412 protein-coding genes, 21 tRNA genes, 11 pseudogenes, 5 riboswitches and 6 other annotated features (2 of these 455 running past the window's edge) are annotated in these 461,373 nt (G+C 32.1%); of the genes and pseudogenes, 357 read left to right on the top strand and 87 right to left on the bottom strand.

The window, feature by feature from the left end; genetic code table 11:
• From cdaA to ACSVC9_RS13360, 8 genes are all read left to right on the top strand, one after another.
• A protein-coding gene (gene cdaA / locus ACSVC9_RS13395) for a diadenylate cyclase CdaA (RefSeq protein ID WP_446897955.1) crosses the window boundary here: on the top strand, positions 1-441 show its 3' portion. The gene continues 414 nt to the left of window position 1, outside the view; 441 of the gene's 855 nt are visible here — the last part of the coding sequence; its start codon lies off the left edge, out of view; it ends in the stop codon at positions 439-441.
• Positions 405-1,655, top strand: coding sequence for a CdaR family protein (locus ACSVC9_RS13390; RefSeq protein WP_446897954.1), 1,251 nt, complete (start codon positions 405-407; stop codon positions 1,653-1,655). The genes cdaA and ACSVC9_RS13390 overlap by 37 nt, the downstream gene beginning before the upstream one ends.
• Positions 1,645-3,237, top strand: a complete 1,593-nt coding sequence (locus tag ACSVC9_RS13385; RefSeq protein WP_446897953.1) for an NAD(P)/FAD-dependent oxidoreductase — start codon at positions 1,645-1,647, stop codon at positions 3,235-3,237. The genes ACSVC9_RS13390 and ACSVC9_RS13385 overlap by 11 nt, the downstream gene beginning before the upstream one ends.
• A 92-nt stretch (positions 3,238-3,329) precedes the next feature.
• Positions 3,330-4,682 (top strand): phosphoglucosamine mutase, encoded by a 1,353-nt coding sequence (glmM, locus tag ACSVC9_RS13380; protein ID WP_446897952.1) that lies wholly within the window; start codon positions 3,330-3,332, stop codon positions 4,680-4,682.
• Positions 4,683-5,252: 570 nt separating this feature from the next.
• Positions 5,253-7,079: a glutamine--fructose-6-phosphate transaminase (isomerizing) gene (glmS, locus tag ACSVC9_RS13375; protein WP_446897951.1), complete on the top strand. Its 1,827-nt coding sequence runs from the start codon at positions 5,253-5,255 to the stop codon at positions 7,077-7,079.
• A gap of 97 nt (positions 7,080-7,176) precedes the next feature.
• On the top strand, positions 7,177-8,016 hold the full coding sequence (locus ACSVC9_RS13370) for a MerR family transcriptional regulator (RefSeq protein ID WP_446897950.1): 840 nt from the start codon (positions 7,177-7,179) through the stop codon (positions 8,014-8,016).
• A gap of 119 nt (positions 8,017-8,135) precedes the next feature.
• Positions 8,136-8,987 (top strand): dimethylarginine dimethylaminohydrolase family protein, encoded by an 852-nt coding sequence (locus ACSVC9_RS13365; protein WP_446897949.1) that lies wholly within the window; start codon positions 8,136-8,138, stop codon positions 8,985-8,987.
• A gap of 81 nt (positions 8,988-9,068) precedes the next feature.
• Positions 9,069-9,977 carry a DMT family transporter gene (locus ACSVC9_RS13360; RefSeq protein WP_446897948.1) on the top strand — a complete coding sequence of 303 codons (909 nt, stop codon included), beginning with the start codon at positions 9,069-9,071 and terminating at the stop codon, positions 9,975-9,977.
• Between the two features lie 23 nt (positions 9,978-10,000).
• On the opposite strand, the gene ACSVC9_RS13355 is transcribed toward ACSVC9_RS13360, so the two are convergent.
• Entirely contained in the window at positions 10,001-10,312 is a 312-nt protein-coding gene (locus ACSVC9_RS13355; RefSeq protein ID WP_446897947.1) for a DUF1284 domain-containing protein, read from the bottom strand.
• A gap of 74 nt (positions 10,313-10,386) precedes the next feature.
• Entirely contained in the window at positions 10,387-10,938 is a 552-nt protein-coding gene (locus ACSVC9_RS13350) for a biotin transporter BioY (protein ID WP_446897946.1), read from the bottom strand.
• Between the two features lie 789 nt (positions 10,939-11,727).
• On the opposite strand from ACSVC9_RS13350, the gene ACSVC9_RS13345 reads away from it, so the two are divergent.
• From ACSVC9_RS13345 to ACSVC9_RS13315, 7 genes are all read left to right on the top strand, one after another.
• A complete protein-coding gene (locus tag ACSVC9_RS13345; RefSeq protein WP_446897945.1) occupies positions 11,728-12,822 on the top strand; it encodes an ABC transporter ATP-binding protein in 1,095 nt (364 codons plus the stop codon).
• A 39-nt stretch (positions 12,823-12,861) separates the two neighbouring features.
• Positions 12,862-13,917, top strand: coding sequence for an ABC transporter substrate-binding protein (locus ACSVC9_RS13340; protein WP_446897944.1), 1,056 nt, complete (start codon positions 12,862-12,864; stop codon positions 13,915-13,917).
• Between the two features lie 79 nt (positions 13,918-13,996).
• Positions 13,997-14,896 (top strand): ABC transporter permease, encoded by a 900-nt coding sequence (locus ACSVC9_RS13335; RefSeq protein WP_446897943.1) that lies wholly within the window; start codon positions 13,997-13,999, stop codon positions 14,894-14,896.
• A 2-nt stretch (positions 14,897-14,898) separates the two neighbouring features.
• Entirely contained in the window at positions 14,899-15,675 is a 777-nt protein-coding gene (locus tag ACSVC9_RS13330; protein WP_446897942.1) for an ABC transporter permease, read from the top strand.
• Between the two features lie 131 nt (positions 15,676-15,806).
• Complete coding sequence (locus ACSVC9_RS13325; RefSeq protein WP_446897941.1) at positions 15,807-17,024, top strand: PucR family transcriptional regulator; 1,218 nt, start codon at positions 15,807-15,809, stop codon at positions 17,022-17,024.
• 174 nt (positions 17,025-17,198) lie between these two features.
• Positions 17,199-18,572, top strand: coding sequence for a 4-aminobutyrate--2-oxoglutarate transaminase (gene gabT, locus ACSVC9_RS13320; RefSeq protein ID WP_446897940.1), 1,374 nt, complete (start codon positions 17,199-17,201; stop codon positions 18,570-18,572).
• Between the two features lie 110 nt (positions 18,573-18,682).
• Positions 18,683-19,201 (top strand): phosphatase PAP2 family protein, encoded by a 519-nt coding sequence (locus ACSVC9_RS13315; RefSeq protein ID WP_446897939.1) that lies wholly within the window; start codon positions 18,683-18,685, stop codon positions 19,199-19,201.
• Between the two features lie 9 nt (positions 19,202-19,210).
• On the opposite strand, the gene ACSVC9_RS13310 is transcribed toward ACSVC9_RS13315, so the two are convergent.
• Complete coding sequence (locus tag ACSVC9_RS13310; RefSeq protein ID WP_446897938.1) at positions 19,211-19,825, bottom strand: histidine phosphatase family protein; 615 nt, start codon at positions 19,823-19,825, stop codon at positions 19,211-19,213.
• A gap of 166 nt (positions 19,826-19,991) precedes the next feature.
• Positions 19,992-20,096, top strand: a riboswitch (SAM riboswitch).
• Between the two features lie 286 nt (positions 20,097-20,382).
• Between ACSVC9_RS13310 and thiS the strand changes: the two genes are divergently transcribed.
• The 5 genes from thiS to ACSVC9_RS13285 are packed head-to-tail and all read left to right on the top strand — an operon-like array spanning position 20,383 to position 25,425.
• Positions 20,383-20,598 carry a sulfur carrier protein ThiS gene (gene thiS / locus ACSVC9_RS13305; protein ID WP_446897937.1) on the top strand — a complete coding sequence of 72 codons (216 nt, stop codon included), beginning with the start codon at positions 20,383-20,385 and terminating at the stop codon, positions 20,596-20,598.
• A complete protein-coding gene (locus tag ACSVC9_RS13300) occupies positions 20,588-21,418 on the top strand; it encodes a HesA/MoeB/ThiF family protein (protein WP_446897936.1) in 831 nt (276 codons plus the stop codon). Before thiS ends, ACSVC9_RS13300 begins: the two co-directional genes overlap by 11 nt.
• Positions 21,419-21,424: 6 nt before the next feature.
• The gene (locus tag ACSVC9_RS13295) at positions 21,425-21,835 is read left to right on the top strand and encodes a M67 family metallopeptidase (RefSeq protein ID WP_446897935.1); all 411 of its coding nucleotides are present in this window, start codon (positions 21,425-21,427) and stop codon (positions 21,833-21,835) included.
• Between the two features lie 35 nt (positions 21,836-21,870).
• Positions 21,871-24,183: a sulfurtransferase TusA family protein gene (locus ACSVC9_RS13290; RefSeq protein WP_446897934.1), complete on the top strand. Its 2,313-nt coding sequence runs from the start codon at positions 21,871-21,873 to the stop codon at positions 24,181-24,183.
• A gap of 12 nt (positions 24,184-24,195) precedes the next feature.
• Entirely contained in the window at positions 24,196-25,425 is a 1,230-nt protein-coding gene (locus tag ACSVC9_RS13285) for an O-acetylhomoserine aminocarboxypropyltransferase/cysteine synthase family protein (protein WP_446897933.1), read from the top strand.
• A 70-nt stretch (positions 25,426-25,495) separates the two neighbouring features.
• Here ACSVC9_RS13285 and ACSVC9_RS13280 read toward each other — a convergent pair whose 3' ends face one another.
• The 8 genes from ACSVC9_RS13280 to nifH all read right to left on the bottom strand — a co-directional run bounded on the left by ACSVC9_RS13280 (position 25,496) and on the right by nifH (position 32,584).
• Positions 25,496-26,461: a substrate-binding domain-containing protein gene (locus ACSVC9_RS13280; RefSeq protein ID WP_446897932.1), complete on the bottom strand. Its 966-nt coding sequence runs from the start codon at positions 26,459-26,461 to the stop codon at positions 25,496-25,498.
• Positions 26,462-26,593: 132 nt separating this feature from the next.
• On the bottom strand, positions 26,594-27,115 hold the full coding sequence (locus ACSVC9_RS13275) for a pyridoxamine 5'-phosphate oxidase family protein (RefSeq protein ID WP_446897931.1): 522 nt from the start codon (positions 27,113-27,115) through the stop codon (positions 26,594-26,596).
• Positions 27,103-27,831: a type 1 glutamine amidotransferase gene (locus ACSVC9_RS13270; protein WP_446897930.1), complete on the bottom strand. Its 729-nt coding sequence runs from the start codon at positions 27,829-27,831 to the stop codon at positions 27,103-27,105. The genes ACSVC9_RS13275 and ACSVC9_RS13270 overlap by 13 nt, the downstream gene beginning before the upstream one ends.
• The gene (locus ACSVC9_RS13265) at positions 27,828-28,283 is read right to left on the bottom strand and encodes a hypothetical protein (protein ID WP_446897929.1); all 456 of its coding nucleotides are present in this window, start codon (positions 28,281-28,283) and stop codon (positions 27,828-27,830) included. Before ACSVC9_RS13265 ends, ACSVC9_RS13270 begins: the two co-directional genes overlap by 4 nt.
• 78 nt (positions 28,284-28,361) lie before the next feature.
• A complete protein-coding gene (gene anfK, locus ACSVC9_RS13260) occupies positions 28,362-29,747 on the bottom strand; it encodes a Fe-only nitrogenase subunit beta (RefSeq protein WP_446897928.1) in 1,386 nt (461 codons plus the stop codon).
• 17 nt (positions 29,748-29,764) lie between these two features.
• A complete protein-coding gene (anfG, locus tag ACSVC9_RS13255; RefSeq protein ID WP_446897927.1) occupies positions 29,765-30,115 on the bottom strand; it encodes a Fe-only nitrogenase subunit delta in 351 nt (116 codons plus the stop codon).
• A gap of 15 nt (positions 30,116-30,130) precedes the next feature.
• A complete protein-coding gene (gene anfD, locus ACSVC9_RS13250) occupies positions 30,131-31,723 on the bottom strand; it encodes a nitrogenase iron-iron protein, alpha chain (protein ID WP_446897926.1) in 1,593 nt (530 codons plus the stop codon).
• A gap of 33 nt (positions 31,724-31,756) precedes the next feature.
• Positions 31,757-32,584: a nitrogenase iron protein gene (gene nifH / locus ACSVC9_RS13245; protein WP_446897925.1), complete on the bottom strand. Its 828-nt coding sequence runs from the start codon at positions 32,582-32,584 to the stop codon at positions 31,757-31,759.
• A gap of 419 nt (positions 32,585-33,003) precedes the next feature.
• Here nifH and ACSVC9_RS13240 point away from each other — a divergent pair.
• Together ACSVC9_RS13240 and ACSVC9_RS13235 are read left to right on the top strand one after the other, a co-directional pair.
• A pseudogene (locus ACSVC9_RS13240) lies at positions 33,004-33,360 on the top strand (PTS glucitol/sorbitol transporter subunit IIA).
• A 226-nt stretch (positions 33,361-33,586) separates the two neighbouring features.
• A riboswitch (SAM riboswitch) is annotated at positions 33,587-33,692 on the top strand.
• A 228-nt stretch (positions 33,693-33,920) separates the two neighbouring features.
• Positions 33,921-35,204, top strand: coding sequence for an O-acetylhomoserine aminocarboxypropyltransferase/cysteine synthase family protein (locus tag ACSVC9_RS13235; protein ID WP_446897924.1), 1,284 nt, complete (start codon positions 33,921-33,923; stop codon positions 35,202-35,204).
• Between the two features lie 258 nt (positions 35,205-35,462).
• On the opposite strand, the pseudogene ACSVC9_RS13230 reads toward ACSVC9_RS13235, so the two are convergent.
• Together ACSVC9_RS13230 and ACSVC9_RS13225 are read right to left on the bottom strand one after the other, a co-directional pair.
• Positions 35,463-36,858 (bottom strand): annotated as a pseudogene (locus ACSVC9_RS13230) (GntP family permease).
• 39 nt (positions 36,859-36,897) lie between these two features.
• Entirely contained in the window at positions 36,898-37,788 is an 891-nt protein-coding gene (locus tag ACSVC9_RS13225) for a MaoC/PaaZ C-terminal domain-containing protein (protein ID WP_446897923.1), read from the bottom strand.
• A gap of 657 nt (positions 37,789-38,445) precedes the next feature.
• On the opposite strand from ACSVC9_RS13225, the gene ACSVC9_RS13220 reads away from it, so the two are divergent.
• From ACSVC9_RS13220 to ACSVC9_RS13210, 3 genes are all read left to right on the top strand, one after another.
• Positions 38,446-38,961, top strand: coding sequence for a PAS domain-containing protein (locus tag ACSVC9_RS13220; protein WP_446897922.1), 516 nt, complete (start codon positions 38,446-38,448; stop codon positions 38,959-38,961).
• Positions 38,937-39,887: a sigma-54 interaction domain-containing protein gene (locus ACSVC9_RS13215; protein WP_446899863.1), complete on the top strand. Its 951-nt coding sequence runs from the start codon at positions 38,937-38,939 to the stop codon at positions 39,885-39,887. Before ACSVC9_RS13220 ends, ACSVC9_RS13215 begins: the two co-directional genes overlap by 25 nt.
• Positions 39,888-40,161: 274 nt before the next feature.
• Positions 40,162-41,301 carry an acyl-CoA dehydrogenase family protein gene (locus tag ACSVC9_RS13210; RefSeq protein WP_446899862.1) on the top strand — a complete coding sequence of 380 codons (1,140 nt, stop codon included), beginning with the start codon at positions 40,162-40,164 and terminating at the stop codon, positions 41,299-41,301.
• A 296-nt stretch (positions 41,302-41,597) separates the two neighbouring features.
• Here the strand turns inward: ACSVC9_RS13210 and ACSVC9_RS13205 are convergent, their stop codons facing one another.
• Positions 41,598-42,992: a GntP family permease gene (locus ACSVC9_RS13205; protein ID WP_446897921.1), complete on the bottom strand. Its 1,395-nt coding sequence runs from the start codon at positions 42,990-42,992 to the stop codon at positions 41,598-41,600.
• Between the two features lie 557 nt (positions 42,993-43,549).
• Between ACSVC9_RS13205 and ACSVC9_RS13200 the strand changes: the two genes are divergently transcribed.
• The 6 genes from ACSVC9_RS13200 to ACSVC9_RS13175 all read left to right on the top strand — a co-directional run bounded on the left by ACSVC9_RS13200 (position 43,550) and on the right by ACSVC9_RS13175 (position 49,737).
• The gene (locus tag ACSVC9_RS13200; RefSeq protein WP_446897920.1) at positions 43,550-43,963 is read left to right on the top strand and encodes a MarR family winged helix-turn-helix transcriptional regulator; all 414 of its coding nucleotides are present in this window, start codon (positions 43,550-43,552) and stop codon (positions 43,961-43,963) included.
• Between the two features lie 453 nt (positions 43,964-44,416).
• Complete coding sequence (locus ACSVC9_RS13195; RefSeq protein WP_446897919.1) at positions 44,417-45,193, top strand: enoyl-CoA hydratase-related protein; 777 nt, start codon at positions 44,417-44,419, stop codon at positions 45,191-45,193.
• Positions 45,194-45,508: 315 nt separating this feature from the next.
• Positions 45,509-46,648, top strand: a complete 1,140-nt coding sequence (locus ACSVC9_RS13190) for an acyl-CoA dehydrogenase family protein (protein ID WP_446897918.1) — start codon at positions 45,509-45,511, stop codon at positions 46,646-46,648.
• Between the two features lie 161 nt (positions 46,649-46,809).
• On the top strand, positions 46,810-47,208 hold the full coding sequence (locus tag ACSVC9_RS13185) for a cytidine deaminase (RefSeq protein WP_446897917.1): 399 nt from the start codon (positions 46,810-46,812) through the stop codon (positions 47,206-47,208).
• Between the two features lie 32 nt (positions 47,209-47,240).
• Entirely contained in the window at positions 47,241-48,422 is a 1,182-nt protein-coding gene (deoB, locus tag ACSVC9_RS13180; protein ID WP_446897916.1) for a phosphopentomutase, read from the top strand.
• A 13-nt stretch (positions 48,423-48,435) separates the two neighbouring features.
• Positions 48,436-49,737, top strand: a complete 1,302-nt coding sequence (locus ACSVC9_RS13175) for a pyrimidine-nucleoside phosphorylase (protein ID WP_446897915.1) — start codon at positions 48,436-48,438, stop codon at positions 49,735-49,737.
• Between the two features lie 14 nt (positions 49,738-49,751).
• Here the strand turns inward: ACSVC9_RS13175 and ACSVC9_RS13170 are convergent, their stop codons facing one another.
• From ACSVC9_RS13170 to ACSVC9_RS13155, 4 genes are all read right to left on the bottom strand, one after another.
• On the bottom strand, positions 49,752-51,464 hold the full coding sequence (locus ACSVC9_RS13170) for a methyl-accepting chemotaxis protein (RefSeq protein WP_446897914.1): 1,713 nt from the start codon (positions 51,462-51,464) through the stop codon (positions 49,752-49,754).
• A gap of 177 nt (positions 51,465-51,641) precedes the next feature.
• Positions 51,642-53,795 (bottom strand): glycosyltransferase family 39 protein, encoded by a 2,154-nt coding sequence (locus ACSVC9_RS13165; protein WP_446897913.1) that lies wholly within the window; start codon positions 53,793-53,795, stop codon positions 51,642-51,644.
• Positions 53,796-53,807: 12 nt separating this feature from the next.
• Positions 53,808-54,227 (bottom strand): GtrA family protein, encoded by a 420-nt coding sequence (locus ACSVC9_RS13160; protein ID WP_446897912.1) that lies wholly within the window; start codon positions 54,225-54,227, stop codon positions 53,808-53,810.
• The gene (locus ACSVC9_RS13155) at positions 54,211-55,179 is read right to left on the bottom strand and encodes a glycosyltransferase family 2 protein (RefSeq protein ID WP_446897911.1); all 969 of its coding nucleotides are present in this window, start codon (positions 55,177-55,179) and stop codon (positions 54,211-54,213) included. Before ACSVC9_RS13155 ends, ACSVC9_RS13160 begins: the two co-directional genes overlap by 17 nt.
• A 146-nt stretch (positions 55,180-55,325) precedes the next feature.
• Between ACSVC9_RS13155 and ACSVC9_RS13150 the strand changes: the two genes are divergently transcribed.
• From ACSVC9_RS13150 to ACSVC9_RS13110, 9 genes are all read left to right on the top strand, one after another.
• Positions 55,326-56,003, top strand: a complete 678-nt coding sequence (locus tag ACSVC9_RS13150) for a response regulator transcription factor (protein WP_446897910.1) — start codon at positions 55,326-55,328, stop codon at positions 56,001-56,003.
• Positions 56,004-56,005: 2 nt separating this feature from the next.
• Complete coding sequence (locus tag ACSVC9_RS13145) at positions 56,006-57,220, top strand: sensor histidine kinase (protein WP_446897909.1); 1,215 nt, start codon at positions 56,006-56,008, stop codon at positions 57,218-57,220.
• Between the two features lie 284 nt (positions 57,221-57,504).
• Complete coding sequence (rhaB, locus tag ACSVC9_RS13140; RefSeq protein WP_446897908.1) at positions 57,505-58,902, top strand: rhamnulokinase; 1,398 nt, start codon at positions 57,505-57,507, stop codon at positions 58,900-58,902.
• A gap of 20 nt (positions 58,903-58,922) precedes the next feature.
• Positions 58,923-60,179, top strand: coding sequence for an L-rhamnose isomerase (gene rhaA / locus ACSVC9_RS13135; protein WP_446897907.1), 1,257 nt, complete (start codon positions 58,923-58,925; stop codon positions 60,177-60,179).
• An 8-nt stretch (positions 60,180-60,187) separates the two neighbouring features.
• A complete protein-coding gene (gene rhaD, locus ACSVC9_RS13130; RefSeq protein ID WP_291725008.1) occupies positions 60,188-61,009 on the top strand; it encodes a rhamnulose-1-phosphate aldolase in 822 nt (273 codons plus the stop codon).
• Positions 61,010-61,034: 25 nt separating this feature from the next.
• On the top strand, positions 61,035-62,195 hold the full coding sequence (fucO, locus tag ACSVC9_RS13125) for a lactaldehyde reductase (protein ID WP_446897906.1): 1,161 nt from the start codon (positions 61,035-61,037) through the stop codon (positions 62,193-62,195).
• Between the two features lie 154 nt (positions 62,196-62,349).
• Positions 62,350-62,664, top strand: coding sequence for an L-rhamnose mutarotase (gene rhaM / locus ACSVC9_RS13120; RefSeq protein ID WP_446897905.1), 315 nt, complete (start codon positions 62,350-62,352; stop codon positions 62,662-62,664).
• Positions 62,665-62,695: 31 nt separating this feature from the next.
• Positions 62,696-63,958, top strand: a complete 1,263-nt coding sequence (locus tag ACSVC9_RS13115) for an MFS transporter (protein WP_446897904.1) — start codon at positions 62,696-62,698, stop codon at positions 63,956-63,958.
• A 244-nt stretch (positions 63,959-64,202) separates the two neighbouring features.
• Positions 64,203-65,204, top strand: coding sequence for an AraC family transcriptional regulator (locus tag ACSVC9_RS13110; RefSeq protein ID WP_446897903.1), 1,002 nt, complete (start codon positions 64,203-64,205; stop codon positions 65,202-65,204).
• A 44-nt stretch (positions 65,205-65,248) separates the two neighbouring features.
• On the opposite strand, the gene galE is transcribed toward ACSVC9_RS13110, so the two are convergent.
• Both galE and ACSVC9_RS13100 read right to left on the bottom strand, forming a co-directional pair.
• On the bottom strand, positions 65,249-66,235 hold the full coding sequence (galE, locus tag ACSVC9_RS13105; protein ID WP_446897902.1) for a UDP-glucose 4-epimerase GalE: 987 nt from the start codon (positions 66,233-66,235) through the stop codon (positions 65,249-65,251).
• Positions 66,236-66,312: 77 nt separating this feature from the next.
• Positions 66,313-68,031 carry a methyl-accepting chemotaxis protein gene (locus ACSVC9_RS13100; protein ID WP_446897901.1) on the bottom strand — a complete coding sequence of 573 codons (1,719 nt, stop codon included), beginning with the start codon at positions 68,029-68,031 and terminating at the stop codon, positions 66,313-66,315.
• A gap of 382 nt (positions 68,032-68,413) precedes the next feature.
• On the opposite strand from ACSVC9_RS13100, the gene ACSVC9_RS13095 reads away from it, so the two are divergent.
• Positions 68,414-69,394, top strand: coding sequence for a type I phosphomannose isomerase catalytic subunit (locus ACSVC9_RS13095; RefSeq protein WP_446897900.1), 981 nt, complete (start codon positions 68,414-68,416; stop codon positions 69,392-69,394).
• 198 nt (positions 69,395-69,592) lie between these two features.
• Positions 69,593-70,138 carry an NADH peroxidase gene (locus tag ACSVC9_RS13090; protein WP_446897899.1) on the top strand — a complete coding sequence of 182 codons (546 nt, stop codon included), beginning with the start codon at positions 69,593-69,595 and terminating at the stop codon, positions 70,136-70,138.
• 59 nt (positions 70,139-70,197) lie between these two features.
• Here the strand turns inward: ACSVC9_RS13090 and ACSVC9_RS13085 are convergent, their stop codons facing one another.
• Positions 70,198-71,439, bottom strand: coding sequence for an Ig-like domain-containing protein (locus tag ACSVC9_RS13085; protein ID WP_446897898.1), 1,242 nt, complete (start codon positions 71,437-71,439; stop codon positions 70,198-70,200).
• Between the two features lie 152 nt (positions 71,440-71,591).
• Here ACSVC9_RS13085 and ACSVC9_RS13080 point away from each other — a divergent pair, with 152 nt between their 5' ends.
• A complete protein-coding gene (locus ACSVC9_RS13080; protein ID WP_446897897.1) occupies positions 71,592-72,407 on the top strand; it encodes a YihY/virulence factor BrkB family protein in 816 nt (271 codons plus the stop codon).
• 54 nt (positions 72,408-72,461) lie between these two features.
• On the opposite strand, the gene ACSVC9_RS13075 is transcribed toward ACSVC9_RS13080, so the two are convergent.
• Positions 72,462-75,017 (bottom strand): FAD-dependent oxidoreductase, encoded by a 2,556-nt coding sequence (locus ACSVC9_RS13075; RefSeq protein ID WP_446897896.1) that lies wholly within the window; start codon positions 75,015-75,017, stop codon positions 72,462-72,464.
• Between the two features lie 222 nt (positions 75,018-75,239).
• On the opposite strand from ACSVC9_RS13075, the gene ACSVC9_RS13070 reads away from it, so the two are divergent.
• The 51 genes and pseudogenes from ACSVC9_RS13070 to ACSVC9_RS12820 all read left to right on the top strand — a co-directional run bounded on the left by ACSVC9_RS13070 (position 75,240) and on the right by ACSVC9_RS12820 (position 125,597).
• The gene (locus tag ACSVC9_RS13070; protein WP_446897895.1) at positions 75,240-75,722 is read left to right on the top strand and encodes a PTS sugar transporter subunit IIA; all 483 of its coding nucleotides are present in this window, start codon (positions 75,240-75,242) and stop codon (positions 75,720-75,722) included.
• A 264-nt stretch (positions 75,723-75,986) separates the two neighbouring features.
• Positions 75,987-76,343 carry a DUF6514 family protein gene (locus tag ACSVC9_RS13065; protein ID WP_446897894.1) on the top strand — a complete coding sequence of 119 codons (357 nt, stop codon included), beginning with the start codon at positions 75,987-75,989 and terminating at the stop codon, positions 76,341-76,343.
• A 434-nt stretch (positions 76,344-76,777) separates the two neighbouring features.
• On the top strand, positions 76,778-77,281 hold the full coding sequence (locus tag ACSVC9_RS13060) for a hypothetical protein (RefSeq protein ID WP_446897893.1): 504 nt from the start codon (positions 76,778-76,780) through the stop codon (positions 77,279-77,281).
• A gap of 203 nt (positions 77,282-77,484) precedes the next feature.
• Positions 77,485-77,898, top strand: coding sequence for a holo-ACP synthase (acpS, locus tag ACSVC9_RS13055; protein ID WP_446897892.1), 414 nt, complete (start codon positions 77,485-77,487; stop codon positions 77,896-77,898).
• Positions 77,861-79,369 (top strand): NAD(P)H-hydrate dehydratase, encoded by a 1,509-nt coding sequence (locus ACSVC9_RS13050; protein ID WP_446897891.1) that lies wholly within the window; start codon positions 77,861-77,863, stop codon positions 79,367-79,369. The genes acpS and ACSVC9_RS13050 overlap by 38 nt, the downstream gene beginning before the upstream one ends.
• A 49-nt stretch (positions 79,370-79,418) precedes the next feature.
• Complete coding sequence (locus tag ACSVC9_RS13045; protein WP_446897890.1) at positions 79,419-80,039, top strand: germination lipoprotein GerS-related protein; 621 nt, start codon at positions 79,419-79,421, stop codon at positions 80,037-80,039.
• Positions 80,040-80,052: 13 nt separating this feature from the next.
• Entirely contained in the window at positions 80,053-81,216 is a 1,164-nt protein-coding gene (gene alr, locus ACSVC9_RS13040) for an alanine racemase (RefSeq protein ID WP_446897889.1), read from the top strand.
• 253 nt (positions 81,217-81,469) lie between these two features.
• A complete protein-coding gene (locus ACSVC9_RS13035; RefSeq protein ID WP_446897888.1) occupies positions 81,470-81,790 on the top strand; it encodes a CopG family ribbon-helix-helix protein in 321 nt (106 codons plus the stop codon).
• A complete protein-coding gene (locus tag ACSVC9_RS13030; protein ID WP_291725116.1) occupies positions 81,750-82,100 on the top strand; it encodes a type II toxin-antitoxin system PemK/MazF family toxin in 351 nt (116 codons plus the stop codon). Before ACSVC9_RS13035 ends, ACSVC9_RS13030 begins: the two co-directional genes overlap by 41 nt.
• A gap of 146 nt (positions 82,101-82,246) precedes the next feature.
• Complete coding sequence (gene ftsE / locus ACSVC9_RS13025) at positions 82,247-82,933, top strand: cell division ATP-binding protein FtsE (RefSeq protein ID WP_446897887.1); 687 nt, start codon at positions 82,247-82,249, stop codon at positions 82,931-82,933.
• A complete protein-coding gene (ftsX, locus tag ACSVC9_RS13020; protein WP_446897886.1) occupies positions 82,923-83,813 on the top strand; it encodes a permease-like cell division protein FtsX in 891 nt (296 codons plus the stop codon). The genes ftsE and ftsX overlap by 11 nt, the downstream gene beginning before the upstream one ends.
• A gap of 180 nt (positions 83,814-83,993) precedes the next feature.
• The gene (locus tag ACSVC9_RS13015) at positions 83,994-85,169 is read left to right on the top strand and encodes a S41 family peptidase (protein ID WP_446897885.1); all 1,176 of its coding nucleotides are present in this window, start codon (positions 83,994-83,996) and stop codon (positions 85,167-85,169) included.
• 131 nt (positions 85,170-85,300) lie between these two features.
• On the top strand, positions 85,301-86,596 hold the full coding sequence (locus ACSVC9_RS13010; protein WP_446897884.1) for a PDZ domain-containing protein: 1,296 nt from the start codon (positions 85,301-85,303) through the stop codon (positions 86,594-86,596).
• Positions 86,597-86,599: 3 nt separating this feature from the next.
• Entirely contained in the window at positions 86,600-88,582 is a 1,983-nt protein-coding gene (gene uvrB / locus ACSVC9_RS13005; protein ID WP_446897883.1) for an excinuclease ABC subunit UvrB, read from the top strand.
• Positions 88,583-88,601: 19 nt separating this feature from the next.
• The gene (uvrA, locus tag ACSVC9_RS13000) at positions 88,602-91,421 is read left to right on the top strand and encodes an excinuclease ABC subunit UvrA (protein WP_446897882.1); all 2,820 of its coding nucleotides are present in this window, start codon (positions 88,602-88,604) and stop codon (positions 91,419-91,421) included.
• 69 nt (positions 91,422-91,490) lie between these two features.
• Complete coding sequence (locus ACSVC9_RS12995) at positions 91,491-91,928, top strand: FHA domain-containing protein (protein ID WP_446897881.1); 438 nt, start codon at positions 91,491-91,493, stop codon at positions 91,926-91,928.
• 45 nt (positions 91,929-91,973) lie between these two features.
• Positions 91,974-93,176 carry an FtsW/RodA/SpoVE family cell cycle protein gene (locus tag ACSVC9_RS12990; RefSeq protein WP_446897880.1) on the top strand — a complete coding sequence of 401 codons (1,203 nt, stop codon included), beginning with the start codon at positions 91,974-91,976 and terminating at the stop codon, positions 93,174-93,176.
• Position 93,177: 1 nt separating this feature from the next.
• Complete coding sequence (locus ACSVC9_RS12985) at positions 93,178-94,605, top strand: peptidoglycan D,D-transpeptidase FtsI family protein (RefSeq protein ID WP_446897879.1); 1,428 nt, start codon at positions 93,178-93,180, stop codon at positions 94,603-94,605.
• A gap of 131 nt (positions 94,606-94,736) precedes the next feature.
• Positions 94,737-95,345 (top strand): metal-dependent hydrolase, encoded by a 609-nt coding sequence (locus ACSVC9_RS12980; protein WP_446897878.1) that lies wholly within the window; start codon positions 94,737-94,739, stop codon positions 95,343-95,345.
• A 24-nt stretch (positions 95,346-95,369) separates the two neighbouring features.
• Positions 95,370-97,238: an excinuclease ABC subunit UvrC gene (gene uvrC, locus ACSVC9_RS12975; protein WP_446897877.1), complete on the top strand. Its 1,869-nt coding sequence runs from the start codon at positions 95,370-95,372 to the stop codon at positions 97,236-97,238.
• 14 nt (positions 97,239-97,252) lie between these two features.
• Positions 97,253-98,167, top strand: coding sequence for a UDP-N-acetylmuramate dehydrogenase (gene murB / locus ACSVC9_RS12970; RefSeq protein WP_446897876.1), 915 nt, complete (start codon positions 97,253-97,255; stop codon positions 98,165-98,167).
• Positions 98,168-98,288: 121 nt separating this feature from the next.
• A complete protein-coding gene (gene rapZ, locus ACSVC9_RS12965; RefSeq protein ID WP_446897875.1) occupies positions 98,289-99,173 on the top strand; it encodes an RNase adapter RapZ in 885 nt (294 codons plus the stop codon).
• Positions 99,170-100,501, top strand: coding sequence for a gluconeogenesis factor YvcK family protein (locus ACSVC9_RS12960; RefSeq protein WP_446897874.1), 1,332 nt, complete (start codon positions 99,170-99,172; stop codon positions 100,499-100,501). Before rapZ ends, ACSVC9_RS12960 begins: the two co-directional genes overlap by 4 nt.
• A 13-nt stretch (positions 100,502-100,514) precedes the next feature.
• Positions 100,515-101,468 (top strand): DNA-binding protein WhiA, encoded by a 954-nt coding sequence (gene whiA / locus ACSVC9_RS12955; RefSeq protein ID WP_446897873.1) that lies wholly within the window; start codon positions 100,515-100,517, stop codon positions 101,466-101,468.
• Between the two features lie 9 nt (positions 101,469-101,477).
• On the top strand, positions 101,478-102,782 hold the full coding sequence (locus ACSVC9_RS12950) for a DRTGG domain-containing protein (protein WP_446897872.1): 1,305 nt from the start codon (positions 101,478-101,480) through the stop codon (positions 102,780-102,782).
• Positions 102,783-102,868: 86 nt separating this feature from the next.
• Entirely contained in the window at positions 102,869-106,354 is a 3,486-nt protein-coding gene (locus ACSVC9_RS12945) for a DNA polymerase III subunit alpha (RefSeq protein WP_446899861.1), read from the top strand.
• 208 nt (positions 106,355-106,562) lie between these two features.
• Entirely contained in the window at positions 106,563-107,519 is a 957-nt protein-coding gene (pfkA, locus tag ACSVC9_RS12940; protein WP_446897871.1) for a 6-phosphofructokinase, read from the top strand.
• A 45-nt stretch (positions 107,520-107,564) separates the two neighbouring features.
• Complete coding sequence (gene pyk, locus ACSVC9_RS12935) at positions 107,565-109,322, top strand: pyruvate kinase (protein ID WP_446897870.1); 1,758 nt, start codon at positions 107,565-107,567, stop codon at positions 109,320-109,322.
• Positions 109,323-109,556: 234 nt separating this feature from the next.
• The gene (gene rlmD, locus ACSVC9_RS12930) at positions 109,557-110,927 is read left to right on the top strand and encodes a 23S rRNA (uracil(1939)-C(5))-methyltransferase RlmD (protein ID WP_446899860.1); all 1,371 of its coding nucleotides are present in this window, start codon (positions 109,557-109,559) and stop codon (positions 110,925-110,927) included.
• A 124-nt stretch (positions 110,928-111,051) separates the two neighbouring features.
• Entirely contained in the window at positions 111,052-111,495 is a 444-nt protein-coding gene (locus ACSVC9_RS12925) for a DUF262 domain-containing protein (RefSeq protein ID WP_446897869.1), read from the top strand.
• Between the two features lie 71 nt (positions 111,496-111,566).
• Positions 111,567-111,782, top strand: coding sequence for a recombinase family protein (locus ACSVC9_RS12920; protein WP_446897868.1), 216 nt, complete (start codon positions 111,567-111,569; stop codon positions 111,780-111,782).
• A 22-nt stretch (positions 111,783-111,804) separates the two neighbouring features.
• Positions 111,805-112,452, top strand: a complete 648-nt coding sequence (locus ACSVC9_RS12915) for a hypothetical protein (RefSeq protein WP_446897867.1) — start codon at positions 111,805-111,807, stop codon at positions 112,450-112,452.
• Positions 112,453-112,639: 187 nt separating this feature from the next.
• Entirely contained in the window at positions 112,640-112,834 is a 195-nt protein-coding gene (locus ACSVC9_RS12910) for a transposase family protein (protein ID WP_446897866.1), read from the top strand.
• A 35-nt stretch (positions 112,835-112,869) separates the two neighbouring features.
• Positions 112,870-113,235 carry a hypothetical protein gene (locus ACSVC9_RS12905; RefSeq protein ID WP_446897865.1) on the top strand — a complete coding sequence of 122 codons (366 nt, stop codon included), beginning with the start codon at positions 112,870-112,872 and terminating at the stop codon, positions 113,233-113,235.
• Positions 113,236-113,324: 89 nt separating this feature from the next.
• The gene (locus ACSVC9_RS12900) at positions 113,325-113,633 is read left to right on the top strand and encodes a UPF0175 family protein (RefSeq protein ID WP_446897864.1); all 309 of its coding nucleotides are present in this window, start codon (positions 113,325-113,327) and stop codon (positions 113,631-113,633) included.
• Positions 113,605-114,144 (top strand): DUF3368 domain-containing protein, encoded by a 540-nt coding sequence (locus ACSVC9_RS12895; RefSeq protein ID WP_446897863.1) that lies wholly within the window; start codon positions 113,605-113,607, stop codon positions 114,142-114,144. The genes ACSVC9_RS12900 and ACSVC9_RS12895 overlap by 29 nt, the downstream gene beginning before the upstream one ends.
• Positions 114,113-114,313: pseudogene (locus tag ACSVC9_RS12890) on the top strand (hypothetical protein); the annotation flags it as partial. The gene ACSVC9_RS12895 and the pseudogene ACSVC9_RS12890, both read left to right, overlap by 32 nt.
• Before the next feature lie 229 nt (positions 114,314-114,542).
• Positions 114,543-116,027, top strand: coding sequence for an Lsa family ABC-F type ribosomal protection protein (locus ACSVC9_RS12885; protein WP_446897862.1), 1,485 nt, complete (start codon positions 114,543-114,545; stop codon positions 116,025-116,027).
• A gap of 151 nt (positions 116,028-116,178) precedes the next feature.
• Positions 116,179-117,213, top strand: coding sequence for a Cfr family 23S rRNA (adenine(2503)-C(8))-methyltransferase (locus ACSVC9_RS12880; RefSeq protein ID WP_446897861.1), 1,035 nt, complete (start codon positions 116,179-116,181; stop codon positions 117,211-117,213).
• 143 nt (positions 117,214-117,356) lie between these two features.
• Positions 117,357-117,737 (top strand): IS66 family insertion sequence element accessory protein TnpA, encoded by a 381-nt coding sequence (gene tnpA, locus ACSVC9_RS12875; RefSeq protein WP_446897860.1) that lies wholly within the window; start codon positions 117,357-117,359, stop codon positions 117,735-117,737.
• A complete protein-coding gene (gene tnpB / locus ACSVC9_RS12870; protein WP_229980557.1) occupies positions 117,727-118,083 on the top strand; it encodes an IS66 family insertion sequence element accessory protein TnpB in 357 nt (118 codons plus the stop codon). Before tnpA (ACSVC9_RS12875) ends, tnpB (ACSVC9_RS12870) begins: the two co-directional genes overlap by 11 nt.
• 88 nt (positions 118,084-118,171) lie before the next feature.
• Positions 118,172-119,713 carry an IS66 family transposase gene (gene tnpC, locus ACSVC9_RS12865; protein ID WP_446897859.1) on the top strand — a complete coding sequence of 514 codons (1,542 nt, stop codon included), beginning with the start codon at positions 118,172-118,174 and terminating at the stop codon, positions 119,711-119,713.
• 423 nt (positions 119,714-120,136) lie between these two features.
• Positions 120,137-120,517 (top strand): hypothetical protein, encoded by a 381-nt coding sequence (locus tag ACSVC9_RS12860; RefSeq protein WP_446897858.1) that lies wholly within the window; start codon positions 120,137-120,139, stop codon positions 120,515-120,517.
• Between the two features lie 445 nt (positions 120,518-120,962).
• Positions 120,963-121,307, top strand: a complete 345-nt coding sequence (locus tag ACSVC9_RS12855) for a hypothetical protein (RefSeq protein WP_446897857.1) — start codon at positions 120,963-120,965, stop codon at positions 121,305-121,307.
• The gene (locus tag ACSVC9_RS12850) at positions 121,282-121,683 is read left to right on the top strand and encodes a hypothetical protein (RefSeq protein WP_446897856.1); all 402 of its coding nucleotides are present in this window, start codon (positions 121,282-121,284) and stop codon (positions 121,681-121,683) included. The genes ACSVC9_RS12855 and ACSVC9_RS12850 overlap by 26 nt, the downstream gene beginning before the upstream one ends.
• 202 nt (positions 121,684-121,885) lie before the next feature.
• Complete coding sequence (locus tag ACSVC9_RS12845; RefSeq protein WP_170065736.1) at positions 121,886-122,059, top strand: hypothetical protein; 174 nt, start codon at positions 121,886-121,888, stop codon at positions 122,057-122,059.
• A 399-nt stretch (positions 122,060-122,458) separates the two neighbouring features.
• Positions 122,459-123,562, top strand: a complete 1,104-nt coding sequence (locus ACSVC9_RS12840) for an IS1096 element passenger TnpR family protein (RefSeq protein WP_446897855.1) — start codon at positions 122,459-122,461, stop codon at positions 123,560-123,562.
• A 54-nt stretch (positions 123,563-123,616) separates the two neighbouring features.
• The gene (locus ACSVC9_RS12835; RefSeq protein WP_446897854.1) at positions 123,617-123,880 is read left to right on the top strand and encodes a DUF6429 family protein; all 264 of its coding nucleotides are present in this window, start codon (positions 123,617-123,619) and stop codon (positions 123,878-123,880) included.
• Between the two features lie 106 nt (positions 123,881-123,986).
• Entirely contained in the window at positions 123,987-124,658 is a 672-nt protein-coding gene (locus ACSVC9_RS12830; protein WP_446897853.1) for a plasmid pRiA4b ORF-3 family protein, read from the top strand.
• A gap of 72 nt (positions 124,659-124,730) precedes the next feature.
• A complete protein-coding gene (locus ACSVC9_RS12825; RefSeq protein WP_446897852.1) occupies positions 124,731-125,045 on the top strand; it encodes a hypothetical protein in 315 nt (104 codons plus the stop codon).
• Between the two features lie 81 nt (positions 125,046-125,126).
• Positions 125,127-125,597 (top strand): GNAT family N-acetyltransferase, encoded by a 471-nt coding sequence (locus ACSVC9_RS12820; RefSeq protein ID WP_446897851.1) that lies wholly within the window; start codon positions 125,127-125,129, stop codon positions 125,595-125,597.
• 65 nt (positions 125,598-125,662) lie between these two features.
• Here ACSVC9_RS12820 and ACSVC9_RS12815 read toward each other — a convergent pair whose 3' ends face one another.
• Positions 125,663-126,100 carry a MarR family winged helix-turn-helix transcriptional regulator gene (locus tag ACSVC9_RS12815; RefSeq protein WP_446897850.1) on the bottom strand — a complete coding sequence of 146 codons (438 nt, stop codon included), beginning with the start codon at positions 126,098-126,100 and terminating at the stop codon, positions 125,663-125,665.
• A 63-nt stretch (positions 126,101-126,163) separates the two neighbouring features.
• The gene (locus tag ACSVC9_RS12810) at positions 126,164-126,568 is read right to left on the bottom strand and encodes a flavodoxin family protein (protein ID WP_446897849.1); all 405 of its coding nucleotides are present in this window, start codon (positions 126,566-126,568) and stop codon (positions 126,164-126,166) included.
• A 209-nt stretch (positions 126,569-126,777) separates the two neighbouring features.
• Here ACSVC9_RS12810 and ACSVC9_RS12805 point away from each other — a divergent pair, with 209 nt between their 5' ends.
• The 9 genes from ACSVC9_RS12805 (at position 126,778) to ACSVC9_RS12765 (ending at position 135,507) form a co-directional block, all read left to right on the top strand.
• Positions 126,778-127,353: a restriction endonuclease subunit S gene (locus tag ACSVC9_RS12805; RefSeq protein ID WP_446897848.1), complete on the top strand. Its 576-nt coding sequence runs from the start codon at positions 126,778-126,780 to the stop codon at positions 127,351-127,353.
• Positions 127,350-130,559 carry a type I restriction endonuclease subunit R gene (locus ACSVC9_RS12800; RefSeq protein WP_446897847.1) on the top strand — a complete coding sequence of 1,070 codons (3,210 nt, stop codon included), beginning with the start codon at positions 127,350-127,352 and terminating at the stop codon, positions 130,557-130,559. Before ACSVC9_RS12805 ends, ACSVC9_RS12800 begins: the two co-directional genes overlap by 4 nt.
• A 74-nt stretch (positions 130,560-130,633) precedes the next feature.
• Positions 130,634-131,809: a restriction endonuclease subunit S gene (locus ACSVC9_RS12795; RefSeq protein ID WP_446897846.1), complete on the top strand. Its 1,176-nt coding sequence runs from the start codon at positions 130,634-130,636 to the stop codon at positions 131,807-131,809.
• Between the two features lie 170 nt (positions 131,810-131,979).
• A complete protein-coding gene (locus ACSVC9_RS12790) occupies positions 131,980-133,569 on the top strand; it encodes a type I restriction-modification system subunit M (protein WP_446897845.1) in 1,590 nt (529 codons plus the stop codon).
• 211 nt (positions 133,570-133,780) lie between these two features.
• Complete coding sequence (locus ACSVC9_RS12785; RefSeq protein ID WP_446897844.1) at positions 133,781-134,026, top strand: DUF2281 domain-containing protein; 246 nt, start codon at positions 133,781-133,783, stop codon at positions 134,024-134,026.
• A gap of 29 nt (positions 134,027-134,055) precedes the next feature.
• Positions 134,056-134,277 carry a type II toxin-antitoxin system PemK/MazF family toxin gene (locus ACSVC9_RS12780; RefSeq protein WP_446899859.1) on the top strand — a complete coding sequence of 74 codons (222 nt, stop codon included), beginning with the start codon at positions 134,056-134,058 and terminating at the stop codon, positions 134,275-134,277.
• A gap of 93 nt (positions 134,278-134,370) precedes the next feature.
• Positions 134,371-134,616: a type II toxin-antitoxin system prevent-host-death family antitoxin gene (locus ACSVC9_RS12775; protein WP_323419679.1), complete on the top strand. Its 246-nt coding sequence runs from the start codon at positions 134,371-134,373 to the stop codon at positions 134,614-134,616.
• Complete coding sequence (locus ACSVC9_RS12770; protein ID WP_446897843.1) at positions 134,613-134,987, top strand: type II toxin-antitoxin system death-on-curing family toxin; 375 nt, start codon at positions 134,613-134,615, stop codon at positions 134,985-134,987. Before ACSVC9_RS12775 ends, ACSVC9_RS12770 begins: the two co-directional genes overlap by 4 nt.
• Positions 134,988-135,048: 61 nt before the next feature.
• The gene (locus ACSVC9_RS12765; protein ID WP_446897842.1) at positions 135,049-135,507 is read left to right on the top strand and encodes a restriction endonuclease subunit S; all 459 of its coding nucleotides are present in this window, start codon (positions 135,049-135,051) and stop codon (positions 135,505-135,507) included.
• 14 nt (positions 135,508-135,521) lie between these two features.
• On the opposite strand, the gene ACSVC9_RS12760 is transcribed toward ACSVC9_RS12765, so the two are convergent.
• Positions 135,522-136,448, bottom strand: coding sequence for a site-specific integrase (locus tag ACSVC9_RS12760; RefSeq protein ID WP_446897841.1), 927 nt, complete (start codon positions 136,446-136,448; stop codon positions 135,522-135,524).
• Between the two features lie 401 nt (positions 136,449-136,849).
• Here ACSVC9_RS12760 and ACSVC9_RS12755 point away from each other — a divergent pair, with 401 nt between their 5' ends.
• Positions 136,850-137,002 (top strand): hypothetical protein, encoded by a 153-nt coding sequence (locus ACSVC9_RS12755; RefSeq protein WP_446897840.1) that lies wholly within the window; start codon positions 136,850-136,852, stop codon positions 137,000-137,002.
• Here the strand turns inward: ACSVC9_RS12755 and ACSVC9_RS12750 are convergent.
• The 4 genes from ACSVC9_RS12750 to ACSVC9_RS12735 all read right to left on the bottom strand — a co-directional run bounded on the left by ACSVC9_RS12750 (position 136,974) and on the right by ACSVC9_RS12735 (position 139,352).
• Positions 136,974-137,576, bottom strand: a complete 603-nt coding sequence (locus ACSVC9_RS12750; protein ID WP_446897839.1) for a hypothetical protein — start codon at positions 137,574-137,576, stop codon at positions 136,974-136,976. The two genes, ACSVC9_RS12755 and ACSVC9_RS12750, sit on opposite strands and share 29 nt — an antisense overlap.
• Positions 137,576-138,448 carry an ATP-binding cassette domain-containing protein gene (locus ACSVC9_RS12745; protein ID WP_446897838.1) on the bottom strand — a complete coding sequence of 291 codons (873 nt, stop codon included), beginning with the start codon at positions 138,446-138,448 and terminating at the stop codon, positions 137,576-137,578. The genes ACSVC9_RS12750 and ACSVC9_RS12745 overlap by 1 nt, the downstream gene beginning before the upstream one ends.
• Entirely contained in the window at positions 138,435-138,821 is a 387-nt protein-coding gene (locus tag ACSVC9_RS12740; RefSeq protein WP_446897837.1) for a GntR family transcriptional regulator, read from the bottom strand. The genes ACSVC9_RS12745 and ACSVC9_RS12740 overlap by 14 nt, the downstream gene beginning before the upstream one ends.
• Positions 138,822-139,070: 249 nt before the next feature.
• A complete protein-coding gene (locus ACSVC9_RS12735; RefSeq protein WP_446897836.1) occupies positions 139,071-139,352 on the bottom strand; it encodes a hypothetical protein in 282 nt (93 codons plus the stop codon).
• 141 nt (positions 139,353-139,493) lie between these two features.
• Here ACSVC9_RS12735 and ACSVC9_RS12730 point away from each other — a divergent pair, with 141 nt between their 5' ends.
• The 4 genes from ACSVC9_RS12730 (at position 139,494) to ACSVC9_RS12715 (ending at position 142,720) form a co-directional block, all read left to right on the top strand.
• Positions 139,494-140,240, top strand: coding sequence for a DUF2087 domain-containing protein (locus ACSVC9_RS12730; RefSeq protein WP_446897835.1), 747 nt, complete (start codon positions 139,494-139,496; stop codon positions 140,238-140,240).
• 35 nt (positions 140,241-140,275) lie between these two features.
• Positions 140,276-140,629, top strand: coding sequence for a GIY-YIG nuclease family protein (locus tag ACSVC9_RS12725; protein ID WP_446897834.1), 354 nt, complete (start codon positions 140,276-140,278; stop codon positions 140,627-140,629).
• 109 nt (positions 140,630-140,738) lie between these two features.
• Positions 140,739-141,638 carry an AraC family transcriptional regulator gene (locus tag ACSVC9_RS12720; protein WP_446897833.1) on the top strand — a complete coding sequence of 300 codons (900 nt, stop codon included), beginning with the start codon at positions 140,739-140,741 and terminating at the stop codon, positions 141,636-141,638.
• A 321-nt stretch (positions 141,639-141,959) separates the two neighbouring features.
• Positions 141,960-142,159: a binding site (T-box leader), on the top strand.
• A 126-nt stretch (positions 142,160-142,285) separates the two neighbouring features.
• On the top strand, positions 142,286-142,720 hold the full coding sequence (locus tag ACSVC9_RS12715) for an MFS transporter (RefSeq protein ID WP_446897832.1): 435 nt from the start codon (positions 142,286-142,288) through the stop codon (positions 142,718-142,720).
• Positions 142,721-143,018: 298 nt separating this feature from the next.
• On the opposite strand, the gene ACSVC9_RS12710 is transcribed toward ACSVC9_RS12715, so the two are convergent.
• Positions 143,019-143,900, bottom strand: coding sequence for a hypothetical protein (locus ACSVC9_RS12710; protein WP_446897831.1), 882 nt, complete (start codon positions 143,898-143,900; stop codon positions 143,019-143,021).
• A 124-nt stretch (positions 143,901-144,024) separates the two neighbouring features.
• Here ACSVC9_RS12710 and ACSVC9_RS12705 point away from each other — a divergent pair, with 124 nt between their 5' ends.
• Positions 144,025-144,492, top strand: coding sequence for a MarR family winged helix-turn-helix transcriptional regulator (locus ACSVC9_RS12705; RefSeq protein ID WP_446897830.1), 468 nt, complete (start codon positions 144,025-144,027; stop codon positions 144,490-144,492).
• 191 nt (positions 144,493-144,683) lie between these two features.
• Here the strand turns inward: ACSVC9_RS12705 and ACSVC9_RS12700 are convergent.
• A pseudogene (locus tag ACSVC9_RS12700) lies at positions 144,684-144,905 on the bottom strand (IS110 family transposase); the annotation flags it as partial.
• 86 nt (positions 144,906-144,991) lie between these two features.
• Here ACSVC9_RS12700 and ACSVC9_RS12695 point away from each other — a divergent pair.
• The 17 genes and pseudogenes from ACSVC9_RS12695 (at position 144,992) to ACSVC9_RS12615 (ending at position 158,366) form a co-directional block, all read left to right on the top strand.
• A complete protein-coding gene (locus tag ACSVC9_RS12695) occupies positions 144,992-145,495 on the top strand; it encodes a hypothetical protein (RefSeq protein WP_446897829.1) in 504 nt (167 codons plus the stop codon).
• A 112-nt stretch (positions 145,496-145,607) separates the two neighbouring features.
• Entirely contained in the window at positions 145,608-146,447 is an 840-nt protein-coding gene (locus tag ACSVC9_RS12690) for a nucleotidyltransferase domain-containing protein (protein WP_446897828.1), read from the top strand.
• Positions 146,444-146,611 (top strand): annotated as a pseudogene (locus ACSVC9_RS12685) (acetyltransferase); the annotation flags it as partial. The gene ACSVC9_RS12690 and the pseudogene ACSVC9_RS12685, both read left to right, overlap by 4 nt.
• Positions 146,605-147,135 (top strand): GNAT family N-acetyltransferase, encoded by a 531-nt coding sequence (locus ACSVC9_RS12680; RefSeq protein WP_446897827.1) that lies wholly within the window; start codon positions 146,605-146,607, stop codon positions 147,133-147,135. The pseudogene ACSVC9_RS12685 and the gene ACSVC9_RS12680, both read left to right, overlap by 7 nt.
• A 169-nt stretch (positions 147,136-147,304) precedes the next feature.
• A complete protein-coding gene (locus ACSVC9_RS12675; protein WP_446897826.1) occupies positions 147,305-147,439 on the top strand; it encodes a hypothetical protein in 135 nt (44 codons plus the stop codon).
• Complete coding sequence (locus tag ACSVC9_RS12670; protein WP_446897825.1) at positions 147,402-148,526, top strand: radical SAM protein; 1,125 nt, start codon at positions 147,402-147,404, stop codon at positions 148,524-148,526. The genes ACSVC9_RS12675 and ACSVC9_RS12670 overlap by 38 nt, the downstream gene beginning before the upstream one ends.
• Before the next feature lie 158 nt (positions 148,527-148,684).
• Positions 148,685-149,065 (top strand): IS66 family insertion sequence element accessory protein TnpA, encoded by a 381-nt coding sequence (gene tnpA, locus ACSVC9_RS12665; RefSeq protein WP_446897824.1) that lies wholly within the window; start codon positions 148,685-148,687, stop codon positions 149,063-149,065.
• Positions 149,055-149,411, top strand: coding sequence for an IS66 family insertion sequence element accessory protein TnpB (gene tnpB, locus ACSVC9_RS12660; RefSeq protein ID WP_446897823.1), 357 nt, complete (start codon positions 149,055-149,057; stop codon positions 149,409-149,411). The genes tnpA (ACSVC9_RS12665) and tnpB (ACSVC9_RS12660) overlap by 11 nt, the downstream gene beginning before the upstream one ends.
• A gap of 88 nt (positions 149,412-149,499) precedes the next feature.
• Positions 149,500-150,156: pseudogene (locus tag ACSVC9_RS12655) on the top strand (IS66 family transposase); the annotation flags it as partial.
• 201 nt (positions 150,157-150,357) lie between these two features.
• Entirely contained in the window at positions 150,358-150,846 is a 489-nt protein-coding gene (locus tag ACSVC9_RS12650) for a group II intron maturase-specific domain-containing protein (protein ID WP_446897822.1), read from the top strand.
• 356 nt (positions 150,847-151,202) lie between these two features.
• Positions 151,203-151,586, top strand: a complete 384-nt coding sequence (locus ACSVC9_RS12645; RefSeq protein ID WP_446897821.1) for a YbaK/EbsC family protein — start codon at positions 151,203-151,205, stop codon at positions 151,584-151,586.
• Between the two features lie 840 nt (positions 151,587-152,426).
• Positions 152,427-153,848: an IS1182 family transposase gene (locus ACSVC9_RS12640; protein ID WP_446897293.1), complete on the top strand. Its 1,422-nt coding sequence runs from the start codon at positions 152,427-152,429 to the stop codon at positions 153,846-153,848.
• A 955-nt stretch (positions 153,849-154,803) separates the two neighbouring features.
• On the top strand, positions 154,804-155,283 hold the full coding sequence (locus tag ACSVC9_RS12635) for a C1 family peptidase (RefSeq protein ID WP_446897820.1): 480 nt from the start codon (positions 154,804-154,806) through the stop codon (positions 155,281-155,283).
• A gap of 156 nt (positions 155,284-155,439) precedes the next feature.
• Positions 155,440-155,664 carry a hypothetical protein gene (locus ACSVC9_RS12630; RefSeq protein WP_446897819.1) on the top strand — a complete coding sequence of 75 codons (225 nt, stop codon included), beginning with the start codon at positions 155,440-155,442 and terminating at the stop codon, positions 155,662-155,664.
• A 12-nt stretch (positions 155,665-155,676) separates the two neighbouring features.
• The gene (locus ACSVC9_RS12625; RefSeq protein ID WP_446897818.1) at positions 155,677-155,868 is read left to right on the top strand and encodes a DUF4829 domain-containing protein; all 192 of its coding nucleotides are present in this window, start codon (positions 155,677-155,679) and stop codon (positions 155,866-155,868) included.
• A 269-nt stretch (positions 155,869-156,137) separates the two neighbouring features.
• Positions 156,138-156,725 carry a hypothetical protein gene (locus tag ACSVC9_RS12620; RefSeq protein WP_446897817.1) on the top strand — a complete coding sequence of 196 codons (588 nt, stop codon included), beginning with the start codon at positions 156,138-156,140 and terminating at the stop codon, positions 156,723-156,725.
• A 441-nt stretch (positions 156,726-157,166) separates the two neighbouring features.
• Complete coding sequence (locus tag ACSVC9_RS12615) at positions 157,167-158,366, top strand: FprA family A-type flavoprotein (RefSeq protein WP_446897816.1); 1,200 nt, start codon at positions 157,167-157,169, stop codon at positions 158,364-158,366.
• 82 nt (positions 158,367-158,448) lie between these two features.
• Here ACSVC9_RS12615 and ACSVC9_RS12610 read toward each other — a convergent pair whose 3' ends face one another.
• A complete protein-coding gene (locus ACSVC9_RS12610; RefSeq protein ID WP_446897815.1) occupies positions 158,449-159,039 on the bottom strand; it encodes a cupin domain-containing protein in 591 nt (196 codons plus the stop codon).
• A 163-nt stretch (positions 159,040-159,202) separates the two neighbouring features.
• Here ACSVC9_RS12610 and ACSVC9_RS12605 point away from each other — a divergent pair, with 163 nt between their 5' ends.
• The 5 genes from ACSVC9_RS12605 (at position 159,203) to ACSVC9_RS12585 (ending at position 163,738) form a co-directional block, all read left to right on the top strand.
• Positions 159,203-159,814, top strand: a complete 612-nt coding sequence (locus ACSVC9_RS12605; RefSeq protein WP_446897814.1) for a ribonuclease H1 domain-containing protein — start codon at positions 159,203-159,205, stop codon at positions 159,812-159,814.
• A gap of 351 nt (positions 159,815-160,165) precedes the next feature.
• Positions 160,166-161,380 carry an MFS transporter gene (locus tag ACSVC9_RS12600; protein ID WP_446899858.1) on the top strand — a complete coding sequence of 405 codons (1,215 nt, stop codon included), beginning with the start codon at positions 160,166-160,168 and terminating at the stop codon, positions 161,378-161,380.
• Positions 161,381-161,421: 41 nt separating this feature from the next.
• Positions 161,422-162,690, top strand: coding sequence for a GTPase HflX (gene hflX, locus ACSVC9_RS12595; RefSeq protein ID WP_446897813.1), 1,269 nt, complete (start codon positions 161,422-161,424; stop codon positions 162,688-162,690).
• Between the two features lie 50 nt (positions 162,691-162,740).
• Complete coding sequence (locus tag ACSVC9_RS12590; protein ID WP_446897812.1) at positions 162,741-163,022, top strand: hypothetical protein; 282 nt, start codon at positions 162,741-162,743, stop codon at positions 163,020-163,022.
• Positions 163,004-163,738, top strand: a complete 735-nt coding sequence (locus tag ACSVC9_RS12585) for a DUF434 domain-containing protein (RefSeq protein ID WP_446897811.1) — start codon at positions 163,004-163,006, stop codon at positions 163,736-163,738. Before ACSVC9_RS12590 ends, ACSVC9_RS12585 begins: the two co-directional genes overlap by 19 nt.
• Before the next feature lie 85 nt (positions 163,739-163,823).
• On the opposite strand, the gene cls is transcribed toward ACSVC9_RS12585, so the two are convergent.
• Both cls and ACSVC9_RS12575 read right to left on the bottom strand, forming a co-directional pair.
• Positions 163,824-165,347 carry a cardiolipin synthase gene (cls, locus tag ACSVC9_RS12580; protein ID WP_446897810.1) on the bottom strand — a complete coding sequence of 508 codons (1,524 nt, stop codon included), beginning with the start codon at positions 165,345-165,347 and terminating at the stop codon, positions 163,824-163,826.
• 32 nt (positions 165,348-165,379) lie between these two features.
• Complete coding sequence (locus ACSVC9_RS12575) at positions 165,380-165,772, bottom strand: hypothetical protein (protein ID WP_446897809.1); 393 nt, start codon at positions 165,770-165,772, stop codon at positions 165,380-165,382.
• 302 nt (positions 165,773-166,074) lie between these two features.
• On the opposite strand from ACSVC9_RS12575, the gene ACSVC9_RS12570 reads away from it, so the two are divergent.
• A complete protein-coding gene (locus tag ACSVC9_RS12570) occupies positions 166,075-167,718 on the top strand; it encodes a peptide ABC transporter substrate-binding protein (RefSeq protein WP_446897808.1) in 1,644 nt (547 codons plus the stop codon).
• A gap of 114 nt (positions 167,719-167,832) precedes the next feature.
• Positions 167,833-168,267, top strand: a complete 435-nt coding sequence (gene mscL, locus ACSVC9_RS12565; protein ID WP_446897807.1) for a large conductance mechanosensitive channel protein MscL — start codon at positions 167,833-167,835, stop codon at positions 168,265-168,267.
• Positions 168,268-168,325: 58 nt separating this feature from the next.
• Here the strand turns inward: mscL and ACSVC9_RS12560 are convergent, their stop codons facing one another.
• Positions 168,326-168,466, bottom strand: coding sequence for a zinc ribbon-containing protein (locus ACSVC9_RS12560; RefSeq protein ID WP_446897806.1), 141 nt, complete (start codon positions 168,464-168,466; stop codon positions 168,326-168,328).
• A gap of 725 nt (positions 168,467-169,191) precedes the next feature.
• Between ACSVC9_RS12560 and ACSVC9_RS12555 the strand changes: the two genes are divergently transcribed.
• The 8 genes and pseudogenes from ACSVC9_RS12555 (at position 169,192) to ACSVC9_RS12520 (ending at position 177,538) form a co-directional block, all read left to right on the top strand.
• Positions 169,192-170,559 (top strand): aminotransferase class III-fold pyridoxal phosphate-dependent enzyme, encoded by a 1,368-nt coding sequence (locus ACSVC9_RS12555; RefSeq protein WP_446899857.1) that lies wholly within the window; start codon positions 169,192-169,194, stop codon positions 170,557-170,559.
• Positions 170,560-170,579: 20 nt separating this feature from the next.
• Positions 170,580-171,971 carry a putrescine aminotransferase gene (locus ACSVC9_RS12550; RefSeq protein ID WP_446897805.1) on the top strand — a complete coding sequence of 464 codons (1,392 nt, stop codon included), beginning with the start codon at positions 170,580-170,582 and terminating at the stop codon, positions 171,969-171,971.
• Positions 171,972-172,083: 112 nt separating this feature from the next.
• Positions 172,084-173,160: a polyamine ABC transporter substrate-binding protein gene (locus ACSVC9_RS12545; protein ID WP_446897804.1), complete on the top strand. Its 1,077-nt coding sequence runs from the start codon at positions 172,084-172,086 to the stop codon at positions 173,158-173,160.
• A gap of 37 nt (positions 173,161-173,197) precedes the next feature.
• On the top strand, positions 173,198-173,536 hold the full coding sequence (locus ACSVC9_RS12540) for a P-II family nitrogen regulator (RefSeq protein WP_446897803.1): 339 nt from the start codon (positions 173,198-173,200) through the stop codon (positions 173,534-173,536).
• Between the two features lie 30 nt (positions 173,537-173,566).
• Positions 173,567-174,700, top strand: coding sequence for an ABC transporter ATP-binding protein (locus tag ACSVC9_RS12535; protein WP_446897802.1), 1,134 nt, complete (start codon positions 173,567-173,569; stop codon positions 174,698-174,700).
• Positions 174,697-175,522: pseudogene (locus ACSVC9_RS12530) on the top strand (ABC transporter permease). Before ACSVC9_RS12535 ends, ACSVC9_RS12530 begins: the two are co-directional and overlap by 4 nt.
• Positions 175,523-175,536: 14 nt before the next feature.
• Positions 175,537-176,346, top strand: coding sequence for an ABC transporter permease (locus ACSVC9_RS12525; RefSeq protein ID WP_446897801.1), 810 nt, complete (start codon positions 175,537-175,539; stop codon positions 176,344-176,346).
• A 1-nt stretch (position 176,347) separates the two neighbouring features.
• A complete protein-coding gene (locus ACSVC9_RS12520; RefSeq protein WP_446897800.1) occupies positions 176,348-177,538 on the top strand; it encodes an iron-containing alcohol dehydrogenase in 1,191 nt (396 codons plus the stop codon).
• A gap of 164 nt (positions 177,539-177,702) precedes the next feature.
• Here the strand turns inward: ACSVC9_RS12520 and ACSVC9_RS12515 are convergent, their stop codons facing one another.
• Complete coding sequence (locus ACSVC9_RS12515; RefSeq protein WP_446899784.1) at positions 177,703-179,076, bottom strand: ISNCY family transposase; 1,374 nt, start codon at positions 179,074-179,076, stop codon at positions 177,703-177,705.
• A 236-nt stretch (positions 179,077-179,312) separates the two neighbouring features.
• Between ACSVC9_RS12515 and ACSVC9_RS12510 the strand changes: the two genes are divergently transcribed.
• The 28 genes from ACSVC9_RS12510 to trpS all read left to right on the top strand — a co-directional run bounded on the left by ACSVC9_RS12510 (position 179,313) and on the right by trpS (position 219,903).
• A complete protein-coding gene (locus ACSVC9_RS12510; RefSeq protein WP_446897799.1) occupies positions 179,313-179,459 on the top strand; it encodes a hypothetical protein in 147 nt (48 codons plus the stop codon).
• A gap of 169 nt (positions 179,460-179,628) precedes the next feature.
• A complete protein-coding gene (gene aroF / locus ACSVC9_RS12505) occupies positions 179,629-180,660 on the top strand; it encodes a 3-deoxy-7-phosphoheptulonate synthase (RefSeq protein WP_446897798.1) in 1,032 nt (343 codons plus the stop codon).
• A gap of 31 nt (positions 180,661-180,691) precedes the next feature.
• The gene (locus tag ACSVC9_RS12500; protein WP_446897797.1) at positions 180,692-181,555 is read left to right on the top strand and encodes a prephenate dehydrogenase; all 864 of its coding nucleotides are present in this window, start codon (positions 180,692-180,694) and stop codon (positions 181,553-181,555) included.
• 23 nt (positions 181,556-181,578) lie between these two features.
• Positions 181,579-182,847, top strand: a complete 1,269-nt coding sequence (gene aroA / locus ACSVC9_RS12495; RefSeq protein ID WP_446897796.1) for a 3-phosphoshikimate 1-carboxyvinyltransferase — start codon at positions 181,579-181,581, stop codon at positions 182,845-182,847.
• Positions 182,848-182,874: 27 nt separating this feature from the next.
• Positions 182,875-183,969 carry a chorismate synthase gene (aroC, locus tag ACSVC9_RS12490; protein WP_446897795.1) on the top strand — a complete coding sequence of 365 codons (1,095 nt, stop codon included), beginning with the start codon at positions 182,875-182,877 and terminating at the stop codon, positions 183,967-183,969.
• A 20-nt stretch (positions 183,970-183,989) separates the two neighbouring features.
• A complete protein-coding gene (locus ACSVC9_RS12485; RefSeq protein ID WP_446897794.1) occupies positions 183,990-184,835 on the top strand; it encodes a prephenate dehydratase in 846 nt (281 codons plus the stop codon).
• 264 nt (positions 184,836-185,099) lie between these two features.
• Positions 185,100-186,506, top strand: coding sequence for an amino acid permease (locus ACSVC9_RS12480; protein WP_446897793.1), 1,407 nt, complete (start codon positions 185,100-185,102; stop codon positions 186,504-186,506).
• 46 nt (positions 186,507-186,552) lie between these two features.
• Entirely contained in the window at positions 186,553-187,332 is a 780-nt protein-coding gene (locus ACSVC9_RS12475; protein WP_446897792.1) for a transporter substrate-binding domain-containing protein, read from the top strand.
• A gap of 32 nt (positions 187,333-187,364) precedes the next feature.
• On the top strand, positions 187,365-188,009 hold the full coding sequence (locus ACSVC9_RS12470; protein ID WP_446899856.1) for an amino acid ABC transporter permease: 645 nt from the start codon (positions 187,365-187,367) through the stop codon (positions 188,007-188,009).
• A 5-nt stretch (positions 188,010-188,014) separates the two neighbouring features.
• Positions 188,015-188,746 (top strand): amino acid ABC transporter ATP-binding protein, encoded by a 732-nt coding sequence (locus tag ACSVC9_RS12465; protein ID WP_446899855.1) that lies wholly within the window; start codon positions 188,015-188,017, stop codon positions 188,744-188,746.
• A gap of 127 nt (positions 188,747-188,873) precedes the next feature.
• Positions 188,874-189,069: a binding site (T-box leader), on the top strand.
• Between the two features lie 61 nt (positions 189,070-189,130).
• Positions 189,131-189,326, top strand: a binding site (T-box leader).
• A 111-nt stretch (positions 189,327-189,437) separates the two neighbouring features.
• Positions 189,438-190,988: a 2-isopropylmalate synthase gene (locus ACSVC9_RS12460; protein ID WP_446897791.1), complete on the top strand. Its 1,551-nt coding sequence runs from the start codon at positions 189,438-189,440 to the stop codon at positions 190,986-190,988.
• Positions 190,989-191,032: 44 nt separating this feature from the next.
• The gene (gene leuC / locus ACSVC9_RS12455) at positions 191,033-192,298 is read left to right on the top strand and encodes a 3-isopropylmalate dehydratase large subunit (protein WP_446897790.1); all 1,266 of its coding nucleotides are present in this window, start codon (positions 191,033-191,035) and stop codon (positions 192,296-192,298) included.
• Positions 192,295-192,792: a 3-isopropylmalate dehydratase small subunit gene (gene leuD / locus ACSVC9_RS12450; RefSeq protein ID WP_446897789.1), complete on the top strand. Its 498-nt coding sequence runs from the start codon at positions 192,295-192,297 to the stop codon at positions 192,790-192,792. The genes leuC and leuD overlap by 4 nt, the downstream gene beginning before the upstream one ends.
• The gene (leuB, locus tag ACSVC9_RS12445; protein WP_446897788.1) at positions 192,789-193,853 is read left to right on the top strand and encodes a 3-isopropylmalate dehydrogenase; all 1,065 of its coding nucleotides are present in this window, start codon (positions 192,789-192,791) and stop codon (positions 193,851-193,853) included. Before leuD ends, leuB begins: the two co-directional genes overlap by 4 nt.
• Positions 193,854-193,948: 95 nt before the next feature.
• Positions 193,949-195,058 carry an Ldh family oxidoreductase gene (locus ACSVC9_RS12440; protein WP_446897787.1) on the top strand — a complete coding sequence of 370 codons (1,110 nt, stop codon included), beginning with the start codon at positions 193,949-193,951 and terminating at the stop codon, positions 195,056-195,058.
• Positions 195,059-195,103: 45 nt separating this feature from the next.
• Positions 195,104-195,317, top strand: a binding site (T-box leader).
• Between the two features lie 47 nt (positions 195,318-195,364).
• Positions 195,365-196,801 (top strand): proline--tRNA ligase, encoded by a 1,437-nt coding sequence (gene proS / locus ACSVC9_RS12435; protein ID WP_446897786.1) that lies wholly within the window; start codon positions 195,365-195,367, stop codon positions 196,799-196,801.
• 14 nt (positions 196,802-196,815) lie between these two features.
• Positions 196,816-198,207, top strand: a complete 1,392-nt coding sequence (gene pepV / locus ACSVC9_RS12430; RefSeq protein WP_446897785.1) for a dipeptidase PepV — start codon at positions 196,816-196,818, stop codon at positions 198,205-198,207.
• Between the two features lie 180 nt (positions 198,208-198,387).
• Positions 198,388-200,226: an ATP-dependent zinc metalloprotease FtsH gene (gene ftsH, locus ACSVC9_RS12425; protein WP_446897784.1), complete on the top strand. Its 1,839-nt coding sequence runs from the start codon at positions 198,388-198,390 to the stop codon at positions 200,224-200,226.
• Between the two features lie 20 nt (positions 200,227-200,246).
• A complete protein-coding gene (locus ACSVC9_RS12420; protein ID WP_446897783.1) occupies positions 200,247-202,382 on the top strand; it encodes a HelD family protein in 2,136 nt (711 codons plus the stop codon).
• A 34-nt stretch (positions 202,383-202,416) separates the two neighbouring features.
• The gene (gene hydE / locus ACSVC9_RS12415) at positions 202,417-203,454 is read left to right on the top strand and encodes a [FeFe] hydrogenase H-cluster radical SAM maturase HydE (RefSeq protein WP_446897782.1); all 1,038 of its coding nucleotides are present in this window, start codon (positions 202,417-202,419) and stop codon (positions 203,452-203,454) included.
• Positions 203,455-203,485: 31 nt separating this feature from the next.
• Complete coding sequence (locus ACSVC9_RS12410; RefSeq protein WP_446897781.1) at positions 203,486-204,796, top strand: M18 family aminopeptidase; 1,311 nt, start codon at positions 203,486-203,488, stop codon at positions 204,794-204,796.
• Positions 204,797-204,868: 72 nt separating this feature from the next.
• Positions 204,869-205,047, top strand: a riboswitch (Lysine riboswitch).
• Positions 205,048-205,124: 77 nt separating this feature from the next.
• On the top strand, positions 205,125-206,327 hold the full coding sequence (locus ACSVC9_RS12405) for an aspartate kinase (protein ID WP_446897780.1): 1,203 nt from the start codon (positions 205,125-205,127) through the stop codon (positions 206,325-206,327).
• 28 nt (positions 206,328-206,355) lie between these two features.
• Positions 206,356-207,654, top strand: a complete 1,299-nt coding sequence (gene lysA / locus ACSVC9_RS12400) for a diaminopimelate decarboxylase (protein ID WP_446897779.1) — start codon at positions 206,356-206,358, stop codon at positions 207,652-207,654.
• 98 nt (positions 207,655-207,752) lie between these two features.
• Positions 207,753-216,395, top strand: a complete 8,643-nt coding sequence (locus tag ACSVC9_RS12395) for a GH36-type glycosyl hydrolase domain-containing protein (protein ID WP_446897778.1) — start codon at positions 207,753-207,755, stop codon at positions 216,393-216,395.
• Between the two features lie 83 nt (positions 216,396-216,478).
• Positions 216,479-216,859 (top strand): desulfoferrodoxin, encoded by a 381-nt coding sequence (locus ACSVC9_RS12390; RefSeq protein ID WP_446897777.1) that lies wholly within the window; start codon positions 216,479-216,481, stop codon positions 216,857-216,859.
• A 535-nt stretch (positions 216,860-217,394) separates the two neighbouring features.
• Positions 217,395-218,402 carry a tyrosine-type recombinase/integrase gene (locus ACSVC9_RS12385; RefSeq protein ID WP_446897776.1) on the top strand — a complete coding sequence of 336 codons (1,008 nt, stop codon included), beginning with the start codon at positions 217,395-217,397 and terminating at the stop codon, positions 218,400-218,402.
• Positions 218,386-218,760 (top strand): DUF6262 family protein, encoded by a 375-nt coding sequence (locus tag ACSVC9_RS12380; protein WP_446897775.1) that lies wholly within the window; start codon positions 218,386-218,388, stop codon positions 218,758-218,760. The genes ACSVC9_RS12385 and ACSVC9_RS12380 overlap by 17 nt, the downstream gene beginning before the upstream one ends.
• 135 nt (positions 218,761-218,895) lie before the next feature.
• Positions 218,896-219,903 (top strand): tryptophan--tRNA ligase, encoded by a 1,008-nt coding sequence (trpS, locus tag ACSVC9_RS12375; protein WP_446897774.1) that lies wholly within the window; start codon positions 218,896-218,898, stop codon positions 219,901-219,903.
• A 208-nt stretch (positions 219,904-220,111) separates the two neighbouring features.
• Here the strand turns inward: trpS and ACSVC9_RS12370 are convergent, their stop codons facing one another.
• Positions 220,112-220,915, bottom strand: a complete 804-nt coding sequence (locus ACSVC9_RS12370; RefSeq protein ID WP_446897773.1) for a Cof-type HAD-IIB family hydrolase — start codon at positions 220,913-220,915, stop codon at positions 220,112-220,114.
• Between the two features lie 141 nt (positions 220,916-221,056).
• Between ACSVC9_RS12370 and ACSVC9_RS12365 the strand changes: the two genes are divergently transcribed.
• Positions 221,057-222,649, top strand: coding sequence for a peptide chain release factor 3 (locus tag ACSVC9_RS12365; RefSeq protein WP_446899854.1), 1,593 nt, complete (start codon positions 221,057-221,059; stop codon positions 222,647-222,649).
• Between the two features lie 80 nt (positions 222,650-222,729).
• Here the strand turns inward: ACSVC9_RS12365 and ACSVC9_RS12360 are convergent, their stop codons facing one another.
• Entirely contained in the window at positions 222,730-223,683 is a 954-nt protein-coding gene (locus tag ACSVC9_RS12360) for a phosphatase PAP2 family protein (protein ID WP_446897772.1), read from the bottom strand.
• A gap of 507 nt (positions 223,684-224,190) precedes the next feature.
• Between ACSVC9_RS12360 and ACSVC9_RS12355 the strand changes: the two genes are divergently transcribed.
• Entirely contained in the window at positions 224,191-224,757 is a 567-nt protein-coding gene (locus ACSVC9_RS12355; RefSeq protein ID WP_446897771.1) for an ECF transporter S component, read from the top strand.
• Positions 224,758-224,791: 34 nt separating this feature from the next.
• Here ACSVC9_RS12355 and ACSVC9_RS12350 read toward each other — a convergent pair whose 3' ends face one another.
• On the bottom strand, positions 224,792-224,953 hold the full coding sequence (locus ACSVC9_RS12350; RefSeq protein WP_446897770.1) for a zinc-ribbon domain-containing protein: 162 nt from the start codon (positions 224,951-224,953) through the stop codon (positions 224,792-224,794).
• A gap of 275 nt (positions 224,954-225,228) precedes the next feature.
• On the opposite strand from ACSVC9_RS12350, the gene tyrS reads away from it, so the two are divergent.
• The gene (tyrS, locus tag ACSVC9_RS12345) at positions 225,229-226,449 is read left to right on the top strand and encodes a tyrosine--tRNA ligase (RefSeq protein WP_446897769.1); all 1,221 of its coding nucleotides are present in this window, start codon (positions 225,229-225,231) and stop codon (positions 226,447-226,449) included.
• Positions 226,450-226,520: 71 nt separating this feature from the next.
• Here tyrS and ACSVC9_RS12340 read toward each other — a convergent pair whose 3' ends face one another.
• Positions 226,521-227,396: an SDR family oxidoreductase gene (locus tag ACSVC9_RS12340; protein WP_446897768.1), complete on the bottom strand. Its 876-nt coding sequence runs from the start codon at positions 227,394-227,396 to the stop codon at positions 226,521-226,523.
• A gap of 177 nt (positions 227,397-227,573) precedes the next feature.
• Between ACSVC9_RS12340 and ACSVC9_RS12335 the strand changes: the two genes are divergently transcribed.
• The gene (locus ACSVC9_RS12335) at positions 227,574-227,948 is read left to right on the top strand and encodes an IDEAL domain-containing protein (protein ID WP_446897767.1); all 375 of its coding nucleotides are present in this window, start codon (positions 227,574-227,576) and stop codon (positions 227,946-227,948) included.
• 319 nt (positions 227,949-228,267) lie between these two features.
• Positions 228,268-228,660, top strand: a complete 393-nt coding sequence (locus ACSVC9_RS12330) for a secondary thiamine-phosphate synthase enzyme YjbQ (protein WP_446897766.1) — start codon at positions 228,268-228,270, stop codon at positions 228,658-228,660.
• A 32-nt stretch (positions 228,661-228,692) separates the two neighbouring features.
• Here ACSVC9_RS12330 and ACSVC9_RS12325 read toward each other — a convergent pair whose 3' ends face one another.
• The 3 genes from ACSVC9_RS12325 to ACSVC9_RS12315 all read right to left on the bottom strand — a co-directional run bounded on the left by ACSVC9_RS12325 (position 228,693) and on the right by ACSVC9_RS12315 (position 230,181).
• A complete protein-coding gene (locus ACSVC9_RS12325) occupies positions 228,693-228,872 on the bottom strand; it encodes a hypothetical protein (RefSeq protein WP_446897765.1) in 180 nt (59 codons plus the stop codon).
• Between the two features lie 213 nt (positions 228,873-229,085).
• Positions 229,086-229,161: transfer RNA gene (locus ACSVC9_RS12320), tRNA-Trp, on the bottom strand.
• 84 nt (positions 229,162-229,245) lie between these two features.
• Entirely contained in the window at positions 229,246-230,181 is a 936-nt protein-coding gene (locus tag ACSVC9_RS12315) for a metal ABC transporter substrate-binding protein (protein ID WP_446897764.1), read from the bottom strand.
• Positions 230,182-230,372: 191 nt separating this feature from the next.
• Here ACSVC9_RS12315 and ACSVC9_RS12310 point away from each other — a divergent pair, with 191 nt between their 5' ends.
• The 12 genes from ACSVC9_RS12310 to ACSVC9_RS12255 all read left to right on the top strand — a co-directional run bounded on the left by ACSVC9_RS12310 (position 230,373) and on the right by ACSVC9_RS12255 (position 241,181).
• A complete protein-coding gene (locus ACSVC9_RS12310; protein WP_446897763.1) occupies positions 230,373-231,644 on the top strand; it encodes an HD-GYP domain-containing protein in 1,272 nt (423 codons plus the stop codon).
• 6 nt (positions 231,645-231,650) lie between these two features.
• Entirely contained in the window at positions 231,651-232,112 is a 462-nt protein-coding gene (gene tsaE, locus ACSVC9_RS12305) for a tRNA (adenosine(37)-N6)-threonylcarbamoyltransferase complex ATPase subunit type 1 TsaE (protein WP_446897762.1), read from the top strand.
• Positions 232,109-232,825, top strand: coding sequence for a tRNA (adenosine(37)-N6)-threonylcarbamoyltransferase complex dimerization subunit type 1 TsaB (gene tsaB / locus ACSVC9_RS12300; RefSeq protein WP_446897761.1), 717 nt, complete (start codon positions 232,109-232,111; stop codon positions 232,823-232,825). The genes tsaE and tsaB overlap by 4 nt, the downstream gene beginning before the upstream one ends.
• Entirely contained in the window at positions 232,818-233,270 is a 453-nt protein-coding gene (rimI, locus tag ACSVC9_RS12295) for a ribosomal protein S18-alanine N-acetyltransferase (protein WP_446897760.1), read from the top strand. The genes tsaB and rimI overlap by 8 nt, the downstream gene beginning before the upstream one ends.
• An 80-nt stretch (positions 233,271-233,350) precedes the next feature.
• Positions 233,351-233,764, top strand: a complete 414-nt coding sequence (locus tag ACSVC9_RS12290) for a universal stress protein (protein WP_446897759.1) — start codon at positions 233,351-233,353, stop codon at positions 233,762-233,764.
• Positions 233,765-233,905: 141 nt separating this feature from the next.
• Positions 233,906-235,582, top strand: a complete 1,677-nt coding sequence (locus ACSVC9_RS12285) for a formate--tetrahydrofolate ligase (RefSeq protein ID WP_446897758.1) — start codon at positions 233,906-233,908, stop codon at positions 235,580-235,582.
• Positions 235,583-235,608: 26 nt separating this feature from the next.
• Positions 235,609-236,241 carry a cyclodeaminase/cyclohydrolase family protein gene (locus ACSVC9_RS12280; protein ID WP_446897757.1) on the top strand — a complete coding sequence of 211 codons (633 nt, stop codon included), beginning with the start codon at positions 235,609-235,611 and terminating at the stop codon, positions 236,239-236,241.
• Between the two features lie 29 nt (positions 236,242-236,270).
• Positions 236,271-237,125, top strand: a complete 855-nt coding sequence (locus ACSVC9_RS12275; protein WP_446897756.1) for a bifunctional 5,10-methylenetetrahydrofolate dehydrogenase/5,10-methenyltetrahydrofolate cyclohydrolase — start codon at positions 236,271-236,273, stop codon at positions 237,123-237,125.
• Positions 237,126-237,304: 179 nt separating this feature from the next.
• A complete protein-coding gene (locus ACSVC9_RS12270; protein ID WP_446897755.1) occupies positions 237,305-238,741 on the top strand; it encodes an FAD-dependent oxidoreductase in 1,437 nt (478 codons plus the stop codon).
• 42 nt (positions 238,742-238,783) lie between these two features.
• A complete protein-coding gene (locus ACSVC9_RS12265) occupies positions 238,784-240,043 on the top strand; it encodes an NAD(P)/FAD-dependent oxidoreductase (RefSeq protein WP_446897754.1) in 1,260 nt (419 codons plus the stop codon).
• A 4-nt stretch (positions 240,044-240,047) separates the two neighbouring features.
• A complete protein-coding gene (locus ACSVC9_RS12260; protein WP_446897753.1) occupies positions 240,048-240,440 on the top strand; it encodes a DUF1667 domain-containing protein in 393 nt (130 codons plus the stop codon).
• 135 nt (positions 240,441-240,575) lie between these two features.
• A complete protein-coding gene (locus ACSVC9_RS12255) occupies positions 240,576-241,181 on the top strand; it encodes a DUF1836 domain-containing protein (RefSeq protein WP_446897752.1) in 606 nt (201 codons plus the stop codon).
• A 15-nt stretch (positions 241,182-241,196) separates the two neighbouring features.
• Here the strand turns inward: ACSVC9_RS12255 and ACSVC9_RS12250 are convergent, their stop codons facing one another.
• Complete coding sequence (locus tag ACSVC9_RS12250; RefSeq protein ID WP_446897751.1) at positions 241,197-241,844, bottom strand: RusA family crossover junction endodeoxyribonuclease; 648 nt, start codon at positions 241,842-241,844, stop codon at positions 241,197-241,199.
• Between the two features lie 135 nt (positions 241,845-241,979).
• Between ACSVC9_RS12250 and tsaD the strand changes: the two genes are divergently transcribed.
• From tsaD to ACSVC9_RS12230, 4 genes are all read left to right on the top strand, one after another.
• Positions 241,980-243,005: a tRNA (adenosine(37)-N6)-threonylcarbamoyltransferase complex transferase subunit TsaD gene (gene tsaD / locus ACSVC9_RS12245; RefSeq protein WP_446897750.1), complete on the top strand. Its 1,026-nt coding sequence runs from the start codon at positions 241,980-241,982 to the stop codon at positions 243,003-243,005.
• Positions 243,006-243,270: 265 nt separating this feature from the next.
• A complete protein-coding gene (locus ACSVC9_RS12240) occupies positions 243,271-246,705 on the top strand; it encodes a pyruvate carboxylase (protein ID WP_446899853.1) in 3,435 nt (1,144 codons plus the stop codon).
• Positions 246,706-246,817: 112 nt separating this feature from the next.
• Complete coding sequence (locus ACSVC9_RS12235; RefSeq protein ID WP_446897749.1) at positions 246,818-247,672, top strand: patatin-like phospholipase family protein; 855 nt, start codon at positions 246,818-246,820, stop codon at positions 247,670-247,672.
• 23 nt (positions 247,673-247,695) lie between these two features.
• Positions 247,696-250,617: an insulinase family protein gene (locus tag ACSVC9_RS12230; protein WP_446897748.1), complete on the top strand. Its 2,922-nt coding sequence runs from the start codon at positions 247,696-247,698 to the stop codon at positions 250,615-250,617.
• Positions 250,618-250,669: 52 nt separating this feature from the next.
• Here the strand turns inward: ACSVC9_RS12230 and ACSVC9_RS12225 are convergent, their stop codons facing one another.
• Positions 250,670-252,460: a carbon starvation CstA family protein gene (locus tag ACSVC9_RS12225; RefSeq protein WP_446897747.1), complete on the bottom strand. Its 1,791-nt coding sequence runs from the start codon at positions 252,458-252,460 to the stop codon at positions 250,670-250,672.
• Between the two features lie 234 nt (positions 252,461-252,694).
• Here ACSVC9_RS12225 and ACSVC9_RS12220 point away from each other — a divergent pair, with 234 nt between their 5' ends.
• The 3 genes from ACSVC9_RS12220 to ACSVC9_RS12210 are packed head-to-tail and all read left to right on the top strand — an operon-like array spanning position 252,695 to position 255,464.
• A complete protein-coding gene (locus ACSVC9_RS12220; RefSeq protein ID WP_446897746.1) occupies positions 252,695-254,395 on the top strand; it encodes a LytS/YhcK type 5TM receptor domain-containing protein in 1,701 nt (566 codons plus the stop codon).
• Positions 254,388-255,161, top strand: coding sequence for a LytR/AlgR family response regulator transcription factor (locus ACSVC9_RS12215; protein ID WP_446897745.1), 774 nt, complete (start codon positions 254,388-254,390; stop codon positions 255,159-255,161). Before ACSVC9_RS12220 ends, ACSVC9_RS12215 begins: the two co-directional genes overlap by 8 nt.
• Positions 255,162-255,173: 12 nt before the next feature.
• A complete protein-coding gene (locus ACSVC9_RS12210) occupies positions 255,174-255,464 on the top strand; it encodes a thiamine-binding protein (RefSeq protein WP_446897744.1) in 291 nt (96 codons plus the stop codon).
• Between the two features lie 18 nt (positions 255,465-255,482).
• Here the strand turns inward: ACSVC9_RS12210 and ACSVC9_RS12205 are convergent, their stop codons facing one another.
• Positions 255,483-257,396 carry an ABC-F family ATP-binding cassette domain-containing protein gene (locus ACSVC9_RS12205; protein WP_446897743.1) on the bottom strand — a complete coding sequence of 638 codons (1,914 nt, stop codon included), beginning with the start codon at positions 257,394-257,396 and terminating at the stop codon, positions 255,483-255,485.
• Between the two features lie 281 nt (positions 257,397-257,677).
• On the opposite strand from ACSVC9_RS12205, the gene ACSVC9_RS12200 reads away from it, so the two are divergent.
• From ACSVC9_RS12200 to ACSVC9_RS12160, 9 genes and pseudogenes are all read left to right on the top strand, one after another.
• Positions 257,678-258,310: a redox-sensing transcriptional repressor Rex gene (locus ACSVC9_RS12200; RefSeq protein WP_446897742.1), complete on the top strand. Its 633-nt coding sequence runs from the start codon at positions 257,678-257,680 to the stop codon at positions 258,308-258,310.
• A gap of 208 nt (positions 258,311-258,518) precedes the next feature.
• A complete protein-coding gene (locus tag ACSVC9_RS12195) occupies positions 258,519-259,298 on the top strand; it encodes a short-chain-enoyl-CoA hydratase (protein WP_446897741.1) in 780 nt (259 codons plus the stop codon).
• A 104-nt stretch (positions 259,299-259,402) separates the two neighbouring features.
• Positions 259,403-260,182: a short-chain-enoyl-CoA hydratase gene (locus ACSVC9_RS12190; RefSeq protein WP_446897740.1), complete on the top strand. Its 780-nt coding sequence runs from the start codon at positions 259,403-259,405 to the stop codon at positions 260,180-260,182.
• A 1-nt stretch (position 260,183) separates the two neighbouring features.
• Positions 260,184-260,338 (top strand): annotated as a pseudogene (locus tag ACSVC9_RS12185) (electron transfer flavoprotein subunit alpha); the annotation flags it as partial.
• A 302-nt stretch (positions 260,339-260,640) separates the two neighbouring features.
• Positions 260,641-261,531 carry a sulfide/dihydroorotate dehydrogenase-like FAD/NAD-binding protein gene (locus tag ACSVC9_RS12180; protein ID WP_446897739.1) on the top strand — a complete coding sequence of 297 codons (891 nt, stop codon included), beginning with the start codon at positions 260,641-260,643 and terminating at the stop codon, positions 261,529-261,531.
• A complete protein-coding gene (gltA, locus tag ACSVC9_RS12175) occupies positions 261,531-262,919 on the top strand; it encodes an NADPH-dependent glutamate synthase (protein ID WP_446897738.1) in 1,389 nt (462 codons plus the stop codon). The genes ACSVC9_RS12180 and gltA overlap by 1 nt, the downstream gene beginning before the upstream one ends.
• A 128-nt stretch (positions 262,920-263,047) precedes the next feature.
• Positions 263,048-263,956, top strand: a complete 909-nt coding sequence (locus tag ACSVC9_RS12170) for a DNA-3-methyladenine glycosylase family protein (RefSeq protein ID WP_446897737.1) — start codon at positions 263,048-263,050, stop codon at positions 263,954-263,956.
• Between the two features lie 650 nt (positions 263,957-264,606).
• Positions 264,607-265,266 (top strand): hypothetical protein, encoded by a 660-nt coding sequence (locus tag ACSVC9_RS12165; RefSeq protein ID WP_446897736.1) that lies wholly within the window; start codon positions 264,607-264,609, stop codon positions 265,264-265,266.
• Positions 265,267-265,353: 87 nt separating this feature from the next.
• Complete coding sequence (locus ACSVC9_RS12160) at positions 265,354-265,509, top strand: hypothetical protein (protein ID WP_446897735.1); 156 nt, start codon at positions 265,354-265,356, stop codon at positions 265,507-265,509.
• 54 nt (positions 265,510-265,563) lie between these two features.
• Here the strand turns inward: ACSVC9_RS12160 and ACSVC9_RS12155 are convergent, their stop codons facing one another.
• The gene (locus ACSVC9_RS12155; RefSeq protein ID WP_446897734.1) at positions 265,564-266,055 is read right to left on the bottom strand and encodes a hypothetical protein; all 492 of its coding nucleotides are present in this window, start codon (positions 266,053-266,055) and stop codon (positions 265,564-265,566) included.
• Between the two features lie 379 nt (positions 266,056-266,434).
• On the opposite strand from ACSVC9_RS12155, the gene ACSVC9_RS12150 reads away from it, so the two are divergent.
• Complete coding sequence (locus ACSVC9_RS12150; RefSeq protein WP_446897733.1) at positions 266,435-266,806, top strand: hypothetical protein; 372 nt, start codon at positions 266,435-266,437, stop codon at positions 266,804-266,806.
• Between the two features lie 262 nt (positions 266,807-267,068).
• Here ACSVC9_RS12150 and ACSVC9_RS12145 read toward each other — a convergent pair whose 3' ends face one another.
• Entirely contained in the window at positions 267,069-267,311 is a 243-nt protein-coding gene (locus tag ACSVC9_RS12145; RefSeq protein ID WP_446897732.1) for a hypothetical protein, read from the bottom strand.
• Between the two features lie 564 nt (positions 267,312-267,875).
• Here ACSVC9_RS12145 and ACSVC9_RS12140 point away from each other — a divergent pair.
• The 23 genes from ACSVC9_RS12140 (at position 267,876) to ACSVC9_RS12030 (ending at position 288,409) form a co-directional block, all read left to right on the top strand.
• Positions 267,876-269,363 carry a 4Fe-4S dicluster domain-containing protein gene (locus ACSVC9_RS12140; RefSeq protein WP_446897731.1) on the top strand — a complete coding sequence of 496 codons (1,488 nt, stop codon included), beginning with the start codon at positions 267,876-267,878 and terminating at the stop codon, positions 269,361-269,363.
• Between the two features lie 167 nt (positions 269,364-269,530).
• On the top strand, positions 269,531-270,229 hold the full coding sequence (locus ACSVC9_RS12135; RefSeq protein WP_446897730.1) for a TVP38/TMEM64 family protein: 699 nt from the start codon (positions 269,531-269,533) through the stop codon (positions 270,227-270,229).
• Between the two features lie 281 nt (positions 270,230-270,510).
• Entirely contained in the window at positions 270,511-270,798 is a 288-nt protein-coding gene (gene groES, locus ACSVC9_RS12130; protein ID WP_446897729.1) for a co-chaperone GroES, read from the top strand.
• A 43-nt stretch (positions 270,799-270,841) separates the two neighbouring features.
• The gene (groL, locus tag ACSVC9_RS12125; RefSeq protein ID WP_446897728.1) at positions 270,842-272,479 is read left to right on the top strand and encodes a chaperonin GroEL; all 1,638 of its coding nucleotides are present in this window, start codon (positions 270,842-270,844) and stop codon (positions 272,477-272,479) included.
• 123 nt (positions 272,480-272,602) lie between these two features.
• On the top strand, positions 272,603-273,352 hold the full coding sequence (locus tag ACSVC9_RS12120; protein WP_446897727.1) for a prepilin peptidase: 750 nt from the start codon (positions 272,603-272,605) through the stop codon (positions 273,350-273,352).
• A gap of 102 nt (positions 273,353-273,454) precedes the next feature.
• Positions 273,455-273,552: riboswitch (purine riboswitch) on the top strand.
• Between the two features lie 120 nt (positions 273,553-273,672).
• The gene (gene guaB, locus ACSVC9_RS12115; protein ID WP_446897726.1) at positions 273,673-275,127 is read left to right on the top strand and encodes an IMP dehydrogenase; all 1,455 of its coding nucleotides are present in this window, start codon (positions 273,673-273,675) and stop codon (positions 275,125-275,127) included.
• A 26-nt stretch (positions 275,128-275,153) separates the two neighbouring features.
• Positions 275,154-276,686 carry a glutamine-hydrolyzing GMP synthase gene (guaA, locus tag ACSVC9_RS12110; protein ID WP_446897725.1) on the top strand — a complete coding sequence of 511 codons (1,533 nt, stop codon included), beginning with the start codon at positions 275,154-275,156 and terminating at the stop codon, positions 276,684-276,686.
• A gap of 108 nt (positions 276,687-276,794) precedes the next feature.
• A complete protein-coding gene (locus tag ACSVC9_RS12105; protein ID WP_446897724.1) occupies positions 276,795-277,781 on the top strand; it encodes a tyrosine-type recombinase/integrase in 987 nt (328 codons plus the stop codon).
• Positions 277,781-278,026: a hypothetical protein gene (locus tag ACSVC9_RS12100; protein WP_446897723.1), complete on the top strand. Its 246-nt coding sequence runs from the start codon at positions 277,781-277,783 to the stop codon at positions 278,024-278,026. The genes ACSVC9_RS12105 and ACSVC9_RS12100 overlap by 1 nt, the downstream gene beginning before the upstream one ends.
• Positions 278,026-278,205, top strand: a complete 180-nt coding sequence (locus ACSVC9_RS12095; RefSeq protein WP_446897722.1) for a hypothetical protein — start codon at positions 278,026-278,028, stop codon at positions 278,203-278,205. Before ACSVC9_RS12100 ends, ACSVC9_RS12095 begins: the two co-directional genes overlap by 1 nt.
• Positions 278,198-278,665 (top strand): helix-turn-helix domain-containing protein, encoded by a 468-nt coding sequence (locus tag ACSVC9_RS12090; protein WP_446897721.1) that lies wholly within the window; start codon positions 278,198-278,200, stop codon positions 278,663-278,665. The genes ACSVC9_RS12095 and ACSVC9_RS12090 overlap by 8 nt, the downstream gene beginning before the upstream one ends.
• 434 nt (positions 278,666-279,099) lie before the next feature.
• Entirely contained in the window at positions 279,100-279,546 is a 447-nt protein-coding gene (locus ACSVC9_RS12085) for a hypothetical protein (RefSeq protein WP_446897720.1), read from the top strand.
• Between the two features lie 1,018 nt (positions 279,547-280,564).
• On the top strand, positions 280,565-280,840 hold the full coding sequence (locus ACSVC9_RS12080) for a hypothetical protein (protein WP_446897719.1): 276 nt from the start codon (positions 280,565-280,567) through the stop codon (positions 280,838-280,840).
• A 484-nt stretch (positions 280,841-281,324) separates the two neighbouring features.
• On the top strand, positions 281,325-281,579 hold the full coding sequence (locus ACSVC9_RS12075; protein WP_446897718.1) for a hypothetical protein: 255 nt from the start codon (positions 281,325-281,327) through the stop codon (positions 281,577-281,579).
• Positions 281,580-281,615: 36 nt separating this feature from the next.
• Positions 281,616-281,786, top strand: coding sequence for a hypothetical protein (locus ACSVC9_RS12070; RefSeq protein ID WP_446897717.1), 171 nt, complete (start codon positions 281,616-281,618; stop codon positions 281,784-281,786).
• Between the two features lie 189 nt (positions 281,787-281,975).
• Positions 281,976-282,482, top strand: a complete 507-nt coding sequence (locus tag ACSVC9_RS12065; protein WP_446897716.1) for a hypothetical protein — start codon at positions 281,976-281,978, stop codon at positions 282,480-282,482.
• Between the two features lie 73 nt (positions 282,483-282,555).
• Entirely contained in the window at positions 282,556-285,306 is a 2,751-nt protein-coding gene (locus ACSVC9_RS12060) for a hypothetical protein (protein WP_446897715.1), read from the top strand.
• A 346-nt stretch (positions 285,307-285,652) separates the two neighbouring features.
• On the top strand, positions 285,653-285,853 hold the full coding sequence (locus ACSVC9_RS12055; protein WP_446897714.1) for a hypothetical protein: 201 nt from the start codon (positions 285,653-285,655) through the stop codon (positions 285,851-285,853).
• A gap of 21 nt (positions 285,854-285,874) precedes the next feature.
• Positions 285,875-286,156 carry a hypothetical protein gene (locus tag ACSVC9_RS12050; RefSeq protein WP_446897713.1) on the top strand — a complete coding sequence of 94 codons (282 nt, stop codon included), beginning with the start codon at positions 285,875-285,877 and terminating at the stop codon, positions 286,154-286,156.
• A 12-nt stretch (positions 286,157-286,168) separates the two neighbouring features.
• On the top strand, positions 286,169-286,729 hold the full coding sequence (locus ACSVC9_RS12045; protein ID WP_446897712.1) for a hypothetical protein: 561 nt from the start codon (positions 286,169-286,171) through the stop codon (positions 286,727-286,729).
• A 401-nt stretch (positions 286,730-287,130) separates the two neighbouring features.
• Positions 287,131-287,856, top strand: a complete 726-nt coding sequence (locus tag ACSVC9_RS12040; protein ID WP_446897711.1) for a hypothetical protein — start codon at positions 287,131-287,133, stop codon at positions 287,854-287,856.
• 20 nt (positions 287,857-287,876) lie between these two features.
• Entirely contained in the window at positions 287,877-288,059 is a 183-nt protein-coding gene (locus ACSVC9_RS12035; protein WP_446897710.1) for a hypothetical protein, read from the top strand.
• Between the two features lie 125 nt (positions 288,060-288,184).
• On the top strand, positions 288,185-288,409 hold the full coding sequence (locus ACSVC9_RS12030; protein ID WP_446897709.1) for a hypothetical protein: 225 nt from the start codon (positions 288,185-288,187) through the stop codon (positions 288,407-288,409).
• A gap of 168 nt (positions 288,410-288,577) precedes the next feature.
• Here ACSVC9_RS12030 and ACSVC9_RS12025 read toward each other — a convergent pair whose 3' ends face one another.
• Complete coding sequence (locus tag ACSVC9_RS12025; protein WP_446897050.1) at positions 288,578-289,885, bottom strand: transposase; 1,308 nt, start codon at positions 289,883-289,885, stop codon at positions 288,578-288,580.
• A 179-nt stretch (positions 289,886-290,064) separates the two neighbouring features.
• Here ACSVC9_RS12025 and ACSVC9_RS12020 point away from each other — a divergent pair, with 179 nt between their 5' ends.
• The 12 genes and pseudogenes from ACSVC9_RS12020 (at position 290,065) to ACSVC9_RS11965 (ending at position 307,250) form a co-directional block, all read left to right on the top strand.
• On the top strand, positions 290,065-291,204 hold the full coding sequence (locus tag ACSVC9_RS12020; RefSeq protein WP_446897708.1) for a hypothetical protein: 1,140 nt from the start codon (positions 290,065-290,067) through the stop codon (positions 291,202-291,204).
• A 398-nt stretch (positions 291,205-291,602) separates the two neighbouring features.
• Positions 291,603-291,800, top strand: a complete 198-nt coding sequence (locus ACSVC9_RS12015) for a hypothetical protein (RefSeq protein ID WP_446897707.1) — start codon at positions 291,603-291,605, stop codon at positions 291,798-291,800.
• Positions 291,787-292,002, top strand: a complete 216-nt coding sequence (locus ACSVC9_RS12010) for a hypothetical protein (protein WP_446897706.1) — start codon at positions 291,787-291,789, stop codon at positions 292,000-292,002. The genes ACSVC9_RS12015 and ACSVC9_RS12010 overlap by 14 nt, the downstream gene beginning before the upstream one ends.
• A 152-nt stretch (positions 292,003-292,154) precedes the next feature.
• Positions 292,155-293,567 carry a hypothetical protein gene (locus tag ACSVC9_RS12005; protein ID WP_446897705.1) on the top strand — a complete coding sequence of 471 codons (1,413 nt, stop codon included), beginning with the start codon at positions 292,155-292,157 and terminating at the stop codon, positions 293,565-293,567.
• 81 nt (positions 293,568-293,648) lie between these two features.
• On the top strand, positions 293,649-293,981 hold the full coding sequence (locus ACSVC9_RS12000; RefSeq protein WP_446897704.1) for a hypothetical protein: 333 nt from the start codon (positions 293,649-293,651) through the stop codon (positions 293,979-293,981).
• A gap of 58 nt (positions 293,982-294,039) precedes the next feature.
• Positions 294,040-301,875, top strand: coding sequence for a phage tail tape measure protein (locus tag ACSVC9_RS11995; protein WP_446897703.1), 7,836 nt, complete (start codon positions 294,040-294,042; stop codon positions 301,873-301,875).
• A gap of 490 nt (positions 301,876-302,365) precedes the next feature.
• Positions 302,366-303,001 carry a recombinase family protein gene (locus ACSVC9_RS11990; RefSeq protein WP_446897702.1) on the top strand — a complete coding sequence of 212 codons (636 nt, stop codon included), beginning with the start codon at positions 302,366-302,368 and terminating at the stop codon, positions 302,999-303,001.
• Positions 303,002-303,269: 268 nt separating this feature from the next.
• Entirely contained in the window at positions 303,270-303,785 is a 516-nt protein-coding gene (locus ACSVC9_RS11985) for a hypothetical protein (protein ID WP_446897701.1), read from the top strand.
• Positions 303,786-303,871: 86 nt separating this feature from the next.
• Positions 303,872-304,738: a tetratricopeptide repeat protein gene (locus tag ACSVC9_RS11980; RefSeq protein ID WP_446897700.1), complete on the top strand. Its 867-nt coding sequence runs from the start codon at positions 303,872-303,874 to the stop codon at positions 304,736-304,738.
• A 126-nt stretch (positions 304,739-304,864) separates the two neighbouring features.
• Positions 304,865-306,553: a cell wall-binding repeat-containing protein gene (locus ACSVC9_RS11975; protein WP_446897699.1), complete on the top strand. Its 1,689-nt coding sequence runs from the start codon at positions 304,865-304,867 to the stop codon at positions 306,551-306,553.
• A 112-nt stretch (positions 306,554-306,665) separates the two neighbouring features.
• Positions 306,666-306,818: pseudogene (locus ACSVC9_RS11970) on the top strand (GMP synthase (glutamine-hydrolyzing)); the annotation flags it as partial.
• Between the two features lie 225 nt (positions 306,819-307,043).
• On the top strand, positions 307,044-307,250 hold the full coding sequence (locus tag ACSVC9_RS11965; protein WP_446897698.1) for a hypothetical protein: 207 nt from the start codon (positions 307,044-307,046) through the stop codon (positions 307,248-307,250).
• Positions 307,251-307,761: 511 nt separating this feature from the next.
• Here the strand turns inward: ACSVC9_RS11965 and ACSVC9_RS11960 are convergent.
• Positions 307,762-307,953 carry a hypothetical protein gene (locus tag ACSVC9_RS11960; RefSeq protein ID WP_446897697.1) on the bottom strand — a complete coding sequence of 64 codons (192 nt, stop codon included), beginning with the start codon at positions 307,951-307,953 and terminating at the stop codon, positions 307,762-307,764.
• Positions 307,954-308,307: 354 nt separating this feature from the next.
• Between ACSVC9_RS11960 and ACSVC9_RS11955 the strand changes: the two genes are divergently transcribed.
• The 15 genes from ACSVC9_RS11955 (at position 308,308) to gatB (ending at position 326,177) form a co-directional block, all read left to right on the top strand.
• The gene (locus ACSVC9_RS11955; RefSeq protein WP_446897696.1) at positions 308,308-308,505 is read left to right on the top strand and encodes a cold-shock protein; all 198 of its coding nucleotides are present in this window, start codon (positions 308,308-308,310) and stop codon (positions 308,503-308,505) included.
• A 472-nt stretch (positions 308,506-308,977) separates the two neighbouring features.
• The gene (locus ACSVC9_RS11950) at positions 308,978-309,346 is read left to right on the top strand and encodes a thermonuclease family protein (protein ID WP_446897695.1); all 369 of its coding nucleotides are present in this window, start codon (positions 308,978-308,980) and stop codon (positions 309,344-309,346) included.
• A gap of 411 nt (positions 309,347-309,757) precedes the next feature.
• Positions 309,758-311,539 carry a DUF2207 family protein gene (locus ACSVC9_RS11945; protein ID WP_446897694.1) on the top strand — a complete coding sequence of 594 codons (1,782 nt, stop codon included), beginning with the start codon at positions 309,758-309,760 and terminating at the stop codon, positions 311,537-311,539.
• A 191-nt stretch (positions 311,540-311,730) separates the two neighbouring features.
• Positions 311,731-313,083, top strand: a complete 1,353-nt coding sequence (locus ACSVC9_RS11940; RefSeq protein ID WP_446899852.1) for a glucose-6-phosphate isomerase — start codon at positions 311,731-311,733, stop codon at positions 313,081-313,083.
• A 313-nt stretch (positions 313,084-313,396) separates the two neighbouring features.
• Positions 313,397-313,840: a YaiI/YqxD family protein gene (locus ACSVC9_RS11935; RefSeq protein WP_446897693.1), complete on the top strand. Its 444-nt coding sequence runs from the start codon at positions 313,397-313,399 to the stop codon at positions 313,838-313,840.
• Between the two features lie 82 nt (positions 313,841-313,922).
• Positions 313,923-315,926, top strand: a complete 2,004-nt coding sequence (locus ACSVC9_RS11930) for a triple tyrosine motif-containing protein (protein WP_446897692.1) — start codon at positions 313,923-313,925, stop codon at positions 315,924-315,926.
• A gap of 67 nt (positions 315,927-315,993) precedes the next feature.
• The gene (locus ACSVC9_RS11925; RefSeq protein WP_446897691.1) at positions 315,994-316,677 is read left to right on the top strand and encodes a lytic transglycosylase domain-containing protein; all 684 of its coding nucleotides are present in this window, start codon (positions 315,994-315,996) and stop codon (positions 316,675-316,677) included.
• Between the two features lie 53 nt (positions 316,678-316,730).
• On the top strand, positions 316,731-317,459 hold the full coding sequence (locus ACSVC9_RS11920) for a pseudouridine synthase (protein WP_446897690.1): 729 nt from the start codon (positions 316,731-316,733) through the stop codon (positions 317,457-317,459).
• A gap of 338 nt (positions 317,460-317,797) precedes the next feature.
• Positions 317,798-318,097: a YerC/YecD family TrpR-related protein gene (locus ACSVC9_RS11915; RefSeq protein ID WP_446897689.1), complete on the top strand. Its 300-nt coding sequence runs from the start codon at positions 317,798-317,800 to the stop codon at positions 318,095-318,097.
• 141 nt (positions 318,098-318,238) lie between these two features.
• The gene (gene pcrA, locus ACSVC9_RS11910; protein WP_446897688.1) at positions 318,239-320,470 is read left to right on the top strand and encodes a DNA helicase PcrA; all 2,232 of its coding nucleotides are present in this window, start codon (positions 318,239-318,241) and stop codon (positions 320,468-320,470) included.
• A 33-nt stretch (positions 320,471-320,503) separates the two neighbouring features.
• The gene (ligA, locus tag ACSVC9_RS11905) at positions 320,504-322,504 is read left to right on the top strand and encodes an NAD-dependent DNA ligase LigA (protein WP_446897687.1); all 2,001 of its coding nucleotides are present in this window, start codon (positions 320,504-320,506) and stop codon (positions 322,502-322,504) included.
• Between the two features lie 24 nt (positions 322,505-322,528).
• Positions 322,529-322,798 carry a hypothetical protein gene (locus tag ACSVC9_RS11900; protein WP_446897686.1) on the top strand — a complete coding sequence of 90 codons (270 nt, stop codon included), beginning with the start codon at positions 322,529-322,531 and terminating at the stop codon, positions 322,796-322,798.
• Between the two features lie 124 nt (positions 322,799-322,922).
• Complete coding sequence (gatC, locus tag ACSVC9_RS11895; RefSeq protein WP_446897685.1) at positions 322,923-323,210, top strand: Asp-tRNA(Asn)/Glu-tRNA(Gln) amidotransferase subunit GatC; 288 nt, start codon at positions 322,923-322,925, stop codon at positions 323,208-323,210.
• Positions 323,211-323,258: 48 nt separating this feature from the next.
• Complete coding sequence (gatA, locus tag ACSVC9_RS11890) at positions 323,259-324,731, top strand: Asp-tRNA(Asn)/Glu-tRNA(Gln) amidotransferase subunit GatA (RefSeq protein ID WP_446899851.1); 1,473 nt, start codon at positions 323,259-323,261, stop codon at positions 324,729-324,731.
• Positions 324,732-324,746: 15 nt separating this feature from the next.
• On the top strand, positions 324,747-326,177 hold the full coding sequence (gene gatB / locus ACSVC9_RS11885; RefSeq protein WP_446897684.1) for an Asp-tRNA(Asn)/Glu-tRNA(Gln) amidotransferase subunit GatB: 1,431 nt from the start codon (positions 324,747-324,749) through the stop codon (positions 326,175-326,177).
• A 173-nt stretch (positions 326,178-326,350) separates the two neighbouring features.
• On the opposite strand, the gene ACSVC9_RS11880 is transcribed toward gatB, so the two are convergent.
• Complete coding sequence (locus ACSVC9_RS11880) at positions 326,351-326,560, bottom strand: hypothetical protein (protein ID WP_446897683.1); 210 nt, start codon at positions 326,558-326,560, stop codon at positions 326,351-326,353.
• A 144-nt stretch (positions 326,561-326,704) separates the two neighbouring features.
• Between ACSVC9_RS11880 and ACSVC9_RS11875 the strand changes: the two genes are divergently transcribed.
• Positions 326,705-328,282 (top strand): peptide ABC transporter substrate-binding protein, encoded by a 1,578-nt coding sequence (locus ACSVC9_RS11875; RefSeq protein ID WP_446897682.1) that lies wholly within the window; start codon positions 326,705-326,707, stop codon positions 328,280-328,282.
• 14 nt (positions 328,283-328,296) lie between these two features.
• Here ACSVC9_RS11875 and ACSVC9_RS11870 read toward each other — a convergent pair whose 3' ends face one another.
• On the bottom strand, positions 328,297-329,694 hold the full coding sequence (locus ACSVC9_RS11870; RefSeq protein WP_446897681.1) for a hypothetical protein: 1,398 nt from the start codon (positions 329,692-329,694) through the stop codon (positions 328,297-328,299).
• A 94-nt stretch (positions 329,695-329,788) separates the two neighbouring features.
• On the opposite strand from ACSVC9_RS11870, the gene ACSVC9_RS11865 reads away from it, so the two are divergent.
• The 19 genes from ACSVC9_RS11865 (at position 329,789) to ACSVC9_RS11775 (ending at position 334,171) form a co-directional block, all read left to right on the top strand.
• Positions 329,789-330,790 (top strand): AIR synthase family protein, encoded by a 1,002-nt coding sequence (locus ACSVC9_RS11865; protein ID WP_446897680.1) that lies wholly within the window; start codon positions 329,789-329,791, stop codon positions 330,788-330,790.
• A 15-nt stretch (positions 330,791-330,805) separates the two neighbouring features.
• On the top strand, positions 330,806-331,552 hold the full coding sequence (gene rph / locus ACSVC9_RS11860) for a ribonuclease PH (RefSeq protein ID WP_446897679.1): 747 nt from the start codon (positions 330,806-330,808) through the stop codon (positions 331,550-331,552).
• Entirely contained in the window at positions 331,552-332,154 is a 603-nt protein-coding gene (locus ACSVC9_RS11855; protein WP_446897678.1) for an XTP/dITP diphosphatase, read from the top strand. The genes rph and ACSVC9_RS11855 overlap by 1 nt, the downstream gene beginning before the upstream one ends.
• A 2-nt stretch (positions 332,155-332,156) precedes the next feature.
• Positions 332,157-332,627 carry a metallophosphoesterase gene (locus tag ACSVC9_RS11850; protein ID WP_446897677.1) on the top strand — a complete coding sequence of 157 codons (471 nt, stop codon included), beginning with the start codon at positions 332,157-332,159 and terminating at the stop codon, positions 332,625-332,627.
• 122 nt (positions 332,628-332,749) lie between these two features.
• Positions 332,750-332,825: transfer RNA gene (locus ACSVC9_RS11845), tRNA-Pro, on the top strand.
• Between the two features lie 24 nt (positions 332,826-332,849).
• Positions 332,850-332,923: transfer RNA gene (locus ACSVC9_RS11840), tRNA-Gly, on the top strand.
• A gap of 6 nt (positions 332,924-332,929) precedes the next feature.
• Positions 332,930-333,006: transfer RNA gene (locus tag ACSVC9_RS11835), tRNA-Arg, on the top strand.
• A 5-nt stretch (positions 333,007-333,011) separates the two neighbouring features.
• A tRNA-Lys gene (locus ACSVC9_RS11830) sits at positions 333,012-333,087 on the top strand.
• Between the two features lie 7 nt (positions 333,088-333,094).
• A tRNA-His gene (locus ACSVC9_RS11825) sits at positions 333,095-333,170 on the top strand.
• 4 nt (positions 333,171-333,174) lie between these two features.
• Positions 333,175-333,249, top strand: a tRNA-Gln gene (locus ACSVC9_RS11820).
• Positions 333,250-333,253: 4 nt separating this feature from the next.
• Positions 333,254-333,329: transfer RNA gene (locus ACSVC9_RS11815), tRNA-Lys, on the top strand.
• 118 nt (positions 333,330-333,447) lie between these two features.
• A tRNA-Leu gene (locus ACSVC9_RS11810) sits at positions 333,448-333,531 on the top strand.
• 25 nt (positions 333,532-333,556) lie between these two features.
• Positions 333,557-333,631: transfer RNA gene (locus ACSVC9_RS11805), tRNA-Gly, on the top strand.
• Between the two features lie 4 nt (positions 333,632-333,635).
• Positions 333,636-333,709, top strand: a tRNA-Gly gene (locus tag ACSVC9_RS11800).
• A gap of 6 nt (positions 333,710-333,715) precedes the next feature.
• A tRNA-Arg gene (locus ACSVC9_RS11795) sits at positions 333,716-333,792 on the top strand.
• 5 nt (positions 333,793-333,797) lie between these two features.
• Positions 333,798-333,873 (top strand) — tRNA-Lys (locus ACSVC9_RS11790).
• 7 nt (positions 333,874-333,880) lie between these two features.
• Positions 333,881-333,956: transfer RNA gene (locus ACSVC9_RS11785), tRNA-Pro, on the top strand.
• Positions 333,957-333,983: 27 nt separating this feature from the next.
• Positions 333,984-334,057: transfer RNA gene (locus ACSVC9_RS11780), tRNA-Gly, on the top strand.
• A 37-nt stretch (positions 334,058-334,094) separates the two neighbouring features.
• A tRNA-Arg gene (locus ACSVC9_RS11775) sits at positions 334,095-334,171 on the top strand.
• Between the two features lie 101 nt (positions 334,172-334,272).
• Here the strand turns inward: ACSVC9_RS11775 and ACSVC9_RS11770 are convergent.
• A pseudogene (locus tag ACSVC9_RS11770) lies at positions 334,273-334,578 on the bottom strand (tyrosine-type recombinase/integrase); the annotation flags it as partial.
• A 151-nt stretch (positions 334,579-334,729) separates the two neighbouring features.
• On the opposite strand from ACSVC9_RS11770, the gene ACSVC9_RS11765 reads away from it, so the two are divergent.
• The 5 genes from ACSVC9_RS11765 to ACSVC9_RS11745 all read left to right on the top strand — a co-directional run bounded on the left by ACSVC9_RS11765 (position 334,730) and on the right by ACSVC9_RS11745 (position 337,996).
• Complete coding sequence (locus ACSVC9_RS11765) at positions 334,730-335,026, top strand: hypothetical protein (protein WP_446897676.1); 297 nt, start codon at positions 334,730-334,732, stop codon at positions 335,024-335,026.
• Positions 335,027-335,163: 137 nt separating this feature from the next.
• Positions 335,164-336,111: a DUF1848 domain-containing protein gene (locus ACSVC9_RS11760; RefSeq protein WP_446897675.1), complete on the top strand. Its 948-nt coding sequence runs from the start codon at positions 335,164-335,166 to the stop codon at positions 336,109-336,111.
• A 582-nt stretch (positions 336,112-336,693) separates the two neighbouring features.
• A complete protein-coding gene (locus tag ACSVC9_RS11755) occupies positions 336,694-337,566 on the top strand; it encodes a hypothetical protein (protein WP_446897674.1) in 873 nt (290 codons plus the stop codon).
• 180 nt (positions 337,567-337,746) lie between these two features.
• On the top strand, positions 337,747-337,878 hold the full coding sequence (locus ACSVC9_RS11750) for a hypothetical protein (protein ID WP_446897673.1): 132 nt from the start codon (positions 337,747-337,749) through the stop codon (positions 337,876-337,878).
• A gap of 10 nt (positions 337,879-337,888) precedes the next feature.
• Positions 337,889-337,996 (top strand): phage terminase small subunit-related protein, encoded by a 108-nt coding sequence (locus ACSVC9_RS11745; protein ID WP_446897672.1) that lies wholly within the window; start codon positions 337,889-337,891, stop codon positions 337,994-337,996.
• 204 nt (positions 337,997-338,200) lie between these two features.
• Here ACSVC9_RS11745 and ACSVC9_RS11740 read toward each other — a convergent pair whose 3' ends face one another.
• Positions 338,201-338,542, bottom strand: a complete 342-nt coding sequence (locus ACSVC9_RS11740) for a hypothetical protein (protein WP_446897671.1) — start codon at positions 338,540-338,542, stop codon at positions 338,201-338,203.
• Position 338,543: 1 nt separating this feature from the next.
• A complete protein-coding gene (locus ACSVC9_RS11735; protein WP_446897670.1) occupies positions 338,544-338,759 on the bottom strand; it encodes a helix-turn-helix transcriptional regulator in 216 nt (71 codons plus the stop codon).
• A gap of 223 nt (positions 338,760-338,982) precedes the next feature.
• Between ACSVC9_RS11735 and ACSVC9_RS11730 the strand changes: the two genes are divergently transcribed.
• The 3 genes from ACSVC9_RS11730 to ACSVC9_RS11720 all read left to right on the top strand — a co-directional run bounded on the left by ACSVC9_RS11730 (position 338,983) and on the right by ACSVC9_RS11720 (position 341,577).
• Positions 338,983-340,278: an IS30 family transposase gene (locus ACSVC9_RS11730; RefSeq protein WP_446897669.1), complete on the top strand. Its 1,296-nt coding sequence runs from the start codon at positions 338,983-338,985 to the stop codon at positions 340,276-340,278.
• A 665-nt stretch (positions 340,279-340,943) separates the two neighbouring features.
• Positions 340,944-341,168, top strand: a complete 225-nt coding sequence (locus ACSVC9_RS11725; RefSeq protein ID WP_446897668.1) for a hypothetical protein — start codon at positions 340,944-340,946, stop codon at positions 341,166-341,168.
• Positions 341,169-341,241: 73 nt separating this feature from the next.
• A complete protein-coding gene (locus ACSVC9_RS11720) occupies positions 341,242-341,577 on the top strand; it encodes a YnfA family protein (protein WP_446897667.1) in 336 nt (111 codons plus the stop codon).
• Between the two features lie 2 nt (positions 341,578-341,579).
• Here ACSVC9_RS11720 and ACSVC9_RS11715 read toward each other — a convergent pair whose 3' ends face one another.
• Positions 341,580-341,921 carry a winged helix-turn-helix transcriptional regulator gene (locus tag ACSVC9_RS11715; RefSeq protein ID WP_446897666.1) on the bottom strand — a complete coding sequence of 114 codons (342 nt, stop codon included), beginning with the start codon at positions 341,919-341,921 and terminating at the stop codon, positions 341,580-341,582.
• 122 nt (positions 341,922-342,043) lie between these two features.
• Here ACSVC9_RS11715 and ACSVC9_RS11710 point away from each other — a divergent pair, with 122 nt between their 5' ends.
• From ACSVC9_RS11710 to ACSVC9_RS11700, 3 genes are read left to right on the top strand one after another with little or no spacing between them, the layout of a single operon-like run.
• Positions 342,044-342,589 (top strand): flavodoxin family protein, encoded by a 546-nt coding sequence (locus ACSVC9_RS11710; RefSeq protein WP_446897665.1) that lies wholly within the window; start codon positions 342,044-342,046, stop codon positions 342,587-342,589.
• Positions 342,590-342,638: 49 nt separating this feature from the next.
• Positions 342,639-343,190 (top strand): sugar O-acetyltransferase, encoded by a 552-nt coding sequence (locus tag ACSVC9_RS11705; protein ID WP_446897664.1) that lies wholly within the window; start codon positions 342,639-342,641, stop codon positions 343,188-343,190.
• Positions 343,191-343,249: 59 nt separating this feature from the next.
• Positions 343,250-343,450, top strand: coding sequence for a hypothetical protein (locus tag ACSVC9_RS11700; RefSeq protein ID WP_446897663.1), 201 nt, complete (start codon positions 343,250-343,252; stop codon positions 343,448-343,450).
• Positions 343,451-343,517: 67 nt separating this feature from the next.
• Here ACSVC9_RS11700 and ACSVC9_RS11695 read toward each other — a convergent pair whose 3' ends face one another.
• The gene (locus ACSVC9_RS11695; RefSeq protein WP_446897662.1) at positions 343,518-344,813 is read right to left on the bottom strand and encodes a hemolysin family protein; all 1,296 of its coding nucleotides are present in this window, start codon (positions 344,811-344,813) and stop codon (positions 343,518-343,520) included.
• A 600-nt stretch (positions 344,814-345,413) separates the two neighbouring features.
• Between ACSVC9_RS11695 and ACSVC9_RS11690 the strand changes: the two genes are divergently transcribed.
• From ACSVC9_RS11690 to ACSVC9_RS11670, 5 genes are all read left to right on the top strand, one after another.
• Positions 345,414-345,749: a cupin domain-containing protein gene (locus ACSVC9_RS11690; RefSeq protein ID WP_446897661.1), complete on the top strand. Its 336-nt coding sequence runs from the start codon at positions 345,414-345,416 to the stop codon at positions 345,747-345,749.
• Positions 345,750-345,783: 34 nt separating this feature from the next.
• Entirely contained in the window at positions 345,784-346,188 is a 405-nt protein-coding gene (locus tag ACSVC9_RS11685; RefSeq protein ID WP_446897660.1) for a hemerythrin domain-containing protein, read from the top strand.
• A gap of 491 nt (positions 346,189-346,679) precedes the next feature.
• On the top strand, positions 346,680-347,741 hold the full coding sequence (locus tag ACSVC9_RS11680; protein ID WP_446897659.1) for a GGDEF domain-containing protein: 1,062 nt from the start codon (positions 346,680-346,682) through the stop codon (positions 347,739-347,741).
• A 125-nt stretch (positions 347,742-347,866) separates the two neighbouring features.
• Entirely contained in the window at positions 347,867-348,733 is an 867-nt protein-coding gene (locus tag ACSVC9_RS11675) for a DMT family transporter (protein WP_446897658.1), read from the top strand.
• 151 nt (positions 348,734-348,884) lie between these two features.
• Positions 348,885-349,583: a DUF554 domain-containing protein gene (locus ACSVC9_RS11670; protein ID WP_446897657.1), complete on the top strand. Its 699-nt coding sequence runs from the start codon at positions 348,885-348,887 to the stop codon at positions 349,581-349,583.
• A 140-nt stretch (positions 349,584-349,723) separates the two neighbouring features.
• Here ACSVC9_RS11670 and ACSVC9_RS11665 read toward each other — a convergent pair.
• Positions 349,724-350,715: pseudogene (locus ACSVC9_RS11665) on the bottom strand (acetyl-CoA C-acetyltransferase).
• A 235-nt stretch (positions 350,716-350,950) separates the two neighbouring features.
• On the opposite strand from ACSVC9_RS11665, the gene ACSVC9_RS11660 reads away from it, so the two are divergent.
• From ACSVC9_RS11660 to ACSVC9_RS11625, 8 genes are all read left to right on the top strand, one after another.
• Positions 350,951-351,781: an N-acyl homoserine lactonase family protein gene (locus tag ACSVC9_RS11660; protein ID WP_446897656.1), complete on the top strand. Its 831-nt coding sequence runs from the start codon at positions 350,951-350,953 to the stop codon at positions 351,779-351,781.
• A 22-nt stretch (positions 351,782-351,803) separates the two neighbouring features.
• Positions 351,804-352,643, top strand: a complete 840-nt coding sequence (locus tag ACSVC9_RS11655) for a transketolase (protein ID WP_446897655.1) — start codon at positions 351,804-351,806, stop codon at positions 352,641-352,643.
• A gap of 352 nt (positions 352,644-352,995) precedes the next feature.
• A complete protein-coding gene (locus ACSVC9_RS11650; RefSeq protein ID WP_446897654.1) occupies positions 352,996-353,967 on the top strand; it encodes a transketolase family protein in 972 nt (323 codons plus the stop codon).
• 47 nt (positions 353,968-354,014) lie between these two features.
• Complete coding sequence (locus ACSVC9_RS11645; RefSeq protein WP_446897653.1) at positions 354,015-355,031, top strand: zinc-binding alcohol dehydrogenase family protein; 1,017 nt, start codon at positions 354,015-354,017, stop codon at positions 355,029-355,031.
• Between the two features lie 174 nt (positions 355,032-355,205).
• On the top strand, positions 355,206-356,156 hold the full coding sequence (pfkA, locus tag ACSVC9_RS11640; protein ID WP_446897652.1) for a 6-phosphofructokinase: 951 nt from the start codon (positions 355,206-355,208) through the stop codon (positions 356,154-356,156).
• Between the two features lie 230 nt (positions 356,157-356,386).
• Positions 356,387-357,511: a 4-hydroxybutyrate dehydrogenase gene (locus ACSVC9_RS11635; RefSeq protein WP_446897651.1), complete on the top strand. Its 1,125-nt coding sequence runs from the start codon at positions 356,387-356,389 to the stop codon at positions 357,509-357,511.
• Positions 357,512-357,598: 87 nt separating this feature from the next.
• Positions 357,599-358,633, top strand: a complete 1,035-nt coding sequence (locus ACSVC9_RS11630; protein WP_446897650.1) for a zinc-dependent alcohol dehydrogenase — start codon at positions 357,599-357,601, stop codon at positions 358,631-358,633.
• Positions 358,634-358,793: 160 nt separating this feature from the next.
• Complete coding sequence (locus ACSVC9_RS11625) at positions 358,794-360,170, top strand: MFS transporter (RefSeq protein ID WP_446897649.1); 1,377 nt, start codon at positions 358,794-358,796, stop codon at positions 360,168-360,170.
• Positions 360,171-360,312: 142 nt separating this feature from the next.
• Here the strand turns inward: ACSVC9_RS11625 and ACSVC9_RS11620 are convergent, their stop codons facing one another.
• Complete coding sequence (locus ACSVC9_RS11620) at positions 360,313-360,984, bottom strand: GntR family transcriptional regulator (protein WP_446897648.1); 672 nt, start codon at positions 360,982-360,984, stop codon at positions 360,313-360,315.
• A gap of 1,057 nt (positions 360,985-362,041) precedes the next feature.
• Between ACSVC9_RS11620 and ACSVC9_RS11615 the strand changes: the two genes are divergently transcribed.
• Positions 362,042-362,662, top strand: a complete 621-nt coding sequence (locus ACSVC9_RS11615; protein ID WP_446897647.1) for a TetR/AcrR family transcriptional regulator — start codon at positions 362,042-362,044, stop codon at positions 362,660-362,662.
• 71 nt (positions 362,663-362,733) lie between these two features.
• Here the strand turns inward: ACSVC9_RS11615 and ACSVC9_RS11610 are convergent, their stop codons facing one another.
• Positions 362,734-362,928: an alpha/beta-type small acid-soluble spore protein gene (locus ACSVC9_RS11610; RefSeq protein ID WP_446897646.1), complete on the bottom strand. Its 195-nt coding sequence runs from the start codon at positions 362,926-362,928 to the stop codon at positions 362,734-362,736.
• 320 nt (positions 362,929-363,248) lie between these two features.
• Here ACSVC9_RS11610 and pyrB point away from each other — a divergent pair, with 320 nt between their 5' ends.
• The 14 genes from pyrB (at position 363,249) to ACSVC9_RS11540 (ending at position 377,020) form a co-directional block, all read left to right on the top strand.
• Complete coding sequence (gene pyrB / locus ACSVC9_RS11605; RefSeq protein ID WP_446897645.1) at positions 363,249-364,172, top strand: aspartate carbamoyltransferase; 924 nt, start codon at positions 363,249-363,251, stop codon at positions 364,170-364,172.
• 11 nt (positions 364,173-364,183) lie between these two features.
• Complete coding sequence (locus ACSVC9_RS11600; RefSeq protein ID WP_446897644.1) at positions 364,184-364,615, top strand: aspartate carbamoyltransferase regulatory subunit; 432 nt, start codon at positions 364,184-364,186, stop codon at positions 364,613-364,615.
• Between the two features lie 29 nt (positions 364,616-364,644).
• Positions 364,645-365,523 carry an orotidine-5'-phosphate decarboxylase gene (gene pyrF / locus ACSVC9_RS11595; protein ID WP_446897643.1) on the top strand — a complete coding sequence of 293 codons (879 nt, stop codon included), beginning with the start codon at positions 364,645-364,647 and terminating at the stop codon, positions 365,521-365,523.
• Positions 365,524-366,279, top strand: a complete 756-nt coding sequence (locus ACSVC9_RS11590) for a dihydroorotate dehydrogenase electron transfer subunit (protein WP_446897642.1) — start codon at positions 365,524-365,526, stop codon at positions 366,277-366,279.
• A 23-nt stretch (positions 366,280-366,302) separates the two neighbouring features.
• Complete coding sequence (locus ACSVC9_RS11585) at positions 366,303-367,190, top strand: dihydroorotate dehydrogenase (protein WP_446897641.1); 888 nt, start codon at positions 366,303-366,305, stop codon at positions 367,188-367,190.
• Positions 367,191-367,232: 42 nt separating this feature from the next.
• The gene (gene pyrE, locus ACSVC9_RS11580) at positions 367,233-367,814 is read left to right on the top strand and encodes an orotate phosphoribosyltransferase (RefSeq protein WP_446897640.1); all 582 of its coding nucleotides are present in this window, start codon (positions 367,233-367,235) and stop codon (positions 367,812-367,814) included.
• A gap of 238 nt (positions 367,815-368,052) precedes the next feature.
• Positions 368,053-368,823: a hypothetical protein gene (locus ACSVC9_RS11575; protein ID WP_446897639.1), complete on the top strand. Its 771-nt coding sequence runs from the start codon at positions 368,053-368,055 to the stop codon at positions 368,821-368,823.
• Between the two features lie 73 nt (positions 368,824-368,896).
• On the top strand, positions 368,897-369,682 hold the full coding sequence (locus tag ACSVC9_RS11570; RefSeq protein WP_446897638.1) for a sugar phosphate isomerase/epimerase family protein: 786 nt from the start codon (positions 368,897-368,899) through the stop codon (positions 369,680-369,682).
• 282 nt (positions 369,683-369,964) lie between these two features.
• On the top strand, positions 369,965-371,257 hold the full coding sequence (gene tig / locus ACSVC9_RS11565; protein WP_446897637.1) for a trigger factor: 1,293 nt from the start codon (positions 369,965-369,967) through the stop codon (positions 371,255-371,257).
• A gap of 49 nt (positions 371,258-371,306) precedes the next feature.
• Complete coding sequence (gene clpP / locus ACSVC9_RS11560) at positions 371,307-371,891, top strand: ATP-dependent Clp endopeptidase proteolytic subunit ClpP (protein WP_446897636.1); 585 nt, start codon at positions 371,307-371,309, stop codon at positions 371,889-371,891.
• A 19-nt stretch (positions 371,892-371,910) separates the two neighbouring features.
• The gene (clpX, locus tag ACSVC9_RS11555; RefSeq protein ID WP_446897635.1) at positions 371,911-373,200 is read left to right on the top strand and encodes an ATP-dependent Clp protease ATP-binding subunit ClpX; all 1,290 of its coding nucleotides are present in this window, start codon (positions 371,911-371,913) and stop codon (positions 373,198-373,200) included.
• Between the two features lie 168 nt (positions 373,201-373,368).
• Entirely contained in the window at positions 373,369-375,684 is a 2,316-nt protein-coding gene (lon, locus tag ACSVC9_RS11550; protein WP_446897634.1) for an endopeptidase La, read from the top strand.
• Between the two features lie 24 nt (positions 375,685-375,708).
• Positions 375,709-376,314, top strand: coding sequence for a ribosome biogenesis GTP-binding protein YihA/YsxC (gene yihA, locus ACSVC9_RS11545; protein ID WP_446899850.1), 606 nt, complete (start codon positions 375,709-375,711; stop codon positions 376,312-376,314).
• A complete protein-coding gene (locus tag ACSVC9_RS11540) occupies positions 376,298-377,020 on the top strand; it encodes a CPBP family intramembrane glutamic endopeptidase (protein ID WP_446897633.1) in 723 nt (240 codons plus the stop codon). The genes yihA and ACSVC9_RS11540 overlap by 17 nt, the downstream gene beginning before the upstream one ends.
• Positions 377,021-377,063: 43 nt before the next feature.
• Here ACSVC9_RS11540 and ACSVC9_RS11535 read toward each other — a convergent pair whose 3' ends face one another.
• Both ACSVC9_RS11535 and ACSVC9_RS11530 read right to left on the bottom strand, forming a co-directional pair.
• Positions 377,064-377,447, bottom strand: a complete 384-nt coding sequence (locus tag ACSVC9_RS11535) for a hypothetical protein (protein WP_446897632.1) — start codon at positions 377,445-377,447, stop codon at positions 377,064-377,066.
• Between the two features lie 318 nt (positions 377,448-377,765).
• Complete coding sequence (locus ACSVC9_RS11530) at positions 377,766-378,707, bottom strand: VCBS repeat-containing protein (protein WP_446897631.1); 942 nt, start codon at positions 378,705-378,707, stop codon at positions 377,766-377,768.
• A 120-nt stretch (positions 378,708-378,827) separates the two neighbouring features.
• Between ACSVC9_RS11530 and ACSVC9_RS11525 the strand changes: the two genes are divergently transcribed.
• Positions 378,828-380,036 (top strand): ABC transporter substrate-binding protein, encoded by a 1,209-nt coding sequence (locus ACSVC9_RS11525; RefSeq protein WP_446897630.1) that lies wholly within the window; start codon positions 378,828-378,830, stop codon positions 380,034-380,036.
• A 20-nt stretch (positions 380,037-380,056) separates the two neighbouring features.
• Here the strand turns inward: ACSVC9_RS11525 and ACSVC9_RS11520 are convergent, their stop codons facing one another.
• Entirely contained in the window at positions 380,057-380,476 is a 420-nt protein-coding gene (locus ACSVC9_RS11520; RefSeq protein WP_446897629.1) for a Fur family transcriptional regulator, read from the bottom strand.
• A 176-nt stretch (positions 380,477-380,652) separates the two neighbouring features.
• Between ACSVC9_RS11520 and cobC the strand changes: the two genes are divergently transcribed.
• From cobC to ACSVC9_RS11490, 6 genes are all read left to right on the top strand, one after another.
• Complete coding sequence (gene cobC, locus ACSVC9_RS11515) at positions 380,653-381,261, top strand: alpha-ribazole phosphatase (protein ID WP_446897628.1); 609 nt, start codon at positions 380,653-380,655, stop codon at positions 381,259-381,261.
• A gap of 36 nt (positions 381,262-381,297) precedes the next feature.
• The gene (gene cobS, locus ACSVC9_RS11510; RefSeq protein WP_446897627.1) at positions 381,298-382,056 is read left to right on the top strand and encodes an adenosylcobinamide-GDP ribazoletransferase; all 759 of its coding nucleotides are present in this window, start codon (positions 381,298-381,300) and stop codon (positions 382,054-382,056) included.
• A gap of 35 nt (positions 382,057-382,091) precedes the next feature.
• On the top strand, positions 382,092-382,631 hold the full coding sequence (gene cobU / locus ACSVC9_RS11505; RefSeq protein WP_446899849.1) for a bifunctional adenosylcobinamide kinase/adenosylcobinamide-phosphate guanylyltransferase: 540 nt from the start codon (positions 382,092-382,094) through the stop codon (positions 382,629-382,631).
• Between the two features lie 48 nt (positions 382,632-382,679).
• Positions 382,680-383,711 carry an FAD:protein FMN transferase gene (locus tag ACSVC9_RS11500; RefSeq protein ID WP_446897626.1) on the top strand — a complete coding sequence of 344 codons (1,032 nt, stop codon included), beginning with the start codon at positions 382,680-382,682 and terminating at the stop codon, positions 383,709-383,711.
• A 144-nt stretch (positions 383,712-383,855) separates the two neighbouring features.
• Positions 383,856-384,062, top strand: a complete 207-nt coding sequence (locus tag ACSVC9_RS11495; protein ID WP_446897625.1) for a DUF1858 domain-containing protein — start codon at positions 383,856-383,858, stop codon at positions 384,060-384,062.
• A 102-nt stretch (positions 384,063-384,164) separates the two neighbouring features.
• Entirely contained in the window at positions 384,165-385,793 is a 1,629-nt protein-coding gene (locus tag ACSVC9_RS11490) for an IS1182 family transposase (RefSeq protein WP_446897624.1), read from the top strand.
• Between the two features lie 159 nt (positions 385,794-385,952).
• Here ACSVC9_RS11490 and ACSVC9_RS11485 read toward each other — a convergent pair whose 3' ends face one another.
• On the bottom strand, positions 385,953-386,885 hold the full coding sequence (locus ACSVC9_RS11485; protein ID WP_446897623.1) for a cation diffusion facilitator family transporter: 933 nt from the start codon (positions 386,883-386,885) through the stop codon (positions 385,953-385,955).
• Positions 386,886-387,210: 325 nt separating this feature from the next.
• On the opposite strand from ACSVC9_RS11485, the gene nifJ reads away from it, so the two are divergent.
• The gene (nifJ, locus tag ACSVC9_RS11480) at positions 387,211-390,777 is read left to right on the top strand and encodes a pyruvate:ferredoxin (flavodoxin) oxidoreductase (protein ID WP_446897622.1); all 3,567 of its coding nucleotides are present in this window, start codon (positions 387,211-387,213) and stop codon (positions 390,775-390,777) included.
• Between the two features lie 55 nt (positions 390,778-390,832).
• Here nifJ and ACSVC9_RS11475 read toward each other — a convergent pair whose 3' ends face one another.
• The 5 genes from ACSVC9_RS11475 to ACSVC9_RS11455 form a co-directional block, all read right to left on the bottom strand.
• Positions 390,833-390,994 carry a CDIF630_02480 family spore surface protein gene (locus tag ACSVC9_RS11475; RefSeq protein ID WP_446897621.1) on the bottom strand — a complete coding sequence of 54 codons (162 nt, stop codon included), beginning with the start codon at positions 390,992-390,994 and terminating at the stop codon, positions 390,833-390,835.
• A 58-nt stretch (positions 390,995-391,052) separates the two neighbouring features.
• Positions 391,053-393,401, bottom strand: coding sequence for a 5-methyltetrahydropteroyltriglutamate--homocysteine S-methyltransferase (metE, locus tag ACSVC9_RS11470; protein ID WP_446897620.1), 2,349 nt, complete (start codon positions 393,399-393,401; stop codon positions 391,053-391,055).
• A gap of 31 nt (positions 393,402-393,432) precedes the next feature.
• Positions 393,433-393,619: riboswitch (cobalamin riboswitch) on the bottom strand.
• Between the two features lie 65 nt (positions 393,620-393,684).
• Complete coding sequence (gene uppS / locus ACSVC9_RS11465) at positions 393,685-394,338, bottom strand: polyprenyl diphosphate synthase (protein ID WP_446897619.1); 654 nt, start codon at positions 394,336-394,338, stop codon at positions 393,685-393,687.
• Positions 394,339-394,493: 155 nt separating this feature from the next.
• Positions 394,494-395,297, bottom strand: a complete 804-nt coding sequence (locus ACSVC9_RS11460) for an ABC transporter permease (protein ID WP_446897618.1) — start codon at positions 395,295-395,297, stop codon at positions 394,494-394,496.
• Complete coding sequence (locus ACSVC9_RS11455; protein WP_446897617.1) at positions 395,297-396,055, bottom strand: ABC transporter ATP-binding protein; 759 nt, start codon at positions 396,053-396,055, stop codon at positions 395,297-395,299. The genes ACSVC9_RS11460 and ACSVC9_RS11455 overlap by 1 nt, the downstream gene beginning before the upstream one ends.
• A gap of 238 nt (positions 396,056-396,293) precedes the next feature.
• Here ACSVC9_RS11455 and ACSVC9_RS11450 point away from each other — a divergent pair, with 238 nt between their 5' ends.
• From ACSVC9_RS11450 to ACSVC9_RS11420, 7 genes are all read left to right on the top strand, one after another.
• The gene (locus ACSVC9_RS11450; protein ID WP_446897616.1) at positions 396,294-400,589 is read left to right on the top strand and encodes an acyl-CoA dehydratase activase-related protein; all 4,296 of its coding nucleotides are present in this window, start codon (positions 396,294-396,296) and stop codon (positions 400,587-400,589) included.
• A 91-nt stretch (positions 400,590-400,680) separates the two neighbouring features.
• Positions 400,681-401,700, top strand: a complete 1,020-nt coding sequence (locus ACSVC9_RS11445; protein WP_446897615.1) for an ABC transporter substrate-binding protein — start codon at positions 400,681-400,683, stop codon at positions 401,698-401,700.
• A 61-nt stretch (positions 401,701-401,761) separates the two neighbouring features.
• Positions 401,762-401,983 (top strand) — a binding site (T-box leader).
• Positions 401,984-402,042: 59 nt separating this feature from the next.
• Complete coding sequence (locus tag ACSVC9_RS11440) at positions 402,043-404,694, top strand: valine--tRNA ligase (protein ID WP_446897614.1); 2,652 nt, start codon at positions 402,043-402,045, stop codon at positions 404,692-404,694.
• Between the two features lie 17 nt (positions 404,695-404,711).
• Positions 404,712-406,064 carry a bifunctional folylpolyglutamate synthase/dihydrofolate synthase gene (locus ACSVC9_RS11435; protein WP_446897613.1) on the top strand — a complete coding sequence of 451 codons (1,353 nt, stop codon included), beginning with the start codon at positions 404,712-404,714 and terminating at the stop codon, positions 406,062-406,064.
• Between the two features lie 22 nt (positions 406,065-406,086).
• Positions 406,087-407,469: an amino acid permease gene (locus tag ACSVC9_RS11430; protein WP_446897612.1), complete on the top strand. Its 1,383-nt coding sequence runs from the start codon at positions 406,087-406,089 to the stop codon at positions 407,467-407,469.
• Between the two features lie 168 nt (positions 407,470-407,637).
• Entirely contained in the window at positions 407,638-409,242 is a 1,605-nt protein-coding gene (locus tag ACSVC9_RS11425) for an NAD(P)H-dependent oxidoreductase (RefSeq protein ID WP_446897611.1), read from the top strand.
• A 71-nt stretch (positions 409,243-409,313) separates the two neighbouring features.
• Positions 409,314-411,422 carry a methyl-accepting chemotaxis protein gene (locus ACSVC9_RS11420; RefSeq protein WP_446897610.1) on the top strand — a complete coding sequence of 703 codons (2,109 nt, stop codon included), beginning with the start codon at positions 409,314-409,316 and terminating at the stop codon, positions 411,420-411,422.
• A gap of 59 nt (positions 411,423-411,481) precedes the next feature.
• Here the strand turns inward: ACSVC9_RS11420 and ACSVC9_RS11415 are convergent.
• The 8 genes from ACSVC9_RS11415 to ACSVC9_RS11380 form a co-directional block, all read right to left on the bottom strand.
• Positions 411,482-411,555 (bottom strand) — tRNA-Cys (locus ACSVC9_RS11415).
• A gap of 14 nt (positions 411,556-411,569) precedes the next feature.
• A tRNA-Gly gene (locus tag ACSVC9_RS11410) sits at positions 411,570-411,644 on the bottom strand.
• Between the two features lie 19 nt (positions 411,645-411,663).
• Positions 411,664-411,739 (bottom strand) — tRNA-Phe (locus ACSVC9_RS11405).
• Between the two features lie 4 nt (positions 411,740-411,743).
• A tRNA-Asp gene (locus tag ACSVC9_RS11400) sits at positions 411,744-411,820 on the bottom strand.
• A 9-nt stretch (positions 411,821-411,829) separates the two neighbouring features.
• Positions 411,830-411,905: transfer RNA gene (locus ACSVC9_RS11395), tRNA-Val, on the bottom strand.
• A 91-nt stretch (positions 411,906-411,996) separates the two neighbouring features.
• Positions 411,997-412,884 (bottom strand): Hsp33 family molecular chaperone HslO, encoded by an 888-nt coding sequence (gene hslO / locus ACSVC9_RS11390; protein WP_446897609.1) that lies wholly within the window; start codon positions 412,882-412,884, stop codon positions 411,997-411,999.
• Positions 412,874-413,632, bottom strand: coding sequence for a class I SAM-dependent DNA methyltransferase (locus ACSVC9_RS11385; RefSeq protein ID WP_446899848.1), 759 nt, complete (start codon positions 413,630-413,632; stop codon positions 412,874-412,876). Before ACSVC9_RS11385 ends, hslO begins: the two co-directional genes overlap by 11 nt.
• A gap of 23 nt (positions 413,633-413,655) precedes the next feature.
• Positions 413,656-413,922, bottom strand: coding sequence for a small, acid-soluble spore protein, alpha/beta type (locus tag ACSVC9_RS11380; protein ID WP_446897608.1), 267 nt, complete (start codon positions 413,920-413,922; stop codon positions 413,656-413,658).
• A 323-nt stretch (positions 413,923-414,245) separates the two neighbouring features.
• Here ACSVC9_RS11380 and ACSVC9_RS11375 point away from each other — a divergent pair, with 323 nt between their 5' ends.
• The 3 genes from ACSVC9_RS11375 to dapB are packed head-to-tail and all read left to right on the top strand — an operon-like array spanning position 414,246 to position 416,964.
• Complete coding sequence (locus tag ACSVC9_RS11375) at positions 414,246-415,238, top strand: aspartate-semialdehyde dehydrogenase (RefSeq protein WP_446897607.1); 993 nt, start codon at positions 414,246-414,248, stop codon at positions 415,236-415,238.
• 55 nt (positions 415,239-415,293) lie between these two features.
• On the top strand, positions 415,294-416,175 hold the full coding sequence (gene dapA / locus ACSVC9_RS11370) for a 4-hydroxy-tetrahydrodipicolinate synthase (protein ID WP_446897606.1): 882 nt from the start codon (positions 415,294-415,296) through the stop codon (positions 416,173-416,175).
• Between the two features lie 33 nt (positions 416,176-416,208).
• On the top strand, positions 416,209-416,964 hold the full coding sequence (gene dapB, locus ACSVC9_RS11365) for a 4-hydroxy-tetrahydrodipicolinate reductase (protein ID WP_446897605.1): 756 nt from the start codon (positions 416,209-416,211) through the stop codon (positions 416,962-416,964).
• A 53-nt stretch (positions 416,965-417,017) separates the two neighbouring features.
• Here dapB and ACSVC9_RS11360 read toward each other — a convergent pair whose 3' ends face one another.
• Together ACSVC9_RS11360 and ACSVC9_RS11355 are read right to left on the bottom strand one after the other, a co-directional pair.
• A complete protein-coding gene (locus ACSVC9_RS11360; protein WP_446897604.1) occupies positions 417,018-418,160 on the bottom strand; it encodes a pyridoxal phosphate-dependent aminotransferase in 1,143 nt (380 codons plus the stop codon).
• Positions 418,161-418,188: 28 nt separating this feature from the next.
• Positions 418,189-418,458, bottom strand: coding sequence for a TIGR03905 family TSCPD domain-containing protein (locus ACSVC9_RS11355; RefSeq protein ID WP_446897603.1), 270 nt, complete (start codon positions 418,456-418,458; stop codon positions 418,189-418,191).
• Between the two features lie 150 nt (positions 418,459-418,608).
• Here ACSVC9_RS11355 and ACSVC9_RS11350 point away from each other — a divergent pair, with 150 nt between their 5' ends.
• Positions 418,609-419,496 carry a YncE family protein gene (locus tag ACSVC9_RS11350; protein ID WP_446897602.1) on the top strand — a complete coding sequence of 296 codons (888 nt, stop codon included), beginning with the start codon at positions 418,609-418,611 and terminating at the stop codon, positions 419,494-419,496.
• A 4-nt stretch (positions 419,497-419,500) separates the two neighbouring features.
• On the opposite strand, the gene ACSVC9_RS11345 is transcribed toward ACSVC9_RS11350, so the two are convergent.
• Positions 419,501-420,028, bottom strand: a complete 528-nt coding sequence (locus ACSVC9_RS11345) for a DUF4364 family protein (RefSeq protein WP_446897601.1) — start codon at positions 420,026-420,028, stop codon at positions 419,501-419,503.
• A gap of 191 nt (positions 420,029-420,219) precedes the next feature.
• Between ACSVC9_RS11345 and pdaB the strand changes: the two genes are divergently transcribed.
• The 4 genes from pdaB to ACSVC9_RS11325 all read left to right on the top strand — a co-directional run bounded on the left by pdaB (position 420,220) and on the right by ACSVC9_RS11325 (position 425,564).
• Complete coding sequence (pdaB, locus tag ACSVC9_RS11340) at positions 420,220-420,975, top strand: polysaccharide deacetylase family sporulation protein PdaB (RefSeq protein WP_446897600.1); 756 nt, start codon at positions 420,220-420,222, stop codon at positions 420,973-420,975.
• Positions 420,976-421,084: 109 nt separating this feature from the next.
• Positions 421,085-421,798 carry a single-stranded DNA-binding protein gene (locus ACSVC9_RS11335; RefSeq protein WP_446897599.1) on the top strand — a complete coding sequence of 238 codons (714 nt, stop codon included), beginning with the start codon at positions 421,085-421,087 and terminating at the stop codon, positions 421,796-421,798.
• Between the two features lie 153 nt (positions 421,799-421,951).
• Positions 421,952-424,024 carry a helix-turn-helix domain-containing protein gene (locus ACSVC9_RS11330; protein ID WP_446897598.1) on the top strand — a complete coding sequence of 691 codons (2,073 nt, stop codon included), beginning with the start codon at positions 421,952-421,954 and terminating at the stop codon, positions 424,022-424,024.
• A gap of 160 nt (positions 424,025-424,184) precedes the next feature.
• A complete protein-coding gene (locus ACSVC9_RS11325) occupies positions 424,185-425,564 on the top strand; it encodes an MATE family efflux transporter (RefSeq protein ID WP_446897597.1) in 1,380 nt (459 codons plus the stop codon).
• 10 nt (positions 425,565-425,574) lie between these two features.
• Here the strand turns inward: ACSVC9_RS11325 and ACSVC9_RS11320 are convergent, their stop codons facing one another.
• Positions 425,575-426,144 (bottom strand): flavin reductase family protein, encoded by a 570-nt coding sequence (locus ACSVC9_RS11320; RefSeq protein WP_446897596.1) that lies wholly within the window; start codon positions 426,142-426,144, stop codon positions 425,575-425,577.
• A gap of 602 nt (positions 426,145-426,746) precedes the next feature.
• Here ACSVC9_RS11320 and ACSVC9_RS11315 point away from each other — a divergent pair.
• Positions 426,747-427,262, top strand: coding sequence for a hypothetical protein (locus ACSVC9_RS11315; RefSeq protein WP_446897595.1), 516 nt, complete (start codon positions 426,747-426,749; stop codon positions 427,260-427,262).
• 74 nt (positions 427,263-427,336) lie between these two features.
• Positions 427,337-428,071, top strand: coding sequence for a hypothetical protein (locus ACSVC9_RS11310; protein WP_446897594.1), 735 nt, complete (start codon positions 427,337-427,339; stop codon positions 428,069-428,071).
• 254 nt (positions 428,072-428,325) lie between these two features.
• Here ACSVC9_RS11310 and ACSVC9_RS11305 read toward each other — a convergent pair whose 3' ends face one another.
• A complete protein-coding gene (locus tag ACSVC9_RS11305; protein WP_446897593.1) occupies positions 428,326-429,102 on the bottom strand; it encodes a hypothetical protein in 777 nt (258 codons plus the stop codon).
• 170 nt (positions 429,103-429,272) lie between these two features.
• On the opposite strand from ACSVC9_RS11305, the gene ACSVC9_RS11300 reads away from it, so the two are divergent.
• From ACSVC9_RS11300 to hydF, 3 genes are all read left to right on the top strand, one after another.
• Positions 429,273-430,757 (top strand): hypothetical protein, encoded by a 1,485-nt coding sequence (locus ACSVC9_RS11300; RefSeq protein WP_446897592.1) that lies wholly within the window; start codon positions 429,273-429,275, stop codon positions 430,755-430,757.
• A 134-nt stretch (positions 430,758-430,891) separates the two neighbouring features.
• The gene (locus ACSVC9_RS11295) at positions 430,892-432,289 is read left to right on the top strand and encodes an aspartate ammonia-lyase (protein WP_446897591.1); all 1,398 of its coding nucleotides are present in this window, start codon (positions 430,892-430,894) and stop codon (positions 432,287-432,289) included.
• A 17-nt stretch (positions 432,290-432,306) separates the two neighbouring features.
• Positions 432,307-433,542 (top strand): [FeFe] hydrogenase H-cluster maturation GTPase HydF, encoded by a 1,236-nt coding sequence (gene hydF, locus ACSVC9_RS11290; protein WP_446897590.1) that lies wholly within the window; start codon positions 432,307-432,309, stop codon positions 433,540-433,542.
• A gap of 21 nt (positions 433,543-433,563) precedes the next feature.
• Here hydF and ACSVC9_RS11285 read toward each other — a convergent pair whose 3' ends face one another.
• Positions 433,564-434,259, bottom strand: coding sequence for a DUF6873 family GME fold protein (locus tag ACSVC9_RS11285; RefSeq protein ID WP_446897589.1), 696 nt, complete (start codon positions 434,257-434,259; stop codon positions 433,564-433,566).
• A gap of 126 nt (positions 434,260-434,385) precedes the next feature.
• Here ACSVC9_RS11285 and ytxC point away from each other — a divergent pair, with 126 nt between their 5' ends.
• The 11 genes from ytxC to ACSVC9_RS11230 all read left to right on the top strand — a co-directional run bounded on the left by ytxC (position 434,386) and on the right by ACSVC9_RS11230 (position 446,443).
• Positions 434,386-435,255, top strand: coding sequence for a putative sporulation protein YtxC (gene ytxC, locus ACSVC9_RS11280; RefSeq protein WP_446897588.1), 870 nt, complete (start codon positions 434,386-434,388; stop codon positions 435,253-435,255).
• Between the two features lie 402 nt (positions 435,256-435,657).
• Positions 435,658-437,571 (top strand): threonine--tRNA ligase, encoded by a 1,914-nt coding sequence (thrS, locus tag ACSVC9_RS11275; RefSeq protein ID WP_446897587.1) that lies wholly within the window; start codon positions 435,658-435,660, stop codon positions 437,569-437,571.
• Between the two features lie 227 nt (positions 437,572-437,798).
• Positions 437,799-438,320, top strand: coding sequence for a translation initiation factor IF-3 (gene infC / locus ACSVC9_RS11270; protein ID WP_446897586.1), 522 nt, complete (start codon positions 437,799-437,801; stop codon positions 438,318-438,320).
• Positions 438,321-438,343: 23 nt separating this feature from the next.
• The gene (rpmI, locus tag ACSVC9_RS11265; protein WP_446897585.1) at positions 438,344-438,541 is read left to right on the top strand and encodes a 50S ribosomal protein L35; all 198 of its coding nucleotides are present in this window, start codon (positions 438,344-438,346) and stop codon (positions 438,539-438,541) included.
• 27 nt (positions 438,542-438,568) lie between these two features.
• The gene (gene rplT, locus ACSVC9_RS11260; protein ID WP_446897584.1) at positions 438,569-438,928 is read left to right on the top strand and encodes a 50S ribosomal protein L20; all 360 of its coding nucleotides are present in this window, start codon (positions 438,569-438,571) and stop codon (positions 438,926-438,928) included.
• A gap of 80 nt (positions 438,929-439,008) precedes the next feature.
• Complete coding sequence (locus tag ACSVC9_RS11255; protein ID WP_446899847.1) at positions 439,009-439,797, top strand: TrmH family RNA methyltransferase; 789 nt, start codon at positions 439,009-439,011, stop codon at positions 439,795-439,797.
• Between the two features lie 61 nt (positions 439,798-439,858).
• Positions 439,859-440,077, top strand: a binding site (T-box leader).
• A 60-nt stretch (positions 440,078-440,137) separates the two neighbouring features.
• On the top strand, positions 440,138-441,160 hold the full coding sequence (pheS, locus tag ACSVC9_RS11250) for a phenylalanine--tRNA ligase subunit alpha (protein ID WP_446897583.1): 1,023 nt from the start codon (positions 440,138-440,140) through the stop codon (positions 441,158-441,160).
• Between the two features lie 12 nt (positions 441,161-441,172).
• Complete coding sequence (pheT, locus tag ACSVC9_RS11245) at positions 441,173-443,551, top strand: phenylalanine--tRNA ligase subunit beta (protein ID WP_446897582.1); 2,379 nt, start codon at positions 441,173-441,175, stop codon at positions 443,549-443,551.
• A gap of 180 nt (positions 443,552-443,731) precedes the next feature.
• On the top strand, positions 443,732-444,343 hold the full coding sequence (gene zapA, locus ACSVC9_RS11240) for a cell division protein ZapA (RefSeq protein ID WP_446897581.1): 612 nt from the start codon (positions 443,732-443,734) through the stop codon (positions 444,341-444,343).
• Positions 444,344-444,449: 106 nt separating this feature from the next.
• Positions 444,450-445,439 (top strand): glycosyltransferase family 4 protein, encoded by a 990-nt coding sequence (locus ACSVC9_RS11235; RefSeq protein ID WP_446897580.1) that lies wholly within the window; start codon positions 444,450-444,452, stop codon positions 445,437-445,439.
• Positions 445,440-445,519: 80 nt separating this feature from the next.
• Complete coding sequence (locus tag ACSVC9_RS11230; protein ID WP_446897579.1) at positions 445,520-446,443, top strand: glycosyltransferase; 924 nt, start codon at positions 445,520-445,522, stop codon at positions 446,441-446,443.
• Between the two features lie 55 nt (positions 446,444-446,498).
• On the opposite strand, the gene ACSVC9_RS11225 is transcribed toward ACSVC9_RS11230, so the two are convergent.
• From ACSVC9_RS11225 to ACSVC9_RS11215, 3 genes are all read right to left on the bottom strand, one after another.
• A complete protein-coding gene (locus tag ACSVC9_RS11225; protein ID WP_446899846.1) occupies positions 446,499-447,551 on the bottom strand; it encodes a glycosyltransferase in 1,053 nt (350 codons plus the stop codon).
• Between the two features lie 144 nt (positions 447,552-447,695).
• Positions 447,696-450,335: an exosporium glycoprotein BclB-related protein gene (locus ACSVC9_RS11220; RefSeq protein WP_446897578.1), complete on the bottom strand. Its 2,640-nt coding sequence runs from the start codon at positions 450,333-450,335 to the stop codon at positions 447,696-447,698.
• Positions 450,336-450,672: 337 nt separating this feature from the next.
• Complete coding sequence (locus tag ACSVC9_RS11215) at positions 450,673-451,191, bottom strand: DUF4489 domain-containing protein (RefSeq protein ID WP_446897577.1); 519 nt, start codon at positions 451,189-451,191, stop codon at positions 450,673-450,675.
• Positions 451,192-451,391: 200 nt separating this feature from the next.
• On the opposite strand from ACSVC9_RS11215, the gene ACSVC9_RS11210 reads away from it, so the two are divergent.
• From ACSVC9_RS11210 to ACSVC9_RS11200, 3 genes are read left to right on the top strand one after another with little or no spacing between them, the layout of a single operon-like run.
• Positions 451,392-453,749, top strand: a complete 2,358-nt coding sequence (locus ACSVC9_RS11210) for a DUF3656 domain-containing U32 family peptidase (RefSeq protein ID WP_446897576.1) — start codon at positions 451,392-451,394, stop codon at positions 453,747-453,749.
• A gap of 22 nt (positions 453,750-453,771) precedes the next feature.
• Positions 453,772-456,132: an endonuclease MutS2 gene (locus ACSVC9_RS11205; RefSeq protein WP_446897575.1), complete on the top strand. Its 2,361-nt coding sequence runs from the start codon at positions 453,772-453,774 to the stop codon at positions 456,130-456,132.
• A 27-nt stretch (positions 456,133-456,159) separates the two neighbouring features.
• Positions 456,160-456,630 carry a DUF523 domain-containing protein gene (locus ACSVC9_RS11200; RefSeq protein WP_446897574.1) on the top strand — a complete coding sequence of 157 codons (471 nt, stop codon included), beginning with the start codon at positions 456,160-456,162 and terminating at the stop codon, positions 456,628-456,630.
• On the opposite strand, the gene ACSVC9_RS11195 is transcribed toward ACSVC9_RS11200, so the two are convergent.
• Positions 456,616-458,091 carry an aminotransferase class I/II-fold pyridoxal phosphate-dependent enzyme gene (locus ACSVC9_RS11195; RefSeq protein WP_446897573.1) on the bottom strand — a complete coding sequence of 492 codons (1,476 nt, stop codon included), beginning with the start codon at positions 458,089-458,091 and terminating at the stop codon, positions 456,616-456,618. The genes ACSVC9_RS11200 and ACSVC9_RS11195 overlap by 15 nt on opposite strands.
• A 235-nt stretch (positions 458,092-458,326) precedes the next feature.
• On the opposite strand from ACSVC9_RS11195, the gene ACSVC9_RS11190 reads away from it, so the two are divergent.
• The 3 genes in view from ACSVC9_RS11190 to galU are tightly spaced (at most 31 nt apart) and all read left to right on the top strand, a layout consistent with a single transcriptional unit that may run on beyond the window.
• Positions 458,327-460,063, top strand: coding sequence for a phospho-sugar mutase (locus tag ACSVC9_RS11190; protein WP_446897572.1), 1,737 nt, complete (start codon positions 458,327-458,329; stop codon positions 460,061-460,063).
• 31 nt (positions 460,064-460,094) lie between these two features.
• Complete coding sequence (locus ACSVC9_RS11185; RefSeq protein WP_446897571.1) at positions 460,095-461,171, top strand: tetratricopeptide repeat protein; 1,077 nt, start codon at positions 460,095-460,097, stop codon at positions 461,169-461,171.
• Positions 461,172-461,202: 31 nt separating this feature from the next.
• On the top strand, positions 461,203-461,373 hold the start of the coding sequence (galU, locus tag ACSVC9_RS11180; protein ID WP_446897570.1) for a UTP--glucose-1-phosphate uridylyltransferase GalU. 711 nt of this gene lie beyond the right edge of the window; only the first 171 of its 882 coding nucleotides appear in the window; its start codon is at positions 461,203-461,205; the stop codon falls past the right edge of the window.

The raw sequence follows: 461,373 nt of genomic DNA, 5'->3' as shown, positions 1-461,373 counted from the left end.
GAGCAGATTACAGGACTTGAAGATATAATAAAGACAGGAACGAGGCTTGATGCTATATTATCTTCTGCACTGCTGGAGAATATATTTGTAGTTAATACTCCACTTCATGATGGAGCTACTGTTGTGAAAAATGATAGAATAGCTGCTGCTGGATGTTTTCTGCCACTTACTGATAACGAAAATTTAAATAAGAAATTAGGTACCAGACATAGAGCAGGAATTGGAATATCCGAGAAATCAGATGCTTTAGTAATTATCGTATCTGAAGAAACTGGAATTATTTCACTTGCAGTGCATGGGAGAATTACAAGGGATTATACAAAAGATAGATTGCGAAATTTATTGATCCGCATAATGAAAAACAGATCTGAAAAGCAATCGGGATTTAGGGGGAAGGTGAATAAATGGAAACAAAAATTTCACAGAACCAAATCTTTATAAAGATCTGTTGTGTTATTACATCGTTTGTTCTATGGCTTTACATATTTAATGTTGAAAATCCTATAAGACAAAGAAAAATTGTTGTTCCTGTAAAAATAGTCAATAAAACTGCACTTTCTCAATCAAATCTTGTACAAATAGAGGATAAAAACTATGAAGTATCTCTTGATATAAAAGGAAATGCTTCTGATGTATTTTCAATAAAACCTCAAGATTTTAAACTAGAATGTGATTTAAGTTCTTATGTGATGAAAAAAGGAGAAAATAATATACCTGTAAAGATTAAAAAGAGTCCTGACAACATAAGCATAGTAAATAATGGCAATTTATGGGTGGCAATGGAATTGGATAGTATTGTAAAGAAGACTTTTCCCATAAAGCTTATTATAGATGGTGAAACTAAAAATGGACTTCATGCGGTGAAACCCGTATTAAATGTAAAAAAAGCTGTGGTATCAGGACCATCAAGTGTAGTCTATAATTTAAGTAATGTAGTTGCAAGATATAACATAGGAAGTATTACCAAAAGTGTAAATGTCAAAGTTACTCTTGAGGCTGAGGATCTATCTGGAGCTATTGTGAAAAATGTTAATATAAATCCTAAATATGTAAATATAAATATACCTGTTGGAAATGTTAAAAGTGTACCTGTAGAAATTAAGACTGTTGGTAAAGTTCAGGATAATTTGATACTTAGCTCCATAGTGTCTTATCCTGACAAAGTAGATATATCTGGTAATTATGATATTATTTCCAGTATAGGTACTTTGGATACGGAACCGTTGAATCTGGACAAAATTTCCAATAGTGGTAGTGTGGATATGAAATTAATTGTACCTAATGGAGTTAATCTTATAAACAGCAATGGTTATGTAATTCTGAAAGTGGAAGTATCAAAAAGCAAGGATTCAAATAAGATTTCGGAAAAAAGCTTTAGTCTAAAAATAAACGTAGAGAATTTAAGTAATAATTATACAGCAAAACTTGATAATAGCAATTCTTCAATTGTAGTTTCGGGCAGTGATAATATTTTAAATAATCTAGATGAAAATGCTATACACTGCTTTGTAGATTTGTCTTCTATGTCTTATGGAGAAAGGGATGTTCCTTTAAATGTCACTCTTCCAGAGGGAGTATCCTTGATATCCAAAAACCCACAAAATGTGAAGGTTGTTATAAGCAAAAAAACAGCGGAGGTTGAAAATGCCAATTAAAATAAATAACTTGACCATAAATCTTGATGAAGATCTAAAAATTTTAAAAAATGAAGCTGCTAAAAAATTGAATATAGATGAAACAAGTATAGAAAAATTTAGAATACTAAGAGAGTCTGTAGATGCTAGAAGGAAAAACAAGATAAAATTTAATTATATTGTAGAGGTTCAAACCCAAAATGAGAAAAAACTGATGAATAAAATTCATGACAAGAATGTAGTATTCAATGAAAACAAGCAATATAATGTAAAATTTGGAACAAAAAAATTAACTAATAGACCTGTTATAGTTGGAATGGGACCTGGAGGAATGTTTGCAGGTCTTATACTGTCTAAATTTGGGTATAAACCTTTCATAGTGGAAAGGGGAGAAAAAGTAGAAGATAGAAAAAAGACTATAGAAAAATTTTGGAATACAGGACAGTTAAATCCAGAATCGAATGTACAATTTGGCGAAGGCGGAGCAGGCACTTTTTCAGATGGAAAGCTTACTACAAGAACAAAAGACAGCAGATGCAGAATTGTATTTGAAACTTTTGCAAGGTATGGAGCGCCTGAAGAAATATTGTACAGCGGCAAGCCGCATATTGGAACTGATATATTAAAGAGTGTAGTAAGAAATATAAGAAATGAAATAGAAAAAAATGGTGGGGAAATATTATTTAATACAAAATTTAATGACCTTAAAGTTAAAAATGGTAAACTTGAGTCAATTACCATAGATAAAGAAGAAATACCTTGTGATGATTTGGTGCTTGCTATAGGACATAGCTCAAGAGATACGTATAAAATGTTGTTTAATAAGAATATATTTATGGAGCAAAAGCCCTTCGCCGTTGGTGTAAGAGTTGAACATCTTCAGCACATGATAGATGTAAATCAGTATGGTAAATATGCAGGTCATCCAAGACTTGGTGCATCAGATTATAGACTTACTTCAAGAGGTAAAAACGGAAGAGGAGTATATAGCTTTTGTATGTGTCCTGGAGGAGAAGTTGTGGCAGCATCTTCTGAGGATAACATGCTGGTTACAAATGGAATGAGTAATTATAAAAGAGATGGCAAAAACGCAAATTCAGCTGTAGTTGTAACTGTAGGTAAAAATGATTTTGAAGATAAGCTTCCGCTCCGCGGCATGGAATTTCAAAGACATTATGAGAGAATGGCATATAGAATTGGAGGAGGAAATTACGAAGCGCCAGTACAATTAATAAGAGACTTTTTAGAAGATAATGTATCTGTTGAATTTGGAAATGTAAAACCGAGCTACAGGCGGGGGTATAATTTTGCAGATTTAAGAAGATGTCTTCCACAAGCTGTTATTGAAGCGCTAAAAGATGGATTTGTAGATTTTGAAAGGAAAATAAAGGGATTTTCAAGTGGAGATGGTGTTATAATCGGGATAGAAACGAGAACTTCGGCACCTGTCAGGATATCGAGAAATGAAAATCTTGAAAGCATATCTGCTAAGGGAATTTATCCTTGTGGCGAAGGTGCAGGATTTGCAGGTGGCATAATATCTTCAGCAATTGATGGAATAAAGGTGGCTGAAAAAATAATGTGCAAGTATAAGCCCTTTTAAATAACATTTGAATAAATATTCTCAGTATAATATAATGTGACATGTGTGTATTTAAATTTTAAGATTAACAATTGATAAGAGAGGTATTTGTAATGCATAGAATGTTTGGAACTGATGGAGTCAGAGGGATTGCAAATAAGGAATTGACATGTGAACTGGCGTATAAGCTTGGAAAAGCTGGAGCTTGTGTGCTGACGGAAGGAGCTAGAAGTCCTAAAATACTTGTTGGAATGGATACAAGAATATCTGGATATATGCTTGAAGGAGCTTTGGTTTCAGGAATACTCTCAGTTGGGGCAAAAGCTGTATGCGTAGGGATTATACCAACACCTGCAATAGCATATCTGACAAAAAAATATGGTGCAGATGCAGGAGTTGTAATATCAGCATCTCATAATCCTGTAGAATATAATGGGATTAAATTTTTTAATGGACAGGGATATAAACTTTCAGATGAATTGGAGGATAAAATACAACAACTTATTGAAAGTGATTTTAGAGGAATAAGTATACTTACAGGTGAAAAAATAGGGGTTAAGACAAATAAGATATATAAGGCACTTACTGATTATATAGAATTTGCCAAATCAACTATAGATATAAATTTAACCGGACTTAAGGTTGCTCTTGATTGTGCAAATGGGGCATCATCAAAAACTTCGGTTAAAGCCTTCAAGGAAATGGGTGCAGACGTTTATGTAATAAACAATGATCCTGATGGAATAAATATAAATAAAAACTGTGGATCTACACATCCTGAGGAACTTATGGATTATGTAGTAAAAAAGAATTGCGATTTAGGACTTGCTTTTGATGGTGATGCAGATAGATGCCTTGCTGTAGACGAAAAAGGAAATTTGGTAAGTGGCGATTTTATAATAGGAATAATAGGAAAATATTTAAAACTTAAAAATAAATTGAATAAAAATTCTGTAGTAGTTACAGTTATGAGCAATCTTGGTCTTGATATAGCGTTGAGTGGAGAAAATATAAAGACTATAAAGACAAAGGTTGGAGACAGATATGTGCTAGAGGAAATGAGAAGGAATGGATATGTACTAGGAGGCGAACAGTCGGGGCATATAATAATGCTAGACTACAATACAACGGGTGATGGTCTTGTTACAGCACTTAAGATAGCTTCTATAGTAAAAGAAAGTGGACAGACGCTTTCAGAACTTGCTTCATTTATAAAGGAACTTCCTCAGGTTCTTGTAAATGCCAAAGTACCGAATGATAGGAAAAAAATATATATTGAAGATGATGAGATAGTGTCAGAAATCAAAAAAGTAGAGGAAAAGTTGAATGGATGTGGGAGAGTACTTATAAGGCCATCTGGAACAGAACCACTTGTAAGAGTAATGTTGGAAGGAAAAATTCAGTCTGAAATAGATGATATGGCGAATAATCTTGCTAAATTGATTGAAAAGAAGGTTAATTGTTAATTAATATTTTTATGTACAAGGTGTAAGTGCTAATTGGGCATTTATGCCTTATTTACTTACAAAATATGGACGTGTTAATATAAAGTTAATAGTTGTAATAGTTGACAAAGAAGAATTTTAAATCATATAATGTATTGATGGAATATTTGAAGCCGTTAGTTTTGAGAAAGTAGGTGATAGCAGAGAAATTATTTTATAAAAGCGCCAGGACTTATGTGGTCAAAGAAGAAATTTTGAAGTACCACTTAAGTTGACGAGGATGGGGAGTATCGAATCTTCGGCGGGTGCCCCACGGTATATGTCGCACTACCGTTAACGGCTGATAAACTCAGAAAGTGATTTCTGAAACAACATCAGTCTGGTGTTGAAACCTCAATATTCATTGAGTGTGGGATAATTCTTATTATCCTTGGTATCAATCATAATTATGTCCTGTTAAAAAGCAATAAGGGTAACTTTGTTTCTTATACACTTTTTTAAAATATTAAGGTATGGATTTTATTTGTATACCTAAAATGTGATTTGTAGCGGGATAAGTCTAAATTATCAAATTTTGAGAGGAAGATTAATATGTGCGGAATAGTTGGATTTGTTGGTGATGAGAATGCAACATCTATATTGGTGGATGGTTTAAGTAAACTCGAATACAGAGGATATGATTCAGCAGGTGTTGCAGTAATTGATGGTGATCATATAAATGTGATGAAATGTAAAGGCAGGCTTTCAAATTTGGAGAATAAACTGAAAAACAGGCCTTTGAAGGGATATATAGGCATAGGACATACGAGGTGGGCAACTCATGGTGAGCCGTCAGATGTAAATGCACATCCACACAGCAATGGAGATGGAACTATAAGTGTAGTCCACAATGGAATAATAGAAAATTATGTTGAATTAAGAGAAATGCTTAAATCTAAAGGTTATGAATTTGTTTCTGACACAGACACGGAAGTTATTCCACAGCTTATAGATTATTTTTACAACGGTGACCTGACTGCTGCTGTAATGATGGCAGCTTCTAAATTAAAAGGAAGTTATGCTATAGGTGTAATTTCATCTAAAGAGCCGGATAAAATTGTTGCAGCAAGGAAGGACAGCCCTCTTGTGGTTGGTGTTGGAAACAAGGAATATTTCATAGCATCTGATATACCTGCCATATTAAATTATACAAGGGATGTATATTTGTTAAATGATAATGAATTTGTAGTACTTGATGAAAATGGGGTAAAAATTCTTGATGGCAAAGGAAAACAGATTAATAGAGATATATTTCATGTAACATGGAATGCAGATGCTGCTGAAAAGGGTGGATATGAGCATTTTATGATAAAGGAAATATATGAACAGCCGAAGGCAATAAGAGATACCATGACTTCAAGAATTATGCCGGGTAAACCTGTTACTTTAGACAATATAAAGTTAACTAAAAAGCAAATAGCGGATATAGACAAAATATATATTGTAGCTTGTGGAACCGCATATCATGCTGGAATTATAGGTAAATATGCTATAGAAAGACTTGCAAAAATGTCCGTAGAAGTAGATGTGGCATCGGAATTTAGATATAGAGATCCTATAATAAATGATAAAACTCTGATGATAATAATAAGCCAATCAGGTGAAACAGCTGATACACTGGCGGCACTTAGGGAAGGAAAGGAAAAAGGTGCAAGAATAATAGCGGTAACTAATGTTGTAGGTAGTACAATATCAAGGGAAGCTGAAGATGTCCTCTATACATGGGCTGGACCGGAAATTGCAGTTGCATCTACTAAAGCTTATGTGACACAACTTATTGTAATGTATACAATAGCTTTATTCTTTGCACAAAATAAAGGAACATTGACTGATGAAGAAATTGAAAAACTGAAATCGGAGATGCTTACTCTTCCGGAAAAGGCTGAAAAAGTTCTTGAAAGCAAGGATATTGTTGAGGATTTTGCAGCGAAAAACTATACTCATAAAGATATGTTTTATATAGGTAGGGGACTTGATTATGCTGTTGCTATGGAGGGCTCATTAAAGGTAAAAGAGGTATCATATATTCATTCAGAGGCTTATGCCGGTGGCGAATTGAAACATGGGCCTATAGCATTGATTGAGAATGGAACTATAGTTATAGCAGGAGCAACTCAGCAGAAATTGGTTGAAAAAATGATAAGTAACATTAAAGAGCTTACTACAAGGGGTGCAAAGGTGCTTGGACTTGCAATAAAGGGTAGCAAGGATGTAGAAGATGCAGTAAATTCGATAATTTATCTTCCTATGGTAATGGATATATTTGCACCTATACTTGAGGTAATACCTCTTCAGCTTTTAGGTTATTATATGGCTATTAAGAAAGGCTGTGACGTAGACAAACCAAGAAATTTGGCCAAGTCAGTTACTGTAGAATAAAGTTTAAGTTATGAAGGAAAGCAATTGTAGAAGTGTGCTTTCTTTCATTTTTCATATATTTAGGAAAAAGTCGTATCGTTTATATAAAGGTGGTTTTATGAAAGACAGGATATCCATAACGGATTTAGCAAAACTTAGAAAGGTGACTACTGAAACTTTAAGGTATTATGATAGAATAGGGCTTTTCAAACCGACATATGTGGATCCAAAAACTAATTATAGATATTATTCCATTTTGCAATATGAGAAGCTTGGTACAATAAAAGAATTACGACAACTTGGAATGCCACTTAGAGAAATAAAAGAATATTTTGATAATAGAAGTGCAAATAAATCACTTTCAATATTGAAGAAAAAGTACATTGAATTGAAAAATAAAATAGAAAGTCTCAGTGTACTGGAAAAGAATATATCGGAGAAAATTGAATTTTTGGAATCTGTAATTGAAGAAGCAAACACAAAGCAAATTGTACTAAAAAATTTTCCCGATAGGGAGATAATTACTTTTGGAAGGGTGGTAAAGAATAAGATTGATTTGAGTTATGGATTTGTTGAACTCGAAAATAGTCTTGAAGAGATTTCTCCTATTCTAGCAAGTAATAGGCTTGGATTCATAATACCTAGAGAGAATATAAAATCTTTGAGTGATATAGATACAAATAGGATATTTGTATTTTCCAAAGGGAAATCAAAAGTTGATGAAAGCTGTATTAAAGTTATAGAACGAGGAACTTATGCCTGCATATATAACAATGGGAAGCCATGGAATAGAGAAAAGAGTATAAAGAAACTGATCAAATATATTAATGATGAGGGTTTTATAATAATTGGAGATGCACTTCAAGTTGCACAAATTGATATAACTGTAACCGATATTCTAGAGGAAGAGTGTTTTGAAATACAAATTCCAGTCAAAGATAATAAATATAAAAAATAACCTATTGATAGAAAAATATTAATAGGTTATTTTTGTTGATTGTTAATGTTGACATTTGTGTAACACAAAAGTTTATAATTGTAACAAATAAAAAAAGGTTATTAAGGAGGAAATTTGTTATGAAAAAAACTTATGTTAAGAACTCAACTGGAATTTTAAAAAAGGTACTATTATGTCCGCCTACGTATTTTGAATTTGAAGCAATCAATGTTATAACTGAGAATTGGCTGGATAAAGGACAAAAATCTGATAAAAAAGCGTGTTTAAGAGAACATGCTGAATTAGTACAAGCTTATGAAGAAAATGGAGTAGAAGTAATAATGATGGAACCTGATCCGAACTTACCCTATGAGGTTTTTTCGAGAGATTTTGGAGGTTGTGTATCTGAAGGATTTATAATGGGAAGGTTTAGAGAACCTGTACGGCATGGTGAAACTGCTAAGTATGAAGCAAAAATGAAGGAGCTTGGGATACCATGTGTTGCAAGGTGTACATCAGGTGCATATGAAGGTGGAGATTTTTGGTTTCTTGATGATTACACGTTGGCACATGGGGTTATAGCCAGAACTGATTTTGATGGTGCTGAAAACATAAGAAGGCAGGTTAATGAATTGGGATATGAAATGATTACTGTACCTGCTTTAAGACAAAATCTTCATCTCGATATGTGTTTTAATATAGTGGTTGAAAAGGTAGCTGTAGTATGTAAACAGGCTTTACCCTATAACTTTTTAAAAATGCTGGAAAAGAGGAAATTTACATTAATAGATGTACCACAGGAAGGAGTATTTAAGCATTATTGCAATCTTCAAGCTCTTGGAAATGATAAAGTAATAACATTTGAAAATAATAAGAAGGTAAATGAACAGCTTGAGGCTCTTGGAATAAAAACTATAAAGCTTGATCTTGTTGAAATACTTAAAGGAGGAGGCGGCCCTCATTGTATGACATTTCCATTGAAGAGGGAATAAATATTTTATAATATATTCAAATATTATATTATTATAAAATGCGATAAAAATCTATACAATTTTAGTGAGAGGAAATTCATCATGGGATCAAAATTGATTGGTTTTGTGTGTTTGTTTTTTGCATCAAGTATCTGGGGTGGAATGTATGTGGTCAGTAAATATATTCTGAAATTTATACCACCTATTACCTTAGTGTGGATTAGATATCTTATTGCATGTGTAATATTATTTCTAGCTTTAATAGTGGTCAAGCATTATAAAGGGAATTACAGTAAAATGAGGAGAAAAGATTGGCTGCTTGTAATATGGATAGGATTTATAGGATATTTTGTTTCAATAGTCTTTCAATTTATAGGAACAAGTTTATCTGATGCACATACTGGATCTTTAATTACGACATCTTCCCCTGTATTTGTGGTATTATTTGCGAAATTTATACTTGGAGAATCATTTACAGGAAGAAAAATTATCTCGCTCTTCCTTTCAGTAATAGGTGTTGTTGTAATTATTGGATTTGATCATACTGGTGAAGATCACTTATTTGGAAGTATAATACTTGTAGGTGCAGCTGTAACATGGGCACTTCTGTCAGTATATGTAAAAATTGCTTCTAGATATATGGATTCAATTACAATAACTGCATATGCGATGTTATTTGCTTTAGTATTTACTACACCGTTTATGATTTCAGAAAACAATAATTTCATGCTCATCTTAAACAATAGAAAGATTTTACTTGGAATAATTTATCTTGGGATTGTATCTACTGCTGGAGCGTTTTTTTTATGGAATAAAGGTATTGGAATGGTTGAAGCTGGTACAGGGTCATTGTTTTTATTTTTTCAGCCTATTACAGGTTCATTTCTGGGATGGCTTTGTCTTAGTGAGCAATTAGCGAGCAGCTTTTTTATTGGAGGAATATTGATAATATTTGCAGTTATAATAGCTTCTCAAAATAAGAATTATACTGAAATGAATAATATAAAATAAGGTATTAGTTGTAACTATATACCTTATTTATGTAGTTGAAATAATCCACTTTTACAATAATCATATGGAAACCATTGGCATTTAGAACATGTTTTTTCAAATATTTCTAAACTCAGATTTTGTTTTATTGCTTTAACTATATTTCCATAATAGTATATGTCATTGTATTTAATGTTTAAAACTTTTGATGCACAGGTATCGAGGTATAATACTTTATCTTGAAATACACAATTTCCATCTTCTAATTTGTTAGGGCATGCCATGCATATATCATCACAACTATTTATTATTTTTATTGGTATTTTATTTTTCAGCATTTGTACTATTTTGTCCATATTTTTAGTGAAATTTTTATCATATCCATGGCCCATGTAACCATGAATACACAGTAAATGATGAGATCTTAATACTAGCATTTAATTAATTTTGCCTTTGATAGTGCCTGCCTAACATTATGTCCAACTAAGTAAGCAACTACGATTTTTACTATATCCAATGGGATATAAGGTAGTACACATAGAGCCATGGATTTTTGTATCGACATATTTGTTATGAGAATAAACTGTAAGGTCCCTATAAAATAGCAAACTATCAAGGAAAATAATAAACCCAAAATTTTAAATGTAATATTTAAACTGTTTTCTGAAAGTTTTCCAATAATGAATGCAATTATAGGAAAGCTAATCAAGAATCCGCCTGTAGGACCGACTAATATACTTAATCCTCCAGAAAAATTGGCAAACACAGGAATGCCGACAGCTCCCAAAAGTATGTATATGATTTGAGATAAGGTACCGAGTTTACTTCCTAATATTATGGAAGATAAATATATGGCCAATAACTGCATAGTAATGGGAACGGGACTGAAAGGTAAAGGTATAGAGATCTGCGCTAATACAGCAGTTATGGCTGTAAATATGGCAACAGTGCACATTTCTTTAACTGAAAAATGAATATTCATATTTTAGGTCTCCTTAAGTGATTTTATTGTCAACTAATATAAATAAATAAGTTAACAATAAAATTATATTTGTATAAGAAGATTTTGTCAAGACAAAAGTTTGAATATTGATAGAATGCAAATTTCCATATTGACAATTTAAAAAAAATATAATATTATTTTACTCAAACAATATATTTAGCAAAATATACAGCTTAATATTTAGAAATCATTTAACCAGTATATCTAGAAATTTATAAAATATCCCTAGTTTGTAAATCAAATTAGGGATATTTTATCTTAATTGTCTTTTGATTAATCTCCTAAAGGGAGGAGCATATTAAAAAAATTTGACTTAAAACTTGTTTCTTAATGTGATACGGGAAGATTTAATTTTCTTGAGTTTTATTCTCTTCTATAATATATCCATCTGGATACAGATGGAGGCTCGTCAAAAAGTAAAGCTTTTGGTTTTATTGCCAGTGCACAAGCCAATCTAACGGAGGAGTTATTCCAGCTACTTGGAATTATGAATGGAATTAGAAAGCTTTGTGATGATAAAAATCGGAGTAATCTTGTATGCTGTGCTGCCCGTTTGCTCAAATCCTCATGTAAAAGATGTGTTTAGAATTCATTAATGTTTAAACATTTAATATGTACTTAAGGTACAAATAAGATTGTGTATAATTGGTTGTTTTGTATATATGAATACTATTAATAATATGTTAAATTATATATAATTAATTTATTAAATTATCAATATGTGAATTTAATTATTATAAATATTATAATAGATAAGGAGGAATAGGAATGGCTGTAATTGGTGCAGATTTATTAGTAGATAATGTGGAAAAGTACTATAAAAGTTTCAAGGCCGTTGACAAAGTTAGCTTTAAAGTCAATAAGGGAGAATTCCTAACTATATTAGGGCCAAGTGGTTCAGGAAAGACATCATTATTAAAATTAATTGCAGGATTTGAGAAAATAAATTCAGGTCAGATTTTATTGAATAATGATAATATTGAAAAGAAGAAGCCTTATGAAAGAAATATTGGGATGTTGTTTCAAAATTATGCACTGTTCCCTCATATGACTGTTTTTGATAATATTGCTTATCCTCTTAGAATTAGAAAAGTTAATAAGGATGATATAAAAGAAAGAGTTATTGATATGTTAAAAATGATTGATTTAGAGGAGGTATCAAAAAGGTATCCCAAACAGTTAAGTGGAGGACAACAACAAAGAGTTGCATTGGCCAGAGCCATAATATTTAACCCGCCTTTACTTTTATTGGATGAACCATTGGGAGCGTTAGATAAACATTTGAGGCAAAAGATGCAGTTAGAAATCAAGCACATACAGCAAAAAATTGGTATTACAACTATAAGTGTTACGCATGACCAGGAAGAAGCTCTTACGATGTCAGATAAAGTATGTATTATGAATAAAGGAAAGTTAGAACAAATAGATACTCCAGAAAATATATATCAAAAACCTAAGAGTAGGTTTGCTGCAGAATTTATTGGTGAGATAAATCTTATAAGGGGAAAGATACTTGAGACAGAAGGTAAAATAGCAACTATAGAAATATTTAATAAGCAAATTGTAAAGGCAGAAATGGATGAGCCAGATCAGTATTTACAGGGGAAAGCGGTTTCTATAGCATTAAGACCGGAAAATATAGTTATTACTAAAATAAAATCAAAATATGATAATAATATTGAGGCTGTTGTCAAAGAAGTTATTTTTCTTGGTGATGCATTAAAAGTAAAAGTAATTAATAAAAAGCAAGAGGAAATGATAGTAAAAGTAGACGTAGGGTCACCCAGTAAGCACTTATTGATTGTTGATGAACAAATCATATTGAATTGGGAAGTAGGCAAATGTTCTTTAATAGGTAACTAATTATATAAAATTTGTAAAGTGAATGGAGAGGAAAAAATTATGAAAAAAAGAGTATTATCTTTACTAGGAATAATTTTGATATTATTTGGTTTTTCAGGATGTGGAAGTTCTTCAAAAAGTTCAGGAAGCAATGATAAACAGTTGGTTATAGTTGATTGGGGAGGTGCTTACTCTGATGCGAGAAAAAAAGCAAATTATGAATCTTTTGAGAAGAAATATGGAGTAAAAATAGTAGTTGTAAATCCAACTGACTATGGTAAATTGAAAGCTATGGTCCAATCAGGAAATGTTGAATGGGATGTAGTAAATGTGGATTCTGATTTTTCAGTAAGAGGTGGTAAACAGGGATTACTTGAGAAATTGGACTATAATGTGATTAAAAAAGATGGTATTGATAGTAAATTTGTTAATGATTATGGAATAGGTTCAGATACTTTTGATGTTTCAATAGGGTATAACACAAATAAATTTTCGAAAGATAACCATCCTAAAACTTGGGCAGAATTTTGGGATATGAATAAATTTCCTGGCGCTCGTTCTATGTGGAAATATCCTTTGGCCACTTTGGAATCTGCACTTTTAGCAGACGGAGTTAAACCAGAAAATTTATATCCATTGGATTTGGATAGAGCTTTTAAGAGCCTTGATAAAATTAAAAAGGATGTAAAAATTTGGTGGACAACCGGTGCTCAACCACCACAGGCACTTGCAAGTGGAGATGTTACAGCAGCAGCAGCCTGGAATGGTCGTATAGTTACAGCCAAAAGACAAGGATCACCAGAAGATGTGGAGTATAATCAAGCTTTAGTATGTGGAGATTCATGGGTAGTGCCAAAGGGAGCAAAGCATAAAGAGCTGGCTATGAAGTTTATTGCTTATGTGAGTACACCAGAGCAACAAGCGGAATTCTCAAAAGTTATTGATTATGCTCCAACTAATTCTAAGGCATTGGATTTGTTGTCAGAAGATAGAAAAAAGAGTATTGGGAGATCTAAAGCTGATGATGAAAAGCAACAGATAGTTATTGATATTAATTGGTGGGCTGATAATTATGATTCTGTAGATCAACGTTTTCAAAAATGGTTGATTCAGTAAAGTTATATCAATATCTTGAGATTGTAATCTCAAGGTATTGATATAAAATAATTAGCTGATGAATGGGGGGATGAGATTAATGGATGAAAATTTAAAAACACAAAAGCTTGAACAAGAAAATAATTTTACGCAATATAAATTTAATAATTTACTGAATCCAAAATGGACATTGATTTTGATTCCAGGATTATTTGTAATATTATTTACATTTATTCCTATGATAAAATTATTTAAATTGAGTTTCATAGATCAAAATGGCTTCACATTAAAGTATTTATCTATGGTTTTTACACAGAAAATATATATTCAGGTTATATTACTCACTTTGAAAACAGGATTTTTGATAACTATCATATCAATTCTATTGGCATATCCTGTAGCTTATTTTATTGTTAAAACAAAATCTTCCAGGGCTAAAAAATTAGTCCTTCTTATAATTATGATACCATTTTGGATTAGCTTGCTGGTTCGTACTTTTTCATGGATAATAATCCTGCAAGATCAAGGAATATTAAATTCTTTTCTTATTCATATTGGATTGATAAATAAACCTCTGCATCTACTATATAATACTATATCTGTAACAATTGGTATGGTCCATGTGTTGTTTCTGTTTATGGTATTGAATATTTATTCGTCTATGGAAAATATAGATATGCAGTTGGTTCAGGTAGCAGAAGTTATGGGAGCAAAACCAATTAAAGCTTTTTGGCAGATATTTTTTCCGCTGTCAGTTCCGGGAATATTAGCTGGATCAATACTTGTATTTGTTTTGTCGTTAGGATATTTTATTACTCCGTCATTATTGGGAGGATCACAAAATATGTTGATTTCGACACTTATACAAAATAATATAAGTGCTACGTTAAACTGGCCATTGGCATCAGCACTTGCATTAGTATTATTTATCATTACGATGGCTCTTTTGGCAGTTTTGGGATTATTGATGAAAAAATATCACATGATTGGAGATGAATGATAATGTGGTTACCTATAATTGTAATTGTCGTATTGTTTTTTCTTATAGCACCTGTATTTGTACTTGTACCGTTGTCATTTACATCTCTGAGTTACTTTAAATTTCCCCCTCCAGGTTTTTCAACACAATGGTACCATGCATTTTTTAGCAATAGTCAATGGATGGAGTGTTTTGTAAGAAGCTTGGGAATAGCCGCTTTAACAGTAATATTGTCACTTATTATAGGAACCATGGCGGCAGCTGCCGTTACGAGGGTAGAATTTAAGTACAAAGAGATATTTATGGCATTCATGGTTATGCCGATGGTTATTCCAGTAATAATAATAAGTATAGCCATATATAATACATTTTCGCCATTACGATTGACTGATACTATACCAGGAATAGTATTAGCACATACTTTATTAGCTATACCTATGGTATTTGTTACTGTAATGACGGGTTTAAAAGGAGTGGATAAAAATATAGAATTGGCAGCAATGGGATTAGGTTCTAGATATATTAAGGTATTCTTTAATATAACACTACCTCAAATAAAGGCGAGTATGCTATCTGCTGCAATATTTGCGTTTAGTACGTCAATAGATGAAGTAACCGTTACTATGTTTATAGCTGGTGCAAATACAAAAACACTTCCAGTGGCTATGTGGGAAAGTATGCGAAACAATATAACTCCGGATATTGCTGCAGTATCTACAATATTGATATGTATAACATTACTCATGCTTTGTGGGCAGGGAATTATGAAGAGTAAAGTTACTAAAATAAAGCAAAATTAAGTTTAATTTATTAAAACTGATACATGAGTATCAGTTTTTTTGCATATGGCAATAATTTTTTTACTATATTGTGTTAAAATTTTAATATAAAATATAATATAGGGATTATATATGGAGATGTATAATAAATTATGATAGTTAATTGTGGAAATGTAAGTACTCTGCCTTATGCAGATAAATTGAAACTTGTAGCAGGTAAAAATGGAATTGACAGGGTTATAAAATGGGTACACTATATGGAAAATCCAGAATATATTGACTGGCTTAAAGGTGGCGAACTGATCCTAACAACAGGTTTAATAATAAAGGACGATTTAGATATACTTGTAAGGCTTGTAAATGATTTAAATCATAAGAATGTATCGGGTCTTGTTATAAATATAGGACCATATATTGATAAAACTCCTAAAAAAGTAATTGACATTGCAAACTCATTTGGGTTTCCTATATTTGAACTCCCTTTTAAGGTAAGACTTATTGATATAAGCCAGAGTATATGCAAGGCTATTTTTATGAGCAGAATTGAACAAGAATCTATGAATAGTTTTATGAAGAAAATAATCTATGGTGATGTAGACTTTGACAGCCAGGAAATTATAAATAGGGCAGTTCTTTATGGATATAATCCTCAATCAATTTATTGTACGTTTGTTATAATGATAAATAATTTTACTGATTTTATTATAAATAATGGAACTTGGGACGAAGAAATTGCATTTAGATTTATTCAACAGATTAATCAAATCATAGTTGATGTTATGAGCGTATATGATAAAAATACAATTCGTATAGTTGAAAATAATTCTATCATAGTAATGCTTTCTGTTGATAATATTGAAAGGGATAAAATTGATTTGATTGCAAATGAAATGATTAATAGAATACGCTATAAAGTAAAGGGTATCAATGTAGACATTGGTATAAGTAATTTATGGAGTAGGTTAAAAAATTTTAGATATAGTGTAAACAATGCACAAAAAGCTTTAAAAATTCTAAATGTAATTAAAGATGGAGAAAGTGTGCTTGATTATAATAATATTGGAATATATAAATTGCTATTTCAAATAGAAAAGAAAAGTGAGTTGAAAATATTTTATAATGAGATACTTGGAAAGTTAATTGATTACGATACAAAAAACTCCACAAAACTGGTAGAAACTTTAAAGGTATATATAGATGAAAATTGTAATTTAATAAAAACATCTAATTCTCTTTTTATTCATAAAAATACTTTGAAATATAGAATCAAAAGAATAGAAGAGATATCGGGTTCTAATCTCAGAAATATGGATGATCTTTTTAATTTTAGTATGGCCTTTAAAATAAAAAATTTCATAACATGTATCTAAAAGAACAAATATTATACTTTATAATTGTCCATTAAGCATATATCAATTTTGATAGTAATGTGCTAAATTGTATGTAATATAATTATTAAATTAATAAATTGATTGGCTATTTGATGATAATGTTTTAATTATCATAATGAGGATTATAAAATTTAATATTTGGAGGAATTAGAAATGATTGAGGAAAATAATGCGAAAATTGTAACGGAGGTACCAGGGCCTAAGTCAAGAAAATTTATAAAAAAAAGAGAAGAATATGTGGCGGAAGGAGTAAGTTGTTCTGCACCTATATTTGTAGATGAGGCAAAAGGAGCACTTATAAAAGATATAGATGGAAATGTGTTTGTTGATTTTGCAGGAGCTATAGGAGTTCAGAATGTTGGTCATAGAGATGATGGGGTAGTTGAAGCTGTAAAATCACAGCTTGACAAATATATTCATCCAAGTTTTCACGTTAATATGTATGAACCTTATATTGCACTTGCAGAGAAACTTGTAGAAGTTACTCCTGGTAATTATGGAAAAAAGGCCATGTTTGCAAATAGTGGTGCTGAAGCTGTAGAAAATGCTATTAAAATATCAAGAGCCTATACAAAAAAATCTGGAATCATTTCGCTTGAAGGATCTTTTCATGGAAGAACAAATATGACTATGTCAATAACAAGTAAATATAAACCGTATAAAAATGAATTTGGACCTTTTTCAACCGAAACTTATAAAACAGATGCAGCATACTGTTATAGGTGTCCGGTTGGATGCAAATATCCCGAATGTGGTATAGCTTGTGCAGAAAAGTTGAGGACTATGTTAAATACTGTTATATCAAAGGATATGATAGCTTGCTTAATAGCGGAGCCTGTGCAGGGTGAAGGGGGATTTGTGGTACCCCCAAAAGAATATTTTAGTATTCTTCAAGAAATATGTAATGAGAATGATATAGTATTTATAGTTGATGAAGTACAAGCTGGATTTGCACGAACTGGAAAGTTGTTTGCACATGAACATTTTGATGTTGAAGCTGATATCATAACGATGTCAAAGTCTATAGCAAATGGAATCCCATTGAGTGCAGTTGTAGGAAAAGCTGAAATTATGGATGCTGCATGTGTAGGAGGAATTGGAGGAACATATGGAGGAAGCCCATTGGGATGTGTTGCAGCACTTAAAGTAATAGAAAAAATAGAAAAAGACAAACTTTGCAATAAGGCTAATAAAATTGGAAAATATATATTAGATAAACTTAATGAAATGAAGAGCAAATATAATGTAATAGGTGATGTAAGAGGGCTTGGAGCGATGATAGGTCTTGAATTTGTAAAAGATAGAGTTACAAAGGAGCCTTATGGAGAAATTGTAAAGAATATTATAGATTACTGTTTTAAACATGGAGTTATATTTTTGAATGCTGGTTTGTTCGGCAATGTAATTAGATTTCTTCCACCCCTTGTAATAACCAATGATCAACTTGAATATGGACTCAAGGTGCTTGAAGATGCAATTAGCAAATTCAGTATACAAGGTAAAGTGAAATATAAGAGTATAGTTTAATAGTTTTTCCTCGTAAAATTTAGACAAAAAAAGGAGTACATAGTATAGGGGATATGTACTCCTTTTTTATGCTATAATATTTAATAAAAAATAAGCGGGGCAAAAGTATTATGTTCTCTTTAGTTTATCAGTTTGATTTTTATTTACTTCAATTTATAGAAAAAAATATGCACAGCATCATTATAGATAAAATAATGATTGCTATTACCTACCTTGGAAATATGGGTATCATATGGATTATAATAGCATTATTTTTGATTATCAATAAAAGATATAGAAAAGCAGGTATAGTTACTTTGATTTCAGTGATTTTGGGGGCCATATTAAGTGAAGGTATAATTAAACATGTAGTTGAAAGGCCTAGACCATTTGTGAAATTCAGCACAATAAATCTTTTGATTTCAAAGCCATTGTCTTACTCGTTTCCTTCAGGGCATACTACGGCGGCTTTTGCAGCAGCAGGGATATTATCTAAGTACTTTAGAAGATATTCCATTGAAATTTTTACAGCAGCATTTTTAATAGCATTTTCTAGACTCTATCTATATGTCCACTATCCTACAGATATTTTGTCTGGTATGATTTTAGGTTTATTATGCAGTAAGGCTACACTTTATATATTTAAATGATGAAGTACTTTATTTTGGTAAATGAGAAGTATCATTTATGCTATATATCATTGGGGTTAAATTATCGTCAAAAATTATTTTGGATACAGATGTATTTAAAAGTATAATTTTATGATACATTATGAGTTCCCAGTCAAATAATGATACTAATCCAGCTTTTAATATCCCTCCATGAGCTACTACTACAATTTTTTTATTCCTGTTTTTATTTACGATATTTATTAAAGTATTTCCGGCCCTTTCACAGGCATTTTTCAAGCTTAAATCACCACCGCACAGGGGACCCTCCTTGATAGCATTTTTCCATCTGATATATTCTTCTTTATAGTTATGTAAAATTTCCTCGGAAGTTAGTCCTTCCCATTTTCCATAATTAATTTCACGTAGAGTATCTATTATTACAGGTTGTTTTCCAGTATTTTTTGCAATTAGTTCTGCAGTTTTTTTAGCTCGCTTTAGTGGACTTGAATAAATGCAATCGAAATTTCCATTTAGATGTTTGGCAAGATATTCAGCTTGGAGGATTCCTTCTCGTGCCAATTCTATATCTGAGCATCCCTGGAATTTACCTAGGGTATTCCATTCTGTCTGTCCGTGTCTTACTAATAATAATTCAGTTTGCATTGTACATCTCCTATATATTTTTTCATGAATAGATTTAAGAATATAATTTATGCTTAAATACTAAAATATTTTATCTAATAAGTCAATGATAATAAATATCGGATTGTAAATTATATTGACAAAATTAATTTGAATATGTTAATATTTAAATTAATTAAATAATTGATTCTTATCAAGAGAGGCAGAGGGAATGGCCCTATGATGCCCGGCAACCTGAATATGTTATTTCAACGGTGCTAATTCCAGCAGGTATATACCTGAAAGATGAGAAAGTGTAGAAAAAGCTTTCTTGTAATCTTAAACAGGAAGGTTTTTATTTTATATTGGATTTTAGGAATGAAATTATAATTACTGCTAAATGTAGTTTCATAAACTTTTAACCATATCGGTCAGAAGTTTATGATTAAAAGATATCATATAAAATAGCAATGGATAAGATCCTTTTGAAGATATAAATTTTTAAAAACAGGAAATATTTTAGTGAATATAATTTTACCGTTGGTGTGGATTTCGCAATGATGGAAAATATTTAGACAATTATAATTAGGAGGAAAGTTATGAATATAAAAGTAAATGGAGAAGATAAGGATATAAAAGATGGAGTAACAATAACTGAAATTTTGAAAATTGAAAATGTTGAAATGCCGGATATGGTATCAGTACAGTTAAATGATGAATTTGTAGATAGAGATAAATTTTCCGATACTGTATTAAAGGAGAATGATAAGATAGATTTCTTGTATTTCATGGGAGGTGGAGCTCTTGGATTTTAATGAAGAGCAAATTGAAAGATATTCAAGACATATAATATTGTCCGAAGTTGGAGTAGAAGGGCAGGAAAAACTTCTTAATTCAAAAGTACTTATTATAGGTACAGGCGGACTTGGGGCACCTGCCGCAATGTATCTTGCTGCTGCAGGTATAGGAACTATTGGACTTGTAGATGGGGATGTAGTTGATTTATCTAATCTTCAAAGGCAGATAATACATCAGACGAAAGATGTAGGTAAATCTAAAGTGCAATCCGGGAAGGAAACCATAAACGAGTTAAATCATGATGTAAATGTAATAACTTATGATGAACTTGTAGATTCACATAATATTTTGGATATTATAAAAGATCAGGACTATGACTTTATAATAGACGGTACGGATAATTTCCCAGCCAAGTTTTTGATAAATGATGCCTGTGTACTTTCCAAGAAGCCATTTTCACATGGCGGTATAATAAGATTTCAGGGTCAGCTGACTACCTATATACCTGACAATGGTACTCCTTGCTATAGATGTATTTTTCAATCACCACCTCCAGCTGGTGTAGTACCAACATGCAAGGAAGCAGGAGTACTCGGTGTTATGGGTGGAGTAATAGGATCGCTTCAGGCAACCGAAGCGCTTAAATATATACTTGGACTTGGAGGTAATCTTGCAGGATATCTTCTGACATATAACGCACTGACAATGCAGTTCAGAAAAATAAAAGTCGGTAAAAATAAGAAATGTGGAATATGTGGTGAACATCCTACTATAAAAAATCTTATAGACTATGAACAGGCAGCTTGTGACTTAAAAACAGGAAGTTTAAAAGGGTGATAAATTATGATTTATATGGATAAGTTGGAGTATGAAAAAATTATAGAGCAGGCAAGGAGAGAATTGCCGGATGAATGCTGTGGCTATCTTGCTGGGAAGAAGTCTGGAGTAGATATATTTATAAAGGAGGTATATGCTCTGACTAATATAGATCACAGTAATGAACATTTTTCGATGGATCCAAAAGAACAGTTCAATGTTATAAAGACGATTAGAAAAAAGGAATTTGAAATGATAGGAAACTATCATTCTCATCCTCAATCTCCATCAAGACCTTCTGAAGAAGATAAAAGACTTGCATTTGATCCTAATATACTCTATGGGATTTTATCACTGGAAAAAAAAGATACTGTATTCAATTTGTTTAAAATAGATCAAAATAAAATTGTAGAAAAACTTGAATATAAGGTTATTTAAATTGTTAATGTAAATTATTAAGGGGTGTGTTTTATATGATAGATATAAATCAGGATAATTATAACGCAATAGAGAGTATAAAAGATAAATCTGAACAGTACGAAAGAAAAGATATAGATCCTGTAAGATTCAAGGCATTTAGGGTTTCCATGGGAGTGTATGAACAGAGAAAAAAGGAAACTTATATGGTAAGGACTAGAATACCTGGTGGAGTTATAAGCTTAAAACAATTTCAATGCCTAAGTGAACTTGCCAAAAAATATGCAAAGGGGAAGTTGAAATTTACATCAAGGCAGGATATTCAATTTCATAGTATTGATCTGCAGGATGCATATCCAATAATGAAATCTCTCATAGATGTAGGTATAATAACAAAAGGGACAGGTGGAAACACTGTCAGAAATATCGAGTGCTCGCCGTTGTCAGGAGTTTCGCTTGATAATGTGTTTGATGTAACTCCATATATGAAAGCGGCTACCAACTATTTAATAAAAGATCCTACTACAATGAATATGCCAAGAAAATATAAAATAGCTTTTTCAAATAGCCAAGCTGATACAGGAAATGCAACAATATCGGATCTTGGATTTATTGCCAGGATTGTAGATGGAAAAAGAGGATTTGAATTGTATGGAGCTGGTGGATTCGGTGGAAGTCCGAGGGTGGCGCTCAAGCTTAGAGATTTTGTGAATGCAGAAGATATTCTTTACTATATTCAGGCAATGAAGAATCTATTTGAGGCAGAAGGGGACAGAACCAACAAGAATAAAGCAAGAATAAGATTTATATTAATGAGGCTTGGCGAGAAAAAATTTATAGAAAGATTCGACGAAGAAGTAGATAAATTGAAATCAAAAGGTGGATTGGATATTCATATAGATGAAGATGAATTTATAGTGAATCGTACATCTCAGATTGTTGAGGATGTCAAAATATCCGGAGAACTTGGCAATATACTATTTCCTCAGAAACAGGCTGGATATTACGCGGTTTATGTACATCCTCAAAGTGGAAACCTAAATGCTGACAATTTGGATGAGGTTCTGGATTTTGTCAAAAACTTGGGCTATGAAATATCAATCAGGGTAACAAATACACAGGGATTTTTTATAAGAGATTTAAAAGAACAGGATGCACAAAAACTTATTTCTGTGATAGATAAATTTACTTCAAGATATAACATGGATAATTCACTAACCTGTGTTGGGGCATCTACATGCCAACTTGGACTTTGCCTTTCCCAGAATTTATTGAAAGGAATCAAGGAAAAATTTAAAGAGGCACCATCAAACATAAAAGCTGCGCTTCCAAGAATGTATATATCAGGATGTCCTAATTCATGTGCACAGCATGAAAAAGGTACAATAGGACTTCATGGAAGAGCCAAGAGAACCAAAGAAGGACTTATACCTATGTATTCAGTATTACTGGGAGGAAAGGTTGGATCAAATTCAGCTAGAATGGGTGAAGACTATGGAGATATTCCAGCAAAAAAAATTCCTGATTTTCTCTATGAGCTTGCGAGCTTAAAAGTGAATTTGGGATATGAGGATTTTTATGAGTTTTTAAACAGCAAATCCTTAAATATAAAAGAACTTGTAAGCAGATATACCAATATAGACAAATTTGCCGGTGAAACTGATATCTATTTTGACTTTGGGTCTTGTGAGAGATTTTCCTTGAAGGGACGTGGTCCAGGAGAATGCAGTAGTGGTGTCATGGATGTTATAAGACTTGATCTTTCCAATGCAGAGGATTATCTTGAAAAATACAGAAAGACAAACAAGAACTCTGATTTATATTCTTCAGCGGTATCTTCAGCACGAACTCTTTTGGTTTTAAGAGGCGTAGACACTAATAAAGACAGAGAAATATTTGAGCAGTTCATCAAGAATTTTGTAGATGAAGGATACTTGAAAGTCTCCATAAAGGAATTGTTCCAGAGCCTTATAGATTATAAAATGGGTGACCTGGACAATCTATACGATAAACTGCCGGAGGTGGAATATCTGTACAATAAGGTCAAGGCAATGCATGAATCCCTAAATGGCAAATTGGATATAACTCTTCCCAAAGAAGAGAGTGTTCAGTTAAAGGATGAGGATAAAAATGATGGCGAAAATGGCTATAAGATAATTGATTTCAGAGGAGTAAAGTGTCCTATAAATTTTGTAAAGGTAAAAATTGAACTTTCCAAAATCAAGTCAGGAGAAACAAGAGGATTTTACCTTGATGACGGGGAACCGATAAGTAATGTGCCTCAAAGTGTAAAGAAAGAAGGGCATAAGATAATTTCGATAGATACAAATTATGATGGATACAATTTACTTGTTGTAGAAAAGAAATAGTAGGGGGTAATTATGAAGTTTAATACCAAACTCATACATGGAAATTTAAATATAGATGGAACAGGAGCCACCAACGTTCCAGTCTATCTTTCAAATGCCTATGCCCATAATAGTGCAGAGGAGCTTGAAAATATATTTAATGGCAGAAATATGGGGTATGCTTATACTAGAATATCAAATCCTACTACTACTTCTTTTGAAAGAAGGATGGCCAGTGTAGAAGAAGGTGTCGTTGCCACTTCGGCAGCATCTGGCATGAGTGCTATTTATCTTGCAATAATGAACATATTACAGTCTGGAGATGAAATAATTGCTTCAACTGGCCTTTACGGTGGCACATATACTCTGATAAGAAATCTCAAATCTTTCGGAATAAAGGTAAAATTTCTTGAGAATATGGATGAAATTTCTTTGAATAGTGCAATAACTGAAAATACAAAGCTGGTATTTACAGAAACCATAGGTAATCCGAAATTTGATGTTCTTGATATAGAACCTGTTTCAAAGATTTGCAGGGATAACGATATTATTTTGATTGCAGACTCTACAATGACTACGCCATACCTTATAAAACCTCTAAAATATGGAGTTGATATAGTCATACATTCTACATCCAAATATATAAATGGTACATCAAATTCCATAGGGGGAATTATAATAGATGGAGGGAGCAGCAAGTATTCTAATCCCAAATATGACAATTTCAAGTCATATATAAAAAAATACGGCAAGATGGCATTTACGGCCAAGCTTAAGGATACAATAGGCAGAGATATAGGGGCAGCTTTATCGCCAATGAGTGCATTTTTAAATCTCACGGGATTGGAGACTTTGTCTCTAAGAATGAGAGAACACTGCAGGAATGCTTTGACTATTGCCCGATATCTAGCCGACAATAAAAAAATAGTTGAAGTAAATTATTCGGGACTTGAAACTTCAAAATACAATAATTTAGTTAAAAAGTATTATAAAAATGGAGCCGGAGGAATTTTGACTTTCAGATTGGGAAGTAAAGAAAAAGCATTTAATTTCTTAAACAGCTTAAAACTTGTGTTGAATCTTACGAATATAGGAGATACAAAGTCTATAATAATTCATCCATCTTCAACAATATGTTCAAATAATACCGAGGAAGAAAAAATACAGATGGGAGTGTATGATGACTTGCTTAGATTATCTGTGGGAATAGAAGATGTTGATGACATAATAGAAGATATTCAGCAGGCGCTTGATATCCTGTAATTTATTATAGTAATTAACCTGTACGCAGAATATTTTGTGTACAGGTTAATTCATTAATACAGTCTTCATTTTAAGTTTCTGCTATAATTTTGCCAAGCTCGCTAATGTCATATCCGCCTATTCCGGAAATTTCCATTTTGAATTCCTTAGACTGAATTATCTCGAGTATGGCTTTGATTGAAGCTTCGTTCATATCCTTTTTCTTTATGATCATATCATATTTTTCTTGCTGAATTGGTATAAAATCCACGTTTTCAACCTGCGAACATGCTTTTTCGTTTCCTATTCCAAGGTCTGCACCACCTCTGGCGACTACACTTGCTACGGCTAGATGTGTAATGCTTTCCCTGTAATACCCTTTTATGTTTTGCCCATCTATTCCCATCTGCCTCAGATGTTCATCCAATAAAATTCTAGTACCACTGCCTTTCTCTCTATTAATTATAGTAATATCTGACCTTTTAAGATCATTCCAGTCTTTTATTTCTTTCGGATTTCCTTTTGCGACATAAAATCCTTCCATTCTTCCAACAAGTCTTATTATTACCGCTGGAATTCCAGGAAGCATTTTTTCAACATAAGGAACATTGTATTCTTTAGTCTTGCTGTCCCACATATGGGCAGTAGCCACTTGAGCTTTTCCACAGTAAAGTGCATATATTCCGTTATAGCTTCCCTCATAAGATCTAAGTGCACGTATTCCGTCCTTGTAGCATGCAAGGTATCTACACAGGATATCTAAAATTACATCCTGTCCACATATAATAAGATTATGATTTTCAAGAAGTTCCTCTCTTTGAGATGTAGTATTATATAAACTAGAATCTGATTTAGTAGAGGGGGAATCAACAACTGTGGATTTTATGTTTTTGGTCTTATTCTTATAAGCTTCTACGTCTTTTAGATCAACACGTACTTTTTTCCCTACCCTGTAAGAATTTATTTCTTTTCTTTTGATTAATTCATATACTGTACTTTTTGATATTTTTAATATATCTGCTACTTCTTGAGGAGTAAGGGCTGTATCTATATACATATAAAATTCCTTCCTAAGTGTTTATAATTATCATATAAAAAATTATCCTAAATAGATTGATATTTACATAACAATTATATCACATAATAGTATGCTTTAAAAATACTAAACAGGAAAGGAATATGGGGCTGATCAGCGTATAGCCTGGATATTATCTGCAGGGTTTTCCTTGGCGGTGAGATTCTCAGGACGAATGCAGTATACGGTAACAGTCATATTGTCCAGTGATGAACGATATTTATTCACGAATTTTGTGGGAAGGGGACTATTAAAAAATCCTGGAACAAATTTATCCAGAAATTTTGTAAGAGCTTCCGCCTTTTCATCAAGGTCTTTTACAATAATGGCTTTTCCGAAAATAACAACACTAAAGTATGAAGTGTCACATTTGCATGGTATCGGATCCTTCACAGTTCCTAAGTCCTCAAAAACTGTAAAGCAGACTTTGGAATTTTCTCCAAGTATATTATTTTTTTTACCGCTTCCCATACCGTGTATATAAATTTTTTTATTCCAGTATATATAATTGACAGGTACAGCATAGGGTATGTTTTTCTCACTCATACCAAGTATTCCAACTCTTTGTTCATCTAAAAATCTGTTGATTTTTTCCTTATCATGACAAATCCTTTGAGTATATCTTATCTTTCCCATGTGTAATTGTCCCCTTTCAGAATAATATATTCAAGCTTATCTAAAAAATCATTCATGATTTGATTTGCTGCCTTCAAATTATTCATTTTTGCACGTATTTCTCGGGGAGTCTGTATATAGAGACCTTCTGTCATTTCATCCCTGCAATGCTCCATAAGTGAAAAAATACTGCCTTCTGTACTTTCCATATGGAATTGAAAACCTATAACCCTGTCTTTATATATAAAAGCCTGATTTTTGCAGGCTTTGCTGTATGCAATGCATTTTGCACCAGCTCCAAGTATATTGAAGGTATCATTGTGCCACTGAAAAACCTTCAGCGTTTCAGGAAAATTTTCAAAAAGAGATGAATTAATTCCTTTTGTGTTGAAATTCACAGGCAGCCATCCAATTTCTCCTTCCGGATTTCTGGTTACTTTACCCCCAATAACATCAGTAATAAGTTGTGCACCGAGGCAGATGCCCAATACGATTTTATTAGAATCAATAGCTTCTTTGATAAATTTTTTTTCATATTTCAGCCAGGGATAGTTGTCTTCTTCATAAATATTCATAGGTCCGCCCATAATCACAAGGAAATCAAATTGATCCATAGGGGGGACGGTTTCATAATTATACAGATGTGTACCTGTAAGTTCATGACCTCTTTTATATGCCCAGTTTACAATATTTGCAGGCCCTTCAAAAGGAACATGCTGTAAATAATGAATTCTCATAGTATCCCTCCGCTTATTTTTTTTATTGCTCTAATTGATGAAATCCTGGATTGATCAAATGTTCTGCTTATTTTGTCACATATTGCAAGAATTTTACTCGCATCAGATGATTCAGGAAAATTTCCAGTATAAGGTTCCAGGGAACAAAGATATTCATGAGACTGTTTCCCAATTGATCTTATCTCGTTATTTAATTCTTTTGGAAAATCAACGACTATTTCTACAACATCCATGAGAAAATCATAGGTATGGTTCCAGGGAGGTGCACCATATAAGTGGCATATTGAAATCAAATATTGTTCAAGGGCAATGGAGGCCACATTGAATATTATACTTGGACTCTGGTCTTCCTCTGAAAACTGTTTGGCTCTATGGTGGAAAGCCTTTGCATCCTTGTAATTTCTTTCAAATGAATTTAAATCTATGTTTTTTAATAAAATATTGTCTAACATAAATATACTCCTTTCCAAATAATTTTGCCAGAATCAATATGTCATTGATTCTGGCAGAATGGAACTGTGGTAAAAATATTACCACATGGCAAGTAGCCAATCTTTTTTGTGTTTGTATTCCATATCAGTGAACATTATATTTGCCATCTCTTCAGCAAGCCATATTGCACCGTTATAGCCAACTTTAGGATGTCTGTAATAGCCGGCCCTGTCAAATACAGGGAATCCCACCCTTAACATGGGAATTTTATTGTCCATTGCTACAAATCTGCCCTTTGAATGACCCATTATTAAATCGAGCTTGAGTCCTTTCTTTATTCTGTCTTCAAGTTCAAACAAATCTGCATTTAAAATTATTTCCATATCGAAGTCGGTGTTTTCCTGAAGTTCCTTTATGCGAGGATCTTTGGTGTAACCCTGGTTGTCATCTCCGAGAAGAAGAAGAACAGGTTTCATCTCGAGATCCATGCAGAATTCTGCAAGTCCGATTACAAGGTCAGGATTTCCAAAGATGGCTACCCTTTTGCCTGCAAAGAACATGTGAGTAAGATCTGTCAGCGCATCAATGGCAACGCCGCGCTCATAAGCCAGCGATTTTGGGATTGGTTTTCCGGTCATTTTGTTCAATCTCTTCAAAAATATATCTGTGTTGCGGATTCCAATGGGCGTTGGTCCTATAACGGCCGGCACATCAAATTCATTTTCAAGGTATTCAGCTGCTTTTCCGCCTTCATATTTGTTGAGTGCAATTGTACCAATTGCATTTGCAGTATCTTTTAAATCTTCAATTGTAGTTTCTCCACGAGGTTCTGCATGATCTTCGGGAAGGAGTGGTGCATCAAATTTTTCGATTTCAAACAGAACTGTGGCATCTATATCCATTTCTTTCAGAATGTGCTTCAGTTCCTTTACATCTCCGGGATTTGCCCATCCGGTAATTAAATTTATTTTTTCGTTTGGTTTATCTTTTTTTGCAAAAGCCTTTAAAAAGGCTTCTACGGCTACATCATATCCGCTTATCATGCTTCCTTTGAAACTTGGAGTATGGATTGGAACAAGATGAACTTCCCTTCCTGCATATTTTTCCTTCAGGAGGCCTTTATTCAATTTTGTTATAACGCCATCTATATCATCACCTATAACTTCTGTGGAACAGGTTGTTATTATTGGTATTACCTTTAAATTTGGATACCTCATCAGAAGAACGTCAACACCCTGCTCAACACGGCCAAGGCCACCAAATATTGCGGCATCCTCGTGCAGTGATGAGGAAGCAAGTTCGAAACTCTCCTTGAAATGCTGGGAAAATATAAGTCTTACAAACATACAGCATCCCTGACCGCCGTGAACCAGTCCGATACAATCCTTTATTCCTATACTGACATATTGCGCTCCAGCGGGCTGACATGTAAATATGGGATTTATAATACCCTGGCGTTCCTTTTCTTTTACTTCACAAGACATGTTTTATGCCTCCTCTCTTAATATAGCGGATCTTTAAGTTCTTCATTCAATGACCCTGTAATAGTCAGATAATCTATATTGTCCCTCAGCTTCTTCATAAGTACCTTGATTTCTTCTTTGCTCATATCATTTATCCATTCATATCTGCTTTTATAAACTTCTGCCAGATATACAGCTTCAGACCAGTAATACCTTCCAGCCGGTGTTTCTTTTTCAACTGGTTCACCGCATAAGAGCTGCATGGTTCTTGTAAGTATGCCTTCATTTTGATTTTCTCTGTCCCAGGCACGTGAGTTAAACTGCCAGAGACAATTCTTCATTATATAATTTGTAAGCTGATCTACCTTGTCTTTCATATCATTTTCCACAGACATACACCTCCACTATAATGCCCTGCTGACTTCTTTGCGCTTTTCTTTTTGTTCCTTTAAATAAGGATAATCATCATCTGTTTTATTTCGCAGTGAAGAAACACTATCATATTCTCCGGTATACTCTCTAAGCGTTGATGAAGCTGTTATTTCCTGGCTCAGATTTTCATCGGATTTCATCTTTGCAGTTATAAACCTTCTCTCTTCAGGTATTTCATCTCTTGTTATATCTACAAATGCAAGCTGATGAACCGGTGAATAAATTGCATCGTATATATCACGCGCAAATCTGACCCATCCTTCAAATCCCTTATATGGACCATTATGGTATGCATGTGCGTTTATATACGGAACACCAATTTTCTTTGCATATTCACCCGGCCTTTTGCCTGTAAAGATTACATCAGGTTTAAGTGTTTTCATAGCTTCAAGAGATTCAAGCTCATTAGGGTCATCTATGGCAAGCGCTCCCTGACAGTCGCATCTTGATATACCCTTTTCCATATCACCCTGATGACCGAATTTTGTATATACGGAAACAACTTCAACTCCCATTTCTTCATGTATTACATGTGCCCAGTGCCATAGCTTTGATCCACCCGGCCACAGGCACACCTTTTTGCCTTTTAGACGTTCCTTGTACCAGTCAAGTTCAGGTTTCCATCTGGCAGTTTCTTCATCTATTATGGCTTGGGCTCTGTCTTCAATTCCAAAAAACAGTCCGATTTTCTTTAGTGATGCAGACAATGGTCCAAATCCAAATCCGTCTATATCCATACGCGGAATTCCATACTGCTTTCTCAATTCGTTGCAGATATATTCGGCAGAACGTGCACATTCAAGTACATTCAGTTTTGCTAGATGCATGCCCCTTAAGTCGTCATAGGAACCATTACCTGTAAAGGTTGAAAGCACCTGTATTCCCATTCTCTTGAAATAGTCCTGCATAACCTCCTGATCACCCTGGATATTGTATTCACCTACATAGTTTATTGTATAGTCACTGGTTATTTTAGGTTCATGAGTACCTACTTTGTTGTTAACCCATGCTATATTTATTTTGTGATGGCCTCCAGACTGGCTTGGACCGGCGAAACCGGGAGCATTGCACACGAATATATCCACGTCCGGCATTTCATTCATTACCTCTTTTGCAACAGCCTCTATATCGTCTCCTATAAGAGCGGTACCGCAGGTTTGGTAAATAGTCATTCTCTTTATTTTTGGAAATGCCTTGAAAGCTTCAATAATATTTTCCTTCAGCAATTTTGTAGCTCCAAATACTATATTTTTTTCTTTTACATCTGTAGCAAAAGTATATTTGATCTGGAAATTGTCATTGTCACTTATATAACGTTTGGTCTGCCAGGTATCGTAAGTGCAGCCTATAGGTCCGTGACTCATGTGAATTACATCCTTCATCGGAGTGCCTATAACATGTTTTGCACCGCAATATACGCAGCCTCTTTCTGAAAGAGTGCCTGGAATTGTGTTCAAATATCCGAGTGGAAGTGCATCTGTCAATTTTTCATCTTTTCCTTTTTCAACTACATGCTGTTTCCTGTCTGGAATACATTCACTGCATTTAAACAAATGATATGGCATAATTAATTCCTCCCCTTATTTTGATATATTTTCTTAATCGCCGATACCGTATTTCACGACCATGGCTTCAAGCTGTGGCATTTCAAGAGGCGTAGGAATGGTGAACATTTTATTTTCTATAATTTTGCGTGCAAGTTCTCCATACTCTTTTGACTGATTGCATTTGTCATCAAATTCGATAACTGTTTTTTTATTGAATTCTGCTTTTTGTACGATATTATCACGCGGCATGAAATGAATAAGCTGTGTATTGATTGCCGAGGTAAATTCTTCCAAGAATTCTCTTTCCCTGTCTACATTACGGCTGTTGCATATGATTCCGCCGAGACGTACACCGCTCCTGTTTGCATATTTAACAAGGCCTTTACAGATGTTGTTTGCAGCATATATTGCCATCATTTCACCAGAAGCAACAATATACACTTCCTGTGCCTTACCATCACGAAGCGGCATTGCAAATCCACCGCATACAACGTCACCAAGTACATCGAAAAATACGAAATCCAGATCTTCAGTATATGCACCATTTTTTTCCATAAGATCAATTGCTGTTATTACACCACGACCTGCACAGCCTACGCCTGGTTCAGGACCGCCTGATTCTACGCATTTGATATCACCGTATCCTGTCTTTACAATTGTTTCGGCTGTAATTTTTTCTTCACCTTCGTCACGAAGCATGTCCATTAATGTTTTCTGGCTCATTCCACCTAGAATCATACGTGTTGAATCGGCTTTTGGATCACATCCATGTATGAATATTTTTTTATTGTAGAAATGTGCCATTGCTGCTGCGGTGTTCTGCTGGGTAGTTGATTTACCTATACCGCCCTTTCCATAAAATGCAATTTTTCTTGTCATTTTAAATACCTCCTTAATTTCCAAAATATTTTCCAGAATGTTATGTTTTATATTGTTTCATTTGATTATATTGTAGAGTTTAATAATTGTCAATATATTATGGCTATTTTTTATTAATTTATAAAAAATAAGTTTAATTTATTGATGATTATTCAAGGAAAGATTATATTTTATACATGAATATCTTTGACTACGTATAAGATTTTATAAATATTTTGTACAAAACATAATAAAATGGAATTGATTTATACAAAGAGTTTAATTTCAGCACATATTACTCAAATTGATATTTATCCTAATATTATTTATGAGGACATATAAGGTACGTGTTATGATTATGTTGAAGAACAAAGCTTTTATAAGTTGTGAAAAGGTTTTTATTGCTATATAAATTTTTATGCTGGGGAGGAATATTTATTATGAAATATAAATCTAAAGTTATTGGAATAGGTGATTCTGCATTTGAACTGCTGGAGGCATGTAATAGTCTTGTTATATTTAATAATAATGCTCCGGCAGGACCGGCTGAAATTTCCATATTTCATACTATCGAGAATTTTAAAGAAGATATAGTTGTAGGTGATAAACTTATATTTGGGAACGAAGTTTATACTATAACTTGCATAGGAGATGAAGCTATGCATACTCTGAAATAAATGGGACATTGTACGCTTGAATTTTCAGGAAACGACGTGGATTTACCAGGACAGATTGCATTAAAAGGCTCTACTTCACCTAAAATAAATATTGGTGGCATTATAGTATTTTCAAAGTAACTATTTATGTATTATCTATTAAAAAATTTATCTGTAAAACTAAGGAAAGCGAGATGCTTGTTCTTGATGAAAGAGCCATAGGCAGTATTTTTATCAAGGCTGAAGTAATTATAAAAATAGAATAATTTAAGCTTTCAATATATTTAGGGATAGAAATTTTTAATTTTGCTATTGACAAACCAATAAAAAGATTATATAGTATATATAAATTAATTGAATATTTAACTTCTTATCAAGAGAGGCAGAGGGACTGGCCCTATGATGCCCGGCAACCTGAATGAATTTTTGTTCAACGGTGCTAATTCCAGCAGGTAATACCTGAGAGATGAGAAACGTCAAGGATTATAACTTCCCACAGTTTCTTGTAGGAAGTTTTTTATTTAGCTAATTAATAGAAAGGCATAATATAATATTAAATTTGGATTGGAAGTGATTGTAGTGAAGTTAATGTGTAAATGCTGCTGTTGTGAATAATCATAATAGTCACAATAATTATAATAATGAATCAAAAAAGAATAAAAAAGAATAATTTTACTATATAAATGTGAGGAGAGATAAGAATGAGTGAAGAGAGAAAATTAGGGTTTGAAACATTACAGGTACATGCAGGACAGGTTCCAGATCCAACAACAGGAGCAAGGGCAGTTCCAATTTATCAGACTACATCTTTTGTTTTTAAAAATGCAGATGAGGCAGCAGATTTTTTTCAGTTGAAAAAACCAGGCAATGTTTATGCTAGAATAATGAATCCAACAGAAGATGTATTTGAACAGAGAATAGCAGCACTTGAAGGAGGAAGTGCAGGACTTGCAACCTCATCAGGGTTGGCGGCAATACTGTATTCAATATTAAATGTGGCAAATTCAGGAGATAATATAGTTTCTGCTAGTACACTTTATGGTGGCACATATGAATTATTTTCAGTAACATTAAAGAAATTAGGAATCGATGTAACATTTGTTGATCCTGATGATCCTGAAAATATTAGAAGGGCTATTACAGATAGGACAAAGGCAGTTTATGCTGAGACATTAGGAAATCCAAAGATTAATGTATTGGATATAGAAGCTGTAGCAAATATAGCTCATGAGAATAAGATACCACTTATAATAGATAATACTTTTGGTACTCCATATCTTGTAAGACCAATAGAATATGGTGCAGATGTAGTTGTGCATTCAGCAACAAAATTCATTGGTGGACATGGGACAACTATTGGTGGAGTTATAGTAGATGGGGGAAAATTTGACTGGGCAGCAAGTGGAAAATTTCCTGATTTTACTACACCAGATGAAAGTTATAATGGACTTGTTTATGCAGATCAGGGACCAATTGCCTTTGCTTTAAAAGCTAGGGTTCAGCTTCTTAGAAATACGGGAGCAACATTAAGCCCGCAGAGTGCATTTTATTTTCTCTTAGGATTGGAATCACTTTCACTTAGGGTGGAAAGGCATGTAGAAAATACAAGAAAGGTAGTTGAATTTTTAAGTAAGCATCCAAAAGTTTCATGGGTAAACTATCCTGAACTTGAAAGTAGTCCATATCACGATTTGGCAAAGAAATATCTTCCAAAAGGTGCAGGTTCCATATTTACATTTGGAATAAAGGGAGGACTTGAAGCAGGAAAGAAATTTATAAATAGTGTTAAATTATTTTCATTGCTTGCAAATGTAGCAGATGCAAAATCTCTTGTAATACATCCTTCTAGTACTACACATGCTGAGTTAAATGAGGAACAACAAAGAGCTGCTGGAATAACTCCAGATCTTATAAGACTTTCAATAGGTGTAGAGAGTATTGACGATATTATATATGATTTGGATCAGGCACTTGCTAAAATTTGATAGGATATAACTAATAGAGAATGTGAAAGTTAAGTTTCTTCAATATTATATAGTTAATGTCGAAGAAACTTGACTTTTTATATTTTTAGAAGTGATTTCTTTTCTATAATAATTTCACATAGAAATAAAAGGATTCAAAAGTGTTTCTCAAATTTATAAAAGAAATTATGCAGGAATATCCTTCCGAAAAGATTGTAATTATTCTGAATTCAGGATATTCCCGTATTAACTATATTTTGCTCGTTATTATATAGGGAATTATATAAAGTGGAATATACTCTGTAAAAATACAAGAAAGAAACAGGTTGCTGTTTTAAACATGGTCAGGACGAATATATCCTTATATGATTGCTTGTGTGTTAGACCTGTAATAGCCAAAAGGGTGATTACTGCACCGTTGTGGGGTAATGTATCCATTCCTCCTTGCAGCCATAGCGGCAACACGGTGGAGTAATTCAGGAGATATACCGGTATTTGCAGCCCAATCTAGATATTTTGTATGGAACATATCAAGTGCAATACTCATTCCACCGGAGGCTGATCCGGTAACTCCGGCCATAACGTTTACAGTAACTGCTTCAGATAATAATGGAGTACCATTAGGGTTTATGTTTATTAAAGCATTGGCTATACCGCTGAAACCCGGAAGTGTTTTTATAACATTGCCATAACCAACTTCAGAAGCTGTATTCATAACTGCCAATAGAGAACCAATTGCACCGGCACTGAGACCCTGACTCACATTACCTTTTAAAGCTTTTGGGTTAATAAGTAAGGCCATAATGACGCCTACTACGAGTGAGATAATAAGTGCCCAGTTGTTCATTGAACCAATGACACTATTTTTATCAATATTGTAAGGTGCTTGGGTTACCCATGAAGCAATATCCCAGTGGGGAAAAATTAATTTCTGTAAAACCAGGGATAATACAAGTACTGTAACTAATGGGAGTATTGCCAGAGCAGGGCTTGGCAAGTTTTCATCTGATACATTAACGGGTTCATTAATGTGATTTGTACCGTAACCTTCTCCCACTGCTTTAAGTGAACGCCTTCTCCATTCTATATAAGTCAGTCCGCCGACAAGTAAAATTATACTTCCCAGTATACCAAATACAGGTGCAGAGTAAAGATCTGTGTTAAAAAATTTCATTGGAATGGAATTTTGAATTTGCGGAGTTCCTGGAAGAGCATCCATAGTAAAAGTTAAACACCCTAAACCGATTGTTACGGGAATGAGACGTTTTGGAATATTAGCCTGTTTAAAAATGGAAGCTGCAAATGGATATACCGCAAAAGCTACGACAAATGTGCTTACGCCGCCATAAGTAAGTATGGCTGTAGACATGGCAACAGAAAACATTGCATTTTTTTCCCCTAGTTTTTCTATAATAAATTCAGCAATAGACTTTGCCGCACCGGATTGCTCCATAACTTTTCCAAATACAGCACCCAGCAGGAAGAATGGGAAAAAGTTTTTCACATAGTTTGCCAGGTTCGGAAGAAATATTTCCGTGTATGTCGGCATTATAGAAAATCCAGAGAAAATAGCTGCCAACAGTGCAAAGATAGGGGCAAATAAAATAACCGAGTAACCCTTGTAGGCCATGAAAATCAACAGACCTAAACTCAATAAAATTCCTAAAACTGCCATTTTAAAAACCTCCATAATATAAATAACTTTTTGATAATTTTATTTCCACTCAAATACACCACGGTCAAGAATCGGTTTGCCGCTCTTTACGTCTATAAAACGAAAATATGCAATACCTGCTCCAATTTTCCAAATAAGCAGCTTAACCGGTGTATCTGGATAAAGTACATTTCTCATCTGTGCTGTCATACGTGTCATGCGATCAGGTTCATCGGGACAAAGTACAGAAATAGCCATTCGGCATGAGAATCCAAAAGAGCATAATCCCTGTACAAAGGATGTTGGGAAACCCATTTTCTGTGCATATTTGGGATCGACGTGAACTAAATTTGTATCACCAGTCAGACGGTATAGTAAATTCTGAACAGGACTTATATAATCATCAACTTCATAATCGGGATTTCTATATGGCATTTTTACTGAACTGCTTAACATAGGTTTTCCACCAAATCCTCCAGCTTCGTGAAAAAATGTTGTAGAATAATTAGTACACACTAGATTACCAGCTTCGTCACGAATATCTAGCTTTGTTTTTACTACTGCACCTTTATCCTTACCACGGTCATATACGTCTGTGATTACATCTTGATATTGGAAAGTTCCTTTAATAGGATCGATAGGGCGATGCATGATAATTTCATGATCCATGTTTAAAAATGAAATGCTTGGTTTTATGATTTCTTCAGCAAGCATAGAAGCAGGAAGCGGCATCCACTGATATGGTCTAACATTCTGCGTTCCCCAGTAAGGAACAGTACCATAAGTTGGAATAGCCTTAAGACACTTCTCATATGTGTAAATTAGATCATCTCTATGGGCACCTACAGCTAATGCATATAGAGCAATATCACGCCAACTATATTCCATATAACGAGGCTCCATTTTTTTACCAACTAACATTTCTTCCAGATTAAAATTAATTTTTCCCATAATTTTCTTCCTTTCTTAAAATATAATATTTTTACTTAAATATAGAGCAAAGATCATGCCAATTATAAAAACTATTTATAATATATAAAATTTGTATTAGGGTTCTTGTTTTACATTTATTTTTTGCTTACAAATGTATTTAGATAGAGGTATTCTTGTGTCATAAATTAAAATGTGTGTGTTTTTTTCCAATAATATTTTTATTGCTTTTTTATCATACATTTTTCATATTATGGATTAAAATAGTATAAATTATATTTATTGACAACTGTAATTTATATAAGTAAAATTAGATTATAGTTATTACTAAAATAAATAGATAGCATTTAAAATATTATTTTAATAAATATAACTAGCTTATCTTTTGTTAACGATTATGATAAGGTACTGTGTGAATTTTTAACCAGTATATTTCATCTTCTTTCAAATTACTGAAGAATCAAATCTAATTGTTACAGATTTATAGAAAATATTTTTATTGCCAATATTTAATGATGTAATCATAATCTAGTCATCCTTTACTGATATTTTTGGATTTTAGCAAAAATATCATATCATAAAGTGATGACTTTATAATTATTGTTATCTAGCAAACTAAAAGAATCTAATCATTTATATATTGTGAATTATTATTTGTGAGGAAGGGGAGTAAATATAATGACTGATCATAAATATAAATTATTTTTTAAACAATTATTAAAAAAGTCTGAAGATGGTTTTATAGTAGTTGATGATAAAGGTATTATTACTGATATTAATGAGCAATACTGCAATTTTCTTGCAAGAAAACAAGAAGATGTGATAGGTAAGCCAATCGGAGAAGTAATTTCTACTACTTCTATGTATGATGTTTTAAACCAATGCTATCAGGGTGATGGAAGCGAGAGAGTATATATGCAACCATATTCTAAAGGTGAAACGCGAGATGAAAATGAAACATATTGTGTAGGTAATCGTTTTTGTATATTTGATGAAAGAGATAATGTTATAGGTGCTATGGCCCAAATGAAATTTAGAGATAGATCTCTGGACATAGCCCATGAGGTAATGCTAGCTGAGATGGACTATTATGAATCTAAATATCATGAATATATGGATAAATCCAGTGGATTTGATAATATTGTTGGAAACGATACTAAGATTATTGAATTGAAAAAAAAGGCATTAAGGTAGCTAAAACTGATTTCTCGATTCTTATTACAGGAGAAACTGGTACTGGAAAAGAACTGATTGCAAAGGCTATACATTTAGAAAGCCCACGTCGGGATAAACCTTTAATATGCATTAATTGTGGTGCCATACCATCTGGGCTGATGGAATCTGAACTTTTTGGCTATGAGGAAGGGGCATTTACTGGAGCTAAAAAGGGTGGAAAAGTAGGGAAATTTCAATTAGCCAATTCAGGAACTATATTTTTAGATGAAATTGGAGATATGCCATTGCCTTTACAGGTGAAATTACTGAGGGTATTACAGGAAAAAGAAGTTGAACCTATCGGAAGTATGCACCCTATACCTATAGATGTGCGTATTATTTCTGCAACAAGGCAAAACCTTTATCAAATGATTAAAGATGGTAAATTCCGTGAAGACCTATATTATAGACTAGCAGTTATAAATATAGAAACTGTCCCTTTACGCGATCACAGGAATGATATTCTTCTTTATACCAATTATTATCTTGCAGAATTAAATAAAAAGTTCAAAACATCGATTGTATTAACGGGCTCTGTTAAAAAATGTCTTACCAAATACAATTGGCCTGGCAATGTTCGTGAATTACAGAATGTAATTTCAAGTGCTTATGCTTCCTGTAATAGTATAATTATCGGTTTATCAGATCTACCTTCAAAAATTGCTACTTCTGATATTAGTAGAATATCAAGTGAAGCTAAAAAGAATAAAACCTTAAATGATTTATTAAACAATTATGAAGCATCCCTTATTGTAGAAGCATTGCAACAAAATCACCAAAATGTGACAGAAGCTGCTAAGGAGCTGGGAGTAGAACGTAGTCTATTATATAAAAAAATGAAACGCCTCAACATAGTTATACAAAAGAATATTGACAATTCTAAATACGGATATTTATGTCATTGATATTTTAACATTGTATTTTTAGTAGGTTATCGTTTTATATTTAGAAGCGGTAACCTATTTAGTTTCAATGTTGATAAAATTGAAAAAACGACACAAATATGAATATTTGATACAAATAATTTTTAAAAATATATTCTATTATAATTACTTTAGGTTCTTTACGCGAGTTTTATAGCTGGCATGGAAATTGCTGTTTATAATATGAGAAAATAAAAATACTTAGAGTTTATCAAATAATCGTAGAAAGCAAATGGGAGGGAAAATAATTATCATGATTAATTTTACTTTAACAGAAAAGCAGCTTTTAATTCAGCAGGCAGCGAGAGAGTTTGCAAAGAATGAACTTCTGCCAGGAGTACAGGAAAGGGACATAACTGAAGAATTTCCTATGGATATTCTTAAGAAACTTGGAAATGCAGGACTAATTGGACTTCAATTTCCTAAGCAGTATGGTGGACAAGATCTAGACTATCTTTCGTATATTCTTACAGTAGAGGAATTATGCAAAGTGGATTCAGCTTTTGGTATTACTTATTCTATTTCTACAACTTTTACGGCTGGGATAATGCTTTTTGCCAATGAAGAACAAAAAATGCATTGCCTTCCCAGAGTATTTAACGGAGATGCTTTGGGGTGTTTTGCATTAACTGAACCTGATGCAGGATCTGATGCCGGTTCCGCAAAAACAACTGCAGTAAGAGAAGGAGATCAATTTGTAATTAATGGTGTTAAACATTTCATTACTAATGGATCTATCGCAGATTATTGTTTTCTTATTGCTAATACAAATTTATCTAAGGGTTCAAAAGGGCTAACAGCTTTTCTTGTCGATCTGAAGACTACACCAGGTATCCGTATTGGTCATATAGAAAACAAATGTGGCATTAAAAGTGCAAAAGTAACAGAATTAATTTTTGAAAATTGCATAGTTCCAGCTGATAGTATGATAGGAGAAGAAGGTAAAGGATTTAAGTATGCATTGACAACTCTAAATGCAGGACGTCTTGGTGTAGCTGCTCAAGGCTTAGGTCTTGCCCAGAGTGCTTTTGATATTGCGAGAGAATATATGAAAACTAGAAAACAATTTGGAAGACCTATCTGCAAAAATCAATATTTAGCATTTAAAATGGCAGACTTAGAAACACAGATAGATATGGCAAGGCTGCTTCTCTATAAAGCAACATGGGAACAGCAGCAAGGCATGAATTATGCAATTTCAGCTGCTAAGGCAAAACTTGTTTGTACAAATTTAGCCATGAAAGTAACTGTTGAATGTATTCAGAATATGGGTGGTGCTGGCTATATGAGAGAACAAGATGTGGAAAGAATGTTTAGAGATGCCAAGATAACTCAGATTTATGAAGGTACAAATGAAATTCAAAGATTAATTATCAGTGGAGAAATTTTTAAGTGAAAATATCTAAGATAGTATATTCATAGTTCACACATAAAGGGACTATTGCTCCAGAATTGGATAATGGTGGAGAATATGTCCCTCTTTCAATTATTTATTACATAAAATAGAATTATTACAAAATGTAGATTAGGTATAATATTTAACTTATTGATATGATAATTATAAAAGAAATTGTACAGGAATATCCTTCCGAAGAGATTGTAATTATTCTGAATTTAGGATAATTCCCGTATTAACTATAGATTGATTAATCATAATATTTAGAAAATTATTGCTCGTTATTATATAGAGAATTATATAAAGTGGAATATACTCTGCAAAAATACAAGAAAGAAACAGGTTGCTGTTTTAAACATGGTCAGGACAAATATATCCTTATATGATTGCTTGTGTGTTAGACCTGTAATAGCCAAAAGGGTGATTACTGCACCGTTGTGGGGTAATGTATCCATTCCTCCTGCAGCCATAGCGGCAACACGGTGGAGTAATTCAGGAGATATACCGGTATTTGCAGCCCAATCTAGATATTTTGTATGGAACATATCAAGTGCAATACTCATTCCACCGGAGGCTGATCCGGTAACTCCGGCCATAACGTTTACAGTAACTGCTTCAGATAATAATGGAGTACCATTAGGGTTTATGTTTATTAAAGCATTGGCTATACCGCTGAAACCCGGAAGTGTTTTTATAACATTGCCATAACCAACTTCAGAAGCTGTATTCATAACTGCCAATAGAGAACCAATTGCACCGGCACTGAGACCCTGACTCACATTACCTTTTAAAGCTTTTGGGTTAATAAGTAAGGCCATAATGACGCCTACTACGAGTGAGATAATAAGTGCCCAGTTGTTCATTGAACCAATGACACTATTTTTATCAATATTGTAAGGTGCTTGGGTTACCCATGAAGCAATATCCCAGTGGGGAAAAATTAATTTCTGTAAAACCAGGGATAATACAAGTACTGTAACTAATGGGAGTATTGCCAGAGCAGGGCTTGGCAAGTTTTCATCTGATACATTAACGGGTTCATTAATGTGATTTGTACCGTAACCTTCTCCCACTGCTTTAAGTGAACGCCTTCTCCATTCTATATAAGTCAGTCCGCCGACAAGTAAAATTATACTTCCCAGTATACCAAATACAGGTGCAGAGTAAAGATCTGTGTTAAAAAATTTCATTGGAATGGAATTTTGAATTTGCGGAGTTCCTGGAAGAGCATCCATAGTAAAAGTTAAACACCCTACACCAATTGTCACGGGAATAAGACGTTTTGGAATATCAGCCTGTTTAAAAATGGAAGCTGCAAATGGATATACCGCAAAAGCTACGACAAACATGCTTACGCCGCCATAAGTAAGTATGGCTGTAGACATGGCAACAGAAAACATTGCATTTTTTTCCCCTAGTTTTTCTATAATAAATTTAGCAATAGACTTTGCTGCACCGGATTGCTCCATAACTTTTCCAAATACAGCACCCAGCAGGAAGAATGGGAAAAAGTTTTTCACATAGTTTGCCAGGTTCGGAAGAAATATTTCCGTGTATGTCGGCATTATAGAAAATCCAGAGAAAATAGCTGCCAACAGTGCAAAGATAGGGGCAAATAAAATAACCGAGTAACCCTTGTAGGCCATGAAAATCAACAGACCTAAACTTAAGAAAATTCCTAAAACTGCCATCTTTAAAAACCTCCATGTTATTATATTTATTTTTATAGTTAAAAAACTATTATGACTTTTAACAATAGCATCTGAATTTAGGTTTTAGAGTTAGGTTATAGAATACTAATAATAGATATTCTAAATTTGTAATAATTAGACTTGGTTGTTTAATATTTTTTTAAATATTGTATTTTTTATATCTGGACTATTTTGTGGAATCTTTAACAAATGTAAGACTATTAGTATCTTTTGAAATAACTTTTAAGTATTAAATTTCAAGTTTGATTGATAGTTATAACCTAATTCTACTTGTATATAAAATATTTGTCAACAAATATTTTGTATACAAGTAGAATTATCATATTATAGAGTAGTCTGGAAATATAGTTTAAATCATATTTAAAATAATTATTAAATATTGATAATAAAAAATATAATTACTAGTATAATTAGAATAATAGCGATATTTATCTATTTATGTGTCAGTTATATTTAAAACTATGTTATTCGTTTATTGACAAATAATTTTAGTTTAAATATAATAATAAATATTAACTAAATGAGAGGTAGCTACTATGGAATTAAACGAATGCATAAATTTTTTATTAACAAAAGCACAGCATAATGTATTCCAATGTTTGAAGTCAGATCTTGCAAAATTTGATGTTACTCCAGTTCAATATGGAATATTAAAGTGCCTTTGGACTAAGAATGGTCAAACGCCTAAACAAATAGCCGATGTTTTGGGATTAGATGGATCTACTATTACAGGAATACTTGACAGAATGGAGAATAAAAAGCTTTTAAAAAGAGCTGAAAATCCTGAAGATAGAAGGACACTTAAAGTTATTATTACAGAGAAAGGGCTTAAATTGCAAAAACCAGTAGAAGAAATAGCAAATAGAGTTAACGAGAATATGATTGGTGTATTTTCAGAAAAAGATCAAAAGCAATTTAAAAAATTCTTGAGGTTAATTGCTAAACGTTAAATTTTGAAAATGGAGTTATAAATATTAATATCCAAGTTCTTTTAAGTTTTTAGGTTTTTAAGTAAGTAAAACTGAATTGCTTATTCCCATTTATTGCTTAATAAGTTAAAATTTATATATTATTTTCTTACCTATAGAAATAAACTTGTTATTTATCTAACTAGTCAAAATGAACCACATCTGATTGTATAAAATCCATTTTTTATTAAGATATAGTTTGGAAAAGTATGATAGTTAATTACTATCATATATGTATTATTACGGTAATATAAATATACAGGACTAAAATTTATAGTCACTATATTCTGTTAATTTATTATTTTTTAAATTTCAAAATACTTGTTGACAAATAATTTGTATACAAGTAAAATTAAATTAAACGTTAACACAACCAAAATTTGTTAGATCAATAAAATAATTGCCATATTAATGGCATAAAATGGGGGTAATGTAATGGAAAATATCATTTCAAAGGAAGAAAATGGTATAGCGTATGTTACTATCAATCGACCAAAGGCACTTAATGCTTTGAATAGTGCAACTTTAACAGAGCTAGGTTCAGTTGTTGATGAAATATCTAAAAAACAGGATATTAAAGTAGTAATAATAACTGGAGCTGGAGAAAAGTCCTTTGTAGCAGGAGCAGATATAGCACAAATGAGCAAACTTAATTCAATAGAAGCAACAAACTTTTCAAGACTTGCGCAAAATGTATTCTCGGAAATAGAAAATTTACCACAAGTTGTTATAGCAGCAGTTAATGGCTATGCGCTTGGTGGAGGATGCGAACTTGCAATGGCTTGCGATGTAAGATTTGCTTCTAAAAAAGCTAAATTTGGACAACCAGAAGTTAATTTAGGTATACTACCAAGTTTTGGTGGTACCCAGAGGCTTCCTAGATTAGTAGGAAAAGGTATAGCTAAAGAATTAATATTTTCTACTGATATGATAGATGCTCAGGAAGCATATCGCATAGGACTTGCAAATAAGGTATATGAACCTGATGAGCTGATACAAAAATCAGAAGAATTTGCTAAAAAAGTAATGAGTAAGTCACCATGGGGAGTTAGATTGGCCAAAGCTTCTATAAACAATGGATTGGATGTAGATCTAGAGTCTGGACTTAAATATGAAGCAAATTCATTTGGATTATGTTTTTCTACTGAAGATCAAAAAGAGGGTATGGGTGCTTTCCTGGAAAAGAGAAAAGCCAATTTTAAGGATTGTTAAATAATGTATCTGTAGTATCTGAAGCAATTTCCTTGGTTAATAATGGAGACTTGATCATTGATAATGCATATAATGAGCTTACACTTTAAGGTACTTGTAATAGCGTTGAAAAGCGATTTTAAGGAGGACAGGTCATCCAAAAAATTTAATTTCACGGATTATATCTTACTTAAATAACTCCGGAGTGAATATTAAAAATGTACTTAGTCTAATGGAATTTAAACTTAAGATGAACAAGGTTAAGGTAGTGTATAAAAAATTTTTATAATAATTGATAGGATAAGAGTAAATTATAAATTTTAGGAGGAAACACATATGAATTTTGAATTATCAGAGGAGCAGAAGCTTATACAGAAAAGGGTTAAGGATTTTGCTGAAAAGGAATTGAAACCAATAGCAATTCAAAATGATAAAACCGGTGAATTCCCTGTAGATGTCTATAAGAAAATGGGCGAATTAGGATTTATAGGGCTTCCTTATCCAAAAGAATATGGTGGTTATGGAGCAGATTATCTGTCTTATGCAATTGCAGTGGAAGAGGTATCGAAGGTACATGCTTCTATGGGAATAGCATATTCAGTTACGACATCACTTTGTGCAGGTGGAATAATCAATAATGCATCGGAGGAACAGAAGAAAAAATATCTTCCAGATTTATTGACAGGCAAGAAATTTGGATCTTTTGGAATGACAGAACCTGGAGCGGGTTCAGATGCATCTGCAGCAGTAACAACAGCTGATAGAAAAGGTGATTATTATATATTGAACGGCACTAAATGCTTTATAACAAATGGACCTCTTTCAGAGACATTTTTAGTATTTGCAATAACTGACAAGAGTAAAGGACCTAAAGGGTCGTCAGCATTTATAGTTGAAAAAGGATATCCTGGATTTTCAATAGGAAAGATTGAGGACAAATGCGGAATAAAGTCAGCTCAAGTATCAGAGTTATTGTTTGAAAACTGCAAGGTACCTGCAGAAAATCTAGTATCTGAAGAGGGAAAGGGACTTAAAATAGCTCTCGCTACACTTGATGGAGGAAGAATAGGAGTAGCAGCACAGGGACTTGGAATAGCAGAAGGAGCCTTTGAGCTTGCAAAACAATATATGAAAGAAAGAGTGCAATTTGGAAAACCGCTGTTCAAACAGCAGTATCTTGCATTCAAGATGGCAGAGTTAGATCTTGAAATAGAGCAGGCTAAATATATGCTCTATAAGGCAGCTATAGACAAGCAAGAGGGAAGACCATATGGTGTACCTGCAGCTAAGGCAAAGATTGCATGTACAAATGCAGCTATGCATGTAACAACTGAAGCAGTTCAGTTATTTGGTGGAAATGGATACATGAGAGAATATGAAGTTGAGAGAATGATGAGAGATGCCAAGATAACTCAGATATATGAGGGAACAAATGAAATACAGAAACTCATAATAAGCGGACAATTATTTAGATAATTTTATATGTCGGAATTATCTAAATAAATATGTAAGGTTTTACCCCAAAATGATATTAGATCATCTTGGGGTATTTTTTCTTATCAGGTAATTTTACTGGAAGATTTATTGAAAGAAATATATAATATTTGTAAAGAGAATAGAAAGGAATGTACACTAGTATGGATTATAACATATTAATTTCTAAAGCCTTACAAGTGAGAGAAAATGCTTATGCACCTTATTCTAATTTTAGAGTTGGAGCAGCAGTGCTTACTGGAGATGGAAAGATATATACAGGTTGTAATATAGAAAATGCAGCCTACGGTGCAACGAATTGTGCAGAGAGAACTGCTATATTTAAAGCTGTATCTGAAGGATATAGAACTATAGATGCCATTGCAATAGTCGGGTCAGACAGTGATTATACTTATCCCTGTGGTATTTGCAGACAGGTAATATCCGAATTTGCTTCACAAGATACAAAAATAATTCTTGGTAAAGGTGAGAATGAATACATTATTAAAACAATGGGTGAAATTCTGCCAGGGGCTTTTACTAAGGAAGATCTTTTAAAATAGTTGCTATGAAGGTATGAAAGAAGGAATTATTGATGAAACCATTTGAGAGAGTACATGTTATAGTTATGGATTCTGTTGGCATTGGAGAAGCACCAGATTCACATGATTTTGGTGATTTTGGAGTCAATACGCTAGTGCATACAGCTGAGAAAAAAAATGGATTGAATATGCCGAATATGGGGTGGCTTGGATTATCTAATATCTGTGGAATTAAAGGTGTGCAAAAGGTCGATAATCCTAAATCATATTTTGGAAAGATGCAGGAGGCATCAAGGGGTAAGGATACGATGACAGGACATTGGGAAATGATGGGATTATATGTTGATAGGCCTTTTCACGTATTTCCAAATGGATTTCCACATGAATTGATTGATAAAATAGAAAGATTTTCTGGAAGAAATATTATAGGAAACAAACCCGCAAGTGGAACTGAAATAATAAAAGAACTTGGAGAACGACAGATTAAGACAGGTGATCTTATTGTTTATACCTCTGCAGACTCTGTGCTTCAAATTGCTGCAAATGAAGAGATTATATCACTGAATGAATTGTATGAAATATGTAAATACTGTCGCAGTATTACACTTGATGAGCCGTATAAATTGGGAAGAATTATTGCAAGACCGTTTATAGGAAGAACTTCAGATACATTTAGAAGAACTTCAAACCGTCATGACTATGCCTTAAAACCTTTTGGAAAAACTATAATGAATTATTTGAAACAGAATAATTTTGATTGTATTTCAATTGGAAAGATTGTAGATATTTTTGATGGAGAAGGTATTACAAGGTCTATTAGGACAAAGTCAAATATGGATGGAATGGATAAGTTTATAGGATTATTGAATGAAAAATTCCATGGTATTAGTTTTACCAATCTAGTTGATTTTGATTCAGCTTATGGACATCGACGTGACCCAATTGGTTATGGAAATGCACTTGAGGCATTTGATAAAAGGCTTCCAGAAGTATTTGAAAATATGAGTAGAGATGATCTATTGCTGATTACGGCAGACCATGGGAATGATCCGACATACATGGGGACAGATCATACTAGGGAATTTGTGCCATTACTTGCTTATTCAATGAGATTTAGAAAGGGAGGGGATCTAGGCGTTCGAAAAACATTTTCAGATATTGGTGCAACGATTGCAGATAATTTTGCTGTGGAGATGCCCGAACATGGTAAAAGTTTTTTAAAGAAATTGATATGAGGAGAAAATACAGATGAGAATGGTGGATATAATTTCAAAAAAACGTGATGGAAATGAGTTGAGTACAGAAGAGATAAACTTTTTTATAGAAGGCTATACTGGAGGAAAGGTTCCTGACTATCAGGCAAGTGCTCTTGCAATGGCAATATATTTTCAGAACATGAATGATCGTGAAATGTCAGATCTCACTATTGCAATGGCAAATTCTGGAGAAAAAGTCGATCTGTCGTCAATTGACGGAATAAAAGTAGATAAACATTCCACCGGTGGTGTTGGAGATACTACAACTCTTGTGCTTGCACCCCTTGTTGCTTCTTTGGGAATACCTGTTGCCAAAATGTCCGGGAGGGGTCTTGGGCATACCGGAGGAACCATTGATAAACTTGAATCCATCTACGGATTCAATGTTGGGATTACAAAAGACAAGTTCGTTAAATTGGTTAATAAGAATAAAATTTCTGTTATGGCACAGACAGGAAATATTACCCCTGCAGATAGAAAATTGTATGCACTTAGGGATGTAACCGGAACAGTAAATTCCATACCCTTGATAGCTAGTTCTATTATGAGTAAAAAGATTGCAGCAGGAGCTGATGCCATAGTATTAGATGTTAAAATGGGTACGGGAGCATTCATGAAAACGGATAGAGATGCTGAAGACCTGGCACATGCAATGGTTAAAATAGGAAATAGTGTAGGTAGGAATACTAGAGCCATAATTTCGGATATGTCACAACCTCTTGGATTTGCAATAGGAAATGCTCTTGAAGTAAGAGAGGCCATTGATACATTGAAAGGTAAAGGCCCGGAGGATTTAACAGAACTTGTTTTAACTCTTGGGAGCCAGATGGTTGTATTAGCTAAAAAAGCATGTACACTAAAAGAGGCCAGAGAAAAACTTATTGAATCGATAGAAAAAGGAGCAGCTCTGAGAAAATTCAAAATATTTATTAAAGATCAGGGAGGAGATCCATCTATTGTAGATAATACTGCAAAATTACCTCAGGCAAAATATAAAACTGATGTATTAGCACAAAAAAGTGGAATTATATCCAATATTACAGCTGATGAAATTGGTGTTGCAGCAATGCTTTTAGGTGCGGGTAGAGCATTAAAGGAAGATAAGATTGACCCTGCAGTAGGACTTGTGATGCACAAGAAAATAGGTGACAGGGTCCAAAAGGGTGATGCCATTGTTACCATTTATGCAAACCGTGAGAATGTAAATGATGTAAAAGGTATAATTTGCAGAAATATTTTTATTGGAAGTTATGCTAAAAAATTAAACTTGATACACAAGATGATTACAGAATAAAAGGAGTTTATTAATCATATTTTTATTTTAGAAAGCATAGTGATGAATGCTGAAACCCTTTTTTCTTGGTCTTTTGAAGCTATTTCCACGTGGCTTATAGATTTAATCATTTGTTCAATGTTGTCAGCTATAGTTATAGCATTTTTAGAAAACTGCTGTGTATTCCCAGACATATTCTGGATTGAGGTATTTATTTCGTTTATGGTAGAGGCAAGCTCCTCCGACATTGAAGCTATTTCATTGGACATTTTACTTATAAAACTTGAATCATTGAAATATTCATTTCCAATATGAGTTATTTCATTAAGCTGAATATTTACGTCTTCATTTATAAATTTAAGAATTTCGTTGCTGTTACTTGAAAGTTGTTTAAAGGCATCATGAACTTTTAAGGTTGTGCTTTGTATTTTATTTACAGCTTCAGAAGATTGCTGCGCAAGGTTTTTAACTTCTTCTGCAACTACTGAAAATCCACGACCTGCTTTACCGGCTCTTGCTGCTTCTATTGCAGCATTTAAGGAAAGAAGATTTATTTGTTCAGATATATTTGAAATAGTATCTGCCATAATTTTTATATCACTTACTACTTTTCCAGTTTCAATAGCTTCCAATATGTTGTTTTTCTTTTCTTCGTACAGATTTTTAGTTTTTTCTATAGAGGACTTACCTTTTTCTTGTATACTAAATGCTTTTTGTTTGAAATTTTCAGCATTAATACTTCCCTCCATAGCTTTATTGGATAATTCATTTATATTTGAATCTATTTCTTCTATTGCAGCACTTATCTGCTGAGATGAAGCGCTTGATTCTTGCGCATTTGAAGATATTGTTTCAACTGCATTTTTTATGTCATCAGTTTTAAGATATAACTTTTTGGAAGTAGATGATAATTCATTACAAGAACTATTAATATCTTTTGAAGATTTTATTATTGTCGTACAAATTGTCTTTAAGTTGTCTTTAGCTTTTCCAAGTTCTAGAGCAGTTTTACCGAATTCATCTTTTCTCAAAACCACAAACTTACTTGTTAAGTTGAGGTCAGATAAATCTTTCGCCAAATTCATCATTTTAGTAAGAAGCATGTTGATGTCATTTGATATCAAGAAACCGAAAAATAAAGCAATTATAAATCCAATAATAGTTATAATAAACATTATTGTTTTTGAACCTAAATATATGACATGATTGTTATTATTGGCGGATTTTGCAGAATCTAAATTACTTTTTATAAGCTTATCTAGAGAGGATAACATATATTCTCTTGTTACAGAGACGGCTCTATATTGTTGTATTGCATCTTGATAATTCCCATTTTGTGTAGATTGTACTATACTATCTCTTGCTGTTCTGTATTCGGAAAAGTTATTTTTAAATATGTACCATAATTTTTCCCCATCTTTATTTATGGATGATTTTTCTAAATTTGAGATATATGTATCATTCTGAATTTCATTTTGTTGAATTTTATCTTCCAGTAGTTGTTTTTTTGTATTGTCCTTTATATATATCAATTGAAGAAGATCTCTCTCTATTTCAGATGTCTTCTTACCTAGATCAGTGAGCATATGTATATCCTGCAAATTATTTTTATATAGATTTCTTGAATTATCATCAGATATTTTCAAGGATTTTGATCCTATAAATCCTACAATTGCAATTAATAAGGCTACTATAATAAAGGAAACCAATAATTTTGTCCGTACTTTTATATTTGTTAAAAATTTCAATAATACCACATCCATTCTACAATTTTGTCATATAATTGTATATATAAACAAATTTATGCATATTTATTGATAATAATTACCAATAGTATAAATGTAATTATATCAAATATTAACGATGTCGTAAATAATAATAAAAAACTACAATGTCTACTTGCAAGTAGACATTGTAGTTTTTTATTATTTTATAATACCCTTTAAATCATATAGTGTTTGGGATTCCATTCCTATACCTCCGTCAAATTCGTTCATTTCTGACTTACTATTGTTGGTATTAGTTGAATTGTTTGATGTCTCACTCCATTCACTTTGAGAAACCTTTTTGCCATTTTTCTGAATCCAGGACATAATATCATTTGATTCTCTTCCTCCCATTCCTCCTGAGAGAACGTATCTGACTTCACCTTTTTTAACAAGCCCTTTAAACTGGCTTAAGGTTAATATTTTGTCAGAACCCGAGAATCCACCAAGTGCCATTACACTCTGACCACTTTCAAGTATTATGCTTTGAGCTGTATTTGAACTGGATACAACAAGGGCATATTTTACATTGGAAGCATTAGTCTCGAGAAATTTTATAAGTTTGCCGTTCCTACTATTGTTTATTCCTCTGTCATTTCGGCCCATCATAGGATTTTGAGAATTGCCGCTTGACAGAAGTTCAAGCCCGGCTGCAGGTATTGTTCCGCTGACTGCATGATTTATAGCAGCTGAAGACCCTATGGCAGGTGTTATCAGAATTCCTGCAAGGGCAAATGCAGTAAGTATTTTAGTAAAGATTTCTTTCTTTATCAGTTTCAATATTATAAGCAGTGCAGAAGAAATAAAGCACAGTACTACGGCAGCTGTAATTATTGTTCTTATTGTAGAAGATATACTGCTTGTGAAGTATGAAAGCATAACAAGGTGTACAATACCTTCTATAATAAAACTTAGAGGAAGCAGCCACGCTTTTATGCCTCCGTTTTTGTACAGTTTCCACATTGATGTTATTCCAATTCCTGACAGTGCTGCAATTGGAGGAGCCATCATAGTTAGATAATAAGGATGGAATAATCCAGTTGTATAGCTGAAATATATGAATTCAGGCAGCAGCCATAAAATCCATAATGCCAGATCAAGTTTTTTCCTGCTGTTTAGTGGCAAACGAAATTTTTCTAACATTAATGAAGCTATAAATCCTAAAAAGGCCAATGGAATAAACCAAACTATCTGATCAGATAAAACATTTTTGGAGAACAATCTTGTAATACCCGCTGGTGTTTGCCCTCCGAAAGTTCCAGAAAGACCTGCAGACCCACCAGGTCCACCCTGACCCTTAAAAGATCTATTCTGGGCACCGCTTTTGGAGCCAGAATCAGAATTTTGTCCTGGAAATCCCTGCACACTATTAGGAGGCTGCATATTTTGTGAGAATTGGGATGGACCGTTACCTGAATTATTGCTATTACCGTTAGATGCTGGCTTTTCGAAGTTTCTAAATTTTCCATTGTCAGAACTTCCATGGCCTCTCCCTGGTGCTCCACCAGGCCCCATTCCTCCATTTGAACTGCTCAGTCGTTGAAGGCCATTATGGCCGAATATTAGCTCCATCACAGTATTGTTTGAACTGCTGCCCACGAAAGGCCTATTTTGTGATGGTACCAGATCAACTACAAAAGCCCAGGACAGTGATACAACAGCAAGTATAACTGTTCCTGCTATCAAATGAAGTATCCTTTTCTTTACAGGTGCAGCTGATGATATTAAATAAGTTATATATATAGCAGGACCTACCATATAGGCTTCCAGCATTTTTATATTGAATCCTATGCCTACAAGCACAAGACTTATTATCAAATACTTGAATTTGCCTTTTTCTGCTGCTTTGGATAAAAACATGCATGCAAACAGTAAAGTCATAACCAAAAGATTATCTACAGTATTATTCCTGCTTGCAGCAACAAAAACGGGTGTTACAGCAAGGCATAGGGCGGATATTATTCCGGCAGCAGTTCCAAAGGATCTTTTAACCATATAGTATAATATCCCAACTGATATAACTCCAGCAAGTGCCTGGGGAAGAATTATGCTGATTCCGCTGAATCCAAATATTTTTGCAAATATGGTCTGTATCCAAAATCCAAGAGGCGGTTTATCTATAGATACAAAACCCGCAGGGTCAAAAGATACGAAGAAAAAGTTCTTAAAGTTCATGAGCATGCTCTTTACCCCGGAAGCATAATATTCATTTCCATAATTCTCTATGGATAAATTTGCAAAATTAAGTACTGCAGATAACAATAGTATTGGTAATATTATAATATTTTCCCTTATAAATTTTATCCTCTTCATAAATTTTCCTCCTTAGTTAAAAACCCAGATTTTATACAATACAAAGTTTACTGCCTGGGCCATAAGCGTTACAATTATTTTTGCTAAGTATACATTTGAATTAAAATTGTTTATTAGTATTCTTATGAATATTACTGTAATAGAGAGAGAGACTATATTGACTATTATAAATTGGATTAATTCATATTTCAGCATTTTCTTAGAGCCCTCTGCTTCAAAGGTCCATTTTTTATTGAATATAAAACTGTTTATTATTCCGGAACTATAGCCTATTATCTGGCTTATAGTATAGTATATTCCCAATACACTGCTGCATATTGTAAAAATAATAAAATCTATTAACGTATTTAATATTCCAGTTGTGGAGAAACGACTCAACAATTTGAATTTACCATTAAAAATGTAGTCTATTGTCTTAATTAAGGGAGTCATATTTATCACTTTCCTTATTTTTATTTATTATACTTTCTACAATGTAATTTGGTCGATTTTTGCTTTCATCAAAAATTCTTCCTATATATTGACCCATTATACCCATACATATGAGCACAATTCCAAACATTATCAGATTAATTCCTATAATTAATCCAAAACCTATTATATTGGTAGTTGAAATAATATGTTTTATAAAACCCATGATTGTTAGAATTATTCCTATAAATAAAGAGATGCAGCCTAAATATCCTGGAAGAAGTAGAGGCTTGTATGAGAAAGATGTTATTCCATCCAAAGCAAGTTTGAGCATTTTTTTAAGAGGATATTTGCTATCACCTGCAAATCTTTCATGCCTTGTAAATTGTACTGATGTCTGACTGTATCCAACCCAACTTACAAGACCCCTTACGTATCTATTTCTTTCAGGTAATGATTTTAGAGTATTGCATACTTTCCTGTCTATAAGCCTGAAATCACCGGTATCTACAGGAATTTTTATATTTGTAATACTATCCAATAATCTGTAAAATGTTTTTGCCGTAAATTTCTTAAAAAGGGTCTCACCTTTTCTTTGTACCCTCTTGCCATAAACTACATCGTATCCTTCTTTCCATTTTTCAATCATTTGTAAAATAACCCCAGGAGGATCCTGAAGATCTGCATCTATTACGATGATTGCCCTTCCGGTGGAATATTCCATTCCGGCAGTTATTGCACATTGGTGTCCAAAATTTCTTGAAAAATTGATAAGTTTTATATTTTTATCTTTGCTGCATATTTTCTCTGCTTTTATTCTTGTTTTATCCGAGCTTCCGTCATTCACAAATATGATTTCATAGGTTTCATAAGATGAATCCATTATTTTTTTTAGTTGTAAGTAGGTTTCCTCGATTACAAGCTCTTCATTATATAAAGGAACTACTATGGAATAAATTATATCGTCATTCATTTCTATTCACCCCAATCCGATTATTAGTATATAGACTATTTTGAAAGTTAAACCTTAAAAAATACTTAAAAAAAAGAACAATAAATGTAAATTAAATTTAAACACTATGATTTATAATATATAATTTATGGGAGGAGGTAAAAATTATGAGATTACTTTTAGTTGAGGATGAAATTATGCTTTCTGATGCACTTGTATATATTCTTAGAAAAAATAATTATAATGTAGATACTGCTTATGATGGAATTAAAGGTCAGGAGATGGCTGAAACAGAAATATATGACATAATAATACTTGACAGGATGCTTCCAGGGAAAGACGGGTTGGATGTTTTAAAGGAATTGAGAAATAAGCATATTGAAATCCCTGTAATCATACTTACGGCTATGGACTCTATTGAAAATAGAATAGAGGGTTTAGACAATGGAGCCGATGATTATCTTATAAAGCCATTTTCTAAAGATGAATTACTTGCAAGAATAAGAGCACTTGGAAGGAGAAATGTAAATTATATTCAAGATGGAAATATTAAGTTGAGGTCTTTGGTATTTGACCCATTGAGATCAGAAATTGATTGTAATGGAATTAAAGTAAAACTTACTTCTAAAGAATCTCAACTTTTAGAATTATTAGCGAGAAATAAAAATCAGGTTATAACCAGGGATCAGATATTGGATAGAGTTTGGGGAATTGATTGTGATATAGAAATGAACAACAATATTGAGGTATATTTTTCACATCTGAGAAAAAAGCTCAAGTCCATAAAAAGCGGTGTTGTTATAGAAACAGTTAGAGGTGTAGGATATTGTTTAAAAGAGATTTGACTATGTTCCGTAAATTAAAATTAGAACTCATTTTAATTAATTTGATACTAACTGGGCTTGTGCTTTTTACTATATTTTCAGGTATATATATTCTGATGCAGAGAAGTTTTGATAATTCAGCCTATATGAGAATGGCTAAAACAGCTAGAATGGAGAATATACCTCCATTAATGGGACCTCCGGAGAAAAGACTTACTCAATCAGAAGATTTTTTTATAAAAGTGGATGAAAATGAAAATATCATAGATGTATCCTTGAATTCGATATTGTCGAAGACAGAATCACAAAATGTAGTAAAGAAAATATTTGATATGGAGGAAGACAAAGGTACTGTAAATTATAAAGATCTTGTCTTGAGATATATAAGGGTTCCTAAAAGTTATGGATTTATTATAGTACTCTTGGATAAATCCGTTGATAATGAAGTGTTGAAGCGCTTGATAATTATATCTGCAGTAATATGTATTATAAGTCTTGTACTCGTATTCATAATAAGTTTGTTTTTGGCCAATATATCACTTAAACCTGTGATAGGTGCGTGGGAGAAGCAGAAGGCTTTTGTTGCCGATGCATCTCATGAGCTCAGAACGCCGCTTGCAGTTATTACTACAAATCTTGATATAGTTCTTGATAATGACGATGAGCTGGTATCAAACCAAAAAAAATGGCTGGGAAATATTAAATTGGAGACGGACAGGATGACTAAACTTATAGAGAGTCTTTTATTTCTTGCAAGATCCGATTCTAATAAAACTCATGTTTCATTTATGAAATTCGATTTAAGCAATGCTGTTATAAAATCAGTAGTTCCATTTGAAGCGGTTTGCATGAAAAATGGAATAGATCTTAAATCAAATATTGAATCTGATATAATTTTTACAGGAAACGAGGGGCGAATTAAACAACTTATAGCTATTCTAGTTGATAATGCAGTAAAGCATACACCAGAAGGTGGTTCTATAAATATTAAAATGAATAGGATTAAAAATGGCATTGAAATATTGGTATCTGATACCGGGGAGGGAATAGCTGAAAATCATCTAAACAAGATTTTTGATAGATTTTATAAGGTTGATAAATCAAGAGCTAAAAGGGAAGGTAATTTTGGACTCGGGTTAGCTATTGCAAAAACTATAGTTGAAGAACATAGAGGCAGCATAAGTGTTTCCAGTGTTGTTGGGAAAGGTTCTACATTTAGAATTGTATTTGGAAATTAAATTTAATGAATAACTGATTGAAAAGTTAAGAAAGCCTATAAAGAAGTCGGCGCCAGATGTGGAGGAAAATCAACTGGCAAATGCCGGCTTTTGTTTTGTAATATTTATAAATTCATTTTATTATTAAATCCGATTTTGATAGTGAGTAAAACTTTTTTAGACAATGTGATAACGATTAAGTTACTATATAGTCTTATTATACCTGACTGGATACTGTATTTAGTACATGTATCATTGTTTAGATATTTAAGCGACTGGTAAATTTTAACAAGGAGATATGAGCCATGGAATACTATTTAGGCATAGATATTGGTGCTTCTAGTGGAAGACATATTTTAGGACATGTAGAGAATGGAAAGTTAAAGATTGAAGAAATTTATAGGTTTGAAAATGGTATAAGTGAAATAAATAATGAATATTGCTGGGATATTAAAAGGCTGTTTGTTGAAGTTAAAAATGGAATAAAAAAATGTAAGAAAATAGGTAAAATTCCAAAAACCATTGGCATAGATACCTGGGGTGTGGACTTTGTCCTCCTTGATGAAAAGGATAACTTAATAGGAAATACAGTATCTTATAGAGATGATAGGACTGAAGGCTTTATGGAGAAAGCCTTTGAAAAGATACCAAAGGATATGCTGTACTTGTATACCGGAATTCAATTTCAAAGATTTAATACCTTATACCAGTTACTTTCTATAAAAGAGAAACACAAGGATTATCTAGAAAAAGCAAAGACATTTTTGATGATACCTGATTATTTGGATTTTTTGTTAACCGGAAAAAAGACAGCAGAATATACAAATGCTTCCACTACCCAGCTCTTGAATTCGTTTGATAGAACGTGGGATGACAAGATTTTGGATACTTTTGAGATAAATAAAAGTATTTTTCAAGAAATAAGACTGCCTAAAACAAAATTAGGTAATTTAAGAAATGAATTGGTTGATGAATTTGGTTTTGACACGGAGGTTATTTTAGTGGCATCTCATGATACAGGATCAGCTTTTATAGCTTCAGTTTGCAATGATGATGAAAGCATATTTTTAAGTTCCGGAACATGGTCCTTGATTGGTGTTGAAAATCGTTTCCCGATATGTGTTCCTCAAGCTATGAATTACAATTTTACCAATGAGGGAGGAATAGATTATAGATACAGATTCTTAAAAAATATAATGGGGCTTTGGATTATTCAAGAAGTTAGAAGAAATCTTGACAATAAATATTCTTTTGCAGAAATTGCGGATTTGGCAAGAGATTATATGGACTTTCCTTCAATAATTGATGTAGATGATGACAGATTTTTGAAACCTGAAAATATGATCCGGGAAATTAAAAACCATTGTATTGAAACAAATCAAAAGATCCCGGAAGAAGTTGGGGAGATTGCAATTTGTGTCTTTAACAGTTTGGCTTATAGTTATAAAAGTTCAGTTGAATCTCTTGAAGAGATATTTGAAAAACCATTCAAAAAAATAAATATCTTTGGTGGAGGATGCAAAAATGATTTATTAAATGAAATAGTTGCAAAGGTTACCGGCAAAACGGTATTTGCCGGTCCATCAGAAGCAACAGCTATAGGTAATATTTCAGCTCAGCTGCTAAGCTCAGGAGCATGCAAAGATCTGGGCGAGGTAAGAAAATTGATAGGTAATTCTTTCAATATCAAAGAATTTAAATAAATTAAAGTGAGGTAAAGCAAATGAGTGTTAAAGAAAAATATGAATTGGCAAAAAAGGAATATGAAAGATGGGGAATAGATGTCGACAAGGCTTTGGAAGAACTTAAAAAAGTTAGAATATCCATACACTGCTGGCAGGGTGATGATATTGCAGGATTTGAGGTGGATCAGAAGGAACTGTCTGGAGGAATTGCTGCTACGGGAAATTATCCGGGAAAGGCAAGAAATCCAGAGGAGCTTAGAAAAGATCTGGATAAAGCATTAAGTCTTATTCCAGGGAAACACAAGGTAAATCTTCATGCCATATATGCTGAAACTGCTGGAAAATTTGTAGAAAGAGATGAAATAAAACCTGAGCATTTTGAAAATTGGGTATCCTGGGCAAAGAAAAATGACCTGGGCTTGGATTTCAATCCTACAATATTTTCTCATGACAAAGCAAAAGATGGACTTACACTTTCACATCCCGATAAAGAGATTCGTGATTTTTGGATAAGACATTGTATTGCTTCAAGAAAGATTGGAGAGTATTTTGGAAAGGAACTTGGAAAGACTTGTCTGACAAACCTTTGGATACCAGATGGTTATAAGGATATTCCAAGTGACAGGCTCGGACCAAGACAGCGTCTGAAAGACTCTTTGGATGAAATATTTAAAGAAAAGATAGATAAAAAATATAATTTGGATTCTGTGGAATCAAAAGTTTTTGGAATAGGTGCTGAATCATACACAGTTGGTTCCAGTGAGTTCTATCTCAATTATGCAGCAAAAAATGATGTGTTGTGCCTGATGGATACAGGACATTATCATCCAACAGAGGTAGTATCGGACAAAATTTCATCAATGCTTCTGTTTTCAGACAAAGTTGCCCTTCATGTAAGCAGACCGGTTCGTTGGGACAGTGACCACGTTATAATTCTGGATGATGAACTTAAAGAGCTTGCAAAGGAAATAGTAAGGAATAATGCACTTGATAGAGTAATAATAGGTCTTGATTTCTTTGATGCGAGCATCAACAGGGTAGCGGCATGGGTTATCGGTACGAGGAACATGATAAAGGCGCTTTTGAATGCAATGCTTCTGCCGAATGAAAAATTGAAGGAACTCCAGAATGAAGAGAACTATACTGACAGACTTGCCCTGCTGGAGGAATTCAAAACGTATCCGTTTGGTGCCGTATGGGATTACTATTGCGAGATAAACGATGTTCCTGTAAAAGAAAAATGGCTTGATGAAGTAAAAAAATATGAAAAAGAGGAATTATCAAAAAGGGAGTAGTGATTAAAGTGAAAGTAGAAGAAGCGGAATTTGTAAAGGACTATATAAAGATAACCTATGATGCCTGGCTCAAGGGATGGCACGAGCGAAACGGCGGCAACCTGAGCTACAGGATAGCAGAAGACGATGTAGACGGCATAAGAGGGGAACTTGACGAAAGTTCAGAGTTCAAGCCAATAGGAGTGTCAGTTCCGAATCTTGCAAATGAATATTTTCTTGTAACCGGCAGCGGAAAATACATGAGAAATATAAAACTTGATCCTGAAGCCAATATAGGTGTGGTGAAGATAGATGAAAAAGGTGAGAACTACAAGATAGTATGGGGACTTTTAAATGGAGCAAATCCTACCAGTGAGTTTCCATCACATCTCATGAGCCATTCGGTTAAAAAGGAAGTTACAGCAGGCAGAAACAGGGTCATATACCACTCGCATACTACCAACCTGATTGCGCTTACCTTTGTTCTGCCCCTTGACAGCAAGGTATTTACGAGGCAGCTCTGGGAGATGGCAACGGAATGTCCTGTAGTATTTCCATCAGGAGTTGGAGTTGTACCGTGGATGGTACCGGGAGGAGCAGCCATTGCAAAGGAAACCAGCAAGCTTATGAGAGAATTTGATGTAGTAATATGGGCACATCATGGAACTTTTGTCTCGGGAGAGACGCTGGATCTTGCCTTCGGACTTATGGACACGGCAGAAAAATCAGCTGAAATTCTTGTAAAAGTACTGTCCATGGGTGGAAAGAAACAGACTATAACAGCAGATAACTTCAGAGATCTTGCAAAAGAATTTAAAGTTACCCTGCCTGAAAAATTCTTATATGAATAATTGATTTGACAAGGAGAGATTGCAGATGATAAATCGTATAGTTCTTAATGAAACTTCCTATTTTGGCAAGGGAGCCATAAGCATAATTCCGGAGGAAGTAAAAAAAAGACAGTTCAAGAAGGCATTTGTCGTTACAGACAAGGATCTGATCAAATTCAATGTAGCACAAAATGTAACAAAGAAGCTCGATGAAGCAGGAATACCTTATGAGATCTATGACAATGTAAAACCGAACCCTACAATAGAAAATGTACTTACAGGAGTTAAAAATTATGCAGGGTCGGGTGCAGACTTTATTATAGCAATAGGTGGAGGATCTTCCATAGATACCTCGAAAGCAGTAGGAATAATAACAAACAATCCGGAATTTTCAGATGTAAAATCCCTTGAGGGGGTAGCAGAAACAAAGAACAAATCCGTTCCTATAATTGCAGTGCCGACTACGGCGGGAACAGCTGCAGAAGTTACAATCAACTATGTAATAACTGATGAAGAAGCTACCAAGAAGATGGTATGCGTTGATCCGAAAGACATTCCAATAATGGCAGTAATTGATCCTGAAATGATGGCTTCAATGCCAAAGGGACTTACGGCATCAACGGGTATGGATGCCCTTACCCATGCAATAGAAGGATATACGACAAAAGGAGCATGGGAACTTACCAACATGTTTGAACTAAAAGCAATAGAACTTATATCAAAGAATCTTGAAACTGCAGTTTTCGAACCAAATAACATGGAGGCGAGAGAGGCAATGGGAGTTGCCCAGTATATTGCAGGTATGGGATTTTCAAATGTAGGACTTGGAATAGTTCATTCCATGGCACATTCACTTGGTGCATTCTACGACACACCACATGGAGTTGCAAATGCCCTTCTTCTTCCGTATGTAATGGAATATAATGCACCTTCAACTGGAGAGAAATACAGAGAGATAGCCCGCCAGATGGGAGTTGAAGATGTAGATGAAATGAATGTTGAAGAGTATAGAAAGGCAGCAGTTGATGCAGTCAGGAATTTATCAAAGAAGATAGGAATTCCGCAGACTCTGTCTGAGATTGGAGCAAAAGAGGAGGATCTTCCAAGACTTTCGGAAATTGCCTTCAAGGATGTATGTACACCTGGAAACCCGAGGGATACCTCTGAAGCTGAAATTCTTGACATATACAAGAAAGCCTTCAAATAAATGCTTTGATTTGTTAATTCATGGTTTTGTTATTCTGCATCATTTAGTGATGCAGAATACTGAATCATTTACAGTATAATTTACATAATTGTATTTTGTATATGTTGAAATCGTATATATGTATTTTTATAAAATGAAATTTAGGAGGGATAAAATGATTAGAAAAGGAATTGTAATGAAGGTTTATGAAGGTTTCCATGATGAATATCAAAAAAGGCACAGTGAAATTTGGCCTGAGATGGTTGATATGATACATGAATATGGAGGGAAAAATTATTCTATATTTTTAGACAAGAAAACTAATACTTTATTTGGATATCTTGAAATAGAGGATGAAGAAAAGTGGAATAAGAGTGCAGAAACAGAAATTTGTCAAAAGTGGTGGGCCTATATGAAGGACATAATGGAAACGAATCCAGACAATAGTCCTGTATCAGTGGATTTAAAAGAAGTATTTCATATGGATTGATGAACATATATAAAAGATTGGAGGAATTCAAATGTCTGATAAGCAAGGCAATTTTAAAGAAACTTTGACGGTTTCAATGTCGAATTTCCTGGATGCAGGTGCAATTGTAGCAGGTGCAAGTGGATTGACATTGTGGATGAGCTTTCTGAATTTGGACGATATGGCTTTGGGACTTCTTGGAGCAGTTAGTGCCAATGGTTTTGGTGCAGCACTTGGAGCATTGATAGGCGGTCCTTTAGCTGATAAGTATGGAAGAAAATTTATTTATAGGTATGATTTATTGTTTTATATGCTTGGTGTTGCACTTATAGCGGTATCATTTAATTTTCCTATGCTTTTAGCAGGTTATATCATCACAGGTATAGCAGTAGGTGCGGTAGTTCCTGCATCATGGAGCTACCTGGGAGAACAAGCTCCAGCGGGAAAACGTTGCGCAAACATTGGATGGGGTCAATTTTCCTGGGGATTTGCTCCTATGACTATATTTGTTCTATCCATTTTTTTAAATAGATTGGGACTCTTAGGAAATAGAATCATGTTTGGAATGTTATTTGTCATAGCATTGATTACGTGGATTCTGCAGCAGCAGATTCAGGAATCAAAAATATGGGAGGAGCAGAAAGAGAAGGAAAAGGCAGAGGATTTTGTAAAGGCTCCAACTAGTGAGATATTTACAATTAAGGCAAACAGGCATGCATTTATTCTATCCGCAGGGATTTATACTTTATGGAACCTGGTTGCTGGATTACAGGGATATTTCTTACCATTCATCTTTACTAAAATAGGTAACTTGAACAATCTACAATCCAATGGTTTAAATGCAATTATATGGTTTATGACGATTTTGTTTACTTACCTGGTATTCATAAGAAAGGGAGACGTATGGGATCGTAAGGCAGTATTTGCAGTAGGATGTGTTATGGAAATTGCGGCATGGCTTGTTCTTGTTTTCGCACCTGTAGGATGGGTTTCACTTATAATCTTTGATCTATTGTGGGGAATTTCAGCAGGCTTTAGTGCACAGTGCTTTTTCGCTCTTTGGAGTGTGGAACTCTTTAAAACGCAGTATAGAGGCAAGGCACAGGGAATTATATTTTTCCTGGTACGTGCTGGAGTTGGAATAATTTCTTTGGTTTTCCCTACTATGTTGACGGCGCTTGGTTTCCAAAAGACAGGATTATTCCTTGTAGCAGTTTTGGCCATTCAGTTAGTTATCGGACTTATATATACGCCTGAAACTAGAGGAATGAGCGTTTACGAAATAGAAAAACAAAGATATGGAAATGACTATTAATAATCTGTTTAGTTGTAAATATAGAAGTATTATTTCTATAAAATAAAAATTAAGTATGGCGTACTGTGCCCGACCATGTTATAGAGAATTTATTAAGAAAAATATACATGGAGGTGATCATGGTATGCCAATTAAATATTAAAGATCAAATAAGAAATACTTGTTCATGGTATAATATATAATGATATAAGTTACTTGCTTAGTAAAAACTTAGTAGAAAGTAATAAATTTCAAGGTGATACATATGAATATTAGGGATCTGGATAAAAAGCTCAGAGAAATGAGTCACAGTGAGGAAGAGTTGAAGAAATTATCAAAGTATAAAAAGGATGAAAGTTACAATGTAGAGTTTGAAAAGTATTTTTCAAATAAGATTATAAAAGATAATTGGATTATAAATAGTGACAAACTTATGAAAAAATCAGAAGATATATCTATTCATAAGCATGACAGATTTGTTAGATTCAATAATCACAAACACGATTATCTTGAATTGGTTTTTGTTTATTCTGGAAGTATAAGACAGATTATTGATGACAAGTCCATTGAAATAAAAAAAGGTGAAATTTTAATCATGGATATGAATGTTGAACATAGTATTGAAGAGTCTGGAGAAGATGATATAGCCATAAATGTATTAATAAAAAAAGAATTTTTTGACTGGGTATTTATGCATCAAATTGCAGATAATGATTTAATGTCAAATTTTATTGTCAAATCATTGTATGAAAAAAATAAATTCAAACAGTTTTTATATTTTAAAACATCGAAAAACAAAAAAGTATGGGGCTTTATGATTAGCATACTAATGGAATATTATGAGAATAAGAATGGCATGGAAACTGCAATAAGGGCATATATGATACTTTTGTTCAATGAATTGCTTAGAGATTATAATAAATATCTGCCTAATAATGTGGTATATAAAATAGATTCAAATGTAGCCATTGAAATTATGAAATATGTTGGAAATGATTATAGAAATGTAAATCTTAAAGATTTAGCTGAACATTTTAATTATAATATTGATTATATGGGAAAGCTTGTTAAAAAAGTTACGGGAAAAACATTTAAGGAACTTCAAAGAAATATAAAGATAGAACGTGCTAAGTATTTGCTTAGAAATTCAAACATATCCATATCTGATATTATTTTAAAGGTTGGATACTCAAATTTAAGCTATTTTTATAAACAGTTTAAGGAAAATACAGGAATTACTCCTGATGAGTATAGGAAGAACCTATAAATACATAAAGTTAATCCCTCACAATTTATAGTGGGGGATCTTTCCTATTTTATATAACCATCTGGATGATTTCGGTGCCATTTCCATGCGGTATCAATAATTGTTTCAAGTGAATTGAATTTAGGATTCCATCCCAATTCCTCAATAGCTTTATCTGAAGAGGCTATTAGAATTGCCGGATCTCCAGCACGCCTTTCCGAAATTTCAGATTTAATGTTTATTCCAGTAACTTTTCTGGCAACTGCGACTACCTCCTTTACTGAAAAACCATTGCCATTTCCGAGGTTATAAATCTTGCTTTCTGTTCCAGATTGGAGTTTCTTTAGTGATAATAAGTGGGCTGATGCAAGGTCTGATACATGTACATAATCTCTTATGCAGGATCCATCTGGAGTATCGTAATCATCGCCAAAAATCATTATTTTATCCCTTCTACCTGAAGCAGCCTGCAGTATTATAGGTATCAGGTGTGTTTCGGGATTATGATCCTCACCTATTTCACCATTTATATGTGCTCCACAGGCGTTGAAATATCTAAGTGCGACATATTTTATGCCATAGGCCCTGTCACACCATTTCAGTATTTTTTCGACTGCAAGTTTTGATTCGCCATATGGATTTGTAGGAAATGTTCTGTCCTTTTCCTGTATTGGTATATTCTCTGGTTCACCATAGGTTGCGGCAGTTGAAGAAAACACTATATATTTTACATCGTATTTTTCCATTGCCTTTAGAAGTTTTATGGTTGAGTATATATTATTTTCAAAATATTTCAATGGATTCTGAACGCTTTCTCCAACAAGTGAATTTGCTGCAAAATCTATTACTGCATCAATATTATTTTCAGTAAAAACCTTGTTTAATATTGAATCGTCTCTAAGATCCCCAATATAAAACTTACCTCCTAAGAGAGAGTCCTTGTGACCGGTTTGGAGATTATCAAGTACTATAACATTTTGATTATTTTCCAATAAATATGCTACCATGTGACTTCCTATGTAACCTGCTCCACCGCAAACTAATATATTCATTTTAGATTCCTCCTGTATGTAATTTAACAACTATATAAATTATAACAGGACAGAATGAATAAGTTATAGTATAATTGTTAATTGATTTTGAATTTATTTACCATATCTGCAAGCTTTTCTGCAAGTTCTGCTTGATTCTGGGATGACATAGATATATCCTCAATTGCTTTAGTTACCTCATTTATGCTGCTTAATATTTCTTCTGATCCAGAAGAAGATTCCTCAGCAGTAGAAGCTGAATTTTGGATGGCAGTATTTATTTGAGATATTGCAAGTTTCATTTGCTTTGAAGAAATATCAATCTCTTGTGACATGGAATTCATAAATTCTGCATCTTTCTCATATTGTACTCCCGTATCCATGAAAATCTGGTAGCTTGGTTTTACACTTTTTGCTATATAATCAAGAATTTCCTCGCTGCTTTGGGATAGATTTTTAAAAGCGTTTTCCACTTCAAGGACCATTTTATTTATATTTTCTACAGCACTAGAAGATTGCTCCGCAAGTTTTCTAACTTCATCGGCTACAATGGCAAATCCTTTTCCCTGTTCACCAGCTCTTGCAGCTTCGATAGCTGCATTTAATGCAAGAAGATTCGTTTGTTCGGCTATATTCCCTATAGAAGCCGACATTATTTTAACTTCTGAAACTACCTTTCCATCTTCAATCGCTTTTACTATATTATTTTTCTTTTCATTATATATATGTTCACCAGCTTCTATGTTTTTGGAGGCTGATTGTTTTATGCTTATAGCACGTTTTTTTATTTCCAGTGATGACTTTGTAGCTTCATCTGCCTTGCTTGATAAATCGTATATACTGTTCTTCATTTGTTCCGAAGAGTTGCTTATCTCTTCAGTAATACTGCTCAGATTTTGTGCACCCTTTGCTATTTGATTTGTAGCTTCATTTACAGATGACATCATTGATGATATTTCTTCGCTGGTGGCAGAAAGTTCTTCACTGGATGCACTCATGTCTTCAGTAGAATGCATTATTTCCCTAATTAAGCTTCTTATATTGCCATTTGCAGTATTTAATTCATCGCCTATCAAACTCAGTTCATTATTTCCAGACATTTGTAGATTGTTACTTAAGTCCCCTTTGCTCAATAGATCTGTAAAAGACAAAATTTTATAAACCTTTGATGATATTGAAGCACTTATTCTAAATCCTAATACTAGGCTTAAAATCAATCCCAATATGGATATTGTAACTATTAGGTAAAAGGAATTTTTATAGATTAACATATTTTTTAAATTGGTATTGTTGGCTTTTTGATTTACAATTTTTATTAATTCTTCCGTAGTATTTGTAAGTTTATCTCTATACCGGGCAGCTTCTTTATTTAAAACAATGGCTTCATCATATTTACCGGCTGCCATCAAATTTGTGATTTCAGTACAGATATTCCTCCAATCCGATAATTGAATCTCTAATTTAGGTACTATAGTTTTTTCTTGGGAGTTTAGATTCCCACTTTTGTATGAATTCAATATAACATTATTGGATTTTTTAAGAGAGTTGATAACCTTTAATGTGTCGTTAGTTTTGTTTTTATCTTTGCTTTCTACTAAGTTTATTATTTCCAGGCGCAAGTGTAATGTATTTGAGTCAAATTTGTTGAGATCTTGTATTGTTTTTAGATTACTGCTGTAAAGTTGATTTGAACCTGTGTTTATTCTGTTCATGCCAATTATACCTATTATTCCGGATATTATTATGAACATAGATATCACAAGAAAACTCAGCTTCAATGTAGCTTTTAATTTCAAGTTTCCAATAGATTTGAACATATGTATTACCCCCGTGTATTAATTTTAATATTATAACAGCTGTTATTAAATAATATAAATTATTGTAAAATATTCACTTCAAGAAGTATAACATTATAATTTATTATTTACAATAAGAAAAACCAAAAACATATAGTGGATTTGCTGTTGAGATATTTTTTGACTTGTATCTATTTGCTTTAACGTATATAATTAAAATGGTTAATTATAGAAATATTGGAATAGAGGGACAAATTATGGACTACATTTCAGTAAGGGATGCAGCATGTAAATGGAAAATCTCCGTACGGTGGGTGTAAAAACTCTGTTGTGAAGGTCGCATTGTGAGTACTTCATCCATTGGGACAATATACAAATAAATTTATAAAAGGAGATGCTTTTTGTGTATCCAATAAGATTTGAAAATTTGTATTATGAAAAAATATGGGGAGGAAGAGATTTTGAACTTTTTAGAGATAATCTCCCAGAGGGTAAAATAGGGGAAAGTTGGGACGTGGCATGTCATCCAAATGGAATGAGTATAATTTCTAATGGAAAATTTAGAGGAATGAGGTTTGATGAGCTCATCAGAAATCAGGGAGATAAACTTCTAGGGACAAAAATTAATAAAAATAGATTCCCACTGCTTGTAAAATTAATTAATGCTACTGATAAGCTATCCATACAAGTTCATCCCGATGATGAATATGCAGGTAGATTTGAAAACCAAATGGGTAAAACTGAAGCATGGTACGTGATAGAGGCATTTTCAGGTGCAAGCTTGATAGTAGGTTCCAAAGAGGGATGTACTTATGAACAGTTTAAAAATGGAATTTATCAAGGAAATCTGGAAGCTTATATGAATAGAATACATGTAAAAAAAGGTGATGTATTCTTTATTAAAAGTGGTATGGTACATGCCATATGTGAGGGCGTAATTCTAGCTGAAATACAGCAGAATAGTGATATAACCTATAGGGTATATGATTATAATAGGGGAAGAGAACTGCATATAAAAAAGGCATTAGATGTAGCAAATCTAAAATTAAAGGCAAAAAATAATACTGGTATTAAAATTTTGAGAAATGGATATTCTAAAACTTATTTATGCCTTTCAAAAAAATTCGCCATGGAATTATATGATGTGTTTAATGAAGCTGTAGGATTTAGTGATAAAGAAAGGTTCTATATATTTACTTGTGTAGATGGAAAGGGAGATATAATTTATGATAATGGGACTGAACCTGTAAAGATTGGGGACAGTATACTTATTCCTGCAAGTATGGGGAAATATAAGTTGAAAGGTAAAATGAAACTGATAAAAAGTTATGTACCAGATATTTATAAAGTTGAAAGAAAAATATTAGATGAAATTGAAGAATAACTTATAATATTATGTTATTTAGGATACAGTAGACAGGTGTTGTTTTATCTACTGTTTTTATTTCCTTTAAAAATAATAAAAAAGTTTCCATAAGTACTTGATTTATAATAATAACTATTATATAATAGTAAATGTTGAAACAAACATAATTATAAACGGATTAAATGATAAAAAATATTATGGGAGGATGGTTTTGTTATGAAAAAATTTGTATGTTCTGTCTGTGGATATGTATATGAAGGGGAAAAGGCACCAGAAAAGTGTCCTGTATGTGGTGCATCTTCAGATAAGTTTGTGGAAAAAACTGATGATACTGAATCTTGGGCAGATGAACATAAAGTAGGAATTGCGCAGGGTGTTGATCCTGAAGTATTACAGGGATTAAGGGATAATTTTACTGGTGAATGTTCAGAAGTTGGAATGTATCTTGCAATGGCACGTCAGGCTGATAGAGAAGGATATCCTGAAGTTGCTGCAACCTATAGGAAGGCAGCTGAAGATGAAGCAGATCATGCATCAAGATTTGCAGAACTTTTAGGAGAGGTACTTACAAATGATACAAAGAAAAATTTACAAATGAGAGTAGATGCTGAAAGAGGTGCCTGTGCCGGAAAGAAAAAATTAGCAACACTTGCAAAAAAATTGAACTATGATGCAATTCATGATACTGTACATGAAATGTGTAAAGATGAAGCTAGACATGGAGCAGCTTTCCAGGGTGTATTGAATAGATATTTCAAATAAAATATAAAAACTGCATAAAAAATAATCTGTACTTTAAGGTAAAAAGTACAGATTATTTTTTATGCAGTTGGATATAGAAAATAGGCTATTTTATCTTTTGTATCTGTCTGAAAATTAATATTTCTCTTGTGATATGCATCATTTCCATATTCATTGCCTTGATTATCACATATGTAGGCATAATCAAAATGTTTAGGATCAACCCATTTCATAAAAGTATAAGTGTGAGTTGGACCATTTCCGTATTCAATTGTAAAACATATATCTCCAGGAAGTAGAAGAGATAAATCAGAAGATTTTTTCCAGCCCATATCCAAAAGCGTATTTGTAAGACTAACGGTATTTGCAGTACTATTTAGTATATTTATGCCAATACTTCTCAATGCTTCACTTTGATAAAATACACAATTGTTGCTAGATGGATTATCACCATAACCTTGAGCAGCATGTACTTTTATTGCTCTTTCTAAAACGTCATTTCTATTTTTATAATCCATAAGATAATTGTATAATTTAATTCCTGTACTTGATTGAGTTGCTTTTCCATTTGATATGCTGCTTACTGGTTCAAATGGTTTTATAGTAAGATTCAATGTTATAGTTCCATATTCTGGTACGGTGCCTTTGAATGTATAGCTACCCGGGATATTTGTATTAACAGATGACTTGTCCCAAGAAACATCCACTTGAGATATTGTACCATCAGACATAATTGCATTTACCGTACTGCCTAAACTGAAATCATCACCTTGATCAACAGTTTTATTTATATCATCTATTGAAGATATAATTGTAGATGTTTTGAAATCCACTATAGTTGGATTTGAGAGTGGTTTTCCGAATTTCGAAATTATATCTTTAGATACAGATAAAACATATTCTGTTTGGGGCTCTAAATTATTTGATGATGTTACAGTAATAGTCTGACATATATTATCAGATGTTATGCTAATAGGAACTTCTGTATTATCTTGTTTGTTGATCAGTTTTATTTTGTCACTTAATATATTGATATCAACAGGTTCATTGAATTTAATTTTCCATGCTTTGGTTACAGGAATACTATCTTTTGTAACTACGGTGCTTTCTGCCTGTGAATTGATATCTAAATTTGAAGCAACCTTTTTTGGCTCATTTATATCAGTATCTATGTATCCGGCCTGCTGAGTTTGTGTAGTTGCAGTTTTTTCAGAAAGCTTGTCTATAGTACTGGATGCAGCAAATACACTAGCATGTCCAACTAATTGAATAGATATATATATTCCACAAAACATTAAAAAATTTTTTGTGAAGTTTTTCATTTTAAACCTCCTTTGTTTTTTATTTATAGTTTAACCTTTTTTTTTATGTATTTCAATAAGATACCCAAATATATAAGGGTTGGAATGTGAAGTATTAATTATGTGTAATTGAATAAAATAATATATAGACAATTGTAAAGGTGGATATATTTATGCAAAAAAATTTTTTATGTTATTTAAAATGTATTGTAATAAGGTTTATAAAAGATGATATTATGGCATTGTCTTCACAACTTGCATATAGTTTGATATTCTCTTTTTTCCCATTTCTGATATTTATTATAAGCCTAATGGGATATATTCCATTAGAAAGTGGTGATGTACTTACAATGTTGAATGGAATCCTGCCGTCAGATATATTAAAACTTATAGACGATACCGTTATAAGTATAGTAAACACCAAAAACAGCCGTATATTATTTTTAAGCATGATCTTTACAATATGGACGGCTTCAAGTGGATTTCAAGCTGTTATAAGAGGACTAAATATGGCATATGGATTGGAGGAAAATAGAAGTATATTTAAATTATATATTGTGTCAATACTATGTACTTTAGGATTTATAGTTATAATATTAATTTCTATTATACTTTTGGTTTTTGGAAGAATATTAGGTGAATTTTTAGCATATAGGCTTCAACTTTCTAGGGAGTTTAATTTTTTATGGAATATTGTGAGATACATAGTCATGCTTTTATCCATAAGTTTAATTTTTGCAGCAGTTTACAAATATACTCCCAATATTAAACTTAGGTGGAATGAGATAATATCAGGTACATGTGTATCTACAATTAGTTTAGCTTTAATATCAATTTGTTTTGCATTTTATGTAAATAATTTTTCGAGTTATTCTGTACTTTACGGAAGTATAGGTGCAGTAATAGCTCTTCTTACATGGTTGTTTATTCTCTCGAATATAATAATAATAGGTGGAGAAATTAATGCAATTGTGTATAGAAAAAGATAAACATATAAAAGTTCTACTATTACTTAGTAATAGTAGAACTTTTATGTTAATTTATTATAGAAAATTTTCTTTTAATATATCTGTGAGTGTTTTGCATTTTTGTATCGCAAGCATTATTTTACCAGATTTTCTTGTATCACCTAAAAGTATACCGCCTACTAATTTGTCTTCCTCAAAGAATAATTTTAGATATTCTCCTATAGATGGGTTGGAATATGAAATGTCTTTTAGATCTGGTGAAAATTTTCCACAGGAAAACAGGTTTGAATTCATTGAAGAAAAAATAACTGACGATACAAATGAAGTAAAATGGGATTCATCTCCTGTAGAATTTGCTCCAGCAATTTTACCCATTTCAACTGAAGCGGGCCAGTTTCCATAAACTCTGTTGTTGTACTCGCATATATCGCCACAGGCATAAATATCCTTAATTGATGTTTCCATTTTATCATTTACTATGATACCCTTGTTTGTTTTTATACCGGACTTTTCAGCCAGATGTTTGTTAGGCCTTATACCTACGGAGAATAGTAGAATGTCTGTATCTATGGTTTTGCCACTTTTTAGCCTTACACCGGACACTTTTTCATTACCGATTATTTCTTCTACACTGTCTCCAAGTATTATTTCAACTCCAGATTTATCAACGGATTCTTTAAACATTGTAGCGCCTTCATTATCTAGTTGTCTAGACAATAACCTATTGGAGAATTCTACAACTGTTACAGAAAGCCCTGATTTTTTCATTTCCCAGGCAGCTTCAAGTCCTAGAAGTCCTCCACCTACTATTACAGCACTTTTGCTTTTATTGATATATGCTTTTATGTTGTCGGCGTCCTTTAAAAACTTTAAAGTGAATACACCTTTCTTATCGGTCCCATTTATAGGTGGTATAAAATTTACGCTTCCATTTGCAATAATTAGTTTATCATAGTTCAGTTCTTCATTATTTTGAAGCAATATTTTTTTTGAATCTGGAAGTATAGCTTTTACTGAAGTGTTTAAAATGAGATCAATATTATTATCATCATACCATTTTCTATTTTTTACGTAGAATTTATCTTCCTCTATATCTGTCGAAAGATATTCTGACAGTTCAGGTCTGTAATAAGTAATATAATTTTCCTCTGATACTATTTTTATAGAAGCTTTTTCATTTCTACTTCTTATAGATTGAGCAGCATTTAATCCAGCAGCACCATTTCCTATTATTATAAATTTATTTGAATTTGAATTTGTAAAATCAGAGGTATGTTCTTTCACTTCTACAAATTGACTGGAATCTGCTCCACATACCGGACAAATTTTTGGGGGTTCAGGTCCCTCAAATACCATTCCACAAATTAGACATTTCCATTTTTTCGTTGTAGTTGGTTTTAATGTTTTGGAAACATTATTTGCATTTTGTTGAATCTTTTCTGCAAAGGTTTCTCCAAATTTATAGGCGGATTCTAATTCTTTTTCTGAAGGCTTGAAATTTATTTTTAAACCAGGTGAAAGTACGTCCATTTTAAGCTGTTTTAATCTGCTTTCTATTATGCTTACAGCTTCGCCGCTCCAGCCATAGGAACCGAAGGCTGCGGCTAATTTTCCACCGTGTATTTTAGGATTGAGTGAAATCAGTATATCCAGTATCGGTTTTAAAGCATCCCCATTTATTGTTGGAGAACCAAATAATATACCATCTGACCGATTTATATCATTTAATATTTCATTGATGTCGCTGTAGATAACATTATATGATTTAACATCAAAATCATGAGAAGCTTTGATTCCTTCTATTATCTTATTTGCTATAGTTTCTGTGTAACCGTAGGCTGAGACATATGGAATTACTATATGTTTTTTGCTATTTGGATTTGAAGTATCAAGGCTCCACTGTTTATATAATTCAACTATTTTTTGTGGATTATCCCTGAGTACAGGTCCATGACCTGGGCAAATAATGTCTATATCAAGATCCTTTATTTTATCGATTGCTTCTAGTACGTATTTTTTAAATGGACCCATTATTCCATCAAAATAGTATTTAAGAGCTTCTGTATATTTTTCATTGTCTTCATTTAAATCATTGAATAATTTTGGATTGCAATAATGGCATCCGAAAGAATCACATGTGATAAGAAGTTTATCTTCGGGAATATAGGTGTATATAGAATCTGGCCAGTGAAGAAATGGTGCTGATATAAATTTTAATGTCTTATCCCCGAGACTGAGGGTGTCACCTTGTTTTACTATTATAGAATTGAATTCTCTATTTGCAATGGACTTTATAAATTTTATGGCTGCATTTGAACCGACTACTTTGGCTTTAGGAGCAAGTTCAAGTAATTTTGAAATGGAGCCTGCATGATCCGGTTCTGTGTGATCTACAATTATGTAGTCAATATCTTTTGGATCTATTTTGGAAGATTTTAATCTTTCTAGAAATTCGTTAAAAAATGGTTCTTTGACGGTTTCAAATACTGCAGTTTTTTTACTCCCTTTTATTGCAAAGGAATTATAGGTTGTGCCATATGGTGTGTACATGACAATATCGAATATCCGCAATTCAGGGTCAAGTGCACCTATCCAGTAAATGTTTTTTTTGATTTCTATAGATTTACTCATATTAAACCTCCAATTATTAAATAATAATTATTATTTAACACAATTATAGTATAGGATTAACTGAAAATCAATGTTATTGTCATAAGATATTAGATAATACTGTTTCTATTGACAAAAATTTATGCAGTATATATACTTTGAATTAAGTAATACGGCTGTTTAAAATGGCAGATACACTTAACGTATGTCATTTTATTTAAATATAATTAGGAGTGATTGCCTATGTTTAATTTTTTGAAAGGCAGCTTTGTATTAGCTGCACCAGTTGATGGGAAAGTTGTAGATTTATCAGAGATCCAGGACGAAGTATTTGCACAGAAAACAGTTGGTGATGGAGTGGCTATTCAGCCGTCAGGTGATGTAATTGTTTCTCCCGCTTGCGGGAAAGTTACTATCATATTTAACACAAATCATGCTTTTGGAATGGAGCTTGAGAATGGAGCAGAAGTTTTAGTACATATAGGTATTGATACAGTAGAATTAAAAGGAAATGGGTTTAAAAGACTGGTGAAAGAGGGAGCAATTGTTAAAGAAGGGGATGAAATTATAAAAATAGATAAAGAATATATAGAAGATAAGGGATATTCTCTTATGACATCTGTACTTATTACTAATGTGGATAACGTGGGATGTATAAATTATATCAATTTGAATTCAGATGTAAAAGCAGGAAAGGATGCAGTTGTAAATTATAAAATGAAATAATAGTGTTAAAATCAGAAAATCAAAAAAGCAATTTACAGTATAAAATAATTTTTGACAATACTAGATAATAAAAAGTTGAATATTAATCTTTTATTATCTAGTATATTATTTTTTATGGAGTTAACTAATTTATGTTGTCATATAAAAGGGATAATTTATGATTTTAATTATCAGAAAGTGACAGAATTTTTTTATAATGTGTGCTAACATAATCTGTATAATATATATAATATTTTATTAATTGTTTTATAGGGGGAGAGCAGCATGATAGTAGAAAATTTAATGAGAACAGGGGTAGACGATTTAAACGATTCTATGAGAAGAATTTACTTTTATAGGTTAATTAAAAATGAGATGAATATTACCTGTAATTGGGACATTATTCCATTACAATCCTATGGTATAGAAATAGAAAGACAGGATCTATTAAATGATAAATTAATAGATGTATGTAGGGATTGTGTGATAAATATAAGTCCGGATAGGTATAAAGTACATAGTTTGCTTAAATTATTGTATAATAGTCAGGTGTCACCTGTCCATTTAGTAGATATAATAGGTGATTATGTAGATGAATATATTTTAGATTTTGATAAACAACTTAAATCAATGGCATATTAGAGGTTTGGTGGGCTGTTGCACTAAAAAAATTAGTGTGACAGTTTTTTTGTGTAAAAAATAAATCTCCTATTAAATTATTTTGTTTTATATACGATAATATACTTGTCTTCAAATATTTTAGGGAGATTTTAATTAATGAATGGTTTTATAAAAAAGTTTCTCGATTCTTTTTTGAGTGCCTTTTTGTTTTGCAGTTTTACTTTGAGTAATACAGTTCATGCTGATGGACCAGCCCCACCTGTTACTGAATTTTACATAAGGGGTTATGATTCTTTATCTTGTAATTATTATAAAAATATGAGTACTTACTAATACTTCAAGTTCATCAAAGGCTTTAATTAAGTCCAATTCTGTGTAATCAGAAAATCTTTTAGCAAATACTTTGAAATTTTCTTCTTTGAAAAATTTGAAAAAATGATTTTTGGAGGTAATTTATGATATCAGGAGATTTGAAATTTAACTCTAATTTTAATGTAAGTTATAATCTTGATAAAAATACATCTACTAAATTGTCTAGTGATTTTAAGTCTGAATCTGAACAGGAAATAACTTCTGAGGAAGATAAAATTTTGTATGAGAATCTTAAAAAAGCTGGTGTCGATTTTAAAGATCATTCTTTTGAGTGGGAAAAAGAACATCTGGTAGGTTTTCCACCATTAACTGCACCTGGTAATGTAAGAAGAGCTTATAGATTAGCACTTGAAAATGCTACACCTGAGGAAAAAAGAGCAGCTCAAGGAATGATGTTTTATATGCAACTTTATAAGAAAAATGAAAATATAGGTGATAATCAAAATAGTGTTAGTGATTATTTGAATTTGATGAATGGGTTTAAAGGTTATTTTGATAGTAGATATAGCAATGTTCTTAGTCAATCACAGTATGATTCATATAATAGTTTGATAAGTAAATTTACCAGTGAACTGAGTAAATATTGAAATTTGATAATTTAATCTTGAATATTCTTATAAATTTAGTATATACTATAATTACAAAAACAATACATGAGATGTATTGCCATCAAAGGGATGTGGCTTGTCTCTGGTAAAAATAAGCATTGGACGCGTATCCAGTGCTTATTTTTATTAAAAATACATTTTTATTTTATAATTAAAATTAAGACTTATCTGGAGGTGCTCTGTTGATTATAGGTGTTGGAACGGATATAGTTAAAATAAGTAGAATAAAAAATGCTGTATGTACGCATCCAAATTTTATTGATAGACTTTTTGATCAAAAAGAGGTTGAGTATTTTAATAGTAAAAAGCTGGCTCCTGAATTTATAGCGGGGCGATTTGCAGCAAAAGAGGCTGTTTCAAAGGCACTTGGAACTGGCTTTATTGGATTTGGCTTTAAAGATATATTGATAAATAGAACCACTTCAGGGAAGCCAATAGTAGTTTTAAGAGGAAGAGCTAAGTTACTGGCTGAAAAGTATGGCAATTTTAAGATACATTTAAGTATATCACATGAATTTGACAATGCTGTGGCATTTGCAGTAATGGAGGTTGATAAAATTGAAAATTGCAAATGTGGAGATAATGAGAAATATTGATAGTTATTGTATAAATAAATTAAAAATACCTGGTATAGTACTTATGGAAAATGCAGCCCTAAAAATAATAAAAAATATTAATATGAAAATATATAATTCTTTCTGTTTATTTTGTACAAAAGGAAATAATGGAGGCGATGGATTTGCTGTTGCAAGACACTTGTATAATTTGGGTAAGACTATAAACGTATTTCTAATTGGAAAAGAAAACAACATGAGCCATGATTGTAAGGTGAATTATGATATACTGAAAAACCTGGGTATAAAGATAAATAAAATAAATGATAGTAAACAGATTGAATCCTTGAATGCATACATAAAATCTAGCGATATGGTTATTGATGCTATTTTTGGCACAGGACTTTCAAGAGATGTTGAAGGTATATATGCGGAGGTTATAAGATCTATAAATTTTAATAGCAGATATACCCTTTCTATAGATATACCATCAGGGATGAGTGGAGATACAGGTAATATTTTGAAAAATTCTATTAAGGCCAACAAAACAGTATCTTTTCAGATGTATAAAAATGGATTCTTCAAATATGGGGCAAATGAGTTTATTGGAGATCTAGTAATTGAAAACATAGGTATTCCCGATTCTGTTATTAAAAAATTTGATACTGGAAGATTTGTAATAGATAAATACAGCATAAAGAATGTACTTAAAGAAAGAAATAAGTATTCTCATAAAGGAGATTTTGGAAGAGTACTTATTATTGCTGGATCGACTGGGTTTTCAGGGGCGGCTTATATAAGCACTCAATCTGCAGTTAAGAGTGGAGCTGGACTTGTAACTCTAGCTTGCGAAAAAAATGTACAGAATATTATGAGTGCAAAACTTACTGAAGCCATGACTTTAAATTTGGATGAAAATGAAAAATTGGAAGGTTTTATTAAAAAATCTGATTCCATAGGGATAGGTCCAGGTATGGGGAATAATGAAATTACTTTAGATATTTTAAGTAAGGTTATAAATGAATCAAAGAATACTGTAGTTATTGATGCAGATGGGATAAATGTATTAAAGGGAAATCTAGCCTTGTTAAAAAACAAAAGCTGTAATGTCGTAATGACACCACATTTAGGTGAAATGTCGAGACTTACCGGGCTGAGTATAGATTATATAGAGGACAACAGAGTTGAGGTTGCACAAAAATTTGCCAGAGATTATGATGTAATTTTGGTTTTGAAAGGATATAATACGGTTGTTACAGATGGATATACCACAGCATTAAATTCTACTGGAAATAGTTCTATGGCTTCAGGTGGTATGGGAGATTGTTTGACAGGGATCATTACATCATTTTTGGCACAAGGATATAAAACCTTTGAAGCCGCCTGTATTTCTGTATATCTGCATGGGTTCTGTGGAGATAGGCTGTCAAAAAAAATGTTTTGTGTAAGTGCTTCTGATATTATAAATGAAATTCCATATGCTATAAAAGATATATTATGTAATACAAATTAATTTAATAGAATAGTATTAGTAGTGAAATACATGAATTTGGAGGAATAGAATGTGTAAGAAACTGCTGATTATTTTTATTATGTGTTTTGCCATAGTATGTGTTTTTGTATCATGTGATAAAAAAATGAAAAATACAGAGGATGTAATAAATTATCTTAAAGATCTGGACAGCTACAGCTGCAATGTAAAAATTCAAATAAAAAATGATAAACAGAATGTAGAATATAGTGGAAGACAATTTTATAGTAAGAAATATGGCAATAGATTTGAACTTGGAAGAGATAGAATAATGATATACAAGAAAAATAAAATATTTGTACAGGATTTAAAAAATGGAAGTATATATAATACTGATGAAGATTTTGATAGCCTATTCAAATTATGTTTTATAGATGAATATGTATATTTAATCTATACAAATGAAAAAGTTGATAATTTATTCAAAAATATATATAATGAGGAATATCAAGTTATAGGTTTAGACATTCCTGGCAATAATAAAAACATATGTAAAGCTCAGCTATATATGAATTCTGAAACGTGTGTACCAAGATATTTAATAATTTATGATTCAAATGGTGAGAAAAGAGTAAAAGTTGAGTATAGTGATTTTAAACAAAACCTAAAACTGCAGAAAAATCTATTTAATATAGACGATGTGAATAAATAGGAAGTGACATTTTATGGAAGAATTTTTTAGACCTGCCTGGATCGAGGTAAATTTAAACAATTTGATATACAATGCTAGACAAATAAAGAACAAGGTTGGAGACAGGCAAATAATAGGTGTTGTAAAAGCTGATGCGTATGGACATGGCGCAGTAGAAGTTGCACATATACTTCTAGAAAACGGATTTACAAAGTTAGCAGTTGCTATTTTTGATGAGGCTATAGAACTTAGAGAGAAAGGTGTAAAGTGTCCAATAATGATACTTGGAATTACACCTAACAATGCTTTGGATTATATAGTAAAATATAACATAGAACCTGCAGTATCTTCGTATGGATGTGCTAAAAAATTATCTGAAATAGCAAGAAAGCATGATAAAAAAATAAAAATTCACGTTGCAGTTGATACGGGAATGGGAAGAATAGGATTTCTCCCTGACAGTTCAGGTTTAGAAGCTATTTGCAAGATAAATGAGCTTCCAAATATAGAAATAGACAGTATGTTTTCTCATTTTTCCACAGCAGATGAATTAGACAAAAATTATACTGATTTACAGTTGCAGAAATATAAGAAGTTTTATGATATGCTTATAGAAAGAAAAGTTAAGATAAACATGAGAAATTTAGCTAATAGTGCAGCAATAATGGAATTCCCATTTACTTATTTTGATGAAGTGAGGCCAGGCATAATAATTTATGGGTGCTACCCATCAAATGAGGTGGACAAGAGCAATTTAGATGTAAAGCCCGTAATGACTTTAAAAGCTAATATATCGTATCTAAAGACTTTAGATAGTGGTGAATACATTGGTTATGGAAGAAAATTCAGAACTAATAGAAAGACTGTGGTTGCAACTTTGCCTATTGGATATGCAGATGGGTATTCAAGAAGATTATCAGGTAAAGCAAAGATTATTGTAAATAATAGGTTTGCACCGATAATTGGCAACATATGTATGGACCAATGTATGGCAGACGTAACCGATGTTGGTAATGTTAATGTTGGTGATGAAGTTATACTTATGGGAGAAAAAGATAATTTGAAATTTGACGCAAATAATATAGCTTCAATACTTGGAACTATAAATTATGAAGTGTTGTGCATGATGTCTAAAAGACTTCCGAGAGTATATATAAAAGATAGTAAAATAATTAAAGTGAAAAATTATATTTTTTAAGTGTTTAAAAGTTAATATTTCCTAATTAGTACATAAGATTTTAATAATTATAGAACTACATATTTTTTATTTAAAGATTCCCATAAATTGAATTTATGTATAAACAATGTATGTTTGTAAAAGATATCATATCAAAAAATAGGTAGAATAATGAATTAATATGAATTTTTTTTGACATACGTGCCTAATATGACTATAATTATTTTATGTTATATATCTTTTGCTTACGTCAATAGGAGGTATTAATTTTTAAATGTCAAATTCAAAAAGATTAGTAGTGAGCCTTTCAGGAACGCTATATGATGAGTTTAATAGGGCACTTAAAGAAGATTGCAAAAAAAGAAGTGAATTTATTAAGGAAGCTATCATATTATATATTAAGGAGAAAAAAAGGTTAAATAATATATCAGTAATGGAAAGAGGATATAGGGAAATGGCACAACTTAATCTTGAGTTTGCGGAAATGGGCTTTGCATATGACATAAAGGAATTTAAAGAATATGAAGCGAAGCTTTCGGAGAGTGATTTGCCAAATGACAACGGTAGTGAAAAGAGGAGATATATTTTATGCTGATCTAAGCCCTGTAGTGGGCTCTGAACAGGGAGGAATTAGACCTGTTATCATTATTCAAAATGATGTTGGTAACAAATATAGTCCTACTGTCATAGTTTCAGCCATTACTTCTCAGATAAATAAAGCGAAACTTCCGACTCATGTAGAAATTTCATCAGAGGCCTATGGACTTAATAAAGATTCGGTAGTATTGCTGGAACAGATAAGAACTCTAGATAAAAGAAGATTGAAAGAAAAAATTGGCCATATGACGGATATAGACATGAAAAAAGTAGATAATGCTCTTTTGGTAAGTATAGGTATTCAATAGGCTGTTTAATATTAATGATAAGGGTAAATTGAGCCCTTATTTTTTTTATTCATAATAATTTAATAGTTTAATTTTAAATTATTTGTTATGGTATGTTATAATGAACAATGTAATGCAAGAAAACATTAATTTGAGGAGAGGTACATATGATAGAGTTTAAGAACGTGAGTAAAGTTTATAACAACAACATATTTGCGTTATCCAATATAAACCTTAATATTGAAAAAGGAGAATTTGTGTTTTTGGTAGGCCCGAGTGGAGCTGGCAAAAGTACATTTGTAAAGTTGATGCTCAAAGAAGCTGAACCAACTAATGGGAATATATTGGTAAATGGGAAAGATATAACAACTCTGTCTAGAAAGGGCATTCCTAAATATAGGAGAAAAATAGGAGTTGTTTTTCAAGATTTTAGGTTAATACCTACATTGAATGTATATGAAAATGTGGCGTTTGCTATGAGGGTTATTGAGGCTCCGCCAAGAGAAATAAGAAAAAAAGTTCCTGTAGTATTGTCACTGGTAGGGTTGGCTAAAAAATACAAAGCTTTTCCACATGAATTGTCAGGAGGGGAACAGCAGAGGATATCACTCGCGAGGGCTATTGTAAATAACCCATCTATTTTAATAGCAGACGAGCCTACGGGAAACTTGGATCCAGATACGGCTTTAGATATAATGGATACAATAAATGATATAAATCATGCTGGAACTACGGTGCTTATGGCAACTCATGCAAAAGATATAGTGGATAGTATGAGAAAAAGAGTTATAGCATTGGAAAAGGGAATAGTAGTAAGAGATGAACAAAGGGGTGCATATGGCTATGAGGATTAGTACAATAAGATTCTTTATAGAAAACTCTTTTAAAAGCTTAAGAAGGAATAAGACAATAAGTATCGCAGCAGCAGCAACAGTTGCAGCTACTCTTTTTATACTTGGTATATCACTTCTTGCTATGTTGAACGTAAAGCAGGGAATATTGGAAGTTCAATCAAAGGTTGAAGTGAAAGTTTATTTAAAGGATGATGTAACTTCTAAGCAGAAATCAGACATAGAGGATAAAATTAAGTCTGTAGATGGAATCGTATCTGTAAACTATGAAACTAAAAAACAGGCGGTAGATAAGTTTAGAGCTCAATTAGGTGCTCAGAATAAGTCTTTGGTAGATGGATTGGAGAAGGATAATCCGCTTCCTAATTCCTATATAGTTAAAGTTAAAACACCAGAGATTGTTTCAGAAGTAGTAAACAATATAAAAGGCATGGATGGAATTGACAGCATTCAAGATGGAAGAGGTATAGTAGACAAAATTATAAGGATAACCAGAACTATAAAGTGGATAGGAACAATTATATTAGTTATACTTATAGGAGTTTCACTATTTTTAATTGGAAATACAATAAAGCTCACAGTCTATTCAAGAAGAAGAGAAATTGGCATAATGAAATATATAGGAGCTACAGACTGGTTTATAAGATGGCCATTTATAATTGAAGGTATGATAATAGGTTTATTAGGAGCAATTTTTGCAGATATAATCTTATATTATTTATACAGAATTATATATGTAAAGATTTCTTCATCAATTTTACTGATGCAACTTATAAGCCCACAATATATTTACACTAATATACTTGGCATATTTGTTCTTGCTGGTATCTTAATAGGGGCATTGGGAAGTATAATTTCTATAAGAAAATTCTTAGCAGTTTGATTTCTGCTTTTGATGAAGGCATGCAGTATATTCTGCATGCTCCTTTTATAATTTGATTTTATAGTTTTAGATGTTTTTTGTATAATTAGATTTTTTAGTGTTATAATTTTTAGTGTTATAATTATTGAATATATACATAAAAGTAATAGTAGAGTGTTATTTATAAAGAGGTGGAATAACTTGAACAAAAAGAAAAAATGGATAGTTTGTACTATACTTATTGTTGTAGTGACAAATATTGCAACTATGTTTGGTACATATAATTTTTGGAATATGAAACGTGGTAATATCATAAACAAATTTGAAAAAATATTTGAAGTAAGAGATACATTGTATAAATACTATGATGGCAAAATAAGTGATGATGTTCTTTTAGAGGGTGCATTGAAGGGTATGACATCATCATTAAATGATCCATATACTGTATTTATGAATAAGAAGGAATTCGAGGAATTTAATACTGAAACTGAAGGAAATTATAGCGGTATAGGAGTTCAGGTTACTTCAAATAATAACAAGATTGAAATAACCAAGGTATTTGAAGGAACACCTTCTGAGAAAGCTGGACTCAGACAAAATGATATAATAGAGAAAGTAAATGGAACTGCAGTAAGTGGGAATGAACTCGATAAAGCAGTTTCTATAATGCGTGGTCAGGTTGGAACAGAGATTAAACTTACTATTTCTAGAAAGGATAAGGGGACTTTTGAAACAAAAGTAAAGCGAGCTAAGGTAAATATGGTAACTGTAACTGGAGAAATGCTAGATAAAAATATTGGATATATTCAAGTATCAATGTTTGATGAAAATACATCTAAAAACTTTCAACAACAGTTGTCTAAATTAAAAAATAGTGGTATGAAATCCTTAATTGTGGATTTGAGGGATAATCCAGGTGGATTGCTTGATCAGTGTGTAAACATGGTTTCAAATTTTGTTCCAGATGGAAAAGTAATTGTTTCTACAATTGACAAATATGGAAATAAAAAAGAATATAAGTCAAAAGGTGGCAATTTTTACAATTTACCCATAACTGTATTGACAAATGGAAATACTGCAAGTGCATCAGAAATATTTTCAGGTGCTATAAGAGACTATAAAGTAGGAACCCTTGTAGGAGAGAAAACTTTTGGTAAAGGTGTAGTTCAAACCATGTTCGATACTGGAAACGGAACTGCCTTAAAGGTTACTATATCTAAGTACTATACTCCAAATGGTGAAAATATACACAAGAAGGGTATAAATCCAGATGTAAAAGTAGTATATCCTAGTAACCTTAAAGGTAAGCCTTACGATAGAGATAAAGATCCACAATTTAAAAAGGCAATTGATGTTGCTGAAAGTAAAGTTAAATAAAAGATAAAATAATTCATTTTTGACCCAAAACGGATATATTATTATAATATATTTGAGATTTAAATTAGACAGACATAATTCTGTCTAATTTAGTTTATGTATAGATGAGGAGAGAGGGGTATTGACTTTTAATGAATATAGTAATATATACTTTGAAGTCTATAGCATATGCACTTACGGAACCATATTTATTAGTGCTGTTGGCTATTATGGCTTTTGTATTGTATAAAAAAAATATTCAAACTGCTGTTATGCAGAAAATGATAATTGGAGAAAGAATTAATTCACCATTTGAGTTAACTATATCCCAAATTGTAATAGGAATTTTTGCAGGTACTGTGGCAAGTGTTATGATGTCCTGCTTAGGAATAGCTTTTGAACAAAGCTCTGCTGTAGAATTGGTATTTTTAACATCCATAGTGTTTATGTTTTTTAATCCCAGATTTATATGCTTTTCTTATTCTGGAGCTGTGATCGGACTTTTAAGTATTTTGCTTGGTATAGCATCTTCATATTTTAAAATTCCTGGATTAAATTTTTTGAATATAGATGTAGTGTCACTTATGGGTATGGTTGCAATACTTCATTTTATAGAAGGTCTTCTTGTTATGATTGATGGAAAAACTGGAAGCATACCTGTGTTTACGAGTAAAGACGGAGAAATAATTGGAGGTTTTGCACTTCAAAGATATTGGATAATACCTGTAGCTATATTTTTTATACTTCAAAGTAAATCTCTTGTATCTTCTTCCTGGCAATTGTCAACACCGCCATCCTGGTGGCCAATTTTAAGAAATCCTGCAACAAGGGACATTTTAAAAAATGCAGTATTGATGCTTATGCCATTCTATGCAGTGGTTGGATACAGTACTGTGACTTTTACTAAAGATACAAGAGAAAAATCTTTTATGTCAGGTATAATTATTATGATTTATAGTATTGTTATATTTGGACTGGCACAGCTTGCAGCTTTAAATCTATTTTTTAAAATATTTGTCTTAATAGCAGCACCTATTGCCCATGAGGGTATTATATTTTTGCAGAGATATATTGAAACTGTAGGAAAACCAAAATACATAAGCAGTAATGAAGGTATCATGGTACTGGCTGTTGCACCGAATTCACCAGCCAATGAAATGGGTATAAAAAGTGGAGACCTTTTAGTTGAGATAAATGATAACAAAATTGAAAATGAAGAGACGATAGGTGAAATAATAAAGGAATGTTCAAATTTTATATGGCTTAAAGTTAAAAGAGTCACGGGAAATTTTGAGCAGTTAAGTTATAATAAGATGAATGAGAACAAGAGATTAGGAATAGTTTTTGTGCCAAGAAATGTTCCGAAGGACAGCATAGTAGTAAAACTAAACAAAAATAAATTTTCAGATGTATTGAATAAAATAAAAAATAATGACAAGGATGATTAGAAAATGGGAATTTTCAAAATACATTCTAAATTTAAACCTAAGGGAGATCAACCTCAGGCCATAGATAGTATATCAAAGGGAATTTTAGAGGGTGATAAATTTCAAACCCTTTTAGGTGTTACTGGTTCCGGTAAAACTTTTACAATGGCAAATATAATAGAAAAAATTCAAAAACCCACACTTGTGCTTGCACATAATAAAACACTGGCAGCACAACTTTGCTCTGAATTCAAGGAATTTTTCCCCGAAAATAGTGTAGAATATTTTGTTTCTTATTATGATTATTATCAACCAGAGGCTTATGTCCCACAAACAGATACTTATATTGAAAAAGATGCATCCATAAATGATGAAATAGATAAACTTAGACATTCTGCTACTTCAGCTCTTTTGGAGAGAAAGGATGTAATTGTAGTTGCTTCAGTATCCTGTATATATGGACTTGGAAATCCAGAAGAGTATAAAAAATTGACTGTATCTCTTAGACCAGGTATGATAAGGGACAGAGATAAAATTATTAGAAAATTGGTAGAAATACAGTATGAGAGAAATGACATTAATTTTGTAAGGGGAACTTTTAGGGTACAGGGAGATACTTTAGATATATTTCCAGCAGCGTCTACAAACCATGCTATAAGAGTTGAATTCTTTGGGGATGAGATCGATAGAATAAAAGAATTTGATGCTTTGACAGGAGATACTGTAGGTATTAGAAATCATGTTTCAATATTTCCTGCATCACATTTTGCTACTTCAAAAGAAAAACTTGAAGCAGCCATAGAGAAGATAGAGCAAGAATTAGAAGAGAGATTGAATGAACTAACTGCCCATGATAAACTTCTTGAAGCTCAGAGAATCAAGCAGAGAACCAATTTTGACATAGAGATGATGAGGGAAGTAGGATATTGCAGTGGCATTGAAAATTATTCGAGAATATTGGATGGAAGAGTAAAGGGAAGTCCACCACAAACACTTATCGACTATTTTCCAAAAGATTTTTTAATGTTCATAGATGAAAGTCATGTTACACTTCCACAGGTAAAAGCTATGTATGCAGGTGATAGATCTAGAAAGCAGTCTCTTGTAGATTATGGATTTAGATTAGAATCGGCTTTTGATAACAGACCTTTAAAATTCGAGGAATTTGAGGAAAAAATAAATCAAGTTGTATTTGTAAGTGCTACTCCCGGGAATTATGAAAAAGAACATTCACAGAATATTGCAGAACAGATATTGAGGCCAACAGGTCTGTTAGATCCAGAAATTATAGTAAAACCAATAAAGGGTCAGATAGATGATCTGTTTGCTTCAATAAATGAAACTGTCAAGAAGGGATATAGGGTTCTTGTAACTACACTTACAAAAAAGATGGCGGAAGATCTAACGGATTATTTCAAGGATATAAATATAAGGGCCAGATATATGCATTCCAGTGTGGTTACAATAGAGAGAATGAAAATAATCAGGGATCTTAGAAAAGGTGAATTTGATGTACTTATTGGAATCAATCTTTTACGTGAAGGACTTGATATACCGGAAGTTGCCTTAGTTGCAATATTGGATGCTGATAAGGAAGGATTTTTAAGATCTGAGAGATCTCTTATACAGACAATTGGAAGAGCGGCTAGGAATTCAGAAAGTAAAGTTATAATGTATGCTGATACAATTACTGATTCTATGAATAGAGCTATTACAGAAACAAATAGAAGAAGAAAAATACAGATGGAGTACAACAAAAAGCATGGAATAATTCCAAAGACCATAAATAAAGGAATAAGAGAAGTTATAGAAGCAACTACCGTATTAGAGGAAAAAGAAGAATACAACAGCTTGAACGAGGCAATAACGGGCAATAACAAAAATATAGATAAACTGATAGAAGAAAATTCAAAACAAATGAAACAAGCTGCCAGGGAACTTAGATTTGAAGAGGCTGCTAGGCTTAGAGATATTATATTAAAGCTAAAGAAGGAAAAGAAGCGATAATTACTAAGGAGTTATAAATATGAAAAACAGCATAATTATAAAAGGTGCTAAGGTTCACAATTTAAAAAATATAGATTTAGAAATACCCAGGGAAAAACTTATAGTATTTACAGGACTTTCAGGATCGGGAAAATCTTCTCTTGCATTTGATACATTATATGCAGAGGGACAAAGAAGATATGTTGAATCATTATCTGCTTATGCAAGACAATTTCTAGGTCAAATGAACAAGCCAGATGTAGATTATATTGAAGGTTTATCTCCTGCAATATCAATAGATCAGAAGACAACCAGCAAAAATCCACGTTCTACAGTAGGTACTATTACTGAAATATATGATTATCTAAGACTTCTGTATGCTAGAATAGGTGTACCTCACTGTCCAAAGTGTGGAAGAAAAATAAGCCAACAGACAGTAGATCAGATGGTTGATAGGGTACTTTCCATGCCAGACGGGGCCAGGATACAGATACTTGCACCGATTGTAAATGGGCGTAAAGGTCAGCATGTAAAGATAATTGAAAGCATAAAGAAGAATGGTTATGTTAGGGCTAGAATTGATGGTGAAATTCTAGCCCTGGAGGAAGAAATAACTTTGGATAAGAACAAAAAGCATACTATAGAAGTGGTAGTTGACAGGTTAATTGTAAAAAAGGATATTGAAGGAAGACTAGCAGATTCTATAGAAACTTCTCTTAAATTATCAGATGGAATAGTAATTGTGAATGTTGTGGATGGCAAAGATATGCTCTTTAGTGAAAAGTTCGCATGTGTCCATTGTGGTATAAGCATAGGAGAGATTACTCCGAGAACATTCTCCTTTAATTCCCCATTTGGCAAATGTGATACTTGTGATGGACTTGGTACACTTTTAGAAATAGATGACAAGCTAGTGATACCAGATAGAAGTAAAAGTATAATGCAGGGAGCTGTATTACCCTGGGGAAGTGGAAGCCTGAAAGAGGATTCATGGACATTTAGTATATTAAGAGCTTTGTCAAATAAATATAAGTTTGATTTGAATACGCCTGTAGGAAAACTGAGTGATAAAGTTTTGAACATCCTTCTATATGGAATGCAGGGTGACAAGATAAAAGTTAAGTATGAAAAAGAAGGAAGATTGATGGAATTCAACCATTCCTTCGAGGGAATAGTGAACAATCTTAAAAGAAGATATCTTGAAACTAACTCAGATTATATAAAGAGTGAAATAGAAAATTACATGAGCAATAATCCATGTCCTAAATGTAAAGGCGCAAGACTCAAGCCGGAGGTCCTTGCTGTTACAATAGGGGAAAAAAACATAGATGAATTATGTAGAATGCCTATAAAAGATGAACTTGAGTTCTTTGAAAATCTGGAGCTTTCCAAAAGGGATAGTATAATAAGTAATCAGGTACTTAAAGAAATAAAGGGAAGACTTAAATTTTTAGTAGATGTAGGGCTTGACTATTTAACCTTATCCAGAAGCTCGGGCACTCTCTCAGGCGGTGAGTCACAGAGGATAAGACTTGCCACACAGATAGGTTCGAGTTTGGTGGGAGTACTTTATATATTAGATGAGCCAAGTATAGGATTGCACCAGAGAGATAATGACAGGCTCATAAAAACCTTGAAACATCTTAGAGATATAGGTAATACTGTGATTGTAGTAGAACATGATGAAGACACCATGAAGGCCGCAGATTATATAGTTGATATAGGACCGGGAGCAGGTGAACACGGTGGAAAAGTGGTTGGATTGGGGACAATGGCCGATATAATGAAAAGTGAAGAATCAATAACAGGACAGTATTTGAGCGGAAAGAAAAGAATAGAAGTACCTGCATCCAGAAGAACTGGAAGTGGCAATTATATATATATAAAAGGTGCAGGAGAAAATAATCTAAAGAATATAAATGTAGATATACCACTTGGAGTTTTTAATTGTGTTACGGGAGTGTCTGGTTCAGGGAAAAGTACTCTTGTAAATGAAGTACTGTATAAAGGGTTAAATAAAAAGATAAATGGTTCTAAAGATATGCCTGGCAAGCATAAAAATATATTTGGAGTGGAAAATATAGATAAAATCATAGATATAAATCAAAGTCCAATAGGAAGGACTCCCAGGTCGAATCCTGCTACATATACAGGTGTATTTGACATAATAAGAGAGGTATTTTCAAATACTCCTGAAGCTAAAATGAGAGGGTATAAACCTGGAAGATTCAGTTTTAATGTAAAAGGTGGAAGATGTGAAGCTTGCAGAGGTGATGGAATAATAAAAATTGAAATGCAGTTTTTATCTGATGTATATGTTCCATGCGAGGTATGTAAGGGAAAAAGATATAATAGAGAAACCCTTCAAGTAAAGTATAAGGGAAAAAATATAGATGATATTTTGAATATGACAGTAGAAAAGGCACTGGATTTTTTTAAAAATATACCTAGAATACACAGCAAGCTTCAGACATTGTCAGATGTTGGGCTCGGGTATATTAAATTGGGGCAGCCGTCAACACAATTGTCTGGAGGAGAGGCCCAGAGAATCAAATTGGCCTATGAGCTTTCCAAAAGAAGTACTGGTAAAACGCTTTATATACTTGATGAACCAACTACAGGGCTCCATACAGATGATGTAAAAAGACTTATAGATATACTCCAGAGAATTGTGGATACAGGTAATACAGTTGTTGTTATAGAGCATAATCTAGATGTTATAAAATGTGCAGATTATATAATAGATCTTGGACCGGAAGGCGGCGAAAGAGGTGGAAGAGTACTGTGTACAGGTACACCGGAGGAAGTAGCTCAAAATAGAGATTCCTATACGGGACAATATCTAAAAAAAATGTTATAATCTACATAAAGACTGGCATAAGTAGGCTCATAGTGCTAGTCTTTTCATCTTTAGGGGAGGATATTTAAAATGGATCTGAGTAAATTGAGTTTGGTTTTTAAGATTGTAATTATAGGGATAGTGTATATTATAATATTTTGGTCATTAGGAATAATGTATAAAGATATAAAAAATGGCGGAAGAAGATCAAAAATATCCAATAAAAGATCTTTTGGACTTGAGGTAGTAATGCCTGGAGATAATTCAAATCTTCGAAAGGGTGCAGTTATTCCTATAAGAAGGGAAATAACCATAGGCAGAAAAAATGACAATATATTAAAGCTTGAAGATCCATATGCTTCGTCTCACCATGCAAGATTATATATAAAAAATGGCAAGGACTGTGTCATAGAAGATCTGGGAAGTACTAATGGAACACTCCTGAATGGCAAAAAATTAAATGGACGCCAATATTTGAACTCGGGGGACGAGATAAAAATTGGCAATACTTCTTTTAAGGTTATATAATATATAAATCCTTGATAATTAAATAATTAATAGGTGGTGGATGCATTGGATACTACTAGAGGCGAGAAAAAATTACTTAAGTATACATATTTATTGTGTTTAGTTTGCTTTTTTAATCTAGCTGTAATAAAACAGCCCTTTGATAAGGGTGCAATGATAATGGCGGTAGTTACATGCCTGCTTATAGGTTATTCCTACTTTGTAATAAGAAAATTTTTTTCAGATGGCGATAAATATATATTCATATTTGCCAGTATTTTGGCTGTTATAGGAATGATGATGCTGTACAGGATGAATATGGCGGTTTCAATTAAGCAAATCATATGGTTTGCAGTAGGAGTTACAGGATTTATATTAATTGTAGTTTTAATGCCAGATACTGCAAGCTTTAGTAGGTATAAATATATATATCTTGTACTTACATTGATATTTATGGGGATGGGAACATTTCATGGTATTGAAATAAATGGTTCCAAGAACTGGGTAAGTATAGCAGGATTTCAATTTCAGCCTTCTGAGTTTGGTAAATTAACTTTAGTAGCCTATCTGGCATCGGATTTGAAAGACTACAAGAATTTTAAAAATCTTATAATACCTGGAATGGTTGTAATGATATGTCTTGGATTTATGGTAGTTCAGAAGGATCTTGGTTCCGCACTCATATTTTTTGGAATATCAATAACTATGCTTTATATAGCTACGTCTAAGTTTAAGTATGTAATAGTTTGCTTTGTGCTGGCGGCAGCTGGTGCTGTTGTTAGTTATCATATGTTTGGTCATGTAAGAACAAGGGTTATGATATGGAAAAATCCCTGGCCCTATGCCAATGATCAAAGTTATCAGATAGTTCAATCTATGTTTTCAATAGCATCAGGTGGACTTACAGGTTCGGGACTTGGCTTGGGACATCCTGAATATGTTCCTATAAATACTACTGATTTTATATTTGCCACATTGTGTGAGGAACTTGGTATATTGATGGGATTTGCAATTATAATACTGTATTTTTTGCTTTTTTACAGGTGTATGAGGGCGGCAGTTTACTGTAATGATGAATTTTCCAGGCTTTTAGCGGTAGGATATAGTGCAATGATTGCGTCACAGGTACTGGTTATAGTTGGAGGAGTTATGAATGCCATTCCACTTACAGGTGTAACTTTGCCCCTTGTAAGTTATGGGGGAAGTTCTATGCTAATAACATTTTTTTCTTTGGGTATAATCCAGAAGATATCAGAAGAGGGTAGGTAGCATGAATAACATACTAAATAATATAAAAAAGGTAATGCTTGTATTTTTGCTGTGTTTTATAGGGCTGATTTCATATATGACATATTTTGAAATGCTTGTAGGTCCAAATATAGTAAACAGCAGTTATAATAGGAGAATGTGGATTAAGAGAAATGAGGTACTTAGAGGTACTATATATGATAGAAATGGTAATCCGCTTACTAAAAGTGAACCAATAAATTCGGAAACTCAAAAAAGAGAATATACTGGAGGAGAGATATTTTCCCATGTACTAGGATATGTGGATGAAAAATATGGAATAACCGGACTGGAAAGAAAATATGATGATGAGCTTATGGCAACGGATGTTAAGGACAATTTGGAAAGTCTTATCAAGAATAAAGGAAAATCAGTGAAAAAAGTTGGTAATGGAGTAAAAACAACACTTGATACGACTACACAGAAAAAGGCTTATGATCTTTTAGGAGAAAACAGAGGGTCTGTAGTTGCATTGAACCCAAAAACAGGAGCTGTAATAGCTATGGTATCAAAGCCATCCTTTGATCCAAACAATTTAAAAGACAATTGGGCTGATATAAATAAAAACTCAAGTAGACCATTGTTGAATAGAGCGACTGCAGGATTATATCCTCCAGGTTCTACTTTTAAAACCGTAACAGCTATAAGTGCTCTTGAAAATATAAGCGGAGTGAGAAGCAAGACTATTAATGATACGGGATCTGTACAGATAGGCTCTGATTATGTATTGCATAATTATAATGGCGAAGTCCTGGGAAGCATAGATTTTGAAGAGGCTTATGCTCACTCAAGTAATGTGTATTTTGGAACACTTGGGATGGAACTTGGAAATGACAAGTTGAAAAAAACTGCGGAGGAATTTTACTTCAATAAAAGTATTCCAACAGATGGTATACCAGTGGAGCCGAGCCATTTTCCATCATTGAAACCTTATGAAAGGGGCAGTATAGCTCAAAGTGCCATAGGGCAAAGCAGTGATCTTGCAAGTCCACTTCAAATGGCAGTCTTAGTAAGTACTATTGCCAATGGAGGAGTTATGATGAAACCGCATCTTGTGAGTTCAGTGATTACAAGCAAAGGCAATTTAGTAAAGACGATATTACCTGAATCTGCGGGACAAATTATTTCCCCTGATATTGCAAATACAATGAAGAGTATGATGAAATCTGTTGTAGATTATGGTACGGGAACAGGGGCTTCCATAAATGGCATAGAGGTATCAGGGAAAACAGGTACTGCAGACAATCAGGTTATGGGTGCTAATTCTCCTCCACATTCATGGTTTATAGGTTTTGCACCCTATGAAGATCCTCAGATAGCAATTGCAGTAATTGTAGAAAATGGGGGGCAAGGTGGATTGATAGCTGCTTCCATAGCATCCCAGGTAATAGCTTCTTCTCTTGGAAAGTGATAGAAAAAATATAATTAATTGTGTAATTTCCCGGGGAATTTTATTGCAAAAAGTAATATTGTGATTAATTTAATGTTATAATATAGTAACTGTTATAGATATTATTACTTTTATTATGAGAAGGAGATAAAATGAAGGGTAAAACTCATGCAGGAATGGGTATACTTACTTTTTTATCCATCTATCAATTAATACCAGGAGGATTTAGTTATTTTGGAATGATAGTAGTTGCGTTTTCATCTGTACTTCCAGATATAGATCATCCGAAGAGTATAATTAATAAATATGTTCTTCCGTTTAAAAATAAAATGACGAAAGTTACACTGTATATATGTTTGGGTATAATATTACTATGGTATGACTATCTGTATTCCGATGAACCAATAGTAAGAGCGGCAGGTGTGGTTTCTATTATAATAGCCGTATCTTCACATAGAAGCGGACTTACGCATAGCCTTATGGGAATGTCTATGTTTTCGTTTATAGCAGGGTATATTGGGAATATGTATGATATAAGATATCTGATTTATTATTTCATGATAGGTTACGGTATGCATCTTATTTGTGATATGTTTACAAATAGAGGGGTACCTTTATTTTATCCTTTCAGTAAAAAGAAAGTCAAGTTTCCGCTTACATATAGTACTAATTCTAAGATTGGTTCTGCTATAGAGCAGCTTCTTATGATAGGTGGACTTCTTTTTACTATCTATAAAATACCTGTTATATTTTATAGATAGCAGGTATATTTAGAGGTGATGGAAATGTTTGATTTCGATTATCAATTAAGTGTACTGCCGGATAAACCCGGGGTATATATTATGAAAGACTCCCTGGGAGGAGTTATATATGTTGGAAAAGCCAAGGTTATTAAAAATAGAGTTAGACAGTATTTTCAGAATTCAAGAAATCATTCTAACAAAGTGAGAGTGATGGTTAAAAATATAGCTGAATTTGAATATATAGTTACCGACTCTGAGATAGAAGCTCTTATTCTGGAATGCAATTTAATAAAAAAATATAGACCCAAATACAATATATTGCTGAAAGATGATAAACATTACCCATTTATAAAGATAACTGTAAACGAAGACTTCCCTAGAGTTGTAATTACCAGAAGAATAAAAAAAGATGGATGCAAGTATTTTGGACCATTCCCGAATGCGTCTTTTGTATATGAAACTATAGAACTTATAAAAAAAATATTTCCAGTAAGAACCTGCAGAATGAAAATAATAGATGGAAAAACAACTTTAAGGCCATGCTTAAATTATTTTATAGATCTCTGCAAGGCACCATGTGCTGCACATATAACCAAGTATGAATATAAAAAAATAGTTAATGAGATTATAGATTTGCTGTCTGGAAAGGATAAAGATATAATAAAAAAATTGAAGCTTGATATGGAGACTGCTTCGGGAAATATGGAGTTTGAGAAGGCCGCAAATTTGAGAGATAAAATATTTGCAATTCAAAAGGTAACTGAAAAACAGAAAATAATAACTGGAAATTTTGAAGATGAAGATTTTATAAATATATCTTTTGATGATAGGGACAGTTGTGTCCAGATATTCTTTTTAAGAGATGGAAAAATAGTTGGCAGAGAACACTATATTATAGAAAATACTACAGGTATGATCAAAGATGAAATAATCGCAAATTTTATAAAGGAATTCTATGGGGGAACTGCCCACATAGCTAAAAATATATATGTCCCCTGTACAGAAGATATTAAGCTTTTGACGGAGTGGCTCAGTATGAAAAAAAATTCAAAAGTTAATATTAAAATTCCACAAAAAGGAGATAAGAAATCTACATTGGATCTGGTTGAAAAAAATTCCAGAACAATGCTTAAAAATTTCAAGATGAAATTTATTCATGATAGTCAGGGGAACAAGGAAGTATTGGCTGAACTTACTGATTTACTTGGACTTGAGGATATTCCACATAGAATAGAGGCCTATGATATATCCAATATTCAGGGGGTTGATTCTGTTGGTAGTATGGTGGTATTTGAAGATGGACTGGCAAAACACAGTGATTATAGAAGGTTCAAAATAGATACAGTCAAAGGAGCAAATGACTATGATAGTCTAGCAGAAATATTGACAAGAAGATTCAGACATGGATTGGATGAAATAGAGAGAATACAGAAAAAAAATTTAAAGTTGAGTGCAGGAAAATTTTGTGTGTTTCCAGATTTAATTCTTATGGATGGGGGAAAGGGACAGATAAATACAGCGCTTAAAGTACTTGAAAATTTTGGAATAGATATACCTGTTTGCGGTATGGTAAAAGATAATAGTCACAGAACAAGGGGAATCATATATAATAATATAGAACTTATGGTAGATACCCATTCGAATTTGATGAGATTTATCACCAGAATACAGGATGAAGTACATAGGTTTGCTATAACATATCATAGGAGTCTAAGGAATAAGAAAGTACTGCATTCGATATTAGATGACATACCGAATGTCGGTAATAAGAGGAGAAAGGCACTCCTAAAAGAGTTTGGAAGTATAGAAAATATAAGGATGGCAACTTTTGACAGACTTGTAGAGACACCTTTTATTGATAAAAGGACGGCAGAAAGTATTATAGATTATTTTAAAAATGAAGCAGATTAAAGGAGAATGCAACCATGAATAAGTTTATAGATTTTGCTGTTAATTTGAAAAGTATACTGGATGAGAAAGATATAAAACTAGATGAACCCATGAAAGATCATACTTCTTTTAGAGTTGGAGGACCCGCAGATATTCTAATAACTCCAAAAAATTCTGAGCAGGTGTTAACTGTTTTAAAAATATGTAATGATAAAAGTGTTCCATATTACATAATGGGAAAGGGTTCTAATTTACTAGTTAAAGATGGAGGAATTCGTGGGGTTGTAATCAAGCTAACAGAATTAAACAGCATAGAAGTACAGAATCAAAAGCTTATAGTTGGCAGTGGCACATCTCTTAAAGATGTCTCTCAGGCAGCTCTGGACAATAATTTGACTGGTTTTGAATTTGCCTGCGGTATCCCTGGAAGTGTGGGAGGGGCTGTTGCCATGAATGCGGGAGCTTATAATGGAGAAGTATCCAATATAATAGATAGTGTGATTGTGATAGACAATTATGTAAAAATAAGAAGTCTTAATCTAAAACAACTTGAGCTAGGTTATAGGATGAGTTCCATATTAAAATATGGATATACGGTTCTAAAAGTTGTTTTTAAACTTGAAAAAGGAGATCACGATAAAATTTATGATAGAATTGAAAATTTAAACAGGAGAAGAAAAGAAAAACAGCCACTTGAATATCCTTCGGCAGGAAGTACATTTAAAAGACCTGAAGGATATTTTGCAGCGAAGTTAATAGAAGACAGTGGACTAAAAGGAAAAAGTGTTGGAGGAGCACAGGTTTCTGAAAAACATTCAGGTTTTATAATAAACAAAGGAAATGCCACTTCAAAGGATATATTGGATTTGATAAAGATCGTGCAAATGACTGTAAAGGAAAAATTCAATGTAGATCTTTATACCGAGGTTAGAATTATAGGCGAGGATTAGCGGTAAGAAGGGAATCTAATCAATATATAGTTTAGATTCTCTATTTTTTATAAAAATTTTTATGAATAAATATAATATGATATAATTAATAAGACAGTATTTATAAATGGGAGGGCTGACTGTGAGATTTGTTATAGTAACAGGTTTGTCAGGAGCAGGTAAGACTCAAGCTGTAAGAAATCTAGAGGATTTAGGATATTTTTGTGTAGATAATCTTCCCCCTACTTTAATACCTAAATTTGCAGAAGCTTGTTATCAAACTGATGGTAAAATAGATAAAATAGCGCTAGTTATAGATATAAGAGGCGGACAATTTTTTGATGATATATTTGAAAGCTTGAGCTATTTAAAAAAGCGTGGCTATAAATATGAAATACTTTTTCTAGATGCTTCGGATGAAGTATTAGTGAAAAGATTTAAAGAATCCAGGAGAAAGCATCCGCTTGCACCGGAAGGAAGAATACTCAAAGGAATAACAATGGAAAGAAATAGGCTCGAGGAATTAAAGGATAGAGCTGATAACATAATAGATACCTCTAAATTGGCGACAAGAGAACTTCGACAGAAAATAACAAATATATATTCGGAAGAAGGACAGCTTGAAATGGAACTTATGATAACTGTGCTTTCTTTTGGTTTTAAATATGGTCTACCTGTAGATTCGGATTTGATATTTGATGTTAGATTTCTTCCTAATCCATTTTATATTTCTGAGCTCAAAAAATATTCAGGCAATGATAAATTGGTAGTAGATTATATAATGGGATTTAAACAAACTATTGAGTTTATAGATAAACTTTCTGACATGCTGGAATTTTTAATACCATACTATGTTAAAGAGGGAAAGAGACAATTAATTATATCAATAGGATGTACTGGAGGAAGGCATAGATCTGTTACGATTGCAAATGCTATTTGCAAAAGACTAAGAGAAAATGGACATAAAGTTAGTATAGACCACAGGGATATTGAAGAGGATATTAACAGAGGTGGTAAAAAACTATGAGAATTACGGGTTGGTTGAGACCTGGAATAAAAGTTAAAAGATGGGTTATGCTTGGGGCCATGGGTGGGCTCTTTATAATATTCGGAGTAATTGAATTTGTGAATAGAAGATTTTACAGCATTTATTATATTTCTTTTTATGTGTTTTTAATTATATCTGGAATTTTTGTAGTATATATTTCTGTTACACAGGGAATGAAATCTATAATAGCTCTTATAAATAAAGGATATCTAAACGTGTCTTTAAATTCCAGAAAACTTGAAAATTTAATATATGAAAAAAGACTTCTTGTAAAAGGTCCCAAAATAGTTGCTATTGGTGGTGGAACGGGACTATCAACTATGCTAAGGGGGCTTAAATATTATACTTCCAATATAACTGCTATAGTAACTGTTGGAGACGATGGGGGAGGCTCTGGTGATTTGCGAGAGGATCTCGGAATACTTCCACCGGGAGATATAAGGAACTGTATTTTGGCACTTGCAGATACAGAGCCCCTAATGGAAGATTTACTCCAATATAGATTCAAGGATGGTAAATTAAAAAATCAAAGCTTTGGGAATCTATTTTTAGCAGCTATGGATGGGATATCTTCAAATTTTGAGGAGGCTGTTCATAAGATGAGTTCTGTACTTGCAGTAACTGGGAAGGTTATGCCCGTTACGCTTGATGATTTGGCATTAAAAGCTAAGTATGAGGATGGAACTATGGCAGAAGGGGAATCAAATATTCCTAAACAGGCTATAAAGCGTAATACCAGGATAGATAGAATTTTCATTGAACCAAAAGGTGCAAGGGCTTTAAAAGAGGCAATTGAAGCCATAATGGAGGCAGATGCAATTATCCTTGGACCTGGAAGTTTATATACGAGTGTTATTCCCAATCTTTTAGTTAGAGGAATAGCTTCAGCTCTCCAGAAAACCAGAGGAATAAAGATATATATTTCAAATATAATGACCCAACCGGGAGAAACAGACGGGTTTTCTGTAGAGGATCATATAAAAGCTATTTACAAACATGGAGGAAATGGAATAATAGATTATGTAATTGCAAATGTAGGAAAGATAGATAAGAGCTTGGAGGGAAAATATAAAAATGAAGCTTCCCATCTTGTAAAGATGAATGAAGCAGTTGTGAATAAATTAGGTGTAAAGGCTATAGAAGGAGATTTAATAAGTATAAAAGATGGACTGATAAGGCATAATTCAGAAAAACTTGCGTCTCTTTTAATAGAAACTATAATGGATAAAAAACTTTTGTTCGATAGAAGAAAGATAATTGAGTACTTCTATTTATCTGAAAGAATTAAGCAAAATAAAAAGCAATAGGCAGGAGATATATATGTCATTTTCATTAAAAGTAAAAAATGAGATTTGCAGATATTCAAATATAAACAGGGAAGAGGCCGTAGCTGAATTGTCGGCTATAATGAAAGTAAGCGGTACACTATTGCTAGGTGCAAAAAAGAAATTCAGTTTTAAAGTTACTACGGAAAATCCTGCTATAGCAAGATTTATTTTTATATTATTAAAGGACAAATTTAATATACATACTAAAATATTGATGAAAAAAAACAATTCTCTAAAAAAGAATAATATATATATTGTATTGATTACAGAAGATATGGATGTTAAAAATTTACTTAAAGAAGTAGGCCTTCTCAAGGCAGATGAAAATATTTTTTCACTGGATTATACTATACCGAAAATCGTCTTTGAAAAGGATGAATATAAGAGAGCCTATATAAGGGGTGCTTTTTTAGGAGGTGGAAGCATAAGTAATCCAGAGAAAACATATCATCTTGAATTTGTAACTCATAATAATGATTATGCAAATGATTTAAGTAAATTGATTAATGGTTATGAATTGAGTTCTAAGGTTATTCAGAGAAAAAGCAGCTTTATAGTGTATCTGAAGGAAGGCGAGCAGATAGTAGATTTGCTTGGAATAATAGGTGCTCATGCATCTCTTTTGGAACTGGAAAATGTTAGAATAATGAAAGAAATGAGAAATAATATAAATAGACTAGTAAACTGTGAAACTGCAAATTTGAGTAAAACCGTAAATGCATCAGTAAGACAAACTGAAAGTATAAAATTAATTGAAAGGGAAATTGGGCTTCTACGCCTTCCAAATAATTTAAGAGAAATTGCAGAATTGAGATTAAAATATCCAGATGAATCATTAAAAGAACTGGGGGAAATGTTAAGTCCTCCAGTTGGAAAGTCAGGAGTAAATCATAGACTTAGAAGAATTGAAAAAATAGCAGGAGAACTCAGAAAAGAAGAAAGGTAGGAGCAGGTTATGTCGAAGCATGAAGATGTGATAAAGTATATACTCTCATTAGACGTAGGCACGAAAATATCTGTCAGAAGTATAGCTAGTGATTTAGGAGTAAGTGATGGAACTGCATATAGAGCAATAAAGGATTCTGATACATTGGGAATTGTAACTACCATTCCGAGGGTAGGTACTGTTAGAATAGAAAAAGTAGAGAAAAAAAATATTGAAACACTTACCTATGGAAAGGTAATTAATGTAGTGGATGGTACATTGCTTGGAGGAAAAGATGGAATATACAAGGTACTTCATTATTTTGTAATAGGAGCTATGACTGTAGATGCAATGAAGAAATATATAAAAAAGGATTGCCTTCTAATAGTCGGAAATAGGGAGGAAGCTCAAAAGCTTGCTCTTTTAAATAACTGTGGAGTTCTAATTACAGGAGGATTTCCATGTACTGAGGAAATAAGAGAACTTGCAAATAGAAATTGTCTTCCGCTTATATCGACTACCTATGATACATTTACTGTTGCTAGTATGATAAATAAGGCTGTTTCTGAAAATATGATTAAAAAGGATATACTGCTTATAGAAGATATTATGGAAAATAATCCTCAGTATTTGAATGTTTTAGATGAGGTATCTAAGTGGAGGGAAAATGTTGAAAAAACTCGGCATGAAAGATATCCGGTAGTAGATGATAAAAAACGAGTTGTTGGTATCGTTACTTTAAAAGATATACCCAGCAAGACACCGGATGATGAACTGATAAGTAAAAAAATGCATAAAAATCCAATAACATTAACTCCAAAGACTACGGTAGCCTATGCTGCACATATAATGGGGTGGGAGGGAATAGACCTCTTTCCTGTAGTAGATGGTAAGACGTTAATAGGGGTAGTCACAAAAGGTGATGTAATAAAGGCCCTTCAGTATATGGCGAGACAGCCACAGTCAGGAGAAACGCTGGAAGATCTAGTACTTAAGGGATTTGAATTTGAGACGAAGAGTGAGAATATTCATTTACACGGCAGAATAACTCCAGAAATGTTGGATCCTATAGGTATTGCGTCATGTAGTTCCCTGAATATGCTGCTTTCAACTATGGGGATTATAACATTGAGACAAAAAAATAATATAAATGTACTTGTAGACAGTATAAATACGTATTTTATGAGGCCGGTGCAAATAGATAGCAATATAGATATATATTCAAATATAATAAATATAGGAAGGAATTCCTGTAAGGTTGAAATAGATATGTATAATGATAAGAAGGATATAGTAGGCAAATGTATTTTATCTGCAAAGATAATAAGAAGATAAATAACTTTATACTGATAAGATTGGAGTCATCTATCTTTGTTGATTTTGAAGAGTAATGTATAAAAAAAGGAGTAAGATATTTGATGATGGATAAGAAAAATATCCAATGGATTAGTTTACATCAGCATACTGGATATTCACTTTTAGACTCTTCTGCTAAAATCCCAGAGCTTATAAAGAGGGCAAAGGAACTTGGCATGAAGAGTATAGCCATAACAGATCATGGTGTAATGTATGGTTGTGTAGATTTTTATAAAGAAGCCAGAGCACAGGGAATAAAACCCATAATAGGCTGTGAAATATATGTGTCTCAGAAGTCAATGCATGTAAAACAAAACAATGGAGAAAATGAAAACTATCATCTGGTGCTTTTGGTGAAAAGCGAAAAAGGATACAATAACTTAATGAATATAGTGTCAACAGCTTCAATAGAAGGCTTTTATTATAAACCAAGGGTTGATCATGAGTATCTTAAGTCTCATAGTGAAGGACTTATCGCTCTAAGTGCCTGTTTAAGTGGGGAAATTCAGTCAAATATACTAAAGGGAAATTTAAAGAGAGCTGAGGAAGCTGCAAAATTTTATAGAGATATCTTTAAAGATGGATTTTATCTCGAGCTACAGTATCATGGTATAGAAGATCAGCTTAAGATAAACAAGTATCTGAAGGAAATGTCACTGAAATTGAATATACCACTGGTCGCAACCAATGATGTCCATTATATAAATAAGGAAGATTACAGAGCACATGATATACTGCTTTGTATACAGACAGGAAAAACTGTAGATGATGAAAATAGGATGAGGTATCCTTCGGACCAATTCTATTTAAAATCACCTGAAGAAATGTACAGTATGTTTTCTGATGTTCCGGAAGCATTGGAAAATACAGTTAAGATAGCTGAAGAGTGCAATTTTGACTATGAATTTCATAAATCAAAATTACCAAGGTTTGAATTGCCTGAAGGTGTAGTTCCCTATGAATATATGAGAAACTTGTGCTATGATGGATTGAAGAAGCGATATTCCGTTATAAATGATGATTTAATAAATAGGCTTGAATATGAGCTTGGAGTTATAAAGGAAATGGGATATGTAGACTATTTTCTTATAGTTTGGGACTTTATAAGGTTTGCAAGACAAAATGGAATAATGACAGGACCTGGAAGAGGAAGTGGTGCCGGGTCAATAGTCGCATATACACTTGGAATAACCAAGATAGATCCAATAAAGTATAATCTTATATTTGAGCGTTTTTTAAATCCTGAAAGAGTATCCATGCCTGATATTGACAGTGATTTTTGTTATGAAAGACGTGGTGAGGTAATAGATTATGTAGTTGAAAAATATGGAGAAAATAATGTTTCACAGATTATAACCTTTGGAACCATGGCGGCAAGGGCATGCATAAGAGATGTTGGAAGAGCCATGAATTATTCCTATGGGGAAGTGGATAGAATAGCAAAAATGATTCCTCCCTCAACTTCTGGACACAATATAACAATAAACAAAGCTCTTGAGCTGAACCCGGAACTTAAGGAGGCATACGATGGTGAATCAAAAACAAGGGAACTAGTAGATGTGGCAAAGTCCCTTGAAGGTCTTCCAAGACACACTTCTACACATGCTGCAGGAGTTGTAATAGCATCACAGCCTCTTGTAAATTATGTACCACTTCAGAAAAATGATGATAATGTGGTAACTCAATTTACGATGGGTACGTTGGAAGAACTAGGACTTTTAAAAATGGATTTTCTTGGGCTCCGTACCTTGACTGTACTTAGAGATGCAGTTGCGATAATAAGGCAGAATAGAAATGTAGATATAGATTTGGATAATATAGATTATGATGACAAAGCTGTTTATAATATGATAGGCGAGGGAAAGACAGTTGGAGTATTCCAGCTTGAGTCTCCAGGAATGACCTCGTTCATGAAGGAATTAAAGCCCGATTCCCTGGAGGATATAATAGCAGGAATAAGTTTGTACAGACCAGGCCCAATGGCAGAAATACCAAAGTATATTAGAAATAAAAATAACCCTGGTGATATAGAATATATAACTCCGGAACTTGAACATATTCTTTCAGTAACTTATGGGTGTATGGTGTATCAGGAACAGGTAATGCAGATAGTAAGGGATCTGGCAGGATACTCCATGGGAAGAAGTGATCTCGTAAGACGTGCTATGTCCAAAAAGAAGCACCATGTAATGGAAGAAGAAAGACATAATTTTGTATATGGAATAGCAGATGAAAATGGTAAGATACTGGTACCTGGTTGTATAAGAAATGGTATATCAGAGGAAATTGCAAACAGCATATTTGATTCCATGATAGATTTTGCATCTTATGCTTTTAATAAGTCACATGCTGCTGCCTATGCGGTAGTTGCATTTCAAACGGCATATTTAATGCATTACTATCCTGTGGAATTTATAGCAGCTATGTTAAACAGTGTAAAAGGTGATAATGAGAAAGTTGCCTACTATATAAGATTTGCGAAAGACATAAATATAGATACATTGCCACCTGACATAAATGAGAGCTATGCCAAATTTACAGTAGAGGATAACAGTATAAGGTTTGGACTCTCTGCCCTTAAAAATGTGGGGGAAAATGTAATAGACAGTATAGTAAAATCAAGAGAAAAACATGGAAAATTTAAAGATCTTGTTGATTTTTATAACAATATAGAAATAACGGCTATAAACAAAAGGGTTGTAGAAAGCTTGATTAAATCAGGAGCTTTTGACTGTTTTGGAGTGTACAGAGCTCAGCTTGTAAATGTATATGAAAAATTGTTGGACAGTGTAAGTAATTCCAAGAAGAGGAATATAGATGGTCAGGTAAGTCTTTTTTCAATGGTGGATGATAGTAGTATCAGGGTACATTATCCAGATATAAAGGAATTTAAAAAGAAAGATAAACTTGCTATGGAAAAGGAAATGACAGGACTTTATCTGTCTGGACATCCACTTGATGAATATGAAAAGACTTTAAAACTTCAAACCAGTGTAAAAATTTCTGATATACTTATGGATAAGACATTGGAGGAAGGAATTCTGTCAGAAGCAAAAGTTAAGGATGGAGATAAGGTTATAATTGGAGGAATAATAACTGAAGTTTCTAGAAAAATAACAAAAAATAATGATATGATGGCATTTGCAAAATTAGAGGATCTATATGCAGCAATAGAGATAATAATATTTCCACAAACTTTTCAAAAATTCAAAAATCTTGTTTATGAGGATTCTATGCTTATTGTAAAGGGTAAGGTTAGTGTCAGAGAGGAAGAAGAACCTAAAATACTATGTGAAATTTTAGAACCACTTGTTAGAATTGATACCGAAAAATTGTATGTACTCATTGATAGTGAAGTGGAGTTGAAGAATGCAACTTACAAATTTAAATCCATTGTAGAGGGGCATAAAGGAAATATTCCTGTCTACCTATGTGTAAAAAATGGAAGAAAAAAATTCAGACTGAGCAGTGAACTATGGATTAGGGATGAGGAAAACATTATTGGTAGTATAAAAGATATTTTTGGAGTAAAAAATGTGAAGCTGATTTGAATAATTTATGTATCGAATGGCTAAAATGTTAATAGAGAAAGTATGCTTTTACTACTCTGTTTGTGTTGGAAAAAATGACATTTTAAAATGGTGAAATATGATTTAATTTATGCTATAATAAATCTTAAAAGTTAATATAAATGAAGAAAGGTTATTATAATATTAGTGGGACAAAAATAGACCCTGCGGTCATGGGAGGTATGAATATATGAGAACAATAGCCGTATTAACGAGCGGTGGTGATGCTCCTGGTATGAATGCTGCTATAAGGGCAGTTGTAAGAGCAGGATTGGATAAAAATTTTAATGTAATGGGTATACTTAGGGGATATAGTGGCCTGATAAATGGTGAAATAGTGCCTATGTACAGGAAGAGTGTAGCGGATATAATTCAAAGGGGAGGAACAATTTTAAGGACTGCACGCTGTGAGGAATTCAAAACAGAAGAGGGAAGAAAAAGAGGAGCTAATATACTTAAAACTTTTGGTATAGATGGGTTAGTTGTGATTGGTGGAGATGGTTCTTTTAGAGGGGCCCAGCTATTGTCAAAACTTGGTATATCCACTATAGGAATACCTGGTACCATAGATAATGATCTAGCTTATACTGATTATACTATTGGATTTGATACTGCAGCAAATACAGTACTTGATGCCATAAATAAATTAAGAGATACCTCAACGTCTCACGAGAGAGTAAGCATAGTCGAAGTCATGGGAAGAAACTGTGGAGATATTGCCCTTTACTCCGGTCTTGCGGGAGGAGCTGAGAATATAATTATTCCTGAAAAAGGATATGAAAGGGATAGGCTTTGTAGAAATATATTGGAAGGAAAAATGAATGGAAAAATGCATAATTTAATAGTGCTTGCCGAAGGAATTGGAGGAGCGGAAGAGCTTGCAAAGAAGGTTGAAGAGATAACTGGGATAGAAACGAGGGCTACAAAACTTGGACATATTCAAAGAGGTGGGAGTCCTACATGTCAGGATAGAATTTTAGCTTCCAGATTTGCTTTTAGAGCAGTAGAATTGTTGGATGAAGGCAAATCGTCAAGAGTTGTGGGAATTAGAGGGGGAAAAATAATAGATCTTGATATTGATGAAGCTTTGGAACAAACAAAACAATTTGATGATAAATTATATGAAATAGCACAGGCATTGTCGTAATAGGTTTCTAATTTTTAATACAAATTATTGTTAAGGAGAGTAAGCATGCAAAAAACTAAGATGATTTTTACAATAGGGCCTGCTAGTGATACAGAAGAAGTATTGTCAAAACTTATTGAAGCTGGTATGAGTGCTTCAAGACATAACTTTTCCCATGGAAATCATGAGGAACACAGAGAAAGAATAAATGTGATAAAGAAGCTTAGAAAAAAATATAATAAGCCTATAGCAATTATATTGGATACTAAAGGACCTGAAATAAGAACTGGCAATTTTAATAAGGACAAGATTGAATTAGAGGAAGGACAGAAGTTTACGGTATATTGCGGTGAAGAAATTGTAGGTGACAATACAAAATGCTATATAACTTATGATGGACTTTGCAAAGATGTTAAAAAAGGTGACAGTATACTTATAGATGATGGATTGGTAGGTATGGAAGTAGAAAGTGTAGATGGAAACAAAATTAATTGTATAGTCAAGAACAGCGGTACAATCAGTAATCATAAAGGAGTTAATGTACCTGGTGTTTCTATTAATCTTCCAGCTACTACTAAAAAAGATGAAGAGGATCTGAAGTTTGGATGCGAAATGGAAGTAGATATCATATCCGCATCTTTTATAAGAAAAGCATCAGATGTCTTGACTATAAGAAAAATTCTTGAGTCAAATGGAGGCAAGAATATACAAATATTTTCTAAGGTGGAAAGCCAGGAAGGTGTAGATAACATAGATGAAATAATAAAGTTCTCTGATGGAATAATGGTGGCAAGAGGTGATATGGGTGTTGAAATCCCGATAGAAAAAGTTCCATTGATCCAGAAAACTATAATTGCAAAATGCAACAAGGTGGGTAAACCTGTAATAACTGCCACCCAGATGCTTGATTCAATGATAAGAAACCCAAGACCGACAAGAGCGGAAGCATCCGATATAGCAAATGCTATATTTGATGGAACAGATGCCATAATGCTAAGTGGGGAGTCTGCAAATGGAAAGTACCCTGTGGAGGCAGCTCAGACTATGGCAAGGATAGCTCAGTCTGCAGAGCAAAAAATTAATTATGAGGAATTACTTGAAAAAAAGAAGGAAGCTCATATACAGAATGTTGCAAATGCAATTAGCTATGCAGCGTGTGCAACTGCCTCGGAGCTGAAGGCAAGTGCTATAATTACAGCTACACAAAGTGGGCATACAGCCAGAATGGTTTCCAAATACAGATCATCATGTCCAGTTATTGCAGTGACTCCAAATGAAAGGGTTGCAAGGGGACTGGCCTTAAACTGGGGAGTATTTCCTATACTTGCAAAGAAATTTGATTCTACAGATGAGTTGATAGAAAATTCTGTACGGATGTCATTGAATACAGGCTATGTAAAAAAAGGTGATCTGGTAATAATAGCTGCTGGTATACCTGTAAGTTATTCAGGTACTACAAATATGCTGAAAGTCCATGTAGTTGGTGATATACTAGTCAGAGGTACTGGTACTGGAAACAGACCTGGTTATGGAACCGTAAGAATAGTTAATAGTCCGAAAGAAGCAGAAGAAGTTGTTGAAAAAGATGATATACTGGTGGTTAAAAATTTAGATAAAGATTATATAGCTATACTTGATAGAGTTTCTGGAGTTATAGCTGAAGATGGAGGACTTACTTCACATATGGCAATTGAATGTATAACCCAGGAAATTCCTATTATATGTAGTGCAGGTGGTGCTACTGAAATATTGAAAACTGGTTCATTTATAACTATGGATGCAACAAGGGGAATTGTTTATAATGGAAGGACAAACATAATGTAAATTTAGAGCCGTAACAAAGATAATTTTAATGAATATTAGAGTTAAATCCTATTTGTTAATTAAAATTTAACAAAAATTTATTGAACTATTATGCAAAATTAATGTATAATTAAACAATATATGGTTAGAATTATTTGATAAGAAAAAAGACAACTGATTCTATATTTTTGCACCTTGACAATGGGTGCTATTTTTTTGGATAAACGTATATGTAGATTAAGTAGGTGTAAATTAATGAAAAATTCTATAGAAAAAAATAAAGAATATATTGTGAATATAGATGGTATGGGATACCGAGGTGAGGGGGTAGGAAAAGTAAACGAGTTTACGTTTTTTGTACCTGGAGCACTAAAGGGAGAAAAAGTAAGTATAAAAGCTGTAAAGGTAAATAAAAATTTTGCTTTTGGAAAATTACTTCATGTTATCAAGCCATCTCCAGAGAGAATTAATCCAGCCTGCCATATATATAAAAGATGTGGTGGCTGCCAGTTGCAACATATGTCTTATGAAGGACAACTGAAATTTAAGAAAGAGAGAGTTAAAGATTCACTTGAGAGGATAGGAAAACTCCAACTGGAGAATATAGAGATTCATGATACCATAGGTATGGAAAATCCGTATAGGTATAGAAATAAAGTGCAACTTCCAGTTGGAAGATTTAATTCCAAGCTTAAAATTGGATTTTATGCAAACAGAAGTCATGACATAATAGATATGGATAGTTGTCTTATACAAGATAAATCTGCAGATGAAATAGTGAAATTCATTAGAGAATGGATTGAAAAATATGATATACCTATATATGATGAAAAAACCAATAGGGGAATTATAAGGCATATAATGATTAGAAAAGCTTTTACAACAAATGAAATAATGGTGGTAATTGTAACTTCTGAGCATAAGTTTCCAGCTAGTGATGAATTCATAGAAATTTTAGCCCGAAATATACCTCATATAGTGAGTATAATTCAAAATATAAATAGCACAAAAACCAATGTAATATTGGGCAGAAGAAATATAACTCTCTGGGGTAAGGATACTATAAATGACTATATTGGAAATTTTAAATTCAGCATATCTCCTCTGTCATTTTTTCAGGTGAATCCAGTTCAGACAGAAGTTCTCTACAATAAAGTATTGGAATATGCGCAATTAGAGGGGAATGAAATTGTATTTGATGCATATTGTGGAACGGGAACTATATCATTATTTTTATCCTGCAGGGCAAAAAAAGTATATGGAGTAGAAATAATTGGACAGGCAATAGAAGACGCAAAAAAAAATGCATTGGAGAATAAGGTTGATAATATGGAATTTACAGTTGGAAAGTCCGAAGTAGTTATTCCATATTTGATAAATAAAGGTATAAAAGCTGATGTAATTGTAGTTGACCCTCCAAGAAAAGGATGTGATATACTGTTACTTCGTTCTATTGTAAGTATGCTTCCAAAAACTATAGTCTATGTTTCCTGTGATCCTGCAACACTTGCAAGAGACCTTGGCATTCTGGATCAACTTGGATACAGGACAGTAGAAGTGCAGCCTGTTGATATGTTTTGTCAGACGGCGCATGTGGAGTGTGTTGTGAAGCTAGTACGAGAATAGCCTGATATCAAAGGCTTGGGGCATTATGCCCTTTTTTTGTCGTGTGTTTTATGTTCTTACAGACTGGAGTGATAAGCAGAACAACTGACCACGCAAGGACTGCCCAAGAAGACGAGCTGAGGCGATGGCTGATTGGGAGCAGTCTACTGCTGAGACGGCAGCACTCTCACATATTAGAAATAGTTTAAGAGATTTAGAAGGGAAAAGGAGTAAGATAATGGCACAGTTTCATGTTTATAATACTCAGATTCAAAACATAATAAGTTGGATCAATTCAGATGAAATAGCTATCCCTGAAATTCAAAGACCATTTTTATGGGATTCTACAAAGGTTCGTGATTTGATGGATTCGCTTTATAAGGGATATCCTGTTGGCTATTTAATCGTCTGGAAAAATCCAGATGTTCGATTGAAAGATGGGACAATTTCGAATGGCAAGAAGATACTTATTGATGGGCAGCAGAGAGTAGCTGCTATAGAAGCAGCTATTTCAGGAGAATCTGTAGCCGATAAGAATTACAAAATAAAAAGAATTAGAATCGCATTTAATCTTATCATTTATAGATAGAAATAAAAAGGAACTAGAAATCAAAACACCTACGGGAAAAGAAAAATGGGGCAAAAGAATAATTGATGTGATTGTTAAGTAATGAGAAATATATAGGCGTAGTTAGATTGTTAAAACCAGGAGATCAGGAAATTCATTATGTATCTGAAAACAATCATCATGCTAGTATTTCTGAAGAAAAATTTAAGGCAGTACAGATTAAAAAATCACGCCGTAGTAATATTATAAAAAGTGAAGATGGAGTCCGGAGGAAGAGTAGAAAGTATAGCTCGAAACATACTGATTAGAGAAACAAATGGAGGCAATTTAATGTCAGAAACAGTTATTTTAGCGGTTATTGGTATAGTAGGAACTTTGGCAGGAACAGTATTAACACAAAGTGTAAATATTTATATAGAGAGAACTAAAAGGAAAGAAAATGCGAGTCGAGATAGATATGAAACAAAAAGAGAAAAATTAAATGGTGTTTATAAAGAATTAATCTCTGTAGTTAACCTTTATCCAAATTCATCCCCGAATGATATTCTTAAATATGTTAATTACGCTCCAAATTATTCAATGGAACATTTTGAGACTGTTTTAAAGTCTTTAGATTATCAAATTGATGATTATAAAAACCAATTAAATATAAATAATATAGATTTTGAGCGAAAATTTAATATTGAGACGCAAATATCAAATAGGGAATATTCGAAAAAAAAGATCTCAGAGATTCGTCATGAGTATTATATTGCTAGAGAAAAATATAAATCATTTTGTGAATCTGATAAAATTGTATTTGATTTCTATGCGGGACAAGATGTGCGAAATCGTCTTGTAGAATTCGAGGTGGTTATTCATAATGTATTTATATCTGGCTACAGAGCAGGAGAAGACGCTGATCCAATAAACAATATTATTCTGTTATCACGACGTAATCTAATTAATAATATAAGAAGTGATGTTGGAATATATTGAAATATGTTTATTTTGTAATGCACTTTTATTTAAAGAGGATAGCCTAAACGAAATTAAATGCGTCCTGACCAGTGCAAACGCATGAGTAAATAAACTGTAAACATGACTGAAATTATAGTTTTAAGGTTTCATTTAAGTTAGTCATTATAGTATGATAGTTCATATAAATTATATGGAGTATGGTGCTATGATAGAAAATAAAATGATAGATTATTTTGAAATAATAACAGATCGAAGACAGAAAGCAAAAATTAAGCATAAGCTGATGGATATATTATTTATATCTGTAGTTGCTACTCTGGCAGACTGTGATAGCCGGGTTGCCATAGAAGATTTTGCAAATGACAGGAAGCAGTTTTTTTCAAAAAATATCTCACTTTAACCCATGGGTGGCTTTTTACAGCAGGCGAGAGCGATTTGATATTCAGCTTCCAGTCTCATAAGAAATATATTGCCCAGGTGGTAAATGCCGTTGACTTTAAGCAGGTGTATAAATACTTTAGTGAGTTTCCTGTAATAGTTAACTTCAGACCATTTAAATATGCAGTGGAGAATGACATGATGAATATAATAAATTCAGGCACGGCTGTAATGAACTCGGGAACTGTGGAAAGCGAACCCATAATGAATTCAGTTATACAGGACTGCTATGATGATGGGGGAAATAATCTGAATGAAAAGATGGCAGGGGAGTTTCCAAGACTGAAACCCTGGGAAAATATAATAGAATGGAGTGGAGATATTGTTAAAGCTGAACTTCTGCCAAACTGGCGGTGGCTGTGATGATATAAATAAAAAATACAGAAGATAATTTAATTTATCTATATTATAGGGTATAATTATAATAAATGATGATTAAGGGTGTGAAATAAATGAGTGCTGAAAAAGTAAAGGTCGATTTAAATATATCTAACGACTTAATACCTCTTATAGAAGATTTAGGTCTTTCAAAATCTTTAGATGGCAATATAAAAATATCTATAGCGATTGCATTATTTACCAGCAGATCAGTATCTTTAGCAAGGGCAGCGGAAATAGCAGAAATAGAACTTGCTGATTTTATGACTTTGCTTAAAAATAAAAATATATCCTGGAATGAATATACGAAAGATGAATTCCGCCTCGACAAAATTGCAGTAAAAGACTTTAAAGATGAATTGGGAGAAAGCAAGAATGATTAAAGTTGTATGTAATTCAAGTCCTATTATAGGATTAAGTATCATTAAAAAATTAGATCTGCTGTGGGAAATTTTTGGTGAGGTTTATATTACAGATGAGGTTTATAGAGAAATAACAATAGGTGAAAAGATTAAAAATATAGGAGCAGAAGAATTAATTGAAGCTGTGAAGAATGGCTGTATAAAAATATATAGTGTAAAAAACAAACTTTTGGTAGAACAATTATATGGAAGACTTCATAGGGGCGAACTTGAAGTAATGGTTGCAGCAAAAGAATTAAAAATAAAAAGAGTAATAATAGATGATAGATCAGCCAGGCATTTTGCAGAAACAGTATTACTAAGATCAATTGGACTTATGGGTATCTTATTGTTGGCAAAAGAGTGTGAAAAGATTAATAGTGTAAAGGAATATTTAGATGTATTAATAGAGAATGGTTTTAGAATGTCAATAAAGTTGTATAATGAGGTTTTAAAATCAGCAGGAGAAATTGAAAATGACCGAACTCGGTAGAAGCTTAATAGATGAAGGAATTGAAAAAGGAAAAGATGAAGGGAAAAAAGAAAAAACTATAGAGATAGTCAAAAGAGCAATTAAAAAAGGTATGGACAACGAAACAATAAAAGAACTGATAAATTTAGATATTGATGAAATTGAACTGATAAGGAAAGTATTAAAATAGGGGATTTTACATTAAATTAGCTTATTATGGTTATAGTAAGCTGATTTTTTATATAGATAATTAGAATAGGGAGGATAAATTAATATTATGAAAAACACTTTGCTGACGCATGATAATCTCCATATAAAGCCGGATACTGAAGGTGACATTTATATGGAGTAATAACACAGTCGCCTATTGTTCCGACTTTGCTGTTTGTATTATTAAAATTACAGAGGAGGACAAAAATATGTCTTTAATAAATGTTACAAACCTAACCTTTGCCTATGAGGGCAGTTATGATAATATTTTTGAAAATGTAAGTTTTCAAATTGATACAGATTGGAAATTGGGGTTTACCGGAAGAAATGGAAGGGGAAAAACCACTTTTTTAAATCTCCTACTTGGGAAATACGAATATAATGGAAATATTTCAGCTGATGTGACTTTTGAATATTTTCCTTATAAAGTGCAGGAACAGGGGAATTTCACCATAGACATCATAAGGGAAATCAGTCCAAATTCAATGGATTGGGAAATAATTAAAGAATTATCATTGTTAGATATGGATTATGATGCTTTATATAGACAATTTTATACACTATCTAAAGGAGAGCAGACCAAGGCATTATTAGCTGCTATGTTTTTAAAGGAGAACTCCTTCTTGCTTATTGATGAGCCTACAAATCATTTGGATGTTGAAGCTAGAAAAAAACTAAGCAATTATTTAAAAAAGAAGAAAGGATTTATTCTGATTTCACATGACAGGTATTTTTTAGATAATTGCGTTGACCATATTTTGGCCATTAATAGAACTAATATTGAGATACAAAAGGGAAATTTTTCTTCATGGTGGAGAAATAAAGAATTACAAGATGGCTTTGAACTAGCAGAAAACGAAAAATTGAAAAAGAATATTAGCCGGCTTTCCAGTTCAGCAAAACGTACATCTGCATGGTCAGATAGTGTTGAAAGCAGTAAATATAGAGCTACTAATTCCGGGAGCAAATTGGATAAAGGGTATGTTGGACACAAAGCTGCAAAAATGATGAAGCGTACTAAAAATATAGAAGCTAGGCAACAGAATATGATTGAGGAAAAATCAAGGCTTCTTAAAAATATTGAATCCAATGAAAGCTTAAAAATAACACCGCTTGCGTTTCATGGTAAAAAGCTTGTGGAACTTGCGGATGTTTCAATTCAATACGATAATAGAATTATCTGTGAAGCAGTAAGCTTCACCATAGAACAGGGTGAAAGAATTGCTGTTCAAGGGAAAAACGGCAGTGGGAAATCAAGTATATTGAAATTAATTTATGGAGAAAAAATCCCGCATAATGGGATTGTGAGGAAAAGTAGTCAGTTGATTATTTCTTATGTTTCACAGGATACATCAGATTTATATGGTAACTTGTCTGAATACGCAGATAAATATTGTATTGAAGAAAGCTTATTTAAATCAATTCTTAGAAAGCTTGATTTTTCAAGAGAGCAGTTTGAAAAGAATATCCAGGATTTTAGCGGAGGACAGAAAAAAAAGGTATTGATTGCAAGAAGTTTGTGTGAACAGGCACATTTGTATATTTGGGATGAACCATTGAATTTTATCGATGTAATTTCTTGTATGCAGATTGAGAAATTGTTAATTGAATATCAGCCTACAATTTTGTTTGTCGAGCATGATATTGCATTTTGTGAAAATGTTGCAACAAAAACTATAAAATTGAAGGGATAGAATGGAATTAATATGTTTAATATGAATATACAAGTAACACATAATAGGCTCCATGCAAAGTCAGATGTTTTAGGCGACATTTGCATGGAGTAGTATAAGTCGCCAATGCTGGCTTTGCTTCCTAACTATTAATAGCGAGGAGGAAGCCTACATGAAGCAGACAAAAACAAAATATGAAAAAATAAAACAAATAGTATCAGATTTAAATTTACCAAATTATAGATATATACAGCTTGCAAAAGCTATTTTTCGTCAAAGGATAGATAATTTTGATGATATGGCTATGTTGCCAAAAGTATTAAGGATAGCTTTAACAAATGAGTTTGGGAATAATGTATCTAGCTTAATACCTGTTTTTTCACAACATTCTAAGCAAGCTGAAAAATTGTTATTTGAATTGACAGACGGAAAGAGAATAGAGGCTGTTCGATTACAGTATAAACAGGGGTGGGAATCGTTTTGTATTTCTTCTCAATGTGGTTGCGGTTTTGGATGCCGTTTTTGTGCAACTGGAAGTACTGGATTTAAACGAAATCTCACTGCTGATGAGATAACTGATCAATTACTTTATTTTTATTTCTATAGACATAGTTTGAATAGTGTTTCATTTATGGGAATGGGTGAGGCTTTTGCAAATCCAGAGTTATTTGGTGCACTAAAAATTTTGACTGATCAAAATTTATTTGGTTTAAGTCAACGAAGAATTACGATTTCAACAATTGGTGTTATACCAGGAATTCAAAAATTGACCAAAGAATTTCCACAAGTAAATCTCATTTTCTCACTTCATTCACCATTTGAAAGTCAACGAAGCGATTTAATGCCTATAAATGAAAGATTTCCATTGCATGAGGTAATGAAGACATTAGATGAACATATTATTCATACGGGACGAAGAGTATTTCTTGCGTATATTATGCTTGAAGGGATTAATGATTCTAAAGAACATGCAAAGGCAGTTATAGGTTTGTTGAAAAATCGTGGTTCATGGGAGTATTTATATCATATTGATTTGATACCTTATAATTCTACGAATAAAACAACTTTTAAATTTCAACCATCGAGTGCTATCAACCAGTTTTGCAGTACATTAAAGGAAGCAGGCGTTAGTGCAACTGTTAGGACACAATTTGGTTCTGAAATTGGCGCTGCCTGCGGACAATTGTATTGTGAAAATGAATTGTGATGTTGGTTCGAAAATATTATTCTAAGGTAAGCGTCAAGTAAGAAAGTGGATGGAAAATGTTCAAAGAATGTGAGATAATCTTCTAAAATAAGTTTTAAAGTTTTTCAAGTTAGCTTTAAAAACTTTAAAAAGGAAGGTTTTATATGGATGTACAAGAAGCAACTCAAAAATATAGAATGAATGAGTGGATTAAAATTATACGTGAATGCCGCAGCAGTGGCCAGACTGTGAAATCATGGTGTACGGAAAATGGCATCAGGACCAACAGGTATTATTATTGGTTGAGAAAAATACGTGCTGCTGCCTGTGAAGCTCTCCCTTCCAAAAATCCAAAGGAACAGATAGTTCCCATAAATACTTCCAAATTATCAGGTGTCATTTCCACAGATGCAGCCTATGTTTCTCCAGAAACATATCAGGCTGATATTATTATCCGTTTTGGTCGTGCAGTTCTTGAAATTCACAACGGTGCCTCGGCCAGTTTAATTGAAAATGTTATGAAGGTGCTGCAAAATGCTGGGTGATATTTCAAAGGCAGAGAAAATATATATTGCAACCGGACATACAGATATGAGGAAATCAATTGACGGGCTGGCTGCCATCGTACAGAAGAATTTTGAACTGAATCCATTTCAGAACAGTCTGTTTCTCTTCTGCGGACGGAAGAGAGACAGATTGAAAGCACTATATTGGGAAGGTGATGGATTTGTGCTTCTATACAAGAGGTTGGAAAATGGATGTTTTAAGTGGCCTAAAGATGCAGAAGCAGTAAAATGTATAACACCCCGGGAATTCAGGTGGCTTATGGAAGGCCTGTCCCTGAATCAGCCAAAGGCTGTAAAGAAAGTAGATATACAAACTGCCCTCTAGTGTCAGAGAAATCTGAAATCATGCGGTTTTATAGAAATTTATGGTATAATAACAGATATAAAAAACGAGTGAAGGAACTGTCTCAATTATGTATACCAAAAATGAAGTTATAGAACTTAAAAATCGCATAGCACAGCTGGAGAAGGAGAATAAAACTCTCCATGAGACAGTTGAATTTCTGACACATAAATTATTTGGCAGGAGCAGTGAGAAGACTTCTGTAATTGCAGGACAGATAAATCTTTTCAATGAGGCAGAAGTTTATAGAAACCCTTCGGCACCGGAACCGAATTTACAGGAGGTATCAAACTACAGGCGTAAAAAATTTGATGGTCAAAGAGCAGAACTGCTTAAAGATATTCCACATCATACAGTAATCTGTGGCCTTGAAGAGGATGAACGTTTCTGTGAAAAATGCGGGACACCTTTGAAAAGCATAGGGAAAGAATTTATCCGTACAGAAATAGAATTCATTCCGGCAAAGGTACGTGTTATAGACTACTACCGTGAAACTTATGAATGCAGGAAATGCCGCAAAGAAGGACTTTCTTACATAGAAAAATCCCCGATGCCATATCCGGTAATTCAGCATTCCATGGCTTCGCCATCTACAATTGCCCATATCATGTATGAGAAGTATGTCAATGCATTTCCATTATACCGTCAGGAAAGGGAATGGAAGTCACTGGGGGTAAAGCTCAGCCGTGCGACTATGAGCAACTGGATTATAGCTGCGTCCAGAAATTGGCTGATGCCACTTACAAATCTGATGCACAAGAAACTCACGGCCGAGAAATATTTACATGCAGATGAGACGCCTGTACAGGTACTTAAAGAACCCGGCAGGAAAAATACATCAGAATCCTATATGTGGCTGTACAGTACATATGCAGGCAGTAAGACACCAATAAGGTTGTTTGATTACAAACCTTCAAGAAGTGGGAACTGCCCGCAGAAATTTCTAAAAGGCTTTAGAGGATATCTCCATACGGACTGTTATAAAGGTTATAACAAAGTTCCGGGAATAACAAGATGTCTGTGCTGGACACATCTCAGGAGATATTTTGTTGAAGCACTTCCAAAGGACATAAAAAGCCCTGAAGCTACACTTCCGGCAGCAGGAATTGATTTCTGCAACAAACTCTTTGCAGAGGAAAGATCAATGAAAGATCTTATGCCGGATGAACGAAAGAAAAAGCGTCTTGAAACGGAAAAACCGATTCTTGAGGCCTTTTGGGGGTGGCTTGATTCCGTAAAAAACAGCTGCCTTCCCAAATCAAAGCTTGGAAAAGCTTTAGCTTATGCTGTAAATAATAAAGAAGGATTTATGAATTATCTTCTAGATGGCAACTGTGCTATTTCAAACAATCTGTCTGAAAACAGTATAAGGCCTTTCACTTTAGGGAGAAAAAACTGGCTCTTTAGTGGAAGCCCCAGAGGAGCTGAAGCCAGTGCAGCAGTCTACAGTATAATTGAAACAGCCAAAGCCAATGGATTGGAACCTTATAATTATCTTGAATTTCTATTTAAAAATCTACCTGGTGTACAATTCGAATCACACCCTGAATTTTTGGAAGAATACCTGCCCTGGGATCCATGGGTTCAGTCTTCCTGTAAAAAGAACAAATAGCAAAAATAAGACCACTCTAAATGAATGGTCTTTGTTTTTGTAAACACACACCGGATAATTTACCGCTTACATTCTAAGAATAAGCCCTCTCAATTAAAAAAGAGGGCTAATTTTTAAGTGTTGACTTTCTATCAAAATACGTGTGGATATGATAATTTCATTAAAAAGCACAGCAGGAAGACTTTAGTAACTGTGCTCTTATTAGTGTAGGTTTATTATATACTCTAAAAATTGCTATATCTTTCAAGTTAATTTTAGAAGCTTTTAAGAGGTCGTAATTGAATAATGAAATTCAAGAGTCGGTTAAGGCGAACAATCATCTTAATTGGCTTTTTTGTTTTTTACATATAGGTAATTTTATTGTTGCTGACAGTCTATGTCAGTATGAATATATATAATAGAAAGTGTAATATATAAATATAAATGTTGAGGACAGGGGTGTGTGGTGTGAATTATGAGGATATGGACAAAAAAACGGAAGTGAACAAAATGAGAAAAGTTATTATTGGGATTATCACATTATTGGTTATTGTTGCAGGTGGTTGTGGTTATTACTTTGGTGTATATTTACCACGTGAAAAAGCTGTTACTCAGTTTGATAATGCAAAGAAAAAAGTTGAAACAGAAAATAAGAAACTGCAAATATTAATTGATGGTTCTGAGAAGTTGATAAATTCTAAGAAAGAAGCCTATGATACATCGGCATTAGATAAGCTAAAATCAGCTGATGACAGTGCCAAGAAAGCATTAGTATCTGTTCCAAAAGTTCCTAAAAAGACTGATGCAATCGAAAAGGCTGGATAGTATTCCCATAAGTATTCATGTCCTTTCCTAAAAATTGGCATAAGAAAAGCACCTATCTTTCGATAGATGCTTTTGAGAATTAATATTCTATTCTTTATATCGTCCATACATTTGTTAATTTCAGTATCAAATTGTTTTTTGGTAAGTGAACCAAAGACAGTCGGAGTATTTGCAGGCAGTTTTATTTCAAATGGAATATCGCGTTGTAGTACAACTTGTCTTAAAAACATTCCTAAAATCAGCTTGTTGTAGTTATATAAGCTGATTTTTTATTACCTAGAATTAAAATGATTTGAGTTGATAAAATGATGCGCTTTTATGCGCGGGCAGGAATAATGTAATATAGAGAATCAATAATTATATGATTTATATTCAAAAATTTTAAATATTTAACTCTATTAAATTTCATGATATACTGAAATTAGTTATAGCAGATTCAAAACTATTGGCTAGTTTTAAGGCAATAGTAGTTTTGGGAGCGGTAATGATTATGTGTGTAAAAATCAGCAAATATTTAAAAGGGTATCGAAACAAGTACTCAGTGGATTATTGCTCTGACAATGGGAACAAAATACATCTGTTTGATTTTGATGAGAAAGAAATATTCCATGCTGAGGAGACTGGGGATTCATCGTTTTATAGGTATGACATAATGAGTCTTTTAGAAGAATTTAAGGTATTTGATAAGGTACAAGATAAGTTGAATGTACAGAAAAAGTCTTTTGAGCGAATGGTAATAGAGTCAGTTGAGGATTTTTATGAGTATGAGTTCAAAGAAAAACCAGTATAGGTTGCATTTGCGTAAGGAAAAAGAAAATGAGATTATAAAGGATATGATATATTATGAAGAAGAATATGATGAAAATTTCAATGATGAAGAGCATTTCAAAAAATGGTATGTAAATATAATCAACTATAACTACAATACAAATTTCAATACATATAATGAGGCTAAAAGATTTTACAAATCTCAAGGATGGAAAGAAATTAACAAGCAGAGGAATTCTAATCCTTATCATCTGACAGCGGAGGAAAGTGAACTTTTTAAGGAACTGCTTAAAGCAGGATTTACTAAACTTGCAAAAAAATATCATCCAGATGTAAAAGGTGACAGTGAGAAAATGAAAATGTTGAATTCTTTAAAAGAGAAACTTAAAAACGATTAAGTTTATTTACTATTTAATTAAAGTCTGTATCTAAAAATAAAAAAGTTAAGCATGTGCCAAAATGGTTGAAGAAATTATTGCTCTTTAATAAAGAAAAGTGAGATTCCTGAAAATTTAAATTCAGTTAAGTACAACTATTTATGGGAGCACTATATTAGGGTACAATATAGTATAAAGATATATTTATCGAAGGGGAATCGTTATGGAAAAAATAAATCAGCAAAGTAGTTTGTATAAGCAGTTTCTTAGGTATTCATATGAGGATTTAAAAGAATTGTTTAAAAAATCAAAGACAAAAGAAGAACAAGATTTTTATGCTGCTTTATCGGATTTAGTGCTTCAAAGAGAGCAAAAAAAGGTGATAGGTAAAGAGTAATGGCTATTTATACTATATTCGCAGGAGTAAATGATGCCGGAAAAACATCCATATATAGATCTATTTATTATGAGAGAGATATATAGAAAGAAGATACTATGAATCATTGAATAATTTAAAAAAGATACTAGGTATATGTAATGAAATAAATATATATTATAATACAAATGAATTTAAATACGTAGCCTATATATGCAACGGAACAGTTAAATGGAAAAGAAATACAATTCCCAATTGGAGTAGAAAGATTCTGCAATAAAGGGGTATATTTACGCAAGAGCTAATATTTCTGCATAATTATATCTATAGCTTGTCTACTGGTACGTGGAGTGTGTTGTATTGATAACAAGGGTAGAATATTTGATAAAAGCAGTGAATGGATACATTATGTAATGCAGAATGGCATATGGTGGTTCAAAGTTAAAAATAAGGATAGTTGGGAAGGAGGACAAAATGAAAAACAAAATAAGAGGTGATAAAGAAGAAATCACATCGGTTCATCTTCATTTGGAATTGAAAGATGAATACCTGACGGAATACCAGAAAATAATGCTTAAAAGATATGGAGAATCTTCTACGGGAAAGTCCATATGCAGAGATATTCTTATACCATCTGATATGCCACTTCATAATCTACACTATACAATACAAAAACTTTATGGCTGGAGAAATTCACATTTACGCAGTTTTCATCTACCAGAAGAAATATATCAAAAACTGACCAGTGGCACTGTTAAAGGCTGGTCGGATTTAGTGGGAATTTTATTTCAGCCTCCTTCCGAATCAGAGGGAGATATTTTCTGGGATGATGATTATAAAAAAGGCAGTATAAGTGCATGGATTAAGAAGAAATATATTGGACCGTATTTTTATGGCGGAAAACTGGAGCATCCGGAAATTGCTAAAAGAGATGTGCAGCGGCTCATGGATGATTTTAAGATGATTGATGTTAGGGAGTCATTTAAAGATTACATAGAACGGACTAAAAAGGCTGAGGGCAAGGAGATTAAAATTTTGCGTAAAGCTCCTTTGATTGAGTTGACTCTTGAAGAAATGAATTCTTCTATTATCATTGAGGGCGGAACAGAAAACTTGTTGGAGAGATTGGAAGTTAGCAAGATTTTAGCAGGTAAACATGAACTGCTTGGTGAAAAAAGGTTGTTTCCGGTAGCAAAGGAACTCATTTATAAATATGATTTTGGGGATAATTGGACTATTATCATAACTAAGAAAGACAATTACAGAGACCTGCTTAAAAGCGGGCTTGTTTCGCATGAAGAGATTGTCTGTGCAAATGATATTGTGCTGAATGAGCATAGGCCGGTTTGTATTTATAAAGATGGAGTTTTTTTGCTTGATGATGTAGGTGGACTAAGTGGATTTGCTAATTTTTTAGGGACTGTTTATGAAAGTGAAGACAAGGTAGAAAGTAATGAGCTTCGTGCTTGGGCAAAGAGACTTGGCTGGAGTGAAAAAAAGATTGCCAATAAAAGGATATTATAGCATGATGATGGGCATAAAAATTGTAATTTCACCACGGAGAGGAGAGGTTTTATTATGGATAAGACTAACCCGGAGAAGGCAGTTAAAGAATTGACCATGCTGTTGATGTATCTAACAAGATTTAAGGAACGTGATTATTTTGAATCAGATTTGGATATGGCTTGGAAGGGATATGATTTTGATATTATTAATGAACTGGATAAGGAAGATTATATCCGGCAGGGGAGCCATCGTTCTAAGTCTGTAGCAATTACAGATGAAGGCATGAAATTATCACGGGAATTATTGGCTAAATATAATATATCAGATTGGAAGTAGATATGATCCACCGACTAATCATGAGGCTGTAAACCCACTATTTTTATGGACAGTAAATTGGACTAAAGTTTGGAATAATCGTAGAGCAGAGGATATGCTTGTTCTGGTGAATGATGCTATTCGCTTTACTGTTGCGATTTATCAAGTTAAGCGAAATTCACTGAAAAATGTAGCGGAAATGATTAATGCAATTTCTGAGGTTACTGGAATACAAGCCTATAAATACCATGCCTTTGAGCTGCTTGTCACACTTGATTTAGATATATACAAGGCAGTAAGAAAAATTGTTGTACCTGCTTATATACAATTCAGACAATTACATAAGGTGCTCCAGTCAGTGTTTGACTGGAGAAACTATCATTTATATGATTTTACTGTTTTTGATAAGGACAAGTGCAGACCGGTTGGCAGAATCGCCCCTTTTGGGGAGGACCTGGAATATGATGAAGAAGCAATTTTGATGGAAAATCACACCCTGTCGGAATTTTTGACTGAGCAGAAATACATAATATATACCTATGATATGGGAGATAACTGGAAGCACGAAATTCAGCTTATAAATGTAATAGATGAATACGATAAGGAGTCGCCATATTTGTTGGAGGCAAGCGGCCAAACACCACCGGAGGATGTGGGAGGGGTATCAGGGTTTATTGACTTTCGTGAAATTATGATGAATCCCAACTCACCAGAATATAAAGGAATGAAGGAATGGGTGGGATATTGGACCGTAGAGTTGAGTGATTGGGAAAAGCGCCCTAGGGTTATAAGTATATGAATTTGAGTTGGAATCAATATTATCAGTCTAACTTTATTGTAAAAGTTTAAGCTGTGAATGGAGGAGATTATTGTGGATACTCTGGATTACGATTATTTCTTCAAGCAATTGAAAATCGGAATATCAATAGATGAAATTTGCTTCAGTTTTACGGACGATTTGCATGAAGGTGAGCATTATCTTGGCTTTCTTCCCCAATTTGATAAGCCATATTGGGTTGGTGAGTGCGACATTTCAGGTGGTTGTGAATATGATACTGCTGAAGAATTGGTTGAGGAAAGAATATTTGACGGAAAATCACTCAAGGAAAGATGGCGCAGCGTTCATATCGTTAGTATAATGGGCATTGGCTTGGAAGATTGGCTTAAGTGTTGTAGGCACGTTTAGAAAAAATATTTGTGATTAGCTTATACAATTTAAGTACCTTAAAATCACATTTAGTAATGCAAAAATTCACTGGGGGCTATTATGATAATCAGAGATTACAAACCGGATGATTGTGTTTTACTGGCACAGTTATTTTATGATACTATTCACACGATTAATGCAATGGATTATACAAAAGAACAGCTTGACGTATGGGCGACAGGTGACGTGAATTTGGAAGAATGGAACCGCTCCTTCTTAGAGCATACCACTTTGGTAGCTGTGCAGGCCGGTGCGATTGTAGGTTTTGCCGATATGGATCGGAATGGCTGCTTGGACAGACTTTTTGTTCATAAAGATTATCAAAGCATGGGAATTGCAACGGGGCTGGTGAAGGAATTGGAGCGGTGCGTGGAAAAGAATAATGTGGTTTGCTTTGAGACATATGCATCCATTACAGCCAGATCCTTTTTTGAGCAACTCGGATATGTGATGCAGACTGAAAATACGGTTGTCAGAGAGGGCGTGTCCCTAACAAACTTCAGGATGACAAAGGTGGTCTCTGATTATTAATGTATTTTATCTTTGGAAATACAGCTGCTTTTGTACAACCTATTCAGGTTTTATTTGGGATTTGATTATTCTGCCATATTGTTCAGCATTTTATAAAGAAGTTTATAAAGTTCTCGTACTTCTTCTACCTTGAGTTTCACACACTTTCCAATTTGTGAAGGAATTTCAACTACTCGATTTTTAAGCTTATCTCCTTGCTCAGTTAATGCAACCAGCAGGTTTCTTTCATCATCTTTTGAACGGGTACGTGTAATGTATCCTTTAGATTCCAGTTTTTTTAAAACTGGTGTCAGGGTACCGGAATCGAGATAAAGATATTCTCCAAGTTCCTTGACATTCAACTTTTTTCTTTCCCACATTACTATCATAGTGATATATTGTGTATATGTCAGGTTTATTTTATCAAGAAATGGTTTATACTTTTTAACTATTTCCCTTGCACATGCGTAAATTGGAAAACATAATTGATTTTCTAATTTTAAAATGTCATATCTATCTTTCACAATATATGTACTCCATCCTTTTATAGTATTATTGTATTATATACAATTAAATTTGTCGTTTTTCTACAAAAACGATTTTGCAAATTGACTTACTTTCTTTAAATCAGCAGCATCTGGTTTCCCATTATGAAGAGGGCCGAATGAACCTTTACAATGGTATTCTCTGTCACTTATATTTATTCCTTTTTTATCTGCAAGTTTTTTTATTTGTGAATAAGTGGACTTAATGATTGCTGCGGTACTGAAATTTACAATCTTACCAACACGGACATCTATATCCTCAATAAATTTTTTAACCTGAGCATCCACGCCTGCAGCATATACAGAGCTTCCAAGAAATAGTATATCTATATCATCCGCTAGTTTTTCGTTTACTGTCTTTGCTTCTACACCTACCGCTTCTGCTATGGCATCTGCCAGCTTCTTCGTATTTCCTGTCTTTGTGTAATATCTTACTGCTATTTTCATCATATTTTCCCCCTTCATTGCAAACAATTAAATTGTATACAATTTAATTGCACTTGTCAATAACCTTTTCAAAATTGTTTGTGTCAAGAATAAATTTAACTAAAAGTGTAATTTTTTAAAATTACACTTTTATAGTTGTAATAAAAATTCTTTTATGATATGATTACATCATAGTAAATAAAGTTAATTTTAGAAAGGCACAATATTTTATGAAAAAGTTGAGCGAATTGGTTGAATTAGTAAGTGGATCCCCTCAGTTTAGAATTACTGAAGTGTTTGATGAGAAAGCACCGCTTTTCACCTATTATAGTCAAACAGATTTAACGGATGATCTGGTGGGTATTATTTCAAAGGGTGCGGACAATAAACAAGTTAGAACCAATGACAAAGTAAATACCTTGTGTCATGGTGATGTGGTGTTTAGTTTGATCACGGGAACTGCAGCCATGGTAAGAAAAGAGCACGAGGGATATCTTTATACGCAAAACTACGTTAAGTTGTTACCTGGCAATAACATTGATCCGAAGTTTTTGGTCTATCTCATTAATGAAAACAAAACAATTAAGAAACAGTTTGTGTTGGGACTGCAGGGTTCACAAGTTTTAAAATATACCCTCAAGCAGCTTAAAGAGCTTAAAATACCGAAAATACCTTCTATAGATAAGCAAGAAATTATAGGACAAGTTTATTTTAATCAGTTAAGGCTGCAAGCCCTTAAAAATAGGGCAGCAGAACTTGAAACAAAAATCATATTATCCAGGTTAGAGGAGGCAGGTGAGAAATGAATGAAGAGCAATTTGAAACTGAATTAATACAATATATTACCAGTGGAACCATAACTAAACCTGAACATCTGGAAAGAATCAGCGGCTTTACGGTTAGTGAAAAATCTGCCGATTACTGTGTGAAAACAAAGCTGTGGAAGTATGAACCAAAAATTAAAACTACAGACCAGCTTTGGGATAACTTCAAAGAAATTCTTGAGAGGCACAATCAAAGTACACTTGATCATCCACTAAGTACTGTTGAATTTAATCAAGTTAAAAAGATTATATCTGATATTGAAACACCATATGAAGCTGGACAATTTTTATATGGACTCAATGGTGTATCGCAGATTGAAATTGATTTGGATGACGGCCGTCACGTGTTTTTAACGGTTTTCGATCAAAAGCAAATTGGTGCTGGAGATACAGTATACCAGGTAGTCAATCAAATTGAACGTCCTGCAGTTATCGCCGGGAAACAAAATCGTCGTTTTGATACTACACTTCTTATCAATGGTTTGCCTATTATACAAATTGAAGAAAAACGTGATACACATGATGTCAATGAAGCGCTGAATCAAATGCATCAATATTCCGAAGAAAACCAGTATCGTGATATTTTTTCAACCTTGCAGATATTGGTGGCAATTACGCCGAATAACGTGAAGTATATGGCAAATACCACGCCGGATAAGTTCAATAAGGATTTTGCTTTTAATTGGCAGCGTAAAAGTGATAATACTATTGTGCGTAATTGGAAGGAGTTTGCTGATTCAATGCTGAGTATTCCAATGGCACATCAGATGGCTACCAATTATATGATTTTGGATGGCACAAAAAACAAACAAATGTTAAAGGTAATGCGTCCATATCAGGTATATGCCACCCAGAATGTACTTGAAAAATTAAAGAAAGTTGATTTTGAACTGGGTACAAATAAAGTAGGTTATGTTTGGCATACCACTGGTTCTGGCAAAACCATAACTAGTTTTAAAACAGCGTGGCTTGCAAGTCGCATGCCGAAAGTTGACAAAGTTGTCTTCGTAGTGGATAGAATTGCTTTAACGAAACAAACAAGTGAAAATTATAGGGCCTATGATCCGGATGCTGGTGAAGATATGATTGGAAGTGTTGAAGATACCGATAATACTAATGATTTAAGCCGTAAATTAAAGAGCAAAGATAATAGTATCATTGTTACTTCTGTTCAAAAACTTGATACTTTAGTGAAACGTAAATCTTTTAAAGCACCTGATAAAAATATTGTATTTATCGTGGATGAGGCACACCGTTCAACTGGCGGTGAAAGTTTTGCAAAGATACAAAAGGCTTTTAAGAAATCTGCCTGGGTTGGTTATACAGGGACACCCATGTTTGATGAAACTACCAGCGGTTTGCGAACAGAAGATATTTTTGGACAACTGTTACATGCCTATACTATTCGTGAAGCAATTGCAGACAGAAATGTTTTAGGTTTTAAAGTGGATTTTGAAACAACCATTGATGAAGAGCAGATGAAATCTAAATATCTGCCAAATTTTTACCGAGAACGCCATCCAAAGTGGACTGAACAGCAAATTAAAGAGAAGATCAGTAATCTAAGTCAGGAAGATATGGATGATGCAGTTGAACCAAGCTTTTATGATGAAAATCAGGATCATATCAAGTTAGTAGTTGAAGATATTTTCAAGAACTGGAGAAATCGTTCAAATGAAGGTAAATATAATGCCCTCTTTACCACTCATGTTGGCGGCGGGAAAGCCAGTACTCCAATGGCAATGATGTATTTTAGTGAATTTCAGCGAGTAAATGATGAGAATAGGAAAAATGGTGGTCAGACATTAAAAGTAGCAGTTACATTCAGCCAGAACTCATCCAATAATGATAGCATGCTTGCTGCCAATCAGGGTTTATATGATGCTATGAAGGCTTATAACAAGGAATTTGGTACAAGCTTTGGTATGGATGATGCAGCTGGATATACACAGGATGTTACTGAACGCTTGAAAAAAACTGCTGCCGACAAGAATTTCCTGGATATTGTGATTGTGGTAGATCAGCTTTTGACTGGATTTGATGCACCGGAACTTAATACACTTTATGTAGACAGAACACTTAAAGGAGCCGGACTTATTCAAGCTTATTCAAGAACAAACCGTATTGCTGACATGCAGGAAAAACCCTGGGGGCGTATTGTAAATTATCGCTGGTCTGCTCAAAATGAGAAGCTGATGAATGAAGCTCTCGCAATTTATGCCAATAAAGATTCTGCAATTTTATCAGAAGATGAGCAGCGTAAATCCAATCAAAAAGATGGTATTATAGCTAAACCTTTTGAAGATGAGTTTAATGAAGTTAAAGAGGTTGCTCAGAAATTAGGCAGCTTAACCAATGAGTTCCAGCAATTACCACCTTCTGAAAAGCAAAAAGAATATATGTTTGATTTGCTGCGTGATTATAATGCTGGAATGGCTAAATTAAAACAATATACCCCTGAAGAAGTTGATGGAAATACAGTAGGTTTCAATTACGACAATCCTGATGAATTAGTTGAAAAATTAGGCATGACAGGTGCTCAAGAAACCATGCTTACTACAATTTTAACCAATGAGCTTAAACAGTATATGGCAAAGAAAAAGAAAATTCCTTTTTATCAAATTGAGTTGAAAATGACCCATGTCAAGGATGTAAAAATAGATTATGATTATTTAACTGAATTGGTGGAACAATTATTAAACCAGGTGCATGAGGGCAAAAGTCAGGAAGCGCAAGCTACGAAAGAGAAAATTGATCAGTTTGCCACTGGTTTGGAAGACAGAAATTATGCTGTAAAGGTCATGAATGCAGCAATCGCTATTATCAAAGGGCATTTTCCACCGAAAGGCTTTAATCTTAAATATCCAGTAAAATTGAGAGATAGTGAACAAATTATTCAAGCGGCTAACAATGTCAGCCTTGATAGAATGTTCCTGGACTTTCGGGTGAAGTGGGGAATTACAGATATTATCACAAGTGCCCAGATGCGTGAATTATTTAGTCATCATCGTTATGGCATGCAGGATTTAGATGATACTGGCCAAATCCGGAATATAATTGCCAAAGCAAGCAGGGATTATAAGACGCTGGCACATGACGAAAAGGTACAATCCTTGTCTAAAATCAAGTATCGTAATGGTTTGCGTGAAGCCATTTATGAATTGGCTGACGAGCATGCTGAAAGCTAATTCATATCTAATAAAACTTTAAAATTAATTATTGAACTGCTAATTATCAATTGACAGTTAAGATAGGAGATAAAATGGATAAAAATAAAGCTAATGTACCTAAAATGAGATTTCCAGGATTTACCGACCCTTGGGAACAGCGTAAATTAGGAGATGTAGTAGATTTTCTTGATGAGCAAAGAAAACCATTGGAGGCTGGGACGCGTGAATCTGGTTCGTATCCTTACTATGGAGCATCAGGAATTATTGATTATGTGGAAGATTATATATTTGATGAAGAACTGATTTTATTAAGTGAAGATGGTGCGAATATTATAGATAGAAATTATCGTGTATGTTTCTTAGCGTGTGGTAGATACTGGGTAAATAATCATGCACATGTTTTAAAAGCAAAAAAAAATTATAGCAATGGATTTATTTGTGAGGCATTAGAAAGACTTAACTATGAAAAATACAATACAGGAACAGCGCAACCTAAATTGAATCAAGAAGTATGTCGGAATATCAATATTATGATTCCTGAGTTAGATGAACAAGAGAAAATATTTACTGTTTTAAATAACCTCGATAAACTTATCACCCTTCATCAGCGTAAGTTAAATCACTTGCAGGATAAGAAAAAAAGTTTGTTACAAAAAATGTTCCCGAAAAATGGACAAAATTTTCCAGAAATTCGTTTCCCAGGATTTACTTACCCTTGGGAAGAGCATAAATTGGGAGAAATCTTAAAAAAAAATACTGTCAAAAATAGTGATTTAGAATTCCATAGTGATTCAATTATATCTGTGGCACAAATGAAACAAGCAACTAATGTAAGAGATTCATCGGATCAATATATGACAACATATAATAAAATTCGAATTGGGGAGATAGCCTTTGAAGGTCATGCTAATAAAGAATTTCCAAACGGTCGATTTGTTTTAAATGACTTTAGAGATGGAATTGTTTCCCATATTTATGATGTATATAGTGCTGTAGAAAAGTACGATTGTGAGTTTATGAAGAAGTATATAAATAATCAAAATGTTATGAGAAGAATTCTAATAAATGCAACTTCAAATGCCAGAATGATGAATTCACTTAATTTAAAAGAATTGCTCAAACAGCAATTATTGTTACCTTGCATTGAAGAGCAACAAAAAATTGGCCAATTTTTCAAGAACCTAGACAATCTTATCACCCTTCATCAACGTAAGTTAAATCATTTGCAAGAACAAAAGAAAGCATTACTACAACAGATGTTTATATAAACTTAGAAATCGTTATCCAGGGGCTTAGCAGCCGTTATCCCACTTTATAAGAAAAGTAGAGAACCAAAATTTTTAATTTTGTGTGAATCACTTTCACAGAATGCGATAGGGGTATTACAGCTTGCAGCCGTCGGATAAAACAATTTGAAAAGAGAAAGGAAATAAAAATAATGAGTAATAATCTACAAACAATTACCAGCAAACTTTGGGCTATGGCAAATGAACTGCGTGGCACAATGGATGCGTCGGAGTACAAAAACTATATCCTGGCATTTATGTTTTATAGATATCTTTCGGAACATCAAGAACAGTATTTAGTGAAAAATAATGTTATTGACGTTGCAGAGGGAGAATCTACCAATGATGCTTACCTAAAACAAGCGGCAGGTGCAGATTTGGATGATTATTTAGAAGATATTTCATCAAGTTTGGGGTATGCAATTGCGCCAAATGATACATGGGAGTCTTTGATTAATAAAATTAATGATGCACAAGTTATTCCCAGTGACTACCAAACTATTTTTGATAGTTTTAATAAAAATGCGGAATTAAATAGGGAAGCGGTTAAAGATTTTCGTGGTATATTCAACGATGTTAACTTGGGAGATTCACGTCTTGGAAGTTCTACAAATGAACGTGCAAAATCACTTAACAATATAGTTAAATTAGTAGATGAAATTGAATACAAAGGGGATGACGGAAAAGACATTCTAGGTGAAATCTATGAATATTTAATTGGTAAATTTGCTGCAAGTGCTGGTAAAAAAGGTGGAGAATTTTATACACCTCATCAAGTAAGTAAGATTTTAGCTAAATTGGTTACTAACGGTGTAGAAAAATCAGATGAATTTTTCAATTTATATGATCCTACAATGGGCTCAGGTTCTTTACTGCTTACTGTTGGACAAGAGTTGCCTGAGGGTACTCCTATTAAGTACTTTGGTCAGGAGTTGAACACAACAACGTATAACTTGGCCCGTATGAATTTGATGATGCACGATGTATCTTATAACAATATGACATTAAATAATGCTGATACTTTGGAAAATGATTGGCCGGATGGATCGGACGAAAGAGGAATTGATCACCCACGTAGTTTTGATGCAGTGGTTGCAAATCCACCATATTCTGCGAAATGGGATAATGATAAAAGCAAATTAAAGGATCCACGTTTTAGCGATTATGGGAAATTAGCACCAGCATCAAAAGCAGATTATGCTTTTATATTGCACAGTATATATCATTTAAACAACACTGGCACAATGGCTATTGTTCTTCCTCACGGTGTGCTATTTCGTGGTGCGGCAGAAAGCAAAATCCGTCAAACTATAATTGAAAAAAATTATCTTGATGCGGTTATTGGTTTGCCAGCTAACTTATTTTATGGAACAAGTATACCAACAGTCATTTTAGTATTTAAGAAGAATCGTAAAACCAAAGACATATTATTCATTGATGCAAGCAGTGATTTTGAAAAGGGGAAGAATCAAAATAACTTAAATGATGAAAATATAGATAAAATCATCAATACATTTAAGGAACGTAAAGATGTTGATAAATATGCTCACGTGGCATCAATTGAGGAAATCAGGGAGAATGAGTTTAACTTGAATATTCCACGTTATGTTGATACTTTTGAAGAAGAAGCTCCAATTGATTTGGAAGAAGTGAATAATCAGTTAGAACAAGATAATAAGGAAATTGCAGAACTTGAAGCAAAGATTAATGAACAATTGAAGATTTTAGGTGTAAAAATTTAGATTTGCTGGTGCTGGGAACAGTGTGAGCTGGGTGCAATTTCAGATAAAGTAACTGAAAAGAATACGGATTTCAAACTTTGTCCCGTTGGAGCAATAAAAACGGGAAAATGGACAAGATGTAGAATATGAAACCAACGAATTTAGGCAATGATATTTTAGTTAATATGGTATAATAATAGTAAAATAAAGAATATACAGGAAGGTGATTTATATGATTAATAAGGATGTCTTAGTAAAAAAAATTGAAACATTACCACCTTACTTATTGCAGGAAGTAGCTGATTATATAGATTATATAGAATTTAAAAAAAATAGAAAAAGTAATTTAAAGATAGATGATATAACATTAGCAAGTGAAGAGAATCTAGCAAAAGATTGGCTTAAACCTGAGGAGGATAAAGCGTTGTACCCTTCCCCTTTTCAGATTTATCGCAATCGAAGAAGAGACCGGCCTTAGTATTAGCTGATCTAGAAGGATATGATTTAATTTTTTCCCAAATAACAAGTCAAAATTTATCTGATTCATATTCAATAAAATTGAAGAATAGTGACTTTGAAGAGGGATCATTGATAAAAAATAGTAATATCAGACCTAATAAGATATTTACAGCTGACAGAGATATAGTTTTGTATAAGATTGGGCATTTGAATGAAGAAAAAATAAAAGAGGTAACAGATAGAATTATTAGAATCTTCGTAGAAGGCTAAAAATGAAGTTATAAGTAAAACTTATATAAGTAGGATATTTTTATCCTACTTATGGTATAATATAAACATATTATAGTGTTAGGAGGGGTTTCAATGCTGGTGAATACTAAAAAGATAGTTTCAATGTCAGAGGCTAACCAGAATTTTTCCAAAGTGGCCAAGATGGTTGATGAGGACAAATCGGTAGTTATCATGAAAAATAACAAGCCTAAATATGTGGTTTTGGACTTCGAAGAATTTACTAAAGAAGCTGTATCTGAAGAACAAACTCTTGATAGGATTGCAGATAAAATTCTTGAAGAAAATATAGAAGCTTTTAAGGAACTGGCTGATAGATGAAATATATATCTTTGGAATATATAATAAAATTGCATGATAAGATGATAGATATTACAGGTGGATCAAAAGGAATTAGGGATATAGAACTTTTGAAATCATCAATAGAAAATTCCAGGGCTACATTTGGTGGGGAAGATTTATATCCAACTGCTGAATCTAAATGCGCAAATACCTGTTTTAATATAATAAAAAATCATGCATTTGTGGATTGCAATAAAAGAACTGGTATATATGTTATGCTTATGCTTCTTGAGTATAATAATATTAATTTAGAATTTACTCAAAAAGAATTAGTTGATTTGGGTGTGAATATAGCATCTGGAAAGTTAAATCAGAAAGATATAATATCTTGGATAGAAAATCATAAATAAGTACTTACTTTTATAGTAGGTGCTTATTATGACTGAAAAAATCTTAAAAAGGTAATTTCTATTGTTTCCCGGGAAAGATGATTATATCAGTTTAATTCATATTTCAAAATATAAAAATCCAGAAGCTTCTGCTGACATAATTAAAAATTGGTTAAGAAATAGAAGTACTATTGAGTTTTTAGGATTATGGGAAAGAATGAATAATCCAAATTTTAAACTGGTCGAATTTCACCAGTTTATAGATGTGGGCGTATTATCAACGCTTTATATCGTTTTCAAGCCAGCTGATGTGAATAGTGATTTCTTGACAAAATACTATGATACGACATATTGGTATCGTGAGGTTTCAAAACACGCAGCTGAGGGAGCAAGGAATCATGGCCTGTTAAATATTGCTGCTTCAGATTTCTTTAAAACAGAATTAACAATACCAAAAGATAAGGCTGAACAAGAGAAAATCGGACGATTTTTCAAACAATTTGATAAGCTTATTACCCTTCATCAGCGTGAGTCATTATAAGAAATGACTCACAGTTAACTTAATCCTGACGATGAACGCATAACCAAATCTACATCTTTATTTTCAAGTTCCTGAATAATGTGTAAATAGGTTTTTGGGGTTGTTGTCATACTGGCATGCCCTAATCTTCTTGCCACACTTGCAATTGATACATCTGCAAATAATAAAAGAGAGGCATGGGTGTGGCGTAATCCGTGAATTGAAATTACCGGGATCTTTGCATCCCTGCAGTGTCTTGTTAATATATCATTGACAGTTGAATTATATACTTTGTTTTCTGTAAATATAGGTTTATCTTCTGGCAATCCCTTTAATAATTGAGCAAACTGAATTACTGTTTGCCAGTCTATTTGTACTTTCCTTATAGAGGATTGATTTTTTGTTGGAAGAAAGCCGCCACTTCCTTTATAATCCCATGTTTTACTGATTGAAAGCATCTGATGTGAAAAATCAAAATCTTTAGATGTAAGTGCCAATGCTTCCGAAAATCGCATCCCGGTTTTTGCAACTAGTAGTATAAACCAATCCCAGCTTACTTCAGATTTTAAATCAAGACTGCTTAATAGAGTATGCAGCTCAAATTGATTAAGATATTTTGCTTTTTTATCTTTTGGAGTTTTCCCTTTGATTATTGCTTTTCGTGTAGGATCTCTATCAATTAGACCTTCATCCACCGCATCCAAAATTGCAACTTTTAATTGATGATGAAAATCCATTGTTGTTTGACGTTCATGCCATGCAGCATAGTCATTAAGTAATTGCTGGTAAGTTATACGATTCAAATCGCAAATTATAAGATTTGGAATAAGTTTTTTGAGCCACTTTTTCGTCATAAGATACTTATCCATAGTCACTTTTCTTATTGTACCATCTTTGTATACTGTAATCCATTGTGCATAATATTGGTAAAATAAATCAGTTCTTTTTACTTTTTCTAACATTGTTACTTCTCCTTTTGATTTATCGGAAGTTGCCTCACACTGATGAAGTTATTTCCAAAATAATTAAGTGTGTGCGCAAATCAATAATTGGAAAAACGCACCTATTTTCTTATTATAACCATATGTCATAATTTAGTAGTTGGCATTTTTACCTCAGCATTACTTTTAACAGGTATCTTATGCTAAGTTTGGGGTTCTGCATCTAATGCTGGCTACACTAAGGAAATCAAGTTATTCTTAGGCTCAGCTGGAGTTTGCTAATATTGAATGTTATCACGCTATACTTTAAAGAGCCAGATGCAAAGACACAGAGCCGATAATCCGCTGCCAATGAACGGGGATTATTGGCTCTTTGCTTTTAATAACTACATTCTGCCTATGCGTAATTACAAAACTGTAGCTTGAAAAATGATATGGCGAGTGATTATCTTGGCTGGATACATGAGAATATAGATATCGTAGAAATAATTCCAAAGAAAAACACAGGTGCCCATCACAACATAGTAGACACCTATACATCACTGTTCAGCTTTTCAGTGGAATTTGAGAAATAATGCGAGGTAGAATTAGCAATAATGCAGCTAATAACAGTACCATAGATCCTAATACTGCCAGGTCCGATAGAGCAAGAACTCCAGGAATAGTAGTCATGGCATGAAATATCACTAGGGCACTTAAAATTCCAAGTACTGGCGTGTACCGTTTTCGGAGTTGAAAACCTACCACGGAAGTCCATCCTATGAGAAAAAACAGCGGCATATGAAGATAATGTGTAATTGCCGGCAGCAGTGAAATACTATCAAAGTAAATTATTGAAGCTAAGATTGGTATGAGCAGCAGCAGTGATATAATGCTTATGGCTCCAGTAAAGGCTCCAAAGAACTGTTTTCTGGTAAGGCCCTGTGATACATATAGTTTTGTTGTAGTCAGTGGGTATACAATTCCTATTACCAGAAGGTATATTTTAGGAGCATATATGATGGAATCCGGTATCCATGAGGTATCATCGATTTTCAAATAAGAAAATACCGTAAGAATTAAAGCCATTACCAGGGCATAGATGCCTATAAACCAGCATAAGGACTTAAACTGTTTTGACAGCAGAAGCTTCAAAGCTTTTTTCGTCATTACTTTTTTCCTCCCTTCTCCGTCATATAGATGAACAAATCCTGCAGCGAGGGTTGAGAGAATTCAAGACCTGCTTTTACAGCATCAAGACGGTCCTGTTCTGACAGCTGCCCAAACAACACAGCCTCTTTCTGCCTGCCCAAGCTTCGCTGGGACAGAATTTTACGATCTTTAACAAAGCAGTCTACGTCTTTGCTAAATCCTGTTACGGCTAATCCTTTTGCTCGCAGGGTATCACAGTCATCATGGGCTATTATTTGTCCATTGTGAATAATTATAGCTTCATTGAAAAGGCCTTCCATCTCATTGATAAAATGAGTTGAAAACAAAATAAGCTTTGGTCGCTGCATATAGTCCGATAAAAGCTCGTTGATAAACAGCTTGCGCACGGCGGCATCCATACCGAGATAAGCTTCGTCATATATGGTAATGGGTGTCTGTCCGGCTAGTCCTATAATCACATGTACTGCTGAACGCAAACCATGACTTAAGTCTCCCATTGTTTTCTTCATCGGTATTTCAAACAGCTTTATAAGTTTTTCTGCATAGGTGGTATACCAGTTGGGACGGAGCACAGCTGCCATTTTAAACAGGTCTTTTACATGAAAGGCATTTTCTGTTTCGCTCTGATTGTCATAGATAAAAGAAATTCGCGGCAGTATATTTCTGTTTTCATAAGGATTTTCACCTAATATGGTTATTGTTCCTGAGGTTGGTCTGCGGTAGGCACTGATCAGCGACAGAAGAGATGTCTTTCCTGCACCATTCCTGCCAATTAGTCCGCAGATTGACTGTTCAGGAAGGTTTAAATTTATATTGTTCAGTGCAGGTGTATTTCCGTATTTAAGTGATACATTTTCAAGATTGATCATTTTTTTCTCCTTTCCATGCATTATCGATCATTTCGTGAATCTGATTTAGGGTAAAACCCAGAGGTTTAGCCAGGGCCGCAAGAGGCTCTACATGTTCCTGGAAAAATGTCTGTGAAAAGCGTTTTTTAAGCTTTTCAGGTGAATCGGGACTCACATACATGCCGAGCCCGCGTTTTTTGTAAATTATTCCTTCATCTACAAGCATGTTAATTCCTTTCATTACGGTAACGGGATTTATATTGTAATGGCTGACAAGCTGACTGTTTGATGGTATCTGTTCCCCAGGTGACAGTCTACCATTAAGAATATCCTCCTCAATGGACTCTTTAATTTGCAGATAAATGGGACGGTTACTGTCAAGAGATGATTTCATGGCGTCCTCCTCTCACTTATAGTATTATTGTAAACTAGTATTATATATGAGTATAATACTACTTTGAAAATATGTCAAGGAATTGATTAAAATCTAAAAGATCAATGCAAACCATCTATATGCATACTTATGATTATTTGAATTCTAATAGTTTCACTACAAAGAAAATATATGTAGAAATCTTTGATTTCAGGCATTTTTAAAGCATATGGTTTTTATAGAAGACAGTGGTAAAGACCCATCATAAATTTATGCCGATCCTGTTGCTGCTTTTAGGCTGTCTTTCCCGGAATTAACTCCAAATGAACTCATAACATCAAAGGCAATCTGTCTCTGGGGAAAATAGCTTGTTAGACGGTTAAGCAACTTTTTCACCTCATCTTCACTTAGGTATTCCAAAATACCATCAGCAATGATCATTGTGGGTTGATTTCTCTGAATTTGCTCCAGCCAAGTATCCAATTGCTTTGCTCTTATGACCATAATTTCGTTTCCAAAATGACTGACCTTCTCAAAATCGTAGTCAATCATGCGAAGAATCTCTGCTGCTCTTTTGTCATTGAGAAAGAGAATTATTATATAGTTATGCCATTAGGTCATATATGGTTGACAAAATAAATAAACAATTTTATAATGTGTTTATAAAAATAACAAACCAAAGGGGCAGTATATTTGGATATCGATAAATTTACTATAGAAGAACTTAAGAACGGATATATATTTGATATACATACTAATTCTTACATTTGCAATAATTGCGGAAAGAGATTTGAAGTTGGTGAAATTTATTCTTTTGCCGGTAGATTTTTTGAAGCATCTCGTGCCATCAAAGTACATTTAAGTACGGAACATGGGAACTACTTAAAGCAATTACTTTATTCAGGATCTAAGTATAATACACTCACAGATAATCAGAAAGAACTATTATTTTTGATATATTCGGGTATGTCGGATAAAGAAATTGCAAAAATACTTGATATTTCTCCTTCTACAGTAAGACATCAAAGGTTTATGCTTCGTGAAAAGGCAAAACAGGCAAAGATGTATTTGGCAATCTATGAGCAGGCAATTGAAAAGAAGTCCTCAATGGATGAGGCTATAGTACCTATTCATAATAATGCAACTATGGTTGATGATCGATATGTTATTACTGAAAAAGAAAAAGAGCAAATATTGAAAACTGTATTTGAAAATCTATCTCCCTTAAGACTAAAAACATTCCCCAGGAAAGAGAAGAATAAAATTGTTGTTCTGACAAAAATAACGGAGCAGCTGGAACATGGAAAACACTATATGGAAAAAGAGTTAAATCAAATATTGAAGGAGATTTATGACGATTATGCGGTGATTAAACGTTACCTGGTTGATTATGGATTTATGGAAAGAACTGATGATTGTAAAGAATATTGGCTGAAATAAGATAAAAACCAATTACTGGAAAGGAATGATGGCTTATGGATAGAAGAAAAGAACTTAAAGAACTGTATAAAGCTATGAAATCAGATATGGGGATATTTATTATTAAATCCAGTTTTAATGATAAGTGCTACATAGAAGGAACCCAGGATCTGAAAGGTACGATAAACAGCACAAAATTTAAATTAGAATTAGGAAATCATCCTAACAAAGAACTTCAAAAAGATTGGAAGGAACATGGAGAGTCAAACTTCACAATTGAGATACTGGAGAAGCTTAAATATGATAAGGATGAAACAAAAGTTGATTACAGCGAAGAACTAAACATATTAAAACTGATCTGGGAGGATAGATTATCTAAAAAAGACATGGAATTTTATAAAAAATGTTAGAAATACATGTTTATTATCTGGAAGTGTTGAAATTGATCGACTAAACTGTACACAGATTGTCGGATGGATAAATGCATCCCTTGATAATATTGATGTAGGAGGTTGTTTGATGGATTCTTTAAGTAGTATGAATAATGCATTGGCATATATTGAAGAGCACTTGACGGAGAATATTGATTATAGTGAAATTTCTAAAATGGCTTACTGCTCAGAGTATCATTTTAAGAGGATGTTTTCTTTTTTATCAGGCATAGGTCTGTCAGAATATATTCGAAGAAGAAAATTAACGCTGGCTGCTCTTGATTTGAAAGATACAAATTTGAGAATAATCGATGTTGCTGTCAAATATGGTTATGATTCAGCTGATTCATTCTCCCGTGCTTTTCATTCTATGCATGGTGTCCTTCCTTCTGAAGCAAGAAGTGAGAATACACAGTTAAAAGCCTATCCTAGAATGACCTTTCAATTATCAATTAAAGGAGGATGCGAAATGAATTATCGTATTGTTGAGAAAGGACCTTTTAAGTTAGCAGGATTTAAGAAGAGAGTTCCAATTATTTTTGAAGGTATAAATCCGGAGATTGCAAAAATGACTGAACTTTTAACCCCTGAGGTTATTAAGCAATTAAAAGCACTTTCGAATATAGAACCAATAGGGATTATTAGTGCATCTACCAACTTCTCGGAAGGAAGAATGGGAGAAAAGGGTAAGCTGGATCATTACATCGGTGTAGCAACTTCAAATGATGAAACAGCAGAACTCTATGTATTGAAAATAGAAGCAAGTACCTGGGCAGTTTTTGAATCAATTGGACCATTTCCGCAAACACTTCAAAATATATGGGGAAGGATATACTCAGAGTGGTTTCTATCTTCAGGATATGAGGCAGTTGAAGGCCCTGAAATTTTGTGGAATGAGAGTCCAGATACTGGAAATCCAAAGTATCGAAGCGAAATCTGGATTCCAGTAAGGAAAAAAACTATTAAGTGCATCAATGTTTATGATTGATGCGCTCCTACGGTTACACTAATTCATCAAATCTAAATCTTGACAATGTATAAAATTAGTACTATAATTTAAAAAAAATTAAATTTAAGAACTATGATAGGAATCAAGTAAATATATGATATTTAAAGAGAGTGATGTTTGCTGCAAATTCACAATACTCATATATTGAAAACTCGTCCTTGAGTTATCGGTTGAAATATAAGTAGACTGTATCGGTTGAATCCGTTATTTTATAAAGAAAAAAATTTGGATGGTATTGCGGTATTGTTTCTCGCTCCAAGAGAAGCAATACCGCTTTTTTATTTTGATGAAAACCTTATTGTAAAAGTAATGCCAGGGATAAGTAAATACAGATATACTTTTAAAGAGAGTGTTCATGATGAAAAAGCACATTTATACTGTATTGAAACGCACCCTTAAACTGCAGTCTGAAAATTAGTAGGATTCTGCCGGCAGTGACGCCGTTAAAATATTCAAGTTATAAATTTGGGTGGTACCGCGATAGACCTTTCGCCCCATGGAAAGGTCTATTTTTTATGCTTGTTTTTAGAAAATAATTTTTACTGGCCAGTGAAATTATATATTAAAAATATTAAATTCTTGTTTACTAAATGGAGGTATTTTAATGGAAAAAGTCAATTATATTAATGATGATAGGTGCACCTCTTGGAGCATTAATTGGGAGCTTTATTGTGGATAAATTGGGGCGTAAATGGTGCCTTATTGTATTTATGCTTGCAGCAGGAGCACTTGGATATGCATATGCTTCACAAAATACTATGGGTGTAATATTGACTATGGTTTTTTTCCTCACTGTAATTATATATATACTTCTTACACTGGGCCTTGCTATTTATGTCCCGGAATTGTTTCCTACAGACATAAGACTTAGAGGCTCAGGATTTTGTAATGCAGTAGGAAGGCTGGCAACTATATTCAGCCCTTATGGAGTAGCATGGATACTTAAAAACTATGATAACAGAACCGTTTTTATAGTACTTGGAGGTATACTTGTAGTAGTGGCATTTATTATTGCTGTGTTAGGAGTTGAAACAAAACAAAAATCCCTGGATGAAATTTAAGTGCCTGAGTTTTGAAAGTATTGATTTTAATAATTCATTTTGTCCGGTTAGTATGTGTTAGAATAATAATATAGAAATATATGTTAACTCTCAGAAAAGTCCTGGAGTTCTTTATAACCAAGGGAGTTTTAATCTGTCAGATAAATAATGATATAATTTATTTACCTGACAGATTAAAAAAGGGGGACATTGTATGCTTATAAAATTGCTGGATTTAGAACTGCAGAGACGGAGCGTAATTTTGAATGCGGCATTGAGAGAGTTTGTGCTAAAGGGCTATGAAAATGCTTCGATTTAACTAGATTGTCTCTTTAATATTATCTATTGATTTAAAATTTTTGAATAGTATCCACAAAATCGCAGCAAATATTACGGTAGATAATGGAAATAGAATTAATTCAATCGGCGAAACTGAAACACCGCTAATTGCCATGGAAATAGCCATCACATCAATAGCTAACAGTAATGTTATGCCCTTAATGATAATGATTGGGGTAAGCAAGTAACCTAAACTTTTCTTTCGCAATAGCAAAACACCACTTACTACAGTCACTGGAAGGACAATTCCTAAGTCCATTGCTTGAATAACGAAAGTAGTATAATGCTCCAAACCATTCACGGTATCATTACCAATGGTGGGAACGATTCTGCCTAACCACATCAAACTTATAATAATACCGATAACAATGATGAAAATTCCAACAGGCTTACTGGGCATGGCGGCTGAAAAGCATTTCTCCAAATTTTGCAGTTCCTGTGAAGTAATATTGATTATAAAGGCAAAAAGCGACAGTGACATCAGTAACACATAAATCAGAAAGAAATTGTTGTATATTGCTAAAAAAGAATAGCTCATATAGGTGTATAGAAAATAACCTAATGTTCCTACCAACAACAATTTTCCTTTGAGGGACCTCTTGTTCAGAATCAACGAAACCAGCAGTAGGGGAATGGCAAAGACTAGTGTAACAACGTCCTGAGCTCTTACTTGTGCTGCCATAGATACTGATTCATTATGATATAATCCTTTTCCATAAAGCCTGACGGTTTTATTATGAATAGTCTGAATTGTTTGATTTTCATTGATAGCATTATTTGAAAAGAAACCATATGCAGAAGCAATTACTGCTAGGATAATAATGAAAATCACCAGTAAGTTGCTTGTTTTATTCAGCTTCATTGTAGTCCTCCTTGATGCATGACATCAAATATAGTAACTAGTTACCATTTACATTATAGCAACTAGTTACTATAATGTAAATGGATATAATGGATAAGTTTTTGTTAATGAAAGGAAAAACGTTATGCAGATTGATGATATGATTAAAAATTATAGCGGTGAGCGGGAAAAAGAAACACGTGGTATCTTTGCGAGTATATTTATTCTGCAAAATCGTCTGCAGACAATTTTTGATAAAGCCGATCCATTTCTTACATTGAAACAATTTATGCTGCTTGTAATGATAAAATATACAACTGGTAAAACTACCTTTACTCACTTGGGGAAATTGTCAGGTTCCTCCAGGCAAAATATAAAGAAATTGGCTGCATCACTGGAGAAAAAAGGTTTTATAACCATTCGGAAAAATCCTGTTAATAAGCGAAATACCTCAATTCAGCTAACGGAAAAAGGTGATAGCTATTTTGAGGAAGTTTTTTATTTTCACAATGAAAAACTTAATAGTTTATTTCATGATTATTCTGATAAAGAAATCCATTTGTTTTACACTATGATTACCAAGTTGTATGCAGGTGTTGATAATCAAGAGTAAAAGTATAAATAAAGCATTCCCATTGGATAAAAATATTCTGCAATAAGGGGTACATCTTGAGGCAGCCATTGATTATAGAAATGATATGTTAATGGTTGAGATGTTAGAATATATAATGAAAAAAACTCCAGTATATCCTATATGAACAATTTCTAAAATATTCATATTGGGATTTAAAAGAATTATTTAATTGGATTAAAAGGTTTTTCTTCTGAGACCATATGATAGATGCATACGAGCATCATACGGGCAATCGCAATAATGGCTTTCTTGTGACCACGACGTTTCTTAATATGTTGATACTTGATTGCAAAGTAAGGTTCTTTTCTGCTTTTGGTGGCAGCTAGAGCACATTGAACCAGCAGAGGTTTTATATACTGACCGGCTTTTGCAATACGTACGGATTTCTCTTGTACTATTTTTATTCTAACACCAAGTAATTACTGCAAAAGATGAGGTGAGGGAGAGAAATCTACCCGTAAAGATTGGCTTTGATTCTGTGCCTAAAAGTCCTGTAGCGGTCCCACACTTTTGGAAAAATCTCGCAGAGGCCTTAAATAAAACATTTATTGATTCAGTTGATTTTGTAGGACATAATTTTTATGTGGATGTATTTGAAGATCATCCGCTGGATTTAAGAGAAATAACTTCAACTGTAGAACGTACACTGCGCAATTTAAGAGGGAAAAGCCTTGCTGCAGCAGGTATATCAGCTTCAGTACCTATACGGGTTACAGAAAATGGATGGCCTACGGGAAAGAATACTGCTGCCAATGTGGAAAGGACCCATGATCGTCAAGCTGAAGTCCTTGAAACAGCTATTAGAACAATCTATAATTTGCGGCAGGAGCTTAATATTTCCCATTATGAACTTTTTGGACTCCGGGATGCAGATAGTTCAAAAGAGGATCTATTTCATCAATATGGAATTATGAGGGATGATTATTCGCCTAAACCGGCTTATGATGCATTTAAAAAATTAATTTATGAGCTGGGTGTTTGAGTTAATATAAATAAAAACCTGAATTAATTTTTGGCATTTCCTCTAATTATTTTATACTTTGTGTTGATAGAGCAAATGTAGTTTTTGATATTGATAAAAGGAGTGTGTTCGTATGATAGATAATATTATTCAATTAGTAACAGAGAAATTGTCTTCTTTGCCTTATATAGAAGGCATCGTATTAGGGGGTTCCCGTGCAAGAGGTACCCATACAGAGGATTCTGATATAGATATCGGAATCTATTACAATTCAGAATCATTTGACCTGACTGCGATTAATCAACTTGCTGCAGGGTTGGATGATGAGCATAGAAGCAATCTTGTTGTACCTCCCGGAGCGTGGGGTGATTGGATTAATGGCGGTGGATGGTTAGTTATAAACGGGTATCATGTTGACTTGATTTTACGTGATATAAAACGGGTGGAACAAATAATCAAAGATACGGAGCAAGGAATTGTTACTGCCAATTATCAGACCGGGCATCCTCATGGTTATATAAGTGCTATGTATCGTGGAGAATTGGCAATCAGCAAGATACAATATGCTAATGATGAAAACTTTTATGAGTTTAAAAAGCAAGCAGAACGTTATCCAACCGCTTTGCAGAAGGGATTAACTGGATTTTTTATGTTTGAGGCAGGTTTCTCTTTAATGTTTGCTGAGAACAATATTGATAAAGACGATGTATCCTATGTTTGCGGACATTGCTTTCGAAGTATATCTTCCCTTAATCAAGTCTTGTTTGCAATAAATAAAGAATACTGTATAAATGAAAAAAAGGCTGTTAAGATGATTGAAGATTTTAAGATCAAGCCAAGCGATTACAAGGAAAGGGTCGATAAGGTTATTTCCTTAATATCAACTGATGTAGATTGTACAAGAAAAGGAATAGAGATTCTTCAAAGACTAGTAAATGAGGTTGAATACCTGAAAGGAGCCCATATTCAATGACGGGGCCAGATAAGAGAAAACTTTATCCCAATGAAAATATAAAGACGGTTTGCTATATAAGCAGTCTGCCTAAAAGGCCCAATGTTGAGATTGGGGAATACACTTATTATAGCGATAATAAAAAGTCTCCAGAGAAATTAAAGGAGGATATTTACGAATGGATATAATTATAAGACAGGAAACTGAAAAAGACTGCAGACTTTCCGAAAAAGTGGTGGAAAAAGCATTTGAAAATGAAGAGCACAGTGATCATAGAGAGCAGTTTTTGGTAGCTAAATTGAGAAAAAGCGATGTATTTATACCGGAGCTTTCTCTTATTGCCGAAATTAACAAAAAAATTGTAGGTCATAGCCTGATGACAAAGCTAATTATTAAAGGTGGTGAAAAGGAATACGAATCGTTGGCACTGGCTCCTGTTTCGGTTTTGCCTGAATATCAGAACAAAGGTATTGGAACAGGGTTGATTGAGGAAAGTCTGAAGCTTGCAGAAGAAATGGGCTTCAAATCTGTAATTGTTCTTGGACATGACAGGTATTATCCTCGATTTGGATTTAAACCTGCAAGCACATGGGGAATTAAGGTACCATTTGATGTGCCGGATGAATCGTTTATGGCATTGGAACTTGAAAAGGGAAGTCTTGATAACATTAAGGGAACTGTGGTTTATTGTAAAGAATTTTTTGAGTAAGGTAACCTGTGTAACCGTAATAAAAAATTCTGCGATGTACTTTTCGCTCTGCAAAATTCTGATGAAATAATTATACACATGAATCTTATATATAAGTCAACATTAGAGATAAAAATCGAAATTTATGAGGAGGAAAATCCCGTTATGAATATAAAAAAAATTACTGACAATGGCAGTTATGAGTTATATTGGAGTTGATAATTGCCATACAGCAAAAGAAAGAGTTAGAATTAGAACTGTAAAAGGCGAACTTATAGGAGGATGTTATGAAAATCTCAAAGAAGGATGCATTGATATGGTTTGAATTTTTTTCAAAATTGCCTGAGGAAGAGGAAATTATGACAAAACAGCAGGAAATAGTTTACTCTGCCTTTGCACAAATTGAGGCAGCCATTGATCATAGAAATGATAGGTTAATGTCGAAAATTAAAGGCTTGAAAACTTTGCAGAACAGAACTTTTTTTGTGGGAAATGAGAGTAAATTTCCCCAGGGGTGCCGTTCCTGTCTGTTGGGTGCTGGTCTGAATGCAATCAGGAAAACCAACAAGTGCAACATGGAGTGCAAGTTCTGTTATGATTATGGAGAACTGGAAGATATTCCTCCAATTGGCGAAGGTATGTGGGAAATCGGGGGCACAAGATTTTATGACAAGGATATTGATCTGCTTCTATCAATTCAGAAGAAGCCCACTGGCATTTGCTATGTTTATTTAGAGCCATTCATGGAAATTGAAAAATACTATCCGGTAATAAAGAAATTTAGTGATGCTCAAATTCATCAGCATCTGTATACAAATGGAATTTTAGCTGCAGAGGATACATTGAAAGCATTAGGTGAAGCCGGCCTTGACGAGATACGGTTCAACCTGGGGGCTTCTAATTGTTCGGACAAGGTGATTGAAAATATCGGAACAGCGAAAAAGTATATTAAAAGTGTAGGTATTGAAACTCCAATGACTCCCGAGTTTTTCGAAACTTTTCTCAAGAAAAAACAAGCCATCTTGGAGACAAAACTTGATTTTATCAATTGTGCAGAATTACATTTGAATGAGAATAACATAGACAACTATTATGGGGATAACATGTATATTTCAAGACAAGGCTATATATCTCCAGTATGGAGCAGGGAATTGACTCTGAAATTCATGAAAATAGCTGATGAGGAAAAGTGGGATTTAGTAGTTCATGACTGTTCAAATTATACAAAATTTGCTAGAGATTTAAATTTGAGCGGCAAAGAGGGTAAATGGTTTGGAGCCAGTAGTTATGCCTGTGAGTTTTCCAGGATTCCATATGAAGTATTTTTGCCAATACTGCGTGATGACAATTTCAAATTTTTAAGTGAAGAAGAATTGCCTGACGGCTATAAACCAGGAAAGATGATTTCTTAGAGGGCTTTAAGCGTCATCATTGGTGATTAATTAAAGCTGTACGGTATGCGTCAAATAAGAAAGTGGATAGAAACCACCCAAAAAGTATGAAATAATCTTCTAAAATAAATTTTAAAGTTTTTCAAGTTAACTTTAAAAACTTTAAAAGGAGATTTTATATGGATGTACAAAAAGCAACTCAAGAATATAGAATGAGTGAGTGGATTAAAATTATACGTGAATGCCGCAGCAGTGGTAAGACTGTGAAATCATGGTGTACGGAAAATGGCATCAGGACCAACAGGTATTATTATTGGTTGAGAAAAGTACGTGCTGCTGCCTGTGAAGCTCTCCCTTCCAAAAATCCAGGGGAACAAATAGTTCCTGTAGATACTTCCAAATTATCAGGTGTCATTTCCACAGATGCAGCCTATGTTTCTCCAGAAACATATCAGGCTGATATTATTATCCGTTTTGGTCGTGCAGTTCTTGAAATTCACAACGGTGCCTCGGCCAGTTTAATTGAAAATGTTATGAAGGTGCTGCAAAATGCTGGGTGATATTTCAAAGGCAGAGAAAATATATATTGCAACCGGACATACAGATATGAGGAAATCAATTGACGGGCTGGCTGCCATCGTACAGAAGAATTTTGAACTGAATCCATTTCAGAACAGTCTGTTTCTCTTCTGCAGACGGAAGAGAGACAGATTGAAAGCACTATATTGGGAAGGTGATGGATTTGTGCTTCTATACAAGAGGTTGGAAAATGGATGTTTTAAGTGGCCTAAAGATGCAGAAGCAGTAAAATGTATAACACCCCGGGAATTCAGGTGGCTTATGGAAGGCCTGTCCCTGAATCAGCCAAAGGCTGTAAAGAAAGTAGATATACAAACTGCCCTCTAGTGTCAGAGAAATCTGAAATCATGCGGTTTTATAGAAATTTATGGTATAATAACAGATATAAAAAACGAGTGAAGGAACTGTCTCAATTATGTATACCAAAAATGAAGTTATAGAACTTAAAAATCGCATAGCACAGCTGGAGAAGGAGAATAAAACTCTCCATGAGACAGTTGAATTTCTGACACATAAATTATTTGGCAGGAGCAGTGAGAAGACTTCTGTAATTGCAGGACAGATAAATCTTTTCAATGAGGCAGAAGTTTATAGAAACCCTTCGGTACCGGAACCAGATTTACAAGAAGTATCAAACTACAGGCGTAAAAAATTTGATGGACAAAGAGCAGAACTGTTGAAGGATATTCCACATCATGCAGTAATCTGCGGCCTTGAAGAAGATGAACGCTTCTGTGAAAAATGCGGGACACCTTCAAGAAGTGGGGACTGCCCGCAGAAATTTTTAAAGGGCTTTAGAGGATATCTCCATACGGACTGTTATAAAGGTTATAACAAAGTTCCGGGAATAACAAGATGTCTGTGCTGGACACATCTTAGAATATATTTTGTTGAAGCACTTCCAAAGGACATAAAAAGTCCGGAAGCCACACTCCCGGCAAAAGGAATTGATTTCTGCAACAAACTCTTTGCAGAGGAAAAATCAATGAAAGATCTTACTCCGGATGTGCGAAAGGAAAAGCGTCTTGAAACGGAAAAACCGATTCTTGAGGCCTTTTGGGGGTGGCTTGATAATGAAGGTTACCTACAAAAGGATAGAGTGAAACTCGAAGAATATGTAATGTAGGAGCGCCGAGCATTTCATTGACGTTAGAAAAGCAACAGAACGCCAAAAGTAGATACAATAATGAATTGCTTGAGAGAATTGTTGACAGAAATAACTTAAATCAAGCATTTAAGAGAGTTAGAGCCAATAAAGGCAGCATATCGAGTAATGGCAAGTATAACAAGGTTTATAGAAGAGAAATTAAAACTCAAAGTCAACAAAGATAAAAGTAAGGTCGATAGACCGTGGAAGTTGAAATATTTAGGATTTATATTTTATCCAAAGAAAGGTGAAATGGGAATAAGAGTACATCAAAATTCTGTTAGGAAACTTAAAGTTAAACTTAAGGAAGTAACAGGAAGAAGTAATGCTATGAGTATGGAACTCCGTGCGATTAAGCTAAAACAGATTATAATCGGATGGATTAACTACTTCAAACTGGCAGATATGAAAAGTACACTTAAGACGTTAGATGAGTGGCTTAGAAGAAGGATTAGGATGTGTTATTGGAAACAATGGAAGAAACTTAAAACAAAACACGATAATCTTAAAAGGCTTGGTATTGATGAATATAAAGCTTGGGAATATGCAAATACAAGAAAAGGCTACTGGAGGATATTCTGCAGCCCTATTCTATCAAAGACACTATCTAAATAAATATCTTAAAAAGCAAGGCTTTATAACATTAACCGAAAGGTATCTATAATTAGGTAATTCTTATTGAACCGCTGTGTACCGAACGGTACGCACAGTGGTGTGAGAGGTCGCTGAATAAAATAATTATTCAGCTCCTACTCGATTTTGAATTAAATTTCCAGGAGGTTTAAAAGTTGCACAGCCCACTTTTCCTAATCTAAATGAGTATATAACACATAAATTTTTTGAAGTTTAATATATCGATTCATAATTTGATAAATCATCTTTTATAATATTTAAATAAGATATATTTGTTTTACTTATTCTAAAAAGCATTATATACTGAAAATAATCAAAACACAAGAGGAAGTGAAAAAATGTCTTTTAAAAAAGTAAAAGAATATTTTGACGGAATTGGTTTAGACCAGCGTATTGTGGAACGAGAACAGATAGGTGCTACAGTGGAACAGGCATCAGAGTCGATTGGTTGTAAACCGGAACATATTGCAAAAACAATGGCATTTTTTCTCGACGAAAAAGCTGTTCTAATTGTAATAGCAGGTGATGCTAAAATAGACAACAAAAAATACAAATCCTATTTTCATCAAAAAGTAAAAATGATACCTGGAGAACAGGTAGAAACTTATATTGGTCATGTACCAGGCGCAGTTTGTCCTTTTGTTGTTAATGAAGGATTCATATATTTATGGATATATCCCTCAAACGATTTGATATCATATATACGGCTGGAGGTAGCTTAAACAGTACAGTGAAATTATATCTGAAAGAGCTTGAAAATTATTCATTATCTTCGGGTTGGGTTGACGTGTGCAAGGAATGGTTATAAATGAAATTGAATAGTAAAAAGGCAGAGCTTCTTATGGCAACTGTATCTCTAGCATGGGGTTTTTCCTACTTGCTTATAAAAGTGAGCAGTATGGGCCCATTTAATTTGATTGCCCTTCGGTTTGAGATTGCTTTTATATGCATTACGCTTGTTTTTTGCCCCGCTTTCATACTCTTACTATTCCAATCTTGGCCAAACGTGTCTTAATGGGAGTACTACGTTTTCTGCTTTTCTCTGGGTTAGTTTGTGGTGTCAATTATACGACAGCTTCCACTGCAGTTTTTTTGGTTAGTACCACTGTGATAATAGTTCCAATTCTGGAAAGTGTCTTAAGACGCAGACTCCCTAATAAGTCGATTATGTTAAGTATGTTCCTTGTTATGAGTTTTATTCATGATATGTATTAAAGCTCCTGTACTTCCAGAAACGCCAGTAAAATGGATGGCATATTATATGTTCGTGATTGTTATAGAGGATTAGAGATTGGCAGAAAGCTTAACTTTTATATCTGAAGAAGAGAAGGACCAAAGTATCAAATCCGTAGCACAGTAATATTTGGTATGAATTTATTAAATAAATTAAACACTGGGGATTCATCATCCCCAGTCAGGCTGTTGATAAACATATTTTGTCAACAGCCTAATAAATTTTTTAGTCCGAAAGGGCTTTTTTTAGTTCAAAAAAGGATTTTGTTATATGTATTTAGAATATATATAATAAACTTGCCCGAAAGGGCTCTCTTAGGAGGTAAATAATGCTTACAAATAATTCAAATAAACAAAATGAGTTAGAAATAGTTTATATAGAAAACTTAGTACCAAAAGACCATATACTTAGAAAGATAGATAAATATATTGATTTCTCTTTTATAAAAGATTTAACGAAAGACTTTTATTGTCCTGATAATGGGAGACCATCTGTTGATCCTGTTGTACTATTTAAAATACTTTTTATTGGATACCTATTCGGTATTCGGTCCGAACGTCAGCTTGTTAAAGATATTGAAGTTAATGTAGCTTATAGATGGTTCCTTGGATACAGTCTTACAGATAAGATTCCGAGTCATTCAACTATTAGTCAAAATAGGATAAAAAGATTTAAAGATACAAATATATATCAAGAAATATTTGATAATATAGTACTTCAGGCTATAGATAAGAAATTAGTAAATGGAAAAATATTATATACAGATTCAACTCATCTTAAGGCTAACGCCAATAAAAATAAATTTACTAAAGAATTAGTTACAAGATCTACTAAAGACTATTTCGACCAGCTGGAACTAGATGTTAATGAAGATAGAATAGAGCATGGGAAGAATCCTCTTAAAAAAAAAGAAAAAATATCTGAATCTAAACAAATAAAAGTAAGTTCTACAGATCCCGAAAGTGGCTATATGGTTAGAGATGGTAAACCTAAAGGTTTTTTCTATTTGGATCATAGAACAGTTGATGGTAAATATAATATAATAACTGATGTTTATGTAACTCCTGGAAATATTAATGATGTAGATCCTTATATCGATAGATTGGAAACTCAGATAAAAAAGTTTAATTTTCATACAAAGTATGTAGTTGCTGATGCTGGTTATTCTACTAATCCAATTTGTAAAGCACTTTCTCAAAAAAGTTATAAAGCCGTTTTAGGCTTCCGTTTAGGACCTCACGTTAAAGGTAAATTTACCAAGAATAGATTTCAATATGTTAAAGAACTTGATGGTTATGTTTGTCAAAATAAATATCTTTTGAAATATAAGACAACCAATCGTCAAGGTTATAAAGAGTATGTTAGCAATCCTGATAATTGTAGATACTGTAAATACAAAAATAAGTGTTTAACTTCTGAAAAAGCAGTTTTTAGAACTATAAGACGACATGTTTGGGAAGATTATAAAGACGAAGTCTTCAAATTTACTAAAACAGAAAAAGGAAAAAGTATATATAATAGAAGAAAACAAAAAATTGAGCGCAGCTTTGCAGATTCCAAAAATCTCCATGGACTGCGTTATGCTCGTTTCCGTGGAATTAAAAAAGTTTCTGAGCAATGCTTGCTTACAGCAGCAGTTCAGAATATGAAGAAGATAGCCAGAGTGCTATCGCACTTATTTTTTGATTTAATAAGTAATTATCTTAAATTATTTATTCATACTAATACTTTTCAAAATGCTAACGCATAATTTAAGGACAATAATTTACCCGGAACTTTAAAAAGTCCCGGGTTTTTGAACAATCTGACTGGGGATTCATCATCCCCAGTATAAAAGTAAATACCAATGTACCAAGAAACAAAACATCCTGATTCACATAAATTACCTATAGACTTCATATAAACTTTAAACATTCTAACAACTCAAGTACATTGATATACTTATATGAGTAGTATGTGTGAAATTTAATTTGTTATGCACTAAAATTAAAAAAATAGATAGTGAAATACCTGATAAAATTCAAATTAAAATAATTTCAATAATGTGCTTTTTTAGGGAGCTTTATTAATTTAATCCTATTATTATTGTTCATTTCAAGTAAAATTATCGTTTGTCTAGAAACCTTATATAATATAAAAAGTATGATAAATAGAAAGTTTTGTTACAAACAATTAATAAATATGACATTAGATTGTAACAAATAGGTTATAAAATAATAAATAAGTAATTCCCTTGTTATTTGTGGCTGTGGTTGTAGGACACATTAAACTTAAGTGCAACTGCCACTAGGTAATATTTTAATAGATCTCCTTTAATAAGCATCCGTTATTTAGGGTGCTTATTTTGTCTACTTATTTAAGGCTGTTTCATATTATGTAAATTGATGAACCTTATTAGTTCATTAATATAAAAACAGAGGGGTATAAAATGATAAAAAGAAGTTATAAGTTAAAGCCTGATAAACAAGATATGAGGGATAAAATTTATTATGCTTCTACTATAAAACAAATTCAAGCCTTCCTAAAGTAGTAGATCTTAGAGAATATATGTCACCAATAGTGGATCAAGGAGAGCTTGGAAGTTGTACAGCTAATGCCATTGTTTCAGGATTGTGTGAATATCTTGAAAATATATCAAATAAGCCATATATAAACAATTAAGTCGTTTATATTTATATTGGTGGGAAAGATTTATAGAAAATACTGTGGATGAGGATAGTGGGGCTTATATTAGGGATGGTATGAAAGTTCTTAAACAACTTGAAGCTTCTTTTGAAACTGATTATCCTTATAATGTCAGTAAATTTACAGATGAACCAACTCCAAGGTCTATATTAGATGGAGGATCATATACAATTGAGGAGTATAGGCGTGTAAGGGATTTAGATACTTTAAAAATAGCTTTAGCTGAGAAATTACCAGTAGTTACAGGAATAAAAGTATATTCGAGTTTTGAATCAGATGATGTTGCAAATACTGGGATAGTTCTAATGCCAGATATAACTAAAGAGCAGTTGTTAGGTGGACATGCAGTATTATCAGTTGGATATGATGATAATAAAAATCAAGTTATTATGCGTAATTCTTGGGGAGAAAATTGGGGAGACAAAGGATATTTTTATCTTGATTATCAGTATTTTACTGACTCCAATAATTATGTTACAGATATGTGGATTGGAAAATAATTTTAATTTAAAAATAGAAGAGTTTTGAACAAATTCACAACTCTTCTATTTTGTCCTGGCTAGTGAAAATATGGTAATATTAATTTAAGTGGTTTCTGTATTCTAGATTTCATGGGGGTGTGAGATGAAAAAACAGTATTAGTAATTTTATGTTTTGTGATTGTAATTATGGGCTGTTTTGCAGCAAAAAAGCAAGTTTTAAACTCGAGTAAGCAGCTATCAGATTCTTCTCAACAAGTAGTAGAAAATTATTTTAAGTATCTTAATAAAAGAGATTTAGAAGGAATTAATTCAACACAAGTACAGTCGTGGAAGGACATAGATGAGAATCTTAAACATGTTAAACTTAACAGTATATCTGAAGATAAAAGAGCATCATAAAAAGAAGCTTATATGAAATATGGCCGTGGTACAATAACTCATGCAAAAGCTGAGAACATAAAGATTTATAAAGTTGAGTATACAGTTAAATATAAAAAGGATGGGATTGGTCCTGAAGATAGTGGGGAAGATGTTAAATGGTGTACACTTATTAGAAAAGACAAAAATTCACCTTGGTTAATTGATGAAATTGGAGAGGGTTAATTAACGTAAAAGAGTTTTGGAGAAATTCAGAGCCCTTTTCAGATTAAATAATATAATAAGATAGTAAAAAACCTCCAGACTAATTTTAGCTGGAGGTAGTTTTGTTGTCAAAAATTCTATTCCATTGAGACTATAAATATTTTAATTTTTAAAATTTGAATAAAAATATAATAAAATACACCCCAAAATCATTTTTGATATTCGTAAATAATTATAAAAGAGTTTATTATTCAATATGAAAATTGCATGAAATCAATGAGGTGATGGTGTTGAATGATTATATTTTGGGTATAATATTCTCAATTGGGTATATATCACGGGGAAGATTAATTTTTAAAAATAAGAATAAATATTTCCTTGAGCAAATACAAAAAATTTGTGGAAATAATATATATGAACAAAAAGATAAAAACAATGTACAATACGTATTGAGTACTAAATATTTTAATATAGAAAAATTAAAGTGTATAGGTTGGAGCAGTAGAAATTCTGATGTTCGACAATTGCCTAGATTAAAACAGTATGGGGATTTTCTAAGGGCTTATATAGAATTGCATAGTAGATTTGATTATTGCACTAGATATAAAAATAAACAGAAAAAAATAAAATACAGATCCTTGCGTTTAAGGATATACGGCAATAAAATATTAATTAGAGATATAAATAGAATATTGAATATAGATGCAAGTACTACCCTTAAATCTCCTCAAAATGAAAAAAATAATAAAACTTCCTGTATTTCATATACTTCTATAGATGAAATAAAAGCTATATTTCAGTATATAGAAGAAAATCCTTGTTTTAATAGCTTTTGGGAGGAAATTGAAAATAAATTGAGAATGCCTGTCATAGTATGAAGACTTAAATTTAAAAATTTATGGAAGGTAGAACAGTAAGTGAAATTATGGAAGAGCTAGATTTAAGCAGATCTGAAGTCAAAGGATATTAATGGAAAGTTAGTTGAATGCTAAAGTGACTTCAAAAGATAAGAGAATATAATTTCGGAAGAATAGATTTCAATAAATCTATTCTTGATTTTTATATTGATAAATTCTATATAAAAATATGACTTTGACAAAATATTTAAAAAAGCGAACATGAATTTATGTGTAATTTATCGTAAAATTATGTATAATATAAGTATACAAGAAAAGTGTAGGTATACTTATAGTAAAATTTGGAATTTTAAAATTCCAATAATACACAATAAAAGTAGACTTGCCTTGATTATAACGAATAAAAATATATTTTATAAAATATTGATTTATACAAGAAACATAATGAGGAGGATTGAATATATGTATTGTATTAGAAAAGTTGATGAAGATCTTTATTGGGTTGGTGGTAATGACCATCGTCTTGCCTTATTTGAAAATATTCACCCAATTCCAAGAGGTGTTTCCTACAACTCTTATATACTTTTAGATGAGAAAACTGTACTTTTTGATACAGTGGATTGGGCAGTTTGCCGTCAGTTCCTTGAAAATATTCAGGAAGTTCTTAATGGTAGAACTCTAGATTATATGGTAATTAATCATGTAGAGCCAGATCATGCAGCTTGTATTGAAGAGATTGTTCTTCGTTATCCAGACGTAAATATTATATGTACTCAGAAAGCTTTTACGTTTATGAAACAATTTGGCTTTCATATAGATGAAAAGGCTATAGTGGTCAAAGAAGGCGATACTCAATCTTTTGGAAAACATAATGTTGTATTTGTAACTGCGCCAATGGTTCACTGGCCTGAGGTTATGGTTACATATGATACTACCAATGGTGTATTATTCTCTGCCGATGCATTTGGTACCTTTGGTGCATTGGATGGCAAGCTGTTTAATGATGAGATGGATTTTGAACGAGATTGGCTTGAGGATGCCAGAAGATATTATACAAATATTGTAGGCAAATATGGGCCTCAAGTCCAGACACTTCTGAAAAAAGCTAGCAAATTGGATATTAAGACTATTTGCCCGCTGCATGGGCCGGTATGGCGTAATAATCTAGGATATTTTATTGAGAAGTATGATAAGTGGAGTCGTTATGAACCTGAAGAAAAGGGTGTAATGATAGTTTATGCATCCATGTATGGAAATACAGAGTGTGCAGCTAGCATTTTAGCGTCAAAGCTAGTTGAAAAAGGAATGAATAATGTAGTTATGTATGATGTTTCGAAAACACATGTATCATATTTAATTTCTGAGACATTTAAATATAGTAATATTGTACTTGCATGTGTAACCTACAATATGAAGATTTATCCACCAATGCTTGATTATCTAATGGATATGAATGCATTAAATCTTCAGAAACGTACTTTTGCTTTAATAGAAAATGGATCATGGGCTCCTCAGTCAGGTAAATTGATTCGTGAGCTTCTTGGTGGAATGAAAGATATGACTATTTTGGATAAAAATATATCATTGAGATCTAGTGTGAAAGAAAATGATATAAGTTCAATGGAAGATCTTTCCGATAGTATTATCCAATCAACAAAATAATTTTAAAATTAGAATAGTATATTAATTAGATATTGGTCCATGTATAAAAATACATGGACTGTATACTATAAGACTTATCTTATCAATGTAAAGTTTCTGCATCTGCCTTAGTTTTATGAACTGTACCATGGGGGTGTTGTGGGGGTGCATAGATAGAATAGAGTTTAATTGGCTTATTGCCTGTGTTGATTAAATCATGCCATTTCCCAGCAGGAATAACAAAGGCGAAGTTGTCGTATACTTTTTTCTGAAAATCCAGATTGTCTTTTCTATTACCCATTTTGACTAGTCCCTGGCCTTCCTCTATACGTATGAATTGATCTACATGTGGGTGGATTTCCAGACCTATATCATCTCCGACATCGATGCTCATCAAGGTAAGTTGTAAATGCTGTCCTGTCCACAAGGCAGTACGATAAGTATTGTTTTGTTTAGTAGCTTCTTTAATGTTGACTACAAATGGTTTTGGACCATAATCTTCTATTTCGATTGAATCATTATTTTCTGTAGATTCACTGGAATCAGATCTTGAATAATATTTCATTCTATCAATAGATTGTCTATTAACATGGCAGGTATATGGATACGCTCTACATATATTATACATAATATGGTTGTATGATGGTATACTTAACCAACAGACATATGGATATATTTTACAGGGATTATACAATATTGGTCATTCCTCTCATAAATTTATAGCATTTAATACTATCATATGTTTTATGTTAAAAAATGTTCAAGTAGTTTCAAAATTCTATGTTATAATTGTTGTATATTTTAGGAGTGCATTATTGAATTTCAATCTGCAATCTAATTGGGGAGAAGAAAATATTATGAAAAACAAATTTTATGCTGTAAGAAAGGGAAGAAAGACAGGAATTTATACAACATGGAATGAATGCAAACAATATGTTGCCGGGTATTCTGGTGCCGAATATAAAAGCTTTACTGACAAAAAAGAAGCGGAAGCCTATTTAAACAGGCAGATATATCATAATTGTCAAAATAAACTTGAAAGTTCATGTACTGAAACTGAAGCTGTTGCTTATGTTGATGGAAGTTTCAACAGGGAAACAAAGGAATTTTCCTATGGTGCCGTTATATTTTGGAAAGGCAGGGAGTATCATTTTTCGGATAGATTTAATGACAGTGAATTGGCGGAAATGCATAATGTTGCAGGTGAATTGAAGGGCTCCGAAAGGGCAATGGAGTTTGCATTGAAAAATAAGATAGATAAGTTGACTATTTACCATGACTATGAAGGAATAGCCAAATGGTGCACAGGTGAATGGAAAACAAAAAAAGAAGGAACCAAAGCTTATAAGAGCTTTTATGAAAATATCAGGCAAAATATAGACATAGAGTTTGTAAAAGTAAAGGGACATTCTGGAGACAAATATAATGAATTGGCAGATAAGCTTGCTAAAGGAGAAATATTTAGATAAGTTTCTGACTGTTGCAGAGATTGATTATCTATGGTATCATATAATTGTTTTCAAATGAACGGAGGGTTGCTTAAAAATGCGTATTAGATTCCGAGTTACTTTATTTAACTAATTTAATAGTTGTTAAAGGCTCTGCTCATGTGTAGAGTAAGCGGAATTGATCTGCCTATTTTTAAGAAAATCTTATTAATAATGATAGAGGGCATGTTATAAAAAGTTGTAAAAATATGCTTATAGAATTTTAGTACATTAATTTTATGTGTATTTTTAAAACTAAACATATTTTTCGATTATTGATGCACAGGCAGTGGTCCTGTGTTTTTTTATCTCAGTAAAATGGAGGAATATATGATGAATGAAAATTGGAAGAAGAAAATAACACTTTTTCTGACCAGTCAGGGTATATCGCTTTTTGGATCGTCACTAGTTCAATATGCCATAAGCTGGTATATTACATTAAAAACCCAATCTGGTGTTATGATGACTATAATAATTATCTGTAGTTTTTTACCTACTTTTTTCATTTCACCATTTGGCGGTGTATGGGCGGATCGTTATAATCGTAAAACACTTATTATTCTGTCAGATTCCATGATAGCAGTATCAACACTTATTTTGGCTATTTTGTTTTTTATGGGATATGATGCACTGTGGCTAATTTTTGTAACTACTGCAATTCGTGCATTATGGACAGGAATTCAAACACCGGCAATAAGTGCTCTTATTCCCCAGATTGTGCCAGAGGATAAACTCAATAAGGTAAATGGAACAAACAGTAGTATACAGTCGTTGGTCATGTTGATATCACCCATGCTAAGTGGTTTTCTTCTATCTATAGCTACCATTGAGAAGATATTGTTTATTGATGTTGCTACAGCAGCGATATCAGTCTTAATATTACTTTTATTTTTAAATGTTCCTGCTCATGGGAAAGCTATAAACAAAGAGTCAAACAATTACTTTAATGATATGTTTGAAGGCTATATCTATATTAAAAATCATGAATTTATTAAAAGAATTTTTTTATTCTGCGCCGTTTTTTTTATATTGTCTGCTCCCGTTGCATTTCTAACACCTCTGCAGGTAACCCGGAGCTTTGGAAATGATGTTTGGCGTTTAACGGCGATTGAAATTACTTTTTCTGGAGGTATGATGATAGGTGGTATAATAATGGCTTATTGGGGAGGGTTTAAAAACAAAATCCATACAATGGTATTATCAGCCCTTGTTATCGGACTTTGTACCTTTGCACTTGGAGTTATTCCCGTTTTTTCAATTTATTTATTTGTTATGGGATTGACGGGAATTGCTATTCCAGTCTTTAACACACCTTTTACTGTTTTATTGCAGCAGAAAATAGATGGTGATTTTCTCGGTAGGGTGTTTGGCATTTTAGGAATGATATCAAGTATTATGATGCCTCTTGGAATGCTTATTTTTGGACCAATATCTGATTTTATAGAAATAGAATGGCTTCTAATAGGGACTGGTTTATTGTTGTTTATTCAGGCTTTTTTTATGCTAAACAACAAAATTTTAATTGAGTCCGGAAAGCCAATTCAATGACATGATCGAAAAATTATCTTAAATAATATGGAGGGATATATATGGAAGAAAGAAAAACGGCTATAATAGCAGGTGTTAATTTTGATGAACAGGATAATTTCGAAAATTCCATGGAAGAGCTGTCCAATTTGGCAGATGCATGTGGTATAGAAGTTACAGGTATAATTACCCAGAACTTAAATCAAATAAATTCATCACATTATCTGGGCAAGGGCAAAATTGAAGAGCTATTAAAGTTGCTTGATGAAAAGAATGCAGATACTGTTATTTTTAATGACGAGCTTACACCTTCACAAATACGCAGTCTTGAAGATTTTTTGAAATGTAGGATAGTAGATAGAACTTCTGTAATTCTAGATATCTTTGCCTTAAGAGCAAGAACACGAGAAGCGCAGCTTCAGGTGGAAATAGCTAAATTACAGTATATGCTTCCGCGATTGGCTGGTTTTGGTGAATCAATGGATCGTCAGGGGGGAGGAGCTGGACTTAAAAATAGGGGTGCAGGTGAGACAAAACTTGAACTTGACCGAAGAAAAATAGAAAATAGGATAAGTAGCTTGAATAAGGAACTGGGAGCTCTTGTAAGTCAGCGTCAGAATCAACGAAAAAGGCGTAAAAAGCAGGATATACCGGTTATTGCACTGGTAGGATATACAAATGCAGGAAAGTCAACTGTTATGAATGCCATGCTGGAATTGTTTAATTTTTCATCTGATAAACAGGTATTTGAAAAAGATATGTTGTTTGCAACACTGCAAACTTCTGTTAGAAGAATTGATCTGCCAGGCAATAAATCATTCCTTCTTACGGATACAGTGGGATTTATCAGTAAATTGCCCCATTATCTTATAAAAGCATTCCGTTCTACATTGGAAGAAGTTTTGGAGGCTGACATGTTGATTCATGTGATTGATTATTCAGATCCTAATTATAAGGATCATATGGATGTTACAAAAAGCACTTTGAAAGAATTGGGTGCAGATAATATTCCTGTTGTATATTGCTATAATAAAATAGATATGCTGAATGATAATGTGCCTGAAAATGGAGAAGATAGTATATATATTTCGGCTAAGAAGAAAGTAGGCATAGAGGATATGGTAGATGTCATTCGCAGGAAGATTTTTGGTAAATATGTTGACTGTAATATGATGATTCCGTATGATAAGGGAAATATAGCATCATATTTGAATGACAATGCAAATATAAAGTCCACCAGCTATGAAAATAATGGGATACTTATATCTGTAGAATGCAAAGAGTCTGACTATGAAAAATATAAAAAATATGTATGTAATATTGATTCTTGATAAAATTATAATATATAATTATCAATAAAAGTGTTGGAGGAATATTTATTATGGTGTGCAGAGAAGTAAAAGTCAGATTAAAGAAGGATGTAACCACGGAAGAGTTTTGGCAGGCTACCTATAATAGCAATTCTAATCTGGGAATAAGGCTTGTTCAAAATTTTGATGAGATGAAAAGGAAGTATTTAGACGGTAAAATATACGAACATGGCTCTCTTGGAGTAATGATACCTGTATCATATTATAACAAAAAAAATGAAACAATAGATGAGGATATTATTGAATATGGGTATGTAAAGGATATGAAAAACATATGGGAAATAGTGGAATAAAATCAGTTAAAAGAGGATCTGATTCACAAGATAGTAAATGGTTTTCAAAAGAGGCTATACTAAAAATGCAAAAAGCACAGAAAGAGATGGAGTGGCTTCTTGACAGAGAATATAATAGCCATTCTGTTATAGAAATAGTTGGTAATCATTATCAATTTTCTGCCAGACAAAGAAATGCACTAGTGCGTTCTACGGCTTCAAAGAAAAAGGTTAAAGCGAGAAAGGCAAAATGTATTTGCAGGGATTTAACGAATATCGACCTTGTATATATAGATGGATTTAATCTAATTATTACATTGGAAACAGCATTTTCAGGATCTCCTATTATATTGTGCAGTGATGGTGCTGTCAGAGATCTGGCAGGACTTAGAGGAACTTACAGAATCATTGACAAGACTTATTATGCCATGAATGTTTTGGATCAAGAGTTTTATGATATAAATGTCTCCAATGCGGTATTTTTATTGGATAAAGGTGTTTCAAATTCTGGCCGCTTAAAAAAATTTATACTTGAGTGTTCAAAAACCTGGAATACTGATGTTGAAGTGGAACTTATGGATTCAGTCGATTGCTTTTTGTATGATAAATATGGAGTAGTTACAAGTGACTCGGTAATAATTGACGAATGTCGCAGCTGGTATAATCTTGGAAGGAAAATTATAGATGACTATATCCCTGATGCCAATATTATAAATCTGGTTGGAAGTTCTGAGTGATTTTCTATCATATCTATTGTGATAAAATTTAATTCTACGCTTCTTAAATTTTTAGAAAGTCGAGAGAAGCGTAGTCTATAGTAGTTTATGCCAGTGGTGCAAACAGTCGGAGAATAGATTCCACAATTTTTTTAAGGAAGTTTCGTTTTTCCCAGACTTCCTTTTCTACTTTTTTTGATACCGCTTTGGTCCTAAGAAAATCTTTATAGATTTCATTTACTGCGGGTATATTGTACATATAAGTTGCACATTCGAAATGTAAAAATAAGCTTCTATAGTCCATGTTTATTGTTCCAACCACAGCACATTCATCATCAGATACAAAGTTTTTACTATGGATAAACCCAGGTGTATACTCATATATTTCTACCCCAGAGTCCAGTAATTTGTCATAGTGAGATCTTGTAAGGATATGAATGATTTTTTTATCAGGAATATAGGGAGTTATTATTTTGACATCAACTCCTCTTTTGGCCGCCAAAGAAAGAGATAATATCATCTCGTAGCCTACTATTAAATATGGAGTTGTAATATAAACATAATTTTTAGCACTATTTATTATGTTTAAATATACATCTTCAGCTGTGCTATCCGGTTTTTCCGGACCACTTGCATAGGGAATTACAATACCATCAGTTTTCTTGGTTTCCTGGTAAAACTTATATTTTTTTATATCTTCTTTTTCCTTTGTTATTGACTGCCACATTTTTAAAAACATTACAGTAAAGCTATAAACGGCCTCACCTTCTACGCATACAGCAGAATCTTTCCAGTATCCGTATTTTTTATACACATTTATATATTCATCGCCAATATTAATTCCTCCAGTGAAGGCAACTTTTCCATCTACTATGACTAGTTTTCTATGATCTCTGTAATTTAACATAAAATTTAGAATAAGCTTCATGGGATTGAAAATCTTAAATTTTATGTTATTTTCCTTAAGTATTTTTCTAAAATTACTTGGCAAGACGAATAATGAACCTATATAGTCGACTAGAATTCTAACTTCTACACCGTTTCTGGATTTTTCCTTGAGTATTTCAAAAATTTTTTCCCACATTATGCCTTTTGAAATTATGAAGTATTCAATTAGAATAAATTTTTTAGCACTTTTTAGTTCCTTGATAAGTCTTTCATACATGAGTTCACCTGACGGAAAATATTCTACTTTTGTATTTGTATAGGCAGGATATCCGCTGATATTTTTAATAAGTCTTGTTTCGTTGTATCTTGATTTATTTGTAATTTTAATAGAATGTAATAGTGAAGAGTCTTCTTTAGAGAATATCTCTTCGCCTAAATCAATTCTGTTGATCTTACTAAAATTATGTTTTATTCCAATTCTCGATATAATATAAATAATTACGCCAATTACCGGTATCAACAATATTAATACTATCCAGCTGACTTTATAAGATGTACTTTCATCCTTATAGTTAAGGTGGATTACTGCGATAGCACTTATAATCTCAAATAATATGAAATAATATATAAAAAATATATTAAATACATTATAAATAAGTGTTATAGCTATAAATTGGAAGATTATCCAAAATGTAAAGACTGCCAATTTAAGAATTGAAATAAATGACTTTCTTTCTCCCATAAATATCACCTGTCCTTACATTTTACTTTAGTTTATGATTTCCCTTTGAAAGATGTACCGCAGTTTCTACAAGTTATAGTTATTTTCCCTTTATGCCTTGGAACTCTCATTTTTTGTGAACAATTAGGACATTTAAATATTTTGTAATACTTGTTTTGACTTGACGAGTATTTAAATTTATCAAATATTCGGCCTATGGGTGCTATTAAATTCTCATAGGATTGTAGTTCATGGTATCTTTTATATTTGTTTTTTGAGAAACATCTCCATGTGCTGTATACAATACAAACAAAACCAAAAATAGAACTTTGTCTTGATCTAAATATTGAAAGTATAAATCCTATAATGTAAAGGTGTTTTGAAAGTTTATCAATACCATAGCTGTCTCTAAAATAGTAAGTTAGTTTATTTAAAAATTTATTCAAATTTACCACTCCTGAAAATGAGTTTCTGGTTTATAGAATAGTATATTCGTTTCTATATAATTATACAATAAAAGTTTTCCCTTTGCATTTAATTTAACTGGAAAGATAATAAACTTTATAAATATACATTTTTACAATTTATAGATATCTGATACCGTTGACATTCATATAATTCTATGGTAATATCATAAAAATTGCAAGTTTGATTTCTTAAATACATTTTGTGTGATAGTTTTCTTAGATAGTTTTGCATAACTGATCTAAGTTTCTATATTTATAATAATTTAATTGGGAGGGCTATTATGTTAAAGGGAAAATTAAAAATTTTTTCAGTTGTAATGTCGATTGCACTTATAGGCTCAATATTTGCAGGTTGTGGTAATTCCACAAGTAATGTAAGTAATAAAAGTACCATAAAAGTAAATATCAGTGCCGACCCTAAATCAATTGACCCAGGGCTGTGTAATACTATTGAAGGGGCACATGTTATTGAAAATGCTTTTGAAGGACTTACAGATATGGACGGTGAGGGAAAAATTAAACCTGGTGTTGCCGAAAAATGGGAGATATCAAGTGATGGACTTACTTATACTTTTCATCTAAGGAAAAATGCAAAGTGGTCAGATGGAAAAGCAGTTACTGCTAAAGATTTTGAATATGCATGGAAGAGAGCCTTAAATCCTAAAACTGCTTCTGAGTATGCATATCAACTCTACTATTTAAAAAATGGACAGGCTTATAATGAAGGAAAGGTTGCAGTAGATCAAGTAGGAATTAAAGCTAAAGATGATTATACTCTAGTTGCGACTCTTCAGGATCCTACCCCATATTTTCTATCACTTACATCTTTTACAACTTATAAACCTGTAAGAAAAGATGCAGTGGATAAAAGTCCAGATGCATGGGCTACAAAAGCAGATACATACATATCAAATGGACCCTATAAGATGGTTGAATACAAACAGAAGGACAGCTTGAATTTTGAAAAAAATTCTAATTATTGGGATGCTAAAAATGTTAAGATTGAAAGAGTAGAATTTAAAACCTTGGAAAATGCAAGTAGCTATTATGCTGCGTTTAAAACAGGAGATTTGGATTTGATTGATAAACCGCCAGCTACAGAAACTCCTAATTTATTGAAAAATGGAACTGCAAAAGCATATCCTTATTTTGGAGTATACTATTATACAATAAATGTTTCTTCCCAGGCTGCAAATGTAAACCCTACAACGGCAAAAGTATTAAGTGACGTGAAGGTTAGGAAGGCATTGAGCCTTGCTATTGACAGGAATGCTATAGTAGAGAATGTTACAAAATCCGGTGAAAAACCAGCAACCGCTTTTGTACCTGGTGTTGTAAGTGATTCCAATGGTGGAGAATTTAAAAATAAAGAATACCTTCCTAAGAAAGCTGATGTAGCACAAGCTAAAAAACTTTTAGCTGAAGCTGGATATCCAGATGGAAAGGGCTTCCCTAATGTTGAAATATTGTATAATACTGATCAAACAAATCAAAATATAGCACAGGCAGTTCAGGATATGTGGAAGAAAAATTTGGGAGTAAATGCTACTCTTAGAAATGTTGAAAGAAAAATTCAGATATCCGAACTTTTAAAACATGATTATGTTGTAGGTGGAACTAGATGGATTGCTGATTACAATGATCCAATGACTTTTCTCGATATGTTTACTACAACTGGAGGAAACAATATGCCAGGATATTCAAATCCTACCTATGATAAATTAATTGCTCAGGCTAAATCAGAATCAGATACAGCAAAAAGAGCAAAATTAATACACCAGGCTGAAGATGTACTTATGAATGATGTTCCTGTAATCCCTGTTTATGAATATTCAGAAGTTGTTTGTATAAATAAAAAACTTAAGGGTGTTCAAATAACTCCTATAGGATCTTTTATATTAAAGGGAGCTAGCTTGGAAAAATAGATGTCAGGTATGTTATAATTTGACTGTTATATAAAAAAGGTATATGGTTGATCATATACCTTTTTTATATAACAATTTTATCATTAAAAATCTAAAGATAAGGGGGAGATCAATATGTTAAAAGAATTTAAAAAATTTGCCATGAAAGGTAATATTGTAGATCTAGCAATAGGTGTTGTAATAGGTGGTGCTTTTGGAAAAATAGTTTCTTCACTTGTGAATGATATTATAATGCCGTTAGTGGGCCTATTACTTGGGAAGATTGATTTTTCTAATTTATTCTTGACATTGGGGAGTGGACATTTCAATACTGTGGACGAGGCTAAGAAAGCAGGAATTCCAACTCTAAATTATGGAATATTTATAAATAATATAATAGATTTTCTAATAGTATCATTTTCTATATTTTTAGTTATGACGCGTATAAACAAATTTTTAAATAAAAAAGAAGAAGAAAAAGCTGTTACTACAAAAAAGTGCCAATATTGTTTAAGTGAAATACCAATTGAGGCAACCAGATGTCCATATTGTACCTCTGTTCTGGATTAGGATATTAAAATTAATCACTATCAAAATTGCATGGTTTTGATAGTGATTTTTAAAATAATTATTGTTTTTCAAATTCCGTATGACGACATACAGGACAAACTGGAAGATATTCATCATCACTTTTAAGTTCCAGTTTATATCCACAGGTTTTGCATATATATGTTCCTTTTCCTGGCTTATCCCCTGAATTGTATATCATATAATCACCTCCCACGGATATAATATTCTACATAAAATTCAAAAATCCTCTAAAAAATTACTCATTATTTAGAACTCTGAAATTAATAAACAGACTAAATAATTGATAAATTAATAAAATATTAGACAAATAAAATTAAATAGATAATTTTTATTGACATTTAATAATAGATTGATTATAATAACATTAACATTATGAAATAAGTTTTTAATCTATTTAATAATGTTATTCAAATCTGTATATTAAAATTTTACCACAAAGAAGTGGAAGGGGTGAAATCCGATTCATAAACTGTATGAAAATATTTAATATAGTCTTGTATTGTAGTAAAAAAATTAAACATTATATAGTTCTGATATTTTCATATTCGGAGGATCGATTGAATCTAAGGAGATATTTTATTTAACATAGAACTCCTTATTTGTTTATGAACCAAATCAATATCATATATTTAATAATCTAATTAGCTTTTCGTTAAATACAAATTTCTAATTTTAAACTCAAAGTTTAATATTTATTTTAAGTCAATTTAATATGTTGATTTTTTTTGCAGCGCATTGCAAAATTGTTAAGGTGCCTTGATATTAAAAAATTCATGGTTTATTTGTTATAGAAAATTTATTTTTAAATCGAAGACGTTCAATTTAAAATATAAATTTTCAAGATGTACAAGTTTGAATTTTAATTATCATAAAATTTTGAATACTTTTAAATTTATAGGAGGAATGATATTCTTGATAAATAATGCAGTAGTAAAGAATCTTGAAAGAGTTCTTGAATATATAGAAAAGGGAAAAGATCTAACTGAGGAAGATAAAGAAAAAATAACACAGGAAACTGTCGAATATACAAGAGATAATTTAAATCCTGGATGGCTTGATTACAGGAAGTCCGTATCAGATGACTATACAATTGTAGAATGGTCGGATGGAGGTGAATTTTTTTATGATTTAGATGGGAATTCATATGTTGATTTTCTAGGTGGATATGGTATATTTACTCCGGGGCATAGAAATCCTGAAATACTTGATGTAGTGCTTTCACAAATTGATAGACAACCTATGAACAGTCAGGAGCTTTTAGAACCGTTGAGAGGATATCTTGCCAAGATCATGTCTGAAATTACGCCTGGGGATCTTGATCATTGCTTTTTTACAAGTGGAGGTGCTGAAGCAGTTGAGATGGCACTTAAACTAGCTAGAATTGCATCAGGTAAAAAATGGTTTATATCGGCGGTTAATGCATTTCACGGAAAATCTTACGGTGCACTTTCAGTTACAGGCAAGAATATATATAGAAAGCCATACTTGCCATTGCTTCAAAGCGTACAGCATGTTGAGTATGGCGTATCGGATGATATAAGAAAGGCAATTAGAAATTTACAGGCAGTTGGAGAAGGTGTGGCAGCAGTTATACTTGAGCCGATTCAGGGAGAAGCTGGAGTAATTGTTCCACCGAAAGGATATCTCAAGGAAGTCAGGGATATATGTGATGAATATGGGGTATTTTTAATAATTGATGAAATTCAGACTGGATTGGGACGAACTGGTACAATGTGGAGATGTGATGCAGAAGGCATTGTTCCGGACATCATGACATTTGGAAAATCCTTTGGAGGTGGACTTGTTCCTGCGACAGGTATTATTGCAAGGCCAAAATTATGGATTGATGAGCTGGTAAAAGACCCTAATTTATTGGGATCACCTACTTTTGGAGGGAATCCGTTGTCTAGTGCTGCTGCACTTGCAACAATAAGATATATTATAAAAGAGGACATTCCTGGAATGTGCAGTAAAAAAGGAGAAAAGATAATGAGTATTCTTGAAAAACTCAAGTTAAGATATCCTGGACTCCTAATAGATATCAGAGGTGCAGGACTGCTAATAGCTATGGAATTCCCAAAAACTGAAATAGGATATTTTATAGCAAAGAATTTGTTCGACCGCCATTTTCTGACAGCAGGTACTCTTAACAATTCAAAAGTTATACGTATTGAGCCACCTGCGATAGTAAGTGAAGGATCAATAGATAAATTGGGAAAGACACTTGATGAAGTGTTTAAGATGGCCGTTGGAGAATTTAATTTAAACTAATTATATGAAGGGATGAAATTATGTACAATAAAACAGAGGTAATTGAAGATCTGGATAGGATCATAGGATATATAAAAAGTGATGGGATACTTTCTGAAAAAGATAGAAAAAAAATTAAGGATGAAACAATCCATAATATAAGTAAGTATTTAAATAAAGGGTGGATTGAAATTAGAAAATCTGCAGATTCTAACAAAGGGGGAGAAGTGGTAAATGGAGTAATAGAATGGAGTGATGGAGGAGAATATTTTTATGATATAAATGGTGAAAGATATATTGATTGTCTTGGAGGATATGGAGTATTTACACCGGGACATAGAAACCCTGAAATAATCAAATATGTTAAGATGCAGCTTGCACGTCTGGGACTTCATTCCCAGGAATTGCTTGAACCGTTAAGGGCGTATCTTGCAAAAACATTTCAGATGATTACTCCGGGTGATTTGCAATATTCATTTTTTACAAATGGAGGCGCAGAGGCAGTTGAAATGGCTCTTAAGTTGGCAAGACTTTATACAGGTAAAAAATGGTATATATCAACATTGAATGCCTTTCATGGAAAATCAAATGGAGCACTTTCCGCTACAGGAAAAGCTTTTACAAGGAAAGCATTCTTGCCTATGATACAGCAGACATATCATGTAGAGTATGGAGATGCAGAGCAAGTTCGTACTGCGATTAGAAATCTTACTCATGTTGGTGAAGAAGTTGCAGCTGTTATTGTGGAGCCAATACAGGGAGAAGGTGGAGTTATAGTACCTCCAGCTGGATATCTTAAAGAACTTAGGAAAATATGTGACGAATATGGTGTAGTCCTTATCTTTGATGAAATACAAACAGGAATGGGACGTACAGGTACATTGTGGAGATGTGAAGCTGAAGATGTTGTTCCTGATATACTTACTTTTGGAAAAGCTGTTGGTGGAGGTGTAATTCCTATAACAGGAATTGTTGCAAGGCCATATTTATGGACAAAACAGTTAATTGAAAACCCTAACTTGCTCGGATCACCTACCTTTGGAGGAAATCCCGTTGCATGTTCTGCTGCACTTGCAACTATAAAATATATACTTGAAAATGATATCCCTTCCGTATGCAAGAAAAAAGGGGACATAATATTAAAGGAACTTAAAAAATTGAAGTTGGATTATCCTAATATATTAAAGGACGTACGTGGTGCAGGGTTACTTATTGCTATGGAGTTTTATAACAGTAAAATAGGATACTATGTAGCAAGAAAGTTATTTGAAAATAAAATATTGACTGCTGGTACTGAAATTAATGCAAAAACAGTCCGAATTGAACCACCGGCATGTATTTCCTATGAGTCAATAGATATTCTTTTAAAAACTTTGCCGCTTGTGTTTAAAGAAGCAGAGAAAAATTTTAATTTGAAACTTTGTACTATTTGACAATTGACTTTTATGAGATTTTTCTCTTACTATTAATAGGATAAAAAATAATAATAAATATAGGATTGTTTAAATCTTATATTTATTATTACTATGAAGTGGAGGTATTAAAATGAGAAGAAGAAAAAAAATATTGATATTTGGTATTATATTAACATTGATATTAACTTTATTTACTGGATGTGGTGGAAATGATAAAGCAGGTAAAAATGGATATGCCAAGGAACTTTATTTATATAACTGGACAGAATATATGCCGGATTCAGTTTTGAAAGAATTTCAGAATCGATATGGTATCAAAGTAATTCAATCTACCTATACGTCAAATGAAGAGATGATGGCTAAATTAATAGCTGGAGGTACTTCGCAATATGATCTGGCTGTACCGAGCAACTATATTATAACAGCTTTAAAAGAAAAGAAATTAATACAGACTATAGATCAAAACAATATAAAAAACCTTTCCAATATAAACAAGGACCTTTTAAATCAGGATTATGATCCAAAAAACAAGTATACAGTTCCATATATGATGAGCATGACTGTATTGGCCGTTAATAAGGCAAAATTGAAAGAATTGGGAGTTAAGATTAAAAGCTATAAAGATCTATTAAATCCTAAATTGAAGGACAATCTTGTTGTACCTGATGACCAACGTGAATTAATAGGAATTGCACTTAAAGCACAAGGATATACTGAAAATGAAAAAGATAAAAGTAAAATAGAAGGTACTTCTGCATGGTTGAATAAATTGAAACCTAATATAAAGGCTTATGATAGTGATAGCCCTAAGACATTGCTTATTTCAAATGAAGTAGCGGCAGGTCTTGTATGGAATGCTGAAGCGGCCTTGGCGATGAAAGAAAATAAGGATATTGAAGTTCTGTTTCCTAAGGAACCTTCGTCTATGTCACTTGATAATTTTGTTATAACAGCAGGTGCTAAACATAAAAAAGAAGCAGAATTGTTTATAAATTTTATTTTGGAACCTAAAATAAGCAAGATGATATCGGATGCGTTTCCATATTCAAATCCAAATAGTGCGGCAAAATCACTTTTAAGTAAGGATTATCTTGACAATCCGGCAAGCAATCTTCCAGAGAGCGAAATTAAAAAAGGAGAATTCCTCCAGGATGTAGGAGATTCTGTTAAATATTATGATAATGTCTGGACTAAATTTAAAAATTAATTTTATCACGATGAAGAGAGTTGAAGGGAGTATAAGAATGAAAAAGATAGAAATAATTACACGTACGGAAAAATTAAAAGATGTAAAAAAAATACTTGCCAAAAATGAATATATAGGTATGACGGTGACTGCAGTAATGGGATGTGGACATCAGAAGGGAATTATTCCAGAATTTAAAGGAATGGATTTTGAAATTAATCTTCTCCCCAAGGTACAAATTATGACTGTTGTTTTAGATGAAGATGTTGAGGAGATACTTACGGAAATACATGAAGCTATATCGACAGGTACTGCTGGAGATGGAAAGGTATTTGTGTCTAATATTGATGATGTAATGAGAATTCGTACAGGAGAACGTGGTGAAAAAATTCTCTAATTAAAAGTTGCTGATAAGGAGTGATTTATTTTGGATGATCCAACAAAAAAGGTAATTGAAATTAAAGATGTGGAGAAGACATTCGGGGATAATAGGGTGGTTAAAAAACTTAATCTGGATGTTTCTGAAGGAGAATTTCTAACCCTTCTGGGACCATCAGGATGTGGAAAAACTACTACACTCAGAATGATAGCAGGATTTGAGAACATTACAAGTGGAACTATCTTAATCGAAGGGAAAAATATGGAAAATATGAAGCCCTACCAGAGAAATGTAAATACAGTATTTCAAAATTATGCACTATTTCCACATATGAATGTATATGATAATATTGCTTTTGGACTTGTAGAAAAAAGGATAAAAAGGTCAGAAATCAAAGAAAGAGTTAGCAGAATATTATCATTAGTCCAGCTAAGTGGTTTTGAAAAAAGAATGCCGTCCAATATGTCCGGTGGCCAAAAACAACGTGTAGCTATTGCCCGTGCTCTTGTTAATCGTCCCAAGGTGCTGCTCCTTGATGAACCTCTTGGAGCTCTTGATCTCAAATTGAGGAAACAGATGCAAGTAGAATTAAAGCATCTACAGAGAAAACTAGGTATAACCTTTATATATGTTACACATGATCAGGAAGAAGCACTTACCATGAGTGACAGAATAGCTGTTATGTATAATGGCATTCTTGAACAAGTGGGAGAACCATATGAGATATATGAGCATCCAAAATCAAAATTTGTTGCAGACTTTATAGGTGAATCAAATATAATGGAGGCCTATATAAAGAAAATTGATGGAGACAAGTTAACTTCCGTTGTTGAATCCGGAACTGCTACATTATATGGTGAAAAGGTAGTTCTGGAAGAAATGGTATATATATCTATAAGACCTGAAAAACTTAAATGCTCGCTTAAGCCTGTAGAGGGATTTACACTGAAGGGATGTATAAAGGAGCATATATATGTTGGATCAATTATCAAAACTATTATTGAGCTTTCTAATGGAGAAAAATTGAAGACAAATTCCATGCCCGGAACAGAACTACTGGATATTGGACAAATAGTATATATTTACTGGAAAAAAGGAGATGCTGTTATAATGCATACCAAGGAGGAGGAAATTTACAATATAATAGAAAAGGTGCCTCAAATTGAGGAGGCTGGATTATGAAAAAGAAAAACGGCAATATTTTCCCAGCTGCTGTTACTATAGGGCCTGTAGTTATATGGATGGCATTATTCATTCTCATACCTATGCTGTATATATTTGTCATAAGTTTCATGCAGAAAGGAACTTATGGTGGAATACAGTATCAATTTACACTAAAAAATTATACCGACATGATAAACCCTCTTTATATTGACATATTTGCCAAATCGCTTTATATAGCGGCGGCTACCACGGTCATATGTTTGATATTGGGATATCCTTTTGCATATATTATATGCAATTCCGACAGAGGTATGAAGGCTATACTGGTGATGTTGGTAATGCTTCCATTTTGGATCAATTCACTTATAAGGACCTATGGATGGAATACTTTGCTTCGTACGGAAGGAGTTTTCAATACTATAATGATGAAGATCGGGATAATACATCATCCACTTACAATGCTGTATACAGATGGCGCAGTACTACTTGGCATGGTATATACCCTTTTCCCATTCATGATTCTTCCACTTTACTCGTCTATTGAAAAATTGGACAAATCGCTGATTGAAGCTGCAAATGATCTTGGAGCATACCCTATTCGAACATTTTTAAGAGTTACTTTGCCCTTGACAATGCCTGGAATATTTGCAGGATCCATACAGGTATTTATTCCTACTTTGGGATATTTCTTTATTTCGGATATGATGGGTGGAGGTAAATCAATACTTATCGGCCAGGAACTGGCCATTAGGTGCGGCACTATCGATTTTACTTATCCTGCTTACGATAATCCTGATGAAGTTGTATGGCAAGATAGGTAAAATAGAAGATATAGCATAGGAGGAGGGTTACATATGGCGAAAAGAAATAAAACACAGGGGCTTAGTGCTAGATCTGTAATTTATGCCTGCCTTATATATATTTTTTTATATTTGCCTATACTTATTGTTATAATATTTTCTTTCAATACCTCACAGATGAATGTTAGATTTGAGGGATTTACACTGTCCTGGTATGTGAGAATGTTTGATAATGTGGAATTAATGGATGCACTGAAGACAACTGTAATTGTGGCAATTGCCAGTACATTTTTGTCTGTATTTGTGGGTACCATTTCTGCATTTGGAATGTTTAAGTATAAATTTAAAGCAAAATCAGTTATAGATTCACTCATGTATATTCCTATTGTTATACCTGAAATTGTACTTGGTATATCACTTCTGGCATTTTTTACAGCATTGAATATACCGATGGGACTTTTGACGTTGATTATAGCTCATGTAACATTTTCGGTACCTTTTGTAATTATTACGGTTAGGTCACGTCTTGCTGGATATGATATGTCTATAGAAGAAGCCTCCATGGATCTTGGAGCAAATCAATGGAGAACTTTTAGGAGAGTTACACTACCAATTATAACTCCGGGAATTATGTCTGGTGCGATGCTTGCCCTTACAATGTCCCTTGATGATGTAATAGTTAGTTTCTTTACAACTGGCCCAAATGATGTAACTCTGCCAATTAAAATTTTTGGCATGGTTAGAAAAGGAGTTTCTCCAGATGTAAATGCACTATCAACAGTTATGATTTTAGCTACGATACTCATAATGATTACTTCTAAATCACTGGAGAAAGCATCTAGAAAACGCCAGGGAGAAATTTAATGTGAGGAGTGAAAATATGTTCAGTTTTTATATGCCAACCCGCCTATATATTGGACGTGGAAGTCTAGATATGCTTGGCAAAGTTCATATACCAGGTAAAAGGGCGTTAATTGTTACTACTTCCGGCAACTCTGTAAAAAAGTATGGATATTTGAAGAAAGTGCAGGAGCTCCTAAATAGCCAGAATATTAAATCAATACTATATGATAGGGTAATGTCCAATCCAACCCGCTTTAACGTAATGGAAGGAGCAAAATTAGCACGTGAAAATGATTGTGATATAATAATAGGACTTGGAGGTGGAAGTGCCATAGATACAGCAAAATGTATAGCTGCCATGACAATTAATCCAGGGGATTTATGGGATTATATAGCTGCAGGGACAGGGAAAAGTAAGGTACCTCCAAATGGAGCACTTCCCATAATTGCAATTCCTACTACGGCAGGAACTGGCAGTGAAGCGGATCCATGGGCAGTTACTACGAATGAAAAGACTAGAGAAAAGATAGATTTTGGTGATGATAATACTTTTCCCTATTTTTCTATTATAGATCCAGATTTAATGGCTACGATTCCCCAAAAGCTGACTGCCTATCAAGGATTTGACGCATTGTTTCATTCAACAGAAGGCTTTATTGCTAATGTTGCGAATCCAATTAGTGATGCATTGTCCATAAAGGCTATAGAAATTATTTCGAAGTATCTTCCAAGAGCAGTATTGGACGGATGTGATAAAGAAGCAAGAAGTAATATAGCTGTCGCCAGCACTATCAGTGGAATTGTAGAGAGTATATCAAATTGTACCAGTGAACATTCCATTGAGCATGCATTGAGTGGATTTCATCCGGATTTGCCTCATGGTGCAGGTCTTATAGCAATTTCGATAGCATATTACGAAAATTTTCTTGATGTTGCGAGAGACAAGTATATTCTAATGGCAAAGGCTATGGGAGAGGATCTGAGTTTTTATAGCGATGACAGAAAGCAATATGGATTTATTTCTGCTTTAAAGAGATTGCAGAGGGCTTGTGGAGTACATAATATTGAACTGTCAAAGTATGGTGTTGAAAGAAACAGGATAGGTGAATATACTCAATTGGCTTATGATACCATGGGAGAACTTTTTGAAATGGATCCGAGAAATCTTTCTTTTGAAGAAACTTATAATATAATAGAAAAATCTTTAAAATAAAATCAAAAAATATATATGTCAACTAATTTTGAAAATGTCCCAAAAAGTTTTAATTATTAGCACCAGCTATAACTGGTGCTTTGTTATGCTTATAATATTATTTTTAGGTGTAGCAAACACATCTCTCAGCTTAAATTTTTTAAGTAAAAGGATTTTTTAGTTCTTTAGGCTATGTTTTCTTTTTGTCTATGAGCTTGCTTATTGCAATAATGTTCAAATGAAGCCTGCTTCCATGGATGACTCATAGGTGGTATATAGTGCTTCTCTGGAGCTTTTGAAGCCTTTGCAGGGTCAAAATTTTTTGATGAAGGAACATGATCTGGAAGCAATTCAAGTGCATAAACTTTTTCGCTTACACAAAAATATAGAGCATTGTTAAACGCCTTTATTACCATACCGCAGGTACCTTTACGATAATATACCGGGTGACCATTAGCATCTACTGGAAGATAATATCCCTTATTGTATTTTACACAACTCCCATTGTCTACTTTCCTACTAGCAAGTACACTAAGAATTAAATTGATTTTTTCCATATCAGGTTGTGTTTCAAATACAGATTTGATATTATTAACAGGTAAAGCAAATCGAGCATTGAATTTTTTTATGTAGGAGTTTAAAAATTCATTTGCCTGCTCAATTGTGCTTATACCAGCTAAACGCAATTCGATAGGAAGTCGTGATTGCAGCGTTTGGAACATTCGTTCCACACGCCCCTTGGCTTGTGGAATACTGCTGGTTTTAATCTCAATTCCCAACTGCTTGCAGGCATAACTGAATTGAGTAAAAGTGTCCTCTTCGATAGAAGGGGATTTTTTCTGCTTATACTCAAAAACTGTACGTCTGTCGGTGTAAAACATATAAGGAATACCATAGGTTCTAAGTATTTGCTCAAGTATGCGGTAATAGCCATTTAGCGTTTCTTGAGCATCGAAATAAGCACCTACAATAGAACCTGTGGCATCATCTACAGCTATATGAAGCTGACTTTTCCCTCCACCAAACCAAGGGTGAAGAGAAGCATCCATCTGAAGCATTTCTCCAAAGTAAGCACATCTAGGACGCCTAGGATGAGCATCTTCGATAGCAAGAATAGAACTTTGAATAATACTGGCCTGCTTTTTTGACTTCGTAAATTTTTGCATATCTTTAAGTTTAGTGTGTAGAGCCTTTTTAGAAGTTCGTTTTGCCTTAGGAGACAGGATGAATTCCTGTAAGAGGATGGAACGTATAGTGTTTGATGAAACTTTGATTTCTTCAAATTCTTCTAAGAGCTCTGAAAAATGAGTTAAGTTGGTGCCTTCATATTTTGTTCGATATAAGTCAACAATAGTCTGCTTTGTAGAATTATTTAAAGCATGAACAGGCTTTCTGCCACGATTTCCATGTATAAAAAAAGCTTTTCCATGTTCCTTATACCCTTTAATCATTCTGTTAATGTGTCTAACAGTACAATTAATCTGTATGGCAGCTCTTTGCTTGTTACCATTACTTTCTACTAATTTTTTGATTATGTTATACTTTGCATTTTCATTCATTGTTAAAACTACCCTTCTGATTTTGTCCACCTCACTTCTTAGTCATGAGGTTTTATTATACTATAAACTTATTTATTTGGGACATTATCAAATGCGGTATACTAAGACATTATCACAATTCAATCATACTTTAAAATAAAATCAAAAAATATATATTGACATAAGTCTTAAAACTGATATAATTAGTAGCAAATAGAATTGTGATTAGTTTAAGACTTATGGAGGAATATTTTATTATGGAAAATATCATTGGAAAGGAAATTGGAAGCAAAAAGTATTATTTTGATTTTAGCTTTAGCTGGGGCTACTTTTATTTTAGCGCTGGTTATTTCTTCTACAAAAAATTATCCAATTTATTTCTAATGAGTAAAATAATAATTTAAATGCATAGAATTAGGAAGAGTATATGTTTAGATAATAATAGTGTATTTAATTAACAGGATCTCATTAGAGGTCCTGTTTTTTATATTTTAAATTGGTTTATAATCCGGAGTATAAATTAATTTGTATTTTGTTAAGAAAAATATCAAATTTAAGATGGGAGAATTGATTATGGTAATAGTAATGAAGCCTCATACACCGAAAGAAGAGATTATGATATTAAAAAGAAAGCTTGAAAAAGAAAATGTTAAAGTAAATGTCTGGGTAGGTCAAGAGTATAGTGTACTTGGTCTTATTGGTGATACTTCAAAGATTGAAGTTAGTAAAATTCAGGCAAATGAATATGTTGAAAAAGTTCATAAAGTTCAGCAAAACTATAAATTGGTAAATAGATTGTTTCATCCAAATAATACCGTTGTAAATATAAATGGAAGAACCATAGGGGGTGATAGTTTAGCTGTTATAGCAGGGCCTTGTTCTGTGGAAAATGAAAATCAGATAGTCGAAATTGCAAAACAGGTAAAAGAGAGTGGTGCAAAATTTCTGCGAGGTGGTGCATTCAAACCGAGGACATCTCCCTATAGTTTTCAGGGACTTAAAATAGAAGGGCTTGAACTCTTGAAGTTGGCAAAAAGTGAAACTGGATTGCCTATAGTTACGGAAATAATGTCTACCAATATGATAGACAGATTTGTTGAAGACGTGGATATAATACAGGTAGGTGCGAGGAATATGCAGAATTTTGAGTTATTAAAAGAACTTGGAAAAACTAAAAAACCTATACTTCTCAAAAGGGGACTTTCAGCCACTATAGAAGAGCTTTTGATGTCTGCAGAGTATATAATGTCCGAAGGGAACCAAAATGTAATACTCTGCGAAAGGGGAATAAGAACCTTTGAGAATTATACCAGAAATACTTTGGATTTAAGTGCTATTCCGGCGATAAAGAAACTTAGTCACCTTCCGGTAATAGTAGATCCAAGCCATGCGTCAGGTTTGTGGTGGATGGTGGAACCCCTGGCCAAGGCTGCTGTAGCTGTTGGAGCAGACGGACTAATAATTGAGGTTCATAATGATCCTGAAAATGCACTTTGTGATGGCCAGCAGTCTATAACTCCAGAGAGATTTGATAATTTGATGTACGATATAAACAGATTAGTAGAAGCGGGTGCAAGACAAATTTATAATTCTATGAATGTATAAGGTCAATAATATCAACGTAGGGGGAATAAATTTGGAAGATTGTGACTTTAGCAATTTTAAGATAGCAGTTGTTGGAATGGGACTCATTGGTGGGTCCTATGCAATGGCATTGAGGTCTCTGAATATAAAATATATAGTTGGAGTGGATCAGGATCCAAAGACATTGAATAAAGCGATTAATATGGGAATAATAGACTGTGGGTATGATAGTCCGGGAGAATTTTTAAAAGATATGGATATCGTAATAGTAGCTCTTTACCCACAAGATACAATTAGTTTTATAAGAGAAAATGTTGCATATTTCAGATCAGGAGCTATTATAACAGATACTTCAGGCATAAAGAGAACAGTAGTGGAATCTGTCAATTCATTCTTGCCAGGTAATATGGAATTTATATCTGGACATCCAATGGCGGGGAAAGAATACAAAGGAATTGAATATGCAGATAGTTCTATATTTAATGGAGCAAATTATATAATAACACCAAGTATTAAAAATAAAAAATCCAGTATTGGTATTATAGCATCAATGGCCAAAAAAATTGGATGTAAAAATGTAAAATGCATTTCTGCAGAAGAACACGACAGTATAATTGCTTATACAAGTCAGCTTCCACATGTAATAGCAACGGCATTGCTCATGGATGATGATATACAGAAAATTAAACCAGAGCTGTTTGTTGGTGGAAGCTTCAGGGATGCAACAAGAGTGGCATTAATTAATTCAAAATTATGGACAGAGTTATTTATGCTTAATGCAGATAAATTGATTGAAAGAATAGAAAAATTTCAGGAGTCTATTGATAGAATTAAGCAGGACATTAAAAATAAGGACATGGAGGATTTGAAGACAGTATTTAAAAATACCATTTATTTCCGAAAGAAAATTAACTAAAAACCATACAAAGGGGAATTAGAATGGAAACAGTTGTAATTAATTCAAAAAAACTTGGTGGAACAGTAACAGTACCATCATCTAAAAGTTTCTGCCACAGAAGCATTATATGTGCATCTTTGGCACGGGGGAAAAGCGAAGTAAATAATATTTGCTTTTCAAAAGATATAATTGCTACCATAGGAGCTATGAAGGCACTTGGAACGAAAATTGAAAGGAATAAAGATTCTGCTGTTATATATGGGACAGGAGGTCTGAGTTTAAAAAGTGATACTATATTTTGTGGGGAATCCGGTTCTACATTGAGGTTTATAATTCCTCTTGCTGCATCCATGGATCAGAGGATAATACTGACAGGACAAGGAAAATTGGTTGAGAGACCGCTTGATATATATTATAAAATATTTAAAGAGCAGAATATATACTATAAAAATTCTAATGGAAAACTTCCGCTTGAAATAAATGGCAGTTTAAAGCCTGGAAGCTATAAAATACAGGGGGATATAAGTTCTCAATTTATAACTGGGCTTTTGTTTATACTTCCTCTTTTAAAAGGAAACTCTGAGATAGAGTTAACGACCAATCTTGAATCAAGGCCATATATAGATATGACACTAAAGGTGTTAAAAAAATTCGGAATTAATATAGAAAATATGGATTATAAAAAATTTATAATACCTGGAAATCAGAGCTATAAAAGCGGTAATTATATTGTAGAGGGCGATTTTTCTCAAGCCGCATTTTTGCTTGCAATTGGTGTATTGGGGAATGGAGTAGTATGCGAGGGACTTGATATAAGTTCATCTCAGGGTGACAAAGTAATATTGGATTTCTTGAAAAGGATGGGAGCAATTATAGAAGTTAACGATGGTAATATAATATCAAAAGCTTCTGAGATAAGAGGAATCACAGTCGATGCTTCACAATGTCCGGATTTGGTTCCTTCGTTGGCGGCGTTGGCTTCAGTAAGCTCTGGAACTACCAGAATTGTGAATGCAGGGAGACTTAGAATAAAGGAATCAGACAGATTGGCTGCCATTTCGTCTCAATTAAACAAAATAGGGGCTGATGTGGAGGAAAAGCCAGATGGACTCGTAATAAAGGGCAGACAAATGCTTCAAGGTGGAGAAGTTAGAAGCTTTAATGACCATAGAATAGCCATGGCTTTGGCTCAGATTTCTTCTAGATGTAAAAATAATTTGATAATACACGGTTCAGATTGTGTAAGTAAATCCTACCCTGGTTTTTGGGATGATTTTAGAATTCTAGGTGGAAATATAGAAAGAATATAATTAATAACTTAGTTGGGAGTTTTGAATATGGGTGGAATTATTGGTAATAACATAAAATTATCTATTTTTGGGGAATCCCACGGAGATGCCATAGGAATTATTATAAACGGGCTAAGGCCCGGAATTAAATTAGATTTAGAATATATAAAAGAACAGATGGATAGGAGAGCTCCGGGTACAAGTGAATTTACTACCCCACGGAAAGAAAAAGATGATTTTAAAATATTAAGTGGGTATTTTAATGAAAGGACTACAGGGACTCCACTATGTGCTGTTATAATGAATGAAGACAAACATTCAGGAGACTATGAGAAAACGAAGGATTTAATAAGGCCTGGGCATGCTGACTTTACTGGCTTTATAAAATATAATGGCTTTAATGATTATAGAGGTGGAGGGCATTTTTCAGGAAGAATTACAGCACCTTTAGTTTTTGCAGGTGCAATATGTAGAAAAATTTTGGAAGATAACGGTATATTAATAGGAAGTCATATAAAAAGCATAGGAGATATAGAAGACAATTTTAAAGACAAGAATTTGTTTAATCCAACTTCAATAAAAGAAAATAAATTGAAAGAACTTTCCAGGAGCATATTTCCCGTCATAGATGAGGTTTCTGCAGAAAATATGAAAAATGCCATAGTTGAAGCAAAATCAGAGGGAGATTCTATTGGGGGTATTATAGAAACTGCGATTATAAATATTCCTCCGGGAATTGGTGAACCGTTTTTTGATTCGGTAGAGAGTACGCTTTCACACCTTTTATTTTCGATACCTGCAGTAAAAGGGGTGGAATTTGGAGAAGGATTTGCAATAACAGCTATGAAGGGCTCAGAGGCTAATGATGAATATTATATAGATGATAGCTCTGTTATAAGAACAAAAAGTAACAATAATGGAGGTATTCTTGGTGGGATTACGAATGGAATGCCTGTGCTATTTAGAACCGCCATAAAACCTACAGCTTCCATATCAAGATCTCAAAATACTGTGGATATAAAAAATAAGAGAAATACAGAAATTACAATACAGGGAAGACATGATCCATGTATTGTGATAAGAGCAGTTCCTGTAGTAGAAGCTGTTAGTGCCATAGGAATACTTGATCTAATGAATATCTAATATTACAGGAGGAAAAGTTAATGAATTTGGAAAATGAAAAATCTTATAAAATTGGATTTTATGGAGTTGAGGCATCTTTTAGTCACGAAGCCCTTTTAGAGTATTTTGGAAGTATATATAATACTTTAAGTTGCAATGAGTTCAAGGATGTTTTTAATGCTTTGGATAAAGGTGTTATAAAATATGGTGTGCTTCCAATTGAAAATTCTTCTACGGGAAGTATAAACGATGTTTATGATTTACTTAGAAATTATGGGTTTTATATAATAGGTGAAAAATGTATAAAAGTAAATCATAATTTACTTGGAGTAAAAGGTGCATCAATAAGTGATATTAAAGAAATTTATTCTCATAGCCAGGCTTTTATGCAAAGTAAAGAATATTTAGAAAATATAAAACTAAAACTTATACCATATTTTAGTACTGCAGGAAGTGCAAAATATATAAGCAATAGTGGTTGTGTGAGCAAAGGCTGTATAGCAAGTAAAAAAGCTGCGGAGCTATATAATTTGGATGTACTTAAGGAAGGTATAAATTACAATAAAAAAAATTATACCAGATTTATAGTTATTGGAAGATATATGGAAATAGATGATAACTCAAATAAAATAAGTATAGTTTTTACTCTCGAACATAAAGTAGGAACTCTATATAATATACTCAAACATTTTGAAGAAAACAATTTGAATATGACTAAAATAGAGTCGAGACCTAAAATAGATAGTCCGTGGCAGTACTATTTCTATATAGATTTTTATGGAAACCTTAACAATAAAAATGCTCAAAAAGTTGTAGAAGAAATTAAAAATGAGTGTGAATATTTTAAATTGCTTGGAAATTATAGTGAAGATCGAATAACCCCATAAATTATTATGGGGTTATATTTATATGCGAATATTGAATATTAGCAATATAGAATTATGAAAGTTATGAAAAATATAATTCACTATGTAATATTAAAAATTAAATATATGAAATAAATACACCAAATAAATAATTTTTTAGCAATTATATTGCCTTAAATTTATAAAATTATCTTGAATTAATTCTAAAATGGTAGTATTATAATAAAAACATGCAATAATAAAATCTTATCTAAATTTTATTATTTGAAAGGGGAAATATAAAATATGAAAGACATTTTTAGAACAAAGTCCATAGATGCGCTTATGGATGAGACCAAAAAGGAGGGTGGTCTGGAAAAAGTACTTGGAAGTTTTGGACTTACTATGCTTGGAATTGGGGCTATAATTGGTACTGGCATATTTGTTCTTACAGGAGTTGCTGCAGCAAATTATTCAGGGCCTGCACTTGTAATTTCATTTATTGTAGCAGGTATTGCCTGTGGTTGTGCTGCCCTTTGCTATTCAGAATTTGCAGCTATGGTTCCAGCAGCGGGGAGTGCCTATACCTATGGCTATATAGCACTTGGAGAATTTTGGGCTTGGATTATAGGATGGGATTTGATACTTGAGTATGCTTTTGCTATTGGAGCTGTTTCTATTGGCTGGTCTGGCTATATAGTCAATATAATTAATGATTTTGGAATTAAATTGCCAGAGAGTATAATAGCATCACCTTTTTCAGGGGGAATTGTGAATTTACCTGCAGTACTTATAATAGCATTTATAACTTATATTAATATAATAGGTGTAAAGCAAAGTACTACTGTAAATAATATAATAGTAGCAATTAAATTGGTAGTTATAGCATTGTTCATAGTACTTGGAGTAGGGCATATTAATCCTAGTAACTGGCATCCATTTATGCCTTATGGATGGAGTGGAGTTTTATCTGGTGCATCTGTAATATTTTTTGCTTACATAGGTTTTGATGCTGTATCTACAGCAGCAGAAGAAGTAAAGAATCCTCAGAGGGATTTGCCAAGAGGAATTATAGCTTCGCTTATTGTGTGTACAGTTCTTTATATTATTGTATCTGGAATTTTGACAGGCATGGTTCCGTATCTTAAATTTAAAACTACTGCTGCTCCTGTTGCCTTTGCATTACAGCAAGTTGGATATCACTGGGGTGCTGCCCTTGTATCAGTAGGAGCTATATGCGGACTTAGTTCCGTACTTCTTGTTATGATGTTTGGACAAACCCGTGTGCTTTTTGCAATGTCTAGAGATGGGCTCCTTCCTAAAACATTTGGGCATGTTCATCCAAGGTACAAGACTCCAGCTAGAAGTTCATTGGTTATAGGATTTATAACCGCAATTGTTGCAGGCTTCTTGCCTATCAATATAGTAGCAGAACTTACTAATATAGGAACTCTATGTGCATTTATAATAGTATCGGCGGCTGTTCTGGTTCTCAGAAAAAAAGATCCTAATAGAAAGAGAACGTTTAAATGCCCTGGAGTCCCAGTAATACCTATATTGTCAATAGCATTTTGTGGTTTACTTATATACAAGCTTCCTTCTGTAACACAAATTAGATTTGTCATATGGCTTGTTTTAGGACTTATACTCTATTTTGCTTATGGTTATAAGCACAGCATTATTACAGAACAGCAGGGAAAAAAAGGAGCTTAGGTTCACCGTTATTATGAAAAATATTATATAATTGGGGGTAAAAATAGTGAAAAAAAAATCTTTAATTGCATTAGTAATTTCATCGTTAATGTTGACAACTGTTTTAGCCGGATGTGGAAATAACTCAAGTTCATCTGAAACGGGAAATAAAAAGTACGCTATTGCTACTGATGCGACATACGCTCCATTTGAATTTAAATCAGGAGATAAATATGTAGGAATAGATATAGAGATACTTGAGGCCATTGCCAAGAAAGAGAATTTTTCCTATGAGCTAAAGCCTATGAATTTTAATGGAATAATACCTGCAATTCAATCCAATCAGATAGACGGTTCAGTTTCAGGTATGAGCATAACCGATGAAAGAAAGAAGAGTCTCGATTTTTCGGATCCATATTATAATTCAGGACTTGCAATAGTTACTAAAGCAGGAAATAATGCTATTAATTCTATCGATGACTTAAAGGGAAAAGCTGCTTCTCTTAAAAAGGGAACAGCAGGAGCTAAATTTGCTGAAGATAATAAGGACAAATATAATCTCACTTTAAAATATTTTGATGATACGCCGTCTATGTTTCAGGCTGTTATAAATGGAAATGCGGATGTGGCTTTTGAAGATTATCCTGTAATTGCATATAAATTATCGGTAGATCCAAATTCTAAATTAAGAATAGCTGGAAGCAAAATTACAGATTCTCCTTATGGTTTTGCAGTTAAGAAAGGTAAAAATGCGGAACTTTTAAAGAAATTCAATGACGGACTTAAGAAGATAAAAGAAGATGGAGAATATGATAAGATTATTAATAAGTATATAAAAACCAAGTAATCTATAGTTAGTAGGTGAATTCTCAAGTGGAAATGTTAGAAATATTTAAAGAAAATTTTCCAGACCTTTTAAAAGGTCTGGAATTGACAACTTTTATTACAATGATAGGAATGTTTATAGGCTTTTTTATAGGAGGTATACTAGGCTTTTTTAGTATAAGCAGGAATAAGGTATTGAATACAATTTCGAGATGGATAGTTGATGTGGTAAGAGGAACCCCTATTATAGTCCAGTCATTTTTTATATTTTTTGGACTGCCCAATATTCTGGATATAAAAATAAATGCGGTTGTTGCAGGTATAGCTACCATAAGTATTAATTCCGGTGCATATATGTCTGAGATATTCAGAGGGGGGATATTATCCATAGATAAAGGTCAAATGGAGGCGGCTAGAAGTCTTGGAGTACCATATAAGAATTCCATGCTCAAGATAATATTCCCCCAGGCCATTAAAGTGATGATACCTTCATTTGTAAATCAATTTATAATTTCTCTTAAAGATACATCTATTTTGTCTGTTATTGGGATACAGGAGCTTACGCAGAGTGGGCAAATAATAATTGCATCTACATTTAAGGCTTTTCAAATATGGACTATAGTTGCAATTATGTATTTTGTTATAATAAAATGTTTATCTATGATATCTAGAAAAATTGAGAGGCGTTTGAAGATATGAATGAGATGAAAAATATTATAGAAGTAATTGATTTAAAAAAAAGTTATGGAGTAAATGAAGTGCTAAAAAAGATAAATCTTACTGTAACTAAAAGTGAAGTTTTATGTGTGATAGGACCGTCAGGTTCTGGTAAAAGCACATTGTTGAGATGTATGAATGGACTAGAGGAAATTACTTCAGGCAAAATAATAATTGATGGGAATAATATTGTAGATAAAACGGTTAATATAGATAAATTGAGGGAAAATATAGGAATGGTATTTCAAAATTTCAATCTTTTTCCACACCTGACTGTTACAGGTAATATCACTTTTGCACCTGTTGAATTAAAAAAAATGACAAGAAAGGAAGCAGAGCAAAAGGCCTTGATTTTACTTGATAAAGTTGGCTTAAAAGACAAAGCCAACGAGTATCCTGATAGGTTATCAGGAGGACAAAAACAAAGAGTTGCTATAGCAAGAGCACTTGCTATGAATCCTGATATAATGTTATTTGATGAACCGACATCTGCACTTGATCCTGAAATGGTTGGTGAAGTTTTAGGTGTAATGAAAGATCTTGCAAAGGAAGGTATGACTATGGTAGTTGTTACCCATGAAATGGGATTTGCAAGAGAGGTTTCAGATAGAGTTATTTTTATGGCAGATGGATATATAGTTGAAGATGATACACCGGATAATATATTTAAAAATCCAAAACAAAATAGAACAAAGGAATTTTTAAATAAAGTTCTTTAAATAAACGAGAGATATAATTCTTTCCTGTCATCCAGAGTTGATTGATGAGGGAAAGAGATTATCTCTAATTTAAAAAAAAAACATTGACATATCTATTAGTTTATATTATACTAACCTATATCAAAAGTTAAAAACTGTGATAGGGAAAATTAGATTTACATTGTTTTTAAAGCGAATGAGGTATGGTGAAAGCTCATAGATATTGTAAGTTAAAGCTCACCCTTAAGTTGTAGGCTGAAATAGTAGTAAGCTGTGCCGGTTTAATCCGTTATTCAATTAAGTGAAAATTTGGGTGGTACCGCGGCAGATCCATCGCCCCATGGCGATTAGGAGCTGTTTTTTTATGCTCAATTTGCGGTATATTATTATACAAATGTAAAATATTCAAAGACCATGATGGGGAAAATTAGATTTATATTTATTTAAAAGCGAGTGAGGTATGGTGAAAGCTCATATATATTGTAAATCGAAGCTCACCCTTAAGTTGTAAGCTGAAATAGTAGTAAGCTGTGCCGGTTTAATCCGTTATTCAATTAAGTGAAAATTTGGGTGGCACCGCGGCATATTTCTCGCCCCATAGCGAGAAATATGCCCTTTATTTTTTAACTGACAAATTTGTCTTATATAAATATTTCTGCAAAAAGAAAATTTAAAAAATTTAGAATATAATAAAAGATTAGGAGGAATTGAAATGGAAGACAATAAAGTTTATATTTTTGATACTACTATGAGAGACGGAGAACAAACGCCCAAAGTTAATTTGAATATGAGGGATAAAATAGAGATAGCAAAGCAACTTGAAAAGATGAATGTAGATATTATAGAGGCTGGATTTCCAATAGCATCCGAGGGGGACTTTGAGGCAGTCAGAGCTGTGGCAAAAGCGGTGAAAAAGCCAGTTGTAGTAGCACTTTCAAGAGCGGCAAAAAAGGATATAGATAGAGCATGGGAAGCTGTCAAATATGCAGATAAACCAAGAATACACACATTTATAGCGACTTCAGATGTTCATATGAAATATAAATTGAGGATGACTCCTGATGAAGTTTATAAAAAAGCAGTGGAGATGGTCAAATATGCCAAGTCGATTTGTCCCAGTGTTGAATTTTCACCTGAAGATGCCACAAGAACTGACCATGAATTCCTGTACAAAATAGTTGAGGGTGTAATAGATGCAGGAGCTGATATTGTAAATATTCCTGATACAGTAGGTTATGATATTCCGGAGGAATTTGGAAATTTTATAAGGGGGATAAAGGAAAATGTATCCAATATCGACAGGGCGATTATAAGCGTACACTGTCATGACGATTTAGGTATGGCAGTTGCAAATTCAATAGCAGCTGTAAGAAATGGTGCCAGACAGGTTGAGTGTGCAGTAAACGGAATTGGGGAAAGAGCAGGGAATGCTTCGCTGGAAGAGGTTGTTATGGCAATTAAAACGAGAGAAAAATATTTTGGGTGCAGAACTGATATTGTAACTGAGGAAATAATAAAGACAAGCAAATTGGTAAGCCATGCAACTGGAATGCCTATTCCAAACAATAAAGCCATAGTTGGAGCAAATGCATTTGCACACGAGGCAGGAATTCACCAGCATGGTGTATTGGCCTGCAGGTCTACTTATGAAATTATGACACCTGAATCCGTAGGACTTAAGAAGAGTACCCTGGTTATTGGAAAACATTCAGGGAGACATGGTTTTGTACAGCATTTGAAAGAGCTTGGATATGACAATTTAAGTGAAGACAAGATAAATGAAGCATTCAAGCAATTTAAAGATCTAACTGGAAAGAAAAAGATGGTTTCTGATGAAGATATTGAAACAATAATTAACCATGAAATATTTCAGGTTCCTGAAGCGTATAATTTGAAATACTTTCAATTTTCCAGTGGTAATACCATGGTATCTACTTCTACAGTAGAAATTGAATTCAAGGGTAAAAATATAAGAGAAGCAGCTTGTGGGGATGGTCCGGTAGATGCGGCGTTTAAGGCGATAGAAAAGGCATCTGGCATGGACATAAAGCTCAAGGATTATTTCATAAGATCGATAGGAAGTGGGAAAGATGCTGTAGGTGAGGTTACTGTGAAAGTGGAAAATAATAATAGAGTATTTACAGCAAAAGGAATGAGTACAGATATAGTAGAGGCAAGTGCAAAGGCATTTGTAAATGCAATAAATAGAATATACTATGAAATTGAAAACAACTCGAGCAAATATAAAATTGAGCGAGTCTGATTTATAATCATTATTAATATTAAAATACAGGAGGAGATATACAGATGGGAATGACCATGACGCAAAAAATTCTGGCAAGTCATGCAGGATTGGAAAGTGTAAGTGCAGGACAGTTGATTAATTGTAAATTGGATATGGTTCTTGGAAATGACATTACAACACCTGTGGCTATAAGGGAATTCAACAAGACGGGATTGAAGGAGGTATTTGATAGGAAGAAAGTTGCAATTGTTCCTGATCACTTTTCACCTGCCAAGGATATAAAGTCTGCAGAACAATGTAAATGTGTGAAAGATTTTGCCGTGGATAAGAATATAGAAAATTATTTTGAAGTGGGGCAGATGGGAATTGAACACGCACTTCTGCCGGAAAAAGGTCTTGTAGTAGCAGGAGAAGTAATAATAGGTGCGGATTCCCATACCTGTACCTATGGTGCACTTGGAGCTTTTTCAACAGGAGTAGGTAGTACTGATATGGCTGCGGGAATGGCTACAGGAGAAGCATGGTTTAAGGTGCCGGAGGCAATTAAATTTATTTTGAAGGGAAAATTGCAGCCCTGGGTAAGCGGTAAAGATGTTATTTTGCATATAATAGGAAAAATAGGGGTAGACGGGGCACTCTATAAATCCATGGAATTTACAGGTGATGGAGTCTCTGAACTGTCCATGGATGATAGATTCACAATTACAAATATGGCTATCGAGGCAGGAGCAAAAAATGGCATATTTGAAGTGGATGAAAAAACTATAGAATATATGAAAGAACACTCTTCAAAGACGTATAAAATTTATAGTGCGGACGAGGATGCTATATATGTTGATACTATTGAGATAGATTTATCTGCCATAAAACCTACGATTTCTTTTCCTCACCTTCCAGAAAACACGAGAACCATTGATGAGGTGGGAGATGTAAAAATAGATCAGGTTGTCATCGGATCATGTACAAATGGAAGAATAAGTGATCTGAGGGCGGCAGCATCCATTTTAAAGGACAGGAAAATAAATAAAAATGTGAGAGTTATTATAATTCCTGCCACACAGGATATCTATCTTCAGGCTATGAAGGAAGGGCTCATTGAAATATTTATAAAGGCTGGAGCGGTAGTAAGTACACCAACCTGTGGACCGTGCCTTGGAGGTTATATGGGGATACTTGCCAAAGGTGAAAGAGCAATATCTACAACAAATAGAAATTTTGTAGGAAGAATGGGACATCCGGAAAGTGAAGTTTATCTTTCAAGTCCTGCAGTAGCGGCGGCTTCTGCTGTAACGGGTAAAATTTCATCACCAGAGGAGGTAATAAAATGATAATACAGGGAAAAGTAATCAAATATAAGGATAATGTGGATACGGATGTAATAATACCGGCAAGATATTTGAATACAAGCGATCCAAATGAACTCGCTTCACATTGTATGGAGGATCTGGACGGTAATTTCAGTGAAAAAGCAAAAACCAGATCCATAATTGTTGCAGGAAGGAACTTTGGATGTGGTTCCTCGAGAGAACATGCTCCCATATCGATAAAGGCAGCGGGAATAAAATGTGTAATTGCGGAGAGCTTTGCACGTATATTCTTTAGAAATTCCATAAATATAGGACTTCCTATAATGGAATGTGCTGAAGCCTCGAAGCATATAGAAGATGGAGATGAGATATCGATAGATGTTGCTGAAGGAATTATAAAAAATATAACCAAGGGAAAGATTTACAAGGCAGTTCCATTTCCGGAATTCATGCAGAAAATAATAAATTCCGACGGACTTATAAATTATGTTAAAAAGGAAGTGGCAGACAGATGAATATAGCAGTTATAAAAGGAGACGGGATAGGAAAGGAAATTGTTGGTGAAGCACTGAAGGTGCTGGAGGTCATATCAAAGAAATACAAGGTGGACTTTGAGTATAGAGAAGTGCTTTTAGGCGGTGAAGCCATAGATAAAACAGGAGGACCAATACCACAGGAAACCATAGATATATGTAAAAGGAGTGATTCCGTACTTCTTGGGGCTGTGGGAGGCCCTAAGTGGGACAAAATTCCAAGCAATCTCAGACCGGAGGTGGGACTTCTTGGAATAAGAAAGGCACTTGGAGTATTTGCAAATTTAAGACCTGCAATTTTATTCCCCCAGCTTAAATCAGCATCAAATCTAAAGCCGGAAGTTCTTGGAGATGGGCTGGATATAATGATTGTAAGGGAATTGATAGGCGGAATTTATTTTGGAGAAAAAAAACGTGTTGATATACCTGGAGGCCAGAAGGCATGGGATATAATGGCATATTCTACTCCAGAGATAGAAAGAATTGCACGTAAGGCATTTGAAATAGCGGAAAAAAGAAATAAAAAACTTACTCTGGTTGACAAGGCCAATGTACTGGAAAGTTCCAGACTGTGGAGAGAAACTGTAACTGAAATTGCAAAGGAGTATGAGGATGTAAAGCTTGATTTCATGTATGTTGACAATGCTTCCATGCAGCTTATACGAGATCCAAAGCAATTTGATGTAATTGTAACTGAAAATACCTTCGGTGACATATTGAGCGATGAAGCGTCCATGCTTACGGGTTCTCTGGGTATGCTTCCCTCTGCAAGCCTTGGAGACGGCAAGGTTGGAATCTATGAACCCATACATGGATCAGCCCCTGATATTGCAGGACAGGACAAGGCAAACCCGATTGCTACGATTATGAGTACGGCTATGATGCTAAGATACACTTTCAACATGGATAAGGCTGCTTCTGATATAGAAAATGCAGTATCCAAAGTATTGGATGAAGATTATCGTACACAGGACATCATGGAAAAAGGCAAGAAATTGATTGGAACTAAGGAAATGGGATATTTAATAGCCAATGCTATTTAAAATCACAACAATTTCTGGTATTTTACACTAATCTGTATTATTATAAAAGTAACTTTGTAGAGGTTTAATCTGTTAAACAATGTAGGAGGGGAAAAATGGCATATACAAAAGTTGAGTATGAAGGCTTGAAAAAGATGTGCAATATTGTTTTTGAAAAATTTGGTTTTAGCGCTGAAGACAGCAAAACTATAACAGATGTACTGCTGCTTTCAGATTTATTTGGTATTGAATCTCATGGAATTCAAAGACTTGTGAAATATTACAGTGAAATAAAACAGGGATTGATAAAGGTGAATTCAAGTCCTAAAATAATTAAAGAAACACAAGTATCTGCAACTTTAGATGGCCAGGCAGGTATGGGTCAGCTTACAGGTAAAAATGCTATGGAAATGGCAATTCAAAAAGCCAAAAATTCTGGAATAGGTATGGTAACTGTTAGAAATTCTAATCACTATGGCATAGCTGGATATTATGCTAGAATGGCTGAAAAGCAAGGGCTGCTTGGTATATCGATGACAAATTCTCCTGCAGTTATAGTGCCTACTTTTGGTAAGGAAGCCATGCTTGGTACAAATCCAATTGCTATATCTATGCCGGCAGAACCATATCCATTTTTAATGGATATGGCTACAAGCGTGGTTACAAGGGGGAAGGTTGAAGTTTATCATAAGAGAAAAGAACCTCTTCCGGATGGATGGGCTTTAGATGCTGATGGTCAGGATACTATAAATCCGGAGGATATTTTGTACAATGTACCAAGACATCTTGGTGGTGGAATAGTTCCCCTTGGGGGTTCAAAAGAACTTACCGGAGGACACAAAGGATACGGATTTGCACTTACGGTTGAAATGTTTACTGCAATTCTCTCGGGTGGACTTACCGGAAATTATGTTCATCTTGATGGAAAAAATGGTTCTGGTACATGTCACTATTTTTGTGCGATAGACTATGGCGTGTTCGGAGATAAAAAATCCATAGAAAGTAGTTTTTCAAAGTATCTTGATGAACTTAGAAATTCAAAGAAGGCGGAAGGTGCAGTTAGAATATATACTCATGGTGAAAAAGAAGTTGAGGCCTACAATGACAAAATGAAAAATGGAATTCCAATCAATGATAGCACACTTGGAGAAATATATAATATATGTAAGTATTTTAAAATAGACCCACATGATTATGTAAAAAAAAGTATATTAAATTCCTATTGACAATATAAAATTCATATTTTAATATTAAAAGTAGGTTTTCGTTATATATAAACAAGGAAGAGGACTAGTAAAAATAATTTCTTTTTAGAGAAAAAGCGGTTTGGTGAAAGCTTTTATGGAATTTGTTTTGAACCTGCCTTGGAGTTCTGTAATGTAAAAATTACAGCGGCATTTTGTCGTTAAAATTTGAGAGAATGTATTTAACTATATAAATGTGTTAATTCAGGGTGGCACCGCCGATATAACCTCGGTCCCTTTAGTGGGATTGAGGTTTTTTATTTATTATGAGACAGGAGGAATTTGGTAATGTCAAAATCAAAAAAGATGGTAAAGGAAATAACATCAAGAGATGAGGATTTTGCACAATGGTATACTGATATAGTGAAAAAAGCGGAATTGGCTGACTATTCCAGTGTAAAAGGGTGTATGATAATAAGGCCTTATGCATATGCAATGTGGGAGAGCATACAAAAATATCTGGATAAAAGATTCAAAGAAACAGGACATGAGAATGTGTATATGCCAATATTTATACCAGAGAGTCTTCTTCAGAAGGAAAAAGACCATGTTGAAGGTTTTGCGCCAGAAGTGGCATGGGTTACACATGGAGGTGAAGAAGAACTAACTGAGAAATTGTGTGTAAGGCCTACTTCAGAAACTTTATTTTGTGAACATTATGCAAAGATAGTTCAATCATATAAGGATCTTCCAAAATTATATAACCAGTGGTGTTCTGTAGTGAGATGGGAGAAAACTACCCGCCCATTCTTGAGAACGACCGAGTTTTTGTGGCAGGAGGGCCATACCATACATGAGACAAAAGAAGAAGCTGAAAGTGAAACTATAAGAATGTTGAATATATATGCAGAGCTCTGTGAAAATATGCTTGCCATACCTGTGCTTAAAGGACAGAAAACGGAAAAAGAAAAATTTGCAGGCGGAGAAGCGACTTATACTATAGAAGCTTTAATGCATGATGGAAAGGCACTTCAGGCAGGTACATCCCATTTTCTTGGACAGAATTTTGCTAAATCCTTTGATATGCAGTATTCGGACAGGGAAGGAAAACTTCAATATGTTTACCAGACCTCATGGGGAATTACAACGCGTTTGATTGGTGCAATTATAATGGTACATGGAGATGACAATGGACTTGTACTTCCACCTAGAATAGCTCCGATACAGGTAGTTATTGTCCCTGTTGCACAGCATAAGGAAGGAGTACTTGAAAAGGCAGATGAATTGAAAGAAAAAATTTCTGAAATTGCCAGAGTAAAGTTGGATGACAGCGACAAGATGCCGGGTTGGAAGTTCAGTGAGTATGAGATGAAAGGAGTACCTATACGCCTGGAAGTTGGTCCTAAAGATATTGAAAAGAATCAAGTTGTACTTGCAAGAAGGGATACAGGAGAAAAAATATTTGTTCCAATGAATGAAATTGAGCAGAAAATACCTGAACTTTTAAATGACATCCACAATAATATGCTTGAAAGTGCTAGAAAATCTGTTGAAAGCAAGACACATACAGCTTTAGATATGGATCAATTCAATGATATAGTAGAGAACAAGACCGGATTTGTAAAGGCCATGTGGTGTGGAGATAGGGCATGTGAAGATAAAATAAGGGAAGAAATTGGTGCTACTTCGAGGTGTATGCCATTTGATCAGGAAGAGGTTTCAGGTACATGTGTATGCTGTGGTAGAAAAGCCAAGAAGCTTGTCTACTGGGGCAGAGCTTATTAAAAGGAGGGCCATTTATGAAAATAGATAGAAGAGTTGATGAGATCAAGGATGATATAATAAAATCCATTCAAGAAGTTGTTAGAATAAGGAGCGTTACAGATGAAGCAAAACCTGGAATGCCATTTGGTGAAGGTGTTGGAAATGCTCTTCAGAAGGCATTGGATATTGCTAAAAGTATGGGGTTTAAAACTGTAAATCTTGATGGATATGTAGGTTATGCTGAATATGGGCAGGAAGAAGATTATGTTGCAGTTTTGGGTCATCTTGACGTGGTCCCTGAAGGAAAGGGATGGATCTTCCCGCCTTATGGTGCAGAAATTCATGATGGTAAAATATACGGAAGGGGAACTATGGATGATAAGGGGCCAATTATAACAGCACTCTATTCTTTAAAGGTAATAAAAGATTTGAATCTTCCACTTTCTAAAAAAGTCAGAATTATATTTGGTACAAATGAAGAAAATGGTTGCTCTGAAATTGAATATTATAAAGATAGGGAAAAAGCTCCTATTTTAGGATTTACTCCAGATGGAGAATATCCGATTATCTATGCAGAAAAAGGTATAACTACTTTTGATTTAGTAAAAGATATTAAAGTAAAATCTGCTGGAGATGTAGTTGTAAAGTATATAAAGGGTGGAGAAAGGGCAAATGTAGTTCCAAATCATTGTGAAGCGGCCTTAGCAGCTAAAAACCCAAATTTAATTGTAAAGGTCATAGAAGATTTATCAGAAAAAAATAATTTTAATACAGAAATACAGTTAAAAGATGGTTTAATTTTGATTAATGTTGAAGGTCTTGCTGCTCATGGCAGTACTCCGGAGTTAGGCAAAAATGCAGTAGTACAGATGTTTGAGTTACTCGGAAATTTAAAAATTGAACGATCAGATATAAAAGATACGATAGATTTTTTCAATGAATATATAGGTTTTGAGACTGATGGGAAGTCTTTTGGAGTTTATCTTGAAGACAGAGAGTCTGGAAAACTTACTTTTAATGTAGGCGCAGTTAATGCATCAGAGAATAAAATATCATTTGCTCTCAACCTGAGATATCCTGTAACTTGTAAATATGAGGATATGATGGAGCCATTTAAAAATAAAATATCTGGACTTAACTTTAGAATTGAAAATATGGTACATCAAAAACCGTTGTTTTTTCCTGAAAGTCATCCTCTTATTAAGATTCTGAAAAAAGTGTATGAGGAACAGACGGGTAGGAAAGCTGACCTCCTTGCAATTGGAGGAGGTACTTATGCAAAGGATATGCCAAATATGGTTGCTTTTGGACCGATGATACAGGGAGAACCTGAGACTATCCATAATGCAAATGAGTATATAAAGGTTGATCATGTAATTAAGAATGCAAAAATGTATGCACATGCCATATATGAATTAGCTAAATAGTGAAGGATAATTTTTTGAAAATAAAATCTCTGACAGTAGTATGAATTTAAGAGCTGTCGGAGATTTTTTATTTCATTTATTATTAACTAAAATAATACAAAAATTTTATTAATATTGTTTAGGAAAGGGATTATTTATTGTTATAATATAAGTATAGATGAAGTAAAGTGGAGGTCATATATGTTCAATAATAAGAAGTTCAATGGCAACAAGATGAAATATGGTATTTACTATGCTCTCATTGTAGCCATAATTGTGTTTGTATTGAATGATTATTTAAGTAGTATAAAATCTGATCATATACAATATAGCGATTTTGTAAATTATATTAATGAGAATAAGATTTCAGAAGTACAGATAAGTAAGGATAAATTGATTATTATTCCTAAAAATCAAAGTGGAGGTAAAGTTTTATATACAGAGAAAATTGATGATCCTGATTTAATTAAAAAGCTGGATAATGCAAAAGTTAAATATGGAGGCGTTCCGCAGGAGAATACTGCTATGAAAAATTTTATTACCGGATGGATACTTCCAATTATGATATTTATGCTTGTCGGAAGACTGATAATGGGGCGGCTGGACAAGAAAATGGGAAGTGGAGTAATGTCATTCGGTAAAAATACTGCGAAGATATATGCAGAAAATGAAACAGGAGTGAATTTTAGGGATGTGGCAGGACAGGAAGAGGCTAAGGAATCACTAGTTGAGATTGTTGATTTTTTACATAACTCTCAAAAATATGTTAAGATAGGGGCAAGACTCCCTAAAGGTGCATTGCTTGTTGGACCTCCAGGAACAGGCAAGACACTTCTTGCAAAGGCAGTGGCTGGAGAAGCTGGTGTACCATTTTTTTCAATATCAGGTTCTGCATTTGTAGAGATGTTTGTAGGAATGGGTGCTGCCAGAGTGAGAGATTTGTTCAAACAAGCACAGGAGAAGGCCCCATGTATAGTATTTATTGACGAAATAGATGCTATAGGAAAGAGTAGAGATGGAAATATATCTGGGAATGATGAAAGAGAACAGACATTAAATCAACTTTTAGCAGAAATGGACGGATTCGATTCTTCAAAAGGAGTAGTTATACTTGCAGCTACAAACAGACCTGAAGTTTTGGATAAAGCTCTTTTAAGACCTGGGAGGTTTGACAGGAGGGTAATAGTTGATAGACCTGATTTAAAAGGTAGAGAAGACATACTTAAAGTTCATATAAAAGGTGTTAAGGTTTCGCCACATGTGGATTTAAATTCTATAGCTAAGTCTACCCCGGGAGCTGTAGGAGCGGATCTTGCCAATATAATAAATGAAGCAGCACTGAGAGCTGTTAAAAATAGGCGTGAATTTGTAGAACAGGAAGATCTGGAAGATGCAGTAGAAGTGATTATAGCAGGTAAAGAAAAAAAGGATAGAATACTATCTCCAGAAGAAAAGAAGCAGGTCGCATATCATGAAGTAGGCCATGCACTGATAGCAGCATTGCTAAAACATACGGATCCGGTTCACAAGATAACTATAGTTCCAAGAACTATGGGGGCTCTTGGCTATACTATGCAGCTTCCCCAAGAAGAAAAATATTTAAATACAAAAGAAGAAATGATGGATCAGATATGTGTTATGCTGGGCGGGAGATCTGCTGAAGAGGTGAAATTTAATAGCATATCTACAGGAGCTGCCAATGATATTGAACGAGCAACCCAAATGGCAAGAAGTATGGTTACTATGTATGGTATGACTGACAGATTTGACATGATGGGATTGGAATCCATGCAAAATAGATATTTAGATGGGAGACCAGTTCAAAACTGCAGTGCAGAAACTGCAGCCATTATTGACAATGAAACTTTAAATATAATAAAAAAATGCCATGAAAATTCTAAAAAAATACTTTTGGACAATATGGAGCTTTTGAATAGAATATCAAATACTCTTGTAGAGAAAGAAACTCTTATGGGTGATGAATTTATGGATATAATACATCAGTATGAAGAAGAAAGAAATAAGTCCACAAATATTTAAAAAATTTGGGAGATAGTATTATGAGAAACGAAGAATTGGAGAGGGAACTTAGAAAACAGATTGAACTGAACAAAGAAAAAGACAAATTAAATAAAGTAATAGATGAGATAAATGATCAGATTTTAGACCTTGTAGATGATAGAAAAGATGTAGTAAGTTTTATATTGAAATACAGGGAAAAAAATATAGAAGAATATAGAGATGATGAAGATAAACAGATAGATTATTTTAACCATGAGCTTTATGTGAAAGAAGAACAATTTAAATTAATAGAAAAAAGGCTTAGAGAACTTGCGATATTAAAAAAATCACCTTATTTTGGAAAGGTCTACTTCGAAGATAAATATGGCAAAGTAAAGATATATATAGGGAGATTTGGTGTTACCGATGAAGAAGAATATGAGCCAATAGTAGTAGACTGGAGATCTCCTGTTAGTTCCCTTTTTTATCAGGGCAAGCTTGGGGAAACATACTATAATGCTCCTGAAGGCAAAGAGAAAGCAAATATTCTTGCAAAAAGGCAGTTTATTATAAAAGATGGTAAGCTTGATGGAATGTTTGATTCAAGTTTAAATGTAAAAGATGAAATACTTCAATTTATTTTGAGCAAAAATACAGATGAGAAGTTGAAAGATGTAGTAATGACTATACAGAAGGAACAAGATGAACTTATAAGACAACCTAGGGATGGAGCTGTGATAGTAAATGGAGTTGCAGGTAGTGGTAAAACAACGATAGCACTTCATAGAGTTGCATATCTTTTATATAATTATAGAGAGAAGCTCCAGAATAGAGTACTTATACTTGGACCTAATAGTATATTTATGGATTATATTTCTATGGTGCTTCCAAGCCTTGGTGAAGAAAAAGTAAAACAAACTACATTTAGAGAATTTGCATCTGAAATTATAAAGATGGATGAGATTATGGATTTTAAAGGCTATATGGAGAATGTGCTAGCAAATGGAGATGAATTTAGAAGGCAGGTTAAATACAAGAGATCTGCCAAGTATGCCAGGGATATTGACAATTTAATTTCAGATCTGGAGAATAATTACTTCAAAGCAAAAGACGTAAAATTTTATGATAAGATAATAGTCCAAAAACCTGAAATAGAAGAGATGATGAATGTATATTTTAAGTCTATGCCTCTTTTTAAAAGAAGCAAAAGGATAGTTAGAGTTCTATATTCTAGGATAAGGGATGAAAGAGATAAAAGGGTAAAACAGATACAAGAAAACTATAAAAAAATGACGAAAAATATGAGTGATGATCAACTCAACAATAATACAACTGATTTAGAATTTAGGAGAAGAAGTAAAATAAGGGAAGTAATAGCTGAGGTAATAAAAATTAAGACAGAAAAATTAAACTGGATTAAAAATCCTGATATAATTCAAATATACGATGATTATAATAAAAACAGAAAAATAGTATATGAAGATCTGGCACCTATACTCTATATGAAGATTAAACTGGAAGGATTGAGGTATGTTAAACATTTAAAGCATATAGTAATAGATGAAGCACAGGATTATTCGACCCTAGAATTTAAAGTTATAAAAGAACTTACTGGATGCAAGTCATTTACTATTGTAGGAGATGTGAATCAAAGGCTTATTCCTTTTGATGATGGGTGTGCCATGGTAAATCTCCATAATATATTTTCAGATTTAGATGTAAGATATTTTTCACTTACAACAAGTTATAGATCTACTAATGAAATTATGGAATATGCTGATAGATATCTTGTGAAAAATTCTGCAGTTGGAGTGAGAAATGGTGAAAAGGTTGTAGAGCATTCGGTTAATAATATGAATGAGCTTGTGGAAGGAATAATAGAAGATATTGCTAAATTTAAAGGAAAAGGATATGAGAGTATAGCTGTAGTATGTAGGTCATTAAGGGAAACTGAAATGTTAACTAACCCTATCAAGGAAAAAATACACATAAATGTGTTTGATAGGGAAGATATAATATATTCTAAAGGTGAAGTAATACTTCCAAGTTATTTTGCAAAAGGATTGGAATTTGATGCAGTAATAATGATAGACAGTTTTTCAGACATTTGTGAAAATGCGGATAAACTTAAATATATAATGGCTACGAGAGCTCTTCATGAATTGTGTGTATATAGGGTATGGAATATATTTTAAATTATAATATACTATGGAAAGGACTTAGATATTTATGAGTGATTTGCCTGGTGTAATAGAATATGCGGAAAGATATCATTATATGCAGAAAGATGATATAGTCAGGCTTTTTCTCGATGATAGATATAGCAATGAACTTTTTGAAACTGCAGATAGAGTCAGAAAAAAATATGTCGGGGATCAGGTACACTTAAGAGGTCTCATAGAATTTTCGAATATATGTAAGAGAGATTGTATGTATTGTGGTCTCAGGCGTTCAAATAAAAATATAAAAAGATATAGAATAGAACCTGATAGAATTATAGAATTAGCCAGAAAAGCTGTGGGATATGGATATAAGACATTTGTTATGCAGTCTGGTGAAGATGATTACTATACAGTAGATATAATGAAATATATTATATCCAACATAAAAAAGATGGATGTAGCAATAACTCTAAGTATAGGGGAGAAAAGTTTTGAAGAATATAAAGCCTATAAAGAGGCAGGGGCAGATAGGTACCTTTTGAGAATAGAAACTACAGATCCGGAATTGTATAGGGATATGGATCCGGGCATGAGTCATGAAAATAGAAAAAGATGTCTTAAAGATTTAAAATCACTTGGCTATGAGGTAGGTACTGGATGTTTAATAGGACTTCCTGGACAAAGTATAAAATCCCTTGCTGATGATATATTGTTTTTTAAGAAAATAGATGCGGATATGGTTGGTGTCGGACCATTTATACCTAATGCGGATACCCCGCTTAAAAATGCTAGAGGTGGAGATTTTGAAACCGCGCGAAAACTAGTGGCAATAATGAGGCTTATAATGCCAGATATCAATATTCCTGCAACTACTGCTATGGAAACTTTGAATCCAAATGGAAGAGCTATAATTCTCCAAAGCGGGGCAAATGTAGTTATGCCAAATGTAACGGAAGGAATATATAGAAAATTATATGCACTTTATCCTGGAAAGATCTGCACGGGAGATACCCCAGAGCATTGTGTCAACTGTATAACGGGAAAAATAGTTATGATAGGTAGAAAAGTAGCTTCAACCAAAGGTTTTAGGGTACGATTAGGTTAACTTATTTCAATAGGAGGATAATTTATAGACAATGGAAGATGGAGAATATAAAATTAAAGAGGCAAATGAATTAATAGAGTACATTTATGAAAGTCCAACATCTTTTCATGCAACAAAAAATGCTGCCGTTTTGCTTGAAAAATGTGGATTTGTTGAATTGTTCGAAGGAGATTCCTGGAAACTTGAAAAAGGTGGAAAGTATTTCATGACAAAAAATCAATCCGCACTTGTTGCTTTTATCCTGGGAAATGGTGAAGTTGAAGATGACGGATTTAGGATAGTAGCTGCACATACTGATTCACCTGGCTTTAGAATAAAGCCTAATGCAGATATAGAAGTTGAAAAATCTTATGTAAAGTTAAATACAGAAGTATACGGTGGACCTATATTGAATACATGGATGGATAGACCTCTCTCAATGGCAGGTAGAGTTGTATTAAAGGGAAAAGACCCTTTACGTCCTTGTATAAGATTTATAAATGTTAAAAGACCGCTAATGGTGATACCAAATCTTGCAATACATATGAACAGAGATGTAAATCTTGGAATAAAATTAAACAGTCAAAAACATTTGCTTCCTTTACTGGCTCTTGCAGATACTGCTGTCAGTGACCAAAATTATCTGACAGGAATAATATCAGATGAACTATCCGTTGATTCAGAGCAAATATTGGATTTTGACCTCTTTTTATATGAATTTGAAAAGGGAAAAATAGTAGGTGCAAATGATGAATTTATATCATCAGGAAGACTTGACGATTTAAGTATGGTATATTCAGGCATAAAGGCAATTTCTAATTCTAAGGTTAAGAATAGTACAAATGTAATGGTGTGTTTTGACAATGAGGAGGTTGGGAGCACAACTAAACAAGGGGCCAATTCGCCTATGCTTCTGTCTATTTTAGAACGTATAGCATTTAACTTAGGGAAGAGTAAAGAGGAATTCTACAGGGGTATATCTAAATCCTTTATAATATCATCTGACCTAGGGCATGCACTTCATCCAAATTATCAGGAAAAATCTGACCCAGTAAACAGGCCTATAATAAATAGAGGACCGATCATAAAGATAAATGCCAGTCAGAGTTATACTACGGATAGTGTATCAAGTGCCGTGTACAAAGAGATATGTCACAGAGCATGTGTTCCAGTGCAGGTATTTGTAAATCGTTCAGATGAAAGGGGAGGTTCAACTATAGGACCTATATCATCGAGTCATGTAAATATGATGTCGCTTGATATGGGGATTGCCATATTATCCATGCACTCTATAAGAGAACTTGGAGGAGTGAATGATTATTTGTATTCTCTAAGCTCCTTTGAAGAATTCTATAATTTGTAGATTTTCTTATAAATTTTCAGTTGAAATGTGTAGATATTTGTGTTAAACTTAGGACAATTTAAAAATTGTCCTACCTAGGGTAGAGGTGCTGTAATTAAGAGTATTTGGGTTTAGCTGGCAGGTGTTTAGATTCAAAAAAAGGAATTACAGCCGAAGAAGATGGTTTGGCGAAACTGTCTTTTGGATTTGCATATAATATATGCAAACCTGTCACTGAGTTCTAATAGATTTAGTGGAGAGCTACAAAGGTACACACAGCATTGCATATTTTTGCAGTAAAGGTGTTCCTTTGCTGCATTTATTTTATAAAGTTTTAAGGAGTGATATTGTGGCAATTGTTGTTCAAAAATACGGAGGAAGTTCTGTAAGTACAGTAAAAAAAATTAAAGATATAGCCCTAACTGTAATAGACAGAAAGAAAGCAGGAGATAGTATTGTAGTTGTAGTATCGGCAATGGGAGATACTACAGATGAACTTATAGATCTTGCAAATCAGATTACGGAAAATCCCGATAAAAGGGAATTGGATGCATTGCTGTCCACCGGAGAGATCAGATCTGCTGCACTGCTTGCTATGGCAATTAAGGCATTGGGACAGGATGCTGTAAGTTATACTGGATATCAGATAGGAATAAAGACCAGTGGACAGTATGGAAAATCACTTATAGAAGATATTAATAAAGATAGGATTAAAGAGAAATTGGATCAAGGGAAAATAGTAATTGTAGCTGGATTTCAGGGTATTAACGATAAAGGTGATATAACTACTCTTGGAAGAGGCGGATCTGATACCACAGCAGTAGCCATAGCTGTAAAATTGGATGGAATTTGTGAGATTTACACTGATGTTGATGGGATATACAGCGTAGATCCAAGAGAATATAAAGATGCAAAAAAACTATATGAAATAGATTATGAAGAAATGCTGGAACTCTCAAGTCTTGGTGCCCAGATAATGCATCCCAGATCCATAGAACTCGGTCAAAAGTATAGTATACCTATATATGTTGGATTAAGTAATAGTAAGATAAAAGGAACCATTATAAAGGGGGAAAGTAATATGAATATGGAAAACAAGCCTGTAACAGGAGTTGCAACTAGCGATGAAGATATAGCTGTAACAGTGAAAAATATAGATGGAAATATAAATTTAATAGCTAATTTATTTGAAAGTATAGCAAGTAAGAAGATTAACATAGACATGATAAGTCAGTCTGCACCTATAGATAATAAAATAAATATATCATTTACAATACCAAAGGTAGATTTAAATGAATGCTTGAATATTTTGAAAGACCATTGTGATATAAAAAGTCAAGTTGATATAGACGAGGATATAACTAAATTTTCCATAGTGGGTATAGGCATGAAGACTACCTCTGGAGTAGCTGCCAGAATGTTTAAGTTATTTCGTGAAAACAATATACAGGTTAAAATGATAACTACATCTGAAATAAGGGTGACCTGTGCCATAAAGCATGAAGATAAACTTAGAACAGTTAAAATTGTAGCTGAGGAATTTAATCTTTAATTAATAGATTTTTTAGGAGGAAACTTTCGTGAAATTATTTGACAATATGGAGGTCAAAAACAATACTTTATACATTGATGGATTGGATACAGTTGATCTGGCAAAAAAGTTTGGAACTCCACTTTATGTTATTGATGAAGAATTAGTTAGGAATAAATGTAGAAGATATTATACTGCTTTTAAAGCGGACAAGGGAATAAATAAGGTTGCATATGCAGGAAAAGCTTTTTTGACTCTTGCCATGTGTCAGCTTATAAATGATGAAGGGCTTTGCCTTGATGTAGTGTCAGGTGGAGAATTATATACTGCATATAAAAGTAAATTCCCCATGAACAAAATTTATTTTCATGGAAACAACAAGACAATGGATGAAATTAAGATGGCAGTTAGATTAGGGGTAGGAAAGTTTGTAGTAGATAACATAGATGAAATGAAAAATATAAATTCTATTGCAGAGAAGGAAAATAGAATTCAGAATATATTACTTAGAGTTACACCAGGTATAGAAGCACATACCCATGAATACATAAAGACAGGTCAGATAGATTCTAAATTTGGTTTTAGCATTATAGATAATAAAGTTGAAGAAGCGGTTGAAATGGCATTGAAGCTTCCCAATATAAATCTTTCAGGTTTTCATTCTCATATAGGATCACAAATTTTTGAAGTTAAGCCTTATTGTGATGAAGTTAATATAATGATGTCTTTGATAAATAAAATACAAAGTAAATTTAAGATTGACATTGAGGAGCTTGATCTCGGTGGCGGATTTGGAATATATTATGTCGAAGGTGACCAGCCAAAACCTATAGAGGAGTTTTGTTCAATTATATTAAATCAGGCAGAAGAAAAGGCCAGGGAGCTTAATATAAATCTTCCTTGTCTGATAATTGAACCTGGCAGGTCAATAATTGGGAATGCAGGTACTACACTTTATACAATTGGTACGATAAAGGAAATCCCAAACATTAGAAAATATGTATCTATAGATGGGGGTATGGCAGATAATATAAGACCTGCACTATATGGTGCCAGGTATGAATGTGCTATTTCTAACAGGATGCATTCGGATGTTTTGGAGGATGTTACAATAGCAGGGAAGTTTTGTGAATCAGGAGATATATTGATAGAAAATGTAGAATTGCCAAAAATTAAAAAAGGGGATATTTTGGCAGTATTTACGACTGGAGCCTATGGATATTCCATGGCAAGCAATTATAACAAAGCTGAGAGGCCTGCAGTTGTATTTGCAAGTAAGGGCGGGGCTTCATTGATATGTAAAAGGCAGAGCCTTTGTGACATAATAAAAGGTGAATTGATGTTTTAATGTGAGTATTCATTCTTTCTGTGAATTAATATTTTATGATTTATTGGGAACAATAATCAAAGCTAAACTATTCTTCACAAGAAAGGATGAATTTTTTTATGCTTTACATTATTATTTTAATGGGCATTGTACTGATTTTATTATCATTGTATATAATATTTGATAAACTGAAATACAAGCCGGAAAATGTACTGGAAGATATAAATTTGGAAGATGAGAATAAAGAGGAATTAAAAAGGCATGCACATAAAATATCATCTGTTTCTTCAGAAGTTATGGTAAAAAGTTGTAGGAGAAAGCTAATAAAAAATTTAAATGTGTTTTACAATAAAATAGTTGAAAGTTATAATTTCTTGATATCGGAAGTTGATAGCAGTAGGGAAGTTATACCTTGTGCAAGATGGCTTCTTGATAATTTATATCTTATTCAGAGAGAATACAAGGATATAAAAGATAATATGCCCGATGAATATTATAGAAGTTTACCTATAATAAACAGAGGATTTATGAAGGGATATCCGAGAATATACTATATTGCAGTAGAAATGCTTTCCAGAACTTATGGAAATATAAATGAAGAAAATATAGATACTTTTATAAATGCTTATCAGGAAAATACCATATTGACAAGTGGTGAGCTATGGGCATTTCCTATAATGCTTAGAATAGCTTTAATTCAAAATATAAGTAAAATAGTGGTAGATATGGTTTATGAGCAGGAAGAAAAGGACAGAGCAGAAATATTGGCAGACAAAATAATAAATTTATACAATAGGGATGATTCTCATCTTGAATCTGTTCTATCCGGAGAAAAAATTGAAAAGCTAAGGAAGAAAAAGATAGATTTTACACCTTCTTTTACTGAAAGATTCATTAAGATTTTAAGAGATAACTTTGTTGAAAATTCCAGCGTATATAAGTGGATAGATGAAGAACTAGCCAGACAGGATAAAACTTTTGACATGATGATAAATATTGATCATCAAAAACAGAGCAATTTCCAGATATCTATTAGTAATTCATTTACTAGTATAAGAAAAATTTCATCATTCAATTGGAATAAGAATTTTGAAAGATTTAGCTATGTTGAGCAGGTGCTTAGGAAAGATCCTGCAGGAGTATATGAAAACATGGATTTTAAATCTAGGGATTATTACAGACACCAGATAGAAAGGTTATCAAAGAAAATAGGTGTACCTGAAGTGTTTATAGCTAAAAAAGCTTTGAAGTGTGCTGAAGATGCTATGGATGATGAAAAATATAAGTCACACGTAGGATATTATATAATTGATGAGGGAATAAGCTGTGTTATGAAGCATATTGCCAAGGAAAAAGCAGGAAAAGGACACTGGAGCTTTGGCTCAAGGCATAATATAAGGTTAACTGAAAATTTATATATTTTTAGTATAATTGCTGTAACTATATTGATTAGTATGGTTGTAAGTTATGATGATATATATTCTGAAAGCTACAATACAGTATGGAGATACATAATAACATTTTTTTTGATGTTGATACCTGCAAGCGAAATATTCATATCTATTTTTAATTGGAGTATAAACAGACTGACCCATCCTAGATTTATACCAAAGTTGGAATTGAAAAATGGAATACAGGAAGAGTTTAGCACTGCAGTGGTCATACCAGCAATTTTCAATGATGTATCCAGAATTAAGAGTCTTATAGATGAAATGGAAGTTTATTATCTTTCAAATGAGGAAGATAATTTGTATTTTATATTATTGGGAGATTTTTGTGATAGCGATTCTAAAGTAGATAAAAATGATAAATTTATGGTGAATATTGCACTTGAAATGATGAGAAAACTTAATGAAAAATATTCTAAAAATGGGAAAGATAAGTTTTATTTTTTGTCCAGGTACAGAAAATACAACAAAAGAGAGAGAAAATGGATGGGTTGGGAGAGAAAACGTGGAAAGCTTATGGAATTTAACTATTTAATAAGAGGGTGTAATTCAACTAGCTATAATGTTATAAGTGGTAATATAAAAAATTTGTATAAAGTAAAATATGTTATCACTTTAGATGCAGATACTCAATTACCGAAGGATACTGCAAAAATTCTTATAGGAGCTATGGAACATATATTGAATATACCACACATACAAAATGGCAAAGTGACAAGAGGACACGGTCTCATGCAGCCTAGAGTGAGTGTAGGAACACTTAGTGCCAACAAGACCCTCTATTCAAGTATTTTTTCAGGGGAAACAGGCATAGATATGTATACAAACGCAGTATCGGATGTATATGAAGATCTTTTTGATGAAGGCATATTTACGGGTAAAGGAATTTATAATGTTGATACCTTTATAAGTATGCTAAAAGATAAGATACCGGAAAATTCAATACTAAGCCATGATCTTCTTGAAGGTTCATATGTAAGAACAGCCCTTGTTACAGATGTAGAATTCATAGATGGATATCCTGCTTATTACAATTCAAGTTCTAAAAGAATTCATAGATGGGTTAGGGGGGACTGGCAACTTTTACCGTGGATATTTAAGAAAAATGACCTAAATAGATTATCTAGATGGAAGATATTTGACAACTTGAGAAGAAGTTTAGTTACACCTTTTATAATAGCACTTATTTTTTGGTCGCTTCTTTCCTTTAAAAATCCAGAGAAAGGCCTTGTTATATCCCTGGTAACACTTATATGTCCGGTATTTTTTAATGTATCAGATTCTGTAGTCTTGCCGTCAAAAGGAATAAGTCTTTCAGGAAGAATTGATAGTTTTAAAAGAGCACTGGAACAATTTTTACTTATATTCATATTTTTACCCTATAAGGCCTATTTGATGATGGATGCTGTAATAAGAACGTTATATAGAATGTTTATAAGTAAAATACATATGCTTCAATGGCAAACTGCGGAAGATGCAGAGATTAAATCAGGTAAATCACCTATGAACTATGTAAAAACGATGTATATGGGAAGTGTTATTGGGGTCGCAATATGTATATTGGCATTCCAAAATTCTAAAATTGCAGGTATTTTGTTGTTACCATCCTGCATAGTTTGGTTTTTATCGCCTTATATTGCTTATAGAATAAGTTTGGATAAAAAATCAACAGAAAGCAACTTGAAATACTATGAAAACCGCATGCTTAGAGAAATTGCAAGGAGAACGTGGGCTTACTTTGAGGATTTTGTTACAGAAGATACCAATTGGCTTGCACCAGATAATTATCAGGAATGTCCATATAAAGGCCTTGCCTACAGGACTTCTCCTACGAATATGGCTATGGGAATAACTTCAAATGCAGTGGCTTATGACTTGGGATATATTACACTAGACAAATTCTATGTCAGAATGGAAAGAACAATTTCAAGTATGGAAATTCTGGATAGATATAAAGGACATTTTTATAACTGGTATGATATAAAAGCTAAAAAACCGCTTAGCAAGTATATATCTACTGTAGATAGTGGGAATCTTGTATGTTATATATGGCTTGTAGAGGAATCAATATATCAATATTTGAAAGCACCTATTTTAAATAAAGATTTTGTATATGGATTAAAAGATACATTAAAGTTAGCAGATGATGAAATTGAGAGTATATATAATGTTAAAGATGTTTATTCAGAAAATATAGAACAAATAACTAAAGATAAAGTTGATATACATATGATAAAATTTTTTCTAAAAAATTTAAGGGAAAAGTCGGATAAAATTTTAATAAAAGTTGATAACCTCTACTGGAGTAGGAAAGTTAAAAATATGGCAGAAGATTTTATTAATTTTATAAATAAATATGTGCCATGGATAGACAGCAAATTGTACAGTACTTTAGAGGATAATACCCATATATCATATTACATTGTTGAAAAGTTAAATAAAATTATATATGATATTCCGATTAAAAATGTACCGGATAATATTACATCCTTAATTCAATATATTGACACAAATGTTGGAGAATGTATTTTTTGCTCGGAAATTAAAGAATGTTTAAATTCAAGTATCCAAAATATAAATAGTTTGATATCTGGACTTGAGAATATATTGAATAGGCTGAGAAGTATGGATAGCTCTCATGATTTTAGGATATTGTATAATGTCAAAAGAGAGCTTTTTTCTATAGGATATAATGTTGATAAAAATTGTCAAGATAAAAGTTATTATGATCTTCTTGCCTCAGAGGCAAGGCAAGCAAGTTTTGCGGCTATAGCCAAAGGACAAATAGATCAAAATCATTGGTTTAAACTTGGGAGGTCAATGGCACTTGTGTACAGGGAAAAACTTCTTGTATCATGGTCCGGAACTATGTTTGAGTATCTCATGCCACTTATTATAATGAAGAATTTTCCCAATACACTTCTTTTTGAAACTTACAAGGCTATAGTTAATGTACAGAAAGCCTATGGCAAAAAAAATGATATTCCCTGGGGAATATCAGAATGTGCATATTACAATTTTGATGCAGATTCTACATATCAGTATAAAGCTATAGGAGTTCCTGGTGTAGCTCTTGATAGAAATGCTGCAAATGAAATCGTAATTGCTCCTTATGCATCGGTAATGGCCTTACAAATTGATAAAGGTGGGGCAATAGAGAACATAAAGAAGTTAATCAGCGATGGAGCTAAAGGTAAATATGGATTTTATGAATCCATGGATTATAATAAAAATAAAATTGTTCAGTGTTTTATGGTACATCATCAGGGAATGAGCTTTATGTCTATTGATAATGTTTTGAAGGATAATATACTGCAAAATAGATTTCACAGTGTACCCCGTGTGAAATCAGTAGAGTTATTGCTCCAGGAGAAGGTCCCGAATTCTGTAGTATATAATAAAAATGAAAAAAATAGACATGTGAATCCATCAAAAGAATATAGAATTATTATGCCACAAAGAAAATATACTGGTGCAGACACTTCATATCCAGAGACAAATATAATATCAAATGAAAATTATTCTGTAATGATAACAAATAGTGGAAGTGGATATAGTAAAAAAGGCGATATGATGATATATAGATGGAGAGAGGACTGCACTGAAGATGATACAGGTATGTTTTTTTATATTAAAAATATAAACTCAAATGATTACTGGAGTGCAGCATATGAGCCATGTAAATATGAAGGAGAAAATTATAAAGTTATATTTTCTGAAGATAAAGTGGAATTTGAGAGAAAAGATGGAAATATAAAGACCTACACAGAGATAACAGTATCACAGGAGGATAATGCAGAAATCAGAAAAATATCTATAACAAATAACAGCAATCATACAAGGGAAGTCGAAGTTACAAGTTATATGGAAGTTACTCTTACACCATATGCTGCAGATCTAGTACATCCCATATTTAGCAATTTGTTCATACAGACTGAATTTTTGGAAGATCCATCCTGCCTTATTGCAAGTAGAAGACCGAGGATAAAGAATGCAGATAAAAATTGGTTAGTACAGACTATTTCAGTAGACGGTACACAGGTGGGAACTATACAATATGAAACTAGCAGAGAGAATTTTATAGGGAGAAATAGGGATATGCAAAATCCAAGAGCTATGGATAATGATGCAAGCCTTACAGGAACTACAGGCGGGGTAATCGATCCTATAATAAGCTTGAGGGTGAGGGTAAAGATAGAATCAGGGAAAACCTGTAAAGTAGCGTATGCTACAGCCGTTTCTAATTCAAGGGAAAAGGTAGTAGAATTTGCCCGAAAATATAGAAATATGGATAATGTGGATAGAGAATTTCAAATGTCAACTAATGCGGCATATATGCAGATGAAATATCTCGGATTAAAGGCATCGAGAATAAATATATATCAGAAAATGGCATCTAGAATATTATTTATAAATGAAAATATGAAGAAAAGAAGCGGCTATATCGTTAATATGCAAAAATATCAATCTACTCTCTGGGCTTATGGCATTTCAGGAGATTTGCCTATAGTATTTCTTATAATAAGAGGGGAAAAAGATATCTCACTTGTGAGACAAATTTTAAATGCACATGAATATTTTGGTATAAAGGGATTAAAGACGGATTTGGTAGTTCTTAATTTGGAGGATAATTCTTATTTACAATCTTTTCAAAATCAAATAAGAGAACTTGTAGATTCAAGCAACTTAAGAAATAAGCAGGGCCAATCTGGAGGAGTATTTATTTATAATTCAGAGAATATGAAAAGTGAAGATATAAATTTATTGAAAGCCATAGCAAAACTGGTGATTGACAGTAAAGATGGAGATATAATTGAACAACTGGGAATAGATACTAATTCAAATGATAAACATGTTCAGCATAATGGAATCAATCATGATGAAAATAATAGCTTTACCTATGGAATTGACAGCGCAGAGTTACAGTATTTCAATGAATTGGGTGGCTTTTCTAAAGATGGTAGGTCTTATATAATTATACTGAAAGACTACAATAATACTCCTGCGCCATGGATAAATGTTATTTCAAATAAGCATTTTGGATTTCATGTTTCAGAAGCAGGAATGGGATATACGTGGAATGAGAACAGCAGAGAGAACAAATTAACATCATGGACAAATGATTCAGTAGTGGATGGCGAGTCTGAAGCCTTGTATTTAAAGGATAAAGAGAGTGGAAGAATATGGAGCATATCACCTAAACCTGTAAGGGACTCGGGAGAATATATAATTGAACATGACTTTGGATATTCAGTATTTAAGCATACAGTAGATGACATATCTGGCGAAATGACTATGTTTGTAGATATGGATGAAAGTTTGAAGCTGTGCAGCATAAAATTAAGAAATAACAGCCAATGTATAAGAAGACTTTCTGTAACCTACTATGCAAAATTGGTTCTAGGAGTTACTCATGAGCAAACAGCACAGTATTTATTTACTGGAGTAAATAATGAAGACTGCTATATTTATGCAAGAAATCCCTATAATGAATACTTTGGGAAAAATATATGCTATCTAAGTATAGTGGGCGGTGAAAAAGTTTCATATACGGGAGATAGAGCTGAATTCATAGGACGGGGAAGCAGTATTAAAAATCCTGAAGGACTCTATAAAAATAGATTTTCAAATACTGTAGGAGCAGGATTTGATCCATGTTTTGCAGAGAGTGTTGATGTAACTTTAGAGCCTGGTACAGAAAAATATTTACTCGTGTTATTTGGACAGGGAAAAGATCATGAGGATATAAAAAGGGTTATAAGAAAGTACAATAATGTTGAAAAATCAAGATATGAACTTGATAGGTGCAAAAATTTTTGGAATGAATTTTTAGGAACCATACAGATTGATACTCCTGATAAATCCATGGATATCATGCTAAATGGGTGGCTTATGTATCAGGCATTAGGCTGCAGGTACTGGGCTAGAAGTGCTTTTTATCAGTCAGGAGGTGCATATGGCTTCAGAGATCAACTCCAGGATGTAATGGCAATCGGATATTTAAATCCAGATATAACGAGACAGCACATAATATACAGTTCTACAAGGCAATATCTGGAGGGTGATGTTCAGCACTGGTGGCATCCTATAGTAGAAAGTGGTATAAGAACCAGATTTTCAGATGATCTGCTCTGGCTCCCATATGTTGTATCAGATTATATTGAAAATACGGGAGATTACAGTATCTTAAGTGAGGAGACCACATATCTTCAAGATGATGAATTGAAAGAAGATGAAGATGAAAGATATAGTATATCAAAGGCCTCTGAGATTAAGGGAACAATATATGATCATTGTATTAGAGCTATAAAAAGGGCGTTAAAATTTGGTGACCATAATATTCCACTGATGGGTTCCGGTGACTGGAATGACGGTATGAGTACAGTTGGAAATGAAGGACGTGGAGAAAGTGTATGGCTTGGATGGTTTCTGTATAATATATTGGATAAATTTATACCAATATGCAACTATATGAATGACAAAGTGAATTCAGAGGATTATGCAAAAATGAAAGAATTCATAAGAGATAACCTGGAGAAAAATTCCTGGGATGGAAGCTGGTATAGAAGGGCCTATTTTGATGATGGAACTCCACTTGGATCTATAGAAAATGATGAATGTAGAATAGACTGTATAGCTCAGGCATGGTCGGTAATCTCAAAGGCTGCAAAAGAATCTAGAGCAAGAGAAGCTCTTGAGGCTCTGGATAGAAATTTAGTAAAAAGAGATAAGGGAATGGTTCTTCTTTTAACACCTGCATTCAATAAATCTAATTTGGAGCCTGGATATATCAAAGGATACTTACCAGGTATAAGAGAAAATGGAGGACAATATACTCATGGTGCCATATGGGCTATAATTGCCTTTGCTGAAATGGGTTATAATAATAAAGCTTATGAAATATTTAGTATGTTGAATCCTATAAATCACAGTAAGTCCTATCTGAACTGTAGGACATATAAATTGGAGCCTTATGTTATTGCAGCTGATATATATGCATCCAAAAATAATGAAGGCAGAGGAGGATGGAGCTGGTATACAGGTGCAGCAGGATGGATGTATAAGGCTGGTATTGAAAGTATTCTAGGAGTTAAGTTCAAAGGACAGAAAGGCTTTACAATAGAGCCTTGTATACCTGTGACATGGAGTGGATACAATATGAAATACAGGAGAGGGAAATGTCTGTACAATATTGAAGTACAGAAAGATTCTAGTACAGGAATATGGTTGGATGGCAATAGATTGGAAAATAATATAATACCATTTTTGAATGAGGGAATCCATAAAGTAATTGTAAAAATATATAGAATTTAGATCTAATAGGAGGATTTTTTGTAATTATGTAGAACTCTATAAATGTACGAAAAATGTAATATAAATTAAGGAGGGTTTAATAAATGATAGAAGTTAAGCAAGTCTATAAATGTGAGTTATGTGGGAATATAGTTGAAGTGTTGAATGCTGGAGGAGGTACTTTAGTCTGTTGCGGTAAACAAATGACTTTATTGGAGGAAAATACAGTAGATGCTGCATTGGAAAAACATGTTCCAGTAATTGAAAAAACAGCTGACGGGGTATTAGTAAAGGTTGGATCAGTTGAGCATCCTATGACAAAAGATCATTATATACAGTGGATAGAAATTCATACTAATACCAATAAAATCTATAGAAAATATTTAACTCCTGATGATAAACCACAGGCCGAATTCAAATTGGATGAAGAAGTGAAATTTGCAAGAGAATATTGCAATCTTCATGGACTCTGGAAGAGCAAATAATTTTAGATAGATAAAGTGACTTTTTAGATTTAAGGTTGGAGCAAACTTCGACTTTAAATCTAAAAAAATTTTTGATATATTGTAGAAATTTACATATAGTTATAGTAGAATGTATATATAATTACATATTTTCTGATGATGAAAATGAAGTAGGTTTAAAAACAGATTTTTAGAGAGTTGTATAGGGTGCGATTACAACAATTATGTTTAAGCTGAATGGATTTTTTGAGGAAATAGAACAGATATTTTTATCTAATGAGGAAAGAATGAATTTTCTTTTAAACTTAGGTGGCACAGTGGTAATACGCCCTATGATCTACAGTCATAGGTTTTTTTGTTTGTAAATTTTAAGTTTAATGATTTTTTACATATAGATAACAGCAAATGATAATCTAGTGATTTAAATTAGATAGTATTTATAGTAATCTAAACAGTATTTTTCTTTAAGAGAGGAACTATAAAGACAGTAAAGTTAGTTATGGTATGTATAGTTTAAATAGTATTTACACACTCTATATACAGGAGATGATTGTATATGGAGGTAGTAAAAGTACTAAGAGAAGATGGAAAAGAAAGATATTATGTAGAGGATAATAAAGGGGAAGCTGTAGACCCAATATTAAAGTTTATAAGATTTAAGGATAATACTAATTTTGCTAGAAATACATTAAAGGCTTATTGCCAGCACCTAAAGTTATATTTCGAGTATTTAGAACAGAGAGGGTTAGACTTTCAACAAGTAACTATAGATGATTTATCATTGTTTGTGAATTGGTTACAGAATCCCTATCAAAGCCTTAAAGTAACACCAATGACACCTAAAGAAAGTGCTAGAAGTCCTAGAACAATAAACATCATAGTTAATACAGTATTACAGTTCTATGATTATATTTTAAGGTACGAAGAGTATAGCAATAATGTATCAGAAAGACTTAAAAAATTTGTAACAGTACCTAGCAGAAACTTCAAAGGATTCTTATATGGAATAGCCTATGAGAAGAAGAAAATTACTAGTAATATTCTTAAATTAAAAGTGTCTAGAAGTAAACCTAAAACACTTTCTAAAGACCAAATAAGTATGCTGATAAGAACCTGTACTAATTACAGAGACCAATTTTTATTAATGCTCTTATGGGAAACAGGAATAAGAATAGGCGAAGCCTTGTCGTTATGGGTAGAAGATTTTGATGTTAGTGAACTTACTATAGATCTAAAAGATAGAGGGGAGCTTGAAAATAATGCTGAGATAAAAACAGTATCAAGTCCCCGTAGGATAGATATATCACAAAATTTGGCTAATATGTTTATGGAATATATAGCTGAATATCATACTGAAGAAGTAAAAACAAATCATGTGTTCATAAAGCTTATAGGTGAAAATAAAAATAAGCCTATGAATTATGTGGACGTAGATAATCTATTTAGAACTTTGGAAAAGAAAACAGGTATTCATGTGACACCACATATGTTTAGGCATACATCCTTAACAACATTAAGAATGGTAACTCTAGGGAGGAAAGCTAGTCATGGAGAAAAACACTGAAGCTTTAAAACTATATGCACAAGAAAAGACTAAAATAGCATTAGAAAAAGTAGATAAGGCGATAAGAGAGTTATCTTTAAAGAGTGAGAGAATTAACTTTAATAGTGTTATGACAGCAAGTGGAGTCTCTAAAGCATTCCTATATAACAATGAAGAAGTTAAGAAAAGAATAGAGTTATTAAGAAAACAAGAAGTAAGCAAAGAGATTAATCAAAGAGCTAAAACAGATAAAACAAATAAGTCTAAAGATATTATTATTATGGCTAAAGATAAAAAAATTAGCGAGTTAAAAAATGAAAATAAGAAACTTAAAGAACAATTAGCAATATTAAGAGGTAAGCTATACTCGGAGGTATAGTCTTCCTCTGCAGAGATATGTATTCAAAGTAAAAATCAAGCTAGTGTAAGGGTTGAAAGGCTTTTATCACTAGATATGATAGAAAGGTAGGTGAAATCTGATTTTTGATTTATATCATAAATCAGATATTAGAATATGGAAGAGAAGAGAAAAGTTATATTCAGTGGTATTCAACCGTCAGGGAATCTGACTATAGGAAATTATCTGGGGGCATTGAAGAATTGGGTAAAACTTCAAGACAAATATGATTGTTATTTTTGTGTGGTAGATTTACATGCTATAACGGTAAGGCAGGAGCCCAAGGATTTGAGAAGAAGGACTCTGGAAGTTCTGGCAATATACCTTGCAGCAGGTATAGATCCCGAAAGAAACACCATATTTATTCAATCCCATGTTCCAACTCATTCAGAGGCAGCATGGCTTTTAAATTGTTTTACTTATATTGGTGAATTGAGCAGAATGACGCAATACAAGAATAAATCCAAAAAGTACAGTGATTCCGATGAACCTATAAGTGCTGGACTCCTAAATTACCCTGTATTGATGGCAGCAGATATACTGCTTTATAATGCTGATCTTGTGCCTGTCGGCAAGGATCAGACCCAGCATATAGAACTTGCTCGTGATGTAGCACAAAGATTCAATAATTTATATAGTCCGACATTCACACTTCCAGAAGGTTATATACCTGAAAGCGGAGCCAAGATTATGGATCTTCAGGAACCTGAAAAGAAGATGTCAAAATCATCGGATAATCCAAACAGCTACATACTTATAATGGACCCGCCCGATGTTATAAGGAAAAAAATAAACAGATGTGTAACTGACAGCATAGGAAAGATAAGATATACGGATGAACAGCCTGGAATAAAGAACCTTATGAACATATTGATAGCAATACAAGGAACTACGGCTGAAGCGATAGAGAAAAAATATGAAAATTCTGGTTATGCTGAATTCAAAAATGATGTGGCCAAAGCCATAATAGGAGAATTGAAGCCAATTCAGGATAAGGTAAATGAATATGTTAATGACAAACACCATCTTGAAGAAATCTATAAAAAAGGTGCTGAAAAAGCTTATTATGTGTCCAACAAAGTTCTTAGAAAAATGCAGAAAAAAATAGGATTTATTCTACGATAACTTTTCAATGAGCATAAATTTGCAAAAAAACCAAATTCATGCTCATTTCCATAACCAGTAAAAATATCTTTGATTTTTACATTGTATGCTTGCAGTGCTTTAGGATAATTTTCTTTAAGTCTGGCCAACATATCACTGAAATGCCCAAATATGGCGCTTAGTGCAATTGTAATTGCGTAAGAAAAAAACCATAAAGGGTTATTCTAAATTATTTCAATATAAATTTATTTATTACATGGGCAACCCCGTTTTCCTCGTTTGTCTTTGTAACATAGTCTGAAATATTTTTGATTTTGTCTGAGGCATTTCCCATAGCTACACCAAGACCTGCGTTTTTTATCATGTGTATGTCATTTCCCGAGTCCCCTATACATATTATTTCATCTTTTCTTATTCCAAGTTTTTGGGCAGCTGTCTCTACACCATACCACTTGTTTGTAGTTTTATTCATAAATTCAAGATAGTATGGCTCACTTCTAAGTACAGTATATTTATGGTATATTTCCTCTGGAAGCTTGGCTATCCCTTTGGATAGTACTGTTTCATCATCCATGAACATGACTTTGAATATATGGTTGTCTGAGGAAAGCTTGCTAAAATTCTCTATTTTAAGTCCTATTTCATTTAACAGAGCATCTTTTCTACTATATTCATTTGAAAAAGGTGTTATATTCAATTCTTTTAATGAAATTTGTATATTTATATTTATTTTTTTCCCAAGTTCATATATGTACTTGATATCATTCAGTAATAATAATTTTTCATATATTACGTTGTGGGATTTGGTATTTTCTACTAGTGCACCATTGAATGCAACAGTATAATTAGAATTCGAAATTAAATTTAATTGTTCTAAATACTTCTTTATGCCTTTTGTAGGTCTTCCAGTAGCAGGAATTATTTTTACATTGTGTTCAACTGCTCTTTTTATGGCATCCATATTTTCCGATGATATGGTTTTATCGTTTTTCAATAAAGTACCATCCATATCAATTGCAACTAATTTGTACATATTATCCTCCATGTAAGATGTGATTTATTATTAATTATATCATTTTATATGGTTATTAACTATAAATAGTTAAGTTGACATCATTATATAATAAAGTTAAAATCATTGATGAGAATAAAAAAGAAGAGAAGAGGGAAACTTGTGGCAGATTTAAAAAATGAAATAGAGAGAAGAAGAACTTTTGCAATAATATCTCATCCAGATGCAGGTAAGACAACGTTGACAGAAAAATTGCTGCTTTATGGGGGAGCTATAAGACTTGCAGGTTCTGTTAAAGCCAGAAAAACCTCTAAACATGCAGTTTCAGACTGGATGGATATAGAAAAAAAGAGAGGAATTTCTGTCACATCATCAGTTATGCAATTTAATTATAATAATTATTGTATAAACATACTTGATACACCTGGGCATCAAGATTTCAGTGAAGATACGTATAGAACTTTAATGGCAGCGGATAGTGCTGTTATGGTAATAGATGCGGCCAAAGGAGTTGAAGAGCAGACTAAAAAGTTATTTAATGTATGCAGCTTGAGGGGAATCCCCATTTTTACATTTATAAATAAGATGGATAGAGAAAGCAAAGATCCCTTTGAGCTCATGGAAGATATAGAAAATGAACTTGGAATAAAATCATATCCAATAAATTGGCCTATAGGATCTGGTTCTCAATTTAAAGGAGTTTTTGATAGAAATAGAAATGTAATAGAGACTTTTAATGGTGGAAATCATGGCCAGACTGCAGTTGAATCTGTGGAAGGAAACGTAGATGATAGTGTATTTAAGGATCTCATTGGTGAGGTACTTCATTCAAAACTTAAAGAGGATATAGAACTTTTGGATATAGCGGGAGATCAGTTTGATATAGATAAATTAAGAGAGGGACAGCTTACTCCTGTATTTTTTGGAAGTGCTCTTACAAACTTTGGTGTAGAACCTTTTTTAAAAGAATTTTTAAAACTTACTACACCACCTACATCAAGGTTATCAGATAAAGGTGAAGTAGATGTACTTAAAGAACCTTTTTCTGCATTTGTATTTAAAATACAGGCAAATATGAATCCATCACATAGGGACAGAATTGCATTTATGAGAATATGTTCTGGAAAATTTAAAAAAGGTATAGAAGTTTTCCATGTGCAGGGTAAAACTAAAGTAAAACTTGCACAGCCACAGCAGTTTTTAGCACAAAATAGAGAGATCGTGGAAGAAGCCTATGCAGGTGATATAATAGGAGTATTTGATCCTGGAATTTTTAATATAGGTGATACTCTATGTCTATCTCAAAAGAAATTCAAGTTTGAGGGTATACCTGTATTTGCACCAGAACATTTTTCAAGGGTAAGGACAGTGGATACTATGAAGAGAAAGCAATTTATAAAAGGTATAACTGAAATATCAGAAGAAGGTGCAATTCAGGTATTCAAGGAGTTGAATATAGGTATTGAGCAGATAATTGTGGGAGTAGTTGGAGTACTACAATTTGAAGTTCTGGAGTATAGAATGAAAAATGAATACAACGTGGACATAAAAATGGAGAATCTTCCGTACAGGACCATAAGGTGGATAGAGAGTTCGAATGTAAAGATAGATGAACTTGTACTTACAAGTGATACTAAAAAGGTCAAGGATTTAAAAGATCGGGATCTTTTAATATTTCAAAATGAATGGTCTATAAGCTGGGCGATTGAACACAATAAAGGCTTAGTACTTTCGGATATAGGTAAGTCTGAGTAATCATTATTAGAAAGATAGGTCTATAATATTTCAACCTATCTTTTTATTATAGATTTTAATTTATTGTATTTAAATAATAATTACAAAGATACTTTATCATGTTTATAATACCATTGATTTAGATATTTCTGTATATGAGGCTGTAGTTTTGCGAGCAAAAAATCTACCAATTTTACAGTTGCATATGCCAATAGTATTCCAGCAATTACATCCAGTACCCAATGAATTCGTAAATATAAAGTGGAAAATATTATGCTCATGCAGAAAAATGACATAAATATCCTAAAAAGCTTGTCCTTTTCTCTTAAAGCCAGTAGAAACATAGCAAAAGCTATAGAAGTATGCATTGATGGAAAACAGTTTAAAGTCACACCGGCAGCGGCATTTGCATTTAGGTTTCTTGCAAGTCCATCTGACTCGTGGAGTACATACCATACTTCCTGAAGGTGAAAAATAAAGTAGAAAGGTGTAATCAGGAATACTTGTAAAACATGTGCAGACATAATATATCTTACCATCTTTTTGAAATCACGTGTAATTGCAGATCTATATATTGCAAGCAAGACAGGAAGTACAAACCCGTTATTATATACAATCCTGAAAAACCAAGTTAAAGTTTGAGATGTATATATTCTTGCAAAACTTCCGTTATTGAAGGGTATTGTACTGAATAGTGGGTTTAAGTTTATTACTATACTGCGTGATATCTGCCAGCTTAACATTTTTCCCCATATTGCATATCCATACTTATTTAAATAGATTACAAATAGGAAAAATGGTATTGATAGTAATAAAAAAGGAAGTAATTTTACATCATTTCTCATATCTTTATACGCAGAGAAACTTATAAATGCCAGTACAAACATATATATCTTGGCAGCGTTACTGATAGACGGGTAAAAGCAAAGATGTATCCCTTTTTTCATGAAAAAAGCACCTATAATAACAAAGTAATATTTGTAAAGCAGATTTAAAAACCTACTGAGAATATATTGCATATTATAGGTAAAGTTTCTTTCTTTAATATTATACATAGATAATAATCCCCCCATATACAAAATAAATTATATCACTAGAAATATGGCAAGTACATATTGTAATTTAGAGAAAAACAATAATATGGGGAATTAATAGAGAATATTGATGTATAATGTCACTAAAACTTTTAATTTAGGATATTAAAGTAAAAAATATTTTATAAATATCTATTTCGTATAAATAATACATCAATTATAAATACCATCAAGATTATAAATAGTATGGAATTTATAAATAGTCCACTCATTTTTAAAGCTGCTACAATTAAAAAAATTACGATTATTAGGCTGAAAATCCATTTTAGAAAAGTCATATAAATTACTGCCTCAAATTATAATTGATAACAGTATTACCTCCTTACTAATTTTGATCATATAATATTAGTGTCTCCTTAGAAGATAAAGTTATTATATAAATTTATTGTACCCATACATTTTGTTTTTTCTATGTATGCCAATATAATGTATATTAATTAATAAATAATCTAGGAGGCTTTAAATTATATGGAACAAAAGAAGTTAGATTTAAGTAGATTAAGAGTACAGGATATTATACAAATTTCTCTTATGGCGGCTGTAACTTATATTGCAACAGCGGTAATAAATATACCGACTGGAGTTATATTTAAAGGTGTAGTCCATTTAGGGGATAGTATGGTATTATTAGCAGCTATTCTATTAGGAAAGAAAAAAGCATTCTTTTCTGCAGCGGTAGGAATGAGTCTGTTTGATATTTTATCTCCTTATGCTATTTGGGCTCCTTTTACTTTTTTTATAAAGGGAATCATGGCATATATTGCTGCATCTATTGCTTACAGAAGGGAATATGATGGACAGAGTTTTTGGAATAATATTATAGCATGCATAGCTGCAGGGATATGGATGATAGCTGCTTATTATTTCGCAGGAGTTATTCTCATGCATTTTGTGACAAATATAGCATTTCCACAGGCATTTGTATTGTCAGCAGCAGAAATTCCTGGGAATATAGCTCAATCAATTGCAGGAGCAGCTATAGCTTTGCCTTTGGGAAAGGCCTTGAAAAAAGTAAATTTAATCAAGAATAAATAGTAAAAGGAGAGGAAAAACCTCTCCTTATTGTTTACTATCTCCTTGTTCTGTTTCTTTCAGCCTTTCTTTTTCTTCTACATTCAGGGCATCTTACAGGATCATTTTCAAAACCTTTTTCTTTATAGAATTCCTGTTCACCTTCTGTAAATATGAATTCCTTTCCACAATCCTTGCATACAATAGTCTTGTCTGACATCAAAAAACCTCCTTAAAAATCATAGGACTAATTTTATTCTTGATAACTACCCCCTAGATTTAAGGAGAAATTGATACCTTGAAAAAATTTGGCCTACTTACAATATATATTATAATTAGAGTAAATCTCCACTTTCATTATATCATATAGTAATAAAAAAACAATATAATGTATTGGAAATGATATATTAATGACAATAGTTGATAAAATTTAACTTTAATTATATACTAATATTTAATTGATAAGAATAAACATATTGAAAGGTGGAGCAAAAGTTGACTAACGTTTACGATATTCTTCTAGAAAGAGGCTACATAGAACAAACCACTCATGAAGAAGAGATAAAAGAATTACTTGAAAAACAAAAGATAACTTTTTATATAGGATTTGATCCAACAGCAGATAGTCTTCATGTAGGCCATTTTTTGCAAATGATGGTTATGGCCCATATGCAGAGAGCCGGACACAAGCCTATAGCACTTCTTGGAGGAGGAACTGCCATGGTAGGTGATCCAACTGGAAAAACAGATATGAGAAAAATGCTTACTAAAGACCAAATCCAGCATAATGCACAATGTTTTAGAAAACAATTTTCAAGGTTGGTAGATTTCAGTGATGACAAGGCTATAATGGATGATAATGCAAATTGGCTACTGGACTTAAATTATGTAAATTTTCTCCGCGAGGTAGGAGTACATTTTTCTGTGAATAAAATGCTTACAGCAGAATGCTACAAGCAGAGACTTGAAAAGGGACTCACTTTTCTTGAGTTCAATTATATGTTGATGCAGGCCTACGATTTTCTGCAACTTAACAGAAAATATGATTGTGTCCTTCAAATGGGAGGAGATGATCAATGGTCAAATATACTTGCAGGTGTTGATCTTATAAGGAGAAAAGAGAGAAAACCTGCTTATGGAATGACGTTCACATTATTGACTAAAAGTGATGGAAAAAAGATGGGAAAGACAGAAGGAGGAGCTATATGGCTTGATAAAGAAAAAACCAGTCCTTATGAATTTTATCAATATTGGAGGAATGTGGATGATTCTGATGTTGAAAAATGCTTGGCACTGTTGACTTTTATACCTATGCCTGAAGTAAAAAGGCTTGGTTCTCTTAAAGATTCCCAGATAAATATGGCAAAAGAAGTTCTTGCCTACGAGGTGACGAGGTTAATCCATGGAAAAGATGAAGCTGATAAGGCTAAAGCAGCTTCAGAAGCATTATTTTCAGGTGGTTCAGATATGAATAATGTCCCAACTGTTGAGATAGATAAGAATGATTGTAACTGTAGTATAGTAGACCTTCTTGTAAGTACATCAATATTACCTTCTAAAAGTGAGGCACGAAGGCTTATAAAACAGGGAGGACTTACTGTAAATGACAAAAAAATTGGTGATATAAATTTTGCCGTTAATATAGATGATTTTAAAGATGGTAGTATGCTTATAAGAAGAGGAAAGAAAAAGTATAATAAAATAGTAGTCAAATAGAATAATATAGAATATTTATGTTGTTTTAATTGCAAAAAAGAGACTGGGATTAGTCTCTTTTTGCTATATGTTTAGCTAGTTACAAATTGTCCGCCATTTACATGTATAACTTCTCCTGTTATATATGAAGCTTCAGATGAAGCAAGAAATACGTAGGTAGAAGCTAATTCTATTGGCTGAGCAGGTCTTCCTGTGGGATTGTTTGATCCAAATTCACCGACTTTTTGTGGACTGTATGAAGATGGAATGAGTGGAGTCCAAACAGGGCCGGGAGCCACTGAATTTACCCTTATTTTTCTATTTACTAAGGATAAAGCTAGAGAACGTGTAAAAGATACAATTGCACCTTTTGTAGAAGAATAATCAATCAAAGTCTCATTTCCATTATAGGCAGTTATAGAGGTTGTATTTATAATGTTACAGCCAGGTTTAAAGTGTGGGAGAACTGCTTTCGTGAGGTAAAACATACTAAAGATATTTGTTTTGAAGGTTTTTTCAAGCTGTTCATTTGTTATATCCTCAATACTGTTTTGTGGATATTGTACACCTGCATTATTTACCAGTACATCTATTTTACCAAATGTATTAATTGATTTTTGAACTGCGAATTTACAAAAGTTGTGATCTGAAATGTCTCCTGGTATTAGGATGCACTTTCTGCCATTTTGCTCTATTATATTTTTTGTATTCTCCGCATCTTCATCTTCGTTATAATAAATTATTGATAGATCTGCACCTTCCTTTGCAAAAGCTACTGATGCTGCTTTACCTATACCACTGTCTCCACCTGTAATTAGTATTGTTTTATCTTTAAGCTTTTCAGATCCAATGTAGTCAGGATCTTCAAATATTGGTGTCGGATTTAATAGGGATTCAATTCCAGGCTGTATATCCTGCTTCTGTTGTGGAACTGATTGTGGAAAATTTAAATAAAAATTACTGTTCATATCTTCAAATGCACCTCCTACTTTTTATGATAGTTTTTGTATTTTAAATAGATATATACGTATTTAACTTTTGCACATAAAATGATACTATTGCATTTAATATTAGTAAGAAATTTGTATATTACTTGCAGTAATAAAGCTTCTTTGTAATGAATAGGTTCTTGGGAGATGATTAGTATGAAAGGAGAATTGCTTAATTATAATGATATCAAAAATTTAGAAGATAATAGCAAGGTATGGGTAATATGGAGGCATCAGAGTTCTGATGTATATACAATTAAAAAATTACAATATGGTGTTGATTTTATCAAATATTATTCACCTAATCATTGGTTGAGCTTTTTTATGACTTATACAGCATTGGAATATAGTGTAAACAATAATATAGCAAGAGTCTATGAATGGATATCTAATGAGGAATATATAAAAAATAGGTTGTTAATAGTAAAAAAGGCAATTGATATTTCTTTAGATAAGAATGATAAGGAGAAATTCATGCGACTTTCAAAAGAATATAATTCTCTGTTGGAACAGAAAAGAACGATTGAATGATTACAGGTAGTGGACCTGTATCATTTTTTATGTATTTAGTAAAAATTGTCTGAATTATTCACAAATTATTAAAAAAATAAATATATAGTTAATTAATATGACACTGAGTTGTAACATAGTGTTTGTAAAATAGCAAGTATTCTAGGAAAGAATGTGATCCTGGAAAGTAAAGCATAATAGTTCCCCAATTATATAAAAAATAAGTACCTATTAATAAACAAGGTGCTTATTTTTTATTTTATATATGATAACAGTATATTATTGTAAGAATTCAGCAGAATGATGTATACTATGATTATAATATATTTGAGGTGATAGCATGGAATATATGGTAAAAACAAAAAAAGCTCAGGAATTTATAGATATAACAAAGCTTGTTGTGGAGACCCTAAATATGAGTGGAGTAAAAGATGGAACTGTAGTAATCTTTGTCCCCCATACTACTGCGGGGGTGACAATAAATGAAAATGCTGACCCGGATGTTGTAAGAGATATTTTATGGGGATTGAATAAAGCATTTCCTGAAGAAAATGGATATCTCCATGTTGAAGGAAATTCTCATGCTCATATAAAGGCATCCTTGATGGGATCAAGCTGCAGTGTGATCATTGAGGATGGACAACTTAAACTCGGCACCTGGCAGGGAATTTATTTTTGTGAATTTGATGGACCTAGGAACAGAAAAGTTTATATAAGGATAATTGGAGAATAAAGTATATCTTTTGCTTATATTCTAGTTAAATTTCATTTACCACCCAAAAATTTTTCACAGTCTTTCCTATTTCTGAATTCCTTTTTCCTAAGTTTTTCTCCGGTATTATCTATAGCCACCCATAGGCTGCTGTCCCTGCTTATAAATTTTCCTTCAGGATTTCCTGTGTGGATAGCCTGTAATGCCGTTATGTGATCTATTTCCTTAATCAATTTCTATTCCTCCGTTTGATATTAAAAGAAGCTTATTTTAATTATTTACATATTTTTTGTTTTCAATCTATAATATATCATTAAAAGAAACAGATGACACTGCAGGAAAATGTGATTCATAATATGTAGAGCCATGCAGATTAAAAAAGTACCTGTTTACTAAAACAATAAAAAAGGATTTGCATTTTTGCAAATTCCTTGATTAAACATTTATGGCAGGGGTAGAAGGCTTCGAACCCTCAACCAATGGTTTTGGAGACCACTACTCTACCAATTGAGCTATACCCCTATATTATTAAATGTAAGACACATTTTTGCATAAACAATCGCTGACAAAAGCTATTATATTACATAAAACTACACTCGTCAAGTTCTACTTATTGCTTATTCTGGGTTCGTATATTTTTTTTAGGCTGTTTATATTGTATTTAATGACATCTTCATAAGCCTCTCTTCCGTCAAATAGATGTATTTTGGCAATTTTAATATGATAGTTCCTTATTACATCATAATTGCTTTTTAGCTCAGAATCACTGGTATAGAGAAGTACTGTAGAGCTATCTAATTTTTCCTGTAGAGATTTACGTTCGATAGGATCTATAGGAAGAATACTTCCAAAATAAGAATTTGTATTTAACAGTTTTAATCCATTGTAATTTGTAAAATATGCTAAATTTTCATTTAATGTTATAAAATTGTAATCTTTTAAATTTTCATTTATATTTCTTATATCTTTTTCATAACTTTGAATTTTTTTTAACTCATCCGAAAAATTTTTTTCATAAATAGACCTGTTTTGGGGATCTTTATCTTCTACTGCATTTTTTATATTGACAAGTATTATTTTGTAGTTGTCAATATTCATAAAGTAATATGGATTTTGGGTTACTGTAGTATTAGCGTATTTTACAGGGCGATTGTAGGATAAAAGTTTTACACCTCTCGAGGAATTTATTATTCCTACATGGCTTTTATCAAGTTTTTGAACAAAATTATCTACCCATGGTTCAAAGCCGGCTCCTACGTATATAAATAAGTTTTTTTTAGAAATATTATTTAGACTATCATATGTAAATTTGAAATTAATTTCACTTTCCCTGTTTTTAAACATATAATTTACTCTATGCTTATTTTTAACTATAGTTTTTACAACGGTATATAACAATCTGTCAGTAGTCATTATATCCAAATTGACACTGGTATCTTTACTTGCTTTGTATGTAGTATTATTACTGTTATTTTGTTGATTATTGCAAGCAGTAAGAGATAATAATACAATAATAATTAATAAGCTTAAAACCTTTTTCAAAATTTTCACCTCTATGCGGTTTTGTGAAATTTTATATAATAAATACATTTTACATAATGTATTTTAACAATGCAAATAATGTATAATTTTATATATGTCCTTTATTCCACTATTTATGGCTTAAAATACTTTTGATAACCTGTTTTATTGTGATAAAATTAAAATTGATTATATTTATAAGGAGTTTAAGTATGAAGATAAGCATGGATAAAATAATAAGAGCTATGTCTATTGCCCTGGATTTAGCACAAATGAGTTCAAGAGGTAACAATTCTAACAAGCCTATTATAGAAAGAATAACAAATGTAAATTACTCCAATCATAGATTTATGCATCATTCACAAAGAACTACTTATATTGGACTTAAAATTGCTGAACAACTAAATTTAAGTGAGGATAAGAAAAAAAATATATATGTTGTTTCACTTCTTCATGATATTGGAGCAACAAATTGCCTGCATGAAAGTCATTTGGCTAGTTTATTTATAAAGAAACATTGTATTACAGGAGCAAATATAATTGATACTTTTCCTAGATTTAGCGGAATTTCTAAGATAATATTATATCATCATGAAAATGTTGATGGCAGTGGTGCCATTGGATTAAAAGGAAACGATATCCCTATTGAAAGCCAAATAATTAGAATATCTGATTTGACAGAACTTTTATATAAGGAAGATAAAAATGTTTTTCAACAAAGAGAGTATATCAGAAGTCGGATAAAAAAATGGAGTGGCAGTATATTTTCACCGAAGATAGCAAATGCATTTTTAGATATTTCTTCTAAAGATATATTTTGGTTTGATATAGAAAATATATCTTTTATGGATATAATTATAGACAGGGTAAGACCGAAGTTGGACATATATTTCAATTTAGATGAATTCGAAATAGTAGCAGGAATATTTGCAAATATAATAGATGACAAGAGTAAATTTACGGCTACGCATTCTAAAGGAATAGCAAAATTGGCTTATTTAGTTTCAATACATATTGGATATGATAAAGAGAAATGTAAGAAGATGAAAATAGCAGGACTTTTACATGATATAGGTAAACTTGCTATTCCAATAGGTATACTTGATAAAGATGGGGCTTTAACTCCCGAAGAGTTTGAAATAATAAAATCACATGTGTATTATACAAGAATAATACTTGATAAAATAGGAGATATACCTGATATAAGTACTTGGGCATCTAACCATCATGAAAAATTAAATGGAAAGGGATATCCAGCGGGACTTACAGCACGGGATCTATCAGAGGAGTCCAGAATTTTAGCTGTATGTGATATATATCAGGCATTGACTGAGGACAGACCGTATAGAGTTGGAATGAAGCGTGAAAAGGCGTTTTCCATAATGGATGATATGGTAGAAGGAGGATTTATATGCAAGCAAGCTTTTGAAAATTTAAAATGTACATTAAATTCCTGGGATAAAATTAGTAATATAGAGAGGTGAATTTTAATGAGATTCCTTTCAAAAGATGTGAAAGACACAATGCTTTTAGGTGAGAAGTTAGGGAGACTTCTGAGGCCAGGAGATATAATTTGCTTAAATGGAGAACTTGGTACAGGAAAAACACATTTTGTAAAAGGACTAGCAAAAGGACTTGATATAGAAGATACCATAACAAGTCCTACTTTTACAATAGTAAATGAATACAATGGTAGGTTAAAACTTTACCATTTTGATGTATACAGAGTGAATGATCCTGATGAAATAGAGGCTATAGGATTTGATGAATATATTTTCAGCAATGCAGTTAGTGTTATAGAATGGTCTGATTATATAGAACAACTTATACCCGAAGAACATATGAAAATTAATATAAATAAAGATAAATTGGGCGATTTGAATTTTAGAAAAATAAACATAGATTATTATGGCAGTAGATATGATTATATAAAGGAGCTAAATGAAATATGAAAATATTAAGCTTGGATTCTTCAACAGAGTGTGCAGCATGTGCAGTATTATCTGAAAAGAAGTTGTATGGAGAAATAGTATTTAATTATAAAAAACAACATTCTAAGATATTGATGCCAATGATAGATAATCTACTTAGAAATATTGGAATGGATATAGATTCACTGGATGGATTTGTAGTTTCGAAGGGCCCTGGCTCATTTACAGGACTGAGAATTGGAGCTGCAGTAGTAAAGGGATTGAGCCAGGGAACCAACAAACCTTTTGTAGGAGTGTCTTCTTTAGATGGGTTGGCTTATAATTTATCTTATACAGAGGGTATAATATGTCCTATATTGGATGCTCTTAGAGGAAATGTCTACACAGCTATTTACAAATTTGAAAGTGATAAACTTATTAGAATAAGTGAATATATGATGATTTCCGTATATGATCTTATAGATAAGTTAAATAATATGAAGCAGCAAGTCTGCTTTATAGGAGATGCTGTTTCAAAATTTAGAGAAGAAATTTTAAAAAATAGCATAAATACAGTTATATTTGCACCGATTAGTTCAAATATTGTAAGGGCTTCTTCTATAGGAGAAATTGGAATAAAACTTATGAAAAATGGAGAATATGATGATATATATAGTTTTGTACCTTTTTATTTAAGAGAGTCTCAAGCAGAAAGAGAATATAAAAGGAAAGCGAAATTGATACATCATGAATAATATAGAGATAACACCATTAAGGTTGGAGCATATAGATAGTGTGGCAACAATAGACAGGCTTTCATTTTCAACTCCATGGAGTAGGGAGTCTTTGGTACAGGAAGTTGAAAACAATAAATTTGCAAGGTATATAGCTGCAATAAAATTTGGAACAGTAATAGGGTATGGTGGAATGTGGATTATACTTGATGAAGCACATATAACTAATATAGCAGTACATCCAGAATATAGAGGCATTGGAGCAGCTAATATTATTATGGAAGGTCTTATAAGAATATGCAGGCTTGAGAAGGTAGATGCTATGACTTTGGAGGTTAGAAAATCAAATATAATAGCCCAAAACTTATATAAAAAATATGGATTTGTAGAAGAGGGGATAAGGAAATCCTATTATGTGGATAATAAAGAGGATGCCATAATAATGTGGAATCATAATATTCTATAAAATTAACATAAATATATAGAGGAAATAAAAGTTTTTTATAGAATAACTTAAGTAGGATATTATGGAAGGATGTGTTGTATATGGTGAAGAAAAAAATTTTAGTGCCGCTGGATGGAACTGAAAGAAGTATGCATTCTCTTGATTGGGTAAAAAAGATATTTAAAAGCGATGAAGTGAAAATAACATTGATGAATGTCAAAGAAATAGTTATAGCAAATGATATGGTTATTACAAATGATGAAATCGAAAGAGCTCAGAAGAAAAGTGAAGATATTCTGAATATTGCAGAGAAAGATCTTGAAGGTTATGAAATCGAGAAATATTGTGCTTTTGGGTATGCTGCAGATGAAATATTGTTGAAGGCAAAAAGAGATGATTACAATGTAATAGTTATGACGAAATCCACAAAAAAAGGTTTGGCCAGAATGATTGGTTCTGTAACTTCTAAAGTGGTAAAAAATGCACAGACCTTGGTTATAATTGTACCTGAATGATTTTATGTTTATGAAGCCATAATGTTAGTACATTATGGCTATTTTGCATGCATAGTAAAAAAGTTATAATCAAATTGAAAAAAATTTGTTATAATATATCTGGGATTATGAAATTGATATACATATTATGGAGGTATTAAAATGGCTTTTAAATCAGACATAGAAATAGCTCAGCAGTGTAATATGCAAAACATATTGAATATTGCTGAAAAGCTGAACATACCAGAGGAAGATGTAGAATTATATGGTAAATACAAGGCTAAAATAGACTATAATGTTCTAAAGGGCACACCTAATAAAAATGGAAAGTTAATACTATGTACTGCCATAAATCCAACTCCGGCAGGAGAAGGAAAAACTACTACTTCTATAGGATTGGCAGATGCACTTTCAAAACTTGGTAAATCTACTGTAGTAGCACTTAGGGAGCCTTCTATGGGCCCAGTTTTTGGGATTAAAGGAGGAGCAGCAGGAGGTGGATATGCCCAGGTTGTACCTATGGAGGATATAAATCTGCATTTTACAGGAGATATACATGCATTGACAGCAGCTAACAATCTCCTTGCTGCCATGATAGACAATCATATTCAACATGGAAATTCATTGAATATAGATACAAAGAGGATAACATGGAGAAGATGTTTGGACATGAATGACAGACAACTGAGGTTTATAGTAGATGGATTGGGCGGAAAAATAAATGGTAATCCTAGAGAAGATGGATTTGATATAACTGTGGCATCTGAAATAATGGCAATATTCTGTCTTGCTAACAATATAAAAGATCTAAAAGAAAGAATCTCAAGGATAATCATAGGATATAATAGAAGTGGTGATCCCGTAACTGCTCATGACCTAAAAGCTGAAGGTGCAATGGCTGCACTTCTAAAAGATGCACTGAAACCAAATTTGGTTCAGACACTTGAGGGTACCCCTGCTTTTATTCATGGTGGTCCTTTTGCAAATATTGCACATGGATGTAATTCAATAATGGCAACAAAGATGGCAAAGCATTTCGGAGATTATGCTGTTACGGAAGCTGGATTCGGTGCCGATCTTGGAGCAGAGAAATTTATCGACATAAAATGTAGAATGTCAGGATTAAAACCTGATGCCGTTGTAATAGTTGCTACTGTCAGGGCTCTTAAATATAATGGTGGTGTAGAAAAGTCGAATCTTGGTCAGGAAAATTTAGAAGCGCTTAAAGCTGGAATTCCAAATTTATTGAAACATGTAGAAAATATAACTAAGGTATTTAAATTGCCAGCAGTAGTTGCTTTGAATAGATTTCCTACAGATACAGAGGCTGAACTTAAATTAATAGAAGATGAGTGCGAGAAGCTTGGAGTAAATGTAAAGCTATCCGAAGTCTGGGAAAAAGGAGGGGAAGGAGGAATAGAGCTTGCAAAAGAAGTTCTTAGAATTATAGAAGAAGAAGAAAATAATTTTGAATTTGCTTATGATGTTGATTTGCCTATTAAAGAAAAGATAAGGGCGATAGCATCAAAAATATATGGAGCAAAAGATGTGAATTTTACTAAAGAAGCAGATAAAGAAATAAAAAATATGGAAAGATTAGGGTTTATAAATACTCCAGTGTGTGTAGCAAAGACTCAATATTCATTAACGGATGACCAAACAAGGCTTGGTAGGCCGACTGATTTTACAATTACTGTAAAACAAGTATCTATTTCTGCAGGGGCTGGCTTTATAGTTGCAATGACCGGTTCTATAATGAAAATGCCGGGACTTCCAAAAGTTCCATCGGCAGAAAAAATAGATGTGGATGAGAATGGAGTAATAAGTGGACTATTTTAATATATTTGGGTATAAGGTGATAAAATATGAAAATTATAGATAATCCATGTAGAGATTTTGTTGAAGAGCTTTCTTCTAAAAAGGCAGTACCGGGAGGCGGCGGTGCCGCAGCCATGGATGGAGCCATGGGGGCAGCACTTTTAAGTATGGTATGTAATCTTACACTGGGGAAGAAAAAATATGAGGAATATGCTGAAAAGCTGACGTCGGTGTTAGACAGTGCAGGAAAATTAACTGAAGAATTTTTGAAAATGGTGGATGAGGATGCGGAAAATTTTATGCCACTTTCAAAGGCCTATGGACTTCCATGTTGCAATGAAGAAGAAAAAATTAAGAAAGAAGAGATTCTAGATAGATGCTTGAAGTCAGCTTGTACAGTTCCTGTGAAGGTGATAAAAAGATGTTATGATACTATTATTCTTCATTCATCTGTAGTGGACAGTTGTTCAGAACTTGTACTCAGTGATATAGGTGTAGGAGTTCAATGTCTTAAAGCAGCAATTTCAAGTGCGTATCTCAATGTAATTATAAATATTAAATTCATAAAAGATAAGGATTATGTGATAAAAGTAAAAGATGAAGTGGAACCTTTATTAAAAGATGGAATTAAAATTGCAGATAATGTTTATGAAAAAGTAGTAAAAAAGCTTTCTGAATAAATTTAATATTTATGGATAGGAGATAATTGATGTACCGGATAATTAAAGGGAAACCTGTAGCAGATGATATAAGTTTTAAACTCAATTTTGAGGTGGATAATTTAAAGTCAAAAAACATTACACCTAAACTTACTATAGTAAGGGTAGGAGAAAATGGAAGCGACAGTGCCTATCAAAAAGGAGCTATAAAAAGGTGTAATAATATTGGCATAGAAATAGAAATAAAAAGGTTTCCGCAGAGTACGAGTCAAAAAGACTTCATGAATGAACTGGAAAAAATAAATATGGATGATAATGTTAATGGTATAATGATATTTAGACCGCTTCCAAAACATATTGATGAAAATGAAATAAAGTATTTGATAGATCCTAAAAAAGATGTAGATTGCTTTAATCCTGTAAATATGTCTAAAATACTTGAAAATGATAATTTGGGTTTTGCACCATGCACTGCAGCAGCTGTAATGGAGATTTTAAAATATTATAAGATTGAAGTTCAGGGTAAAAGAGTTGTTGTAATTGGTAGATCCATGGTGGTTGGTAAGCCACTTTCCCTTCTGCTTTTGAATGCAAATGCTACAGTAACTATATGTCATTCCAAAACAGAAAAAATGAAAGAAATTTGTTCAGAAGCTGATATACTTGTAGTATGTATCGGCAAATGTAATATGATAGATTCAAGTTATATTAAGCAGGGAGCAGTTGTAGTTGATGTTGGAATAAATGTAGATAAAGATGGAAATTTATGTGGTGATGTGAATACGAAAAACTGCATTGAAAAAGCTAGAATGATAACTCCGGTACCTGGTGGTGTTGGGTCAGTTACTACGTCCGTACTTGCAAAACAGGTTATTACGGCTTGTAAAACTCAACATAATCTTTAAAGTTATTTTTATTTATATATTGAATATTTTTTTGATATATGATAAACTTAATTTATAGAAAGATAATATTATTGGCAGAGTTTGTGAGAGCCAGTTTTAAGGTATAAAAATACCTTAAAACTGGCTTTTTTTTGATATGTAGATAATCGAATTTAGAATATTAAGAGGAGGCATATTCAATGTTTGATGTAGTAATTGTAGGTAGTGGGGTTACTGGAAGTATAATAGCAAGAGAATTATCAAGATATAAATTGAATATATGTGTACTTGAAGCAGATTCTGATGTGGCAAATGGTACTAGTAAGGCAAACAGTGCCATAATCCATGCAGGTTTTGATGCTAAAGCAGGTACACTTAAGGGCAAATTGAATTCAAAAGGAAACAAAATGTTTGATAAACTTTCAAAAGAACTGGATTTCCCCTTTAAGAGAATAGGCTCTCTAGTATTATGTTTTGATAAAAACAGTATATATGATCTCTATAAATTAAAAAAACAGGGAGAAGAAAATGAAGTGCCAAATCTTGAAATATTGAATGGTAATGAAGCTAAAAGGATGGAGCCAAATCTGTCAGATAAGGTATTTGCAGCTCTTTATGCTCCTACAGGTGGAATTGTATGTCCATATGAAATGACAATTGCACTGGCTGAAAATGCTGCAGATAATGGAGTGAAATTTAAGTTTGGTACAAAAGTTTTATCTATAGAAAAATGTAAAAATTTGTACAAGATAAATACCAACAAGGGTGTATTTGAGAGTAAATTAATTATAAATGCAGCCGGTGTATTTGCAGATGAAATAAACAATATGGTAAGTTCTAACAAAATCCATATAGTTCCAAGAAAAGGACAATATTGTCTGTTTGACAAAATTGCTGGGAATACAGTTTCAAGAACTATATTCCAGCTTCCAACCGAGATGGGGAAAGGAGTACTTGTTACTCCGACAGTAGATGGTAATCTCTTAATAGGACCTGATGCCGAAAATATTGATGATAAATATGATGTAACAACTACAAGTCAGGGATTGGAGTTTGTAATAGAAAAGGCTGGTTTGAGTATAAAGCAAGTTCCGGTTGGACAAATTATAACTTCGTTTTCAGGACTTAGGGCACATAGTACTTCTGGAGATTTTATAATTGGTGAAGCAGAAGATGCAAAAGGATTTATAAATGCAGCAGGAATAGAATCACCTGGACTTTCAAGTGCTCCTGCGATAGGTGAATTAATTAAGAATATAGTAGTTGAGGAGTTGAGACCTGATATAAATGAAAAATTCAATCCTATAAGAAAAGGGATACCTAAATTCAGAGAAATGAGCAATAATGAAAGAAGAAAACTTATAGCACGAGATTATAGATATGGTAGGATAATATGCAGATGTGAAACTGTTACTGAAGGAGAAATAGTAAACTCTATAAGGAGAACTCTTGGAGCAAGAACACTGGATGGAGTCAAAAAGAGAACAAGAGCTGGAATGGGAAGATGCCAATCAGGTTTCTGTACTCCAAAGGTTGTAGAGATACTTTCGAGGGAGCTGGACATATCTCCTGAAGAAGTAACTAAATCAGGGAAATACTCAAATATATTAGTTGGAAAAAATAAAGAGCATATTTGAGTTGAATATGACGCAATTTAAAAATAGTTGGAGGTTAGAAATATGGAAAAGCATGATATAGTCATAATCGGTGGTGGTCCAGCAGGACTTGCAGCTGCCATATCCGCACGGGAAAATGGGATTGATGATATATTGATACTGGAAAGGGATACCCAGCTTGGAGGAATATTGAATCAGTGTATTCACAATGGATTCGGACTTCATACTTTTAAGGAGGAATTGACAGGACCGGAGTATGCACAGAGATTTATAGATAAGGTAAAAGACATGAAAATACCGTTTAAGTTGAATACAATGGTTTTGGATCTGAGCAGAAACAGAAAAATAACAGCAGTAAATGAAGAAGATGGAATAATAGAAATAGAAGCAAATGCAGTTATACTTGCCATGGGATGTAGGGAGAGACCCAGAGGTGCCATAAATATACCTGGGAGCAGGTGTGCCGGGATATATACAGCCGGCGCGGCACAGAAATTTGTGAATGTGGAAGGATATATGCCGGGCAAGGAAGTTGTAATACTTGGATCAGGTGATATAGGACTCATAATGGCTAGGAGAATGACGCTTGAAGGTGCCAGAGTAAAAGCTGTAGTAGAACTTATGTCTTATTCCAGCGGACTTAAGAGAAATATAGTTCAGTGTCTGGATGACTTTGAAATACCATTGAAATTAAGTTATACCATTACAAATATAAAGGGAAAAGACAGAGTTGAAGGAGTAACTATTGCAGAAGTAGGTAGTGATAGAAAGCCTATCAAATCTACTGAAGAATATATACCTTGTGATACACTTCTTTTATCCGTTGGACTGCTTCCGGAAAACGAACTTTCACGAAAGGCCCATATCAAGCTTTCGAGTGTAACCGGTGGCCCACTGGTTGATGAAAGTCTTGAAACTGATGTAGAAGGTATATTTGCATGTGGGAATGTACTTCATGTTCATGACTTGGTGGACAATGTAACTCTGGAGAGTATAAATGCTGGAAAAAGTGCTGCTGAATTTATAAGTGGAAAGAGATTTGATGGAGAGAAAATAGAGATTGAAGCTGTAGATGGGATCAGATATACAGTACCTAAATATATAAATTCTAAAAATATAGAGAGATTCATAGATGTAAGGTTCAGAGTTGGTCAGGTCTACAAGGACAGTTATATATCTGTATATTTTGACGAAACTAGAGAGATGCATATCAAAAAGAGGATACTCACACCAGGAGAAATGGAAACCGTAAAACTTACTAAGTCACAATTTGAGAAACACCCTGGTTGCAAAAAAATAACCATAAAAGTAGAGGAGGAATAGTAATATGGAAAGTAGAGAATTAACTTGCATAGGTTGTCCTATGGGGTGTGAACTTTTAGTTAAATTAGATGGTGATAAAGTTATGCAAGTTATAGGTAATACTTGTAAAAAAGGAGAAATATATGGTAAAAAAGAGTGTACAAGTCCTACTAGAATAGTTACATCTTCTGTATATGTCAAAGATGGTAAAATAAATGTATTACCAGTCAAAACTGATAAGGATATTCCAAAGGAAAAAATATTTGACTTTATAAAGGCATTGAAGGGTATAGTTATACAAGCTCCTGTAAATATTGGAGATGTAGTAGTTCCAAATGTATTGGGAACAGGTATTGATATAATTGCTACCAAAAATATAGATAGAATTAGGACTATAAGTAATACCAAAAGTGCTTAACTAAATTTTTTATATTTAATTATTTAAAAATAGTCTGTACTTATAATTTTGTATGGACTATTTCCTATTTGAATTGAAATACAATTGTATATTGGGTATAATTAGCATAGAAACTGGAAGGAGAATATAAATAGTATGGACAATAATAAATTAAAAAAACTACTGGAAGAACTTTCATCCTTTGAACAGTTGAAGCTATATAGTATACCGGATATAGATTTGTATATGGACCAGGTTACTACATTTATAGATGAGAAACTAGGATATCTGAAAAGAGATGAGGATGATGCAGCTCTTACAAAAACAATGATCAATAATTATACTAAATCTGGAATACTAATGCCTCCAAATAAGAAAAAATATTCAAAGCAGCATATGATATTGATTGTACTTATTTATTATTTGAAGCATATACTATCTATAAATGACATTCAAAGATTATTTTTACCTTTAGTTGAATCAATTAATTCAGGAGAAAATCATGATGAGGATTTGGAATATATATATAACAGCTTTTTAAAAATAGAGAAAAACGAAATGGATAAATTCATAAAAGATTTTGAAGAAAAAGTTTATAATCATATAAATTCCAATGGTGAAGATACAGCTGATAGTGTAAAAATGGAAAATGGCAGCAATAAAAAAGATGTAAGCGGTTTGATTGTTATTGTAATCATGTTAGTTGTGAAGGCAAATATAGAAAAAAGAATGGCAGAAAAAATAATTGACGAGTTTTTTTAAAATCAATTTAATATATTAAAATAATTTGTTGAAACAGTCTTTACATATTATGGTATTGCCATTATTTCCATAAATTGCATTTTGAGAAGTGATGGTTTTGCCACAGATTTCACATTTTATGGAGGATTGTGAGTTATTCCTTCTTAAATCAGATTTCTTAAATGTATTTTTAGAAAAAAGTTTTACATTTTTTTTCTTATTGGAAGGAGGGGAATATAAAATTGGGTTTTCATCAGATATTCTTTTTGATATTTTATAATCTATAAAATATTGACTTTCTCCAAATAATTCCAATTCAAATCTAGGGTTGTCCTTATCATAGAATTCTTCAATAATTATCCTGCGAACTTGTGCATCATTTATTATAAGTCCACTTTTTTCTATACCGTCAAATATACTTTTAGTTATATTGTTTGTGTCTGGATGGCGTTTGCTGCTTTTATAGTATACCTTAAGTACTGCAATAAGGGCTTCTTGAAGTACAATTCCCGGATTCTGGCATCTTGCTTCATAAGCAATCTGTTCTTCATAAAGTGCATATCTGTCATGATATTTTCCAGAATTATAGGGCAAAATTGCCCTTCCGTTTATATTAAAAAGTTTAAAGTTTGATTTTGATATTGGTGAACCGCCAACTATTACTTTTGCATAAGTTTTATTCATGATATACTTCCTTGTCGATTTATTATATACCATTATAACATATAAAAATTTTATAATGAAGCAGCTTGTGTTTTATAATTACTAATAATAAAATAGTTAAAGTGACAATAATTAAAGTTAGAAAGGTAAAAAAATATGAAAAAAAATATGAAAATACTTGCAATTGAGAGCAGTTGTGATGAAACTTCAGCAGCGGTTGTATTAAACGGCAGAGAAGTGCTTTCAGATGTAATATCATCTCAAATAGATATACATACTAAATTTGGGGGCGTTGTCCCGGAAGTAGCGTCGAGAAAACACATAGAAGTTATAGGATTTGTTGTGGATAAAGCTTTAAAAGAAGCGAATTTGGGCCTAAAGGACATAGATGCTGTAGGTGTCACATATGGACCTGGACTTGTAGGTGCACTTCTTGTTGGAATTCAATATGCAAAAGGACTTGCCTATGCGCTTAAAAAACCATTGATTGGTGTAAATCATATAGAAGGACATATAAGTGCCAATTTTATACAATATAAAGAATTGTATCCTCCATTTGTATGTCTTGTGGTTTCCGGAGGACACACTTACATTGTGTATATGAAGGATTATGGAGACTTTGAGGTTCTTGGTCAAACAAGAGATGATGCTGTGGGAGAAGCCTATGACAAAGTAGCTAGGGCAATAGGACTTGGATATCCTGGAGGGCCTAAAATAGATAAATTGTCTATGGATGGAAACGAAAATGCAATTAAATTTCCGAGAGCTAATTTTCATGATAGCAAATCTCTTGATTTCTCATTCAGCGGCTTGAAATCTGCAGTACTTAATTATCTTAATCAAAAGGAAATGAAACACGAGAGAATAAATAGGGCTGATGTAGCTGCATCTTTTCAAAAGGCAGCTGTAGGATTTCTAGTAGATAATGCCATGAAAGCATGTCATATAAAGAAAGTTGATAAAATGGCAGTAGCTGGTGGTGTAGCGGCAAATACTTATCTTAGAAGGACTTTAATTGAAGCTGGTGACAGGAATGGAATAAAGATACTTTTCCCTGAATCCATACTTTGTACGGACAATGCAGCTATGATAGGAAGTGCAGCTTATTTTGAATATGGAAAAGGAAAAGTTTCAGATATGGATTTGAATGCCGTACCTAATCTGAAAATTGGTGAAAGATAGAATGAGGAAAAAATCAATTATTTTTTTTATTTAATATATTAAATTAATAAAACAAATATTGAATATTGATTGCATAGTGCTTAATTTATGTATATATAAGATTCCTATAATAATATATAATAATTGCAAGTCAAAAAAATATAATATTCAATTGAAATAATTTTAATACTTATATATAATAGTGTTATGTCTAAAAATTATTTATAATTGCATGATAAATTAATTTTAATTTATCATTTTTTACATAAGGGGTTGGTTTGCTTTGATAAAAAAATTTAAAAGGGTTCTTGTAGCAAATAGAGGAGAAATTGCTATAAGGGTATTTAGGGCGTGTCAAGAATTAGGTATAAGAACTGTGGCTATTTATTCGAATGAAGATAAGAGATCTCTATTTAGAACTAAGGCTGATGAAGCCTATTTAATAGGAAAAAATAGGGGACCTGTAGAAGCCTATCTGGATATTGATGAAATAATAAGTCTAGCCTTGAAAAAGGGCGTAGATGCTATACATCCTGGATATGGTTTCCTATCTGAAAATCATGAATTCGCAAAAAAGTGTGAAGATGTAGGAATAGAATTTATAGGTCCTACGTCCAGCATGATGGAAAAGCTTGGTGACAAAATTACCTCCAAGATAGTTGCGGAAAAAGTAGGAGTCAAAACGATTCCAGGCGTAAAAAAGCCAATAAAATCGGAAGATGAAGCAATAGAATATGCCAGATATTGTGGATATCCGATTATGATTAAAGCGGCTGATGGCGGCGGTGGAAGAGGAATGAGGATAATTCAAAAAGAGGAGGATTTGCTTGAAGCCTACAAAAATGCTAAAAGTGAAGCCCTGAAAGCTTTTGGATCAGATGAAATGTTTATTGAAAAGTATATTGAAAATCCAAAGCATATAGAAGTCCAGGTGCTTGGGGATAAGTATGGGAATATAGTTCATCTTTATGAAAGGGATTGTTCCATACAGAGAAGACATCAAAAAGTTATAGAATTTACTCCTGCTTTTGCACTTCCACAGGAGCTAAGGGATGATATATGCCGTGATGCGCTTAAAATAGCAGGGTCTGTAGATTATAGAAGTGCTGGTACACTGGAATTTCTAGTAGATAAGCATGGAGACCACTATTTTATAGAGATGAATCCCAGAATTCAGGTAGAACATACTGTAACTGAAATGGTAACAGGGATAGATATAGTCCAGAATCAGATACTTATAGCCGAAGGGTATAGTCTTAATTCCAAAGAGGTGGGTATTGCTTCACAGGATGATATAAAGCCCAGAGGATATGCTATTCAATGTAGAATTACTACAGAAGATCCATCAAATAATTTTTCACCAGATACAGGAAGAATTGACAAGTATATGACTGGATCTGGGTTTGGCATAAGACTTGATGGAGGGAATGGTTTTACAGGCGCGATTATAAGTCCATACTATGACAGCCTTCTTGTAAAGACGATATCTTGGTCGAGGACATTTCAGGATGCTGTAAGAAAGGCCATCAGGTCGGTAAAGGAAACTGTTATAGCAGGAGTAAAAACAAATATAGATTTTTTGATAAATGTATTAAATCATGAAGATTTCATAAAAGGTAAGTGTGATACTAATTTTATAGCAAATAATCCCGAATTATTTGAAATATCACCTACACAGGATACCGAACTGAAAATATTGAAATTCATAGGAGAAAAAGTTGTAAATGAGACTCGTGGAGAGAAAAGGGATTTTGATATTCCGGTAGTTCCAAAAGTAAAATCCGAGGAAGAAATTAGAGGAACAAAGCAAATATTGGATGAACAAGGTCCGGAAGGACTGGTGAAGTGGATTAGATCTCAAAGCAAATTGCTGCTTACGGATACTACCATGAGAGATGCGCATCAATCTCTTATGGCTACGAGAATGAGAACTAAAGATATGCTGAAAATAGCAAGAGAAGAATCAATTATGGCAAAGGACTTGTTTTCTATGGAGATGTGGGGTGGGGCAACATTTGATGTAGCCTATAGATTTTTAAAGGAATCACCATGGAAAAGGCTCGAGGAACTTAGAGAAAGAATTCCAAATATACTTTTCCAGATGCTTTTAAGAGGTGCTAATGCAGTTGGATATAAGAATTATCCTGATAATGTAATAAGGAATTTTATAAAGGAATCTGCACAATCAGGAATTGATGTATTTAGAATATTTGATTCACTCAACTGGTTGAAGGGAATAGAAGTAGCAGTAGATGAAGCATTGAATCAGGGAAAGGTAGCCGAAGCATGCATGTGTTATACTGGTGATATACTTGATACGGACAGAGATAAATATACTCTTAATTACTATGTGAATTTTGCAAAAAGCATTGAAAAATCAGGAGCACACATACTTGGCATAAAAGATATGTCAGCACTTTTAAAACCTTATGCTGCTGCCAAGCTCATAAAAGCACTTAAAAATGAAATATCTATACCTATACATCTTCATACCCATGATACAACTGGAAATGGAGTAGCCACTATACTCATGGCTGCACATGCAGGGGTGGATATAGCAGATGTTGCCTTCAGCAGTATGTCGGGACTTACAAGTCAGCCTTCTCTGAACTCAGTGGTTGCTGCACTTAAAAATACAAGCAGAGATACCAAGCTGGATCAGGATAATCTGCAAAAAATTTCCGATTACTGGAGTGCAGTTAGACCTGTTTACAGTCAATTTGAATCAGGGCTAAAAACTGGAAGTGCAGAAATATATAAATATGAAATACCTGGCGGGCAGTATTCAAATTTGAAGCCTCAAGTTGAAAGCTTCGGGCTTGGACATCGATTTGAAGATGTAAAGGAAATGTATAGAAGAGTAAATATTATGATGGGAGATATAGTAAAAGTAACACCTTCTTCAAAGATGGTTGGTGATATGGCTATATTCATGATTAAAAATGGACTTGATGAAGAAAATATATATGAAAAAGGTAAAAATCTCACTTTCCCTGATTCTGTAGTTTCATATTTTAAGGGAATGATGGGGCAGCCCATGGGAGGATTCCCTAAAAAACTCCAAAAATTGGTTCTCAAAGGTGAAAAGCCTCTTGCTGGAAGACCTGGTGAGTTACTCCCACCGGAGGATTTTGACAAAATAGAAGAGAAACTTTCGAAAAAGTATAAGAGAAAATTTTCAAATAAGGAATTGTTGAGTTATGCACTCTATCCGGACGTTTATGAAGACTATTTAAAATATTTAAAAGAGCATGGAGATTTCAGCTGTATGGGAAGTGATATATTCTTTCATGGACTTCGTGAAGGCGAAACCTGTGAAATTGATATAGCTGAAGGAAAGACGCTTATTATACAACTTCTTGAAATATGTAAAGTTGATTCAGAAGGATATAGATATTTAGTATTTGAAGTAGATGGAAACAGAAGAGATGTTAGAATTAAGGATAGGGCAAGTATGGAAGCTGCGCATTCTTATGAAGAAGGGGTTGCGATGGTGGATCCTGACAATGAGAAGGAAATAGGTGCAAGTATACCTGGAACCATTGTAAAGATACTTGTAAATCCAGGGGATAGTGTAAAAGAAGGCCAAAGCCTTGTAGTTATAGAGGCCATGAAAATGGAAACAAATATAACAGCTGGTGAAAGTGGTATTATAGATGGAATATTTGTCAAAGAAAAACAGCAGGTTAAATCGGGACAACTTTTGATCAGATTTAAATAAATTTTATGAATATATGGGATTCAACATAAAATATTTATTTTATGTTGAATCCCATTTTTTATTTATGTTAGAATATTTATAATTTCATAATTTTAGAGGAGGATGATAAAATATGGAAAACATAGGTTTAGTTCTAGAAGGTGGGGGAATGAGGGGACTGTATACAGCAGGAGTCCTGGATTTTTTTATGGAGAAGAATCTATATTTTCCATATGTAATAGGGGTTTCTATGGGAGCTTGTAATGCTGCATCTTATATTTCAAGGCAGAAAGGGAGAAATAAAAGAATAAATATAAATTATATTGATGATCCTAGGTATTTAAGTATTAAGAATTGGATTTCAAGAAAGGGAATATTCGGTTCTGATTTTATATTTAACGAAATACCGAATAAACTAGAATTGTTCAATACAGAAACTTTTAATAACTCAAGTGAAAGATTTGTTATAGGTGCCACCGATTGTGATAATGGAAAACCTGTATATTTTGAAAAGGATAAATGCAAGGATGACATACTGGATATTATTAAAGCATCTAGCAGTTTGCCTTTTATGGCACCTATTGTAAAATATAAAGGAATAAATCTTCTTGACGGAGGTATTTCAGATCCAATACCAGTGAAAAAATCTATTAAAGATGGGAATAATAGAAATGTAATAATACTTACTAGAAATAAAGGCTATGTGAAAAAACCTTTTAAGCTAAAAATTTTGGCAAAAAAGGTCTACAGTTCCCACAAGGGTTTGATAGACTCAATGATGAACCGCTATAAAAAATACAATGACACAATAAGATATATTGAGAAATTGGAAAGCGAAGGAAAAGCATTTGTAATACGCCCTTCGAAAGTAATGAAAGTTAAACGAATAGAAAAAAACAAGAGAAAGCTTACTGAACTTTATGAACAGGGGTATAAAGAGGCAAAAAAGTATTATGATCATCTGAATAACTGGCTTGAATTAAATTAATAAGATGTGAGAGGAGAATATAAATGAATATAGGAGAAAGTTACAGTGGTTTTAAATTTATAGAAAAAAAGAATATAGCTGAGTTAAATTCTACTGGAATGATTTTTCAGCATGAGAGAAGTGGTGCAAGATTATTTTTTTTGAAAAATGACGATGAAAATAAAGTATTTGCTATAAGTTTTAGGACACCTCCTGAGGATAGCAAGGGGATACCTCATATACTTGAGCATTCTGTATTGTGTGGTTCTAGAAAATTTCCTGTAAAAGAACCTTTTGTTGAACTTGTTAAAGGTTCGATGAATACTTTTTTAAATGCTTTTACTTTCCCGGATAAGACGATGTATCCTGTAGCAAGTATAAATGACAGGGATTTTGAAAACCTTATGGATGTATATCTTGACGCGGTCTTTTATCCCAACATATATAAATATCCTGAAATTATGATGCAAGAGGGTTGGCACTATGAACTGGATAATAAAGATGCTGATATAGCATATAAAGGTGTGGTATATAATGAAATGAAAGGAGCATTTTCATCTCCTGAATCAATATTGTTTAGAAAAATTTCTGAATCACTTTATCCTCATACACAGTATGCAGTTGAATCAGGAGGCGATCCAGATATAATACCTACGCTCACGAGAAATGAGTTTATTGCATTTCACAGCCGATATTATCATCCATCAAACAGTTATATATATCTGTACGGAAATATGGATATAGAAGAAAAACTTAAATTTTTGAATGATAATTATTTAAAAGATTTCAATAAGATAAGTGTGGATTCAACTCTTCGGAAAGAGCCTCCATTTAGAAGCAAAAGAGAGATGAATATAAATTATCCTATATCAAGTGCTGAAAAAGACATAGATAAAACATTTTTAAGTTTGAATTATTCTGTAGGAAATGCATCAGATTCAAAACTTTATCTAGCTTTTGACATATTGGAGCATATGCTTCTTGAAACACCGTCTTCCCCACTGAAAAAAGCATTAATAGATGCAAATATAGGCAAAGATGTATTTGGAGCATTTGAGGCAAGTATGCTTCAGCCAATGTTTAGCATAGTAGTTAAAAATTCAAATGAAAGTGAGAAAGATAGATTTGAAAAAGTAGTAACAAATACACTGCAGAGACTTGTAGATAGTGGAATAGATAAAAAATTAATAGAAGCATCTATTAATATAAAGGAATTTGGATTAAGAGAAGCTGATTATCAAGGATATCCAAAAGGGTTAATTTACGGCATGAAGGTTATGGATGGATGGCTTTATGATGCAAAACCATGGATACACCTTACATACGAGGAAAATTTAAATAATATAAAATCTTCACTAAAAGATAATTACTTTGAAAGACTTATAGAAAGTTACATTTTAAATAATAATCATAGTTCATTTATAATGATTAAACCTGAAAAAGGTCTTGAGGAAAAAAGGGAGCTGACTTTAAAAGCTAAGCTTAAAGAGTTTAAGGATGAACTTAATGAAAATGAATTGAATAAAATAATTTTAGATGCAAAAAATTTACACGAAAGACAAAAAAGTGAGGACAAAAAAGAAGATTTAGAAAAAATACCGCTTTTGTCTATATCCGATATAGACAAAAAAGCAAAGAAGCTTGAATTGATTATAAAGAATGATTTTGATGTAAAAACATTGTTTCATCCTGCATCTACCAATGGAATTATTTATATAGATCTGTATTTTGGGGCAGATACCGTGAAAAAAGAATTGATACCATATGTATCTCTTTTAGGGACTGTACTTGGAAAGACGAGTACAGAGAATTGCAATTATGAAGAATTGTCTAAAGATATCAATATATACACGGGCGGTATAAAATTTATAACTGAATCTCTTTACGATAGTAAAAGTACAGACATGTTTTATCCAAAGTTCATAGTAAGATCTAAGGTGCTGACAAATAATGTGGAAAGACTTTCAAAACTGGTAAATGAAATTATAAATCACACTAAATTTGATGAATATAAGAGAATAAAGGAGATAATCCAGGAAACTAAATCAAGAATGGAGATGATAATGTTTGATAGAGGTCATATTGTAGCCGCAAATCATACAATGTCTTATTTTTCTAATATGGGGAAATATGATGACCTGCTAAATGGGCTTGGATTTTATAAATTTATATGTGATGTAGAAAAGAATTTTGATGATGAGAAAGAAAAAATAGGTGCTAATCTAAAAAAAGTTGCTTCGTATATATTTGATAAAAACAATTTGATTACAGGAGTTACTTGTGAGTCTAAAGATTATGATATATTCAAGAAAAATATGATTGAAATATATGAGGGGCTTCAAAAGAATACTGTTGAACACAATAAATATGATTTTAAGTTGGAAGCTAAAAATGAAGGCCTGATGACTTCAGGAAAGGTTCAATATGTAGCAAAAGCTTACAATTTTAAAAAACTTGGTTATTCATATAATGGCAGCATGCAGGTTTTAAAGTCGATAGCCAATTATGACTATCTGTGGAATCAGGTAAGAGTTCAAGGTGGGGCCTATGGTTGTTTCTCTGCATTTTTGAGAAATGGAAATGTATTTTTTACATCTTATAGAGATCCTAACCTTAATAAAACTATTGACGTATATGATAGGGCAGGAGAATTTTTTGAAAAGTTCAAAGCCGACAACAGACAGATGAACAAGTATATAATAGGAACTATATCTGATCTGGATTATCCACTTTCACCTTCACTTGAAGGCCAGCGAGCCTTTGAAAATTATATGAAAAATGTAACTTATAGGGATATTCAACAAGAGAGGGAAGAAATTTTAGAAACTACTGCTGATGATATAAAAAAGTTTGCCTCACTTGTTTCAGATGTGATGAAGCAAAATTATTTATGTGTGCTTGGGAATGAACAAAAGATAAAGGATAATAAGAATATATTTAACAGAACTTTAAATTTGTTTGAATAATAATAAACCACATGGTGAAATTTCACCATGTGGTTTATAGTTACTATAGTAGCTAAATTACACTGTTTTCATTTAAATTATTGTAATCTCCGGATTTTAAATCTTTAATCCAGTGTCGTATGCTCTCATATAATATTACTACAAGTATTGCTATTAGTATAAAAGAAAGTACTACAAGCAGATGTTTGCTGTTTGGTATATAATTTGAGAATATATTTGTAATAGAAGCCATAAGTGTCATTACAGATATAAATACCATAGGAAGTATCGTCATTGGTATATATTTTTTCTTTCCCATTCTTATAAGTACTGATGTACCTATTGCAAAGGCTATAGCCGCTAGACTCTGATTTGCTACACCAAATAAAGGCCATATTGTAGATATATTTCCTGTATATAGAAGGTAACCCCAGGAAAATGACATCAGAAAACTGAAAAATATAATATTGAACCAGGAATCTCTTTTCCTGAAAGGCTTATATACTTTCCCCAATAAATCCTGGAACAGATATCTACCTATTCTTGTACCGGAATCTATGGTTGTGAGTATAAATAATGCCTCAAACATTATGCAGAAATGGTACCAATATGACATCAAGCCCTTCATACCAGGTATCTTGTAAAATACATAGGACATACCAACGGCTAGGGATACAGATCCACCAGGTCTTCCTGCAAGTTGTTCTCCTACCATTTGTGAAAGCATAGGAAGCTCTTTTGGGATCATTCCTAATTTTTGAAAAGCAGCTGGTGCAGAATTTATAGCAAAATAATCGGCAGTTGGAAGACAGGTTGCTGCAATTAATGCCATAAGTGCTATAAAAGATTCTATGATCATTGAACCATATCCTATAGGTAATATATCTTTTTCATTTGATATAAGTTTAGGTGTAGTTCCAGTACCTATTAGAGAATGGAATCCTGATAATGCACCACAGGCTATAGTTATAAATACAAATGGAATGACCTTACCTGGAACTATAGGCCCTCCTCCACTTATAAATTGTGTAACTGCAGGCATCTGAAGAGTAGGTCTTACAAGTATTATACCTATTACGAGGAGTCCTATAACTCCGAGTTTCATGTAAGTGCTCAAATAGTCCCTTGGAAGAAGTAAAAGCCATACAGGAAGAACTGATGCACAGAATCCGTAAAGAGCAAGAATAAGTGACATTTGTTTCAGATTAAAAGTTAAATATGGTGCCAGAGCTGAATGTTGAACATAAGGTCCTGCAATGACGCCAACTAGAATAAGAAGCATTCCTATAACAGTAGCTTCTGCTATTTTACCTGGTCTTAAAAATTTAAGATATATACCAATAAAAATAGCTACAGGAATTGTAAAACCTACGGTAAAGGTTCCCCATGGACTGTTATAAAGTGAATTTACGATAGGAAGACCTAGACCGGCCATGGTTATTACAAGTATAAATATAACTGAAATAGACGTGATAAGACCCATTCTTTCACCAAGATTTTTCCTTGCTATTTCTGCAATAGATTGTCCATCTTGTCTAACTGAAGCAAACAAAATAACCATGTCATGAACACCACCTGCAAGAACACCGCCAATCAAAATCCACAGTGTACCAGGTAGATATCCGAATTGTGCAGCTAAGACAGGCCCTATAAGAGGTCCTGCACCGGCGATTGCAGCAAAATGATGACCTAGCAGTACCCATTTGTTAGTTGGAACATAGTCATGTCCATCATCAAACTTTTTAGACGGAACTTCTCTTGTTTCGTCTAAAACAAGAACTTTGGCTGCAATAAAAGCTCCGTAAAACCTATACCCTAAGACTAATACAAGTGCGCCTACTATTACAAGTACTATTGAGTTCATAAAAAAACCTCCCTGAATTTTTAATATTTGTAAATAGTAAAAATTATTAAATCGATTTCACATATATATTAATACTTTATATGTAAATTTGATATCGAAATTCCTTAAAGTGATAAAATTTAACCATGAATTGTAATAATAAGATGTTGAATGGTAAATATGATTTTCACCTTGACAATAATTGATAATTGGTAAAGAATAAAAATATAGTTTGATACTACTGGAGGGATTGGTATGATATATATACAATTGCTTGAGAGTATGTCATTAATAGCTTTAGCAGCATATATGTATAATCAAACTCGTATTTTTAAAAATTTGGTTATTAGGGGTGAACTTGAAATCACAGACAAGTTCTTGCTTATTGTATTTTTTAGTGTTTTAGGTATCATAGGAAACTATACTGGAATAAATGTACAAACACATGTTATAAGTAATATTAAACATAACATAGGTTTGAATGATGCAATAGCAAATGTAAGACCTATAGCTGCGATTGTTTCTGGATACATAGGAGGACCTATGGTTGGAATTTCAGTTGGAATTGTAAGCGGCCTTCACAGGTATTTTTTAGGAGGATTTACTGCATTTGCTTGTGCCATAGCAACGATTTCAGAGGGAATGGTTGGTGCAGCTGTTAGGAAATACTCAAAAAGTGCTGACTTTAGCGTTCAACATATATTTATTGGTACAATTGCTGCAGAGATAATTCAGATGTGTATAATTCTAATATTTTCAAAGCCTTTTGATGAATCATTTAAATTGGTACATATTATAGCATTGCCTATGATATTGATAAATTCCTTTGGAGCTGCAATTTTTGTGAATATAATTAAGAATGCAAAAGAATCATATAATAGGGTTGGAGCCATGCATGCGCAAAAAGCACTTAATATTGCACAAAAAACTGTCAATTACATGCGTCAGGGACTTAATTTAGAAACTGCACAAAATGTATCACAAATAATATATGAGATGTCAAATATAGAAGGAGCTTTTATTGGGGATAAAAATAATCTCCTTGCATATTCTGGAATTCAACTGAACAAAATAAAATTATGCAGTAGATTAAAAGAGTACTATTTGAATCCACATTATGAAATTATAGAAATATCAGATAATGATAAAAAATTGTTTTTTATTTGTATGCCGTTTAATATACGTAATTCTGGTTTTGAAGGAGTACTTGGGCTTGGGGTGAGGTCTAAAAAACATTTGAATCCATATTTTAAACAGTTTGTTGAAGAGTTAAGCGATTTGTTATCGAATCAGATAGAACTTTACAAACTGAATAAACTTGCACAAGAGGCATCAACAGCTAAATTTAGAGCTCTTAGAGCACAGATAGAGCCACATTTTCTATTTAATGCATTAAATACAATTGCTTCACTTTGCAGAACTAATCCTCTGAAAGCTAGAGAGTTAATAGTGGATTTGTCGAATTATTTTAGACAGACTTTAAAAAAACAGGAGGATTTTGTAACGCTTGGAGAGGAAATAGAATTTATCAGATCATATCTCTCTATAGAGGAAGCAAGATTTGGTGATAGATTAAAATTGATTATAGATATACCGGATTTTTTAATAAACAGTAGAATACCTGTATTTGTCCTTCAGCCTATTGTGGAAAATGCAATAAAACATGGCATACTTCCAAAGGCAGAAGGTGGTAGCATTTTTTTAAAGGCTGTTCCATATAAAGAAAAGAATTCAAATATACTATTTTCTGTAGAAGATAATGGGATTGGAATGGATAGTGCTAAATTGAATTATGTAACTAGCAATTGGCCGGGTATAGGACTTAGAAATGTAAATGAACGTTTAAAATTGTTATATGGGGAAGATTACGGAATTGATATAAAAACTTCATTAAATAATGGGACAAAAATAAGTTTTGTTATACCAATGGAGGAGGTATGTGTTTTAAATGAATAATAAATTGAGTTGTATTATTGTTGAAGATGAAATACCATCAGCGCAGGAACTGGAATATATAATATCTCAATATAAAGATATAAAAGTTGATGGAATTGCAACTAACGGTGAAGAAGGAATAAAACTTGTAAAATCTAAAAAACCAAATGCAGTTTTTTTAGATATAAATATGCCTCTCAAAAATGGAATTGAACTTGCAAAAGAAATCAAAAATATTGATAGTTCGATGGACATAATATTTATAACAGCTTATGAAGAATATGCAATTGAAGCTTTTAAATTATATGCCCTTGATTATATATTGAAGCCATTTAATGAAAAAAGAATAGAAATTACTTTAGATAGATTGAGAAATAAATGGAAAGATAAATTAGGTGGTATGGAGTCATTACCGGAAATTATAAATGAGATAATGAATAAGCTTGATAGGGAAAGAAAATTAGCGAAAAGGATTCCATGCTATAAAAATGGAAAAATAGTATTTATAGATATAGAGGATATATTTTTTTGCTATATTAAGGATGAAAAAACATATGTTAAAACAGCAAGAGAAAGGTATTTTATTGGATCCACTCTTTGTCAAATAGAAGAAAAAACGAATTTTTTTAGAGCTCATAGAAGTTATCTTGTAAATATGAATAATATAAAGGAAATGTACTCATGGTTTAATGGAACTTATAAACTGGTTATGAATGACAAGGAAAAGTCGGAAATACCGATAAGTAGAAACAATGTAAAAAAGTTAAGAGAATATTTTAAAATATAAGGGGATGATTTTATGGCTGCTGTCAATGTTAGCTTACAGGTTCTACCTGTTGTTGAAGAAAAAAACTTATATGAAGTTGTCGACAAAGTTATAGACTATATAGATTCTTGTGGAGTAAAATATGAAGTTGGACCAATGGAAACTACAATGGAAGGCGAATTGGAAGAACTTCTTAGTATAGTAGCTGCAGCACAAAAGATATGCGTAGATAATGGAGCAAATAGAGTTGAATCCATAGTTAAAATTGATTATAGACCTACTGGAGTTACTATTCAGGAAAAGATAGGTAAATACAGGGAATAACTTGTATGGGAGCTTTTATTATATAAAAGACTCCCACTCTTTATATAATTTATCAAGCTTGTTTTGTATATTTAAAAGTTCTTTATTTACTTTTTCACTTTCTTGAGAATTTGAGTATACTTCTTTTAAACAAAGTCTGCTTTCAAGTTCAGAGATTTTACCTTCCAGATTTGATATCTCCTCTTCTATATTTTTTATTTTTAATTTCTCTTTATTTTTCGTTTTTTCGATTTCTTTTCTTTTCCTCTTTTCATGTGTAATTTGAGTTTTTGTTTTACCACTGTTGTTGTGGTCTTCTTCAAATCTAAGAGGATTTTTCTTCTTTTCCACATAGTAATTATAATTTCCCAGATATTCTTTTATACCATCTTTGTTCAATTCATATATTTTATTAATTACCTTATTTAGAAAATATCTATCATGGGATATTAAAAGTATTGTTCCGTCGTATTCCAAAAGTGCTTTTTCCAGAGCCTCACGTGACATTATATCAAGATGGTTTGTAGGTTCATCTAAAAGAAGAAAATTTGATTTGGATAAAATCAATTTCAATAAATTTATTCTGCATTTTTCACCACCACTTAGAGAAGAAATAGTTTTAAAAACATCATCTCCTGTAAATAAAAAGGAGGCTAAAGCATTCCTTATTTCTGTAGTTGTAAGTTTAGGAAAATTATCCCATACTTCATCTATTATGGTTTTATTCATATTCAAGTCTGATTGTTCCTGATCATAATATCCAATAAACACATTTTTACCGATTGAACAAATGCCATCATAATCATCTAATTCTTTTTTTATTATTCTAAAAAGTGTAGTTTTACCCCTGCCATTTTCACCAATTATAGCTATTTTTTCACCTTTTTTGATATCAAAGCTCACATCTGAAAATAAGTGCTTTTTACCAAAATTTTTTTGTAGGTTCTCTATATGAAGAACATCATTTCCGCTTTTTATTTGAGATTTAAAAGTTATATTTTTTAATTTGGGAAGTTTATCCGGTGCTTTTATTCTCTCAATTTTATCTAGCATTTTCTGGCGGCTTTCGGCTGCTTTTATACTTTTTTCTCTATTGAAGGATCTGTATCTTTCAATTACGGCTTCTTGTCTTTTTATTTCAGCTCTCTGAATATTATAAGCTTTCAGCTGTGTTTCATAGTCTTTTTCTTTAAGGTCAATAAATTTTGTATAGTTTCCATTGTAAAAATTGGCATGACCACTTATTAATTCTGCGGTTATAGATGTTACTGAATCTAAAAAATATCTATCATGGGATATAAGAATAACTGTTCCCTTGTAGTTTTTAAGATAATCTTCAAGCCATTCTATAGCATCTAAATCAAGATGATTTGTAGGTTCATCCAATAGAAGAATATCTGGTTTTATTAAAAGAAGTTTACATAATGCTATCCTGGTTTTTTGTCCACCGCTTAGAAGATCTATTTTTCTATTGAAATCACTTTCGAAGAAACCTAAACCCTTCAATACCCTGCTTATTTCTACTTTATATGTATATCCGCCTTTATTTTTATAGAGTTCAGAATATGTGGTATAGTCGTTTATTAGTTTATTATTATATTCCGTGTCGTTTTTATCATATGGTTTATCCATTAAAATCTCCAATTTGGATAATTTTTTTTCTAAGTCAATTAGGTCTTTAAAAACCGATACAAGTTCATCATATATTGTATTGGATGAATTTAAAGATAAATGTTGAGCTAAATATCCTAAAGTTTTAGTTTTGTCTATAAATAAATCTCCGCTATCATGTTCAAGTTCACCAGTAAGAATTTTAAATAGAGTAGACTTACCAGCACCATTTGGACCTATTAAGCCTACTTTTTCCCCTTCATTTATATTGAAAGTTATATTATCTAATATAGTATTTATCCCATAACTCTTGTGAATATTTTTGCAACTTAAAATTACCATAGTTGAACACCATCCTTAACCATTATATTTTACTATTTATAATAATATTTTTGTAGTGCTATTTGAAATTAATTATATTTGTTTTAGGTTATTGTTCAACAAGCTGGTTAAAAATTATTAAATTATATAAAATAAAAAAGGTGGGCTATTGACATTTAACAGTAAGAAATAATACTATTAAATAAGAATGCATATTAAAATGATATGATATAAAATATGCAAAGTTATAATATAATAAATGTAAGTTGTAGATTAAATATTAATAAATACGAGGTGCAGTTATGGATAAGAAAAAAAATATATCAATGGCGGTTATAAAAAGACTACCTAAATACCATAGATATTTAGGTGATCTCATGAGAAATGATGTTGACAGGATATCTTCTAAAGAATTAAGTGAGACTATAGGATTTACAGCTTCGCAAATAAGGCAGGATCTGAACTGCTTTGGTGATTTCGGGCAGCAGGGATATGGATATAATGTAAGTGAATTATATAGCCAAATAAGAAATATATTGGGACTTAGCAGGGTTTACAAGACGGTCATAGTTGGTGCTGGTAATATAGGGCAAGCTCTTGCCAATTATACAAGATTTGATAAACTAGGATTTCAGCTGGAAACACTTTTTGATAGAAATCCTAAGCTTATAGGGATAAAAATTAGAGATATAGAAATAAAGGATATTGATTATTTGAGTGATTACCTGAAAGAAAATCATATAGACATAGGTATAATTTGTGTTCCAGACAATAATGCACAAAAAGTGTGTGATATATTAGTAAAAAATGGAGTTAAAGGAGTGTGGAATTTTGCCCCAGTTGATTTGGCTGTACCTGAAGATGTAAAAGTTGAGAATGTTCATTTAAGTGATAGTTTATTAACACTTAGCTGTTTACTAAACAACATAGATTAAACAAGTTTGGAGTAAAATCTATCATATTGGATCAAAATAAAATGATTTTTTGTTTTAATTTTTGTTGAAATGTATTGTTTGAGGGTATATAATAATAGATGAAATAAAGATTTCACTTAGTGTTAATAAACTTGTGATATTATTAACAATACTTTGTTAATTTTGTTAATAATATTATAACAATATAGGTTTTAGGGGAGGTTCTAATATGGATTTTAAAAATGTAATTTTTGAGAAAGAAGGAAAAATAGCCTTAATTACAATCAATAGACCCAAAGCTCTTAACGCACTCAATTCAGAAACCTTGGTTGAAATCGATTCTGTAATCGATAAAATTGCTGCTGACGATGACATATTGGCAGTAATACTTACAGGATCAGGAAAAGCATTTGTTGCAGGTGCCGACATATCAGAGATGAGAGATTTAAATGCAGCTGGTGGAAGAAAATTTGGAATTCTGGGGAATAAGGTATTTAGAAAATTAGAGAATTTAGAAAAACCCGTTATTGCAGCTGTAAATGGATTTGCTTTAGGTGGAGGCTGTGAAATATCTATGGCTTGTGATATAAGAATAGCTTCATTAAAAGCTAAGTTTGGCCAGCCAGAGTCAGGTCTTGGAATAACACCAGGATTCGGAGGTACTCAAAGGTTGTCTAGGTTGGTAGGACTTGGAATGGCTAAAGAGCTTATATACACTGCAAAAATGATAAAAGCAGACGAAGCATTTAGAATAGGGCTTGTAAATAAAGTAGTAGAGCCTGATGCATTGATAGATGAAGCAAAGGCACTTGCTAATCAGATAATTGCCAGTGCTCCAATAGCTGTAAAGTTATGTAAGGCAGCTATCAATAAAGGAATACAAACTGACATAGATACTGCTATTGCATATGAGTCAGAAGTATTCGGTGAATGTTTTGCTACTGAAGATCAAAAAGAGGGAATGAGTGCATTCCTTGAGAAGAGAGACAAATCCTTTAAAAATAAATAGAGTAATAATGTATGATTTTGAGGGTATGTAATAATAGATGAAATGAAGATTTCATCTGGTGTTAATAATATTATAACAATATAGATTTTAGGGGAGGTTCTAATATGGATTTTAAAAATGTAATTTTTGAGAAAGAAGGAAAAATAGCCTTAATTACAATCAATAGACCCAAAGCTCTTAACGCACTCAATTCAGAAACCTTGGTTGAAATCGATTCTGTAATCGATAAAATTGCTGCTGACGATGACATATTGGCAGTAATACTTACAGGATCAGGAAAAGCATTTGTTGCAGGTGCCGATATATCAGAGATGAGAGATTTAAATGCAGCTGGTGGAAGAAAATTTGGAATTCTGGGGAATAAGGTATTTAGAAAATTAGAGAATTTAGAAAAACCCGTTATTGCAGCTGTAAATGGATTTGCTTTAGGTGGAGGCTGTGAAATATCTATGGCTTGTGATATAAGAATAGCTTCATCAAAAGCTAAGTTTGGCCAGCCAGAGTCAGGTCTTGGAATAACACCAGGATTCGGAGGTACTCAAAGGTTGTCTAGGTTGGTAGGACTTGGAATGGCTAAAGAGCTTATATACACTGCAAAAATGATAAAAGCAGACGAAGCATTTAGAATAGGGCTTGTAAATAAAGTAGTAGAGCCTGATGCATTGATAGATGAAGCAAAGGCACTTGCTAATCAGATAATTGCCAGTGCTCCAATAGCTGTAAAGTTATGTAAAGCAGCTATCAATAAGGGAATACAAACTGACATAGATACTGCTATTGCATATGAGTCAGAAGTATTCGGTGAATGTTTTGCTACTGAAGATCAAAAAGAGGGAATGAGTGCATTCCTTGAGAAGAGAGACAAGTCCTTTAAAAATAAATAGAATATCAGAAGCAGTTCAGTATTTAGCAGGTATGAAGGACAGCAGCTACATAGTAGCTATAAACAAGATTAGAATGCTTAAACAATGAAGATGGTAGATTTTGCTATTGTAGGTGACTATCACAAAGTTATACCGGAGCTTGTAGTTCTAGATTAATGGTTAATACAATTGTTTAATATAGATAACAGTTGACCCTGGCAAGGCGCAGCTGATTATTGTTAAATAGAGAACATATATATTCTACAAAGAAGCAGGGGAGTTTAATATAGGGTTTATTTATTAGTTGGAAAATATATAAAAGTTAAAGATTGATTGGGCGTAAAAATAAAAAGGGTTCCTTGGCCATTAAAAATTGGCGAAGGAATTCTTTTTTGCAATTGTTTTAAATACTATGATATAATTATAAAAACTAAACATATTTATAAGTTTTTACAAGTTTTATAGATGGGGTGAATAAAATGTATAAAATTGTAGAGAAAAAAGCTCTTGCACCTAATATATTTTCTATGGATATAGAGGCGCCGAGAGTAGCTAAGTCCTGTCTTCCAGGACAATTTGTTATAGTAAGGATTGATGAAAAAGGCGAAAGGATACCTCTAACGATCTGTGACTATGATGCTAAAAAAGGGACAGTAAAAATAGTTTTTCAAACTCTAGGAAAATCTACTAGAGAAATGGCTGAATATGGAGAAGGGCAGTATTTTAGCGATTTTGTGGGGCCGCTAGGTCAACCTTCAGATTTAACAAATGAAAGTGAACAAGAACTTAAGAATAAAAATATTATATTTGTAGCCGGTGGAGTTGGAACGGCTCCAGTTTATCCACAGGTAAAATGGCTTTATGCTCATGGGATTAAAGCAGATGTGATTGTAGGATGTAAATCTAAAGATTATTTGCTTTTTGAGGATGAATTAAAAGCTGTTGCAGGTAATTTATATATAGCTACTGACGATGGAAGTTATGGATACAAAGGATTTGTTACAGATAAACTCAAAGAACTTATTGAAAAGGAAGGCAAGAAATACAATCATGCTGTTGTAATAGGACCTATGGTAATGATGAAATTTATGTCAAGACTTACAAAGGAGTATGGAATAAAAACTATAGTTAGTTTAAATCCTATAATGGTAGATGGAACTGGAATGTGTGGAGCCTGTAGAGTTACTGTAGGTGGTGAAGTAAAATTTGCATGTGTAGATGGCCCCGAATTTGACGGGCATCTAGTAAACTTCGATGAGGCTATGAGAAGGCAGGCTATGTATAAGACTGAAGAGGGAAGAAAAATTTTAAAGACAGAAGAAGGAGACACCTTTCATAGAAAAGGATGCCAATGTGGAGGTGACAAATAATGGCTATAGATAGAATGAGAAGAACCCCGATAAAGGAGCAGGATCCAAAAGTAAGGGCGAACAACTTTGATGAAGTATGTCTTGGATATACTAAAGAAGAGGCTGTAAAAGAAGCATCGAGATGTTTAAACTGTAAGAAGCCGATGTGTGTTACACAATGTCCGGTTTCGATAAATATACCTCAGTTTATAGAGCAGATCAAAAATGAAAACTTCGAAAAAGCTGCAAAAATAATAGCTAAATCAAGTGCACTTCCGGCAGTCTGTGGAAGAGTATGTCCACAGGAAACACAATGTGAAGGCAAATGTGTTCTTGGAATAAAGGGGGAACCTGTTGCTATAGGAAAACTTGAAAGGTTTGTAGCTGACTGGTCAAGAGAAAACAATATAGATCTTTCGGAGAGAGAACCCAGTAATGGTAAAAAAGTGGCTGTGGTAGGAAGTGGTCCATCAGGGCTTACTTGTGCAGGAGATTTGGCAAGACTTGGATACAAAGTTACTATATTTGAGGCACTTCACAAAGCGGGTGGAGTACTTGTTTATGGAATTCCAGAGTTCAGACTTCCTAAAGATACAGTAGTACAGCATGAAGTTGAGAATGTAAAAAAATTGGGAGTTGAAATAGACACTGATGTTATAGTTGGAAGAACCGTTACCATAGATCAGCTTCTAGACGATGAAGGTTTTGATGCTGTATTTATAGGATCAGGGGCAGGACTGCCAAGGTTTATGGGTATACCCGGTGAAAATTTAAATGGAGTATTTTCAGCCAATGAATTTTTGACAAGAAGTAATCTTATGAAGGCATTCAGAAACGATTATGATACTCCTATAAAGGTAGGAAAAAAAGTTGCTGTAGTAGGAGGCGGAAATGTTGCTATGGATTCTGCTAGAACAGCTTTGAGGTTAGGTGCAGAGGTACATATTGTGTACAGAAGGTCAGAAGAAGAAATTCCGGCAAGAGCAGAAGAAGTTCATCATGCAAAGGAAGAGGGAATAAAATTTAATCTTCTTACTAATCCAATAGCCATACTCGGTGATGAGAGCGGAGTGGTTAAGGGAATAAGATGTGTAAAGATGGAACTTGGTGAACCAGATGCATCTGGAAGGAGAAAACCGATTGAAATAAAGGGTTCAGAGTTTGATATAGATGTAGATACAGTAATAATGGCTCTTGGAACTTCACCAAATCCACTTATAGCTTCTACAACAAAGGGATTGGATATAAATAGGCGAAAATGTATAGTTGCAGATGAAATGGGTAAAACTTCAAGAGATGGAATATATGCTGGAGGAGATGCCGTAACGGGAGCAGCTACGGTAATACTAGCTATGGGTGCAGGTAAGAAGGCTTCAAAGGCTATAGATGAATATCTGAGAACTAAGTAGTTAAGTATATATTTTTTAAATAAAAAGCTGTGCGAGTTTGTTTAGCACAGCTTTTTATAATTTAAGGTTAAATGGTAAATTACTATAGTATAATATGACTATACTTATATTATGAAAGAAGGAGCAAAATGGATTTTAATTATGTAGAAAGTTTTGACAATGGTATAATTATAAAAGATGTTAGAAATTTTGAATTATCACATATATTTGACTGCGGACAATGCTTCAGGTGGGATAGACAGCATAATGGAAATTACATAGGTGTAGCTTTTGGAAAAGTTGTTGAGGTTAAAAAAGATGGAAATGATGTAATTATATATAATACGAGTGAAGATGATTTTAAGAATATATGGGTAAAATATTTTGATTTATATAGGGATTACAATGAAATAAAAAATATTTTAAGTGGTGACAGCACTTTAAAAGAATCCATAAAATTTGGATATGGCATAAGGCTGCTTCAACAGGAACCATTTGAATTGATAATATCTTTTATAATATCGGCCAATAATAGAATACCTATGATAAAGCGTGCTATAAAGAATATAAGTGAAAAATGGGGAAAGGAAATAAAATATAAAGGTAATACGTATTATAGTTTTCCAACCTTAGAAAGCTTGAATAGAGCTAGTATGGAAGAACTTCAGGATTGCGGCACTGGTTTCAGAAATAAATATATAAAAGACACAGTTTCAAAAATATATTCTATAGGAAACAATAAAAATGAAGAATATAATGAAAAATTTGATATTGACTGGATTAAAAATCAAGAAGATCAAGTTTGTCATAAAGAACTCCAAAAGTTTATGGGAATAGGTCCCAAGGTAGCAGATTGTATAATGCTATTTTCCATGCAAAAATATTCAGCATTTCCTGTAGATGTGTGGGTAAAAAGAGCAATGTCTCATTTTTATCTGGCACCGGATGTTTCTTTAAAAAAAATAAGGGATTTTGGAATAAACAAGTTTGGAAAATTCTCAGGATTTGCCCAACAATATCTTTTCTATTACGCAAGGGAAAATAATATAAAATTTTGAAACCATTGCAATATAAAGAATTGAGTATAAAGGAAATGCAATTCGTTAAAAGATATTATCAATATTAAAAGTAAGCATTTGGAGCAAGCCTCTGGGTGCTTATTTTGCGTGAAAAATTAAAATTGTAAGTAATAATTTTGGAGAATATTACAAGAAAGAGATAAAGATATGTTCATGTAGGTACAAGAGCAGTATTTCTAAATATACATTTATAATAAAAAATTTCCATTAAGTTCATATATTATAAACAGTTAGGAGATACTATAAACTTGTAATATATAAATTTGAAAAGGGGGATCTATATTGAAAAAAGTAGTTATGAAAATAATATGGGCTATTATAGCTATTGCAATGTTACTTCCTTTTACATTGACAATGATAATTAGTTATCCAAAAGCTATACATGAGATGATACAGTAAAAATATATTGATTTAGTAAAGCGGCCAACAACATAACAAGAATTCAAAAGATTCAGAGCATATTGCAGGAAATGGAGTAATGCTTATGTATGATGGATGTAACTTATATACTTTGGTATAGATGTACTTGATGAATTTAAGGCTTTTACCAATTAAGATTTTAATAACATTAAATTAATAAGCATATAGTATATATAGATATTAATTTAGAACATAGGAGAGTAATTAATATGATTGGTAAAAATGAATCATTTTCAGATTGTATGAATAAACATTATTATGAATGTTATGCAAAAATTGTACTTGAAGAATTTTATCCAAAAGAATTTGTAGATTTAAAATTGAAAGATAGACCAGATTTACAAACTAGCGATAATAAATTTGGAATAGAAGTTACTAATGCAAGAGATTCAGATCAAATTAAGGCAGAGAACTTATATAATAGATATAATCATGATAAGTCTGTGGACAAGGAGAAGTTATTAGAAGAAATAAATAAATATGGGTGTAAATTAGAGAATGATCTTTTAATTGGAAAACATTTCGAAAACTCATTTGATTTAATATTAATTCGGTTTAATGATAAACTAAAAAAACTTGTTAAATATAAAAGTTTTAAACACAATTGTTTATTTATTTTTTCAGATATTTATGCTGACAATATGATGATAATTAAGGCTATTGAAGATATGCAAAAATGTCAAATGGATAAAGAAAAAAAGTTTTATAAAGTTTTTCTCTTAATTCCAGGAAATATTTATTGTTTGAATTTATATAAAGGTAAGTTTGAAACTAAGTTAATTGATTCCAATACTCAAGTATTACAAGCTTGTAAAGCGCGTAATCTTACAATTTCTATATATGATAAAGTAAAAGATCAAAAATTGTAAATACCTAATTAGACAGAGAACTTCAGAATTTAATAAATAATGAAATAAGTAGGGTATATTTAAGCTTTAGCAATAAGTTTTTTTATTTTGCAAAAATTTAAGGAAGGAAGATGCATCATGCCAAATTTAAATGAAATATTATACCATTTGAACTGGGCAAAAATGATAGTGGAGCAGATAAGAATGTACAAATGCAACAGCTCAATAAAAATAGTACAAACTTTAGGGTGGAAACTGCTCTGAGGCTTACTCTATAGAAGTTGTTACCCTCTCTTATGCTTAATGTAAATAAAAAGCCTAACACATTACAATAATTTTATAAGGAGTAGTTTGAGCTGGTATACTTCTTGTAGTAGGACCATAAGTAACGATTAAATTACGGTTTACAGGTTTTTTAGTAAATGGCTGTCCGTTTTCAAGCAATATTTGAGTAAGAGGTGAGATATTTAATTTTAATGTGTTGTCGGAATTAACCAATTGGTTATTAAAGTAATCTACTTCTATGTTCTTGTGTGGAATACTTTTAGCTATTACAATTGCTCTAAATTGTGGTGGGAAAATTAATGGTACAGGTGCATTAGCATCATAGAATCCAGTTATTATATCTCCTATTCGTACAATATTATGATCCACAAAATAAGTAGATGGGGATATTACAAAATTTACCACATTATCATGTGGATCTTGCGTAGACATTAACTTATAACATCCTTCTTTTTCACCAGCTTCATCTACTAAAAAATCATTAATCATTGTAACAATTCCATAAAAACTTAAAGATTTTTTCATAATAGTCCTTTCTATTATTTAAAATAATATTTACTATAATTTATGTAAGCTTGATAATTTTAGTTACTAAGATAATATTGAATATACTAAAATATAAATTGCATAAAATATAAAGAAAATTATAAAAATTTATCTAAAAAAATAATTATTTTGACGAAAATGATGAAAAGACTAATAGGGAACAAATAACTAGCTTTATAATTATAGTGTCAGAAAATTTCCTTAATATGGAACTTTATTTAAAATATTAGTAGTATTTATATATAATTTATATTAATGTAGATTTACTCCATAAGGTGCAAATGTATGTAATTAAGTGACAATGCTATTTTCAGGGGCTTTTTATGGTAAAATTTATTTCACAAGGAAGGTGAAATAAATGGCTATAAGATGTAGAAAGTGTGTATTTAAAGATATAGAAGGAAATAAATATCCTTGTAATAATTGCAGTGAGATAATGGATATGAGTGGCGCCAAATCTGCTGAAAACTATTTTGAACAAGCTTTTATATATAGTATGAATATTGCATCAAAGGAGCGGTTAAGAGATAGGTTAAAACAAATGGTAAAGCCTATGACTGAAGTGTATGAGGAATATAAAATACTTGATGGGGGGTATATATTATTAACCGCTTTTTTAAAAGAAAAGAAAGATATTAAAATTTATCAAATATTGGATACAGGGGAGAAGCTAGTTGAGAATTCTGTTATACTAGATAAAGCTTTGATACATGAATTGAACGAATTATAATAAATCTAAGTATTGATTTATAATGTAAAAGCGTTTACAATATATTATAACGTTATCATATGGATGATAATAATAAAATTCGTTTCCTTAAATTTACTGCTTGATTTTAATGATATTAAGCTTCGTTTAAACTACCATTTAATTTCTCGAGATTAAATCTCATAAGAAAAGTACCTGTGTCCAGGTACTTTTCTTATTTGTATAATTGATATAGAAGCTCCAGCTTGATTTTGACTGAAGGCTTATGTTTTTATAGTAGGTTTTATTTTGTACAGTTGTATATTGACCCGTTACAAATGGCTTGAATAAGCTGTGAACAATTATATTCTGTACCATTAGTAGCTACGCAATTATTTGATTTTATCGATTTACATGCTGTATTATAAACTGCACAAGTTTTATTATTTACAGAGCTTGCATGAACTGTCGTAGCTATGCCTGTATTTAAAAATAATGGTGCTGCTATTACTAGAGATGAAAGTAATTTATGTTTGATTTTTAACATTTTAAATCCTCCTAAATTTTGTTATTTTGTGTTTTTTAGTTCACTTTTATCTTAATGCCATTAAAGTGAGTTTAGAATTACAACTAATAACTTATGCTTATCAGCTCCTTAATTATATTTTGGGGAATTTAGGCCTGTCTATATTCTAACAATAATTTAAAATTATATCATTATTAAATTAATGGACATAATAGTATTAAAATAATTAAAAAGAAATTTAGTTATTTTATGGAACAATTAACCTAAGTTTAATTTTGTTTTATTATTTTTTGTTCTTGGGATAATCTATAAAAACACCTTAAGCTGTTTATCTAAAATAGTTATCCTGTCTTATTATAAAAAATTCCTACACTAAATATATATGCGAGGGAAAATAATATAAAATTTTGAAATCAATTTATTTCTCTGTGTTAAAATTTTATCTTCTATTATAAAAAACTGTTACATTATTTATTATAATCTGTTATAATTAAGTTCGATGGATTACAAAGCATTTAAGGTTGATATTAAGCATTTTCGGTATCTTAAGTGTTTGAAATATGTATAACAGAAAGGGGGATTTTTATGTTAACCTTTGAAACACCATTAAAAAAGTTGAAATATCTTGTATTGAAAGAAGTTGTACAGCTTACGAAAGATAATAAATTAACAAAGAGGAAATTAGAGACAATCCCATATAATATAATAAAAAATGACAAATCAGAATATAGATGTTGTGTTTACAAAGAAAGAGCTGTTGTTTATGAAAGAGCTGTATTAGCAGCAGGTTTTTTACCTACTGATAATACTGTTGAAAATCTACAAAAAATTGAAGATAAAACACATGTTATTTTTGTGCTTTCTTCTGCGTGTGATCAATGTCCTATAGATAGATACAATGTTACCGAGGCTTGTAGGGGATGTATACAGCATAAATGCATGGAAGTTTGTCCTGCAAAGGCTATTACCAGGGTCAATGGAAGATCATATATAAATCAGGATCTCTGCAAGGAATGTGGAATGTGTAGAAAAGTCTGTCCCTATAATGCTATAGCAGAAGTTATGAGACCTTGTAAGAGATCGTGTCCAACTGGTGCTCTTGAAATAAATTTAGATGATAGGAAAGCCAAAATTGAAAAAGAAAAGTGTATAAGTTGTGGGGCTTGTATGGCAGCATGTCCTTTTGGAGCTATATCAGATTTAAGTTATATTGTAGATGTTACTAAGCAACTTATTTCAGGTAAGGAAATATATGCTATAGTAGCACCATCTATAACAGGTCAATTTGGTCCTAAAGTAACTGTTGGACAAATTAAAAATGCCTTTAGAAAGATTGGATTTAGTGATATGGTGGAAGCAGCCTGTGGGGCAGATGCTGTAGCGGTAAATGAGGGAAATGAGTTTTCTGAAAGAATTGGTAGAGGTGATAAATTTATGACCAATTCATGTTGCTCAGGTTTTATGAATTATATAGAATTAAAGTTTCCTGATTTGGTGGACAATATATCTGGAACTGTATCACCAATGATTGCAGCTGCAAGGTTTATAAAGAGATTTCATAAAGATGCAGCAGTTGTTTTTGTAGGACCTTGTACTGCAAAAAAAGTTGAAATAATGAGAGAGTCTATAAAAAATGATGTGGATTATGTTCTAACCTTTGAGGAAATAGCTGCAATGATAGGGGCTTTTTCTATAGAACTTGAAAATTGTGAAGATGAGATTATAGATGACGCATCGGTTTTTGGAAGAGGATTTGCGCAAGGTGGCGGTGTTACAGCTGCTATAAAAGATTATATTTCTGAGAAAAATATAGATGTAGATTTCAAGCCTATTAAAGTAAGTGGAAAAGATGAAATAAAGAAAACGATGATAAGTGCAAAAATAGGCAGAGTTCCTGGAAATTTCATAGAAGGGATGATGTGTGAAGGAGGTTGTATTGGAGGGCCAGTAACTATGGCATCTCTTATGAAGGCAAGACCTCAACTCCTAAAATTTAGTAAGCAGTCTAATAAAAAGACTGTATTATCAAATAAGAATCTTGAAAAATTTAAAGATTTGAATATGGAAAGATAACAGTTCATATTTTTATAACAATAAAAAAGGTAATTGAGTATATAAAAATGTATTTAATTACTTTTTTTATGTTTTGAAAATAAAAATTTGAATCAGTATAAATAGAAATTATATGGATATTATAGTAAATAGATTTACTTTATAAATTAATCATGGGATGTTTTAAAATGAAGATTCTTACGTCGGATAAAAAAGTACTTGGTACTATTATAATAAGTATAGTTTTGATATTTATGATTATAATTGCTTATGAGTATTATTCCAGATATATATATATCATAAGAAGTCCTAGAAAATTAAAAGATATAATTGTATCTTATGGGAAATATGGTATGTTTATATTTTTTATATTACAAGTACTTCAGGTTATTGCATTTTTTATACCGGGAGAATTTATTCAAATTGCATCTGGTTACATATATGGAACATTTTTTGGAACTATATTGTCTATTTTAGGGATAACTTTAGGAAGCATAATTGCATATATAATTTCTCAAATTTTTGGAAGACCATTAATGTGCAAGATAATATCCAAAAGGAAATTTAGATTTTTTAGAAATATACTGAATTCGAAAAATATAAATTTTTTCGTATTTTTTTTATATCTGGTACCTGGTGTACCTAAGGATATTTTGGCTTATATATGTGGAATGTCTGAAATGAATTTAAGGGAGTTTACTGTTTACTCTACTTTAGGAAGATTACCGGGAATAATGATTTCGTCATATTTTGGTGCAAAGATTTATTCTGGTAATAAATTTGTTCTTGTGTTTATATCGTTAACAATGGTTTTACTATTTATGATAGGATTTTTTCGGGGAGAAAAGATAATACTGAAGGTAGCGAAACATAAATCTTCTAAATGATGATTAAAGACTATTTTAAATTTTCTGATTAAATAAAAAATATTATATGGATTTATGTAAAACGTTGAAATTAATAGGAATTAAAAGAAATATTTATTTAATAAGAGTACATTGAATAAATTGGGATATATATACTGCATATGTTTAAAATTAGAATTTGAAAATATAAACTGTATTTATTATTATAATAATTGTGTTAGCACTCATTATTAATGAGTGCTAATAATGAGAGCTAATAATTATTTTAAATAAATCAAAAATATTTTTAAGGAGGGGTTTTGATGAACATTAGACCACTTGGAGACAGAGTTGTTATAAAGAAAATTGAGGCAGAAGAAACTACAAAAAGTGGAATAGTTTTACCGGGAACTGCCAAGGAAAAGCCACAGGAGGCTGAAGTTATAGCTGTTGGGGCAGGCGGAGTAGTAGATGGAAAAGAAGTTAAAATGGAAGTTAAAATAGGAGATAGAGTATTATTCTCCAAATATGGTGGTACTGAAGTAAAACTTGATGGTGTAGAATATACAATTTTAAGACAGGATGATATTTTAGCTATAATTGAAAAATAAAATTAGATTTATATAATTTCAAAGTTGTTAGGAGGGGTTTTTTATGGCAAAGAGTATTCTATTTGGTGAGGATGCCAGAAAAGCTATGCAGGAAGGCGTAAATAAATTAGCAAATACAGTAAAAGTTACACTTGGACCAAAAGGAAGAAATGTAGTACTTGATAAAAAATTTGGTTCACCACTTATAACTAATGATGGTGTTACTATAGCAAAGGAAATTGAATTGGAAGATCCTTATGAAAATATGGGAGCTCAACTTGTAAAAGAAGTTTCCACAAAGACAAATGACGTAGCAGGAGATGGTACCACCACAGCTACATTGCTTGCTCAAGCAATAATAAGAGAAGGATTAAGAAATGTTACAGCTGGAGCTAATCCTATGCTTTTAAGACAGGGCATAAAAAAAGCAGTGAACAAAGCAGTGGAAGAGATAAAGAAGATATCAAAAAAAGTAAATGGGAAAGAGGATATAGCAAGAATTGCGGCTATATCAGCTTCTGATGAGGAAATAGGCAAGTTGATAGCTGATGCTATGGAAAAAGTAGGAAATGAAGGAGTTATAACCGTTGAGGAATCAAAATCAATGGGTACTGAATTGGATGTTGTTGAAGGTATGCAATTTGACAGAGGATATTTAAGTGCATATATGGTAACTGATTCAGAGAAGATGGAAGCTGCATTGGATGATGCTTATATATTGATAACTGATAAAAAAATATCCAATATACAAGATATACTTCCGTTATTAGAACAAATAGTAAAACAGGGTAAGAAATTACTTATAATAGCTGAGGATGTAGAAGGAGAAGCACTCACTACATTGGTTATAAATAAATTAAGAGGAACATTTAACTGTGTAGCAGTAAAGGCTCCAGGATTTGGCGATAGAAGGAAGGAAATGCTTCAAGATATAGCAGTACTTACAGGCGGTAAAGTTATATCAGATGAGTTGGGAAGAGATCTTAAAGAAGTTAATATAGAGGATCTTGGAAGAGCTGATAATGTTAAAATAACAAAAGAAAATACTACAATTGTAAATGGAAAAGGCGAAAAGAGTGCAATTTCAGATAGAGTAAATCAGATTAGAAAGCAAGTAGAGGAAACTACTTCAGACTTTGACAGAGAAAAATTACAGGAAAGACTTGCAAAATTGGCAGGTGGAGTAGCAGTAATTAAGGTTGGAGCAGCAACTGAAACTGAATTGAAAGAGAAAAAGATGAGGATAGAGGATGCACTTGCAGCTACAAAGGCGGCTGTGGAGGAAGGATTAGTTCCAGGTGGTGGAACAGCTTACTTAAACGTAATCCCTGAAGTTGAAAAGTTAACTTCAGATGTGCAGGATATCAAAATTGGTATTGAAATAATAAGAAAAGCACTTGAAGAACCAATAAGACAAATAGCAGCTAACGCTGGACTTGAGGGATCAGTAATAATAGAAAAAGTTAAAAGCAGTGAACCGGGTGTTGGATTTGATGCTTTAAAAAACAAATATGTCAATATGGTAGAAAGTGGTATAGTAGATCCAACTAAAGTTACAAGATCGGCTCTTCAAAATGCTGCATCAGTAGCAGCTACATTTTTGACTACAGAAGCAGCAGTAGCGGATATTCCAGAAAAAAATAATAATCCCGTACCAGGAGCAGGTGCACCAGGAATGGGCGGAATGGATGGAATGTATTAATAACATTCAAAAATTATACATTTACAATAACCCAGTATCATTATGGATACTGGGTTATTACATTTATATGGGTATATATTCTGAAAATATGTAAATAATCCTATAATAGGAGGAAATTATAAAATGAAAATTTTAGCTTTTATATTAGGCGCTGTTGTAGGAAGTTTTTTGAATTTATGTATATACAGGATACCGCGGGAACAATCTATAATACATCCACCTTCTAGATGTACAAACTGTAATACAAAAATAAAATGGCGAGATCTGATGCCTGTTTTTAGCTATATAATATTGAAAGGAAAATGCAGATATTGTGGCAATGAAATATCACTGCAATATTTTATAATTGAGATTATAACAGGTATATTATTTTTTTTATTATATATAAGATATGGATTTAGTTTTATATTTTTCAAGTATGCAGCATTTTTGTCTATAGTTTTTTTGATAGCCATTATTGATATTTATACAATGAATGTATATTTCAATACAATTATTATGGGAATTGTTGTTTCAATTATATTTTTGCTGGTTGAGTATTATATTGGATATGATATAAGAACATTCATATATGGGGGAATTACAGCAGGATTATTTATATGTTGTTTAGTTATATTTACAGGGGGAATGGGATTAGGAGATGCAGAAGTTTGTATAATAGCAGGATTATTTTTAGGATTTAAGCTTGTATTACTAATGATTATAATTTCATTTTTACTTGGAACATTGATGGGAATAATTTTAATTGTATTAAACATAAAGTCGAGAAAAGATTTTATACCTTTTATACCATTTATTATGGTGTCTTCGATTATTACAACTCTTTTGGGAAATAATTTGATGAGAGTATATATGTCAGCATTCTATTTCTAAAATTTATAATATATTTACGTTGACAAAAACGAAAAAATTGAATAAAATAGTGTAAATAGTTAATGAAACAGATAGAAAGACATCAAAATTTATAAAAATAAATAAAGAATCTTTTATTCAGCTCATATATCCCCTGAATGTGGCAGGAAGTATCTACCGGAGGCCGTAAATTTCCGACTATGAGTGGAATTCTTATGGTATAATCATATTAATTTCACGAAACAACGAATTTAATATGTTTTTTATTTTAGGTAAAATATTTTCATTATATGCTTAAAGCTGAACATTTGATAAATATAAATTTATAGGAGTGATTTTAATTGGCAAGAATTTTGAAACAGGCATATACTTTTGACGATGTTCTTTTAGTACCCAACAAGTCAGAAGTTTTACCAAGGGAAGTATCTTTAAAAACTAATCTTACTAAAAAAATAAAATTAAATATACCAATTATGAGTGCAAGTATGGATACTGTTACTGATTCAAGAATGGCTATAGCACTGGCAAGAGAAGGTGGCATTGGAGTAATACATAAAAATATGACTATAGAACAACAAGCTGTTGAAGTGGACAAGGTAAAAAGACAGGAGAATGGAGTAATAACAAATCCATTTTATCTTTCTCCAGATAATACTATAGATGATGCACTTTTACTTATGAGTAAATATAGGATATCTGGAGTTCCTATAACTGTAGATGGAAAACTTATTGGAATAATAACAAACAGAGATACGGTATTTGAAACTGATTATAGTAAAAAAATTTCAGAAGTTATGACCAAGGAGAAATTGATAACAGCTCCGCAGGATACCACTATTGAACAGGCGAAGGTAATACTAAAAAAATACAAAATAGAGAAGTTACCTTTAGTTGATTCAGATAACAATCTGAGAGGATTGATAACCTTAAAAGATATAGAAAAAGTAAAAAGGTTTCCTAATAGTGCAAAAGACAATAAGGGAAGGCTCCTATGTGGAGCAGCTGTTGGTGTTACTAAGGATATGATGGATAGGGTAATTGAATTGGTTAAAGCGGGAGTAGATGTTCTTACTGTTGATACAGCACATGGACATTCGAAAGGAGTATTGACTGCAGTAAATTCTATAAAAGAAAAATATCCTGACATACAAATAATTGCAGGAAATGTTGCAACAGCGGAAGCTACTAGGGACTTAATTTTATCTGGAGCAGATTCAGTAAAAGTTGGTATAGGGCCTGGATCAATATGTACTACTAGAGTAGTAGCTGGAGTTGGAGTCCCACAGTTGACGGCAATAATGGATTGTGTGGAAGAAGCCAACAAATATGATACTCCAATTATAGCTGACGGAGGAATAAAGTATTCAGGAGATATAGTAAAGGCATTAGCTGCAGGAGCTAGAGTTGCTATGATGGGGTCCATGCTTGCAGGATGTGAGGAAGCACCTGGTGAAACTGAAATATATAAGGGAAGAACTTATAAGGTTTATAGAGGAATGGGATCACTTTCTGCTATGGCAAGTGGTAGTAAAGACAGATATTTTCAAGAAGGAAACAAGAAATTGGTACCAGAAGGCGTAGAAGGAAGGGTGCCTTATAAAGGATATGTTGCAGATACTATATTCCAGCTGGTTGGAGGAATACGTTCAGGAATGGGGTACCTTGGAGCTGCCACATTAAATGACTTATATAAAAATTCTACATTTGTAATACAGTCTGCAGCTGGTTTGAGAGAGAGTCATCCGCATGATATATCGATGACAAAAGAAGCACCAAATTATAGTGTAAGACAGTAGTAATTAATTTTAGTGGGAGGAAATTTATGGACAGAGAATTAATTATTGTGGTTGATTTTGGCGGACAATACAATCAGCTCATAGCAAGAAGAGTGAGAGAAAATAATGTATATTGTGAAATAGTTCCGTATACTTGTTCTATAGATAAAATAAAAGAAAAAGAACCTAAAGGAATAATATTTACAGGAGGACCTAAAAGTGTATATGGAGAAAATGCACCAAAGATAAACAAGAAGATTTTTGAGCTGGGAATTCCTATTTTGGGTATATGTTATGGACATCAATTTATATGTGCAAATCTAGGTGGAGAAGTTAAGAGTGCTGTAGTTAGGGAATATGGAAAAGCAGATGTAATGTTAGACAATAATAGTATTTTGTTTAATGGAATAGAGAGAAAACAAAGTTGTTGGATGAGCCATACGGATGTGGTGTCCCGTGCACCGGAGGGATTTAAAATTTTGGCTACTACGGACGAATGTCCTGTGGCGGCTGTTGGAGATGATTCCAGAAGAATATATGGAGTTCAATTTCATCCTGAAGTTGAGCACACGCCTTTTGGGAAAAAAATGATCTCAAATTTTTTATTTACAGTATGTAATCTCAAGGGTGACTGGTCCATGTCATCTTTTGTAGAAGAAAAAATCAGATCCATAAGAGAAAAGGTAAAAGATAAAAAAGTCATATGTGCCATGTCGGGTGGAGTTGATTCTTCTGTAGCGGCGGTACTTGTACATAAGGCAGTAGGAAAACAGCTTACATGTATATTTGTAGATCATGGACTTCTTAGAAAAAATGAAGGAGATCAGGTTGAAGATGTATTTAAAAAGCAGTTTGACATGAATTTCATAAGGGTGAATGCAGGAGACAGATTTTTAGGCAAACTTGCAGGTGTAGATGATCCTGAAAAAAAGAGAAAAATAATTGGAGAAGAGTTTATAAGAGTGTTTGAACAGGAGGCTAAAAAACTTGGGAATATAGCTTTTCTTGTTCAAGGTACTATATATCCAGATGTTGTGGAAAGTGGATTTGGAACTTCAGCTACTATAAAGAGTCACCATAATGTGGGTGGACTTCCAGAGCATATGGATTTTGAACTTATTGAACCACTTAGAGAATTATTCAAGGATGAGGTTAGATCAGTAGGTGAAGAGTTAGGTATACCTCATAAGTTAGTCTGGAGACAGCCTTTCCCAGGGCCGGGTCTTGCAATAAGAGTATTAGGCGCAATTACAGAGGAAAAACTTGAAATAACAAGGGAAGCAGATGCTATATTCAGAGAAGAAATAGCAAATGCAGGATTGGATGAATCCATATGGCAGTATTTTGCATGCCTTCCGAATATACGTTCAGTTGGTGTCATGGGAGATGAGAGAACCTATTGTTATACTGTTGCACTTAGAGCAGTTACATCTTCCGATGCCATGACATCTGATTGGGCCAAGATACCATATGAGGTACTTGACAAAGTATCAAGAAGGATAGTAAATGAAGTGAAAGGTGTAAACAGAATTGTCTATGACATAACAAGCAAACCTCCTTCTACTATCGAGTGGGAGTAAAATAAATCAAGGGCTTCAGCCATTTATGAATTTAAAGTAGTGTATGATTTTCAACAAAAAAGTTGATTGTTATACACTACTTTATTTTTGTTTATGGGAGGATTTAGAATGGTGAAAAAAGGTAGAAAAACAGGCTATTCAATTGGCATTATTAGGAAAGAAAAATTATTATTTAAAGATTTATGTGCAATGTATTTTAAACGATGCGAAGCTAATGGAATAACCAAATATACTGTTGATGGATATAAGAATGTATTGAAATACTTTATTAGATTTGAATGCAATGAAAAAATTTGTTGTGATGAAATTAATATCAATTTATTTGAAGATTTTAAGCTATATCTAAAAAATGAGAGAAAAGTAAAGGATATTACAGTTAATAGTTATATAAGAAAGCTAACACCAATGTTAACCTATGGAATGCAGTTAGGATATATTGAAAAATTTCCTTATAGTTATGTAAAATGTCAGAAAGTTTATAAAGATATTTATACAGATGAAGAGTTATCAATTTTATTAAAAAGACCTAAAGGCAAGCAAACTACAAATAGATTTGCAGAATTTAGAAACTGGGTTATTTGTAATTTTCTATTAGGTACGGGTGTTCGCGCTTTGGAGTTAAGAGAATTGAAAATAAAGAACTTGGATTTAACGGAGGATTTACTTAACCTGGTACATACTAAAAATAAAAAACCAAGGCAAGTGCCTATACCTAAAAGATTGCATAATATTTTGATTGAGTATTTACAATTTAGGAAAGGTAATCAAGATGATTATTTGTTTTGCAATAGTTTTGGGGAAAGAATGCCAAGAACAACATTACAGATGGGAATTACTAAATATGCTAAGAAAAGGGGAATTTATAAATATAGCTTACATTTATTTCGACATACTTTTGCAACGCTGTATTTAAGGAATGGAGGCAGTATACATGTACTCAAAGCAATTTTAGGGCATAGCAGTTACAAAATGGTAGATATATATCTTCACATGGCAGGAAAGGATCTAAAGCAATCAATAAAATTTAATCCGCTTGATAGAATAAAGGTTGAAAATAAGCAAATTACAATGAAGTTAAAAGGGGGCAGAAGGTAATGAAATATAAATATTTAAATGAGTTTTACAAAGCAGCATATATAAACCCCCAAAATATAGTTTTACAAGATATAAATTACTTTGGTAACATGGTATCTATTTATATTGTAGAGCAAAATGATAATACACGTATTATAAAGGCAGATGGAGATAAGGACAAGCTAATAAAGTGGAGCAACATAAAAGATATGATTCTGAATAAAAGTCAATTTAAAGAATTAAAGAGGATTGGGGGTGTTGAATAATGCATCCAATTTATATGCATGATGAAAATGGAGAAGTAATAGAAATTACTATTAAAACTCCTAAAACAAAGAAAAATAAGGATAATTTTATAGTCAAAAAGAAAAAAATTCAAAAAATTAAGATAGATTTTGAATTACGTTGGAATCGCCGGGATAAAGGTGGTATTGACAATGAATAGTTATACAACATTTACAGTAATAAATTCCGAAGATTTTGCATTACCTATTTCTGATAGTGCCTTTAAAATACATTCTTTTTTATTAAGCATGTGTTATAGCAATAAAAATACTTGTTTCCCAAGCCAGAAGTATATTGCAGAACATTTGCACAAAAGTGTTAGGACAGTCCAGAGAGGGATAAAAGAGTTAAAGGATAAAGGGTTAATTAAAATAAAAAGAAGGGGTAGTATAAGCAATGTATATACTATGCTTAGAAAGCTTGTAATAAATTCATCCAAAGCAATAAGCAATAAGATAAAAAAGGTACAGGAGACTATTAAAAAGGTTAAAAATAGTTCTCATAGTAGCAAGACAACATCTACGTTTAACAATTTTAAGCAGCGTGATTATAATTTTTCCAATTTAGAGGATATGCTTTTAGGTAAGAAAGAATATAATTTTGATAAATTAATGGAGTAGAATAAAAGTCCCTCTATATCATACAGGATATAAAAGGGACAAAAAAATAAAAATTTATCAACTTATTTTTAGTTTATTATACTTTGAAAAATATGTCAATAGTAGGTTTATTAAATTTGCAGTTTTTTAGATGGTTATTTTTGTCAAGTGATTTTATATTAAATTGTTTGATAAAGATAGACTATTATTTACAATACAATTCCAATATATGTATAAATATTTATACTATACAGTTCAATGCGACAAATCTTAAACATCTGATATGAAATAAATAACAGTTCTTATATGACATGAATTATCCACAAATAAATACAATAGAATAATTATAAAGTATATTTATATAGGTGGATAATGGTATAATTTATTTATTAATTGATTTGGGAAAATAAATAACTATTGAGTAAAGATAGCTTATATAATTTGGAGGAATTACTATGAGCCAATATATTATAGCTTTAATAGGAACTATTACTGCCGTTATAACTGTATCATTGACTAATTATTTTAGTAAAAAGAACTCTATACAACTAGAAGAGAGAAAAATCAAGCAGGATTACTATATACAATTTATAAAGACATTAAGTGATTCTATGAACAATTTAGTAGATGATGATGTTGTTATTGCACATAATCATGCATATAATAATCTGATGTTGGTAGCATCACCACAAGTGATAAATGCCATTACTAAATATCAGAATTTAGTTATTGATCATATAAAAAGTAATAATGTGACTGATTATCCAGAAAAACATGATAAGCTATTATCTTATTGCTTTAAAGAGATGAGAGCTGATTTGTATGGTTATAAAAGTAAAATAAATAAAAATTATCCCAATAAGATAACTTTTTTATCAGGAGTACTTAGAATTAAGAAATAGTATTTAGCTTATTATTATTCAAATACTCATAAGGCTTGACATAATTTCGAGGTAGCTGAAAATTCCCTTGTTGGTAAACTAATCGTCATCCTTAAGATTTTGCCTTTGCAAATTTATAAAATATAAAATTAATAATTAGTATTAACACATGCATAAAAAATTAATAAAATATGACTATAGAATGTTGATTATAAAGATTTAAAATCCGTTAACGATGGTGTCGTTAACGAAAATATTGTTGATATTACTAAGTCACTAAAGACTTTTTTGTGATTATTAGACTATGTTAGTGTAATTGCAGCTATTAAATAAAATTAATAAAAATGAAAAATCACTCTATAGCTTATTTTTATTAATTTTATTTAATTTAGTAAATAGCTTAACCATGCGGATTATATGTGAATAGCTAAAAAAAATTAATAAAAATCATTGACAATAGTCAACGAAATTAATAAAATAGATGTATAAGTTAATCTATGTTGAACATCGTTGTATAATCTTTAGCTAAAAAAATTAATAAATAAGTTTGGTTCAACCTTAACATGAGATGTATTTAAATTATTAAGAGTTATTAATATACAATATTTGTTTTATAACACAAGAGTTGTTTTATAATGAATTATATAGAAAATTGAAGAATGAATATAAAATTGAAAGCATCCTGCATTTATTTGTTGAGGAGGCCTATTTGTCGTGATTAATCGAGTTAGACTCGATTTGAAAAAACTACATGATTGATATATTATAAAATATGTCGACCAAGATGATTTGTATAATTAATTATTTAATTTTAGACAACACAAAAATATACAGATTATTATTAGCAAAAAATTCACTATACAAACAAAATTGGACAAATTTCCAATTTGAAGAAATTCTATAAAAATAGTAAACTTATATATACTTATTCGTTTTGGTAGAGCGAATAAGAAAACGGATTTTAATTTTTATTAATTTTATTATAGGTTTTTTTATTAAATTTGTCAATATAAAATATATTATATGGAGATGTTTAATTATGATGGTAAAAAATATTAAAGAAGAATTACAAAAGCTGGATAAAAGGAATTATTTAATGCACCAATTAGATCCAAAATTTAATGATTTACAATATATGCGAAGTCATATTTATAAAAATCATATGGAATTACATAAATTAAATGAGGAGAATTTCGGAGAAAAAATAAAAATAAATTATGAAGATATAGTTAAACTAGATATAGATAAGATTAATATCTATATTGAGTTAAAGAACGGGACAAGTTACTTTCTAAAAGTAGTGGGTGTCCAATAAAAAAGTGCATAACAAACAAGCCATTCCGCTAATTCTTTTAGACCTTTAGAAAAGGAAGAAAAACGAGCCTGTTTGTACTCAGTACGTCCATTGGTATCGGTAATTCCGACGCAGGCATAGATCCAGGTTTTGTGGACATCAAGTCCACAGCAGTTTTTACGAAAGATTTTAAACATAGAGTTCCTCCTACAAAAAGAATGGTAGGGCTGGCAGGGACTGGTCATCCGGCGAAATCGAGTCAACTTCGGAAGAGATAAGTTTACGGGCTACTGTTTTGCGCCATTCATTGATGCCTTAACGGATGACCGACCTATATAACTATACGGGGTTGCCGCTATACAGCCTCGCCACTCACCTCCTCAGGTTCTGTAGTGTGCCAGCGACCTACAAGAAAAGAATAACACAAAAAAGAGCGAAAGGAAGATGGGAGTTGAAGGGTTTCATAACCCCATCGGTGCCTTTCGCAGAAAGGTGGATTATAACTATGAATTACAAAAACTTGCAAATTACAAAAATAATAGATGGACAAACACTTATTACATGTGGCATAAACAGGTATAGAGTGGATGAAATACGAGATGATAATTTTATTTCTTACAATTTGTTAAAAGAGAAGAATTTGCACAACAATCCTACCAGAAAAATAAGGCATAGATTTATAAAAGATTTCAGATCTATGGAAGAAGTTTTAGATTTTATACAAAGGAAAAATAATTATAGTGAACAGAAAGTTTCTTAAGCATTTAAAAATAAAACAATTGGAGGAAAAATTTAAATGAAAGATATATATGGAGATGTAATGAAAATTGATGAAGAAAAAGTAAAAGATATTGATATTAATGCAATAATCAAGGATGTTAAGAATCCAAATAGAAAATCTCTTACTAATGAACAAAAAATGGACGAACTTGACTGTGAATTGCTGCAACATAGAAGATATATATAGAATTTTTTAAATGAAAATGATGTAGTTAATATGAATGAAAAAGATAAGAATCTATTTATAGATAGATTACAGCAATCTAAGGATTTTTTAAATGAAACTATATGAAAATTTAGACATAATTATATTCAAAATATTGATTTTACTTCGTTTCACAAAAATGTGAAATAAAAATTTGGAGGGGTAAACGTAATGTTGAACGGTAAAGAATTAAGTAATATATTAAAAAAAGTAACGGAAAGTATAAACATAGCACAACAAATTTATTTGGAGAACATAGAACTGGGACAATCCAATGATTATATAGTACTGACTTTGAATGATGGTGATACAAATTTTATATACCAGTATAAAATGCAGGATACCGATGGATCTGAAGAAATAATACGAGGACTTATAGATAGTATATATAAGAAGGATATAACTCCACGTAGACATGAAATAAAGATATTAAAAAAGCAGTTAAATAGGCAATTGGAAAGAGTATATAGATGGCAAGGTAAACTATATAAAATGAAGAAAAATAGTCAAGTGTATGACCTGGAGCAAAGAGAAATATGTATGAATAAATTAGCTGAAATTAATGAATCTATATATTTTAAATATAAAAAGTTAGATATTATAAGGAAAGATCTACGCTTGTATAAGATATTTAAAGATATATTATTTGCTGTGATAGAAGAATTGAAAGCAGCTTAAGTTATAAATATCTACATATCGATATTTAATTTGATGGGTATATATCCTATATCTAATAGATGGGGGAAATAAGATGGAGAATAATAACATATATATAATGTCAGTTGAAGGTGCTGAAATTTGGGAATATATTAATAGAAGAAGTAAGTCACAAGAACAATTAAATGGATCTTATTGTGGCATGATTCCATATTCACTAGAATTAAGGCATTTACAGAAGCAAAGGGGATTTAAAACATTTAGAAGTAAGAGATATAATAAAATAATGACCAATGATATCATAAATATTAAATTTAATCAAAAAGTAAAATCTGGTAATGAGGTAATATCTATTATCAAAAAAAAAATAAACAATATAGTTGATACTGAAGAAAATAAGAAATACATAGAAAAATTAAAGAAATATATAGATGAAATAACTAATGAGATACAAGAAGATAAATGGAAAGAAATAAAAAATGATAAATTGAGAACTTTACTGTATAAAGAGGGATTTACATTAACATTCCACTACAAAGATGAAAATAGTAAACAAAAAACTGAAAAGGTTGATTTTGTTGTGTATAAAAGGTCAGCAGCAAAAAGTCGTACTGGACAAGTATTATTTATTAAAAAATCTCTGAGAAATAGTATGATAAATTGGGCGAGGATGGGTATGAGGTTAGAAGAAAGAGATGATATAGATTTTCCAGGCCTTTTGAGCTATGAATCTTTGGTTAGTAGTCATATAGAGGATATTATAAAAATTGATACTAAAAATATCTTAATTGTTAATGATGTAAAGAGCGTATTTTTGAGAGACTGTAATGTTGTAAAAAAAGAACAAAAGAAAAATTCAGAAAATAATAAAGAAGAAAAATCTGAAAAATTATTCAGCAAAAGAGAAAATATTAAAATGGAAAATGATTTATTTGATGGTGAAGGCATTTTAGATAGTAGTTATTTTAAATCTGGTAAAGGTATGATGCTACTTAGAAATCACATGTTTAAAAGCTGTGTATTTAATTGCAATTTGCAAAAGTTCTTAAAAGAAAATTGCCCTGAAGATGTAGATTATGATGATTGGCAATTAGAGGATATGTTTAATGAACCTATATTTGCTAAAGATATATGTATGATTATTACACCTAATTCACTGAAAGCATTAAAATTTTATGTTGTTAAAGGCAATAATAAAAAGAAAATGTGGTTGCATTGGAAAAAGAAAATTCAAGATGATGATTGCATTTTTGGAATTTGTAAATCTGAACAAGAATCTACAAAAGGTAAAGATGATGATGGTAATGTAATTAATCAGATGAGTTATCAGATGTTAAATAGTATTCCTATTAATTATTATGATATGGCAAAATTGAGTGAATTTGAACTTAATTATATAGATAAATTAAAAAATGATATTGAGACATATATACAATATTTAAAACATACAGCTAATGCAGTAAATTCAAACAACATGCTAGTTGATTTATATAATAGAAATAATAAAATAGCTAATACTAAAATATTTAAGGATAAAAGAAAAAAGGATATACATAATTATATAACACATATGAAGAAAGGCAAAATAAGATTAAATGGAGATTATTGTACTATTGCTGGTAATTTAATTGAATATTTATATAATTCCATAGATAAATTGCCGGTAGATAAAAATAATATGATTATAGAGGATGAATGGATTCATGATCAGCAATTAAAAGAAAATGAAGTATATACTACAGTACACCCATTTAATGAAGAATATGTTGCTTTTAGAAATCCTCATACATCTCCATCAAATGTATTAATTGTAAATAATAAGGACAATGAATTTATCAGGAAGTATTTCAACTTGACTAATAACATTATTGTAGTAAATGCAATTAAATTTCCTATACAAAGGATATTATCAGGATGTGACTATGACTCTGATACATTATTATTAATTAATAATAGTTGCTTATTATCTAATGCTAAAAAATGTTATGATAGTGAAGAATATAGAGTATGTCAGAATAGTGTAGGTCTAGTAAATGCTTCTTATATTAAAAAAAATAATAAAAACAAAAATAGATATAAAGTATGTATTGAGGATATGGCTAAGATAGATAATATACTTGCAGCAAGCCAAAAAAATATCGGAACTGTGGTAAATCTAGGTCAGTTGTATATGAGTACATATTGGAATTTGATTAATAAAAATAGTGATGATAAAGATAAAAAAGAGAAATTATTACAAGGAGTGGATATATGTACTGTGCTATCAGAAATTTGTATTGATAGCGCTAAAAGAATGTATGATGTGGATATAGATAAACAAGTGAAAAATCTCAAAGATACTGATATATTACATGATAAAAAACCATTATTTTTTAAGTATATTAGCAAAAATAAAATTATGCAATATGATACAAGTATGGATTATTTACAAAATATAATGAGTATATCAGATGCAGATCAGATTCAATCAATTCAGTTAGATACGCTATTACTTGATATAGATAGGAAAAAAGCAAAAAAGAAACAGATAGAAAGTATTATTAGTTGTATTATGAAAATGACAAATAAACAGAAATCTATTGAGACAAAATATGAAAAATATAATAAGTTATCAAAGTCACAAGAATTAGAAAAATATAATAAATTAGATGATAATAAATCTGATGGTATGAGAAAAATAAAAAGATATAAAATTAGAGTAGAAACTGTACATGCTATTATTTATAAGATATTTCATAGAGAGCCGAATTTCAACCCTATTAAATGCAAATATAAGTTAGGTTTATTAAATGCACTATATCGGGCAGATAAAGGCATATTTTTACAAGTATTTAAAACAAAATAATGATATTTGGAAAAAAACATTCATTTTGGAAATTTTGTGGACAAAGTATTTAAAAAACAACAAAAATATATTTGTTGTTTAACATTGAATCTGGTTCCTATATGGTAGAGAGATATGGTGGGAAGGTATACCAAATGTCCCGAAAGAACAGCTAGATGCTTAGTATTTGTATCTCTCTATAATGTTTATTTATTTTTTATTTAAAATATTTAAACTTCACCATTACTAATATAACATAAATAAATGCAAGATGTCAATAATAATTTTTGTGTCTTTAAAATTTTTTTATAGCACAAAATCAACCGCTAACTTTATATCTTTAGGTAAAAGAAAGGAGGAAGAAACAATGGAAGATGATATAATTAGGGAATTTATAAAGCAAAAAATAATTAATATTAGGGAACAAAAAGGTGTTACTTATAAATTTATTGCTAATGCAGCGGGTGAGGGAATAACTCCCTATGATATTGCACATTTATGCAAAGACAACAGAAGATTAGGTAAAGAAAAATTAAGTAAGCTAAAAAAATTTATTTTAAATTATTAGATTAGAAAGGAAGTAATGATTATGAATACAGCATTTGATAAAAAGTTAAAAAGCATGGGTTATGAAGAGTTGGAGGAATATGTAGATAGAAAAAAATATACGCAATTGCAGATGGATTTTTGTATAGATGTCATAGAGCAAAAAAATAAACTAATTAATGAATTATATGATATCTGTAATAAACAAAATAAATGCATAAAAGATATAGAAATAAAGAAATTCGGAGATTCAATGGAAATATCTTGTGCAAGGGTAGAACTTATAAACAAGAAATTACAACAACTAGCGACAGAAATAAGATAAGGAGGATGTTAAATGAAATTATCAGATTTTAATAGAGATAGAGAATTGGAGTTTTATGTAGATGAAGATGGGAAGGAATCCACAAAGATCATAGAACCAGTTAAAGAAGGAAAAGTAAAATTCCATAGCATTAGTAAAGAATTATTGGACAAACTTAATTCTATAGATATAAAGAAAGAACGGGAATATGACGGACTTATATATAAAATCATGGATATCTTAACGGATATAAAAAAGGATGTACCACAGGAAGGTTTCAAATCTATGCTATCTTATCCGCCTAATAATGCTTTTATATCTTACATAGATGCAATTAATAAACAATTTATTGATTTGATGGATAGGTACAGCAAATTTAAAGATAATATAAATAAGGTCAATGAGCAAATAAATAAAAATATTAATAAGCTGCCTGAAGACATGAAAAAAGAATTCCGAATGGCACAGCTTACACCAGAGGAATTGTTAGAGAATCTTAAGAATAAATATGATGAAGAAAAAGATCCAAAAGTGAGAGATGAAATGTTAGATAAGATGACAGACCTTAAGATTACAATTAAAAATAAAAAGTAAGAGGATGTTAATTCAAATTAATGTCCTTTTATTATACATGAATATAGTTCTGGAGGGGAGGTTATGCCTTGAAAGCTAGTACATAATCAATATAAAAATTCAAATAAAACATTAATTTTAAGTTAATAAAAAAAGACCAAGGGGAAAAAGAAAGTGGAATTAAATGGAGTAGAAAAGAGGCAATACAAATATAAATACGGGAGGTGTAATTGTGTTATAAATGTAAAAATCTAAGGTACAGGAGGAAGGGGGATAAATGCTTGTATTAACATAATATATAATAAAATAGGAGTTATAAATAATACATAAATATTGTTATTTTACGGACAGAAACACAAAATAAATTGAATAAAGAAATAAAAGGAAAACTACCAGATTGGATATTTGAGGAGGATTTATTAATGGCTCTTAGCAATGACATCGATTCATTATTATCTTGTGCAATATTAGAGAAATATAATAACTGGAAAACAAAATTCTTCTATAATTTTTATGGCTTATACAAAGAAAAAGGAATGAAAGTGATACCTAACTCCGCTGTGGGAATTGACATTGATCTTATAAATGGCCGATGTCTAGGAAATCACATTGGAGATAGCAATAATAATGATTGTATTAACCTAAATAAGTTGTGTGGTATTACAAGAGATAAATATTATTCCAAATTTGCAATGAGTACCGCTATTACAGTATTAAGTATACTTGGCATAAATATTGATGATTTTACTGAGAAACAGAAGGAAATTATACTTGCAATTGATTGTGGCTTTAAGAGTTATTACTATAACAAGTTGCTCGCAGGACACTATATAGCTAAAGTGCTAGAATATCCATCTCTAATAAAAATATTAGAAAAACATGATAAAAGTTATTTTTACAACATTATAGACAAGTATAGATTATATGCAGATATTGATGTTGATGATACTGGACATCTTGTAACAGATGTTAAATTAGCGGAATTATCAAAAATTTTAAACATTGATTTGGATCTGCCGAAGCAAGAATTTATAAAATTTAAGGAGTTTGAAGTTAAAACTGGAATCCCAGAATCTACAGAAAATTTATTTAGCTTAGCTTGGGCATATCGAAATTCTGCAATTTATAGCAGCATAGCAGTATATTAGATAATGGGAGAGATGTATAAATGAAAAATGAAATTAATAGTGAAGATCTACATACACAATTACAAGAACAAATAAAAGTTATATATGATTGTGAAAAGAAGCTGGAAACAGATAGAAATAATTGTAATTGTGATCTGGTACGAAAAAATAGAATTCTGACCGAAGAGGAATTAGCATCACATGATAGAAGTGAATTGAAGTAGCCTGATATTTGTAAAGATCAATATGAAGATTCACATACATATGTAAACAACAAAAAAGAAAATGTAATACATAGAATTATATATATTTTATTTAAATAAGAAATTATTATAGGTACAGCTTTTATATGGCTGTACCTATTCTATACATACACAGGGGGAAAGCAAAATTGAAATATTATTACATAAATAAATTTAGTATGGCAACGGCCATGAATTATCTAGGCTACCACTATACAAAAGAAACAGATTGCAACGGGAAAGCCACGTATGTGTTTGAACGTACTCCAGAATTAATGGAAGCAGTCCATAAATTGGTTGAACTTAAACAAGCATATGGGAAAATTTATTAGACATGAACATAACTAAAAAATTAAATACAAGAAAAAGGAAATATTATTGATTGAAGAATAAAAATTACAGCTTTTTATGAAAAATATACTTTACAATTAATTACAATATAAAAATTGGCAGAGTATCCCTAGGGTAAAAGTTGATGCTAAAAAATAATAGGTTTTAAATTAAGCTATTCTTTTTAATCCCGATAGGGATCTGGTTTTATCAGAGTTACCAGATTTTATAGCTGCTATCGCAGTTGTCAGAAGGCATATATGTCCTACAGTATTTAAGTTTGATACAGAATTTATATTTCTGACATAAGCTCTTTCGTTATTAAGCTTTTTCCATCTGGAATTATATCTTTCAGATTCTGTCCTCAGGCTGTAGATGGTTTTAAAAAATTTAGACTCATGATTAATTGAAGCCCTGTAGTCAGTACCTTTGCTGATATAACGGATACATCCTCTGTTTTTCCTGCCATTGAAATATTTTTCATGTTTGCAGGGACACAGTGAATCATCTTTAGATTTTTTAAATGGGCAGCAAAATTTTTGCTTGATGTATGAATCAAAATACTGTCGTCCATCTTTATGCATGGCTAGACCGCCTTGACAAATAATGTTGCCAGTGGAAGTTAATTTAGGATTTTTTTTCCCTCTTTTGTTAATGGCAATAAAGGCAAGACCTTTCAAGTTGTTTTTTATAAAATTATGATTTAACTTTGAATCATAGCCTTTATCTGCGACAACATAACTTCCATTAAGTGAAAACCAGCTATTTGTACCTGAAAGAAATTTAGTCAAGGTAGAAATTTCATTGATATCAGCAGTACTTGTATATTCATCTATAGGGAGTCCGGATATTGCATCACAGATAACGTGGTTTTTATAACCCCAGTAAAATTCATATTTCTTACTTGATTTATTGGAGTTATCATTGATTTTAACGTTCATGGAATTATTTGCAGTATGTACTCCAAGTTTACAATCTTTATCAGACTTTGGATTATTCTTCTTTGAAAATTTGTTTGATGCGAAGCATTTAGGGTTATTAAGTTTAGTGTTTGCTTTAACTGGAGTTGTATCAACAGATATAAAGTTGTTGTCTATAAAGCCAAGTTTCTTGAGAGTATTTACCTGATGTTTCATAATTTCTTTCAAACAAGAGTTTTCGATATTCTTTATGAACCTTTGAAAGGTCCTGTATGAAGGAAGTGGTTTAAGAATGTCAAAGCCACAAAGTTGTGCAATGATTAAATTATTTTCTAAAAAATCTTTAAGATCAGTAATTTGAGCAAACTTCTCACATTTCATGACTATAAAAGCTCTGAAAAGAGCGTGTCTTGAGAAACCGACAGGTCCGTATTTGGAAGGAACCCTATCGGGTAATGAAGATAAATTAATATTTTCAAAAATATCTGTGTAGAAGTTTATTGTGTTTTGTGAAGTGAAAAGCTCAATTATATTAAAGATTTCTTGACGTTGGTACATAGAGATTTCCTCCTTTTAGTGTTTTTATTATGTGATATTTTAAAAATTCGACAAAAGTTGAGGAAATCCTATGATATAAATTTTAGTGATAGAAAAAAATAGCCCTTATCGGGCTAGAGAAATGAGTGCCTTAGAGTTATGCTCAAGGCTAGAAAATTTATTAAATTGGGGGGGATTAATTGAATATAAACAGTATAAAAGTCGGACAAGTAATTAAAAATTATAAGGAGTTTTGTTTGCTTATGGATGAAAAAAATAAAACTGGTACAAGCAAGCAAGCACAGTTAAAAGAATGGAATAGATATTTCAAATGGCACAAAGATGGCAATAAATTTATAATAAGTGAAATTTATAAATCGCCATTACCAAAACAAAAAAATAAGGGCAATAATAGTAAATACATAGAGGAAATTAAAAATATACTTACATATTACATATATAATCAAATAAAAATTAATAATGATAATGTTGTTACTTTATCTATTAGTGAATTAATAAATATTTTAGGACTTGCTAATAATACCTATTCGATAGGTACTTATAAGAAAAGGGAATTATCAGATGTTTTACATATTGAATTAGTAGCAATATACAATTTCTATTCTAGTACGAGAGCAGAATTCAAAAAAATAATAGAACGTGCTTTAAAAATTTTAAAAAGTAGAAGTATATTAATATATCAAGATTCTTTCATGGTTGCAACAATAGATAAGTCAAATAATAAAATAAATAAAAGACCTGCAACGGATGAAGAATATAATGATATATTGAATACTCAAAATAAGATGTTAGAATTTTATAAAATGGAAAGTTTTAAAGATTTATTTCTTGCAGGTAAAAAAATATATAAAAAATTCATGGATGATGTAAATAAAGAATTAGATTGGGATTTTTATTATCCTTCATATAAATTAATTTGTGGCAAAAATGCAGTTTCAAGAGAATATAATAAAGTAATAAATAATAAAAGAAAATTGAATGATAAATCTGTAGATAGGTTAAAAAAAGTATTTAAAATTGTTGATAAAAATTCAAATGAACAAAAATTAATAAATGATATTATATCTCTTAGAAATTATGATCCAAACATTGACGATTTAATTAAAATTCAATATCAAAAGAATAAACATGAGTATTTTAAAAAAATAAATGAAGAAAATTACAAAATAAATAAAATTGAAGAGAATTATAAAAATAAGGATGAAGTTTCTATATCTGATTTAATGAAATATAAATATAAATCACAGCGAGACAGAGAGCATGAAGAACATTGGAATTTCTTATTAAATGAAGTTGACACATACAATATTAGATCTTAAAAGTTGTCTATTTAAAAAGTATATTAAAGAGTCCTTTTAATTAACCTTTTGAATAGACAACTTTTTTATATAAAAAAATTAATAAACTTAAATGGTGGAACAGAGATACATTTGCTTAACGCTACGCTACAAATGTATCTAGCTGCTTGTTCCACACCTCCGCAGGTTAATGAAATTGAGAGGGTATTGAGAAGATCATATACTCATATTCAATTATTCCAGCGTCTGAAGAGGGTTCATAAGGGGGAACGGGACGCAAAAGGCATATAAGCGTAGCGTTTATGTCGGCGTTCCCCCTTATTGTGTAATATAAAATTAGCGTTCAGAACGGTAACAAAATTAGATGTTGATATGATCGATAGCAAAATCAATTAAATTAATAAGGAGAGATTAATATTATGGAAAATTTAAGAAATTACAAGTATCAAAATGAAATAAATATGAAGGATTTGGATAGAAAATTTGATAGGCTATTATTTAATATGCAAAAAAATTTTAATGAAACTAATAATAAATTTGATGATTTAAATAAAAAAATGGATGAAATGGATAAGAAAATTGATAAGTTGAGGGATATTAAGAATGGCAAAAATTAATAAAAACAAAATAGATTTAGATACTACACTTATAAATGTAAGTGTTATATTAAAAGGATTCGGGCAGAAATTAGATATATATACTACTGCTACAGAATCGACAGAATTTGTGGACTGGCTTAATAGTGTGTACTGTAAATTATTGAATGTCTATTCAGGGACAACGGAATACATAAATAGATATAAGTGTTCTTCAATATGATGAGGACATATATTATCTGGTAATGTGAATTACTCTAATGGATTTAGAATTCTTTAGAATGGCTATATGAAGGATAAAATTTAAGAAATAATTTATTATATAATGAATTTTAAATATAGAGTATAGTATAATATTGCTATGGAAGTGATATTATGGAGAATAATAGAAATAATGGTGTAGAAAAAAAGAATTATGATATAAGCGAATTAATAAAAAAAATTAAAGATAATACAGAAATAGTTCAAGTCATTATTGATAAAGGTATGATTTATGTTCCTGTATATTACAGTGTTAGTGTTCATAAAAAATATTTTAAAATATATGATAAATACAAAGATTGTAGAAAAGCATTTTGTGGATTAGTACTGGCTATGATAAATAATAATATGGCACAGATTGATCAAGTAGTTAAAAATACAAGTTTAAATGATATAGAAAAATTTGATGATAGATATTTGATTAAGATATTAGAAGTGACAGTTAAACAATCTGATGATTTAACTGAATATTACAATAAAAATATAACAGATAATTATTTTGAAAGGTTTTATCGTGCAATTGAGTATGAAAAAGATAAGTATACGAAACATTTAAAAAATATGTCCAAGAAATTTTGGGGAATAAATAGTATTCTTAATAGTTCATATAAATATCTTTTTAATAATCATACTAAAATTAATGAATTGTATAATTACAAAAATAAATTTTTGAAGGGAAACTATTCAGGTTTTGCTAAGTATACAAAACTAATGCCAAAATATAATTATATTGCTAAATCTGCAATATCCAATATAAATATGGGATATTTGAATGATACATGGATGAAATATAGTTCAAATTATGCTATAAAAAATATTAATTATGTTCAAAAAAAATTTGTTAATTATAATTTAGCTCGTTTATATAATAATACTGCAAGATCTATATTAGCTAATATAAGTAACCCCTATATTTCACATGTATTATCTAAAAATATAGTTGCAAATATAGGTAATATAGAGATAACTGATTCAGATATTAACATCTTGAATAAATATGAACTGAGTGAAAAAGAAATATTAGAGACACAAAATGTAGTAAGTGATATATTTAATGAAAGCATGCAACAGAAAATAAATGACAGATGGGAACTTTTCGCATGTAAGAATCCCTTAATAGCTAAATTTTTAAAATTAGTAATTGAAAGTATTATGGGAATTTTAATAGTTGCAATAATTAGCAATGGATACCATGTTATTAAAACTACTATTGATAGTAAAAATATTAATAAAAATAATTCTGAAGAATTAAAAATTATTAAAAAAGATATATCAACTAAGGTAAAAAATCAGTTTTATGGAAATGAAAATATAATTTTCAATTATTATAGATATATAATCTCAGATAAAGCTTGTATTAGAACTGGCAGATATATGCATTCATACAGCATTATGAAATTTCATAAAGGTGATTTTGTACAAATTATAAAGAAAGATAAGCATTGGTGTTATATTGAGTACATAAGCGAAGATGATAATGCTATAAGAGGATGGGTAAACACTATATATACGAGAAGATTTGATTAGAAATTAAATTCATAAAATAAAAGGAAATTACACTAATATTGTAGAATATAATATAAATTATAATATTAGGAGATGAAGATTATGATTTATAAATTTGTAAATAGAAGACAAGAACCATATTCAACTAAAAAAGGCGAATATAAATTAAATGACATTGTAGAAATAAAAGAGGAAGATAACAAAGTATATTATAGAATATATTTAAATAATGCACCTTTTTATGTAAAAGTACCAGCAGATATTATTTTATTAAGCCAAATAAAAGATATAACATGGACTAAAGAACCTAATACAAAAGTTATTAAAAGTAATAGTGCTAAAGAAATATATCTTAGTGAAATATTAAAAAGATTTGGTTATAAAAGTGAAATTTTTGATGGTGTTATTAAAGATTTAGGTGAAATGCAAAATTAGAACTCTCAAATGAGTTCTTTTTTTTATACAAAAAATTAAATCGTGGGAGGTAATAAATTTGAGTGGATTAAAAATAGGGTGGGACGCATCTTCACTGAATAGTTTAAAGATGCAACTTGTTGAGCAAATAGAAAAAATAAAACAACAAAAAATTGAACTAGGGGTTAATATAAAGGATGATGCTGTACTAAAACAGCTTAATTCTATGTTGGATGCAATAAAAAATGTAAGGGATACCGCTGCTAAGCCAATAGATATACAGGTTAATGCCAGTAAAAGTAAAGAGGAATTAGCTGGAATTAAAGGTAGTTTTGAAGATATTATTAATACTTATAAAGATTTGGGGCGGATTAGTGTAAGTCCTATATTTGATAAAAATGGAATGATAAAGAGTTTTACTGTGCAATTGCAACAATTAAATGGACTTATTGATAAGGTTAAGTATAATGCTAGTGAATTTGTAGACGGCAAAAACTCTATGACTCCAATATCTTTTAATGTAGACAATATAAAAGAAATAAATGATCTGGATAAGACATTTACCAAAGTGGAAGATTTTAAAAACAAATATAATAATGTTGTAAAAGAATTACAGGGAATTAAAATTGATTCTATAGTGGAATTCCAGAGGCAATTGAATTCTCTGAACATAAATAACTTTAAAGAAAAAACAGGTGAAATAAAGAATACATATGATCAATTATTGAGTGAGCAGAAAAAGTATACTGAGGGAATTAGGCAGCAACAGCAATTAAATAATTTTGTAAATACCCAGCAAAATAAATTAAACAATGTTAGGTCTGGTTACAGTGGTAAATTAGATGCTGGAAGTTTCCAATATGATGGATTAGAGACTACATATAAATCTTTAACAAATGAATTGAATACATATAAAAAAGCTGAACAATCACTTACTGCAGAGCAATCCAATGACATCAAAAATAGAATTAACTATTTTAATAGGGAAAAAAGCTCTATTATTAATGTAACTAATACTATTAAACAGCAAGAAACAGCATTAAATACTTTGAGATCTAAATTTGGAAGTATTATTCCAGATAGTAAAATAAATGAGATAAAGTCGCAAATGAAGGGGTTATATATTTCAAGCAATTTTAAGGGAGAGTCCAATGCTATTTCCCAAGAAATAGAGAAATTGAAACAATTAGCAAGTGAAGTGCAAAGAGTCAAGGGCTTTGGATCTAGTATAGGTACTTTTAGCGGTGCAGGTATCAATATGAATTCTAGTTTCCAAGATATTGAAAAATTTGTTCAAGGTACGGTTAGTGCCAAAGCTTCTATATCTTTTATTAATGAAGGTGTTGATTCTCTAGGGAATAAAATAAAAACAGTTAATTATACAATAAATGAAGGTAGTGGAGTAATTTCCAAGAATAAAATGACAATAGATGATAATACCCAAGGTATCTATAAGTTAAATACTGGCCTGCAATCTGTAGATGAGAAGAATAGAAGCTTTAGCTCTGGTATTGCAAATAGTGTAAAGAGCTTATTAGGTTTTAGCGCTGCAAGTACAGCGGTTTATGGTGGAATAAACCAAATTAAATCTGCAATCCAGAATGTTGTTGATTTAGATAAATCGCAAACAAATATACAGATAATAACAGGAATGAACGGAAATCAAGTTAAGGGACTTACTCAACAGTTTTCTGATTTAGCTTCACAGTTACATAGTACAATTGGAGAAATGATGAATGGTTCAGAAGAATTTTTACGTGCTGGTAAAACAGTAGATCAAACTAAAAATTTATTAAAAGCTACTACTATAGGAGCTACTTTATCAGGACAAACAAACGAAGAAGTATCTAATCAATTAATAGCAATATCGAATGGTTTTAGAATGAATACAGATGATGCAAAAGAAATGACATCTGTAATAGATAAATTAACAAAAGCAGATAATTCTAGTGCAACAAGTTTTAAAGAAATAAGTACAGCCATGCAGGGTTCATCTGCAATGGCACAATCTGTAAAAGTAGATTTTAATCACTTATTGTCTTATATAAGTACTGTTTCCAGTGTTACAAGAGAAAGTGCTTCTAGTATTGGTGAATCATTTAATGCTCAATTTGCTCGATATCAAAATGTTAAAGGCGGAGAAAAATTTGATGCTTATGGAGAGGATTTATCGAACGTTGAAAGAGATTTAAATAAATATGCAAATGAACATATCAGATCGGATTCTGGTACATTTAAATCTTATGAGATTGTATTAGATGATCTAGCAAAGAAATGGAAGAATCTTGATGAGGTTAGTAAGGCAGCAATTTCTAAGGCAATGGCTGGGGTTAATCATGCGAATGATTTTCAAGTATTAATGCAAAACTATGATAAAGTAGAAGGGATGCTAAAGGATGTAGGTAACAGTGCTGGATATGCAGAAGATAAATTCAATAAGATATATTCAAAAAGTACTCAAGCTAAAATCAAGGATTTGCAACATGCCATAGAAAATTTATATCAATCTATGGTAAATAGTGGTACTATAAATAAAGCATTACAAGGATTAACAAGTTTCATACATACATTGGATACTTTAACTACAACTGCACCAAAATCAGGTATAGCATTAGCAGGATTGGTAACTGCATTAGTATTGGTTATAAAAAATGCTAGTGCAGTTAGCGGGATGTTTACTAAAGCTGGAATCATATTAACTTCTTTTATTAATATATCTAGTAAGGCAGGAATAGTAACTGGTTTGGCAGATGCATTTAGTATATTAGCAACATCTATAAAAGGAGTTACATTATCATTATTGACAAATCCTTTAACATGGTTAATAGCTGCTATAGGAATAGCAGGTGGAGCAATAATAGCTCATATACGAAAGCAACAACAGGAAAAGGAACAAGTTGATAAATTAAAAACATCTTATGAGGGATTAACGCAAGCAATGAAAGATAATGATAATGCGGGTATTAAAAATTCATCAACAGATTTAAAAAAATCCCAAGATACTTTACAAAATCTAATCAAACAAAAAAATGAGTTACAAAGAAACTCAAATAATCCAGTTAATACAGGAGATCCTAGAGTAGATTCTGCAATAAGTAATGCTAATACAAATAAATTAGATAGTGTGAATAAAAAAATAAAAGAGCAAGAAAAAGTATTAAAAGATGCAGGGTTGGCATTTAATGAGACAACTGGTGAAATAATAGCTTATACAGTTGCGCAAAGTAGAATAGAATCAAATAATGTTATTAGTAAAATTGAAAAAACAAGTCAAGCAGAAATAAGTCATAAAGATTCGATAATATCATTAGGTAGTGAATATGAAAAATTGCAAAAAATATCTGTTCCTAATGCAGATATACAGGATAGAATGAGTTCTATAGCAACAAAATTAAGTAAAGAAGTTGCAGGATTAACTACTGAAAAAGATAAAGACGGTAATGTTACTATAAAAAATAATGGGTTATTAAATGCAGAGATAGGTATACTTGGTAAAGAAGGAGTGTCTGTAAATGATTTGAAAAAAATTAAATTAGATGCTGCAAAATCTGCTGAACAAGTACAAGTTGGAGAAACAGCTATGACTTATGCTCAAGCAAAAGCAAGAATGCAAATATTACAACAAGAAGCCAACAATAATAAGGCATTATTTAGTGGAGATGCTTTTCAGAAAGATCCTTTTTTTAAAAAGAATTCTGATAAAACAGCAGATAGTTATAAAGCATCAATAGACAATATACAAAAAAGTTTATCTGCTGTAGATGAAATATATGATGATGCGAAGAAATCTACAGATGATTTAGATAAATCTAATAAAGATTTTGCTATATCAGAAGATAAGGCAAGTGATTCAACAAATAAAGCAACATTAGCAGTTAAGAATGCTACAAATGCTTTGAAGGACTATCAAAATCAAATTAAAGCAGTAGAAAATGCTATAAAAGATTATGATTATAGTTTAAGTACAATGGATGAACATTCAAATCAATATATAGCAACATTAGAGAAAAAGAAGCAATTATTAAAAGAAGAATTAGCTTTAACTCAACAGGGTGTGGCAGCTGGTAATGCGCAAGCTGATAATTTAAGTAAATTAGCTAGTTATGAAGGAGGAAGCACTTCAACTACAAGCACTTCTGGTGGATGGACAGGAAAATATTCTAATTGGATAAATGATGCAGGAAACAAAACTGGTATAGATCCTGTATTAATTGCAGCTATTATTCAAGATGAAAGTAGTTTTAATCCAAAGGCACATAATGATAGTTCAGGAGCAACAGGATTAGGACAATTTCTATTATCTACAGCACAAGAAGTAGGATTACAAGATAGGACAGATCCAAAAGCATCAATATATGCATTGGCAAGTTATTTGAGGACAAGAATTAATCAGGCAGGTAGTGTTAAAGGTGGAATAAAAGGTTATGGTGAAGGTACTGATGCTTATTATAATAAAGTTATGTCCATATATAAGAATTTTAAAGGTGGGGACATCAGTAGTGATGCTAGTGGTAGTAATGAAGCTTCTACCTATGAATCTGGATATGAGAGTATATTGTCTGAAACAGAAAGTTTAAAAGGTAATATAGATAATTTAAAACAGCAAATAGACGAAGTAGTATATGCTCAATTACAAGCTAAAATGGGACAATTTGATGACCAAATTGATATTGAGGAGAAAAAAGCTAGTATTGCTAAATCAAACGTTGATTTATATAGTGAAGGTTCACAGCAAAAGGTTAATTATTTAGATCAAGAAGCAAAAGCAATCAATGCTCAATATAGTGCTATGGCTAAGAAAGAAGAATTTATTCAAAATTCTATAAAGAATGGTGGATATAATCAAAAAGTGATAGCTGAATTGAAGAAGGATTTACAAGAGGTACAAGATACAGAAGTCCAAACAATACAAAATTTACATGATGTGTTCAGTAGTTTTATTGATTCTAGATTACAAGCTAGAATTACAATATATAATAATGAATTAGATATATTAAAAGCTAAATTTGATTTACTTGATACTCAAGATAAAGATAATTATGTTGACAAATTGGATATTGAAAAACAGGAATTAATCCAACAGGAAAAAGTAAAAACTGGAATAATAGAACAAATGCAATATATTGAACAATTAATTGCTAAAGAAAAATATGAAACAACTAAACAATTGTATCAATCTAAATATGATGATCTTAATAAAAATTTATTAGATGTAGAAAAAACTGTAGCTGAAATACATAATACGATAGAAGAGTTAGATTTAGAAAACAAATTAAAAGAGTTTACTGATAAAGTTACTGATCTAAAAAATAAATTGTCACAATTAAATGATGTAACTGATAAAGGATATTCTGAAAAAATAGATATTCTTAATAATATAATTACGAATGAACAACAGGAAAATGGAATAATTGTTCAACGTATAAAGTTATTACAAGATGAAGCAAGCAGATTTGCAGATGGTTCAACAGAAAAAATTAATTTATTAGATCAAATAAATGATTTAGAGCAAAAACAAAGCGATACTCAACAAGAAATAATTAGTAATGAAAAACAATTAGAACAACAGGCAGAAAATCAAGTATTAAATTTAGTTGAGAATCAAATATATGGTGGAAAAACAAAACAGGAATTTGAGGATACAATAAAAATTAGACAAAATGCCATAGACGCTGAATTAGAAGCTATGGACAAACAGAATCAGGCATTAGAAGAACAGGAAACCAGAGATAAAAATTTACTTGATTTAGAAGAATCAAGAATCAAACTACAACAGGATCAGAATAATAAAAATGTCCAACAATTAACACAAGACAAGAATGGAGATTGGAATTGGACATATGTAGCTGATCAATCTGTAGTAGATCAAGATGAAAAAGATTTAAGAGATAAACAGCAATCAAATAATGATTGGGAAAGACAGACAGCACAGCAACATAAACAAGATCAATTAAATGATGAAAAAGAACAATTACAACAAGAAATTCAGATTAGACAAGATACCCTTGATAGGATAAAAGGAAATATAGAAACAGCATTTAATGATCAAGAGAATTTATTTATGAATGGACAGACAGATATAAATACAATTATTCAGAACAGTTTATCTCAAATGGAAGATTTATATGGTGTATCTTTTGGCAATATTGTAAATACAGTTTCTTCTTCAGTTGGATCAATATTAAGTGAAATAGGGAAATTAAATCCTGATTTTGTTAATGCTCAAACTGGTATGCAGAATATGGTAAATCCACAAGAATTAACAAATGAAAGTCATATAGTATATGGTAGTGGAGTTGATTTAGAGAATGCAAAATCTATATTAGGTAATAGTGGATATGTATATAAAGATATAAGTAAAATGTCACCTGAAGACATATCGAAATTACAACTTACTTCAAATGATATAGTTGTAGGAGGGGAAGCAGTAACACAAGGATTAAATCAAGGAAGTGCAACTAGATTATGGGGAGCTAATAGGGATGCTACGAAAGAGCAAATAGCACAATATGGAATTGATAAAGGTGGAACATATGTAGTAGTAGGATCTAGAGTAGATTTAGATAATGCTAGAGCAACATTTGGAGATAAATACAAATATATTGATATAGTTGATATGTCGGAAGAAGCTAGAAGTGGATTACAATTACAAGGTGGAGATATAGTTGTAGGAGGTCAGGGTGCAACAGCAGGATTAAATTTAAATGGAGCGACTAGATTAGCTGGAGCAAACAGACAAGAAACCGCAAATGCAATATCAGATTATGCTAGTGGAGAAGTGGCAAAAAAAATCAAAGTATATGCAACAGGAGCAGATTATCAAAATGCTATAAAAACATTAAATTCTAGTTTATATGATGTAATAGATACTGCAAGTAAAGAAGTTAGTAAAATACAATTAAATGCAGGAGATGTAGTGGTAGGAGGAGGACTTGTAAGTCAATTACAGGGGCAAATTGATCAAACAGGAGCAACTGCAATTTATGGTAAAGATAGAAATGCTACTTTGTCTGATTTAGAGAAATTTAAACAGCAACAATTAAGTACACAGAAAAAGTATGATCAATTAACTACACAACAAACAAGTACTTCTACCACACAACAGACAGTTATTATCAAAGATGCACAAACCAAAGAATCTTATGCAATAAATGTAGGAGCAAATACTAATTTAGTAACTATTACGCAAAATATGGAAAACATTAATGATGTAGCTTATAATGGTATGGGACAATTAGTACTTACTGTAAATGATAATGTAAATCAAGCTATAGATTCATTTCAAAAATTAGCAGATGCTATGGCAGCAGTAGGAATGGCACCTGATTCTACAAGCCCAATACAAATAGGAAATGTCAGTACAAAACCGTATGAATTTGCTACGGGGACGGATGCAGATATATTAAAAGCTCAATTTGGAGATACATTAGATGTATACCCTGGTACAGGTTTTAGTGGTAGACCTGGTACAACTAGATATGATACTAATAAGTTATATCTTGAAGATATAGCTAAAAAATGGGGACTTGTACCTAAAAATTCAAATGTGGATTTAAGCAAATTTGATACAGGAGGATATACAGGAGATTGGTCAGAAGATACAGGTAAATTAGCCATGTTACATAAAAAAGAAATAGTATTGAATCCATCTGATACAGAAAATTTTATGTTAGTAGTTGATGCATTAAGGAATTTTAGTATTGAACAATCTACATTTAGTAATAATATAGTACCATTTACTGCATCAGATTTAAAAGGAGATATTAATAATATTAGCAATGAAAATAATTCTACAAAACAGGAGATACATAATCATATAGGGCAAGTAGTATTTCCAGGCATTAAAAGTGGTATAGATGATATAATAAATGCATTCACATATAAATTACCTGCGAAAATTGTTAAGATGCAATAATAATATAATTATAAAAAAACCACATGTATTCACACATTTAGTTAAATTTTAAATTGAATACAATAATATTAGAATAAAAATTGACTTAAAGTAATGTATTACTATATTTCATCGATACAAAGTATAAAATCATTATCGATAAAATACATTAATACATTACTCATATTAATTAATAATTATTATTAATTTGACTTGATACATGATTATAACGATAAAAGTATTAAAATACTTACTAATACTCCTATTTATTACTGATATCTTTATAACACAATTATATAAATGCCGTTTATAAAGGTATACCTTTAAAGACATATTGAAACATATTATATTTACGTTTATAAAGATTACTAAAAATATTTATAAACGTTTATAAAATATTATATACCTTTGAAAACAAGTATGATATAATTAATATATAGTGCGAGTTGTGAAACAGCACGTAAATGTGTGCTGTTTACTCAAGAAATAAATAAACGGAGGTATTAATTATATGAACAACAAAGTATTTGGATATGTAAGGGTATCTAGTAAAGATCAAAATATAGATAGGCAAATAAAGGAAATGCAAGATTTGGGAATCACTGAAAGAGATATATTCATTGATAAAGTTAGTGGTAAGAATTTTGATAGACAACAATATCAAGCATTAAAGCAGTGTCTTCGTGAGGGAGATTTGCTTTATATTAAGTCATTAGATAGGTTTGGAAGAAACTACAAAGAAATAATGCAGGAATGGAATAATATAACTAAAGAAATAAAAGCGGATATAAAAGTAATTGACATGGATTTGTTAGATACCACAAAAAATAAAGATTTGTTAGGAACTTTTATAAGTGATTTAGTGCTACAAGTATTGAGTTTTGTTGCGGAGAATGAACGCAAAAATATAAAACAACGTCAAGCTGAAGGAATAGCGATTCTAAAAGCTAAAAATGGCGGAAAAGGAATAGGAAGACCACAATTAAGCTTAAATACACTTGCAGACAATCAAAGAGATATATTAAAAAGGAATTATAATAAATGGAGTAATAAGGAAATAACAGCAGTGGAATTCATGAAGATGTTGAATTTAAAAAAGAATAGTTTTTATAAAATAATTAAACAGTACAAAGAGGGTTTAAATTAAACCTTCTTTTTTCATATCATTTAATAAGAATCAATGCTCTTGGATAGCTAGGTTATGGGGGGCTATTTACAATATTTAGGGGTATTAGAACTTAGAAATAGGCCTTAGTACATCTACGCACACATCTAATTAAAATTTCAATATAATTGAAATAAATCTTAAAGAAAATTTTTAGTATATTAGCAGGATTTTACTGCCATTTGTAGAATTATAGATAATGTATGAATAAAATGTTAATAAACAGGGATAGAGGGAGATTACATTTATTATGCAAAAGCATAGAAAAAAACAGATATTTTTAATTGGGTTTTCAATTATATTACTTTTAATATATAAGATTGTTTTATATATTTCAGATCAACAAGGTTATGTTTTAATAGAACCATATAGGACTAATTTTTTAGTTTTATTAATTATGCTTGTTATTGTGGCAATTGTTGTAAGTGTAATTATTGAATTGAGTGATCACTCTTCTATAATTAAAAATGATATTAATGATGATGCTAATAATGAAAAAATTAAAGTAAAGAATACTATATTTTTTGTTATAGCTTTAAAAGCGATTGCAGTTATCCAACTAATAGCGGGGATTATTTTAAGCATAATTATTTTACAAGATACGTCAAATTTAATTATTGATGATTTGTATATTAAGATAATTTCTATATCTATTATAATTAGTTCAATAATAGTATTTATTTTTTTAATGTTAGTTTCTTATACTGCTGAAAATATAGCAGCAATAAGAGTGAATTCTTATAAGGTATTGAATAAAAAAAATTAAAAATAGTAGATTAAAGTTAGGGTAAAAGCTCATTGGTTATTCTTGTATAAGATTAAAAGCAAATAAGAATATAAGGGGAGATTAATATGGGAAAAATTAAATTGTCTTTAAAGAAATATAGAATTTTGATTGTGGTAGTAATAACGGTAATAGTATTGATAGGTATAGGATTTGGTACATATAAATATAACAAGGTACAAGCATATAATAATTTAGTAACTACGGCAAATAAATATATGGCTCAGGGTGACTATGATAAAGCTGAAGCTTTATTTGAGCAATCATTAAAGTATAAAAAGGATTCCTCAATTGAAAAAAATATAAAGTTAGCAACAACTTTGAAGAAATTTAAGGGAATCTATAATGATGGAATGAAATTAGTAAATGATAAAAAGTATTTAGAATCTATAGAAAAATTTAAGACAATAGATAAGAACGGTTTGAAATGGTATACTGATGCTCAAAAAGAAATTACAGAATGTAAAAAGCAATATATAGTACAAAATCTGAAATTGGCAGATAATGCATTCAAAAGTAATAAATATGATGATGCCAATGAGTATTTAGATGGTGTATTAAGGTTGGATAGTAATAATGCGGATGCTAAGAAACTAAAAAATTCAATACTAGAAGCTATAAGTCAAAATCAGAAAAATTCCGAGTTAGTAGAACAAGCTAAACAAGTGTCACAAAGTAATGCTGGACAAACCAATGTGCAGAATAGTAATACAAGTAATGGTGAAACTAATGAATATTCTAGTAAAATAAGCGATATAGATAATGAAATAAAAACAGTAGAGAGTTCTATTGAGGATTGTGATTATGAATTAAGTACATTAAATGATCATAGTGAAAAGTATATCCAAACATTAGAAAAGAAAAAGGGATTATTACAACAAAAAATTAATTTAATTCAACAAAAAAATGAATTACAAGGGCAAATACAAAAGTAAATTACTTAGAATAAATGAATAATATGAGTAAGATTAATAAGAGGAACTGGATCTAATCAAACATTAGATGAAGGACAAATTAAATGTGATATGGATTAAATATTTTAGAAATAAGGGGGATTTATTGTGCTAAATAAAAGAATAAAAGCTATAATTATATCAGTTACAGTATGTACAACTTTATTATTTTCTGGAACGGTATTTGCAGATGGAAGTATTCAAACTGAGAGATTAAGTGGTCAAGATAGGTATGGAACGAATACTGCAATTATAGATAAAGGATGGGTGAAAACGCAATCTGTTATTTTAGTAAATAGTCGGATGTATGCAGATGCTATTGTCTCTGCTCCATTATCAAAGAAATATATAGCACCAATTTTATTGACTGATGGTAATGTATTATCTAGAACTGCAAGAGATAAGATCCAAAGTTTGAGTGCTAAAAATATTTATATTATTGGTGGTACTGGAGTTATATCTTCAAATATTGAAAATGATTTAAAATCACAAAGATATAATGTAGTCAGGATAGCTGGACAAACTAGATACGATACAAGTGTACAGGTGGCAAAACAACTTGGAGGGAATAATGATGTATTTGTAGTTGATGGAGATAAATGGGAGGATGCTCTATCTATAGCTCCTGTTGCAGCAAATCAGCAATCACCTATATTATTAGCTAATAAAGATAGTGCTGTTGATAGTGTTAAATTTTATCCAGTTGAAAATGGTCTTAGGACTATAACCGTTGTAGGAGACAATAATTTTATAAGATCGAACGGGATAATTAATAGCTATGGATCGTTTTTTACGATATCAGGAAATAATTCTTTAGATGTAAATAAAGCTATTATAGATAAATATAAAGATAAATTGGATTTTGTGAAAGTATTTTTAGCAAGTGACTCCACATTTGCAGATGCACTATCAGGAAGTGCTTTAGCAGCATTAAATAATAATCCTATAGTATTAGTAGATAATAATAATCAAGATAATGCCAAATCTACAGTTGATAATAATAAATCAAATATAAAAACTATTAGTGTATTAGGTGGAACTGGTGTAATAAGTGATATTCTCGTCAATAATATAGTAAACAATACAAATAATAATAGTAACAACTCAGGCAATAGCAGTAATACGAATACAAGTACTATTCCCAATTATTATTCATCTTTACATTCAAATAGCAAAGGGCAATTAACTAATTTTAGTGATACTGCGTTAGTACAAGCAGTGTTTAATAATGACATAGTACAATTATTAAATAATGGATTTGATACTATCTCAAATGTTGAGATAACACAATTCTTAGATTTTATAAAACCATTAGGTAAGACAGATCAAATAATAACATTTTTAGAACAGGCAGTTTCAGAGGCTGACTATGTCTCTACAAATGTAGACAGCCATAAAGGAATTGTTATGCTAGGATATAAAACTACTAATAGTTTTTTACCTATTTCAAATGTTACAATTGAATATAATAAAGATTCTAATACCTTGGAATTGTATATGCAAACTCTTCCTACTATTCCTAAAGATATATTGTATAGTTTAAGAGATAATATTTTACCTATATTTTCAAATGATAAAATAACTTTATTTAATCAATGTCTGGATATTGAGCAGGACAATATTAATCAACTGCAAACCAGACAATCAGAAATGCTAAATCTTATAAATACAAGTAAAAAGATGAATACATTGTTATATACTGGGTTGAATAAGCAATCTCAAAATTATGGTACAATTATAAATGGGATATATGCAAATACAACTTCTCTAAATACCTTTATAGTTTTAATAAAATAATATTGATACAAACTAAATATGAATATGTAATTCTGTTTACATGAAAAATAGCAAATGATATAATAATTATATATAGAAATCATACACTACTTTGAGTGAAAAATCATACACTACATCTTCTGATGCTATGACATCGGATTGGGCCAAGATACCATATGAGGTACTTGACAAAGTATCAAGAAGGATAGTAAATGAAGTGAAAGGTGTAAACAGAATTGTCTATGACATAACAAGCAAACCTCCTTCTACTATCGAGTGGGAGTGAGGAAAATCAAGGGCTTCAGCCATTTATGAATTTAAAGTAGTGTATGATTTTCAACAAAAAAGTTGATTGTTATACACTACTTTATTTATGGGGAGATTAAAAATGGTAAGAATAAACAAATTACAATGAAGTTAAAAGGGGGTAAAAGATAATGAGTATCAATAATTTTGATAAGTTGGAATTACCAAATGCTACGATGGAGAAGTATACTGTATCACACTTGAAGTGCCAGATATAAGTTATCTTACGATTCAAATATCAATTTTACTGAAACATTTAGGGTATACAACAGACAAATTAATGGAAATTGTACAAGACAGAATTATTACAGAGGATGAAAAACCAGAGCTTAAAAATATAGTTTGTGAATTAGACGAATTTTCGCAAAAGATACAATCACTAAAACTTTGGGCTCAAAAGAATTTGAAGTAGGGAGGAGGTTTCGATAGGGAAAGCAAAATAGATGAAAAGTCAATCTTTGTAAGAGTGGAAGAAATAGCATAAATGCTCAACATTTCAAAAAGCCATGCTTATAAAATTATGAGAGAACTTAATGCAGAACTAAAGGAAAAGGTAAGATTACAAATTCAGGAAGATTTTCGTGACGATATCTGAAGGAACGATTTTAATATGTTTCAGGAGGGCGGTTACAAAAAGGTGGCATAAATTAATTGAGAATATTGCTAATTGTGATACTTGGGTTAGTAATGTAAATCAAAAAATAGTATAATTTGTTAAAAAGTAGTTTATAGAGGGAAAACATTATGAATTATGACAATTTAACTTTTGAAGATGATAAATTAGATAGAAAGACATGAATACAGCAGCTCCAACAGATCAGATGGCACAACCAACTCCGGCAAAGCCAGCTCAATAGAAATAATTTTGATCCTGGGCTAATTAATGGTCTAGGGGTTTATTTTTGTAATATAACTAACTGCTATTAATTATTAATAACAAAGAATATTAACAATAGTGTTCCGATAATGATAACACTAGTAATAATCCTTGTAAGTAAACTTCCTTTTGTTATTTGACTTGGATCGCCTGCCTGTAAATGATTTATTGAATCAGCAAGATTACCCATTGGATTTTTCTTGCTTTCTTCTATTTTACGTTTATCTTCTTTATCCATGATTCTACCCCTATGTAATGAGCTAACAAATATTATATTAATATTGTTTAACCTATTATAAAGTATAATAGCATATTTTATAACCATATTCTACCTTTAAACAGAACAAATATTTTTATATAATAGAATTATCTGGAGTATAGGGGACATAAAAATTATCTTTTAAATGAAATAATTTGCTTTATATATTAATATATGTTAATATAAAGCTACAACTTAAATGAAGAGTGATTAATTTAAATCAAAATATGTTTCAATAGGTACTTATAATTATAATATGTATGTTACGAAATTTTATTTGATGGGTTTATTACAAATAATTTAAGAAATAAAATTTAGGAGGTACTTATTATAATGACAGGTACAGTAAAATGGTTTAATGGAGAAAAAGGATATGGATTTATCACAGGAGAAGACGGAAAGGATTGCTTTGCTCATTATTCCCAGATAAATTCGGACGGTTATAAGTCACTTGATGAAGGTCAAAAAGTTTCTTATGATGAAAGTAAGGGACAAAAAGGGTTGCAAGCAGAAAATATAACAGTTCTTTAATTGATGAATATTTTATTCCTTAGATAGTTTTCTATCTAAGGAATTTTTAAATTATATAGTTATAATTATTGCCCCAGAGATGGGGCTTTATTTTTTACATAATGTAGCTTTTTTAATACCTCTTGCAATAATGATTATTGCTGGATCTAATATACCAGATACTCAATCCTAGGAATCTAATGTTGCTTCTAATACACAAGTTCAAAGTACTACACCTAAAAAGTCTACTGTACCAGCTAAAACTACTGAAAAAACTAAATCAGATGAACTCGATAGTCAATCTCCGATAAAACTTGAAAAAGCCAAGGTTACCCACCATACAGATGGAGATACAATAGGTGTAACATTGGGAAACGGCCAGTATGAAAAGGTCAGACTTATAGGAGTAAATACTCCAGAGTCCACAACAAAGCATGAACAATATGGTGAACAAGCTTCTAATTATACAAATTCCTAATTATATGGAAAAACAGTGTATCTTGAAAGTGATGCAGGAAATACAGATACTTATGGAAGGCTATTGAGATATGTATGGCTTTCTCCACCTACAGAGATAAGTGAAAGCGAAATCAGAGCTAAAATGTTTAATGCCATATTTGCTTATAATGGATATGCAGAACAGATGACAATTCAGCCAAATGTAAAATATGCTGATTATTTTAGAAAGTTTTGTGCGGATGCAAGAGAAAGCACTAGGGGATTATGGGCTATAAATCATAATGGTACTACTAAGGGAGATGGTATAAGTACTCCTTTAAGTTCTAGTTATGCTTCTGTATCAAAGCCTAGTTCTATATCAAATTCAAGTAATAGCAATTATAAATCAAGTAGCAATAATTAAAATACCGCAACAGTACAACAAAAGCAGCCTCCTGCGCAGTCATCCTCTGCAAATCAAGGTATGACTGTTTATATAACTAAGACTGGTAAGAAATATCATAGAGCCGGATGCAGATATTTAGCTAGAAGTCAAATACCCATATCATTGGAAGATGCCAAATCAGAAGGATATACGCCTTGTAGTGTTTGCAATCCTCCACAATAAAGAAAAGCTCTGGAGAAATCCAGGGCTTTTATAAACAGCATAAATATTATATAATTATAATATTATAGAAATCAGGAGTCCGATCCAATTAATAATAATGGTAGTAAAATTAAATATAAGTTCATTAAGTTTTTTCTATCAAGATTTTTTATTCTAGCCTGAAACTTAAGCACAATATGGGCGGTTAGAAATTTCAGGAGGTCATCAATGAAAAAGTTTCTAATATGTTTTTTTGTATTGTTTAGTATAATTTTTGTTTATCCACCTAAGGTCTCAGCTTCAGATGAGGTAAGTCTATCCAAATTCAATATAGAAACTACTATAAAAGAAAATGGTTCTATTAATATGGTTGAGCTTATAACCTACAATTTCAAGGGAAAATATAATGGTTCCTACAGGGATATATCCATTAAAAATACGGATGGTATATCTAATATAAAAGTACTACTTGTATCTAAGAATGGATTAGAAGTACCATTTAGAGAAGTGAATAATGCTAAAAATGGAGATAACAATGTATTTCAAATATTAAAACAGGGTACGAACCTTTATAGGATAAAAATCTATTCACCTTCAAACGATGAAAAGAAAACTTTTAAGATATATTATACTATGAAAAATGTTGCGATAAAATACAATGATGTAGGTGAATTCTTCTATGAATACTGGTCTAGCTACAATGAAACTGAAATAGATAATCTGAAAATTCATATTGATATTCCAGATAATACAGAAAATAAAAATATTAAAGCCTATTATCATGCTAATTCAGATGGAAATATATCTGTTAAAAATGGAAATGTGGAGTATACTTTTTCCCATGTTAATTCTAAAGAACTTGTTGAAGCAAGAGTTCTTTTCCCGGCTAGTTTAATTTCATTGTCTCCTAAGTCAAAAAATGAGAATGCATTGAGCAGGATTTCAAATGAAGAGACAGAATACAGTAGAAAAAAGCAGCAAAGAGTAGAATTTGCTTCTATTATGAAAAAAATATTTGATTTTATAAATATAATTTTGGGGCTGCTTTTTCTTGTATCTGGATTTGTTATATGGAAAAAATTTAAGAACAGTTCTCTGAATGACTATAGTATTTATTTTCCTCCAGAACTTCCTGAAGAATGCACCCCTGCAGTAGCAGCTTATATGGTAAATGGAACTGTAGATGGGAGAACTACTTATGCCACAATACTTGATTTGTGGAGGAGAGGTTATTTAACCATTGAAAAAGTAGAATCCGAAAATAAAAAAGATAAAGTTGATTTCTCAATCAAGAAAGTTAAAAAAGCAACTCAAGAACTTTTAAAGCATGAAAGATATTTTATAAACTGGTTATTTGATATACTTGGAGATGGTGAAAGTGTAACTACATCATCTATAAAAGAATCGAGCAAAGAATCTTCTTTTTATTCTGATTTTCAGAAATGGCTAAAATTGATAAAAAAAGAGGTTAAATCAAGAGGTTATTATGATAAAAAAGCCAATACTCTTGGTAAATGGATAGTTGTGATTTCCATTATAAGTATAATTATCTCTATTATATCATTTGCTTTTGAAGCTTATTCAGGTATATTTAATTTATTCTTATCAATTCTTATACTGATTTCTGGAATACGCTATTGTATTAAGAGAAGTTCTTATGGTCAATCTCAATACAATAACTGGACCAAATTTAAAGATTATATTAAAAATACAAACTTTGCTTATAATATAAACACAGACTATATAGAATCTTATATTCCCTATGCTGAAGCCTTAGATATGAAGCAGAATATTATGGTAAAACTTCGGTCATCATTTTACAATCCTTCACAAAATATGGGCTGGATATACTATTACCTTCTCTTTGATAGCATAAATTTAAATAGGAAAGAACAGTTCAACTATTATGTGTATAATTCCTTCGGAACTGGATCTTCTGGCAGTTCAAGTACTACTTCAGGTGGTTATACTTCAGGCAGCTCTGGAGGTGGAGGTGCTGGTGGATTTTAGAACTTTCCTAAAGCTGATTCAGATAAATACTTTGAGCCAGCTTTATTTTTGTATTATATTTATATATTTTTTATTCTATATTGTATATAATTCAAATAATTGTAAAATAAATTAATTGATTTATATAACTAAATAGTCTAAAATTTCAATTATGGTTGATTATATAATATAAATATGGAGGTGAAAATATGATAAAAGAAAGTATAACATTAGATTTAAGTAAAACAGAACCTTATTTGAATAAAGACGAAATTAAAAAATTGAAGTATTTTGTTTCAATGTCGCATAGTATGTTAAAAAGAAAAATTGGAGCAGGAAATGACTTTCTTGGATGGATTGATTTACCTATTGACTATAATAAAGAAGAATTTAATAGAATAAAGAGTGCAGCAGAAAAAATAAGATCTGACTCCGATATATTGATAGTTATAGGAATTGGTGGATCCTATCTTGGATCAAGAGCAGCTATACAGATGTTAAGTCATACGTTTTATAATAATATTTCAAAAGATAGAAGAAAAGGTCCCGCTATATTCTATGCAGGAAATAATATGAGTTCTACGTATATGGCAGACTTATTGGAGACTGTAGAGGGGAAGGATATATCTGTAAATGTTATTTCAAAATCAGGAACTACCACAGAGCCAGCCATTGCTTTTAGAATTTTCAAAGAACTCCTTGAAAAAAAATATGGAAAGGAAGCTGCTAAAGGAAGAATATATGCTACTACAGATAAAAAAAATGGAGCGTTAAAATCATTAGCTGATGCAGAGGGCTATGAAACTTTTATAATTCCAGATGATGTTGGAGGAAGATATTCTGTTTTGACTCCTGTTGGACTTTTACCTATAGCGGTTGCAGGAATTGATATAAACGAAATGATGCAAGGAGCTGATGATGCAAGAGAAAGATATGATGTTGATGATCTGGATAAAAATGAAGCATATATATATGCAGCAGCTAGAAATGCATTGTTCAGAAAAGGTAAAACTATTGAAATAATGGTAAACTTTGAGCCTTGTCTTCATTATTTTGGAGAATGGTGGAAGCAATTGTATGGTGAGAGTGAAGGAAAGGATAATAAAGGACTGTTCCCGGCAGCAGTAGATTTTTCTACAGATCTTCATTCAATGGGACAATATATTCAGCAGGGATTGAGAATTTTATTTGAAACTTTTATAGATGTAGAGAATCCGAAAAAGGACGTATTCATAAAGAAAGACAACGAAAATCTCGACGGACTCAATTTCCTTGCAGGAAAATCCATGGATTTTGTAAATGATCAGGCTCTTAAAGGTACAGTGCTTGCCCATAATGATGGAAATGTTCCAGCTATAGTTTTGCATGTACCTGAATTGACGGCTTATTATTTTGGATATATGGTGTATTTTTTTGAAAAATCCTGTGCAATAAGTGGTTATTTAACAGGTATAAATCCATTTGATCAACCTGGAGTTGAAGCATACAAAAAGAATATGTTTGCTCTTATTGGGAAGCCGGGGTATGAGGATAAAAGGGCTGAGCTAGAGAAAAGGCTTGGATAAGATATTGAATTCCCACTTCGTAGTGTATATCTTCAAATGAAGTGGGATTATTAATTATAGAAAGGTGAATTCTATGAAGAAAACATTTATTAAATTGTTAATAATATATTCCATTTTATTTTTTATAATAAATTATTTTAACACTTCGTATATCAGTATTCTAGCAATAATTAGGATACTTGCTATTTCAGTTCTGTGTGGTGCTGCGCTTTCAGGTATTACTGTGTTATTAAAAGTTAATTTTTTAAAAAACAACAAGGAAAAATTAAAGAATCATGATAGAAAATTATAATATTGGGATGTGATAGAAATTATGAAGATATTAGTAGATGCAGATGCATGTCCGGGAAAGGACGTGATAGAGAAGGTGGCAGCAAGTAATAATATCGATGTTACCATGTACTGTGATATGAATCATGTCCTGAATAGTAATTATAGTGCTATAAGATATGTTGACAGTGGTTTTCAAAGTGTGGATATGTTACTTATAAATGAAGTTAATGCCAATGATATAGTAATAAGTCAGGATTATGGAGTCGCAGTTATGGCTTTAAGCAAGAAAGCCTATGCAATTAATCCAAAAGGTTATATATATAATGATAAAAATATAGATAGATTGTTATTTGAAAGGTATATATCTTCAAAGGCAAGGCGATGTGGCAAAAAAACTTCTAATCCTAAGAAAAGAACTCTGGAAGACGATAAAAGATTGGAAAAAGGACTTATGAAGCTTATAAATATGAAAAAACCTCTATGACATAATATGGAATTATAGTATAATTTAAAGTAATTAAATTTATATTACAACATATTTGTGAATTTATTTGGAGGTGATATATATGAATGAACTGGCTATAAGTTGTGATATTGAGAGTCCTGAAAAGGAAAAATCCTCAATTATGATAAATATAGAAAACCAATTTGATAATAAATTGTTATACAAATATATAATAGGATGTAATGGAACATGGAGTGTGCTGAAAGATTTCACCCATGATAAAAATGTAAAATGGATTCCAAAGAAAGACGGAAAATATATAGTTATGGTACAGGCTAAGAGGGAAAATAGTAATAAAAGTTTTGATTATATATCAAGAATGAACTATATAATAGGTGATGCACAAGAGAAATTAATAAACAATATTTTTCTAAATAAAGATAGATTTACATTAGGAGACAAAATAAAAGTAGCTGTAGATACAAATAGATATCCTCTTATGTTTAGATATTGGATAAAAGTCCAGAATTGGTGGCGGCTTGTAAAGGATTATTCCACAGAAAACACGTTAACATATACAGTGAAGTCTGAAAATAGTGGTGAAATATTAGTAGAATGTAAAGATATCAATTCTCAAAGTGATTTTGATGATTTCAAAAAAATAGATTTTTATGTAGATGCCATAAAAAAGGTTGAAATATTGGACTTTAAATGTTTAAACAGTGAGTTGATTTCTGGATCAGAGATTAGTTTTCAGGTTGTAGCAAAATATGAAGAAGACAGAACAATACTTTATAAATTTTTTAAAATAGATTTAAGTGGTAAATCAGAATGTATTCAGAATTATTCTACTAGAAGGACAGTAAGTTATGTAGAAAAAAAAGAAGGTTCATATAAGCTATTGTGTCTTGCAAAAGATATGTATTCTACAAGTAGTTTTGATGATAGGGCGATTCTTAATTTTAATGTAAAAAAATATAGGGAAATAATTATAAAAAATTTTATGACAGATCTAAATTCACCTCAGCTTACAGGTACGGATATTAATATAAGTGCTCAGGTTACAGGAGGAAGAGAGCTTGTTTATAGATATGTTATTGAGGGGAATGAAAGTCATGATTCTGGATATATAAGATCATCTAATTATCTATGGAATAGTAAGTCTTCAGGTGAATATAGAATAATGCTATTTGTAAAGGATATATCTTGTAGTAAGGAATATGAGGCCTGTGAATATATGAATTTTACTATAGATGAAAAGAGTAGTGAACCTGTTAATATACAGGATTTTACACTAAATAGAAATGACAAAATATTAAAGGGAGAACTTGTAAGGGCCGTTGTTTCGGCTTCAGGTGGTACGGATTTAAAATATGGATTTTTAATAAGAGAGGATGGAAGGAATATTGAAAATATAGATTATAGCAGAAACAATTGGATAGAATTTATACCGAAGGAAAAGGGTGAATATGAATTAGAGGTATTGGTAAAAGATAATTACTCCAAAAGAAAATACGATTGTCATATGATAAAAACTATAGAGGTATTCGATTGTATACCTGCAAATATTGATTATATATTATATCCTATAAGAGAATATTATATGGTTGGTGAGGAAGTTTCAATATGTATAATAGCTCAAGACACTAAAAATGTGCTAGTTAAGTATGTCATGAGTATAAATGGACATGATGTTGAAGAAACGGATTTTATACAGGAAAAGGAGTATGAATTTACACCAAAGTGCAGTGGAAGATACAGCTTAGAAGTGTTTGCGAAAAATATTAAAAGTGACGCTGAATTTGATTGTAAAAAGAGATTGAACATTGAGATAAGGGATACAATTCCTGTTACGGATACAAAACTTGTCTGCCAAAAAAATAAGTTTTTAATCAATGAACCAGCTACATTTTATGCTAATAATTGTGGAGGGAAAAATGTAATTTATGAATTTTATGTAATGGAGAAAGGAAATTGGATACTGGTTCAAGGCTATAGCAGAAAGAATGGTTATACTTTTATACCTTTTGATAAGGACGAATACAAAGTGATGGTATTATGTAAGGACCAATATAGCAGGGAGGTTTATGAAGACTATGATATATTTACATTTAAAGCAATATAGGTTATTATATAAGTGTCTTCAAATTAACAAACTAATAAATTAACATATGATTCAGGTGGGTGAAAAAATGAGTATAGATAATGTATCCGATAAAAATACTAGCAATGCAAAAAAACTACTGGAGTTTCAAATGATGACCCAGATTTTAAAAACAGCATTGGGAGATTCAGACTCATTTAATTTGATTATGGAAAGTTTAACTAAGGCTATGACTGATAGTAGTGGTAATATAGATTTATCTAAATTCAATCTTGGAGAGGAAGATTTGAGTAAACTTGGATATGGTGCAGGACAAAGATTGAATAATATTTATACCGGTATAAAAAATGATATAAATAGTGGAAATATAAGTATAGACGAAGCTGTAGAAAGGGCATCCAGAAAATATGGGGTGGATAAAAATCTGATAATGTCGGTTATTAAGCAGGAATCAAATTTTAATCCTAATGCTACATCTAATGCGGGTGCTATAGGGCTGATGCAGCTTATGCCAGGAACTGCTAAAGAACTTGGAGTTAGTGATGCCTATAATATACAGCAGAATGTGGATGGAGGTACCGAATATTTAAGAGAATTGCTGAATATGTATGGAAATTCTAAAGAAATGGCATTGGCTGCCTATAATGCAGGTTTCGGTACACTGAGATCCAGAGGAGTGAATGATACATCAGGTATTTCAAGACTTCCTTATGAAACAAGGAATTATGTTCAAAAGGTCATGGGTTATTATAATAATGCTAAAACAGTCTGATTGACTGTTTTATTTTGTATATTGATATACTAACATATTTGGAGGAGATACATATGGAGAGACTAGATAAGGTTTTATCAAATATGGGATATGGTACTAGAAAACAGATTAAAGCTATGGTGAAAGATGGACACGTAAGTATAGATGGTGTTATTATACATGACAGTTCCATTAAGGTAGATACAGATAATAATAGCATAGAAATAGATGGCAAACTTATTGATTATAAAGAGTATATATATATTATGATGAACAAACCCGATGGAGTAGTATCATCAACTTATGATAATTATGAGGAGACTGTTATAGATCTTCTAGAACCTGAATATAGAGCTTTTGATCCATTCCCTGTAGGGAGGCTTGATAAAGACACAGTTGGACTGCTACTTATAACTAACGATGGAGAAATGAATCATAGATTAATATCACCTAAATGGCATGTTGATAAAGTATATTATGCTGAAATAGACAAAATTTTAAGCAGTAGTGATATTGAAGCTTTTAAGAAGGGAATAATACTTGATGATGGATATAAATGTATGCCGGCTAAACTGGAAATTATAAGTGCGGATAAAGATGGCTCTATGGCAAATGTAATTGTACAGGAAGGAAAGTTCCATCAAGTAAAAAGAATGTTTGAATCATTAGGAAAAAATGTGGTATATTTGAAAAGAATAAAATTTGGACCTATACAATTGGACAATAGTTTAAAAGAGGGAAGTTATAGAGAATTGTCTAAATTTGAGCTGGAAAGTGTTAAAAATAATTTAAATATGAATTGATTACAGGCACATTAATATAAAATTTACAAATATATTTGTAGAAATAGCTTGATATTTTTAAGTTGTTTTACTATAATGGTGATGCAAGGGTAAATAAAAGGAATAAATAGCCCCCTTTTTATTTATGAGCAAACAGCCTATGCCCCAATGGGCTGTTTTTATTTTGTAAATAACTATTTTAAATATATGAATAAAATCTATAATTATACTTAAAATTTATTATTCATAAATAATTGTATAACGCATAATTTAAATCGTTAGTCCTACTGTAGATTAATGTATTAATACGTGATAGAATTAAGACAGTACAATTTAAAAGAATATAAGGGGTTGAGCCTATGAAAGAGTACAAATCCAAATTGAAAAGTGATGAAATGGATTATCTATGTGAAGCTGTACTTTGTCTCAAAACAAGGGAAGAATGTTATAGATTTTTTGATGATATATGTACTATAAATGAAATAAAATCATTGGAACAGAGGCTTCAGGTAGCAAAGATGCTGAAAAACAAAAAAACATATTTGGATATAGCTTCGGAAACCGGTGCAAGTACCGCTACAATAAGTAGGGTAAACAGGTGCTTAAATTATGGAAGTGATGGGTATAAAATAGTTTTAAATAGATTAAAAGATAAATAAATGTATATATTTAAATGTGCCGATGCAGCACATTTTTCTATTTTAAATGATTAAATTGTATGTAAAATGATATAATATAAAACATAAAGAGCTGTTACTCCAATAACCAGTAATAGGATAAAAAATCAGGGAGAGGATTCGATGGATTTAAAAAATCTTTTAAATGAAGAGCAGTATGATGCAGTGAATACCATAGATGGACCGCTTCTTATATTGGCGGGAGCAGGATCAGGAAAGACAAGGGTACTTACATACAGAATAGCACATATGATTCAGGATTTGAACATATATCCTTCTAAGATATTGGCTATAACTTTTACAAATAAAGCTTCAGGTGAGATGAAAGAAAGAGTAAGACGACTTGTTGGAAACGAAGTAGACAACATGTGGATATCAACTTTTCATTCGAGTTGTGTTAGGATACTCAGAAGGGAAATAGATAAACTGGGATATAATAAAAATTTTGCTATATATGACAGCTATGATCAAAAAGTACTTATAAAGCAGTGTATGGATGAATTAAATATAGATGAAAAACAGATAACTATCAGAGAAATAATAAACAAAATAGGTGAACAAAAGGATAACCTTATATCTCCAACAAAATACAAGAAGCAAAATGAAGACAATTTTAGATTAAATAAGGTTGCAGATATATATATTCTCTACCAAAAAAAACTGAAAAACAATAATGCACTTGATTTTGATGATTTGATATACAAGACTGTTGAACTTTTTAAAGAGCGTGAGGATGTACTTCAATTCTATCAAAGAAAATTCATGTACATAATGGTGGATGAATACCAGGATACAAATAGATCGCAATATGAATTTGTTAAATTACTTGCAAGCCAGCATAAAAATATATGTGTAGTTGGCGATGATGATCAATGTATTTATGAATGGAGAGGGGCAAATATAAGAAATATTCTCGACTTTGAAAAAGATTACCCTGATACAAAAGTAATAAAGCTTGAGCAGAATTACCGTTCAAAAGGTAATATATTAAAAGCTGCCAATGATGTTATAAGCAATAATTGTGAAAGAAAGAAAAAAATACTTAGAACAAATAATGACAGCGGTGATAAAATAAAATTGTATAGAGCATATTCTGATATTGATGAGGCAATTTATGTAGCTGGTCAGATAAAGAAACTTTGTAGAGGAGAAAATAGAAAATATAAGGATTTTGCAGTACTTTACAGGACAAATGCTCAATCTAGACTATTCGAAGATCTGTTTATGAAAAATAATATTCCCTATAGGATAATCGGCGGACTTAAGTTTTATGATAGAAAAGAAATAAAAGATATAATATCCTATTTGAAATTTATAAATAATCCACTTGATGATGTAAGTCTGAAAAGAATAATAAATGAACCAAAGAGGAATATAGGAAATGCAACAGTAACCAAAGTACAAGAGTTTGCATCTTCAATGGATGAATGTATGTACAGTGTACTTCTTGATGTAGAAGAAGTCTTGAATTTGCCAAAGAGAAGTATTTCTTCTTTAAAAAAATTTGTGAGTCTTATAAACAGTTTTATAAAAAGTAGAGATAAGGTTTCAGTATCTAGTTTATTGAAAGAAGTACTTGAAACTACAGGATATTTGGATAAGCTTAAAACTTCAAAAGATCCAGATTCTATAAGTAGAATGGAAAATTTGAAAGAACTTGTATCTGCTGCTGTAGAATTTGAAGCTTCATCGGAGGACAAATCCCTGTCTGCATTTCTGGAAAAGGTGACTCTGGTATCTGATATAGACAATTTTGATGAAAACTCAGATACCGTAGTTATAATGACGGTCCATAGTGCAAAGGGACTTGAGTTTCCAGTAGTATTTATGGTTGGCATGGAAAATGGTATATTTCCCGGGAATCAATCTATCGATAATCCAGAAGAAATGGAGGAATCGAGGAGATTATGTTATGTTGGAATAACTAGAGCTAAGGAAAAATTGTATATGACTTCATCACAAAGTAGAAGAGTATTTGGAAGAATGGCATGTTATAGTGAATCTGATTTTATAAGTGAAATATCTGGTAATTTAAAGGAATATGATAATATTAAGGAAAAGAGTTTAGGACAGAAGCTTATTTCAAATAATACGAATAAATATACAACCAAGATTCCACCAAGAATGTCAATAAGCACTGAAAAAAGACTGATTTCTGAAGTTAAAAAAGAAAGTTTGAATGAATTAAAGGTGGAGGATATAAAAGCGGGAATAAAAGTTAGACACAATAAGTTTGGAATAGGAACTATAGTTAGTGTGAACAAAAATGGGGGAGATATAAAATTAACTATTGCTTTTGACAAGAGGGGTATAAAAAATCTTATGTATGGAGTTGCCCAGCTTGAAGCTGTATAGATGTCAAATGATAATTAATATGGGGTGGTAACTGTGGTTGAAGGCAATGATAAATCCAAGAAAATAAATAAATTAATAGATGAACTAAATAAATATTCCTATGAATATTATGTATTGGATAATCCAACGGTATCTGATAAAGAATATGATAAAAAATATGATGAGCTTACAGCATTGGAAAAAGAAACAGGTATGATATTCCCATATTCGCCTACCCAAAGGATAGGCGATAAAGTGCTTTCTCAGTTTCAAAAGTATGTGCACAAAAATAAGCTTTGGAGTATGGACAAATCTCAGAGTATAGAAGGAATATATGAATGGCATAATAGAAATGTAAAAATTATAAATGAATATAATTCAACTCATGATGATAAGCTTCCAGAATTAAAGTATGTTTTGACTAAAAAATTTGATGGATTAACTATAAATTGTACTTATGATGAAAATGGAGTACTTATAAAGGCTGCTACAAGGGGTACGGGAACAGTCGGAGAAGATGTTACAGAACAAGTTAAAACAATAAATTCTGTTCCTCTTAAAATAGAAAATGAAAGTTTAATAGAGGTACATGGAGAAGCCATTATGACTAAAAAAGCTTTTGAAGAATATAATAAAAAATCCGATGTACCGCTTAAGAATTTGAGAAATGGAGCTGCAGGAGCTCTTAGGAATCTAAATGTCAGGGAAACTGCAAGAAGAAAATTATCTGCTTTTTTTTATGATGTAGGATATAATGAAGGGGAATATTTTAAAAGTTATATTGAAATGATGAATTTTATAAGAAGAATGGGATTCCCTGTGGATACATATATTAAAGAATGCAGTACGGTGGATGAAATTAGAGTACAACTTTCCTATATTGAAAGCATAAGGGATAAACTTCAGTATGATATAGATGGAGTTGTTATTGTAGTAGATGACATGAGAACTAGAGACATACTAGGATATACTATTAAATTTCCTAGATGGTCAATAGCATATAAATTTGAGGCGGAAGAGGCTACTACAACACTTTTAAATGTGGAATGGAATGTAGGACGAAGTGGTAGGGTTACTCCGACGGCAATACTTGAACCAATTCAACTTGCAGGGGCCACCATTAAAAGAGCTACTTTAAATAATATGGATGATATAAATCGAAAAGGTATTAAGATAGGTTGTAAAGTATTTGTACGGAGGTCAAATGATGTTATACCAGAAATTATGGGAGTGGCAGATGATAATCTAGAAAATGTAAAAGAAATTGAGCTCCCAAAAATTTGTCCATATTGTAAAAGTGAAATTATACAGGATGGTGTTCATTATTTTTGTGAGAATACGCTTTCGTGTAAACCTCAGTTAGTTAAGAGTATTGTTCATTTTGGAAGTAGAGAGGCTATGGATATAGAAGGGTTCAGTGAAAAAACGGCTTCACAGCTATTTGAAAAATTGAATATAAAATCTATACCGGATTTATTTAGACTAAATAAAGAAGAATTAATGAAACTTGATAAGTTTGGGGAGAAAAAGTCACAAAATCTTATAGATTCAATAGAAAAAAGTAAAAGTTGTGACCTGGCATCATTTATATATGCTCTTGGGATACCTAATGTAGGAAAGAAAACTGCCTCGGATCTTGCAAATACCTTCAAAAGTCTGGATAATTTAAGAAATGCTACTTATGAAGAACTTGTTAATATCCAGGATATAGGAGATAAAGTTTCAAATACTATAGTAGAATTTTTCAAGCAGAAGAATATAATAAAGAGTATAGAAGAATTATTAAAATTAGGAGTTAGACCATATTTTAAAGAAAATAAAACTAAAAAAAGTATGCTTAATGGAAAAACTGTAGTAGTAACTGGAACACTTGAAAATTACACACGAGTAACTATAAAACAAAAATTACAGGAGCTGGGAGCTAAAGTATCGGAAAGTGTAAGTAGAAAGACAGATTATCTTCTCGCAGGAGAGTCGACAGGCTCAAAGTATGACAAGGCAGTTAAATTGAATATTCCTATAATAAGTGAAACTGAATTTGAAAAATTAATCTAACTTGTTAATCGTTGGAGGATAAAAATGAAGAATACATTTAATTTGTTAGGATGGATAGGGGTTACTTTTACCACGATTGCATTGATATTAACACTTCTTACTACATATCAATTTGTATATATAAAATATTTTAATGGTTATTATACACTTCAGCTGTCTATAGTTATAACCATGATAATATGGTCCTTAAATATGATAATGTCCAGGGCTAATTTCAAAAATGCTATATATCCTATAACTTGTATTTTAATAGCATTTGTAACTATATTTTTTATGTATATGAAAGTTTATTAAAGATAATGGAGACAATCCTTGGTGGTTGTCTCATTTTTGTATTATAGATAGGGGTTGATTATTGTTGAATTGTCTTATAAAATTTTATTTATAATTAATTAGATTGAATTTAGGAGTGATGTGCATGCCTGTTTCGATAAATGATATAAAATATTTGGCTTCACTTGCAAGATTAGAATTTAATGAAGATGAGGAGAAAAAATTGAAAGAGTATTTAAATAGAATTTTAAACTACATATCAAAGTTGGATGAACTTAACGTTGAAAGGCAGGATATGCTTGTAAATCCATATCATATAGAAAATAAATTTAGAAAGGATATAGTAGAGGAATCATTGAAAATAAATGATGTGGTTGAAAATTCACCGGAGCATGTTGAAAATTATATAGTAGTACCGAGGATTATTGAATAAAGAGCATATTAGCAGAGATCATTTATAGGGAGATGACATTTTGATATGATGGAGGTTACTGCCATTGAGTTGAAAAACTTAATACTTAATAAAAAGATAAAAGTTGAGGAGGTTGCAAAATTTTATCTTGATAGAATAGATAAATTGGATGATAAGATTGGTGCATATTTGTATGTAGCGGGTGATGAGGCGATAAAGAGAGCTAAAGAATTGGATGCCAAACTGGCATCAAATAGGGACAAGGAAAGGTTAGGTGGGTTATTTGGAATACCTGTAGCAGTTAAAGACAATATAAGTGTTTCTCGAATGCAAAATACTTGTGCATCAAAAATGCTGGAGGGATATATATCACCCTATGATGCAAGTGTGATAGAGAGAATAAAAAAGGAAGACGGAATAATACTTGGAAAATTGAATATGGATGAATTTGCTATGGGATCTTCCACAGAAAATAGTTATTTTAAAATAACTAGGAATCCTTGGGATTTTGAGAGAGTGCCAGGAGGATCCTCCGGTGGATCTGCAGCGTCCATAGCTTCATTTGAAAATCCACTCTCATTGGGAACTGATACAGCGGGATCTGTAAGACAGCCATCGTCATTTTGTGGAGTAGTTGGACTTAAGCCCACCTATGGGAGAATATCAAGGTATGGAGCAGTTGCTTTTGGATCAACTCTGGATCAAATAGGACCTATGGCCAGGACAGTAGAAGATTGTGCTCTTCTTACGCAATATATAGCAGGTCTTGATGAGAGAGATTTTACAACTGCAGATGTAGATGTCCCAAATTATGTGGATAATTTAACCGATAATATAAAAGGTAAAAGAATAGGTATACCGCTAGAATATTTTGATCATGCAATTGATGACAAAGTTAGAAAATGTCTTGAGGAAGCCATAGAGATTTTTATAGAAAATGGAGCAGATGTAAGATGTTGCTCACTTCCTATTTCGAGGTATTCGCTTGCAGCTTATTATGTAATAGGCTGTGCCGAAGCATCTTCCAATCTTGCAAGATTTGATGGAATAAGATATGGACATAGATCACAAAGATATAAAGATTCAATAGATATATATTTTAAGTCCAGGAGTGAAGGACTTGGTGAAGAAGTAAAAAAAAGGATAATACTTGGAACTTATATGCTTTCTAAGAATTACTATGATTCATATTATAAAAAAGCACTTAAAATTAGAAATGTTATAAAAAAAGAATTTGTTGATGCAATGAAAGAATTTGATGCCATAATATGCCCAACATGCCCTACAACGGCTTTTAAAATAGGTGAGAAAAAAGAGGATTCTATATCAATGTACATGTCAGACAGCTATGTTGTACCTGCTAATATAGCTGGAATTCCTTCTATTTCAATACCGTGTGGCATGATAAATGGACTTCCTGTTGGAATGCAGTTAATGAGTGGATATTTTAGAGAGGACATATTATTTAATTTAGCTTATAGTTTTCAACAATCTACAAATTATCATAAATTGAGACCTAAAAATTCAGAATTGAAATACTAAAAGGAGTGAGATTGTTTGGAATTTGAAATGATCATAGGGTTGGAAGTTCATGTTGAGCTTTCCACCAATACAAAGATGTATTGTGGATGCAGCGCCGAATTTGGAGGAATTCCCAATAGTCACGTTTGTCCTGTATGTTTAGGGTTACCTGGAGCTCTGCCGAGATTGAACAAAAAAGTAGTGGAATACGCTATAAAAGCAGGCATTGTATTTAATTGTGACATATCTAAAAATAGTAGAATGGACAGAAAAAATTATTTTTATCCTGATTGTCCTAAAAATTATCAGATAACCCAGAATGAGTTTCCACTTTGCAGAAATGGATATATTAAAATAAAATTACAAGATGAAAGAACTAAAAAAATAAGAATAGATAGAATACATATTGAGGAAGATGCAGCGAAACTTATTCACAATGAATTGGGAACACTCATAGATTATAATAGAGCTGGGGTTCCACTTATTGAAATAGTTTCAAAGCCAGACATTAGAGATCCTGAGGAAGCTGTACTATACCTTAAAAAATTGAAATCTACACTTCAATATATAGGCATTTCAGATTGTAGAATGGAACAGGGGTCTTTAAGATGTGATGGCAATATATCTGTAAGACGTAAAAATAGCTGTAAATTAGGAACTAAAACAGAAATAAAAAATGTGAATTCTTTTAAGATACTAAAAAGAGCGCTTGAATATGAATATAAAAGACATGTTAATACAATAAAAAATAGAGGAAAAATAAAACAGGAAACTAAAAAATGGGATGATCTAAAATTAAAAACTGTAGTTATGAGAAGTAAAGAATATGAAAATGATTATAGATATTTCCCAGAAGGTGATCTTGTATCTATAAATATTTCTAATGAATATATAGAAAAAATAAGAGATACTATACCAGAAATGCCTTACAAAAAGGCAAAAAGATTTGAAAAAGAATATAATCTTCCTAAAAGTAAAGCTGTAAATATTACTATCGATGTAAATACAGCCAACTTTTTTGAAAATACAGTTAAAATATGTGGCAATTCGAAGGCTGTTTCTAATTGGATACTGGGGTACATAACTATACTTTTAAATAAAGATTCTATGGATATGGAGGACATAAAAATCACTCCTGAAAATTTGGCAAAGTTTATAAATCTAGTTGAATCTAAAATTATATCTAATAATCTTGGGAAAAAAGTGATAGAGGAAATGTTTTATACAGGTAGGAGTCCAGACGAAATAGTTGAGGAAAGAGGATTAATACAAAATAACAATAGGCAAGAAATACTTGAAATTGTAAAAATCATCATTAATAGAAATTCAAAGTCAGTTGAGGATTATAGAAACGGTAAAAAAAATGCTGCTAAATTTATTATAGGTTTAATTATGAAAGAAACTGGAGGAAGGGCCAACCCTATAATTGTAAATCAGCTGGTTATGGAAGAGCTTAATAAAATTTGAATATATATGTAAGAATACTGTTATATGGCAGTCCTTCGTAAAACAGTATTGAATTAGTCTTTTGATGATAGTGTAGCCGTAAAAGCTACACTATCTATTGATTCTTTTATTTGTCAGTAATAATAAATAGTTTGAATTTTATGCTGTCTTATGCACGGACAGCCTTAATTTTTTTATTTTTTACTTTCACTATTTGGTAAATTAATATTAGAAATGTGAGTATTTTCTGATATTCTATGTAAATGTTCTGCTATTTGTTCAAGTAAGTAATTTTTATATTTTATTTGTGACAAGGTTTGTTTTATGACTATAAATCCCCAAATCAATATAAATACTATTGTACACATGGTTAATATGGCAAGTATTTTTATAGAGAGTATCATTTGGCTATTCCTCCAAGGTAAAAATATATATACATTATATCATAAAAATATTGGTACAAGTTAATTCGTTTATTTTTTTTATATATGTCAATAATTAAATGTAGGTAAATAAATTTTAAATGTCTGTTACACAAGGAGAAAATTATGAGGAAGTTTATTTATTTAATCATTGCTACAATCCTAATTAGTATAGTTATTGTCATTTTAAGTGGTATATCTGTAGAAAAAAAGGTTAGGCAGACAGATAGCAATGATTATCAAAACTCAATTGTTTATAATATAAATGATTTTCCAAAGGATCTAATTATGTTGAGTTCTTATAACATTCAAGAAAAAGATGTACTTTCAAATTTATTTGATGGTCTTGTTTCTATTGATGAAGATGGTAATATAGTACCTGATCTGGCTGAAAAATGGGATGTAAGCCAGGATAAGACCCAATATACATTTACTATAAGGAACAATGCAAAATGGAGTAATGGAGAAGATATAACTGCGGAAGATTTTGTAGACTTTTTTTCTCATATATTGAATAAAAAATTGAAAAATATTTATTCTAATCAATTAAACTGTATATTTGGGGTAGAAAAATATAGGAAAGACAATGGAGATTTTGAGAATGTTGCCATTAAGGCATTAAACAGAAAAACTCTCCAAATAAGACTTAATTACTCTTCTGATTACTTTTTGAACATAATGGCACAGCCCATTTATTCTCTGAGAAAGATAGATGATGATTTATTTAATTGGAAGAAAAGATACAATGATATAGCTTATTCTGGTAGTTTTAAAATAGATAAAATATCAGATGAGGGATATATAGAGATGAAACGAAACGATAAATATTGGAACAAAAACAATGTTAAAAATAGTAAAATAGTAATAACCTCATTTCCAAGCAGTGAAAGTGCTCTGGCGGCATTTCAAAATAATAAGGTTAATGTATTTACAAATCCACCTATTAGTGAAATAAAAAATATTGAAAATGTCTCTGTTGTTCCAACTTATGGAGGCGAAGCACTTGTCTTTAATATAAAAAAGCAGGGTATTTTAGATAATGAATATTTCAGAAAGTCAATTGCACTTTCGATTGATAGAAAAAATATAGTTCAGAATATATTGAAAAATAAAGTTGATGCAGCTTCTGTCTATATACCATACAATAGTAAGATAAATCTTGTTGATCTCATAGCTCAAAAAAAGGAAGCAGAAAAATTTATGGATAAGGCAAACTATCAATATAATGGGGTACCCTTGAAAATTATATATATGAATACGGTGGAAAATAAAAAAATATGTGATTCTATAGCGAAAAATATTAAAAGTACTTTTAATATAGAAGTAAAATGTTATGGATATGACAAAGACAATTTTGAAAATGAATTGAAAGGGAAAAATTACGATATAGCGGAGATAAATTATAGGGGTAATTACTATTATCCAATGGAACTACTAAATAATTTCGAATCACGTTCAAAATTAAATTTTGGTGGATATGCCAGTACTGAATTTGACACGAAAATGCTCCAGGCAACTTTTGAAAATGATGGGAGTAAAAGATTAGATGATCTTAAAGAAGCAGAAAGTATATTGTTAGATGATAATGCTATAATACCTCTATATTTTGATAATACTATTATTTGTGTTAAAAACTATGTAAAAGGTGTGTATTTGAATAAACTTGGAAATGTAAAATTAGATAAGGCTTATTTATCAAAATAAGCCTTATCTAATTCTTAAAGATCTCCTTTAAAAATATATGATGTCAAGAAAAAGATGAACATATTCTTGTAAGAATCAAAGGATACCTTTGGAGATTTAAAGCTATCCTTTTTTCGGCTGTAGCTTACATATTTTGCGTATACTGGAGCAAGTTCACAGGTTTCGGGTGAAGGTATTGATGACATCCTAAAGTACTTTTCTTCTATTAAGTCATCTGATTTTAAGGAAAAGTGTCTATATCTCTCTACATTATTTAAATTTGGAGCTTCAGGCCAGCTCAAAATTAAACCTGAATCTATTAATTGATTAGTAAATATATCCAGAGCTATTAAATTGCTTTCATTTCCCTTACCATTTATATCATTATCTATTATACAGCATATTAAATACAGCATTACTTCCAGACAGGAAAATTTTATGCTTTTATCGGAAGATTTTTTAAAGAATATTCCCCTGTTGGGATCATACAAGTCAATTAGCTTTTTATAGATAAAATCTGCATTTTCTTTAGCTTTTATTATGTTTATATATTTATAGATAAGTATATAATTTATATAATTTAAAGAATCATTTTCTAAACTGTTTTTTTTACTCATGTTTTCTGTACATTCATCACCGTAGAATTTTTCAAATATCAACTCGGAGATATCCAATATTAGATTCTTGGATCTTTCATCTTTAGAATAGCTGTAAAATATATTAAGGGCAAAGCATAATTTTGTAAGCTCTGAAAAGGATTGTTCATATAAACTTTCTTTTAATTCTACAAGCATGTTCAATATATCAAAAGAAAAGTTCTTGAATTGTTCTCTTTCACTATCTTCAAGGAAAAGACTGCATTTATAATAGGCAGCCATTAAGAGAGCCTGGGTTGAGAAATTAAATTTACTGGCTTTATCTGTAAATTTTGGTTGTTCATCATATGAACTATTTTCATGTTTTTTATCTATAAATACTCCTTGACTCGTTCGAAAATATATAGCATAAAATTCAAGTTGCTTTTTGCATATATATATATATATATTTCTTAAATTATATTTTTTTTTGTCTATATCTTTAAATAAATTGTAGTAATCGCAAAGTTCAAGAAGAGAAAGAGTCATAAAAGCATTGCTGTCTATATTTATCTCTTTTTTAAATTTTTCATCATTCCAGCATAATTTATCATCTATGTTTATTAAATTTGGATTCGCTTTTCTATATATACACAGTAGTGGAGAAAGGTTTTTAAATGTGGTAATATCAAAACTAGGTATATTTTTTGATCTGATATCTTTTGATTGTATAGTAATACCACATTTTGAATACAGTACTATTTGTTTTAAAGATTCTTTTGTCAAATGATATAATTGAGATTTGATATTATCAGAATTTATTTTGTTAATTTTTAAAAATGGACCTATATATTTCAAAACATTACACCTACCATAAATTAATCCTTATATTAATAATATGAGATGTTATATAAAATGGTGACTACTTATTAAAAAGAAAGGAAGAATTTTTATGAAAGTTGGAAAATTGAATTGGGATGATTTAAAAAATCTTATAAATAATAATAAGACTATATTGAGAGATGATGTTAGAATAAGAGGTGGTGTAGGAGAAGATTGTAGTGTAATTAATTTTGGGGATAGAGAATGTGTTATATCTACAGATCCTATAACTGGTGCAATAAAAAATAGCGGAAAACTAGCTGTGCATATAAACTGCAATGATGTGGCTTCCTGTGGGGTTGAACCCATTGGTATTCTGGTAACTATTCTGGCACCGGAAAACTGTACTTTTGATGATATAAACGCCGTTATGAAAGAGATTGATGATGAAACAAAAAAGTTGAATATAGAGATATTGGGGGGGCATACAGAGGTAACTAAGGCTGTAAACAAAATGGTTATATCCTGTACCGTAATAGGTAAGGGGAAAAGTGGAGCTGCTGTTTCTACATCGGGTGCCAGAGAAGGAGACGATATAGTAGTTACAAAGTATTTGTGTATGGAAGGTACAAGCATCATAGTAAATGATTATGAATCCCAACTAGGTAATTTACTTTCAAAGCAGGAAATAGAAGAAGCTAAATCATATATTGAATACATAAGTGTAGTAAAAGAAGGAATCATATCTGGAAAATTTGGAGTCAATTCAATGCATGATATAACAGAAGGAGGAATTCTTGGAGGGATATGGGAAATAGCTAAAGCCAGCGGTACTGGTTTTAAAATATACATGGATAAAATGCCTATAAGTGAAATAACGAGAAAGTTATGTAATACTTATAACATAGATCCGCTTAGATTGATATCATCAGGAAGTATGCTTATAACAGTCAATAATGGAGAAAATTTAGTTAAGACTTTGGAAAACAGCGGAATCAAATCCTGTATTGTAGGTAAAATTACAAAAAAGAATGGTATACTAGTAAATGGGAAAAATGAAATTGAAGTAGAACCGCCCAAGTGTGATGAATTATTTGTGTTTAAAGAAAAATTTGACAAAAAGTATTATTGATTTCGGAGGTAAAATATGCGAGTTGATGGTAGAAAAAATGACCAGATAAGGCCAATAAAGATAACAAGACATTATACTAAATATGCTGAGGGGTCAGTGCTTATAGAAACTGGTGATACCAAGGTTATATGTACTGCATCTATAGATGATAGAGTTCCGCCATTCTTAAAAGGGAAAAACGAGGGCTGGATTACTAGTGAGTATAATATGCTTCCAAGAGCCACGCAAGTAAGAAAGATAAGAGATATATCAAGAGGGAAAATTGATGGAAGAACTATGGAAATACAGAGATTGATAGGTAGAGCACTTAGATCAGTTGTAGATTTGAAAGCTATTGGAGAAAAAACCATATGGATTGATTGTGATGTAATACAGGCGGATGGGGGGACAAGGACAGCTTCTATATCAGGTGCTTTTGTAGCACTGGTTGATGCTGTAAATAATCTCCATAAGCATAGTCCATTTAAAATATATCCTATTAGAGATTTTGTAAGTGCTGTTAGTGTAGGAATAGTGAATAAGATTAAACTTTTGGATTTATGCTATGTAGAAGATTCAAAGGCTCAAGTTGATATGAATATTGTGATGACAGATACAGGAAAGTTTGTAGAAATACAGGGTACAGGTGAACAAAATCCATTCTCAAGAGAGGATTTGAATGAGTTGCTTGCTATGGGAGAAAAGGGAATAAAAAATATGATTCATGCCCAGAAAGAAAGTTTGAAGATGGATTCTCTATGGATAGGAACGGGTGGAGAGTAATGGGAAAATTGATAGTTGCTAGCAACAATAAAAATAAGATTAGAGAAATAAAACAAATATTTTCTAAATACTGTATTGATGTAATTTCTATGGAACAAGCAGGTATAAATGTAAAAATTATAGAGGATGGAAATACATTTATGGAAAATGCTTATAAAAAGGCCAAACAGATACATGACATATCAGGGGGGACAGTACTTGCAGATGATTCTGGTATTATGGTGAAGGGACTAAATGGCGCACCGGGTATATACTCTGCTAGATTTTGTGGAGAACATGGTAATGACAAAAAGAACAATGAAAAATTGTTGAAGCTGTTGGAAGGAAAAAGTGAAGAGGACAGGAAAGCAAAGTTTATATGTGCAATGGTTGTTATTTTTGAAAATGATATGATATTGAAAGTGATCGAAGAAGTTGAAGGAATAGTAGCTCATAAAGAATTTGGACAAAATAATTTTGGATATGATCCATTGTTTTATGTACCTGAATATAAAATGACATTTGCCCAGATGCCTCCTGAGTTAAAAAACTCAATAAGCCATAGAGCGAAAGCTCTGAAGGCTTTGGCAGATAAAATTAATAACTTCATAAAGGAGGGCTGAGCTTGAGAATAGGGGTAATAAGTGATACACATAGATATATAGCGGTTATTAAAAAAGCAATTGAGGCATTTTATAATCCGGATTTAGTTATTCATTTAGGTGATAATGTGCAGGATGTAAATATTATAGAAAAATTATACAGAGGAAAAATAATCAATGTTAGTGGAAATTGTGATTTTTCAGTAAGTGTACCAAGTGAAAGAGTGGAAATAATAGAAGGCAAAAGATTCTTTATAACTCATGGACATAGATACGATGTTAAACATGGTATATCCAGATTAAAATATAAAGCCATGGAACTAGATGCAGATGTTGTTTTGTTTGGACATACTCATATATCTAAGATAGCTTATGATGATGGAATATGGTTTATCAATCCTGGAAGTCCGTATTTATCCAGAGATGGAGTTAATAGTGTGGCTGTAATAGATGTAAAAAATGGAATGATAATTCCCAGCATAACGAGAATTTAAATTGAAAAAGTCTAAAAAAACAAAAATAGCTATTGACGAATTCAATTATATCGTGTAGAATATTTTATGTTGTTGAGTGTTTGGAAAGCTTTCGTATATTGATACGAAAGATTTATTGATTTCGGGGTGTGGCGCAGATGGGAGCGCGCGTGGTTTGGGACCATGAGGTCGCAGGTTCAATCCCTGTCACCCCGACCATAAATTGATATAAACATTATATATGCGGGTGTAACTCAGTGGTAGAGTGCTAGCCTTCCAAGCTAGTTATGAGGGTTCGATTCCCTTCACCCGCTCCAAGGTATGCGTCTTTAGCTCAGTTGGATAGAGCAACGGCCTTCTAAGCCGTGGGCCGGGGGTTCGAATCCCTTAAGACGCACCATTTAGGCGCCATTAGCTCAGTTGGTAGAGCATCTGACTCTTAATCAGGTTGCCCGGGGTTCGAGTCCCCGATGGCGCACCATTATGTGGTGGACGTAGTTCAGTTGGTAGAGCGCCAGATTGTGGTTCTGGTTGTCGTGGGTTCGAATCCCATCGTCCACCCCAAAGTTGGGGTGTAGCCAAGTGGTAAGGCAATGGACTTTGACTCCATCATTCGTAGGTTCAAATCCTGCCATCCCAGCCAGTTTGGTTCACTAGCTCAGTTGGTAGAGCACATGACTTTTAATCATGTTGTCCGGGGTTCGATTCCCCGGTGAGCCACCAATGATTTATGTACTACTTGAATTATAAGCTGTTTTATGGTAGTATGTCTAAAGTATATACAGATATATTGAGTTTATGTTATAAAATAATTTAGTTAATAATTTAAATTTTTATACATGCAGGTGTGGCGGAATTGGCAGACGCACTAGACTTAGGATCTAGCGCCTATGGCGTGGGGGTTCGACTCCCTTCACCTGCACCATTTATTTAATTAGTATTTTAGATGAGCGGGAGTGGCTCAGTGGTAGAGCGTCACCTTGCCAAGGTGAACGTCGCGAGTTCGAATCTCGTCTTCCGCTCCATTTTGCGGGTGTAACTCAGTGGTAGAGTGCTAGCCTTCCAAGCTAGTTATGAGGGTTCGATTCCCTTCACCCGCTCCAAGGTATGCGTCTTTAGCTCAGTTGGATAGAGCAACGGCCTTCTAAGCCGTGGGCCGGGGGTTCGAATCCCTTAAGACGCACCATTTAGGCGCCATTAGCTCAGTTGGTAGAGCATCTGACTCTTAATCAGGTTGCCCGGGGTTCGAGTCCCCGATGGCGCACCATTATATTCGGGGTGTGGCGCAGATGGGAGCGCGCGTGGTTTGGGACCATGAGGTCGCAGGTTCAATCCCTGTCACCCCGACCATAAATCGATATACACATGTATATACATGCGGGTGTAACTCAGTGGTAGAGTGCTAGCCTTCCAAGCTAGTTATGAGGGTTCGATTCCCTTCACCCGCTCCATTTGTATTTACAGGATAATTTTGAAATTATACTTAGAGCACCCATAGCTCAGTTGGATAGAGTGATGGACTTCGAATCCAGAGGCCGGGAGTTCGAGTCTCCCTGGGTGCACCATAAAGTACTGATAACACTAAATTGTAGTGTTTTTTATTTTGCCTGAAAATAAAATTTGCCCTCTTTTTTGCCCCTTATAGATTTTCAAAAATAAAAGGGAACTATTTTGCCCCCATAAATTTATACAGATCATTTAATTTAGATGCTGCTTTTTTCTTCATGCCTTCCAGTACATGAGTGTAAATATCCAATGTGGTTGATATATTGCTATGACCAAGTAATTCCTGGACTGTTTTTGGTTCTTCACCTAATTCAAATAACCTGGTAGCAAAAGTGTGCCTCAAATCATGAAATTTCCTATCTTGTAATCCCATTTTATTAAGTATTCTTTTAAATCTTTTACGTACATTACTGCTGTCCAAATATTTACCGTGTATGCTGCAGAATACAAAATTATTATCAATATAATCCACAGCTGTGGACTTTTTTCACTGTTATTTTGATTTATGTTCTTCTAATAATTAGAATTATAAAGAAGTTTTAGGAGATGATAATTGCAATTTATTACAACAAGATATATGCGAAACGGATAAAGTTAGTGATTTATATAATATTACTATGTTTCCTAAATCTATCGGAGAATTTAAGGAACAAGAATTTAAAAAAGTTCAAAATATATTTTCTAATACTGAGTTTAAAGAGGGAAAAATATATATAGCGGCATCTTTAAGGGCTAAGAATAATTCTGATATAGAAAGACTATGCGATTTAATTTCTATAATGATTGATACGCATGGATATAAAATAGGTAAAGATACAATATCTAAAATACAATGGGACAACATAGCCATAATAAGCCATATACCCTCATATGAATATGAGGGTATAAATCAATATTTACTTACATTAAAATGAGCAAGGTGATACATTTAAATAAAAAGGTAAAAATTGTTTATCTAACTGTATAAAATTATTAAACAGATGACCAATCTTTAAAATTTCTTATATAGAGGGCAGAGCATTAAGGCTTTCGAAATGAAAGGGTGAGAATTTTGATAATAAGTGCAAGTAGACGAACAGATATTCCTGCTTTTTATAGTAAATGGTTTTTTAATAGAATAAGAGCAGGATATCTATTAGTAAGAAACCCAATAAATATACATCAAATAAGCAAGGTAAGTTTAGAACCTGAAAAAATAGATTGTATAGTTTTTTGGACAAAAAACCCAAGGCCTATGCTAAAAAGACTTGGTGAAATTGAAAATTATAAATATTATTTTCAATTTACTTTAACTTCCTATAGCAGAACTTTAGAAACAAATGTAATAAAGAAGAGTTATCTAATAAAGACGTTTAAAGAATTATCTAATAAAATAGGAAAAGAAAAAGTGATATGGAGATATGATCCTATAATTTTAACAGATATCTTTACTAAACAATATCACTATAAATGCTTTGAGTACCTAGCTGATAAATTGTATAAATACACAGATGAATGTGTTATAAGTTTTTTAGATTTATACAAAAAAACTGAACGTAATATGAAGAACATAAATGTAAAACAATTAGAAAAAGAAGATATGAGAGAAATAGCATATAATTTATCAAATATAGCTACTAAATATAACCTTAAAATGAAATCTTGTTCTGAAGGAATAGATTTAGAAGGATATAATATTGAACATGGTAAATGTATTGATGATAAATTAATATCTAAAGTTATAGATTGCAATTTAAATGTGGAGAAAGATCCAAATCAGAGAGAAGTTTGCGGATGTGTAAAAAGTATAGATATAGGAGAATATAATACATGTAAACACGGATGCTTGTATTGCTATGCTAATTTTAATAAAGAAAGAGTAAAAAAACAAGTTGGATTACATGATAATAAATCTGCATTGCTTATTGGTACTCTTGGAGTTAAGGATAATGTTACAGAACGAAGAATTACTAGCTTTAAATGTAATCAAATTCAGGAAAATTTTTTAAATAATACATGATGCAGTAAGATGGAATAATATTGTAGGGCAGTAGGGGGTTACAAGGCAACTGCTTAACCATTTATGAGAACCTACAAGCTTTTTAACAATGTGAAACTGGTAAGGGTATAGCTCAATTGGTAGAGTAGTGGTCTCCAAAATTATTGGTTCTGTTTTCAACTCCTAATGCCTCTGCCAATACGGGAAACCATAAATATAAAATTCCTATATTTGTGTAACGGCACCTGAGTTAATGTTGTTGTCTTATTCATATTGTTTATAAGATCTTAAAAAATTAAATAAATAGTTAATCAATATGACGTTAAGCTGTAACATAAAACCTATATCATAATAAGTGTCCTAAGGAAATACCTTAGAGGAAACGAAAATAATAGATTTACATACATGGAAAAAAGAAATGGTAATTACCAAACTGGTGTCTGTGGTTGCAGGGCACGATAAAATTAAATGCAACCGCCATTAGACAATAATTTGATAGATCTCCTTTTAATAGACATCCGTTGTTTAGGGTGCTTATTTTGTTTTACATGAAGGGAAATAAGGAAAAATGTAGAATAAAATATATAGAAATGGGGGAGCTATATGCTACAGATAAATAATAAAAGTACGTCAGATTTTAGTATATGTTTTGGTGGAGAAAATGAAATTGAAATAAAAACACTGCTTAGTACGCTTGAGTCAACATTAGAACTAATAAATTATGTTATTAATAAGGACCAAGAAGATGCTTTTATAAAAATAAATGTTAAAGGTACACAAAGGGGAAGTTTTGAAATTGAATTACAAGCTTTAGCTGGAATTGTTCCAACATTGATTACTTCACAGAGTATTAACCTAGCTAAAACTTGTATAGATTCAGTAGTTGGTTTATTAAATATAAAAAAACATTTAAAAGGAGAACCGCCTAAAAGTGTTGATAGTGGTGGTGAGGTTGTGAAAATAGAAAACTGTACTTGTGATAAAATAGAAGTTAATGTAAATACATATAATCTTTATAGTGAAGATAGTGATAGGATGATATCAAAAATATTTTCCAACTGTGATAGAGAATCTTTTGCTATAAAGCAGGATAACGAAAAAAAGATTTTAATTGAAAAACCTGAGTTTGAGAATATGATTAAAGAGGTTTCATTAGATTCAATAACACAAGAAAGGGTTGTAAAAAATATAACTCAAGTGGAGTTATACATTAAAAAGCCTGATTTAACTGGAAATTCACAATGGGAGCTTATATATCCATTGAGAAATAAATCTATTAAAGCGGTTGTAGATGATAGAAATTTTGTAAATAAAATTCACTCTGGTGACATATCAATAAACGCTAAAACGACTATTATAGTAGAATTAGAAATAGAAACTTATTTAGATGAGTTTAATGAGAAAATTAAAGAAGTTTTTAATATAAAAAAAGTAATTCAAGTAAAACAGAGTGGAACAGAACAAATGAGGTTTTAGTTTCTAAAATCATAAATATAAGCAGTCCAGTACCTTGCCTTTTTACATATTGTTGTATATTAGCTAATGTAATTTTGATAAGATGTAATAGTTCACAGAATACTGATAAGAAGCAAGCCAAATAATAAACAAGAAACTACAGCATCAAATACAAGATATTCTGGTATAATTGATTATTTATTGAATACAGGTAAACTTGATATTATTACTGCAGATTTTATAAATGTAGGTAAGATAAGTATGAATGTTTCAGAAGCAAATTTTCAGAATGTATCAGGTAAAGAGAAAAAATATTTTCTATTAGAGTGGTGACAATGTAGAGGTGTCAAGACAGAAGAGCCCGAACAGAGACAAGGCATTTGAGATATACAAAGAGAACGGCGGAAATGTTGAAAACAGAGTGGAATTTATCCACTCTGTTAGTTTTTAATATTGAGTTGATTTTTTAATGCAGATTGTAAAACCTGATAAAAATTAATCTTTTTTTCTTCAGCTATTTTATTTAGCCATGAAGGTATGGTTAAGATTTTTTTAACTGTCTTTTGAAAGAGAAGTGGGGAATATAAATAATGTAGTTGCCATGTAAAATATTATAGCAACTACATTGAATTTAAATATCTTATGTGTTTCTTTTTTATGTTGAAAAAAGAGATATTATTAAAATTGAAATAAATGCAGTAAATAACATAATGAAAATAAAGCCACGAGCAAAAGAAGGGTAAGAAATAATTTTACTTTTAATTTGATAAATTGTCGATATTAAACCTCCAATTATTACGATTAACAGTAGATCCCAATTTGAGGCTATAAGTGTATTGCTTAAATGTAATCCTCTTATGAATCCATCTATAAGAACTGCAAATAACATAAATCTGCCAGCGTAAGCATCTCCTTGATATACAATGTTTTTTGTCCTCTCATCTACAACACCGTAAAAGAGGGTGTTTTTACCTTGTTTGTTATTTCTTTTAAACATTTTATTCCTCCTCTAAATAGAATAGATCTTCAAAATTTTTTTGCAAACACTGTGAAAGAATTAGTGCTAATTTAGCAGTTGGACAGTATTGACCAGTTTCTATGGAACTTATTGTTTGCCGACTTACTCCAGCCATATTTGCAAGCTGTTCTTGAGAAATATTGAGTTCAGCTCGGGCAACTTTTAAATGATTGTTTAATTTTGTCTTATTATTCAAGGTAACACCTCCATCAATTAAACCTCCATCAATTAAACCTCAATTGTAAATTAAATTGCAACTCTTGCGATTCCAGTTTCACATAATCCATACAAAAATAAATATTTATAATATGTGGTTGCATCTTGGATTGCAGAAGATTGGCGATTAGCCAGTCTTTTTATTTGCTAATTGTTATAATTTCATATATCCTTTATTAGTTGACGGCAGAAATGGAGGATATATGTCAAAGTTTTTTATTTATGAAGCGAGATTAGATTTGCAAAAGTACCTAAAGGAAGGCCTTTCATTTAAAGAAATCGCTCGCCGTATGGGAAAAGATCCAACCACTATTTCCAGAGAAGTTCGTAAATACAGTTCTGAAGTAGCAACAGGCTATCCTGGATTTCCATTTAACGCTTGCAAGAATCGCTTTAACTGTAGATTAAAAAGCATTTGTGGAAAGGACTGTAGCAGGAAATCTGTAACCTATTGTAAACTATGCTCTTCCTGTAACACGAACTGCAAAGAGTACATAGAAGAAATATGTACTGCAAAATATCGTGTTCCTTATGTCTGCAATGGCTGTGAAGCCATTGGCAAATGCACTCTCATGAAAAGTATCTATGATGCTGAACATGCTCACATCAAAGCTCACGAGAAGATTTCTAACTCTAGAAGTGGTCTTTGCGTTTCTGAAAATGAAATTAGCAGATTGAATCGTATAATTTCACCACTCATTCAAAATGGGCAGTCTGTCAATCAGATTTACATTAATCATCAGGATGAGTTGATGTGTAGTGAAAAGACCATTTATAACTATATTGATGCCTGTCTTTTTGATATTAGAAATATCGACCTTCCACGAAAAGTAAGATTTCGTGAACGCTATAAAAAGCCGGAGTTCAAGGTGGATAAAGGCTGCCGCATTAGCCGCAACTACAAATATTTTGAAACCTTTATTAACAAGAATACTGATACTGCAATTGTGCAGATGGATTCTGTCATGGGAGTCAAGGGCGGTAAATGTCTTTTAACTATTCACTTTGTTGATTGCAGCCTGATGCTTGCGTCTCTGAGGGATGCCAACACTTCAAAGTCTGTTACTGATGTATTTAATCATCTTGATAAGATACTTGGCCAGGAATTGTTTTCAGAGTTATTTCCTGTCATTCTTACAGACAACGGGAGTGAGTTTTCCAACCCAAAAGCCATTGAATATCGGGATAAATTTCCATTTTTGCGTACACATATATTTTATTGCGATGCAGGTAGTCCTTATCAAAAAGGTGCTATCGAAGTAAACCATGAATTGATTCGTCGGGTTCTTCCAAAAGGTAGTAGCTTTAATGACCTTACACAGGATGATATCAATCTGATGATGAATCATATTAATTCCTACAAAAGAAAAAAGCTGAATAAACGCAGTCCGTACGAAACATTCAGCTTTTACCACGGAGAAGAGGTTTTGCATAAATTTGGATGTTATCCGGTTGCCGCCGGAGATATCATGCTAAAACCAGCTCTTCTTAAAAAGTAACCTTTAAATAATCAGTGCCGCCAACCTATTATCTGACCAAAGATTCAGGGGTGGATTCTCCGATTACAAAAAAATCGAGAGGGAGTTGACCTCCATTTGGCATGCTTATTTTTCACAATCATACACCAGAAATGAAGAGAAATCAAACAGCATTTGAATTACAAATGTGGCTCTTCGCTTACAAAACTGGACTTTAGGTTACAAAAACTGCGTTTCATTTACAAGGATTAAGTTTTAAATTACAAACATAGTTTTTCGTTTTACAAAGTGGCATCTCATCTTTCAATTAAACCTCCATCAATTAAATGGTATCATGAAGAAATATATATGTCAAGTATACTTGTCATAATGACAAGTATACTTATATTTAGTCTATCTATGATAATGGAGCTATTTTGGATAATCCATTGATATTACTAGATTTGTAATCTGTTTTAAGGTAAAATTAATATAAAGATAATGAGTATTATTCCTGTGGCTTTTGTTTTTAGAATAAAGTATGAAAAAGAACATTGCCATAACAATAGCTGCTAAGTATGTGGCTTCTGAAAGTATAAACAGAATCGGAGGGCATTTAGAATTATAGAAAATGAAACTTTTTGTAAATATATAGAGGAATTCTCCTTTTAATGTAGAATTATCCATAAAAAGGGGAGTGATTTATTTTGCCAAAATGTGTATATTGTGGAGGGCAATTAACAAAAATAAATAGAGCAAACGGTAAAGATGCTTTATTTGTATGTGAAAACTCAAATTGTGTAACTGTATACCATAGCTATGATTGTCCGAACTGTGGAGGAAGTCCAATTGATGTTATAATGTTAAAAGGGAAAAGTGTTATTTTAAAATGTGAAAGAGGACATGTGTGGGTTGCTAAACAGAAATGTTGAGGAGTTTTGCCCTCAAAGAAAAATATGGTAACATTAAATAAGCATTTATTTTGAAATTAGAGGAGAATTATCATTGGAAATATTTAAATCAATATTTTATTTTGTATTAGCAGGAATATTTGAAATAGGCGGAGGTTACCTTGTATGGTTATGGATGAGAGATGGTAAAAGTATATTGTTTGGTTTGGCAGGGGCTGTAAGTTTAATAATCTATGGAGTAATACCAACATTACAACCTCCAGGCTACAATTTCGGAAGAGTGTATGCAGCCTATGGAGGTATTTTTATTGTTCTCTCAATCTTATGGGGATGGAAAATAGATAATGTAATACCAGACAAATTTGATTTGATTGGAGGAGTAATTGCTTTAATCGGTGTATTAGTAATTATGTATGCTCCAAGAAGATAAAATTATATTCTATTTTTTCCACCCCATTCACACATCATATTAATGACTGGAATTAGAGATTTACCTCTTTCGGATAAAGAATATTCAACCTTTGTAGGAATTTGAGGATATTCAGTTCGTACAATCAATTTGTCTGATTCCAGCTCTTTTAAGTTGATGCTTAGAGTTTTGTGTGAAATTGTACCAATGCATCTTTTTAATTCATTATATCGAATTACTGGTTTGTATTCAGCAAGCCAATATAAAATAATCATTTTGTATTTGCCACCAATCAGTGATAAAGTATAACCAAAATTTGTGTCTTTGATATTAATACCAGTCGGACTACAATCTTCTATTGTCATATAATACTCTCCTTTATGTTAGTATATAACCAAAATGTACGTACTTCATTTTTTATCTATTGTATTATATAATTTAGTAAAATTCAATGAAAATTAAAGTACAAAATTTAGAGAGGTAAATTATGAAAAAGAATATTTTGGTTTTAACAGTAAGCCCCAGAAAGGGAGGAAACAGCGATTTAATGGCAGACTCTTTTATAGAAGGAGCTATTAAATCAGGGCATAAAGTAACTAAATATGAAACTGCGGATAAACATATAGAGGGATGTAGAGCTTGTGATACTTGCTTTAGCAATGGTGTAGCCTGTTCATTTCAAGATGATTTTAATGAGCTGGCGTCGTTGTTAGAAAAGACTGACTTAATTGTATTTGCAACACCCCTTTACTTGTACACGTTTCCTACCAAAATAAAGGCTGCTATTGATAAATTATATTCTTTTATTGTAGGTCAAAGACCTTTGAAAATAAAAGATTGTATGCTATTGGTGTGTGGTGAGGAAAAGGATGAGAAAAAATTTGATGGAATTGTTAAATCCTATGAACTTATTGCTGTTAATAGAGGTTGGAATGACATAGGAAAATTGATTGTTCCTGGTGTAATTGATAAAGGGGACATTAAAAATACCGATGCGTTAGAAAAAGCAAGGGAATTAGGATTAAGCCTATAGAACCTTAATCAAATATAGAATTCTGATGAACAGGAGAAGGAAAAATGCTATGAGAAGTGAAAAAGAAAAAATGCTATCAGGTAATTTTTACCATGATGGTGATGAAGAGCTAACTAAAGAAAGAGAGTACGCAGGAAATTTAATTTTTGAATTTAATCATTCAAGACCAAGTGAAAAAGACAAAAGGCGAAAAGTCTTGAAACAGCTTATTACTGCTAAGGGCTTGTTTTATATTGAAGTACCTTTTTATTATGATTATGGCTATAATATTGAAGTTGGTGAAAATTTTTATGCTAATTATGGTTGTACTATACTTGATGTTAATAAGGTAAAAATTGGAGACAACGTAATGCTAGCGCCAAATGTTCAAATTTACACTGCTACTCACCCAACCAATCCTACTGAAAGAATTGCCGGTAGAGAATTTGCTAAACCAATTATTATAGGAAATAATGTTTGGATTGGTGGTGGAGCAATAATATGTCCGGGAGTAAAAATAGGAGATAATGTGACTATAGGGGCAGGTAGTGTGGTAACTAAAGATATACCATGTAATGTAATTGCGGCAGGAAATCCATGCAGGGTTATTAAAAATATTTAATCTTACGTATGTTTAAGAGTTCCAGAGAAATCTGAAGCTCTTTTTTAATAGATAAGAGGATGAATGATCATTCTGACAGGCTGAAAAAGATAGAAAATCAGAATATGAGTACTGCCAAGGATGTTCAAAACTTTAAGGATACCTTTGAGAATATAAAAGAACTGATAGAAAAAATGACAATACAATTGGAAAATTTGAAAGAAAATCCGGCTAAGATATATTGCCAAAATACAGCGGGATCTTGCAGCTGCACAGAATGAAAATGTGCAGCTGAAGCAGACTATTGCTAGTATACAGAATACTAATAGATAGATTTTATTTTTATAATTATTCTTTAGGTAATTTTTTAACCAATATCTTGTTTATTCTTTTCCTGTCACATTTTAGTATGATAAAATTATAGTCATTATAAGTGATATTATCATTTATTTTTGGATATGATTTTAATCGTGAATAAATCCATCCACCAATAGTATCAATATTTTCAGCTTCAATATCTAGATTTAACAGTTCGTTGATATCTTCTATTGGAACTTTTCCATTAATAATATAGTTATTATCGTTAGTTTTATTTATTTCATTTTCATCTTTATCAAATTCATCTTGTATTTCACCAACAATTTCTTCCAGTACATCCTCAATAGTTACTAATCCAGATGTACCTCCAAATTCATCAATAACTATAGCCATCTGTGATTTTTCACTTTTAAATATTTTTAATAAATTACCTATTGGCATGAATTCCGGGATAAATTTAACTTCTCGAATAATATTTTCAATATTTTTATCATTACCTTCAATCTTTTGCTTATATAAGTCTTTAATATGTATAAAGCCAATAATATTATCTTTATTGCCTTCACATACTGGATATCTGGTTAGATGCTTTTTTAAAGTAAATGATATAATATCATCAAATGAATCTTCTATAAATATACATACCATGTCAGTACGAGGCATCATTATTTCTTTTACATCCTTATCTGAAAAATCAAATATATTATCAACAAATGTTAGCTCAGTTTTATCAATTAAACCGTGCTTGTAACTGTCTTTAGCTAGTAGCTTTATTTCCTCATCAGTATGAGCTGCCTCATGCTCGTCATTTTGTGAAATTCCAAATATTTTCAAGACTAGATTGGTACTATGGTTAAAAATCCACATTATAGGATATGTTAGCTTATAAAACATTATAAGTGGAAATGCTGTATACATAGCTATTTTTTCTGTATTTATAATTGCTAATGATTTAGGTGCTAGTTCACCAAGTACAATATGAAATGCTGTTATAATTGAAAATCCTAAAATAAATGAAATAGAGTATATAGCGCTTTCTGGCATATTAAATAAATTAAATATTGGTATTAAAATATGTGAGACAGTAGGTTCTCCAATCCATCCCAAGCCTAAGGAGGCTAAAGTTATTCCTAGCTGACATGCAGATAAATATAAATTTAGATTTTTAATAACTACTAAAACATACTTGGCACTTTTGTTTCCTTTAAGAGATAATGTTTCTATTCTAGATTTTCTAACTTTTACCATAACAAATTCCGTAGCCACAAAAAAAGCATTCATAAAAATCAGTAAAAATACAATAATAGTATTTATTAAAATATTCATATATTCTTACCCCATTTTAATATTATTGTATTTATTTTTTTATGTGGCAAAGATGATTTTGAAAATATAAGAAAATTATTTATATATGACCCAATATAACTTAAGATATCTTGCGATGTTGTAATATTGGTATGCGCCGGGTCGGGCTCTGATTGCATTAAATATTCCTCCTTAAAATATAAAAAATTTTTTATTTATAATATAAATATATTATCATATGATTAAAACTTTTACTATAAAAGATTTATGTCATAAATGCCATTAAAAAGTTTAGCCGCATTCTACCTTGAAATAGAATATATGTTTGCATGTAATAGTATTACTTGGAATATGGGAGGCATAGATAAAAAATATATGATGAAGAAGTTCAAGCAAGTACTGCAGGTGAGAAACTTTAATACGTGTAGCAGATAAATCATTTGATGAAAAGTGGCAGAATAGAATATAAAAGGTGACATTAAAATGAATGTCATCTTTTTTAATTTTAAATATATCTTAGAATTATTTATAGAAATATTTAGCTAAATGGTAACAAGGGATACGTATTTTTACTATCAATAGATTTATACTATAACTAAGAGGTCTAAAGGAGGTAAGAATATGAGCCACTTAATTAAAAATATAGAAATTTCAAAAGTACTTAATTTACAGAGCTTAATATCATATCAAGAAGGCCAGGTTATAAGTAGAACTATTGCCCAAATACCCTCTGCAAATATTACATTATTTTCATTGGATAAAGGTGAAGGCATCAGTACTCATGTAACTTCAGGAGATGCCATGGTTCAAATATTAGATGGTATAGCTGAAATTACAGTAGGTGATAATGTTTTTAATGTTAAAACTGGTGAAACAATAATTATGCCTTCTAATATTCCTCACGGGCTTGAAGCTCGTGAAAGATTTAAAATGCTTTTAACGGTTATAAAATATTAGAAAATAAATAATAATTTTGATGGGGGTGATCTTAATGGATGTGAAAAGTTTTAAAAGACAGCATAGTGAAATTATGCAGTTAGCTACCTATATATTAAATAATATTGAAGGTCATACTATAGAGCAAAATATACATGAAGTTGTAAAAAGTATAAATACTATTAATGGTAAGCTTAAAATACATTTATTAAATGAAGATAAATATTTGTATCCACAAATTTTAAAAAGTTCGGATGTAAGATTAAGTACATTTAGTAAAAAATATTATGAAGAAATGAAAGAGATTACTAAAGTATATGAGAGTTATAAATTAAAGTACAATACTGCTAGTAAAATCAAAAAAAATATAGATAAATTTAATAAAGAGACAAAACAAGTGTTTGAGTTATTGGCCAATAGAGTGAATAAGGAAGAAAAAGAATTGTATCCTCAGGGTTAATCAGGGCTATCAATGAGAAATATGTATAAATAAAAAATCACTAATCATGTAATGGTACCTGATTTAATGCTTGGAGCCACTTATTTAACCTGTAATTAATGCATACTTAACAGTGTAAAGCTAAAATAAAACAAAAGTAAAACCCAGATAATTTACCATAATAATCCTCAATATATAAAATAAGCATTTTGAGATATTTACTCGGATGCTTATTTTGTTTATTTGTAAAATGGACACATTTAGTTACAGACAATGTTGCTCTTGAATTTAAAATGTAAAAAAGAACAGATGAGGACTTCTAAATAGAAGTATTAAGAACTTATGTAGGATATCCTAAAAACTCTTTTTTGTTTTGCTTTAAAATATGATAATATTAAATAAATGTAGCAAAGCAATAATTTTTATAATATAACTTTTTAGCATTGTTTATCCATCATAAAAGAGGAGCCAGACAGGTTATGGTATTGAGCTTTTTCCAGAATGCATGTATTTTGATAGCATTTATGAGTCTTTTTCAGCATTTTTACATAGATAAAGTTATTTCACAGAAATTATCTTTAAATAGCAAAATTGTTTTAGGGCTTTTTAATGCTATATTAGGTATAGTACTAATGATAAATAGCGTACAGATTACCTATGACAAAATTATCGACTTTCGGTATATACCAATTTTATTATCTTCTCTTTACGGTGGATTTCTATGTTCAATTGTTACTTCAATCATTATAGGTATTTTTCGATTTTTATTTCTGGGAGTTTCTAGTACGTCAATATTTGGATTAATAGCTGCTTTCCTGGTAGGAATTGGATTTGGACTTATTGCTCTATTAAAATTATCTAAAAAAATCAAATATATCTATTCCATGGTTTATTTTGTTGTAGTATTATTTATCTTGACGTTAGCAACAATGCAAAATGTAAGGATGATTATTAAAACACTTTCAATATTTTTCCCTGGATATTTAGTAGTATCCTATATTTCGATTAAATATGCAGACTGCATAATGGAAACAGCTGCAATGTACCGAAAACTGGAAAATGAAGCAGCAAAAGACTATTTGACTGGTTTAAATAATGTGAGACAATTTAATAAGAAATTTAATAGTATTTCTCAGCTAGCTATTCATAAAGAAGAAGACTTGTCCTTACTTCTTATAGATATTGATTTTTTTAAAGAAATTAATGATACCTATGGGCATGACATAGGAGATAGCGTATTAAAGGATTTAGCACATATTTTTCTTGACACATGTAGAACTTATGATGTTGTATCTCGAAATGGTGGAGAAGAATTTTCTATATTATTGTTAGATTGTCCAGCGTCTAAGGCCGTTAAAATAGCAGAAAAATTGAGAAAGAATGTTGAAAAGAATGATTTTTACATTCTAGGTAATAAAACTATAAATATTACTATTTCAATTGGAATATCATCGTATCCAGAGCTGACAAAACAAGTTAGTAGTTTGCTTAAAAGCGCTGATATTGCTTTATATCAGGCTAAAAGCAACGGAAGAAATAAAGTTGCATTATTTAATGAAGAGAAAATTTTGTAATGTGAAATGTGATATTAAAAGTTTCTGAGAAATCCGAAGTTCAGGCACTTATTTATAAAGATTAACTACATTTAATGCATAGAACCTGCAGACGTTAAACAACTTAAAATGGAGTTGATCTAATAATGAATCAAAAATTAAAGATTAATATAATGGCATTATTTACTGTATTTCTTTGGGCATCTGCTTTTCCATTGACTAAAGTAGCCATGATGCACTATACCCCAAATTCACTGGGCTTTATCCGATGTAGCGTGGCTTCAATTTTTTTGATTGTCATCGGTATATTCAATCATATCCGTAAACCACAGAATAAGGATATTTTCTGGTTCTTTCTATCCGGTGGCTTAGGCTTTACCTTGTATATGATTACTTTTAACACCGGAATACAAACGCTGACCTCTGCAACCTCCAGCATCATTATTGCAACTACTCCCATTATGACTGCAGTGGTTGCATCTAGATTTTATGGAGAGAAGATTAAAAAGCTTGGCTGGCTTGCAATCATGCTGGCTTTTGTAGGTGTCCTAATTCTTATATTATGGGACGGTGTATTTTCTATTAATATTGGACTAGTTTGGACAATTGGTGCTGCTATTGTTTTTTGTGGCTATAATATTTTAAATAGAAAGCTTTTTTCCATAGGTTATACAGCCTTAGAAATTGTTACATACAGTATGATTTGTGGTACTATTTTGCTGACAATTTTCTCCATGCAGGGAGTAGCTCAGACAATAACTGCTGAACCAGAGAATATCATATCAGTCATATATCTCGGTGCAATGCCTAGTGCGATTGCCTACTTTCTTTGGGGAAAAGCTATATCTTTGGCTGATAAAACAAGTGAAGTAACTAATTTCATGTTTGTTACTCCATTACTTTCCACTGTGTTGGGATTCATTTTGTTGAAAGAAATGCCCAATATTGGTACCTTCATCGGTGGAACCATTATAATTTTAAGTATTTTTTTATTTAATTTAAAAAGTAATTAAGAAAATATATAAATTATGTATGATGCTTAATTACCACTGTGTATTGGCTTATATTTAAGTGTGATAAAAAACATAATATATCGTTGGAATATTGAAATATATGTTATAATACTAAGTATTATGTTGAATGTAATACACAGGAGGATACAGAATGATAGGCGTAATTGTTAATACCATGACTGTTATAATAGGTAGCATTATCGGTTTGTTGTTTAAAAAAGGAATTCCTAGAAGGATTACTGAACCGGTTATGGTTGGAATAGGTTTATGTACTGTTTATATTGGAATATCCGGAACACTAAAGGGTAAAAATACTCTAGTACTTATAATATCTATTGTTATAGGTACTATTATAGGAACATGGATTGATATTGACAAAAGGATAACAATTTTGGGGAAATGGATTGAAAAACACTTTAAAACATCTTCTGATAACACCATTTCAGTTGCTGAAGGTTTTGTTACAGCAAGCCTTTTATTTTGTATAGGTGCAATGACTATTGTAGGTTCACTAAATGCAGGGCTTACTGGGGATAATACAATGCTTTTTACAAAATCTGTACTTGATTTGATATCGTCTACAATACTGTCTGTAAGTTTTGGTATCGGTGTATTATTTTCTGCTTCTTTTGTTTTCTTATTTCAGGGTGCAATTGTTTTACTGGCACAGTTTTTACAGCCAATTCTAACTAACTCAGCTATTGAAGAGATTACTTGTACAGGCTCTCTGATGATCATAGCACTTGGATTAAATATAATTGGTGTTACTAAAATTAAGGTAGCAAATTATTTACCTGCAATTATTGTGACTCCTATTTTATGTTGGATGGCAGCATTAATATTAAAGTAAGTGATGATAGTATATTAGTAGCAAATCAAATGAAAAATATAATGCTATTTGTTCAATTAATAGGTAAAAAAGGCAGAGAGTTTTTAAATTTTCTGCCTTTAATATATTTATACTATTCTGTTATTTAGGAGACCAAACTATTAGTCTCTTTCCACAATAAGTGCAGTACCCTGTCCTCCTCCGATGCATAAGGTTGCAAGACCCAATTTTGCATTTCTTTTTTTCATTTCATAGAGAAGTGAAACGAGAATCCTAGCGCCAGAGGCACCAACAGGATGACCTATGGCAATGGCACCTCCATTTACATTGACTTTGTTCATGTCAAATCCTAATTCCTTTGAAACAGCTAGAGACTGTGCTGCAAAGGCTTCGTTTGCCTCTATCAAATCTATGTCATTAATAGATAAATTTGCTTTTTCAAGGGCTTTTTTTACTGCACCTACAGGCCCTACTCCCATAATTGAAGGATCAACACCACAAGTTTGTCGAAAATAATCTCTTCCTTCCTGTTTTTGACTGTGATAGGAACGATTTCTTCATTAAACTTCCCAAGTTTTTGGGCTTCTTCTGCTTTATTCTGACTTTTTGCAGCAAATTCATCCTGTTCCTCTCTAGAAATTTCCCATTGTGTAGCAACATTTTCAGCTGTCACGCCCATATGGTATTCATTGAATATATCAAGAAGTGCATCACGTATCATTGAGTCAATAAGCACGCCATCTCCCATACGATAACCATATCTTGCTTTAGATAAAAGAAATGGGGCTTGGGACATGTTTTCTGTTCCTCCAGCTACAACTATATCATTGTCCCCTGCGATTATTGTTTGTGCAGCCAGACTTACTGTTCTAAGCCCAGAACCACATACTTTGTTAATTGTCATTGAAGGAACTTCAACCGGAAGACCAGCCTTCACAGAACATTGTCTTGCTATATTCTGACCAAGTCCTGCCTGAATAACGCATCCCATCAATACTTCGTCAACATCTTCGGATCTTATTCCCGCCCTTTTTAGTGTCTCTTTTATAACAATAGCCCCTAACTGTGCTGCACTTATATCTTTTAAAGATCCACCAAATTTACCAACTGGAGTTCTTACTCCATTTGCAATTACTACTTCTCTAGTTGTCATGTATTTATCTCCTCTCTTAGTTATATATGCACTGAATATTTTTAATTCTGTTACTAGAAATTTATAAACAGTATAATTATAGCTTTCCTACAAATCTAAATATTTATAACAGTTAAAGGGCTAATAAATTTTGTGTTGACAAATATATCAAAAGAGAATATTATTTAAGTAAATAGTATACAATTATTAAAAGATGTATACAAAGAAATCTGTATATTGGAGGGAAAAATAAATTATGAAAGGTATAAAATATACAATTTTAAATCATGGAACTATAGAAAATGATATGGCATGGAATACAGCAATGCCAGTAACAGGAACTGTAGATAATAAGTATCCAAAAGGTAAATGGCTGATTGCTCCATCCTATTCAGTCCTAATTGAACATCCAAGCGAAGGATTAATTCTATATGATACAGGCTCTTATCTAGGTGATGAAGGAAAAGGAGAACGTAAAGGTGAAGGATTTGATCAGCTTTTTCATCAGGAAATTGAAAGAAATCAATTTTTAGATAAACAATTAGAATTGTTAAGTTATACAGTAGAAGATATCAATGTTGTTTTACTTTCACATATGCACTGGGATCACTCGGGAGGATTGGGATTTTTTACTAAAAAAAGCACTCCACAACGAGTTGTTACTGGTAGGGAGGATTTTCAAAATGGTCTGGTAGAAGTGTTTAAAACAGAAAGGCCGACTTTAGGGTGTCCATATTTTAAAAAAAATTATATGTTTGGAAATCTAGAGTTTGAATTGATTGAAAAAGATATTGAGTTTTGTGAAGGTATTGATTTGATTTTACTGCCAGGACATACACCAGGAGTTATGGGACTAATACTTCACACGTCAAATGGAGTAGTTATTTTCCCGTCCGATTCATGCGTCTGCGCTTTAAATTTTGGTCCGCCAGTTCGAATGCCGGGAATTCTGTATGATAGTATAGGCTATAGAAAATCGGTAGAGAAACTAAGATGCTTGCAAAAAGATAATAAAGCAAAAATTATTTATCCTCATGATATAGATCAATTTAATAGCTTGAAACATGCACCATATTTTTATGAATAAAGAGGAAATGGGAGGCAAAATTATGTTAAGTGAAACAAAGCTAAATAATATTCAAAAATTTTCATTACAAATCCAAATAGAAACTATGAAGACGATATCTAAACTGGGAACTGGACATATAGGAGGATCTCTTTCCATTGCGGATACTCTTGCTGTTCTTTATGGAAAACAGTTAAAACATGATCCTAAGAATCCAAAATGGAGAGATAGAGACTGGTTAGTGTGTTCAAAAGGACATGCAGGACCTGCAATTTATTCAGCATTAGCATTAAGAGGTTTTATGCCTATGAAAGAATTAAATACGTTGAACAGACCTAATACAAATCTTCCAAGTCATTGTGATCGTCTAAGAACGCCAGGTATAGATATGACAACTGGATCGTTAGGTCAGGGGGCATCAACAGCTGCAGGAGTTGCAATAGGATTTAAGATGAACAAGAGAGATAATAATGTATTTCTTATACTAGGAGATGGTGAAATTCAAGAAGGACAAGTATGGGAGATGGCTATGTTTGCATCACAGTTTAAACTTGATAATTTAATTGGATTTGTAGACAGTAATAAATTGCAGTTAGATGGACCAGTTGGGGAAATCATGAATCTAGGGAATATCGCTGCTAAGTTTGAACAATTTGGTTGGTATGCACAAAATATTGATGGACATGACTTAAATGCTATTGACAATGCTATTATAAACGCAAAATTAGAAGAAGGAAAACCTTCAATGATTGTTTTAAATACTATTAAAGCACATGGGTGGAAGGAAATGGAGGGAAAGACCAGCAGTCATTGCTGTAATATATCAAAGAAACAATGTGAAGAAGCAGTTTCAGAGATGAAAGAAGCAATGCTTAATATTTAATAGATGCGAAAATAATTAAAAATTAAATACTGAAAAAGTAAATATTATTTATCCATATAAATAAATCAAAATCATCCGTAATTAAAGTATCTTTTGAAAAACTCTTTAAGATTTAGCAATTTATAAAACTTTTCACATTTCATAACTATAAAAGCTCAAATATATTAAAATTTTCTTGATGTTCATGCATAGATATTTTCCTTTTATTACCTAATAAAACTTAAAAACATAACAAAAGTTAATAAAATCCTATGATAGAAATTTTGGCGCTAGAAGGAAATAGTCCTTATTAGACTAGGTAAATTAAAGCCTTAGAATTATTCTCAAGGTTAGTATTTTAGGAGGTACAAATATGACAGTCACAGTTAATATAGTAAAAGAATTATGTCCTGAAAAAATGGAAATGAGAAATGCATTTTGTAATAAATTAATAGAACTAGCTGCAAAAAATGAGAAGATTGTTGTTATGGATGCGGATCTTATGGGAGCAATGGGAACAAAACCTTTTCAAAAAAGGTTTCCGGAAAGAACAATTGATTGTGGAATTCAGGAAGCAAATATGTATGGAGTTGCAGCAGGCTTGTCTATTGTTGGTAAAATCCCATTTGCACATACGTTTGGATCATTTGCCAGTAGGCGAGCATATGATCAAATCTTTATATCAGGTGCATATGCCAACGCAAATGTAAAAGTAATTGGATCAGATCCTGGAATTACTGCTCAGATTAATGGTGGTACTCATATGCCGTTTGAAGATATGGGGCTTATGAGGTTAATCCCCACCATGACGGTAGTAGAACCTACAGATATTATTCAGCTGCAACAGGTAATAGAACAAATGGCAGATACTTATGGTATGTATTATATGCGCTTAGTCCGCAAGTCGTGTACTAAAATTTTTGAAGAAAGTTCAAAATTTGAAATTGGAAAAGCCTCATTTATTCGGGAAGGTAAAGATGCAACCATTATTTGCAGCGGATTTTGTGTAGCAGAGTCCATGAAAGCAGCGGTAAAGCTTAATAAAGAAGGAATTAGTGTAAGAATTTTAAATATGTTTACATGGAAACCTTTAGATGAAGAAGCAATTATTAAAGCAGCTGAGGACACTGGAGCCATTATAACAGCTGAAAATCATAATATTATTAATGGGCTAGGGGCAGCAGTTTCAGAGGTGGTTGTAAGAAATAAAATAGTTCCGATAGAAATGATTGGAGTCAATGATGAATTTGGCCAAGTTGGGTTTATTGATTATTTGTCGGAAAGATATCAATTAACAGCAAATTATATTGTTGAAGCAGTAAAAAGAGCAGTGGCAAGAAAATAATATATAAAATAAATAAAAAACATAAAAAGAAAGGAAGTATGAAAATTATGAAATCAGTATATCTAGAATCCCCAAAAAATATAAGAATTAAAGAAATTGAGGAACCATCAAGAAAGGAAAATGAAGCATTAATAAAAGTGAAAGCAGCTGGAATATGTGGGTCAGATGTAGGAGCATACAGAGGAGTAAATAATACTGTTTCTTATCCAAGAATAATAGGTCATGAGATAGCTGGAGAAGTACTTGAGATAGGGGAAAATAGTAAAGGTATACAAAAAGGGGACAGGGTTGTTGTTGACCCATATATTTACTGTGGTAAATGTTATCCTTGTAGTCTAGGAAGAACAAATTGTTGTGAGGATTTAAAAGTATTAGGCGTTCAAACTGATGGAGCAATGCAAGAAATATTTACTCATCCGAAAGATTTATTGGTTAAAGCACCGGAAAATGTTTCATGGGAAGAGTTATCTGTGGCAGAGCCACTTACTATAGCATTACATGGCATTCACAGAACAAAAGTTAAGAAAGGAGAACATGTAGTAATAAATGGAGCAGGTCCAATAGGCATTTTAATGGCATTATGTGCAGAAATCTATGGAGCAATACCAATACTTATGGATGTAGTTGATAAAAGATTAGATTTTGCACATAAACTTGGTATAGAAAATATCATTAATGTATTAAATGTAGACGGGTTAGAGAAAATAAAGAAAATAACAAATGGAAGAGGAGCAGAGGTTGTTATTGAAGCTTCAGGGGCAAATTCTGCCATAAGAAATTCAATAGATTACGTATCCTATGCGGGAAGAATAGCTCTTACGGGATGGCCTAAAAAAGATACAAGGTTACCAACTGATCTTATAACCAAAAAGGAACTTGATATTAGAGGATCTAGAACAAGTGCTGGAGAATTTGAGGAAGCACTGAAGCTTATATCGGAAGGAAGTATAGATGTTAAGCCTATAATTAGTAAAATAGTTAGTTTAGATGAAGCACCTCAGGCAGTAATAGACCTTTCAGATCATCCAGAAGAATATTTAAAGATTATTGCTGTACTAGAATGATTAGAACAAGGGCTGAAAACTAATTTAAAAAGTAGTCTCACAGCACTTAAAGGAATGATTGTTTTTATGAAGATATCAGTAAGAGTTTCTATGGCTAAAAATAAAATTTTTGGGACAAAGAGTAATAGATATAGTAGATACTTTTTTAGGCTCTCAATTTGAGGGAGGGAAGACATGAAAATAGGGATTTTAACGAGTGGAGGAGATGCTCCCGGAATGAATGCTGCTATAAGAGCAATTGTGAAATCTTCAATATATAGTGGTATAGAAGTTTGTGGAATAAAACATGGATATAAAGGTTTAATAGAAGGAGATATCATAAAATTAAATGATATTGATGTAGATCGTTTAGCAGAAAGGGGAGGAACTATTCTTAAAACTGCTAGATGTACGGAATTTATGAAAGAAGAAGGACAGCGAAAGGCTATGGATACATTAAAAAAATTCAAAATAGATGGTTTAGTTGTAATTGGGGGAGATGGATCTTTTAAAGGTGCGGATAGACTAGATGAACTAGGAATAAATGTTATCGGGTTGCCTGGAACTATAGATAATGATTTGAATTATACGGATTATTGTATAGGATTTGATACAACATTAAATACGGTTTTGGATTGCATAAAAAAGATAAAGGACACTGATAATTCTCATGAAAAAACTACCATAGTAGAAGTAATGGGAAGATATTGTGGTGATTTGGCCCTGTATTCAGCCTTGGCGGGAGGTGCGGAAATAATATCTACGCCTGAAAATAAGCTGACTTTTAATGTCATATGCGAGAAGTTAAATAAAAATATTGTTAAGGGGAAGATCGATAATATAATAATAATAACAGAGAGAATGTATGATATAAAAGATCTTCAAGAATATATTGAGGTCAAACTTAATATTAACATAAGAAGTACTGTGTTGGGATTTATACAAAGAGGTGGTGATCCATCTGCTTTTGATAGGTTGTTGGCGGCCAGGATGGGAATTAAATCTGTAGAGCTTTTGATGGAAGGATCATCAGGTAAAGCTGTAGGAATTAAAAATAATAAAATAATATATGTGGATTTCAATGAGATAGATGTTGTGGACGTTAATAAACAGGATGATTATGATTTGCTAAAAATGCTCTTGTAAAAAGTAAAATATAAGTTAAGTGTAATAATTAAAGATTGGCCATAAAAGTCAATAGATATATCAAGGCCAAGTTTTATTCCAAAGGAATTAGTTACAGCATCTTTTGTCTGTTCAGCAATTATAATATATTCCGATATGAAGCCTTTGGGCTAGGAATCTCTATTTCAGCTTTATGAATAAAAATTAGAAATGAATGATTTATTAACTTTATTATATGAGGAGGAATACTGATGAAGTTATTACAAGTAGTGCCTGAAATCTATAAATTTGATACGACAAAGGAATTTGCAGAATTTTTTAAGATTGGAAAGGGTGATCTTATATTGACAAATGAATTTTTATACGAACCCTTTTTAGAAAAATATACCGAGGGAGCAGATACTATATTTCGAGAGAAGTATGGCTCAGGAGAACCATCAGATCAAATGATAAATGGGATAATTAGGGATATAGGTGATAAAAAATACGATAGGGTAATTGCTTTAGGCGGAGGTACAATGATAGATATATCCAAAATTCTAAGACTCAAATATACTGAGAATTCAATTGACTTATTTGAAGGAAAGGTTCCTTTAGTAAAAAATAAAAAATTAATTATTGTGCCTACAACTTGCGGAACAGGTTCAGAGGTTACAAATGTATCGGTTGCAGAGCTCAAATCAAAACATACTAAGAAGGGAATCGCTGCAGATGTGTTATATCCAGATTATGCGGTTCTCATACCTGAAGTTGTAAAGGGACTTCCATATAGATTTTTTGTAACTAGTTCTTTAGATGCGCTTATCCATGCATGCGAATCCTATCTGTCTCCAAGAGCTACTCCATATACTGAAATGTTTAGTATAGAAGCAATAAAGTTGATTCTGAATGGCTATATTGAAATATTGCAAAGGGGACAAGACTATAGAAATAAGATAATTGAGGATTTTCTTCTTGGTAGTAACTATGCAGGCATAGCTTTTGGAAATGCAGGTTGTGCTACTGTACATGCACTTTCTTATCCTATAGGAGGGACCTATCATGTACCACATGGCGAGGCAAATTATATGCTATTTACAGAGATATTTGAAACTTATATGAAAAAGAATCCAAATGGTAAGATTAAGAAGCTTAATGCTGTATTATTGGATATACTCGATTGTTCTGATAAAGAGTATATAGATGTATATGAAGAACTGGCAAATGTACTGGATAAGTTACTGCCAAGAAAGCCTCTTAGGACATATGGAATGAAAGAAGAAGAGATTGAGACTTTCAGTGATGCCGTTATAAAAGGTCAGCAAAGATTATTGATAAACAGCTATGAGCCTTTTTCAAGAGAAGACATAGTGAATACGTATAAAAAATTATACTGAAATAATTGATACACATTACCTTTAGTCATATGTATGATGTTAGGTGCTATATAATTATAAATTTATTAAAGTAGGAGGTATAAAGTTATGAAGGCAATTGTAAAAGTCAAAGAAGGAAGAGGAAATGTTAAATTATGTGAAGTAGCAAGACCGGTAATTAAAGATGATGAAATTTTAATAAAAGTAAAGGCAGCAGGAATTTGTGGTACAGATATCCATATTTTAAATGATAATTCTTATCCAATAGATCCACCCGTAACAATTGGACATGAAGTTGCAGGTGTTGTTGAGAAAGTGGGGAAAAATGCTGCAAAATTTAAAAAAAATGACAGAGTAGTAACAGAAACTTACTATATTACATGTGGAACTTGTGAGTATTGCAGAAGTGGAAGAAATAATTTATGTGCGGATAGAAAATCAATTGGAAGTGGTGTAAATGGTGGAATGGCAGAATATGTAGCAGTCCCTGAAAAATTAGTGCATATTTTACCTGATAATGTTCCATATGAACAGGGAGCTCTAATTGAGCCATTAACTTGTTGTATCCAGGCTGTTTATGAAAAGGTTTCATTAAAACCAGATGATTGTGTATTAATAACTGGACCAGGAAGTATCGGATTATTATGTATGCAAGCGATAAAAACGTTTGGAAGTAAAGTCATTATAGTTGGAACGAGAAAAGATGAGGAACGTTTGAAAATTGCAAAAAAATTAGGTGCTGATGTTATTTTATACAGCGAATCAGATGGAATTAAAGAACAAATTATAAAAGAGACAAGGGGACTGGGACCTCATTATACTTTTGATTGCTCCGGTGCTGTATCTGGAATTCTTCTTTGTATTGAAAGTGTTCGTAAAGGTGGGACGCATGTACAAATTGGACTTTCTAATAAACCAACACCTATAGATTTCAGCCAAATAGCTTTAAGAGAAATAACTATTATTGGTACATTTGCTCAAAAATCAATATGGTGGGATACATCCATTCGTTTGGTTGAAAATGGGAAAATTAATCTTAAGGTAATAGCTAGTAATACGCATCCAATTGAAGAATGGGAAAAAGGTTTCAAACAAGTCATGGCAGGTGAAGGATTAAAGCATGTAATTCTTCCGAAACGATAAAATAGTGAATATATAATATGTTGATGATAAGAAAATATACAAAAATTATTTTGCAATCGTTTTCTTATCATTGACCCATGTTTGGAGATTAAATTTTTATAAAATGAATGTAGGAATAAATAAAATATAATTTTAAATTTTAATAGGAGGGTACAGTAGAATGGAGAATACTAAAAATGCTGGATTTATTCCAAGAGTCCCGAAAGAATCATGGATGGCACTAGGACTTCTATGGTTATCTTTTGCAATATGTGCCAATTGTAGAGATTTGATAGTCAGAGTATCACCTGCAGTAATTAAAGAATTTGGAATGTCATCCACGACATATGGAATATTATATGGTATTGTGACAATTAGTTTAGGAATATTATCACCATTTGCTGCCAACTGGTCAGATAGAAGAGGGCAAGGGTGGGCTAGAAAGAAAACAAGCCTTCTTGTAGTTATTGGATATACGGGGATGACTTTCATCTGTGGTTTTCCAATAGTTGGGATGACCGCATTTTGGATTTTTTATATTATTAAATATATGTTAGGAGGTTGTGGAGAATCAATAGAAGTTACACAAGTTACTGAATGGTGGCCGGAGGAAGCGAGAGGGTTTGCTTTTGGAATTCATCATACTGGGTACCCATGGGGTACAGCGTTGGGAGCAATACTTATCTCATGGATTCTTGCTATTTCTAATAATAATTGGAGATTACCATTTTTAATAGTACCGTTAATGGCCATTCCTATATGGATTGTATATTGGAGATTTGCATCGAAAAAAAGATTTCAAAAATATGAGGAAACTTGTTATAAATTAGGAGCAACTCCATCAGTTACCTTAAAAGCTATTGATGAAACTTTAGCTATAAGTGGTGGAGAAATAGGTAGAGAAGTAAAGGAAGAAAAGAAAAAAAGATCTAGTTTTCGGGCTTGTTTAAAAAACCGTAATATTGTAATAGTATCAATATGTAATTTTATTGCTATGGCATCCTATTCTGGATTTAATTTTTGGTTGACGCCGTTCCTTACATTTGTTGGTGGGTACGATATTTCAAAGGCTGCACTATTCAGTGTTGTTTATGCAATTACCGGTGGCTTAGGGCAGATTTTTTGGGGACGAATTTCTGATAAAATGGGAAGAAAGAAAACAGTACTTATTATTTTTGCATGGCTTACAATTGCATTTTTCTTAATGCAATATGTTGGAAAAGGAGTAATGTGGCTTGTATTAATTCAAATATTCTTTGGATGTTGTTCGAATGCAGTATTTCCAGTATTGTATTCTTTTGCATCAGATAATTCAACTGAGAATAATCGTGCAACAGTAGTGTCGCTAGGGGTACTTATGCAAGGAATTGGTGGAGGGGTTGCTTCTCTGTTAATAGGTGTAATTATTGAAATTGGTGGTGGCTGGAATAGTATTCCTGGATATATGATAGCATTATATTTATTAGTAGGATTAATGGCAATAGGTTTTGTAATTATTTTATTATTTGCTAATGATGTAAATGATAGAAATCGAGTTAGAGAACTTGATATCAATTAATTATCTTTGCATAAAATTATAGCTTCCAAGAACAGGAACATACTTAAGCACTATCTATATAGATAGTACTTAGGGAAGACTTTATATAAATATTTTAATAGAATTAGAGATGCTTAAAAAACTCTAAAAATATATTATAATACTAATTAAAATCAAAGGTAATGTGTCTTGTCTTTATTGAGAGACCATAGTAATTTGTCAAATGATTCGTACAAGCACTAATTGATTTCTCCACATCTCTAGAAAATAATGCATCTACAATAGACTTATGTTCTTTAAAACTACTAACATAATCAGGAACAATTTGATGATTAACATACTGATCAACAAAAAGTAGATGAGTTTTTAATTGAAGATTATGCTGTGCATCGATTAATAAGGAATTTCCTCCAATTTCTACAAGTTTAAGATGAAAGATCATATCATAATTGATTTGTCTGATATGATCTTTCATTACTAATGCTTTTTCACATGCAGTTGCTAACGATAGTAATTCGCTAAAATCTTTGTTACTTCCATTTTGAATTGCGAGTTGTACAGCTAATGTATCATAAGTGAGTCGCATAATACCTAAATCTATAATATCACGTTTTGAAAAAGTAATAACTTCTGAGTATCTATTTTTACAAACATTAACAATTCCTTCGCTAGAAAGACGTCGAATTGCCTCTCTTACAGGGGTCCTACTGATATTAAGAATTGTAGCAATGTTTGCTTCAAGAATTCTCTCACCACATTTTATTTTACCATTTAAAATCATCTTTTTTAAATAATTGTAAGCTAATTCAGCAAGAGAGCTATTTTTTATTGACATGATTTATAATTTCACCTTTCTTTCTGTAAAGAGTACTTTTTTAGTATACTTTATAATTAACTGTAAATTACCTTTTAAATGTGTCTGAATCTATAAGTAAAAATTATACAACAAATCTATTATTGTAAATTCTTGAATATGTAATGATAAATAAATTATGTTCATCTGGTAGAAAGAGCTTATATAAGAGAGGGGTTCTGTTGGTTTCAAACAGATTACTTACTAAAAAAGCGAGAGTTCTCTGCTTTAAAATTGATCATGTAAATAGCTGTCTGCGGTTGAATCCGTGAATCAAATTTTTCCATTTGATCAAATAAAAAGTTGTGAAAAATTTTTTGTAGCTTTTGCTTTTTACCTTGAAGCATAATTTTAAGTAGATTATAATTTATACAATTTATATAAATAGTATACGTTTGAGAAACAAGTTTGTCAATCTTAAATTTAGATTGAAGTATTATATTAAAATTGTAATGCTAGAATTTAATGGGCAGAGGTTTCAAATCACCTAAGATGATGTTGCTAAAAACAATGATATTTCGAAAGGTTCAGATATATTAGTGATAGATAAAAAGTTATTATATATATTACTGTCTATTACAATTTAATACTAAATTAACAAGATAATAATATCATGTACATTAACTTGGGATATTATAAAAATTAATAACATAAATAGGAGGTGATGATATGATTATAACTATAGAATTAACTCAGCAAGAGTTAGAAGAATGTTTGAGCACAGTAGAGTAGTAAATTATTACTATTCTGTAATGTAACCAAAGACGGTTGTAAGCCCGTTTGAGAAATACAGAACACAGATGGTAAATTAAAAAGATATTAACTTGTATTTAATATTAACTTAATAGTATGAGGATAAAATAAAAATTGAAGTTGCAACCTAGATAAAATTTAATACAATAGTTCCCCAATGTGCAAAGTAAGCATTTTGAGACAGCCCCTCAAATGTTTACTTTTGTTTATTGTTACAATTAATATGATATTAAGATGACAAATTGTCAGTCGTATGCTATACTCGTTCTATAGGGAGGCATACACTATGCGTGATGTAAAAGAACCAGAAGTCCGCAGAGCTGAAATCATGGCAGCGGCAATTCGCCTGTTTGTAACAAAGGGATATTTGAATACTACAACACAAGATATTATAGATGAACTAAATATATCCCGAGGTCTTTTGTATTACCATTTCAAAAACAAGGAAGATATTTTATATTGCCTGGTTGAAAAACGCATGGAACCGTTGCTTCGACGTTTGAAATCTTTATCATATGATAAAGAGAAGTCTGCAATAGAAAAAGTTCAATTATTTATTGAAATGGCACAAATCTCGCCAATAAATGTAAATGATGAAAATATAGAATTACAAAGGACAATTAATTTAGAGGAAAATCGTTATATGATGGACCGTTTTTATCATAAATTTTCTAATACTGTTACGAAATATTTTACACATATTATTAAGCAGGGAAATGACGAAGGTAGCTTTCAAGTTTCTTATCCAGAAGAAACAGCGTCATTTTTGATTACTGGATATGCATTTGTATCCAATGATGTGAAGATTTTATATCATGATGTTAAACAGTTGAAAAAGTATATCACAGCATATAAGGAATTACTTGAACGGGCATTAAGTGTTACAATACCTATTTTTAAAAGATAATTATATATTTACTGATAAAATGTAAATTAAAAGATCCATGCCTATTTCTAAGTATGGATCTTCTAATTATTTTACTTTAAGCTTTGTTCATAAGCCTGAACCATTTTTTTAACCATGTTTCCACCTATGGAACCGGCTTCTCTGGAAGTAAGATCACCATTATATCCTTGCTTTAGATTTACTCCAACCTCTGCAGCAGATTCCATTTTGAACTGGTTCAATTTTTCTTTTGCTTGTGGTACTATTGGTTTATTGCTGTAAGACATTTAAAACACTCCTTTTTATAATATTGATTACTGCTTACAACTAAAGTTTGTACATTGCACAAAAAAATATGCTAGGTAATTCAAGGTTGGGTTGGAAGACTTTAATAAGAAAATTTCAACTTATTTTTTTATTGACTTTAGAATTGGTATATGCTATTCTTAGAACAATAAAATATTACCTTTAAGTGGGTCCTGTGAGACTTAGAAGGTGTTAGTTTTGGTTATTTGTGTATAAATAGTGTAATTATGCCTTCTTTTATGAAGGCATTTTTTATACCTTTAAATTTAGTACTGAGAGGCTAAAAAGGAGGAATCAGCAAATGTTAAAAGGGAAACATCTTATAGATATAAAAGATTTTACTAAAGAAGAATTAAATGAAATTTTTGATTTAGCAGATACAATAATCTCAAATCCAAAACATTTTTCACATATTTGTGAAGGAAAAATTTTAGCTACTTTATTCTATGAACCAAGTACTAGAACAAGACTCAGCTTTGAAACAGCCATGCTTAGATTGGGAGGTAATGTAATAGGGTTTTCAGAACCTAATTCAAGTTCTGTATCCAAAGGTGAGAGTTTGGCTGATACTATAAGGATAGTAGGCTGCTATGCAGATGTAATTGCCATGAGGCATCCTAAGGAGGGAGCTCCAAAAGTTGCTTCTATGTATTCCAAAATACCTATTATAAATGCAGGAGATGGAGGGCATCAACATCCGACACAGACGTTAACAGATCTTTTAACAATCAGATCCATAAAAGGATCTTTATCAAATCTAAAAATAGGTTGCTGTGGTGATCTCAAATTTGGAAGGACTGTGCATTCATTTATAAAGGCCATGTCTATGTATGATAATAATAATTTTACTCTTATATCCCCACAAGAATTAAAAGTACCTGATTATATTAAAAGAGAAATGGATAAAAATAACATAAAATATATTGAAACTAAAAAGTTGGAGGAAGTTATAAATTCACTTGATATACTTTACATGACAAGGGTTCAAAAAGAGAGATTTTTTAATGAAGAGGAATATATAAGACTCAAGGATAGCTACGTACTGGATAAAGCTAAAATGGAAGTTGCATCTATGGATATGATAGTTCTTCACCCATTGCCAAGAGTGAATGAAATTTCATATGAAGTTGATAATGATCCGAGAGCTTGTTATTTCAAACAGGCTCAGTATGGTGTATATGCAAGGGAATCACTTATAATAAAACTTTTAGGAATGAATATATAGAGGGGGATAATATGCTTAAGATTACAAGTATCAAAAATGGAATTGTAATAGATCATATAAAAGCAGGTCATGGTATAAAAATATTTAATTACCTGAAACTGACCAATGTAGATTATTCAGTAGCACTTATAATGAATGCTCAAAGTGCCAAATTAGGTAAAAAAGATATAATAAAAATAGAGAATAAACTTGAACTTGATTTTACAGTCTTGGGTTTTATAGATCCTAATATAACAATAAATATTATAAAAAATGAAGTTATAGAAAAGAAGATAAAATTAAAACTGCCAACAAAAGTAGAAAATGTAATTAAATGTAGGAATCCAAGGTGCATAACTTCTGTAGAAAAAAATATCCCCCAGGTTTTTTATCTTGCAGATGAAGAACTTGGAGAATATAGATGCAGTTATTGTGATGAAGCTTACACTGATTTTACAATTTAAAAAGGTTAGAGAAAGGAATAATTTTATTTATGATAATAGATAAACTTTATGAAAGTGTAGAACAAAAAGGACCAGTTTGTGTGGGATTGGATACTTCAGTTGAATATATGCCGGAAAACATTATAAAATCCAGTGTTTCTATTGAAGACTCCATATTTGAATATAATAGAAATATAATAGATAGTACTTTTGATATAGCTGCCTGTTATAAAGTACAAATTGCCTACTATGAAGCACTTGGAATAAAAGGACTTGAGTTATACTCGAAGACTCTCAAATATATAAAGAGCAAAGGTGCACTGGTTATTGCAGATATCAAGAGAGGGGACATAAATAAGACTGCAGAAATGTATGCAAGGGCACATTTTGAAGGAGATTTTGAAAGTGATTTTATAACTCTAAATCCTTATATGGGACTTGATACTATAGATCCATATATACCCTATGTACAAAAAAATGATAAGGGAATATTTGTTCTTATAAGAACTTCAAATATTGGGGCAAAGGATATTCAGTATATTGATACAAATCAAAACAAAAAAGTTTACAGGGTGATTGGAGAAAGGTTAAAGGATATTGGCAGCAAATATTTAGGACACTGCGGTTATAGTTCCATAGGAGGTGTAATGGGCTGTACCCATCTGGAAGAAGGAAGAGAAATTAGACACTATCTGAATAATCTATTCTTTTTAATACCAGGTTATGGTGCACAAGGTGGAGGTGCAAAAGATGTAGCTGTATATTTGAAAGACGGCAATGGAGGAGTCGTGAATTCTTCAAGAGGTATTTTAATGGCATATAAAAAATATGCTGATGGGTGGAAAAAATATGGAGAATGTGCGAGAATGGAAGTATTAAAGATGAGGGACAGTATAAATGATGCTGTTTCAGAAACGGGGAAGATTTAGGTGAGTGATAAATTAAATTATATTGTCTGCAGAGTAGAAAAAAATACTCAAATTAAAGACAACGTATATGAAATTGAATTTAATGGTAAGTTCAATGGTGCTCCAGGACAATTTTACATGCTGAGATCATGGAACATGGAGCCATTGTTATCAAGACCTATAAGCATACATTATCTTGATGGTGGGAAGATTGCCTTTTTATATCAGGTGGTAGGTTACGGTACTCAAAAGCTTAGTTTATTGAATATGGGTGATGAAGTAAGGCTTACAGGCCCGCTTGGAAATGGATTCAATATAGATAATATAAGTGGAAAAGCGGCTATAATAACTGGAGGAATAGGGATCGCACCTATGTTCTATCTAGCTAAATCTATAAGAGAAATATCGCCGAAAAGGGATAAGCTTGATTTGTATGCAGGATTTAAAAAGAACACATACATATTAGAAAGATTTGAGAAATTTGTGGATAATATTTATTATTCACTGGAAGTTGGAAACAGAGGATCAAATGGATATATAACGGATATTTTTCATGCAGAAGAATATGATCAAGTACTATGCTGTGGACCTGAACCAATGATGATGAAAGTAGTAGGAATGTGCAGGGAAAAGTCCATACCTGTATATGTTTCTATGGAAAAACACATGGCATGCGGCATAGGAGCATGTCTGGTTTGTACCTGCAAGACAAAAAATGGCAACAAGAGAGCATGCTGCGATGGACCTGTTTTTTTAGGAGATGATTTAATTATATAATATATTGTAGAAGGAGAATATCCATGGATATTTGCGGAGTGAATTTTAAGAATCCTGTAATAGCTGCATCCGGAACTTTTGGCTTTGGGGGAGAGTACAATAAAATATTTGATGTATCTAAATTAGGAGGAATATGTTCAAAAGGACTTACATTAAACAGGAAAGAAGGAAATGAGGGACTTAGAATTTTTGAAACCTCATCAGGAATTTTAAACAGTGTAGGACTTCAGAATCCTGGGGTTAAACATTTCCTGGAATTCGAACTTCCCGAGATGAAAAAATTCAATACTGTAATCATAGCCAATCTGGGAGGAGCCACATTGGAGGATTACGTAGAAGGAATAAAGCTTCTTGATGATTCGGATGTGGATATGATAGAATTGAATATTTCCTGTCCGAATGTAAGATGTGGAGGTATGGCTTTTGGAATAAAATCTTCTATTGCATATGAAATAGTCAGTGATGTTAAGAAATACTGTAGAAAACCTCTTATAGTAAAATTGTCACCAAATGCCGAAGATATTGTTGATATGGCACAAAAATGCTTTGATGCCGGTGCTGATGCCATATCACTTGTAAATACTTTTAAGGCAATGGCAATAGATATTCATAATAAAAAACCTGTATTTGACAATATTACAGCAGGACTTTCTGGACCGGCAATAAAGCCTATAGCTCTTAGAATGGTATATGAGGTTTCAAAGTCGGTAGATATTCCGGTTATAGGAATTGGCGGAATATCTACATGGGAAGATGCAATTGAATTTATAATGGCAGGAGCAAGCCTGATACAAGTGGGTACGGCTAATTTTATCAATCCGCTTGCATGTATTGATATATTGAAGGGAATACAAGATTACATGGAACATGAAAATATAAGGGATATATCTGAGATATGCGGAGTGGTCTGAGCATAAATTGAAAATTTATACGAGGAGGATTATTAATAAATTATGAGTAATGATGATATGGTTATAAGTAAATTAAGGGAATCAGGAGCTCTTCTTGAAGGGCATTTCCTACTGTCTTCTGGTAAGCATAGTGATAGATATTGTCAATGCGCTAAGCTTCTTCAATATCCTGATAAGGCCGAAGAGGTTCTGAGTGTTGTTGCCAGAAAGTTAAAAAAATTGGATTTTGACATAATTGTAGGGCCAGCAATGGGAGGAATAGTAGTATCCTATGAGCTTGCAAGACAACTCAACAGGCCAGGAATATTTGCCGAGAGACAAAATGGAGAGATGACTATAAGAAGAGGATTCGAAATAAAAAGGGGACAGAAGGTTATAATATCAGAAGATGTTATAACCACAGGAAAATCATCTCTTGAAGTAGCTAGGATTATAGAGGGGCTTGGTGGAAAAGTTGTTGCACTTTGTTGTATAGTAGATAGAAGAGCAGATGATATAGATATACCTTATCCAGTCTATAGTTCTATTAAATTAAATATAAATACGTATGATACAGATAAATGTCCTTTATGTCAAAAAGGATTGTCTTATGAAAAACCTGGAAGCAGAATATTTAATAAATAGATTTAATATATACGGTAATTTATATTTCCAGATGTTCTATTATATTGTCTGGAAATATTTTATTTTTACTCTTTCGTAAATTCATAAAAAGTTAGTATTATTTCTTTGATTTTTGAGTTATAATAAAAAATGAGTTTCACAATAATAGCTAATTATATTTTTAATTAGTTTATAAGTTCTGCCTATAAAAAGTCACAGAAAGGAGGCACTGCTGTTATATAAAAACAGTGGAAATCTAGTGAGGAGAAAGCCAAGTATTTTTAGTAAAGATTATGAAAGAAAAATGAAACAGAGAAGGATAAGAATTTTTATAATCTCTGCTGTCTGTGTGGTACTGGTAATTTTAATTGGTATTTACTTAACTGGTACTTTAAAAACGGTTTTAAATGATATGGGCAAGGAAAAACAGAATCCTATTACACAGAATCAAAAAGTTAAAAATATACCTTCAAAGCCACAGCCATCTGAAAATAAAAATAAAAAAGCACAGTATACAGTAAAGTTAAGCAGTGGTAAAAGTGTTAATTTAATATATGAAAATAAAAATAACAATAAAATATTTAAAGATGTTACACCTAAAGATGCTGATGTAATATATAGTATAAATCCCTCAGGAAAGAATATTGTTTTACTTGATGGCAAAATTCAGAGCGTGTTTCTATTTGATACTAATGGTAAAAAACATGATATAACCAATCCTCAATATATATCAAGTACTGGTTCAGTTATATCAAAGAATGAACAGCTGTCATCGAATCCAAATTATATATGGTGTAATTCACCAAAGTTTATAGATGATAATAATATTGCGTATGTAAGTCAGCTGCCATGGCTTGGAAAAACTTCAAAATATATATGGATTGAAAATATAATCGATAAAAGTCATATAATGGTTCAATCTGTAGAAGGCGAAGATGTAAAATTTGGGAACCCTACAGATAAGGGACTCACTGTTACAGTTGATGGAGAAACTATGTATTTAACAGCATCAGGTGAAATTAGTCAATAAACTTTAGTTTATTGACTTTTTAAATGCCGGGAATTTGGTATATTAATAATATTGAGGAGGTAAAAGATTTTTTATGATTATAGGGTTATCATCTGCTAGCTTTTATCCAAACGTGAAAACTGAAGATAGCATACCTCTTATGAAGTCATTGGGATTTGATGTGGGAGAAGTATTTTTGAACAGTGTTAGTGAATATGAGCCTGAATTTGGAAAAATACTTTTAGAGAAAGAACTACAGCATGATTTCAAAGTTAATTCTATACATGCATTTTCAGTTTCATTTGAACCATACCTGTTTGATAAATATAAAAGGAGAAGAGAAGATTCACTGAAATTGTTTAAAAATGTATGTAGATTAGCTGAAATTATAGGGGCAAAGTGTTATACATTTCATGGAATGAGATATGAGAATATTAGTTTGCTGGATATTAATTTTATAGTGGATATGTATGACAGGCTTACCTATACTGCCGCGGAGCGGGGAATAAAACTTTGCCAGGAAAATGTATTCTGGTGTATGTCTAATAATATTCAATTTCTATACAAGATTAAGGATAGATGCAGAGGTCCATTGTATTTTACATTGGATATTAAGCAGGCATATAAGTCAGGAAAATCTCCAGAGGAGTATATGAAGGTTATGGGGACAGATATTGCAAATTTTCATATAAACGATAGAGACAGTAATAATGTATGTTTACTACCTGGTAGGGGAGAGGTAAATTATGAAGAAATGTCTTGTAAATTTAAGGAAATAGAGTATAATGGAATAGGTATAATTGAAGTTTACAAAGAAAATTATACTGAATATAGTGAACTTACGGAGACTAAAAAGTATCTTGAAATGAAGTTAAAATAGCATGGGCTTGTTGAGATTATACAAGTGGATAATAGGATTTGGATAAATTTGTGCGTAAGTAAGGAATTGTGAATAAAATATTCAAAGACTGGCTATAAAAATTGTGTTTTTTAGTATATAATTATAAATAAATAGGCCTTTACAAAAAATTTTATAATGTAGGTTAGTTCATATTTAATGAAACTATTAATAATATAATTTATATAAATGTAAATGCATATGAAATATGTTATAATATCATAGTTAACATAAGCGTATAGCGTAATTAGGAGGAAATGAATAATGAACGTTAAAATGGAAAAAGTAGAAAATAACGTGGTAAAATTAGAAATAACAGTTGAATCAAAGAAATTCAATGAAGCAGTAAAAAAAGCATTTGCAAAGAATGCTAAAAAGTTTAATATACCAGGATTTAGAAAAGGTAAAGCTCCAATGAATATAATAAAAAAATATTATGGTGAAGGTGTATTTTATGAAGATGCCGTAAATTTTTGCTGTGATGATACATATCCAAAAGCAATAAAGGAAAATAATATAAAGCCTGTAGATTATCCTAAAATTGATGTAGTTGAAATAGGCGAAAATAAGGATTTTATATATACCGCGCTTGTGACAGTAGTACCTGAAGTTGAACTTGGTGAGTATAAAGGACTTGAAGTTAAGAAAAATACATATAAGGTAGAAGATGAAGAAGTAGAAAATGAATTAAAAGCAAGGCAGCAGAAAAATGCAAGAATTGAAACAAAAGAAGATGGAGTTATTGAAAAGGGAAATATAGCTATAATAGATTTTAAGGGATATATAGATGATAAACCTTTTGAAGGTGGAGAAGGGAAAGATTATGAGCTTGAAATAGGGTCAGGTACATTTATAAGTAATTTTGAGGATCAGCTTGTTGGATTAAAAACCGGAGATTCAAAAGATGTAACTGTTACATTCCCTAAAGAGTATGGATCTGAGGACTTAAATGGTAAAGAGGCGGTATTTAAAGTAACTGTTAAAGGCATAAAAATAAAGGAGCTTCCAGAATTGGATGATGAATTTGCAAAGGAAATTTCTGAATTTGATACCTTGGATGAAGTAAGAGCCGATATAAGAAAGAAGAAGGAAGAACAAAATGAATTAAGAGCCAACAAGGAATATGAAGAAGCAGTTATTGATGCTGTTAGTTCAAATGTGAAAGTTGATATTCCAAAAATCATGATAGAAAAGGAAATTGACAATATGCTTAAGGATCTGGAGATGAGATTGAAATATCAAGGACTGGATCTTAACTCATATTATAAATATACGAATAATACAGAGGAAAAAGTTAGAGAATATATGAGAGAAACTGCAGAAAAGAGAGTTAAAAATGATCTTGTAATCGAGAAAATAGCCAAGGTTGAAAATATAAAGGCTACAGATGAAGAACTGTTAAATAGGGCTACTGAAATGAGTAAGCAGTATGGAAATGGTGATCCAGAAAAAATGGCTAAATTAATTCTAGATAGCCAGAGAAATTATATAGAAGTTGATGTAATAAACGAAAAAGTTATAAAAATGCTTGTTGACAACAGCAAGGCAATAGCATAATATGATGTGTAATAATTACTTAATAGTCACATAAAGGAGGAGAGATTTTATGAGTTTAGTACCAGTAGTTGTTGAACAGACTAATAGAGGAGAGAGATCTTATGATATTTATTCGCGACTTTTAAAAGATAGGATTGTAATGTTAAGTGAGGAAGTAAATGATGTTTCAGCCAGCCTTATAGTAGCACAGCTCTTATTCTTAGAAGCAGAGGATCCTGACAAGGACATATCTTTGTATATAAATAGTCCTGGAGGTTCAATAACCTCTGGTATGGCTATTTATGATACAATGCAGTATATAAAACCTGATGTATCTACTATATGTATGGGAATGGCAGCTTCTATGGGCTCATTTTTATTGGTGGCAGGTGCAAAGGGAAAAAGATTTGCTCTTCCTAATGCTGAAATAATGATACATCAGCCTCTGGGAGGATTTCAGGGTCAGGCAACAGATATTGGAATCCATGCAAAGAGAATATTAACTATAAAGAAAAAATTAAATACTATATATAGTGAGAGAACAGGTCAACCGCTTGAAAAAATTGAGCAGGATACAGAAAGGGATAATTTTATGACGGCAGAGGAAGCTAAAGATTACGGATTAATAGATGAGGTTATTAAAGAGAGAAAATAACCCTTAGTGAGGTGTAGATATGGCCAAAAATGATGATAGAAAACAACTGAAATGTTCATTTTGTGGTAAGACACAGGACCAGGTGAGAAGACTAATAGCAGGACCAGGTGTATATATTTGTGATGAATGTATAGAACTTTGTTCTGAGATAATAAGTGATGAGTTCGAAGATGATGTTCAAGTGGATATGACTTCTCTTCCGAAACCTGTAGAAATTAAGAATTATCTTGATCAATATGTAATTGGTCAAAATGAGGCTAAAAAATCATTGTCAGTGGCAGTTTATAATCATTATAAAAGAATAAACTCCAACAACAATAGTGATGATGTTGAATTGCAAAAAAGCAATATACTTTTGCTTGGACCTACAGGCTCCGGTAAAACTCTTCTTGCACAGACTCTGGCTAAATTTTTGAATGTTCCATTTGCAATTGCAGATGCAACTACATTGACAGAGGCAGGGTATGTAGGAGAGGATGTTGAAAATATACTTTTGAAGCTCATACAAAATGCTGATTATGACATAGAGCGGGCTGAACACGGGATAGTCTATATAGATGAAATAGATAAAATTGCGAGAAAATCTGAAAATCCATCTATTACAAGAGATGTATCTGGAGAAGGAGTACAACAAGCTTTACTCAAAATATTAGAAGGAACGGTTGCTTCAGTACCACCACAGGGTGGCAGAAAACATCCTCATCAAGAGTTTATTCAGATAAATACCACTAATATATTATTTATCTGTGGTGGAGCTTTTGATGGAATAGATAATATTATAGAACACCGAACAAGGGTTAGTACACTTGGATTTGGTGCAGAGATACAATCCAAAAAGGAGAAGGATATTGGAAAACTTCTTAAGGAAATAATGCCAGGAGATCTTTTGAAATTTGGGCTTATACCGGAATTTATAGGTAGGATTCCTATTGTTGTTACTCTGGAGGCTCTAGATAAAAAAGCGCTCATTAGTATACTTAAAGAACCTAAAAATGCACTTGTAAAGCAATATAAGAAGCTATTTGAGCTTGATAATGTGGAACTTGAATTTAAAGATGATGCTCTTGAAGCAATTGCAGATGAAGCATTAAAAAGGAATACTGGAGCAAGAGGACTTAGGGCTATAATAGAAGAAACCATGAAAGATATAATGTTTGATATACCTTCAAGAGAAGAAATTGCTAAGGTTATAGTAGATAAAGACACGATAAAAAATAAAAAGCCAGAGCTTATAACTGTTGAAAATGGGAAAAGATCTCCTATAAAGGTTAAAAAAACCAGACCTAGAAAAGGACCGGAAACTGCATAAGCTTGCTTATTTTGGATGTTAAAAGGTACTGAAATTCAGTACCTTTTTTAAATATATATGGCTGTGATGAGTGAATAATTGAAAAAAGCTTGTTTTATAGTTATAATATACTAGTCTAATATATTTAGAATACTAAATGGTGCAAATTGTTAAAGTGAGGAGAGAAATATGGACAAAAATTTAGAAGTAATGCCTTTGATTCCACTTAGAGGTATTACTGTGTTCCCATATATGGTTCTACATTTTGATGTAGGTAGAGAAAGATCTAAGCTTGCATTGGAGAATGCCATGTTTAACGGGCAGAGGGTATTTTTATCGTCTCAAAAAGAATATGTGGAAGAAGAACCTGAAAAAGAAGATATATATACCATAGGTACAATATGTAATATAAAGCAGATATTGAAACTTTCTAAGGGTACTATAAGGGTACTTGTAGAAGGTGAAAACAGGGGCATATTAAGAAAATATCTAACAGAAGATCCCTTTTTTAAAGTTGAAGTTGAAATGATTAAGGATAATAAAGTGATTGATAATGATTATCAGGCACTTATTAGATATACTATAAAAACATTTAATGAATACATGAAACTGTCTGATAGTAATTTGTCTGAGTCTATTATTGCTGTGAATGATATGGACAATCCAGATAGGATAGCTGATACTATAAGTACTTATTTGGTACTAGATCCGGACAAGAAACAGGAGCTTTTGGAGACCTATAAAATAGAGGACAGATTAAAAAAGATACTTAAAATACTTCTTGACGAAATAGAAATACTAAAGATAGAAAATAAAATAGGTATGGAAGTAAAAAATAGTATAGATAAATCCCAAAAAGATTATTATTTAAGAGAGCAACTTAAAGCAATACAAGAAGAACTTGGAGAAGATGATGAGAATAAAAAGGAAATAAGGAAGTATAAAAGTAGGATATCAAGAAATAAGCTGCCAAAAAAGGTTAAGGAAAAGGCTCTATATGAGGTTGAAAAGCTAAGTAATACAGGAAATTATTCTGCAGAATCAGGTATAATAAAGACATACCTGGACTGGATAATTGATCTACCGTGGAATGTTAAAACTAATGATAATTTGAATATAAAAAATGTAAGAAATTGTCTTGAAAATGATCACTATGGTTTGGAAGATGTTAAAGATAGGATAATTGAATATCTTGCAGTTAAAAAAGTGAATAGGGCATTAAAAGGTCCTATTTTATGCCTTGTAGGTCCTCCAGGAGTTGGTAAAACTTCTATTGCCAAATCAATTGCAAAAGCACTGAATAGAAATTTTGTAAGAATGTCGCTTGGTGGAGTAAGGGATGAAGCAGAAATAAGAGGACATAGAAGAACGTATGTAGGTTCTATTCCTGGAAGGATAATATATGGTATAAAGCAGGCTAAATCAAATAACCCACTATTTTTATTGGATGAAATTGATAAAATGGGATTGGATTTTAAAGGGAATCCAGCAGATGCACTTTTGGAAGTACTGGATAGTGAACAAAACAATACTTTCAGGGATCGTTATCTTGAATTGGATTTTAATTTGTCAAATGTGCTTTTTATAACTACTGCTAATACATTAGATACTATACCAGTTCCTCTTATTGATAGGATGGAAATAATACATATATCAGGATATACAAATGAAGAAAAATTTCATATATGTAAAAAGTATATAATTCCAAAGCAGCTTAGGGAAAATGGTGTAGAGGATGGTAGAATTAAATTTTCAGATTCTTCCATATATACTATAATAGATAATTATACAAGAGAATCTGGAGTGAGGAATATGGAGAGGAAAGTAGCCTCCATAATAAGAAAAGCAATTGCTGAAATTGTAGAGAAGAATAAAGATAAAGTGTTTGTAAACATTACTAAAGTGAAATCATATTTGGGTGTGGATATGTTTACATATGATAAGATAAGTAAAGATGATAAAATCGGAGTAGTAATGGGAATGGCGTGGACAGCTTATGGTGGTGATACCTTGCCTATAGAAGCAGTTGTAATGCCGGGAAAAGGAAGATTAGAACTAACAGGCCAACTTGGAGATGTTATGAAAGAATCGGCAAAGGCGGGATACAGTTATATAAGAGCTAATTATAAAAAGTACATTAATATAGAAAAAGATTTTTATAAGAATTGTGATTTGCATATACATGTTCCAGAAGGAGCTATTCCAAAAGATGGACCTTCTGCAGGAGTAACGATGGTTACAGCTATGATTTCAGCTTTAAGTAAGAAAAAAGTAAAACACAATGTAGCTATGACTGGAGAGATAACGTTGACGGGAAGAGTTCTTCCTATTGGAGGACTTAAGGAGAAAAGTTTGGCTGCATATAGAGCTGGAATAGATACAGTTATAATTCCAAAAGAAAATGAAAAAGATTTGGTAAAAATACCTAATAGTATTAAAAATAAATTAAAATATATAATTGCTGATAATGTAGATGTAGTATTGGATAATGCCCTAATTAATTGATGATATATAGATAAGGAGGTGAATATATATTTGGAAATAAAACAGGCTGAGTTTATAATATCTGCGGTAAGAAAAAACCAATATCCAAAGGAAAATTTAAAAGAGATAGCTTTTGTTGGCAGATCCAATGCAGGAAAATCATCTTTGATAAATGTTCTCGTTAATAGAAAAAAATTGGCTAAAACAAGTAGCATTCCAGGAAAAACAAGACTTGTAAATTTCTTTCTAGTAAATGGAAAATTTTATTTTGTAGATTTGCCAGGATATGGATATGCAAAAATTTCAAAATCTCAGAAGAATGACTGGAAAGAGATAGTGGAGTCTTATCTTGTTAAACGAAATCAGCTAAAGGCTATAATTATGCTTTTAGATTCAAGGCATAGACCGACAGCAGATGATATCACAATGTATAGATGGATATTGTATTATAATTATAGGATCATAGTTGTAGCAACGAAGATAGATAAAATATCCAAAAATCAGCTGGCTAAAAATATAAAAATTATAAGGAAAACATTGAATTTAGAACCTAAAGATAAATTATTTACTTTTTCATCTCTAAATAAACAAGGTAAAGATGATCTCCTAAATGAAATTGGGAGTATATTAGAAGGTGATAAATCTGAATAGGCTAAATTTAATTAAGAATATTATTGTTTTTTCCGTAGCATATATTCCACCACTTATAGTATTTGGAAGACATTGGATAGAAATGAAAAGAAATAAAATACTTTTAATGTTCATAAGTATAATATATGTTGTATTGTCTATATATACAGAAAATATTATACCTTTCATATTTGTAATATTTAACATAAACTATATGAAATTTACGAAAGAGTTTTATTATTTTAATATCAGAGAATTTAAAATTTTAGAAGGACTTAGGATGGTAGCTATATCCTACCTAACGATTATTATAATATCGCTGGCCCAAAATGTCATTGCTGTAAGCTTCAAAATTAATTTGAACCAACAGCAAGAGATTGTAACCTATATGTCAGGTATGCCTTTAACAAAGCTTGTTTTAATGATACCTGTAGTTGTATTATTTGCTCCAATATTAGAAGAGTTTGTTTTTCGATGGCTGTTTTTCGAAAGAATATTTAAAGGAAGAATAGGAATATATGCTGGAGCAATATTGAGCAGCTTTATATTTTCATTTATTCACTTTAGCTTAACGGTATTTCCTATAATATTATGGATAGGTATCTATAATTGTTATCTAATTCATAAAAAGGGATATTGGTATGCAGTTTTCAATCATTCTGTTTTTAATTTTGTAACTATGCTTGGATTGTTTGCACAAAAATTAGGTGAATATAAGCTTATGTAGGCACTGTTAAGATATAAACAGTGCTTTTTAGATGGACTATATTTTATCTATTTCTTTTATGATCATCTAAGTTTGAATTCATAAAATCATTTAAAAATTTAGCTGCATCTGGAGAATTCTGAAGCTCTCTAACTTTTTGTAACACTTCATTTTGCATTTGATTTCTGTTTTCTAGACTGGAGAGCCTATTTTCTAGAGCAGCAAGTTTAGATTTTATATTGGAATCATCGAATCCATTTCTACTATTTGAAGCTATGTCTTCCATGTTTAAATTATTTAATATTGAACTAATTTTATCATTTGATGCCATTCCTTTTGAGCCACTAAATGAAGACAGCATGGATAATAATTGAGGAATATCGATATTACTTAGAAGATCTCCCAGATTAAATCCATTGTTGTTATTTCTATGGTGATGTTTTGACATAAAAATCACCCCTCCTTAAGATGTTTGTTTTCTCATCTCTATGTGTATCATTTTAATATAAATGTTTGATACTATATATTATTCAGAAATAGTGCATTTGACACAGATAAAATTCATATTTTTATAATAATTTTAATTTAATATGAATAAATTTTCTAGAATGGGGGAATATATAAAATGTAATCGGAGATACATTCTCCTAAGCATCACATGATTTTTATGTCATTTGATGCAATAACCCCCCATCCCCCTTGGGACCGTAAAACGGTCCCTTTTTATATTTGTAAAATGTGATATTTGTAATAATTTAAATTTATATTAATATATTGAAACAATTTTAAAGTAGTTTGATTTAGAGTTACTAGAATCAGGTGCAAGGACTAATTTTACAGTATAATTTTTAACTATTGAATTATTTGAATTTGATATCCCCTTAAAGTTTAGTATCCAGGACAATTCAGAAGTATTCCCCTTGTTGTCACATTTCTTTTCCGTGAATATTGCATCTTGAAATATATAAGAATTATTTGCGTTTGCAAGCTTGTCTATTGAATATAAATCCTCGTTGGTTAAATTAGAAGAAAAAATATTATTTGGAATATAAGATTTGCTTGCAGGGAGCTTTTGGATGAAGTCTATAAAAGATGAAATAGTATCCTTTCCCATAAAAGTATTATTATCCTGTAAGTTATAGTTTTTAAACTTATAATTTAAAAATATGTAATTTGTAAGGGACATGGTATTTTGTTGAAATTTTCCAGTAATTATTTTAGGAGTCCTATTATTGGTGCAATCTATGAATCCTAGTATATTGTTGGAGTTTGAAAGTATATTTTCAAAATTTTTTCCGTTAAAGGTAAAAATTCGTTGAACTGAATTTTTACCTAGAGATCCTTGAATAAATATTTCAGGGATTCTATTTCTTGATACATCCAGTATAGTTATTCTAAGGGGCCAATAAGGATAATAGCTGCTTATTATAGATAGATTATCATTAGTAATTAGATCATATGCTTTATTTTTTATTTTTACTTTTATCATATATTTATTGCTGCTCTGTTTTACGTATAATTTGTCGTCTATTCCATCTCCATCAAAATCTGCTTTTAATATTTTATCTTCTAATATATTGCTAAAAGAAGGGGAAGTAATTTGAAAACAAGTCTTATATACTACAAATAGTATAATTAATGTACAAATTACTAATGGTACTATAAAAAATAGATGTTTCTTTTTTAGGAATATTACTCTTAACTTCATAAATTTCACTTCCTATTAATTATATGAATTTGATTATATATTTAATTAATATGCACAAAATAAATTTATATGAAACAATATAAAAATTGATTTTAATTCACAAAAAAGGAGGGAATAAATATGGATTATAAGAGAGTAATACTGTTTTTTTTAATACTGGTTTTTCCCTTTAATTTAGTTAGTTGTTCTATATATAGTAAAGAACAAGCACAGCAGAAGCAGATTAATTTATATGTAGGAGTAAAAGATAGAGAATCTTTAAATATAATAAAAATTCTAACAGATTTTTACCAAAAACAAAATCCTGATGTGAAACTCAATATAAATAACATTATAGGAGATAGAATAGAAGACAATATTGGCAGCAAAAATGATATAATATTTATTGACAGGAGTGATATGCTGAATTTGGCCCAAAAAGGTCTAGTGTCGGATATGAAGAATTTTTATAAGGAAAATGATATTGCAACAAGATACTATTCAGTACTAAAGATATACGGTAGGTTCAACGATAAATATTACGGAGTGCCTATTATGCCATGTACTTTAGAATTTTTATATAATAAAAAATCTTTTGCTAGACTTAAGCTAAAACCGCCAACTACCTTAGCTGATTTTGAAGATGTATTGAAAAAACTTAATTCCAAAAAAATACCTGCAATTTTAGATGAGAATATGGATATAAATAATGCTATTTTTTCTGTAGTAGCAAGCAACAATTTAATACCAATGAGAAAACTCGAAAATATATATGGCAGTAATGCTAAAGAATATGAAAAATTACCATATATGCAGAATATATTTAGAGATATTGATGTTCTTGTTAGCAGTGGAATAATAAATAAGAATACATTTGAAGCTGGCAATGAAATGACGATAGATAAATTTAAAAGTGGGGATATACCTATGGCTATGATATCTTCATATTATGCTAGAAATTTAGATAATGATGATATAGGAGCTATAAGTGATAGTTTGTCAAGTATGAAAGTACCTATTATGGCAGATGTATTGATGTGTATGCCTACGAATGGAAATAATTCTGATGAAGCAGAAAAATTTATGAAGTTTAGTTTTAATGATAGCATGCAGAAACAATTTCTAAAAATGGGGTATATTACATCTAACAAGAAGGTAAATAGTAAAAATAACGGGATAAAGAAAAGTATAGCATCACATATAAAAAACAGTTCTGAGGATAATATATCAATTATATATAATATCCCAGACGAAATTAAAAGTGGTATATCATCTAAAATAGACGATATATTTTCGGGGAAATATACGGGGAACGAATGGAAAGAAATATTGGAAAAATGGCAGCCATAAGCTGCCAGAATAAAAAGGATTTATTCTTGTTTCTTTCTGCAATCTGGGCATATTCCGTAAAAATAAACTTGATTGCTTATAACAATATAGTCAACTTTGTCACTAATTTTGTCATTTAAATCAGAGAAACAGATTCCGTTTACATCGTCTACTCTTCCACAGGATATACATTGTATGTGTGGATGGGGACTAGTTTTACCGTCATATCTGAAGTTGCCTTCACCCACATTTAACTCTTGTATCAAGTTAACTTCCACTAGAGTTTTAAGAGCTTTATAAACAGTAGCTAAACTCATGGTTGGATAATCTGATAAGAGAGATTTATATATTGTCTCTGCAGAAGGGTGGTCTTTGCTAGATTTTAAATATTTGTATACAGCTATGCGCTGGGGTGTCAATTTTAGTTTTTTCTCTCTAAAAATACCTGATAAGTTATCCATATTCACCATCCTTATTATAGATTAATAACAATTAGTTATTTATAAGTGTTATATATTTATCTGATTAATATAACTATATAATAAAAATTATTACTTGTCAAAAGTAATTTTATAGTAATTGTTTTAAGAGCAGAAAACTGCTCTTATTTTTATAAAATATATAGGAGGAAGATTGAATGAATTTATATTTTGTACGTCATGGTGAAACTGATGCAAATAAAAGAGGACTATATTATGGTAAAACTGAATCTAGCCTGAATAAAAATGGTAAAAAGCAGGCGGAAATGTTATCTAAGATACTGAAGGATACAGTATTTGATCATATATATATAAGTGAAAAAAGAAGATCTTTGGAAACTGCTAAAATGATTGTAAAAGAGGATTCCAAAAAATTTATAATTGACAATAGAATAAATGAAATGAATTTAGGTGAATTTGAAGGAAAGGACTATAGATGTATAAAAAAACTTTATCCGGAACAATGGAGAAACTGGTGCAGAGACTGGAAAAATGTTGTACCTCCAGGTGGTGAAAGTTATCTCCAATTTTATGCCAGGGTGAGAAATTTTATGGAATATATTTTGAATAATGAGAGTGAGAATGTACTTGTTGTAACTCATGCAGGGGTTATAAAATCCATGTACTGTTATGTATTGAATAATACCATAGATTTTTTCTGGAAGTTTGCATCTCATAATGGTGATATATCGATTATAAAATATGAATATGAAAATTTGTATATTGATAGTATAATATGTTTGGATAGTTTAAATGATATAATATGAGGTAGACAGTCATAAATTCATGAAGAGGTTATAGTGGTGAAGAAAATGATAAACAATTTTTTGCTTATGGTACAGTTCCTGACGAGAATTGATATAAATATGAATCTAAATTGCCAGAAGGAAAATTTTAGGTGGGGCTCTATATTCATGCCTGTAATTGGACTAATTATAGGTGCAATACAATGGATTGTATATAAGCTCTTAATAAATGTATTACCTATAAATATTTCTGTAATAGTAATTGTTCTAGTTGGTATTATGCTGACTGGTGCAATGCATATGGATGGGCTTGGGGATATGTGTGATGGTTTTTTTTCATTTAATGGCAAAGATAAAATAATAGAAATAATGAAAGACAGCAGAGTGGGGACTTATTCTTGTATAGCTATTGTAATGGATATACTTTTTAAGTATAATTTATTCTGTTATATAGTTCCAGAGTTTTCAGCGTCTATAATGATTGCCCCGGTAATATCCAGACTATCTACATTGTTTCTTGTAGCTGTTGGAAAAGAAGCTAAAAGCACGGGAACCGGTAATTTATTTATAAATTCCGTGAATATCAGTCAATTTTTTATAGGCGTGTCAATCACTATTGGAATGTTATTGTTTATAATTGCCATTAATCTTAAATATTCAATACTATTGATAGCTTTAGCAATTATGATATCATTTGTTTTTAACTTATATTGTAAGAGGAAAATTGGTGGGCTGACAGGGGATTTGCTTGGTGCAAATAATGAAATTGTAGAAATATCAATGCTCATTTTAATATCGATAATAATTATCAAGTAAGTATAATATAAAGGTGGGATAATAGTGTGGGAAAAATGATTTTAATAACAGGAGGAAGCAGAAGTGGAAAAAGTAATTTTGCTGAAAAGATGCTTTTAAATGAGAACGATGTATTATATATAGCCACTTCTATAGCTACTGATGAGGATATGGAAGAAAGAATAAAAATACATAGATTACGCAGGAATCCTAAATGGCATACTTATGAAGGATACAGAAAACTTGGTAATGTAATTAAAAATGGAAAATATGAGTATATATTAATTGAATGTATAGGTACCCTTGTCACAAATATAATGTTTGAAGTCCATAGGGATTTTGACACTATTACTAATTATGAAATTCATAAGTTGGAGAAGGATATTTTTGATGAAATAAAAGATATAATTTTAGCAGCTAAGGAGAGTAAAAGTGAGGTAATATTTATTACTAATGAGGTTGGATTGGGTTTAGTGCCTGAATACAGACTTGGAAGAATATTTTCAGATATATTGGGTAGAGTAAATCAATTTATGGCAGATAATAGTAATGAGGTATATATTGTATTTTGTGGATCCCCACTTAAATTAAAATAGATAAAATTATATAAGATAACCAAAATTTAAATTAGAAGAGGATAAATTATGAATAAGAAAAACTTTATTGTGGCTTTGTTAATATTAATTATGTTACCGTTATACGGGTGCAGAAGCAATAATAATGAAGAACCGATTTCAAAAACTGAATATATGCTGGGTACTATATGTACTATAACTATATATGATGATAAACCAGAATCTATAATTGATAAAGCGTTTACAAGAATAAAGCAGATTGAAAATAAAATGAGTGTCAACAAACAAGGTACTGAATTAGATGCAGTAGCAAAAGCATCTGGAAAAGGCTACGTAAAAGTTTCAGATGATACTTTTTATGTATTGAAAAAGGGAAAATATTATTCACAACAGTCAGGAGGAGTTTTTGATATCACTGTTGGTCCACTAGTCAAATTATGGGGAATTGGAACAGACAATGCCAGATTGCCAGATGAAAATGAGATTCAGAATAGTAAATCTCTCGTAAATTATAGAAATCTTCTTTTAGATAATAAAGATAAAAAAGTTATGCTGTCAAAAAAAGGCATGTCACTTGACCTTGGTGGTATAGCAAAGGGATATGCTGCAGATGAGGCAGCTAAAATATTGAAGCAAAATGGAGTTGAACATGCCATAATAAATTTAGGTGGAAATGTTTTGGCTTTGAATAATAATATAGATGGAGATCCTTGGAATATAGGTATACAGGATCCTTTCCAGACTAGAGGAAATGTAGTTGCATCCATAAAAGTTACTAACAAGACAGTAGTTACTTCGGGAATTTATGAAAGATATTTTAAAAAAAATGGTAAAATATATCATCACATATTAAATCCATTTACAGGATATCCTATGGACAATAATTTGGCCAGTGTAACCTTAATTACAAATACATCAATAGATGCAGATGCTATGACTAAAAATATATTCTATTTAGGTGTTGACAAAGGAATGAAATATGCAGAAAATGTAGCAAAATTACAGGCTGTATTTATAACTAAGGACAAGAAAATATATATAACTAGTGGATTAAAAAATAATTTTAAGATAGTGGATTCAGAGTATAAACTGATGAATTAATATGAATTTATCAATATTGTTTAATAATCCATTAAAAGTGTTTTATTTCTACTTGATATAGAATAAATTTAGTATTACTATAGAATATATATCAATAAACGCAGTTAGGATATATAATATTAGATGGAAATGAGGTTGTATATCATGGCTAATAAAGTTACTAAGAATATGACTATTGGAGAAGTTCTTAAAATCAATCCTGCATATGCAGAAACACTTATGAGTTTTGGAATGGGATGCATTGGATGCCCGGCATCACTTGCAGAGACTATAGAAGAAGCTGCTATGGTACATGGAGTAGACGTTAATGGACTTGTTGAAGCGTTGAATTCAGAAACAGTTCAACAATAAAAAATGGGGCTGTCGCACTAAAAAAAATTAGTGCGACAGTTTTTTACGTAAAAAATAAATCTCCCACTCGGAAGAGTGAAAGATTTATGGTAAAATTAATATATGACTAAATACATTAATTTACATAAAAATTATACTTCAAATCGTGGAAATTATCAATTAAAACTTCCATTAAATATTGATTACATGATACCAGATAATGATTCGGTGCATTTGCTAAGTCAGTTTGTAGAGGAGATGGATTTAACAGATTTGTATTCGACTTACTCCCGTATGAGGGAGAATCAGGCAACACCGCGTCAGATGCTGAAGATTGTACTTTACTCATATATGAATCATAATTATTCATCAAGAGAAATGGAGAAATCATGCAAAAGAGACGTGAACTTTATGTATCTCTTAGAAGGTTCACAAGTACCGGATCATTCTACATTTGCTAGATTCCGCAGCCTTCATTTCGCTCCATGTTCAGAAACAATCATGGCCGAAATGACAAACTTCCTTTATGAGATTGGAGAAATATCAGGTGATGCTGTATTTATTGACGGTACAAAGATAGAAGCTTGTGCAAACAAATATACTTTTATCTGGAAAAGATCAGTTTCAAAAAATTTAGCCAGACTGCTTTCTAAATTAGCTGATTTTGTGGCTGAATGTGAAGAACTGTACGGACTAAAGCTTGTATATCAAAATAAGGTAAAAATAAAGCACGTAAAAAAGTTACGCAAGAAACTTTACGCCTTGAAGCATAAAGAAAATATACAGTTTGTACATGGATCTGGCAAAAGGAAAAATCCAATTCAACGTTCTATTGAAAAGCTTGAGGGATATCTTAATAAGCTGAAAGAGTATACACAGAAAATCCATACCTGCGGCAAGCGTAACAGCTACTCGAAGACGGATAAGGATGCAACTTTTATGAGGATGAAAGAAGATGCCATGAAAAACGGTCAGCTAAAACCTGCATACAATGTTCAGCATGGAGTAGATTCTGAATATATAGTATGGCTTACTGCAGGCAACCAGAGCACGGATACAAAAACGTTGATTCCATTCATAAAAAGCATGGAGAACCTCCTGTATTTTAAGTATTTTAAAATTACTGCTGATGCAGGTTATGAGAGTGAAGAAAATTATGTTTATGTTAAAGCGAACGGACAGTTATCATATATAAAACCAGCAAACTATGAAATATCCAAAACGCGTAAATATAAAAATGATATAAGCCGGATAGATAATATAGATTATAACAAATCTGGCGACTATTATACCTGTAAAAATAATAAGAAGCTAACAGTAAACAGGGTACTAAAAAGGAAAAGCAGGACTGGTTATATAAGTGAGAAAACAATCTATACATGTGAGGATTGCAATAACTGCCAGCATAAAAGTAAATGTATAAAAGGACATAACAGCAAAATACCATTGGAAGAAAGGGTCAAAAATCTTGAAACTTCAAAGCTGTTCAACATGCTCCGCAAAGAGAATCTTGAAAGAATTGTAAGTGAAGAAGGCTGCGAGCTAAGAATGAATCGAAGTATCCAAGCCGAAGGCTCCTTTGCAGAGATAAAACAGGATATGGGATTTCGTAGATATCTAAGTAGAGGTAAACAGAATATTTTGGCGGAAAGTATTTTGTTAGCGATGGCACATAATGTCAATAAGCTCCATAATAAAATTCAGTCAGATAGAACAGAAAATCATCTTTTTCCACTTAAAAGTAGTGCTTAATTTTAAAATCTTAAAAAGCCTGTGAATCAAAAAAGCCTTAATAGAAAAGTCTTATTAAAGTGTACCATTTTTTAGTTATAGAGTTTGTGTTGCTTTAAATTATCATGAAAATTTCTATAAAATGTTAAAAAAGGCTGTCACATTAGCATAATTTTTATGCTAATGCGACAGCCCCATTTTTTTTATGTTATCTACACATTTAAATTTTTCTTTAAAATTACAGTCTTTGCAGTCATTATTACAGGATTCTATATGGATCATGGTTTCTGTATTTTTAAGAAATTTTGACAATTCAGTTTCTATTTTGTCACATATATCATGTGCATCTTTTACATGCATGTCTTGAGGGAATACTAGATGTAGATCAATATATCTTTTATCTCCAGATTTTCTTGTTCTCAATCTATGGAATCCACAGAAAACAGAATTATATTCAGATATTATGTTCTTGATTGTATTTATTTCATTGTCGGATAATTTAACATCTACTAAAGGATTAAAAGCAGATTTTAAGAGAGTGAAGGCCTCTTTTAAAATAAATATTGAAACTGTTATTGCTATTAATGGATCAAGGGCTTCAAGTTTTGTGATCCATATTAATAGAAGACCAGCTGCAATTCCAAGAGAGGTATATACATCGGTTCTTAAATGAAGGGCATCTGCTTCTAATGCCATGGAATCTTCCTTTCTTGCAATTTTATATAATTTTTTTGATACTAGCAAATTTATGCCTGCGGATATAAACATAACTGTGAATCCAATGATAGATGAATGAGTATTCGTTGGAGATATTAATTTGTCTATAGCCTTAAATATTATCCATATGGAGGCAATTAAAATTAATATACCTTCAAAAACTCCAGATACATCTTCAAATTTACCATGTCCGTATGGATGCTCAGTATCAGCAGGCTTTGAGGATATCCTGACAGAAAAAAAAGATATAAAAGAAGCTACTAGATCTATAGTAGAATGAATAGCTTCGGATATAATACTTACTGAACCAGTAATAGTTCCCACTATTAATTTCATTATTATTAAACTGCTGTTAGATAATATAGAAAGACCTGCAGTTTTCATTTTTTCATTCATAATAACATCTCCATATATGAAAAATTTACTTGAATTAGCAAATTTATTTTATCAAATGATAAAGTATAATAACTATTATAATAACCCATTAAATCTTATAAGTCAATAGAAACATATTATGAAATAAATTATCAATTGAAAATTAAATTTAATAGATGAAAGTTATCATAAGCATATATTATAATATATTAATTGAAGATTTTATGTGATAGTTATCTATAAATATAGAAACTATTTTCAGTTATTATGTATGAGAATTTATTGTATTTCAAATAATAAATAGAGATGTTAAGTTGTATTTTTATAAAATAGGGAGTGATTTATAATGGCAAAAAAGATGAAAACTATGGATGGAAATGGAGCTGCTGCTTATGCGTCTTATGCGTTTACAGAAGTTGCTGCTATATATCCAATTACCCCGTCTACTCCTATGGCTGAAGCAGTAGATGAGTGGTCTTCACAGGGTAAAAAAAATATATTTGGAGATACGGTCAAAATTAGTGAGATGCAGTCAGAAGCAGGAGCTGCCGGGGCAGTACATGGTTCGCTTTGTGCTGGAGCCCTTACTACTACATATACTGCATCACAAGGACTTCTTCTCATGATTCCAAACATGTATAAAATAGCTGGGGAGCATTTACCCGCTGTTTTTCATGTAAGTGCCCGTGCAGTTGCAACTCATGCACTTTCAATATTTGGAGATCACCAGGATGTTATGGCTTGTAGACAGACTGGATTTGCACTTTTGGCATCTTCAAATGTTCAAGAAGCCATGGATATGGGGTTTATAGCACACTTAAGTGCCATAAAATCAAGAGTGCCATTTCTTCACTTTTTTGACGGATTTAGAACTTCGCATGAGTATCAGAAAATAGATGTTATTAAATATGATGATGTAAAAAAACTTGTTGATTATGATGCACTGAATGAATTTAGAAAGAGATCTTTAAATCCGGAACATCCAGCTGTCAAGGGAACAGCACAGAATCCGGATATATATTTTCAGGGAAGAGAAGTATCAAATAGATTTTATGAAAAAGTACCTGATATAGTAGAACAATACATGAAAGAAATAAATAATATAACAGGCAAAAATTACAAGCCGTTTGAGTACTATGGAACAAAAGATGCAGAAAATGTAATAGTGGCCATGGGTTCTGTATGTGATACAATTGAGGAAACAGTAGATTACCTTTCTCAAAAAGGAGAAAAAGTAGGTTATATAAAGGTACATCTTTATAGACCATTCTCAAGTAAATATTTTATGGATGTACTTCCCGATACAGTAAAGAAAATATCCGTTCTTGATAGGACAAAAGAGCCAGGATCAATTGGAGAACCTTTGTATCTAGATATCTGCAAGTTATTCTATGATATGGAAAACAGGCCACAGATATTTGGAGGAAGATATGGATTGGGTTCAAAAGATACTACTCCGTCCCATATGATGTCCGTATTCAACAATATGAAATCGGAGAATCCAAAAAAACATTTTACCATAGGCATAATAGACGATGTAACAAACATGTCTCTGGAGGAAGGCGAACATATTGAAACCACTCCAAAGGGTACTATAAGCTGTAAATTCTGGGGACTTGGTTCAGATGGAACAGTAGGTGCGAACAAATCAGCTGTAAAGATAATTGGAGACAATACGGATTTGTATGCCCAGGCTTATTTTTCCTATGACAGTAAAAAATCCGGTGGAACTACAGTATCACATTTGAGATTTGGTAGAAATCCTATAAAATCGCCTTATCTGGTAAATAATGCAGACTATATCGCATGTCACAATAGATCCTTCATATATAATTATGATATTTTGAAGGGCATGAAAAAGGGGGGGACATTTCTTCTTAACTGTCACTGGAATGAGGATGAGCTTGAAGATAAACTTCCGGTTTCCATGAAAAGATATATTGCAGAGAACAATATAGATTTTTATATAATTGATGGAGTGAAAATAGCCAGGGAAATAGGTCTTGGAGGGAGAATAAACATGATAATGCAGGCTGCATTTTTCAAGCTTGCAAAAGTAATTCCTATAGATGAAGCTGTGATATATCTGAAGGATTCAATAGAAAAGACCTATGGCAGAAAAGGTGAAAAAGTAGTTCAGATGAATAAAATGGCTGTAGATAGAGGATTGGATGCAGTTGTAAAAGTAAATGTACCTGAAAGCTGGAAAAATGCACAAGAGGGGTGGAAAGGTGATAATAAAAATATAGATATACCTGAATTTGTAAGAAATATCCAGATACCTATGTCCAAAAATGAAGGAGATAACTTGCCGGTAAGTTCATTCTTGAATATGGAGGATGGTACTTATCCTGTTGGAACCACTGCCTATGAAAAGAGAGGAATAGCTGTTATGGTGCCTGAATGGCAGATGGATAAGTGTATACAATGCAATCAATGTTCCTATGTTTGTCCGCATGCCACTATAAGATCATTTTTATTGAATGAGGAAGAAGTTAAGAATTCTCCAGCTGCTTTCAAGAGCAAGAAGGCTGTTGGAAAAGGGCTTGAAAATCTGAATTTTAAAATACAGGTAAGCCCTATGGACTGTACAGGATGCGGTAATTGTGCAGATGTGTGCCCTGCACCAGGCAAGGCAATTGTCATGAAACCATGGGAAGAACAGGTAGAGGTGGAATCCCGAAACTGGAATTATGCATTGAGCTTATCGAAAAAGGAAGATCTGATAAGCAGAAATACTCTGAAGGGAAGTCAATTTGTAACACCGCTTCTTGAGTTCAATGGTGCATGTCCTGGTTGTGGAGAAACTCCATATATAAGACTCCTTACACAGCTGTTTGGTGAAAGAATGATGATTGCAAATGCGACAGGGTGTTCTTCTATATGGGCAGCAAGTGCACCTTCCATAGCATATACAAAAAATAGTGAGGGGAAGGGACCTTCCTGGGGAAATTCACTATTTGAAGATAATGCCGAATATGGCTATGGAATGTTTCTTGCTGTAAGGTATATGAGGGAAAGAATAAGAAAGCTTATGCTCAATTATATTGAGAGCTCACGAGACAGCAGTAAAGAAAATGATCTAGTTCAGTCATTCAATGAATGGATAAATACCATGGAAGATGGTAGCTTATCCAAGATATCCTCCACGAAAGTTGTAAATTCTATTTTGAATTTTAAAGATTACTCAGACAATGTTATATTAAAAGAAATACTTGACAAAAAAGATTTTCTTGTTAAAAAGTCACAGTGGATAATAGGAGGAGATGGATGGGCTTACGACATTGGATTTGGAGGAGTAGACCATGTCCTTGCTTCAGGAGATGATGTAAACTTGTTTGTAATGGATACTGAAGTTTATTCAAATACAGGAGGTCAATCTTCCAAGTCCACACAGACGGGGGCAATAGCAAAATTTGCTGCAATGGGTAAGAAGACTAAGAAAAAGGATCTTGGACTTATGGCAATGAGTTATGGATATGTATATGTATCTCAAATTGCACTTGGAGCTAATATGAATCATGCATTGAAGGCAATAAAAGAAGCCGAAAATTATAGAGGTCCATCGCTTATAATAGCATATGCACCATGTATAAACCATGGTATAAAGACAGGTATGGGAACAAGTATAGCACAGGAGAAAAAGGCAGTAAATGCTGGATATTGGCATCTTTATAGATTTGACCCACAGCTGAAGCTTGAAGGAAAGAACCCATTTATTTTAGATTCAAAAGAACCGAAAACCTCTTTTAGGGATCATATAGAAGGTGAGATAAGGTATTCTTCCCTTAGAAAAGTATTGCCTCAAAAGGCTGAGGAGTTATATAAAATGGCTGAAAAAAATGCACGAGACAGGTACGATATATATAAAAAATTATCGGAAATAGATTATCAGGATCAAGTTAAAAGATAGATAAAAAAACAGTTTCAGAATTTGAATTTAGATTCTGAAACTGTTTTAATTTCCTCTATTTCTCGTTTTCGTCTACCCAGTCTTTTGCATTGGACGCATTGGATTCGTCTCCGAGAGGTACATTTGATACAGGTTTTGTTTTTTTTATGTTTGCCCAGGCGGCAGTTTCATGATTTTCAATGGGTATTTTTTTATTGGATTTTCTATTACCTAACATTTATATCACCTCTATAAATATTATTTTCAAAAATCCTGAATATATAAGTAAAATATAATTAAAATTTTTCTCTGGCTGATTTCGCTGCATTCACCATATTTATCAAACTCTTTTCAGCTTCATCAGTACCTCTTGTTTTTAAACCACAGTCAGGATTAATCCAAAGTTTGTCGGAATCAATTTTAGTGAGCATTATATTTACTGATTTCTCAAGTTCTTCCTGTGAAGGTACTCTTGGAGAATGTATATCATATATTCCAGGTCCTACTTGAGATTTGAAATTATTATTTTTTAGAAAATCAAGTATTGAAAAATCCGAACGTGCAGCTTCTATAGAGTATACATCTGCATCCATATTTTTGATTTCATTTATTATATTTGAAAATTCACTGTAACACATGTGTGTGTGAATTTGAGTTTCACTTTTAACTTTTGAGTTAGTTAAGTGGAAAGCAGGTATTGCCCAATCCAAATATTTTGTATGAATATCCTTGAATTTTAAAGGAAGTTTTTCCCTTAAGGCAGGTTCATCAATTTGTATTATTTTTATACCAGCAGCTTCAAGATCCAGTACTTCTTCTCCGATTGCAAGTCCTATTTGATAGGCTATTTGTTTTAATTCCAGGTCTTCTCTTGAAAAGGACCAATTTAAGATTGTAACAGGTCCTGTTAACATTCCTTTAACAGGCTTGTCCGTTTTGCTTTGAGCAAATTTAATCCATCTGACTGTCATGGGAGCTGTACGCTGTATATCTCCGTAGATTATAGGTGGTTTTACTGCTCTTGTTCCATAGGATTGTACCCATCCATTTTGTGTAAATAAAAAGCCCTCCAGTAATCTTCCGAAGTATTCCACCATGTCTGCTCTTTCGTATTCACCATGAACCAATACGTCCAGGCCTATATTTTCCTGAAATTTAATTACAGCTTCAATTTTTTTCTCAATTTCTCTTGCATACTTTTCCTGTGTAATATTATTTTCCCTTAAATCCTTTCTCAACCTTTTAATTTCATGAGTTTGTGGAAAAGATCCTATAGTAGTTGTAGGAAGTAGTGGCAATTCAAGAATATTGTTCTGTACTTTCCTTCTATGTTTAACATCATCATTTCTTACAAAATCTTCTGGTTTTAAGTTTTTAATTTTCTTCCTGACTTTTTCATTGTAACATAGAGGGTTAGCTGCCTTCCTTTTCAATATTTTCTGATTTTTTATATAGGTATTTTCACGTTCATAGTTGCTGGAATCAAGTAGATTTTTTAATTCTGAGAGTTCATTCAATTTTTCATCCGCAAAAGCCAGACTTTCTAAATAACCTGATAAGTTTACAAGGTTGTCCAAGGTTCCATTTGCAGTATCAAGATTTTTTATATGTTTGTCATCTAGGGTACCTTCTCGTGTAACTGTATAAGGTACATGAAGAAGGGAACAGGAAGTGCTTATATAGATTTTATTGGAACCCACATACTCGCATATATGTTTAATTATATTGATACTTTTATTATAATCATTTCTCCATATATTTTTTCCATTTATAATACCTGCCAATAAAATTTTATTGTCCGGAAAGCCGTATTTTTCTATAAGTTGTAGATTTTCTTTACCTTCAATAAAATCCAGACCTATACCGTTAAATTTGAGGTTTTCCAAATCTTTGTATATATCTCTTATATCACCAAAATATGTCTGCAAGAAGACATCGAATTTGTAATTTTTATTTAGAATTTTGTTATATATGTTTTTAAACAAATCTATATCATTCTCTGTCAGATCGGTTACTAAAATTGGTTCGTCAATTTGCAGACAGCCAATATTTTGCTCTTGAAACCTGTCCAATATATCTACATATACATCTGCGAGCTTATCGAGAAGTTCTTCAAATTTTTTATTGGTCTTTAAATATGAGAGTTTAAGTAAAGTAAAAATACCTATTATTACCGGTTTGGTTTCAATGCCAAGATTTTTTGCCTCTCTATAGAGATCAAAAGGTTTTGTATCATTTAGCCTGAAATTAATATTATCATCTACTTCAGGTACGATATAGTGATAATTTGTATTGAACCATTTTTTCATAGGCAGTGCTTTTACATCCTTGGAGTCGTTTTGATAACCTCTTGCCATCGAAAAATATGTATCAAGGGGAGAAAGTCCCAATTCCAAGTATCTTTTTGGTATGATATTCAAGAGATATGCCATATCAAGTATGTTGTCATAATAGGAAAAGTCATTTGACGGAATAATATCTATTCCGATTTCTTTTTGTTTAGTCCAGTATTGTTTCCTTAACTGTCTGGCAGTAGAAAATAGTTCTGTGGAATCTATATTTCCTTTGAAATATGCCTCCACTGCGAATTTTAGTTCACGGTTAACACCTATTCTAGGGTAGCCTATGATGGTTGATTTTTTCATTGATTTTCCTCCTTATCTTCAATCCCAAAGATTCAGTTTTACATAAAAGGCAGGTCTCCTGGCTTATCTTCATCCTACTCGTTTCCCTTCCCATCTATATAGACAGTGGTTTAGAAATTTTCGTCAAAATTACAGTAGTGGGTGCTGCTCAAGATTGTAACTTGATTCCCTATTATCTCTTACAGATAGGTAAAAGCACCTTCTATGTTAAAGAATTCTTTTCAGTTTTAAAGTTGTAAAGTAAATTATAGCATAAAAGTATCTCATTATAAAGTGATTTTATTTAACCTCCTAAAGTTACATCCTGATCGCTATACCATTTTAATGCATCTATAAAATTTGATGGTTTAAAATCCGGCCAATAGTCGTCTATTGCATAAAAATCAGAATAAACTGACTGTACTGGGAGAAATCCACTCAGGCGTCTTCTGCCTCCCCAACGTATTATAAGATCTATTCTTGATATATCATGAGAATTTAAATTCTCTATAATAGAAGTTCTATTTTTTGAACTTCTGTTGTTTAAATTACCTAAGTTATTTAGGTCCCAATCCCATCCGTAATTTACAAGGAAGTTAACTTTCATACCCCCAGTACCTAATTTTGTTCTATTGGTATAAGGGCGTAGTTCATTTGGAAACATTGATGAATTTGAATTTCCAACAACTAAGAGTGAAGCATTTTCCATAGATAATATATTTACTGCATCAACACATGCTTTGGTAAAGGATTTTGTCTGTATCTTTGGCCTTTTAGTGTTGTCTACTGTGAAACCGTAGTATGTAATTTCATGTACGCCTAATTCTTTGCAAAGCCTGAATAATTCAATTCCAGGTTTTAATCCATATTCGTAACCTTTTTCTTTACTTATGCCATTTTTTATTGCCCAACGTCTATTCCCATCTGGAATTATTCCTATATGTTTTGGAATTTTCATAAGATAAGACCCCCTAAATAAATTTTAACAGTATCATTAAATTATTGCCAGATACAAAATTATTATTCAAAATTTAAAATTGACTGCTGCAATCAGATAAGTAAAATCTAAGTTAGAAGCCGTCTAAAATAATTTAGGCGGCTTCTTGAATAAAATCAATGAAGAAATTTCTTTTTTACTTTTTTTTCGGCAACTTCTACAAGTTTATACATTATATAAGCCAATATGGATAGTATTATTATACTTAGCATTACAGTATCTAATTGTGATATTTGTCCTCCAAATATTATAAGGAAACCAAGACCTTCTTTTGCAACAAGGAATTCACCCATGATTACTCCTACCCAGGAAAGTCCTACATTTATTTTCAATGTAGATATTAATGCAGGAATGGAGGCAGGCATTACAAGGTGCATTAATATCTGAAGCTTTGAGGCACCAAAGGTTTTTAATAATCTTATTTTGTCTCTGTCAACTTCTTTAAAGGCATTTAGTACATTCAATATAGTTACTACTATGGAAATAAGTACGGCCACCATGATAATAGCTGACATTCCGTTGCCTACCCAGAATATTATTATTGGGGCTAGTGCTATCTTAGGAAGTGCATTCAAGACTACAAGATATGGGTCAAGTACTTCAGATACAAAATCCGATAGCCACAAAAGCACTGCAATTAAAGCACCAAGAATTGTACTTATCAGGAACCCAAATATGGTCTCAATACAAGTTATACCTATATGTTTAAATACGGAACCTTCCACATATAATTTGATTAAATTTTTCCACATTCTAGATGGAGTACTTGTTAAAAATGGATCTATCCATTTTAGGTCACCGGCTATTTCCCATAAAGCGAAAAAACATATTAAAATTAAAGTCCTGCATATAAATATTTTTCTTTTTTGAGTGTTTATACTTTTTATATACAGTTGATGTTCTTTTAAATTATCTATCATTATATATTTAACTCCTTCCAAATTTTGTTGAAGTATATTCTGAATTTAGGGTCCTCTCTGCATTTTAAAGGAGAAGTATAGGATTGATCAAAAGTTATATCGAATATTGTTTTTACTTTAGCCGGTCTGCTTGAAAGTACGAGAATTCTATTAGACATGGAAATTGCTTCTGCAATATCATGAGTTACCATTATGACTGTTTTGCCTTCTTTTTTTAGTATTTTAAATATTTCATCGCTTATGTTCAGCCTTGTTTGGTAATCAAGTGCTGAAAAGGGCTCGTCAAGAAGCAGAACTTCAGGGCTTAGAGCTAGAGTCCTTATAAGGGCAACTTTTTGTCTCATCCCACCAGATAGCTCTTCAGGATAATAGTTTACAAAATCCATCAGACCATAATTTTTAAGCAGCGAATTTATTTTATTCTTGTATAGGTCAAGGGATTTATGCTGTATCTTTATGCCTAATGTTATGTTGTCCCAAACATTTGACCATTCAAATAGCTGATCCCGTTGGAACATATATCCCATTTTAGCAGAAGTGGAGGTTATTTTTTCGTCATCTATATATATATCACCATAAGAAGGTCTTATTAGACCTGCAACTATATTTAAAAGAGTAGTCTTACCGCATCCGGATGGACCAACTATACTTAAAAATTCTCCTTCTTTTACGGAAAAACATATATTTTTTAAAGCTTCAGTAGAGCCTTTCAATGAATGATAGTTCATATATATGTCTTTTACTGTTAATTTGTCCAAAATATCATCTCCCGGTCAGAGTATATTTGCTCATTTGAATTAATATATTATGAATCATGATTTATTATATGAAAATCCAGAATGTATTGTTCCTTATGATTTTAGAGGTAGAAAATTAAAATGATTATAATTAATATCTTGAATTGTGTGACATTTCGTGTTAGAATTGCGTGATAACTCACATATGTTATAATATAATTAATAATACAAAATTATTATTTTTAAAAGGTGATTGTTTATGAAAAATTTATTTCATGTAGGTCTTGATATAGGTTCAACTACTGTAAAAATAGTTGTATCAGATATCAAAGACATTGTTATTTACCATAAATATCAAAGACACTTTTCTGATATTAAAAGTACTATATCTAAGGTTGTTAGAGATGCATATGAAAAATTAAAGGATTCAGATATCACCATAATGGTTACAGGGTCAGGAGGATTATCTGTATCCAAGTGGCTCAATATACCTTTTATACAGGAAGTAGTAGCTTGTACAAATACAATAGAAAAATTTATTCCACAAACTGATGTAGCCATAGAACTTGGTGGAGAGGATGCAAAGATAACCTTTTTTGAAGATGGAATAGACCAGAGAATGAATGGTTCCTGCGCTGGAGGAACGGGTGCTTTTATAGACCAGATGGCTTCACTTCTTCAGACAGATGCAGAAGGACTAAATGAATTGGCTAAAAATTACAAGGTTATATATCCTATAGCAGCTAGGTGTGGTGTTTTTGCAAAAACCGATGTTCAGCCGCTTTTAAATGAAGGTGCGGCAAAAGAGGATGTTGCAGTATCAATATTTCAATCGGTAGTAAACCAAACAATAAGTGGACTTGCCTGTGGAAAAACTATAAAGGGAAATGTAGCATTCCTGGGTGGACCGTTATATTTTTTATCTGAACTTAGAAAGAGATTTATAGATACACTTGGATTAACCGAGAATCAGGTTGTATTTCCGAATAATTCACAATTATTTGTGGCTTTGGGAGCAGCTATTTCTTCCAAAGATCAAAGAATTATTACATTTAAAAGTCTTGTAAACAGGCTTTCTCATTTAAGTGATACTTTAACCGATAAAGTACACACTTTAAGACCTCTTTTTAAAGACGAAGAAGAATTGAGAAAATTTAAAGAAAGACATGCCAAAAGTGTAGTTGAAAAGGAAAGTCTGAAAGATTATAGTGGAAACTGTTATCTTGGTATAGATGTGGGGTCAACTACTACAAAGGCTGTACTTATAAGTGAAGATGGAAGATTATTGTATTCATCTTATGGAAGTAACAATGGGAATCCATTGAAATCTTCAGTAGAGATACTGAGTGATATATATAATAAGCTTCCAGAGTCTATTGATATTGTTAATTCAGCAGTTACTGGATATGGAGAGGGACTTATAAAATCTGCACTTTCTGTAGATATTGGTGAAGTTGAAACTGTGTCACACTATAAAGCAGCCCAATTTTTCCAGCCAGATGTGGATTTTATATTAGATATTGGTGGACAGGATATGAAATGTTTGAAAATAAAAGATGGAGTAATTGATAATATAATGCTGAATGAAGCCTGTTCCTCTGGTTGCGGTTCATTTATTGAGACTTTTGCACACTCTCTGAATATGAAAATTGAAGATTTCGCAAAAAGTGCAGAGATTTCAAGACGACCGGTGGATTTGGGATCAAGGTGCACTGTATTTATGAATTCAAAAGTTAAACAGGCTCAGAAAGAGGGACTGTCTGTAGGGGATATATCTGCAGGGCTTTCATATTCTGTTATAAAAAATGCACTTTTTAAAGTTATAAAAATAAGAGATCCTAAAGAGCTTGGAAAAAAGATAATAGTTCAAGGTGGAACTTTTTATAATGATGCTGTACTCAGAGCTTTTGAACTTATATCCGAAAGAGAAGTAATAAGGCCTGACATAGCTGGACTTATGGGAGCTTTTGGAGCTGCTATTATTTCGAAGGAAAGATATAATCCTTCACATGCAAGTACCCTTTTGAAAAATGAACAACTTAAAAACTTTAAAGCGCAGGTTAGTATGAAAAGATGTGGTAAATGTGCAAATAATTGTTTACTTACTATAAATGAGTTCCCTGATGGTAAAAATTTTGTTTCAGGCAATAGATGTGATAGAGGAATAGGTATTGAAAATACCAACAACGATATTCCAAATCTTTTTGATTATAAATATAGAAGAGTATTTAACTATGTTCCACTTAAAAGAGAGAAGGCTTTTAGAGGACAGGTAGGGATTCCTCGAGTGCTGAATTTATACGAGAATTATCCATTTTGGTTCACATTTTTTACAAAATTGGGATTTAGAGTAGAAATTTCACCGAGATCTACAAAAAAAGTATATTCACTTGGTATAGAGACAATACCTTCGGAGTCAGCCTGCTATCCTGCAAAATTGGTGCATGGTCATATAATGAGTCTTGTAAATAGGGGAATTAAATTTATATTTTATCCATGTATACCTTATGAGCAAAAGGAGCAGAAAGAAGCGGATAATCATTACAATTGTCCTATGGTGACTTCTTATCCAGAAGTTATAAAAAATAATATGGATGTACTCTCTGAAAAAAATATTAATTTTAAGAATCCATTTTTACCTTTGGATAATAAAAGCAGGCTTATAGATAGACTTGTTGATGAACTAAGCGAGTTTAATATAAAAAAGAAAGAGATTAAGGATGCAGTAGAAGCTGCCTATAGAGAGGACAAGTGTGTTAAGGATGATATAAAGAATAGAGGTACAGAGGTAGTTAAATATTTGAAGAAAACTGGTAAGATCGGTATAGTTCTTGCAGGCAGGCCTTACCATATAGATCCGGAAATAAATCATGGTATACCGAATATAATAACTTCTTACGGAATGGCAGTTTTAACGGAAGATTCTATAGCGCATCTTGGAAAGGTTGAAAGGCCTCTAAGAGTTGTAGATCAGTGGGTATATCATTCAAGATTATATTCTGCCGCAAGTTTTGTAGCGATTCAGGATAATCTTGAACTCATTCAGTTAAATTCTTTTGGATGTGGACTGGATGCAGTTACTACGGACCAGACTCAGGAAATACTTAGTAAATATGAAAAATTATATACGCTTCTTAAAATAGATGAAGTAAGTAATTTGGGTGCAATAAAGATAAGAATACGTTCATTAAAAGCTGCACTGGAAGAGAGAGAAAAGGCCGGTTTTAAACCGCATAGAGTTGGAGAAAATAGCAAAAAAATAATATTTACAAAAGAAATGAGAAAAAAACATATAATATTGTGCCCACAGATGGCTCCAATACATTTCCAATTTATTCAGGAAGCTTTCAATGCATCTAACTACAAACTTGAGGTGCTTCCATCAGTGGACAGGAGGGCAGTGGATGAAGGACTTAAATATGTAAATAATGATGCTTGCTATCCTTCCATAATAGTTGTTGGACAGATAATAGAGGCGCTTAAATCTGGAAAATATGATCTAGACAATACCTCTGTTATGATATCTCAAACAGGGGGTGGATGCAGAGCTACCAATTATATAGCATTTCTGCGAAAAGCATTAAAGGAAGCAGGAATGGAAAACATACCTGTAATATCCATAAATGTTGTTGGAATGGAGAAAAATCCTGGATTTAAAATTACACCGGGGCTTGTAAATAAAGGAATAATAGGACTTTTATATGGAGATCTCTTGATGAAGGTTTTGTATAGGGTGAGACCATATGAAAGAATACCCGGTTCTGCAAATACCTTATATAGGAGCTGGGTTGAAAAATGTAAGGAGAACGTTAGAAATGGAAATCATGTGGAATTCAAGAGAAATATTTATAATATAGTAAAAGATTTTGACAATCTAGAAATAAATAATATAAAAAAACCACGTGTTGGGGTGGTAGGCGAGATACTTGTAAAATTTCATCCAACTGCCAATAATGAAATTGTCAAGGTTCTTGAAAATGAAGGGGCTGAGGCAGTAGTTCCGGATCTAACGGACTTTCTGCTCTACTGTGCTTACGATGCAAAATTTAAACATGAAAATCTGTCGGGAACATTGCTGAGTGAAATAATAAAGGGTGCCAGTATAAAGTTTATTGAATATTATAGAAGGCACATGAAAATTGCATTGAAAAAAAGCCGTCGCTTCTCACCGCCTTCCGCAATAGATGAACTGGCAGAAGGAGCATCAGATGTACTTTCTTTAGGAAATCAAACTGGTGAGGGATGGTTTTTGACAGCTGAAATGATAGAGCTTATAAAAAGTGGAACCAAGAATATAGTATGTATGCAGCCTTTTGCATGTCTTCCAAATCACGTCACAGGAAAAGGAATGATAAAGGAATTGAAGAGAAAATATCCTGGAAGCAATATAGCTGCCATAGATTATGATCCTGGTGCCAGCGAGGTTAATCAGTTAAATAGATTAAAGCTTATGTTGTCTGTAGCCTTTAAGTCACTTAAAGATCAGGAAGCTTTTGAGGCTGAAAGTAAAGAATTCATGGGTGAGCCGGTGTTTGCAGATGATGTAAATAAATAGTATGGGAAAAGGTTTTGTGAATAAGTATTTTTCACAAAACCTTTTTTATTTCATAATATAAACTAGTATAAAAATTATCTGGGGGACAAGTATGAAAAAACATAAAATAAACATTTTAGTGCTTTTGTTCAGTTTTTTAATAGTAGTTTCAATTTTTTCAGGATGCGGAAATAGCAAAAATGGAGATAAAGCTTTGAAAAAGGTTAGGCTAAATGAAGTCGCAAGGTCCGTATTTTATGCACCTATGTATGCAGCTATAAACGAAGGTATGTTCAAGAAACAGGGACTTGATATAGATATTACTACAGGGCAGGGAGCAGACAAGACAATGCAGACTGTACTGAGCAAGAATGCTGATATAGGATTTTGCGGACCGGAGCAGGTGATATACATCTATAATCAAAAAAGAGAAGACTATCCTATATTATTTGCACAGATGACCACAACTGACGGCTCATTTCTGGTCAGCAGAAAGGATGAAAAGAGTTTTAAATGGCAGGATGTAAAAGGAAAGAACATAATAGGTGGAAGGCCTGGGGGAGTACCGGAGATGGCGCTTGAGTATGCGCTGAAAAAAAATAAAGTTGAACCTGGAAAAGATGTAAATATTATAACAAATCTTGCATATACTGCAACATCTGGTGCATTTAAAGCAGGAACAGGAGACTATGTTGCACTTTTTGAACCTACCGCAAGTATGCTTGAGAAAAATAAAGATGGATATATAGTTGCTTCAGTAGGAAAGGCATCAGGAAGCCTCCCATATACATGTTACTTCGCAACCAAATCCTATATTTCCAAAAATCCTGATGTTATAGAGAAATTTACCAAAGCCGTATATGAAGGTCAAGTATGGGTTCAAGAGCACAGTGACAAGGAAGTTGCAAATTCTATAAAATCATTTTTCCCTGGTACTGATGAAGAAATACTGGAATCCGTGGTCAAAAACTATAGAAATATAAATGCATATGCACTGACACCGGAAATCAAGCAGGAAAATTTAGATAGACTTATGGATATAATACAGTCTTATAAATCAAGCTTGATACCACAGAGGCCTCCTTTTGAAAAAATAGTTGATAATTCCTTTGCGGAAAAAGCTGTAAAATGATAAAAAATTCTTGACAGTTCTTAAATTAACGTTATAATTATAATGTATAAATTGAATTACAGTAGTGACTGTGAAGAAGAGTAGTAGAAATAACACGGTATGCAGAGAGGAAAATTATTAGTTGAGAGATTTTCCATACTATTTATTTCGAAGGTAGCTTTGGAGTTTCTTTATTGAATGCAAGTAGATAAAGACGGTTGTTTCCGTTAATTATTTAAGAGTCTGCATTATAGGTTTGTATGCTGCAGAAAAAAAGGTGGTAACGCGAGTCTTCGTCCTTTATTGGATGAAGGCTTTTTATTTTAAAAGGAAGAATATTACGAATAAATAAGGAGGATTTTTATGTCGGAGAAAGAAGAGATATCAACAACTTATAATCCAAAACAATTTGAAAAGAGAATTTATGACAGCTGGCAGAAAAAGGGATACTTCAGCCCGCAGCCGGATGCCAATAAAAAACCATATACTATAGTTATACCCCCTCCAAATATAACTGGAAAGCTTCATTTGGGTCATGCACTGGATGATACAATACAGGATATACTGATAAGAACTAAAAGAATGCAGGGTTATAGTGCATTATGGTTGCCCGGCGAGGATCATGCAAGCATAGCTACAGAAGTAAAGGTTGAAAAAGAACTTTTAAAGGATGGTATCAAGAAGGATCAAATAGGAAGAGAAGCATTTTTGGAAAAAACATGGGATTGGACTCATGAATACAGGGCAAGAATTGCCAATCAAATAAAAAAGCTTGGCAGTTCTGTAGATTTTACAAGAGAAAGATTTACCATGGATTCAGGACTCAACAAAGCAGTCAGAAAATTTTTCGTGAAGTTATATGATGATGGACTTATATACCAGGGCAACAGGATAATAAACTGGTGTCCAAAATGTCAGACGGCACTGTCCGATGCTGAAATAGAGTATGAAGAGCAGGAAGGTCATTTCTGGCATATAAAATATCCTATAGTAGGAAGTGACAGATATCTGGAAATAGCTACTACAAGGCCGGAGACAATGTTTGGTGATACTGCAATAGCTGTAAATCCCAAAGATGAAAGATACAAGGATCTAGTAGGGGAAAAAGCCATATTGCCAATAATAAATAGAGAGATTCCAATAGTTGAAGATGATTATGTCGACATGGAATTTGGAACAGGTGCTGTCAAAATAACACCTGCACATGATCCTAACGATTATCAGGTTGGAAAGAGACATGACCTTCCTGAGATAATAATAATGAATGAGGATGGAACAATAAAGCTGCCTGGAACCAAATACGATGGGTTGGACAGGTATGAAGCAAGAAAACTGGTAGTAGAGGATTTGAAGCAGCAGGGTTTTCTGGTAAAAATACAAGAACATGTACATAATGTAGGATGTCACGACAGGTGCGGCACTACTGTTGAACCTATGCTTTCAAAGCAGTGGTTTGTAAAGATGAAGTCACTGGCAAAGCCGGCAGTTGATGCAGTTAGACAGGGAAAGATAAAATTCGTACCTAAAAGGTTTGAAAAGATATATTTCAACTGGATGGAAAACATACAGGACTGGTGTATATCGAGGCAGCTTTGGTGGGGTCATAGGATACCGGTTTGGTACTGCAAGGATTGTGGTGAGGTTATTGTATCCATGGATGAGCCTGAAAAATGTACGAAATGCGGTTCTAGTAATCTGGAACAGGATAAGGATGTGCTGGATACCTGGTTCAGTTCTGCACTATGGCCGTTTTCAACGCTTGGATGGCCTGACAATACCGATGATCTTAAATACTATTATCCAACAAGTACGCTGGTTACAGGCTATGATATAATATTTTTCTGGGTGGCAAGAATGGTTTTCTCGGGACTTTACTGTATGGATGATATTCCATTTCAGAATGTACTCATACATGGAATTGTCAGAGATTCTGATGGAAGAAAGATGTCGAAATCTCTCGGAAATGGTGTTGATCCTATAGATGTAATAGATGAATATGGGGCAGATGCACTCAGGTTTACGCTCATTACGGGAAATTCCCCTGGAAATGATATAAGGTACTATCCTGAAAGGGTGGAGGCTTCCCGAAATTTTGCAAATAAGATATGGAATGCATCCAGATTTGTGCTGATGAATATGGATGAAGATCTTATGAAAAAATATTCAGAGTGCAAAAATTATACTGAAGCAGATAGATGGGTATTGTCCAAATTGAATACACTTGTAGGGGAAGTTACTGAAAATATAGAGAAATTCGAACTTGGGATAGCATCGCAGAAGATATATGACTTCATCTGGGGAGAATTCTGTGACTGGTATATAGAACTTGTAAAGCCGGTTATGTACGGTGACAATGAAGAAGCAAAAGGGGTGGCCTATAATGTATTGAACAGGGTGCTGACTGTAAGTCTGCAGCTTTTACATCCAATAATGCCGTTTATAACTGAAGAAATATATACTCATCTCTATAACAGGGAATATGAGTCCATATGTATATCCAAATGGCCTGATTATGATGAAAAATTAAAGGATATGGAAGCTGAACGGAATATGGACTATATTATAGAAGCGATTAAGGCTGTAAGAAATTTAAGAACAGATATGAATGTCCCTGTTTCAAGAAAAGCAAAGGTACTTCTGCATATAACTGAAGATAAAGCAATAGGAGCCTTTCAATGTGGAGAAGATTATTTCAAGAAACTGGCTTCTGCTTCTGAAGTTCAATTTCTTGAAGATGAAAATGAAGTACCTGAAAATGCAGTTTCTACAGTTACAAAAGGAGCCCAGATATTCATTCCACTCTTTGATCTTGTAGACCGGGATAAGGAATTGGAAAGGCTGAATAAAGAGAAAACAAGACTTATGAAGGAAATAGAAAGAGTTGAAAAGAAGCTCAAGAATGAAAAATTTGTATCCAAGGCACCTGAGGAAGTAGTAGAAGGAGAAAGAGCCAAGGGTGAAAAGTACAGAGAGATGTTTAGAACTGTTTCAGAGCGAATAGATAGTTTGAATTAGTTGGATGTGAAAAAAGTATGAATTATATGGAAGCATTGAATTATATAGAGAGTACAGCCAGGTTTGGGAGCAATCTAGGATTGGAGAGAGTTGAAAAATTACTTGAATTGCTTGGAAATCCTCAGGAGAGGATAAAATGCATACATGTAGCAGGTACAAATGGCAAGGGTTCAATAACAGCAATGATAAGTAAAATATTGAGCAGATCCGGTTATAGAGTTGGAATGTACACATCTCCACATCTGGAAGTTTTTGAAGAGAGAATACAGATAAACGGGAACAACATATCCAGGGATGATCTTGCTCTGTCTGTTACAGAAGTATCAAAAGCTGTTGACAAGGTATTGGAACTTGGATATGACAATCCCACGGAATTTGAGATAGAGACCTGTGCCATGTTCCACTATTTTGACAGGAAAAAAGTTGACTTTGCCGTAGTGGAAGTCGGACTTGGTGGAAGACTGGATGCAACCAATGCAGTACCGCCTTTTGACATTGAAACCGGTGGGGGAACTATTTTGAGCGTGATTGCATCCATAAGTTATGACCACATGAAGATTCTTGGAGATACTCTTGACAAGATAGCTTATGAAAAAGCGGGAATAATAAAAAAAGGTATTCCAGTAATTCTGTATCCCCAGAAAAAAATTGCAGAAAAAGTGATAGAGAATATATGCTTTGAAAAAAAATGTAGGCTTGTGAAAGTACCCTGCAATTCTGTCAAACTGGTACAGAAGGGGAAAATAGACAAAAACAGCAGAAACTATTGTCAGGATCTGAATGCTTTTATGGCCGACGGGAAAGTGTACAGTATAAAATTATCACTGCTGGGTACTCATCAGATACTGAATTGTGCTGTCGCTATATCTGTTGCAGAAGAACTTATGAAAATGGGTGTAAATATTACAATGGAAAAATTGATTTTGGCACTGTCTGAAGTAAACTGGATAGGCAGACTTGAAGTGATGAACAACAAGCCTCTTGTGGTTATGGATGGCGCACACAATATAGACGGTATAGAAACTCTTAAAAAGAGTATACAAACTTATTTTAAATATGAGAACATGGTCCTGATACTTGGAATATTGGCGGACAAACAGGTTGACGATATGGTGAGGAAAATAGTGCCTGTTGCTAAAAATGTATTATGTGTCACTCCTGATAGTGACAGGGCGGAAAGTGCGGAAGAACTTAAAAAGGTTGTATTTAAATATAATAAAAATTGTGAAGCATTTGAGGATTATTATTCTGCCTATGTGAAAGCCATGTCCTGTGCAGGCGAAGATGACATAGTTGTCATAGCCGGTTCTCTTTATATGATAGGAGGCATGAGAAAACAGATTAATACCAATAAAAAAATATATAAATGATAAAAACATCAGGAGGCCTATCATGAACCTTTTTAAGAAAAAATCGCTGGAGCAATTGCAGCATAGTATTCAAAAAACAGATTTGAATAAGAATTTGAAAGCAGTAGATATAGCGGCACTCGGCATTGGAGCAGTTGTAGGTGTTGGAATATTTGTTGCAACTGGAGAAGGGGCCCATATGGCAGGACCTGGAATAATATTGTCATTTATTCTTGCTGGAATAGTGGCCTGCTTATGTGGCTTGTGTTATTGTGAACTGTCTACGATGTTTCCAGTGGCTGGAAGTACATATTCATATGCATATATAGCTTTTGGTGAATTTATAGCTGTAATTATAGGATGGTGTTTGACAGCAGAATATATCTTAGCGGCAAGTGCAGTGGCATCAGGATGGTCAGGAACGTTTAAAGGAATATTACAGTCTACGGGTGTTTCACTTCCAAAAGCTATTTCCACATCTCCAGGAAATGGAGGAATTATAGATTTGCCTGCTGTTGTGATAATAATGCTTTTGACGGGACTGTTGTATATTGGAATGAAGGAGAGTTCAAGGGTCAACAATGTAATTGTTGTAATAAAAATATCTGTAATTTTACTTTTTGTATTTTTAGGCATATCACATATAAAAATCTCAAATTACCATCCTTTTATTCCTAATGGATGGCATGGAGTTTTTACTGGAGCCAGTATTGTATTTTTTTCATTTTTAGGGTTTGATGCCATTTCCACTTCAGCTGAAGAGGCGGCCGACCCCAAAAAAGATGTATCGAAGGGTATAATAATGTGTCTTGTAGTGGTATGTATTCTTTATGTGTCGGTGGCAACCGTACTTACAGGAGTTGTTCCATACAAAGAAATTGTTTCTGATAATGCAGTACCTGAAGCTTTATTCAGACTGGGTATAAGGTGGGGATCTGCCCTTGTAGGTGTAGGGGCCATTTTGGGAATGATTTCAACTATGATAGCGGTTTTATATGGTCAGGTAAGAGTATTTATGGCCATGTCAAGGGATGGTTTGCTGCCTAAAATATTTTGTAAAATACATAGCAAGCACAAAACCCCATATGTGGCTACTGTGGTTTCAGGAATAATAGCATCAATAATAGCGGGTTTCCTGCCGCTTAGAATAATAGTTGAGTTTGTAAGCATTGGAACCTTGATGAGCTTTATAGTTGTATCTGCAGGAGTCATTTATCTTAGAAAAACTATGCCAGATTTTGAAAGAAAATTCAAGTGTCCAGGAGTACCATTTACACCTATAATAACCATAATATGTTGCATAGTATTTTTGATATCAATGAGAGGTATAACATGGATAGGGTTTGCAGTATGGTTGTCTATAGGACTTATTATATATTTTACCTATGGAAGAAAACATAGTGTACTGCAAAAGGAAGATAGATAATAATTTAAAAGAGTGAAGCTATTCATATTAGTGGAAATCGGATCGGTGGTTTCTGTCAATGTTAAATTATGATTAATTTAGTTAATTTCCTTGGATTGTACTGTAATCATGAGTCTAACTTTGTATAATTATAGTATATAGTTGGACTGAATTGGAGGATATGGTAATATGGAAGTGATTGTTATAAATGGCAGTCCCAAAGGAGAGAAGAGTAATACATTTAGAATAACAAGAGCTTTTTTAGAAGGACTTAGGGAAAGCAAAAGCTGCAATATACATATGGTCAATATCGAAGAAAAAACTATTAAACACTGCAGGGGATGTTTTTCCTGCTGGACTAAAACTCCAGGTAAATGCATAATAAAGGACGATATGAAAGAACTTATAGATAGGTATGTGGCATCAGATGTTGTCATCTGGAGTTTCCCACTTTACTATTTTGGAATGCCATCAAAGGTCAAGGCATTTCTTGATCGAATGCTTCCTACAAATCTGCCATATATGAAAATAAACAATGATGGAACGAGTGCACATCCTTCACGATATGATTTATCAAATCAAAAGTATATTCTCATTTCTACCTGTGGTTTTTACAGTACAAAAAACAATTATGATGCTCTTATCAGGCAGTTCGAAATCATGTTTGGAGATAAACTTTCAAGAATAATTTGTCCGGAAGGAGAATTATTCCGTGTTCCGCAGCTTGAGAGAAGAATTTCGGAATATCTTTCTCATGCAAAAAAAGCTGGAATAGAATTTGGATGTAATAGTGTTATAAGTGGTAGCACACAAGATAAACTCGATGAATTGCTGTATCCTCCTGATGTATTTGTGGAAATGGCGGATGCCAGCTGGGATATTTCCGAAAATTCTTCAGAGGGGAAATCAAGTAAGGACAAGTCATACAATTTTATGAAACAAATGGCAGCAATATACAATCCACAAAGCTATGAAAAAGATATTCTGCTTGATATATATTTCACAGATATTGACAAAACCTATCAGCTTCACCTGGGAGGGAAACGATGCACTGTGAATACTGAAAATTTTGTTCCATATACCACGAGAATTGAAACGACTTTTGAACTTTGGAGAGGAATTTCAGAAGGAAAGGTCAATGGAGCAGAGGCTTTGATGAAAAAACAGTATAAGGTTCTGGGTGATTTCAGTACAATGCTTAAAATGGATAGTTACTTTGGAATAAATAAACAGACTACTGAATTAGAATCCCCAAAGTACAAAACAAACATGGTCATACTTTTGCTTCAATGGATAGCACTCTGGGTTGTACTGCCTATAGACAAGACATGGGGAGGTGCTGTGGGGATTATCGTCTGTTCAATAATACCCCTTTTGTCATATAAGTTTAAACTTACGATTTATGATAAAATGAGCATTCCTTTAATCTGTTCATTGAGTATTTTAGGACTACTTGGAGTTAACTCTGCAATTGTAATATGTTTTTCATATCTGATGTTTGGCTTTATGTGGTTGCTTTCCTGCAGAAGGAAGATACCTATTACTGCGTATTATTCAAGCAATGATTACAATGGAATGGACGCTCTCAGTAATCCCCTGTTCTTAAGGACAAACAGAATTTTGACCGCAGCCTGGGGTGTACTTTATATTGTAATTGCTTTCTATACTTATTTTTTGATGGGAAGCATTTTATCAAGCTATACTGGTCTCATAAATTCAATTGCACCTGTTGTCATGGGAGTTTTTACAAAATGGTTTGCAGGCTGGTATCCTGCCAAAATTGCCAGAGGATAGATTGCTTTTTGCAGTATAATAAGCAGAAAATAAATAGAAAATTTTATTTTACATTAGGAGGATGAAATCCTATGCTGAAAAAGATGAACTTGAAAACAAAAATTAGTATTATGATTGGCGCACTGTTAATATTGACTTTTGCAGCAACATTTTTTCTAGTACTGACAAGGATATATAATAGTAATATATCACAGGCAAGAACTCTTTCAAAGGAAGTATCGAAATCTTATGCAAATGAAATTGACAGACACTTTATAACTCTTGAAACAATAGCTGATACATTAAAAAGTTCAATAGATAGTCAAATAAAAAATGGTATTACATATAGGAATGTTATTATTGATGTTCAGAAAGATATATTAAATAAATATCCTGATATTTATGGAATAACAGTGGCTTTTGAACCCAATGCTTTTGACGGTAAGGATGCATCTTATGCTGGAAGACCGGAGTATGGGAAAAAGGGATTGTTTATACCTTATGTAACGAGAGATAATAGTTCTTTTCATGTTGAACCAGCATATAATTCTGAAACAGACATGAACTGGTACAACATACCAAAAAAAAGTAAAAGGGCATTTGTGACGGAACCAACTGTATATAAGGTAAATGGGCAGGATATTTCTATGGCATCTTTGGTAGTACCTATTTTAGATGAAAATAAAAATTTTAGAGGCGTCATATCTATAGACTACAGCCTTGAAACATTTCAGGGTATTGTAGAACAGATAAAGCCTATGGGAGGATATGCACAACTTTTATCTAGAGATGGTAAATATGTAGCAAGCGGAGCTAACAAAAAATTAATAATGACTGATGCAAAAAAAGGTGGCGGTGATTGGAATAGTATTGCAAAGCAAATCTCATTGGGAAAAAGTGCAGAGGTTTTAGGAAAATCAATTTTAACTAATGAGAATGTTTTTAGAGTTGCATATCCGGTAAAGATAGATGACTATAGCATAAACTGGAGTTTATGTGTGGATATTCCTGTAAAAAATGTTTTACAAGATTTTTATACTCAATTACGACATATAATATTATTAGCTTGCATAGGACTTATTATTGTAATAGCATTAACTATGTTGATAATTTCTTATATTACCAAGGGACTTAAATATGCTCAAAGTCAGCTGGATTTACTAGCACAAGGTGATTTAAGCAAGAAGATTGATGTTAAATATTTAAAATCAGAAGACGAAATTGGGAAAATGATCAATTCAATGTGGAAAATGCATGAGTCAATTAAAAATATAATAAATGGAGTAGAAGATAGTTCTCTAAGTGTGGAATCAACTATAAGCAGTGTGGAGAAAAACATTGGAAATTTAAATTCTAAAATTTCTGATATATCTGCAACTACCGAAGAACTGTCGGCTGGAATGGAGGAGACAGCTGCATACTCCGAAGAAATGAATAGTTCTGTATCTCAGGTCAAGAAAAATATTGATGGAATATCGGTGGAAATCGAAAATGGTTTAAGAACTGCAAGAGAAATTAACGAAAGGGCAATTCAATTAAAATCTTCGGCAATTCAATCGCAAAAAAATGTTCACAATATGAGTGATGATATAAAGGTAAAACTTCAAGTGGCAATTGAGAAATCTAGAGCCGTGGAGCAAATAGAATCATTGACAGAGGGAATATTGGAAATAACCTCCCAGACTAATTTGCTGGCACTAAATGCAGCTATTGAGGCTGCAAGGGCAGGAGAAGCTGGAAAAGGATTTGCTGTTGTTGCAGATGAAATCAGAGAACTTGCTGATTTGTCAAAAAGTACTGTTATTGAAATCAAAAATATAATAAAAACTGTAACTGAGTCGGTTGATGCACTTAAAGGCAGTTCAAAAGATATGATCGAATTTATTGAAACTCAGATTATACCGGATTATGATAATTTGGTAAATACAGGTGAACAATATAGCAGAGATTCTTCTGTAGTTGAAAAATTGGTTTCAAATTTTAACGAAATATCTGAAGAACTGCTTGTCTCAATTTCTGGTATAGTAAAATCTGTGGAGGAGGTAGCCGCAGCATCTGGAGAAGGGGCCAAAGGAACAACCAATATAGCTCAAATGACATCGGTCATAGTTGAGTCAAGTGATAATGTGGTGAATCAAGCAGTTCAGTCAAAATTGAATGTAGAAAAATTAAGAAAAATCATTTCAGCATTTAGGTTATAAAAATTGAAAAAGCTAAAATAATATCCCTTAAAACTTAATAGTTTTAAGGGCTCTTCGTTTGGAGGCGCCATCCAGATTTGAACTGGAGATAAAGGTTTTGCAGACCTCTGCCTTACCACTTGGCTATAGCGCCATATTGAATTGGATTGGAGCGGAAGACGAGATTCGAACTCGCGACGTTCACCTTGGCAAGGTGACGCTCTACCACTGAGCCACTCCCGCATACTATATAATGATAAAATGGTGGCCAGACCAGGAATCGAACCAGGGACACGAGGATTTTCAGTCCTCTGCTCTACCGACTGAGCTATCTGGCCAGCTTGGCGATCCAGAAGGGGTTCGGACCCTCGACCTCCGGCGTGACAGGCCGGCACTCTAACCAACTGAGCCACTGGGCCATAAAATCATGGTGGGCACAACAGGGCTCGAACCTGTGACCCTCTGCTTGTAAGGCAGATGCTCTCCCAGCTGAGCTATGCGCCCTGAATATATCACGCACCGTGTCGCCACAACAACTAATATTATATATGTTGAATTTTATATTGTCAATACTTTTATTATGATTTTTCTATGATTATCTATTCCTTGCATATTTTAAGATTTCACCAATCTGCTCGTGGGTAAACTTGTAACTTTTATTACAAAAATTGCAGTGTAACTCTTCTGTTTTCCCATTATCATATATTTCATTTAAATCCTTGATTCCTATACTTATGAGAGCTCTTTCTACTCTTTCTCTTGAACAATTGCATTTATAAAGTGGGTTGATCTCTCCCAGAATTTTTAAATCACTTCCTTCAAAAATGCTTTTTATAATATCCTGGGCATCCATCCCATTGACAATCATATCTGTTATAGAAGATATATTTTTTACTTTGTTTGTTACAAGATTCACTATATCTTCTTCACAATCCGGCATTATCTGAATTATGAAGCCTCCCGCAGCTTTTATAGTGAGATCTGTATCTACGAGTACCCCTACTGCTACTGCGGAAGGTGTCTGTTCGGATACAGTGAAATAATATGCTAGATCATCACCAATTTCACCTGTAACTATGGGGACCTGACCCATATAAGGTTCCTTCAATCCCATATCTTTTATTACAACTAGATTACCATTTGTGCCTATTGCACCTCCTACATCCAATTTACCTTTATTATTAGGAGGTAAGTCTACTTGAGGGTTTCCTATATATCCTTTTACACTTCCATCAGGGTATGCCACTACAATTATACCTTTGGCGGCTCCACCTCCTGATATCTTAATAGTTAGGCTATCATTTTTTGATTTCAGCATGCTTCCCATAAGGCTGCCAGCTGTAAGCATCCTTCCTAGAGCAGCAGCAGCTGTTGCTGAACATTTATGTATTTTAACAGCCTTATTTACTAAATGTGTAGTTGTAGTTGAAAGTATCCTAACATTATCATTTAAAGCCATAGCTCGTACAATTTTATCGTCCATCGTTACTATCTCCTTTACTTACCACGTAAACTATTCTTTCTGAATCTTTTTTTAAAGGTTTATCTGTATAATTATTTAGTTTTTCCAATATTATAAATCCACATTTTGAAAGTAAATTTTCTATATAGTCGCATTGGTATGCTCTCTCTCTGTGATGCTCATCAAATCTTCTGTATAGTTTGCCTTCTTTTATAAAAAAAATAAGATACATGTCAATAATTTCGTTTTCTAAATTATTATCCCATATATAGGTTAACTTATCATCGTCATAATCATATACATTGTTTCCAAGTATTTTGGTGAGTTTGTAATAGGAATTTATATCAAATACAAAGATGCCATTGCTTTTTAGATGATTAAAGACCGCCGTGAAATATTTTATCAGATTTTGCTCGTTAAGTATATAATTTGTTGAATCAAGACAACAGGTTATTAGATCAAATTTCATATTCAAATTCAATTCAATCATATTCTGGCATATTAAAGTTATTTTTAAATTTTTATTTCTAAATTTTGATTCTGCTTCTGCAAGCATATCATTTGAAAAATCTACACACCAGATGCTGTCAAAAAATGGTGCAATTTTTTCTGTAAGATTTCCTGTACCACATCCAATATCTAAATATTTTCCACTATTTATATTGTATTTTTTACAGATTTTCAAAATTTTATTGCACCAAATACTGTAATTCACATCTGTGTTTATTAAATAGTCATATATATATGCAAAATTTCTATAACAGTTCATAGTAGTACCTTTCATAAAATATTTTAATATTTATGCTTTTTTTGATTTTCAATTATTGTTTGATTTTTAGGTATATTTAGTTCTTTCTTTCGTTTGGCCATTATACCACCGATTCTTCCGGTTTCTTCTGAAGTAAGCCCGCTCCATCCATGTATATCGACTTTTTCTCTAAGGCCGAGTTCCTCTGCTATTTCATATTTTAACTTTTCTCTTAATTTTTCAGCATATGTTAGTTCCCTGTTTGCCTTGAGCTTTGCTTTTATTATCTTTTTTAAAGGTGTATTTGACATATAAGACCCTCCCCGCTTTTATATAAATTATTTTTTCCTGAAAAGCGAGATTTATACTTATATTGATTATTTTAAGGGTTAACTTTTTATTACAATCTGCTATAATTATACAAAGAATATAAATGTATGAATTATATAACTATTAATATATTTTATCACAGCGTATTCAAAATATAAAATCTTTATTTTATCTACTATTTTTTAAGGTTTGGGTGTAAAATATTTAATATATTCATAATATATGTTATTGAACAACATTTATATTTAAAATATAATATTATAAATGAGAATGATTACATAAACTATACAAGGAGTGATTAGTAATGAAGTCCAATGTTGCAGTGGTAGGTTGTACAGGCATGGTTGGGAGGACTTTTATCAAAGTGTTAGAAGAAAGGAATTTCCCAATAGAGAATTTGTATTTATATGCTTCAGCTAGGTCAGCAGGTAAAATACTTAAATTTAAAGAGAAGGATTTTGTTGTAGAAGAATTAAAAGAGGATAATATAAAAAGTAAGAAAATAGATATTGCATTGTTTTCTGCAGGAGCTTCAGTGAGTAAGGAATATGCTCCTATATTTGCACATTATGGAGCTACTGTGATTGATAATAGCAGCTGCTGGAGAATGGAAAAGGATATTCCTCTTGTTGTGCCTGAAGTAAATCCAGAGGACATAGAGTGGAACAAAGGGATAATTGCCAATCCAAACTGTTCAACTATACAAGCTATGCTCCCGCTTAAAGCGTTATATGACAAATATGGTATAAGGAGAATAATATATTCGACTTATCAGGCGGTATCCGGTGCAGGGCTTGGAGGCTACAACGATTTGCTCAATGGATATAAAAACGAACCTCCTAAGAAATTTCCATATCCTATAGCAGGAAATATACTTCCACACATAGATGTATTTTTGGACAATGGTTATACGAAAGAAGAAGAGAAGATGATAAATGAAACGAAAAAAATTCTTCATGACGATAACTTGAGAATAACTGCTACAACAGCACGTGTACCGGTATTTTATGGACACAGTGAAAGTATAAATGTAGAGTTTAAAAGTAAATTCGAAGTAGATGATGTATTTGAATTGTTTAAAAATACTGAAGGATTAATTTTAAAGGATGATATTAAAAATCTTGTTTATCCGATGCCTATAGATGCAGAGGGACATGATGAGGTATTTGTTGGAAGGATAAGAAGGGATTTTAGTATAGAAAATGGCTTGAATATGTGGGTTGTAGCGGATAATATAAGAAAAGGTGCTGCTTCAAATGCAGTAGAAATAGCTGAATGCATCATAAATGGGAAATAATAATATATTAAAATGTATTCTATATATAAATATAAATTTAAAATGAGGTGTTTTTATGAGTTTATTTAAAGGTTCAGGAGTTGCTATTGTTACACCGTTTAAAGATAACTCTGTAGATTACAACAAACTGGAAGAACTCCTTGAATGGCATATAGAGTCTGGTACAAAAGCTATAATTGTGTGTGGAACTTCTGGCGAATCTGCTACTATGACAGTAAAAGAGGATCAAGAAACAATAAAGTTTACTATAGACAAAGTAAATAAGAGAATACCTGTAATAGCTGGTACAGGCAGTAATTGTACAGCTGATGCTGTGTATATGAGCCAATGGGCTGAAAGTGTTGGAGCAGATGGTTTACTTGTAATTACTCCGTATTACAATAAAACTACGCAAAAGGGGCTTATAGAACATTTTAAGGCAGTGAACGATAGTGTAAATACTCCTATAATTCTCTACAATGTTCCTAGTAGGACAGGATTAAATATACTTCCGAAAACTCTGCAAAAGCTATGTGAACTTGAGAATATAACTGCAATAAAAGAAGCAAGTGGCGACATATCACAAATCGCATATATGAAAGCACTCTGTAGAGACAAGATAGATATATATTCAGGTAATGATGATCAGATAGTTCCAATATTATCTTTGGGTGGTATAGGAGTAATATCTGTAATAGCTAATATAGTTCCTTCCGATGTGGAAAAAATGTGTGAATTATTTTTTAATGGTGATGTGGAAGGTGCTCTTAAAATGCAGTTAGATCTTTATCCTCTTATAAAAGCCATGTTTATAGAAACAAATCCAATTCCTATAAAGACTGCCCTGAATCTTGTTGGAAGAAATGTAGGACATTTGAGGCTTCCTCTTTGTAATATGACAGATGAGAATCTAGAAATATTAAAACGTGAACTAAAAAGTTATAAACTTTTAAGATAGATATATTATTCAGGGTGTGTGAGGTGTATGTAAATGATTAAAGTAATATTAAATGGATGTAATGGCAAAATGGGCAAGGTAGTATCCAGGCTGGCAGACAATAGTGAAAATATATGCATCGCTGCAGGCGTGGATAGAAATGGCAGCAAAGAGGAATATCAAATTTTCCAGAATATAAACAGTTGTAATGTTCCTGCAGATGTAATTTTAGATTTTTCAAGGCCAGATTCCTTGGATTCACTTATTGAATATGGGAAAAATAATAATATAGGTATGGTGTTGTGTACTACAGGTTACACTGACGACCAAATAAAAAAAATTGAAGATACATCGAAAATATTACCTATATTTAGATCAGCAAACATGTCGATTGGAATAAATGTTATAAACAGTGTATTGAGAAATATAAGTTCACTATTATATAAAAATTTTGATATAGAAATAGTTGAAGCCCATCATAACCAGAAAGTAGATTCACCAAGTGGAACTGCTCTTTTGCTTGCAGATACTATAAGGGATTCTATAGACGAAAATATTGAGTTAACAAATGGACGTCAAGGAATCAAAAAAAGAACTCACAATGAAATAGGAATTCATTCAATAAGAGGTGGTGATATAGTAGGGGAGCATGAAATTATGTTTGCAGGTAAAGGAGAAACTATAGAAATAAAGCATACTGCTATTTCAAGGGAAGTATTTGCAGTAGGTGCTCTAAAGGCTTGTGAGTTTATGTATAAAAGAAAACCAGGTCTCTATTCAATGGATGATGTTATTTCAATTAACAGATAGAAAACTAATACAGACTTTTCAGTCCCGACTGAAAAGTCTGTATTAGTTTTATACTATTTGAGCCATTTTTCTATTCTATCCGCTGCCAGTTTAATCTTATCTATGGATGATGCATAAGATATTCTTATGTAACCTTCCCCGCCTTGTCCAAAAGCAGAACCTGGTACAATGGCTACTTTGGCCTCCTTTAATAATTTTTCACAGAAGTATTCACTTTTGAGTCCAAATTTTTCTATAGATGGGAATATATAGAAAGCACCCATGGGAAGATTTACATCAAAATTCATTTTTTTAAGTCTGTTATAAAGATAGTCTCTTCTTTTTATAAATTCACTTTTCATGAAATCTACATCCGCCATGCAATTTTTAAGTCCATATACTGTTCCCCATTGTACAATAGATGGGGCACATGATACATTGTATTGATGGACTTTCATTATTGCATTCATAAATTTATCCATGGCACATACATATCCCAATCTGAGTCCGGTCATGGAAAACATTTTTGAAAAACCACTTACCAGTATTACTCTATCTTTTATATCCTCAAACTGAGCTATAGAATAATAATTTTTATAAAAACAAAGTGCTGCATACATTTCATCACTTACAACGACAACATTATTTTTTTTAATCAACCTATGTAGTCTTGCATTATCTTTTTCAGATAAAACTGCACCTGTCGGATTGCAGGGATAGGATACAACAAGTATTTTTGGCTTTTCTAATTCTAATATATTTTCTAGATCATCAAAGTTAATAGAAAAATCATCTTTTAGTTTATAATTTACAACATGACCTCCTATTATTTTTACACAACTTTCATAAGCAGGATATGCAGGCGTTGGTATAAGAACCTTGTCTCCTGCATCTATGAGTGCAGAAAAAACGTCCATGAGAGCCTCACTTCCACCTATAGTAAGACAAATTTCATTACTATCATAATTTATGTTTAAAGATTGCAAGTACCAGGAAATTTCTCTTCTAAGTTCTATTAAGCCAGCATTGGATGTATAACCAGTTTTATTATTGTTTATAGCTTCTATAATTGCTGATTTTATTCCAGGTGGGACATTAAAATCGGGTTGACCAAGAGTAAGGGATATTGCATCTGGATAATTTTCAACTTTATTATAGAATTTTCTTATACCTGATATTTCAACTTTTTGAACATTTGTAGATATTAAACTATTCAAGATATACCTCCCTGTAAATTGTATTCGGCTAACTATTTATTTTGGATATTTCTTTTTTTAAAACGAGACTGTCTATGGCTTTGGCAAATTGATCAGGACATGAAGTCCCTTTACCATTACATGAAATACCTTTCAGCTTTTTTACTGCTTCTTCTGCATTCATTCCTTCGAGAAGTTTTGAAATGCCCTTAAGATTTCCGTTACATCCGCCTACAAAACTTACATGGGTAATTTTATTATCAACTATATCAAAATTTATCTGTTTCGAACAAACTCCTTTTGGTTTATAACTATACATATTATTACCACCACATTTCATATTTTATCAATTTACAGGTTTATTATATATAATCATAAGCAATTATACAACTGTGGTCTAAAAATAATTTTACTTTATTATTACACTTTTTAAGAGATGTTCATATTATATTTGTAGGGGGTGATGATATTGAATCATATCTATATATGTAGTACTTCTTCTGATTTTATATCCAAGGTTAATTTAAGTAATTTTCAGGTTGAAAATAAAATCCATTTAAGATCAGATGAGTTGGGCAACAGAGTAGGTCCCCGCGGTATATGCATTAAGGATGACAAAATTATAACGGCAAATAATTACAGCAACAGCATATCAATAATAAATTTAAAAAATAATATTCAAGAGGAAAGCTATTATATAGGTTCTCATTGCAATGATATAGTAACTTTAGGTAGCAAGGCATATATCATATGTGGCGATTCAAATAGTTTGGTAGTTTTTGATCTTGCCATAAAGAGGGTAATTGAGCAGATACCTTGTGGAAATCTCCCCCACAGCATATGCTTAAACGTGAATAAAAAGTTACTTTTAGTGTCTAATATGGAAAATGATACAATAACGCTTATAGATTGTACGAATAGAAGTAATATCAAAAATATAAAAGTAGGTTCCTATCCTACAAAGGCTATATTCACAACAGATGGTGAGCATATAATAGTGTGTGAAAGCAATTTGGGATCTGAGTTTAGAGGGAGCATATCTGTATTATCACTTAAGAACTATAAGATTATAAATAGGATAGTAGTTGGAAATTCACCTTTGGATATATATTGTAGCAGTAGGTATTGTTTTATATCGAACTTTGGAGATGGAACTGTGAGTGTAGTAGATATAAATAACTACAAGGAGGAGAAAAGGATCATAGTAGGTGGAATGCCAGCAGGATTGTTAAAATATAATGACAATTTATATATTGGAGACAACTATAATAATCTCTTGATAAAATTAAATATTAAAAATGATACTAAACAATTTATACCCATAGGTTCAGAACCCACAGGTATGGTATTAAACTGATCTTTTAATCTCCAAGAAGTAACTGGATAATATTATAATATATATCGGGATAGTTACTTTTCCACTTTTCACATAATTTATTGGCTTCTTTGTCTGAATTCACACATAACTTTATATTTATCAGAGTAGTTTTGTTTTTTACAGCAATTAAATTTACCATGAAATTATTTTTATTTTCTAAAATATAATCAGCGTTAACTGAGATATCTTTTTTTATATTTTCCAGATGTTTTTTGAGATATTCATCTATCATACGTATCTTATCTGATGATATCATATTTTCAAATAGATCTAACACTTTTATGCCCTTTTTTGTAATGCACATTCTGTGATCAGTATCTGGATCGATATACTTTATAAATTTGGAAGTCAGGAGTTCGCCTATATATTGCTGTAATACAAAATAGTTTATAAGATTATTTTCAAGTATAATTTGTGTAATCTTATTGTTTGATACAGGAACCTTTATTTTTTTGAATATATATAGTAAAAGAAGTTTATTTTCTGCTAATTCTAGAGTATTTTCAGACATTAACATCCACCCCATTGAATTAAAATATTATAATGTTTTATTAATTAATTATAACATAAAATATATGAAAATAAATAAAATGGAAATTTCATTTATTTTCAGTTGGTTGTTCAATAATTTTTTATTTAGTGTAATATTTGTTGAATTGAAATACTATATAAAAATATAAGAACAATTTGGGAGGTATGTTTTTGAAGTCGAGAACATTAATAAAATTGTCCATAACCTGTATATGTATATTTATAGGTGCACTGTTTTTTTTGTTTACAAGTCATAGGTCTGTAGGGGTTTTCATTACTGGGGGCAGAGAATTACCAATATATCATGTAAATACAGACGAAAAAAAAATAGCTATAACGTTTGACGTAAGTCTTGGAAATGAAGAACATACTCAGGAAATACTTGAAATACTTGATAAATATAAAATTAAAGCTACTTTCTTTGTAGTAGGGGATTGGGTGGATAAATATCCTGATATGTTAAAAAAACTTTCGGAAAAAGGTCATGAAATAGGGAACCATTCAAATAGACATCCAAATATGACTATGCTGTCAACAGACAAGGCTCTGGAGGATATAAATATAAATGAGGCTAAGATAAGGAGGACAACAGGTAATGGCACAAAACTTTTTAGATGCCCTGCAGGTGCTTATAATAATTCTGTAATAAATACAGTTAAAAATGCAGGATATTATTGTATACAGTGGGATGTTGATAGTGTTGACTGGATGGAAAAGGGGTCCGACGTGGAATACAAACGTATAATTAAAAATACAAAATCGGGTTCAATACTATTGTTTCATAATAGTGCCAGATATACTCCTGGAAACCTACCTAAAATAATAGAAAAGCTTCAAAGTCAGGGCTACAAGTTTGTCACAGTTGGAGATTTAATTTATAAGGATAACTATAGTATAGACAACTATGGCAACCAAATTGCTAATTAACTTTTAATTAAATAATTACAATTTATACTTATTTTAGTATATTTCATATTTAAAATGAATAATTATATGTAGATGAATTAATTTAAAACTAATGGAAAGAGGGGTTTAGATGGAAAATCTTATGTTAAACAACAAGATTTATCTAGAAGGAGAAGTGATCTCTGAACTTAATTTTAGTCATGAAATGTACGGCGAAGGTTTTTATACTTTTCATATTAAAGTTCCTAGATTAAGCGATGCAGACGATATATTATTTATAACAATTTCAGAAAGATTAATAAATGATATAGATATTAAAATAGGAACACAGATAACAATTGAGGGGCAATTGAGATCATATAATAAATTTGTAGATGGAGCGAATAGACTTATTTTAACTGTATTTGCAAGAAATATAAGTTTATGTACGGAGAAAAGCAAAAATCCCAACCAAATTTTTCTTGATGGATTTATATGTAAGGAACCGGTTTATAGAACAACTCCATTTGGTAGAGAAATTTCAGATATGTTGCTTGCAGTTAATAGAGCCTATAATAAATCAGACTACATACCAACTATAGCCTGGGGAAGAAATTCTAGATTTTGTAGAACATTAAAAGTTGGTGATAATATAAGAGTATGGGGGAGGCTCCAAAGTAGAGAATATCAGAAAAAAATATCAGAATCTGAAACTGTAAAAAAAGTTGCCTATGAGGTTTCCATATCAAAGATGGAAAAGATAAATAAGGTAACAGAAGAAGGTTTAAATGAATCTAATGATGGAGAAATAGATAATATGGATAAGGACAAGAATAATAATTTAAAAAATAAACGTATTTCTTAGTAATATATCGAGAATTCATTTAAATATAATAAATGAAAAATTTGGGCCTGCAAAGGCCTTTTTTTATAGATTGAAATAATAGGATTTTGTTTTAATTGTGTAAATAAACAATTATAATAATGATATATAAGTTAAATATAAGGAGATAGGTTAATGAGAAGGAAATATATAAATTATCCCACTGATGTTCCTGTTTTAATATCACTAGCTGATATAACAAACTATCCTTTGCATTGGCATGATTCTATAGAAATACTTTATGTGTTGCAGGGTAATCTTACTATTACAATAGAAGCTGACAAGTATGAACTTATAGAAAATGATATAGAAATAGTAAATATAGATGAAACTCATGCAATTGTAAGTAATAGTACTACAAATCTGGTTTTAATATTTCATATAGACCCTTTATTTTTTAAAAAATACTACAGTGATATAAAAAATATGTTTTTCTTTACGAATACTACGGATGATATGGCCCAGGAAAATAATATATATGATATTTTAAGAACATTTTTAGCAAGGATAACTTGTGAATCAGTTCAAAAACAAGATAGCTATAATGAAGAGATAGAATCTATTCTTATAGATCTCTTGTATTATCTTATAAATAATTTTCATTATTTAATATATGAAAATGAAGAATTAAAGGGGAACGAAGAGAAATTAGAAAGATATCATAGAATTTCAAAGTATATTTTTAACAACTATAATGACAATATAACTCTTCAGGATATAGCCAAACGAGAATTTTTAAGTACTGATTATTTGTCACATGGGATAAAGGATGCTACAGGCTATAGTTTTACTGATCTTTTAAATTCAAATAGAATTGAAGAGGCTTTGAAGCTTCTTTTGGATACAGATAAAACAATATCACAAATTTCAGAAGAAGTTGGTTTTTCACATGTAAGGTATTTTAATAAACATTTTAAACTCCAATATAAGTATACGCCATTTCAATATAGAAAAAAGTTCAAAATTGATGATGAAAAACTTCAAAAGGGAAAAGTCATTAAATATTATGAGTTAAATGAATGTATTCAGTATATAAATTATTACCTGGAGGATTATGATAGATTTAATTATAGAGAAAAAATAACTGAAATAAATATAAATATGGGGAAGGATCTTGGAAAATTTATTAAGAATTTTAAAAATATATTGAATATTGGAGATGCCTTTGATGTACTTCTTGAGGATAATAAAAAAATACTTGAAATTTTTCAAGAGGAAATTGAATTCAAATATGGAAGGATATTCAATGTGTTTAGTACGGATATGTGTATATTTCCCAATTCTAAGTTCTACAACTGGAATAGAAATAGAGATGTATTTGAATTTCTGAATACTATTGATCTTCTGCCTCTTATAGTACTGGATGATACGGGGTTTTCAGATTCAGAATTTTTATTTGCGATTGAATCTTTCCTAAATTATTTTTCTGAATTGGATGGGTTAAATCTACATTTGTTTAAATTTCAATTTGATTCAAAAATAAGTTCGAATTTAATAAATGAAATAATCGAAATTATGTTAAATAAATATGATCTGAGTATAGAACATAACTTGTTTTTTTATGAGGGTAGTACTATAGATTATATATATGATACAGCTTATATGGTACCTTATATTATAAATAGTTCAATAAATAAAAGTTGTTCACTAAACTTTTTGAGAGCATTTGATGTGGTTGACAGGCAAATTGATTTGACGAATGAAGTTTTCTTTGGATATCCTGGACTTATAAATGATAAAGGAATAAAAAAGCCATCTTATTATGCCTATTATTTAATGAATAAACTTGGAAATATTTTGGTTTCCAAAGGTGAAGGATATATAGTTACTAAATCGTATAGAGAATATCAGATTTTAATTTATAATTATGATGATGATATAGATAAATTAATTCCATTTGAAAGTTTTTCAAAACTCAGGGCAATGAAAAATGCAACTGAACAGAACTTTTCAATAAATATAGTCAATATACCTTTTCCAATAAGGGTCACTACTTATAAAATAAATGAGAACTGTGGATCCTCATATAATTACTGGATTGATATGGGAAAACCAAAAAGACTCACCAAAGAAGAAAAACAGATTCTTCACAAGGCTGCTTTTCCAGATATAAACTTTAAGAGCTTTAGGAAAAGTACTATATATAATATACAAACTAGTTTAAAGGGATATGGTGCCATACTTATATTGATAAAGGAAACTTATTAAGTTATTTTTATATCACAGTTGTCTTTATAATAAAGCAGTATTGTACACTTTTATTAGCGCTTAAGTGAATGTAGATTTTACTCAATAAATATTATAATTTAATCAGAGAACTTAAGTAGAGATTAATTTTATAATTAATAATGAATTTGGAGTGAAATTTATGGAAATTGACAACAAAAGTTTTGCAAAAGAAAAAACAACTAGACTGATTTTCAAATTTGCTATACCATCTATTCTAGCTTTGCTTGTTTCAGAACTTTACAATGTGGTTGACACAGTATATGTAGGGCATTATATTGGTATAGACGCTCTGGCAGCAATTACAATTGCATATCCAATCCAAAAATTGCTTATAGCTTCCGGATTGCTAATAGCCGTAGGAAGTTCTACCTATTGTGCTAGAAGTTTAGGAAAGAGAGAAAATGAGGAATTCAGAAAGATAACACTTGCATCTCTTGGAATTACGGGAATAGTATTGTTATTTATATCATTTATAATTTTTATATTTAGAAATCCAATATTTTTTGCACTTGGTGCTAATAAATTAACATATATACTAGTTGACAAATATGTGTCTATAATATTATTGGGAGGTATTTTTCAGGCGTTGTCCGTAGTTGCATGTTATATAATGACAACGTTAAAAAAAACCAGAACATTATTATATACTAATTTGGTAGGAGTTACCCTAAATATAGCAATAAATTATATTTTAATAGTTATATTCAATTTTGGAATAGAAGGAGCGGCAATAGCTACAGTGATATCCCAGATAAGTGCGTTTACTTTTGCATTTTTTAAATTCAAAGAGGTTATAGTACAATTCAATATTTTGGTATCTATTAAATCCATTTTTAAATCTATTAAAATGAATATTGTAATTAATATAATAACTGTTGGATTTTCAACTTTTGTAATAGAATTTGAAGATGCACTTGTTTCCATTGTATTAAATAATATACTGTATGAGCAGGGAGGTAATTCTGCAATAGTGATGATGGGAATAATAACCAAGGTTTCAATGTTCCTTTATGTAATAATAATAGGTATAAGTTATGGTATACAGCCAATAATAGCTTATAATTGTGGTGCTCAAGATCACTCCAAAATTAAAAGTGTCCTGACCATCTCAATTAAAACTATATTATTAGCAGCTTTCTCATGTCTGTTAGTATTTCTTGTATTTGGAAACTACATAATAGGATTTTTCTTGAATGATATAAATTTGTTACATCATACAGTAAAGGCATTTAGGTTGAGCATCTTTTTAGTTCCTCTCACAGGAATATATTATATAGTTATAAATTATTATCAGGCGATAGGAGAAGCTAAAAAAAGTTTTCTATTTTCAATATACAAGGAAATAATAATATTTATCCCATTATCCCTGTTGTTTATTCAGCTATTTGGGTTAAAAGGACTTTGGTATGCTTATCCTATAGCAGATGGGTCAGCTGCGTTAACAGCTGCTTATTTTTTGAATAAGGCATTAAATGAAAATGAACCTCAGAATCTAAAGTCTACTCTTGCTATAAAATAAAATTTAAAAATTATTTTTTTCTTCTTACTGAAAAACCGAAGGAACCCAATGGTTTTGAATTTAAAGCATAATATTCTCCGTGATTATAGCAGATAAGATTTGCTTTGTTGAAACATATTTTATTATTTGAATCCAATAGATTTTCGTCAACTTTGACATTTAATATTTTTAATAGAAATAGGTCATGTGTTCCAAGGTGAGTAACTGATTTTAATTTACATTCTAGAGCTATTGGAGAGATTTGCAGCGAAGGGGTGGAGACATAAACACCTTTATCAAGATGCAAATTAAAATGCCTTATTTTATCTTCCTTTAAACCTGAAACAACACCACAATAATCTACAATTTTGACCATATTCTTTGTTGGAAGATTTATAACACATTCACCACTTTCTTTTATATATTTATAAGAAAGTCTTTCAGGTCTTATTCCCATTGCAATAATGGGATCTTTTGTACAAATTGTACTGACCCATGCGGCCGTAAATATATTTAATCTATTAGATAAATTCTTAGAAGTAACAAGGACTACTGGCGCAGGGTTCAGCATTACACTTCCTTTGAAATTTAATTTATTCATTTATGTCCTCCAAATTTATAATTAATTTTTATAAAGCAATTATAATTAATATATGGATATAAGTAAAATCTAAAATTATTATATTTTTGCTTTTTATATTAATTATGTAGTAATATTAAAGTATAGCTGTAAAATACTAGAAGTACAGCCTAAGTGAATTATTTATATAGAGAGGTAAAGTAAATGAAAAAAGACTACAAAAGACAAATAATTTTTTTGCCATTAATTTGTGTCCTATTGATAATAATTAATATTATTTTTAATAATATTATTTTGAGTATAATAAGTTCAATAATACTATTTGTCTATTCTGTTATATATATCAAGGTCTATTCAGATAATAAAATAAATGATTATGAAACTTCCAATGAGGGATTAATAGTTATTAGTACAATAGGCTTGATCTTAAGCCTTGGTTGGATGATTCTAAATGTGATTATGTTTATTATATTTCAGATTATTTCTTAATTTAAATTTTTTATAATAACCGTTTTTTGTATTATTTAATACACTGAGAATTGAAGGGGATTTTACAAAATAATTTGTGCAAATTAACTTGATTTAACCAATATAAATTTTATGAAGAGCGGAGGAAAATAAATATGTTTGATATAAATAATATTATAGCAATAGGTGGGATTTTAGTAGGCATAATTGGCGGTATATTTGGGATTATATCGCTTTTAAAAGAGAAGAATATTGATAGAGATAAAGAGCTGAATACTACAAGGCAAATTTTTGAGTTATCGGAATTAAAGCCTGCTGCAGCAGTAATTGATTGGATTGAGCAGAAAGCAGTGGCAGGAGTAAAAGCAGCTGAACAATTGGAACATTCAGGAAGTTTAAAAACAGACCAGGAAAAATTTACAGCTGCACAAAATACGGTATATAATGCACTTACGGAAATAGATATAATTCCGACAAATAATCAGAAAAAGCTAATTGATGACTTTATTCAAGGGGCAGTCAATGATCTTGGACATTCACCAAAAGATGAGGCCCGAAGGAATGAGCAATTACAGAACATTAAGCAGAAGCTTATAACTTTACAGGCAGAAAATTCGCAGTTGAAACAAACTCTCATCTCTATAAAAAGTACGGCTGGAACAATTAAATAGGAGTATATTAAGCCTGAAATAGTCAAAAGCTATTTCAGGTAAAAATATTGTAATTTAATCCTATAATACATAATATGGAATATATAATTCTAGACTTGAAGGGCAAAATATATTTGAAAGGAGGAAGATTAAAAATGCAGGGAATAAGACTCCTAAAAGCAGGAGAAATTGAAGTAAGGATACAGAGTATAAAAAAGACTAATAATATTACAGGTTGTGTGTTGTTGCTATATAAAGATGCTAGGGTTGATATGAGAATATTAGATGAAACTTTTGGAATGACTGGGTGGAGAAGAACACACGAGCTTATAAATGGCAATTTATTCTGTAATATAGATATATGGGATGATGATAAGAAAGAATGGATTAGAAAACAGGATGTTGGAGTTGAAAGCCATACTGAAAAAGAGAAAGGTCAGGCATCAGATAGTTTTAAGAGAGCTGGATTTAATATTGGAATTGGTAGGGAGCTTTATACTGCACCATTTATATGGATCAATCTACAAGATGGGGAAGTTTTTCAAAAAGGAAATAGTTTAAGCTTATCACCGAAGATACATTTTAAGGTTAAATCAATAGGATATAATGATAATAGAGAAATTAATTCGCTTAGGATTGAAGATAACAATCATAGAACAAGGTATTCTTTAGATAAGACCACAGTGGGAGAAATATTGTCCAAAAATAAATACAATTGTGAGAAATGCGGTGCAGAAATAACAGAGAATATTGCAAACTACAGTAAAAGTAAATTTGGACACACATTATGTATTAATTGTCAGAAAAGTGAATTTAGTTTAAAAAGATAAAGTGGACAAGCAGCTCCTAAATTGGGGGATGGTATAGGGTGAAATATAAAACAAGGTTATTAACAATTAATACTTGAAATGGTTATAATTTACATATATAATAGTATTTGTCCTAAGATTAATGCTTAGAGGGGAAAGTAGACATTTGGGAAATACCAGATGTTTATTTTCTTATTTAGAGAACTATACAATTAAAAAAGATGTACTTTGGAGCACATCTTTTTTAATTGGAATTTTTATTATCGATGTAAATTTTAATTGAGTTGTTTATTATCCGAAATAGGATCACAATCAGGGAATAGAGGCTTTAAATTCTGGTCTGGGTAGAATTTTGGTATCGGTTCTTTATTGAATTTTTCACATACATTTTCTTCAGGCTCAGATGGGCATGGCTCCTTAGGAGCAGGGCAATAACTGTAAGCTGGTATAAGGAGCTGAACTATGAGTTCGCATTTAACAACAATGTAATACCCTAAAGTTATATCTAAAACAACACAATCATCATCCTGATGAAATGAGGTCTGAAGTGCCTCTGCTACCATCTCAAGCTTTATTATATTTGTATCTTGCTTTTTTTGATTATTGAAATGTATATTGCTATCAGATACTTGAACTAAAGAATCTGGACAGTAAAATTTGCCTATTACATCCTGCCTGTTAATTTCAAATAATTCGCTTTTGTTTGTTGCATTGCAATCAACATAGTCAGCATAGAATGAAATAGTATAGCAAATAATTAATTTTTTGAAACCTTCTTTACCTCGAATTGGAATTTTATCAACCGACTTTAATGTAATTTTAAAATCCCTGCAGCCAATAAATATTTTTGGATTATCTAATGGATTGCTTCTTAATTCACAGTCTGTTGTATTTGTGTCAGGTCCTTTACAATAAGAAAGGCATCTTTTAATTAGACATTGGTCAAAAACTTTTGGAACTTCAACACAAACTAGTTCTGAAGGATCTGGCAAACGTCCTTGTTTATTTACAAGACCGGGACGAGGCACAAATTTATCGAAATTTATGGACATTGATTTTCCTCCTTATAAAAGATTATGGTGATAATACATTACTTACGATATATATTATGCGGAAATATTATAGTTGTGATATTAAGTAAGTTACTTTATAAAATTTTTATTGTTTACATGAGGTATAAATTGAATTCATCAAAATATAATTAAAGGGGGTGGATGATATTATGGAAAGTAGTTATCCTTGGATACTTAATATCAATAATTTTTTATGGAAAATATATCTAGATTATAATAATTCGCTGCTTTACAGAATAATGCAGGAAGAAAATAAATGGTCAAAAGAAAAAATTATCGATACAGAAGTAACTAAATTTACAATATGTGTTGAAAGCGAAATAGTTCATATAATTTATTTAAATAAAAACAATGAAATAAAATATTGTACTAACAAGGAAGGTAAATGGTTTGGCAAAATAATTTATCTTGTAGAAGAAAATGGATTCACTATAGAGGATTTAAAAACTGTAATTTTAAATGGAGAAATGCATTTGTTTTATTTGCTAGTAGCATCGGGAAGCAGTAAACGAGGAATTTTAAAACACTGTGCGTGGAATGGAATTGAGACGAAGATTTATACTGTTCAACACATAGTACTTTCAGATAAAATTGAAAAATATTATGAGGTACTTGTAGAGAAAAATAAATTTATTCATGTCTTTTTTCTTTCAGATAGTGGAAATGAAATATCTTTGAATTACTGTCAGTATGGTAATTCATGGACAACTGCCCAAAGACTTTATGGATTGCAAGGTAATAATATATTATTTAAGATATTGTATGTAAATAATGGATTTGAGATAATTAATGATAGTAAAGATGGAACAATATACTCTCTGGATCATGTTCATATTGAAGATAACATAGATATGAAAGAATATAAAATCTATAAAGGTGAGATAGAACCAACTGATCCTATTATATTTTATGTAAAAAGTAAGATTTATATCTGCTGGAAAGAAAAAGAGGATATATTTTGCTCTAATTACAAACTAGGCAAGTGGAGCGAATCTGTTTGTTTGGACAAAGAACCTGAAATGAGGATTAAGATATTCAATTTTATACAAACACCAAATAGTGAGACAGCTAATATGATCTATGCTGCTGAAAATGAACATAATGAGATAATGCACCTATTTTCGTTTGAAGAGTTATCAGAAAGTATTACAAAAAAGCAGAGTAAGGTAAAGAATAACAAAACTCTAAACATAAGGAGAGAAAATGAAAGTATTGAGGAAATACAGGAGAAGTTTAGAAACATATTTTATGAGAATAGTATTTTAAAAGAGAAGATAGATTCTTTCAGTATTCATATGCAAAAGAAGAAGCAAATTACAGATGAATATAAGAACAGAATTGCAAAGGTTGTTGAGCAAAAAAAAAGATTAGAAGAAAACTGCAAATTTTTTATGGAGGTCAAGGAGAATATACAAAAAGAGCTTAATGAAACGAGACAGCAGCTGGAGAATCAAAGAAAAACTACAAAGAGTATTAAATATAAACTTGAACAGAAGGATAAAAGTAGCAAAGAACTGAAAGACAGGATAGATTTTTTATCAGAAGAAAATAAAAGGCTTAGAGAAGAGCTGGATTTGGAAAGAAAACTACCATTATTGAAAAAGTTATTTAAGAGGAAAGATAATGACATATAAAATTTATTTAGAACTCTGATTGATCAATCAGAGTTCTAAATTTTGTGTAGCTAAATAGTGTAATAGCACTTGAAAATGTAAAACTTTCAGTCTAATATTAATTATTACATGGATCTTTTATGAGGAGGTAAAATATGTGCTTCAGAATAGAGAAAGATTTACTTGGAACCCGGGAAATATCTAATTCAGACTACTTTGGTATAAATACACTTAGAGCTTTGGAAAATTTTAATTTACAGGGCAAGATCAATAATCTTAATTTAATAAAAGAAATTGCACTTATAAAAAAAGCCGCAGCTATAGTCAATAAAGATTTAGGTGAGATATCAATTGAAAAGGCAAATGCAATAATTAAAGCTAGTGGGGAAGTTGTAGATGGACAATTCGATGAACAGTTCAAGTTAAGTGTGTTTCAGGGTGGTGCAGGAACATCTACAAATATGAATGTAAATGAAGTTATTGCCAATAGGGCGATAGAAATACTTGGAGGTAAAAAAGGGAACTATAGTTTAGTGCATCCTCTTAACGACGTTAATATGTCTCAATCTACTAATGATGTTTACCCAACAGCGCTTAGAATTGCAGCTATACGTGATATAAGAAAATTGAGCAGTTCTCTAGCTGACCTTCAGGAAGAATTACAAGCTAAGGAAAATCAATTTTCAGATATATTGAAACTTGGTAGAACTGAATTAATGGATGCACTTCCAATGATGGTTGGACAGGGATTTGGAGCTTATTCGAGGGCAATAGCAAGGGACAGATGGAGAATTTACAAGTCTGAGGAAAGGCTTAGGGAAATAAATATAGGTGGCACTGCAATAGGTACTGGATTTAATGCTCCTAATAAATTTATATATGAAATAACAGATGTTCTTCAGGATTTGACAGGACTTGGAATTGCAAGATCCGATTATCCTATGGATATTACCCAAAATTGCGATGTATTTGTGGAGGTATCAGGATTATTGAAATCTCTGGCTGTTAACCTCATGAAAATTTCCAGTGACTTGAGAATCTTAAATTCTGGTCCAAGAGGTGGAATTGGAGAGGTTATTCTTCCGGAAGTTCAAGCAGGTTCTACTATAATGCCAGGTAAGGTCAACCCTGTTATAACTGAAATGGTTTCCCAGGTTAGCATGAGAGTAATATCAAATGATGCAGCAATAACTATGGCAGCTGGATCGGGTCAGCTTGAATTAAATGCATTTACTCCTTTGATTGCAGAATGTCTTCTTGAATCACTGGAACTTTTAGAAAGAGCAGTTATAATATTCAGGGAAAGATGCATTGCAAATATCAATATAAACAGGGAAAATTGCGAAAAAAATATAGAAGCTTCTACAGCAGTGGCTGCCGCTCTTGTACGTTATATAGGATATGATAGAACCAGTGAGTTAGCCAAAAAAGCATTAAAAGAAAATAAGTCAATAAAGGATGTTTTATATGAAATGGAAATTTTATCAAAAGATAAAATCGATGAGATAATGAATCCATATCAACTCACCAAATCAGGTATACCTGGTGAATAATAGTAGGAGGTGTAATGATGAGTTTGAATGAGACACCGCGTTCAGTTAGAACACATATAGCTCTTTTTGGAAAAAGGAATGCTGGAAAGTCAAGCATAATAAATGCTGTGACTCAACAGAATATAGCTATTGTATCAGATATTAAGGGAACTACGACAGATCCTGTTTATAAATCTATGGAAATTCTCCCAATAGGACCATGTGTAATAATAGACACTGCTGGACTCGATGATATCGGTGAATTGGGGGAACTTAGAAAAGAAAAAACTATGAAAGTTCTAAATGAAGCCGATATATCAATAATTGTAGTGGATTCAACTGCTGGAATAACAGATTATGATATATATATAATAAATAGTATAAAAGAAAAGAAAATTCCAGTTATAATTGTTTTAAATAAGTCGGATTTATTCGATGTGAGTGACAATGAAATTAAAAATATAAATAAAAAATTTGAGCTCACGGTAGTGAAAGTATCCACGATTACAGGCCTTGGTGTGAAAAAACTAAAAGATGAGATTATAAAAATATTACCTGAAAATAATGATAAATTTAAGATAATTGGAGATTTGATAAGTCCAGGAGATTTTGTAGTTCTAGTAATTCCGATAGATAAAGCAGCACCTAAAGGAAGGCTTATACTCCCACAGCAGCAGACAATAAGAGATATTTTGGAAAGTGATGCCATGGCCATAGTTACAAAAGAATATGAATTGAGGGAAACTCTTGAAAATTTGTCAAAAAAACCTAAAATAGTTGTAACAGACTCTCAGGTATTTTTGAAAGTTGCCGCTGATACACCCAAGGATATATTGATGACTTCTTTTTCAATACTGTTTGCGAGATACAAGGGCGATCTTGTAGAGCTTATAAAAGGAGTAAAAGCTATAAATAAATTAAAGGATGGAGATAAAGTATTGATAGCTGAAGGATGCACACATCACAGACAGTCAGATGATATAGGGACAGTTAAAATACCTAGATGGATAAGACAGGCTACTGGGAAGAGGATAAACTTTGAATATTCATCAGGGGTTTCTTTTAAAGATAATATAAAAAAATATGAACTTATAGTTCACTGTGGTGGATGTATGTTAAACAAATCGGCTATGCTTTATAGAATTAATTCAGCAAAAAAATTTAACGTCCCAATAGTTAACTATGGTATACTTATTGCGTATGTTCAAGGTATACTTGATAGGGCGCTAAAACCTTTTCCACTGGCAAATATGGTATGGAAAGAAGATAACTAATGAAAATTAAGATTTGTATATCTATATAAAAAATATACTTCCCCTATCTGTAAGCTTCCCATTTTTTAAGAATATGGTTTTCATATTATGTTTTTCTAAAAAAGCAAATACTTTTTCTGCATAACAATAATAATTCAGATCTCCAAAGAATACTACATAATTGTCAAAAGTACCACAGCATCCACCTATGAATCCATAGTTAAAGCCTGGAAGTAGAATATCTCCAGGTGGGATTTTAAGGACATCTACATCTTCTTTCAAAAGTGCAGTATAAATACTTGTATCACTTGTAATTATTGAATTTGCATCAATTACAGCTGAAGAACATTTAGTATAGCCTTGATTTACATTTATAAATTTTTTGTATTCTATATTATTTAATAGTGCATAGTCTGTATATTTTAAATTGTGTACAAATAACCTAGGAAGATTAAGTGCATTTAAAATTATGTCATTTGGATATTTATCTGTAAGACTGTTTTTTGACAAAATTACGCTTATCCCTATGTTGTTTAATTTTTTGACAAAATTTTTATCTATGTTTTTATGAACTACGGCAGTGGTTTTATCGATGAAATGAAGAAGCATGTCTGGATGACCGCAAACTTCATTATAGAGATCTTTGCAAGGTGGGCATATTATAATTTTTGCCCCAAGCTTTATTAAATTTTTTTTCTCTTCTTCACTTGTTCTAAAATCAATAATTGCATATTTCATATGAATTGCCCCTTTTATGTTTGTAAACATTATAAACTAGTAAGTTAAACTTGTCGATATTTGACAATCAAATTTTGAATATAGATTTTGTTTAGACGCATACTATTTGGGAAGGGAGTGTGAAAAATGCCGTTATTGGTTTTAATTTATAAGGTTGAAAGAGGAGAATATATAATAAATGGAATAAAATCTATGAGAGAATATTTTAAAGGCAAAAATATAAATATAGGTGTATCTGAAAGGATGGAATCCGATACTCACTTCCTAAGAATATTTTGCGATAGTGACTTAAATGAGCGACTTAAAAATATATTCAATATTTATGTAGCCGATATATTATATAATATAATGATAGATGAATTTTATAGAAAGGAAATAGATAACTTTTTAAATGAAACTTACTTCTTTTTGAAGAGTGAGGAAATGGAGCATGTAAAAAAGGAAAGTCTCAATTGTACTAAGGGTAATATATCCATTATAGATTCTGATTCTATCTATTGTATAAATAAAAAAAATTCCATAATTGAAAAAATAATAAAATGTATAGATGAAAACAATAATATAAATATAGAAGGATTTATTACATTTAGAATGAAAAATATTTTGAATGATTTTGAAAGTATAGTAGATAGAGTAGTAGAAAAATATATGGTTGAAAAAGAATATGATGAGTTTATAAAGCTCCTAAAATATTTTGTGGAAATACAGGAAAGTAAAATAGATTATTTGGATATATTTATAGAGGATAGTGGAAATTATGTTATAAGAGATGGAAATGGTGAAGATATAACAGATAAATTGTTTAGTGAACTGGATGAGTGTAGGAACAATAAGGATGCAACTTTTGAAGATATGCTTATAAGTGCTCTTATAACCAATGCTCCTGGGAGGATATGTATACATTCTATAGAGAATTGCAAAAATGAGGAACTTATAGATACAATACAAAAGGTATTTACTGACAGGGTTGAGCTTTATAATAAATGCAATGTATAAGTAAATTGAATTTTTATATTGACATATTTGCTTTAGAATAATAAAATAAATATCATAAACAAGAGTAATGACGAGGAAAAGTAGATAAAATATTGTCTTAAGAGATAAAAACTTATTAGCTGAGAGGTTTTTTAGATGATGTTTGTTGAAAAACCACCTTTGAACTGAATACTGAATGTAGAATTAAATAATATTCTATTATTAAGTATTTTCGTTGGCCTGCGTTAAAGGTATAGAGATAACAGTATAAATTATGTATTATTGTATGTAATCTACAATAGCATAGTTTTGCAGTTAATTTGGGTGGAAACACGGCAATAGCTCGTCCCATAATTAGGGGATGGGTTTTTTTGGCTTAAAAATTGCAATATTTAGATATATCTTGTAAGGGGAGGAAAAGTAATGATAAAGGTATCTTTGAAAAATGGAAAAGTAATTGAAGTTGAGAATGGATCTACTATAGCAGATATAGCATCTAAAATAAGCATCTCTCTTGGGAAAAAGGCATTAGGTGCTAGGTTGAACGGAAAAGTTGTAGAACTTATGAGAGAGGTAAATGAGGATTGTAAACTTGAGATATTGACATTTGAAGATAAAGAAGGAAAGAGAATATTATGGCATACTGCATCTCATATACTTGCTCAAGCAGTTAAAAGACTGTATCCGGATGTAAAATTAGCCATAGGACCTGCTATAGACAACGGATTTTACTATGATATGGATGCAGATTTTTCATTTACTCCAGAGCTACTTGAGAAGATTGAAATAGAAATGAATAGAATAATAAAAGAAAATGAAAAATTGGAAAAATTTGAACTTCCGAGACTTGAGGCTATAAAAACAATGGAAGAAGCAGGAGAACCCTATAAGGTTGAATTGATTAGAGATCTTCCAGAGGATGCAATAATAACTTTTTACAAACAGGGAGATTTTATAGATCTTTGTGCTGGGCCTCATGTACCTTCAACAGGTAAAGTAAAAGTGGTTAAACTTCTTTCAATTGCAGGGGCCTACTGGAGAGGGAATGAGAAGAACAAGATGCTTCAAAGAATATATGGAATTGCTTTTGAAAAAAAGAGTGAACTACAGGATTATTTGAAAATGATAGAAGAAGCAAAAAAGAGAGATCATAGAAAATTAGGCAAGGAGCTTGATCTATTCAGTATACATGAAGAAGGACCGGGATTTCCTTTCTTTCATCCAAAGGGAATGGTTATAAGAAATACACTTCAAGAATTTTGGAGAGAAGTTCACAGAAAAGCTGGATATGACGAAATAATGACTCCGATTATATTGAATGAGGAATTATGGCATAAGTCAGGACATTGGGATCATTATAAAGAAAATATGTACTTTACTAAGATAGATGATGAAGATTATGCCATAAAGCCAATGAATTGTCCTGGGTCAATACTTGTTTATAAAAGTAAACTGCATTCCTATAAAGATTTTCCTATAAGGTATGGAGAAATGGGAATTGTTCATAGACATGAGAAATCAGGGGCACTTCACGGCCTTATGAGAGTAAGATGCTTTACTCAGGATGATGCACATATATTTATAACTAAGGACATGATTAAAGATGAACTTTTGAATGTAATAAAATTAATAGACAATTTCTATAAAGTATTTGGATTTGAATATTTTGTAGAGTTATCCACAAGACCTGAGAATTCCATGGGAAGTGATGATGACTGGAATGCTGCAACAGACGGCTTGAAGTCTGCATTGGAGGCGGCAGGCCTGGATTATAAGGTAAATGAAGGGGATGGAGCCTTTTATGGACCTAAAATAGATTTTCATCTGAGGGATTCAATAGGGAGAACATGGCAATGTGGAACAGTTCAGCTTGATTTTCAGATGCCTGCATGTTTTGATCTCAGTTATGTAGGTCCGGATGGAGAAAAACATAGACCAGTTATGCTTCACAGGGTTGTATTTGGATCTATAGAAAGATTTATAGGAATTTTGATAGAAAACTATGCTGGAGCTTTTCCAGTTTGGTTAGCACCAGTTCAGGTTGAAGTTATGAATATAACTGATTCGCAAATTGACTATGTCAACAAAATTGTAAATAAGTTGAAAGAAAATGATATTAGGGTGGAATCTGATATTAGAAATGAGAAGATAGGATACAAAATAAGAGAAGCACAGATTCAGAAAGTGCCATATATGATTATAATAGGGGAGAAAGAAGTAAAGGAAGGAAATATATCCGTTAGAAGCAGAAAAACTGGAGATATAGGAAGCATGCAACTTGATGAATTTATTTCTAAAGTTAAAGAGCATATAACTCAAAAATCAAGGGATATTTAAAAAGTATATAAAATCATAGTACTAATATATTGACAATAACTAATATCTGTATTATACTAAGAAAAGTTGAGTTTAAAGAAGAAACCAGCCGTTTCTCACCTTACGGCATTGCTAGTAAGGTTATCAGGGATTTCAATATGGGATTTTACTATTTTTCTATTGAAGTATTAAGGGACGGCTTTGAGCTGTCTCTTTTTTATATGTGTCACTGATATTTTATTTAGGAGGTGAAAATTATTAATAAAGGTTTTCTTGTAAATGAAGAAATAAGGGAAAAAGAAGTAAGAACTATTGGAAATGATGGTAATCAATTTGGGATTATATCCTTGGATAAAGCTATTAGACTTGCAGAAGAAAGTGAGCTGGATTTGGTGATGATATCTCCAAATGCAAAACCACCTGTATGCAAAATAATGAACTATGGTAAATTTCTTTATGAGCAGACAAAGAAAGATAAAGAATCCAGAAAGAAGCAAAAAGTTGTTGTAATAAAAGAAGTAAGGCTTAGTCCCACTATTGAAGAACATGACATATCCATTAAGTCCAATAATGCGAGAAAATTTTTACTGGCAGGGGATAAAGTTAAAGTTACGATTAGATTTAGAGGAAGAGAAGCAGAGTATTCATTTACTGGGAGAAAAATATTAAATAATTTTTATTCCAAGCTTGAAGATGCCTGTACAATAGAAAAAAAGGCAAAACTTGAGGGAAGAAATATGATAATGATTTTATCACCTAAAAAAGCATAATTGAATCGAGAGGAGGAATTGTTATGCCAAAAATGAAAACTAAGAAGGGTGCAGCAAAGAGATTTAAAATTACAGGAACTGGAAAGCTTAAAAGAGCAAAAGCTTATAAAAGTCATAAATTGACGGCCAAAAGTTCAAAAGTAAAAAGGAATCTTAGAAAAACAGGATATGTTGCAGAAGCTCAAGAGAAAAATATGAAAGATTTACTACCTTATTTATAGTAGGAAATTCTAGAAGGAGGTTAAAAGATGGCAAGAGTAAAGAGAGCTGTAAATGCTCGTAAATATCATAAAAAAGTATTAAAGCTGGCTAAAGGCTATTATGGTGGAAGAAGCAAATTATTTAAAACTGCCAATGAGTCGGTTATAAGAGCACTTAGAAATGCATATGTAGGAAGAAGACTGAAGAAAAGAGATTTTAGGAAGCTCTGGATAGCGAGAATAAATGCTGCAGCAAGATTAAATGGACTTTCCTATTCAAGATTTATAAATGGAATAAAGACTGCGGGAATAGATATGAACAGAAAGATGCTTTCAGAAATAGCAATAAATGATCCGAAGGCATTTACTGAACTGGCTGAAATAGCTAAAAAGCAGTTAACTGCATAAAAATTGCATTTGTTTACATAGGAGTGTAGTGTTTCTACGCTCTTTTATGTTAGTATTTAATAGAGGCTCGGGTGAAATTATTGAATATTATAAAAAGTAGAAGCAATCTTCAGATTAAGGAAGTAAAAAAACTAAAAGATAAGAAATATAGAGATCATAAAGGTGAATTTTTGGTAGAAGGATTCAGGTTTGTAGAAGAGGCTGTTAAATCTAAATTTAAAATTTCAATGATTTTTATAAATGAGGATCTAAGTGATAAATGGAAAGAATACTTAAAAAGCAAAAATATAAATATAAGCTTTGATGTCAAGGTATACTATACATTACCTGATATATTCAATACTATAAGCAGTACAGATAATTCACAAGGGATAATTGCTGTAGTCAAGAATACCAATTTAAAGATGGAAAAGAAGGATGGTTTCTATGTACTTGCAGATAAAATCCAAGATCCGGGGAACATGGGAACTATAATAAGAAGCGCCCATGCTTCTGGGGCATTAGGTGTAATATTGACTAAGGGAACTGTAGATGTATATAATGAAAAAACACTCAGGTCAACTATGGGATCTATTTTTTATATGCCTGTACTGCAAGATTATGATTTCAAGATTGTAAAATCATTAAAAGAAGATGGATTTAGAATTGTGGCGGGTACAATTGATGCAAGCATGAATTTTTATGATGTAGATCTGAAGAGTAAAGTAATATTGGCAGTGGGAAATGAAGGAAATGGATTGAGCAATGAAGTAAAAAATATGGCGGATGTAAAGGTCAAAATACCGATGCCTGGAAATGCTGAATCTTTAAATGCTTCTGTAGCTGTATCAATTATGATGTTTGAAGTTGTAAGGCAAAAATTAAATTGATTTTTTATGTTGACATTATAATAGGATAATTGTAATATTTACAATATGCAATAAAACTGTATATTGTACTTTGATAGAAAGAGTAAAAGTATAATTATTTACAGAGAGAGAAAATTTTGGTTGAGAGTTTTCTTAGAGTTATTATACTTTGAAGTTCGTTCTGGAGTTCCAATTGTGAATACTTTAGTAGCAATTGGCGGTTAGAACCGTTAAATTTTACAAGTGGATATTTTAAGATATCAATTTGGGTGGTAACGCGGATATAGAGTTCGTCCCTTTTGGGATGAACTCTTTTTTATTTTGAAATTTTATATGTTGTAATATGAAAGGAGACGCTATGATGATAAAGGAAAAGTTACAAAAGATAAAAGATGATGCTATTAATGAGTTGAAAAGTAAAAAAGACAATGTGGAGATAAATGACATAAGAATAAAGTATTTAGGAAAAAAAGGAGAACTTACCAAAATATTGAGAAGCATGAAATCACTTTCATCGGAAGAGAGACCGATAATTGGAAAATTAGCCAATGAAGTGAGAAAAAGTCTTGAGAATGCAATAGAGGAAACTGCAAAAATGATGAAGAATACAGAGAGAGAAAGTAAGTTGAAGAATGAAATAATTGATATAACTATGCCCGGAAGAAAACAGATTATAGGTAAGAGACATCCTCTTGAGCAGACTTTGGAAGATATGAAACAAATCTTTATTTCAATGGGATTTACTATAGAAGAGGGCCCGGAAGTGGAACTTGACTACTATAATTTTGAAGCGCTTAACATACCCAAGAATCATCCAGCAAGAGGCGAACAAGATACTTTCTATATAAATGATAATGTGGTTCTTAGAACTCAGACTTCACCAATACAGATAAGAACTATGGAGAAACAGAAGCCTCCGATAAAAATGATATCTCCGGGAAAGGTTTATCGTTCAGATGCTGTGGATGCAACTCATTCACCTATATTCTATCAAATGGAAGGACTTGTAGTTGACAAAGGGATAACTTTTGCAAATTTAAAGGGAACTCTTGAATTGTTTGCGAAGAAGATGTTTGGTGAAAAAATAAATACGAAATTTAGACCACATCATTTCCCATTTACAGAACCTTCTGCAGAAATGGATGCCACATGCTTTGTGTGCGGTGGAAAAGGGTGCAAGGTGTGTAAAGGAGAAGGATGGATAGAACTTTTAGGATGTGGAATGGTACACCCTTATGTATTGAGAAATTGTGGCATAGATCCCGAAATATACAGTGGATTTGCTTTTGGCATGGGTGTGGATAGAATGGTTATGTTGAAATATGGCATAGATGATATAAGAAATATGTATGAAAGTGATATGAGATTTTTAAATCAATTTTAGGAGGAGTTACTTATGAAAGTTCCAGTAAGATGGCTAAAAGATTATGTGAATGTGGATATTCCAGCGGAGGAATTGGGAGATAAATTGACGTTGAGTGGATCGAAAGTTGAAGAAGTCATAACTACAGGAAACGAAATAAATAATGTAGTTACAGGTAAAATCTTAAATATAGAAAAGCATCCTGATGCAGATAAATTATTTGTGTGCAGCGTTGATATAGGAGAAGATGAACCTATTCAGATAATAACGGCTGCCACAAATATGAAAGAACAGGATATAATACCTGTAGCCCTGCATGGTTCTACTATACACGGTGGGGTGAAGATAAAGAAGGGAAAACTTAGGGGACTTATGTCAAATGGTATGTTTTGTTCTGAAGAAGAACTTGGTATAGCTGGAGACAAACCAGTTCATGGACTTATGATACTTCCAGAATCAACACCTATCGGTAAGGATATAAAATCAGTTATTGATATGGATAGTAGTGTAATAGATTTTGAGATAACGTCCAACAGGCCGGATTGCCTGAGTGTTGTAGGAATAGCTAGAGAAACAGCTGCAACGTTGAATAAAAAATATAAAATGCCAGATGTTGTATACAGAGAATCCAAGGATGACAATGTTGAAGATGAATTGAAAGTTGAAGTAAAAGACGATCTTTGTAGAAGGTACATAGCAAAAATAATAAAAAATGTAAAAATAGATCAATCTCCTTCCTGGATGCAGAAAAGACTTTTAGAAGCTGGAGTAAGACCTATAAATAATATAGTTGATATAACTAATTTTGTTATGCTTGAAATTGGAGAACCTATGCATGCTTATGATATAAGAAATATAGAATCCAATACCATAGTTGTAAAACGAGCTCAGGATGGAGAAAAATTTACTACTCTTGATGGTGAGGAAAGAGAACTCGATAAGGATGTACTTACAATAAGAGATGGAGATAGAGCGATAGGTATTGCAGGAATAATGGGGGGACTTAATTCAGAAATAAAAGATGATACCAAAGATATAGTGTTTGAATGTGCAAATTTTGATGGTACCAATATAAGGATTTCTACACAAAAACTTACACTTAGAACTGAAGCTTCATCTAGATTTGAGAAGGATCTTGATCCAAACCTTGCTGAAGTTGCCATGGATAGGGCCTGCCATCTAGTAGAACAACTTTGTGCAGGAGAAATTGTTAAAGGAAGTATCGATATTTATAATAAAAAAGTTGAACCTCATTATGTGGAAGTAAATTCAGATTGGATTAATAAATTTCTTGGCATAGACATACCTGAAAAGGAAATGGCAGAAGATCTTGACAGACTTGAATTAAAAACAAAAATAAAAGGTGATATGTTGAAGATTTATGTTCCTACATTTAGAAGTGATATTAATATAAAAGAAGATGTAGCAGAAGAAGTGGCAAGAATGTATGGATATGATAAAATTCCATCTACTATAATAGAAAGTGTGAATACTAGGGGTGGAAAGAGTGGAAAACAGAAATTAGATGACAAAATAGTAGATATACTTATTGCAAGTGGTCTAAACCAATCTATAAGTTATTCATTTTTCAGTAAAAAGTCTTTTGATAAAATATGCCTTGATAAAAATAGTATATTGAGAAAAGTAGTAACTATAAGAAATCCGTTAGGTGAAGATTATAGTATAATGAGAACAACTACAATTCCACCTATGATGGAGGCACTTGGTAGGAATTATTCCAGAAAAAATGAGTTCGCAAGATTATTTGAGATAGGAAGAATATATATACCAAAGGATGATACGGATAAACTTCCTGATGAAAAGAACATGATAACTGTGGGCATGTATGGGAATGTGGATTATTTTGATCTAAAAGGTGTTGTGGAGAATATTCTATCCGCTTTTCAAATAAGAGATTTTTTATTAAAGAGAGAGAGTAATAATCCAACTTTTCATCCCGGTAGAACTGCAAACTTGTATATAAAAAATGAATTTGTAGGTGTTCTCGGCGAGATACACCCAAATGTAGCTGATAACTATGGCATTGAGTCTAGATGCTATGTATTTGAATTGAATCTTGATCTGATTTATAAGTATTCAAATTCTAGTAAAAAATATAGCCCATTACCTAAATTTCCCGCAGTTTCAAGAGATATTTCCATACTTGTAGACAAAAATGTGCTTGTAGAGGATATAGAGAATATAATTAAAAAGCAAGGCGGTAAAATGGTTGAAAATATAAAATTATTTGATGTATATACGGGAGAACAAATAGAAAAAGGGAAGAAATCTATAGCATATTCAATATCCTATAGACTTGAAGATAGAACTTTGACGGATTTGGAAGTAAATAAAGTTCATGATAGGATATTGAAAGCTCTTGAAAATAAACTTGAAGCAAAATTAAGATAGATAAATTAATGTACTGACTTTACTGTTGGATGCAAATAACTAACAGTAAAGTCCTATTTGAAAAATTAAAATAGGTATTTTTTACCTATAAAGTCTAATTGGTAGTTTAACATATGTGGAATTTGTGATAAAATGGTTTTATGGATTATTGAAAACAGTAGTATCTGAGAGGGTGTTCAAATGAATGTGGTGACAGTTGTCATAAATGGTATAGAATATAACTTAAAAGGTGACGAACAGGAAGAGTATTTACATAGGTTGGCTAGTTATGTAGACAAGAAAGTAAAGAATATACTAGAAATTAATAATAAATTAAGCACTTCCTCAGCAGCTATACTGTCAGCAGTAAATGTAGCTGACGATATGTTTAAGATAAAAGAAGTTAATAAAAAACTAGAAAAGGAATCTGAACAATTTAAAAAAATTCAGAAAGTATATGAAGAAGAGATATCTTCTCTGAAAAAGCAACTTAAGCATATGGAAGAATATAATGCAGAGCTCCAACAAAAATTAAAGGATTACGATCATGAGGAGTATTCCAGGGAAGAAGCTGCGGAAAAGAATAATGAAATTGAAAGATTAAAAAAGGAAATAAACCTAACTAAGGAAGCTGCCAAGGAGCACTTAAAAGAAAATGCGAAAATTAAATCAGAGAATAAAGATTACAAGTTTAAAATTCAATCCTTTAAATATAAAATAATGGATCTTCAAAATAAGCTGGAAGAGAATCAGATAAGTCTGGCAAAGGAAAGAAGTAGGAAAAATCCTCTTTTGAGTGATAAATCTAAGTAGAAACCGAACTAATAGAAAATTTTAGTTCGGTTCCTTTATGTAAATATTTCTGATATCCTGCATATAATAATATTAATATATCAAGTTAGTCTAGGAGTTATATACGGTGAATATATTGTTTTGTATAAGAAAGGATTACTACAGAAATTTTGCAGGAGATTCTGTGCAATTTATAAAAACTATAAAATATCTTGAAAGAAAAGGTGTAAAAGTTGATATAAATACGGGAAAAGTACAGGATTATTCAAAGTACGATATTGTCCACTTATTTAATCTGATAAGAATAAGAGATACTTATAATTATTATAAAAGGGCCAGGTACTATGAAAAAAAAGTAGTACTATCTCCTATATATTGGAATTTAATTAAATACTATAAATTTATTAATGATGAATATGATATAGAATTATGGAATAGAGGTAATGTTAGAAGAAAAGATATACTTCAGGGCTGTGATATGATATATCCTAACAGTGAACTTGAAGGAGAGATAATATGCAGAGATTTTAATATAAATATACCGTATACAGTTATATATAACGGAGTTGAATGTAATATCGGTAATATTGAAAAATTTGATTTTAAGAAAAGATATGGCTTGAATGAATACATACTTTGTTCGGCCAGAATATGCAGAAGAAAAAATCAACTTGCATTAAGTAGAGTATGCCAATATTTTGACTGTGAATTGGTACTTGTAGGAAATATAAATAATAGAGAATATTTTGAGAAGTGTATGAAGTATGAGAATGTAAAATATCTGGGATTTATGAGTAGATATAATTTATACAATGCCTATAAATATGCAAGAGTTCATATACTTCCAAGTTTTGTAGAAACTCCGGGACTTTCATCACTTGAAGCTGCCTCCGTTGGATGTAATATAGTGTCAACTTCAGAGGGAAGCAGTACTGAATATTTCAAGGATAAATGTATTTATTGCAATCCCTATAATGAAGATAGTATAAGAAAGTCCCTTGAAGCTGCTTTAAATGTTGGCAAGAATAATAAATTAATGAGGTATATCAATTTAAATTATAACTGGGAAAAGTGTATAGATAGATTATATGAAAGTTACAAGATTTTATTGAATTGAATAAGGTGATTTTTATGGCGACTTTTATTCAAATGCCTACAATTCCATATAATAGGATGTATCAAAGGCCACAGCAAATAATGAGAAAATTAAGTGAGAGAGGATATACTGTATATTATATAGATAATATAAGAAAAGATTATGTTATAAAATTAAATAAAAATTTATATGAGGTTGGAGCTAATTACAAAATAGATACAAATGTATTGAAGAAACCAATAATATTATGGTGTTCTCATCCAGAGAATGTAACCAGAATAAATAAAATATACCATGATTATATAATATTTGATATAATAGACGATTATTCACATGAGTTTGAAAGCTGGAAGGTACATTTAAAAGATATGCTGAGGAAAGCAGATATTGTGTTTACAACTTCTGAAAAACTCTATGATAAATTTTCAACTAGATATCGTAAAGTTTATATAATAAAAAATGGACTGGATATAGGTAATTTTTCACTAGACAAAAAAAGTATTCCTGATGATTTGCCAAAAGGCAAAAAAATTATAGGTTATATAGGTGCAGTGGCCAGTTGGATAGATTGGAAATTGATAGAATATATATCAAATAATAGTTATTATATCGTTTTTGTAGGGCCTATAATTGGCAATGTAAGTTTAAACTTCAATAAAAATAACGTATACTTTTTAGGAGAGAAAAAATATTGGGAACTTCCATTTTATATAAATAATTTTAATTGCTGTATTATACCCTTTAAAGTAAATGAAATGACAAACAGCTGTAATCCTATAAAATTATATGAATATTTGGCATTAGGGAAACCAGTAGTCAGTACTGATATACATGAACTCAGTAAATTTAGGAAATTATGTTATGTATCCAAAGATAATACAGAGTTTATTATAAACTTGAATAGAGCAATTAATGATAATAACGTAGAAGCGGCAGTTGCAAGAAGAAGGTTTTCATTAAATAACAGTTGGGATAAAAGAATTGACAATGTAATTCAGAAATTAAAAGGTAATAATTTATTATAGATAAGCTACCATATACTTATTATTTTAAGATAGGTAGCCCAAATTTTAATGTAATTTATGAAATCCCAAGGCTTTCAAAGTATTTTCTATTAAATTTAATTCTTTCATCTTCGGGTATAAATGCTGCTGCCATTTCGTTGTGTTTGTAAGCTAGTTTATGATTACCGACTTTATCGTAACATACACATAATTGAAGATGGGGAATCCATGTCCAGTATGCATCATTAAAAAATCCAAGGCTGTCTTTAGGTTTTTCTACTTTTAGGGCCATATCATACCAGAATATTGATTGAAGGAGTCTGTTTTCGCTTAGAAATGAGAGAGCAGCTCTACAGCAGCCTTCTGCTCTTGGGTTATCATATTCAAAACTCTTAAATATATAGTTTCGTGATTTTTTAAATTCGTTGATTTGCTGATAATAATCACATATTTTATTACATACATTTATATTATCTTCATACCAGCCCATATTTGAGTTTAGAAATCTAGTATAATATTCAATTGCCTCTTTATATCTTTTGTGATCATAAAGTTCATTTCCATAATATAATGTATCTCTTAAGGAAAAGGCTACGCCTTCCTTTAATTTATTTTCATATATTTCTATATTCCTTTTGGGTTTATATTCAAGCTTTTTATGGGTTATACTTATGCTGCTGTTAAGAATATTTCCATATACTTTGAGATATTCGTGAACAAATCCTATCCATTTAAAATTCTTTACTTTTTTTACTAGTCTATTTCTTCTGTAGCTTAAAGTCACGTTTCCATATTTGTCAAATCCAACATTGTATTTCATTGTTACGGAATCTACAGAATGGTTCAAAGTTTCTTTTAATACTTTAAATTTTTTTATGTCTTCGGGAAGAAGAATATCATCTGCATCCATCCAGAATATATATTCTTTAGTTGCTTTGCTGAAAGAATAATTTCTAGCAGAAGAAAAGTCATCTGTCCATTTAAAATTGTATATTTTATCAGTAAAATTTTTACATATTTTTACTGAATTATCAGAAGAACCCGTATCTACAATTATTATTTCATCTACTATATCTTTAATTGAAGTAAGACATCTTTCTATAACTTTTTCTTCGTTTTTAATTATCATACATAAACTTATGGTTATGGAATTTGACAAAAAATCATCTCCTTTTTAAGCTTTTTCTGTATAATATGAGGTATAATTGAAATAAATGATTGAATTGTAATATGAAGAAGGACTGCTTTAAGCAGTCCTTCTAAAAATGGTGTATTAAGAAATTCCAACACCTGCACTAGCATAGCCTGCAACAGTATTGATAAGACTGAGCCCGGATGCTGTTGATGAAAATACTAGCAGTAGTCGAGTACCTGCAGTTACAGGAATTGCTAATTCGTCAATTAAGCCACTACTTGTGGTACCTATAGATATCAAACCTTCCAATGTTGGAGATAAAGTTACAGTAGTACCTGGAATTGCAGTGAAAATATTATTAGGTGCGGTCGATTGATATAGTTGTGCTGTAATAGTTACTGTTGAACCTATGAGAGATAATGCTGCCGTAGTACTGAAATATGCTGCTATTGAATTAATGGTTCCATTACGAGGAACTGAAAATGACATATTAATCAATGTTCCTGCAGCTCCAGTTAAATCAATTGTTCCACCTGTAATGCTTATATTTGCAGCAGAATTTCCGAATCCTACAATTCCTGCTGTGCCGACTAATCCGCCAGCAACAGTAGTTAGTACAATAGGGTTTCCTGATGCAAATGGAATGATAGCACCGTCACCAGCAGGGCCAGTAGGACCTTGAGGGCCTTGAGGACCAGTAGCACCAGTATTACCCTGAATACCTTGAGGGCCTTGAGGACCTTCTACACCTTGAGGGCCAGTAGCACCAGCAGGACCAACAGGGCCTTGAGGACCGGTAGCACCATTAGCACCAGCAGGACCTTGAGCACCAGTAGGACCAACAGGACCAGCAGGACCTTGAGGACCTTGAGGGCCTTGAGGACCAGCAGGACCAGTAGCACCAGCAGGACCAACAGGACCTTGAGGACCTTCTACACCTTGAGGGCCAGTAGCACCAGCAGGACCGACAGCACCTTGAGGACCAGTAGGGCCAGCAGGGCCAGCAGGACCTTGGGCACCAGCAGGACCTTGAGTACCGGTAGGACCCTGAGCACCAGTATTACCTTGGACACCTTGAGGACCCTGAGGACCTTCTACGCCTTGAGCACCAGTAGGACCAGTAGGGCCAGCAGGGCCTTGAGGACCTTCTGCACCTTGAGAGCCAGTAGGACCAGCAGGACCGACAGCACCTTGAGGACCTTGAGGGCCTTGAGCACCAGTAGGGCCAATAGGGCCAACAGGACCTTGAGGACCGGTAGCACCGTTAGTGCCGGCAGGGCCTTGAGGACCTTGAGGACCTTGAGCACCCTGAGCACCAGCAGGACCGGTAGCACCGTTAGCACCAGCAGGACCTTGAGCACCAGTAGGACCAACAGGACCCTGAGGGCCAGTAGCACCATTGGCACCAGTATTACCCTGGACACCTTGAGGGCCAACAGGACCTTGGGCACCAGTAGCACCAACAGGGCCTTGAGGACCGGTAGCGCCGTTAGCACCGGCAGGACCTTGAGCGCCAGTAGGGCCAACAGGACCTTGGGCACCAGTAGCACCGTTAGCACCGGCAGGACCCTGAGCACCAGTAGGACCTTGAGGGCCTTGAGGACCAGTAGCACCGTTAGCACCGGCAGAACCCTGAGCACCAGTAGCACCAACAGGGCCTTGAGGACCGGTAGCGCCGTTAGCACCGGCAGGACCTTGAGCGCCAGTAGGGCCAACAGGACCTTGGGCACCAGTAGCACCGTTAGCACCGGCAGGACCCTGAGCACCAGTAGGACCAACAGGACCTTGAGGACCAGTAGCACCGTTAGCACCGGCAGGACCTTGAGCGCCAGTAGGACCAACAGGACCTTGGGCACCAGTAGCACCGTTAGCACCGGCAGGACCCTGAGCACCAGTAGGGCCAACAGGACCTTGGGCACCAGTAGTACCGTTAGCACCAGCAGGACCCTGAGCACCAGTAGCACCTATAGGGCCAGCAGGACCTTGGAGTCCCTGAGGACCAGTAGCACCATTAGCACCGGCAGGACCTTGAGGACCAGTAGGGCCAACAGGACCTTGCGGTCCAGTAGCACCATTGCAACCTCTAGGACCTCTAGGACCTTGAGGACCGGTAGCACCGTTAGCACCAGCAGGACCTTGGAGCCCCTGAGGACCAGTAGGACCTATAGGACCAGCGGGACCTTGAGGACCAGTAGGTCCAGTCGGACATATTGGACATGGTGGAGGACATGGCGGTTTACAATTGTATTCAATTGACAGAGAAGGAGGATTTTCACCTCTGCTGCTGTCGTATCCTATTATTGTATTTATAATATTTTCTATGCCTAATAAGGTTATTCCATTATTTTTAATAGTATTGTTGTACCAGCCTTTAACTAGTTCTGTAATATTTATCTGTATATAATTACATAAATCACCATCTGTAACTATTGTAGATCCATAAGGAGCCTGGAATACATTTGGTTTACTATTCCATGTAACTGTATTTTCGCTAAAATCGCTTAAGTTTCTATATACAGTTACATATTGGGGATGAAGTTTACAATCTGGTGTATTTTTACCATTTACATAGAGATTTAAAACAGCATTTGTTATTGTACATCCAGGTGGGATTGAACCTGGAATATTGAATTTTAATAAAGTTCTATAAGCATCTGCATGGCCGCAGTTTTGAGTATATTGTCCAGTATATAAGGATGATGATGAGGCAAAGTTGGTGTTTGGGAAAAATTCTGCCACATATACATCATCAATTGGATAAGCTGTATAAAAAGTCATAGATTTACCTCCTCACTTTCGAGTATTATTCTGCTGTAGTCAATTTTATTAGCTTTTATTTGTAGTTCAATTATAATATATGGATTTTCGTGAGACTTGGTTACATGTTTCATGGAGATATAAGCAAAATTAAATATAAAAACAGGATCCAGTACCGAAAATGTATTTCAGTACCAAATCCTCTGTTTTAAGAGCAAACATAAGGAGTATCTCATTATGATTTATTTAGAGATAGTCCCCGTAATAATCTAAATATATAATGTATAGATAGGCAACTTCTAATGATGATTTTAATTTTACATAAATAATTTAGCTTTAAAGTTGTATATCTATATTGTTAGTTACAAGAGCATCCACAGGTTACTATTGCTCCAAGTGTCGAGTTGTTGAGGGACAGTGTACCAACAGCAACAGTTGTTGTTGCTACCACTGTATAGGTACAGCACCCGTCAAAACAGGAATCATCACAATCGCAGACGAAGAATGAAAAAGTATCGTTACCTATTGCTATAGGACCGTAGCTCCATGATGGACCTATAGGTACTGGGTTTGACTGACCAGTGCATTGCTTGAATATCTGGAATCTTAAAATACCTGCACCTGCAACGGTTCCTATAAGATTAGTAGCAAATTCAAGCTTTACACATGGATTTTTTATCTTTGAAGTATTCAAATTCAGAGAAGCAATAGTAAAGGTATCTCCAATTGACACAAGAGGTATTACAGTTGAAGTAGGACAGCCACACTTTATTATTGGCTGACAGCTTTTTTCTTCTTTTTTTTCTACCTTGCATGGGTTTATATTACAAGGGTTATAATTATTATCGTAGCAATTGCTATTTGATAATGAATTCATAAATAAAATCCTCCTTAAATATACATATAAATTTAAAGCAAAAATAGTTTGGTATCAGTTTTGTCATTGGCTCCTAATACAATATATGAATTTTGTGAAAAAAGGTGATGATAAATGCATCTGCAGTTGAGTTTTTGAATAGGCACTTTGAATGTACTTGATATTACTATATAATGAATATTGTGTGAGGAGATGGAACGATGAATAAAGTAGAACTTCTGGCACCTGCTGGAAATGTTGAAAGTGTGTATGCTGCTGTTCAATCAGGAGCAGATGCAGTTTATCTTGGGGGAAATAGATTTTCAGCTAGGGCATATGCGGATAATTTTGATGATGAATCCATGAAAAGGGCAGTTGATTACTGCCATTTGTATAATGTTAAGATATATGTCACAATTAATACAATTATGAAGGAAACAGAACTTGAAGATGCAGTTTCATATGCGGGATTTTTAAATGATATGGGAGTTGATGCACTTATAGTACAGGATATAGGATTCACAGTCCTTGTAAAAAAATATTTTCCTGACTTTGAAATTCATGCATCAACTCAGATGACAGTGCATAATTTAGAGGCAGCACTTTTTTTGGAGAAGATAGGATTTGATAGGATAGTTCTTTCAAGAGAGCTATCCTTAAAAGAAATAGAAATCATATCAAAAAATCTGAATATAGATACTGAAGTATTTATACATGGTGCACTTTGCGTATGTTATTCTGGACAGTGCATTATGAGCAGTATGATAGGCGGAAGAAGTGGAAATAGGGGAAGATGTGCACAACCATGCAGATTACCTTATAGTATAGTAAAATCAAAAGATGGTTTTTCAAGAAAAGGATATCTTCTGAGTACAAAGGATATGTGTACTATTGAAAATATTGGTGATATATTAAAAAGTGGTGTCTGTTCTCTGAAGATAGAGGGAAGAATGAAGAGACCTGAATATGTAGCAGGTGTTGTTGGAGAATACAGGAGAGCTATAGATAGTTATTTAGATAACAATATCAAAAAGTTCCCTATGGATAAAAGTATAAAAAATCTCCTTCAACTCTTTAACAGAGAGGGCTTTACAAAAGCTTATTTGTTAAAGAATGTTGGAAGAGATATGATGTCATATGCATTTCCAAGAAACATGGGAGTTGAAGTTGGAAAAATTCAAAATGATATGATGATAATCTTAAAGGAAGATATATCTGTAGGCGACGGAATTAGAAACGGTAAAGATGGTTTTTATATACATAAAATAATTAAGGATGGTAGAAAAGTAGATAAGGCTAAAAAAGGTGATAGTGTAAAGATTTTTCCACTAAACTATAGATGCGGCAATACAATATATAGGACTTCGGATTCAAATCAAATCAAAAAATTACAGTACATATATAAAAATCCATATGGAAAGAAAATGGGCTTGAGCCTGAAAGTTAAATTTGAATTGGGAAAGCCTATTGAACTTATGACCAATTATGATAGGCATAATTTCGTTGTAAAAGGTGAAACTGTAGAAAAGGCATTAAAAAGACCTATTAGCAAGGAGAGAATATGCAGCAGCCTGTTGAAAACTGGGAATACTGTATTTAGATTTGACAATATAGAATTAATTAATTATGAAGAGGGATTCTTGCCAGTATCTTCTTTGAACTCTTTGAGAAGGAAGCTTATAGCTGAAATCCAGGAATATATACTCTCTAAAAGTAAAAATAGATGCTGCACTGAAAATGTTAAGCATATAATTCCGAATAGAGCCTTTAAGAACATATTTGATTTACCTGAAAAAATAGTGCTTGTATCAAATAAAGAGCAACTTAAGGCAGTCATTGAATCAAATTTGGATGATTGCATATGCATCAATCCATTTCAACGTAGTTATGAAATTAAACTGAAGGATATTCATAAAAAAGTATATATAATGATTCCAAACATAGTAAAAGAAGAATTCAATTATATGTGCAAATTTATACAGGATAATTTCCATAAAATACGGGGAATAGTTACATCTAATCTAGGTATAATAAGTAAATTTAGAGGAAAGATGAGTATAATAGGAGATTATAAACTTAATATATTCAATAGTGAAGCACTTAAATTCTACAATAATCTGACATCTGTAAACTGTCTGAGTGTGGAATTGAGTAAATATGATATGAAGAATATACTTAACAATATAAAATCAGAATGTCAGGTCATGGTATATGGAAGAATACAGTTAATGGTAAGTGAGTACTGTGTTATAGGAAGTACTTTTGGAGGAAGAACTGCTTCTAAGAAATGTAATAATGCCTGCAGCTGCAGCAGTTATTTTCTTGTAGACAGAAAAAATAAGAGGTTCCCTTTAATGACAGATGAGTTTTGTAGGGGCTATATATATAACAGTGTACCATTAAATTTATTACCAAATATCAAAGAACTTAAAAATATGGGAATTAAGAGTTTTAGAATAGACTTTTTAGATGAAGACTATGAGCAGGCTAAAGATATATTGAAGTCTTTTACTAAAGAAAAGTGGGATAAAGATTTTTCTAAGTTTACACGAGGACATTATAAAGAAGGGGCAGAATAGGAAAGGAGTTTTACGAATTAAGATGAATTATAAATCTCTAAAGATTTTAGAATTTGATAAAGTAAAAAGTGAATTAAAAAAATATACAAGTACTAATGCGGCAAAAGATATAGTAGACAGCTTGACACCCTATGACAATATATATGAAGTAAGGCAGCATCTAGAAGAAACAAGAGAGGCATTCAGGCTGCTTATAACAAAAGGTTCACCCCCTTTTGAAGGAGTCTATGATGCTAGAAATGGAATAATAATGGCAAAAAAAGGCTCTATACTTATGGCACTGCAGATTTTGAGAATAGGTGCCGTATTAAAAGCTTCAAGGAGATTTAAAAAATATATAGGACACAAAGAGGATGAAGAAATTTTTAAAATAATAGAGGATATTTGTTCTGGAATTACAGAATTAAAGCCTTTAGAAGATAAAATATTTATGTCCATAGAAAGTGAAGATAAAATTTCAGATAGTGCAAGCTCAAAATTGCATAATATAAGGAGATCATTGAGAGATAAGAATTCTTCTGTAAGGAACAAAGTAAATTCTCTTGTAAGAGGTTATTCTCAATACCTTCAGGATGCACTTTATACTGTAAGAGGAGATAGATATGTACTCCCTGTGAAATCAGAATATAAATTATTGGTACCAGGATTAGTACATGATCAGAGTTCGAGTGGAGCTACATTATATATAGAACCCATGGAGCTTGTAAATCTAAATAATGAAATAAAGGAATTGATGATGGAAGAAAAGGCTGAAATAGATAGGATACTTGCAGAACTATCTAAAGAAATATATGATAGTATATCTGAAATTGAGACTGATGCAAGTATATTGTGGGAACTAGACTTCATTTTTTCCAAAGCTAAATTTGCAGGTGACTTGAATTGTACAATTCCAGAAGTAAACGATGAAGGCATGATAGATATAATACAAGCTAGGCACCCTCTTATAAGTAGAAAAATTGTGGTACCTATGGATCTCTATATGGGCAAGAATTTCAAATCTCTGGTGATAACAGGCCCTAATACAGGAGGAAAAACTGTTACGTTGAAAACTGCAGGACTTTTACATATCATGGCATTAAGTGGTCTTATGATACCTGCAAAAGAAAATTCAACCGTAGGATTTTTCAAGGAAATTTTTGCTGATATTGGAGATGAACAAAGTATTGAGCAGAATTTATCTACTTTTTCATCCCATATGACTAATATAGTAAACATAATAAACAGGGCAGACAGTAATTCTCTTGTGCTTTTTGACGAACTTGGGGCAGGTACTGATCCGACAGAGGGGGCAGCACTTGCTGTGGCCATACTGGAAAATTTGAAAAGACGGGGAGCTAGTATTATTGCAACAACTCATTACAGTGAACTGAAAGTATATGCACTGAGGACTGATGGAGTAGAAAATGCATCTGTGGAATTTGATGTAGAAACATTGAGACCTACCTATAGACTTATAATAGGGATACCGGGAAAATCAAATGCCTTTGAAATATCCAAAAGACTTGGACTTCCGGATTATATAATAGAAGATGCTAAAAATAATATATCAAGTGATGCCATGAGATTTGAGGACCTTATTCAAGACCTTCAAAGTAAAAATTTGAAAGCTGAAAAATGTTCTAGAGAAGCTGAAAATTTAAAGGCCGAGGCTTTCCAAATTAAAGAGAAATATGATTATAAATTTCATAGATTGCAAAATGAGAGAGAAAAAACAATTATAGAAGCCAAAAGAGAGGCAAAAAATATAATAAAAGAGGCAAAAGAAGAGGCAGATGCTATTTTAAAGGAAATGCGGCAACTTGAAAAATTGGGATATAGTAGTGATGTAAGGCAGAAACTGGAACAGCAGAGAAGAAAACTCGGGCAAAAATTAGACAATGCAGAAAGTAAGCTGTATGTAGAGAAAGCCAATAATGGTGAGAAAATTAAGAGCGTGAAAGAAGGTCAGGAGGTATTTCTCCCATCTCTCAATCAGAATGTAATAGTGCTTACCGGTCCGGATAGTAAGGATGAAGTTCAAGTTCAAGCGGGTATAATGAAAATAAGTGTAAAATTGAAAGATTTGAGAAAAATAAAATGTGAATCAAAAAAAGATATGAAAAAAAAGAGAAGAGAGACTAATTTAAATTTGAAGGTTGTTCCTGTATCTGTAGACTTGAGAGGGATGGATTCTATAGAAGCTACTTATACAACTGATAAATATTTAGATGATGCATATATGAGTGGATTGAAAGAAGTAACTATAATACATGGTAAAGGTACAGGAGTACTTAGAAACTCTATAAATGATATGCTTAAACATCATTCACATGTGAAGAATTACAGACTTGGTGAATATGGTGAAGGAGGAACAGGAGTTACAGTAGTTGAACTTAAATAAATGTGATTGTAAATAGAGGAGGTCAATATGATTGCAGTAAGTGCTTGCCTTTGTGGAATAAACACAAGATATAACGGGAGCAATAGCCTGAACAGTAGAATTTTAAAGTTAATGGAGTCTGGTAAAATTATACCATTTTGCCCTGAACAGCTTGGAGGATTGAGTACCCCTAGGCTTCCCTGTGAGATATCAGGAGGATGTGGTAGTGATGTAATAGAAGGGAATGCCATTATAATAGATTCAAAGGGAAGGAATTTAACCGACAAGTTTTTGCGGGGAGCATATGAATCCATAAAGATATGCAGAAAGTGTAATATAAAAACTGCTATATTAAAATCTAAAAGTCCGTCCTGTGGATATGGAGAAATATATGATGGTAGTTTTACTGGTAATAGAATAATTGGTAACGGAGTTACAGCGGAAATATTTATAAGAAATGGTATAAAAATTTTAAAAGAAAGAGAAATAGCTGACAATTTGGACTTAATTGTCAGCTGAATCATCAACTACTTTTATATATTCGACTTCAGGGTCTTCCGTTCCCTGTACATAAAGCCCGGTACTTTTGAGCTGTTTTATATAATTTACTATATCACGTGTTATCTCTTCACCTGGACAGAGAACAGGAATTCCTGGAGGATAGGCCATTAAAAACTCGCCACTTACCATTCCAATGCTATTTTTTAAAGGAACAGACCTTTTCTTAGAATTAAAAGCTTCTCTTGGTATTTTTAACTGTCTTGGAATATCTGGAATATCAAGAAAATCAGATTTCTTGTGATTACCTCTAGAATATTCAATGCTTATTTCTTTTAATGCTTTTATAAGAGTATCTATATTCTTCCTGGTATCACCGAAAGAACCAACGGCAAGTACATTATATATGTCAGACAGCTCCATTTGGATATTATATTTATTTGACAGTATCATATCCAGGTCATAACCTGTGATTCCAAGATCCCTGCAAGTTATAGTTATCTTGGTTGGATCCAGGGAGAAAACGCCACTATTTCCGATTATTTCTTTACCAAAGCAATAAAATCCAGGGATTTTGTTTATTTCCCATCTAGCATAGTCTGATAACTCAATAGTTTTATTTAACAATTGTTTTCCTTCAATGGCTATCTGACGTCTGGCACAATCCAATGAAGCCATTAATATATATGAAGGGGAAGTGGTTTGAAGCAATGATAGAACCTGTTGAACTCTGTTTACATCAATTCGGTTGGAATTTACGTGTAGAAGGGAAGCCTGGGTTAGGGCACCAATTATTTTGTGGCTACTCTGACAACACATATCACTTCCAGCTTCCATGGCCGATAGCGGGAGCTTATCATTGAAAGCCAGATGGGGACCATGAGCCTCATCAACTATTAATGGAATATTATAGCTGTGGACTATATCTGATATTTTTTTTATATCTGTTGATACACCATAATAAGTTGGGTTTATAATTAAAACGGCTTTTGCATCCTTATTTTGGGAGAGTATTTTAGAAACAGTTTCTGGAGTTACACCATGTGCGATGCCAAGTCTTTTGTCGAGTTCAGGCGGCATGTATACAGGTATGGAACCACTTAGGATGATTCCTGCAGTTACTGATTTATGAACATTTCTGGGTATTATAATTTTGTCACCAGAATTTACTACGGACATAATCATTGCCTGGATAGCTCCAGAAGTACCATTAATTGAAAAAAAGGAAGCATCTGATCCATAGGCATCTGCAGCTAGTTCCTGCGCTTTTTTTATAGGACCTGTTGGATGGTGGAGGCTGTCAACTAATTTGAAAACTGTAACATCTATTTTAAATGGATTTTCTCCAATGAAATTTTTAAATTCGGTGTCTGCACCAATTCCTTTTTTATGACCAGGAACATGAAATGGTATTATATCTCTATTTACATATTCCATTAGTGCATCAAATAAAGGAGTTTCATTTTGATCTAATCTATACACTATTGTATAGCACCTTCTTTCAGGGAAATGTCCCTTAACTCTTGAAATTAAAGGGCTTTCTACGTTTAGTAAAAACTAATATTATTATATGTTAATTGTTTTATAAATTCAACAAGTATAGTATAATTAAAGATATTAAATTTAAGATGTCTAATTACGGCTAATTATTGATATATATTGTAAAGAAGGATTATTTTTTTATAGTCTAATATGCAATCAGCAGGAGGTTATGAGTATGTATAAGGAAAAGTATGAAGAATGGTTAAATTCTAATTTTATTGATGAAAAGGCAAAATTTGAGCTAAAAAATATAAAAGACGATAAAGAAATAGAAGATAGATTTTATAAAGATCTGGAATTTGGAACGGGAGGACTTAGGGGAATAATGGCTATTGGTACCAATAGAATTAACGTGTATACGGTAGGAAAGGCAACACAGGGATTGTCTAAATACCTGCTTAATAAATATGGAAATAGTAAAGATATATCCGTATGCATAGGATATGATTCCAGATTGAATTCAGGTAAGTTTGCTGAAACAGCTGCTTTAAATTTATGTGCAAATGGTATAAGTGTAAATTTGTTTGAATCCTTAAGACCGACTCCAATGCTATCATATGCAGTTAGAAAGCTTGGAAGTAGGGCAGGTATAGTTATAACTGCTTCACATAATCCAAAGGAATATAATGGATATAAAGTATATGGAGAAGATGGAGGCCAGATTACAGATATCCCTGCTAGAGAAATATTAACTTACATTGAGAATATTAATGATTTTTCTGAGATCAAAAGCATTGATATAAATACCGCAAGGAATGGAGGATTATTGAATATAATAGGAGAACAGATTGACAAATCTTATATAGATAGGGTAAAAGAACTTGGGATAAGAAAAGATCTTATAAAATCTAAGGCAAAAGAACTTAAAATAATATATACCCCAATTCATGGAAGCGGAAATATACCTGTAAGAAGAGCGTTAAGGGAACTTGGATATGAGAACGTAAATGTTGTAAAAGAGCAGGAAAGGCCAGATGGAAATTTCCCTACAGCACAATACCCGAATCCAGAGGATCCTAAAGTCTTTAATATAGCTCTTAGAATGGCAGAGCTAATAAAACCGGATATAATATTTGGAACAGATCCTGATTGTGACAGGATTGGAGTAGTAGTGAAAAATGCTGAAGGGGAGTATAAAATATTGACGGGGAATCAGGTTGGACTTCTTTTAACCCATTATATATTGGACTCTTTAAATGAGTTTAATCTTTTACCTAAGAATGGAGCAGTAGTAAAAACTATAGTTACAACAGAGGCGGTTTCCAAAATAGCGAAAGATTATGGAGTAGAAATAGTGAATGTACTTACGGGGTTTAAGTACATAGGTGAAAAGATAAAGGAATTTAAGAGAAAGGGAAATAGAGAGTTTATATTTGGCTTTGAAGAGAGCTATGGATATCTAGCAGGGGATTTTGTGAGAGATAAAGATGCAGTCATTGCAGCTACCCTTATATGTGAGATGGCATTGTATTATAAGACAAAAGAAATGACACTTTATGAAGCACTTATAGAATTATATAAGAAATATGGATTTTATAAGGAAAAGCTTGTGTCAATAGAACTTAGGGGGAAAGAAGGGCATGAAGAAATTGAAAGAGTTATGCAATATCTAAGACATTCTATGAAGAATAATCTAGATAATGTCAGGATAGTGAGGAAGCTGGATTATAAATTGAGTGTAGAAAAAGATTTAGTTAATATAACAGAAAAGCCTATAACATTGCCTAAGTCAAATGTACTTAAATTTATTTTAGAAGATAGATCTTGGTTTGTTGTAAGACCATCTGGTACAGAACCTAAAATAAAAATATATCTTTCTGTAATAGGTGACAGCTTGTCAGATTCTGATAATAAGATTCAAATATTTCAAAAAAGAATTGAAAAAATATTCGACGATGCGTATAATTGTTAAAATATAAAATTGAAGAACACAGGTGAAGTTTATGAATATAAAAGCACACTTAAAAGATAAACTATCGAGTATGCTATTTTTGGAGATAGATGAGAATATATTAGATAAAGTTTTTAAATTTGAATCTAAAGAACGTATATATTTACCTATAAATGCTGAAAATATAATTGATAGTGTTAGGGTCAAAAATGATATGGAGAAAATTCCTATTGGATTTTTTATAGAAGGTATGTTTTATGTAATAGGATTAGATAAAGATTTCAAATTTAATTGCTATTATATTAATATATTGAAAGGAATACCGGATAGTGTCAAATTTATAAAAGGCAAAATAGCGAAGAATATAAAAGACACCAGATATGAAGATGCTTATATATTACTCAAAGGATTGCTGAATATGGGTAAATCAAGGGAGGTATATGATAAACTTATAATAACAATAGATTATTTGAGAAGGGAAGACAGCATTTATAAGGATGAAGAGATGGAAATCCTTGAAGATGCAGAGAGCATGGAAGATTATGCTCTTCCCTATTTTTATCATGCGATTATTGAAAAAGAAAATGGGGATTATGAGAAGGCTCTTTTTTATATAAATAACTATATATCAAAAAATGGAGAAGAGACTGTAGAAGTTTCAGATTTCAAGGAATCTGTAAAGTCGGTGGTTGATTTCAATAGGGCCAAAGAAATTTTGAATGAAAATCCAAAGGAGGCTCTGAAAATTTTGATACCGCTCATGGATGTTTTCGGAGATCATGCATCTCTTTACTACTATATAGCAGTTGGTTATAGGATGCTTAAAAATTATGAAAAGGCAATATATTATTTAAATGAGGCTCTTAATATAGATAGCAGTATAGTTGAAATTGTAAATGAAATGGGAATAAATTATGCTTTCATAGGAGATTATAAAACTGCTGTTTTATATCTTAGAAAAGCTTTTGAAGCAACTAAATCTATAGAAATATGTACAAATTTGATAATGTGCTATTTGAATTTAGGTGATATAGATAATGCGCGTTCACATTTTGATATTGCGAAAAGATTGAATCCAAAGGATGAAATAGTTATTAAGTTAGAGGATATATTAAAAAATATAAACTAAAATTTTAGTATTTCTGAAAGGAGATTTTAATTTGAGGGTTAAGAAAGCTATAATACCAGCAGCGGGGCTTGGAACAAGGTTTTTGCCAGCAACTAAAGCACAACCAAAGGAAATGCTCCCTATAGTTGACAAACCTACAATACAGTATATTATAGAGGAAGCTGTGGATTCAGGTATAGAAGAGATTCTGATAATTACAGGG

This window comes from Clostridium sp. LBM24168, from assembly GCF_052953915.1.
The sequence above is the reverse complement of the archived record's forward strand: the minus strand, read 5'-3'. Positions and strand labels throughout refer to the sequence as shown.

Coding starts and splice junctions, on each gene's coding strand:
- ACSVC9_RS11320 (WP_446897596.1), bottom strand. CDS start 426,144: ATGAATAAATTAAATTTCAAAGGAAGTGTAATGCTGAACCCTGCGCCA.
- ACSVC9_RS11585 (WP_446897641.1), top strand. CDS start 366,303: ATGGATATTTGCGGAGTGAATTTTAAGAATCCTGTAATAGCTGCATCC.
- ACSVC9_RS11635 (WP_446897651.1), top strand. CDS start 356,387: ATGAAGTTATTACAAGTAGTGCCTGAAATCTATAAATTTGATACGACA.
- ACSVC9_RS11530 (WP_446897631.1), bottom strand. CDS start 378,707: ATGAAGTTAAGAGTAATATTCCTAAAAAAGAAACATCTATTTTTTATA.
- galE (WP_446897902.1), bottom strand. CDS start 66,235: ATGAATATATTAGTTTGCGGTGGAGCAGGTTACATAGGAAGTCACATG.
- ACSVC9_RS13195 (WP_446897919.1), top strand. CDS start 44,417: ATGGAAAATATCATTTCAAAGGAAGAAAATGGTATAGCGTATGTTACT.
- pfkA (WP_446897871.1), top strand. CDS start 106,563: ATGAGAACAATAGCCGTATTAACGAGCGGTGGTGATGCTCCTGGTATG.
- ACSVC9_RS12235 (WP_446897749.1), top strand. CDS start 246,818: ATGGAAAACATAGGTTTAGTTCTAGAAGGTGGGGGAATGAGGGGACTG.
- ACSVC9_RS12420 (WP_446897783.1), top strand. CDS start 200,247: ATGAGAAACGAAGAATTGGAGAGGGAACTTAGAAAACAGATTGAACTG.
- ACSVC9_RS12600 (WP_446899858.1), top strand. CDS start 160,166: ATGAATGAAAATTGGAAGAAGAAAATAACACTTTTTCTGACCAGTCAG.
- ACSVC9_RS13220 (WP_446897922.1), top strand. CDS start 38,446: ATGACTGATCATAAATATAAATTATTTTTTAAACAATTATTAAAAAAG.
- ACSVC9_RS12120 (WP_446897727.1), top strand. CDS start 272,603: ATGAAAATTTTAGCTTTTATATTAGGCGCTGTTGTAGGAAGTTTTTTG.
- ACSVC9_RS12760 (WP_446897841.1), bottom strand. CDS start 136,448: ATGTTAGAAAAAGTAAAAAGAACTGATTTATTTTACCAATATTATGCA.
- ACSVC9_RS13075 (WP_446897896.1), bottom strand. CDS start 75,017: ATGAGTAAATCTATAGAAATCAAAAAAAACATTTACTGGATAGGTGCA.
- ACSVC9_RS12795 (WP_446897846.1), top strand. CDS start 130,634: ATGGATAAAAATAAAGCTAATGTACCTAAAATGAGATTTCCAGGATTT.
- ACSVC9_RS12035 (WP_446897710.1), top strand. CDS start 287,877: ATGAAAAATGAAATTAATAGTGAAGATCTACATACACAATTACAAGAA.
- ACSVC9_RS11525 (WP_446897630.1), top strand. CDS start 378,828: ATGGATTATAAGAGAGTAATACTGTTTTTTTTAATACTGGTTTTTCCC.
- ACSVC9_RS12735 (WP_446897836.1), bottom strand. CDS start 139,352: ATGATTGACTACGATTTTGAGAAGGTCAGTCATTTTGGAAACGAAATT.
- ACSVC9_RS12280 (WP_446897757.1), top strand. CDS start 235,609: ATGAAAATTATAGATAATCCATGTAGAGATTTTGTTGAAGAGCTTTCT.
- tnpC (WP_446897859.1), top strand. CDS start 118,172: ATGTATACCAAAAATGAAGTTATAGAACTTAAAAATCGCATAGCACAG.
- ACSVC9_RS13060 (WP_446897893.1), top strand. CDS start 76,778: ATGATATCAGGAGATTTGAAATTTAACTCTAATTTTAATGTAAGTTAT.
- anfD (WP_446897926.1), bottom strand. CDS start 31,723: ATGCCATATCATTTGTTTAAATGCAGTGAATGTATTCCAGACAGGAAA.
- uvrA (WP_446897882.1), top strand. CDS start 88,602: ATGAAAAACAGCATAATTATAAAAGGTGCTAAGGTTCACAATTTAAAA.
- aroF (WP_446897798.1), top strand. CDS start 179,629: ATGGTAATAGTAATGAAGCCTCATACACCGAAAGAAGAGATTATGATA.
- ACSVC9_RS12210 (WP_446897744.1), top strand. CDS start 255,174: ATGGCTGCTGTCAATGTTAGCTTACAGGTTCTACCTGTTGTTGAAGAA.
- ACSVC9_RS12725 (WP_446897834.1), top strand. CDS start 140,276: ATGGATAGAAGAAAAGAACTTAAAGAACTGTATAAAGCTATGAAATCA.
- aroC (WP_446897795.1), top strand. CDS start 182,875: ATGGGTGGAATTATTGGTAATAACATAAAATTATCTATTTTTGGGGAA.
- ACSVC9_RS12265 (WP_446897754.1), top strand. CDS start 238,784: ATGGAAAAGCATGATATAGTCATAATCGGTGGTGGTCCAGCAGGACTT.
- ACSVC9_RS11855 (WP_446897678.1), top strand. CDS start 331,552: ATGGGAAAATTGATAGTTGCTAGCAACAATAAAAATAAGATTAGAGAA.
- ACSVC9_RS12220 (WP_446897746.1), top strand. CDS start 252,695: ATGATATATATACAATTGCTTGAGAGTATGTCATTAATAGCTTTAGCA.
- rph (WP_446897679.1), top strand. CDS start 330,806: ATGCGAGTTGATGGTAGAAAAAATGACCAGATAAGGCCAATAAAGATA.
- ACSVC9_RS12155 (WP_446897734.1), bottom strand. CDS start 266,055: ATGAAAAAATCTTTAAGTTTTTATGGAATTGTTACAATGATTAATGAT.
- ACSVC9_RS12690 (WP_446897828.1), top strand. CDS start 145,608: ATGATAGATAATATTATTCAATTAGTAACAGAGAAATTGTCTTCTTTG.
- ACSVC9_RS12050 (WP_446897713.1), top strand. CDS start 285,875: ATGAATACAGCATTTGATAAAAAGTTAAAAAGCATGGGTTATGAAGAG.
- ACSVC9_RS11700 (WP_446897663.1), top strand. CDS start 343,250: ATGAATGATCATTCTGACAGGCTGAAAAAGATAGAAAATCAGAATATG.
- ACSVC9_RS12090 (WP_446897721.1), top strand. CDS start 278,198: ATGAATAGTTATACAACATTTACAGTAATAAATTCCGAAGATTTTGCA.
- ACSVC9_RS11880 (WP_446897683.1), bottom strand. CDS start 326,560: ATGATACTCTCTATAAAAATACTTGCCATATTAACCATGTGTACAATA.
- ACSVC9_RS11650 (WP_446897654.1), top strand. CDS start 352,996: ATGACAGTCACAGTTAATATAGTAAAAGAATTATGTCCTGAAAAAATG.
- ACSVC9_RS11920 (WP_446897690.1), top strand. CDS start 316,731: ATGGAGAGACTAGATAAGGTTTTATCAAATATGGGATATGGTACTAGA.
- ACSVC9_RS13270 (WP_446897930.1), bottom strand. CDS start 27,831: ATGAGAATTCATTATTTACAGCATGTTCCTTTTGAAGGGCCTGCAAAT.
- ACSVC9_RS11610 (WP_446897646.1), bottom strand. CDS start 362,928: ATGTCTTACAGCAATAAACCAATAGTACCACAAGCAAAAGAAAAATTG.
- ACSVC9_RS12085 (WP_446897720.1), top strand. CDS start 279,100: ATGAGCCAATATATTATAGCTTTAATAGGAACTATTACTGCCGTTATA.
- ACSVC9_RS11730 (WP_446897669.1), top strand. CDS start 338,983: ATGTCAAAGTTTTTTATTTATGAAGCGAGATTAGATTTGCAAAAGTAC.
- ACSVC9_RS12275 (WP_446897756.1), top strand. CDS start 236,271: ATGTACCGGATAATTAAAGGGAAACCTGTAGCAGATGATATAAGTTTT.
- ACSVC9_RS13355 (WP_446897947.1), bottom strand. CDS start 10,312: ATGGACAAAATAGTACAAATGCTGAAAAATAAAATACCAATAAAAATA.
- ACSVC9_RS13225 (WP_446897923.1), bottom strand. CDS start 37,788: ATGGGAAAAATTAATTTTAATCTGGAAGAAATGTTAGTTGGTAAAAAA.
- ACSVC9_RS13200 (WP_446897920.1), top strand. CDS start 43,550: ATGGAATTAAACGAATGCATAAATTTTTTATTAACAAAAGCACAGCAT.
- ACSVC9_RS13080 (WP_446897897.1), top strand. CDS start 71,592: ATGCAAAAAAATTTTTTATGTTATTTAAAATGTATTGTAATAAGGTTT.
- glmS (WP_446897951.1), top strand. CDS start 5,253: ATGTGCGGAATAGTTGGATTTGTTGGTGATGAGAATGCAACATCTATA.
- ACSVC9_RS11230 (WP_446897579.1), top strand. CDS start 445,520: ATGAGAAAATTAAGTGAGAGAGGATATACTGTATATTATATAGATAAT.
- leuB (WP_446897788.1), top strand. CDS start 192,789: ATGAATATAGCAGTTATAAAAGGAGACGGGATAGGAAAGGAAATTGTT.
- rhaA (WP_446897907.1), top strand. CDS start 58,923: ATGAGTGTTAAAGAAAAATATGAATTGGCAAAAAAGGAATATGAAAGA.
- ACSVC9_RS13115 (WP_446897904.1), top strand. CDS start 62,696: ATGTCTGATAAGCAAGGCAATTTTAAAGAAACTTTGACGGTTTCAATG.
- ACSVC9_RS12335 (WP_446897767.1), top strand. CDS start 227,574: ATGAAAGGAGAATTGCTTAATTATAATGATATCAAAAATTTAGAAGAT.
- ACSVC9_RS13350 (WP_446897946.1), bottom strand. CDS start 10,938: ATGAATATTCATTTTTCAGTTAAAGAAATGTGCACTGTTGCCATATTT.
- ACSVC9_RS11295 (WP_446897591.1), top strand. CDS start 430,892: ATGTGCTTCAGAATAGAGAAAGATTTACTTGGAACCCGGGAAATATCT.
- ACSVC9_RS12100 (WP_446897723.1), top strand. CDS start 277,781: ATGAAATATAAATATTTAAATGAGTTTTACAAAGCAGCATATATAAAC.
- ACSVC9_RS12545 (WP_446897804.1), top strand. CDS start 172,084: ATGAGAAGAAGAAAAAAAATATTGATATTTGGTATTATATTAACATTG.
- ACSVC9_RS12980 (WP_446897878.1), top strand. CDS start 94,737: ATGAAGGGTAAAACTCATGCAGGAATGGGTATACTTACTTTTTTATCC.
- ACSVC9_RS12170 (WP_446897737.1), top strand. CDS start 263,048: ATGGATTTTAATTATGTAGAAAGTTTTGACAATGGTATAATTATAAAA.
- rhaM (WP_446897905.1), top strand. CDS start 62,350: ATGATTAGAAAAGGAATTGTAATGAAGGTTTATGAAGGTTTCCATGAT.
- ACSVC9_RS12770 (WP_446897843.1), top strand. CDS start 134,613: ATGAAATATATATCTTTGGAATATATAATAAAATTGCATGATAAGATG.
- ACSVC9_RS12845 (WP_170065736.1), top strand. CDS start 121,886: ATGGAAAAAATAAATCAGCAAAGTAGTTTGTATAAGCAGTTTCTTAGG.
- ACSVC9_RS12705 (WP_446897830.1), top strand. CDS start 144,025: ATGCAGATTGATGATATGATTAAAAATTATAGCGGTGAGCGGGAAAAA.
- ACSVC9_RS11930 (WP_446897692.1), top strand. CDS start 313,923: ATGAATGAACTGGCTATAAGTTGTGATATTGAGAGTCCTGAAAAGGAA.
- ACSVC9_RS12640 (WP_446897293.1), top strand. CDS start 152,427: ATGCTTACAAATAATTCAAATAAACAAAATGAGTTAGAAATAGTTTAT.
- ACSVC9_RS12775 (WP_323419679.1), top strand. CDS start 134,371: ATGCTGGTGAATACTAAAAAGATAGTTTCAATGTCAGAGGCTAACCAG.
- ACSVC9_RS13090 (WP_446897899.1), top strand. CDS start 69,593: ATGAAAAAATTTGTATGTTCTGTCTGTGGATATGTATATGAAGGGGAA.
- thiS (WP_446897937.1), top strand. CDS start 20,383: ATGAATATAAAAGTAAATGGAGAAGATAAGGATATAAAAGATGGAGTA.
- pyrB (WP_446897645.1), top strand. CDS start 363,249: ATGTTAAAAGGGAAACATCTTATAGATATAAAAGATTTTACTAAAGAA.
- ACSVC9_RS12270 (WP_446897755.1), top strand. CDS start 237,305: ATGTTTGATGTAGTAATTGTAGGTAGTGGGGTTACTGGAAGTATAATA.
- ACSVC9_RS12715 (WP_446897832.1), top strand. CDS start 142,286: ATGATGATAGGTGCACCTCTTGGAGCATTAATTGGGAGCTTTATTGTG.
- ACSVC9_RS12200 (WP_446897742.1), top strand. CDS start 257,678: ATGGATAAGAAAAAAAATATATCAATGGCGGTTATAAAAAGACTACCT.
- ACSVC9_RS12015 (WP_446897707.1), top strand. CDS start 291,603: ATGGAAAATTTAAGAAATTACAAGTATCAAAATGAAATAAATATGAAG.
- ACSVC9_RS12060 (WP_446897715.1), top strand. CDS start 282,556: ATGGAGAATAATAACATATATATAATGTCAGTTGAAGGTGCTGAAATT.
- ACSVC9_RS12145 (WP_446897732.1), bottom strand. CDS start 267,311: ATGTTAAAAATCAAACATAAATTACTTTCATCTCTAGTAATAGCAGCA.
- hydE (WP_446897782.1), top strand. CDS start 202,417: ATGAGTGATTTGCCTGGTGTAATAGAATATGCGGAAAGATATCATTAT.
- ACSVC9_RS12515 (WP_446899784.1), bottom strand. CDS start 179,076: ATGAATGAAAATGCAAAGTATAACATAATCAAAAAATTAGTAGAAAGT.
- ACSVC9_RS11535 (WP_446897632.1), bottom strand. CDS start 377,447: ATGTCAAAACATCACCATAGAAATAACAACAATGGATTTAATCTGGGA.
- ACSVC9_RS12040 (WP_446897711.1), top strand. CDS start 287,131: ATGGCTCTTAGCAATGACATCGATTCATTATTATCTTGTGCAATATTA.
- ACSVC9_RS12670 (WP_446897825.1), top strand. CDS start 147,402: ATGAAAATCTCAAAGAAGGATGCATTGATATGGTTTGAATTTTTTTCA.
- ACSVC9_RS13340 (WP_446897944.1), top strand. CDS start 12,862: ATGAAAAAAAGAGTATTATCTTTACTAGGAATAATTTTGATATTATTT.
- ACSVC9_RS13365 (WP_446897949.1), top strand. CDS start 8,136: ATGAAAAAAACTTATGTTAAGAACTCAACTGGAATTTTAAAAAAGGTA.
- cls (WP_446897810.1), bottom strand. CDS start 165,347: ATGGGAGAAAGAAAGTCATTTATTTCAATTCTTAAATTGGCAGTCTTT.
- aroA (WP_446897796.1), top strand. CDS start 181,579: ATGGAAACAGTTGTAATTAATTCAAAAAAACTTGGTGGAACAGTAACA.
- ACSVC9_RS11690 (WP_446897661.1), top strand. CDS start 345,414: ATGAGCCACTTAATTAAAAATATAGAAATTTCAAAAGTACTTAATTTA.
- ACSVC9_RS11440 (WP_446897614.1), top strand. CDS start 402,043: ATGTCGGAGAAAGAAGAGATATCAACAACTTATAATCCAAAACAATTT.
- uvrB (WP_446897883.1), top strand. CDS start 86,600: ATGGGAATTTTCAAAATACATTCTAAATTTAAACCTAAGGGAGATCAA.
- ACSVC9_RS13100 (WP_446897901.1), bottom strand. CDS start 68,031: ATGTTCAAATCTATTGGAAACTTGAAATTAAAAGCTACATTGAAGCTG.
- ACSVC9_RS12000 (WP_446897704.1), top strand. CDS start 293,649: ATGATTTATAAATTTGTAAATAGAAGACAAGAACCATATTCAACTAAA.
- deoB (WP_446897916.1), top strand. CDS start 47,241: ATGAAACCATTTGAGAGAGTACATGTTATAGTTATGGATTCTGTTGGC.
- ACSVC9_RS13030 (WP_291725116.1), top strand. CDS start 81,750: ATGACAACGGTAGTGAAAAGAGGAGATATATTTTATGCTGATCTAAGC.
- nifH (WP_446897925.1), bottom strand. CDS start 32,584: ATGACAAGAAAAATTGCATTTTATGGAAAGGGCGGTATAGGTAAATCA.
- groES (WP_446897729.1), top strand. CDS start 270,511: ATGAACATTAGACCACTTGGAGACAGAGTTGTTATAAAGAAAATTGAG.
- ACSVC9_RS12470 (WP_446899856.1), top strand. CDS start 187,365: ATGTTAGAAATATTTAAAGAAAATTTTCCAGACCTTTTAAAAGGTCTG.
- ACSVC9_RS11460 (WP_446897618.1), bottom strand. CDS start 395,297: ATGATAGATAATTTAAAAGAACATCAACTGTATATAAAAAGTATAAAC.
- ACSVC9_RS11685 (WP_446897660.1), top strand. CDS start 345,784: ATGGATGTGAAAAGTTTTAAAAGACAGCATAGTGAAATTATGCAGTTA.
- ACSVC9_RS11420 (WP_446897610.1), top strand. CDS start 409,314: ATGCTGAAAAAGATGAACTTGAAAACAAAAATTAGTATTATGATTGGC.
- ACSVC9_RS11190 (WP_446897572.1), top strand. CDS start 458,327: ATGTATAAGGAAAAGTATGAAGAATGGTTAAATTCTAATTTTATTGAT.
- rpmI (WP_446897585.1), top strand. CDS start 438,344: ATGCCAAAAATGAAAACTAAGAAGGGTGCAGCAAAGAGATTTAAAATT.
- anfK (WP_446897928.1), bottom strand. CDS start 29,747: ATGTCTTGTGAAGTAAAAGAAAAGGAACGCCAGGGTATTATAAATCCC.
- ACSVC9_RS11345 (WP_446897601.1), bottom strand. CDS start 420,028: ATGTCTGAAAATACTCTAGAATTAGCAGAAAATAAACTTCTTTTACTA.
- ACSVC9_RS12800 (WP_446897847.1), top strand. CDS start 127,350: ATGAATGAAGAGCAATTTGAAACTGAATTAATACAATATATTACCAGT.
- nifJ (WP_446897622.1), top strand. CDS start 387,211: ATGGCAAAAAAGATGAAAACTATGGATGGAAATGGAGCTGCTGCTTAT.
- ACSVC9_RS11490 (WP_446897624.1), top strand. CDS start 384,165: ATGACTAAATACATTAATTTACATAAAAATTATACTTCAAATCGTGGA.
- ACSVC9_RS11620 (WP_446897648.1), bottom strand. CDS start 360,984: ATGTCAATAAAAAATAGCTCTCTTGCTGAATTAGCTTACAATTATTTA.
- pyrF (WP_446897643.1), top strand. CDS start 364,645: ATGATAATAGATAAACTTTATGAAAGTGTAGAACAAAAAGGACCAGTT.
- hflX (WP_446897813.1), top strand. CDS start 161,422: ATGGAAGAAAGAAAAACGGCTATAATAGCAGGTGTTAATTTTGATGAA.
- ACSVC9_RS12105 (WP_446897724.1), top strand. CDS start 276,795: ATGGTGAAAAAAGGTAGAAAAACAGGCTATTCAATTGGCATTATTAGG.
- pyrE (WP_446897640.1), top strand. CDS start 367,233: ATGAGTAATGATGATATGGTTATAAGTAAATTAAGGGAATCAGGAGCT.
- cobC (WP_446897628.1), top strand. CDS start 380,653: ATGAATTTATATTTTGTACGTCATGGTGAAACTGATGCAAATAAAAGA.
- ACSVC9_RS11660 (WP_446897656.1), top strand. CDS start 350,951: ATGAAAGGTATAAAATATACAATTTTAAATCATGGAACTATAGAAAAT.
- ACSVC9_RS12485 (WP_446897794.1), top strand. CDS start 183,990: ATGAATTTGGAAAATGAAAAATCTTATAAAATTGGATTTTATGGAGTT.
- ACSVC9_RS12910 (WP_446897866.1), top strand. CDS start 112,640: ATGATAGAAAATAAAATGATAGATTATTTTGAAATAATAACAGATCGA.
- ACSVC9_RS13325 (WP_446897941.1), top strand. CDS start 15,807: ATGATAGTTAATTGTGGAAATGTAAGTACTCTGCCTTATGCAGATAAA.
- ACSVC9_RS11430 (WP_446897612.1), top strand. CDS start 406,087: ATGAACCTTTTTAAGAAAAAATCGCTGGAGCAATTGCAGCATAGTATT.
- ACSVC9_RS12150 (WP_446897733.1), top strand. CDS start 266,435: ATGGCTATAAGATGTAGAAAGTGTGTATTTAAAGATATAGAAGGAAAT.
- ACSVC9_RS11980 (WP_446897700.1), top strand. CDS start 303,872: ATGGGAAAAATTAAATTGTCTTTAAAGAAATATAGAATTTTGATTGTG.
- ACSVC9_RS13345 (WP_446897945.1), top strand. CDS start 11,728: ATGGCTGTAATTGGTGCAGATTTATTAGTAGATAATGTGGAAAAGTAC.
- ACSVC9_RS13155 (WP_446897911.1), bottom strand. CDS start 55,179: ATGAATGACGATATAATTTATTCCATAGTAGTTCCTTTATATAATGAA.
- pepV (WP_446897785.1), top strand. CDS start 196,816: ATGAAAATAGATAGAAGAGTTGATGAGATCAAGGATGATATAATAAAA.
- ACSVC9_RS11615 (WP_446897647.1), top strand. CDS start 362,042: ATGCGTGATGTAAAAGAACCAGAAGTCCGCAGAGCTGAAATCATGGCA.
- guaA (WP_446897725.1), top strand. CDS start 275,154: ATGGACAGAGAATTAATTATTGTGGTTGATTTTGGCGGACAATACAAT.
- ACSVC9_RS12710 (WP_446897831.1), bottom strand. CDS start 143,900: ATGAAGCTGAATAAAACAAGCAACTTACTGGTGATTTTCATTATTATC.
- ACSVC9_RS12310 (WP_446897763.1), top strand. CDS start 230,373: ATGAAGATAAGCATGGATAAAATAATAAGAGCTATGTCTATTGCCCTG.
- ACSVC9_RS11900 (WP_446897686.1), top strand. CDS start 322,529: ATGAAGAATACATTTAATTTGTTAGGATGGATAGGGGTTACTTTTACC.
- ACSVC9_RS12290 (WP_446897759.1), top strand. CDS start 233,351: ATGGTGAAGAAAAAAATTTTAGTGCCGCTGGATGGAACTGAAAGAAGT.
- tnpA (WP_446897824.1), top strand. CDS start 148,685: ATGGATGTACAAAAAGCAACTCAAGAATATAGAATGAGTGAGTGGATT.
- tsaE (WP_446897762.1), top strand. CDS start 231,651: ATGAGATTCCTTTCAAAAGATGTGAAAGACACAATGCTTTTAGGTGAG.
- ACSVC9_RS12165 (WP_446897736.1), top strand. CDS start 264,607: ATGATTGGTAAAAATGAATCATTTTCAGATTGTATGAATAAACATTAT.
- ACSVC9_RS11225 (WP_446899846.1), bottom strand. CDS start 447,551: ATGATAATTAAAAACGAAGAAAAAGTTATAGAAAGATGTCTTACTTCA.
- ACSVC9_RS12805 (WP_446897848.1), top strand. CDS start 126,778: ATGAAAAAGTTGAGCGAATTGGTTGAATTAGTAAGTGGATCCCCTCAG.
- ACSVC9_RS12410 (WP_446897781.1), top strand. CDS start 203,486: ATGGAAGATGGAGAATATAAAATTAAAGAGGCAAATGAATTAATAGAG.
- ACSVC9_RS12585 (WP_446897811.1), top strand. CDS start 163,004: ATGGGAAATAGTGGAATAAAATCAGTTAAAAGAGGATCTGATTCACAA.
- whiA (WP_446897873.1), top strand. CDS start 100,515: ATGTCATTTTCATTAAAAGTAAAAAATGAGATTTGCAGATATTCAAAT.
- ftsH (WP_446897784.1), top strand. CDS start 198,388: ATGTTCAATAATAAGAAGTTCAATGGCAACAAGATGAAATATGGTATT.
- ACSVC9_RS13315 (WP_446897939.1), top strand. CDS start 18,683: ATGTTCTCTTTAGTTTATCAGTTTGATTTTTATTTACTTCAATTTATA.
- ACSVC9_RS11200 (WP_446897574.1), top strand. CDS start 456,160: ATGATTGCAGTAAGTGCTTGCCTTTGTGGAATAAACACAAGATATAAC.
- ACSVC9_RS11755 (WP_446897674.1), top strand. CDS start 336,694: ATGCTACAGATAAATAATAAAAGTACGTCAGATTTTAGTATATGTTTT.
- tnpB (WP_229980557.1), top strand. CDS start 117,727: ATGCTGGGTGATATTTCAAAGGCAGAGAAAATATATATTGCAACCGGA.
- ACSVC9_RS12140 (WP_446897731.1), top strand. CDS start 267,876: ATGTTAACCTTTGAAACACCATTAAAAAAGTTGAAATATCTTGTATTG.
- groL (WP_446897728.1), top strand. CDS start 270,842: ATGGCAAAGAGTATTCTATTTGGTGAGGATGCCAGAAAAGCTATGCAG.
- ACSVC9_RS12645 (WP_446897821.1), top strand. CDS start 151,203: ATGTCTTTTAAAAAAGTAAAAGAATATTTTGACGGAATTGGTTTAGAC.
- fucO (WP_446897906.1), top strand. CDS start 61,035: ATGATAAATCGTATAGTTCTTAATGAAACTTCCTATTTTGGCAAGGGA.
- leuD (WP_446897789.1), top strand. CDS start 192,295: ATGATAATACAGGGAAAAGTAATCAAATATAAGGATAATGTGGATACG.
- tsaB (WP_446897761.1), top strand. CDS start 232,109: ATGAAAATATTAAGCTTGGATTCTTCAACAGAGTGTGCAGCATGTGCA.
- ACSVC9_RS12740 (WP_446897837.1), bottom strand. CDS start 138,821: ATGAAATCATCTCTTGACAGTAACCGTCCCATTTATCTGCAAATTAAA.
- ACSVC9_RS12605 (WP_446897814.1), top strand. CDS start 159,203: ATGAAAAACAAATTTTATGCTGTAAGAAAGGGAAGAAAGACAGGAATT.
- ACSVC9_RS11385 (WP_446899848.1), bottom strand. CDS start 413,632: ATGAACTGTTATAGAAATTTTGCATATATATATGACTATTTAATAAAC.
- ACSVC9_RS12205 (WP_446897743.1), bottom strand. CDS start 257,396: ATGGTAATTTTAAGTTGCAAAAATATTCACAAGAGTTATGGGATAAAT.
- ACSVC9_RS12540 (WP_446897803.1), top strand. CDS start 173,198: ATGAAAAAGATAGAAATAATTACACGTACGGAAAAATTAAAAGATGTA.
- ACSVC9_RS12885 (WP_446897862.1), top strand. CDS start 114,543: ATGTCTTTAATAAATGTTACAAACCTAACCTTTGCCTATGAGGGCAGT.
- hydF (WP_446897590.1), top strand. CDS start 432,307: ATGAGTTTGAATGAGACACCGCGTTCAGTTAGAACACATATAGCTCTT.
- ACSVC9_RS12625 (WP_446897818.1), top strand. CDS start 155,677: ATGAAATATGGCCGTGGTACAATAACTCATGCAAAAGCTGAGAACATA.
- ACSVC9_RS12900 (WP_446897864.1), top strand. CDS start 113,325: ATGAGTGCTGAAAAAGTAAAGGTCGATTTAAATATATCTAACGACTTA.
- ACSVC9_RS12385 (WP_446897776.1), top strand. CDS start 217,395: ATGGAGGTAGTAAAAGTACTAAGAGAAGATGGAAAAGAAAGATATTAT.
- ACSVC9_RS12480 (WP_446897793.1), top strand. CDS start 185,100: ATGAAAGACATTTTTAGAACAAAGTCCATAGATGCGCTTATGGATGAG.
- ACSVC9_RS11485 (WP_446897623.1), bottom strand. CDS start 386,885: ATGAATGAAAAAATGAAAACTGCAGGTCTTTCTATATTATCTAACAGC.
- ytxC (WP_446897588.1), top strand. CDS start 434,386: ATGCCGTTATTGGTTTTAATTTATAAGGTTGAAAGAGGAGAATATATA.
- ACSVC9_RS11705 (WP_446897664.1), top strand. CDS start 342,639: ATGAGAAGTGAAAAAGAAAAAATGCTATCAGGTAATTTTTACCATGAT.
- ACSVC9_RS12395 (WP_446897778.1), top strand. CDS start 207,753: ATGCTTTACATTATTATTTTAATGGGCATTGTACTGATTTTATTATCA.
- ACSVC9_RS12615 (WP_446897816.1), top strand. CDS start 157,167: ATGTATTGTATTAGAAAAGTTGATGAAGATCTTTATTGGGTTGGTGGT.
- ACSVC9_RS12025 (WP_446897050.1), bottom strand. CDS start 289,885: ATGTACCAACGTCAAGAAATCTTTAATATAATTGAGCTTTTCACTTCA.
- ACSVC9_RS13205 (WP_446897921.1), bottom strand. CDS start 42,992: ATGGCAGTTTTAGGAATTTTCTTAAGTTTAGGTCTGTTGATTTTCATG.
- ACSVC9_RS13065 (WP_446897894.1), top strand. CDS start 75,987: ATGATAGTAGAAAATTTAATGAGAACAGGGGTAGACGATTTAAACGAT.
- ACSVC9_RS13010 (WP_446897884.1), top strand. CDS start 85,301: ATGAATATAGTAATATATACTTTGAAGTCTATAGCATATGCACTTACG.
- ACSVC9_RS12950 (WP_446897872.1), top strand. CDS start 101,478: ATGTCGAAGCATGAAGATGTGATAAAGTATATACTCTCATTAGACGTA.
- ACSVC9_RS11335 (WP_446897599.1), top strand. CDS start 421,085: ATGGAAAATCTTATGTTAAACAACAAGATTTATCTAGAAGGAGAAGTG.
- pfkA (WP_446897652.1), top strand. CDS start 355,206: ATGAAAATAGGGATTTTAACGAGTGGAGGAGATGCTCCCGGAATGAAT.
- ACSVC9_RS13175 (WP_446897915.1), top strand. CDS start 48,436: ATGAGAATGGTGGATATAATTTCAAAAAAACGTGATGGAAATGAGTTG.
- ACSVC9_RS13390 (WP_446897954.1), top strand. CDS start 405: ATGGAAACAAAAATTTCACAGAACCAAATCTTTATAAAGATCTGTTGT.
- ACSVC9_RS12070 (WP_446897717.1), top strand. CDS start 281,616: ATGAAAGATATATATGGAGATGTAATGAAAATTGATGAAGAAAAAGTA.
- ACSVC9_RS13165 (WP_446897913.1), bottom strand. CDS start 53,795: ATGAAGAGGATAAAATTTATAAGGGAAAATATTATAATATTACCAATA.
- ACSVC9_RS12135 (WP_446897730.1), top strand. CDS start 269,531: ATGAAGATTCTTACGTCGGATAAAAAAGTACTTGGTACTATTATAATA.
- ACSVC9_RS11330 (WP_446897598.1), top strand. CDS start 421,952: ATGAGAAGGAAATATATAAATTATCCCACTGATGTTCCTGTTTTAATA.
- ACSVC9_RS13045 (WP_446897890.1), top strand. CDS start 79,419: ATGTGTAAGAAACTGCTGATTATTTTTATTATGTGTTTTGCCATAGTA.
- ACSVC9_RS12465 (WP_446899855.1), top strand. CDS start 188,015: ATGAAAAATATTATAGAAGTAATTGATTTAAAAAAAAGTTATGGAGTA.
- uppS (WP_446897619.1), bottom strand. CDS start 394,338: ATGAAAATTCCAAAACATATAGGAATAATTCCAGATGGGAATAGACGT.
- ACSVC9_RS11285 (WP_446897589.1), bottom strand. CDS start 434,259: ATGAAATATGCAATTATTGATTTTAGAACAAGTGAAGAAGAGAAAAAA.
- ACSVC9_RS11520 (WP_446897629.1), bottom strand. CDS start 380,476: ATGGATAACTTATCAGGTATTTTTAGAGAGAAAAAACTAAAATTGACA.
- ACSVC9_RS11305 (WP_446897593.1), bottom strand. CDS start 429,102: ATGTCCATAAATTTCGATAAATTTGTGCCTCGTCCCGGTCTTGTAAAT.
- ACSVC9_RS11300 (WP_446897592.1), top strand. CDS start 429,273: ATGGAAAGTAGTTATCCTTGGATACTTAATATCAATAATTTTTTATGG.
- ACSVC9_RS12750 (WP_446897839.1), bottom strand. CDS start 137,576: ATGACGAAAAAAGCTTTGAAGCTTCTGCTGTCAAAACAGTTTAAGTCC.
- ACSVC9_RS13235 (WP_446897924.1), top strand. CDS start 33,921: ATGAGTGAAGAGAGAAAATTAGGGTTTGAAACATTACAGGTACATGCA.
- dapB (WP_446897605.1), top strand. CDS start 416,209: ATGATTAAAGTAATATTAAATGGATGTAATGGCAAAATGGGCAAGGTA.
- tnpA (WP_446897860.1), top strand. CDS start 117,357: ATGGATGTACAAGAAGCAACTCAAAAATATAGAATGAATGAGTGGATT.
- tsaD (WP_446897750.1), top strand. CDS start 241,980: ATGAAAAAAAATATGAAAATACTTGCAATTGAGAGCAGTTGTGATGAA.
- ACSVC9_RS12675 (WP_446897826.1), top strand. CDS start 147,305: ATGGCAGTTATGAGTTATATTGGAGTTGATAATTGCCATACAGCAAAA.
- gatA (WP_446899851.1), top strand. CDS start 323,259: ATGGAGGTTACTGCCATTGAGTTGAAAAACTTAATACTTAATAAAAAG.
- ACSVC9_RS13310 (WP_446897938.1), bottom strand. CDS start 19,825: ATGCAAACTGAATTATTATTAGTAAGACACGGACAGACAGAATGGAAT.
- ACSVC9_RS12790 (WP_446897845.1), top strand. CDS start 131,980: ATGAGTAATAATCTACAAACAATTACCAGCAAACTTTGGGCTATGGCA.
- ACSVC9_RS13280 (WP_446897932.1), bottom strand. CDS start 26,461: ATGTATATAGATACAGCCCTTACTCCTCAAGAAGTAGCAGATATATTA.
- ACSVC9_RS12850 (WP_446897856.1), top strand. CDS start 121,282: ATGAGTTCAAAGAAAAACCAGTATAGGTTGCATTTGCGTAAGGAAAAA.
- gatC (WP_446897685.1), top strand. CDS start 322,923: ATGCCTGTTTCGATAAATGATATAAAATATTTGGCTTCACTTGCAAGA.
- ACSVC9_RS12390 (WP_446897777.1), top strand. CDS start 216,479: ATGATAGAAGTTAAGCAAGTCTATAAATGTGAGTTATGTGGGAATATA.
- ACSVC9_RS11670 (WP_446897657.1), top strand. CDS start 348,885: ATGATAGGCGTAATTGTTAATACCATGACTGTTATAATAGGTAGCATT.
- ACSVC9_RS11500 (WP_446897626.1), top strand. CDS start 382,680: ATGAATAAGAAAAACTTTATTGTGGCTTTGTTAATATTAATTATGTTA.
- ACSVC9_RS11645 (WP_446897653.1), top strand. CDS start 354,015: ATGAAATCAGTATATCTAGAATCCCCAAAAAATATAAGAATTAAAGAA.
- murB (WP_446897876.1), top strand. CDS start 97,253: ATGAATAAGTTTATAGATTTTGCTGTTAATTTGAAAAGTATACTGGAT.
- ACSVC9_RS13285 (WP_446897933.1), top strand. CDS start 24,196: ATGAAGTTTAATACCAAACTCATACATGGAAATTTAAATATAGATGGA.
- ACSVC9_RS12260 (WP_446897753.1), top strand. CDS start 240,048: ATGGAAAGTAGAGAATTAACTTGCATAGGTTGTCCTATGGGGTGTGAA.
- ACSVC9_RS11710 (WP_446897665.1), top strand. CDS start 342,044: ATGAAAAAGAATATTTTGGTTTTAACAGTAAGCCCCAGAAAGGGAGGA.
- ACSVC9_RS11475 (WP_446897621.1), bottom strand. CDS start 390,994: ATGTTAGGTAATAGAAAATCCAATAAAAAAATACCCATTGAAAATCAT.
- ACSVC9_RS13275 (WP_446897931.1), bottom strand. CDS start 27,115: ATGGGAAAGATAAGATATACTCAAAGGATTTGTCATGATAAGGAAAAA.
- ACSVC9_RS11185 (WP_446897571.1), top strand. CDS start 460,095: ATGAATATAAAAGCACACTTAAAAGATAAACTATCGAGTATGCTATTT.
- ACSVC9_RS11600 (WP_446897644.1), top strand. CDS start 364,184: ATGCTTAAGATTACAAGTATCAAAAATGGAATTGTAATAGATCATATA.
- ACSVC9_RS11310 (WP_446897594.1), top strand. CDS start 427,337: ATGGAATATATAATTCTAGACTTGAAGGGCAAAATATATTTGAAAGGA.
- ACSVC9_RS13360 (WP_446897948.1), top strand. CDS start 9,069: ATGGGATCAAAATTGATTGGTTTTGTGTGTTTGTTTTTTGCATCAAGT.
- ACSVC9_RS12055 (WP_446897714.1), top strand. CDS start 285,653: ATGGAAGATGATATAATTAGGGAATTTATAAAGCAAAAAATAATTAAT.
- ACSVC9_RS12255 (WP_446897752.1), top strand. CDS start 240,576: ATGGACAATAATAAATTAAAAAAACTACTGGAAGAACTTTCATCCTTT.
- ACSVC9_RS12960 (WP_446897874.1), top strand. CDS start 99,170: ATGAGAATTACGGGTTGGTTGAGACCTGGAATAAAAGTTAAAAGATGG.
- ACSVC9_RS11325 (WP_446897597.1), top strand. CDS start 424,185: ATGGAAATTGACAACAAAAGTTTTGCAAAAGAAAAAACAACTAGACTG.
- ACSVC9_RS12550 (WP_446897805.1), top strand. CDS start 170,580: ATGTACAATAAAACAGAGGTAATTGAAGATCTGGATAGGATCATAGGA.
- ACSVC9_RS12250 (WP_446897751.1), bottom strand. CDS start 241,844: ATGAATAAAACTTATGCAAAAGTAATAGTTGGCGGTTCACCAATATCA.
- ACSVC9_RS12285 (WP_446897758.1), top strand. CDS start 233,906: ATGGCTTTTAAATCAGACATAGAAATAGCTCAGCAGTGTAATATGCAA.
- ACSVC9_RS11695 (WP_446897662.1), bottom strand. CDS start 344,813: ATGAATATTTTAATAAATACTATTATTGTATTTTTACTGATTTTTATG.
- ACSVC9_RS12030 (WP_446897709.1), top strand. CDS start 288,185: ATGGCTGTACCTATTCTATACATACACAGGGGGAAAGCAAAATTGAAA.
- ACSVC9_RS11925 (WP_446897691.1), top strand. CDS start 315,994: ATGAGTATAGATAATGTATCCGATAAAAATACTAGCAATGCAAAAAAA.
- ACSVC9_RS12340 (WP_446897768.1), bottom strand. CDS start 227,396: ATGAACAGTAATTTTTATTTAAATTTTCCACAATCAGTTCCACAACAG.
- ACSVC9_RS12330 (WP_446897766.1), top strand. CDS start 228,268: ATGGAATATATGGTAAAAACAAAAAAAGCTCAGGAATTTATAGATATA.
- ACSVC9_RS11450 (WP_446897616.1), top strand. CDS start 396,294: ATGAAAAATTTATTTCATGTAGGTCTTGATATAGGTTCAACTACTGTA.
- ACSVC9_RS11210 (WP_446897576.1), top strand. CDS start 451,392: ATGAATAAAGTAGAACTTCTGGCACCTGCTGGAAATGTTGAAAGTGTG.
- ACSVC9_RS13035 (WP_446897888.1), top strand. CDS start 81,470: ATGTCAAATTCAAAAAGATTAGTAGTGAGCCTTTCAGGAACGCTATAT.
- ACSVC9_RS11985 (WP_446897701.1), top strand. CDS start 303,270: ATGCAAAAGCATAGAAAAAAACAGATATTTTTAATTGGGTTTTCAATT.
- ACSVC9_RS12380 (WP_446897775.1), top strand. CDS start 218,386: ATGGAGAAAAACACTGAAGCTTTAAAACTATATGCACAAGAAAAGACT.
- ACSVC9_RS12985 (WP_446897879.1), top strand. CDS start 93,178: ATGAATAACATACTAAATAATATAAAAAAGGTAATGCTTGTATTTTTG.
- ACSVC9_RS11875 (WP_446897682.1), top strand. CDS start 326,705: ATGAGGAAGTTTATTTATTTAATCATTGCTACAATCCTAATTAGTATA.
- proS (WP_446897786.1), top strand. CDS start 195,365: ATGTCAAAATCAAAAAAGATGGTAAAGGAAATAACATCAAGAGATGAG.
- ACSVC9_RS11630 (WP_446897650.1), top strand. CDS start 357,599: ATGAAGGCAATTGTAAAAGTCAAAGAAGGAAGAGGAAATGTTAAATTA.
- ACSVC9_RS13110 (WP_446897903.1), top strand. CDS start 64,203: ATGAATATTAGGGATCTGGATAAAAAGCTCAGAGAAATGAGTCACAGT.
- ACSVC9_RS11355 (WP_446897603.1), bottom strand. CDS start 418,458: ATGTATAGTTATAAACCAAAAGGAGTTTGTTCGAAACAGATAAATTTT.
- ACSVC9_RS12555 (WP_446899857.1), top strand. CDS start 169,192: ATGATATTCTTGATAAATAATGCAGTAGTAAAGAATCTTGAAAGAGTT.
- ACSVC9_RS12355 (WP_446897771.1), top strand. CDS start 224,191: ATGGAACAAAAGAAGTTAGATTTAAGTAGATTAAGAGTACAGGATATT.
- ACSVC9_RS11945 (WP_446897694.1), top strand. CDS start 309,758: ATGAAAAAGTTTCTAATATGTTTTTTTGTATTGTTTAGTATAATTTTT.
- ACSVC9_RS11955 (WP_446897696.1), top strand. CDS start 308,308: ATGACAGGTACAGTAAAATGGTTTAATGGAGAAAAAGGATATGGATTT.
- gabT (WP_446897940.1), top strand. CDS start 17,199: ATGATTGAGGAAAATAATGCGAAAATTGTAACGGAGGTACCAGGGCCT.
- alr (WP_446897889.1), top strand. CDS start 80,053: ATGGAAGAATTTTTTAGACCTGCCTGGATCGAGGTAAATTTAAACAAT.
- ACSVC9_RS12680 (WP_446897827.1), top strand. CDS start 146,605: ATGGATATAATTATAAGACAGGAAACTGAAAAAGACTGCAGACTTTCC.
- pyk (WP_446897870.1), top strand. CDS start 107,565: ATGCAAAAAACTAAGATGATTTTTACAATAGGGCCTGCTAGTGATACA.
- ACSVC9_RS12785 (WP_446897844.1), top strand. CDS start 133,781: ATGATTAATAAGGATGTCTTAGTAAAAAAAATTGAAACATTACCACCT.
- ACSVC9_RS13370 (WP_446897950.1), top strand. CDS start 7,177: ATGAAAGACAGGATATCCATAACGGATTTAGCAAAACTTAGAAAGGTG.
- ACSVC9_RS13150 (WP_446897910.1), top strand. CDS start 55,326: ATGAGATTACTTTTAGTTGAGGATGAAATTATGCTTTCTGATGCACTT.
- pheT (WP_446897582.1), top strand. CDS start 441,173: ATGAAAGTTCCAGTAAGATGGCTAAAAGATTATGTGAATGTGGATATT.
- ACSVC9_RS12370 (WP_446897773.1), bottom strand. CDS start 220,915: ATGTACAAATTAGTTGCAATTGATATGGATGGTACTTTATTGAAAAAC.
- ACSVC9_RS12810 (WP_446897849.1), bottom strand. CDS start 126,568: ATGAAAATAGCAGTAAGATATTACACAAAGACAGGAAATACGAAGAAG.
- ACSVC9_RS12180 (WP_446897739.1), top strand. CDS start 260,641: ATGTATAAAATTGTAGAGAAAAAAGCTCTTGCACCTAATATATTTTCT.
- ACSVC9_RS13160 (WP_446897912.1), bottom strand. CDS start 54,227: ATGACTCCCTTAATTAAGACAATAGACTACATTTTTAATGGTAAATTC.
- trpS (WP_446897774.1), top strand. CDS start 218,896: ATGGAAGAGAAGAGAAAAGTTATATTCAGTGGTATTCAACCGTCAGGG.
- ACSVC9_RS13265 (WP_446897929.1), bottom strand. CDS start 28,283: ATGTTAGACAATATTTTATTAAAAAACATAGATTTAAATTCATTTGAA.
- ACSVC9_RS12925 (WP_446897869.1), top strand. CDS start 111,052: ATGGCTGATTGGGAGCAGTCTACTGCTGAGACGGCAGCACTCTCACAT.
- ACSVC9_RS12560 (WP_446897806.1), bottom strand. CDS start 168,466: ATGATATACAATTCAGGGGATAAGCCAGGAAAAGGAACATATATATGC.
- ACSVC9_RS12590 (WP_446897812.1), top strand. CDS start 162,741: ATGGTGTGCAGAGAAGTAAAAGTCAGATTAAAGAAGGATGTAACCACG.
- ACSVC9_RS13335 (WP_446897943.1), top strand. CDS start 13,997: ATGGATGAAAATTTAAAAACACAAAAGCTTGAACAAGAAAATAATTTT.
- ACSVC9_RS12215 (WP_446897745.1), top strand. CDS start 254,388: ATGAATAATAAATTGAGTTGTATTATTGTTGAAGATGAAATACCATCA.
- ACSVC9_RS12095 (WP_446897722.1), top strand. CDS start 278,026: ATGCATCCAATTTATATGCATGATGAAAATGGAGAAGTAATAGAAATT.
- ACSVC9_RS12820 (WP_446897851.1), top strand. CDS start 125,127: ATGATAATCAGAGATTACAAACCGGATGATTGTGTTTTACTGGCACAG.
- ACSVC9_RS13290 (WP_446897934.1), top strand. CDS start 21,871: ATGATAGATATAAATCAGGATAATTATAACGCAATAGAGAGTATAAAA.
- glmM (WP_446897952.1), top strand. CDS start 3,330: ATGCATAGAATGTTTGGAACTGATGGAGTCAGAGGGATTGCAAATAAG.
- ACSVC9_RS11380 (WP_446897608.1), bottom strand. CDS start 413,922: ATGTCAAATACACCTTTAAAAAAGATAATAAAAGCAAAGCTCAAGGCA.
- pheS (WP_446897583.1), top strand. CDS start 440,138: ATGATAAAGGAAAAGTTACAAAAGATAAAAGATGATGCTATTAATGAG.
- ACSVC9_RS13385 (WP_446897953.1), top strand. CDS start 1,645: ATGCCAATTAAAATAAATAACTTGACCATAAATCTTGATGAAGATCTA.
- ACSVC9_RS12195 (WP_446897741.1), top strand. CDS start 258,519: ATGGATTTTAAAAATGTAATTTTTGAGAAAGAAGGAAAAATAGCCTTA.
- ACSVC9_RS12010 (WP_446897706.1), top strand. CDS start 291,787: ATGGCAAAAATTAATAAAAACAAAATAGATTTAGATACTACACTTATA.
- ACSVC9_RS11675 (WP_446897658.1), top strand. CDS start 347,867: ATGAATCAAAAATTAAAGATTAATATAATGGCATTATTTACTGTATTT.
- ACSVC9_RS12915 (WP_446897867.1), top strand. CDS start 111,805: ATGTCAGAAACAGTTATTTTAGCGGTTATTGGTATAGTAGGAACTTTG.
- ACSVC9_RS12895 (WP_446897863.1), top strand. CDS start 113,605: ATGAATTGGGAGAAAGCAAGAATGATTAAAGTTGTATGTAATTCAAGT.
- ACSVC9_RS12835 (WP_446897854.1), top strand. CDS start 123,617: ATGGATAAGACTAACCCGGAGAAGGCAGTTAAAGAATTGACCATGCTG.
- ACSVC9_RS12945 (WP_446899861.1), top strand. CDS start 102,869: ATGGATAAGAAAAATATCCAATGGATTAGTTTACATCAGCATACTGGA.
- ACSVC9_RS11715 (WP_446897666.1), bottom strand. CDS start 341,921: ATGACAATAGAAGATTGTAGTCCGACTGGTATTAATATCAAAGACACA.
- ftsE (WP_446897887.1), top strand. CDS start 82,247: ATGATAGAGTTTAAGAACGTGAGTAAAGTTTATAACAACAACATATTT.
- ACSVC9_RS13070 (WP_446897895.1), top strand. CDS start 75,240: ATGTTTAATTTTTTGAAAGGCAGCTTTGTATTAGCTGCACCAGTTGAT.
- thrS (WP_446897587.1), top strand. CDS start 435,658: ATGATAAAGGTATCTTTGAAAAATGGAAAAGTAATTGAAGTTGAGAAT.
- tig (WP_446897637.1), top strand. CDS start 369,965: ATGAACGTTAAAATGGAAAAAGTAGAAAATAACGTGGTAAAATTAGAA.
- ACSVC9_RS12525 (WP_446897801.1), top strand. CDS start 175,537: ATGGCGAAAAGAAATAAAACACAGGGGCTTAGTGCTAGATCTGTAATT.
- leuC (WP_446897790.1), top strand. CDS start 191,033: ATGGGAATGACCATGACGCAAAAAATTCTGGCAAGTCATGCAGGATTG.
- ACSVC9_RS11570 (WP_446897638.1), top strand. CDS start 368,897: ATGATTATAGGGTTATCATCTGCTAGCTTTTATCCAAACGTGAAAACT.
- ACSVC9_RS13190 (WP_446897918.1), top strand. CDS start 45,509: ATGAATTTTGAATTATCAGAGGAGCAGAAGCTTATACAGAAAAGGGTT.
- mscL (WP_446897807.1), top strand. CDS start 167,833: ATGTTAAAAGAATTTAAAAAATTTGCCATGAAAGGTAATATTGTAGAT.
- ACSVC9_RS11915 (WP_446897689.1), top strand. CDS start 317,798: ATGAAAGAGTACAAATCCAAATTGAAAAGTGATGAAATGGATTATCTA.
- hslO (WP_446897609.1), bottom strand. CDS start 412,884: ATGGACGATAAAATTGTACGAGCTATGGCTTTAAATGATAATGTTAGG.
- ACSVC9_RS11935 (WP_446897693.1), top strand. CDS start 313,397: ATGAAGATATTAGTAGATGCAGATGCATGTCCGGGAAAGGACGTGATA.
- gltA (WP_446897738.1), top strand. CDS start 261,531: ATGGCTATAGATAGAATGAGAAGAACCCCGATAAAGGAGCAGGATCCA.
- ACSVC9_RS12995 (WP_446897881.1), top strand. CDS start 91,491: ATGGATCTGAGTAAATTGAGTTTGGTTTTTAAGATTGTAATTATAGGG.
- ACSVC9_RS13295 (WP_446897935.1), top strand. CDS start 21,425: ATGATTTATATGGATAAGTTGGAGTATGAAAAAATTATAGAGCAGGCA.
- ACSVC9_RS11215 (WP_446897577.1), bottom strand. CDS start 451,191: ATGAATTCATTATCAAATAGCAATTGCTACGATAATAATTATAACCCT.
- ACSVC9_RS11740 (WP_446897671.1), bottom strand. CDS start 338,542: ATGTTTAAAAGAAATAACAAACAAGGTAAAAACACCCTCTTTTACGGT.
- cobU (WP_446899849.1), top strand. CDS start 382,092: ATGATTTTAATAACAGGAGGAAGCAGAAGTGGAAAAAGTAATTTTGCT.
- ACSVC9_RS12860 (WP_446897858.1), top strand. CDS start 120,137: ATGTTGAGGACAGGGGTGTGTGGTGTGAATTATGAGGATATGGACAAA.
- ACSVC9_RS11205 (WP_446897575.1), top strand. CDS start 453,772: ATGAATTATAAATCTCTAAAGATTTTAGAATTTGATAAAGTAAAAAGT.
- ACSVC9_RS11220 (WP_446897578.1), bottom strand. CDS start 450,335: ATGACTTTTTATACAGCTTATCCAATTGATGATGTATATGTGGCAGAA.
- ACSVC9_RS12720 (WP_446897833.1), top strand. CDS start 140,739: ATGGATTCTTTAAGTAGTATGAATAATGCATTGGCATATATTGAAGAG.
- ACSVC9_RS12075 (WP_446897718.1), top strand. CDS start 281,325: ATGAATTACAAAAACTTGCAAATTACAAAAATAATAGATGGACAAACA.
- ACSVC9_RS12080 (WP_446897719.1), top strand. CDS start 280,565: ATGATGGTAAAAAATATTAAAGAAGAATTACAAAAGCTGGATAAAAGG.
- ACSVC9_RS13085 (WP_446897898.1), bottom strand. CDS start 71,439: ATGAAAAACTTCACAAAAAATTTTTTAATGTTTTGTGGAATATATATA.
- ACSVC9_RS11375 (WP_446897607.1), top strand. CDS start 414,246: ATGAAGTCCAATGTTGCAGTGGTAGGTTGTACAGGCATGGTTGGGAGG.
- rimI (WP_446897760.1), top strand. CDS start 232,818: ATGAATAATATAGAGATAACACCATTAAGGTTGGAGCATATAGATAGT.
- zapA (WP_446897581.1), top strand. CDS start 443,732: ATGAATGTGGTGACAGTTGTCATAAATGGTATAGAATATAACTTAAAA.
- ACSVC9_RS12440 (WP_446897787.1), top strand. CDS start 193,949: ATGGCATATACAAAAGTTGAGTATGAAGGCTTGAAAAAGATGTGCAAT.
- rhaB (WP_446897908.1), top strand. CDS start 57,505: ATGGAATACTATTTAGGCATAGATATTGGTGCTTCTAGTGGAAGACAT.
- ACSVC9_RS12005 (WP_446897705.1), top strand. CDS start 292,155: ATGGAGAATAATAGAAATAATGGTGTAGAAAAAAAGAATTATGATATA.
- ACSVC9_RS12650 (WP_446897822.1), top strand. CDS start 150,358: ATGGCAAGTATAACAAGGTTTATAGAAGAGAAATTAAAACTCAAAGTC.
- ACSVC9_RS12460 (WP_446897791.1), top strand. CDS start 189,438: ATGGAAGACAATAAAGTTTATATTTTTGATACTACTATGAGAGACGGA.
- ACSVC9_RS12225 (WP_446897747.1), bottom strand. CDS start 252,460: ATGAACTCAATAGTACTTGTAATAGTAGGCGCACTTGTATTAGTCTTA.
- lon (WP_446897634.1), top strand. CDS start 373,369: ATGGACAAAAATTTAGAAGTAATGCCTTTGATTCCACTTAGAGGTATT.
- ACSVC9_RS12880 (WP_446897861.1), top strand. CDS start 116,179: ATGAAGCAGACAAAAACAAAATATGAAAAAATAAAACAAATAGTATCA.
- ACSVC9_RS11445 (WP_446897615.1), top strand. CDS start 400,681: ATGAAAAAACATAAAATAAACATTTTAGTGCTTTTGTTCAGTTTTTTA.
- tnpB (WP_446897823.1), top strand. CDS start 149,055: ATGCTGGGTGATATTTCAAAGGCAGAGAAAATATATATTGCAACCGGA.
- pcrA (WP_446897688.1), top strand. CDS start 318,239: ATGGATTTAAAAAATCTTTTAAATGAAGAGCAGTATGATGCAGTGAAT.
- uvrC (WP_446897877.1), top strand. CDS start 95,370: ATGTTTGATTTCGATTATCAATTAAGTGTACTGCCGGATAAACCCGGG.
- rplT (WP_446897584.1), top strand. CDS start 438,569: ATGGCAAGAGTAAAGAGAGCTGTAAATGCTCGTAAATATCATAAAAAA.
- ACSVC9_RS11435 (WP_446897613.1), top strand. CDS start 404,712: ATGAATTATATGGAAGCATTGAATTATATAGAGAGTACAGCCAGGTTT.
- ACSVC9_RS12350 (WP_446897770.1), bottom strand. CDS start 224,953: ATGTCAGACAAGACTATTGTATGCAAGGATTGTGGAAAGGAATTCATA.
- ACSVC9_RS12045 (WP_446897712.1), top strand. CDS start 286,169: ATGAAATTATCAGATTTTAATAGAGATAGAGAATTGGAGTTTTATGTA.
- ACSVC9_RS11495 (WP_446897625.1), top strand. CDS start 383,856: ATGGCTAATAAAGTTACTAAGAATATGACTATTGGAGAAGTTCTTAAA.
- clpX (WP_446897635.1), top strand. CDS start 371,911: ATGGCCAAAAATGATGATAGAAAACAACTGAAATGTTCATTTTGTGGT.
- ACSVC9_RS12570 (WP_446897808.1), top strand. CDS start 166,075: ATGTTAAAGGGAAAATTAAAAATTTTTTCAGTTGTAATGTCGATTGCA.
- metE (WP_446897620.1), bottom strand. CDS start 393,401: ATGAAAAAATCAACCATCATAGGCTACCCTAGAATAGGTGTTAACCGT.
- ACSVC9_RS13185 (WP_446897917.1), top strand. CDS start 46,810: ATGGATTATAACATATTAATTTCTAAAGCCTTACAAGTGAGAGAAAAT.
- ACSVC9_RS12840 (WP_446897855.1), top strand. CDS start 122,459: ATGGCATATGGTGGTTCAAAGTTAAAAATAAGGATAGTTGGGAAGGAG.
- ACSVC9_RS11425 (WP_446897611.1), top strand. CDS start 407,638: ATGGAAGTGATTGTTATAAATGGCAGTCCCAAAGGAGAGAAGAGTAAT.
- ACSVC9_RS11765 (WP_446897676.1), top strand. CDS start 334,730: ATGTTTCCTAAATCTATCGGAGAATTTAAGGAACAAGAATTTAAAAAA.
- ACSVC9_RS11960 (WP_446897697.1), bottom strand. CDS start 307,953: ATGGATAAAGAAGATAAACGTAAAATAGAAGAAAGCAAGAAAAATCCA.
- ACSVC9_RS13145 (WP_446897909.1), top strand. CDS start 56,006: ATGTTCCGTAAATTAAAATTAGAACTCATTTTAATTAATTTGATACTA.
- ACSVC9_RS11625 (WP_446897649.1), top strand. CDS start 358,794: ATGGAGAATACTAAAAATGCTGGATTTATTCCAAGAGTCCCGAAAGAA.
- ACSVC9_RS12230 (WP_446897748.1), top strand. CDS start 247,696: ATGAATATAGGAGAAAGTTACAGTGGTTTTAAATTTATAGAAAAAAAG.
- dapA (WP_446897606.1), top strand. CDS start 415,294: ATGAGTTTATTTAAAGGTTCAGGAGTTGCTATTGTTACACCGTTTAAA.
- rlmD (WP_446899860.1), top strand. CDS start 109,557: ATGAAAAATTCTATAGAAAAAAATAAAGAATATATTGTGAATATAGAT.
- ACSVC9_RS12190 (WP_446897740.1), top strand. CDS start 259,403: ATGGATTTTAAAAATGTAATTTTTGAGAAAGAAGGAAAAATAGCCTTA.
- ACSVC9_RS11655 (WP_446897655.1), top strand. CDS start 351,804: ATGTTAAGTGAAACAAAGCTAAATAATATTCAAAAATTTTCATTACAA.
- ACSVC9_RS12065 (WP_446897716.1), top strand. CDS start 281,976: ATGTTGAACGGTAAAGAATTAAGTAATATATTAAAAAAAGTAACGGAA.
- ACSVC9_RS11315 (WP_446897595.1), top strand. CDS start 426,747: ATGTTTGATATAAATAATATTATAGCAATAGGTGGGATTTTAGTAGGC.
- clpP (WP_446897636.1), top strand. CDS start 371,307: ATGAGTTTAGTACCAGTAGTTGTTGAACAGACTAATAGAGGAGAGAGA.
- ftsX (WP_446897886.1), top strand. CDS start 82,923: ATGAGGATTAGTACAATAAGATTCTTTATAGAAAACTCTTTTAAAAGC.
- ACSVC9_RS11865 (WP_446897680.1), top strand. CDS start 329,789: ATGAAAGTTGGAAAATTGAATTGGGATGATTTAAAAAATCTTATAAAT.
- ACSVC9_RS11990 (WP_446897702.1), top strand. CDS start 302,366: ATGAACAACAAAGTATTTGGATATGTAAGGGTATCTAGTAAAGATCAA.
- ACSVC9_RS12360 (WP_446897772.1), bottom strand. CDS start 223,683: ATGTATAATATTAAAGAAAGAAACTTTACCTATAATATGCAATATATT.
- ACSVC9_RS13330 (WP_446897942.1), top strand. CDS start 14,899: ATGTGGTTACCTATAATTGTAATTGTCGTATTGTTTTTTCTTATAGCA.
- ACSVC9_RS12510 (WP_446897799.1), top strand. CDS start 179,313: ATGGAAAATATCATTGGAAAGGAAATTGGAAGCAAAAAGTATTATTTT.
- ACSVC9_RS12745 (WP_446897838.1), bottom strand. CDS start 138,448: ATGATCAATCTTGAAAATGTATCACTTAAATACGGAAATACACCTGCA.